The following is a 461,373-nucleotide window of genomic DNA, read 5'->3' as shown; positions in this document are numbered from 1 at the left end:
CTTCTGCTGTAAAATCAATTCTTTTTCCACCCTTGCCTTCAGGCCACGTCCATAAATTCCAGCCTTCATAATTTCCGTCATATCTAAAATAGTGGAGTTTTACCTTCACACGTTCGAATGCCGGAAAGTCCCTGTACTCACCATCAGGCGGTGATGTATATGTATGTTCATCGCCTGCTTTCACCCATACTTCATCATAGCCGCTCTTTATATTGATGAATCGGTCCCCTCCATCTTTCTCCCAGCTGTCAGTGCGGACTATAAAACCAACTTCATCATGGATACCTTCAAGCACAACTTCTGCAATAAGTCCAAACTCATCATCACCAGTAAATTCAAAAACCTGTCCCTCGCCATCTTTAGGCCAAACCCACAAATTCCAATCCTTTGTTCCGCCATCTTCAGGCTGATAATGGATGGTGACTGTTGTAGTCTGACCTGCTCCATGTGTCTTTTTCTCAGCTGATGCAATCGTTTGCATTAATGGTGATAAAAAATTAGATGCAGCAAATATTATAGCTGCGGCCAGAAAAATCAACTGTTTAAACGCTTTCAACATTATTCCTCCTTTATGAGTTATTAGAAGATTCTATCAACTATATATTAATCTATAGAGGAAATCGTTTGCATAAGGCGGAAGCCCCTGAGATCTTTTACCTATTAAACCTGTTCATAAAAAAAATCGGCTTTTGCCGATCAGTCTTTTAAATAGCGTTTTAATGTAAGGTTCTTTTGAATGTACCATTTATCTTCTGCAACAATGTTTGAGACGGTCAATATCAGAGATGGTATTTTCTCGACATTAAAAACAATAATGCCTAATTGGTCATTCATGATGATAAAAGACTCTCCATGCGTGTAATGCGGGAGATCCTTGCCAAGCTGCAGGATGGAACTGATGATGGCCTGCTTCTCTTCTGCTTCAATCTGGATGTTGGGTGAAAACCTCAAGATCCAATCCTGATCCTCAATCGAAAACCGGTACATTCCCCTCACCCTTTGAAAACAAGATAATTAATAATTCATATGAGAAAAACGATAATTTATGTTATCAGATCTCAGTAAAAACCAAGTATTTCCCTTCCCAATAAATAAAAGTAGAAATATTTAAAATATTTTATTGTTTTTTGTAAAAATGGTGTTCAATTCCTTGACTGAAAGTGCCCATTCGTGTATATTATAATCATCATTTAACAGAATATATTTCCGTTATTAGATAAAAATATCTGTTATGTTTTGTTAGGTGGTAATATTCATCTAAGGCACATGATGTGTCTTGACAGGCTTAGGAGGAAATGTAAACATGCAAAACGGTAAAGTAAAATGGTTCAACAATGAAAAAGGTTTCGGTTTCATCGAAGTTGAAGGCGGAGACGATGTTTTCGTACACTTCACAGCTATCCAAGGCGATGGTTTCAAATCTTTAGAAGAAGGCCAAGAAGTTTCTTTTGAAATCGTTGAAGGAAACCGCGGACCTCAAGCTGCAAACGTTGTAAAACTATAATTCAAATATAACGATAATAAGGCTGGCATCTGCCAGCCTTTTATTTTGTCCAGCATTTATCGCAGTCTAACGGGCAGTAAGACCCCCACATCAAGACTCAGATGATTCAATGGAAGATAAGCGGAAATCAAAGCCCGTAAAGGCTCGAAAGAAGGAAAAGGACTTAAAAACGCCACATCCCGCGGCAACGTCTTTGTGCCCCGCTTCCTGTGGGCCTCATCTAACAATCAGCAGAGAGAAAAACACTCCCCACTTATTGAAGTTTCAATTTATGAAAGCTTGCACCCAATTGATTTAATTTTCTCACCGACTGTACACTCTGTAATGCAAAATCGATGAGCATACCTTCGCCCTTTTTCATCTTTATGATGTTTATGAAGGAAGCAGTCTTTGCAATAACTTGTCATCAGCTCCTCCACTTCATTGATAATTTCCTTTCTGCTCAAAACGGTTCACGCCTTCCTTAATTCCATTTATATGATCTGCATTTTGCTGTTAATAACCTTCCCTTGCAGCGCTTGGCTTGCCAGCTTATCCGCTTCTTTATTTTCATTGCGCGGAATGGGTTTATATCTTGGCAGTATGCTCAGCTTTTTTATCTTTTCTTCTATTCGGTCGAGCCAGCGATTTAAATTCTCTTCATAACACGGCCATTCACCTTCAAGCTGTTTTAATACCACCTGGGAATCACCCTTAAATTCACAAGTCATATGATGAACGCCCATTTCTTCAAGCAGGTTTAGGGTATAATATATAGCTGCATATTCTGCCTCATTATTATTATCCATCTCATCAAAGAGCTCATTTGCCCTGACACGATACTTCTTTTTGCCCTGTTTAAAATAAATGACCGCACCGAGTCCGGCCTGGCTGGTATCTTTATTAAAGCCGCCATCAAAAAATACGGTAATATCATGAGGGTCCTCTTCCACTTCCATGAGGAGCTTTTTCATTTCTTTTGTGCTCCAGGAAGTTCCTGCTTCATCATAATAAAAGATCTCTTTGCCCTTTCCCGACTTTTCGATATCTTCTCCAGCCTGCAATGCAGATTCACCATCGATCCAGTCTGAAGTAAATAAAATATCCCCGGTTCCTTTAAGTTTATATTTCCATTCTAATTTATATTTCATTTAGGTCAGCCTTTCTGTACTTTATTAGCTGGTCATCATTATTAGAACTGTTTGCAATAGTTGAATTTATTATACTTTCCTTTGTTATTACTAAATGAGTATATTTCAAGGTATAATGGTCAATGACATTTTTATATCATGCGGTTCGAAAACTCCCGCATTAACAAAACTAGGAGGAATTTGATGTTCAATGAATGGTTTGGATTGCTTTTTGCAATTATTAATTTCACCTTAGTATTGGCGATGTACCGCCTGTTTGGAAAGACTGGTCTATTCGTGTGGATCGGGTTCTCCACTGTCATGGCCAATCTTCAAGTGGTAAAAACCATTGAAATGTTCGGCCTGACCGCCACTTTAGGCAACGCTATGTATGGTACAGCTTTTCTGGTTACAGATATCTTAAATGAAAAGTACGGAAGAGATGAAGCAAAAAAAGCTGTATGGCTTGGTTTCTTTACTCTTCTATCCATGACTCTTATCATGCAGATGGTATTATTATTCAAACCGCATGAAACTGATTTTGCTCAAGGAGCCCTCAGCACTCTTTTTTCGGTTCTGCCGCGGATTGCTGCAGGAAGTCTCGCTGCCTATTTAGTCAGCCAATTTACAGATGTTTATATTTTTACCTATTTAAGAAAGAAATTTCCAAAAGACGGTCAATTTTGGATCAGGAATAATGGCAGCACTATGATCAGCCAGCTCTTGGATACACTTGTATTTACAAGTATCGCTTTTCTCGGCGTGTTTCCCATTGAAGATTGGGTTCAAATTTTCTTCACAACTTACTTGCTGAAATTTATAGTAGCCATACTTGATACCCCGTTTGGCTATATTGCTAAACGTTTTCCAGTAAGAGATTAGGATGCCATACAGGTATCCTTTTTCTGCAGTATCAGCTATTTTTGTGATAAACTACATTTAGTTTACCCTATTATAGTGTTAAAAACAGGAGGCAACATAATTGATTGAAGTATATATCGATGGAGCAAGTGCGGGAAATCCGGGTCCCAGCGGTGCTGGCATATTTATTAAAAATAATGGCCAGGTTGAACGCTTTTCCATTGCTTTGGGCTATATGGAAAATCACGAAGCAGAATACCGTGCATTTATTCATGCACTAAAAATATGCATTGATAAGGGCTATAAAAACGTATCGTTCCGAACGGATTCACAGCTTGTTAACCGTGCTGTTGAAAAAGAATATGTAAAAAATAAAAAGTTTGCCCCACTGCTTGAAGAAGCTTTGAAGCTTACTGGGAAGTTCGATTTATTTTTTATGAAGTGGGTGCCGAGCACAGAAAACAAGGCAGCGGATGAATTGGCCAGAGCTGCCATTCACAAAAACAAAGTGAAGGGCCAGGATGATAATGAATAGATCAGTACTATTTGCGGATGTAAGCCTTTTGCTGGTGGCCTTTGTGTGGGGAACCACCTTTGTGCTTGTACAAAACGCTATTGCTTTTCTTGAGCCATTCTCATTTAATGGTGCCCGCTTCTTTCTGGCCGCTTTAATTCTGGGCGGATGGCTGGTTATTTTCGAAAGAAAACAAGTAAAGCAATTAGATAAAAGTCTTTTATTATCAGGAGTTATTATGGGCTTGTTCCTATTTATAGGCTATGCCTTCCAGACAATCGGACTGCTTTACACAACATCTTCAAAAGCCGGCTTCATTACGGGGTTAAGTGTAGTAATGGTTCCTGTCTTTTCTTTAATGCTTCTAAAAATCAAGCCGGGATTCAATGCTATTATCGGTGTTTCAATTGCGACCGCAGGATTGTATTTGCTTACCATGACCGATAAAGCCTCACTGAATATCGGTGATGCCTATGTATTAATCTGTGCTGTCGGTTTTGCCCTCCATATTATCTTTACAGGTAAATACAGCAGCAAATATCCTGCCCTGCTATTAACGGTTATTCAAGTAAGTACCGTGGCCCTATTATCAGTCATATTTGCTTTCATCACAGAAAACTGGCAGCAGGCATTGGAAACAGAGGTTTTATTCAAGGTCAATGTAGTTACTGCCCTTATTGTAACTTCACTTTTTGCAACTGCTATTGCATTTTTTGCACAGACCGCATTTCAAAAATACACAACACCGACAAGAGTTGCTCTGATTTTCGCCATGGAGCCTGTTTTTGCAGCGGCTGCAGGATTTTTGTGGGCGAATGAAAGACTTTCTTATAGTGCCCTTGCCGGCTGTCTGCTTATTTTTGCCGGCATGATTTTTGCAGAGATACCCTCTAAGAAAACGTTTTTACCTTTCAGAAAAAAGGAAGCTTCGTAATCTAAAAAAGGCGTGATCTACTAACAGACACGCCTTTTTATATGATTGCTTTTTCTTTTACAAATTTTATTGCTTCCCGCCTGCTGGTAATATTCTTTGAAACCATGGTTTCCAGTAAAGAAACGTAGAAGCTTCCGTCAAATGATTTCTGTGCTTTTAATGTCAGCTCTATTGCTGCATTGGCCAGCTCGTCAGAAGCATTAGTATAATGTTTGCCAAAGTAAATGAAGCCAATTGCGTCATCCCTGAATCGGAAACCTTTACTTTGCAAAAAATGCAAATATTCTTCAACTGTCTTCATTGTACTTACCCTCTTCCCCTGCTCCTCCTGTATTCTCTTAAATCTTAACTGATTTTTCGACAATTATCTACCTTTTTTCGGCATGAAGCAGGGGCTTAGTAAGCTCTAATAAGCAGCTATTTCTTCTTAGTAAGAAGGTATCCGAGAGTTCCGGTTAATACACCGAGGAGTGCTCCCCCTAAAACTTCAGCAGGCTGATGGCCAAGCATTTCCTTCAGTTTTTTTGGACCTTCCTCCTCAAATTTTACTGTTTCATCCTTATGAATTTTATCAACCAGTTCACCAAGGCTGTTTACCTTCAAGGTAAGCTCTCCTGTCTGGCGCCTGATTCCCTGGGCATCATACATAACGATCAGGCCGTAAACCAGTGATAATGCAAAATCAACGGTCGGTACCCCACGCTTTAAAGCAATAAACGTGGTTAAAGACGATACGCCTGCCGAATGGGAACTTGGCATGCCTCCAGTCTGGAAAAATAAATCAGGACGGAATTCTCCCTTTTTCACATAGTGGATCGGAATTTTCAGGCCCTGTGCAAGCCCTATGCTTAAAAGAGCGATATAAACTCCCTTATTCATTACATCTCACCTCTACTTTAGTGTTAAGTATGCAGACTTTTATTATTCCTCCAACAAGCCTAATTAGGCTTTGATTCATGGTGTATTTATAGCCAAAACTGATGAAAAATTCACGGCATCAGTTTCTCTAAATTGTACCCTGCATGAATATGATTAAAACCCGGAGACATTAACAATAATAAGCTTATCAATAGAAGAATTGCTGTCTGGGGGAGGTGAAACAGATGAGTAAAAACGGACATACAAACAGAGGAAAAAAGGCACCTGGCGTAAACCCTCAAGGATACGGGCAGGATGCTGAATTTGCAGAAGAGCCTAAAAGCAAGCTGGAGAATGCAGCAAAAAAGAAGAATACGAAATAATATTAAAATGGCCGCCATTGGCGGCTTTTTAAGTTTGTTTGTCAAAGCAGGCCTGGCGGAGATGAACACAGGATGAATTTTTGGCGCGGTTCTCTTCCTTTTGCCGAGGGCTTATATGCGGGTTTATCCTGGTAATGCGAGTCATTATCTATGGGCTCAGTTTTCGTTATGTCTGAGATGATATTCAAAGGCTCTTTTCTAAAAGATTGTTGTTTTTGTTTATGAAGTCAGCCCATTGATTTCCGCTCCAGGCGCGGGGAGGAATGTGAGGCTCCGCTCCAATCAACTCAGCAGATTAAACTGGCTTTTTGAGAAAGCAACAAACTTTACGAAAACAGCCTATTCAAAATAAAAACCCCAGGCAGAAGCCTGGAGATTGTATTATGCATATTCCTTTTTAACATCCAGAAATCTGTGAAGGCCGCGGAACTCAACTTCAGTGAATTTCTCAATAACTTTTTCCCGATTCATTTTAAATTGGGCCAGATCGAGAGGACATTCAACAGGTACATCGCATTTTATTTCGGCGAGCTGTCTGCTCAAGTGGAGCATTTCAAGATCCTGTTCAATCTTGGCACGCTGTCCTTTTGTGAGCTGTTCCAGATTTTCTAATACGCCCTCAATATGCTCAAATTGCTGCAGCAGCTTAAGCGCTGTTTTTTCACCAATTCCTTTTACTCCCGGGTAATTATCACTTGTATCCCCCATGAAGGCTTTCAGGTCTATCATCTGTTTAGGTGTGATTCCTTTTTCTTCATAAAAAGTTTCCCTCGTATGCACAAGGTAATTTCCGTAGCCTTTTTGCAGTAAAATGACCGAAATATTATCATCCAGAAGCTGCAGCATATCCTGATCTCCTGTAAGGATCAGCACATCTGCTTCCTGGCTTGCTTTTTTCGCAATGGTGCCGATGCAATCATCAGCTTCAAACCCTTCAAGACCAATATTAGGTACATCGAAGGCGTCCACTACTTCTTTAACAAGATCGAATTGAGGCACCAGTTCAATTGGAGCTTCGGGACGGTTGGCTTTATAAGCACCAAACATTTCCGTGCGGAAGGTTTTGCTGCCCATATCCCAGCATACTGCCACATGTGACGGATTAAAGGAAGAAACAGCGGTTAAAAAGTGTTTAACAAAACCGTAAACTCCATTTGTAGGAATTCCTTTTGAATTTATCATAAATTGACCTGATATTGCTGTCGCAAAATAGGCTCTGAACAGCAGCGCCATTCCATCAACCAGCAGCAGTGAAGGTTTATTTTCGTTCATGTCTCCGCCTCCCAATTATAATCATAACAACTATTATAACATGGGAAACTCTCCATTTCTCTTGAAAAGTTTAACAGAATCAGTCTGTTTCCCTGATCAATTCCACTCCATGCTCTTCAAGCTCATAGTAAGCCGCTATTCTTGCTTTGCGGATATTATCATTTAGCTGAAAGGAATATTCAATCCCATCGTTAAAAGTAAAAATTAATTCATCATCAGACATAACACCCATCTTATTTATAACCGTCTGCCTTGCCTGCTGAATTTCGGACCACTCATAATGCTTCTCCTGCAAACTGAATAATGTATTAAAATGCACACCATTTTTATCAATATAGTGATAATAATCAAAACTTAAAATCGCTGTAAGAAGTGAAAATAAAAATCCTGCTCCCGCAAAAACCTTTCCAAACCAGCCGAATTTTTCTGCGCTCTTCAGCCAGACTCCCAATATGATAAAAACACCTACTGCCGCTAATCCAACACTAAATGTCAAATAAGCTGATTTTGGCGCTTCAAACACCCAAGTTCCTTCAGGTCTATAAAACTGAGCCTGAAATGGAGAAAGTAAAAATATTGGAATAAAGATTGCAGATAATATCAGGATGATTCCCATTGTAACCAATATTTGTGTTATATCGGTTTTTTGTTTTTTGGTAATGGTGTAGCCCGAAGTATTCATATTTCCCCTCCACATCAAAAATCGATCGAACATTTTAAATTATATAATAATTTATACAGTAAAAAAATCCCTTTTTTTAAAGGGATTTCACTATTTTTCGACAGTCTCTATATTATTGCTGTCATAAGAGATCCAATCACTGAAGCTTCCGGCATATAATTTAACATTTTTATAACCCGCTTCCTTTAAAGCTAGATAATTAGGTGCTGCTGTTACACCTGAGCCGCAATAAACGATTATGGGTTTGTCTTTATCAATCTCCGAAAATCGTATTTCCTGTTCACCTGCATCTTTAAATCTCCCATTTCTATATGCCTCAAGCCAAACTTTATTGACTGCCCCCGGAATATGGCCCGCTTTCTTATCAATCGGCTCCTCCTGCCCCAGGTATCTCTTTTCCTCTCTCGAGTCAATTAATACAGCACTGTCCTGATTTCCTGCTGCGCTTTTAACTTCGTCGTACGAGGCAACTATATCAGGCTGCAGTTCAATTTTAAAATCAGCTCTCTCAATGCTTGGAACTTCTTTAGATAGAGGATAATCGCTTTCTGTCCATTCCTTGAATCCTCCATTCAATACAAAAACATTCTCATGCCCTAAATACCTGAGCAGCCACCAGAACCTTGCTGCAAAGGCCCCTTCACCGCCGTCATAGGCGATAACTGTTGTATCTCTGCTGATTCCGGCTTGCTCAAGGACATTTTTTAATTGAGCTGGATCTGGCAGGGGGTGCCGGCCTCCGTGTTCCCTTACCGTACCTGACAAATCTTTCTCCAGATCAAAATACACGGCATTGGGAATATGATTATGTTCATATAAGCTGCGCCCTACATCAGGCGAACCTAGTTTAAAGCGGCAGTCAGCAATTCGGATTTTGGGATCATCCATTTTTGATAATACCCATTCCTTTTCTGCTAGATACTTCATGTAAGGTTTTCCCCTTTCCTCTTTTCCATCAGGCGTTTTATATGTTCCTTAGGTGTCCAGCAATTAAATTGATAGTCAGGCTTCGTTTCATAGCCCAGTCTGCTGCAAAAATAAACCATTCCGTCTTTACGTTTTTCAGGCTGGAAGTTTACGCAGGTTGCACATGCATGAAAAGAATTTTTCTCCATTTCTCTCCCTTTTCTTCCCCGAAAGTATTCTAAACATTCAGCAGTTCCCAGAGCCATTCATTCAGTCCGGATACCCTGCTTTTTCCTTTAGGGATTGAGTCAGCTGCTGCATAGAGCAGATCCCTTTCTGATACCAATTTCTCAGCCATTTGCTTTGCTAAAAGTTTCTGGATTACCCTCCCGCTTTGTTTTGCATGCACCAGGGTGCGATAAAAGCGAGTAAAATCATCCTCTTCTTTTAGGCTAAAGAGGCCAGTATATAAAAAATCCCCTTTTACATTGGTTTGCTTAAGCAGCTGCTTTGAAATGAGGCAGGCCCTTACTGCCTGAATCAGCAGCTTTTGTTTTTTTAACGTAAAATCATCTTTTTTCATCGCTTCACCAAGATTGCGGGAAAACAGCTGAATGTAATGCTGAAACAACTTAAATCTTGAATATTCTTCTTCTGCAAAACTCTTCAGCCTTTCGGAAAAGCCTTTCATATCCTTGTATATAATAGGCGAGTAAGCCCATTCGAATAAACTCGGATTGGATTTTTGCATAAGATCAAATGCTTTAAAGACATCCCAGCCGTGAGCATCATAGGGGGCATCTGTATTAATAACTTCTATTGTGCGTTCAAGGGAAAGGTATGCTTTCAGATTCCTATGTTTGAAAATGAAGCGGATATCATAATCTGAATCCGCTTCATCTGTCCCCCAGGCCCTGCTTCCTGCTTCACATGCAAAAAGGATGTCAATATTGTATTTTTCTTCAGCAGCGGAAAGCCATTTATCCATAAGAAAGCAGCAACCTTTCAATACCTTTTATGCGTACTGTGAAATCTTCCTCTCAATTTCTTTCAGCTCATCAATTGGGAAATCATCTTTTAAAGCAGCGGCAATTCCTTCATAATATTCGTTGTTCTGTTCAATCAGCAAATTGAGCATCCGCTCAAATTCAGTCATGAGCTGGCTGCTGTAATGGAATTTCAGTCTGCTGCTCTCAGCCTGCAGATAGCGTTCTGCAGGTTCCTGCAGATTCTTCTCTAGCTCATCCGCTAATTGTTTGCGTTCATTCTTTTCAAAAAATGATTTTGGATTTTTAAAGTAGGATAAAGCTTTTTTAAATTGATTAGGGTCTTCATTGGAAAATGCTGAATCAAATTCAATACTTTCCATTTTTAACGGCTCAAAGGTGCTAAAAGACAAATCACTGTTCACATTTGCGGCTCTCTTTGCAATAGTCTCCTGCTGCTGGCCAATCAGCTTGGAGATATAGGATTCAAGCCTTAATGTCGTTGCGCGAAGCTCCTGAGCAAAATCAAATCCAAAACTTGCAAGGAATTCATCAAGCGCCATCTTAAGCATTTTCTTTAAATTCCTGCCGTCATCCTTCAGAACTGAGGGGTTGAAGGTCTCTTTAACAAAGTCATAGAAACGCAGAAATACTCTTTGCTTAATGTAAAATACAAGCTCATCCGTTTCTTGTTCAAGCCTTTGGGACAGCAGTTCTGATTTTTGCCCGCGGATAATATCAGTAATCTTTTGATGCTCTTCTTCAATCTGTTTCAGCTTTTCAAACCTGACTTCCTTATCTTCCTGGGAAGAAGAAATATATGACCTGAGCTGTGCTAATAGGCGCTTCCACTCTGTTTCTGCAGATGAGATTGAAATATTCAGCAGGTCCTGATTAATAAAGGAATAAAAGCTTTTTTCAAAGGAACTGATATTGGACACTTCTTCTTTGCTGCTATCCAGCTTCTCTTCCAAAGCTTGGAGGCTTGAGATACCGGATAGATGCGGGCGGCGGATTCCGTATTGCACCAGCTGTTCTTCAACGTACTGGAGGACAGATTCTTTTTCTTCCTCATTATTGGCAAGGTCAATGGCATTAACGATAAAGAACATCTTATCAAGGGAGAAGGTATCCTTTACCCTCCCCAGCTGGATAAGGAACTCTCTATCGGCTTTTGAGAAGGCATGATTATAATAAGTGACAAAAAGGATTGCATCAGAGTTTTTTATATATTCAAAAGCGACCCCGGTATGCCTCGCATTAATCGAATCTGCCCCAGGTGTGTCAACCAGGGTAATTCCCTGCCTTGTCAGTTCACAGTCAAAATAAACTTCAATCGTTTCAACAAAGCATGATTTTTCTTCATTGGCAACATAGTCCCTAAACTCCTCCAAATCAGCTTTTATGACTTTCCCAAGCCGATCTGCGAAGAAATCAAAGCCTTTCATAAATGCATTCAAAAATGCAAAGTGTGTCTTTTCATTCGCATCAAAATCCTGGCCTTCCCCAGTGATTTTCTTAATAGCTTCAGCAGCATCTCCGAAGTTTTCTGCAGAATAATCAAAGACCTTCAATGAAAAATTGATATCATTTAAGAGAGTCTGTGAGTCCTTTACTTTTACTTGAACGGTTCCATGCTCATTTTCTGCCGTAACAGGTTTAATTTTGTTGATTGCAGCTGTGGTCGGATTTGGCGAAACCGGAAGCAGTTTATTCCCGATTAATGCATTGGCAAAGGAGGACTTACCTGCACTAAATGCACCAAAGAGGGCTACGGTGAATTCTTTGCTCTCAAGCCTTGAAGCTTGATCTGCCAAATCAGCTGCAAGCTTTCTGAAACCTGGAACTTCTTTTACGGCCTTCGCGGTGAATTGAAGCTTTTCAATTACAGGCTGAACAGAAACTGCTGGAACCGTTTCCCCTGCCGACTCTTCTTCCGCTGATTTTTCAGGCTTATTAAGCACCTTTTCCTTCTCCATTTTATCTTCATGCATGAAAATAACTTCTGCTTCCTCGACATCTTCTAAAGCAAGTATTCTGGTTTGCTCTTGAAATTCATCATGACCAAAGTCACCTGTTAGATAGACATTCATCTCTTCAGATGCCTTCTTAATTTTGTCATTAAGGGTTTTAATCGCACTCAGTGCATCAGCATAAGAAGAAAGCTCGCGAATTTCATTGGCCAGTTCAGTTTGATCGACGCGGTTATTTTCCTCAAGCGCTTCCAGAAGTGCATCCTTCAAGAAAGCAGCACTCTTTTTGGCAATTCTCTTTACTGCCTCTGCGGTGTCGTTTGTATACTGTAGAACATAATCTCCTGAAACCATGGCACCGGATTTTACCGTTTCAGCTAGAAGATCCGGTTCAAAAGAAAGCTTGAAGCTTTGTACTTGTGCCAGAATTTCTGAATGATGGATATTATGCTGCTTGAACTGATGTAAAAACAGCTCTTTTATATGCCACTCCAGCTGAGACTTTACCTTTTCTGAGAAGTCCTGATAAAAGCGCTCAAGCCGCAAGGACCGTTCCTGCTCCGTTTTCTGTCTGCTGAAAAATAAGCCAATTTTAAAGGAAGGCTGGCACGACTCTAGGTAAGATTCAGCCAGTTCCCTCGTCTGGAAAGGCATTAAGTAAGCGTTTTTTAAAATCTCATCAATCTTTCCAGTTAACTCAATATCTGCTTCATGTATGGAAGATTTCAGCTTATTAAGCTGACTCTCTAACTCTTGCAGCCTGCTTTCGAGCTGATACCGTTCATCCTGATTCAGCTCAGCCAATTTTCCTTCCCATTTATCCTTTTCAGCTGCATGGGATTCTTCTAAAAATGCCAGATGATCATCTGTTAACTTCTTTAAAGAATTAAATATAGATTGGGGCAAAAGCTCTTCACGGTTATCTATGCTGCTGTTGACAAAGTTCTGAAGATCTTTAAATTCATTTGCCTGGTGATTTTCGTCTCTTAACGTGGTGTAAAAGATCCGGGCTGGCTTTACTCCCCAGGATGCAAATGATTCCTTTACGCTATCTTTAAACTGGTCAAAGCTGAGTTCTTCATCACGATGTTTATCAATTTGATTGATGACAAGATAAACCTCTTTTCCAGCAGCGGTAAGCTCTTTTGTAAAAAGAAAATTTAATTCCGACTGGACATGATTATAATCCATTACGTAAAAAATAAGGTCAGCCAAATGAAGAGCAGATTCAGTAGCAATTCTATGCGCGTCATCTGTAGAGTCAATACCAGGTGTATCCATAATTACTGCCTTATTAGGCAACCTGGTTGCTGAATGGCTTATTTCGATGGATTGAATGGAATCGCCATCCTTGCAATAGGATTTTACCTGACCGTAATCATACGGAGCAGGATAAAGCCTTGGCTTTCCTTCCTTAAAAATAACTTTGGCATAATCTTCATCACCTGATTTTACTTTCACCAGGTTAGCACTGGTTGGAATCGGCGATGACGGAAGGAGATCCTCTCCGGCAAGCTTGTTAATCATACTCGATTTTCCCGCAGAAAAATGTCCGCAAAAAGCAATAGCAAATTCCTGGTCTTTTAGCTTAATTATGAGATCTTTCGCTCTTTTAGCTGTCTGGCTATCCCCATTTCTCTGGGCGAATGTATATATAGCAGTTATTCTGTTCATTATTTCAGTCTGCTGCAATCCTGGTTGCAAAATCGTGTCAGCCATTTCCATTAATCCCCTTGTAACTTTAATTTACTTCCTATTCTATATGATTTTCGATTATTTTCCTATATAGGACGGTTATTCTTTGATTTTTCTAATATTTCTCAGCTGAACTCAATTTATGATTTTATCCTATGTTCATTTGCTTGTATTTTCTCCAATCGAAAAAACAAAAACCAGGCGTCTGCCTGGTTCCAAAAGAATACTATTATCTTGTATGTGGTTTAGCAACGTTATTTAATACATGTTTCATAACAAGTGAATAGGCAGCGATTGTGCCAGCAACAAATAGAATTGTCATATGTAGCAACACCTTCCTGTTGGGAATGATATTGAGAATAATTTTCAAATTCAATTAAAAGTTTATCACGAACGATAATCATTTTCAATAGGGGTTTTTAAATTATCAAACTTTTTTAATATCTCTATTTAAGCAAGACCTTAACCGCAAAAATGTTTCTTCGTATTCTGTCAATTCCTTCAGTGCTTTTTCTTCGGCTGGTATTCTGACCGACAAAACCGCTATATTTAGCAGAGTAAATACAGCAGCTGTTATATAAGCCTGAAACATTAAAGGAATCACAAGAAATTCCGCAGCTACAATGGCGTAGTTCGGATGCTTTATAAACCGGTATGGCCCTCTTCTGACTACTTCAGCTCCCGGAAGGACAATGATTTTTGTATTCCAATATCTCCCTAAAGAATGAAGTGCCCATATCCTCACCGTCTGGGTAAGGAAGAACAGAGTCAGCAGTATGGGCCAAAATGGCGACAGATTTTTTTTAAAGATGATAACTTCCAGCAGATAGCAGACAAAAAAGGACGCATGAACCGCAACAATCCACCGATAATGCCTCTGGCCAAATTCCAGTGCGCCCATGCCTTTCATCCACTTTTCATTACGGCGGGCTAAAGCAAGCTCTGCCCCCCTCTGCAACATGATAATACTAATTAAAATTATGAACAGCATATATTCACCCCCATTCCAGCAGCAGCAATTCCGAGCTGAACCCCGGTCCGAGTGCAGTTGCAAGCCCGGTATCTCCCTGACTGCCGATCTCCATAAACCTTTTGAGTACGTATAGGATTGTTGCAGATGACATATTGCCGAACTCCTTTAATACATCAAGTGAAGTTTCTGTCATACCAGGATTGATTTGCAGCGCTTTCTGATAAGCATCAATCACTTTTTTACCTCCCGGATGGGCAACAAAATGGTTTATCTCTTCCATCTCCATCTCTTTGCTTCTTAGAAATTCAGTTACATTAGGCTTCAGCCATCCCTGTATTATGGATGGTATATCCTTTGAGAAAACCACATATAAACCGTCATTCTTCACTTCCCAACCCATTACATCCAGAGAATTTCGCATGGTTGTCGATTGGGTTCCCACAATTCTCGGAATGGATGACAGCTTTTGAAAATCTCTAAGCACCTCATCTCCAGTTATAAGTGCACATGCAGCACCGTCAGCAAAAAGAGACGTCCCGATAAGATTGCTCTTTGACCGGTCATTGCGCTGAAAGGTCAAACTGCATAATTCGATCGTTAACACCAGTACCTTTGCTTTCGGGAAAGCCAGGCAGTATTCATAGGCTCTTGAAAGGCCTGATGCGCCGCCGGCACAACCCAGTCCCCATATAGGAATTCGTTTCGCATGTTCAGAAAATGGAAGCTCATTCATAATTCTTGCTTCAATGCTCGGAGTGGCAATTCCTGAACTTGATATAGTAAAAATTGCATCAATTTCATCGTATGGAAGACTCCTGTTCAGGAATATGCTGTTTTCCAGACAAGACTTTACAGCCTTTGTTCCCAGTACAATAGCCTGTTCAATATATGCATTGTTTCGCTCTTCAAATGTTTTATCTGTTTTGAACCATTCCAGATCCTTTACAAAGTGCCGCTTCTCAATTTGGCCGTTCTGGAAAGCTTTTAATAGACGTTCAATATCCTTAAAAGAATCGGAAAATAAATCCCTGGCAAAATCCATAACCTGATCCTGTGTCAGTACATGTTCAGGTATTGCTTCTGCAACAGATACAATTGCTGGCATACGTGACTCTCCTTCATTTGCTTTCTGTTAATTTTTCCAAATAAAAGCAATTTATGTTTCAAGAACAAAAAAAAGCTCCCTCCAATAGGAGGAAGCAATGTGTTTTGAAGGAGTTGTTGTGCATCTTAATTATAAATGAATAACAAAGTGAATAGCATTACTAAATCTTTTCCAATTATCGTTTTCGTGCTGCGTCCACCATGGAGCGCTGCCGGCGATTGAGCCAGTTATTCTGATGCATTTAATCCATTATTATTTTTATGATGCTTTTGAACTTCTATATATATTCTTTTCGTAACAAGGATACCGCAAGCAGAACAAACCTCTTCTTTATTATATAAAAGCCGGCAATTATCACAATAATATTTCTCCACCACATTCCACTCTCTTTCGTGCGAGAAACAACCGCTTCGAAAATGTAAAATACCGATAGATTATTATATTGTTTTCCAAAATTATTGTGATTGCCGCAAAACAGAATTATGAAGCCTTTTGCTCTGCAAAAGATGCATGTTGAACTGCTTTTTTTCCCTTAACAACATTGAATACGATATTTAATAGAATAGCTGTCACACTCCCTGCCACGATCCCGTTATCTGTCAGTATACGCACACTTGAAGGCATCTGCGCGAATAATTCAGGAACAGCTGTTACTCCAAGCCCCATCCCGACAGAGCAGGCAATGATCAATAAATTTTCCTGCGAGGAGAACTCCACTTTGCTGAGCATTTTTATTCCATAAGCTACTACCATACCGAACATAGCCACCATTGCGCCTCCTAATACCGGTGTTGGAATTATCGTCGTCAATGCACCGATTTTCGGAACCAGCCCAAGCAGTACAAGAAAAGCTCCTGCTGTATAGATGACATTCTTTGTTTTTACGCCTGACAGCTGAAGAAGTCCTACGTTTTGAGAATAGGTTGTATATGGAAAAGCATTAAAGACAGCACCAAGGATAATAGCAAGCCCTTCGGCACGATACCCATTTGACAAATCTTTTTCTTCCAGTTTTTCTTCACAAATATCTCCCAGGGCAAAATATACGCCCGTAGATTCTACTAAACTGACCATTGCTACTAGAATCATTGTCAGGATGGCTGTCACCTCAAATGTCGGCATGCCGAAATAAAAAGGTGATGGCATATGAAACCAGGAAGCTTCTCCAACTGCTGAGAAATCTACCATTCCCATAAAAAACGCTGTAATAGTGCCGGCCGCCAGACCAAGCAAAATGGCAATGGCACGAATAAAGCCTTTGAAGAATCGGAAAAGAATAATGATGAACAGCAAGGTTCCGAAAGCCAATGAGATGTTTGTCATGGAACCAAAGTCAGGGCTTCCCTGTCCTCCAGCCATGTTGTTCATTGCAACAGGAATTAGCGTAATTCCAATAATGGTAACGACCGACCCTGTTACCACTGGAGGAAAAAATTTCACCAGTTTTCCAAAATATTTTGAAACAGCTACAACAAAAATGCCGGAAACCAGTATTGAACCATAGATTGCCGGTATTCCATACTGACCGCCAATCGCAATCATTGGTCCTACAGCCGTAAATGTGCAGCCAAGAACAACTGGAAGACCAATCCCAAAAAATCTGCTGCGCCATACTTGAAGAAGCGTTGCAATACCGCACATAAAAATATCAATTGAAACAAGATAGGTAAGCTGCTCCCCTGTTAATCCCAGTGCTCCTCCTACAATCAATGGCACAATTACTGCGCCTGCATACATAGCAAGGACATGCTGAATTCCAAGGGAAGCAATTTTAACCGGATTCTGATTCATCGCATTGATTCCTCCATTTTCTTCGCTGATTTTTCAAAGCTGATTATTCCGCCTTCAAGTGACTCAATAATTGCCAGGGAATCAACCCGGAATCCCTTTTCCCTCAGCAGCTTTCCGCCATTTTGAAAGCCTTTTTCGATAACGATGCCAATCCCTGCAATCGATGATCCCGCTTTTTCAGCTATTTCTGCAAGACCTAATGCCGCCTGTCCATTCGCTAGAAAATCATCGATTATAAGAACATTATCTTCTTCTGAGAGATATTTCTTTGAAACAGAGATTTCACTTGTTTCTTCCTTAGTGAAAGAATAGACTGGGGCTGTAATCAGGTCATTTACCAGTGTAAGAGATTTTCTTTTCCTCGCAAATACTACTGGGACATTTAACTCGAGCCCCGCCATTACAGCTGGCGCAATCCCCGAAGATTCGATAGTCAATATTTTTGTAATCCCGCTTCTTGAGTATCTATCTGCAAATTCTTTGCCGACTTCAAACATAAGCTGTGGATCTATCTGGTGGTTCAGAAAAGAATCCACCTTTAAAACTGTCGGCGATAAAACGATCCCTTCGCGCTTTATTTTTTCAATAAGCATATCCATTTTGCATCCTCCTCTATGATAGATAGCCTTCAATTACTCATTTCAGCCAAATAAAAAGCCTGAAGCCCATCGCATTCACAACATAAAAATGAGTGAAGCAATGGCCTTCAGGCTAATGATTTAAGCTGCAGGCAAACAAGGATGGCATATAGCGTCCTGTACATTGCTCACTCATAGTCGGATTATTTACGGTACCCCGGTAGAAACTTGCGAGCCATATCCTCGCGATTATATGAGTGAATGTTATTAATTTATTAACATTATAACACCATCTACTAATACTTCAATCAAAAATTTACCCAAATACGAACTAAACAAGATATTACCAAAAATAACGTTCGTTAATCAGATAATTCACCCTTTTCTTTACATTCATTAAGAATAATTCACTGTCCTTTTTAAGCTCAATTAAACCTTCACATTTTTTTCACAAATTACAGATGTGTTTTGTGATTTAAATCACTTAAATATCAATTTTTCACCATTATCATAGTGTTTAAGTTACGAATGAACAATTTGTGAACTCACTAAAATCATCTAGAATCTCCCTAAATGTTTTGTATTATGAAAGTGTAATCATTTACTTTTTCCAATTTTCGAAAGGAGTGAAGGAAAATGGCGAAAACGGAACTCAGCCGCAAAACAAAAACTGAAATAGAGGATCGCTCCTCCTTAAAGGGAACGTTAGCTTCCGTTTTCTTATTAGGATTCTTCCTTGTAATGACATGGGTAGGCGTTTATTTATTATTTATCAGCCGCTTTTAAAGTTAGAAAGGGGAAAAAGCCATGCATATGCATAAGTTTGAAAAGGCCTGGCTCATTTTTGGAATCGGATCGCTGCTTGTTTTTCTAACAGTTCTGGGAGTGAGCGCATTTTACCTGGGTAATCAGCCCCCGAGCTGTTTGGCTACCATTGATCCTGAAAAAGTCGATTCTACCGTTCCATTTAATGAGCCTGGATTGAAAAAGGCAGAAGGAAAAGATTGGGATTACGAATTGGTATACGTAGCATCTGCTTTTTCCTATAGCCCAGCCGAAGTGGAGGTTCCATATGGCGCTAAAGTGAAAATTATCGCTACAACCAAAGACGTCGTCCACGGTTTTGAAGTTGCGGGATCAAACATCAACATGATGCTTGAACCAGGCTATATCAGTGAACATGTTACAACCTTTGATAAAAAAGGCGAATACCTGATTGTATGTAATGAATACTGCGGTGTTGGTCACCACATGATGTCTTCTAAAATTAAGGTGGTGGAATAATGTTTAATCCTTCAGCAAAATTAAAAGTTGACCCACGTGACGGAAAATTGGCAATGGCCCACTTTTTCGTTGCCTTTACTGCCTTAGCAATAGGCGGCTTAGCCGGTTTATTGCAGACTTTGGTCCGCTCCGGTAAATTCGAGCTTCCTGCAGGCATCGGATATTACCAGATTCTCACGGTTCATGGTGTTGTCCTCGGACTTGTACTTACTACCTTTTTTATAATGGGATTCCAGATCGCTGCAACAAGCAAAACATCAGGGGCCTTTACGAAAAAACAGCGTATTGCCGGCTGGACCGGTTTCTGGCTGATGACGGCGGGAACTGTTCTTGCAGCTGTTATGATCCTGCTGAATGAAGCAACAGTTCTATATACTTTCTATGCTCCTCTTCAAGCACATGCTTTGTATTATATCGGATTAACACTTGTTATAGTGGGAAGCTGGATTGACGGGGCATCAATCATTATGAAGTATGCAGAATGGCGGAGGAAAAATCCCGGTAAACCAAGTCCATTATTAACCTTCATGTCGCTGGTCAACACAATGATGTGGATTGTAGCGACAATCGGTGTAGCAGCTACAGTTCTTTTCCAGCTGCTTCCTTGGTCATTGGGATTTGTTGAAACGGTAAATATTGGAGTCAGCCGAACTCTATTCTGGTATTTCGGACATCCGCTTGTATACTTCTGGCTATTGCCGGCTTATATGGCCTGGTATGTTGTAATTCCAAAAGTCATCGGCGGAAAGGTTTTCTCTGACTCATTAGCACGTTTGTCTTTTATATTATTCCTGCTGTTCTCCATCCCTGTCGGATTTCACCATCAATTAATGGAGCCAGGCATTGACCCGGCATGGAAATTCCTGCAGGTAATTCTGACATTCCTTGTTGTCATTCCATCTTTAATGACTGCATTTTCTTTGTTTGCTACTTTCGAAAGCTTTGGCCGTTCAAAAGGGGCTACAGGGTTATTCGGCTGGGTTAAGAAACTTCCTTGGGGAGATGCACGATTTGCCGTGCCGTTCATTGGGATGATTGCCTTTATTCCTGCGGGTGCAGGCGGGATCGTCAACGCCTCTCACCAGATGAACCAGGTTGTTCATAACACCATTTGGGTAACCGGCCACTTTCACTTAACAGTAGCAACATCTGTAGTACTTACATTTTTTGGGGTTTCTTACTGGCTGATTCCTCATCTGACAGGAAGAACATTAACCAAAGCAATGAATAAATTAGGAATCATCCAGGCAGTTATCTGGGCAATCGGCATGACTTTCATGTCTGGCGCCATGCATGCTGCAGGCCTTCTGGGAGCGCCGCGCCGTTCGTCCTACTCTGAATATGGCGGAGCAGCACAAGCAGCAGAATGGATTCCCTACCAGGTCGCACAGGCAATCGGCGGATCTATACTATTCATTGGCATTATTTTAATGATCTATATCTTTATCAACCTTGCATTCTTCGCACCAAAGGGCGAGCAGGAGTTCCCTGTCGGAGAAGCAGCTGATGAAGCTGAAAAAGCGCCGATGGTATTCGAAAACTGGAAGCTTTGGCTCGGAATTACAGTTGTTCTTATTCTATTTGCCTACACTATCCCGTTTATAGACTTAATACAAAATGCACCTCCAGGAGCTAAAGGGTATAAGCTTTGGTAAAAGGAAAGGCTTGCCCCGGCTCTTCCAGGAGTAAGGCGCAGAAGCTAGACAGTATTATAGTTCAAACTTTCATACCCGCTGATAAAAAACACTCCGCTCCAGTTGGATCGGAGTGTATTAATGTCCGGGCCCGCTGGAGTCAGCCGCCATTCCTGATTTCTTTCTTCTTGCAGGCAAATTCACAATAATAACTGAGCTGAGAATCAGCACTGCACCGGCAATCTGCACTGCACCTAGATTTTCTCCGAAAAGCGTCACACCTAAAAGCATAGCCACAACTGGTTCAACTGTAGCAATAACAGCTGCTTTGCTCCCATCTGTTTTTTCGAGTCCCCATGTGTACACAAAATAGGCGAGGACCGTAGGCACAAACCCCAAACCAATACTAAGCAGCAAAACCTCAATGTTCAAGAAGACTGAGGCTTTTGTCCATAGCTTTGTGACCGGGATCATAAATACAGAAGCAATAACGAATGTATAAAGCGTTACAGTAAAGGGCTGATATTTTCTTAAAGCAAATTTCCCGAAAATTGTATAAAGTGCATAGCCAAACCCTGCACCTAATCCCGTCAAAATTCCAACGAGAGTAATTTCACTGCTGCCCGCTGATAATCCGGCAACTAAAATGCAGCCCACAATGGTGCCTGCTACAGCTGCAATCTTTCTTAGATCGATCCCTTCCTTTAGAAACAGGTAAGATAATACAGTCACAAAAGCCGGAGCTGTGTAAAGCAGAACGACTGCCAGGGAAATACTGATTTGGTTCATTGCAGTGAAATAACAATAATTAAAAAAGACGATGCTCAATATTCCGGTCCCGGCAAAAAATTGGATGTCAGAGACAGATTCCAGTTTAAAACAGTTTCGGAAACGCATAATCCCGAAAAGCATGAGAAATATGGCCGCAAATAAAACTCTCACAGCGACAATTTCCATAGCTGAGAATCCATATTCCCCTAGCCCTTTTACAAATACAGCAATTATGCCCCATAGACTTGCTCCAAATGCAATCATTAGGAATGGAAGTAGTTTCTTCATTATTTCTCTCCATGAAGTAAGAGGATGGCTGAAGCCACCCCCCTGCTAATTTTATGATTGAGCAATTATTTCAGCTGATACACTTTACCGTACTTATCATACAGATAGTCAATTAAATGCTGTGCATTCAGGCCTTCCCCTGTTACCTCATTTAAGATTTCAAGCGGTTTTTTCATTTTGCCAAACTGGTGCACATTTTTGTTAAACCACTCTTTAACTGGCAGCAAATTGCCTGATTCAAGTAATTCATCAAAGTTTGGCAAGTCCTTTAACATGCTGTTTTTCAGCTGAGCTGCATACATATATCCCAAGGCATATGAAGGGAAATAACCGAAGCTTCCCCCTGCCCAGTGAACATCCTGCAGAACGCCTTCTCCGTTATTTTCTGGCTTTACTCCCAGGTATTGTTCATATTTTTCATTCCAAATAGCTGGAAGGTCTTTAACTTCAATTTCATCGTTAAACAAGCCTTTTTCAATTTCATAACGTATGATGATATGAAGCGGATACGTTAATTCGTCTGCTTCAATACGGATTAATGATGGCTTTGATTCATTAATTGCACGGTAAAAAGCATCTATTGATACATCATCAAATTGACCGCTTCCATGTTCTTTAAGGAGGTCATAATTCTTTTTCCAGAAAGAAAAATGTCTTCCGACAAAGTTTTCATAAAATAATGATTGTGATTCATGAATTCCCATTGATGTTCCAGAGCATAACGGCGTTCCAACCAGATCAGGAGAAATATTTTGTTCATAAAGAGCATGCCCGCCTTCATGAATCGTCCCAAATACCGCTGTCCGGAAATCAGTTTCATCATACTTTGTTGTCACTCGGACATCACCAGGATTTAATCCTGTTGCAAAAGGATGAACGGTTTCATCGAGACGTCCCGCTTTAAAGTTATATCCCATTTGATCAAGAATTTTAAGACTGAACTCCCGCTGTTTGTCCTTTGTAAAATGTTTGAATAAAAAGCTTGTGTCAGGTTTATTTTGTGATTCAGAAATTTGCTGAACAAGCGGCACAATTTTTTCCCTCAGCTGCCCGAACACTTTATCTAGCGTTTCAACGGTGACACCAGGTTCATACATATCCAGCAGAGTATTATATTTGTTTCCCTCGTATCCCCAATAAGAAATGAATCTCTTATTCATCTCAACAAGCTTTTCCAAATATGGCTGGAACGTTTCAAAATCTGAGCGTGCCTTTGCATCTTCCCAAATGTTTTCAGCCTTGGATTGCAGAATGACATATTCAGTATATTCCTCTGCAGGAATTTTTTTATTGCGGTCATAATCCTTCTTGCATTCTTCCAGTGTCTTTAATGTTATTTCAGCAAGGTTTTCCTGGCCTGAAAGTTTTGCTATGTATGCTGCCATTTCCTCAGAAGTTGACATTCTGAACACTTCTGAAGAGATCATTCCAATTACTTCCGAGCGCTGTTCCATACCCTGCCTGGGTGCGCCGGTCCGCATATCCCAATACATCAGCCCGATCGCTTCATTATATGCTGTCATTTTTTTGACATACTCAAGGAATTGCAGTTCTGTCTGTTTTAGTGATTCTGCCATAAATTTTCCCCCTTTGTATCTATTACAGTATCATTTTATCATATTTTTCTGAAAAGGCAGTCTCAATAATCTTATTCTCCTGCTGCTCTTGGGCTGTTTTTCTTTTTCACCTGGCTGGCAAAGAGTTATAATGATGGTAAGTGAACTAACCGGAAAGAGAGATAGCATGAAATATTTGATTTACTTTATCATTATTGCAGCATTTATTGATACATTTTCTCAGCTTCCCATCATGAGCCCCTTTGCCATGACATTTAATCCATCACCAGCATTTGCGGGAATGATTGTTGGGCTTTATTCCTTCTCGAATATGATTGGCAATATATTAGCCGGCTATTGGATAGATAAAAGAGGAGCAAAAAGGGTTTTGGTATCCGGTTTATCCCTAACCGGATTCATTTTAGTCCTGTATACATTTGCTGATTCTCCCCTGCAATTAATTACTGTAAGATTTCTTCACGGATTATTTGGGGGCTTCCTGGTCCCTGCGGCTTTTACAGTCATTTCAAACCTCGGAAAATCAGGCAAACAAGGTAAAAAAATGGCTGTATCAGGCGCAGCTGTCGGATGTTCAGCCATTATAGGCCCCGCATTCGGGGCAGTGATTGCTTCCAATTACAGCATCAACTGGGTCTTTTTAATTATTGCAGCTACAATGATCACTAGCGCAGTCCTTGCCTTTGTGTTTCTGCCGGCAGGAAATATGGTAAATGTAAAAAAAGAGAGCTCTCATGAAAAAATGCTTCCACTATTTAAGAATCCTATGCTTACAGCAAGCTATTTAGGAGCCTTTTCTCTCATGTTTGCTCAAGGGACACTTGCCTACCTTCTTCCCCTTCAGGTAGAAGCCCTGCAGATTGAGGCGATGTACAGCGGAATTTTATTAAGCACTTTCGGAATAACGGCAATTCTTATTTTTCTGCTGCCCATTAATAAAATATTTGATAAGTATAAGCATCACAATAGCATGCTTTCCGGAATGCTGATTATTGCAATTGCATTAGTCCTGTTAAGTTCAGCATCATCTCTTGGATTCATGTTTATATGCATGGTTCTTTACGGCACCGGGTTTGCTCTTTTATTCCCATCCATCAATGCCCTTATAGCCAATCATACGACAGAAAAAACAAGAGGAAAGGCATTCGGCCTCTTCTATGCCTTTTTTTCTTTAGGTGTGGTAGCTGGTTCCACCATATTAGGCTTCTTGAAAGTAACATTTGAAACAGGTTTTTTAATCGCTGCAGCCATATTATTTTTTACGGTATGCGGCATGTCCATATATTCCAAAAAAAGAAACCCCCAACTATTAAAAAGCGGGAGTGACTGAAAATGAAAGAATTAGTAGGCAGCTGCACTGTTTGCGGCAAAGACCTGTACTGTCTTGATGGATTCTTCAACGGAGTCCATAATGAAAAAAATGAAACCATCTGTTTTGAATGTATCGAAGAACAAAAAGAATCCGCAGAGTAAACCTCTGCGGATTCTTTTTGTTCCACTTAATTTGTGAAAATGTATTTCGCAATATGATATATGTCACTTATTTCAAAAGATCCCGGTGTTAAACTCAAAGTAATCAATAACGATTCTCACTGCAGAAAAATTTCAGTTATTGGCCATTAAATTAATCCACCAGCCGATTGAAGGAGTGATCAGAATGAAAAATAAAGTTATTGAACTTGATGTAAGAGAGGATTTAAAAAATAAATTGGAGCCGTTTGAAAAAATCACGTTGGCAATAGCTAAAGTTGATATTGATGATGTTTTTATCCTTCATGCCCCATTTAAGCCTGTCCCTCTTTTTGGGGTCTTAAAGGCAAAAGGGTTCGAATATAAAGCTGAGGAAATTGAAAAGAAGCACTGGAAAGTGACCTTTACGAAGAGAGGTGCTTCAAAATGAAATTGGATAACCGCGGGCTGGAACCGCCTCAGCCGATGATGAGAACACTCGCTGCTCTTGAAGATCTGCCCTCAGGAGAAACATTATCCATTATTAATGACAGACGACCCATGTTTCTTTATGAAAGGCTGGATGAAATGGGCTGCAGATATGTAACTATCGAACAGGAAGACGGAAGCTTTTTAATAGAAATACACAAATAAGCAGGTGATCCCATTGCTGGCCAATACCAAAAATGAGACCAATATCAAACTGCCCTTTTCATTTATACTTTTCAGCTTGCTCTGTTTAATAGGATCCATGGGGCTCATTCTTTTTCAAGGGGAATCTATTATTAACAGCCATTTCCGCATACCCGCCATCTGGTCAGCGGCTCATTTGTTTATATTGGGCTGGGCGCTGATGACAGCCATGGGAGCCATGTATCAGCTCGTACCAGTGGCCTTTCTCACCCCTATATGGAATGAACGTTTTGGATTTACACAGTTTACTGTGACTGCCTTTGGGATATTATATTTTGCTCATAGCTTATTTCATAATCCGGCGGGTGCAATGCTGCCCGGGCTCATTACATTAACAGGTATTTTAATGTTTCTTCTGCAAATGTTCATGACTTTAAGGCAGCAGGCAAAGCACAATATACTCACTTTTTTCGTAGGAACTGCACTGATTAGCCTGCTATCTGCTATTCTATTTGGAATGCTTATGGTCTTAAGCATGAAAACCGGATTTTTTTCTGACCTATATCAAGCAGTTTTTAAAAGCCACATACTTCTCGGAACTGCAGGCTGGTTTACACTTCTGATTTTTGGATTCTCATATAAAATGGTCCCCATGTTTTCTTTGTCCCATGGCTACAGCATGAAACCTGCCAAATATGTATTAATAATTTATGCAGCAGGGCTTGCAGCTGCAATTATCTCTTTTTTCATCGGGAATAATTCACTTTTAACTATTGCATTGATGATCCTGGCAGGCGGTTTTGCATTCTTTACCTGGCACATGCTGCATATTCTGCGGAAAAGAGTTAAGAAGAAGCTTGATTATTCATTCCGGTTTGCTCTTCTTGCCATACCTGCAGGACTGGCTATCCACCTGGGAGCATTAATAAGCGCTCTAATTGGAAGCTTTCAAACTGCAATTGGGTATCTTGTATTTGCTTACCTTATGCTTTGGGTAGCTTTGAGCATTCTCGGTTACCTATTTAAAATAGTGCCATTCTTATGGTGGACATGGAAATACAGTAAAGAGATCGGGAAACGGAGTGTCCCTTCTCTCAGAGATATGATGAATGACAAGGCATCCATCCCGGTTCTTTCCGCTTTCATTCTCGGTATACTTAGTGTGACAGCCTCCATTGTATTTGAACAGCTTGCTCTATTCCTATCCGGCCAGATTTTAACGGCTGGAGCCAGCTTAGTATTCTGTTTTTTGATTATCACAGTATTAAAACAATAGGGGGAATGAACATGAATCGAAAAGAATTAGTTCTCAGCAGCCTGAAAAGAGTTATAGATCCTGAATTGAATATAAACGTGGTTGATTTGGGACTTATTTATGACATTGATTTGCCCGACAATGAAAAGGCAGTTATTACCATGACTCTTACAACACCGGGCTGTCCGCTTCATGACAGTATAGTCAGTGGAGTAAAGTATTGCATTGAAGATCTGGAGCTATTTTCAGATGTAGAGGTTAACCTTGTCTGGGAACCAGCCTGGACTCCTGCTCACATGTCTCCCGAAGCAAATCAGCTGTTAAGAGGTTAAAAGGAAGGCAGCGCCCTGTTGGGCACTGCCATAGTTCAGCTTATTACGGGCTCTGCAGGCAGAACCTTTTTTATCATTTCGAGCACTTCAGGATGTTCATTATTATTCATCAAAATATGAACGGTCCCTTTGTCTTCATGTGTTCTAATTAATCTTCCAATACCCTGCCTTAACCTCAGGATCATATAAGGAAGATCCACTTCTTTGAAAGGATCGGCCGAACCTTCCCGTTTGGCTGTAAAAACCGGATCGTGCGGAGGGAATGGGAGACCATAAATAAGCACATTCTCCAGAGATCTGCCCGGTATATCAAGACCTTCCCATAAATGTACAGAGCATAGAACTGAATGCTCATCATTTTGGAAATTGGAAACGAGACTGCTTATTTCAGCATCTCCCTCAAAAAAGACCGGCACATTTATTTTCCCGGAAACAAAGGTTTTGAATTCTGCCAGCTCCGTAGTACTGTTGAATAATACTAAAGCCCTTCCTTCTGTTGCCTTAACTTGTTCAAGAATGTATTCCATTTTCGCTGTATCTGATCCTTCTGCAAATTCCGGGATGCGAATGACCATATTTTCTTCATAGTCGAACGGTGAATCTACAGTAAAAGATAAATAATCATCTACTCCCAGACTTTTTGCCATATAATCAAAGGATTTATTCTGAGACAATGTTGCAGAAGAGAAAACAAACGGCTTCTTTTGGGAGAATACATCCTCCCTCATAATATCTTCAACCATTCTTGGCATGATAACCAGGGTTCTTTCCCCATTGTTGTTTTCAAACCAGGTGATGCCTTTTAATTCCTTCAAGAACAATGAAAGTGAATAAGAGATTTGCTCAAGATATTCTTCAACAATTTTTAAGTCATATTCATTTATTACATACATTTCACTTTCAAATACTAATTCTTCCTCAAGTGTATTGATTAAGTCCTGCAGTTTACGCCCTTCTCTCATTACATCTGCAGTTTTCTCAATAGTGTTCTTGTCAGAACCAGCGTCACCCGAGGCAGACATGGAAAGTGTCAGAAAGAAATGCTCATTCTGGTAAATAGCATCTTCTATGATATTTAATGTTTTTTCACGTACATCATTCGCCATGAGTCTTGTTAAGATGGATTCCAGAATCTGCTCAGAAAAACGATATGTCAATGCCTTTTGGGATGCATATTCCAGCAAATGGCCTTCATCAAAAACCACACAAGAGCTCTCAGGAAGCAAAGGGAGCTGCCCTTCCCGTTTTCTTGATTCTTTGGTCCAGATATGCTCCATGTAAAAATCGTGTGAACAAATGATTAGATCTTTTGAGCTCCGGTAATATTCCCTATGAAGAGTTTGACCGCACCGATGCCGCTTCTCACAAGTGAAGCAGTCCTGGAGTGAATCCCATGAAACATTGCTCCAATGCTCGTCCGGCAATTCAGGATATTCTTTCCGGTCACCATATCTTTCAAATTTTTGCATGGATGAGCCTGTTTGAACAAAATCCGGAAGATCATCAAAAATGCGATTATAATGTTCATGAACATCATTTGCTACGAGCTTGTCCAGCTTATTTAGGCATAGGTACTGATCACGTGATTTTGCCAGTCTGACATCAATATTTAATCCCAATGCTTTCTCAAGCTTGGCAATATCCCCTTCCTTTTTCACAAGCTGTTCGATTAAAGTCTCATCCGCACAGGCGATAATAGCAGGTTTATTTATGTACCTTGCATAACTGATTGCATATAAAAGATATACAATCGTTTTCCCGGTCCCTACACCTGCCTCAGCAAATATAACACTTTTGTCTTTAAATGCCTTCTCCAGCTGAAAGGCCATAAATATTTGTTCATCCCGAATTTCAAAACCTGCTTCAGGCAATATATCGTAAAAAACATCTCCGATCCACTCACTTAGCTTTTCATAAAAAGATTCGCTCTTGGATACGGCAAAAGGCATCCGGTTTGACATGCTACCCCTCCGTAAATAAAAAGTTAAAGCGCCTATTAACCAGACGCTTTGAATTCAGTTCTATCATTATTTCATATATGAGCTGTTAATAATCAAATGAACATCATATAATTTTATCTCAAATACTGTAACTGTCAAGATATAACGCCAAACCTGCAAATTCATCAAAAAAAACAGGGGTGCTATAAGCCAGCCCCTGCTCATAAATGAACGATTAGTTTACACGCGACATAGAAAATGACAATGCCTGCTGAAGTTCGTCCTGTGCGTTTCTAATACTCTCCAGTGCCTCTCTTGATGAATCACCGTCACCCTGTATTGCTTCAAGTGTTCCATTCAGAGCCTGAGAAATTTTATTAAAATCAATGCTGGAATGTTTCATTGCCACCCCTCCTGAAAAAGAATCAGATATAAATATTCTATACAGTTTCAGGGGCTTTTATGCATTTGCTGCTAATTATTTCTCGGAGGTCTTTTTCCCCAGTACTGGTAGTAGTCCGTACGAATAAAACCATTGAAGAGTTTTCGTTTTTTAGTCGCTTTTCTTCCATAGTGAGTTTCAAATTCCTCGTCTGAAGTCAGGATGTAAATCGACCACGTGTCGAGAGGAGCAAATGCCCTTCCCATTTCAGCATACATTCGCTGTACCGCAGCCTTCTCGCCAAGGCGTTCCCCGTATGGAGGATTCCCTACAATGACACCATATTCCTTTGTTGTTGTAAAATCACGGACTTGCATTTGTTTGAAGTTGATCAAATCACCTAATCCAGCTTCGAAAGCATTTTCTTCAGCTATTTTAACCATCCTGTGATCAATGTCAGCACCTGTGATATCGAGTGGCTGATCATAGTTTGCCAAGTCTTCAGCTTCATTTCTTGCATCTTCCCAGACTTTTTCAGGAATCCAGGACCATCCTTCCGAAATGAATTCACGATTAAAACCGGGTGCAATATTCTGGCCAATTAATGCGGCTTCTATCGGGATAGTGCCGGATCCGCAGAAAGGATCTGCAAATGCCTTATCAGGGTTCCAATTTGTCAGCATAACCAATGCAGCTGCAAGTGTTTCCTTCAGCGGGGCTTCCCCCTGCCCTGCACGATATCCCCGTTTATGGAGGCCGCTTCCGCTGGCATCGATCGTCAGCAGGGCCACATCCTTATGAAGAGCAACTTCAATTTTGAATAGCGGCCCATTTTCTTCTAGCCAGCCTGTTTTGTTATACTTTGTTCGCATGCGTTCCACGATTGCTTTCTTCACAATCGCCTGACAATCGGAAACAGAAAAAAGCTTGGACTTTACAGACTTCCCTGATACCGGGAATTCGGCGTTTTCAGGCATATACCTTTCCCAGGGCAGCGATTTGGTTTTTTCAAAAAGCTCATCAAAGCTTGTTGCTTTAAATTCTCCCACTTTTATGCGAACCCGATCAGCTGTCCTCAGCCATAAATTAGAACGGACAATTGCAGCTTCATCACCTTTAAATGTTATCCTGCCATTTTCAACTTCACATTCATATCCAAGGTCGCGCACTTCTTTGGCAGCGAGCGCCTCAAGGCCCATGGCCGTAGTAGCGATTAAATCGTATTTAGACATATTTTCACCCTAACCTAATTCTTATTTCTATTATGTATTCCCTAATTGAACATAGTAATCAACACATAAAGTATATCTGTTTATATGATTGCCCGCAATGAATGCCTTAGTTTTCATTATTATTTGCAAGCCTCGAGCAAAGTAAAAAAGCTCCCCCTAAAAAGGAGAGCTTGAATTTATAACACTCATACTGTCTCACTAATAACGTTCTGTAAGCCATGTTTTGTACCGTAGTACTGCAAGCGACAAATGTCTCGTACTCAGGTGGTAATCATCTATCTACAGGCATCTGCCTGTCCTTCCCGTTGTTCATTTCCTCAGGGAAAGTGCCCCTACCATCATTTGGGTTTCTCGCTCGCGGGGTTTACCTCGTTCCACCCTTTTCATTTCTGAAAAGGCTACGTCACTGTGGCACTTTCAAGGTATTCACGCCATATCCCGAAGGACTTAGGCATTTTCCCTGCCGTCAGCCAGAGCAAGCTCCGACTGCCCTAGCTTATGAATTCGCTAGGCACGAACACTACAGGCATCTCAGCCTGTGCGAGCATGGACTTTCCTCTACAATATAAGATATATTGCAGCGATTACCCGAACGCTATTAATGATCACAAAGAATATTATATGTAATCTGTGATGGAATAGCAATGGTTTAAAACTGGAAAGTCTAATAAATTCTGTCAATCATACAATTTACTGCCAAAAACATGTTTCTCCAGATTTGATAATCTTTTCAGGATGTCAAAGTTGGTTGTTCCTGCCGTTTGTGCAGCAGGTCTGCGTGAAGCTTCCTCAACCTGTTTTTTTAACTTCATATTTTCCTGCTGAAGATCTTCAATTTCCTGATGGAATGCTTCGTAATCTTTGATGACCTGATCTAAAAACTTATCAACATCTTCAGGCTTGTAGCCTCTCATAGCTGTCTTAAACTCTTTTTCCAAAATATCTTTTGCTGTTAATTTGATTTTATCGGATAGCACGACACTCACCTCAGTATATCGCCAATCATAATTAATACTATTTTTCCAGAGATATGTACATTTGTCAATTTATCTGAGCATTATTCAAATGTGTCTCTCTGAGAGAGCTGTTCCTCTTCTACAATCAATTGTAAATCATAAAAGGTGATTAGTCTAATGTCATATTCATTTTCTTCCTGATATTTTTTTGCGGTTTCATACAGATATTTAGGACTTCCCTCATTTTCCATATCATAAAATAACAGAAGCACATCACTTTTACTGACTAAAAAATGATTTTTTAATCTGAATTGCTGCGGGCTTTCATAAGGTTTTTTTGTTACTGAATCAACATAATCTGCCTGAGCCAATATAGTTTCATACCATTCTTTATTGGCATCCTTCCAGGAAGCTTCCTGATCTAAAAAAGGTGTAATGACTGCAAGCCTCAGGTCCTCATAACCTTCGAGCTGAAGATCAAAAACAACCTCTGCTGCCCAGAGTTCCGCACCGAGCTGCCCGCTGATGATTACCCACTCAAGACCGTCATCCAGCAAAGAAAGCAGGCTTTTTTTGATTGCGGTTTTGATATAGCTGACAGCAGGGTCATCGTTTTTAAATATTCCTACCTCAAAAGGCTTGTACCCTGAAATAACTGCTACTTTTGTCAATTGCAAAACTCCTTATATAAATCTTGGCTGGAAAGCTTGCATATATATAAATAAAACAAGGGCATTAAGCCCTTGTTTTATTATCTGCCAGAAAAACTTGGCCCCTGTTTCGGACCATTTCCAGTTGAAGCGCCAGCTACGCCAGTGCCTGGTCCGCCATATCCTGGACCCATTCCCATTCCTGGACCCATTCCCATTCCTGGACCCATTCCTGGGCTATATGCACCTGCTACGCCTGGTCTTGGTCCCATATTCACATTTGATTGTGTTACCTGGTTAACATTTGACTGCGTTTGCGGGAATGAATGCTGATTCTCATAGTTAATATGGTTCACATGAGTATGGTGTGTTGGATGAACGTGTGGAACCACGATGTTCTGGAACGAATGAGTTACACAGCATTTTGTAGGATGTACAACAGCAGGCATCACCTGCGAAGGTCTTGGTCTGCAATACATGTAAAGATCCCCTTTCGAAATTGTTTTTACATTAACAACCTATGTTGGAAAGAGCAATCTTGTACTAATTAAAACACCTATTTTATAGGTACTAGCCTTAGAGCATGCTGTAGAAACTGTCTTTTAAATTGGAGAAAACGATTGCAGTAGTGAAAATTACAAGGAAGAATAAAAATAAGATTGCTTTATACATTTTACCAGCCCCACTATATATAAAATTCCTAAAAAAGTACCACACAAGTTATAATTTTACCTGTAACAAGAAGTACATACAACTAGGAAATAGTGGATTTTTTTGTCTGGTATATTAAAATTATGTTACAAGGAAATTTAAGTTCGATTAAATTTCTGTTCAAGCCGTACAATCCGCCGGTGCAAATCTTCCTGTTTTAGTTTCAGCTTTTCCGATCCGTCATCTTCATCAAGCAGGTTTAACGCTTTTTTCGAATATATTAAAGCCTGGCCAATATCCTTTATTCGATGCTCATAGATCTTGGCCAGTTCAATACAAGATATTACCCTCATTTTAAGCAAGCCTTTTTCAGCAATATCCTTCCATAATTTCGCAGCCTCATCCCAATTTTTATGTTTCTTATACTCAAAAGCCAATGCAAATCTGGCATTAAGAGCTTCAGAAGACTCTCCTGCAGATATTTTACTAAAGGCATTTGCTGCCTGTGAAGAGTCACCCAGTGTTGAAAACCATCTCCCTACTTCATAAACCTCGCGGGAAGTCTGTCTTTCATCCATCTGCAATATCTGGAAAGATAGATGTGTATACAGACTGATCAGGGACAGTATATCCATTTCATTATGCTTTATGATTCCAAGCATGCCTTCCGGATCTTTTCTTTCAATAAAATCAAAATAAATCATGGGTGCCAGAAAGCCTGGAATATCGTCTTTTCTTTCAATCCCCAGAACATCTTTTTCAACTGCAGCAAGCTTTATTCTTTCAAGTTTGTGCTTCCACATTCTCCTTGCAGCATGATATAAATCAAAATGTCCAAATGGCGGCAATTTGGGAACATGCTCCCTCAGCAGAGTATGTCTCGTTTTAACCTGCGGCCAGTCGAAAGCTTTCCCGTTGTAAGTGACCATTGTTGTATAATCAATGCCTTCCAGAAAACTTTTATATAAGGGTATCTCAGCACCAGGATGAGGAAGAATATGCTGTTTCAGCTTTATTTTGGTACCCTGAAGACTGGCTTGGCCAAGCAGGAATATTGTATTTCCAGTCCCTCCGCCCAAGCCTGTTGTCTCTGTATCAAAAAAGAAAAGATTTTCCGGCCTGTGACCGGAAGCAGACAGCGGATGCCTGAGGCTGGAAGAATTCCAGGCATCCACAGCCTCTGTAAATTCCCCGAAGGAATAGATTCCATGTCTATGATCAAGGCAGTATTCTTTTTCCCTTACAAGACAGTATGAGTCTTCAAAATAAAACGGATAAACACCTTCATTAGCCCACACTTCTTTAAAAGGGACATCAGCCTTATTCTCAGGTTTTTGGCCGGCCGAAGACTGTTTATCGTTAGCTGTTCCAAGATGGCCCTTAAGCCTGTTCAGCTTGTTTTTAATGGACAATACTATCACCTGCGCTATTAACACCATTTTTAAAAGAGCCGAGGATCCTGAGTACGTCTTTTTTTGCCGTTTCTGATGAGGTATCTGTTCCAATGCATGAAGGACAGCCATGATCACATGCACATCTGCTGACCATTTCCATCATTTCGTGCATGATATGTTCTATTCCCCCGAAAATTTTCTCACTTAACCCTACACCGCCAGGATATCTGTCATAAAAAAAGATCGTCGGCTTTTCATTATGGGCAGCTTTCACTTGCGGAACTACATGGACGTCCTGAGGATCACACATAACAAATAGGGGTACAATATGCTTAAGTGCGTGAGCTGTGCCAATGAGTCCCTGTTCAAGCCGGTCCTGTTTATAATTTAATGATTCTTTGTTAAATGAAAGCCAGGTTGAGCTTGTATGGAGTTCTTCCTCAGGAAGTGTTATTGGACCGGATCCGATATTTTCATGTGTTTCGAACTTAATTTTTTTAAATATTGTTGCCATCGCTACAACACTGACATCTCCATATCCAATCTCTCCAATGGCGGATGCTCTGATTTTATCCTGCTCAAGCACCTTAAGCTCTACTGCGAGATTAGCATCGGTAAAATAGTCTACATCCACTTCCCGGACAAATGCTTTCTTCTCTTCCCAATCAAGCAATTCCACCTGAAACTGGGTTCCCTGATGAAGATAAATTGCCTCATCATGCAGGAGGGTCATAGCGGAAAAGCGGTCCATTTCACCAATTACTTTTACATTCGCAATATCTGATTGATCAATAATAATAACATTTTCCTGAGATGCTGAACGCAGACTTATGTTGTGGGCAGGAAATGAATCTTTCATCCAATAAAATCTATCTCCGTTCTGGTGGAGCACTCTTTCTTCGGCGAGGTATTCCAATACCTCTTCAGTTTCAAAAGTGCCAAAACGTTCCCCGGCATTAAAGGGGAGTTCATAGGCTGCACACTTGATATGATCGACCAGAATAATAAGGTTATCCGGATTAATCCTGGCTGTTTCAGGACTTTTATTAAAAAAGTAATCAGGATTTTGTATAACATATTGATCAAGCGGACTGGAGCTTGCCACCATAATAACAAGCGATTCACCATGCCTTCTGCCTGCACGTCCAGCCTGCTGCCATGAGCTGGCAATGGTACCTGGGTATCCGGTCATAACACAAACCTGCAGCTGTCCGATGTCCACACCCAGTTCAAGGGCATTTGTGCTGACAACTCCATAAATGTCCCCGGAACGCAGGCCTTTTTCAATTTCCCGTCTCTGGGTTGGCAAATAACCGCCTCTATAACCCCTTATCGCTTTAGGTCCCAGTTTATGTTTAACAAGCTCCTGCAGGTAAGTCAGCAGGATTTCAACTCTGACCCTGCTTCTTGCAAATACAATGGTCTGGATTTTATTTTTCAGAAGTTCACCTGCGAGCTTTCTCGCTTCGAGAGTTGCACTTCTCCTGATATTCAGCGGTTTATTGACAATTGGGGGATTATAAAATACAAAATGTTTTTTCCCGCTCGGGGCTCCATTATTATCCACGAGCTTCATCGGCTTTTCTGTAAGCTTTTCTGCCAGCTCCAATGGATTGGCTATCGTTGCAGATGTACAGATAAAAATGGGGTCGCTGCCATAAAAACGGCAAATTCGTCTAAGACGGCGAATGACATTTGCTACATGGCTTCCAAATACCCCTCTGTAAATATGAAGTTCATCTATGACCACATACTTTAAATTCTCAAACAAAGATACCCACTTTGTATGATGAGGCAATATGGCCGAGTGAAGCATGTCCGGATTTGTAATGACTACATGCCCAGCCCTGCGTACCTTTTGCCGGATATTTGCCGGTGTATCGCCGTCATATGTATAGGAATTGATATTCAATCCGGATTCCTGGATGATTTCATTGATTTCACTTTTTTGGTCCTGAGCCAATGCTTTTGTCGGAAACATATATAGTGCTCTTGCATCAGGATCATTCACGATCGTCTGCAGGACAGGAAGGTTGTAGCACAGCGTTTTTCCAGAAGCCGTTGGAGTAACAGCTACCAGACTGTCCCCATTCATGGCTGTCTGATAAGATGTTTTTTGATGTGTATAGAGCCTTGAAATGCCCCTTTTTTGCAGTGCATCCTTTAAAGATGGATGAATGTTTTCCGGAAGGCTGGCAGTCTTAGCCTCTTTTTCTTCTATTGTATGCCAATGAACAATGTTTTCTTTATATTGCTTTTCAGATATAAGCTGTTTCATGATTTCAGGCAAATTTTTTCGCACTTTCATCTATTTCACCTCATATTCCTATTCTACCGAATAAACGTTCGTTCTAACAGAGCAAACTCTTAATTTCTATTAACTTTTTATGGAGGAATTTCTGCTAAGCTAGTTTTTACTGTACCAGATTTACAGTTTAATTGACTGAAAGTTCTAATTATAAGAGAATATTATATATCCATTTTTTCTCAGATGAGGTGAAGTATTGCTCCACAGTCTATTGAAGTCAATAAGTGTATTAGTGTTAATCGTTATTGGATTTATCCTGATTCTTCTACTTCCAAGGGAAAAGGAAGTAACTGTCTTTTCGAGCTTTCATATTGAAGCTGATTATCCTTTCAGCTTTGAATTATACCTTGAAAGTATAGAAAATTTCACGAGTCACATTTTGACTGATAAAGGATTCGGTGAATCGCGTAGCGGACTTCCAGTTAGTGAAGAAGCAGGAATATTCGTGGCCCGCAGCTTAAAAATTGTTATGCCTGCTTTCCTGGTCAGCATGCTGCTTGGAACATTGATGGGTGCTGTCCAATTTTACAGAAGAGGTAAATTTACCGGTAAGCTGCAGAGTTTCCTATCCTGGATGTTTTCTTCCATACCCGATTTTTTTCTGTTCATTGCCATTCAGTATCTTTTCATTCTGATGATGCAATATGGACTGCCGCACTTTAAACTTTATGGACATGAAAATTGGTATAGTTTCCTGCTGCCGCTGATTTCCTTATCAGTGTTTCCATTCCTGCACATGTCCCGTTTTACGGTGTCAGCTCTTGAAAATGAAATGGGAGAAGAGTATGTGCGCACTGCTTATGCAAAAGGACTTGGCGACTTTAGAGCACTTGTTCACATGCTCTGGAATTGCCTGTCTCCCATTATGAACCAGGCACAGCTGGTAATGCTTTATATCCTATCCAGTCTGCCCATCATTGAAAAGCTGGCAGGCTATAATGGGGCAGGCAAGGAGCTGCTATTCAGCATTTCAGCTAATGATGAAATGAAGGCATTGTCCCTGATGCTTCCCTTTCTCATTATCATGTTCATTACCATCATCTTTTCGCAGACAGCTAGATTATGGCTCGTACAAAAGGAAAGGGTGTGATGGAAATGTGGCTTATTAAATGGATTAGGAAACATACTTTATTTTGCTTGGGATCCTTTTTGCTGCTGCTACTGCTGCTAATTATGTTTGCAGGGCCATATCTTCCTTTTGTTGACCGGGAATTAACAACAATTACATATATCCTAAATGAGGAAAAAAAGCCAGTTATTCCGCCTTATCCGCCATCAGGGGATTATCTATTCGGAACGGACAAAAGCGGCAGGGATCTGCTCAGTCTGCTTATCCTGGGGGCAAAAGAAACCATATTGATGGTTGCCTGTATTACTGTCCTTCGATATGTATTGGCCATTCCGATTTCCTTCCTTTCACACAAAAAATGGATGGGTACACACCTCTTTCTTAAATGGCTGAATGGACTGCTGTCATATATTCCAACCATTATCATAGTCATGCTTCTTGCCATGCTGCCGCCATTATTGCTGAGTGAGAATCGCCCTTTAATCCTGCTCATGATTATTGCTTTGGCAGAAATGCCCCGTGCTGCTGAAATGATAAAACTGGAATTTGATCAGATCTCCTCTAAAGAGTATATATATGGAGGGATTGCTGCCGGAGCTTCACCTTACAGGCTTTTTCGGATATACTATCTGCCTTTTCTGTATAGTAAGCTACTTGTATATATGGTTACTGATCTTGGAAAAGTCATGTTTCTGCTGGGACAATTAGGATTTGTCGGCATTTTTATTTCGCAGGATTTTGTTCAATCTATGACGGGAGATTGGCAATTGGTCAATAATTCCATTTCCTGGCCAATGATGATGATTAAAGCCTTTGAGGATATAAGAGGCCCTATTTGGATTCCATTTTTCTCAGCATTTGCAATGACCTATGCCATTTTAACCTTTAATATGTTTGCCGAGGGATTAAAATCATTTTTCACCAGGAAGGTCCGATATATTTAAATATCTCAGCCTGGATTAGGAAAACAAGCTACTCTAATTATAAAGTGATGTATGTTTTTTGTTACAATAAGCTTAATAGGACAGAAGCAAGAGGTGGATTATGAAAGCAGCAGAAATTAAGGATGTTCTTTCCCAGTTCTCTCTTTTTAAAGAGCTGAACAGCGAAGAACTGGATAAGGTAGTTGAGATATCCATATCACGGGAATGGAAAAAAGGAAGTCATGTTTTTCTGCAGGACGAACCGCTTGATAATGTATATTTCATTAACAACGGCAGAGTTAAGATTTATAGAAGTGATATTAATGGGAAGGAACAGATTGTTGCCATTTTAACAAAAGGAGAGATGTTCCCTCATGTGGGATTCTTCAGAAAAGGCGGGTACCCGGCTTTTTCCGAAGTGCTGGAAAACGCTCAGCTTGTGGTTGTGCCTATTTCGCAATTTGAAAAGGTGCTTATTGAGAATCCTGAATTATGCATAAAAGTATTTAAGGTTCTGGGCGAGAAAATTGTCGACCTTCAGGAGAGGCTGGAATCGCAAATATTAAACAATACTTATGAGCAAATCATTAAATTGCTTATCCGGCTGGCCAAAATGCATGGAGAAAAGCTTGAAAACGGCAGCTTTGTATTAAAAGGGGACTTTACCAATAAAGACCTTGCCAATATGATTGGCACCACAAGGGAAACGGTCAGCAGGACTTTAACCAAAATGAAAAAAGAAATGTTAATCAAAACAGACCAGGATGGACATTTAATCATAATCCCTGATCAGCTATTAGAGACAATATTTTAAAGGCCGCACTCTGCGGCTTTTTCTTTTTCCTTGATTCTGCCACAGGAACATCCACCCAATGGGCGGCATAGAATAAGTTGAAAAATCCTGTTTGAAAGGGGATGAAGGAATATGGAGGATCCAAAGAAAAAGGAACGGAATGAACCATTTGGGGATTTGATAAAATCAATGAATCAGTTTTTCCATGAAAAACCCGGCAGAGGATTTCTGCAGACAATGGATGAATTTTTTAAAAATCCATTCCCGACTTCTTCTTCCTTCCATGTTAATGTTGCTGAAACTGATAAGGAACATATCATTAGTGCTGAACTTCCAGGAATAAATAAAGAGCAAATACAGATTGATATCCTGGACAATTATATAACCATTTCAGTTAAATCGGCTGAGATGATAACGGAAGAAGATGAAAAAAATAAAATTTTTCGCAGACAGCAAAGCATGCAGCGTTCCAGCAGAACCATAGCGCTTCCACAGCCAGTTAATGAAAAAAAGGTAAAAGCTGTTTACCAAAATGGCCTTTTGCAGATTACTGTACCTAAGCAGCAGGGAAAAAGAATCCTGATTGATGAGAACTGATTATGCCTGCATTTCTAGTTTTATAGAATCTGGATAAACAAAAACAAGCAGTATTATTACCTGCTTGTTTTTGTTTTAAGATGGCTTATTAACTATTCAGCTTAGACGTATCAATCCAATTATTGAAATAGCCGGTCGGAACACTGAAATAATCTTTTGTGAAGGATATGAACTCCTTTGTATCGACCTCTTTATAGCGGAACTTTTGATAATAATCGGACAGAAACTGCATCCCCACTTCCTTAGGGGATTCCCCTTTCAGAGTATACTTTTCCTGGATCATTTTTAAAATTTCCAGAGCAGGCTGGCCATAAATATATCCTGTATGTTTTACCTCATTAAGCGGCACATTTGAATATTGCCTTCCCAGACCAGCTTCCTCGATTGCCTTCATCCGATTATGGGAGATCCCAAATGCCTGACTTTCATTTTGATTTTGATCTGCATAAAAGTACATAGAGGTGGCGAATTCTGTGATTCCTTCATCAATCCATGCACTGTTGTATGGGTCATTGGCCACTGCTCCATAAAAATATTGATGAGCGATTTCATGGACAATTGAGATATCATAAAACCTTTTATCATTAATATGGGGGTTTATGGTTACAATACCGGGATACTCCATAAATTCCCCTTCATCCAAAACAATGTCAAGCTGCTTATGCGGATAATCTCCAATATTATCCTGATAAAAAGATAATGCCTTTTTAGCCAGTGTTAACGATGCTTCCGGGTTTTTATCATGATTGCTCCTTGAAAAGAGTCTGACCTCCACACCGTCCTTCGCTTCCGTTTCATAAACTTTCATATCCTTCATAACAGCAATGAAGAAATCCCTGACCCTTTTGGCTTTAACTGTTCCTTCATTCTTTCCTTTTGCCGGATCTTTTTCTGCTGTGGAAGCCAGAGAATACCCTTTGGGCAGCTTATAGGAAACTTTGAAATCAGAATAGCCTGTATGGAATGTTTCCAGTCCCTCCATATAAGGCTCTTTGTTCCACTTGCCTTTTTGATAAACTGCAGCCATTGGGTACCACTGAGCAAGATAATAGTTGGTGCCTGCTTTTGAAAAGCGGCTGCCTCTCTCAGGGACTGTAAATCCATATTGTATCTGTACCTTATGTCTGCTTTTATCTTTCATATCAGGTGTTAAATTTATTTTTAGTGTATCTCCATTCAGTTTAAAAGATGCTTTTTGCCCATTCACTGTTACCTTTTTTATTTCTGCTTCAGACGTTCCTTCAACGGAATCAAATGTATGTCCCTTTTTAAAAACGTTTGGAATGAAGTAAAAAACAAGCTCATTCCATTCTTTATCTGATTGATTTTTTATCTGGATATTTGCACTAGCATTGAAATATCCTTCGCCATTCATTTCCAGATCAATTTGATAATCTGCCCTGCTGCCGCTTTTAACACCTACATTAGATTCCTTCGCAGCCACAACATAGACACCTGCACCTGCGAAAGCAATAACCAATGCCGTAAAAGCAGCCTTAGGGCCAGAAAATGACCAGAATTTCTTTTTTCGGCCAAATTGTTTTCTGGCAGGCTGAACTAATGGCTCGTGCCCAGTCTTAATCCATGGTGTACGCTGATAGTTTGATTGAAATCGATTCTTCAGTCCATTTGCCAGCAGACTGAAGGACACAGTTGTAAGTAAAAGGATCGCTAATGGCACAATCAATATATGGGTGTTGCCATAAATATTTAATCTCGCCTGACCAACAAGCCCCGCCAGCTCCTTTGTTGCCGATAGATAGATGATGGGGTCATATCTCACAATAGTTCCGCCGACAAAGATATTTAAAAGTGCCAGCTGTCCCATAAGGGCGATTACGTACACAATTTCAAGTATGAACATAACAAGGAACGTTTCCTTTAACTGGGGAAAAATATGCTTCCAGATTAGTCGGTGTTTTCCGGCCCCCAGAGCTTTTGCAGCTTCTATATAAACGGACTTATATAACTGAGACGTTTTAAGCCTTACAGAAGACACAATGCTTGGAATGCTGATGACTGATGCAATGACAATAAAATAGATAATTAACACATTTTGTTCAAGATGACTGTTGAAGCTTATTGGCGCAAGAAAAAAATACAGGATCAGAAAAAGCGGAACATAGCTCCATGCATTTTCGAAAGCAATCAGCCAGCCTGGCGTTCTTTTCAAGGTGCCCGCATACAAACCGATAATTGATCCAAAAACCATTTTTATAGCTGTTACTGCAGCTGCAATAAAAACAGTGTATCTTAAACCATATAACATCATGGATAAAATATCATATCCCCATTTATCGGTGCCCAGCGGATAGGAGGATGATTCAAACGGCTCCAGAGGCGGTGCCAGAACCTTTCCGTCTGTATATTGTGTTTCCAAGGCTGAAGTTAATGAATGGGGTGCAATGATAGGCCCGAATATGCTGAAAAAAAGCAAGCAGGAAACCAAAAGAATTCCTATTATTAACGAGTAATTTATTTTTAGCAGCTTATTCATAGATAAAACCCCGTTTGAACAGATAGAATATAAGTCTGTTAGAAATATAGACAATTAAAGAAATCAAAAGCATTGCAAACAAGCCGATTGCAATCGGCTGAACCCCATTGCTCTGAAAAATAAATTTTGTTATGCCGGAAACATTCATAATATGCTCAATAATAAAAAGATTGCCAATGGCAAGTGAAATTACTTTTACCAGCTCAGATTTGATAAATGGTTCTAAATTTTTAAAGACATGCTGAAAATTTATGTAATTCAATCCCATCCCTTTAGCAACAGCAGTCTTAATATAATCCTCACCGCTTGTCTGATAATATTTAACCGAGACAAGCTTAAATAAATATAGCGTCGGAGCTATCGCTGCCAGCACTGTGGGAAACCAGGTGTTGAGAGCTCCTCCATCCGGTCTGAGAGAAATTACTCTGATTCCCGTTATTTTATATATTTTTACGGCAAGAATCATAGAAACCACAATAATGATAAAGTCGGGTATGGCTGCAAGCATATTCAAGAATGCCCCAAAAAGCTTAGTGAGCCTGAAGCGGCTTATAAACACTCCAAAAATCATACTTATAATTAAGGAAGCGTTTACTGCTATCAATACAATCAGCAGACTAGTAAAAAAGTTATCAGCAATGTCCCCAGCTATAGGACGGGTCTGCAGTCCAAGCTGATAGGTACCAAGGCTTCCCTCGCTTATTTCAGATATAAAATCTCCATAAATCTGCGGCAGAGTGTCAAAGCTCCAATTTAGACTCCCGCTCGATGGATCAACAGATATAATTTTTGGCAAAGCTGCAAGAAATAAAATTAATGCAAATATGATAAGTATTTGCTGCACAGCACGAAACATAGTACCCCCCCTTGTTATGACTTTAAGTCATTTTTCTATTTTTTTACCCTTATCTAAATTTTGTCAATCATACAATTAAATTATCATAGATAATATTGCCTATATTATTGGAGTCTAAAAATAGACCGGCTATTCTATTTTTAAATATATTTAATCTTTTTTCAAGTCTGATTTTTTCAAAGCATAAAAAAAAGGCCAATCCGGCCTTGATCACTTAAGATTTGAATATTCCGCCAATCCCTTTAACCATAGATGATACCTGTGTGACCGCAGACATCATCTGTCCTGCTGTGTCCACCATTTTGTTGATATCAAGCGAGCCATCCTGGGCTTTAAATGAATTCATAATGCTTTGCACGCCGGATGGCTGTTTTTGGATGAAGGATTGCTTTGGGTATGGATTCATATATGGCATTTGCGGAGCAGCCGGCTTGCTTGGCTGATGTCCATAATAATCTTCAGATTCTAACGGGTTTTGAAATATTCCTGCATTCTTTGAACCTGTATGTGAGTAATATGCAGGATCAAAATGTTGCTGCGGATAGGCCTGATGCGGATAACTTTGCTGCATTCCTGCCAATTGCTGCGGGTGCTGGTACTCCATATTAAATGGCGAATAATAAGAATTATACTGTCCGGCAGCATGGTTATAATTCTGCACTGGCTGCTGCCTCATATAATATTGGTCATTGGTCCCCATATAAAATGGATGAACGTATACATTTGGGTTTAAATGGCCGTATGGCTGCACATGACTCGTTTTATTCATTACTCGGCCAAACATGGGCAAACATCCTCCCCATTCAAAAAGATAAGTATATTAGCAATAATATCAGGCAATTCCCTCCTTATTATCACCAATATAATATATGAATGAAATGCCCAGAACGTGAAAGAAGTTAAATAGGGGCAAAAAAGGAAGCGCTTCCCACCTTTGTCTAACTATGAAGAATAATGTCGGAAGTTTGATTTTTTTAAAAACGATGAAAAATAAAATTATATGTTAGGATATAAAAAACAAATTGTTTCTTGTCCGCTATTTTCATTTACCTGAATGCGGGGAAGAAATTTCTCCGCGAATCTATTTTTAGAGGAGGCAATATCATGAATGTTCACGAACTACAAAAGAAGTTTCATCAGCTGCGGGAGTATACTCCTGAAAATGTTAATGAATTATTGGATTTTGCAAAAAAAGCCTATATCCATAATGAAATTTCCAGTACAGATTATCGAAATCTCGTTCGTGAGCTTGAAGCTCAAGGAGCGGCCGTTCCGGAAAGCTACAAAGATAACACCCTCCAGTATTCAGTAAATGCATAGTATTCAATGAAAAAAGGGAACCTCGTTCAGGTTCCCTTTTTTTCTTCTCTTAGTAATATTATCAGCTGCTTTAATACATACACGGCTGAATTAACATAATTAATAAATCTGGTTCTGCTTGCGTCAGGAAAAAACGACTGAATGGAAACCATTTCAATATGTTCAGCAGCAGAATCGATTTGCTGAGAATATAGATTCCGCGGTTTATGGATGCTAATCCACTTCCGGGCTTCTTCTTTCCATCTGTCATTTATGGATTTAACCTCATCAGCAAAAGGTTTGACTTCATTATAAAAATCACCCTTCTTGCCTGTCTCCTTAACCTTTTTATACCTGCTGTCTGAGATCTCCACATATTCAAGCAGCATTTCTGTCATACGCAGCAGGGAATTTTCTTGTACCACGGGAATCAACTCCATTTAGATAAGCGGAAGGCGCCTGAAGCTAAATAGTTATCTACCTTCAGTTTATACACTTTATTAAAAATAGTCTTTTTTCTAAACGATTGTTTTTTTGTTTATGAATTCTGCCCGTTGATTGCAGCGAACCCGCGGGGAGGAATGCGTCAGCATCTTCGAGGATCAGGTGCCCACAGCGAAGATCAACTCAGCAAATTAAACTAGGTTATGAAAAAGCAACTAACTTCTGGAAAAACAGCCTTAAAATAAAAGCAGCCAATCAATTTAGCTGCTGAAGGATACTGCTATTCTAATCCACTTAGAAACCGAGTTCAAGCTTCATGCGTGCTGATCTTTTTGCACTTTCTATATTTTCTGCCTCAGACATGATTACCGTCATATCTTCTTCGATTGCTTCCAGCCTGCTTTCACAAGCCTCTATATTTTCTGACTGTTCATAATACCAATCCTGGCGGAGTCCAGACAAATTAGACTCCAGTACATTTTCAAGCTCTTCAAGCTGATCGTATATGTCTGAAAGCATGGCCAGCAATTCTTCTTTTTCTACCGTTTTTCCCTGCATTCAAAAAACCTCCCGATTTCATTTTCTCCTTGCTTTCTGCCATGAATAATGAAGGATACAGTGAAAATTTGCTTTGTGCCTACATAAATTCTATTTTCCCCTAAGGTATCCTTCATGCATGACAAAACTAGAAGGGATTCGCCAAAGAAAGTACTTATTTGCATGGCAGCGGCAAGGTTTCGACAGCCTCCGAAGAATGAAAATAACATCATTGAACAAACTAATGAACGGAGGTGTTATGTTATGGCAAGAAAACAAGAAAAACAAAATAATGTACAGCCCAAAAAGCTGGAAGAAACAAAAACTGGCTATGGCAATAAGAAGCTTGAAGGTCCTGACCGCCCTTCAACATAACATGAAAAAGCAAGGGATCCCTTGCTTTTTTTTGCATTTATTTTCTCCTAACAAATGGAGCGAAATATTTTTCCCAGCTTGGCAGCAGTTTGAAGCTGGTCCTGTTTATGCAAATACCATTTTGTAATATGGACGGGATGTTTAATGACAACCGATTCTGATGCCCATTTCCTTTTTATGCGTTTATTGACAGACCAATCAGGAAATTGATGTATGTGATGAGTGATTATCGGGTATGTACAGCGTAAGAAAGGGGTAGTTCTCCGTTTTTTTCCCTTAAAGTATTTCTCATAATCATACCTTGACCCAGTATGAATTGTGCGTGATGCAAATTCATACACGTCCTCATAATAATTTGTGTCAAATAATATTTCTGCCAGCCTTTTTCCAAGGTCAATTCTTTTAGAGACCGAGCGGAAACCATTAACACTCGCACCGTATAATTCCCCTTTACAGGTAGGGAAGATGACAGAACTAAAATGAAGATAATCCTGAAAGGAAAAGAGCAATGTATGAAAAACTTTATTTTTATAAATAGAATGCTCCATTACAGGCTCTTGGATGACATTTTGTTCGTTGATAATCAGTGAAATCATTAATCTCTTTTTATTTCTGTTTCTCCAGAAATGAAGCCACTCCTGCCCCATAAACGCCGATACATGAAAAGTTTTTAATAAGTGAAACATTGGCCTATTTAGTTTCGTCGAATAATGATAGAGAAGCAGCTGGGGAAATGCATCTTGAAAAATCAGCCAATTAGCCCTTTCATATGTTATATAAAGCATATCCCTGAATTTCTTTCCTATTAATTTAGGAAAACAGCTCCCTTCAAGATCGCACATATTCCAGCCGGCATTTCGGGACACCATGGAGGCCAGGAATGCCCAGCGTATTTCAGGATGTTTTTGATAAAACTGAAAATAAGCTTCCGTTCTGGAGATATTGTCCAGGTTATATTTTGCTGTCATTTTCATAATATGATCCTTTATTGCCTGTTCCTTTTTTTCATGACTGTACAGAAATTTCCCAGAAAGAAACACCGCAATTCACCTCATAAAATGAATGTTCTATAATTTGGCCTGCAGGCATTTAGGTAAAACCGGAATAATACTTAACTGGAGTTTCCTATATACTTTGTTATTTAGAACTTTTTATTCAACCAAATCACGCTTACTTTTGTTATCATAGGGAGTAGCTGAAAACGAGGTGAATGCATGAATTTCCACTATCCAAATGGCAGGAGATATACCCCGCCTGCTAATAGTGCCAAAAAACTAACTCCAGAGAAGAAATGGACATACAGCAATCGCGGAATGACACTGGAGGAAGATATAAATGAAACCAATGAATTCTATTTGGAACATGGAATAGCAACTATTCATAAAAAGCCCACTCCTGTTCAAATTGTACAGGTCGATTATCCAAAAAGAAGTGCAGCAGTCATTAAAGAAGCATATTTCAAACAAGCATCAACAACTGATTATAACGGTGTCTATAAAGGAAGATATATTGATTTTGAAGCAAAAGAAACCCAGAATACAACCTCCTTCCCTTTAAAGAATTTTCATGAGCACCAGGTAAAACACATGGAGCAAGTATTAGCCCAGCAAGGAATTTGCTTTGTTCTCCTCCGCTTCTCGGCTACCGAAGAGGTTTACCTGTTAGAGGCCCTTCATTTACTCACATACTGGGAGAGGATGAAGAGTGGGGGAAGAAAGTCAATCACCAAGGATGAAATTGAAAAGAATGGTCATTACATTCCGCTTGGATTTCAGCCCAGAATTGACTATATTAAGATAATAGATTATCTTTATACCCTTAAATAATTAATTTAAAGTTCCATTGTCAGAAAGGATGAACATAGATATGACAGAAAAATATCAGACAAGGGAGGAGCGCCGAAGACAGCAATCGAAGCCTAAAAATAAGGGTAAGAAAAAAGGTTCAGGCACTTTTAAACGCATTTTCCTTATATTGATTGCCCTTGGTATTGCTGGAATGATTTTAGGAGCAGGCGCTTTTGCTTTTATGGTGAAAGATACACCTAAACTTGATGAAAAATTGCTTAAAGATCCAATATCTTCTCAGATCTACGATATGGAGGGCGAATTCATTACTGATGTAGGCTCGGAAAACCGTGATTACGTCGCTTATGAAGATATACCAAAACTTGTGGAAGAAGCCTTTTTGGCAACTGAGGATGTCCGCTTTTACAAACATAACGGAATGGACTTAATTCGATTGGGCGGAGCAGTAATTGCCAACGTTACCCGAGGATTTGGTTCTGAAGGGGCAAGTACGATTACTCAGCAGGTAGTAAAAAACTCCTTCCTGAATAATGAAAAAACCCTTAGCAGAAAGGCCCAGGAAGCCTGGCTTGCCTTCCAGCTTGAACGCAAGTATACAAAACAGGAAATCTTCGAAATGTATGTGAACAAGATTTATATGTCTGAAGGGCATGGTGTTTTAACGGCATCAAAAATCTTCTTTGGCAAGGAACTTAGCGAGCTGGAGCTCCATGAAGCTGCCCTCTTAGCTGGCATGCCGCAAAGCCCTAACAATTATAATCCGTTTAAGCATCCTGACAAAGCGGAGAAACGGAGAAATATTGTTCTTTCCTTGATGAATCAGCATGGTTTCATTTCAAAAGAAGAAATGGAAGCAGCGAAAAAGGTTCCTGTGGAATCTACCCTTGTGGCTGAAGAAAATAGAGAAACAAATGAATCTAAATATGATTCTTTCATCGATGTTGTTTTGGATGAAGTTGAAAAAAAATACCCGGATCTTAATCCATATTCCGATGGGCTGAAAATTTATACGACTCTGGATCCGGATGCACAAAAGCATGTTGAAAACATTTTAAATACGGATGCAGCAGTAGCCTATCCTGATGAGAAGTTTCAGGCGGGAATTACCCTTCTTGATACAAAAACGGGGGAAATCAGAGCAATCGGCGGAGGACGCAATCAGGAAGTAAAACGCGGCTTTAACTTTGCCGTGGACCAAAAAAGACATGCCGGTTCGACCTTTAAACCAATTGTCGATTACGGACCAGCAATCGAATATCTAAAATGGGGAACTTACCAGACCATTGTTGATGAGCCTCACACATATTCCGGAGGCACAAAAATCAATAACTGGGATGGAAAACATATGGGCCCTATGTCAATGCGCGAGGCCCTTGCCCGCTCACGCAACATTCCGGCTTTAAAAACACTTCAGGAAGTTGGAACAGATAAATCATTGGAATTCACCAAAAAATTAGGAATACCAATGGAAGAGATGTATGAGTCCTATTCTATCGGCGCTTTTGAGGTTTCTTCTCTTCAGGTAGCCGGTGCATACAGTGCATTTGGAAACAATGGCTTCTACACTGAACCGCATGCCATCAAGCAAATTGAAATGCGTGACGGCACGAAGCTTGATTTAAAACCTGAATCTGAAGTAGTCATGAAGGACTATACAGCATTTATGATCAGTGACATGCTCAAAAGTGCTGTTAAATCCTCTTACGGAACTGGCCGTCTGGCTGATGTTCCAGGCTTGCCTGTAGCAGGAAAAACAGGAACTACAAACTACACCGCTGACGAAGAACAAACATATGGTATACCTCAAGGCTCCGTGCCTGATGCCTGGTTCGCTGGCTATACAACTAACTATACAGCAGCTGTCTGGACTGGCTATCAGGATAGAAAAAGTTATATACCGGCAGGCGATGAGCAAAAAATTGCGCAAAAGCTTTTCAGCAGCTTAATGGCGCATGTATCAGAAGGAAAGGAAACAGAAGATTTCAAGGTACCGAACTCTGTAGAGAAGGTAGCCATTGAGAAAGGCAGCAATCCTGCCAAATTGGCAAGCCAGTTCACGCCTAAGGAACAAATCATTTATGAGTATGCTGTAAAGGGCAATGCTCCTACACAAGTGTCACAGAAATTTGATAAACTGGACTCCCCTTCTGGCCTGTCAGCGAACTTTGACCAGGAGGCAAATGAGATCTCATTATCGTGGAATTACCCTGAAGACGCAGAAGGCACACAATTTGAAGTAACTGTATCCGTAAATGAAGGCGGAGATCAGCAGCTTAGCGTTACTGCGGATAAAGGCTTAAAAATTGCCAACCCTCAGCCAGGAGCTGTGTATACCTTTAAAGTAACAGCATTTAAAGGTGATCAGCAAAGTGACCCTGCTTCTGTAAAAGTACAAGTTCCTGACTCAAGCATCATCGAAGAAGATGAAACTGAAGGTGAAGAGCAGGATGGAACTGGCGAAGAAGAACAGGAAGGCCAGGAAGGGCAAAATGGTGAAGATGGCCAGGACGGAAACCAGGATGGCGACGGTTCTGGAAATGGAAATGAAAATGGAAATGAAAATGGAAATGGTGAAGGCTCCGGAAATGGTTCCGGAGATGGTGAAGAAAACGGTGATGGTGGCGGTGAAGGTGACGGTACCGGTGATGGCGATACCGGAGAAGAAACCGGAACGGGTGCTGGAGGCACTGACACTGACGGAAACGGCACTGGCAGCGGCACTCAAGGCTCGAGCGGCTCCTGAAATGGATCTGGCACATAATCAAATAGAAATAAAGAGCTGGCTCAGTGATGAGTCAGCTCATTTTCTGTGTCCAAAAGTACTGATACACTTGAATGCTGGACTTTGGGTTTGGCGTGGCATGGTCGGCGATTCTAGGGTTTGTAGCGCTTTCATTCCTTTAGTGCGTGTCGAAATCTATGCGCGTTCCATATGAAACTGATAGCTATAGAAAAAAGCGCCTATCATTTAAGGCGCTTTTTCTTCATTTGTTCCAATGCCATCATCTTCATACATTGCTTTTCCGTTTCAGTGATTAGTTCAGAGAGCTGTATGTAAGAATGATAAAACGCTGGACGTGCAGTAATGAAATCCAGCCGTTCTTTAAGATTCACTGGCTTGATTGGCAATTCTCCGTGATCTGCCTGAAGGCTTACCGGCTTGCTGTTTGTCCAATACAGCAGCTGTAAAAATACTCCTAAAGATACTTTCATCGGAACTATGGCAGCTTTCTGGTTCCGGTTTGTGAAGTGCATCCCCAGAAGCTGCTTCTGTCCCGCCCACTCATCAATCAAAGCCGGAATATATTCAGCACTGTTTTCCCAGGGTCTTAACGCAGGAATCCCCGCATAATAAGCCGCTTCATATAAAAAGGGCGGCAGAGGCTGAAAAGTGAAAAGGTATTCTACTTTTACAGCCAATGAATCACCCTTTTTATAATATAGGGAATGACATAATTGTTCTTTAACAGGAATGACAATTTCTCCGGTCATTTTGCCTGCTTCACCTTCATTCGTTTTTTGCCTTCCCGGCATAAATCGAGCAGCGGACAGATCTCACATTGAGGATTCTGTGCCTTACAGTGGTATCTTCCAAAAAAGATCATACGATGATGTGTAATTGACCATTCATCCATCGGCACTTTCTTCATCAATGCCTTTTCAACTTCCAATACAGAGTCCTTCCATCGACAGAAACCAAGCCTTTTGCTGACCCGTTCCACGTGAGTATCAACCGCAATGGCAGGCACATCAAAAGCCACAGAGACAACGACATTAGCCGTTTTACGGCCTACTCCGGGAAGCTTTGTCAGCTCGTCTCTGTCACGCGGCACTTCCCCTTCATATTCATCGAGGAGCAATCTGCATAGCTTTTGTATATTCTTAGCTTTGTTTCGATAAAGACCAATGGAGCGGATATCCTCCTGCAATTCCTCTATAGAAACATCCAGGTAATCCTGGGGAGTTTTGTACTTTTGGAACAGGTTTCTTGTCACTTTGTTAACCAGTGCATCAGTACATTGTGCTGACAGGGCCACTGCTATGACCAGTTCAAACGGGTTGGAATGATTCAATTCGCAATGTGCTTCCGGGAACATTTCTCCCATTGCATCAAGGCAGTGTCTAATTTGTGTTTTATTTAACAAAGAAATCACCACTTACTATCTTCATTTTTTTCGGGCAGCAGTGTCTGCTTACTGCTCAAGCCAATTATAAAAGGGAATAGATTTCGTTGTCTGTGAGGGAGCATCCTCCCTTTTTGTCCTCTGCTGTGGCTGGTTCTGCCTGAATTTTTTCCCATAGCTTTTAGCCTGTTCAATCGTTTTTATTCCGTTCTTTTTCCATTCAAAAAGAATCCTGTCTATATATCTGAAGTTCAGTTTACCGGACATGACAGATTCTCTCAAGGCTGCTTTTATAATATGGGGATCATGGTGATCATCATCCATCCAAAGAGCAAGTGTCTCACATTCAAAAGGAGAAAGCGGCCTGCCAAACTCCCTTTCAAAGCAGGTATAAAGATCTGTCTCCTCCTGATGCATCTTAGCAGCTTCCTCTTTTTTACCGCTCAGCAGAAACTGATCAATGAGCTTTTCCCAAAGCGGATCAAGATGGTAACTTTCAAATCTGATTCCATCGGCAGAGTAGCTGTCCTTAATATCAATAAAGCCTTTTTGGATTAATTTTCTTAGCATTTCCGTACACTCAGCCACAGAAATGGTCATGCGGGAAGATAATTCTACAGGGGTGGGAAATTCATTCCCATGTTCAATATAGGAAATTACATGAAGTATTAGGACGAGTTCATGCTCATTCAAATTCATTTCTTTATACTGTGACAGAAGGACTCCAGGTATTGAAATATTTCCTTCCTGAAGCCATTTTAATAAACTATTTTTAGACATTCGGGACACCTCCTTTTCAGTATATCATGAACACAGTGACCAAAGTGTGTTGAAAAAACGGTAACTTTTCCATTAACATTTGGCTTGACTGCCTTCTTCTGAATGTTCTAACGAAACTGGAAGAAGCAAAAAATCCGCGAAAGGCGGATTTTTGCTTTATTTATTCATTTTCATTATGGATATAGTCGGTTTAATAAACGAGGGAACGGAATTGTTTCACGTACATGCTCGACACCGCTGATCCAGGCAACTGTTCTTTCAAGTCCCAGACCAAATCCGGAATGAGGCACTGAACCATATTGGCGAAGTTCCAGATACCACTTGTAAGCATCCAAATCCAGTTTATGTTCTTCGATGCGCTGTTTTAGCAGATCATAATCATGTATCCGCTCAGAGCCGCCGATGATTTCACCATACCCTTCAGGTGCAATCAAGTCAGCACATAGTACAACATCTTCTCTTGACGGATCCGGCTGCATATAGAAAGGCTTCAGTGAAGTAGGATAGTGTGTGATAAAGACAGGCTTATCGTAGCTTTCTGCAATTGCTGTCTCATGCGGCGCTCCAAAGTCGTCTCCCCACTGAATGTCATTGAAGCCTTTTTCCTGAAGAAACTTAACTGCTTCATCATATGTTATGCGAGGGAATGGAGCCGTAATTTTCTCCAGCTTCTCTGTATTACGGCCAAGTGTTTTAAGCTCAATTGAACAGTTCTTAAGTACAGACTGAACAATATGAGCAACATATTCTTCCTGAACCTTTAAGTTTTCATCAAATTCGCAGAAAGCCATTTCAGGTTCGATCATCCAAAACTCGATTAAATGACGGCGGGTTTTAGATTTTTCAGCACGGAAAGTCGGCCCGAATGAAAATACTTTTCCAAGAGCCATAGCAGCTGCTTCCATATAAAGCTGGCCGCTTTGGGAAAGATAAGCATCTTCATCAAAGTACTTTGTCGCAAACAGCTCTGACGTGCCTTCCGGTGCGCTGCCCGTCAGAATTGGCGGATCTACCTTCGAAAAACCTTGCTCATTGAAAAACTCATAAGTTGCCCGGATAATTTCATTTCTGATTTTCATGACTGCATGCTGACGGCGGGAGCGCAGCCATAAGTGGCGATTATCCATTAGGAATTCAGTTCCATGTTCTTTTGGCGTTATAGGATAATCCACAGCCTGATGAATAATTTCAAGTCCTGTTACAAGCATCTCAAATCCGAAAGGAGAACGCTCGTCCTTTTGAATTCTGCCGGTCACATATACTGAGGATTCCTGAGTGACTGATTTTGCCCCCTGGAAGATCTCCTCCGGCACTTCCGCTTTCACCACTACACCTTGAATGAATCCAGTTCCATCGCGCAGCTGCAAAAATGCAATCTTTCCGCTTGAACGCTTGTTTGCAATCCAGGCACCTATGGTAACTTCCTGATCAACATATTTATGAACTTGAGAAATTGTAGTTTTTATCAATTATGTTCCCTCCAAAAAAATCTAAGCAATCACTTCTTATGTATCGCTATATATTATACCTTCAAGCACATTGACAAGCAATAACAGTAAATATTAAAACGCTCTACTCAGGCGGAAAACATAGAAGGAAGCCGGATGCAATCCGGCTCTCCCCGCTTCACTATTATTTTAAATTCCTTTCAACAAATCCGTGCATCCGTTCCACTGCCTTCTCTAATAATTCAAGAGAAGTTGCATAGGATAAACGGATATTATCCGGAGCGCCAAAGCCAGATCCAGGAATGACTGCGACCATTGCATCCTCCAGAAGCGACTCAACAAATTCATCGACACTCGCGAATCCCGTCATTTCTGCTGCCTTTTTTACATTGGGAAACAGATAAAATGCTCCCTGAGGCTTTACACATGTAAAGCCTGGAATGCTGATTAATTTATCATAGATTACATTTAATCGATGTTCAAATGCTTCACGCATTTCTTCAAGCTTATCCTGAGACCCGGCATATGCAGCGATTGAACCATATTGTGCTGTTGTTGTCGGATTTGATGTACTGTGGCTTGCAAGGTTGGTCATAGCTTTGATAATGCTTTTATTGCCTGCAGCATATCCAATTCTCCAGCCTGTCATAGAATGAGATTTGGAGACCCCGTTAATAATTACGGTCTGTTCCTTAAGCTCAGGTGAAAGCTCAGCAATCGAAGTATGCTTATGGCCGCCATATACGAGTTTTTCATAAATCTCATCAGAAATGATCAGAACATTATGCTTTAAACATACCTCTCCCAGCTCCTTTAATTCCTCCGCAGAATAAAGCATGCCTGTCGGGTTGCTTGGAGAGTTGATAATGACAGCCTTGGTTTTATCAGTTATGCTTTTTTCCAGCTGTTCAGGTGTGATTTTAAAGTCATTTTCCTCTTTTCCCTCTGCATATACAGGAACACCGCCTGCGAGTTTAACCTGTTCAGGATAGCTTACCCAATAAGGAATCGGGATAATGACTTCATCGCCTTCATTGAGCAATACCTGGAACAATGTATATAAGCCATGCTTTGCTCCATTGGTAACAATAATTTCTGAAGCGTCGTAATCAAGTCCCTGATCTTTTTTAAACTTGTTTGCAATTTCTTTTTTTAATGCTGGAAGACCTGCTGAAGGTGTATATTTTGTATGCCCTTCATTCATGGATTTCACGGCAGCATCAATGATATGCTGTGGTGTATTAAAATCCGGCTCGCCTGCTCCCAGCCCGATAACATCATGTCCCTGGGCTTTTAGCTCCTTAGCTTTAGCAGTAATTGCCAGAGTTGTTGATGGTGTCAATGCTTTTACTCTTTGTGCCAGTTGAATCTCCATTGCTTGTTTCCTCCCGAGTTCTCCTGCATTGCGTCGGCGATTGCCTAAGACTACAGGTTTTCAATTTTTTTCAGCCATTCCCCTGTCTTAAAATCTATATAATAATAATTTATTAAATTATTGCCGGAACGGTAATGAATTTCCCATAATGGAATATTTTTCTCCATCCCCAGCCGGACAGACACGATCTCAGCAGAATTTTTCTCATGCTTAAGTCTGTTGATGGCTTCACTTTTGGAAATTCCTTCAGATTGCTTCAGCGTAACAATTTTCCCTTTTTTTTCGGGAACCCAAACATATATGCTTGTCCCATCATGATCTTTGCCTTCAATTACATAGCAGGTCTCAGTGCCATGATATAAACTGAAATCCTCAGTTTCAGCAAGATCCGTTTCTTGTTTAGCACGTTCTACGGCCTTTGATTCAGCGGCTTTGACGGGCTTCATACTATTAAAATATATTAAAGAACCTGCTCCAATACTGATAACAAGCAGAATAATGATACTCCATATTGCTTTTTTCATGTCTCAATCACTCTTCTATGTACGATAAATCGTAAAAATCGCTTTATTTTGGTCTTCCTGATCAAGCGCCAAACCGAACATCAAATCTTTCTCTTTTAGTGTCCTGTTCAAGGCATCAACAATTTTATACAGATCAGGGCTTTGCTGGATCTTCACCGTAGATAAAACCTCTATTTTACTTTCCATTCTGGAATTCCTCCTCAGCCTCTACAATATTTGTAACTTATATACCCAACCGTTAAGGTTAAACTAATTTTACAAAGAAATAAATCTCAGTAACAGTATAACAGCAGAAATGATTAAACTGGTAATAAAACATAATAAATTTTCTTCTGGTCCACCACGTCATGCTGCGCCATAAGCGCAGCTTTTTCATTTCCTGCCGGGATGAAAATGGCTAAAGCCGCACTTAGTGAGCAGAAAAAATAATCGCCTCCACAAAATATTCCCTGTGAATATTCCGTGAAGGTTAATTTCTCTTATTTGAACTTTTCACCCTGGAAAATCGTAAATAGCTCATAATTAACGTCGGTAAATTTAATGGTGATGGTTCCATGCTTCCTTGTATAATATACATCAACCCAGGCATCATTTAACAGTCTGAACAGATCTGTATCATGTTTTATGGACTTTCTATAAAAAAGAATACCGATCTGGGGATCAAGGTGTTTAATCATGTCTTCTGATATAGAGCCATCCCTTCCAAATGCAGGCAGTTTAACCATGTTCACATTCGATAAGTCTTTTCCCATGAGAACATCATTGGCTTTTGCGCTTGTCGAGTTCATAAACAATATCCGATGTCTTTCAAATGTAAAGGAAATATCCATCCCTTCTCCCTGATCACTGCCTTCGTATAGAACATCAGCGTGAAATTCCGGAAAAAGCTGCTGCTTTGTATTCTGCTTCCAGGAATGAAAATCAAGATTACTTATTCCTTTCTCAGCCTGCAGCTCTGAAACTGCTGGTTCACTCGCTATAATTTCCCTTACCCCGAAGTTCTTGATCAGCCATCTAAGGCTTGCCTTATTATATAATTCCTCATCTGTCAGGATGACTGCTGAAATCTGATTAACGCCATATAATTCAAGGAGCTTTTTTAATTCTCCCTCTGTTCCTTTCCCACCCGTGTTAATTAGGATTTTTTCGCCATTCCCATGATGAATTAAAGCAGATTCGCCATCGGATAAAGAAAAAAATGTCATAGCCAGTTCATCACTTTTTAGTTTTAGGTCAATGCTTTCCACTTTAACAGGAACTGCCGGTGAATCTTTAGGTATGTAATACCAATTTGCAAACAGCACCATAAATGCGAACAGCGCGTTCATCTTTCCATTCCTCCTACATTGAAACAGAGCAGATTGAGAAACAGCTAATAAAATTGAAACCCAACAAATTTATAATGTGTTAATCATCTAAATTTATCCTGCTTAACGGACCTTTGTCATCATAAAAGCAGGCTCTTTTCGTGTAAATTATTGTTTTCGCCTATCAATGTTGCCGTTATTTGCTGCGAAGGGCTGCCCAAGCGTTCTGCGGAGCTGCGGTGAGCCTCCTCGGCGCTGCGCGTCGGCGGGGTCTCACCTGTCCTCGCACCTTCCGCTGCAACAACTCAGAAAATAGGATACAAAAGCAACAACTCTTATGAAAACAGCCTAAAAGAAAGTGAAAATACACTGAATTTTATAGCCAAGTATTAATCAATTCAACAATTTCATCAATATTGTTTTTCTCAACAGGGATAGGAGGAATGGAATCCAGGAATGCTTTTCCATATCTTGCGGTGATGATTCTCCGGTCAAATATGACGATGACCCCCCTATCGGAACTTGTTCTTATCAGCCTCCCAACCCCCTGCTTAAAGCGGATAATTGCCTCAGGCAATGAGTATTCGGAGAACGGGTTTTTTCCTTTATTGGCAATTTGCTCATTTTTTGCCTGCGCCATCGGTTCATCAGGCGGTGAAAAAGGCAGTCTTACAATTACCAGACAGGAAAGATCCTCACCCGGGATATCAACACCCTCCCAAAAGCTGCTTGTCCCCAAGAGAATGGCCTTTTCAAAACGCTGAAAGTTTCTCGTGAGCCTTGATCTGCTTCCGCTTGTCACACCCTGGGCAATAATAGCATAATCCTCCAGGAACCCTGATTCCTTGATAAGCTCATGGGTTCTCCTTAACATTTCATGTGAAGTGAAAAGTATCAGCATTCTTCCCTTTGCTGCTTCCGCAATTGAAATAATATGCTCGGTAATGGATGCCACATACTCTTCGAGTGGCACTGCATTTACTTCAGGCAAATCATCAGAAACTAAGAGCTTAACCTGATTCTGATAATCAAAAGGAGATTGAATTTGCTTAAGCGTGCATTGATGCTCCTCCAGCCCCAATTCCTTTAAGATGAAACTAAAAGAATTTTTTACAGATAAAGTGGCAGATGTAATGACTGCACTTTCCTTTTGGCTGAAGAATTGATCTTTAAGGTAATCAGAAACCGATACAGGCTGTGCATAAACAGTCGTGGCGTTTTGCGCTGAGCGGGTATCCATTTCTACCCATACAACAAATTCCTCTCCCGGCAAGTGAAAGATGTGATTTAAATCATCATTTATATCCCGCAAATCATCCACAATAGAAGCCACTTCCTCCATTAATGCCTTTTCCTCAAGAGAAAGAGCCGATTTAATCGCTGAAACTGCACACACACGGCTGTCTATAGCCTGGATTAAATCCTTAAGCATGAAACCAAAACGTTCGGCACTCGTTAATACTGCCTTCGTTTCCTTATTGGAGCCATTTTTATTAAATCTTACTGAAATTCGATTTACACTTTTTTTAGCTTTATTGTTCTTTTTAGCAAAAATCGCTATTACTCTAAACAATTCATCCATTTCATGAAGAATATCAGCTATCACTTGGTTGACTTCAAAGGAATGCATGAGATCATCACGTGTCCCTGCTTTCTCCTCCACAAGCTTCTCCAGCTTATAGTAAAGCTGTTTCTGTTCAATCATTCCAATTTGTCCAAGCAGCAGCCGCAATGATAAATAATCCAGCTTGTTTCCGAAATGTTTCCCGGAAGCCTTAACAAAATGATGCCCCTCATCGATCACCACATGGCTGAATTCCGGCAAAATAGCATTACTTGCTGTAAGATCAGTTAAAAGCAGGGAATGATTCGTAATGATGATATCAGCGTTTTGTGCTTCCTTTCTTGCCCTCAGATAAAAATCTCTGGAGATCCACGACTTATCCTGCAAAAATGCTGTTTCATCATTCTTAATTCTGCTCCAGTAGATCATCCCGCCGCTTGAGAGGTTTAATTCATCAATATCACCCGTATCAGTCTCCAGAAGCCAGACAAGAATCTGCATTTTACTGAGGATTGTATCATAATTATCTTCCTCATCTCTTAGCGTTTGGACAAACTTCGCAAGGCTTATATAGTGGCTTCTCCCCTTTAGCAATACAGTGCTAAGCGAAAATGACAGCATTTTTTGCAGCAGGGGAATATCCTTAGAAAGCAGCTGCTCCTGCAGCTGTGTTGTATATGTACTGATAATGACAGTTCTTCCGCTCTTCTTAGCATATAGAGCTGCAGGAACGAGATATGCCAAGGATTTCCCTACACCAGTCCCTGCCTCTATCAATGCATGCTGTTTGTTATTAAAAGCCTCATAAACTGAATCCATCATGATGAATTGGCCTTCCCTTTTTTCATAGGCAGGGAAAGCTTTAATGAACAAAGCCTGTTTTTCCTCTTCACGAATAGGAAAGCCCTGAAACTCTGAGTCTGCAGACGCCTGCTGTCCCGTCCCTCTTTTTAAAGCAATCCCCCGGTGAACTTCAATATCATCTGCAAGCTGCTCAATCTTACTTTCATTAATTAAATGGTGCTCGTCCAAAAGTATATCAAGGTCACTCTTTAAGCCTCCAGACAGCTTATGCAGGCGTTCAATGGTGGTATGAGGAAGGTTTTTAAGCTTATTCAACAATATTAACAGGAGTTCAGCCGTAACATATGCATCGCTGTCTGCCTGATGGGGACGTTCATGATTAAGGCCTTCCCGAAGTGCCAGATCCGACAATTTATAGCTATCTGCAGTGGGAAAAAGAATTCGCGCCATCTCCACTGTATCCAGGACAGGACCGTAAAACCCGTTATATCCCGCTTCAATCAATTCCTCCTGCAGAAAAGACAGATCAAACAAAACATTGTGAGCCACAAAATAGGCACCCTCAAGCAAAGTCAGAACTTTAGGGGCAACCTCCGAGAAAAGCGGGGCGTTCTCAACCATTTCATCTGACAAACCTGTCAGTTCTTCAATGAAAGGGGGAATGGATTGCTCCGGGTTAATAAGGGAGGAATATTGCTCTGTTATTTTTCCGTTTTCAATTACCACAGCAGCGAATTGTATTATTTTATCGCCTTTTTTGGGGGCGTTCCCGGTTGTTTCCAAATCCACTACAACATATTTATTACCCATGGCTAACACCTCTATATTCAGTCATTCAAAAGGTATCACAAAAACGGAAAAAGAAAAAGGCAAATACTTCTCCCTCTTTATTTTCTTCACTTGCTCAGGTCCCTTATTCGCTGCCGATTATAAAAAAGAGCCGAAGCTCCAAAAGAGTTCCGCTCTGGTTAATACACTATAGCACTGTGCTTTCCGGTTCTGCATGTATCATGTCAGTGATCCGATTTCTGCTGTCCATTATGGCTACCTTTGGTTCATGATATGGCACCTTTTCATCAGGAACAAGAGCATATGAAATGATTATGACAATGTCGCCTTCCTGAACAAGACGTGCAGCTGCCCCATTCACACAGATTACTCCACTGCCTCTTTCCCCAGGAATGATATAGGTTTCAAATCTTGCACCATTGTTATTATTCACAATTTGGACCTTTTCATTTGGTGCCATTCCTACCGCTTCAATAATATTTGTATCAATAGTGATGCTGCCAACATAATTTAAATTGGCTTCTGTTACTGTTGCACGATGGATCTTGCCATTCATCATGGTGCGAAACATGCTGACTTCCTCCCTTAGCTATCTTTTTGAACTGATAATATTGTGTTATCGATTAAGCGGGCCTTACTAAATTTAACGGCCATTGCAATAATTACCTTTTCTTCCAGACGGGAAAGCGGTTTAAGATCAGGATAGGATAGAATTTCAATATAATCTATTTCCCCGCTTGTGTTTTTTTCAATAAATTCTTTGATGCTGCTGATAACCTTCACGGGATCGTACTCCCCTTCGGCTACCAGTGATTCCGCAACCTTAAGACTTTGGTGGAGAGCAGAAGCCTGGTCGCGTTCTGGCGGCAAAAGATGTACATTCCGCGAGCTCTTGGCAAGGCCATCTTCCTCTCTGACGGTCTTTACAGGGACAATCTCGACTGGAATATTAAAGTCTCGTACAAGTCCGTCAACAACAGCCACCTGCTGGGCATCCTTCATTCCAAAATAAACCTTATCCGGCTGAACAATGTTGAAAAGTTTTATCAGGACTGTGGCGACACCATCAAAATGTCCAGGCCGGGACTTTCCGCATAAAACATCTGTCCGCTCCTGTACCTTAGCCGTTACGGACAATGTGGAAGGATACATATCATCTGCTGAAGGAAAGAAAAGATAATCGCAGCCCTCTTTCTTTGCAAGGCTGCTGTCACGCTCTAAATCCCTTGGGTATGTCGCTAAATCTTCTTTTGGGCCAAATTGCAGCGGATTGACAAAGATGCTGACAACTGTTATATCATTTTCTTTCTTTGCATTTCTTACTAATGATAGATGGCCTTCATGCAAATATCCCATTGTCGGTACAAAGCCGATTGCTTTTCCTTCCCTTTTAAGCTGCAAAGCAATACTTTGCATTTCTCTTATATCTGTAATCGTTCTCATGCTTTTCCTCCATATAAACTCAGAAGCTCTTCCTCTTTCATTCTGAAAGAATGGGAATCATCAGGGAATGTTCCATTCTTGACTTCCGCGGAATACTTAGTGAGGCTGTCGCCGATTATCGGGTTCAGGTTTTCATACTGTTTCACGAACTTGGGCACACGATCTACACCGTATCCCAATACATCATGGTACACAAGGACCTGTCCATCAGTGTCTTTTCCGGCCCCAATTCCAATCACTGGAATTCTCAATTCTTCCGTAATCTGCTTTGCCAGCTGTTTTGGAACACACTCAAGAACAAGGGAAAAGGCTCCGGCTTTCTCACATTCCCTTGCATCCTCTATCAGTTTTCTCGCTGCTTCAGCGTTTTTCCCCTGGACCTTATAGCCTCCAAGGACCCCTACGGATTGCGGGGTCAGTCCAAGATGGGCAACTACAGGAATGCCTGCTTTAGTTAAAGCCCTGATTTGCTGTGCGACTTCATCACCGCCTTCAAGCTTAACAGCATGTGCACCTGTCTCCTGAATGAGCCTTGCCGCACTTAACAGTGTATCTTTCTCGGACAAATGATAGCTCATAAACGGCATGTCAATCACAATAAAAGTTTGTTGTGCCCCTCGTTTGACAGCTTTTCCATGATGAATCATATCCTCCATCGTAACAGGTACTGTTGAATCATAGCCAAGCACTACCATACCAAGTGAATCCCCGACAAGTATCATGTCCACATCGGCTTTTTCAGCGTGTTTAGCAGCAGGGAAATCATAGGCGGTCAGCATAACAATTTTCTCATGATTTTCCTTCATTCTTAAAAAGTCTGTTGTTTGCTTCATCATTCGTCCTCCTTATTCAGGAAGAGGCAATAAAACTTCAAAATGAGCAGGAAAAGCGGAAGCGCCTTGCCCACCCCGACAAGCGTGACCTCGTGGGGCAGATGCTGGAGCTACAAAGTTATCGAAGTTTTATAAACATTAAAAAAATCCTTCTGATGGCAGAAGGATTTTGTAAATAGCTCACATATCAGTTTATCCCTCTGTCCCGGTCCATTTTTGGATCTAGGCAGAAATATTATGTTGGTAATTCCTCAAAAAGGTGCAGTTCTGTTAAGGATACTGCCCATAAAAAGTATAACAAAAAGGCAAAAGATTTGGCTATAAAAAATTTCTGGCCGGAATTCTAGGCATCCAGCTCAATGTCTGCAGAATATACGTGATGGACTTTCCCGCTGCTGTCTTCAATCATCAGGACCCCATCATCGGTAATACCAAGAGCCTTGCCATATATGCTTCCGGTAATCGTTCTTGCGGTAAGGCTCTTGCCGATGCTGACTGCATAACTTTCCCATAACAGTTTAATCGGATAAAAGCCCTTTTCCAAATAAAGTTTATACAGATTTTCCAATTTACCAAGCAAGATCTTAATCAGCTCAGCTCTTGAAAGCTTTTCGCCTTTTTCAATGGATAATGAAGTAGCAACTTCTTTAAGCTCATCGGGATAATCATCCAGCTGCTGATTAACGTTGATGCCAATGCCAATAATAATAGAAATAATCCGGTCTGCATCCGCCTGCAGTTCTGTCAGAATTCCAGTAACCTTTTTCCCGTTCATCAAAATATCATTCGGCCATTTAATTTGCGGTGATAAATCGGTCAGCTCTTCAATTGCCTGTACAACAGCCACTGCTGTAATCAATGTCAGCTGCGGTGCTTTCGGAGGCGGAATGTTCGGTCTAAGAATAACACTCATCCAAATGCCTGTTGATTTTGGGGAATGCCATCTCCTGTCCATTCTCCCCCTGCCTGAAAGCTGTTCTTCAGCTATGACGATCGTTCCTTCCTGTGCACCCTCGTAAGCAAGGCGATGCGCAATCTTCTGAGTTGAATCAACACTTTCTTCATGATGAATCTGGCGTCCAAGTGTTTCAGTCTGCAAACCAAGCCTTATTTCATCAGGAGTAACCTTTTCAGGTGTTTTTATTATGCGGTAGCCTTTTCTTCTGACCGCTTCCAATTCAAAGCCTTCTTTCCTGAGCTCTTCAATATGCTTCCACACAGCCGTTCTTGAACAGCCAATCAGGTCAGCTAAATACTGGCCTGAAAGGTATTTTTCATCACTTGTCGTAAAAGCATCAATCAATTTGTTCCTGATTTCTGATTGCACTTTATGAGCCACTCCCTTATGGATTCATTGCTATTTCTCATTTCCCCGCGCAATACTGCTTTTTCAGTCTTTTCAAGCTCTGCTTTTATCCATGGACCAGGGGGTTTTCCAAACCAATGCATAAGCTGATCTCCATTAAGCTTCAGATCGCTTCTCTCTTTAATCGGCAGGGAGTGATATTGACTCAGCAGGATATCTGTTCCCCTGCTTGAGTCCTCATGCTGGATAACGTTCCGGACCCGTTCCGCGTTCAGGAATTTGCCCCCTGCCTGATAAAGGGAATAGTTATCCCACTCGTTTTTAGCTCTGTACCGGATCCAGCTTATGATCGACACTATCTTTTTTATCCTCTTTACAGGCAGTTTCCAGCTTTTCAGAAAAGCTTCAGTCTGCGACTCGTCCAGCTTAAAGAGGCAGGCAAGAAGGGCCCACATTTCATCTGCTGTCAGATCAGATGCATTATAATTTACCGCTTCTTTCAATTCCTGCTCAAAGCCGGACAATTTTGGAAGATAATTAGACAATCCGGTTTCCGCTATAACCTTAAGGGCTTTCATCCTGCCGGTTCCTGCCAACAGCTTTTCAAACTCTGCCAGCTTTCTTTCCACTGCAATGTTTTCAAGTAAATGAGACAGAGATGCCAGCGCATCATAAGTATCTTTCTCAATCTCAAATGCCAGCTGACTGAAAAACCGGACTGCTCTCATCATTCGAAGGGCATCTTCTGTAAATCTCTCAGCCGGCTTGCCTACAGTGCAGATTCTTTTTTCCTCTATAGCGCCCCTGCCGTTAAAGGGATCAATAAGCTGCCCGTCTTTATCCATAGCAATGGCGTTCATCGTAAAATCTCTTCTTCTCAAATCCTCTTCAAGTGATCTGATAAATTGCACTTCTGATGGCCGCCTAAAGTCCAGATATTCCGCCTCTGTTCTGAAGGTTGTAATTTCATAAGGTGTGCCATGATATAGAACCACCACAGTACCATGCTCAATACCCACATCTAGGGTTTTTGAGAAAATAGCTTTTACTTCCTCCGGGGTAGCTGAAGTGGCAATATCGACGTCTGCTATTTCTTTTCCAAGAATATAATCCCTGACCGAACCTCCTACAAAATAAGCCTCATAACCTGAAGCTTCTAACTTCTCAAGGACAGGTACTGCCTTTTCGAAAGCTTCATTCATCAGCGGTCACCTTTTTCCAGAAGTTCATAATAAAGCTCTTCATATTGAATGACAATACGGCCGGCACTGAACCTTTCCTTTGCAAGTGAGATGGATTGAGAAGAAAACTTCTTAAGCAGTTTCTCATCAGTTAACAATTTAGCTGCTTTTCGCGAGATATCAGTTATATCACCCATGGTGCAAATATAGCCGGTCTCACCATCGCTTATTACTTCGGGAATCCCGCCGACATCTGTACCGATGCATGGCACTCCGCATGCCATTGCCTCAAGGGCAACAAGTCCAAAGCTTTCCTTCTCGGATAATAAGAGCATTAAATCACTGATGCTGTAAAGCTCCTCCACATTATCCTGCTTTCCCAAAAACAAAACCTTGTCTTTAAGCTGCAGATCATTCACCAGTCTGCATATAACACTCATTTCCGGTCCGTCTCCTACTAACAGGAGCTTTGAAGGAACTTTTTCAGATATCTTTGCAAAGGCTTTAACAACATCCGGCACCCGCTTTACACCGCGGAAATTTGAAACATGAATGATCACCTTTTCACCGGGGTTAATGCCATATTCTTCTTTAAGGTAATGAGAATCGGTTTTTCTATAAATTCTTTCATCTATAAAGTTATAAACAGCACTTATGGACTTATCAGGTTTGATCAGGTCATAAGTTTGTGATATTAACGCTTTGGAAACAGCTGTAACTCCATCAGATTTTTCGATTCCAAACCGGATCGCATCTGTAAGTGACGGGTCATACCCGAGAACTGTAATATCTGTCCCATGAAGGGTGGTAACAATCTTAATATCTGTACCGCTCATCTGCTTTGCCAGAATCGCACAAACGGCATGGGGAATTGCATAATGCACATGAAGCAGATCAAGCCCTTCACGTTTTATCACTTCTGCCATTTTGCTTGCAAGCGCAATATCATAAGGTGCGTATTGAAATACAGAATATTGATTGACATCCACCTGGTGATAAAAAATATTGGGGTACATTCTTTTCAGTCTAAAAGGAAGACTGGATGAAATAAAATGAATCTCATGGCCTTTTTCGGCAAGCAATTTCCCTAATTCCGTCGCCACAACACCTGATCCTCCCACAGTAGGATAGCAGGTGATCCCTATTTTTAATTTTTTTCTCATAATTCTCCACCGAATATATCCATATTTAGCAGTAAGGGATTATTAACCTTAAAACCCTCTGCATACTGAACTCCTGCCTGTTTTCCAAACAGGCTTTCCCTCGCTGCAACAGTTTCAATATAACCATTGACAAGCGGTGTATCAAAAGAACCCGGGCTTTTAGTAAATTGACTCTGGTAAGCTTCAAGACCTGCAATTTTTTTATCCATATAAGCGGATATATCAATCAGAAAGTCAGGCTTATGGAAACCATTTATCATGTAAAAGTGAAGGCTTTTCACCTTATGCGGACCAGGATTGCCGCCTGTTTCAAAATTCCTGATTCCTGCTGAAAAAACAGCTTCTTCCACCAGGCGGGCACAGTGCCCATGGTCTGGATGCCTGTCTTCCATATATGGCGCAAACACAATTGCAGGCCTATATCTCCGGATCATTTCAGCAATCTTTTTTATGTATTCCTGGTTATAAAATAAGCCCCTGTCAGGCAGGTTAAGATTCTCCCGAATACGAACTCCCAGAATGTCCGCTGCTTTCAAAGCTTCGTCTTTTCGGATTTCTATCGTTCCATTGGAAGAAAGCTCTGCCCGGGTCAAGTCGCATATTCCAATCTGTTTTCCGGCAGAGGCAAATTTGGCAATAGTTCCGCCCATGCCGATTTCAACATCATCAGCATGCGCACCAAATGCCAGAATATCAAGTTTAGCTGGGTTCATTCATTTCACCTTTTTCACTTACGATATTCCTCCATGATAAATCGTTGCGTTCCAGGCCTTTAATAATAATTTCCGCTGTGCCCATATTGGTGGCGAGCGGTACAGCATAAACGTCACAAAGGCGCACTAAAGCTGAGACATCCGGCTCATGGGGCTGAACTGTCAGGGGATCTCTGAAGAAAAATACCACATCCATTTTATTGTTGGCAATTAGAGCTCCAATTTCCTGGTCTCCGCCAAGCGGCCCGGACTGAAAACGATGTATGGAAAGGCCTGTTTCTTTCATGATTCGTGAACCGGTTGTTCCGGTTGCATAAAGCGTATGATCAGCAAGGATAGATTTATAGGCGATTGCAAACCTAACAATATCGTCCTTTTTCTTATCATGGGCAATTAGGGCAATATTCATGTCGGCACCCCTTTCTAATCAATAATATTTTCAAGCCCGTAAACGAGCGTATCAATTTTTAACACTGTATCAACAGCAAGCTTTACTCCTGACATAAAGGAAGCTCTATTATACGAGTCATGACGGATGGTCAATGTCTGGCCCTCAGAGCCAAACATTACCTGCTGATGAGCAATCAGGCCTGGCAGGCGTACAGAATGTATATGCATGCCATCGAAATTTGCGCCTCTTGAACCTGGAATCGTTTCCTTCTCCTCCGGGTGCCCCTGCTCCTTTTCAGTTCTTACATCAGCAATCATCTCAGCTGTTTTAACCGCAGTTCCAGATGGAGCATCCAATTTCTGATCATGGTGCAACTCAATAATTTCTACATCATTAAAATATCTTCCGGCCAATTGGGAGAATTTCATCATTAAAACTGCACCAAGTGCAAAGTTCGGGGCAATAATGCAGCCAATTTCTTTTTCACGGCAGAGTTCTTCAAGCTCATTCAGATTTTCCTTTGAAAAGCCTGTTGTTCCAACTACTGGCCTTACACCATATTCCAGGGCCGTTTTTGTGTGGAACATCCCTACCTCCGGAGTGGTCAAATCGATCAGTACATCGGGACTTAGCTCCTGAAAGCATTGAGCAAGATCTGTATATATCGGAACTTGGCCAAATTGTGAGAAGCCTTCAAAATCGCCAAGAAAGCCACCTCCATTTTTATGATCGATCACAGCAGCTAACTCATAGTTCTCTGTACGATTAACCAGATGGACGGCTTCACTTCCCATCCTCCCCCGCGGTCCCGCTATAATAACTTTAACTTTATCCATTGTCCTCTCTCCTTCTATTCTTCAATTCTTGTCCATCTGTCTTTATCACGCGTGCTGAATTTTTTCATTACACGATCGTGCGCTTCTTCTAAATCAATATTTAAGGAATTGGCAAAGCATATAAGAACAAAGAGCATATCTCCAAGTTCTTCTTCAATAGCCTTTTCTTCCTCTGTAGATTTTTTTGGTTTTTCACCATAGTGGTGGTTTACTTCCCTGGATAATTCACCAAGTTCCTCCGTCATCCTTGCTAACATCGCTAATGGACTGAAATAACCTTCTTTGAATTGGCTTATGTATTGATCTACTTCTGTTTGCATATCTTTCATTGTTTTTGGAGTATCCATACTCTCACCTCAGCTTCTATTTAGATTTTCTATATACTCTGAATTCCACTTTTCATGTTAAGCTATTGCTCAGCTATTTTACAAATATTTTTTATCATGGCTTATAGATGAACAGTCGGCCGCACCTTGTCCTCTGATGTTATTGCTCTTATAATCTGTATCTTATATAATTAGAGACACTTTGATATTGTGATATTCAGGCAGCGGAGGGATATTATGTTTTCTGGATTAAAATTTAAGAATATTTTTTTCATTTTGCTCGGCTCGGCCATTTTTTCATGGGGACTTGTTCACTTTAATATGCAAAACAACTTGGCTGAAGGAGGCTTCACCGGTATTACCCTGCTTTTGTACTTCCTTTTCGAATGGGACCCTTCCTATACTAACCTTCTGCTAAATATACCTCTTTTCTTTATTGGATGGAAACTGCTGGGGAGAAATGTTTTTCTTTATACCATTATCGGAACGGTAAGTGTGTCGGTATTTTTATGGATTTTTCAGCGGTACCAGATTGAAATGCCTTTAAAAGAGGACTTGACTCTTGCTTCATTATTCGCGGGTGTATTTATCGGAATCGGGCTTGGGACTATTTTCAGGTTTGGAGGCACAACAGGCGGGGTCGACATAATTGCGAGACTTGTCCATAAATATGCCGGAGTCAGCATGGGAAAGACTATGTTCATTTTTGACTTTTTTGTAATAGCCCTTTCATTAATTACATATTTAAACTACAGGGAGGCCATGTATACGCTGGTTGCTGTGTTTATAGGTGCTAAGGTAATAGATTTCATGCAGGAAGGGGCTTATGCTGCAAGAGGGGCCATGATCATATCAGAACAGAATGATGCAATTGCCGAAAAAATAATGAAAGAGATGGACCGGGGCGTAACAGTTTTAAAAGGCCATGGTTCCTTCACTAAAAAAGAGCGGGAAGTATTGTATTGTGTTGTCGGCCGCAATGAAATTGTGCGGTTAAAAAATGCAATCACATCTGTTGACCCTCATGCATTTGTTTCTGTCACAGCTGTACATGATGTATTGGGGGAAGGCTTTACCCTGGATGAAAATAAAAAGCCGGTTGAACGATAAATATCGAAGTGATGTCCCAAAGGCATCACTTTTTTCATTAAAAAAGCCGGCATTGCCGGCTTTCACTCAGATCTGGTCATACCTGTATAGATAAGAATTAAACGCAGCAGTTCCAGCACAGCCACAGCTGCTGCCGCCACATATGTCAAAGCGGCTGCATTCAATACTTTTTTTGTCTCTCTTTCTTCATCGTTTCTGATTATGCCCAGAGATACCACCTGATCCATCGCACGATTAGAGGCATTGAACTCTACCGGAAGTGTGATTACCTGAAAAACCACTGCTGCTGCCATAAAGATAATTCCAAGAAGCACCATACCGCTCAAGCCCGCAAAAAAACCGATCATGATCAGAATCCAGGAGAAATTTGAACCAAGATTCGCAACGGGCACGAGCGCATGGCGGAAACGAAGAAAAGCGTAATCCTGATTATCCTGGATGGCATGGCCAACCTCATGGGCTGCAATAGCAGCAGCAGCCACAGAATGGCCATGATAGTTTGTTGCTGAAAGCCTCACAGTCTTGGTTCGCGGATCATAATGATCCGTTAGATGCCCCCTGGTTTCCTCAACGACAACTTTATATAGACCATTTGCATCCAGTATTCTTCTGGCTACCTCTGCCCCCCTCATTTGAGTAGATGAAGGAACTCTTGAATATTTGCTGTAAGCTCCCTTTACTTTCATTTGTGCCCAAAGCGGAACAAGAATAATTATTGCAAAATAAATGAGATATCCTCCCATTTTGTTACCTCCCATTAAGCTGGTCATGGTGATTTTTACAGCTGGCCTGAAGTCCAGCATATAAATCGCTCTGTCCTATCTTTTCCCTTTTCTCTTGATTGCAAAACGGAAGACTTTGATTATCAGCATAAATATTGTTGTTTATCTAATATGAATGCCCGTAAATTTCCTCTCCATGCACCCCAGAGAAAAATGGGGCGGGCGATGAGCATCCTCGATGCTGCGTGTCTGCTTGGTCTCAGCCATCGAGCTGCTTCATAAGAATCTTATATAAGCTTCCTAGTTCACGAAGGAAAAGTATGCATTTTCGAGAAACCTGCATCTTCTGCCAGATTCAGCTCAGCAGGTAATATAGGAAAAAGCATCAAACCTTGCGAAGCCAGCCTTTTATATTTATGATCTATTTTTTTGTCTAGCCCTGTCTCCTTTATATTTTCTCCATCCTACGTAAGATAATGTAATGATGATTATGCTTCCGGTTGAGATGATCACCCACCAGAGGGATGGATCAGTTTCATCTTCTGTCATTTCATCAAAGATAGTCTGCAGATCATTTTCCAATGCAGCAAGCTCCTGCTGGCTTGCCTGCTGGGTGAGTACCTGTGGCCGGTAATGATCAATAAAATTAATGCGGGCGTCCAGTTTTTGTACTTTTTCTGCATCAACATCAATCTTCAGACTGGGATAAATAACCTCATATAAAGATAAAAAAGAATTCAAATGTGAATGGAAGTTTTCGTTATTGCCGCTATATGCTGCTTCCTTTACCTCACCAAATACCGACATAATCGGCTTCTCCATTTCAGTCCATAACGGCTGATATTTAGAGGAAATTGCATCCATTACAAGCCGGAATTTTGTTGCATGATTCAGACGCTCTTCATGGCTCATAGATGTATTCACCGCAGCTTGTACAGCATCATCGTGAGAGACGGTAATAATCCGAAGTTCGTCCATTGTAAATGGCCTTTCCTTGCCGTTCACAGCAACAAATTGCTCGGAAAAATACTCCAGCAGCTTCTTGGCATCCTCATACCTGTGAAGCTTAACCATCTGTAAGGCTTCATTAGATAATTGGTCTAATTTATCTATTTTTGTTGTCTTATCTGCAGACACCATTCCAGGCAATAACATAATAATAATTAAGAATGCGATTACTTTTCGCCTCATCAAACTTGTCCCCCCTCAAATTACTATTAGATAAATATGAAAAGATGGACAAGGTTAGACCAGAAAAAAATTTTGGGAAAAAATAATACACATCAGACGCTTTTTTTTCAGCAAAAGGAGAAATTAGCTTCCTAAAGCGTAATGGAAAAGGCTCGATTTTAATAGTTTTTTTGCATGAAAAAGCCCGCAGATTTTTGCTGCGGGGGCTTACTTTTATTCAGAAAGATACAGGAGCCTTCTAAAGAAAATTGATAATAGCTTCATCAAATGATCACCGGGCGATGGATGCGCGTCAGCATTTTGAGGATCAGCGCCACTGCCATTATCAATTAGGAGATTAAATTAAAGTATGAAAAAACAGCAGGCTTTATGTAAATAGCCTTACATAACCCATTAACGGCACTATTTCGCTATATCCAAGCTAAACCGATTCTTTCTTAAGACGAAGTAATATGCTGCTCCCAGTGAAAAAATGCTGAGCCAGAAAGTAAAATAGCCGATTTGCGGTGTGTAAAGGTTTAAAATAGGATAGCGGGGAAGCATGAAAAATACGTAATCAATTACATCGTTATGCAGGGTCCAGATTCCCGTTATAGCAAGATGCCATGTTTTAAAACGATAGAATGGTGCATACAGCACACCCTGAACTGCCATTGCACCATGTGAAAAAATCAGCATTAGAGCAACAGGGTCCAGTTCACCTGTAACCTGAAATACGAGCAAATTCATAACTACAGCCCATATTCCGTATTTAATAAGAGTTACAATAGCTAAGGCTTCCAGCAAGGGCCAATTTCTGCCCAATAAAAAGGCGATCAGCACAAACATAAAAAACAGGCTCGCTGTAGGGCTGTCCGGTACGAAAGGCAAGAAAATAGCCGGTGTATCTACCAGCTGCCACTTATACCATATATACCCATAGATGGTGCCTGCAGTGTTGATAACCAGAAGCAGTATAAGCATAGCTCTGCTTCCTAATAAAGGATAGATCCATTTCATGTTTTTTCTCCTTTTCTCTATACACACGATTATTTCATCATTTTACCACATAAAACTCCTGTAAAAAAACGAATCTTTTTAGACAAAAAAAAGAAGCTGGCAATGCCAGCTTCTTTTTTAATTATTTGCTTTCAAGGCCAGAAATGAATTCAGCAAGCTTTTGAAGCTCTTCATCAGAGCCTTTAAACATTCCTGGAGGCATAGCGCCTTTACCGTTTTTGGCAATGTCAGCAACTTCTTCAGGTGTTAACCCGGTGTCAACAAGCGCAGGTGAACCTGCACCACCCTGAAGATCTCCTCCGTGGCAGGAAATACAGCCGTTTGCTTCAAAAATCTTGTAGCCTTCGTCTTCTTTATCAAACTCTGCTTCAGCCACAATCTTACCTTGCTGTGCAGCCGCCTCCCAGTCATGGTGGGCAACAGACTCCCAAGTCAGGTAAGTGATGCCGGCTAGTGCCAATAGCATAAAGCCGGTTGCTAAAGGACGCTTGGACGGACGGCGTTCAGGTCCGCGGTCAATGAATGGTGCAAGCATCAAAGCTCCGAATGCAAGACCCGGAATTATAAAAGCACCGATTGCATTATAAGGTCCAGATGCATAGCTGTATTTCAGAAGCTGGTACAAGAACAGGAAGTACCAGTCTGGCAGCGGGATATAAGCTGTATCACTTGGATCAGCAATTTTTTCTAACGGCGGCTCATGCGCAATTGTCAAGCATAGGAAACCGATAAGGAATACAGCCCCTACCATCCATTCCTTTAACAGGAAGTTTGGCCAGAATGCTTCTGTTTTTCCTGGATATTCCGAATAGTCTTTCGGAATATTCGGTTTACGTTCTGCAGGAACACGAGAGTCACCTACGAATTTCATACCTTTACCACGATGCATTGGGCGATTTCCCCTCCTTTTGCAATGATCAAAAAATTATTTCTTACAACGGTCCTGAAATACCCTGCTTACGAATCATAATAAAGTGGGCAGCCATTAACCCGAATAATGCAGCCGGTAAGAAGAATACATGGATAGCAAAGAATCGGGTGATCGTCTGCGCGCCGACAATATCAGAATGTCCTGCAATAAGTATTTTCAGATATTCTCCAATCAGCGGAGTAGATTCTACGATCTGAATTGTTACTTTTGTAGCGAAAAGGGCTTTCATATCCCAAGGCAATAAGTAACCTGTCAGTCCAAGTGCAAGCATTATGAAGAAAATAAGCACTCCGACAATCCAGTTTAATTCACGGGGCTTCTTATAAGCTCCCTGGAAGAAAACACGTAACGTATGTAGGAACATCATTACGATTACCAAACTTGCTCCCCAGTGGTGCATTCCGCGGACAATCTGCCCGAATGCAACATGGTTTTGAAGATAATACACGGATTCCCATGCATTTTTGATATCCGGAACATAGTACATTGTCAGGAACATACCGGATAAGATTTGAATTACAGTAACGAAGAACGTCAGACCGCCAAAACAGTAAACAAATGCAGAGAAATGATGTGCAGGGTTTACATGCTCAGGCACTTCATGGTCAGCAATATCCCGCCAGATCGGCGTAATATCTAAACGCTCATCTACCCAATCATAAATTTTGTTTAACAATTATTACGCCTCCTTTCGCGGTTCAGCCTTGCCTAAATACAAAAAGCCATCTTTTTCTGTGTAAGGGAATACATCAAGTGATGCAACCGGCGGTGTACCTGGAACGTTTGTCCCATCTTTTGTATAAAGACCGCCATGGCAAGGGCAATAGAAATGATCAGGGTTTGACTTGTCAGTATTCCAGTCAACTACGCACCCTAAATGCTTACATACTGGAGACAATGCAACAATTTCACCTTTATCATCCTTATAAACCCAAGCAGTGCCGGTAACTTCGGATGTGTACCATGCATCCTGCTGCTCGTAAGTGTAATCAACCCTTGTCGGCTTTTCGGTAATTTCAGCCACTTTTTGCTTTGTTGGAATAAAATCACTTTCACCAGCTGCCTGTAACACAGGATCAACCGCAAAACGGACCATCGGCATAAGCATGCCTGCTGCCATGAAACCGCCTACACCAGTAAGTGTATAGTTCAGGAATTGACGTCTAGAAACTCGATTTTTGCTCATACTTTTCCCCCCTCTATTATGAAGTTAAGTCCAACGGACAAAATTCAACACAATATAAAACTAGGACATAACAATGATATATCAATCTTTATTCAAGGTCAATATAATCCTTTGGCGAATCATGTAAATAGAGCGACTTAACATTCACACTATTCACCATTTTGCCACTTTTGCACGAAAAGATTCAGCAGCTGTTTCACCTGGTCATCCAAAATGGAATTCCGATAATTTTCATCCATATGCTCAAGAGGCAGGGATGGCAGCCAGATCAGGCCTCCTTCCAGCCGGTCTTCGAACGTTTTCCACATACTGTCCGAAGTTAAAAGGAAAATATGCTTAAATCCCTGTGCTTTCAATTCTGATTCCCATTGGCCCAAGCCGCTGATCAGGCTCTCTTCTGATGCCGATTTAAGGTAAGCATATCCTGGCAGCATGATGAGACGTCCTCTGAATTGCCGTTCAAGCTGAACACTTAGAAGCGAAATAAATTCTGTCATGGCTACAGACTGTTTGATATCATCGCCAAATGATACAGGAAGGAGAGGCAGAACAGCAGTGTCTACATATTGCCTTTCTTTAAGGAACATCTCGATATCCTGTGATATCCATTTCATATCATTCACTCCATTACATATATTTGCCTTCCTTAATATATCATTAATGATTGGACTGCTTCAAATCAGAAAATGCAGGCAAAATAAGAGCCCTGCTTTTATAAAAGCAAGGCTTAAATAGTTTCTAATCTATTCAGCTGCTGAGTCAAAACGTTAAATGCTTTTTTATCCTGCTTATCCAATGCTTCATCAATAAGCTCAAGGAGTTTTTCTCTTCTGAACTTTTCCAGGCTTTCTGTCAGGAACCTTTCGGCAATCAGCCGGTCCTTTTCGTTTATCTGAAGTGTCTTTGGCATAAAGGGATTTTCCTCCATGACAGCTGCATATTGATGGGCCTTATTTGAAGCATGGAAATTAAGCTGTATATAGATCTCTTCATCCCTGTTTAAGCGGATATCATGGAAGGACTTCTCCGCATCTGTGGTCATTACATTCTCTTTGTAAAAACGGAATGGAACTTCATCCACACAATGGGTCGACATGATCAGGCCTCTTGGACAATACTGGGCCTGTTCCACAAAATGCACCTTCTCCATAAGCTGGTCATGACTCATCAAATAATTGAGAATCCAAACACACTCTCTTCTTTTGAGCTGATAATGGTTTAAAAACCAGCGGATAAAATCTTTCTTCTCGTTGACAGATACAGGGGTCGCCATTTTTGATTCCCTCCTCTGCTTAAGGACAAATTTGGTCTTACTGGATTACATTAAGGCCACTTATAGGAACCTGCCTTATTTAATCAAGAAAATCATCCGTGAGTCGCTGCAGCATATCCAGATATTCTTCATTGCCGGGCTCCAGTTTGATTAATGTATTAAAAATTTCGGCAGCCTCTTCCCTTTTTCCTTCCTCAGTTAAAAAATATCCGTAATCTGAAAGAAAATCCGGCTGCTGTTTAAAGAAAGTATATGCAAGCTGATATCTGTTTAATGCCTCTGAATATTCCTCTATATGCTGAAAAGCAAGGGCTGAATCCCATATAAGCTGTGGTTCTTCAAGCTCGTTCAGCATTTCAGTAATTTCGATTACATCTTCATATCTTTCCTGCTGGAGAAGAAGCTTATTTAAAAGAATTGCTGCCTGGACATATTCGGGATCAAGTGCAAGAGCCTGCCTGAACATATCTTCTGCTTCTTTTTCATTGCCATTTTTCAGGGCAAGTTTGCCGCCATAGAAGTATAGTTCTTTGTTAAATTCGTCCTGTTTTATGCCTTCCTTGACCGCTTCCAGACCGCTGCCGGCTTCTTCCTCCCGCTCGTATGCCTGGGCAAGGTATAAATACAGGGAATGGTACTCAGGGTCGAGCTCCTTCAGTTCAGTCAATTTTTCAATAGCAGTGCGGTTAAATCCGGCTTGCAGCGCTGTGAAAGCATAACTGAAAAGGGTATTAATCTCCAGCTTGTCTTCAAGCGCTTTTTCATAATATGGAAGGGCATCTTCAAATGCGCCACCCGCGCTGAGGATATCCGCCAATCTCTGATTTACATTTATGCCTGCAATGATTTCTTCTTTCCTGAGAACAGCTTCATAAATCCGCTTTGCTTCCAGGAATCTTCCCTGCTCTGCATATAGTTCACCCAGGGCAAAATCTACAATTACCTCATCAGGCAATAATTCCTTTGCTTTCAGGAGCTTTTGTTCGCTGACCTCAAACAGACCATCCATTTGATAAAGGTCTGCTAATAATAGAAGCGATTGCGGAAAGCTCGGATCATGTTCATGTATTCTTTCAAGGACGAGGATAGCCTCCTCCTCATTTCCCAGATCAATATGAGTTTCGGCCAGCAGAACGAGCAGTTCCCCTTCTTCCGGATAGGCTTCCAGAAGCCGTTCATATAAGGCTTTTGATTCCTCAAGGAATCCATACTGGAACAATTCTTCTGCCAGCAGGAACCTTTCTTCATGGGAACCATCCAGCAGTATTTGCTGATAGCTCTCCAATGCTTCTTCATGATGACCGTTTTCTAAAAGAGTGATGATTTTATTTACTTTATCCATACTAAATTCCTTTCGAATGCTAATCGGCTATTTTAAAATAAGCTGGTGTCCTGATTTTAACATGCTCTCCAAAACCTGAACGAAAAATCACTTCTTGTCCGGCTCTGATCACTTTTCCCTTCACTACAGTGACAGCAAGTTTATCTCTATGATAATGAAACAGCTGTGATTCTTCAACGGTAAGGCCTTCTTCAGGCTTTTCATAAAAATTATAACTGACTTCTCCGCCCTGATGAATATTTCCTTTTAAAGGGTAAATTCCTGCTTTGGATAGCACTGACCGCGGAAGAGGCTCCTGTTCAATCAGCTCATTCGGCATCGAAGGAATTTTCTCTTCCTTCATCATTTTTGTCCATATAGTATTTATTCTGCCTTTCTCCTTTTCATTCCTGCCTGCAAAGATGGGTGCAAGCGGACAATTATAAGGAAACATTGCTTCTCGCAGCCATCCCCATGGTACTTGTTCAAGTTCCTTTGCATTCTGTATTTCAACAAAAACAACAGGAACCCTTTCTCTTTTGCATTTTCTAATAAAAGAAGGGGTGAGGAGACGGACTGGAATTTTCACACCAATGATATAATCTATTGGACTGCTTAACAAACTGGCCTTACAGCTTTTAAGATTGCTCTTTAAAGCGTATTCATGCTTTACAGGTACAGCTGTCAGGAAGGCTGTACATCCTTTTAATATGAACTCCCGAATATAATACTCTTTGAGTTCTGAAAAAGGCCCTTCCAGCGGGATAGATGTATCCAGAACCACAAATCCTGCAGACATAATAAATGCGCCTGCATCCATTCTCGTAAACTGAAACCTTTTCAATTCAGCCTGCATTAGAGAAATCTCATTATTTCTGATCACCATTGATGTTTTTGACAGCTTGTCTTCCTTTAACAGATTTGCATTCTCAATTATATATGTCATAAAACCACCCTCTTAAACGGTCTTATGACAAGCTATGAAATTTTCACATAAATATGACTGCTTAAATAGAAAAAGAGCTGCAGGAATACAGCTCTTTTTTCAATGAAGATATATCAATCTGAAATAAGGCTATCTAAATGATCAAAAAACGACGGATAGGATACAGAAATTGCTTCTTTCTGCTGAAGCTGGACTTCACCCTTAGAAATGGCAGCAGCAACTGCCAGCATCATGCCGATCCGGTGGTCTCCATGGCTTGAAACTGTTCCCCCTGAAAGAGATGATTTTCCCTTGATGACCATTCCATCTTCTGTAGCTGTAATCACGGCTCCAAGCTTTGATAGTTCATTGACAACTGTATCAATGCGATTCGTTTCCTTAACCTTTAGCTCCTCCGCATCCTTAATTACTGTTTCTCCCTCTGCTTGTGTTGCAAGCAGAGCAATAATAGGAATTTCATCAATAAGCCGGGGAATAAGCGACCCTTCAATAACAGTTCCCTTTAGATTGGAAGTTCTGATGGTAATATCTCCTGCAGGCTCGGCAGATCCATTTTCATACGGCTCAATGCTGATATCCGCACCCATCTGCTCTAATACGTCAATAATGCCGGTTCTTGTAGGGTTCAATCCAACGTTACGTAATGTAATCTCACTATCCGGTACGATGGCTCCAGCAGCTAGGAAGAAAGCAGCAGAAGATATGTCACCTGGAACGTGAATTTCTGTCCCTGTCAGTGTTTTGCCTCCTTGAACCCTGATTGCTTGCCCGTCAGCTGCAACTTCCCCTCCAAATTGTGTGATCATTCTTTCAGTATGATCACGTGTCTTCACAGGTTCAATAATGACTGTTTCCCCGCTTGCCTGCAGACCGGCAAAGAGCAGTGATGATTTAACCTGTGCACTCGCGACAGGAAGCTCATATGCTATTCCTGATAATGGGCCTCCAATGACTGATAATGGGGTGAATTCACCATTCTTCCTCCCATGGATCTTCGCACCAAATAAACCTAGCGGCGCGGTCACTCTTGTCATTGGCCTTTTGGCAATTGATTCATCACCGACAAGCACTGAATGGAACGGGCGCCCAGCCAGAATCCCCATCATAAGGCGTATGGTTGTACCGGAATTGCCAACGTCCAGAATACCATCCGGTTCCTGTAATCCATCCATTCCCTGCCCTATAATCGTCACTTGATTGCCTTCCTGCTCAATAGTTACCCCCAGCTTGCGGAAGCAGGCTATCGTACTCAGACAGTCCTCTCCGAGCAAAAAATTAGTTACAACTGTCTTCCCCTTTGCAATTGACCCAAACATTACAGAACGATGAGATATGGATTTATCACCAGGTACCGCTATTTCTCCGCTTAATCCTTTTAGATCTGATTTCAATTTTGCCGGAATCATCTATAAACACCCTTTGCTGGTTTGATAAAGTAAAACTCCAATAGTGGGAAGTGCTTTTCTCCCTGCTGAAACAATCAGTTTGCCACCGCTTATCCGGACTTGATTCCTGATTCTTAAAGCAGGGTCTAACCGCCCGTTAGACTGTGACAAATTTGTTTTACAGGCCGATTGTTGTTTCATAGCTTGTATACTTCTCCAGGCAAGTGATTGCCCGATCCCGGTCCTCTTCCGTTTGAAAACTGATAACCAGGACTCCATAAATTTCTTCTCTTGTCTCCAGGATTCGAATATTCGTTATGCTTATTTCTTCCTTGGCCAAATATCCAGTGATTTCAGAAATGACACCAGGGTAGTCCGGTACATCCACGAAAAGGTCATAAAATGCAGGAATTGCTCCCTTTTCTTTTTGCGGCAGATCATCCCTGAACGTTTTCGCATGGGAAAAATAGTCAAAAATGCCCTCACTATTTTCCTGTTTGAGGATGGATTTCACTATCTCCATTTCTTCCTGCCAATCTTCCATTAACTTAAGCAGCACCTCTTTATTCTGGAGCAGAATATCCCTCCACATGGCCGGGCTGCTGGAGGCAATCCTGGTAATATCCCTAAAGCCTCCAGCTGCCAGTCTTGGAATCAGCTTGTGCGTACGGCTTGTTTTTTCCGCCTGATGCACAAGGGAAGCAGCTATCACATGCGGAAAATGGCTGACGATACCGGTTATATAATCATGTTCATCAGGAGCAATGGTAAGAAATTTCGCTTTAGTCCCTGAAAGCCATTCTTTTAACCTTTCAACTTCAGCCGCAGGAATATGTTCCTCAGGAGTGAGCAGATAAAAGGCATTTTCAAAAAGCAAATCTTTTGCTGCTGTCACACCGCTCTTGTGGGATCCTGCCATTGGGTGTCCTCCAATAAAGGTAATTCCTTTTTCCTTTAGCACCTTTGCACAGCTGACAATTTCTTTTTTTGTGCTGCCTGCATCCGAAATGATGACATTGTCTTTCAAATCACATTCTTTTAATATATGTATAACTTTTTGAGTTTCCTGTACAGGTGCAGCTATTAAAATTAAATCTGCATCCCTCGCCCCATCTTTAATAGTAGCAGAAATTTCGTCTGCGACCCCCAGCATCTCGGCAAGGCGCCCCTGCTCTTTATTTACATCAAAGCCGATGATCAGGCTATCTCTATGCTTCCTTTTTATTGACAGGGCCAATGAACCTCCGATCAGCCCAAGGCCAATAATAAAAATTTTTCCTCTCATCCTCTCACCGCCTTTATTAAAAATAATTCAGAGGCATCATGATGCCTCTGAATGGATATCGAAAAGTATTTAATACTGCTAACCCCAGCGAGTGCCTACAAGGCTGCTGCCTGCTTTGCAAGGTATTGATCCATTGCGCTAAGCACACCCTCATTCTGTTCCTTAGAACCAACGGTGACACGGACATAACCTGGGAAGCCAAGTGCCTTGCCTGAGCGCACAATATACCCTCTTTCAAGCAAAAATTGAAACACCTCATCAGAATCGGCATTAAAATTGATTAATATGAAGTTTCCCTGTGATGGGTAATAATCCAGTCCATTCTCTTCACAGTAAGCATAAAACTGTTCCAGCCCTTCACGATTTTTCCGTTTGCATTCTTCAATGAAATTCTGGTCCTCTATGGCAGCAGCTGCTGCAGCCTGGGCAAACTTGTTGACATTAAACGGCTCCCTTACCGGTTCGAGCGCTTTAATCGTTTGAGAATTTGCAATTCCATAGCCTACCCGAAGGCTCGCTAAGCCATAAATTTTGGAGAATGTACGCAGGACAATTAAATTTTCATAATTTCGGATTAAATCCAATGAATTGACGTAATCCTCTGCTGTTACATATTCATAATAAGCCTCATCAAGGACAATCAATACATCCTGAGGCACCTTTTGCAGGAAAGAAAGTAATGCAGACTCATTAATATAGTTCCCGGTCGGATTGTTTGGACTGCATACCCATACTACAGCTGTTTTTTCATCGATCGCAGCGAGCATTCCTTCAAGATCATGCTCCCCTTCAACTAATGGAATTTCTCTGATTTCCGCACCTTCCACTACAGCATTATGCCTATATTGCGGAAATGTTGGCGCAGCCATAACCGTATTGGTTTCCGGACTTAATAGGGCTCTCGAAATCATTTGAATTATTTCATCTGAACCGTTGCCAAAGATCAGCTGATCTTCCTGTACGCTTAAATGACCAGCCAAAACCGAGCGCAGCTCAGAAGCATATCCATCGGGATAGAGCGCAAAAAATGATGGAGACTGATTCATTGTAAAAAGAACTTTTTCAGAGCATCCAAAAGGATTCTCATTTGAAGCAAGCTTCACAATTTTATCCAGACCATATTCTTTTTTTACTTGATCAATTGATTTTCCCGGCTGGTAAGGAGTTAAATTCAACAGCTGTTCCTTCCACTTCATTTAAATCCACCTCTTTTTTTTATCACTTTCACTTGTTTTCGCATTAAAATGTGATTGATCTGTCACTGCATTATTACAAAACTCTCCTTTAAGGAGAGTTCGTGGTGTTCAGATCTGGCCGAAGCCTGATGGCTCCACGCAAATAAATATGGCGGATATCCTTTTGAGGAACATCCATATTCACATGCATCATAACCCTGATACAATTGGGGAGTGATCCCTCAACAGGGATTTCGCTCATGCACATGACTGGAACATATGTCCAGCCCTCTATTGAACGCATTGCCTTTGCGGGAAAGGCTGCTGTTAATTCTTCCGTAACGGATATAAAGACAGAAGCAACATCATCAGGTACAATCTCATTCTCCTGAATCATCTGCCTGATGAGCAGCTCAGTCGCTTCTAATATCTCAGCCTCACAATTCTGTTCTACGGTGACGGCTCCCCTCACCCCTCGGATCACTTGCAGCACCTCCCAAAGCTGAATATCAGCCTTTTTATCTCTCAGTCATATACTCAAGCTTATTTATTTTGTAAAAAGAGCAAGCTCCTGCAAAATCAGGTCATCAGAAGCCTGATATATGACAGGCTTACCCACTTCCTCTAAAAGAACAAAGCGGACATTTTGGCCTTCCGATTTTTTATCCTGTTTCATCCGGCCAAGCAGGTTTGAATGTGCTAAATCTTCCGGGAGATCTGTTTTGTAGCCCAGCTGTTCAAGCCAGCGCTTGAATTCGTTAATATCAAAGCAAAGGCCCAGCAGTGTTTTACTTAATTGAAGTGCGAATAACATTCCTACTGCAACAGATTCGCCATGTGTCCATTCTCCATAGCCCTTCTCCGCTTCAATTGCATGGCCAAGCGTATGGCCGAAATTCAGAAATGCCCGAACTCCAGCCTCCTTTTCATCCTCTGCAACAATACTGCCTTTGATCTCTATTCCCTTTGTAAGCATCTTACTTACTTCATCAGGTGGAAGGCTCTCAAGGGAACGGATATTGTTTTTAAGGCTTAAATAAAAGTTCATATCATGTATCAGGCTATGTTTTATGACTTCTGCAAACCCAGAACGCATCTCCTTTTGCGGGAGAGAATCAAGAAATGTCAGATCATAAAATACTGCCTGGGGCTGGTAAAAAGACCCTACCATATTTTTTCCTGAAGGATGGTTGATGGCCACCTTCCCTCCAACTGCGCTGTCATGTGCCAGGATGGTAGTCGGAATTTGAATGAAAGGTATTCCCCTCATAAATGTGGCTGCCACAAAACCTGCCAAATCTCCGACAGCTCCACCGCCAAACGCCAGGATAAGTGATTTTCGGTCAAGTTTATGTTCCAGCGCAAATGACAGGCATTGGTAGTATACTTCAAATGTTTTGGCACTCTCGCCGCTTGGCACTGTACAGACCTTTGCCTCCATCCCGGTAAGTGCTGTTTCCAGCACTGGCAGATGTAAGCCCCGAACCGTTTCATCGGTGATGATCATTAAATTCGTCAAGGCTGGAAAAGTATCTCTAATATAAGACCCCAATCCCTCAATTGCTCCAGTTCCTATATAAACTGGATAGGTCCTGTCAGGTGTTTTGATTAAAACCCTTTTCATTAAAACTCCCTCGCAAATTGCCTTTGCTGATCAACAGAAGCTTTCAATGTTTCAAAACGATCAGAATAGAACTGATCCACTATAGCTGAAGCAAGTTCCCACGCAATCACATTTTCTGCAACAACGGCAGCGGCTGGCACAGCACAGCTGTCAGAACGCTCTATGCTTGCTGTGAAGGGTTCTTTTGTTTCAATATCGACACTTTGCAGGGGTTTATAAAGAGTTGGTATTGGCTTCATTACTCCTCTGATGACGATAGGCATCCCCGTTGACATGCCCCCCTCTAAGCCGCCAAGGCGGTTCGTTTTCCGATAATAGCCTTTATCCGGGTCCCAAGCGATTTCATCATGAACTTCACTTCCTGGCTTTCTAGCTGCGTCGAAACCTATTCCAAACTCCACACCTTTAAAAGCATTAATGCTCACCATTGCACCAGCAAGCTTCGAATCGAGCTTTCGGTCATAGTGCACATAGCTTCCAACTCCCGGAGGCATCCCTTCGACAATAACCTCCACTATTCCGCCAATGGAATCGCCATTTTCCTTTGCGGAATCGATGGCTTCCATCATTTTTTGGGCAGCAGCCTGGTCCAGACAGCGAACAGGCGATTCTTCTGTAATTTCCTTTAGTTCCTGAAGTGAAGAATACTCTCTTTGGCCTGAAACAACGCCGCCAATTTCAATAACATGTGCTGCAATCTCAATCCCAAGCTCGGAAAGCAGTTTTTTTGCAGCTGCACCGGCAGCCACTCTAACTGTAGTTTCTCTGGCTGAAGATCGTTCCAAAACATTTCTCATATCCCTGTGCCCATATTTCAAGGCTCCATTTAAATCAGCATGGCCAGGGCGAGGACGGGAGATTTTTCTTTTCACTTCAGCCTCATCTTCAGGATTAAGAGGGTCCTGGCCCATAATTTTAGTCCAGTGCTTCCAATCATTATTCTCAACAACAAGTGCTACCGGGGATCCCAGTGTGTAACCATGGCGGATCCCTGCTGTTATTTGAACAGTATCTTTTTCAATTTGCATTCTTCTGCCTCTGCCATATCCTTTTTGGCGTCTGGCAAGCTCTTCATTAATTTCCGAATCTACAAGCGGCATTCCTGCCGGCAGCCCTTCTATTATAGTGGTCAGCTGCGGTCCGTGAGATTCACCAGATGTAAGATATCTCAAAACTCTTTCCCCCTTCAACTCATTAAAGGATTATGTATCAATATAACATAATGATAAATATAAGAATAGATAAAATTGAAAATTCCTATATATTTTATTTTTTTTTAGAATGGAGCCATTCTAACACGAATATTTATTTACCGCCAAACGAAAATAGCAAAAGAAAAGAGGATGACCAAAAACCATCCTCCCTGCTGCTATTATTCTTTTCTATAAAAGAAGGTTTCAGCAGATGCCAGGTGATAACGGCCTGAGTTAAAAATTTGTTCAGTGCTCCCAACAAAGAATATGCCATCTTTTTTTAAAGCGCCGCTGAATTTATGATAGAGCTGATCTTTTGCTTCCTCTGTAAAATAAATAAGAACGTTTCTGCATACAATGAGATCAAACGGACCTCCAAAATCCTCTGAAAGGAGATTTTGCTTTTTAAAGGTTACTGTCCTTTTTATATCATCGGATATTTTATAGAAACTCCCTTCTTGCTTAAAAAATTTCTGTCTCATCGTGACAGGAACTTCATTAAGCGAACGCTCAGGATATATCCCCAGCCGCGCTCTTGCCAGTGCATTTTCATCAATATCAGTTGCAGTAATTTTGATTTGGGGTATCGGCAGCATCTTAGATAAAATCATGGCAATTGTATAGGGTTCTTCACCAGTGGAACAGGCTGCACTCCAGATTTTCAGATTCTTATTTTGGTCTAATAGTCCAGGCAGGATTTTTTTTTCGAGTACTTCCCATCTTTGGGCATTCCGGTAAAATTCAGAAACATTTATTGTCATCCTGTCCAAAAAATCATTCAGCAGTTCTCTATCCTTAACTATTGTGCTAAAAAAACTCCCAAATGATTGAAACCCTTTTTTCTCATAAAGGGATATAAGCCTTCTCTTCATTTGAGCTTCTTTGTATAGTGATAGATCAATCCCTGTTTTTCTTTTTATATTTTGAATAAATTCCTGATAATCGTCAATCATTCTATTTCCCCTCTATAGTTTCCGGAGAGCTAGTGTTTATTATCTATGCCCATCCAGCTGAAGTATTGAATCCGGTTACAAAAAAAGCACTTGTCATGGACAAGTGCTCTTAGAATATTAGTTAATCCAGTCATTCATTAATTTTTTGTATTCCACTTTTTCTTCTTCTTTGAAGAAAAGGCCAATTTCACGTTCTGCACTTGCAGGTGAATCGGATCCATGGATTACATTTTTTCCAACGGTAATGCCGAAATCTCCGCGGATTGTTCCAGGAGCAGCATCTTTAGGGTTTGTTGAACCCATCATCTGACGAGCTGTTGCGATAACATTTTCGCCTTCCCAAACCATTGCGAAAACCGGTCCGGATGTAATAAAGTCAACAAGCTCTCCAAAGAACGGACGCTCTTTATGCTCTCCATAATGCTCTTCAGCAAGTTCCTGGCTGATGCTCATCAGCTTGCCGCCTACTAGCTGAAAGCCTTTCTTTTCAAAACGGGAAACGATTTCCCCAATTAGATTGCGCTGTACACCGTCTGGTTTAACCATTAAAAAAGTTCTTTCCATTGAATTCCACTCCTAAAACTTATGTATAGTTATAATGTTAATCCACGAAAATATTATCATTGTTTTGAAAATTTAGCAACAGAAATTTGGAAGCGCTTTTAATTTTTAGCTGTTTTCACAGTTTTTTTCTAATTGCATTATATTTCTGAGTTGATTGCAGCGGATAGTGTGAGAAAATGCAAACTTCGTGCGATGTGTACCCAAGAAAGCTTATTCAAGGTCCTGCGGGGCAGCTGGACAGGTAACCCTGGCAAGGCGCTTTGCGTTTAGGGGGATTGTCTCGCGGTTAGCTGAACATTCTATAGCGGAAATTAACAGATTACATTAATAAGCAATAAATTTAAACTCCTAAAACATAAATTGCCGACACTTTGGAAGAGTGCCGGCAATTTATATAGGTGATTAAAATTTTCTTTTGCCTATGAATTTTGCAATATCCCGCAAGGCTTTCTTAGACCTGGAATGAGGCAGCTCTTCGAGTACCCCTAGGGCTTTTTGCAGATATTTATCACTGATTTGCAGAGAGTTTTCAATGGCGCCTGAGTCTTTCACCAAGGTAATTATTTTCTCAATATCACTTCGATCAGTTCCCTCGTGAACTCTCCTTATTTGTTCGGAGATTCTATTATCCTCCATTGCCAATAAAGCAGGAAGCGTAATATTTCCCTGATGCAGATCTCCTCCTGCAGGCTTGCCAAGTTCTTTTTCTGTTCCCACAAAATCCAGGACATCGTCTATGATCTGATAGGACATTCCCACAAAATAGCCGAATTTAAAAAGTTTTTTATGTATATCTTCTTCTACATTAGCCGCAATCCCGCCAAGCTGGCAGCTCACGGCAATCAGCATGGCTGTTTTTCTTTTTATTCTTCGGAAATATGTCCTGAGATTCTGATCATAGTTGTACTTATCTTTAATTTGCTCTATTTCGCCAATACACAGCTCCACAAGTGTATGAGAGAGAATTTTATGTGCATGCGGATTTTCCACATTTGTTATTAATTCCAGTGCGCGCGCAAAAATATAATCACCGGTATACATGGCAATTTTATTATCCCATTTTGCTTTAATCGTAGGCTGACCGCGGCGAAGTTCTGCATCATCAATAACATCATCATGGACAAGTGACGCCATATGGATTAGCTCCAGTGATACAGCTACGTTTTTAATTTTATCAATATCGTATTCTCCGAACTTCGCAGCCAGCAAAACGAAAACAGGCCGGATTCTTTTCCCCCCGGCCTGAAGCAGATGCAGGGAAGCCTGATGCAATAGGGGAGACTCAGCCTTAATCGTCTCCTCCAGCTCGTTCTCTATAACATTTAAATCTGAATTTAAAAATGAATACATCATTTTCAATTTCATTGCTTACTCACCCAGCTTATCGATCCCGTCTGATCTATTCTCTATCTACCACGAGAAACATACAGAACAAGTTATTATTTTTATTTCGTCCCAATGTGTACGGCAGCCACTCCGCCACTATATGGCTTAAATGTAACGTTTTTAAACCCTGCTTCTTCAAACATTCCTGCAAGTTCTTTCATGCCGGGAAAGTCTCTTGCTGATTCCTGCAGCCAGGAATATTCATTAAAGCTTTTGGCAAAAAGCTTTCCGAACATAGGCATAATGAAGCGGAAGTAGAAATAATATGCCTGTTTGTATCCGAACAGAGTTGGCTGAGAAGTCTCCAGACACACTGCTAAGCCGCCCGGCTTTACAACACGGTGCATTTCTTTTAACACCTGAAGATAATCCGGAACGTTACGCAGGCCAAAACCGATTGTAACATAATCGAAGGAATTGTCAGCAAAAGGAAGCTCCATTGCATTGCCATGCACAAGCTCAACTTGCTTGAGTTTCCGCTCCTTGATTTTTTCCTCGCCGATTTTCAGCATGTTTTTGCTGAAATCCAAGCCTACCACTTTACCGCTTTCACCTACAGCTTCAGCAAGCGCAATAGACCAGTCGGCAGTACCGCAGCATACATCAAGAGCTTTTGAACCTTTTTGAACATTCATCTTTTTCATTGTATCTTTGCGCCATCTTAAATGCTGCTGAAAACTGATAACTGAATTCATTTTATCGTAGTTGCCATAAATCTTTTCAAATACACTATGGACACGTTCTTCTTTTGATTGCTGCATATTTTTATCCTTCTTCCACAAAAGTTTTAGCCACAGACTGATTATTATTGAAAATGCAGTGTATACGGTTCTCTAATAATTCATTTGCTATAGGAAATTTCAGCAGTGATTGATCGACAATATTTCTTGAAAAATCGATATACCTGTCACAAATGAGGATCAGATAATTCCGCTGCTCAGCAGACATCTCCTTCACTTTTGGGAAAGTCAGCTTTTTAAGCGCTTCAAAAACAACTGAGGTGCCTTCTTTCATGAACTGCTGCTTCTCCAATATTAGACGCTTAATGAATAAAAGATTGGAAATTACATCTTTCCATGCCGCTTTGCTGAATGCGTCAGCCAGTTTTTCAAAAAGTGCAGCCTCTATTTTCCTGACTGAATTCATCAGACTGTCTACCGCTTCAGGGGTTTTCTGATATAACGAAATTTTATGCTCATTTACATCTTTAATCCCATCTGCAAAGGCTCTGATCATTCGGATATCATCAAAAGCCGCCAGAATCTTGTAATATAATCCGCTGTAATAAACACCTGCAAGGACAGTAAGCTGTCTATGTTTAAGACCTTTGTCTTCAGATTCATCATTTTTAACAAGTTCATGGGTATCAAGGGCGATTTGGATAAGCATTGCAGTTACCGCATATTTTTCTGCTTTTGAGTCAGGTATCTCCACATCATCGAGTAAAGAGATAAAAAGCAGAAGCTTGTCTTCATCAATTACAGGTGAGTCAATGTACCTAAGCAGATAAGGGTGGTTTACTTTTTTTTCAATCTGTTCTTTCACATCTGCTAATTTAATCTTCACATCATGCATGCCATCACCCTTGTTTCCCCTTAATTTTCTTTTTCCAGCCGCTATTTCTCTCGTGATTACTGCACAAAGAGAACGGATACAAAACATCTAACACATTCTTATCTATTTTTAGCCAATTGATTGGTTCCTATTAAATATAAAACGGGCAAAAAAAGCCTTTTACCCGGTATCTTGTATTAAAGATAATTAATCAAGCAGAGACAATTATATCATAAATGACAGGAACATGTCAGGACATTATCTTATGAAAATATTCAGCCCTTTAATTCCAGCGGAAATCTATTTCTTAGACTCACTTTCAAGCTCTCCATAGCTTGTCATAATCCTTGCATTTCCCCTGATCTTAATCGCAGAAGTATGCTCTGTAAATTGCGCAATCATTACTTCTCCCTGATCAAGTTTTTCGGAATGGTGAAATCTTGTATCAGATCCTCTTGTTAACCCAATAACATTAACACCGTCTTCTTTGGCCTTTATCACAATATAATCATTTGCTGACGGATTTTTCTTTTCCATTCATACCATCCTTTGCTAAATGTTGGTGGTTGATAATTTTTTACAAAAAAAGGCTAAAAGTTTTATCTTTCAGCCTTTGACTTGTTTATTCCCTGAACTTAATTGATGAACAGAGTTCATATTTATTGTTTTATCAGCGAAAGGACTTCAGCACGAGCTCTTGCATCCTCTGCTAATACACCTCTTACTGCTGATGTTACCGTTTTAGAACCCGGCTTTTTAACTCCGCGCATTGTCATGCACATATGTTCAGCTTCCACAACAACCATCACACCATGCGGTTCAAGCTTTTCCAGGATGGCGTTTGCGACAGTAGATGTAATGCGTTCCTGAAGCTGAGGGCGTTTTGCAACAGCTTCTACTGCTCTGGCGAGTTTGCTTAAACCTGTTACTCTGCCGCCTTTCGGAATGTACGCCACATGGGCAACACCAAAGAATGGGACGAGATGATGTTCACACATAGAGTAGAATGGAATATCTTTAACTAATACAAGTTCTTCATGGTCTTCGCCAAATACTGTTTCAAAGTATTCTTTAGGATCCTGGTTAAGCCCCATAAAAACCTCTTCATACATTTTCGCGACTCGCTTTGGTGTATCAAGAAGTCCTTCACGATTCGGGTCTTCACCGATTGCTTCCAATATTAAACGCACCGCATCTTCTATCTGGGCACGATTTACCTCTGCCATAATTATGCCTCCTATGTAATAACACTGTGGTAATAATATTTTCATATTAGCATAACGCCCTCATTCAGGCAAAACTGAAACCTCTTCCCGGGAGCAAAATAAAATACCTGAAATAGGGTCAATCTTCTGCTTAAAATGCCAAAAGAAAAAACCGCGAATAATTCGCGGTTTTTTGCTCAAGCATAAGCTTTAAGCACTTGTATGTAGATTATTTAACTGCATCTTTAAGCGCTTTGCCTGGTTTGAAAGCAGGAACTTTGCTTGCAGCGATTTCGATTTCCTCACCAGTTTGCGGGTTGCGTCCTTTGCGGGCAGCACGTTCGCGAACTTCAAAGTTTCCGAAACCGATTAGTTGTACCTTATCACCATTTTTCAAAGCATCTAAGATTGTATCGAAAACAGCATCAACTGCTTTAGTCGCGTCTTTTTTAGAAAGTTCGCCAGCTTCAGCAACTGCGTTAATTAGTTCTGTTTTGTTCATGCCTTTCACCTCCTCCCAAATATGGATAAAACCCAGTAAAATAAGATTCCTTACATACATTTGTAAACAAAATTACTGAATTCTATACGTTATGGCGTGTTTTTGTTTAACAAGCCTTATATTAAATGATTAATTGAGATTTTTCAATCAAAAAATCATTATAAACCCTTTAAAAATAAGGGTTTTAGCCGCCATAACGGTAATTCTGTTAAAAGATTATCACAATCAAATGCTGTTATCAAGAATATTTCATGATTTAATGGGAATCTTTTCTTCTTTGCAACATATTTGTAACACGCTGACCTGATTTTTATACCCTTAACGCGCTGGCTGAAACATAATTTTTCTAGATTACAGGGTTGGCACATACATAAGAACAGCTGGGTTCGGACTCAAAGTTTTGGATTTGGCTTCTTTTAGGTCCTAAACTGGCTCAGGTTCAGAAACTGAAACTCACTTCTCCTGCAATAAAAAAAAGACTCCAAAAGGAGCCTTCATTACAGGATTATTGCAATTAACCCTCCTGAGCCTTCGTTGATAATTCTTTCTAAAGTCTCTTTTAGTTTATATCTTGCATTTTCAGGCATCAGGGACAGTTTTGCCTGAATTCCCTCTCTGACAATGGAGCTGAGGCTCCGTCCAAAGATGTCGGAGTTCCAGATTGAAAGCGGATCATCTTCAAAGTCCTGCATCAGGTAGCGGACGAGTTCTTCGCTTTGCTTTTCTGTTCCGATAATTGGAGAGAATTCAGATTCCACATCTACTTTTATCATATGAATAGATGGAGCAACTGCTTTAAGCCTTACACCAAAGCGTGATCCATGGCGTGTGATCTCCGGTTCATCGAGGCTCATATCAGCCAGTGAAGGAGCAGCAATGCCATAGCCTGTTTGCTTTACCATTCTCAATGCATCGGAAATTTGATCATACTCTGCTTTTGCATGGGCAAATTCCTGCATCAGCTCGAGCAAGTGGTCTTTTCCGCGGATTTCAACACCAACTATCTCTTTCAATACCTCATCATAAAGATCGTCCGGCGCATATAAGTCAATTTCGGCTACACCCTGCCCCATTTCAATTCCTGCAAGGCCTGCCCGGTCAATGAATTCAAAGTCGCTGAATTGATGGACCACACGGTCTACATCTCTCAGTCTCTTAATATCCTTAACCGTTTCTTTAACTGCTTCCTGATAGCTCTCACGAAGCCAGTGATCTTCATGCAGCACCATCACCCAGCTTGGAAGATTCACATTGACTTCCAGTACCGGGAACTCGTAGAGTGCTTCACGCATAACATTTAATACATCCGATTCCCTCATGCCTTCTACACTCATGGCAAGGACTGGGATGTCATATTTTTCAGCAAGATCATTTCTCAGGGCATCCGTATTAGGGTGGTGAGGCTGCACACTGTTAATGATCATGATAAATGGTTTGCCAACTTCCTTTAATTCTTCAATAACCCTTTCTTCGGCTTCCAGGTAATTCGCACGCGGTATTTCCCCGATTGTTCCGTCAGTTGTTATTACCACTCCGATTGTGGAATGCTCCTGGATCACCTTTCTTGTTCCTATCTCAGCAGCTTCGTGAAAAGGAATCGGCTCTTCATACCAAGGGGTATTGATCATTCTCGGGCCGTTTTCGTCTTCGTACCCCTTCGCCCCCGGCACTGTATATCCCACACAGTCCACAAGCCTGATATTTACATCCAGCCCTTCTGCTACATGAACGGTAGCAGCCTGGTTAGGGACAAATTTCGGTTCTGTTGTCATAATGGTCTTGCCGGCAGCACTTTGCGGAAGCTCATCCTGTGTGCGTGCACGTTCTGCTTCGTTCTCCATATTTGGAAGTACAACCAATTCCATAAACTTTTTTATAAATGTAGATTTGCCGGTGCGAACTGCGCCAACTACTCCGAAATATATATCGCCGCCAGTTCTTTCGGCAATATCTTTAAAAATATCAACCTTTTCCAAGTGATCCCCTCCTGAAATCTTGAGTTAATGGGATAATATTATCCTATCTATTATGTTTGGACATTATATGTGTATGATGTTGTCCTACATTGTTATGACAGTTTTTTTTCTTTTTACCCCCCTAACAGGAAAGTGCACCGCACCTGTCAGTCCAGCTGAAAATTCTCCAATCATATGACAGTCTGAAATGGACAGCAGGCCATTTCAAATTTCCTTTTTTATTTTTAAACTCCCCTGCTCCTTTATTTCTTTGCCTTTATGCTTTTAGTCATTAGTTGAAGAGTGGTTATAAAAGTATATAAAAAAATAACCCTTCTCCTACAATATATTTTGCAGGAGAAGGGTTATGACTATTTCACCAAAAAGATTGGATCATTTGTGCCGGGATCAATTGTATAAGGAAGTGAATAGGCGGGAACAAAATCAGAATCCTCCACGAGAAGATTTCTAATATCTTTTCCAGGTTCAGGTTTGTTTTCTTTTTTCTCCAATGCCTGATACAAATCAACCCGATAGTCTACATATACCTCAGCATCGCCAGTAACAACATATGGCAGGCTTTGACCGCTATAAGGACTGAGGACTTTGGGCTCTTCTTTATACCCTAACTTTTTAAAATCCATTGTAAAAACATTTTCAGCAATTTGCTCTTTGTATGGCGGGAATCCATGAGCCTTAACCCTCAGGTTAATATCCCTGATTGTTTCAGCAATTCTCAAATCAAAAATTTTCACTTTCGGATCTGTTTCTGCATCAACAATCACATATTGAAAAACTCCGCCTGATTCAAAAGCGTTTCCAGGAGGTTCCGCCATGTATTCCGGAGCAATTTTCTTAAAGTCAATTGGATACTTTTGATAGATTGGGGTTGTCTGCCCCTTTGTTTTAATCGGCAGGAGACCTCCTTTTGCTTCCCTATATTGGTCCACTGCAGATTGGACAGACTGAAGCTGATCTTTATAGGCTGTCTGGTTTTGAGATAATTTTTCTTCAGGATACATACAGCCTGTCAGAATTAAAGCTCCGCTTAGGATAAGCAAAAACATGTTAAAAGCTTTTATCATTTAATCAACCCTTTATGTAAAAGTGCTAGCTGCTTGTCGGACCGCTAAACACGACAAGCACAATAATGATCCCGCTTATGATCATTAAAAAATAGGCAACAATGGCTGTAATTATCTTAAATATGCCAGCTTTCAGCTTGTAGCGGCTAAAGTATATTAATATTATAGATAAAAACATAAACCCCATTGAAGCTAGGGAAATCCACATTTTCATTAAAGACGGTGACATATAATCAACTCCCTTTTCCGAAATGTATTATACCATATTAAATAGATAAATCTAAAAGCTTTTTATCACGAAAATTGAAGACAAAAAAAACCGAGGCAAAGAAGGGGCAATTCTTTACCTCAGCCATTTGACTAAATAACCCAGCACCCTGTTCATTACACTAGTTTGCTTCGTTGCATTGTATGCAGGAACCTGGTGTCTCGCATCATCTAATGCCTATATTTTTCAATTAATATAGATATCAGCTCTTTTTATTACCGCTTTGATCTTCCAAAACGTTTGCAAGGTCCTCCATCTCATGTGTTTTTCCTCTTGCCATCAGAAGATCAACTGCATCTTTCGCATTAACATTATTAAAAAGGACATCATATAGAACATTGGTAATTGGCATTTTTACGTCGTATTTTCGAGCCAGCTGATGGGCTGCTTTGGTGGTTCTGACTCCCTCTACGACCATCCCCATATTATCCAGGACTTCCTGCAGATTATGTCCCTTTCCAAGAAGGTTGCCTGCTCTCCAATTGCGTGAATGGACGGAAGTACATGTAACGATCAAATCCCCAATTCCTGCTAATCCTGAAAAAGTAAGCGGGCTCGCCCCCATCTTCATCCCGAGACGTGCAATTTCAGCAAGACCTCTCGTAATCAGGGCTGCCTTTGCATTGTCGCCATAGCCTAAGCCATCTGTAATTCCGGCAGCAAGGGCTATGATATTTTTTAGAGCACCGCCAATTTCCACTCCAATGATATCAGGGTTGGTATATACTCTAAAATTGTTATTGATAAACAAATCCTGAATTTTTTCCGCAGCGGCCATATTTTTTGATGATACCGTAACAGTTGTCGGATGTCTTAAACTAACTTCTTCTGCATGGCTTGGACCAGATAGCACAACTACACTGTCCAGAAGTTCATCTGGCATTTCCTCTTCAATCATTTCAGAAATCCTGAGTAGTGAATCAGGCTCGATTCCTTTACTTACGTGCACAATGGTTAGGGGCTCTTTTCTAATTCCATTGATCTTCCCGATTACTTCACGAATGGCCTTTGTCGGCACCGCCAATATCAAAGTATCTGTCCCCGTCAAAGCCTCTTCAAGCGATAAGTAACCTTTTATTTCTGCAGGCAGCTGTACTCCTGATAAATATTTTTGATTAGTGTGATGCTTATTAATTTCCTCAATCTGATCAGGGTTATGGCCCCACAGTCTGACATCATGTCCATTATCAGCAAGCACCATCGCCAGGGCAGTTCCCCAGCTGCCGGCACCAGCTACAGCAACGCTTTCTTTTATCTGCTCCATTTGATCACTGCCTTTTAATGTATTTTGATGCATCAAAAATTATCCGATTCTGCCTGCCAGACGCATTATAAAAGCTTTCTGGCCGGAGTCACCTGCATTATTTTCTTTCCCTTGCAAATATCTTAATAGGTGTTCCTTCAAAGCCAAATGCGTCCCTAATTCTGTTTTCCAGGAATCGTTCATACGAAAAATGAAGAAGTTCAGGATCATTGACAAACACAACAAATGTCGGCGGCTTCACAGCAACCTGTGTGGTGTAATAAATTCTGAGGCGTCTTCCTTTATCAGTCGGCGTTGGATTCATCGCAACAGCATCCATTACGACATCATTCAGAACGCTTGTTTCAACACGCAAAGAATGATTTTCACTGGCCTTGTTAATCATTGGGATTAGTGTATGAATACGCTTTTTTGTTTTGGCAGAAAGGAAAACAACAGGTGCATAATCCAGGAATTGAAAATGCTCACGGATATTTTGTTCAAATGCCTTCATTGTTTTCTCATCTTTTTCAACAGCATCCCATTTATTGACAACGATAACCACAGCTCTGCCTGCTTCATGAGCATAGCCTGCAATACGCTTGTCCTGTTCAATGATGCCTTCTTCGCCGTCAATGACCACTAAGACAACATCAGAACGTTCAATTGCCCTCAAAGCTCTTAATACACTATATTTTTCTGTTGTTTCATAAACTTTCCCTTTTTTTCGCATACCCGCGGTATCGATGATGACATATTCCTGACCATCCACTTTAACCTTCGAGTCGATTGCATCCCTTGTGGTGCCTGCGATATTGCTGACAATGACCCGCTCTTCCCCAAGCATTGCGTTTACAAGGGAGGATTTCCCGACATTCGGGCGGCCGATTAATGAAAATTTAATGACATCTTCGCCATATTCACTTTGGGCATGCTTTGGAAAATGCTTGGCAGCTTCATCAAGCAAGTCTCCAAGGCCTAGACCATGGGAGCCTGAAATCGGAAAAGGCTCACCAAAACCAAGTGCATAAAAGTCATAAATTAAATCCCGCATCTCTGGGTTATCGATTTTATTCACACCCAGAACTACAGGCTTTTTGGCTTTATATAATATTTTTGCAACTTCCTCATCTGCAGAGGTGACACCCTCTCTTCCGTTTACAAGAAAAATAATAACATCTGCTTCATCTATAGCTATTTCTGCCTGGAGGCGAATTTGCTCTAAAAATGGCTCGTCACCAATATCAATTCCGCCAGTATCAATAATATTAAAATCATGAGTCAGCCATTCTGCAGAACTATAAATTCGGTCCCTGGTCACTCCCGGAATATCTTCGACAATCGATATCCGTTCTCCTACAATTCTGTTAAATATCGTTGATTTCCCAACGTTAGGACGCCCGACAATAGCCAATACTGGTTTTGCCATGAACATCACCCTTTCAATCTTTATTCTTAATTTGTTTTAACTTTGCGTCTATGTTCCAGAAATGCTTTTACCTAAAGTAAGCATACAGATGGCTGTCCACAATAACACTACATTGATGTTAAAACCATCCAAATCGCTGTACATTTATAAAATAAACCCTTCTCAAAGATGGAAGGGTCTAACTTAGATATTTTAACAAAGAGAAACCTTCCTAGCAATAGGAAAAGCGGAAGGCGCCCGCAGGAACTCAGACTAAATCTGCCACGTCCTGTGGCAACGTCTGCATGATCCACATCCTCCCAAAAGCTGTCGCTTTCGGTCGTGCGGTGTTTATGCTGCCGAATTCTTACATATCCTGGGCCTCAAGCATAAGACGATCCGGATGAAAGGTTGATCTTTACCTTTTATCCGGATTGGCTAATGACCTCGAGCCGATGGCGCCTGGAGCTAGACAATTATCGAAGTTCAAAGATATAATTCCTGTTTAATAAAAACTTGGAAGCCCTATTAATGCTTAACAATTACATAAAGTTCTTCTGTTAAAGCATGGGCAATTCCGTCAAGAATTGCTTCAAGATTGGCTGCGATGATTTGCATTTCTTTTTTATCTTCACAATGGAAAACGGCAGTTCCTGAAGGTACCTTCGATGGATTTGTTGTAATAGCAGCCAATATGTATTTTTCTAGTACCATACGCTAACTTCCTTTCCCATTCGTTTGCCGTTCAGTAGGCATCCTAATTGCATTTTCAAGTGTTGGGACTGCTTCGATGATTTTTAGGGCTTTATTTATATCCTTTTCCTGAGGCAATACAAATACCCCTACACGCCCGTCATCCAGATCCCTTTTTGCCAGCGGAACAAGCGCAGGAGTTCCGGAATCCCGGTAAACACCCAAAGCCGTAGATACATCGTGCAATATTGCCTGCCTTTGTCCGAGATTGGCTATAGTGGATCGGGCATTGAAGTTTTTTGGATTTAAAATGAAACCCATCCCATACCGGAGCACCTCCTCTTGTCTTTCAGGCAAGCCTATATTCATAATGTAAATATTGTCCACATACAAGCCCGCTCCATCAAAACGCGGCTCTACGAACTCAATATCAACAATATCCTTCAGCTTTCCTCCCGACATTAATTTCATGGAAATCATAATGGCAAGACCTGCAGCCGCAAGACCTCCCCATATATTAAACAGGAGAAATCCCAGTGTACTAAGCAGGGATGTGAATATTACAAGATAATTCCTGCTTTCAAAGGCTATTGCTACGCCTTCTATATATGTTTTGCCTCTCGGAACCATTTCATAGCTATCCAGTTCAGTCAGTGTGTTTCGCTCCATATTTCTGACTTCTCTAAACTGGGATGCAGCAAGAGTCAGAAAGGTGATGGCTGTAAAGTCTTCCTCCATTATTGAAGGAATAGCCACCGTTCCAAGGCCCGCAGCAATAAACCCCAGTGCTACATGTATTATTTTCCCATGCAGGTATGTAGGGTACTGCCGGTAATCGGTCCGAAGCATATAAATTCGGGTCAAGGTTCCAGCCGCCAGACCAAAAAGAATCGGGTATGTATATTCACTCATGATAATTTTTGTTTCTCCCTTTCAAGATGTTTAAAGTTGGCTTCAATATATTTCACCGCCCAGTGCACGGCAATCCATAAAGCCGATATGGAAATTGAAATGGCCATAATATCCAAAAAAGCCAAAGATCCAATCGTATATGGAAAGGAAAATGATTTTATGATAATTGCATATAGCACTTCCCCCTGGATGCCCCCGAGCAATATTAAAGGCAGCCTGAGCATTCTGTTTTTTTGCAGGAGTACAGCCATATAAACCAGAAGGACTGAAAGCATCCATTTCCGGGAGAACATCACCCAAACAGGATCAAACAGTTCAAAAAGGTGAAATGTGACATAGGCCATCATCAGGATGAATGTGCAAAACAGAAAATAAAGCTTGCTCCGTCCTTTTAGTCTCCCTGCAAAAACATAAAGCGATACAAGCAGAAAAAGGCCAGCCATACCAGTTTTAAAATTGAAGATATTAATTGTCCAGGGTGATAGCATAATAAAGAGTAAGATCCAGGCAGACAATAAAAACCTGTATTTATTAGTTCGATCCATAAAAAAAGTCGCTATAATCCAAACCATCCAGGAAATCCAATAGAAAATTATACCTTCCATACTCTCCCTCCTATCATTTCCATTATGGCTACTTCATATGTTAATTAACCCTGCAAGTTTAAAAGCATTATATCTTTGGAATCCCAGATGTCTTTTTGAATAATTCTCTTGCCCTCACTTCATCTTAATAACATGGAGGTGTTTAATATGGGCAAAGACAGACAGGAAAAAAAGCTGAAGAACAGTGGAAAAGTGGAATCCGACCGTGACCAGGCACTTCATTATCCCGGAGCTGCCAAAATGCAGAGCCCCGAAGAAGCCAGATCGTTGAATGATTCAAAATACAGTTAATAAACAAAAGCTTCATCGCTTTGTGATGCGATGAAGCCAGAAAGAAAAAATAGCTCTCGTCGTATGACGGGAGCTATTTTCGTATGGTCCGCAAGGAATATGCTTTAGTATCAATGCCGCGTTCGTTCAGCCAATGATGAGTTTTTCCAGCTATGATAATCGGTGACTGCTGGAGCCCGGCGATGCTTTCTGCCCCCAAAGCGGTCATAATCATCTTCAATTCGGAATGAATATTGTTAATCTCTTCAATAAGGGCCTCAAGTCCTTCTTTTATTAGAACCTTTAAAAAGAATCCAGCCATCCCTGCAGCTCCTGCACCAAGAGCAATTGCCTTTGCTATTTCATGGCTTGTCCGGATGCCCCCGGAAGCAATGACATCGATGCCAGCTTCCAAAGATGCAGCTTCTGCAATGGAGACAGCTGTCGGGATTCCCCACTCATCGAAAAACGATAACAGTCTATCTCTTCTTGCATTTTCAATACGGGAGAAATTTGTTCCGCCATATCCGCCGATATCAATTGCTGCAACGCCGGCCGATGCAAGCATGGAAGCTGTTTCTTTATTTATGCCGAACCCGACTTCTTTTACTACTATCGGAACTTCAGAATGAGAGACGATCTTTTCAATTCTTTTTAATGCACCTCGAAAATCCCTGTCCCCTTCCGGCATGGTCAATTCCTGTACAGCATTTAAATGAATTTGCAGTGCATCCGCTTCAATCATATCCACAGCAGCTTTAGCCTGATCGATTGTAGCTTCGCTTCCTAAGTTGCCAAAAATAATTCCCCGGGGGTTTTCTCTTCTGACAACTCGGTAGGATTCTGCTTCACTTGGGTCCTTAAGTGCAGACATTTGAGACCCTACTGCCATAGCAAGGCCTGTTGATTTGGCAGCAAAGGCAAGATCGCGGTTAATTTGAACCGTTCTTTCTCCTCCGCCTCCTGTCATGGCATTTATAAAAATTGGCGAACTTAATGAAAGTTCGCCAATTGATGTGCCTAAATCTGCCTGATCAAGAAACGCATCAGGAAGGCTTTGATGAATAAAAACAATATCCGCTAAACCGGTATTGCTGCTTTGGCCAGTAGCCAAAGCATGCTGGATATGATCCCATTTACGTTTTGATCTGGACACTATTTATCACCATTACTTTTTTAAATTCTTAAGCTGATCGCCAATCATATCACCAAGCGAGAAGCCCTTTGTTTCTTCAGGAAGCTCATAATCTGTCACTTCTTCCTGCTCTTTTTCAAGAAGGTCTTTTATGCTCAATGACAGGCGCTGATCCTGTTCGTTAACATCAAGAACCTTCACTTTCACTTCCTGTCCTTCGCTTAGAACTTCATGAGGAGTTCCGATATGTTTATGTGCGATTTGAGAAATATGAACCAGGCCTTCAACACCTGGGAAAACTTCAACAAATGCTCCGTATGAAACAAGTCTTCTTACTGTTCCATCAAGAGTGCTGCCCTTAGGAGCCTTCTCGCTGATATTATCCCATGGTCCCGGAAGAGTTTCCTTAATGGATAGAGAAATGCGCTCATTGTCGCGGTCTACGCTTAATACTTTCACTTTAACTTTTTGGCCTTCCACAACAACATCCGAAGGCTTTTCTACATGCTCATAGGATAGCTGGGAGATATGGACAAGTCCATCGATTCCGCCAATATCAACAAAGGCTCCAAAGTCAGTAATTCTTTGCACTGTTCCATCCAAAACCTGGCCTGCCTGAAGGGATTCCAGCACTTGATGTTTCTGTCTGCCTTTTTCTTCCTCTATTACAGCACGATGAGAAAGAATCAGGCGATTTTTATCTTTATCAAGCTCAACAATTTTAAACGTCATCGTTTTGCCTTTATAATCAGTAAAGTCTTCAACAAAATGAGCTTCAACCAGGGATGCAGGAACAAATCCGCGTACACCCAGGTCTACTACTAATCCGCCTTTTACTACATCTTTTATTTCTGCTTCAAAAACTTCGCCTTCATTGAATTTCTTTTCGAGAGTTTCCCATGATTTACCAGCATCAACTTTACGTTTTGAAAGAATAAGAGCATCTTCCTCGACTTTTAAAACCTCAAGCTCGAGTTCGTCTCCTTCTGAAACCGCATCGCCAGCTTTTTCAATATGAAGGCTTGAAAGCTCGCTGATTGGGATAATCCCATCCAGTTTGCTATCAGCAAGGTCAACAATGACTTGCTTTTCTTCAACCTTGGTAACTTGGCCTTTTACCTTGTCACCCACCTCAAAATTTTTAACTTCTACTTGATTCATTTCCTCTGACATATGTATTCCTCCTTAATCCAATGGCTGCTTTCAAATTTTTTCTGTATTCATCTGCCTGCCATCCAGGCAAGAACCCTGTGTCAGCAGCAGAAATACTCGAATGGCTAATTAATTGCAGGCTTTTTTCAACTGTTTTGGAGTATAAAATTGTTCAGTAAAGGACAGCCTTATTGTTCGAATATTTTCGCCTTTTAAAAAAATGCCTTTTTACTAACTTCTTACAAAAGAAGTTTTTTGTCAAGCAAGAAGGTCTATGAGTAATCTTCAATTAACTTACGGATTTCAGACATAATTACTTCGGTGGTTTCCTCCGCCGAAGCCTTTCTTTCTCTTAGTTCTTTCATATCAATTGGTTTCCCGTAAACAACTTTTAATCTTGAAAAAGCTTTATAAGGACCAATAATGGCGCAGGGAACGACATGCGCTTCCGACCTTAGAGCAAAAAAACCTGCTCCGGCCAGCCCTTTTCCCAGCTGTCCCGTTTTACTTCTAGTACCCTCAGGAAACAGCCCTAAAACATTTCCTTCCTTTAGAACTCCAAGCCCTTTTCTTAATGCTTCTCTGTCACTCATTCCTCTTTTGACAGGAAAAGCATTTAGATCCGGAAGAATTTTCCCCAGCGCCGGCACTCTAAAAAGCTCTTCCTTTGCCATAAAATAGACTGGTCTTGGAGCATTTATGCCCACTACCGGAGGATCGAGATTATTTATATGATTGGAGCATAAAAGGACGCCCCCTTCAGCAGGAAAGTTCTCTTTTCCAATTACTTCAAATCTGTAAATGGGTTTAAGAACTCCATAAACCACTGCCTTGGCAAAAGTATAGAGATTCACTCTTAACCAATCCTTTCAATAGCCAGATCCATTATCTTATCAACTACCTGTCCAATTGATAAAGCAGTTGTATCAATTTCTATTGCATCATCTGCTTTTTTCAAAGGGGCTATTTCACGTTCAGAGTCCAGCTTATCTCTGTGTGAGATTTCCTCCTTCAGCTTGTCCAGGTCAGATGGGTATCCCTTTTGGATATTTTCGTTATGCCGTCTTAAAGCTCTTTCATCTACAGAGGCAAGAAGGAAGACTTTCACTTCTGCATGGGGCAGGACATGGGTTCCGATATCCCGGCCATCCATTACCACTCCTCCATTTAACGCAAAGCTTTGCTGGCGTGATACCATTTCTTCCCTAACCAGCTTGTGCATGGAAACAACGGAAACAGAATTCGTCACCTCGGAAGTTCTGATTTCGGCTGTCACATCCTGTCCGTCCAGATAAATTGATTGCCCTTTTTCACCTGGATGCAGTTCAATAACGGTATTGTTTAATATCTCCATAAGAGAACCTTCATCTTCAAGGCTTGCATTTTTCTGAATCGCTTTATAAGTCAAGGCGCGATACATGGCACCAGTATCAATATATATGTAAGATAATTTTTCTGCTACGATCTTAGCTACTGTACTTTTCCCTGCAGCAGCTGGACCGTCAATTGCAATTGATATACGTTTACTCATAGTTCCTCCTGTAACCCTGGCTGTTTTTTCACCAGGTTGATTCCGCTTTATTTTACCATATTAAGTCTGGATCAGTGCATAAATAAGCTGTTTTTTAAGTCTTGCAAATTTTATCAAATAGTCCTGAAATATTTCACCACAAAAAATAAGCAGGCACCAGCCTGCTAATTATTTTTACTGAAAGTTTCAAGCAGCTCAGAAAAATTCTGATCTGTCACACCTTCATACTGTGTCAACTGCTTTAATTCCGGGAAAGCCTCCATATGATGAAAGAAAAACTGAGTAATCAGCAGGAACACAAATTGCACAATTATTAACTTAAGAATAATCCTCTCTACCACTTTCATCATTGCCATCTCTCCAACTGGAAAAAAATTTAGTCACTGGACTTCATCATCTATTATGAGAGATGTATATAAAAAATATTCCTTTCTTCAGATTTCCAGGCCTTTTTTCTTCATGGCCAATTGCCTTTCAAAACAGAATCGGAGAAGCAATTGCCTGTCCTGCGGGCTTACTTCCATGAATTGTACTGAAATAAGCGATTTGCCATTTCTGGGTTCAGAGACTCTTATTATATTACTTTTAAGCTTCAAATAATAATTCACACCGTTCTGCATGGCTAATACAAAAAAAGTAATTATTTTCATATTGGCTTCTAAGGAATAGCCCCTTTTAGCGATGATTGCAGCCCCGCCTGCACTTATATCATCCGTAACAGATACAAAAGGAGCAAACTCATTATTTACGGGATGGATTGCAACGTCAACAGGTGTTTCAACCCGCACAAACTGCCGCCTTTGAATTTTGACTAAATGTTCATCCCCGGGATACGATAAAATCATCATCGGGATCTTTTGCTTAACCCTTCCCAGAACCTCGCTTTCGAAGAGGTACACTGTTCCATCCTCAGCCAGAAAGGTAGCCTTCAATTGTGTACCATCGACCAGAAATGCCGTTTTATTTGATTCCTGATTTATAGGATAATCGATATATAAATTATTTCCTTCTCTTTCGGCAAGCTTGCATTTATACTTCTCAGGTTTTTCAGAGTACGTCAATTCGAGCATCAATGTTTCTCCAATATTTATCACACTTCCACACTTCCTTTAACAAAAGGATAATCCTGCCATTTAATTATGAATGCTATATATGAATCCTGCAATAAGATTTTTAATTTTATTAGGTAAAAAGACCTAAAATACACTTTCATCTGCTGCAGAATTAGCTCTGAATTACAGTAAACAAAAAGAAAGCCTATCCGGCTTTCTTACACGACATCTTCATATATTGGTTCTGCATTCTTTAGCTTCTCTACTTTTTCTTCCTGTCCTGTTTCTGCATTTATATATATTCTGTAGGTATCTTCACCCATTGTACCCAACAATTCATAGCATAAAACTTCCTGATTCAAATCGTTAATGATTATTGCCTGCCTGTCTTCCATAACCTTCAGCTGCGGGTTCACCTTGGATCTTGCCTCTTCTTTAGTAATCCCAGCATCAGGAATTTCTCTTTGGTGATGTGATTTCAAATAATCCTCAGCTGCAAAAGCCGTCATCCTTCCATTGTCGAGCGCAACCTTCACACGAATCGAGTCGGGATAAATTCTTACTCCATCCTGATTGGAAACAAATGTGAATACACCTAAATTATCGTATTGAGCACTTTCAAATAAATCGAGGTCTTTAAAGCCATTGTCTTTCAGAAATTTAACAGCATTATTGCTTGCCTCATTAAGGCTTACTTTCTGTTTTGCCACTTTTCGATCCAGAATAAACCAGATTGGATAGCCGCCTTTCTTGGTAATATCCATATTTGCTTCTTTTTTTGTTTTTTTGTCTTGGATACTGACACTAAAAAATCCGTAATCTGATCCTTTGCCGTTTTCCGTCACTCTGATATCCGCATTCTTGCCAAATCCTGCATAGTGCTTACCAATACGGGCAGCTTCTTCTTCTGTTATTTCTTTGCCCTTAAGATATTTAAAGTTTTCATCCTTTTTCTGCATATTAACAAATGCGGGTCCAAAGTCTGTTTCTCCATAGCCTTCCACTGTCTTTTCCACAGTCTTAAATCCATCTATGATTGTATTATCTGCAGGTTCTTTATTAGAAGCGAGAGCCATTTCCACATCCATCCATCTTAAATTCTTTTCAAGCACCATATGCTGTACTTTACGCAAATCTTTTTGAACATCAGCAGATTGCTTATAAAGCTGTTTGAGCGTCTGGTATTCCTTATCCGTTAATGGCTCCTTCTCTAAATCTCTTACTGCTGTCCGATAACTGAAATCACCGATATTTGATAAAAACTCTTCAGTTTTATTGAAAGGAAGAAGTGTTAAAGGCAGCTGCCCCACATCCGAGTGTGCTTCTGAAGTCAATCTCCATACTTCTGCCAATTCAGGAGAAAGTGAAGCTCTCGAATTCATCGCTAAAGTTGTTCCGATTTTGTCATGCAATAGGTCGACCTGGTAAGTTAAATCATGAAATGCTCTTTGATAATTATTTTCAGCATTAATAAGTATTGCATTTTTCTCGCGATGTTCCTGATAACCCCAAAATGCTGTACCGGCAACACCCAGCGCAAGTACTGCTATAAGAATACCTCTAAGCATGATTATTCACCCCTCTATTTACAGAATATATGTTTCCCAATCCGCTTGATTTGCGGCCGTGACCATATCCATCCGCTAGTAGCGGTATCCGGATTAAAGTAATACAGCGCCTCACCTGTCGGGTCCCATCCATTAATCGCATCAAGGACTGCCTTTTTGGCCGTTTCATTCGGTGTTAACCATATTTGACCATCTGCAACGGCGGTAAAAGCGCGGGGTTCAAAAATGACACCAGAAACAGTGTTAGGGAATGAAGCACTGTTTACACGGTTTAAAATGACTGCAGCGACTGCCACCTGGCCTGTGTACGGTTCTCCTCTTGATTCTCCATAGACCGCATTGGCCATTAGCTGGATATCATTTTCCGAGAATCCATTTGGCACATTTGAAGCAGTGGGCTGCTTAGGAGCGGGCTCCTTGGGAGCTTGCTGCTGTGACGTTCCCCCTGTTGCTCCTTGCTGGGGCTTGGTCTGCTTGTCAGTATCTACCCCTCCATAATGGGTAAATTTATTCCCCTTATTAATTTGTTCTTTCACAAACTGTTCATTGTATTTTGAGGCCTTCACCAGCTTATTTTTTGTTACCTGGCCTGCCAGCCCGTCAATAGGAAGTCCAAATTCATATTGGAAGTTCCTTAGCGCCCAATAGGTTCCCCATCCAAACACACCATCGATCTTACCATTGTAAAAGCCTAAATACTGCAGACGGGATTGAAGTTCTATAACATCATCACCTACAGCCCCGTGCTGAATCACCTGATTTGAAAAGGCACTGGCTTTTTCCATATTCCCGCTCAATGGAATCCCCAGAACACAAAGGGAGATTATGAGTAAAACCTTTCCTGCCATAAATTTCTTTTTCATGGATTATAACCTCCAAAAGTCAATCTTTTTTCATTGACCCTATTTTTTGTAGTCACTGGCTTTTTATTCAAAAACTTGAGTCATTTATAAAGGTTACAAGTCAAAATAAAAAACTCTCCATCAGGAATGGAGAGTTCAGACTGTCGACAAACTCAATGAAAATTGAGCTTGTCTGCAGTCTTTCTTACGATTAGTCAAGCACCTTTAAACCGTTAATTTATTTTCTGTATAAATGAATCCCCTTCAACGTTGTGTTTGAAGAGGGGCCAGATTTATAGGTATACCTAATAGGCCTAGTGATTTCGCGTTTTTTAACTAGACCTGCCTTTGTGGTATTATGTACTAAACTATGATTGGGTGGCTAACCGGAAGTCATAGTTCATATTGTGTGTAATAAGGTGGAAGATAATCTTCAAAAGCTTATTCACACAGGCAATGGATGCAACCTTATGGCACTTGTTATAGGGTTGCGTTTTTAATTTATCGTAATAATCAACAATATGGTTTTGACTGAAACGGCGTAGTTTAATCATGTTCTGGATAATGATAAAAAGGAGCTTACGTAAATGCTTATTGCCACGTTTATTAATCTTGTCCTTGTAAAAGGTTTTACCTGATTGGTAACGGCGAATATCAATACCAGCGTATGCGTTTAGCTGCTTATTGTTTTCAAAACGTCTAATATCCCCTATTTCTGCCATTAGACGTACTGCGGTGTTTGAGCCAATCCCCGGGAAACTGAGGAGAATATGGTATTCAGCCCGGCTTTCTGCTAGTTGCGCCATGTCCTCGATACACCTTTCTTTCATGGATAGGAGTTCCTGGTAACGCCTAGCGTAAGATATCAGCTGGCTACACAGGACATCGGTTGACGAAACGGCAGGAAATGATAAATGCGCTGCTTCAAGCAATTGAGTAGCTTTTTTTTCAGCCCTTGCGGTAGAAATATTCTTATCAGTGTTTGTCCGGATTTTGTTCTTTATAACCGTTTTTGAATGTTGGAGCACCAAGTCTGGATGTGGGTACAATTGAACAATATTGAGGAATAGCTCTGATTTGGTTGTAAAGATTTTTTCCAGTTCCGGAAAGGTTAGCTGAATAACTTTATGCATGCGGTTGCGTGTTACGGATAACTCGTCATCAAGTTCACTGTAAAATCGGGATAGCGACTTCAATTGGAGAAAAAGATCTTCTGTGCCATTTCGATTAGTCCTTTGCGTTGAAAAGTGGGTAAGGGCAAGTTGGTGGGCATCACTCTTATCCGTTTTGTGGATCCTCAAGGAGTCGCACTGGAGCTTAGCTTCCAGGGGATTCAAGGAACAATAGGAAAAACCATTTACATTCATAAACCGCTCCAATTGCCTGGAATAGACCCCAGTTGATTCAAATACAATATGTGGCTGTTCACCATAACCTTCTGTTAATCTGTCGATCCTCTTCTTTAAGTTTTCAAATTCAGGCCGTGAATGCTTGATTTCTCCTTCATAAATACACTTTTTTAGTGTGTTGTAAATTACCATGTAGCTTTTGCCCATACTTACATCAAATGCGATGACATGTTTCACGTTATTTCCCCCAAAAAAGTTTTGAAGTTCCCTCACTTACTCTTATCGACTCCCATTTCTTATACACGATCTCAAGGATCCAACATACTTAAACCTGATTCGAATAAGGTAAGTGAAGAAGGTCAGTTTTTTGTACGGATTCTAAGATCCTAAGACTGCAACGACCTATTCTTCACTTCTACTATATAAAAAAATAGTAGTGCCAACCAATGCCTTGGTCAGCACTACTAATCTTAGTATGTTTTTTGTTTTAAAATAGAAGTAATACGATACTTGAGGTGATTAAGATGCTTTCTAAACATAATCCAATTCAACGGGATCAAATCGAAATGATTGCATTAGATGAACTTGTCCCAGCGGACCATTTGGTTCGCAAAATTGAAGCGGCGATTGATTTTTCCTTTGTCTATGATTTGGTGAAAGATATGTATTCAGAAGTAGGACGCCCAAGTATTGACCCTGTTATCTTAATCAAACTCACATTCATTCAATATACCTTCGGTATTCGCTCCATGCGTCAAACAATTGAGGAATTGAAAACAAATATGGCCTATCGGTGGTTTTTAGGATACGGCTTCCACGATAAAGTTCCTCACTTCTCAACTTTCGGAAAAAACTATGAGCGCCGATTTAAAAATACCGATCTCTTTGAACAGATATTCTATCGAATTTTAAAAGCTGCAGCTGAAAAGAATTTAATAAGTGCAGAACATGTTTTTGTAGATTCTACTCATGTAAAAGCGAGTGCGAATAAACGGAAATTTGAAAAGAAAGTTGTTCGAAAAGAAACCCGTGCCTATCAACAACGCCTTCAAGAAGAAATTAATCGAGATCGTGAAGATCATGGAAAAAAGCCTTTTCCGCCAGATAAGTTTGATAAGGAAGAATTCAAAGAAACTAAGGAAAGTACAACTGACCCAGAGAGTGGATACTATGTAAAAGATGAGCGTACAAAACAGTTCGCCTATTCTTTTCACGCTGCCGCAGATCGCAACGGCTTTGTACTAGGCACAACTGTAACCCCTGGTAACACGCATGATAGTCATATTTTAGAGCCATTGGTAGAACAAGTCATTGAGAAAGTTAGTAAACCAGAAGCTGTTGCGGCCGACGCAGCCTATAAAACACCTGCTATCACGAGCTACTTATTGAAAAACGACATCACACCTGCTTTACCTTACACACGACCTCGCACAAAAGAGGGTTTCTTCAGAAAACATGAGTATGTTTATGATGAGCATTTTGACTGTTACATTTGCCCAGCTGGTGAGATATTAAAGTATAAAACGACTACAAAGGAAGGTTATCGTCAATATAAATCAGATCCGCGAATTTGTGCTGGATGCCCGTTCTTGTCTCAATGCACACAGAGTCAAGCGCACCAAAAGCTCATTCAACGTCATGTGTGGGAGGAACATTTGGAAGAGGCAGACCACCTTCGCCACCATCAAAACGTCAAAAAAATCTATGAGAAGCGAAAAGAAACAATTGAACGTGTTTTCGCAGATGCAAAAGAAAAGCATGGCATGCGTTGGACAACTTTAAGGGGACTTAAAAAATTGTCAATGCAGGCGATGCTTACTTTCGCTGCCATGAATTTAAAGAAAATGGCCAACTGGACTTGGCAAGGCCCAGTAATAGCCTAGAAGATGACCTCGGAGAGGTTTACAGTCATGAAAAAATGCTTTCAAGTCCAATAAAAAAGTAAAAAGGGTCCGGAATAAGGCTATTCCGAACCCCTTTTGTCTACAAACTGAACTCTCCATCAGGAATGGAGAGTTTTCTGTACATCAATCTGATTATTCATATGGCTTTCGCTATGTGCCCTAGCTTTTTTTACTTTTCTTAAGCCCAGCCACCAAAGGAAAATCATAAACGGAAGCATGATATAAATCCAATGTTTAAGGGAGATTAGAATATAGTCGTATATGCCGTGAAGGAGAAATGGTACAAGAAGTGAAAAGGCGATCCATTTTTTTGTCGATGTTGCCGAGAATTTCCCTTTTCCTATATAATAACCCATGATAACACCGAAGAGAGCATGACTGGAAACCGGGAGCAAGGCCCTCCCAAGTGCGTGTTCCACACCAAGCGCGATGAGATAGAAGATATTTTCTGCAGTAGCAAACCCAAGTGATACCGAGGCACCATAAACAATTCCATCATATGGCTCATCAAAAGTTATATGCTGATAAATAGTATAGAATAATATAAACCATTTAAAAAATTCTTCCAGCAAGCTTGATGACAGAAAGGCATCCGCTAAACTGTATTTCAGGACCCCTTCAGCTTCTAAAACATATTGAATGAACATGATGGGGAACACAAGCAAAGCACCAAATAAAAAAGTTTTAAATACCATTGATATAGGTTCTGACTCGTATTGATCTTTTAAATAAAAATAACTTAATAATGCCAGTCCCGGCGCAATGCCAGCGGATAATATTCCCAGCATGAACTATCCTCTTTTCAATCTGTTTTCTTAATCGTATCATGATATAGATAGAATTAAAATGATTATTCAAATATTGGAAATGAAATATCTCGATTTATATTTTAATTTCTAAGCAAAAATTGGGGGATTAACATGGAGAAAAAAAAGATACTTGTTATACACACTGGAGGCACCATTTCAATGAGCGAGGATGCAGTAACAGGTGCCGTAAAGCCTACTGATAATAATCCATTAACTGAAAAAACAAAGGAACTGCTATCGCTTGCAGAATTAATTGTTGAAGAGCCTTTCCACCTTCCTTCACCGCATATTACTCCGAAGGAAATGCTTAAATTAAAGGAAATCATTGAAAATAGCCTTGCAAAGGAAGAGATTAGCAGTGTAGTGATCACCCATGGGACAGATACATTGGAGGAGACAGCCTACTTTTTGGACTTGAGTGTGAAAACATCATTTCCCATCGTTGTTACAGGTGCAATGAGATCCAGTAATGAAATTGGCTCAGACGGGCTTTACAACCTGATTTCTTCTATTCGTGTGGCTGCATGTGAAGAAGCAAAGGATAAAGGGGTCCTCGTTGTTTTAAATGATGAAATTCACACAGCAGAAAATGTTACAAAAACACATACCAGTAATGTGTCTACTTTCCAGAGCCCTCAGTACGGGCCAATCGGCATAGTCACAAAGAGAGGTGTTTTATTTCATAACGCGCCGACAAATAGAGAATACTATCCTTTGGATAAGATTGTAAAAAATGTCACACTTATTAAAGCCTTTGCCGGTATGGATTCTTCATTGCTTCACGCGATTGGTTATTTGAATTTTGATGGAGTAGTAATTGAAGCACTTGGACAAGGAAATCTGCCTCCTGCTACAATTGAGGGCATTAAAGCCCTTACAGAAAAAAACATACCAATTGTATTGGTTTCCAGGTGCTTTAATGGAATTGCACAAGATGTATATGGTTATGACGGAGGCGGGAAACACCTCAAGGACTTGGGTGTGATTTTCTCAAATGGGCTTAATGGGCAAAAAGCAAGAATTAAACTGTTAATTGGATTGGAAACACGGCAAAATATCGAAGAGATTTTTCAGATATAATAGAAAAGGCTGATCTTAAATGATCAGCCTTCAGTTTGTAGACAAAAGGGGTTCGGAATAGCCTTATTCCGGACCCTTTTTACTTTTTTATTGGACTTGAAAGCATTTTTTCATGACTGTAAACCTCTCCGAGGTCATCTTCTAGGCTATTACTGGGCCTTGCCAAGTCCAGTTGGCCATTTTCTTTAAATTCATGGCAGCGAAAGTAAGCATCGCCTGCATTGACAATTTTTTAAGTCCCCTTAAAGTTGTCCAACGCATGCCATGCTTTTCTTTTGCATCTGCGAAAACACGTTCAATTGTTTCTTTTCGCTTCTCATAGATTTTTTTGACGTTTTGATGGTGGCGAAGGTGGTCTGCCTCTTCCAAATGTTCCTCCCACACATGACGTTGAATGAGCTTTTGGTGCGCTTGACTCTGTGTGCATTGAGACAAGAACGGGCATCCAGCACAAATTCGCGGATCTGATTTATATTGACGATAACCTTCCTTTGTAGTCGTTTTATACTTTAATATCTCACCAGCTGGGCAAATGTAACAGTCAAAATGCTCATCATAAACATACTCATGTTTTCTGAAGAAACCCTCTTTTGTGCGAGGTCGTGTGTAAGGTAAAGCAGGTGTGATGTCGTTTTTCAATAAGTAGCTCGTGATAGCAGGTGTTTTATAGGCTGCGTCGGCCGCAACAGCTTCTGGTTTACTAACTTTCTCAATGACTTGTTCTACCAATGGCTCTAAAATATGACTATCATGCGTGTTACCAGGGGTTACAGTTGTGCCTAGTACAAAGCCGTTGCGATCTGCGGCAGCGTGAAAAGAATAGGCGAACTGTTTTGTACGCTCATCTTTTACATAGTATCCACTCTCTGGGTCAGTTGTACTTTCCTTAGTTTCTTTGAATTCTTCCTTATCAAACTTATCTGGCGGAAAAGGCTTTTTTCCATGATCTTCACGATCTCGATTAATTTCTTCTTGAAGGCGTTGTTGATAGGCACGGGTTTCTTTTCGAACAACTTTCTTTTCAAATTTCCGTTTATTCGCACTCGCTTTTACATGAGTAGAATCTACAAAAACATGTTCTGCACTTATTAAATTCTTTTCAGCTGCAGCTTTTAAAATTCGATAGAATATCTGTTCAAAGAGATCGGTATTTTTAAATCGGCGCTCATAGTTTTTTCCGAAAGTTGAGAAGTGAGGAACTTTATCGTGGAAGCCGTATCCTAAAAACCACCGATAGGCCATATTTGTTTTCAATTCCTCAATTGTTTGACGCATGGAGCGAATACCGAAGGTATATTGAATGAATGTGAGTTTGATTAAGATAACAGGGTCAATACTTGGGCGTCCTACTTCTGAATACATATCTTTCACCAAATCATAGACAAAGGAAAAATCAATCGCCGCTTCAATTTTGCGAACCAAATGGTCCGCTGGGACAAGTTCATCTAATGCAATCATTTCGATTTGATCCCGTTGAATTGGATTATGTTTAGAAAGCATCTTAATCACCTCAAGTATCGTATTACTTCTATTTTAAAACAAAAATGACTGCAGACAAGCTCAATTTTCATTGAGTTTGTCGACAGTCTGAAGGCTGATCTTAAATGATCAGCCTTTTTTGCTTCCGCTTTCTTTTTCAATAATTGCTTTAGCAATTTGTCCGCCATGAAACCTCCCATTTTCAATAAAAATTTCATTGGCATTATTTCCGGCAGCAATCACACCTGCGATAAATATTCCAGGGACATTGGTTTCCATTGTTTCAGTGTTAAATTGGGGACGCCCTGTTTCATCATTTATTTGAATACCCATACTTCTTAAAAATGCGTGATCAGGATGGTAGCCAGTCATAGCAAACACAAAATCGTTCTTAATGTCATAAGTTTCGCCATCCAAAGTATATAGTAGCTTATTTTCACTGATTTCCTTCACATGTGCGTTGAATTCCATTTTTATGACGCCATTTCTCACTAAAGACTCAAATTCAGGCAGAATCCATGGTTTTATGCTTGGTGAATACTCTTTTCCGCGATAAATCACCGTAACTCTGGCTCCTGCTTTTACCAGTTCTATTGCAGCATCAACACTTGAGTTTTTTCCGCCGATAACCGCTACGTCTTTATCAAAGAATGGGTGAGCTTCTTTAAAATAGTGAAATACCTTTGGAAGATCCTCGCCGGGAACTCCCATGTAATTTGGATGATCATAATAACCTGTAGCAATTATGACGTTTTTGACCGTATAATGTCTCTTATCAGTTTGTACTTCAAATTCTTCAGATTGATTTTTTGTTACATTAAGCACTTTTTCGTAAGCATTAATCTTAATTCCCTTTCTTTTAACCACTTCTCGGTAATACGTTAGCGCCTGATTTCTCTTTGGCTTGTAATTCTCCGTGATGAAGGGAACACCGCCAATTTCGAGCTTTTCGCTCGTGCTGAAGAAAGTCTGGTGTGTTGGGTAGTGGTATATTGCGTTTACAATATTGCCTTTTTCGATGACAAGGGGGTTTTTCCCTGCTTCCTGAAGGGCTATAGCAGCTGCCAATCCGCAGGGTCCTCCCCCAACAATAATAGCGTCTATATCCAAGATCCTCACTCCTAAATCTATGCAAATGAAAAAATTTTTATGTTGCTGGCTTTCTTACTAAATAATTAGCTTAGCTATAATAATGTCTGTTGGTTTTTCGGCAGCCTAGCTTTCCGCAGAGAGTAATGATTGCCGCTCACTCCCCCGCCTCCAGCTGGATACTGCGGCGGATGCATTTTAGAGGATAAGACAGCACCTGCTTCAAACAACTCAACAAATTAAACTTTTTTGATGTTCCACAGCAGCAAACTTTATTGAAAACAAAATCTCCCATCAGTTTATGATAGGAGATTTTTTATGATTATTCAAATGTTCTACTTTTTAGAGTTAAATCCATCCGCGGAATCTTGAAGCTTCCGCCATTTTTCTTACACCTACCATATATGCAGCCAGACGCATATCGACACGGCGGGTTTGGGATGTCTGATAGATATTTTCAAATGATTTAACCATGACTTTCTCAAGCTTTTCCTCTACTTCTTCTTCAGACCAATAATATCCCTGGTTATTTTGTACCCATTCAAAATAAGAAACTGTTACACCCCCGGCAGAAGCCAGTACATCAGGGACAAGCAGGATTCCCCGCTCAGACAGGATCCTTGTTGCTTCCAAAGTAGTCGGGCCATTAGCCGCCTCTACTACAATGCCAGCTCTGATGTTATGTGCATTTTCTTCCGTTATCTGGTTTTCTATGGCTGCCGGGACCAGAATATCGCAATCAAGTTCAAGCAGCTCTTTATTTGAAATAGTATCATTAAACAATTTCGTCACTGTGCCAAAGCTGTCACGGCGATCCAGGAGGTAATCTATATCAAGACCTTCAGGGTCATATAAACCGCCATAAGCATCTGAAATACCAACAACTTTCGCACCGGCATCATGCATAAACTTTGAAAGGAAACTTCCAGCGTTTCCGAATCCCTGAACTACAACTCTTGCTCCTTCAAGATTAATGCCTTTTTTCTTGGCCGCTTCCCGAATGCAAATTGTAACCCCTTTAGCTGTTGCTGATTCCCGTCCATGTGAACCCCCAAGTACTAGTGGTTTACCGGTAATAAAACCTGGGGAATTAAATTCATCAATCCGGCTGTATTCATCCATCATCCATGCCATTATCTGCGAATTAGTAAATACATCAGGTGCAGGAATATCTTTAGTAGGTCCCACAATTTGACTGATTGCCCGAACATACCCGCGGCTTAGCCGCTCTAACTCACCGAAGGACATATCACGCGGGTCACAGACGATTCCGCCTTTACCTCCGCCATATGGAAGATCTACAATTCCGCATTTTAAGCTCATCCAAATCGACAGTGCCTTTACTTCCTTTTCAGTTACATTCGGGTGAAAACGAATACCGCCTTTAGTAGGACCAACAGCATCATTATGCTGGGCCCGGTAGCCAGTAAAGACTTTTACTGTTCCGTCATCCATCCGTACGGGAATTTTCACTGTCATCATACGAATTGGCTCTTTAAGAAGCTCATACACCTCATCAGAATAACCCAGCTTCCCTAAAGCCTTATGTATGACCGTTTGAGTCGACTTTAAAACGTCCAATTTTTCAGCTTTATTTGAATCAGTACCTTTCTCGGCTACCATTTGTAAACCTCCTAGAAAAATCACTTTCATTAGTTGTCCGCTTCCATGGAATAGTATACACCTTTGCCTAATTTATGCAAGAAGAATAAAGCAGTTTTCCGCATTTTTTGATATTTTCATGAAAACGCTAACAGCGTTGATATTAAAGGGAATTTTCTGTATTCTCACAGTACTTCTTTTCCCGCTTGAGTACAAAAGAAACATCCTGATAATGCCTTTTACTGCTGTTTAAAGAAACAGCTTTATATATGATATTATTGCAGCTGTTTACCTATATTTGGTTTACCCAATTTTTATATAATTCATGAGCTATTAATTCAGATTTGGTATGATATCGTACAAAATAATGGCCTTCTTAACAAAAAGGCTTTTTTTGTATAAATTGTTGTTTCAGGTATCAATGCTGTCCTTTGATTTCTGCTTCTAAGGCTACGCGTCTGCGGAGCCTCATTTTCCTGCTGCTCCCGAGGAACGTCAACTCAGTAAATATAATACAAATAGCAACAAACTTTGCGATAAAGGCCTAAAAAAAAGAGGTTGATTCCCCTCTTCCACTTTATGAGAAATATTCAACCAGCTTTTTTACAGCGCTGGTCTCGATAATTACTTTCCCATATTCCTGAATAACGTGAATGCTGGTAAAAGCTGAATCCCCGTACTCAGCTAATATGGCAATTACTCGATGAATATTTTCTCCCTCTATATTTGCTGCATGGTAATAATATTTTTCTTTATAAAAGTATAGGCTGCCTGCCTCAATCTGCACGCTGTTCAGACTTTTTGCCATTTGAATTACATCTTCAAAATCCAGGAATTCGAATAATATATCTTCACTGCCATCAACAGTTACCTGCATTTCAATAAAACCATCCTCAAGGAGCTCTTCATCCATCTGCTCCTCCATCGTTACAATCATCACCATGCCCTGTGCCTGCATGGAGAATATCTCTACTGCAACTGAGCCATGAATATCCACACCAAATTCTTCACTTGCCTCTTCCAGCATTTCATGAAAAAGCTGATGCCATTTTAATGAGTCCTTCAAGACATCTTCCTTAGTCAGTCCCCTATCATTCAAGTCATCTAAAGTGAGAAAGATTTTGATTTTATTATAATTCAAACGTTCTAAGCGCATTGTAAGCCCCCTGACCTGAACCAACTCTTTGATTTAGTGTATGAAATATTGCTTAGTTTGTGAGTCGTCTTTTATCTGTAACAAAAAAAAGAACGGCTATTTTCGTAATATATAGTTGTTTTAGCTGTGCGTTGATTGCAGCGAAGGGATGCCAAGTCAATCGCGGGAGGGCGGCGGTTGGCATACCCGGGGCTTCGGAGGATCTCACCTGCCCCGGCTACCGCAGAAAGTTAAATAGGATTCTTTGAGTAATCACCGCATGAAGAAAGCATTTTCGAGATTCTCGCACCAGCTGCAATCAACTCAATAAATAAGATACAAAACAGCCAAAAGAAAAGACCTGGCAAACTGCCAGATCTTTTTTATGAGAGCCGTTCTTTAATCCATTCTTCCCATTCTTTCGGAGAACTGCCCGGAATAAACTGTTCATATTTCTTTTTTTCCTCATTACTAAGGGAATCAATTCCGAATCCCCCAATACCTACCTGGAGATTTTCATAAGACTCAGTAAGTCTCTCTGAAAGATTAAGGGTTTCCGGAACAATTGATTTCATTGTACAGGACAGGAATAAAAACTTGGGTTTAACCACTTCAATTACAGTGTCAATATCTTCATCAGCAATGCTTGTCCCAAGGTAAACAACCTCAAATCCTCTTCTGCGCAGGAATAACGTAAAGACTAAGAGCCCTAATTCGTGAGCTTCTCCAGGTCCGCAAACTGCGACCACCTTGGGGAGAACTCCGTTATGCGGAAAAGAATGCAGAATCATCCCTATTCTTGATCTTAAAATGGACGAGGCAAAGTGCTCATGAGCACTGGTTATTTTCCCCTCCTCCCACAGGTGTCCGATTTTCACTAAAAGAGATCCTAATATATCAATAAGAACTTTATCTATTGTGTAGAAACTAAAAGCCTGATTAATCACATCATGCGCTTTTGATTCATTAAAATGAAGAAGAGCTTCAAGCAGTTCATTAGAGAGGGCAGCCGACCGGTCACCTTCTTTATCCATCTGAAGCGGCTCGGCATTTAATTCCTTGTTTTCCAGAAGGGCAACAGCCTGACTGATGGAAAAACCCTGATCCACTTTCCTGATCAGCCATTTTAATATTTTGATATGCTCTTCCGTGTACAGCCTATGGCCGGATTCATTTCTCTTCGGCGCAATGATTTGATACCGTCTTTCCCATGCTCTTAAGGTTCCTGCCTGGATGCCGAGCATCTTAGAAACGGCCTTTATATTATATTTTCCTTCACCATTAGCCATACCCAGCCCTCCCTTCAATGCTAATTATCAAATCGCCATGTCCGCGAGCCCGCGGGAAAGCGACTAATTTCAGAAGATTATCCCTGCTTAAAAAGTATATTAGAGGCCCTAAGAATTGCAAAATCTGAATGTGTTTTTATTTTGCAGCCTCATTTCTCAGCTTTTTTAAGGTGAGTAAGTGAGTTTCAGATTTTGCCCCCAGCCTTAAAGGCATCCCAGTTGTTCCATAGCCGTTGCTGATCAGAATTGTTGTTTGCGGCAGCTCTTTAATCCGCCCCTTTTCATATGGGCTAAACCCAAAAATATGTATTTGCCCGCCATGCGTGTGCCCGCTTAGGACAAGGTGAATATTTTGTTCTTTTTTTATACTATTAATGATCCTTGGATCATGACTGACGAGAACCCGAAATCCCCCTGGGCCTGCATCCTCAAGTGCAAGGTCGAGCCGATCCCTTTCTTTGCTGAGATCATCAGTTCCCAGCAAAACAAAACGCTCTCCTTCATCTGATTCAAAGGATCGGGCAGTGTTGTCAAGAATTTTAACCCCGCAGTCCAGAAGAAGTGCATCGAGCAGATGATAATCCGCTTCATAATCATTATTTCCCCACACGAAATAGACTGGCCCGCACTCCTTCAAACCCAGCAGGTTTTTCTTTACTCTATCAAAAGAGACGCCTTTTTCCAAAAGATCGCCGCCGATAATCACCAGATCAGGCTTCCTCTCTTTTATCTCCGCGATTATGCTGTCTGATACTGTCCTTCTATGAATATCCGAAATAAAAAAAAGCTTTATTTCACCAAAGCTTTCCGGAAATTCAGGAAAGAATAGCTCCTTATATATAATTCTATCCGCAAATGCTTCCCTAAGCATAAACAATAATAAACCTGCACCGCCAATAAAGGCTAAAGCAATTAAATATATCATAAATCCCCCCGCCATCAATTGCCTTCATTAGTCCCCAGCAAAATTAAATTTCTTGAAATCTAAAGAAATAATACCATAGATTGCCGAAAAACAGAAAAGGGCAAATGCTTCCCATGGCGAAAGGACTGACAATGTAAAAAAACATCCAATTAGCAATAAAATCAGTACAGCCGCCAACAATGCATTGTTACTTTTCAACGAATTAATATTTTTGCATATTCCTGCAGTCCACTCGATGATCGTCCTAATAATTTCTGCGTTGGCTATAAAAGAAATAAGAAAAAAAGTCATTCCCAAGACAAAGCCTGCCGGCTCGAGCACAAAGATCACAATCATATCTGAAATCCCCATGGGAATAGATACCGGAAAAAATTTAATAAATAAAATGCCGCCAACAAAGCCTGTCATCAGCTTCAACAAAATTACAAACAATAAAAATCCCTCCCATACAGAGTGTATGAGAGGGAATTATTTTGTTGACTATATATACATTAATCTTCTGTAATATCCAGAACACGGAAACCGGATTTTTCAAGTCGGCTGATAAACTTATCCATATTATCGTTTTTCTCTACTTTCATTACGATGCGGCGAACCAGCTTATCTGTTTCATCAAAAGTAACAAGGGATATGATGTGTTCATGAAAATAATGGGCTATTTCGGCCAAACGGGCAATTCGCCCTTCCGCTTCCACGGAGGTAAATGCAATCCTTACACCAGGTTTGTTGGTTCCGAAAGCAGACTGGAATTGCGCCAGAACATCAAAACGGGTAACGATGCCCAGAAATTTGCGGTTATCCCCCAATACAGCAAGTAAAGGAAAATCTTTTAAATCCAGCAGTGTTCTCTCAAATATTTCATTTCCCTGTAAATATCGCTCCTGGTGTGTGGCAATATCCTTAACGATAGTTCCTTCAAGGTAATCTTCCTTAGATTTCCCTGACATAAAGAAATTCTCATAAATTCCATATCTGGTAATTATGCCGGCATATTGATCGCCATCCAAAACTGGAAGCCCATCAATCTGGTATGTCTCCAGCAAATCCAGAGCTTCTTTCAATACTGCATCCTGTCCAATTGTCTTACAGTTATGTTTGGGGATCATGATACTTTTCACAAACATTGCCATCACCTCAAGAGTAATATTAAAAAGACCTAACATCTAATTTCGACATAACTCAACTTTTCCCTCTTTTTGTTGGAGGATACAATCATAAAACCCCAGTGTTACTCATAAATTTCAATGACGCATAAAAAGGAGGGATTATGATGAATACACTCCGTAAAACCTGGCACCCGTATGTAAGCCCCTTTGATCCTTGCACTCCAATAAAGGTAAAAACATATTCCACACCTCCAAACCTTTATATGGGATTCCAGCCGCCAGGACTTGAACAATTCACGCCGATGCAGGCATTAAGAGCAGGAACGCTTTGGAAGGCTTTCTATGATCCATGGTACAGTCCCCATGAAAAAGCCAGGGAGGTACAGCAGTGATGAAACAATTGCCGTCAGACTATTATCAGCTTCTTGAACAGCTTCAGGCTGTAGACTTTGTTCTTGTTGAGCTGACTTTATACCTTGACACTCACAACAATGATACAGAAGCCATTCAGCAATTCAACCATTACGCTAAAGAACGGAAAAAACTCAGAAATGCCATAGAGAGCAAATATGGACCGTTAATGCAATTTGGCCACAGCTATTCAGGACAGCCTTGGAATTGGGACGATCCCCCGTGGCCATGGCAGGTGTAGAATCGATTTCAGGCGCCTTCATAATACGGAGGCGCTCAGTCAGGATTTCTAGAGACTTCCAAAGGAGGCTGAGAATAAATGTGGGTTTATGAAAAAAAACTGCAATATCCGGTGAGGGTAAGCACCTGCAATCCCAAACTGGCAAAATACCTAATTGAACAATATGGCGGAGCAGACGGTGAACTTGCTGCGGCCCTAAGATACTTGAATCAGCGTTATACTATTCCGGATAAGGTCATCGGGCTTCTCACAGATATTGGAACAGAGGAATTCGCCCATTTGGAAATGATCGCTACAATGGTTTATAAATTAACGAAGGACGCTACGCCTGATCAAATGAAAGCTGCTGGTCTTGGTGATCATTATGCTAACCATGATAACGCACTGTTTTACCATAATGCTTCAGGTGTGCCTTGGACAGCAACTTATATCCAGGCAAAAGGCGACCCCATTGCAGATTTATACGAGGATATTGCCGCAGAAGAGAAAGCAAGGGCAACCTATCAGTGGATTATTAATATGAGTGATGACCCGGATCTTAATGACGGACTCCGATTTTTAAGGGAAAGAGAGATCATTCATTCCCAGCGCTTCAGAGAAGCCGTGGAGATCCTTAAGGAAGAACGGGATAAGAAGAAATTCTTCTAAATACCTAAAAAAAGAAGCAGGCAGGCTGCTTCTTTTCTCATTTGTTCTCATGATAAAGGTTAATATCATAATTTTTTTTCATCATTTCGAAAACGGTATGGCGGTTTTTCCATTCATCTTCTTTTTTCCAAAGATCCTTGCTCTTATCAATTATTTCGCACCTTAGTGCATGAAATTCTTTTTCTGCTTTCTCTCTTTTTTCTCTCAGAAGATTCATAAGCCCATAAACGCCAACTGTAAAAACAAGCATATAGAAATTAGCAGACTTATTGACAAAAGCCGAAAACATGGCTGCAAATGAGTAAGAGTATGGCTGCATAACACTCTTATAAAGATAAAATAAGAATAAAAAAGATATAAAAACGGTCGCCCACATGGCAATTAAATGCCAGGACTTGAATCGGTCAAACTTTCGTTTTCTTTCTACTACTTTCTCAAGCATTTTTCTTGTTGCCTGGTCTGTACGTTCATCAAGCATTCTAATCGGCGATTCCAACATGCTCCCTCCCTTTCATTATAATGTATGAGCTTGTACATTATTCTATGACTGGGATAGAAGCGGCCGATAGACTTAGACTCTTTATTAGTCAAGCGGGATTTTTAATACCTGGCCTGTTTGAATTTCATTTGACGGCAAATTGTTCGCTTGCTTTATAATTTCAATACCGGACTGGGATTTATAATAGGTCATGGCAATTCGAAAGATTGTTTCCTGCGGTTTAACCGTATGGTAGACAACCTTGCCTTCCTTTTTTAATTCTTCCTGTTTCCCGGCTGGTTTCGTAGAATCTGTACTTTCTGGAGCTGTATGCTGGGGCTGCTTTTCTGAATTGGGTTTAGAACCCTTTTCTTCTGTATCAGGGTTTTTGGGAGTCTGTTTTTCCTGATGGCCGCTGGCAGCTTCTTTCTCTTTTGCTTCCTTCTCTTTTGTCTCTTTATTTTTTGCTTCTTTCTCTTGTGTCTCTTTAGCTTTTTCAGGCTTCTCAGTTTCCTGCTCTTCCCTTACGACTATGGTCGTCCCTTTATCTTCATCATTCGTGGCAAAAACAACAGTTTCCGTACCAATTTCCTTTGATTCCGCATTTAACCCGGTATTGATGCTTTTATCACTGCTTACATAATGATAAATGCTGAAAATGGTAATCGGGAGCATGATAAAAAACAAAGCGAGCAGACGAATAACAGGGTATTTAACACGCCATTTATTTTTTTTTCTTTTTTCCTGATGTATACGGCTCCGCGGCGGCAGAGCGGATTTTTGTCTGCTGTCTCCCATTTCCGGTTTTCTTTCAATCTTCTTGCGAAGTCTTTCAGCCTGATCTCTATAAGGGTCTTCTTTATTCATGTTTCATCCCTTCCTGTAAAAAAAATCATAAGAAGTATAAATTGAAGCTGCTGTTAACTATTGTTCATGACATATCCTCTCTGGATTTTTTCAGGTACTGTTTTCTGATAAGAATACCCAAAAGAAAGTCAATCAGAAAATGCATAACAATCGTAACAAGCAAATTATTGGTTATATGATAAATATAACCTATTAAAAAGCTTAATGTAATAATATTTACAAACAAAAACCAACTAAAAAAATAACGATAATGAACAAGCGCGAAAATAAGACTTGAGACAGCAAGTCCGAAATGGGTCTGTATGACACCCCTGAACAGAAGTTCTTCACTAATAGCCACCACTGCTGCAATAAATGCGATATGAAGATAGTGGCGATTTTGAAAGATTTTCTTATTTAACCCACCGTCATCATACAATTCATCAGGGAGGACCTTCATCAAGATCATATCAATCAGCACAACAGCCAACCCCGCAGCTGCACCAATGACGAGAATATTCCAATCATTGAGTACAAAAAGAGCCTGGAATTCCTTAAAGCTGTTAAACAATATAATACTCAGGATAAATGTAATAGCTAAAATAAGCGCCTGAGTAAGATAGAGATGAAATAGTAGTTCCCTGTCTGTCAATTCCTTAATGATGTCCTCATATCTTTTCTTCATTTTGGTCACTCACCTGGAATCAGAAGGTATTCTAAATGATTTTTCCAATCATAAAGCGTGCTGCCCTGATTATCTGATTTTGTGTTTCTTATGAAATTTTCAATTTGCAGTCCGCATATATCACAGCAGAATTGAACTGAAGTATTTTTTTCCTCATCAAAGCAGGAAAGTATATTCTCTCTCCGGCAATTTCTGCTATGTACCCACCTGTAAACTTCCTCTATGCTATTTCTTTTCAATTTGATTCTGCCTTCGCAGTATTCTTTCATTTCCTGCAGGATCCTTTTATAACTCAATCCAGATTTGTGTTTCCGTTCAAAAAAATCATTAAATATTCTCCACTGAATATCTGTTAACCCGGAACGCTGCTTAATTTGCTCTTCATGAGCACTGATATTTATGATCGCATCCGGGTTTTCTTCCAGCCAGTAACTGATCCAATCAATTTGAGACTTGTCAGGAAATTCATTTTCGGCAATCTGTATGGGAAGCTGCTCATCACCGGGTGCATAGAGCATAATAGCTATACTTTGCTTTCCATCTCTCCCTGCCCGTCCAATTTCCTGCAAATAAGATTCAATCTGAAGAGGCATATGAAAGTGTATCACATACCGGATATTATCTTTATTTATTCCCATGCCAAAGGCGCTGGTTGCGCAAATAAGATCCAGCTGTCCGTGGATAAACTGCTGCTGTACTAGGATGCGGCTTTCCTGGTCCATCCCGCCATGATAAGACATTACTCGTTTAGCTCCTTTTTCCCTCAGCAGATCGGCTATTTGTTCAGCCATTTTTTTGCTGGAAAAATAGATAATTCCAGGACCCTTTAGGGTCTCAGCAAGCTCTATAAGCCTTTCTGTTTTTACACGGTAGTTTTCTGTCTTTTCTACACTTAATGCTATATTAGGACGATCAACGGAGTAAATAAATTCGCTGCAGTCCAGTATGCCAAGTGACTTCTTTATATCTGCTTTTACCTCACGGGTAGCTGTGGCAGTTAAAGCGAGTGTAACCGGGTTCCCTATCTTTTGCCTCACTTCTCCAAGCTTTAGGTAATCAGGCCTGAAATCATATCCCCATTGGGAGATGCAATGAGCCTCATCTATTACAAATAAAGCGATGCGCAATTTTTCCAGCTGAGATAGTACTGGTTCATAATAAAGCATTTCGGGTGAAATAAAGATAAACTTATACTGATCCAGATTATTCAATGCCTGTCTTTTTTCTGAGCGGGATAAAAATGAATTGAATGCTATCACCCTTTTTTCCCCATTCAACATAAGCTGTTCAGCCTGATCCTGCATAAGGGACAGCAAAGGAGAGATAATAATCACCTGGCCTTCAATCATATACCCCGGCAGCTGATAACAAAGCGATTTACCTGTACCTGTAGGCAGCATGGCAATCGTATTTCGGCCTGCTAGCACGGATTCAATGATTTCCTTTTGTCCAGGTCTGAAGGCAGGATATCCAAACTTGCTTTGCAATAGTACTTCCAATCTCATTGTCCCTCTCCAAGCTTTGCCATTACTAATCTGATTTCAAAATAATCGGATTCAGGCACTATTTGACGTATTTGTTTTAATTGCAAGGAATCTGCACTGTTGGCCGCATGAAGGATCAGTTTCTGTTTTTCCTCCGAGACATAACGAGTGATATTAAAGGAGCTGTCGTTTAAAGCTATTTCCACAACATGATCCTCAATCGTACTTTTTTTCAACCTTCTTATTTTCGCGATTTCAGCTAAGTCCTGTCCCTGTTTTAACAGTGAATACGTTTTTTGGGCTGACAATGTTAGCTGTACTGCATTTCCTGCACCGCTCACGATTTTATCGATAAGCGGATATTCAGCAGAATTTTCCCTTGCGCTTTCCAGTATATGATGAATAGCTCCAAGGAACTGATGGTGGTAATAATCCTGTTTGATTCCGAGCTGCTCTGAAGCCTGAACAGCTGTGAGTCCAATACGGCTATAGCCTGTAAGCCTCAATGTCAGGACAGCAGGATTAATATCTTTCAGCTCTTCAAGGCATTGGACAAGCTCCCTGTACAGCATTCCCCCAACTGTATCACGGTCAAATCCGGATGTCCTCAGAAAGTCTTTCAGCCATTCATGAACACCTCGTTTTCTTTGGATAGGCAGGTATTTTACATTGTTATTATTTAACTGTGAGATAACCTGAATTAGAAGCGTAATCCTCTCCCAAAACAGTTCACCTGTACTATGATACAGCCATCCGTTTAATGATGAAGGAATTGGACATTCTATAAGTGATCTTTCCAGCTCTTTCTTCCCTTTTTCAGTCAAAGTATAATGCTTTTCAGTAATGGCAGTCATCCAGCCGCTGCTTATGATTTCCTCTGCAAGTTTTTCCAGTACCTCCCTGCTTAAATGTTCAAATGAACGAAAAAGCGGGGTAAGTTGGAATAAATGAGCATCCTGGATGGTTTGGGAAGACTTTTTTCCATTTAGCAAATGTAAAATGGAATATAGAGTTCTTTGTCCCTGCAACTCATTAACACAGTACATTATTACAGATTTCAAATAAGATCTATGCATTATTTTCACCTTACGGCTTAAGATTTTTTTATTGTTTCATTACCTTGATTTTCTTCCTTCTATTTTATCATGAAAAAAATCGGCAGGCCGTTTTAATTATTTATCACAGGGTAAATTATGCCTAAACCCTTATCTGATAAGCATTCTCAATACATTTTCTATTGAAAAGTTGAACATACAGTTTTACAATAGGATGTGAGGAATGTGTTACCATCATCTTGATGGAAGATTAATTGTTTAATTCTTGGGAGGTTTTTTCATGGCAAAGTATACAATTGTTGACAAAGAAACATGCATTGCATGTGGAGCTTGCGGCGCAGCGGCACCGGACATTTATGATTATGATGATGAAGGCATCGCATTTGTAACCCTTGATGATAACCAGGGTATCGTTGAGATTCCGGATGTTTTAATTGACGATATGATGGATGCATTCGAAGGCTGTCCAACCGATTCAATTAAAGTTGCTGATGACGCTTTTGATGGCGATCCGCTTAAATACGAATAATCCTTCAACCATACTCTTATTTTTGTTAAGCTACTGCTCCCTTTCAACTTGAAAGGGAGTTTTTCTATGATACTTTTTACTCAAATGGAAAAAGCAGCGGAACATTTTCCGCTGCTTTCATTTATATATTCATCATGCTGCGCTATTTATTACAGCCTGTTTTTCTACCCAAGTTCTCATGCGTGTAAAAATAAGCATAAACACCATTGAAATGATAAATCCCTTTAAAATATTAAATGGCAGTATCCCTGTCACAATCATGGTTCTCATTTCAGGCGCTGACATTGCCGGGAAATTCAGAAAGAATGTATATGCTGGCAATATGACAAGATAATTAAGCACACTCATAATGACAGCCATTACCATGGTGCCGATTACAAGCCCAAACGTCATGCCTTTTTTTGTCTTCAGCTTGCTGTATACATAATAAGTAGGCAAGACGAACAAAATGCCTGCTGCAAAGTTTGCAATATGTCCAACAGGTACACCTGTTGCACTCCCTGTCATGAAGTAATCAAGAATATTTTTAATAAGTTCTACTAATATTCCTGCCGCCGGGCCAAAGATCAACGCTGCGATTAATGCAGGAATATCGCTGAAGTCAATCATTAAAAATTGCGGAAACGGCGGGATTGGAAAATTGAGCAGCATTAATACGTAAGAGATGCTGCTTAGCATTCCGATGGCAACCATTGATTTGATATTAAGTTTTTTCAAGTTCCTCTCTCCTTTTTAGGACTATCTCTCCTAAAGAAGAAAGGTTCAGCTAAGCTAATATCTTCGCATTAAATAACCCTCAAGTTAACATAACTTGAGGGAGAATTGCAAAGGCACGCTTAATAACGTTCAAAACCTGCACTTTTTGAACGTCTGCAGAACCTCCATCTTCTCCCATCCAGACTGTACTGTCGGCTTTGGAATCTCACCAAATCCTGCCCAATTTAATGGAAAGTGCTTTTACTAAAAACACTTCTCTCAGGCTCGCGGGCTTAGAGTCAAAACTGACCCATCACCGCCGGTCGGGAATTTCACCCTGCCCCGAAGATAGACCGTATTTGTTTATACAAATTAATTATACTGAAAAAAAGTTATTCTGTGAAGGGATATGTTTACCTGTGTTTGTCTAAACGAATTTTATTGATAATAAAAAAGGCGGCAATTTGCCACCCTTTTTGTATTATCCAAGCGGATATTCCTTTCTTTCCCCTTTTGAAAATGTCATGATGGACTTATAACCCACTTCTTTTGCAAGAGCAATTGCCTGATCAAAATCCGCACCAACATGTTCAGGAAAGTGTGCATCTGATGAAAGTACAATCGGAATATTTTTCTCATAGCATCTCTGCAGGAGCCGCTTGTCCGGGTATAGTTCACCGACTGGCTTTCGCAGGCCGGCTGTGCTGATCTCTACACATGTCTTGGATTCTGCCAGTGCATTTGCTGCACGATCGTACTGCTCCAGTAAAAACTCTTCGTCCTGAGGCACATATTTAAAGATTTTAACTAGGTCTAAATGGCCTATAATATCGAATAGGTTTGATTCGGCCAATGTGACCACTTGATCAAAATACTTCCGATATACATCATACAGATCCCGTTTATCCCATTCTTTTCTGAACTCGGCAAGATCTATGCCGAAATCCCCAACCCAATGGATGGAACCAATCACATAATCAAATGAGTAGCTGTTAATAAATTTCGCCATTTCATCATGCTTACCCGGCGTGTAATCCATTTCAATTGACATTTTAACGTCAATATTATTACTCCATGCTTCTTGAAAAACACTCACATAGTCTTTCATATCATAATAGCGTCTCTCGTTTACCCATGGATTTTGCAGAATGTCTGCTGTCTGATAGAAATGATAGGCATGCTCTGAAATCCCAAAAGATTCAATCCCCTTTTGGGATGCAGCATCTGTAAATTTTTTTAAGTAATCCAGGCTTAACGTGCCATTTTCAAGATGATTGTGATAGTCTGTAAGCATTTCTCTATCTCCCCCGGTTTTTTAACCATTATACTTTAAGGGAGTAAAGCACTTCAATCATTTCTTTCTATTTTTTGTGAATGATTAGAATTTGTCCAATTTTAATAACATCTGATTCTGCATTATTCAACTCTTTAATAGCTTCTGCAGTTGTTTTATGCACTTTCGCTATAGAAGATAAAGTATCTCCTTCTTTAACCGTGTATTTGCCAAGTTTTCCGGGTTTAATTAATAGCTTTTGACCTGTAAAAATTTGATCTGGATTAATATTATTTAAAGCAGCAATATCTCCCGTCTGCAAATTATAGTGAGCAGCAATGGTCCATAATGTTTCGCCGGTTTTAACTATATGGTAGGTTTCCGCGGAATCCTTTGTGATTTGCCCCGAATGAAAATTAGACGGACGTGCTGAAACTTCATGTGCGCTTTCATTTCTTACCGCTGCATTTACAGCTTGTCCAACTTCCCCCATTCCAAATGCCAAAGAGGGATCAACTGCATTTATTTTATCAGCTGTCCATCCCTGCGAATGTACTTCAAAATGAAGATGGACTCCCGAAGAGTCACCTGTGCTTCCCATCATTCCGATTTTTTGTCCGAGCGCAACTTTTTCACCCTCAGCAGATAATCGTTTATCCAGATGGGCATATACTGTCTCAGTTTGGTTGTTATGTTTAATAAATATCACATTACCGTATGTTTGAGAGTAATACGATCTTGACACAATTCCAGCGTCAGCAGCATAAACCGGAGATCCAGAACCTCCAGCAATATCAATGCCTTTATGCTGACCATTCCTTGTCCCATACGTGTCAGTAATTACCCCGTCTGCCGGCCACACCCAATGCTCTGTCAACTCAGAGATCTCTGGCTCAGCAGCTTTAGATTGCTTCCCTCCCAGAAATAGCAGACTCACACAAAGAGCCATTATCCCTGCGATAAAGAAACGCCTTATGTAATCCTTCATTCTTTTCCTCCTATGATGTCAGCTGAAATATCTGTACGAGTGTTTTCCCCGCACCCACTTTCACCCTATGACAGCTTGTACTCTTTTAGAACAATTAACAATAAAGCTCTTAAAAGCACAGTGATTAGTATTCATCCAGCAGCATGGTTTTTATGCATAAAATAGGAATTTTTCTAAGATAGAAAAGCCCTTGCCTTATAATTGATAGTTTTCGCATATTAATGCTGACCGCTTATTCCCTCCCAAGGCTGCTCAGTGAAGTGCGGGGGAAATGGCGTGGCCTCAAAGACGCTGCTGAGAGGTCTCTGCTGCCCCGCTTCAGGCAATATTATGAGTTCCTTGCATAACACTAGAAGAAATGCAACGCATTTTCGAATATATCGTACCCTCCAACAAATCCCCTGCGAAAATAAACAATGGAAAAGACGGCCACATTGGGCCGTCTTTTAATTTGGCAAATCTCGTTTATTAGCTGCTACCGGTACCTTCAATTCCTGAGTCAGATCAAACTTGCCAATTTTATCAACATCAGCATTTTCCAATTTGACTGTCTCAAAATCAAAGTCTTTTGCAGTAAGAAGAATTGCTTCGATGGCATGAAGTGTTGGTTCATTATCGATTATTTCTGATTCATTATTAAAACGAATTATGAGTTTGCCATCCTTAATTTCTTCAATTTCAAAATCAATATTATCCGGTATGGATGCCTGTAAATTATTTTCAGACCTATTTTTTTTCATGGCATTCAGAGCTTCTTTCACCGAATCGAGCTCTTCTTTAAACGGAACCAGAAATGGCGTTGATTCCGCACCATTGGGATATAAGAAATAATATATTAAGTTACCATTGCTGTTTTCCGGGATAAATTCCTCTCTATTTCCAAAATGGCTAAACTCTATGCCGGCTTTCCCTTCCGTTCTGAGGTTAATCTTTTTTATCTCCAAATTCTTCATAATATCGGACAAGACATTCTCTAATAGATATTCTGCAGCAGAAGACTTGCTATATGGATGATCAGCAGGCACATCAACTGTCAGCATCCTATTTCCCTGGTCATAGCTTAAATTTGCTTTTAATGGATAGTAATCATATAAACCCCATGCCTCTTCGGTAAGTTTGCTCATTGTGTCTTCAAACAAGTCAAATTTCGTCCTGTCCGGGTCATCATCTACCAGAACGCTGACAGGTACTATATTTTGAGCCTCCTTATCCGGAATTGCATAGGTCAGTACTTCCTTTCCAGCCAGGTCCTCTTCATAAACGGCAGTAGGGCTTGCTTCGGATGAAAATGACTTCATGCTTTTATCATCGCTTGATTCTTTTTCCGGATCACCGGCAAGCTCCGAATGATCCTCTTGCTGATCTTCTTCCTTTGCAAGAGGTGATGATTCTGTCTCTTCGTCTTTCGCTTCCGTTATCCTGTTATTTTCAGTTGTTATTTGTTTAGATGATTGCGTCTGTTCTGATTGAATTTCGACTTGTTTATCAGCAGATTCCTGCCAATTCATAAGGTTTGGGGCAAGAATGAATAGCAGGAGCAAGGCAGCGGCCCCTGCTGCAGCAGGCAGAATCCATGTTCTTTTCTTTTGTTTGCCCATCTTGATTTCTATAGTTTGATAAATTTCTCTCGGGTCCCGAGTATCTTTAATTTTAGGCATCTGGTTAAGCAATTCCTGAAGCTCCTCATCGCTCCACTTTGATTCCTTCATTATCCATTCCCTCCTTTACCCTAAGATGTTCCATATGATTTTTCAGCACCTTTAACGCCCTGTGCTGAGTTGTCTTCACCTTACTTTCAGTCCAGCCAAGTGATTCAGCTGTTTCTGTTATGGTGAGCTCATGTATATATCTCATTATAATGACAAGCCTCTGGTCAATGGTGCATAAATCCAGACAGCGATAGATCATCTGAATTTCTTCTCGCTGAACAGCAATTTCTTCAGGCAGGGGGAGCTCATCCTTTACCTGCTGAGTTGACCAGTCAAATTTCTCCATGATCTTTTGTTTCCAACCCTTTTGCTTGCGAAAGGAATCAATGGCAACATTCCGCGCAATTGAAAAGAGCCATGTTTTTTCACTGCTTTTCCCTTCAAATCTTTCATATGATTTTAATACTCTTATATAGACTTCCTGGACTAGATCCTCAGCCAGTTCCTTGTTTTTGACCATATAAAAAAGAAATTGAAAAACGTCCTGATGGTATTTTTTATAAAGTTCATCAAAAACGGAGTCCATGAATTCCCCTCCCCGTTCAATATAAATAGTCGTTCTCTCTCTAAAAAAAGTTACAGTTTAACTATATTATTATTTTGCAGAAAAGCGCAAGAGCCTGTTTGGGTGGAGGAAAACTCACCTGCCTTTAAATACGCCCTGCCAATGCTCTTTCATAATAGTTCAAAAAAAGGGGAAGGAAATACCTCGCATCTCCTTCCCCAGCCTATAATTTACTGTTTCCCGTGTATCAAGACTAATCGTCACATTTCCCTGCTTTTTCCGTCATTTCGAGGGATAAAGATTGAAAATGTCGTACCATGTCCTGTTTTGCTTTGAACAGTAATATGACCTTTATGAGCTTCAATAATATTTTTTGCAATCGCAAGTCCAAGGCCAGTTCCGGATCGGCCCCTTGTTCTTGCTTTGTCCGCTTTGTAAAAACGTTCAAATACAAACGGCAGGTCCTCTTCAGGAATCCCAGAGCCAGAATCTTTCACTTCGATATACAGTCCCCGTTCATCACTCCGTTCGATAACTATAACCTCTCCGTTAGGAGGGGTATGCCGGATGGCATTATCAATCAGATTAGTCATAACCTGTTCTATTCTGTCCGGATCAATTTGAATAGTTAAACGTTTGCTTTGCAAATCATGTTCAAGGATAATTTCCTTCTCTTTCGCGAGACCCTGGAATTTCCTCGTAATCCTTTGGAGAAAGGAATTTACATCAGTTTTTTCCATTGTCAGCTGGATATGACCAGCTTCCATTCTGGCAAGATCGAGCAATTCATTCACAAGCCGGCCCATTCTCAGTGATTCATCGTAAATAACACTCGCCATCTCTTTTTTCTCTTCATCTGTTCCGGCAATATCATCTACGATCGCTTCACTATACCCCTGCATCATGGAAATTGGCGTCCTTAATTCATGTGAAACATTTGCTATAAAATCGTTGCGGAGCTTATCAAGCTTACGCTCCTCCGTCATATCCCTAATAACCGCAACTGCTCCCCTAATATATTTATTATTATAAAGAGGACTGACTATTATCACCCATGAACGTCCCTGAATAGAGATTTCACCAATCTGTTCCTTCTCGGTATTAACAGCAAGCTGAAAGAGTTCCATTACTTTGGATGGGACTTCCTCCGTATTATTCTCGATGTCATCCAGCTCATAAAACCAGCTTTGCAAAAACCGCTCTGCCGGAGGATTGGTGATCAGGATTGTTCCATCCCGGTTGAAGGTGATTACCCCATCGGCCATTCCGCTTAAAATGCTTGCCAGCTGCTCTTTTTCCTGGCTTAAAGCATTCATATTAAATTTCAGCTGCCTGCCCATTTGGTTAAAAGCCATGGCTAATTCGCCAACCTCATCATTAGTCAGAATCGGAACTTTTGTATCAAATTTGCCTCTTGCTACCTCAAAGGCAGCTTCTTTCATTTTTCTTAGCGGAGCATTGATTCTTGTCGATAAGAAAAAAGCAAAGATGGTTGTTAAAATGATGGCAACTCCCGCTGCAAGCAAAATGAACTTTGTCGTTGAGCGCAATGTTTCATGCATTACCTCGATGGACTGATAAATAAAAACAGCTCCATTGCTGCCCTCTCCTTTAAGCGGAACTCCAATGATAAGAATTTTGCTGTCGTCATCTGCTGGTACGTCTGCATACTCTGGATTTACAGATGTTACTTTTTTTACTGTCTTATTTTCCGTAAGAACTTCTTTTAAATCAGCTTCCTCGGTGAGATAGGAAATGGGCAGCTTTAATGAATCTGTATGGTTTGGAGAATAGTAGTACTCTTCCTGTGAATTAATAATGACTACTTTTGTAACATCATCCACAAGCTCCCAGGAAATCTCCAAACCGACTTCACGATTATGTTCATTTAAAATTCTGGTTATTTTATGGGCAATATTCGATAATCCTTTTTCTGTTTCATTTATATGGTAATTTTCAAAAAACTCCAGCAGCATGACTGTTAAAATCAGCAGAACAAAAGAAACTAATAAAAGAATTGTTCCCCAGAGCTTGCCGGCAACACTCCTAAAGAGCATCATTCATTAACAACCTCGAACTTGTAGCCCACTCCCCAGACGGTCACAATCATTCTGGCTGCCTGCTCTGAAACTTTATTTAGTTTTTCACGCAAGCGCTTTACATGAGTATCAACAGTTCTCAAATCTCCAAAAAATTCATAATGCCAAACTTCTTTAAGGAGTTGCTCTCTGTCAAATACCTTATCCGGTGCCTTTGCAAGGAAATATAGAAGTTCATATTCCTTCGGCGTCAAACTGACTTCTTTTCCATCGGCCAATACTTTGTGAGCATCATTATCGATCGTTAAATGAGGAAATACAATAACATCTTTTGCGGTTGTTTCTGTCTGAAGGTAAGTAGTTTTCGAAGATCTGCGCAATAATGCCTTCACGCGCAGCACAACTTCCCTTGGGCTGAATGGCTTCACGATATAATCATCAGTGCCGACTTCAAAACCCTGCACGCGGTTAACTTCTTCCCCTTTAGCTGTAAGCATGATCACAGGGGTAGCTTTTTTCTCTCTCAGTTCTCTGCAGACTTCAATTCCGTCTTTCCCGGGCATCATTAAATCCAACAGAATTACATCGTAATCATTTGCCAATGCTTTAGACAAAGCCTGGTTTCCATTCTCGGCTTCATCAATAGAATAATTTTCACGCTCAAGGTACATTTTCAATAAACGGCGGATTCTTTCTTCATCATCCACTAGCAGTATTTTCACTCGGTTTTCCATGTTCAAGTCCCCCTAACGTTCAATAAAAATCTTTAATTAAAGCCTTCACTATTGTGAAGTGAAGGCTTGTATAATTAATATCAGAATGATTATCTTTGAATTTCGAGTATTGTCCGGCTTCAGCGCCTAACCCATCTAGGAGCAAGCATACTCAGTTATGCTCTTGGGAGCCCGGGACATATGCCGTTTCCACAGGACGCAGTGTTCTTAGGCTGCGGTTCCAATGTGCGCAAGGCAGCTTCCGCTTTTCCAATTATGATCCCGCGTAGGAGTGCAATCCGGCAATGACCAGGTTTACCGCAACCAGATTAAACATGATAATGATAAATCCGATTACAGCAAGCCATGCAGATTTTTCGCCATGCCAGCCCTTTGAAAGGCGAAGGTGCAGGTAGGCAGCATAAAATAGGAAGGTAATGAGCGCCCATACTTCCTTTGGATCCCATCCCCAAAAACGGGTCCAGGCGATCTGTGCCCATATCATGGCAAAAATCAAAGCTCCAAGTGTAAAGACAGGAAATCCGATTAGTACTGAACGGTATGCGATCTCGTCAACCAGATCAAGATTAATATTTTTGGCAAGAGGCTGAAGTGCAGCTCCAACCCTTTTGCGGAGAATCAATCTTAAAATAAGATATAGAATGACACCTGATGCAAGAGACCATATAACGGTATTTAATTTTTTTGCATTAATAATTGCAGGCATTTCCGCAAGCGGTTCAAATTTACCTTCTGTAATCAGCTGTCCCTCGTGAGGACCTGTTAAGGCAGGCATATGATATTCCAGGACATCCTCCTGGCCATTTTTATCAATCCAGTTAAATTCCGCCTTGTAGCCTGCTGCTGAGAAGCTTGTGCTTATAATAATAAATCCAAGTGTACAAACCAGGCCAAACATAACGGCTTCCAGCCAGAATCTCTGTTTGCTTTGCTTAGTTTGATCTACTGACTTTACTAAATAAATTAATCCGGCAGCGAAGCTTACAGCCAAAATAGCCTGCCCAACCGCAGCAGTTGTAACGTGAATATGAAGCCAATCACTCTGCAGTGCGGGGATCAGCGGTGAAACTTCCCGCGGAAACATACTTGCATAAGCAATCATCAGTACCGCAACGGGAAGCGTAAAAACTCCTAAAATAGGTGTATTATAAATTAAGTAAATCACTATAAAAGCACCAACAAGCGACATCCCAAAGAATGTTGTAAATTCGAAAAGGTTGCTTACAGGCGCATGTCCGGCTGCAATCCACCTGGTAATAAAGTAGCCGAGCTGCGCAGCAAACCCGATAATCGAGATCCATAACCCAATTGCCGCCCATCTGTTTGGCCCTTTTCTCGTTCTATTCTTATCCTTTATGGAGCCAGCAAAAAAAACAGTAGCAATTAAATAGAGGATAAATGCTGTGTATAATAAATTGCTGCTTAATGTAACCACTCAGATTCCTCCTTAGCCTTTCTTTTCACTTTGATTTTGAAGCTGGTCTTCCGGCATCTTAATTCCTGTTCCATCCAATGCTGCTTCAATTTCCCTTTTAAGTCCATGCCAATTTTTGTTCGTGTGTCCTGCTACCCATACTTCTCCATTAACCCGGCGCAGCCAAATTCTCCGATGATTCCAATAAGACCCTTGTGCAACACCAATCATGAAAATAACGCCGCCCAAGGCGATAATCCATAATGTTAAATCTTTGCGGACGGTCAGAGCCGATACATTTTTAGTATCTATGCCTTTAAAGGCCATCTTGTATTCATTATCGCCAAAAGGTTCAATAGTTTGTCTGATCGCAACAAAACTTATTTCGCCATCCGGCTTATCCGGAGTAAACATTTTAAAAACAAAGGCAGGATTGTTTGGTATTCGGGATTTAGTAACCGGTTCTCCATTATCATCAAATTCAAAATCAGGAAAATAGCTGACAACTTCCGCTTTATAGCCTTTCTCCAAATCATAAACATCCTTAGGATCGTTCAGATCAATAGTTATATCCCCAAATTCTTCACCCGTTTTTTTATTTGTAAGGGCAAAGGACATCTTATTAAGCTCATTCAGTTTATAATCGACTTGATATAATGCGAAGTTTTCAAACTTAAGAGGGTTATTTACCTTGATCTCATAGTCCTTGACTTTCTCGAGATCTGCCTCTTCCCCGGCCACAGCATCTCCCTGTTTTTTATAAAGAGTCACATTAGACTGATAATTTTTTGCTACCATTCCTGCATTATCAATCGCTTCTTCAAATACTTCGTTATCTTTTTCTTTATCATACATCTCAAGAATGAAGCTATCATTTTTAAGGTAGTATTCACCATTGGTTTCAGGAATGACCTTTGTCTCGCCTTCCCGTATCCAAAGAATTTTGTCAACGTACATGCCCGGTACAAAACGCAGCATTCCGCCGATTAAAAATATGATAAGCCCTACATGATTAACGTATGGGCCCCATCTGGAAAAACGGCCCTTCTCGGCAAGGATGTTTCCATTTTCTTCTCTGATGATGTATTTCTTTGATTTTAATCTTTCTTTTGCAGCAGCAAATGCCTGATCAGTGTCTTCTGCATTTGAAACCCCAAAAACGCGCTGACGCTTAAGGTAGCTTTCATGGCGGCTAACCTTCTGCTTTTTTAAAGCTCTATACAAAGGGACAACCCTATCCAGACTGCAGATCACAAGTGAAATACCGATTGAGGCAATCAAAATCAAATACCACCAGGAGCTATAAAGGTTATGAAATCCTAAATCATAGTATAATTTACCTATCCATCCATATTGATCTTCGTAATATTCTTCAGCAGGCATGATCGGCGGAATATACATTTCCTGAGGCAGTATTGTCCCAAGCGCTGATGCAATCAGAGTAATAACGATCAGCCAGACTCCAACCTTTACAGATGAGAAGAAATTCCATACCTTATCAATTATTGTTTTATTATAAGTTTGCGAACGGCGTGCGCTTCCCTCATATCGCATATCCAGAAGTTTCTTATCTTTTTCCGCTTCTTCCAATACCTTGCCGCATGACTCACATAGTATTGTACCTATGGGGTTTACATGGCCGCATTCGCATTTTACTTCTTTCATATATAAAACTCCCCGTACCCTATGGTTTAATCTGTTCCATATAGTTCTTGATCATTTCTTCCGTCATTTCTCCTGTAATATACTTGACAACCTTTCCTTCTTTATCAATGAGGAAAGTGGCAGGAAGAGGATTAATCCCGTAAGCTGATTGAACCTGGGAATTCTTATCAATCACAATAGGAAATGATAAATCGTAACGCTCAGAAAATTTATTTACAGCTAAATCTGTTTCTCCCACATTAACAGCCAGTACCTGAACACCTTCATCTTTGAATTGTTTATACTGATTGTTCATATATGGCATCTCTTTTTCACAGGGTTTACACCATGTACCCCAGAAGTTAAGGAATACACCCTGGCCTTCATAATCTGATAATCTGTGTTTATTTCCATCCATATCTGTCAGAACAAAATCAGGTGCACTTTCTCCAACGGCAACCTTTTGTACTTTATCTTTCGTAAAATTTGCGTATAGCGTATATGCCACGGCAGCACCAAGGACAAGCAATATGACTGTTCTCATTACCAGACGCTGCTTTTTCATAAAAAACTCCTCCTAAGGCATCTTATTCAGGCTAAAAGACCTTACCTTCAACAAGATAATATGTAACATATGGAATAAAATCCTGCCTCATAGCTGTTTACTATTATAGCATTTTTCAACATACCTATATTGTTTACAACATAGCGTAACTGTGACACTTCTATGAATTTTTCTTAAAGCTGACTAGTTCTATTTCATCGCAAGTGTCCGGAGCTGCTTAACTTCATGGGCTGTAAGTTCTCTGGCATCCCCCGCTGATAAACCCTGCAGAGTAAGGAATCCGTATCTCTCCCTCTTCAGTTTCAGAACAGGATGGCCAATGGCTTCAAACATCCTTCTTACCTGGCGGTTGCGTCCTTCATGAATGCTGATCTCCACAATAGCTGTCTGTTTTTTCTTATCCATTGATAACAGCTTGGTTTTGGCAGGTGCTGTTTTTCCATCTTCAAGCATAATACCTCTTTGAAGGCTTTTCATTTTTTCTTTTGACGGGATGCCTTTCAACTTGGCAACATAGACTTTTTCGATTTCATTGCTGGGGTGCATTAGAAAATTTGCAAACTCTCCGTCATTAGTAAGAATGAGAATACCTGATGTATCGTAATCCAGTCTGCCAACAGGGTATATTCTTTGTTTGATTCCCTCAAAGAAATCTGTGACGACTTTTCTGCCCTTGTCATCGGAAACAGCTGAAATTACGCCTCTTGGTTTATAAAGAAGAAAATAAACAGGCTCTTCTCTTTCCAGCGGTATTCCATCCACTTCAATACGATCGGAAGGAGAGACCTTTACACCCAGTTCCTTTACTGTTTTTCCGTTAACTTTAACACGGCCTTCAGCCATTAGCTCTTCAGCTTTTCTACGCGAAGCTACCCCCGCATGGGCAATAACTTTCTGCAATCTTTCCATTTATGTCACCTCAAAGTTTTAATAACATGACTTCATACTTTTTCACTCCTAATGAATTATGACATAATTCGTCAAGTTTTCAAAGCAAACCATTGTTAAAACAGCTTAGACCGGAAATAAACTGTAATTACTGAAAGTTGGAATTTGAAAGTAAAATAAAAAAGACACCTCTGCTCAGGCATCTTTTCACTGGATATATCTGGTTACATACTGCCAAAAACAAGTGTTACAATTATAATGGATGCTATGATGCCTGCCAAATCGGCCAGCAGCCCGACTTTAAGAGCATCTCCCATTTTTTTGATTCCTACTGCACCAAAATAGACCGTCAGCACATAAAATGTTGTATCTGTACTGCCCTGCAGCACTGAGGCCAGCCTGCCTATGAAGGAGTCGGGACCATGGACAGCAATTAAATCACTGGTCATTCCCAGTGCTGCAGTCCCGGAAATCGGACGAATGATAGCCAGGGGTACAATATCAGGAGGAACTCCAATTGCTTCCAATCCCGGTCTGATCAGATTCATAAAATACTCCAGGGCACCGGAAGCCCTGAAGACCGATATGGCTACAAGCATCCCGACAAGAAAAGGAATAATGGATACCGCAATTTTTATACCTTCTTTTCCGCCTTCGGTGAAGCTTTCATAGGTAGGAACTTTTTTAAATGTTCCATATATTAATATAAAGCCTATTAAAATAGGAATTAACCAAAGGGATACAGCTGACACAATCTCCATCCTTACCTCATCCTTTTCGCGTTCTTCGGTAATAGAAATAACGGTCAATCATTATTGCGGCCAATGTAGAGCAGAATGTAGCCACTAAAGTAGGACCAACGATATCGGTGGGCGAGGCAGAATTATAATTCATCCGTATGGCAATCACGGTTGTAGGAATTAATGTCAGACTTGAAGTGTTGATGGCCAAAAAGGTTATCATAGAACGGCTCGCTTCATTTTTTCCCCCATTTAGCCTTTTCAGCTCTTCCATAGCTTTTATGCCGAGAGGGGTAGCTGCGTTCCCCAGACCAAACATATTGGCCATCATATTCGATAGCATATATCCCATTGCCGGATGATCACCAGGCACTTCCGGAAAAAGCTTTTTCACTATTGGCCTGAATAAGGAAGCAAGCTTATTCAGCAGTCCGGCGTCCTCAGCAATTTTCATCATTCCAAGCCAAAAAACAAGAATGCTAATAAGACCGATGCATAACGTGACCGCTTCTTTTGCGCCATTGAAAATAGCTTCATTTACTTCGTTTATAGTGCCGTTTATCATAGCAAAAACTAACCCTATAGCGGTAAGCATCACCCAAATGATATTAACCATTTGTCTTCACTCCTGCAATTGAGGTAAAAAGCCCCTTAAAGTAGTCTAATAGTGACTTATCTTCTTTTACCTCATCATGCTTATAGTAGATTGGGAGCTTTTTTATTGGCTGATCTTCAAAATATACAGTTGCCTGACCGACCACTTCCGGTATTGTCCTTCCGTCTTCCCATTCTGTTTCAGGCTTTAGCAGTTTGATATCAATGTTAAAGTGGTTCTTCTCTTCTTTAGTTACGGGATATTTGTATGAATGCTTTATATAAACCCTGTCTTTATAAAATTCATCATCAATATCGGACATAATTCCCTCAGGCATGACTTCCACAATATCATAGGTTCTAAAAGCAGTTTCATACATATTAATATGGTCATGCCAGTCATCCGGCCCGTTTAACGTTACGGCAATCAGATTTAGGCCGCCTTTCGATGCTGTTGTAACAAGAGTTCTCTTCGCCCTTTTGGTATATCCTGTCTTTCCCCCTGTGCAATACTCATATAATTCTGTCAGAAGCCTATTTTTGTTTTTCCAGACCCTGTCCCAGCTTTCGTTCGGATTTGGCGCCCTGTGCACCTTTGTTCCAGCAATCTTTTGGTACGTCTCATTATTCATAGCATACCTGGTCAGCAGCGCCATATCATATGCAGTAGAATAATGGTCTTCATGATCATCCAGACCATGGGGATTTGCAAAATGGGTGTTCTTCATGCCGATTTCTTCAGCTTTCTTATTCATTAAAAATTCAAATCCTTCAAGGCTTCCGCCGACATGCTCTGCGATTGCGACTGCAGAGTCATTGCCTGAGCGGAGCATAAGCCCGTAAACCAGATCTTCAAGTTTAATTTTTTCTCCTGCCTGTAGATATATCGATGACCCTTCTGCTCTGACAGCACGATCACTTACTTTAACCATATCTTCCATTTTTCCTGATTCTATGGCCAGAATTGCCGTCATAATTTTTGTAATGCTCGCTATTCTCCTCACTTCATTTGCTTCTTTCTGGTAAAGGATACGCCCAGAATCCTGTTCCATTAATATTGCGCTCCGGGCGCTTACTGAAACTGAAGCTTCTGTTTTCTGAGGAAGATTCATCATCATCAACGCGGCGGCCAAAGCTATGGCCATTAGCCTGCTAAACATTTTCATTGCACAAAACCCCGTCTCCTTTATGGATGTCAGAATGAGCGAAATACATGATCTCCCCATTAGAGAGGAGCCGCATGTTTTTCATTTATTTGTACAAGTTTATGCAGGACAAGTAGTGATATGACAATATGTTTGACTTGATTGCGGTTCTGAAATGGCTAGTGCATTAAAAATGAGGGGAATACTCTTTGTATCCCCCTCTTACTTATTTTCGGCTTCAATTTAGAATGGCTTCCATTTTAATTCGGATGCTTTTAAATACCTGTCTTCTACATTCTTCCAGTTGATAATATTCCACCAATTTTTAATATAATCACCGCGGTTATTTTTATATTGCAGATAATAAGCATGCTCCCAAACATCCAAAACAAGCAAGGGGATTGTATCCCACTGAGTTAAAAGCATATGTCTTTCCGATTGGAGGATTTCGAGCCTGCGCGCCCTCGGCGACCAAACCAGGATTGCCCATCCCACTCCTTCTACCTGCTTGGCTGCCTCAGTAAAGTGGTTTTTGAATTTCTCAAAGCTCCCAAAATATTTGTTCATTTCCTTCAGCAGAGCGCCCGCAGGTCTTCCACCACCTTTAGGGCTCATATTATTCCAGAAAATTGTATGCAAGTAATGGCCAGAGCCATGAAAGGCCAGCTCGCGTGACCAGTGTTTCACGAGGCTGTAATCATTATTATTCCTGGCATTTTGCAGCATTACCTCTGCTTTGTTCAAGCCATCTACATATGATTGATGATGCTTATCATGATGCAGCCTCATAATTTCCCCAGAGATATGCGGTTCAAGAGCGCTATAATCATAAGGGAGCGGAGGTAAACTATGCTTTCCCGCAGAAATGTACGGTTCATTCATATAGATATTTCCAAGCTGTTGTCTATTGGAAAAATAATTCTCCATATCGGAATGGAGAGAGTCCACTTGTTCCTGCAGCTTTTCCAAAGCTTCAATATCCAAGGGGTCTTTTATTCCATCCATAATTTCAGTAAAATGATCCAGCCTCTGCCACAGTTCGTTATTTTGATCAACCTCCTCCGAGTCTAAAAAATCTCTTAGCTCTTTGTTCCATTTTGTTACGTCCTTAATATACTCTTCCATTTTACTCATAACCCTCACTCGCTTCCTTTATTAGCTCACTTTCTATTTGTATGAGTAAAAGTTTGTACGTTTTCCAGGGAAAAAGGTAATCTGCATAAAACGTGCCAACAAAAAAAGAACAGCTTTGTGCTGTTCTTCAAATTCCAGTCTTATTTTGATTGAATCATTTTTGTCCGGTAATCGGTTTCGTAATATTCAAGTTCCTCACGAATCCTTTGGAACTCTGCTTCGAGCTGCCTGAACATTGTTTTCAAGCTGTCTGGAACTTCTTCATGAAACTGGATTGAGTTTTTACCTGTATATGCTGAACGACTATTCTCAAACCAGGCATCATTTTTCGGAGAGAAAAACTCTTCAATGCATTGATGGTAAATTCGGTATAGCGTCTTTTCTGCCGCTCCTTTTTGGAAAGGGTCGCTTTTTAATATGATTGTGCTGGCATCAAGTCCTTCTTCACAATATACGAGCAGTTTTCTTACATGTGAAAGGATGCTTTTATAATAATTCGCATTCCCTTCCTTTTCTTCTTCAAGATCTTTAATTGTTGTATTATTTAAGAAATCTTCAAATACGGCAACGCTATTACCGAGGAAATTTTTCACATCTTCCATTTGTGATTTAACGATAGAATTCCCCATCCATTACACCCCCATAATTATACAATGGCTATTGTTGCGGTTGAACAATAAAATCTAAAGGTGATTGCAGGTCGTAGGATTTATTATTTCCCAGCGCTTCAAAAATGGATGGAAGCTTGGAAAAGTCCAGATCCTGAAAATAGGATGCAAAATCAGCCTTTGAATTTAGATAAATTCGTTTGCGATGTCTAAAACCCGGGTTCTTCAATAAACATGATAGAGCAACAAGATCCTTGAACTGGACTTCTCTGGAACCAGCCTGAAAAACTGGATCCTTTTCATAAGGTGTGAACTCATTCATGGATTCATCAAAGAATCTAACGTATAAAACATGAAACGTTTTCTCCTGCCCATCTTCTTCGAACACAACCTCACTTCTATTAAAAAAATCTTCCGAGGTGTTCGGCTTTTCTTTTTCAAGCTCATATCCCCTGCAATGTTTAATCAGCAAGCAAAACCCTCCTGTTTCCCGATGGTTTTAAGATAATATGTATTAAAAGGAAAGGGAAAAATTTAAATCTATTTTACCACACTTCCTATCTAATGTGTCAGAAAAGTCAAGAATCGAGCTCCTGGAACTTTTCAAAGAATAAATCCGCCTCTTCCTGGAATGAATCCTCTTCTTCACTAATCTTATCCGGGAGGGGCGGCAGCTCATCAATACTTTTAAGACCAAAATAATCAAGAAATTCTTTAGTCGTTCCATAAAGATAGGCACGCCCTGTTCCATCTGCCCGTCCAACCTCTTTAATCAGGGCTTTTGCGGACAATGTATGAAGAGGTCTCTCTGTCTTGACTCCCCTAATTTCCTCAATTTCTGTCCTTGTAATGGGCTGTCTGTAAGCGATAATAGCCAGTGTCTCAAGTGCTGCCTGAGAAAGGGAGGCGGAAGAAGGAGATTCCACCAGCTTTTTCAAGTACGGAGAAAACTCTTTTTTCGTAACCAGCTGAAACGTCCCCGCCAATTCAACAGCCATAATTCCGCGGCTGCTATTATTGTAATCTTCCATAAGACTGTCCATGATCTCACGGGCCTGATTTTCATCCACCTCGAGAACATGGGCAATTTGCTTAAGGGATAAGCCTTCATCACCCGCTGCAAACAGGAGGCTTTCAGCTATCCCCTTCCAATTAATGATTTCCAAACTATTTTCCTCCTTCCATGGAAGCTACATAAATATCCGAGAAATTTTTGTCCTGCTCGACCTGAATTTCTTTTCGCTTAATTAACTCCAGTACCGCCAGGAAAGTTACTACTATATGCTCTCTGTCGGCTATCGGAAAAAGTTCGGTGAATCTTTTCCTGCCTTTTATATCCCTTAATTGTTCTACAATTTCAGACATCCGCTTTTCGATGGGAATCTCCTGGCGGGCAACTTTTGCAGACAGGGGCCTTTGCAGTTTCTTTCTTCTTAATAACTTTTGCAAAGCGCCAAGCATATCATAAAGGCTTACATTCAAATCAGCTTTTTCCTGCTGTGATTCATTTACATATTCAGAAAGGTCTGCAGGCGGCTTTGTATACATTAAGCTTCTATCCTGTTCCCGTTCCTTTAGCTCTTCTGCAGCTTCCTTATATTTACGGTATTCAATCAGCCGTTCTACAAGTTCATCCCTGGGGTCTTCTTCCATTTCCATTCCAAGTTCAACTTCAAGCTCTTCCTCCTCATGCTTTGGCAGCAGCATTTTGCTTTTAATAGCCAGAAGCGTAGCGGCCATTACAAGATATTCACTTGCTACGTCAAGCTGAAGCTCCTTCATCGTATGTATATAAATGAGGTATTGCTCGGTGATTTCTGAAACAGGAATGTCATAGATATCAATTTCCAGTCTGTTAATAAGATGAAGCAGAAGATCCAGCGGCCCCTCGAAAGCATCTATTTTAACGTTATAATGATCATATTGCATAAAATACCCACCAAATTTTCCTAAAATAAATTCCCTTACATGCCAAAAGGCTATATCTAGTATAGATTATTCATGGTTGTTATCCAATAGAAAAATAACCCTGATGTCCGCAATGTTCCTGCTCCAAACCAGAATTTTTGTGATGTGCCCAATCAATCAGGCAATTGCCTACATAGGATGTATGGAAATAAGATACAGGAGGTTTTTTATATGTCTAAGACTGGATTTGGAGATTGCGGAACCGGGTTTGCTTTAATTGTCGTTTTGTTCATTCTTTTAATTATAGTCGGAGCTTCCTGGTGCTTCTAAATCGCTGTGAATATTACAGCAAATTCCTCACATTGACCAATCGGCAAGGCTGCCCTATTAGAAACCCAAAAGAGCCGATTTATAGTTATTCAGTTTTATTAGCTGTAAAAGCCCGGTCAAAAGCCGGGCTTTTATTTTTCTTCTGATAATTGATTGTGCTGTGTTAATATAAAGTTAGAATTGTCAAGGAGTGAAAGTATGTACCCCGATAAGTATATCGAGTTCCTGGTCCATTTTCATGGTGACCGTGATTATTTTGAATGTCACGAAATACTGGAAGAGTATTGGAAGAAAATAGATCCAAACAATAAAAAGTCTGCATGGGTCGGCTTAATTCTTATGGCCGTTTCTTTTTATCATCATCGCAGAGAGAATATGAATGGTGCAGAACGGACTCTCCGCAAAGGAATCTGCATTCTGGAGGACCGGGCAGGAGAAATAAAGGCATTGGGCCTGGATACAGATCAATTGATTGAAGCGCTTAAAGACAGGCTCGTGCTGATTCAAAAAGGCGGAAAATACTTCAGCATTAACTTGCCAATCATTGATCCCTTACTAAAGGAAAAATGCATCGAGGTATGCGCTGCCAAGGGACTTTTCTGGTGTTCCGACAGCTTTGCTCCAGATGAAGATATTGTACACCGCCATAAAAGAAGAGATAGGACAATAGTTATTAATGAAAGACTAGATGCCCTGAATCACAAAAAAAGGCAGGAATAATGATTATTCGCTGCCTTTTTCCTTGTAGCAAGTATATTCCTGAAATGCCGATCGCATTCAAGCGGACCATAGGCCAGCCCTAGTTCTACGCTTACTGTTTATTAACATCACATTTGCATAGAAAAGCTTCGGTTTCATCAGTTGCAGTTAAAGTTTTTCCAGGATATAGTTCATCCAATGCTTTTATCATTGCTTTGCCAATGCCTTGATGCCGGTGTGACGGATTAACAGAGATATGCTGAATCTCCATCGTCTGATCACTGGATATAACACCGACCAGCCCAATTATATCTTCGCCATCCTTCCACAAAAACAGCTGCCGATTTTCTTCCGATTCATATTGTTTCATCGTCTGCTGCAGCCTTTTCAAATCTTTCTCATTAGGCATGAAAGATAAAAGACCCATTGCAATTTTTTCAAATGATTTTTTATATCGAATTAGCATATTAATCCCTCATTATTTGAATAAAAACATCATAAACTATTTTTCCCATAATTTAAACTTTGTAAACTTTACATAACAGTATATGTATTCATGCTGAATGTTGCTATTTTCGAATAAAACAGTCAGATTCAATGCTTAATGCGTTCATCGCAGCAAAGCTTTAAACTATAAAGAACCAGTAAACCAATCCCCATCCAATACTTAAAACAAGCAATATAATAAAAAGAAGCCAATTGCTTTTTTTCATATCTCTTTACTGCCCCCATTTATGTATAAATCCTATGACTTACAAACTATCATTCATTTTACACTATTCTTTATCACAATTCCATTCTGCTTGCTGAAATAGGCATTTTGAGCTAAGGTTTCTGTTAAAGGGGAAATGAAACTTTTTCTCAGAAATAATCGTCTATTTACAGGAAGCCATTAAGTGAGCAGCAAATTGGCATACATGGCTTCCCAATTATTGCTCCGGGAGGTAACCGCATGAAATGGAATAAAATTCTACTTTTAATGTTGCTATTATTTATTTTGCCGATGCAGGCATTTGCTGATATGGCGGAAGGTGATGTAATTGTCACTTTAGGAGAGAACCTATCAGAAGAACAAAAAAATATGCTTCTAGCAGAAATGAAAGCTCCAAAAGATGCGACAATCATTACTGTTTCAAATGAGGAAGAACATCAATATCTTGGAAATTATATCTCTAAAGCTCTAATAGGGACGAGAGCAATATCTTCTTCAGCAGTCACAGTAGCCAAACAAGGCTCCGGCCTTGAAGTCGAGACTAAGAATATTAACTGGGTCACTGACGAAATGTATATTAATGCTTTGATTACTGCAGGTGTAAAAGATGCAAAAATTTATATTACAGCACCTGCAAATGTTTCTGGAACAGCTGCTTTAACAGGCATTATTAAGGCATATGAAATTTCAGCCGAAAAAACAATCCCTGAAGATGTAAAACAGGCTGCCAATGAAGAAATGGTTGAAACAGCCAAGCTCGGCGAGTCGGTTGGAAACGAGAATGCGGCTGCATTAATTGCCAAAATTAAAGAGGAAATTGCCAAAAATTCGCCTGAAACCGATGCCGAACTCAGAACCATTATCGAAAATGCAGCGAAGGATCTCGGCATCACTCTTACCGAACAGGAGACTTTAAGCTTAATAGATTTATTCAACAAGCTTAAAGAGCTTGATATTGATTGGAATCAGGTCGGCGAGCAGCTTAACCAGGCAAAAGACAAAATATCCAAGTACCTCGAAAGTGAGGAAGGCCAGGGGTTTTTAGAAAGCTTAAAGCGTTTTTTTGTAAGTGTAATTGACGCTGTAAAAGCCTTCTTTTCTTAAAAAATGGCTCTTTTCTTAAAGATTTTTGTTTTGGTTTATGAATTCTTACCGTTGATTTAACTATGTTTGTGGATAAGCAACAAACTTTACTAAATAAAAAACTAAGCTGCCCCGGCGGGCAGCTTAGTTTTTTATTTTTTCATTTATCGGCAGATCTAATCTTAAAATGTCCTCGTATGTTTCTCTTTTAACAACCAGCTTAGCCTCTCCATTTTCAATAAACACTACAGGCGGCCTTGGAATACGGTTATAGTTGTTTGCCATTGAATAACCGTATGCGCCGGTACAGAAAACAGCCAAGAGGTCTTGATCCCCCGCCTTAGGAAGCGGCAAATCCCAAATGAGCATATCACCTGATTCACAGCATTTTCCGGCAATTGATACTGTCTCTTCCGGCTTTTCCAATACCCGGTTTGCAAGTACCGCTTCATACTTAGCCTGATAAAGGGCCGGCCTGATATTATCACTCATGCCGCCATCCACAGCAAGATAATTTCTTACATTTGGAACCTCTTTGCGTGACCCTGTCTGATATAAAGTAGTTCCGGCATCTCCTACAAGCGAACGTCCCGGCTCAATCCAAATTTCCGGCATCTTCATGGAAAAATGTTTAGCCTGTTTTTTAACTTCACCGATAATTTCCTCAACATATTGAGATGCATGAATCGGATCATCATCTTCTGTATAGCGGATTCCAAAACCTCCGCCTAAGTTAAGCACTGCAGGTTCATATGCATGTTTCTCTTTCCATTCTGCCATCTTCTCAAAGATTTTCTTGGCTGCCAAAATGAAGCCAGTTGTATCAAAAATCTGAGACCCGATATGACAGTGCAGTCCTAGCGTTTCGATCCAGCTTGAGTTCAGAGCTATTTGCAAAGCCTTCTCAGCCTGGCCATTCTGCAGGTCAAATCCAAACTTTGAATCTTCCTGTCCGGTTAAGATATAATCATGGGTATGTGCTTCAATTCCAGGGGTGACTCTCAGCAAGATTTTCGTTTTGACTGAAAGAGATTCACAAATCTCCTCTAATAAATCCAGCTCATAAAAGTTATCGACAACAATACAGCCAACATGATTCTTAAGAGCCATTTCCAATTCTTCTCTGCTTTTATTGTTCCCGTGAAAATGAATTCTTTCAGACGGAAAATCAGCAGCCAATGCTGTGTATAACTCACCGCCTGAAACCACATCCAATGAAAGACCTTCTTCATCTACAAGCTGAACCATTGCCACTGTAGAAAAAGCTTTGCTTGCATATGCCACTTGTGCTTTTATTCCAAGATTATCGAAAGTCTGCTTAAAGCCTCTTGCTCTCTCTCTTATTAATGCCACATCATATACATATAATGGTGTTCCAAATTGACTGGCGAGTTCGACTGTATCCATACCGCCAATTTCAAGATGACCTTTCCCATTTACCTTCATGGTGCCGTGAAAAAACATGGTTCCCCCTCTTCCTTTTCCTCAGGATAACTTCTGCCAGGTCGTGTATTTACCCCCGAGACTGATCAATTTATGAAAGAAATAGACAGCACCGCAAGAGACTGTCTATTCTGTTTCCTTTAATCCTTTATTTAATTAAAAAAACTGTACCATATTTCGTGTATCTTAGCAATCGGCATTACGCGTATTTATTATTTTACAGGCTGCTTGTAACGATTTCTAGTCTGGACAATGCCTGGCCGTATTTTAGAGCCTGGCATCGAGCGGCGAATTAAGATCTGGGATAAAGCAACCGGACTAAACGGAATAAACGGCCAAAGGTATGGTGTATTCAAAGATTTAATGCTTGCGAGAAGTAGAATGATTAATGTAAGCCCCACGACTAGACCAGGGGTATGGAAAATCGCAACTGACACAAGCAAACACAATCGTAAAATTTTATTGGCAATGCTCAGTTCATAACTAGGGGTCGTATAGGTTCCAATGGCCGCAAGTGATACATATAAAATGACTTCAGGAACAAAGAGCCCGACATCAATGGCAATTTGACCTATAAGCACAGCGGCTATTAAGCCCATAGCGGTCGAAAGCGGTGTCGGCGTATGAATGGCCGCAATTCTAAGAAATTCAATTCCCACATCTGCAAGAAACAGCTGGACTATAACAGGAACATTGGTCTCTTCATTTGGCCCGACAAATGCGATTCTTTCAGGAAGAAGGGAAGGCTCCAATACAAATAAAAACCATAGCGGCAACAGTACGATTGAAGCCAAAAGACCTAAAAATCGAATCCAGCGGACAAATGTGCCGACTGCAGGCGATTGCCTGTACTCTTCTGCATGCTGTAAATGATGAAAATATGTTGTAGGCGTAATAATGACACTTGGTGAAGTATCAACAAATATAATGACATGCCCTTCAAGCAAATGGGCTGCTGCGACATCTGCTCTTTCCGTATACCGAACCAGCGGGAAGGGATTATATCCCTGTTTTAAAAGAAATTCCTCGACTGTTTTATCAGCCATCGTAATGCCGTCAATCTCAATTGCTTTAATTTCTTTCCTGATTAAATCAACTAAATCCTCATTAGCCACATCTTTAATGAAACCAATGGCTACATCCGTTTTGGACCTTTCGCCAACACGCATAATTTCAAACCGCAGCCGTTCATCTCTAATCCTTCTGCGGGTCAAGGCTGTGTTTACTATAATATTCTCAACATAGCCATCCCTTGAGCCGCGGACTACTTTTTCAGTATCCGGTTCCATTGGGGTTCTTCCGGGATAGCTTCTGACATCGATGACAAGCCCTTCTCTCTCACCCTCACCCACAATGACAATCAGGCCTGATAGAACCTGATCAACCAGTTCATCCATTGTTTTAATGTGCTCAATGGATTGATGCCTAAGCCTGTTCTCGATGATTTTAAATAGGTTAGAGGAAAGTTTTTCACTGTCATTGATCCCAACCAGACCCTCAATGATAGCAATTATATAACTCGTATCCGTCAGTCCATTAATATAATAGAAATGAACATCCTTCCTTAAGATCGTTAGCTTTCTGACACCCAGATCGAAGCTTTCTCCCAGGCCAACTCTATTTTTCATATATTTCTCAATTTCATGCACAGATTCAAATATAGGTGTCTTATCATCCTTCGTCTTGTTTCGTGTCATAATAGCCGCTCCTTTCCAATATAAGCTCTACTGCCTTTTTAGTAATTGGCGAACCTAATTCATAATGATCTTTTTTAGACATCTTTCCAATATCGCCAATTCCTACGATTATTGGCACATCCAGCTGATCAAGACAATAGACAGTATCTCCATTAATTCTGCCCATTTCCATTTCGGGAACTCCGTACTTATCAACTCCGTATGGAGTCAGTTCCCCGTTATTATCAATACATACATCTACTTTTGTCCACTCGGCCTGACGTGTTTTTGAGGCAACTGCTATAACTCCCAGAACATTGATATCTTTATGGCACGCAACATATTTCAGGGCATTCTCTCCGGCTCCTTCTCCGATAAACCCGCTGTCATCAAACATGACCAATACGGGATCATGGGAGACTTTTTTTATCAGCTTGACGATTTGCTGACCGTTTAGGACTGAAGGGTTTCCATGCGATAAAGATAGGCATCTGCCTCCAATTTCCTTCGCAACATGCTCCACAGTCTTTCTTGCAAAATCGTCTCCATCAGTTATTAGAATGACGTGCCTCCGATCATCCATAGCAGTTTTTCCTTTCCGAATTCTCATTTTTCTTAAATATGCCCAGCCGGCGGCTTATTTATTTACAAAATAAATCCATTGAAACAGTGATCCAAACACCTTGCCAAATACAAATGCCATCAATAATATGACGATTTTCCCATCTACTCCGATTCTTTTCGCAAGAATCGGAAAAACATTCAACACCTCAGTTAAAGCAGCAGCGAGCATGCCCACAAAGATGCCCGAAGCCAGCCCAATGGGCACTAATAACAGAGGTGTCAGGTGGAATTCCGGATTCCATAAAGTTGCAAGTGCACCAGCCAAAGCCCCCATCACAACTGCAGCTTCATAAAAATGGATCATCTTCATCGTTTTGCTCAGCTGAGTAAGCCTTGGGATGATGCCCAAAACAGCCAGAAATGCCACAAAACCTGAACCAACAGCGAGCCCCCCTGCAAAGCCTATGATCATTACCAGTACAACATTAATGGTCATCAAGATATTTCATACTCTCCTTGTTCTCTTTCAATGCAACATAATTATCAAGATCAAGCTGGTAATTAAACATTTCTACTTCCAACGGGCTGGGCTCCTCGTTCAGCCGCTTCTTAAAAACATGATTAAAAAATATGATCATGCCAATCCCCAGGCCAATCGAATAGGGAATTTGAAAGATAAGAGGCCTGCTGTCCACTTCCCCGGTCAGGAGAGTGTAAATTCTAAGCTGGACAGCCTGCATGCTTACGTCTTCATGAAAATTCATAATAGCCAGTGCAGCACCTATAAACAAAAGCAGCCAAACAAGCAGAAAGAGAGGAATTGATACTTTACGCTTCTTGGTAACCACCTCGACTATCGATTGAGCCGGTCCAATCGACTGTACTTCAATGTTTGAAAAGAATCTGGTTATAGTCCTAATGACCTTCATCACGTCAATTACGACAATATTCCGGTCCTTCTCGCTTACTTGATATAGCGGAAGTCCACAAAGCTTTTCGTAAATGCCATCATCGGCAATGACCTGTGCAATATCTTTCAGCAGTATTCTCTGATTTGGCCGTATCTGCAGACGATGCCGCAAGCGAATGTAAACTGTTTTTTCCAATGTTCTCACTTCCCACAAAGAGATATCCTCTTCGAAAATGGTTCGCCTATTTAGTGCGTTTCGCTTTTGTGTCTATATTTAGTATGAGTTACATATATTAGCTTCATGAACTCCAATAATTGGCTGGTTTTAAAAAATGAAAGACCGGATGGATTTAAATATCCATCCGGTCTTTCATTTGCTGAAGGATCTTTTTTTCAAGCCGCGATACCTGCACCTGGGAAATGCCAAGCCTTGACGCCACTTCGGATTGAGTCTGATCTTTATAGTAGCGCAAGTAAACAATCAGTCTCTCCCGCTCATCCAATTCACGTATCGCTTCTTTTAATGCTATTTTATCAAACCATTTTCCTTCATTTCCATCATCAATCTGATCGAGCAGTGTAATGGGATCTCCGTCGTTTTCATACACTGTTTCATGTATAGAAGATGGGATCCGGCTTGCTTCCTGGGCAAGAATAATATCTTCCGGAGAAATTTCCAGAAACTCGGAGAGTTCTGTAACAGTCGGGATGCGGCCAAGCGTTTTTGATAACTCGTCTTTGGCTTTCCTGATTTTATTGCCCATCTCTTTTAAGGAGCGGCTTACTTTTACCGTTCCATCATCCCGAATGAACCTTTGAATCTCTCCGATAATCATTGGAACCGCATAGGTCGAAAATTTTACATCATAACTGAGATCAAACTTATCAACCGACTTCAATAAGCCGATACAGCCAATCTGAAAGAGATCATCGGGTTCATATCCTCTATTCAAAAACCTCTGGACGACAGACCAGACAAGACGCATATTTTTTTGAACAATTTTGTCCCTGGCACCCTGATCTCCGCTTTGGCTTTGCTTAATTAGCTCCTTGACTTCATTGTCCTTTAAATAGGTTTGGCCCTTCTCTGCTTTAACCTCCACATCCATAGCAAGACTCCCTTAATTGCATAGCATTTTACTATTTGATAAATGCTTCCTTAATCGGATCTCTGTGCCTATACCCGGCTGCGATTGGATTTCGATTTCGTCCATGAAATTTTCCATGATGGTAAAGCCCATGCCTGATCTTTCCAATTCAGGCTTTGTTGTAAATAATGGCTGCCTTGCCTCCTCCACATCCATAATACCGAGGCCTTTATCCTTAATGGTCATATCAATAAATCCATCTTCAATCAGGACAGAAATATAGACCACTCCATTAGGATCATTTTCATACCCGTGAATAATGGAGTTGGTTACAGCTTCAGAAACGACCGTTTTAATTTCTGTCAGTTCGTCCATTGTCGGATCCAGCTGGGCAATAAAGGCTGCAACTGTGACACGGGCGAATGATTCATTTTGGCTGAGCGCACTGAATTCAAGATTCATCACATTTTTCATAGTTCAGGCAACCCCCAATCTTTGCAAGGCGTTTTCTTCTGTCGGTTCTAAACGGATTATTTTAAATAACCCCGACATATCAAATAATCGCTGCACTGCTGGAGAAATTGCACAAACAACCATTTCGCCATGCTTTTGTTTGATTTGTTTGTAGCGGCCCAAAATCACTCCCAGCCCTGAACTATCCATAAATGAAAGCTGCTCAAGGTTTAATATAATATGATGGATGTCATGATCCTCAATTGCCCTCGTCGCCTGTTCACGCAGTACATCTGCCGAATGATGATCCAGCTCCCCGCTTAAACGAATACATAAGACATCATGCTTTACTTCCAAATTAATGTTAAGACTCACTACCTTAGCCTCCTTATCTGGTATCCGCAACTGAAAAAGCCGATAGTAATGCTCATGCTTCTCCTCCGGATAGGATAACCGGAATCTTAAAGAATTCCGGCATCCGCCCTTATAGTGAGTCAATTTCGATGCCTGGCGCTTCATTTCCTTCCTTGAGACAAAACTAGTGTATTTTCGCTAAAAATACATATCATTGGGATGTTTTTCGACAAGGATATATATTTATTCAGTTTTTGAAAATAACCCCATGGACCGTTTAAACAATGTCCACCATGATGCTTCACTGCTATTTTCTTTAGCAACCAAAGAGCTTTCAACCAAGACTTTTCCATCCTTTTTCAATGTTAATGTTCCGATCTGATCACCCTTGTGGACAGGAGCTTTAATATTTTTATTTAAAGTAATTTTCTGTTCAATTTCCTTGATGCTTTCTCCTTTTTTAGTTAAAAGGGAAATCGGTTCACTAGTCAGAGCTTCAACCATTTTCTTTTCGCCTTTGCTTACTTTAACTTTTCCAAGAACGTGATTTCTTTCATACATTGGGTGGGTTTTATATTGGCTGAATGCAAAGTCGAGCATTTTAGTCACTTGAGCATTGCGTTCTTTTGAAGTTGGTGCGCCAAATACAACGGCTATAACCCGCATTCCGTCTTTCTCGGCTGTTGCCGTCAGACAGTATTTTGCTTCAGAAGTAAAGCCCGTTTTGAGGCCATCTACACCTGGATAAAAACGCACAAGTCGGTTTGTATTGACAAGCCAGAATTTTTTTTCTGTATCCTCGCGAAGATAGGCTTCATATGTGCCCGTAAAATCAGTTATCTTTTCATATTTAAGAAGCTCTTTCGCCATTATGGCCATGTCATGTGCAGTACTGTAATGGTTCTTAGCTGACAGCCCTGTAGGGTTTAGGAAATTAGTATTTTTCAGCCCTAATTCCTTTGCCTTTTTATTCATCATTTCAACAAAAGCTTCCTCTGATCCGGCAATTCTCTCAGCCATAGCAACGGATGCATCATTACCGGAACCAATGGCAATCCCCTGCAGCATTTGCTTTGTGGTCATTTCTTCACCTGGCTCCAGGAAGATTTGCGAACCGCCCATTGATGCTGCATATTCGCTTGTCCGGATTTTCTCATCCCATGACAGCTTCCCTTCATCTATTGCTTCCATAATTAAGAGCATGGTCATGACTTTTGTCATACTGGCAGGCGGAAGCTGCTCATCGCTGTTTTTTTCATATAATACCGTACCGGTATCACGCTCGATAAGAATCGCGGATTTTACATTATCCGCCAAATCTGCACTGTTCTCTCTCGCAAACCCTGAAGGAGCAAAGATTGTTGCCATAAATAATGCTATTAACATTAATGAGACGAGTCGTTTCATCACACAATACCTCCATTCTTTATAGCCTCCATTTTTTCCAGTTAAAGAAAATTTATACAACACAGGAAGACTAAAAAGAATTTAAACAGTCAGCTTCACGGCAAAAAGCCGCCGGATCTAAATCCGGCGGCTTTTTAATTCAATATTATTCAGTTATTTCTTCATGAATTAATACTGGTGCCTTCACTTTTTCAGCGGAAAGCGTAATGTTGTCATAAAGCATATTTCTTACTTGTTCTACATTTTCAAAATTGCTGCAGATTGTAACGAGGGATTCGCCCTTCTGTACCCGGTCGCCAATTTTCTTTCTTAAAATCAGGCCTACTGCCAGATCAATTTCTGATTCCTTCGTTGCTCTTCCTGCTCCCAATAGCATAGCTGCTGTTCCAATCTCATCGGCAACAATCTCCGAAACATAGCCATCCTGCTTAGCTTCTAATTCAAATGTATATTTTGCCTGAGGTAATCTTTCCGGATTATCGACAACTGATGCATCTCCGCCTTGTGAGCTCAAGAATACTTTAAATGTTTCTAATGCTGAACCGTCCTTCATCGCATTCTCTAACTTTTCGCGCGCTTCCTTTAATGTATCCGCTTTTTTAGCCAGGAAAACCATATGGCTGCCCAGAGTCAGGCAAAGCTCAGTCAGATCTTCAGGTCCTTCGCCTTTTAATGTATCGATTGCTTCCTTTACTTCAAGGGCATTGCCGATGGCATAACCAAGCGGCTGGCTCATATCTGAGATTACAGCCATTGTGTTTCTGCCGACATTATTTCCAATGCGGACCATGGCTTTAGCCAATTCACGCGAATCGTCAAGTGTCTTCATAAATGCGCCGGCGCCAGTTTTAACATCCAGGACAATGGCATCCGCACCTGCAGCGATTTTTTTGCTCATAATCGAGCTTGCGATAAGAGGAATACTGTCCACTGTAGCTGTTACATCGCGCAGTGCATATAACTTTTTGTCTGCAGGCGTTAAGTTGCCGCTTTGGCCAATGACTGCAATTTTATTTTGATTAACAAGCTTAATAAACTCTTCATTTTCAATTTCCACATGGAATCCATCTACAGCCTCAAGCTTGTCGATTGTTCCGCCTGTATGTCCAAGCCCGCGCCCTGACATTTTCGCAACCGGAACACCTACTGCTGCTACAAGTGGTCCCAGTACAAGTGTTGTTGTATCACCTACACCGCCAGTTGAATGTTTATCTACTTTAATTCCTTCAATTTTGGATAAGTCAATTTGATCACCGGATTCTACCATTGCCATAGTTAAGTTGGCTCTCTCGTTCTCTGTCATACCTTGGAAAAAGATGGCCATTGTTAAAGCACTTACCTGATAATCCGGGATCGAACCATCTGTGTATCCTTTAATGACGAATTGAATTTCGTCTGCCGTTAACTCTATTCCATCTCTTTTCTTTTCAATAAGATCCACCATTCTCATCATAAAACACCACTTTCATTATTCTTTAGGCCTTCTTTTAACCGATTATTATTTGCTAAAAAAGTCAGCCCGTTGATTTCAGATGCTGGCACTTGCTTCCCCGGAGAGGAGGAGCATTTCTCAGCTTCCCCCCTCCCTCAGGACATTGAATAAGCTTCGTCGAAGGAACACCGCACGAAGGAAATGCGTCAGCATTTTCGGGTATTAAATACCCTCTCCTATCCACTCAGTTATTTAATTTAGTTAACAGCATAGCCGCAAAAATAATTAATATGCTTGTACACCAAATTCCTTAACAATTGCTTTCACATAACGAAGGAAGTCAGCTTTGACTTTTTCTGTTGTTTCGATTACTTCTTCATGGTTTAGGGGCTGGTCTAGGATGCCTGCTGCCATGTTTGAGATACAGGAGATCCCAAGCACCTTCATACCTGAATGCTGTGCAACGATGACTTCTGGAACTGTTGACATGCCGACTGCATCCCCGCCCATTGTTCTCAGCATGCGAACTTCTGCAGGTGTTTCATATGTCGGGCCTGTATTGCCGACATACACTCCTTCCTGAATCTTCAGGTTCAGTTTTTCGGCCAGTTCTCTTGCAAGTTTTCTCAAATCTTTTGAATAGGCTTCTGACATATCCGGGAAACGGGGACCCATACGGGAATCATTAGGACCTATTAAAGGATTGCTGCCCATATTGTTGATATGGTCTGAAATAAGCATTAAATCTCCTGGAGAATAGGTTTCATTCACTCCGCCTGCCGCATTGGTAACAATGAGCTTCTCAACACCCATCTCTTTCATGACTCTTACAGGGAATGTTACCTTATCAAATGAGTATCCTTCGTAATAATGGAACCGGCCTTGCATAGCAACCACTTCAATGCCGTTCAAGCGTCCAAATACAAGCTGTCCCGCATGGCCCTCTACTGTTGATACAGGAAAATCAGGGATTTCATTGTATGGAATCTTAACCGATTCTTCGATTTCGTCTGCCAATACACCAAGTCCTGAACCTAATATCAGCCCGATTTTTGGCTGGCCTGTATATTTATTTTTAAGAAATTCAGCTGCGTTTTGAATTTTGCTGTAATCCATCATCAATCTCCTTCATCTACTTTTTAGTGTTATTATTTCAGTTGGTTCAAAAAGCTTTTTCCAAATGCTGGCATTCTTACGTTAAAGTTATCCGCTATAGTCGCTCCTACATCCGCAAAGGTTTCACTGACCGTAAGCTCTTTTCCATCTTCCATATCTTTTGAATAAACGAGAAGCGGAACGTATTCTCTCGTATGATCTGTCCCATGATGAACAGGATCATTGCCGTGGTCTGCCGTAATAATTAATAAGTCGCCATCCTGCATTTTTTCAAAAACTTCAGGCAGGCGTTCATCAAATTCTTCAAGAGCTTTTCCATATCCTTCCGGATCCCGTCTATGGCCAAATAATGCATCAAAGTCCACCAGATTAACAAAGCTCAGGCCTGTAAACTCTTTATCGAACGTATCGATCAGCTTATCCATTCCATCCATATTTGATGTTGTGCGAATAGCCTCAGTTACTCCCTCTCCGTCATAAATATCGGAGATTTTTCCAATTGCCACTACATCAAGTCCGCCATCTGCCAATTCATTCATTACTGTGCGGTTAAATGGCTTTAGCGCATAATCGTGCCTGTTTGATGTTCTTTGGAAATTTCCCGGCTCGCCAGTGAATGGTCTGGCAATCACACGGCCAACCATATATTTTTCATCAAGTGTCAGCTCACGTGCGATTTTACAAATTTTATATTGTTCTTCTATTGGAATTATTTCTTCATGTGCCGCAATCTGAAGAACTGAATCCGCTGATGTATAAACAATCAGAGCTCCGGTTTTCATATGTTCTTCTCCTAGTTCAACCAGAATTTCTGTTCCGCTTGCAGGCTTATTTCCAATAATCTTCCTGCCGGTGCGTGATTCAAGCTCCGAAATCAATGCAGCCGGAAATCCATCAGGAAAGACTCTAAATGGGGTTTGAATGTTTAGCCCCATAATTTCCCAGTGACCTGTCATCGTGTCTTTTCCGTTTGATGCTTCCTGCATCTTCGTGTAAAACGCCATGGGTTTATCCGCTTTCTCAATCCCTTTGATTTCCCGGATATTACTAAGCCCCAATTTGCCCATGTTCGGCATCTTCAGGCCATTCATTTTTTCTGCGATGTGGCCGATCGTATCGGCACCTTTATCACCGAACTTATCGGCATCAGGCGCTTCACCAATTCCCACTGAATCCATGACAATTAAAAAAACGCGCTTATATGTATATGCGGACATTTGAAAACCTCCCAATTATTTGAATACGGTTACAAAAATCATATTCGTATAGTACCCTTTTTAGGTTTATTTAACACTGATTCTCTTGCTGCAGCTGGAAAGTAAAACACTATTCCTGCATTTTAATAGCCTACTAAGGATAGCCCCTTCATTCGTCAGAAGTCTGACATCTATATTTTACCTAATAAACAGGTAAAATGACAAGAAAAAGCTGCCTATTTTTCATGGCAGCTTTATGACATTTGAATAAATTTTATTTTAAGCACGCGGATGATATTGACTGTACACATCTTTAAGCCGCGTTTTGGTTACATGCGTATAAATTTGCGTCGTGGATATATCAGCATGTCCAAGCATTTCCTGGACAGCCCGCAAATCCGCCCCATTTTCCAGCAGATGTGTGGCAAATGAATGCCTCAGTGTATGCGGGGTCAGCTCCTTCTCAATCCCTGCTTCCTGAGCCAGCCGCTTCAGTATTTTCCAGAACCCCTGTCTTGAAAGACGTTTGCCGTGATGATTTAAAAATAATGCTTCATCCCTATGTTTCTTAGAAACAAACTTGCCTCTTCCTTCAGATAAATACCTTTCAAGAGCTTCAGAAGCCGTTTTGCCAATAGGCACAATCCTTTCCTTGTTCCCTTTGCCAATACATCTTACAAAGCCCATCGTTAAATGAGCATCACCTGTGTTCAGGCCTATCAGTTCACTTACTCGAATGCCTGTAGCATATAGAAGTTCAAGCATTGCTTTATCTCGGAGGCCAAAGTGATCTTTACTTTCCGGGAGATCCAATAAAGTTTCTACTTCCTGCATGTTCAATACTTTTGGAAGCGAACGCTCCATTTGCGGTGTTTCTATATGGACAGAAGGATCATGGCCAACTGCTTTTTCGCGGAGCAGAAATTGGTGAAAGGCCCTTAAGGAGGCTATATGCCTGGCCAGAGTTTTTGAGGATTTACCCTGTTTTTTTAAAAAGCCGAGAAATTGGACAATCTGCATGCGCTGCACTTTTTCAAGGCTCGTAATCTTCTCTTCCGACTTGAGATACTTCAGATAACTTTTCAAATCTCTTTCATAAGAAATAATTGTATTTTTTGCTAGGCCTTTTTCTACAAGTAAATAATGAATAAAGTCTTTTAGCTGGTCATCCATATGATTGCATTACTCCCCGTTTAAGTAGAAAAGAATTAACCGGTCCAGCAAGCTGCTATCCTCATCAGTTCCGCTTGCAGACACCTTAACAGCCGCTCCCCTTGGTTCGTCATAGCGGTGATAATCCTGGTATTCTTCGTTTAACCACATAATACCATAATAAAAAAGGATTGTGCATCCAGTGAAAATCACAAATACTTTAATGGTCTGAAAAGCCATACTCAGCCAGGATTTCATTGTTTGTCCTCCATAACTTTTAATAAAAAGAAAGATTTTCAGCTTTCTATTATTAAAAAGGTATGCCATTTTGGACAAGAATTATACCTGAATTTGTATAAATGATGTTTCATCAGGGCACTTGCCTTTTTAAAAGCAGATCAAAATAAAAAGCCTATCCTAATGTAGAATAAGCTTTGCCAATAAGCATTTAATTTTCATCTGCTTCAGTTTCTGTTTGTTTATCCTGGCAGCGGTAGCATATGCCATGGAACGTAAGGCGGTGATCCTTTATTTTAAAGTTCCAGCGGCGTTCAACCACTTCCTCGACGTCTTCAAGCAAATCTTCCTGTATTTCATCAACAGCTCCACACTCAATACAGACTAAATGGTGGTGAAAATGGGCTGCCCCCTCCTGACGCAGGTCATATCGGGAAACTCCATCACCGAAGTTGATTTTATCGACAATTTTTAATTCAGTCAGCAATTCAAGTGTTCTATATACAGTTGCCAAGCCTATCTCAGGCGATTTCTCTTTTACAAGGAGGTAGACATCTTCCGCACTTAAATGATCCTCTTCGTGTTCTAACAGGACGCGAACTGTTGCCTCTCGCTGTGGTGTTAGTTTATAGCTGGATGAATGCAACTGTTTTTTTATTCTTTCAATTCTGCTTTCCATACCGAAAGTCCCTCCCTCGCCACTAACATTCTCATTATAACAGAAATGAGATCACATTCAAAATAAAATTATTATAAATAACAGTTGATAGTAAGTTTAATATAATAATTATTTTAATATTTTTAAAACATATTGTAACTTCTTTATATGTACCCTCATTTATTATTTTTATCCATTTCTCCTACAGCAAAAAGGCAGAGCATGCCGCTCTGCCTTTAAACATAATTTTACTAGGATTGGATTGAATTAACAACAGACTTCATTAATACAGGCGAGATAAAGGCCTCTACTCCGGCTGCAGCTATTAAGAACAGAATGGCCACAGCAAAAGCAATCATATATCTTCCGAAAAGAGGCATCATCGGCTGGCCGGCTTTTTTCATAAATTGTTTTCTTATCATTTTTAAAGAGAATGACACAGCCAGAGCTGCAGCCATTATAAAAATAGGGATGATGATCAGGTTCTGGGGAAGGACCGATACGAAGGAAAGCAAGAACCCTTCCCATCCCATGCGGTTAACGAGAAAGCCGACTGTAAAGCCAACCACCATGCCTTTCATAAAGAGCAGAATCAGAATGACCGGCAGTCCAATTATGGAGATTCCCAAGATCCACATCAAACCTATAAATTTTGTATTATGGAAAAAGCTTTGTTTGAATAATTCATCTGCTGCTGCAAAATGCCCATCTGATACTTGTCCAAAAAATTGGGACAGATAATAAAATAAATCTTCCTTTTGTGTAAAACTCAAGCTATTTACAACGATAGCCCCGAAAATGACACCCATCAGAAACAATACAATAACAAATAAGTAGATTGAGGAATGTTCGCGAAAGTGGGCTGCTGCGGCGTTCTGGTACATTTTTTTCTTCATTGCTCTTCCTCCTAAGGCAAAACAGATTAGATATTAAATTGTATGCCTGTCCCGGAATTGTATGACAAAGAATTGGGCTTCTTATTAATTGATAAAGGCTGTTTTCGTATAGTTTGTTGCTTTTTTATAAATTAGTATTATTTGCTGAGTTGATTGGAGCGGAGGGCACTTGATCCTCGAAAATGCTGACGCATTTCCTTCGTGCGATGTTCATTCGAGGGAGTTTATTCAATGTCCTGCGGGAGGAGGAGAGGGAAGTGTGAGACCCCGCAGGCGAAGCCGAGAAGGCTCACATTCCTCTCCGCGGAAAGCAAGTGCCCGCAGCGGAAATCAACTGGCAGAATTCATAAATAAAAACAATTATCTTTGTAAAAAAGCTTTGATAAAAAAGTTCTTGAATAATTCCTATGTTTCTTGCTATAATTTTCAAAATTATTGAAATTGTCATTGGAGGCGCTCAGAAAATGGACCCGATCTTAAAAAAGTTTCCAGAAAGAATTGAAACAGATAGACTCTATATGAGAACTGCCTTGCCTGGAGACGGCAAAACTGTTCATGAGGCTATATCAGCTTCAGCTTCCGAGCTGAAGAAGTGGCTTCCTTTTGCACAAAATGAACAATCAGTGGACGAAGTGGAATCTGGTATCCGCAAATCTTATGCCCAGTTTATTCAAAGGGAAGATTTCCGTATTCATATTTATAGGAAAGAAGACGATGTATTTGTCGGCTCTACTGGCCTGCACCGCATAAACTGGGATGTCCGTAAATTTGAAATTGGCTATTGGGGAGATGTAAGGTTTCGGAAAAGCGGCTATATTTCTGAAGCAGCTGCAGGTTTGACAAAGTTTGCCTTTGAACATTTTCAAGCGAACAGAGTGGAAATCAGATGTGATTTGAGAAACACTAACAGCCGAAGAATTCCCGAAAAGCTTGGATACACGCTTGAAGGAATCCTAAGGAATGACAGCCTGAGCGCAGACAAAAAAGAGCTTAGAGATACTTGTGTTTATGCTAAAGTCAGCATCTAAAAAAAATAGAGCCTGCATGGGCTCTATTTTTTATGAATCCACAATTCTGCCGTACTTGCCTCCGCCGCCTGCCTGGAGGTTTAACTTTCCTTCACGCGCTTTTCCAATTAGCTTCGCTGTTTTCTCAGGAATGACTTTGCTGATTTCTGAGAATGGAACATCATGGAGAATAGCCATTTCAGTTCCAAAATGATCCAGTAACTTCTCAAGCATTTTCGGGCCTAGCCCCGGTATGAACTCAAGAGGGACCTGATGAATATATGGCGGCCGTGTAACGGGTATTTCTCCGGAAGATTTCAATTCAGAGATCCGGTCAGCCACGCCTTTGATAAATTTGTGGTGATTGCAATTCTGACAATTACCAGACCCTTCATCGAAGGGGCTAAAACACACTGAACAAACTGTCTGATGATATTTTCCAAGCAAAGGATCCAGACCGTAATTAGCTTTGACCCTGCATTTTTCTTTTCCGGCCAAAGCCTTCTGCAGTTCCCCGAATGTAGGTGCTTCCATTTCCAGAATCTGATATTCTCTGGCGATTTTTTTTAGTGAATGAGCATCTGAATTTGTCAGAAATGTATATTTATGAAGTTCAGCAATTTGATCAGCCATTTTCGTATCTGCACTTAGTCCCAGCTCAATTGCATCAATTAAGCCAGGATCAAAAACCTCTGTAAGCGACCGCTCTACCCCTTTCCCGAATAGACTTTTAAACGGGGTAAATACATGAGCAGGTATAAAAAGCCCATTCAATTCCTTCACTTTTTCCTGAAGCATTCTGCCTGAAGCATATATCCTTTGAGAGCTCAGGGTTATGTTCTTCAAATACCCTTTTAGCCAGGCGGAGAAATCCTTCATAGCGGAAAGGGTTGGAAAGTAACACAGGACATGAATGGGTCCTTTACAGGAGTCATCATATATTTCAAGTTCCGATCCGGGAATTACCGTTAAATCTCCATATTGAAGCCCCCCGTCCTTATGCTCGGTTATAAAGCCTTTTTGCGCCAGGTCCTCGATTTCCAAAATGACTTCAGGTGAATGACAATCAATAATGCCAATAATATCAAGCCCCTTTTCATTGCGGGCATGCCTGATGATATTAGTAAAGGTAAGGGATTTAGCGCCTGTTATTTTAACCGGCTTTCCCGTAAACGTACGTCCAATATGGATATGAAGATCTGCAAAAAAGCGTTTCATGCTACTTCTTCAGCGCCTCTTGAAGCTGCAGATATTGGATGGCATAAGCGGTTTTCGCATCATAAACTCTTTGCTCCTCAAGCATGGATAAGGCTTCCTCAAGGGTTACCTCCAAAAGGTTCACAAATTCATCTTCATCAGGCGAAAGTGCATTTTCTTTTTTCTTTAGTCCATTTGCTATATAAAGGTGAACAAGCTCATCGGCAAATCCGGGGGAAGTGTAGAATGAGATAAGCCATTCCATTTCCGTGCTGCCGTACCCCGTTTCTTCTTCCAGTTCCCTTGCTGCACAAACGCTGGGCTCTTCCCCTGCTTCAAGCTTTCCGGCAGGAATTTCAGCAATAATCTTATCCAGCGCTTTTCGATATTGTTCAACCATCACTATTTTATTATCATCCGTTACTGCCAATACAGCTACTGCTCCGGGATGTTTGATAATTTCCCGCTTCGATGTATTGCCATTCGGCAGTTCAACATCCTCCACCTGCAGACTAATGACTTTACCAGTGAAGATTTTTTCCGTTTTAATTGTTTTTTCTTCTAGGCGGCTCATTGTTTTCAGTCACTCCTGTTCTATTCCGGTAATGATTGCTCATACATTTTATCATACTTGATGAGGGGGAGTATGGCATGAAGGTATATGTCCATAATAGTGGAATTATTCTTGCCGGCAAGGCCTGGGAAGTGCGCGAGAAGCTAAAACAATACAGCAGGCAGTACGTCCTTGTAAAAGACTGGATTGAATCTCAGAACAATATAAAATGATAAGCCTCTTTATTTGAGTATGCCTCAATTGTTTATGTACAATTATAGGAAACATTCAAATGAGGTGGGTACTTGAAAAAGAGAAGACTCGGAAACTCAGACTTGTACGTAAGCCAGCTTGGGCTGGGCTGCATGTCAATTGGGACCAATCCTTCCCAGGCACAGGAGATTATAGAAGCTGCCCTGGAAGAAGGAATCAATTATTTTGATACCGCTGATTTATATGACTTTGGCGAAAACGAAAAGCTTGTCGGACAATCCTTAAAGAGTGTCCGTGAACAGGTGATCATTGCTACCAAAGCCGGCAACCGCTGGAATAAAAATAAAGATGGCTGGAGCTGGGATCCCTCAAAACGCTATATCAAAGAAGCTGTAAAAGACAGCTTAAAAAGGCTGGATACGGACTATATCGATTTATATCAGCTTCACGGCGGTACGAATGAAGATCCGATTGATGAAACCATTGAAGCATTTGAGGAACTAAAGGAAGAAGGATACATCCGCCAATACGGCATTTCCTCCATACGCCCAAATGTGATCCGGGAATTTGCATCAAAATCATCCATTGTTTCTGTCATGATGCAGTACAGCATTTTGGATCGGCGCCCTGAAGAAGCCGCTCTGCCTCTTCTTCATCAAAAAGGCATCAGTGCTGTTACAAGAGGGCCGCTGGCCAAGGGACTGCTCAGCGACAAAATGCTGGATAAAGCATCAGAATCCGTAAAAGAGAAAGGCTATTTGGATTACTGCTATGCTGAGCTGGAAAAAACACTCACCACCATCCGGGAAAAAATCACAGACAAGCGCACCATGAACGAGATTGCATTTCAGTTTAATCTCTCAGATCCAGCTGTCGCTTCAATTACAGCAGGTGCCAGCCGGGCTGAGCAGGTAAGAGCAAATGCAGAGGCAGCAAAAGCCCAGCCTCTGAACGAAGATGAATTGGCCATGATTAAATCTATTGCAAAGCTAAATAAATATGAGCAGCATAGATGATATAGAACTCTAATAAGAAAGGGGCTGACAGAAAAGTCGGCCCCTTCTTTTAATGCTATTTAAATTCTTTCCAGTTAAGATCACTTTCTCCAAGCAGTTCTTCAAAACTTTTATTTTTTTCGCGCAGTCTTCTTTCCTCTCTTTTTCTGCGCTCTTCTTCTTCCCTCTGTTTGTCTTCAGCAGCCTTTAACTCCTGCTTTTTCCCTTTTAGCTGCTCCATCAGATCCTGGTTCAGCATGTCGCCAAGCGTGACAGGTTTATCATCTTTTTTAGGCTGGGAATGGTGTTTTTTCTTTTTCATATAATCCCCTCATCAATTGATTTTGCCATTTATTATAGCATATTTTATTATTTATGAAGGAACAGGCTTATTCACTCTTATGGAAGAATTCCAGAAATTCAATTCTATTTCCGAATGGATCATCTACAAAGAACCTCTCCCGGCCTTCTATTGGAGCTTCCTCCTTAATTGTTATTTTCTGCTCTTCAAGATTGCTTCTCAAGGCCTTCAGGTTTTCCACAATAAATCCCGGGTGGGCTTTTTTAGCAGGCTGGAAGCCTTCCTGTACTCCAATATGGATTTCCTGATTACCGCATATAAACCAGCAGCCTCCGCGCTTTTGAAGATTTTCAGGCTTGGGAATTTCCTTAAAACCAAGCTGTTCCCCGTAAAATTTCCTGGCTTCCTCCTCACAGCCAATCGGAGCTGCCAGCTGGACATGGTCAATCCCTTTAAAGAAAAAACTCATAATCTCTCCTCTTTTCTTCAGGCTAAAAATAATGAAAAGCACAGCATGCAGCTGTACTTTTCAGGTTATTAGTAAGCTTCTGTTAAAACGTTTTCATCCACTTGCAATTCCGGTTCTGTTGAATTGATTATATCCTCAATTGTATAGCCCTTAGCTACTTCAACTAGCTTCAGACCAGATTCGGTGACATCGATGACTGCCCGCTCAGTTATAATTCGGTCAACGACATTTTTGCCTGTTAAAGGCAGGCTGCATTCTTTAAGAATTTTTGAATCGCCGTTTTTATTAGTGTGATCCATAATGACAATGATTTTATTGGCGCCATGAACCAGATCCATCGCACCGCCCATGCCCTTAATCATTTTTCCGGGAATCATCCAGTTGGCAAGATCTCCTTTTTCAGAGACTTCCATCCCGCCGAGAATCGCAATATTCACATGACCGCCCCTGATCATGGCAAAAGATTCAGCACTGTCAAAATAAGATGATCCCGGAATGGCTGTAACTGTTTCTTTTCCAGCATTAATTAGATCCGGATCAACTTCACTTTCTGCAGGATACGGGCCGATGCCCAATAATCCATTTTCAGATTGCAGGACCACTTCTTTATTATCAGAAATATAATTTGCAACCAGCGTTGGCATACCGATTCCCAAATTCACGTAAAAGCCATTTTCAATTTCCTTTTCAGCCCGTCTTGCAATTTTCTCGCGTACTGCCGCTTTATCGTTACTCATGACACCCTCTCCTTTCGTCACTGGTATTTATTTCTTTACCGTCAGTCTTTCAATGCGTTTTTCCTGTTTCCCTTCAATCAGTGATTGAACATAGATGCTCGGGGTATGAATATAATTTGGATCCAGTTCACCAACCTCATAAAGCGTCTCCACTTCTGCGATTGTCACTTTGCCGGCTGCTGCAATCATTGGATTGAAGTTTCGGGCCGTTTTGTGATAAACAAGATTGCCCATCTTGTCCCCCTTCCATGCCCTGACAAGACTAAAGTCTGCTTTCAGCGCTTCTTCAAGAAGATATTCCTTGCCGTCAAACACCTTCGTCTCTTTCCCCTCTGCGATGGGGGTTCCTACACCAGCAGGTGTGTAAAAAGCAGGAATGCCTGCACCGCCTGCACGGATCTTTTCTGCCAGTGTTCCTTGAGGCAGCAGCTCTACTTCAATTTCTCTTGAGAGAACCTGTCTTTCAAACTCTTTGTTTTCCCCAACATACGAGCCAACCATTTTCTTAATCTGTTTATTTTTTAAAAGCAGTCCAAGTCCCCAATCGTCAACACCGCAGTTATTCGAAATGACGGTCAGATCCTTAACCCCTTTTTCAACTAAAGCCAGAATTAGGTTTTCGGGAATTCCGCACAGACCGAAACCGCCAACCATAAGGACAGCACCATCGTGAATTTCCTGAACCGCTTCACTGAAGGAAGTACAAATTTTCTTCACTTCAATCGCTCCTTTCATTAAAAAGTCTTCATTGTTAATAATCCTTATCAAAATCGGCTATGCAAGCTCCACCACTGTAGCTACTCCTTGCCCTCCGCCAATGCAAAGAGTTGCAAGCCCTTTCTTTGCCTGCCGTTTTTGCATCTCATGAATTAAAGTGACGAGAATTCGTGCGCCGCTTGCACCGATTGGATGTCCGAGTGCAATGGCTCCGCCATTAACATTCAGGATTTCCTTGTTAAAACGAAGCTCCCTGTCAACTGCAAGCGACTGGGCTGCAAATGCCTCGTTTGCTTCAATAAGCTCCAATTCATCCATGGAAACAGATGCCTTTTCAAGTGCTTTTTTTACGGCAGCAACAGGGCCAATGCCCATGATGCTTGGATCTACACCAGCACTTGCATTTCCTCTAATCGTTACTAATGGCTTAAGCCCCAGCTCATCCGCTCTCTTTCTGCTCATTACCAGCAATACAGCCGCCCCGTCATTAATCCCGGAGGCATTTCCGGCTGTTACGCTGCCATCTTTTCTGAACGCCGGACGCAGGCCTGCGAGCTTTTCAGCAGTTGTCCCTTTTTTCGGATATTCGTCTGTATCAAAAACGATCGGATCCCCTTTTCGCTGAGGAATTTCCACCGGAACGATTTCATCTTTAAACTTTCCTTCTTCAATTGCTTTTGCCGCCTTTGCCTGGCTGTCTGCGGCAAATTTGTCCTGTTCTTCTCTGCTCAGCTCATATTTCGAGCAAAGATTTTCAGCCGTAACTCCCATATGGTAATCATTAAAAGAACACCAGAGACCGTCTGAAATCATCGAATCAATAAGCTTTTGGTCTCCCATTTTAAAGCCGTTTCTTGCATTTTTAAGTATGTATGGCGCCTGGCTCATATTTTCCATGCCGCCTGCAATCACTGCTTCAGCATCGCCGGCCAAAATGGCCTGTGCTGCTAAATGAACCGCCTTCAGTCCTGAGCCGCACACTTTATTAATCGTCATTGCGGAAACGCTTTCAGGAAGGCCCGCTTTAAGAGCTGCCTGCCTTGCTGTATTTTGGCCAAGGCCAGCCTGCAGGACATTCCCCAGGATTACCTCATCTATTTGATCCGGTGTTACACCTGCTTTTTCAAGAGCGCGTTTAATCGCAATCGCCCCTAGCTCTGGTGCTGATACATCCTTTAGACTTCCATTGAAACTGCCGATTGCTGTCCGGACAGCGCTGACTATAACGACTTCTGTTTGTGCCATCTCTCTCATCCTTTCAAAACATCTCTTTGCTTATATTCGAGCGGGGATATCAAAATTCCTTTTATTTTGTCAAAATTTCTATTATTCTTGCAATCAAAAATACTTTCCTAATACAATAAATTTAAGGTCACCGAGAAAACGCTTACTAAAATTAAAATTATGAAACGGGAGAGGAAAACATGACGCTTGCATTTCCAGATAAAGTAACAATTATTGAAGTTGGCCCGCGGGATGGACTGCAAAACGAAAAGTCGTTTGTACCGACTGAAGTTAAGAAAGACTTTATTAAAGGTTTAAAGAATGCAGGATTAAAAGAAATGGAGCTTACTTCTTTTGTGTCTCCTAAATGGGTTCCGCAGATGGGGGATGCAGCTGAAATTACGGCAGAATGCCTGGATGCAAATACAAGGGATTTCGTGCTTGCCCCGAACCGTAAAGGCATTGACAGAGTATATATGACGGATTGCAGGGCAGTTGCCGTTTTCGTCGGTGTAAGCAATACATTCAACAAGAAAAACATCAATAAAACCACTCAGGAAAGCATGAATGAGCTAAAACCGATTATTGGAGAACTAAAGGATAAAGGTTATTTCGTCCGTGCCTGCATCTCTACTGCCTTTTATTGTCCGTATGAAGGGGCCATCAATCCTGAAGATACCGTTGGGCTATGCCGCCAATTTACAGAGGCAGGGGCTGATGAATTAAGTGTGGCAGATACGATTGGGATGGCTGCTCCCCATGAATCATACCGGCTATTTTCCCGTTTAAAAGAAGAGTTTCCAAATACTCTGCTGACTGCCCACTTCCATGACACAAGAAAAATGGCTCTTACAAATATTTTTGCTGCACTCCAGGCAGGAATCGACCGATTTGATACATCCGCAGGCGGGCTTGGCGGATGCCCCTTTGCCCCTGGCGCTGCAGGCAATGCTGCAACAGAAGATGTCGTTTATATGCTTCAGCGGATGGGAATTGAAACCAATGTTAACCTGGATCAATTAATGGAAGCTGTAAAAATTGTTCAGCCTCATCTTTCCAGGCCGATTGAAAGCACTTATTTCAGGCTGAATACTCAAACAGTTCAACAGCATCACAGCTTAAGTGAATAATTCCTCCTGTTTTACCGCATCTTATTAGATGAAAGCAGCTGGCGAATTCAGGTTCAGCCGCAGAATTATAAGGGGGATATTTCTATGAGCCAAAAACGCGATAAAGGCTACAGCCAAAAGGGAAAGCCGAATTCCGATACTGTAAATCAGACGATTGCTGCCGAGGAATTAGAAAAAGCGATTCATCCAACCAAAAGACAAAACGCACAGCAATAAGCCGCCGCAAAGCGGCTTTTTTTGTGCAGGGCGTCCTTTATGAAATTTCACTTTGTCCCGGCTAACATCTCTGTTTTAATTTTATCCACAATGGTAAAATAAAGAAAAAAGATGGAGGGATGAGTTTGAGAAGATTTTTGCGTTATTTATTTTCCATCGTTCTCTTTCTTTCATCACTCGGCGTCTATTTTACAAATAGGCTTATGTTTATGAAAAAAAAGGAAGATGACTTTATTCTAGAAAGAGAGAAGGAGTCCGGGAGACTTGATCTAATCAAGTATGAAAGCCTTCCGAAAAGAGAGGTTCTTATTCCCTCGCCATTTGGCTATAACCTAAAAGCCGTAGCCTGCGAACCACATAAAAACAATCGCTATATCATTATTTCGCACGGGGTTACGGAAAACAAAATGAACTCCATTAAATACATGAACCTCTTCCTGGAACGAGGGTTTAACGCTGTAATCTATGATCATCGCCGCCACGGAGAATCCGGGGGAAAAACGACAAGTTACGGCCATTATGAAAAGTTTGACCTAAAAGCTATTGTCGATTGGCTTAAAGCGGAGAAAGGGCCTGATATCCAGGTCGGCATTCATGGTGAAAGCATGGGGGCTGCCACCATGCTCCTTTATGCGGGGATGCTTGAAGACGGCGCTGACTTTTACATTGCCGATTGCCCTTTTTCGGATTTTAAAGAGCAGCTGGCTTATCGTTTAAAAACCGAGATGAAGCTGCCCGCGAAACTCTTTTTGCCTGTTGCTGATCTATTTCTGCGGATGCGGGAGAAATATTCCATAGCGGACGTGTCGCCTATTTCGGTTATAGAAAATATAAGAAAGCCCATCCTGTTTATTCACAGTGAAAAAGATGATTTTATTTTGCCGACCATGTCCGAAGCTTTGTATGAAAAGAAAAGAGGCCCTAAAAAGCTTTACCTTGCTGCTAACGGGATCCATGCACAATCCTTTAACGAAAACAGAGAGGATTATGAAAAAGTCATTGACGAGTTTTTGGAACAGTATGTCAGCAGCAAAAAAGCTTTATCAAAATAAAAAACAGCTGGCTTAAAGTCAGCTGTTTTTTATTTCTGTGCTGTTAGGCGTCAGTTTTTTTTCTTTATGATTTCCTTGCCTTCAGCCGACAGACCTCTGGCAGTATGAAAGTCTCCCATTTTAAAATAATAGCGTTTGTTTTCTTTTTTTATTATAGCCGCTTCTTCAAATTTTTCTTCCTTGCCGGCCACTTCTACTTTCTTAATATCTCCGCTTTGAATTTCACCAAAAATGATCGGTAATCTGTTTTCCAGATTGCCTTCCTTATCGTAATCATAGAAAGCATCTGAGTAAACAGTCATATATTCATTCTCATAATGCTCCCAGTGATTATGGCCTTCATTCTCCCAGCCTTCTTTGTCACTGCCCTTCAAATAGGCAGCTGCCATGGCTTCGACCTCATTTTGCCCATCATTTTGCTCTGTTAAATAAAGAATAATGACTCCATTTTTAACTTTTTCTTTATGTAAGATTTCTTTTACATTGAATGGTATTCCATCATCAATTGCCTGGCCCATTGTTGCTGTGCTGCAGCCTGACAATATCAGAGAAGCTGCCACCAGCAAATATAACATATAGTTCCTCATTCGTATCTCCCCAATCAACAATCTCTTCACCTATAACAGCCATGCTGCTTAGCCTGTAATCCTTTACTAGTATATTAAAACCTTACTTTCCAGAATTTTGGAAGGGTATTTTTACCTACTTAGCCAATAAAAAAAGACCGCCTTCCTGCAGCGGCCGCCTGCTAAATCATTTATTTTGTTTTATCAATAAAGCTCATTCTCGGGTTTAGATACTGATTCGGGCTTTTTAACTGGTAGCAGTTTGCCTTCTCAGAGAAGTCTATCGTTAACTGTTCATCCAAAAATACTTCCTTGGATTTTTCCACATATATGCTGCCAATGTTTGTTTTGATTTCCCTGTCATCCTCATCAAGCTCATCAACAAGCCAAAGTGCCGCTACTCCGCTCACAACACAGCCGCAGCCATCTATATCGTACTTAAGCTTTATAAATCCATCTTTGCCGGCAATTCGTCCCGATACTTTTTCTGCTGCTATTTCAGTTAATGTTATTTCCATGTTGTAAAACTACCTCCCCTTTGCATATGCTGATTTTAACACAGATAGGTATAACATGCTTCTGAAAGAGACTGCTGCTATTCAGCCGCCAAAATAATGTTTTTTAGAAAGGATGATGGGGTATGTCCAAGGCGCAGATTAAAGTAATGGATAATGGATCACTGCGTGTTACAGGTGATGTTGAGTTAATTGATATGGATGGCAATAAATTCGAAACAAAAAAAACCTTCTCTCTTTGCCGCTGCGGAAGATCCTTGAAAATCCCGTTTTGCGATGGCACTCATAAAGGAACTTTCCAATCATGTGTCCGTGCGGAGATAGCTCCGGATGACAAGCAATAAGGGTGGAAAACGGGGACAGTCATCCCCGTTTTTTTATCTTTTATTTTTATTTTTAATTCTTGCGGGTGTTGCACTTTCACCCTGTATAATCCCTTGAAGCCGTTCCCGGTCCCTGTCCGTACTGTCTTCCCCGGCCCCGGGTGCGATATTGGCCATTGGCAGCTGTTCCAATTCTTTTCCTCTAGGCATCTTCATACACCTCCCTGCTGTTAAGGTGCTTCTCCTGCCTTAAAACTACCCCTCTTAAATTCATCCAGGCAAGCAAACTTATTCTTCCGTAAAACGGGCATCCGCTATAGCGCTGATAGAAATACGGTGAATTTCCCCAAACCGATCAATAATATGAAGCTTTTGGCCAAGTTCATCCCAATAATGGATGCCCCCTATGACCAGTTCATAATTTCTGCCCCTGTAATGTGTAATGGTTACACTTTTTTGAAATTCCATGGCCTCCGAAAGAATTTCATTCATGTGTTCAAGCTTCTGCTCATCTAATTCCCGCTTTTGCTCGTACATATCTTCCTTTGCCCAGTCTCTTAAGAGCTTTACATGTTCCGGCAGCATCATGGAAGTCCATTTTATTCTGCCCCTATCGCGAATCATAAGCTGACCCCCTTTTACATTTTATGGCCGCCGACCAATGTCGCACGGTGCCTGGCGGTTCCTGCACCTGTATAAGAGACGGCTCTCAGCAGAGCTCCTCCTCCAAACTTGGAGCGGATCCGGTCGACAGTATAGCCGAGCTCTCTTTTTTTCCAGCCATCCAAGTCGAACAGACTCAGCTGCATTTCGCAGTCATCCGTAATATTGCCGAGGGAAATGGAAATCTGCCGCACTGTTTTCCCCTCATAATTCTCGTCAAAAAGTTCGAGGCAGACCCGATAAAGATCCATCGTAATATTGGTTGGCTGGTCAACTGTCCTTGAGCGGTAAAAGCCCCCTCCGAATTCATCCTGGCTGTAGCCAAGGCCAAAGCTGATAGTTCTGCCGGCTTTCCGGTGGCTGCGGGCCCTTCTTGCCACTTCTTCACACATCTCAAGGACCACATGCTTAATTTCCTTTTTCTCTTTGTAATCCCTCAGTAAAATCTGGCTTTTCCCAAAGCTGATCTGTCCTGCCATGATCGGCGCGCCTATTTCCGACAAATCAATACCCCATGCATGGTGATAGAGCTGATTGCCCATAATCCCAAACTTCTTCTCCAGCTTAGCCAGGTCATAGCGGGCAAGCTGGCCGACTGTAAAAATTCCCATTCCATTCAATGTCTTTTCAACGCGGCGGCCGATGCCCCACATTTCCCGTAAAGGGGAGACATTCCACAGCTTTGTTTTTACATCTCCATACGTCCATTGTGCAACTCCCTTTTTTTTTGCCTCAAGGTCCAGGCAGAGCTTTGACATTAGCAAATTAGGACCTATTCCTATGGCGCAGGGGAGCTGAAATTCCCGTTCAATATCATCTTTTATTTTCCAGGCAATCGTCTGGGCATCACCCCAGAGGTGCACTGCGCCGTCTACTTTTATAAAGCTTTCATCGACACTATACGTATGGATGGCTTCCTTGGGGACATAACGATTAAACACCCTGGTGATTTCAGTGGAGATTCTTAAATAAGTCGCCATTTTCGGCTCCTCAACTCTAATGCGCGGATCATTTGGGACCTCAAAAAGACGGGACCCTGTCTTTATTCCAAACTCTTTTTTCATTCGCGGAGAGGCCGCCAGAACAACGCTTCCCTTCCGTTCCACATTCCCTGCAATTACAAGATAGCAGTCAAGAGGATCCAGACCGAGCATGACAGCAGAACAGCTTGCATAAAAGCTCTTCATATCAACACACAAAATTTGATTGTTCGGCATTGAGCTGTAATCAACCATGACTTCGACATCCTCCTTCAAAAAGCGTAGGCGCTGCTTATCAGCTTCTATGCTGCATAGCCCCCTGAACCCGATAATAAAATTTATATATAACAGGAACATCTGTTCTATATATGTATACCCATTATATTAAGCGAATATGCGTTCGGTTTCAATGGAAATTTTACGCGGTTTTTCTTAAAAGCGGTTCTTTCTTCCCAGAACAGACGCCTCGCCGGCCAAAAACAAAAAAGCTGCAGCCTTTGGCTGCAGCTTTTTATTTTTGATTAAATGCGCGTTTTCCAATTTTTTCGAACAGTCCCGGAAAAAGGGCAAAGATGATGCTTCCCGCATTCATCCACCGCGGAAGGTTAATTTCCCTGACAGGACGGAGCATAGCATTGACTACCCTGAGGGCCACATATTCGGGTTTAAGCATATATTTGCTGACATTTTTCACGTATGTTCCCTTTTCATCTGCAATAGTAAAAAAATTGGTTTCAATCGGGCCGGGATTAACGGCAGTCACAAACACATTGCTGTCAGCAAGCTCCATCCGAAGGCTGTTTGTATAGCCAAGAACAGCATGTTTAGTTGCGGAATAGACACTCGATTTCGGTGTGGCCATTTTGCCTGCCTGTGAAGCGATATTAATAATATGCCCGCTCCTCTGTTTCCTCATCAATGGCAGAATCATGCCCGTGCAGGCCATTAAGCCAACAACGTTTACATCAAACATCCCCTTTATTTCTTCAACTTTGACTTCATGCGCCTCCCGGAAAACACCGAAGCCTGCGTTATTCACAAGAACGTCTATATGATCAAAACGGGCAATAATCTCGGAAAAAACTGCCGAAACTTCGTCACTGTCCGAAACGTCAAGCTTATGCACATGTACATCGACTGAAAAACGCTTACGCAAATCAGCCTGCAGCTCCTGCAATTTGCCAATGCTGCGGGCAAGAAGGACAAGGTTTGCTCCTCTTTCGGCACAAAGGACGGCCATTTGCGCACCGATCCCGCCTGATGCCCCTGTGATAATCACATTTTTATTTTTTAATCTGTCTGACAATCAAACCACCTCTTTTGATGCGGAATACAAGAAGGCTTCCTCCTCTTTATTTATATAAATCTCCCCTATTGAATGCAAATAGTCAAGCTGTGCGATTGTTTCGGAAATGGTCAGGGAAAGCTCCTTCTCATAAACTTTCGGAAAAAGGCGGCGGCATACCTCAAAAACAGTGAGCGATTCGAACTCGAGCCATGTCTTTACTTTCATTGCCCGCTCATGCTGGCGGCCCAGCCTTTCGTTTATTAACCCGTTCACATCTTCAATATCCTCTCCATGCCCGGAGTAAAAAAGGGATATCGGCAGCTGCCGCAGCTTTTTCAAAGACTCGTTATACTGAAGCTGCGGCTTCGGCCTTTCCGCATGGCCTGGAAGCGGCGGCTCCAGGATAGGATTAGGTGAAATGTGTGCAAGCAAATGGTCTCCTCCAAGGAATACACCATCTTTCTCCCTGAACAAACCTATATGACTCTGTGCATGCCCAGGGGTCTCGATTACCGTCCAATCATTAAGCCCTTCAGGCTGGCAGCCTTCCTTCAGCTCGGCTGTCAGGGTACGATTGCAGGAATAGCGCAAAGTCTTTTTCATTTTGTTTATAAAGGAAGCATACCTTTCAGGTATACCAAATTCGTTAAATAGTTTTATGTAAAATTCATCATGAAATTTTAGAAACTCGTCAGTACGGGACAGCCACCTCTGGTTAACCTGGTGCCCGAACACCTCAAGATTGTCCGAAAAAAAGTCAAGCAGCCCGGCATGATCGGGATGATGATGTGTGAGAACAACCTGTTCAAAGTCCCCGGGTGTTAAATTCAGCTCTTTAAGCTGGGATTTTAAAGCTTCCCATGCTTCATCTGTTTTAGGGCCGGCATCGACAAGAGTCAGCTTTTCCCCTTTTACTGCATATACATTAACGTCGCCGACAGGAAATGGTGTCGGGATAACAAGCTTTGCAATTCCATCCTTCCATTTTGCCATTTTACAATCCCCCTAAAATCACTATATTTAAATAAAATAAAGCTGTTTTTCTATTTAATTCCGCAGACATCCAACACTTGCTTCCTTTAATTATGCTGTTCTGTTATCCCTTAAAATATCAGCGTTTGCCTGACACACATATTAACGGAATACAAAAACATAATGTAGAAATTTACATATATAAAAATAAGTGTACCGTTCTTTTTAATAATTGTCATTATTTTCACATAACTCTTTTTGCAATATTAATAATTTTTCAAAAAATAGCACTTGACAAATAAGCATGTCTTCTTGCATAATCACAATTAAAATTTGATTTTCATAACTCAAAGCTGTACTTCTGTACGGCAGAAACATAGCGATGAATAAGATTAGTAGATGGAAAACGGCGAAAGAGAGTGAAGCTCAAACGGCTGAAAGGCTTCACCGTCCACTTGACCATTGAACCTCCCTTATGAGCTGTTAGGAAAACCTAAACGCACCCCCGGCGTTATCGGGATTGAGATGCCTTTTCAAAACACAGCAGGCATGCTGCACGAAGAAGGAAAGGCAATGAAGGTGGTACCGCGGAAGCAAAGTCTTTTCGTCCTTTACTGGATGGAAAGGCTTTTTTATTTTGACAGCCGGCAAATGGAGCAACAATAAGGAGGAATATCAGCATATGAAAAAATTAGCTGTTGTGGGAGCAGGATCAATGGCAGAAGCGTTAATCTCAGGAATCGTAAAAAGCCGGCTCATTGCCGGAAGCGATATTTGGGTGACGAACCGATGCAGCGAAGAAAAGCTGCAAGCCTTGCAAAAAGCCTATGGCGTTCAGGCCACTTACAATCTCAGTGAGCTGTTAAGCGGGGCCGACGCTGTTATTTTAGCGATGAAGCCAAAAGATGCTCAGGGGGCCATCAATCTTATAAAGCCTTATTTACATGATGACATGCTGGTCATTTCCGTTCTCGCCGGCGTTTCGATCGAAAGCATTGAACGATTGGCAGAAAAAAAGCTGCCTGTCGTGAGAGCCATGCCGAATACATCAGCAGCAGTCGGAAAATCAGCAAGCGCCTTATCGGCTAATGAAAGAGTAACCAAAGAACAGATGAAAGAAGTAAGAGAAATTTTTGATACAGTGGGAAAATCAGCATTTGTTGAGGAGAGACAGCTCGATGCTGTAACAGGCCTGTCAGGCAGCGGACCGGCTTATATTTACTATCTTGCGGAAGCGATGGAAAAAAGCGCAGAAGAAATCGGGCTCGAAAAGGGTATGGCGAAGGAATTCATTATCCAGACACTCATCGGGGCTGCGGAAATGCTGGCCAGATCAGCCAAGGACCCTCAGCAGCTTAGAAAGGAAGTAACAAGCCCAGGCGGCACCACTGAAGCAGGCGTAAAAGTGCTTGAAGCGAATGGTGTGCAGGAAGCTTTCATTGAATGCATCAAGGAAGCGACAGCCCAATCCAGGCGGCTTGGCCAAAGCTTCAGCAGTACCGTCAAAATGTAACTGACTGCACCTGCCCTAAAAAACGTGCCACTAATTCAAACTATGAAAAAAGGATGCGAAATCTGCAAATGCTCATTATTCTATTAAGCGCAAGCCTTCTGGTATGGATTGCAGTACTCATTGATGCTGTCCTTGGACTAAAAAGCATGGATCGCCTTGAAGATAGCGATGCAATGACTGAAGGCCCTCTTCTTTCCGTTATTACAGCGGCAAGAAATGAAGAAGCCAAGCTCGCGGAGAGTATAAAATCCCAGCTGCGGCAGAACTACAAACGCATGGAATGGATTTTAGTCAATGACCGTTCAGCCGACAGCACAGGTGACATCATGGACCATATCCAGCAGAGTGACTCAAGGGTTAAGTCTATTCATATCGATACTCTCCCGAGCGGATGGCTGGGAAAAAACCACGCCCTTTATAAAGGTTATATGGAATCATCAGGGGAGTTAATTTTGTTTACAGATGCCGATGTGGTATTTAAACAGGATGCCTTCAGCAAGGCAGTTCATTATTTCAGCAAGAATGAACTTGACCATTTAACAGCGGCACCAAGCTTGACGGGCAGGAGTTTCTGGCTCAGCACGTTTATTGCTTTTTTCCTTTTCGGCTTCTCCTATTATAAACGCCCCTGGCTGGCGAACAATCAGCGTTCTAAGATCGGAATTGGCATTGGGGCGTTTAACTTGGTGTCCAGAAGGTCCTATGAAGCAATCGGGACACATAAGGCAATAAAAATGCGTCCTGATGATGATTTAATGCTAGGAATGAAAATGAAACAAAATGGCCTCAGGCAGAGATTGGCAACGGCGATGGAGCTGATTGAAGTTGAATGGTATGAAAGCTTGCCAGAAGCCTTCAAAGGCTTGGAGAAGAATACTTTTGCTGGACTTCATTATCGCATTAGCATGGTGCTATTTGCAATTGCCGGCACATTCAGTTCCCAGGTGCTTCCCTTTCTCACCATTTTTTCAACTGACATAATTATTTTCAGTTTAAGCCTTGCAAACATCATTTTTTTAGCAGGTGTTTATACCATCATCACAAAAAGAATGACCAAATTTACTCCGCTTCTGTTTACGGTATTTCCAATTACTGCTCTCCTGTTTATTTATTCCATCATCCGTGCCAGCATTCTAACCTTTGTACGGGGAGGCATAGTCTGGAGAGGTACATTATATAAGTTAAGCGAATTGAGGAATAAACGCTGACAGCGCACACCTTCGTAAGTGCATGTTCTTTTCCATTTATGAAACTGCCTGATATACTTAATATTTAGGATAGCGAAATAAGGGAGGCAGAAATTATGGAAACAAAACTTTTTTCACCTTTAACAATTAAAGGCGTCACCTTTAAAAACAGAATTGTTATGGCACCGATGTGCATGTACTCCAGTCATAATGAAGACGGAATGGTTGAAAACTGGCACCGGACTCATTATACGAGCCGTGCAGTCGGGCAGGTGGGATTAATCATCCTGGAGGCAACTGCCGTAACGCCACAGGGCCGTATATCTCCTCAGGATCTGGGAATATGGAGTGATGACCACATCGCAGGCCTGAAGGAATTAACCGGGCTAATGAAAGAACATGGATCTTCACCTGGAATACAGCTTGCACATGCCGGCAGAAAGGCAACTGTCGAGGGAGAAATTATCGCCCCATCAGCTATTGCATTTAATGAAAAGATGAAAACACCAAAGGAAATGACCAAAGAAGAAGTTGCAGAAACTGTGCAGGCTTTCAAAAAAGGGGCGGAAAGAGCCAAAAAAGCCGGCTTTGAAGTAATAGAAATTCATGCTGCACACGGATATCTGATCAATGAGTTTCTATCGCCGCTAAGCAATAAACGAAATGATGAGTATGGGGGATCAGCAGAAAACCGATACCGCATCCTCCGTGAGGTCATTGAAGCAGTGAAAACTATTTGGGATGGACCTTTATTTGTCAGAGTTTCAGCACATGATTATCATGATGAAGGGTTAACTGCAGAGGATTATGCAGAGATGGGAACATGGATGAAGGAGCAGGGAGTAGATCTTATTGACGTAAGCTCCGGAGCGGTAGTGCCGGCAAGAATACATACTTACCCGGGCTACCAGGTCAAATTCTCTGAAACCATAAAAAAAGGGGCGGATATCCATACTGGTGCAGTCGGGCTGATTACATCCGGCCTGCAGGCTGAAGAAATCCTCCAAAACGAGCGGGCTGATTTAATCTTTATTGCCCGAGAATTGCTGAGAGATCCCTATTGGCCTCGGACAGCAGCAAAAGAACTTGGCACATCAATTGAACCTCCTAAGCAATATGAACGGGGATGGCTGTAAAATAAAAAAGAGGGATGGCACCTGCCATCCCTCTTTTATTATATAATCTGCAGCGAATCAAGGAATACAATGATAATAACCAGAGGAACCACATAGCGCAGAAGGAAATACCACGCGGAAAAGATTCCATTCAGCGGCTTCGAACCTTGAATCAACTCACTTCTCAGCAGGTCCTTCTTCATTTTGTATGACACAAATATGGAGATCAGCAAAGCTCCGACCGGCATCAGGATGTTGCTGACAAGGAAATCAGCAGCATCAAAAATTATTTTGCCGAAAATGGAAATATCGGATAAGATGCTGAAGGATAATGCAGATGGGACCCCCACGATAAAGATTGCCAGACCTGTCAGCCAGGCTGCACGGGTTCTGCCGCTGCCCTTCTTATTCGTCAGAGCAGCCACTACAATTTCAAGCATTGAAAAAGCGGATGTTAAGGTTGCAAATAAAAACAGTGCAAGGAAAAAGAGCAGGAACACCCTCCCAAACATAATCTGATCAAAAACAGATGGCAGGACAATGAATAATAAGCCAGGACCTGCAGCAGGCTCAAAGCCCAATGAAAACACAGCAGGGAAGATAGCCAGTCCAGCCAGAACTGAAATAAATAAGTTCATTCCGACAACAGAAAAAGCAGGCTGCATCAGGTTTTCCTTTTTAGATAGATAAGAGCTATACGTTACCATAACCGATACCCCGACACTTAGGGAGAAAAACGATTGGCCCATCGCATAAAGAACAGTTTCAGAAGTTAAATTTGTAAAATCAGGCTTTAAAAAGAAAGAGACGCCCTCCATCGCATTATCCAATGTCAGGGATCGTGCAATCAAAATAATAAATAAAAGAAACAAAGCAGGCATCATTATCTTGCTGACCTGTTCGATCCCCTGCTGAATGCCTTTGGCTACCACTAAGACAGTTATGAATAAAAAGATCCCTTGTGCAGCCACAACTGATACAGAGTCTGAAACGGCTGCGCCAAACAGCTCCTCATAATTGCCTGCACCATTCATCGAGCCGGTAACCCCGTAAACAATGTACTTCAGAATCCATCCGCCTATTACACTATAGAAGGATAAAAGCAGAAAACACGTGAATACGCCAAGGTAGCCAATCCAGTGCCATTTAGTTCCAGGAGCAATATCCTTGTAAGCAGAGATTGCCTCCTTCCCCGTGCTGCGGCCAATTACAAACTCGGCCAGCAAAAGCGGAAAACCAATTAAAAGGGAAAATAACAAAAATAATAATATAAATGCGCCGCCTCCGCTTGTTCCTGTCACATAGGGAAGCTTCCAGATTGCTCCAAGTCCGATTGCCGAACCGGCCGATGCTAAAATAAATCCTATCTTAGATGACCATTGCTCACTTTGCTGCATGCCTGTACCTCCATAATTTTTTATCGCAGTCTAACGAACGGGCAGCAGGACCCCCCACTTCAAAACTCAAATGAATCAATAGAGGGTAAACTAGGGTCAAACTGCCCGTAAAGGCCCGAAAGAAGAACAAAAACTAAGAACGCCACATCCTGTAGCAACGTCTTTGTGACCCGCTTCCTGTGGGACTCAACTAACAATCAGTGCAGGAAAAAAAACCCTCACTGGTTGAAGTTTCACTTTATAGAAACCGGCCGGATTTCTATTTAAAAAACAAAAAAGCCACATTCTTCAAAAGGGACGTGAATTCAGATTCACGCGGTACCACCCTTTTTGAAAGCATGTGACTTTCCACTCGAAAATATAACGGATTTACCGTCTTTTCTGCTAAATGCAGAAAAGATAAGCTCCAAGATGAAATTCATTTTATCTTTGTGCCAGTTTTCACCATCCACCGGCTCTCTATAAACAGGGAGATAAAACTTAATAGAGTCTCTTCATAGCTTTTTTACTATAATGTTTTAAGTATAAGTGTGATTATAGTATGCATGCAGAGAACCGTCAATGCCAAATCTGAAAAATTCAATTTTTCCTAGCCTTACTTTTCATTCCAAATCCGCTTCCAGACTGCATCATCACCATTTATTTTAATCTCAAAAACATCCGGGTTACTCATCTTCATGAGATGCTCAAAGCCTGCCCTTTCATCGAAATAGCGCAGCAGCAGAGTTGATAAATTACCATGGCTGACCAGTACGATGTGATTCTCATTGGAGGCGATTAATTCATCCAGCAGGGAGGAAGCCCGTTTCATTCCTGCTGAATGTGATTCTCCCCCTTCAAAAACGAGCTCAAAATCGGAAAAGCTTTGTTTAAGCTTTTCCTGCCAATCGTCAAAAAGAATAGAGCTCAGCATCCTTTCTCCCAAACGGCTTTCCTCAATAATATCCAAATTTCTCGACTGTGCAAGCGGCCTGATTGTTTCAATCGCCCGCACAAATGGGCTTGAGTAGATGCGATTGATTTCCTTGCCTATAAAAAAATCAATTAATTTTAATGCCTGTATCCTCCCCGTTTCTGTCAATCTTGCAGAGAAGGGCTGGCCCTCGGCTTTTGCATGACGCACGATATAAAAGGTTTTCAATTAATCCGCCTCTCCTTTATCAAGAGGGATATGAATTTCTTTAAAGTCCTCAGCAATGACCGTATTGGGAAAAATGGTCTGTGATTCTTTCAAAAGCTGCTCCCAATCCTTCCGTTCATATCGTGAACTGATATGATTCAGACAAAGTGTCTTTGCATTCGCCTTGAGTGCAACTTGAGCAGCCTGCAGGGTTGTCGAATGAAAATAATCATATGCAAGCTGCTCTTCCCCCGCTGAGAAGGTTGCCTCATGAATTAACAGGTCAGCGCCGGCTGCTAATTCTATTGCCGCATCACAGATTCTGGTATCTCCCAGCACCGTGACAATTCTTCCCTTTTGAGCCGGCCCCAGGAAATTTTTCGCTTCGAGAATCCTTCCATCCTCAAGCTCTATGTCTTCCCCATTCTTTATTTTCTTATATATCGGACCCGGTTTGATTCCCGCTTCTGCAAGTTTGTCCGCAAGCAATGTACCCGGACGGTCCTTTTCTGTAATCCGGTAGCCGTATGAGGATATTCCGTGCTCGAGCATGTGTGCTTCCACCATAAAATCTTTTTCATCTAGTACAATGCCCTCAGTGATTTCAGCTATTTTTAAAGGATACTTAAGGTATGTGCCGCTTACAGAAAGCGAGACTTCAATAAATTTTTTCAGGCCCTTTGGCCCATATAAGGTCACCTCTGTATCACCACCCTGGAAAGAGCGGCTGGAAAGAAGGCCGGGCAGCCCATATATATGGTCACCATGAAGATGTGTAATAAAGATTTTTTCAATTCTTCTCGGTTTTATGCTTGTATGTAAAATTTGATGCTGGGTAGCTTCCCCACAGTCAAAAAGCCATATACTTCCTCTTTCATCAAGGAGCTTTAAAGCCATTGAAGATACATTCCTCAGCTTAGCCGGAATTCCTGCTCCTGTTCCCAGAAAAAAAATGTCCATATGTAAAGTGCCTCCTTTCGGCAATTTATCACTTTGCCTGTCTGGTCTTGTACGAATATAAACAAATATACCATAGCAGCCTTCGAATTCATTCAATTTTTTTGCTGTTTTCGCTTGGTAGCTGCTTTTGTATCTAATGCCCTGCAGACACACAGCGTCGAATAGGCTCCACCGCGAGCCAGCCCCGCGGAAAGTTTGAGCTTCCCTTCGCTGCAATCAACGGACAACATTGATAGACGAAAACAACAATTTATACGAAAAGAGCCTTTTTATTATATTTGAAAGGATAGTTCCAGGCCGTTAGATAGAAACTATGGTAAAAAGGACAAACTTAATATTTGCGAAAATACCTGTAAACAGATACAATTTTATACTTGTACAGACGTTTTTTTGCAGTGCAATATAACAGCTTCATTCTCAAAGCTGAGGACGGACAAAAGTCTGTCCCGCCTTACATACAGAAATTTTTTCGAAAAGAGGTTCTAGAATCGTGAAAACAAACGAAAAACCGGCCGGATTAATAATGATATTTGGAGCAACAGGGGATTTGGCCAAGAGAAAATTATTTCCCTCACTCTACCGCTTATACAAAAAGGGAAGGCTGTCTGACCGCTTCGCCGTAGTAGGAATTGCCAGAAGGCCGCTATCAAACGATGAATTCCAGGCAAGTGTCAAGGCCTCTGTTGAGTCTGCTATTAAAGATAACGGAGAACTTGAAGAATTTATTTCTCACTTTTACTATCATTCGCATGATGTGACGGATTCAAGCTCCTATTTGGCATTAAAGAGCATGGCCGAAGATTTGGATACTCATTATTCCCTTGAAGGCAACCGCATTTTTTACCTTGCTATGGCACCTGAGTTTTTTGGAACTATTGCAGAGCACTTAAAAGCAGATGGCCTGACAGATGTAGATGGGTTTAAGCGTCTTGTCATTGAAAAGCCATTTGGGCATGATCTTGAATCAGCGAAGCAGCTTAACAAGCAAATTCGAAAAGCCTTTTCAGAAAATGAAATTTACCGTATTGACCACTATCTGGGGAAAGATATGGTGCAGAACATTGAAGTTATCCGTTTTGCCAATGCTATTTTCGAACCTTTATGGAACAATCGCTACATTTCAAATATCCAGGTTACATCAAGCGAAGTACTGGGTGTGGAAGAACGCGGCCGATATTATGAAAAAAGCGGCGCCCTTCGAGACATGGTTCAAAACCATATGCTTCAAATGGTTGCCTTGTTGGCAATGGAACCGCCAATCCGCCTGACAACAGATGAAATCAGATCTGAGAAAGTAAAGGTATTGAGAGCGATGCGGCCGATTGAAAGTGACCAGGTGAAAGATTACTTTGTCCGCGGCCAGTACGGAAAAGGCCTTTTAAATGGACAGGAGGTACCAGCTTATAATCAGGAGCCCATGGTGGATGAGCAGTCTAACACCGAAACGTATGTAGCAGGCAAGCTGATGATTGACAACTTCCGCTGGGCAGGTGTGCCTATCTACATTCGTACAGGTAAAAGAATGGCTGCTAAATCAACGAAAATAGTTATTCAGTTTAAGGACATTCCGATGAACTTATATTATCAGACTGAGCAAACACTGAATCCGAACCTTCTCGTTATCCATATTCAGCCTGAAGAAGGCATTACCCTTTATTTGAATGCCCAAAAATCAGGCCAAAACATTGAAGCCACACCGGTAAAATTAAATTTTGCCAACAAAGGCATCGATGACATGAATACACCTGAAGCTTATGAAAGGCTTTTATATGATTGCATGCGCGGAGACGCAACAAACTTTACACACTGGGATGAAGTGGCCCTTTCCTGGAGCTTTGTCGACAAAATTTCCGACGTATGGGAAAACACAAGAGAAGAAGGCTTCCCTAACTACGAATCCGGTTCTATGGGTCCAAAAGAAGCAGATCAACTACTGGAAAAAGATGGTTTCTCCTGGTGGCCTGTAACTGACCTTGATGTTGAACAGTGTTAATCATTACGAAAAACCCCTGTTTTGCTGCAGGGGTTTTTATTTTACGAAAAGACGCTTTATGTCTTCGGGGTCTCACCTGTCTCCTTGCTCCTGCAGGCATTGAAAAAGGCTTTGCTTGATTAGAAAACCACACGAAAAATTGCACATGCATTTAAGAGGATCCCGCACACCCGCTGCAATCAACTATAAATAGCTGCAAGCTTTGCAAAGATAGCCAATAAAAAACAGCGCCGCACGGACGCTGTTTTTATTTTATTATTCCATCCAGTTTGTATGAAAAATGCCTTCTTTGTCTGTACGCTGATAGGTATGTGCACCAAAGTAGTCACGCTGTGCCTGAAGAAGATTTGCAGGCAATGTTTCAGTTCGGTAGCTATCATAATAAGACAATGCAGCTGCAAAACATGGAACAGGAATACCGTTCTTAACAGCCACGCTGATAATTTCACGGGCAGCATCCTGATAGCTTTCCACGATTTCCTTGAAGTATGGATCCAGAAGAAGATTCTTCAAGCCCGGCTCACGGTCATATGCTTCTTTGATTTTCTGCAGGAATTGGGCACGGATAATACAGCCGCCGCGGAAGATCATTGCAATATCCCCGTATTTCAGATCCCATCCATATTCTTCAGAAGCTGCTCTCATTTGAGCAAAGCCTTGTGCGTATGAGCAGATTTTACTCATGTAAAGGGCTTTTCGGACACTCTCGATAAATGCTTCTTTATCGCCTGTAAAGTCTGGCGCAGCTGGCCCTCGAAGAACTTTGCTTGCATTCACCCGTTCTTCTTTCATGGCAGAAATGAATCGGGCAAAAACGGATTCAGTAATGATTGGAAGCGGTACCCCCAGGTCAAGCGCACTTTGGCTTGTCCATTTGCCGGTTCCCTTTTGGCCTGCGGTGTCGAGGATGACATCTACCAGAGGCTTTCCGGTTTCCTCATCTTTTTTCGTGAAGATATCAGCCGTAATTTCAATCAGATAGCTGTCAAGCTCGCCTTTATTCCATTCAGCGAATACTTCATGAAGCTCTTCAGCAGTCAAGCCAAGAACGTTTTTCAAAAGAAAATAAGATTCGGATATCAGCTGCATATCGCCGTATTCGATGCCGTTATGCACCATTTTCACATAATGCCCTGCCCCATCCGGACCGATGTATGTGGTGCATGCATCGCCATTAACCTTTGCTGCAATGTCTTGGAAAATTGGGGCAACAAGCTCGTAGGCTTCTTTTTGGCCGCCTGGCATAATGGAAGGTCCCTTCAGAGCGCCTTCTTCTCCGCCGGAAACACCTGTACCGATGAAATGGATGCCCAGCTCACTTAATTCCTTATTGCGGCGCTGTGTATCCACAAAGAAGGTATTGCCTCCATCAATCAAAATATCCCCTTTATCCAGCAAAGGCTTTAACTGATCAATTGTCGCATCTGTCGGACCCCCTGCTTTTACCATAAGCATGATTTTACGGGGTTTTTCCAGAGAATCCACAAACTCTTCAATTGTGTATGTACCTTTAAAGTTTCTTCCTTCCACTTCCTTGAGCATCTCATCCGTTTTTTCGCGTGACCTGTTAAAAACAGATACAGAGTACCCTCTGCTCTCAATATTCATGGCAAGATTTTTCCCCATGACCGCTAAGCCGATTACACCAAATTGTGATTTCGTCATCTTCTATTACATCCCTTCCACCCTTTATGCGTAAAAACAAAATCCAATAAAATAATCCACTTTACTTTAGCAAGATTCCTATCCTGATTCAACTTTCCTGTCTTAGTTTTGCATATAGCTGCCTTAAAAACTCATGAATTATCATCTTTTTCATTTTTATCGCTTGTTCCTGACTTTCCATGCAAAAAGTCTTTATTAAAGCTGGTGTCAGTCCCAATTTGGGGTCTAGTTAAGTTCATGTCCGAGAGTGCACCTGCATGATCAATAATTTTAGTGCCGTATTTCTTGCGCAATAGATCCATTGTCTGAAAAAGCGGCTCCTTCCTCGCATCTTTTTCAAAATTGAACAGATCCAGCTGTTTAACTGCCTGTTCAGGTTCTACAAGATCAGTTCCTGTAATGCCAAGCAGCCTCACAGCATTCCCATTCCAATGTTTTATAAAAAGCTCTTTGGCTAGATGGTAAATTTCTTCATGATGCTGAATCGGATTCTTCAGTTTGCGGCTTCTTGTAATGGTTTTTCGGTCCTTATATCTGATAGTAATCCCAAGAGAAACCGCCATTACCTTTTTTCTTTTCAACCTGGAAGAAACCTGTGCAGCCAGCTTTTCGAATACCCGGAAGAGCTCTCTTTGATTTGAAACATCCCTTGGCAGGGTAGTCGAATTTCCCACACTTTTAAATTCAGATGCCGATTCCGGATCAACTTTTCTATGATCTTGGCCATTGGCCTTTTGTTTCAATCTCGGGCCATTAATGCCCAGTGCCGCTTTGAGAATAATTTCATCCGCCTTTGCCAATTCGCCGATTGTGGTGATGTTTAGGTTTCTCAGTTTTTCTCCGGTTTTTCGGCCGACTCCGTGCATCTCTTCCACTTCCATTGGCCATAGGATATTCGGTACATCTCTTTTTCTGAGAACTGTAATCCCCATTGGCTTTTTCATGTCAGAAGCCATCTTGGCTAAAAATTTATTAGGGGCAACACCTATGCTGCAGGGTAAATCAAGCTGCTGAAAAACCTGCTTTTGTATCGTTTCTGCAATTTCTATCGGGCTCCCAAACTCATAGCTGTCTGTGATGTCCACATACCCTTCATCAATGGATACAGGTTCCACGAGGGAGGAATATTCGCGCAATATATCAAACATTCCCATCGAAGCAGCACGATATCTCTCAAAATTAGGCTTCATGATAATCAGATGGGGACAGAGCTTTTTAGCCTCCCATAGAGGCATGGTGGTTTTCACTCCGAATGTCCTTGCCTCATAGCTGCATGTTACAATAATGCCGCGTCTCTCCTCCGGATTACCTGCGATTGCTAAAGGCTTGCCTTTTAATGAGGGATCATAAGCCATCTCAACCGAAGCATAAAAACTATTCATATCAACATGAAGGATTACTCTCCCGTTTTTTGGATACATTTGTTTCATGCCGGCACTTCCCTGTTAAAATAGTTCAGTTCTATTTTAGCAAATATTTTTCTTTTCTATTAATCAGAGACTTTTTGAAAAAGCGAAAACAGGGAATCTCTCTCTGATTCCCTGTTCTATAATTCGTCCGCTATGCAGTATGCTGTGTTTTCATATACTCTTTTATTTCTCTTATTCCGTCGAGTGATTCCACCAGTTTTAAAGGGTCGATTAAGGTAATCAGCCTATTATCGATATTAGCCACACCTGTAAAATAATTGGTTTTTTGATAGGCAATCAAACCTGGCTGTTTAAGGCATCCTTCTGGAATATCAAGTATTTCCTTTGCTTCATTTACAAGGACGGCAAATGATAATTCGTCTGTCTGCAGCACGATCATTCTTGCGGAGTCACTATCAGCAAGTTTCCGGCTGTAGAGAATTTCTTCAAAATCTACAACAGGAATAAGCTCTCCCCTTACTTTTGCAATTCCTCTCACAAAGCTTGGCAAATGAGGAATCGGTGTAATGCCTTCCATTTTTTCAATGGATATTACAAAAGGAACCGGTGTAGCATATTCCTCATTTCCTGCCCTGAAAACGACAGCCTTATTATTTTCAATCATCCCATTTCCTCCTCGGAAACTCTTATGTATAGAACTAATATACCATAGCCATTATTTTCTAACTAGTAAGGAAATAATGGAATGCTGCAGCAAAAAAAAGAGAACCGCATGCACATAACCCTGTCAAGTAGACAATGAAAAAAGAGTATACTAAGCTGCGGCCTTTTCACGATATTCAATTGGGGAAAGGCCGTTAAACTTTTCTTGGAATCGTTCATTATTGTAAAAATTAATATATTCCTCAATCGCTAAGTAAGCTTGCTCAATCGTTTTAGGACGCACTAAATATAACTTCTCTGTTTTTAAATGGGAGAAAAAACACTCAATACATGCATTATCATGACAATTTCCTCTTCTGGAATGACTTCCTTGAATATTCAACTTCTTTAGGTGATTTTCATACACTTTAGTTGTGTATTGAAATCCTTGATCGGAATGTATTAGTGCTTGTTCTTTTAATGGTTTGCCTTCTAATTGCTTTAATGTATTTAACACTAATTCAAGGTCATTTCTTTTAGATAATTTCCAAGCTACAATCTCATTATTATATAAATCCAAAACTGCAGAAAGATATGCGAAATCCTCTCCAATTCGTACGTATGTTATATCTGTTACGAGTTTTTCAAACCGATTCTCGGCTGAAAATTCCCTGTTCAATACATTTGGAAATACAATTGAACCTCTATGCCCATAGAAAGGTCTTTTCTTCCGAATAACTGATTTTATGCCTAATTCCCGCATTAAACGTCGAACGCGCTTATGATTTATTACAATTCCTTCTCTAGATAAAGCCCGCGTCACTCGCTTATATCCAAAGTAAGGGTGTAGTTTATGAATGGCTAATATATGTTCTTTAAGTAAAATATCTTCTTCCATACGTAAAGTACGCGTTGAACGGGTTCCACGCCATTTATAATATCCAGCTTTAGATACTTCCCCAATCTTAAATAGCCACGCAAGTGGATACTTTCTTCTTATTTCATCAATAATTTGAAACCTTTCGGATTTCAAGACCACTCCTTCCCGTGTAGATTTGGATTGCGCTTTTTTAGGTATTCGACCTGCGCTTTCAAATATGCATTCTCTTCTTCTAAGCTGTTAAAATTCTTTTTGTTCCAAAGTCCACGTTGATCTTCGAAGGATTCATTATTATTTACTTTTTTTACCCAATTCGCTATTTGGGCATCACTTTTAATTCCAAAGCGTTCACGAAGCTGACTGTAGGACCAGCCCTCCTCCAATTTCAAACGAACTACTTCACGCTTTAATTCCTCAGTATACGAAGTAAATGTTTGTCCTTTTTTGGCCATAGAAAAATCCCCTCCTGGTAGACTATTAAGAACATCATATCATGTCCTCTTTTTTTCAAGTCTACCTATTGGGGATAATACCAGCATTGGTTCTCTTTTATACAGCTTAAGCTGAAACCTCTTCAATTATGGCAATGACCATTTCCGCCAGTTTATTTAATTCTTCAATTGGCATGCGCTCATTAGTTGTATGAATTTCTTCATAGCCGACAGCAAGGTTAACTGTAGGAATGCCAAAGCCAGCAATTACGTTTGCATCGCTTCCGCCGCCACTGTGAAGAAGCTCGGAGCTGCGGCCGATTTTTTCAGCCGCCCTGCGTGCTACTTCCACGACATGATCACCTTCGCCGAATTTAAAGCCAGGGTACATAACCTGAACATCCACTTCAGCTTTTCCGCCCATTTCCTCGGCCGCACTTTCAAATGCTTCCTTCATTTTAGCTACCTGCTGTTCCATTTTTTCAGGAATTAATGAACGTGCTTCTGCTAATACATCAACATGATCACATACGATATTCGTCTGCTGTCCGCCTTCAAACCGACCGATATTTGCCGTTGTTTCTTCATCAATGCGGCCCAGCGGCATTCTTGAGATCGCTTTCGAAGCCATGGTAATTGCAGAAATACCTTTCTCAGGTGCAACACCTGCGTGAGCTGTTTTCCCTAGGATTGCCGCTTTAACTTTAGCCTGGGTTGGAGCGGCAACGATAATATTTCCGACTTTGCCGTCACTGTCCAGTGCATAGCCAAACTTCGCTTTAATAAGGGAAGGATCGAGAACTTTTGCTCCAACCAGTCCGGATTCTTCACCAACTGTGATAATGAACTGAATAGTTCCATGAGCAATATTCTGTTCTTTCAGGACTTTAACAATTTCGAGCATAACGGCAAGTCCCGCTTTGTCATCAGCACCCAGGATCGTTGTTCCATCGGTTACAACATAGCCGTCCTTGATGGAAGGTTTAATTCCTTTACCAGGAATAACTGTATCCATGTGTGAAGTGAAATAAATGGTATCTATTCCTTCTTTCGTTCCCTGAAGAGTGCAGATGAGGTTGCCTGCACCATGCCCGGTCTGTGAAGTTGTATCGTCTTCGTACACCTCAACCCCCAGATCCCTGAATTTTTTCTTCAGAACTTTGGCAATTTGAGCTTCATACTTTGTTTCAGAATCAATTTGCACCAGTTCCAGAAATTCGTTTAATAAGCGTTCCTCATTAATCATTTATGTACAAACCTCCAAATTTAAGCTTACTAAGCAAGTATACTCCCAAAATTTTAGCACAGCAAATCAGGAATCCATTAGAGCGGGATATTCCCGTGCTTTTTCTTAGGCCTGCTTTCTTTTTTATTGCGCAGCATCTCAAGCGCCTGAATGATTTTGATTCTGGTCTCACGCGGATCGATTACATCATCCACCATGCCCCGGCTTGCGGCCACATATGGATTGGCGAACTTTTCTCTGTACTCCTCGATTTTTTGTGCCCTGGTGGTCTCGGGATCATCACTGTTCTGGATTTCCCTTGCAAAAATAATGTTGGCTGCCCCTTGAGGACCCATTACGGCTACCTCCGCATTCGGCCATGCAAAAACAAGATCTGCGCCAATAGATTTACTGTTAAGGGCAACGTAAGCACCTCCGAATGCTTTTCTTAAAATAACCGTAAGCTTTGGCACTGTTGCTTCTGAGTATGCATAAAGAATCTTTGCGCCATGCCGGATAATTCCCCCATGCTCCTGTTTTACACCCGGAAAAAATCCTGTAACGTCCTCAAAGGTTATAAGCGGAATATTAAAGGAATCACAGAACCGGATAAACCTTGAGGCCTTATCAGAAGAATCTATATCAAGGCCTCCTGCCATTACCTTCGGCTGATTGCAGACAAGTCCTACCGTCTCACCCTTAATCCGGGCCAGGCCGACAACAATATTTTTAGCGAAGTCGCGCTGTACCTCCATAAACGTATCATGATCCACTACCTGTTCAATGACTTTTCGAACGTCATATGGACGAAGGGCATCAAAGGGAATAACATCTGTCAAATCAGGACGGTAATCATCGTCCTCATCCCATTTCGACATAGGCGGCTTTTCTTCGTTATTCTGAGGAAGGTAGCTTAACAGACTCCGCACCTGCTCAATCACTTCCTCTTCGGTCTCCCCTCTAAAGTGCGCGTTTCCGCTGATTGTATTGTGCACACGGGCACCGCCCAGATCCTCAGGAGAAATTTTCTCCCCTGTTACCGTTTCAATTACTTTAGGGCCGGTTATGAACATCTGGCTTGTTTTTTCCACCATGAAGACAAAATCAGTGATTGCTGGAGAATATACTGCACCGCCGGCACAAGGTCCCATAATGACTGAAATCTGCGGTATAACTCCTGAATAAATGGAGTTCCGGTAGAAAATATGGCCGTATCCATCAAGAGAAACAACGCCTTCCTGAATTCTGGCGCCGCCGGAATCATTCAAGCCTACAAATGGAGCTCCATTTTCAGCTGCTAAATCCATTACATTGGCAATTTTTTTTGCATGCATTTCCCCGAGGGCTCCTCCAAAAACAGTAAAGTCCTGTGAAAATAAGAAAATCGGCCGTCCGTTGACCTTTCCATAACCAGTTACAACACCATCACCAGGCCCTTTTTGGTTTTCCAGTCCAAAATCTGTGCTGCGGTGCTCAATAAATGGATTCAGCTCAACGAAAGTTCCCGGGTCCACTAATAAATCGATTCGTTCCCGGGCAGTCAGTTTCCCTTTTTCATGCTGTTTTTGTATACGCTCATCCCCGCCGCCCAGTTCGACTTCCCTGCGCCGGTCGTATAACTCATTTATTTTCTCATAGATGTCTGCCATGCTTTATTTCAATCCTTTCTTTTCACAAAATTCATATAAAATACCGCCTGTTGATTTCGGATGCATAAAGGCTACATGGGCACCTCCTGCACCAGCCTTCGGTTCATCCTGCAGCATCCTGATACCCTGTTCCTTCATTTCGTTTATGCGCTCCTGTATGCTGTCAACTCCCAGTGCTACATGATGCAGCCCTTCTCCCCGCTTTTCTATAAATTTGGCAATTGGGCTTTCTTCGCTTGTTGGCTCCAGCAGCTCAAGCTTTGTTTCCCCCGCTTTAATAAACGCAACCTTTACTCCCTGGCTGTCCACTTCCTCTATTCCGAGAAATTCAAGCTTAAGCGTTTCAATATAAAATGGAAGCGCTTTATTAATAGACCTGACAGCAATCCCAATATGGTCCACCTTCTTAATCATCTGTTTACCTCCTTATGAATGTCGGAATTCATCGAAGTCTTACAGGTATTTAGTAAGCCCCGCTTCCAAGACTTTAATAGTCAATGCTGGATGAGCGGGAACAAACTGCCCGTAAAGCCCGATTGGTTCAACTCCATTAGCCGAGATAAACTCCCCGCCTTTTGAAGTTTCAATTTATCAACTTCCCAGCAACAATGGGCATATTTAGAGTCTATTATTTAAATATTCGTTAAAAATGTCGAAATTCCTCTAAAAAATTGAGCGGTTGTTCAATTTGATGATTCTTAGTACAATAAAAGTAATAATTGGGACGAGGAGGCATAGAATGTCAAATAAAAAACTAGCGAAAGTGATTGTCTATTTAATGATATTTGCAATGCTTGCATCTACCCTCATTATGGGTATGTCGATGTTTTTATAACAAGAAAATTTATTCAGCTTTCAGCTGCTCAGGATGGCACTTCCGGGCAGTTTTTTTCTGGCGGAATACAATTTGTTTACTTTTTTTACAGGAGTTTTGTGAAATGCTTTTCAGCTTAAACCTAACGAGCAGGGAGAGCTTCGGACACAAAAGCAAGAATCCGAGAGGGGAGAGCCTGAACCCAGCCCAGCTTCGAACAGTACGGGTGAAAATACGAACTGCATAGTCCCAATCTTAAGATGATCCACCCCATAAAAAAAAAACTGCATCCAGTCAGATGCAGCTGTACTTTTTTTCAGTTATCTTTATTTATGGCACCGTAATCTTTTCCAAGTTCGTCAAAGCCTTTACCTGACGTGACTACTAAGATCTTTGTTCCAATCGGCACCCATTCATATAACGACTCGACGGCCTCATTTTGCAATCTAATACAGCCATTGGAAACATATTTGCCGATTGATGAAGGATCGTTCGTCCCGTGAATGCCGTAGATTCTGCCATCAGTATCCTTTGCGTCAAACCCTATCCATCTTGTGCCAAGCGGATTACGGGGGTCACCGCCTTTTATGTCCTTTTTTCTGTAGTAAGGATCAGCTGCCTTCACAGTCACAGTGAACAGCCCTTCCGGTGTAAGGTCATCCGTTTTCCCAGTTGCAGCTGTGATGACATGCTGCACTTTTTGATCCTTTATAATCGCAATTTCATTTGTCTGTTTATTGACAATTAGAAATGGATCTCCAGGCAGCGGATTAGGCCCCAATGGCCAGATTGGGGATAGTGAAAAAAACAAGACAGCCGCTGCAGCAAACTTCAGCATGACAGTTCACGCTCCAATCCTTTTCCTTAGTTTGCTTCTGAGGTCCCGTTTTGATTCATAACCTTATCCTTTATTCCTCTAAACGAGCTCTTTATAATTAAATACTGTTCCATTTCTTTTACAAAATGCAGCAGGGCGGCACGTGCTTCAAATTCCTCCCTTGTTTTGGGGAGCTCCATATTTTCAAAAGAAACCCTCATTCTGTACAGTTTTTCAAGAAATTGAATGGCTGTATTGCCAGGATGGATATGCTCAGATAATTCTTCAATAAAATCAGCGATCATCTCCCCCTGTTCAACAGGAAGTGCAATGGAGGTTACACTCGGAAGAACCCTTTCAATAATTTCAAATTGTTTCTCTCTCATTTTAAAATAATGATAATATAAATTTTCATCTCTTCGAAAGTGGTTTTCAACATCCCTGAAAGCCAGTGCTTTTGCCTCATCAATCAATTCCATTGTTTCCGTTATTTCTCTGCCGTCCCAGCTGCTTTCATGGGTACGCAAATAACTGACGATTTCGTCAAAGATAATTTTAAAGTTTTCTTCTATTTCCTGCCTATATTCCTTAAGCTTCGATTCCAGGCTCGGCATATAGAGGTTCGCAATTAGCGCAACACCGATTCCGACAATAATAATCCCCAATTCATTCAGTAAGAGTTCCTTTGAAACCTCCCCTGCAGAATAAATATGCAAAATAATAACTGAGCTTGTCACAATTCCATCGCTGGCCTTTGCCATGACAGCTGCCGGAATAAAAAACAGAAGCAGCAGTCCAATTACAAGCGGATGGTAAGCAATGCCTTCAAAAAACAAAGACGAAAATGCCATTGCCAGCAGACAGGCGAAAAATCGGTCCCAAGAAGCCCGGAGTGATTTTTTCTTTGTTACTTTTATGCATAATATAGTCAGGATGCCTGCAGAAACAAAATTATCAAGCTGCAGCATCTGTGCAATCATGATGCTGATGGAAGTTCCCACTGCAGTCTTGATTGTCCGGTAGCCAATTCTGTACCTCATTTATTCATACTCCTATGTTCAATTGCCCCTTATTAGAAGGCTGTTATGTATTTAAATGCGAAAGAGAAGATGATCCTTTGATCATCTTCTCCCATAGCATATATCGATTATAGCATTTTTTGCAAGAAATCCCTTGCGCGTTCACTTTTAGGATTAGAAAAAAACTCTTCAGGTGAAGAATCCTCGACCAGCACTCCGCCATCCAGAAACAGCACCCTGTCTGCCACTTCACGCGCAAAGCCCATTTCATGGGTGACAATTGCCATTGTCATACCCGTATGTGCTAAATCCTTCATTACATCCAGCACTTCCTTCACCATTTCCGGATCAAGTGCAGAGGTTGGCTCATCAAATAGCATAACTTCAGGCTGCATTGCAAGAGCTCTTGCAATGGCCACCCTTTGTTTCTGCCCACCGGATAACCGATTGGGATATTCGTGTGCTTTAGCAGATAATCCTACTTTCTCCAAAAGCCCAAGCCCTATTTTCTCAGCTTCCGATTTTGAAATTCCTTTAACCTTCATCGGTGCGTAGATCAGGTTTTGAAGGGCCGTTTTATGAGGGAATAAATGAAAATGCTGAAACACCATCCCTACATTTTCGCGCACTTTCATTATGTTCGTACTTTTATCCGTAATGTCCTGCCCATTAATCATAATCCTCCCGTCTGTCGGCATCTCCAGAAGATTGATGCAGCGGAGGAACGTTGATTTGCCCGAACCGGACGGACCTATTACAGCCACTACTTCACCATCATTAATATTGGTTGAAATTCCTTTAAGTACTTCAAGTTTGCCGAAATGCTTATGCAAATTTTCCACCTTAATCACTGCGTCTCATTCTCCTTTCAATTCCTTTTCCTAGAACAGTCAGGACCATAACCATAATGTAATAAATCAGCCCGGCAATCAGTATCGGTTCGAAGTAGGAAAACTTTTCGCCTCCCACAATGTAAGCCCGGCGCATCACGTCTGTTACCCCAATGACTGTTACGATTGCAGACTCTTTTGTAAGTGTAATAAACTCATTCATTAAAGCGGGCAAAATGTTTTTCATTGCCTGCGGAAGTATGATATCCATCATGGCCGGCCTGTATGGAACGCCCAGTGCCATTGCCGCTTCACTTTGTCCTTTATCGACCGCCAGAATTCCCGCCCTGATAATTTCTGAAATATAAGCCGCAGAATTAAGCCCAAAAGACAGGACTGCAGCTGTGGAAGGATCAATTTTATAGCCGATCAGCTGAGGTGATCCATAATATATGAGCATAAGCTGAAGAACAAGAGGTGTTCCTCTAAAAACGGATGTGTAGGCATCTGCAATCCAGCCTAGAAGTTTAAATTTGCTAATTTTAAAGAATGATAGAATAATACCTAATACAAAGCCCAGTATGCCTGCCATAGACACAATTTGCAGCGTGACGCCAATGCCTTTAAGTATATATGGAAGGGAGGGAATGAACTGCTGAAAATCCAGATTCACTATCTTTCCATCCTTTCTACTAGTAATTTATTTTCCGGTAAGAATAAAGCGTCCAAAGGAAAATATGCCTTGGACGCCAATTCCCAGCGAATTATTTGTTATCAAACCATTTTACGATCAATTTTTCCAATTCACCGTTTTCTTTCATCTTCAAAAGCTCTGCATTAAATTTTTCAGTTAATTCACTGCCTTTTGGAAAAGCAATGGCAGAACCCGCCTCTGTTTCATCTTCTTCAATTGTGAAGCCGGCCAGGTCTTTATTTTTTTCAAAATATCCTTTTGCTACCGTATCTTCAATCATGGCTGCATCAAATCGGCCTGCCATAATTTCCTGAACCAATTCAGGGATGCGGTTGCGGTTTTCCACAGTCATATCAACTGTCTCACTAATTTCTTCTGCTTTATCTGCCTGAATGGAGGCAAGCTGAACACCTAATGTTTTTCCGTTCAAATCTTCCAATGATTCAATTCCGCTGTCTTTTTTAGAAACAATCATATGGCTCGCTGTATAATATACATCACTGAAATCAACGTTTTCTTTACGCTCATCAGTAGGTGTCATACCAGCTAAAACAAAATCAACCTGGCTTGTTTCCAGTGCAGGTATCAGTCCATTAAAGTCCATATCCTTCACTTGGATTTCATAGCCTAATTTCTCACCGATCGCTTTGGCCAAATCCACATCAAAGCCGATGATTTCTTCTCCTTTTGCGGAATCTACATATTCAAATGGCGGATAATCCGCTGAGGTACCCATAGTTAATACTTTTTTATCTGATTTTTCTCCTGATCCGCTTCCAGTGCTGGCTTCTTCGCTTGTGCCGCATGCAGCCAATAAGCTGACTAAGAGTACGCTTAATGCAATCAAGATCACTTTTTTCATTTTTGTTTCCCCCTATAAAATATGAATAATCTCTGCATAACTATTAATAAATATTCACTAAAATGAATTTTAACAGATTTTTATATTTATGCAATAAGGTTTTTAAATATTTAGAAGAAGTCTTATTATTCAGATAAGTACATAAATAAAAAGGTCCCGAAATTCGGGACCTTTCCTGGTATAAACTTAGAATGTCGATTACTTTCAGCGCAAGCAGCCTGCCCCATGCAGATCACAAGCATGCCGGGGCAGGCAAGGCGCTTCCGCTTTTCTTTTTTAAAGCTCTTCGCAATATTTTTCAAAGGTATCCTGCAGTTTCTGAACAACTGCCATAGGCTCATGGCCTTCAATTTCGTGACGCTCGATCATCGTGCATATCTCTCCATCTTTGAGAAGTGCAAAAGATGGTGATGATGGCGGATAACCTGTAAAATAAGATCTGGCTTTTTCAGTTGCTTCTTTATCCTGCCCGGCAAATACCGTAACCAAATGGTCAGGGCGCTTATCATAATGCAGGGAATGCATGGCCGCAGGACGGGCAATTCCGCCTGCACATCCGCAGACAGAGTTCACCATTACTAGCGTAGTTCCCTTTTTATTAAGGGCCTCTTCCACTTCTTCAGGTGTAGTTAGTTCCGTATAGCCGGCATGTGTTATTTCCTGTCTCGCCTGCCTGACAACATCATTCATAAATAAGTTAAAATCCATATTCAAAGTCATCGCTCCTCAGTTAAGAATTCTCTTGACTATATACATAATACCAATACAAAAGTAAAATTTACAATCAAGTCAATTTTTCGAATAAAAAAGTTTAGCTTTTGGATAATCGGGGAAATATAAAACTACAGCTAGATCCATACCCCTAAACTCCCTAGATTCGCCAGTGCCCGCAAGGCACTGGCCATTTTTTGATTTCAGGAAAAAGCTGAGCCGGAACAAAAATTCTATCTTCTAGTGTAGATATTAAATAATTCTTCAACTGCAGATGTAACTGTCCTGTTTCCTGCGATGACCTCGTTTTCGATTTTGGGAAGCAGCGGTTTTATGGCAGGGTGATAAAAAAAGCTGAATTGAAGCTGATCCAGGATCATAGAATGAATCCATTGTTTTGTTTGAAGCCTTCTTCTTTCCTCAAAAACACCTGAGGTCTTTGCGGTATTTTCAAATGTTTTAATCACATTCCAGATCTCAGGGATGCCCTCACCAAAGACAGATGAGCAGGTATAGGCTTGGGTTTGCCATCCTTTGGTAGCCGGCTGAAGAAAGTGAAGGATCCGGTTATACTCAGACTTGGTTTTCTGGGCCAATGCTTTATTGCTTCCATCAGCTTTATTGACAATTACCGCATCAGCCAGTTCCATAATCCCCTTTTTCATTCCCTGCAATTCATCCCCTGCCCCTGTCAATGTTAACAGCATGAAAAAGTCCACCATTTCCCTGACAATCACTTCACTTTGTCCCACACCGACTGTTTCAACCAGAATAACATCAAAACCAGCTGCTTCACACAGCAGCATGGTCTCTCTTGTTTTCCTGTGAACTCCTCCCAGTTTGCCTGCTGAAGGAGAAGGTCTTATGAAAGCAAGAGGGTTTCTGGATAGCTGCTCCATCCTGGTTTTATCCCCAAGGATACTGCCGCCGCTCAAGCTGGAGCTCGGATCTACGGCAAGCACAGCTACTTTTAAGCCGGCATCACAAAGATATGTCCCGAACGATTCAATGAACGTGCTTTTCCCTGCCCCTGGCACTCCGGTTATCCCAATCCTAAGCGATTGGCCTGAATGAGGCAAAAGTCTGTGAAGAAGTTCCTGTGCATGACGGAAATGATGCTCTGCATTACTTTCAATCAAAGTGATCGCACGTGCAAGCACTGCTCTGCTGCCACTCATGATTCCTTCTTCAAGTACGTTAAGATCAGGCAGAGAGGCAGATTTTTTTTGAAACCTGCCTCTTTTTTCGAATTTCTGCTTCGGCTCACCTGACTCCACACCACTTCGCACGATGCTTGTAAAATTTTCTGGCTTTTGATCATCAAACCATTCCGGTTTCTTATCCTCAGTCATTTACTGGGTCACTTCCTCATACCCAAGACGGCTGTATATTTCCCTGATGACCTTCTGAGCAGCCACTGGAATGATGGTGCCCGGTCCAAAAATGGCAGATGCACCATGTTCATATAAATATTGATAATCCTGTGCCGGAATTACCCCGCCGATAACAATAATAATATCTTCCCTTTCCAGCTTCTTCAATTCAGCAGCAAGCTGAGGAAGAAGGGTTTTATGGCCTGCAGCAAGAGAACTGATGCCAATGACATGAACATCATTTTCGACAGCCTGAAGAGCTGTTTCTTCCGGTGTCTGGAACAGAGGTCCGATATCCACATCAAAACCAAGATCGGCAAAGGCTGTTGAAATGACTTTTGCCCCCCTGTCATGCCCATCCTGTCCCATCTTGGCAATCAGAATCCGCGGTCTTCTTCCTTCATTTTCAAGGAATTCATCTGTCATCTGCTTTACTTCCGCTATTTCTTCTTCGTTAGAAAAAGCAGAACTGTACACGCCGCTTATTGAACGAATAATTGCTTTATGGCGGCTGGCTACTTTTTCAATTGCACTGGAAATTTCGCCAAGCGTGGCTCTAGCCCTTGCTGCATCTACTGCAAGCTCAAGGAGGTTCCCTTCCCCTGAATCAGCAGCTTTTGTAAGGGCCTCGAGGGCCTCGGCAACTTTCTCATTGTCGCGGGAAGCCTTTAGCCTCTCCAGCTTTTCAATTTGCTTTAATCGTACAGCTGTGTTGTCAATGTCCAGAATGTCAATCGGCTCTTCTTTTTCCAGCCGGTATTTATTCACACCAATAATAGTTTCTTTTCCGGAGTCGATTTGTGCCTGCCTTCTGGCAGCCGCTTCCTCGATTCTCATTTTTGGCAATCCTGTTTCAATGGCTTTTGCCATTCCCCCAAGATTCTCGATTTCTTCAATATGCTCCCAGGCGCGCTTAATTAACTGATCTGTTAAGGCTTCTGCATAATAAGAACCGCCCCATGGATCTATTACGTTCGTGATCCCTGTTTCCTCCTGAAGATACAGCTGTGTATTCCTCGCTATACGGGCTGAAAAATCTGTCGGCAATGCGATAGCTTCATCCAATGCGTTCGTATGAAGGGATTGAGTATGCCCCATCGCGGCAGCATGCGCCTCAATGAGTGTCCTTGTTACATTATTAAAAGGGTCCTGCTCGGTTAAGCTCCAGCCAGAAGTTTGAGAATGTGTTCTAAGCGCCATAGATTTCGGATTCTGAGGCAGGAAGGTCTTCATCATTTTTGCCCAGATATAGCGTGCTGCCCTCATTTTTGCCACTTCCATGAAGTAGTTCATACCAATGGCCCAGAAGAAAGAGAGTCTCGGTGCAAAGGAATCAATATCGATTCCGGCTTTAAGTCCAGTTCTAACATATTCAAGTCCATCTGCAAGCGTATAGGCAAGCTCAATATCAGCAGGTGCACCCGCTTCCTGCATATGATAGCCAGAGATGCTGATGCTATTGAACTTCGGCATATATTTTGATGTATATTCAAATATATCAGCAATGATCTTCATGGACATTTCCGGCGGATATATATAGGTGTTGCGCACCATATATTCTTTTAAAATATCATTCTGGATCGTCCCCGAAAGCTTCTCCTGGCTTACTCCCTGCTCTTCCGCTGTGACGATATAAAAAGCCATAACAGGCAAAACTGCTCCATTCATTGTCATGGATACAGACATTTGATCTAAAGGGATTCCATCAAACAGCGTTTTCATATCCAGGATGGAATCAATGGCAACGCCAGCTTTCCCTACGTCCCCTTCGACTCTTGGATGATCAGAATCATAGCCTCTATGGGTAGCAAGGTCAAAAGCGACTGATAAGCCTTTTTGCCCCATTGCAAGATTACGCCGATAGAAAGCATTGCTTTCCTCTGCAGTAGAAAATCCGGCATATTGGCGGACTGTCCAGGGCCTGTTCACATACATGGTTGAATAGGGTCCCCTTGTATATGGAGGCAGACCCGGTTTAGCGTTTAGGTGCTCCAGATCTTTAAGGTCTTCATTTGTATATAGCGGCTTTATCATTATCCTCTCATTTGTTTCAAACAGAAGATTATCAATGGATGTATTGATTTCTTTCTCCGCTTTTCTTTTCCATTCATTCTTTGCTGATTGTTTTACTTTATGGATATCCAGGCTTTTAAAATCTGGTTTATTGGTCACTTTTCCCCACCTCCATCTCGTTCAGGATAGTTAAGAGAGTTTCATAGCAATCGCTTTTCATATGAACGTATCCGCTAATTCCAGCTTTCTCATATTCAGCACTTGTCTGCTTTTCAGGAAGGCCGGCTAAATAGATGACAGCTGAGGGAAAAGCTTTTTTCAAGTTCCTAATTAAAGGCACTGCCATTCTTTCGTATTGGTCATTGGATCCGCAAATAAAATAATGCCTGAAATTTGTTTTATGCATAAAGGCTGCAGCATGTTCAAGATTGACTACAGAATCGCTTCTAACTGCATTAACCCCTCCGGGTGCCAGGAAGCCTGCAATAAAATCAGCACGGGCCTTATGATCTTTCAATTCTCCAAGGCATATAAGCCCTGCTTGAGGATGAATCCCCTTTTCCTTTAACCTTTTAGATAAAAACCGTAAACCTTCGAATGACTCTGAAAGCCGAACCTGTGGAATAGGCTTGATAACACTATTGCCGGTTTCAATGATTTCCTTTACTTTAAGCGGCTCTTCATCAGGATTAGCATAGATATTCGTTCCGATAATACTTTGTTTTCTTGTATGAACATCTTTTTGCTTTTTTTCAAAAACTTGACTAACCTGATTCTGAACCCACCCTGTCTGGAGGGCTTCAGCTAATCCTCCCAGATCTTCTATCTCAAGGAATAGTTCCCAGGCTTTATCAATCAGTTCATTCGTCAGATGCTCTACATACCAGGAGCCGCCCGCAGGGTCAGAGACCTTAAGCAGATGAGCCTCTTCCATTAGAACCAGCTGGGTATTTCGGGCAATACGGTCTGAAAAAGAAGAGTGAGTCCCTTCCGGTTCATTATACGGGCTGACATGCAGGTATTGGATTCCACCCAAAACTGCTGCAAACGCTTCATTACCAGCTCTCAGCACATTCACATAAGGATCATAAGCTGACTTTGTAAATGATGACGTCTCTGCTGATATAACCATATTATTACTGTCACTCTCAGCTCCATAAACTTCTGCCACCTTGCCCCATAAAACCCTTGCCGCACGAAGTTTGGCAATCTCCATAAAAAAATTTGAGCCTATGGCAAAATTAAATAGCATTTTGGATAGTATTTCTTCGATTTTTTTGCCTTTACCAAGAAAATATTGCAGGTGATTTACTCCTCCTGCCAATGAAAAAGCAAGTTCCTGAATGGCATGCGCGCCGCCATTATGATAAACAGCAGTATTTACCATAATGGTTTTTAAACTAGGCATATGTTCAGCTGCGGCATTAGTCGTTTCATTCAAATCAGCGTAAAGTTCATCAATTGAGCGATCGTTCATTTTGTCTGCAGCAACAATAGCAAGCGGGTCTGCTGCAATATATCCTGTAATTTTTTCACTTTCACTTAATTTTGCAAGTTCTTCTAATAATTGACGGATATTTGGACCGGCATCTACGCTAAAAGGATATTTTTTATAAAGTTCTCCCACAGCGATGCTGATCTTCTCTGGATTTGTCAGCTGTTCAGGCTGGAAAGCCAGCGCTGTCTGTCCTTTCGCTGCGGCATCAAGGAGTTTTTCTGCCAGCTCTTCAGAAGTTACAGCACTAACTTTCTGCGCAACCTTCCATTCTTCTCTCAGGTATCCTGCAGCATATGAACCCCTTCTAAAATCTTCTATGCCCGGATACTGAGAAAAGGGACATTCGGCCAGGTCCTCTCTGGAATAAAGCGGTTTCAATTTTATGTTTTCATATGTATTTCGTGATAATGTTTCTAGAGGTTTCCCTTTTAGAGCTTTTTCTGCACTTTGTTCCCAGTCTTTATTAGTCTGCTGCGGGAATTTTTCTTCAATCATTTGCTTTAATGACATATTATGCTGTCCTTGTAGCTGACAGCGTTCCCTCCCCTCGTGCGGCAGCGGACCTGCTTCCGTGAAGAAACAATGCCGCTAAAAATTATAATAAAATTCTAAATTCTCCATATATCTATTTTAGTATACAAATGAGAAACAAGCAATGAACAATAAGAAGCCGCTGCCCTAAAGCAGGGAGCGGCAATTTAATCTATTAATAAATAGTTGTATTATCTTTTGATGTGTTTTCCAGAATTTCTTTCACGCGCTGCAGGAAGCGGCCGCAAACCAGGCCATCAAGCACACGGTGATCCAGAGACATACATAGGTTAACCATATCACGTACTGCAATCATGCCATTATTCATGACCACAGGGCGCTTTACAATGGATTCAACCTGAAGAATGGCAGCCTGCGGATAATTAATGATTCCCATTGACTGAACAGAACCGAATGATCCGGTATTATTCACAGTGAAAGTTCCACCCTGCATTTCAGCGGAAGTCAGTTTACCTGTACGTACTTTTAGTGCAAGATCATTGATTTCACGGGCAATACCCTTAATCGTTTTCTCATCAGCTGCTTTGATGACCGGAACGAATAACGCATCATCTGTAGCGACTGCAATGGAGATGTTGATATCCTTCTTCTGGATAATCTTATCACCTGCCCACATGGAATTAATCTGCGGGAATTCCTTAAGGGCTTGTGCAACTGCTTTTACAAAGAAAGCAAAGAATGTAAGGTTGAAGCCTTCTTTTTGTTTAAATTCACCTTTAATACTGTTGCGGTATTCAACAAGATTTGTAACATCCACTTCCATCATTGTCCATGCATGAGGTGCTTCGTGTTTGCTGCGGAGCATATTGGCAGCAATCGCCTTGCGCACTCCGGTAACAGGGATTTCCACATCACCTGGCAATACTGGTACATTTGGTGCCGGCGCTGCTTGCTTGGATGCTGCAGGCTGGGAAGGAGCTGGAGATGGAGCCGGTGCTTCAGTCTTTTCCGGTGCGGCTGCAGCAGCTGCTGCTGTAGGAATATCTCCGGACTCAATGATTTTCATAAGATCTTTACGGGTGATGCGTCCGCCGCCGCCTGTACCTGTCACCTGGCTCAAGTCTATGCCATGCTCTTGAGAAAGCTTTAAGACAGCAGGTGAATAGCGGACTCCTTTTGGAGCATCTGCTGGTGTAACCTGTGAAGATGGTGCAGGAGCTTCAGGTGCAGCTGCAGCTTTTTCCTCTGCTTTTGTTTCAGCCGGAGCATCGTGAACTGCTTCTCCGCCGCCTTCAGTTTCAATTGTTAATATTATCTGGCCTACTTCGTAGGTTTCGCCTTCTTCTGCAATTAATTCTTTGATTACACCTGAAAACGAGGACGGTACCTCTGCGTTTACTTTGTCTGTCATTACTTCAGCAAGCGGGTCATACTTATTTACTTTATCGCCAACGGAAACCAGCCATTTGCTGATTGTCCCTTCTGTGACACTTTCCCCCAGCTGGGGCATTTTAATTTGTTCAATAGCCATTGGGTAACCTCCTTTAGCTGCCCGCACTTTCGCGGGTCATGCAGATCGTGCAGCTGAATCCAGAACTGTCTCAATCCGGAGAGCTGCATCTGCGCTTCTGTATTTATTTAACGATTTTCCTTATTAAAATTCAGCAAGTTCACGCATTGCTTTTTCAACTTTATCCGGATTAACCATAAAGTATTTTTCCATAGTCGGGGCATATGGCATTGCTGGTACATCAGGACCGGCAAGGCGTTTGATTGGCGCATCCAATTCAAACAGGCAGTTTTCTGCAATAATGGCAGAAACTTCACTCATGATGCTGCCTTCTTTATTATCTTCAGTAAGAAGAAGAACTTTTCCTGTTTTAGAAGCAGCTTCGATAATTGCTTCTTTATCTAACGGATATACCGTTCTTAAATCCAGGATGTGCGCTGAGATGCCATCTTTAGCAAGTCTTTCAGCAGCCTGAAGAGCAAAATGGACACATAGGCCATAAGTGATGACCGTGATGTCTTCTCCCTCGCGTTTTACATCTGCTTTACCGATTGGAAGTACATAATCATCATCAGGAACCTCGCCTTTAATCAGGCGATATGCGCGCTTATGCTCAAAAAACAGCACAGGGTCCTCATCACGGATAGCCGCCTTTAATAACCCCTTAACATCATAAGGTGTAGAAGGCATAACAATTTTAAGACCCGGCTGATTCGCAAATACTGCTTCAACAGACTGGGAATGATATAGGGCTCCATGAACACCGCCGCCATATGGTGCACGGACTACTATCGGACAGCTCCAGTCATTATTTGAACGGTAGCGGATGCGTGCCGCTTCTGAAATTATCTGGTTAACAGCCGGCATAATGAAGTCTGCAAATTGCATTTCTGCAATTGGACGCATTCCATACATGGCTGCACCGATTCCAACCCCTGCAATTGCTGATTCTGCAAGCGGAGTATCAATAACGCGGTCTTCGCCAAATTTATCATATAGCCCTTGTGTCGCTTTAAATACGCCGCCTTTTTTACCTACGTCTTCACCTAAAACAAATACCTTTGAATCTCTTTCCATTTCCTCGCGGATTGCCATAGTTACCGCATCGATATAAGAAATTACAGCCATATTCTCTCCCCCTTACTGTTCAGCATATACATGCTTTAAAGCAGATTCCGCTTCTGCATATGGAGCGTTTTCAGCATAGTCAGTTGCTTCGTTTACCAAATTCATAACCCGGTCATTGATCTCTTTTTCAATCGCATCGTCCATTACACCATTTTCTTTCAGATATGCGCCAAAAGTAATAATCGGATCTTTAGTTTTCGCTTCAGCCACTTCATCAGGAGCACGGTAGCTTCGATCATCATCATCTGATGAGTGAGGTGTTAAACGGTAAGAAATGGTCTCAACTAAAGTCGGGCCTTCTCCGCGGCGGCCTCTGTCTGCTGCTTCTTTCACAGCGTTATAAACTTCAAGCGGATCATTTCCGTCAACTGTTACACCCGGCATTCCATAGCCAATGGCTCTGTCAGATACATTCTCGCAAGCAAGCTGCTTTTCAATCGGAACAGAGATTGCATATTTATTATTTTCACACATAAAGATTACAGGAAGCTTATGAACACCCGCAAAGTTCGCACCTTCATGGAAATCCCCCTGGTTTGAAGAACCTTCTCCAAATGTTACAAAAGTCACCAGGTCCTTCCCTTCAAGCTTTCCGCCGAGAGCTACCCCAACAGCATGGGGCACCTGTGTAGTAACAGGAGAAGACCCTGTCACGATTCGGTTTTTCTTTTGTCCGAAGTGTCCAGGCATTTGGCGGCCGCCTGAATTTGGATCTTCCGCTTTAGCAAACCCTGACAGCATTAACTCCTTTGCAGTCATGCCAAATGTTAAAACAACACCCATGTCACGATAATACGGCAGAACATAATCCTTCTCCCGATCAAGAGCAAATGCGGCACCTACCTGTGCAGCTTCCTGCCCCTGGCATGAAATAACGAATGGGATTTTTCCCGCACGGTTTAAAAGCCACATGCGCTCATCAAGACGGCGGGCTAATAGCATCGTCTCATACATCTCAAGAACTTTCTCATCACTTAAACCTAAATCTTTATGACGGTTTTCAGCCATTTATACAACCTCCTAAGCTAATATGTATCAGTCCGGGCTCCAATTGGAAACCTGGACTTGTTTATTTAAACGGATCTTTACCCGTGGATTGCTTTTCCATCTACAGCAAGGGCAGCTTCACCGATTGCTTCAGATAACGTCGGATGCGGATGGATAGTATGTGCTACTTCCCAAGGAGTTGCATCAAGAACGCGTGCAAGGCCAGCTTCTGAAATCATATCTGTTACATGCGGTCCGATCATATGAACACCAAGGATATCATCTGTATCTTTATCTGCAACAATTTTGACAAAGCCGTCAGATTCTCCAAATACAAGTGCCTTTCCGATTGCCCGGAATGAAAATTTGCCAGTTTTCACATTATGGCCTTTTTCTTTTGCTTCATCCTCTGTTAATCCTACACTTGCTGCTTCAGGTGAACTGTAAATGCATTTAGAAACCAGACTGTAGTCAATTGGAGAAGGATTCTGGCCTGCAATGTGCTCCACGGCAACAATCCCCTCATGAGAGGCAACATGCGCCAGTTGAAGTCCGCCAATGACGTCACCAATCGCATAAATATGTGATTCCTTTGTCTGGAAGTATTCATTTGCTGCAATAAATCCCTTTTCTATTTGAATATCTGTGTTTTCAATCCCGATGCCCTCTGTATTTGCCTGACGGCCAACAGAAACAAGCAATTTCTCCGCGGAAAATTCCTTTTGGGAACCTTTCACTTCAGCTGAAATAGTTACTCCTTCACCTTTCTGAAGAGTTTCAGGAAGTACCTTTGCTCCTGTAACAATTTTGATTCCTTTTTTCTTCATAAGGCGCTGCATTTCTTTAGAAATTTCTTTGTCTTCTGTAGGAATAATGCGGTCTGCATATTCGATTACTGTTACATCAGCACCAAAGTCTGATAACATAGATGCCCATTCAATACCGATGACACCGCCGCCAACAATTATAATGGAGCTTGGCACTTCTTCCAAAGCTAATGCTTCATCTGAAGTCATTACAAGCTTTCCATCAATATCCAGACCTGGCAGGGTGCGCGGGCGAGATCCAGTTGCTACGATAACATTTTTAGGGATCAGCATTTCATTTTCGTCCCCATTGTTCATTTCAACAGAAATTGTCCCTGGCATTGGAGAGAAAATAGATGGTCCAAGAATGCGGCCTGTCCCTTCAAAAACATCAATCTTTCCCTGCTTCATCAAGTGCTGAACACCTTTATGAAGCTGATCAACGATTTTATTCTTACGCTCCTGTACCTTGCCAAAATTAATAGATACATCACTTGTCATTACGCCAAAATCTTCACTATGCTTTGCAGTAGCAAACACTTCAGCACTTCTTAGCAACGCCTTGCTTGGTATGCAGCCTTTATGAAGGCAAGTCCCTCCAAGTTTTCCTTTTTCAACGATTGCCGTTTTTAAACCTAGTTGCGATGCACGGATGGCTGCTACATAACCGCCTGTGCCTCCGCCTAAAATCACCAAATCATATTCCTGTGCCAAGTTGCTTCCCCCTTCTATTTCAACGCTGCTTTGCCAGCTGTTTTTCCAGGATATTCTTTTTCAGTCTCTTCACCGCGCAGTACGCGAAGTGCACCTTCAGCCAGTGCCTGAAGCTCATTTTCACCAGGCTGGACGATAACATCAGCTATCCAGTTAATCCGCTCACTTATTTCTTTTACAAACCCCTTGCCATAGGCAAGACCGCCTGTAAGGATAATTGCATCAACCTTTCCGCCAAGCACTGCACTGGAAGACCCAATCTCCTTAGCTACCTGATAAGCCATTGCGGAGTATACGAGCTTTGCATTCTCATCTCCGTTTTCAATCATCTTTTCTACCTTCACGGCATCATTTGTTCCCAGGTAACCAACAAGACCGCCTTGTCCAACAAGTTTCTTCATCACTTCTTCCCGATAAAAGCTGCCGGAGTAGCAAAGTCCCACCAAATCACCTGCAGGTACTGTACCTGCCCGTTCCGGACTGAAAGGCCCATCTCCATGAAGGCCGTTATTAACATCCACTACTCGGCCTTTTTTATGAGCTCCTACAGTAATACCTCCGCCCATATGCGTAACGATCAGGTTCAGCTCCCCGTACTTTTTGCCGAGTTCCTTTGCCACTCTCCTGGCAACAGCTTTCTGATTCAATGCATGAAAAATACTTTTTCTTTCAATCATTGCAAAGCCTGAAATACGGGCAATTGGGTCCAGTTCATCAACCACAACCGGATCCACGATGTACGATGGAATATTTAAACCGGAAGCAATCTCATATGCCAGGATTCCGCCAAGGTTTGAAGCATGCTGACCAGCATAACCGGCACGAAGATCCTCAAGCATTGAATCATTAACTGAATAGGTGCCCCCTTCAATTGGGCGAAGCAGCCCGCCGCGGCCGCACACTGCACTTAATTTGGAAATATTGATTCCTTCATGATCCAGTGTCTCTAAAATGGTCTGCTTGCGGAATTCATACTGATCGATAATACTTTCATAAGAGTTAATGACATCTGCATCATGGCGCAATGTCTTCTCCAGGACAGAGATCTCATTATCGAAAACTCCAATCTTTGTTGAAGTGGATCCCGGATTGATGACGAGAATTCGATGTTCTTGTTCTAGCACGTTTAAACCTCCATAAAGAGCGGAAATCTCCCTTGTAAAAACATACTCTTACTCAGGTATTTAATCTGCCCGCTGTATTTTTTCTACTCTGCTATTAAAGGCAAAGACGCTGAATTCATCATTCAGCGCTTTGCCTTTCAGGAATGATAGGCTATATTCACCTGCTTCCTAAAACCTATCTGCGGCTTAGGATATGATGGCCGTTTTGGAGGAATTGTCCGCGTGAATTACGCATTCTTTCAATTCTTTCCTCAACCATGCGGTCAGCCGCTTTATATGTCGGAATTCCATCCCTTTTAGCAATATCAATAACTTTTTCAATATTGTTATATACAGTTTCTACTTTTTTCATTGCACGTTCACGGTTGTATCCGTAAAGCTCATCAGCAACATTGATAACTCCGCCGGCATTAATTACATAATCAGGTGCATAAACAATGCCCATTTCATGGATTATATCACCATGGCGGGTTTCTTTAAGCTGGTTGTTGGCAGCTCCAGCAATGACCTTTGCTTTCAGCTGAGGAATTGTATCATCATTAACCGTTGCTCCTAAAGCACATGGTGCATAAATATCACATTCAACGCCGTAAATTTCATTTGGCTCCACTGCTTTAGCACCGAACTCTTCAACCGCACGCTGAACTGCTTCTTTATTAATATCCGTTACTATTAACTGTGCCCCTTCTTCATGCAGATGGCGGCAAAGATTAAACGCTACGTTACCAACACCCTGAACCGCAATTGTTTTGCCTTCAAGCGAGTCAGTTCCAAAGGCAGCCTTTGCTGCAGCCTTCATTCCTCTGTATACGCCATATGCAGTAACTGGTGATGGGTTGCCTGAAGAACCGAAGGCAGGCGAAATACCTGTTACATAATCTGTTTCTTCATGGATCAGATCCATATCAGCTACAGTAGTGCCCACATCCTCTGCAGTAATGTAACGTCCATTTAATCCCTGGATATAACGTCCGAAAGCACGGAACATCTCTTCGTTTTTGTCCTTGCGCGGATCACCGATAATAACCGTTTTACCGCCACCAAGGTTTAAGCCAGCTGCTGCATTTTTATAAGTCATTCCGCGTGCAAGGCGCAGTGCGTCCTCAATAGCTGCCTCTTCAGATTCATAAGTCCACATGCGTGTGCCGCCAAGTGCAGGGCCTAAAGTAGTGTCATGAATAGCAATAATAGCTTTTAAGCCTGATTGTTTATCCTGGCAAAACACCACTTGCTCGTAATCATAAGTTTCTAAGTATTTAAAGATTTCCATGTTATATTTCCTCCCCGGATTATAGAAAATTTTTGTTCGTGTGAGTATATTCTTTATTGCAATTTATAAAATGCTGGTTATTACTTTGCTGAGCATATCGCTAATGCCAATGAATAAACCTTGCTTTCTGCCGTATCCGCCCTTGAAGTAAGAACGATAGGCGCTTTAGCCCCTGCGATAACAGCTCCTACTTTTGCTTTGGCAAAGTAGACAAGTGATTTATATAAAGCATTTCCAACTTCTATAGTCGGCACCAATAAAATATCTGCTTGACCGGCAACCTCGCTTTTGATTCCCTTATGGTCAGCAGCTTCAATAGAAATGGCATTGTCCAAAGCCAAAGGACCATCGACTATACAATCTTTAATCTGGCCTCTTTGATTCATAAGAGTTAAAGCTGCGGCATCCAAAGTTGCCTGCATAGCAGGATTAACCGCCTCTACTGCAGCAATAGGAGCTGCAAGAGGGTTTTCGATTCCAATGCTATTTGCAATATGAACTGCATTTTTTAGAATTTGTGCTTTTTGATTAAGATCCGGTGCAATATTCATAGCGGCATCCGTTACGATTGTGAACTTTTCAAAACCTGGAACCTCGAAAACAGCCACATGCGATAACACATTTCCTGTTCTTAAACCAAATTCTTTATTTAAGACTGCTTTTAAAATGCCTGCTGTCGGGATATTCCCCTTCATCAGCACATTTGCCTTTTGCTCTTTCACAGCCCTTACTGACAATTCAGCTGCATGTGCAGCCGTTTCTGCATGAACGATTTTAACTTTAGGGCTTTTAGCTGCTTTGCTATGCTTCTGATTAAGGATTTTACTGATTTTTTCTTCATCCCCAAACAATAAAAAGCTTGCTAAGTTCAGCTTAATTGCTTCAGCAACTGCTTCCAGCACTTCTTCGTCTTCCGCTGCGGCTACGGCTACTGTTTTCTCACCATATTGGGTTGCTTTCGTTAGAAGCGAATCCAATGTCATCTGTTCAACCCCCTTACATGAAAAGCGCAGGCGTCAAGCCTACCCCCGATATAAGAGGATAGGTTCGGCAATTAAGAAAAATCGACGCCAATTTCTTGATGTTCTTCCGTTTATTATTCTTGCAAGAAGTGTGCCAACTTTAAAATGACCTGAAAACGCTTTATTCACTAAACTAAAGTACGCATTTTATTGCACACTATGAAAATTATTGCATGCCACCTTTTGCAATATTGTATTTTTCCAATTTGTAATAAAGATTCCTGACAGAGAGTCCGAGCATTTTTGCCGTCTTGGTTTTATTGCCATCAAGCTTTTGAAGAGTTTGCCTAATCACCTTTGCCTCATATTGCTCGACCAGTTGAGTTAATGATTTCTTTTGCCCTTCTCCACTTGCTTCAATACCAGGTGACGGATTATTGGCCCCCAGATCCGGAATATGCCTTTCTTCTATTTGGGTTTCGCTGTAATTCATAAAAATTATGGCTCTCCCAAGGATATTATCGAGCTCCCTTACATTGCCCGGCCAATCATATGCCATCAGCTTATCAACAGCTTGTTCTGTCACACCTTCTATATTCCGTCCATATTCCTGGTTTATCTTTTGAATAAGTCTGCTGCACAGTAAAGGAATATCCTCCTTCCTGCGTCTTAATGAAGGAATATGTATGGGCATTCTATTCAGCCTGTAATATAAGTCTTCCCTAAAGGTGCCATCTGCAATTCCTTTTTCTAAATTTACATTGGTCGCGGCAATGACCCGAACATCAATAGAAATAGGCTTGGTCCCTCCCACTCTTGTTATTTCATGCTCCTGAAGAACCCTGAGCAGCTTCGCCTGAGTGTTGGCTGTCAGCTCGCCAATTTCATCCAAAAAAATACTGCCTTTATCTGCTTCCTCAAACAAACCTCTCTTGCCTCCTCTTTTTGCACCCGAGAATGCCCCCTCTTCATAACCAAATAATTCACTTTCCAAAAGAGATTCTGATAAAGCAGCACAATTGACCCTGATAAATTTGTTATATTTTCGGTCGCTTGCATTATGTATAGCATGGGCGAACAGCTCTTTGCCTGTCCCGGACTCGCCTCTAAGCAAAACTGTGGCAGGAGTTTTAGCTCCAAGCCTTGCCTGTTCAATTGCGATGGTCATCTCTTCAGACGTTCCAATTATATCCTCGAATGAATACTTCGCTTCCAGTGTACGGATAATCTGTCTTGCCCGGATTAATTCACGATTCAGGCTTTGAATCTCCGAAACGTCGTGAATAACACCAACGCTCCCTTTTATCTTTCCATCTACAATAACTGGGGCAACGTTAACGATGACATCCTTTCTTTTAGGTCCGACTCTCATGGCCACCCCCCTCATCGCTCTTCGCGATTGAAGGACCTTCATATGAACACTTTCGCCTTCAGAAATATCTGCAGTAGCAGGCTTCCCGATTACTTCTTCCTCTTTAAGGCCTGTAAGCCTGGAGTATGCCGGATTGATCAAAATCCCTTTCCCATCTTCATCAACAACGGAGATAGCTTCCTCACTTGACTGAATAATGGCCTGCAGCATCGTCTGTATGTCTTTCAAATTCGTAATTTCTTCCGCAAGCGAAACTACTTCTGTTATATCCTTAAAAACGGCAAAAGCACCCATTAATTCGTTATTTTCACCGAGCATAGGTATTCTTGTCGTAATAATCTTCAGTCCATTAGCCAAAGTCATTTCCTGATTCGCTTCGATTCTCCTTGTCGCCATAACTCTGGGAAGCATGCTGTCTGTAATGATTTCATTAATTTTTTTTCCTAATGCATCTTTCCTCTTTATTCCTGTCATTCTTTCCGCGCTATGATTAAAGACTGTAATTTCATTGCGGTTATTGATTACAATCATCCCGTCATCGGTTGAATTAAAAATCAGGTCATGCTTATATGTTTCATTTCTGAATTTCGAAATCAGCTCTTCCTTTTCCTCAAGTAATTTTGCAATTAAGAAAGCTACACTTCCAGGTATTAGAACTGTATTTTTACCTCTGGCTTCCCTGATGGCGATAAACACCTGCTCATTTCCGGTAACTTCAATAATAATGTCAATACCTTGATCCATAAAAAGGCGCCAATCAGTGCCGATCGGGATGCCGCATTCTTTGGCAAGCTGCAGTCCCTCGGCATCTGGATTGGTATCCACCATGGCTTTTATATCCAGTACTGCCGTTTCTTTAATTATTTTTAGGATGGCGGTACCGCCTTTTCCTGCACCGACAATCATCACTGTTTGCATAGTCTTACCTGCTTTCATTGAAAATCCTTGCACATTTTATAGAATCCTCATGCAATATTATTCATGTCTTATTTTAGCATAGCTGTGGCACTTGACAAATTTCTTTAATGATTTATGATTTCGGTAGGCAACTCGATTTGAAGGGAATTTTTTTATGATTAGAATAATTGCTTTATTAATTTTACTCTTGCCGGGCATCTTGGCGGTGTATGGGATAAAATTAATGAGAGACATGGTATTTGGCATCCTGCAAAGCCCATTTCCATTCTTATGGCTTCAATTTGTGTCAGGTTTCCTTTTCTTGATCATAGGGCTTGGCTTTATAGCAGGGTTTATTCTTTACCGTGATCGAAAAAGAAACAAAGTTCAGGATCGTTTCAAAACTAAATGATTAGTGGGGTATTAAAATGAAACCGTTGCAGATATCGCCGGAAACAGCATTAAAGCTCGCTGAAAAACTTAATCTTCCTCTTGAGCAAATCATGCACATGCCTCAGCACATACTGATCCAAAAAATGATTGAACTTGAGAAAGAAGCAAAAAAATAAAGCAAAGGTTCAGTTTGAAGCATTCAAACTGAACCTTTTTTATTTCGGGTAACCTTTATTAACTAGAACAAATAGAAAGCGCCCCAGGAGGAGCGCTGCAAAATCATTAAAATATTTATTATGAGTCCTTACCCTTTCAAGAAGCTTTATGCTCCAGACGAAGCTTATCAGCTACCATTGCAATAAATTCGGAATTGGTCGGCTTTGCTTTTGTCATGCTGACGGTATAACCGAAAAGAGAGGATATTGAATCTATATTACCGCGGCTCCAGGCAACTTCAATTGCATGGCGGATCGCACGCTCAACCCGGCTAGCAGTCGTATTAAACTTTTTAGCTATATCCGGGTACAGCACTTTTGTAATGGAACCGAGAAGTTCAATATCATTGTAAACCATTGAAATCGCTTCACGCAGATATAAGTACCCCTTAATATGGGCAGGAACGCCAATTTCATGAATAATGCTGGTAATGCTGGCATCCAGATTCTTGGGTTTTGCTTCTGCCTGAGGACGGTAGGATGGAGCAGGTTTGCGGAGAAATGAATTGGATTTTCCGCTGACCTGGCGAATATGGCTTGCCAAATTATCCATATCAAATGGTTTAAGAATGAAGTAAGAAGCTCCCAAATCCACTGCTTTTTTGGTGACATCCTCCTGGCCGAATGCAGTAAGCATAATTACATTAGGGAGTGTACTCAAATTTAATTCTCTCATTTTCTCGAGTACAGCAAGTCCATCTAAGTGAGGCATGATGATATCCAGCACAAGAACATCAGGCTGTGTCTGCTCTAAAATGTCGAGGCAATCCTGTCCATTATGTGCAACACCTGCAACTTCCATATCCTCCTGGGAAGATATATATTCCTCTAAAAGCCCGACCAATTCCCTATTATCATCCACAACACAAACTTTTATTTTCTTCAATTACTTTCCTCCTCGGCCCATTATGGTCTCTTTAATGAATGTTCAATTGAACACGCTCTTTTTTTGATATCTATTATCTATTCTAAATGAGAAATTCGACAATGCAACAAAAATTCCTTTACTTTTTTGAATTTTTCTTAAAAAACCAGCGAAACCTCATTTTTTCTTTTGTTTTCTCCTGTTTTCGACTACTTTCGCCATACTCCTTGCATTTCATGTATATTTGTCGAAAAATCTTTAAACACCTTCATTTTAACATAATAAAAAAAAGACGGGATTTCCCCGCCTTTTTTAATTCATCCATTTCGTATTATGATGCTTTTTCTTCCGTCTTTTCATATATATCGATGCCTGCTTCATTAAGCATCCATTCTATATGAACACCATATCCTGAAGTAGGGTCATTTACAAATACATGTGTTACAGCTCCAATTATCCTGCCATCCTGAATAATCGGGCTTCCGCTCATCCCCTGGACAATGCCGCCTGTTTTATCAAGGAGCTTCTGATCCGTCACCTTAATGACCATTCCTTTTGTTGCAGGGAACTTTTGAGGAATTGTGCTGACAATCTCAATATCAAACAATTGTACTTCATCATTATCGACCACAGTCAGTATTTGAGCAGCTCCCTCTTTTACCTGATGAGAAAGTGCAATTGGCATCGGTTTATCAAAAATCCCATTTTTCATATCCCGGTTTAATTCCCCAAAAATACCGAAAGGACTGTTTCTGACAATATTTCCGATTATTTCTTTGTCCGAGGAAAATCGTGCAAGTTTTTCACCAGGATTGCCATTGCTTCCTTTTTCAATTGAAGTTACAGTTGATCTGACAATTTGTCCGTCTTCAACCACAATTGGTTTTTTTGTATCCATATCGGAAATAACATGGCCAAGAGCTCCATACTTTTTCGATTCCGGGTGATAGAAAGTCATGGTACCAATTCCTGCTGCAGAGTCACGTATATATAATCCAAGCTTATAGGTTTCTTCCCCGTCTTCTTTTAGAGGAGTCAGCTCCGTTTTCACCTTTCCGCTTTCGCGGCTAACAATGATTTGGAGAGGATTTCCGCTTTTGCCCGCTTCTTGAACAAAAGGGGCAACATCTGACATCTTTTCAATTTTCTTGCCATTAATTTCAGTAATGATATCTCCAACTTTTATCCCGGCCGTTTCGCCCGGCGATGCTTTTCCTTCAGCTGTATTAACCTGGTGGTGCCCCACAACCAGCACGCCTACTGTATTTAGTTTAACCCCGATTGATTGGCCTCCTGGAATTACTTTAAAATCTTTTAAGACATTAACATCAACTTTCTTTATCGGAAAACCTGCCAGCTCTAGAAGCATTTCATTTTTCCCATTTTCTTTAGCTGAAAGCGAAATCGAATGGTTATCTTCATTAAGTGCAACACTTGTATTATCTATGGACAGCCCGGCTGACACTGCTTCCGCCTTTGCAAAATTTAGCTGCTGCCCTTCAAAAAGGGTTATATTTGCGGGTATTTGCAAATATTCCTGAACAGGCTTGGAAAAACCTAAAGCAATTAATGAAACAAGGAGAATTCCACCAATTATTTTGCGTAAAACATCATATGTCAAATTTTTCACTCTCCTCGCTTCTAGTCCATCCACGTCAAATGGCTACATCTTTAATTTTGCCTGCATCGAAGGCATTTATAACTGCCATTGACATAAAAAAAGCTATCCTGCTTTGGATAGCTTTTCAAGGTATTAGATCTGACACTGCCACTGATGGATACAGACCTGATATTGGTTCAGCATTATTTTAGCTGTTTTGCCATATGCAGCAGCTCTTTTGCATGCTCTTTTGTCAAATCAGTAATTTCCACTCCAGAAATCATACGGCTGATTTCTTTTATCTTCTCTTCCTCATTCAGCGGCTTCACTGTTGTTTTAGTCCGTCCTTCATTCGTGTTTTTGGCAATAAATAAATGAGTATCTGCAATCGCTGCAACCTGTGGCAGATGAGAGATGCACAGCACCTGTGAATCCACGGAAACATGGTGAATCTTCTCCGCGATGGCTTGTGCCACCCTTCCGCTAACCCCTGTGTCCACTTCATCAAAGATAATACTTGTAACCCCCTGATGTTTCGAAAAAATACTCTTTAGTGCAAGCATAATTCGGGATAATTCTCCTCCCGATGCTATTTTAGACAGAGGCTTAAGCGGTTCTCCCGGATTGGTGGAAATATAGAATTCTGCTCTGTCAATTCCATTTTTCAAAAGGACTTCAGGATCAGAAAAGAACCTTACCTCAAAAACTGTTTTTTCCATGTATAATTCCTTAAGCTCTTTATGAATTAACTTCGTAAGCTTTAGTGCAGATTTTCTCCGCAGTTTGCTTAGTTCTTCCCCTTCAACCATCAGGTCTTTTTTCAGGGCAGCAACTTCTTTTTGAAGCTTATCAATATGGGTCTCTTTATTTTGCAGCGTTTCAATTTCTTCTTCTATTTTTGCTGCGTATTCCAGCACTTCATCGACTGTTTTTCCATATTTTCTTTTTAGTCCATTAATTTCATTCAGTCTGGTTTCAATTTCATTAAGCCTATGGGGATCATATTCCATAAAGTCCATTTCATTGCGGAGGGAACTGGCTGCATCTTCAAGCAAATAAAAGCTGTTTGCCACATTTTCCGCTATTTCTTTATATGAGGGGTCCAATTCAGCGGCATCATTCATATATCCCATAACCATTCCAATCCAATCGAGCCCTTTTTGCTCTCCTTGCAGAGCATTATAGCCCGACTGAACCGAATCAAAAATACGTTCATAGTTGGACAGCTTTCTCTTTTCTTCAATCAAGTCCTCATCTTCATTCAATTTCAGCTGTGCAGACTGAATTTCATCAAGCTGAAACTGAATTAAATCAAGCCGGTGCGCCATTTGCTGTTCATTCTCACTTAGATTCTTAAGCTTTTTCAATGTGCTTTCATATAACCTATAAATTCCCTGGTATTCCGAAAGGGAAGCAGCAATTTTCGGTCCTCCAAACTGATCGAGGAGTGGAAGGTGCAAGGTTTCATTCATTAATTCCTGATGTTCATGCTGGCCATGTATATCAATAAGCGAACTGCCGATTTCCCTTAAGGCAGAAATGGTTACTAATTTCCCATTCACTCTGCAGACGCTTTTTCCTGACTTTGATATATCCCTGCGAAGAACAATCATTCCCTCTTCAATCTCTATCCCGAATTCAGCAGATCGTTTATAGCAAGGGTGCTTTGGATCATCAAGGATAAAAAGCCCCTCTAGTTCAGCCTTATCTTCACCATGCCGGACAAATTCTGCAGATCCTCTGCCTCCGGCCAGCAAGTGAATGGCATCGATGATTATGGATTTCCCCGCCCCTGTTTCACCAGTTAAAACAGTTAAGCCCTTTTCAAATGAGACAGAAAGGGCTTCGATAATAGCAAAATTTCGTATGGTTATTTCATTTAACAAACTTATCACCTCATTAGAAAAGCAGAAGCGCCTTGCTTACTGCGACACCTCGATCGGGGCAGGCGCTCTGAGCTTGAAAAATATCTACAGCATTTCAAGAAAGCGGTTTGAAATGGCTTCTGTGTCTTCAGGGGTTTTGCATATGATCAGGCATGTGTCATCCCCGCAGATTGTCCCCAGAATTTCTTCCCAGTCAAGATTATCTATCAGTGCGCCAATAGCCATGGCATTGCCCGGAAGAGTTTTCATTACAAGGAGATGTCCTGCAGTATCCACTCTGACAAAGGCATCCATTAAATTTCTTTTAAGCTTTTGCAGTGGATTGAAACGCTGATCGGCAGGAAGACTGTATTTATATCTGCCGTCCATTAGAGGAACTTTTACAAGGTGAAGCTCTTTAATATCTCTTGAAACGGTCGCCTGGGTAACATTAAACCCCGCGTTTTTCAATTCATCCACCAGGTCATCCTGTGTTTCTATATCGTTATTAGTAATAATTTCGCGTATCTTAATATGTCTTTGCCCTTTATTCATTTTTTCACCTCTATAATCAGCCGCTTGACAGCAGGCAGAAAAAATTAATTTATAGTGTTTTGTACTTTAATGTTAGCTGATTTTCTCAATAAAGTACAATTTTCCCGTATATTATATATTATAATTCGTCCTATCACGACAAATTCCTTTAAAAAAAGGAACAGGCATCAGCCTATTCCTCTATATTAACCTGCTTCGTTTTCAATTCGGCATGGGCTTCTTTTACAACCTCACCTGTCTGGGCTTTAAGGAGGTTTTCTCCTTCTTCTTTGGTGCCAGACCAATACAGGTGGAGGAGAAATTCTATGTTGCCGTCACCGCCGGTGATGGGGGAATAGGAAACGTCCTTGACATCATAGCCAAGACCCAAAGCAAATTCGATAGTTTTATCAAGAACAGCTTCATGGATTTTAGGATCTCTGACAATCCCTTTCTTCCCAACCTGGTCCCGTCCGGCTTCAAATTGCGGTTTCACTAAGGCAATTGTATCACTTCCAGGAACAAGCAGGGTTTTTAATACCGGCAATATAAGCTTTAATGAGATGAACGAAACATCAATCGAAGCAAAATCAGGCATACCGGCTGTAAGGTCTGCCGGAGTTACATACCGGAAATTAGTCCTTTCCATGACAACAACCCGTTCATCCTGCCTTAATTTCCATGCAAGCTGATTATATCCTACATCCAAAGCATAGGACATTTTGGCGCCATTTTGCAGAGCACAATCTGTGAAGCCGCCCGTTGAGGATCCAATATCAAGGAGGATCTTGCCTTCAATTTCTAATTCAAAAACCCTAAGAGCTTTCTCAAGCTTTAAGCCCCCCCGGCTGACATAGGGCATGACCTTCCCTTTGATTGTCAGCGGAATATCGGCACTAACCTTCTCACCCGGCTTATCCAGCCTGCTTTCATTGCTGAACACCAAACCGGCCATAACGGCCCTTTTTGCTTTTTCTCTCGTTTCAGCAAGACCTCTTTCAACTAATAAAACATCTAATCGTTCTTTCTTTATTTTCATATTTTAAGCCCTTTTTTGTTTTTTTCTTGCCAGTATTCCCATTCTTTCCACAACATCGTCAACAGTCATCCCGATTTCTTCCAATAGTTCATTTACACTGCCATGCTCAATAAATTTATCAGGTATTCCCATACGGTCTATTTCTGTATGATGGAAGCCATGGTCATGTGCATATTCAAGAACAGCACTTCCAAAGCCCCCCTGCAGCACAGCTTCTTCTATCGTAAGAATAGGCAGATTTGCTGCAAACAATTCATGCAGCATCTTCTCATCAAATGGCTTAATAAACCTTGCATTAATGACTTTAATGGAGTGTCCTTGTTTTTCCAGGAGTTGAGCTGCTTTCAATGCCATTGGAATGGTTGTCCCAAAAGTTAATATTGCTCCATCACTGCCTTCACGCAGAACTTCCCATGTACCAATTGGAATAGTCTTAAGCTCTGTGTCCATAGGCACCCCGATGCCATTTCCGCGCGGGAAGCGCATAGCGATTGGGCCATCGTTATATACAATAGCTGTTTTCACCATATGCTGGCCTTCATTTTCATCTTTTGGCATCATCAGAACCATATTCGGCAGATGCCGCAGAAATGCGATATCAAATACACCCTGGTGCGTTTCCCCATCTGCACCAACAAGCCCCGCCCGGTCGATTCCAATAAATACATTCAGGTTTTGGCGTGCAATATCGTGTACCACCTGATCATAAGCACGCTGCAGGAAAGTAGAATAAATCGCAAGGAACGGCTTCATGTTTTGAGTTGCCAGCCCGGCAGCTACTGTTGCTGCATGCTGTTCAGCTATTCCAACATCATACATCCGTTCCGGAAATTCACTTGCAAAGCCTTCAAGCTTCGAACCAACAGGCATCGCTGGTGTGATTGCAACAATTCTTTCATCTTTTCTGGCAAGTTCCCTGACGGTTTCTGACACAAGTTTGCTCCATGCAGGCGGTGGTGCAGCTGCAGGCTTCACAAAGTCCCCTGTTTCCATTTTATAAGGGCCAGTACCGTGCCAAGTGCCAATCCTGTCATTCTCTGCAGGGTGAAAGCCTTTCCCTTTTTTCGTTATAACATGGAGAAGCACCGGGCCTTCAGTTTTCTTTGCATAAGCAAGGTTCTCAAATAAAGCTTCATAGTTATGGCCATCGACAGGCCCTAAATAGGTAAAGCCCAATTCCTCAAAGAACATGCCTGACACGAACAGATACTTTAGGCTATCTTTCAGTCTTTCAGCAGTTGAGGCCAATTTGCCGCCCACTGCCGGAACCTTTTTTAATAAATATTCAAGTTCATCTTTTACCCAATTATATTTGCCTGCCGTCCGTAGCCTTCCCAGGACATTGTGCAGTGCACCTACATTAGGGGCAATTGACATTTCATTATCATTCAGTATGACAATCATATCTTTTTTTTCATGTCCGATATGATTTAAGGCTTCTAAAGCCATTCCGCCTGTTAAGGCACCATCCCCAATAACAGGAATGACATAATTGTTCTCTTTTTTCAGGTCTCTTGCAATGGCCATTCCCATTGCGGCAGATAAAGAAGTAGAGCTATGGCCGGTTTCCCATACATCATGCTCGCTTTCGATCATTTTGGGAAAGCCGCAAAGACCTTTATATTGCCTAAGAGTATCAAATTGACACGCCCGGCCTGTAAGAATTTTATGGACGTATGACTGATGTCCGACATCCCAGATAATTTTATCCTTCGGACTGTCAAAACATTTATGCAATGCAACAGTCAGCTCAACAACTCCAAGATTAGGGCCAATATGTCCTCCTGTGCCTGATAGCTTTTCGACCAGGAAATTGCGGATATCCTGGCTGAGACTTTCCAATTCTTTATTCGAGAGCCCTTTTAAAAAGGAAGGGTCTTTAATTGATAACAGATCCATACTGCGGACCACTCACTTTCGTTTCTTATTCATCCGTTTTCACATATATTTTGGCAATTATGTTTATAGCAGAGTAATGCTTGTTTATTCCGGCGTCCAGCCTGTCCAAAAGATAATAACTTAAGATTACCTTATTACAGGAGATTTTCCAAATGCTTTTCATTTTAAACAGCCACTCACTCAAGCTGGCTTTGCCGGGGAATACTCCCGGCAGCAATTCCTATCATACCAAAATATATACATTGATGACCATCATTTTATTAAACAGCAAATACCGCTGGTACAATTAGTACAGCGGCAAGACCGTCGTTTCTTAATTCATTTTTGTATCCTGATCAAAGCAATAATGAGTATGTATGATAGAAATTAGTGGTCCCTGTTTGCAATTAGATCTGTTATTTCTTCCAGCAGTTCTGTTTGGAGGCCAGTTTCCTTCAGCTTCTCTTTTGCAGATCTGATATGGTATTCGAGAGCCTCTTTCGCGCCATTCATTGTCAGAAGTGCCGGATAGGTGCTTTTATTTTTTGATTCATCACTGCCAACAGGCTTCCCGATTATCTCTTCTGTCCCCTCTAGGTCGAGAATATCGTCTCTGATTTGAAAAGCCAGCCCCAGATGAAAAGCAAAATGGGAAAGAGCCTGAATCGTTTCCTCATTGGCATTTGCCAAAATAGCACCTGAAACCACACTGCATTCAAGCAATTTACCGGTCTTATGCACATGAATATACTCAAGGTCCTCTATGGCCAGCTGTTTGCCTTCTCCCTTAATGTCTGCAGCCTGCCCGCCAACCATCCCTTCAGCACCGGCAGCTCTTGACAGCACCCTAATCAGAGACAGCTTCATTTCGGCTGAAGCGAATTCGTCTGGTGTTTCCGCAATTGTCTGGAAGCTGTATGTGAGCAAGGCATCGCCTGCCAGAATGGCAAATGCCTCCCCATATACTTTATGGTTAGTAGGCTTACCTCTTCTTAAATCATCATTATCCATGCTTGGCAAGTCATCGTGAATAAGCGAATAGGTATGGATCATTTCAATCGCCGCCGCACTCCACAGCCCTTTTAACGTATCTTCGCCAAAAGCAGCCAATGTAGCAAATAAGAGCATCGGCCTGATCCGTTTCCCTCCGGCTTCGAGTGAATATAGCATCGATTCCTTGATTTCAGCTGGAGCCTTTAATTTATGTACATATTCTTTTAGATGCATTTCAAGTTTTTTCTTATGAAATTCAGAGAAAGAACTTAATGATTGCTGCTGCAAAATTATTCCTCCTCCGGAATGGCGAAGTTTGTCTTTCGGCCATCTTCCGTCAGTATTTCCGTAAGCTGTGATTCTACATTTTTAAGCTTATCATGGCATAGCTTTGAAAGTTCCATGCCTTTTTTATAAATATTAATAGCCTCTTCAAGAGGAACATCTCCCTCTTCAAGCTTTTCTACAATAACTTCAAGTTCTTCCATTGCTTGTTCAAATGAAAGCTGCTTTTCATCCGCCATGCCATTCACTCCTCAATATCCGTTACCCTGCATTCAATTGTTCCATCAGGGACCTTCAATTTTAACATATCATCTACTTTAACCTGAGACACAGTCTTTATCAGGGCTTCATTTTGTGTATAAGCAAGGCTGTAGCCTCTGTCCATAATTTTCAGAGGACTTAGTGCCTCAAGGGTTGAAATGACCCTTGCAAAATCCTTTTCTTTTACAGCCAGGGTGTTTGCCATTGTTTTGTTTAATAATTTATGGAGCCGTTCATGTTTTTCTTTTGCCTGATCCTTCAGCTGGCCGGGATGATTCCGTACCAGCCTTTTTTGCAGGATATCAGCCTGTTCCTGTTTTAAATCATGCAGCCTTTTTGCCCCCCGCAATAGCTGTTCGGTGATTTTATCAAGCTGTTCCAGTTTTTGTTCATACAATTTTTGCGGATACCGGAAAGCATAGGATTTCTGTACCCTTAAAAGCCTTTCATTTTGCAGGGCAATTTGTTCCTTCATTGATCTAATCAGCCTTGATTGCCTGTTAAAAAGCCTTTCGGTCAGGTCATCAATATGCGGGACTGCCAATTCAGCAGCTCCCGTTGGGGTAGGAGCCCTTAAATCTGCTACAAAATCCGCGATTGTAAAATCTGTTTCATGGCCGACAGCTGAAATTATAGGTATTACCGACTTAAATATGGCTTTTGCCACAGATTCCTCATTAAAGGCCCAAAGCTCTTCAATGGAGCCTCCTCCCCGGCCGATAATTAAAACATCGGCTTCACTAGATGAATTGGCTACTTCTATCGCTTTCACAATGGATGGAGCTGCATGGATACCCTGGACCAGCGCAGGGCAGATCAGTATGTTCGCGATGGGAAAGCGCCTTTTAAGCGTCGTAAGTATATCTCTGATTGCAGCTCCAGTGGGGGATGTGATAACAGCAACTGTACGTGGATAACGCGGGATACTTTTTTTATGCGCAGGCGAAAAATATCCTTCTTTCTCCAATTTCTCTTTCAGCTGCTCATATGCCAAATAAAGCTCACCTATCCCGTCCGGCTGCATTTCTTGTACATACATCTGATATTGGCCGCTGGATTCATAAACTGAAATCGCTCCGCGAACTAATACTTTCATGCCATTCTCTGGCCTGAATTTCATGGATCTCGCATTTCCTGCAAACATCACGGCTAATATTCTGGCTTTTTCATCCTTTAAAGTGAAATACATATGACCGCTTGAGTGCTGTTTAAAGTTAGAGATTTCTCCCTTAACTAAAATATTTTGCAAATGAGGGTCAGCGTCAAATTTTCTTTTTATGTATTTAGTTAGTGCATGAACTGTCAGATACTGCTGTTCCTTCATAACAATCTCCTTTATGCAGAAGCTGCATTGGCCGTGCATCTCCTGCAGAGCAATAACACAGGGCAAGCGCAGACGCCTTGTCCACTCCCGACACCTTAGGAGCAGGCGCTCCTTCTAAATAGCCGGCTCTTTTATCGTGAGATGACAAAAGGTGTCGAAGCTTCCATGTGGAGCTGAACAGTTAAAGCGTTGAAACTTCTTGCCTATCAAAAAAAACTGTCCATCCATTAGCCCGCATAACAGGCTTCCTAAATACAGGATAATGGAAATGGACAGATTTTGCATCTATGGCGGCCATGAATTTAGTTTTTGCTCATCGAATACTCTGCTGCCTTTAACGTATTATGCATTAACATGGTAATGGTCATCGGTCCCACTCCGCCTGGAACAGGAGTAATATATCCTGCTTTATGCTTCACATTTTCGAAATCAACATCACCGCAAAGCTTTCCTTCCTCATTTCGATTCATGCCCACATCAATCACGATTGCGCCATTTTTAACATGGTCCTCCGTAATTAAATTGGCTTTGCCTGCTGCTGCCACCAGTATATCTGCCCGCCTGGTATATTCCTTAAGATTAGCTGTTTTCGAATGACAATAGGTAACAGTTGCATCTTTATTAAGAAACAGCTGCCCGGCAGGCTTCCCAACAATGTTGCTTCTGCCTATTATCACTACATGCTTTCCGGAAATGTCTGCTCCGATGCTTTCGAGCATTTCAATGATCCCTGCAGGAGTACATGGGATATAGGCATCCTGAGATGTCATCATCCTGCCAATATTAATGGGATGGAATCCATCCACATCTTTCTCAGGTGATATAGTCTCAATGATGGCTTTTTCATTAATATGTTTTGGCAGCGGCAGCTGGACCAGGATGCCATGGATTTCATCATTCTTGTTTAATTCAGTGATTTTACTGATAAGCTCTTGTTCACTGACACTTTCGGGAAGGTCAATAAGCATAGAATTCATGCCAAGCTTATTGCAGGTTTTCTGCTTGTTATTCACATACGTTCTTGATGCCTGATTATCCCCCGCTAAAATAACTGCCAAGCCTGGCGTGACTCCTTCTGCCTTCAGCTTTTGCACTTTAGCACCAATACGATCCTGGTTCTTTCTTGCAATTTCTTTTCCATCTATTAATTCTGCAGCCATTTGTAATCCCCCTGTCAGAAAGTCGAAAGCGCTTTTGATAAGGACTGGGTGCTTGCTGGCATCCATAGTGTATGTTTATTAAAGCTTTTCCTTTACCTTTGATAAAACACCATTAATAAACTTGCTGGATTGATCGTCGCCGTATAATTTGGCAATTTCAATTGCTTCATCGAGCACCACATTTGCCGGCACTTCCTCTTTTAAATACCGAAGCTCAAAAACAGACAAGCGCAGAAGGTTGCGATCTACTGTGGCAAGCCTCTCCAGCGTCCATTTTTCAAGAAACCCTTTAATTTCGCTATCAATTGTTTCTTTATGCTCAAGCACACCTGATACAAGTGTGCTGAGATACTCATCACTTTTTTCTCCCTCTAAAACGTGTTCGATGGCTGTCTCCGGTTCTGTCCCGCTTACATCAATTTGAAATAACGCCTGCAATGCTTTTTCTCTGGCTGTTCTTCTCTTCATCTTTATAAAACTCCTTTATAGCTAGCATTAGTAATTTTCATTTTTGAGCATTTGCACGTCCAAAAATTGCATAAGAAGATAATAGCATAAGTAAGGAATCTTCGCACTACAACAAGAGCATAATGTTTGGCGAAGAAAATTATCAAGAAAACTTATAATATTAATTTCCCCTTTACAAACTCCTTTATAACGGATTAGAGAATGAATGATGAAGAGTGAACCATAAGAAAAGCCAAAGACGAGTCTGATGTCTTTGGCTTGTTGTGTATGTTACATTTCCTGTTCGTATTCAACTTCATGCTTTTGGTTCTCAAACATAATTCCTACTACGTGAATGTTTACTTCCTGAGCGTCCAATGCTGTCATATTAAGGAGGGCCTGTCGGATGTTGTCCTGGATTTTTTGCGCAACGCTTGGAATGGACACGCCGAATTTCATCAGGCAATATACATCGACTTTGATGCCTTCTTCTGTTAATTCAACTTTAACACCTTTGCCATGGTTCTTTTTACCAAGCCTTTCGACCACTCCTGTAGCGAAGTTTCCGCGCATTTGCGCAACCCCTTCTACTTCCGAAGCAGCAATGCCGGCAATAACTTCAATAACTTCCGGTGCAATTTCCACCTTGCCAAGACCTGAATTTTCAGGGCTCATTTCAAGAATATTATTTTCGTTCATTTTGGCACCTCCACAAGTCTTTAAGAATTCATTACATCATGCAATTCAAGAAATTTAGTATTAAACTGCCCTTCCACAAAATTTTCATGGCTTAAAAGCTTGAGGTGGAACGGGATGGTTGTATGAACCCCTTCCACTACAAATTCGCTTAATGCCCTTTTCATTCTGGAAATAGCTTCTTCTCTAGTATTTCCATAAGTGATCACTTTTGCAATCATTGAATCGTAATATGGAGGAATCATATAGCCCGGGTAGGCAGCGGAGTCCACTCTGACACCAAGCCCGCCAGGAGGCAGATACATATTGATCCTTCCTGCTGATGGCATAAAGTTCTTCTCCGGGTTTTCCGCATTAATTCTGCATTCGATTGACCAGCCGTTAAATGTCACATCACTTTGTGTGAAATTAAGCTTTTCTCCAGAAGCAACCTTAATTTGCTCCTTGATTAAATCAACTCCTGTTACCATTTCTGTAACTGGATGCTCCACCTGAATACGCGTGTTCATTTCCATGAAATAGAATTTTCGATTTTGATAATCGTAGATAAACTCTATCGTTCCGGCGCCTGTATAATCAACCGCTTTCGCAGCTTTTACAGCTGCATTTCCCATCTCTTCACGTGTTTCACCGTCAAGAGCAGGTGAAGGCGTTTCCTCGAGCAGCTTTTGCAGCCGCCTTTGAATAGAACAATCTCTTTCCCCAAGATGAACAGTATTCCCGTAATTATCTGCAAGAACCTGAATCTCCACATGACGGAAGTCTTCAATGTATTTTTCGATATAAACGCCAGGATTCCCGAATGCTGTCATTGCTTCCTGCTGGGTGATCGTAATTCCTTTAATAAGCTCCTGCTCATTGCGCGCTACACGGATTCCTTTCCCGCCTCCGCCAGCAGTCGCTTTAATAATGACCGGATATTCAATCTTTTCTGCAAGCTGAATAGCATCTTCCGCATCCTTAATAATTCCATTAGAGCCCGGAACGATCGGAACTCCCGCTTCCTTCATCGTTTCTCTTGCAATATCCTTTGTGCCCATTTTATTGATGGCTTCAGGAGTCGGACCGACAAAAATAATATTACATTCTCTGCACAGCTCGGCAAAGTCCGCATTCTCTGCAAGAAACCCATAACCAGGATGGATGGCGTCACAGCCAGTAAGCTTCGCGACACTTATTATATTAGTAAAATTTAAATAGCTGTCCTTAGATGCTGTTGGACCAATGCAATATGCCTCATCCGCCAGCTGAACATGGAGCGCTTCCCTGTCTGCTTCTGAAAAGACAGCAACAGATTCAATCCCCATTTCGCGGGCTGCCCTGATAATGCGGACAGCTATTTCTCCTCTGTTGGCAATCAAGAGTTTTTTAATCATTCTGTAACCGCTCCTTATTCAGGCTTAACTAAAAATAGTGGCTGGCCATATTCTACTAATTGACCGTCCTTTACAAGCACTTCTACAATTTCACCATTAACTTCCGCTTCAATTTCATTAAATAATTTCATTGCTTCTACAATGCAGACAATGGAATCCTTCGTAACTTTTGAACCGGCTTTTACATATGCTTCAGCGTCAGGTGATGATGATTGGTAAAAGGTCCCTACCATTGGGGATACAATCTTATGTAAATTTTCTGCAGCTTCAGCCTTTGGTGCTGGAGCTTCTGCTGGAGCTTCTGTTTTTGGCTCTTCCACATTCACAGCAGCTGGCTGGACCGGCTGAGGAGCAGGTGCTAACACTTGGGCAGCTGCAGGCTGTACTTGCTGAACGACTGCTGCTTCATTGCCTTTTTTCTTCATCTTAATTTTAGAACCTTCATGCTCATATACAAATTCATCAATATTTGACTGATCTACCAATTTAATCAGTTCACGGATTTCTTGTACTTTTAACATTTTGGCACCCCTTGTTTTCTCATTGCATGATAATCCCTCTATTCCGGATGGATAAAACTGCCAAGGCAGAAACGTACGGATGGGAGGTTATGCATGGTTTGAATTATGACTAGATACTAATATCATACGATAAGACCTTATAAAACTTCAACATTCTATTATGTACTGGATAACAATTTCTCTATCCGCCATATGTTCCATTCTAATATTTTTCTAAATGTTTGTGAAATGTTTCATGGGATTTAACGAAATTTCATCCAAAATCACTTCATATCCAGGACTATTGTACCATTAGTTTATGTAATAGTTACCAAACTTAAAAACAATATTAAATGGGAGCCCGCAGAATTTTGCAGGCTCCCTCTATTTTTTTATTTTTCAACCTGGAACTCTACAGCCACAGCCTCAAGCTTTCCAATTTCATTCCTTACTTCCTGGATGATATTGTTTGCAGCAGCTGGAGAATGATCTTTGGCCTTAACAGTAATTTGAACCTTCTTGCCGTCCGCACGGACTAGCACATCTTCATAATCCATCGCTCTGATTAATGTTTCAAGCATCGCCTCCTTTTGGGCGATTTCATTTAATTCATCAATTTGATCTTTTGCCTTCATTCTTTCTTCAGCAGGCAGGTCAGTTTGACCAAGGACCTCCTGCAGTCCTTCCTTCATGCGGCTGCGCTCGTCATCAAGCTGAAGACGTAGATTTTCGAACATTTCATCACTGGCAGTGTTTGTAATGATCGCTTTGCCATCTTCACTCTCAACGGCCTCCATTTCACCCGCTGCCTTTTCTTCCATTCCAGCAAGGTCACTGCCTTTTTGTTCCGGTGATGTTACATAATACACCGATAATACAACCACCAAACTCAGCATTGTTAATAGCCAGACCGTTTGTTTCTTTAAAAGCATCTATTATTCCCCCTTAGTTTTTTTAGGCATTACGGATACTCTATGGCTTGGAACATCCAATGCTCTGGTTACTGCCTCAATAATCCATTTTTTCACTTGTATATTTTCAGCCCCTTTTGCCACAACCAGAACTCCCCTTATTTCAGGTTTCTTGGTTTCTATGACAATGGGAACCTCTTTTTCTCCATTTCGGACAATCACAAGCTGTTCCTCTTCTGACTGGTCCTCAACCTTCCTTTTGCCGCCTTCCCGATCGGTTTCATCGGTTTTCTGAGTCTGGGTTGTTTTGTTTTTCTCAAGAACTTTCTTTTCTGTGGCATCGACATTCACCACAACCGTGGCATCTTCAACCCCTACGATAGCATCGAGCGCTTCTTTTATTTGAGCTTCATATGCTTTTTCATAATTGGAAATGGTGTCATTTCCCCCAGATTTCTGCTGGCCGAATGCCGGCACCTCTTCCTCCTGCTTCACTTCTTCCCCATCCTTAAAAACGGGCAAGTCCCCGGTGGAACTGTCTTCTTGAAACAGCGTATTGCTGATCAGCATGATGGCTGCCCCAAATAGGAGAACAAGCAGTAAATAATGGAATTTTCCAGGTTTCTTATCAGACTGTCCATCTTTGGAAATCATTTTTTTTATCCATGTGAAAGGACCTTTTTCATTATCCATCCCTCTCCATATTCCCCCCTTCTACCAGAACTTCGATTGAGTTTGCGTCTACATTCCATTTTTGTGCGAGAAGAGAAGCAATTCTTCCTGCATCTTCATGTTCGGGCCCGCTGGATGGAAGAGGTTTCCCGGCATTGATTTCCACTGTTTTAACCACTTCTACAGCTTCAGCTTCTGCATCTTCTGCTTTGAGTTGGATCATGACCTTTTGCAGGTTATCCGGGAAGGCTTGATCACTGCTTTCATCTACTAAAATATCAATGTTAGCAATTTCCAGACCGTACTGTTCCATCAACTCCTCTTCTGCGTCCTGTTTCATGTGGACAGCCATTTGTTCTAAAATATATGCATCACTTGAGGCTTGTATTTCTTTTTTCTTCATTTCTATTAAATTTTCCATATTTTTTTCTCCTGCCCCCTCAAAAACCGGGACTGAAACTAGTGCTTCTTCAAAATCACTTGAAACAATTTTTAAAATCGGTGTAAGAATAATCGCTATCAGCAGCAGCCCTGTCACCATTTTAGTGTACTTCTGAAGCTTGGAGCTGGGGAGGAGCATATCAATGACAGTGGCAAGCAGAACAAATAATATGATGTTGGTTACCCATTCTTTTATGAAATCCACTTCATTCCCTCCCTACCGGACCATCATGGTCAGATTGCCGGCTGCTATAATAACTGTAATGCTAAGGAAAAACATCAGGGAGACAATGGCCAGAGCTGCAAAAACATAGATGATGCTTTTGCTGATTATATCCAGGCAGGCTATGATTGGCCCTCCTCCCAGCGGCTGCAAAATGGCTGCCGCAAATTTATATATAAACGCAATCATTAATATTTTGATTGCAGGAAATGCTGCAATAATAAGGAGAATGGCTACTCCAGCTATCCCCACCGTATTTTTCAATAGCACCGATGCGCTAATTACCGTATCTGTCGCATCTGTAAACATCCTGCCGATGACAGGAATAAAATTCCCTGTAATAAACTTTGCTGTACGGATCGTAATTCCATCAGTAACTGCGGCAGATGCTCCCTGAACTGATATAACTCCCAGAAAGACCGTCAGGAACATCCCAAGAAGCCCAATGCTCCAATTCCGGAGCAGATTGGCAAGCTGTGTCACCTTGTAATGTTCCGACAATGTGCTGACAATGCTTAACAGGGCTGATAAAAATAGAAGCGGAAGAATTACATACTGGATAAATAATCCGCTGACATTCATCAAAAATAGGATCACCGGGTGGAAAAACGCTGCAGACACCACACCTCCCGAAGAAGCAATCAATGCAAGCAGCAGCGGTATGAGAGCCATTATGAATGACACCATAGTTGAAATGGTTTCCTCTGTATAAGTGATCGCCACATGGAAGCTGTTAAGTGCAATAATAATTAACACCATAAAGACGATTGAATAGGCGGCTTTACTGACAGTACTTTTTTCAAATGAATTCTGCAGAGACTGCAGGAACATGCTGAATACCGTCAGCAATATCAGGGTCCCCAGCAATTTTCCATTGACTATAAACTCATGGAACACAAACTTAACCGCGCCTCCAGCCCAATCTTTTAGTGAAAATTCCTTATCTCCTTTAATGAATTCATAGAGACTCCCCTTTTGACTTTCGGGCAAAAATCCTCCATACTCTGTTGTAATTTCTTCCCAAAATCCTTTTATTTCATTAAGATCTAACTTCTCAACCTGAGTTTCAATTAAATCCTGCGGGGATATTGTCTCTTCTGCTTCGCCGGTCTTTGGTGAGGCTTGTACAATTGGTGCCAGGAAAAAGAATATAAATAAGCTGAACCCTAAAATCATCTGCATCCTTTGCTTCATTTTTTTCACCTCTTTTAAAAGACCCTGTCTAATGCCAGCAATATGTGCCTGTCCAGTCCGGCAGCCTGTTATTAGAAGGCTGCCGTCTAGCTTGGAATCATACGGATAATGGTTTCGATTAATACCGTAAGGATCGGAATGGCCATGGCAAGAATAAGAATCTTCCCGCCCATTTCGATTTTTGCTGCAATAGCTCCCTGCCCTGCATCCTTCGTAATTTGGGCAGCAAACTCAGCAATATAGGCTATTCCAATTATCTTTAAAATGGTTTCAACATAGACGATGTTCACCTTTGCATTGACGGCAATCTTTTCAATCATATGGATAATGGCATAAATTTGGTCGACCAAAAAAAGAAAGATGGCACAGCCGACAAATACAATCAGTAAAAAAGCAAAATTCGGCTTTTGCTCCTTAACTATCAGCGCCAGGAAAGTGGCTACAAGCGAAAATCCGACTATTTGGAGAATTTCAATGGCTGAGCCCCCCTTTTATCCCTGAAACAAAAAGACTGATTTAATTTTTTGGAACAGGTTATCTACAATGGAAGCAACCATGAATAAGATATAAATGAATCCGAAAAGCGTTACCCATTGGGCGTATTCTTTTTTGCCCACCTGATCTAGAATGGTATGCAAAAAGGCTACAACAATTCCCACACCTGCAATCTTAAAAATGATATCTACCTCTAAGCCCATCTTTTCTCCCCCTAAGCTCTGATCAGCGTCCGGCAATAAAGCCGGCATTTCCTACATTAGTAATATGATTAAGAGCAATCCGGATAAGAACCCCAGACTTTTGACCATTCTCTCGTATTTTGCTTGTCTGTCTTGCGCATCAGCTTCTTCACGTTCCAGATGGGAAAGGGTCAGCATAATCTGCTTTTGCTGTGAAAGGCGGTCATGTCTTCCAAGTGTTTCGCCAAATTGCTTCATGATCTCAAATTCCCCTTGTTTAAAAGCGGTCATGCTCCATATTTCCTCCAAACTTTCTTCCCATGCATCCTTTACTGTCGTCTCTGATTCGGTCAGTTTTTTTGCAAAGGATTCAAAGATACAGGATAAAGGCTTGGAAAGCTGGGCCGAAAGCCGTCTGGCTGCTTCATGAAGGGGTGTGTGGCCATACATAATTTCAGCTTCTAAGGATTGCAGTGCCGATTTCAGCTGACGAAGCTGGCGCGGCCGTTCGGTCAGATGCCTTGAGGCCTCAAAGCCTGCCCATGTTGTTGCAATAATAATCAAAGCAGCTCCTATAAGCTTCATCATTTACATCACGCCCGCTTGATGCTGATATCCCGCACCGTCTGAGTTTCGAATGCTGACAATGCTGCCAGGTCCATCTTTTCTGCTCAATTCAATAAATCGCTGAAAAATACCCATTTCAAGTAACACCTGTAAAGTAGGGCGCCTCTTAATTTCCTCCAGGGAATTTCCATGTGTAGTCATAATCAGCTTTATTCCGGCATTTACTGCCTCCATTATGGCTTCAGCATCTTCAAGCCTGCCAATTTCATCGACTACCAGAACCTCAGGGCTCATGGAACGAATCATCATCATCATTCCCTCAGCTTTGGGACAGGCATCAAGGACATCGATTCTGTTTCCAAAAGTCATCTGCGGGATTCCATTGACACATCCTGCAATTTCGGAGCGTTCATCCACAATCCCAACCTTACTTGCAGGAAGGTCACTGCTTGGATCACCAGATGAAATGATTCTTGCAATATCACGAAGCAATGTAGTCTTGCCAGTCTGCGGCGGTCCAATGATCATGGTATGCATCCAGCCATTTCTGTAAATCCTCGGAATCAGCTTTTGGGCAATGCCAACTTTCTCTCTGGCAATTCTAATGTTAAAAGAGGAAATATCCCGGATCGCCTTAACCTTGCCTTGCTCAAGAATGACCTTTCCGGCAAGCCCAACCCGATGGCCGCCCTCAATTGTGATATAACCTCTTTTAAGCTCTTCCTCGAGTGTGTAAATTGAGAAATGGCTTATTTTATTTAGTAAATGCACGGCATCCTCTGATTCAACTATATAAGGGAGAAAATGGGGTACTCCCCTCGCTGTTAATTCAATAGGCCTCGAAATTCGAACCCTGATTTCCTCCAGATCCTTTAAGATGTTCGGAGGGATTCTCTGTAATTGTTCGGCAATTTTTTTCGGCAAAAAGGCTATAATCGTATCCACGTCTGCTCCTCCTTTTTCACAATCTGATTTCGGACTAGCTTCTCATTATTTAAAATGTATGCCTGCAGCAAAACAATATGACTTAGATTTGCAAGCTTCACATTTATTTAGTACAAGCTATTGCCTGATTAAAAAGATGTCTTTCTTCAAAAAATATTCAAAACGAATATAATGAAAGGCTGGTGCCCGTTATGAAAACAAAATGCATATACATTATGGTTATCTTTCAGCTGATTGTTCTTGGTTTCTTTCCTGCAGAAGGAAGGGCTCATCAGAAAAATACAAAAGGACCGCAAAATGTCATTCTGTTGATTGGCGATGGAATGGGAATGGGCCAGATAGAAATTGCAAGAAAGCTGGAGTACGGGAAGGACGGGAGGCTGTTCATGGAATCTCTCCCGCACACCGCATTAGTGCATACCGAATCTGCCAATAATCTTGTGACAGATTCAGCTGCCGGCGGTACGGCTCTTGCAACTGGAAGAAAAACGAATAATGGAATGATCGGAGTTACGCCTGATGGGAAGGAAGCAGACAGTATTCTGGATTTATTCAAGAAAAACGGTAAAAAAGCAGGGATAATATCCACCAATACAATTACAGATGCAACACCTGCAGCCTTTACAGCAAGTGTTTCAAACAGATGGTCGGGACAGGATGAAATTGCACGCCAGCAGCTTGAATCCGGGGTAGACGTGCTGCTTGGAGGCGGCAGAGCATACTTCAAACCGGAAAAGCAAAGCGGGAGGGATTTATTGAAAGAGGCAAAGCAAAAGGGATATGCTTATGCAGTGAATCGGGAAGAATTGCTGTCTGCGAAAGGCTCAAAGCTGCTTGGCTTGTTTAACGAGGGATATATGAACTTTAAATCGGACCGGCAAATACTGGAGAGCAAAGAACCCAGCTTAAAAGAAATGACTGAAAAAGCAATCGATATCCTCTCAAAAGGAGAACAGGGATTTTTCCTCATGGCCGAGGGAGCAAGAATTGATCATGCTTCACACGCTGGTGATATTACAGGCATCTGGAAAGAAACGATTGAGTTTGATGAAGCTGTCAAATTTGCCGTCGAATGGGCACAAAAGGACAAAGAAACTTTGGTGCTGATTGTCGCAGATCATGAAACCATGGGGATATCTGCATCAGAACCGCTGGATATACAGCATTTAAAGGAAGTTAAGGCATCTCCGCAATATATGGCCAGTCAATTGGCAAAAGATGAAAATAGGGGCATTTATCGGTCAGAAAGTGTGAAGAATGTTTTAAAAAAGTATGCAAATATTGACTTAACTGAGAAGGAAATAGAATCATTTAATCGGAAGCTTCAGAACACAGACAGCCAGGTTTATCCTCAATCCTTAGCAGCATGGGAAATAGGGAGCCTGATTGCTGAGAAATATCATGGGGGTATTTTAACGGGTACAGTAAGAGCTCTTAGCTCTACCGGCGGCCACACAGGCAATATGATTCCTTTATTTGCTTATGGCAATGGGAGCGAAGCTTTTACAGGAGTGCTGGAGAATACGGATATCCCGAAAAAGATTGCCGGACTGATGGATTACAGCTGGCATTAATGTAAATACGCATTTTTTCTCTTTCTCCCGCGTAATTCTAGAAAGATACATTAATGAAAGCGGGGAATGAAAGTTATGTATTATTATCAGCCATTTGTCCGCAATACTGTACAGAGTGGGAGCCATTTCAGATCCAAGCCAAATACATTAAGGGTTTCAGGTGAGGGAAAGTTAGCTGCACAGCCAGATCTGGCTAATATAAAGCTGGGAGTTATAACAGAAGATCAGGAGCTTCAAAAAGCACAGGGGCAGAATACTGCTGCCATTTCAAATATCAAAAAATCTCTTAATGCCATAGGAATAACAGATAAGCAAGTTCAAACGTCAGATTTCACTATTATTCCACAGTATGATTTTGTGGATGGCAAGCAAATATTCCGCGGTTACAGAGTTGAGCATATACTCGGCATTACTGTTGCTGAATTAGATAATGCAGGACTTGTTGTGGATACAGGAGTGGAAAACGGTGCAAACACGGTTAGAGAAATTACTTTCGAAACTGAAAATCAGCAGGATTTGTACCAGCAGGCTTTAAACGCGGCTGTAATGGATGCTTACAAAAAGGCTAAAACAATCGCTGCTGCACTAAATGTACAATTGATCAGCACCCCAGTATCCGTGACAGAAGGAACTTTAGGGATGGAGCAGCCTGTATCTATACAATCCTCCGCTTTTGTCAAAAGTGCCGTCAGCACACCGATCCAGCCTGGCACCATAGAAATTGAAAGTCGCATCACGGCTGAGTTCATATATTACAGCTAGGAAGCTTCTGCTTATAATCACGGAAAAGAAGCTAATACTAATAAGGTGTCGAGGAATTCTATAGAAATGAGGTTATGAGATGAATGAAAATCTGGATGAATTTTTAAAGAATCAGAAAAAAGGCGACAGGGCTTATCTGGGAGGAACCCGTGATAACAGAACTGCTCCTGCATCTGACCCTGACTATAATAATCGCAATGACACTGACATATCCCCCGGCGCTGAGGGCAGGAAATATAAAGGATAAAAAAATCCCGATTGCTCGGGATTTTTTCCATTTATGCACGTGAAACGTATGAACCATCAGTTGTATTGATGATCAATTTATCCCCTTCATTAACAAAGAAAGGAACTTGTACAGTCAGGCCTGTTTCAACTGTTGCAGGCTTTGTTCCGCCGGATGCAGTATCCCCTTTAATGCCTGGTTCTGTTTCTGTTACTGTAAGTTCAACAGAGTTAGGAAGCTCGATTCCAAGAGACTCCCCCTGATAAAGCATAATAGCGACTTCCATGTTTTCTTTTAAGAATTTTAATTCATACTCAATTGCTGATGCAGGCAGCTCGATCTGCTCATAAGATTCATTATCCATGAAAACATGCTGATCTCCATTTGCATATAGGTATTGCATTTTACGGTTATCGATTTGTGCCTTCGCTACTTTTTCTCCTGCACGGAAGGTTTTTTCCTGAATGGCACCAGTGCGAAGATTCCGCAGTTTGGATCGTACAAAAGCCGCTCCTTTTCCCGGTTTTACGTGCTGGAAATCCATTACACGCCATATGCCGTTATCAACTTCAATTGTCAAACCCGTACGAAAATCGTTTACTGAAATCATGAGTGTGTCCTCCTAATGTGTACATTTAAAGAATAATTAATTCTTTAGTAGAATGAGTAAGTGTTTCATTATGATCGTTTGTTATGACTGTATCATCCTCAATTCGGACACCGCCAATTCCCGGTATGTATATGCCCGGCTCCACTGTTACGATCATTCCGGGCTCAAGGATAACATCAGACTTAAAGGATAATGCAGGACCTTCATGGACTTCAAGGCCGATGCCGTGTCCCGTAGAATGGCCAAAATATTCGCCATAGCCTTTGCCTGCAATATAATCACGAGTTAAGGCATCTGCCTCTTTGCCGCTCATTCCAGGTTTGATGCCTTCCATCCCCCGCTCTTGAGCTTCCTGCACAATTCCATAGATTTCTTTCAGCTTATCTTCTGGTTCTCCAACAGCAATTGTGCGGGTAATATCAGAAACATACCCTTTATAATAAGCACCGAAGTCAAGAGTGACAAAATCGCCTTTTTCAATTACCTTATCACTGGCGACTCCATGCGGAAGAGCAGAACGGTACCCGGATGCTACGATAATGTCAAACGATGATGAATCTGCACCCGCTTTTCTCATAAAGAATTCTAATTCATTCGAAACTTCCAGTTCAGTAATACCTGGCCGAATGACATCAAGAATATGTTTAAACGCAGCATCTGCAATGTCTGCCGCCACCTTTATTATCTTAATCTCTGAATCGTCCTTTATCAAGCGTAACTTTTCAATAGTGTCAGAAACAGGGATCAGCTCAGCGTTAACAGCTTTATCATAGGCTTTATAGGAAGCAAAAGTAACATGATTCTCTTCAAAACCAAGCCTTTTGATTCCGAGCTGTTTTGCCTGTTTGGCGACTTCTTCCGGAATTGCACCAGTATGCTTCACAATTTCATATCCTTCACATTGTTTAGCAGCCTGTTCCGTGTAGCGGAAATCGGTTATGAAGAGTGCTTTATCCGCACTGATGAGCACGACGCCCGATGAACCGGTAAACCCTGTCATATAACGGCGATTGTAGGTGCTGGTAATCAGCATGCCATCTATCCCAGACTCTGTAAAACGCGCTCGCAATTTTTGTATTTTCTCCATTTTATTCTCTCCCCTTGTCAAAATCCATTAAGGCATAAAACGCCAGTTCATACCCTTTAAAGCCGAGGCCGACTATTTGTCCCATTGAAGCGGGGGCAATGACAGAAATATGCCTGAATTCTTCTCTGGCATGAACATTTGAAATATGTACTTCGATCACAGGAATCTGAATTCCTGCAACAGCATCCCTTATTGCATAACTATAATGGGTAAATGCTCCGGGATTGAAAATTATACCCTGTGTGCCATCTTCATTGGCAAGGTGAAGCTTATCAATAAGTTCACCTTCGTGATTTGACTGAAAACAGATCACTTCTGTTTCATATGAAGCACCCAACGCCTTCATTTTTTTCTCGAGATGATCAAGTGTTTCTTTTCCATAAACACCTGGTTCCCTTTTGCCGAGCAGGTTTAAATTCGGCCCATTTAACAGGAGTATTTTCCCCATATTCAACCACCTTTTTAACAATTGCTTACAGGCTTTCCCTTCTCTTTAATATCCTGCTGACAGCACTGAAAAAGAATGCCCACTTAAGAACATTCTATCATAAAGCAAACTTTCATACAGTTCTGACGTATAGCACTTTTCGCTTTATTTTTCATTATTCCCTCCCATTGACATTAGCCTTCAGCTCATACTGATTTAATCTTCATTTACGAATGATAACTCTTGTTTAGGCTCTTTTTTAAAGACTCTTTCGTATAAATTGTTTTTCACTCATCAATGTTGTCCGTTGATTGCAGCGAGGGGATGCACCCTTTCCGCAGCGCGGGCGCTGAGCCTCCTCGTTGCTTCGAGTCTGCGGGATCTCACCTGTCCCGCTGCTCCCGCTGGACATTGAATAGGCTGCCTTGGGTTCACACCGCACAAAGAAAATGCGCATGTACTTTCGAGGACACCTTACGCTGCAATCAACTCAGTAAATATAATTCATAGCAACAAACTTTGCGAAAACATCCAATCCATTAAATTATTTCTGGATCAGTGCGGGCCTTTTTTTCATCTTCAGTTTTGCCTTTGAGTTCATGAGCTTCATATGAAATGGAATACCCAACAAATACACCAAATAAAATATAGAAACAAATTGAGGTAATTATTGTATTTCGCTCAAGCTCCCAAAACGGGCTGATGCCCGGGAAGATAGGGTTGAGTATAAAAAATACCAGTAAAAAAAGGGCAATTCCATAGCCTGCTCCGACCAAAATACTTTGAAATCTCCGCAGCGCTGCATAATAAATCAGGGCAGCTATAATAGATATTCCGCCTATCAGGAAGATCGAGATCATTGTCCCCAGCCATCCCTCTTTCCATGCTCCAATCGTCCAGGGCTCGAGAATGACATTTGGGCGAATTTCCGTGAAATTAAACACATAAGCAAGATAGGCCAGTCCGCTCCAAAGAATGCCTCCAACCAATCCGGTAATGACCACCATTGCCATAAAAGACATTGGTTTTTCCCTTTGATTCTGTTCCAAGCGCTCTTTTTCTTCTGCCACTTTGCGCCACCTCCTTTTCCTATTATGTCCACACACAATTATTCCATTGCATCAATTTCAATTAAAAGCATCCTGAATAATTTCCGCTGCAAAAACCATATATATTTTTATATATTTTCCTTTAATATAGAGGTTTTATGGGATTTTAAGTCGAATAAAATAATTAAGGATGAAGCTCTATAATTTTTGCTTATTTCCGGTTATGCGAGTTCCGGGACTGGGGTGCAGAGCATAAATTTAAGTATAAGCAATATTCCCGATAATATGGAAAACCTTACTAAGCCTCATGAAAAGTTAATGTTCCTCTGTTTAAATTGTAAAGAAATAGGAAAATAAAAAAATAAAGACTACTTTCATTAATTATTTCGATAAACTTTAGCTTATAGAGTTTAAAAGCTTATAAAATTGCTCATCATGCTTTTAGGGAGGTGGCTTTCTTGAAAAAACCATTTACATTTTATATTGTCTCCGGTCTCATAATTCTAGCTGTTATCGGAGTTGCCGTCAGCCTGATCTCAAATCCTGCCGGTTTTTTGCAGAGAATAGCTGTCATTGTTATCATTGGAGCTGCAGTATACTTTCTTTTTCAGCGCTTTAACAGATATAATCCCTCAAAGCGAGAGCAGCGAGCTTTTATAAAGGCAGCCAAAAAATCAAAAAGACGTTTTAATAATAATAAAGAATCTGGCACTGCCAATGGAAGAAAGGGATCTGTCGGATCGATTACTTCCATTAAAAAGTCCAGAAAAAAATCCTCTCCACATTTGACAGTCATAGAAGGCAAAAAAGGCAAAAAGAAAAATCGAGCCTCCCTATAATCAGGGCTCGATTTTTTATGTTGATAATATTTTTGACTTATAGCTCCTGGCTTTTATTATTAGTAGCTCCATGATGTAAAAAACTGCTCCGCACATTGTCTGCCATGCTCCAGGAGGTCTTTTTTCTTCTTCTCGGTAATATTAAATTCCACAGTCAATACACCATCCGTTGGAATGAAAATAATGTTTTGTGCATGCTTTCTCGAGATGTATCTTGCATCATGCGCGTCCTTCATCGTTTCAAAAAGCGCCGCGTACATTTGTATGGCGTTGGCGATTTTGTTAGGAGGCCGTTCACTTAGCTCATGGCTTAACTTTATCCCGAGCACAGGCCTCGTCTTTTTCACATTTTCCTTATCAAAAAGCCACATCGGAAAATTGCTTAAAACTCCGCCATCCACAATGACACTTGTACTGCTGTATCCCTTCAGTTTAACCGGCTCAAAAAAATACGGGAGACTGCAGCTCATTCTGATTGCTTTGGCTACCGGAAATGAAGCTGGATCAATGCCATAATTCACAAGGTCATCAGGCAGTACAACCAGTCTTCCATTGGTCAGGTCAGATGCTATGACTCTAAGGGAATCAGGCGGCAGATCTGAAAATGTTTTAATCCCCCTGTCGGCTAATTTCTGAGCCATCCAGCTTTCCAGCTCAGCTCCTTTATATAACCCCAGATGCCAATACAAGTTAAGCCATTTACCCACTGCAAAGGGGATAAACGTCTTTCTTTCATCAAGAAGCTTTCGGATTTCAAATTCATCGACGAGCTGATATATTTCCTCACTGGTGTAATTGGCAGCTATTAATGCAGCCACAATGGATCCTGCACTTGTACCAGCAACCCGTTTGAAGCGAAATCCCTTTTTATGAACCACATCATATGCGCCGATTAAGGCAAATCCTTTGATGCCTCCCCCTGAAAAAACCCCATCTATATACATGAAAGCCACTCCTGTCGATGTACTTGCTCATAGAGGAACCTTTACTTATACATCTTTAATCAGGAGCTTTTTAAAATAGTACGGCTGACAAGCAAAATTTAATAATTACGTAAAATATTGCACTTCTGCTTCTGGAAAATATGAGTGAATATATTCCCTAATTGTTTGTTCCAGATCCTTTGCTTCATCAGTCGGATATACATACTTGCCAATACCATATCGTCCCCACTTATATTTGCGCTTTTCTTCATCCATTTCAAGCTTTGTTTTTGGGTAGCGCTTTTCAATGACCTTTTTGGCCGGTTTCGTAAATCTGTGCTGGATTAGTTCAAAAGTTAAGCCTTCAAGGCTGATGCCATCAAGTGCTTTGCTTAACCTCTGAAAAAGTTCATGGTAGCCTTCACGCCAATCATCGTGCATGTAAATAGGCGCCACGATAAATCCAAGCGGATAGCCGGCATTGGCTACTTTACGGGCAGCTTCAAGCCGGTCGTCGAATGAGGAAGTTCCCGGCTCAAAGTTTTTTATTACATAGCGCGAATTAACACTAAATCGGAAACGTGTTTTCCCATTATGTTTCGCATCCAGCAAATGATCGACATGATGATACTTTGTGACAAACCGAAGCTGTCCATATTCAGTCTGACCAATAAATTCGATGGTCTTTTTCAGGGAGTGGGTTAGATGATCTATCCCTACGATATCGGATGTACACGCAGCTTCAAATCGAGTCAGCTCCGGTTTACGCTCTTCCATATATTTAGAGGCCTGCTCAAAAATTTCTTCGAGGTTTACATATGTTCGAATATACGGCTTGCTTCCAAGTGTGGTTTGCAGATAGCAATAATGACAATGCCCCATGCAGCCTGTAGCAAGAGGAATGGCGTATTCTGCAGAGGGCTTGGATGTATCGAATTTTAGAGTCCGCCTGATCCCTACTACTAAAGTGGACTTTGCATTGCGATATTTCTGTAATTCGTTGTCACCCGGAATATTCCTCACCTGATTATGTGAAGTTGTTTCCCGGATTTCTATATTCATTTTTTCAAATTTTTCCTTTAGCTCTCTTCCTAAGGGGTATTCAAGAGCTTGAGGCTCTATATAAACTAGCTGAGGAATAAATGGCTTCATTGGTTAACCTCTCTTTGTCAATTTGTCGGCCAGCAGATAATCCTGGCTGGATCCTATGACTGTAGTATGAGCCAAATAAACGAGCAGCAAAAAAAGAAGATGGAACAAATATTTCCATCTTCTTTCTCTCATTTCATTTATATTTATAATCCGCATTTAAGCTGTGCATTACAGTTTGTGCAAGTATTGCAGCCGCCGATTTCTTTTACTTTTCCTTTGCGGCATACCGGACATGTATTGCCTACTTCTGAACCGATTGTTACATCGGTTGAGCGCAGGTCGCTAATTGTGTCAACCAGCACTACATGCTGCTTTGATTTTTCTTTTTTGACTGTATCATCGCTATCAAAGGTGTTCTCTTCAGCTTTAAGCGTCAGTACCTGAGAATCGCGCGATCCGTCCACATATACTGTTCCGCCCTTTGCTCCGCCACGGTATAGGCGTTCATATACCTTTTCAACCTGTTCAACACTATAGCCTTTTGGTGCGTTGACCGTTTTACTGATTGAGCTGTCAATCCAGCGCTGGATCACACATTGGACATCTGCGTGTGCCTCCGGAGCAAGATCCATCGCCGCAATAAACCATTCAGGCAGATTTTCAGGATCAGCATCCGGGTTACGGTCTAAATATTCCTGAACTATATCTGCCTTCACTTCAATGAACTTGCCTAAGCGGCCGCTTCTGAAGTATGAGAAGGAGAAATATGGTTCAAGGCCCGTAGATACTCCCACCATGGTTCCTGTGGATCCCGTAGGAGCAACGGTTAGAAGATGCGAATTGCGGATTCCGCTTTTTAAAATAGAAGCACGGATATCTTCAGGCATTTTCTTCATGAAGCCTGTTTCTGTAAAAGCTTTGCGCAGGCGATTCGTTTCTTCAGGATTTTCACCTGTTAAGAACGGGAAGCTTCCTTTCTCCTCTGCAAGCTTTATAGAAGCTTTGTATGCTGAAGTAGCAATGGTTTCAAAGACTTTATCAATCAGCACGTTGCCTTCTTCAGATCCATATTCTGTTTCACAATAGATCAGCAGATCATGAAGCCCCATTACACCAAGACCAACACGACGCTCGCCTAATGCCTGCTTTTTGTTCTCTTCAAGGAAGTATGGTGTAGCATCTATGACATTGTCCTGCATCCGTACACCCACTTCAACAGTACGCTTCAGCTTTTCAAAATTAACTGTTTTATTTTCCTTATCTGCCATTTCTGCAAGGTTTACTGCTGCAAGGTTACATACGGAATTTGGCGCCAGAGGCTGCTCGCCGCAAGGATTTGTAGCTACGACCTTTTGTCCGTAAGCCTGTGCATTCGTCATGTCGTTGGCATTATCAATAAAGAAAATGCCTGGTTCAGCTGAGTATGTTGCACAGATGTTAATCAGGTTCCATAGCTCTTTCGCTTTAATTTTACGATGAACGCGCACTTTATAGCCTAGTTTTTCCCACTCTCTGACATCACCTACTTTATGCCATTCTTCGTTGTATGTTTTCATCGTTTCGGCATCATAGGACTCAACATCCGGGAAACGAAGCTCATATTCTGCATCATTTTCAACCGCATCCATAAATTCTTTCGTGAGGCAGACTGAAATGTTTGCTCCTGTCAGGAACTCAGAGTTGTGAACACTATAAGTACCTCCAGCCGCAAGCTTTTCCTCTGCGTCTTTAATGATTTTTTCACTGAAGCCGCCATAGCCTGGAATGCTTTTGTAATTAATAATGCCCTGGTACATGGCAATTTCCTGTTCATTAAACGGAGTGAATTTTAATTTTTCTTTAGCATATTTTTTTATGGTTTCATCCTTTGTATTTTCAAGAAGGAAGCGTAAAATTCTTGGGTTTTGCATTTTCGAAATGATGAATTCGATAATGTCCGGATGCCAATCAGATAGCATAATCATCTGTGCACCTCTTCGGGATCCCCCTTGCTCCACAAGATGTGTAAGCTTCGCAATATCATCCAGCCAGGAAACTGAACCGGAGGATTTTCCGTTCACTCCTTTTGCGAGTGTATTGCGCGGTCTAAGAGTTGAACCGTTTGTCCCTACGCCGCCGCCGCGGCTCATGATTTCCATTACCTGCTTGCGGTGCTCGGAAATTCCTTCACGGGAATCCTGCACGAATGGCATTACATAACAGTTGAAATACGTAACATCTGTTTCAGCACCTGCTCCGTACAACACCCGGCCAGCCGGAATAAAATTCAGGTTTTTCAATTCCTGATAGAATTTTTCAAACCATTCTTTTCTTTTTTCTTCGGTTTTTTCAACAGATGCAAGGCCAGTTGCATTACGCTTGGCGATTTGCTCATAATAGATTTCCAGAGGCTTCTCGATTACATCAAGAGGCTTTGTAATAATGCCTGTTCTCACTTCTTCCGGATCATCCAGCACTCCTCTGTAATCTTCTTCTACTAAAACCTTTGCTGTCTTGTTTTCCCAGTCTATGTCGAGAATATAGCCTAATCCGCGTGCAGGAAATTTTGGATCTTCCTTTATGGTGAGAACAACAAAGTCACCGTTTGTGAGTGTCACTTTCTCGGTGTCTTTGAAGGTATAGCGGTCTAGCATAACCAAGCGGGAAACACCTTTGTGGGTCATTTTCATATCAGGGGTTACAGGGTGAACCTGAGGAAAGAGACGGATGTCCTTGTTTAAACGTTCAATGTTTAATTTCATTTTTTGTCCTAGGGCAACAGACATTGTTACAACTCCTTCTTTCTAAATCAAATATGGAAGTACATTTTGACAGATAGAGTAAATCTATCTGTCAAAATAGTACCCTAAAGTTACCACATCTTAAACCATAAAATCAATATATAGTGTTATTAATATTTTCGACAACACTACATGTTGTGTTGAGTTCAGCAAATTATCGTTTTGTCAAACTTAAAAAATATTAAAATTTGAAGAAAAACAGAGTTAATGACCGATTTTCGACAATTAACGATAAATTTTAACACATTTTGAAGCTTGCACTTTTTTTGTTCATTATTTGGAAAAATATTCATTAATCTTGCACCCGGATACCCTGCTCCCGCAGGACTCCGAATAAGTTTCCTTGAGTACACACCGCACGAAGAAAATGCACGTGCATTTTCGAGGATCTTGCACCTTCCCGCTCCAATCAACTCAGTAAAAATAAAACAAATGGCAGCAAACTTGCGAAAACATCCTTAAAAAAAGAGAAAAAGCGACTTAGCCGCTTTTATCTCTTATAGTTCCATTCATCGCTTTCATATCGTTCTTTTGCGATTTTTTGTACATATGCCATCTCATCATCTGAAAGCTCGTAAGGTTCCAGCACAATGTTCAGGCCTTCCTCAAACCCCTTCTTGAAAGCTGCCTTGGCCTGCTCAAGAGTAATATTTTCTGTTGTCAGCTCATTTATGGCCACAGCTTTATTTTTAAAAGCCTTTTGCATTCTCTCTTTTACCCGGTCATTAGGATATTTGAACAAGCTAAAGAGCTTGTCTTCATCCAAATCAAGTAATATAGAGCCATGCTGAAGGATGACACCTTTTTGTCTTGTCTGTGCACTCCCTGCTACTTTACGGCCTTCTACTACAAGTTCATACCAGCTTGGGGCATCAAAACAAACAGCCGATCTTGGATTTTTCAGAGAGTCCCTTTCTTCAGCAGTCTTTGGCACAGCAAAATACGCCTCCATACCAAGTGCGTGAAAACCTTTTAGAATTCCTTCAGAAATGACTCTGTACGCTTCCGTTACTGTAGTGGGCATTTCCGGGTGGTTTTCAGGAACGATCACGCTGTAGGTGAGTTCATGTTCGTGAAGCACCCCTCTTCCGCCTGTTGGTCTGCGGACAAAACCCAAACCATGCTGCTTCACTGCTTCCATATCTATTTCCTTTTCAGCCTTTTGGAAGTATCCAATCGAAAGAGTTGCGGGGTTCCAGCCATAAAACCGGATTACCGGAGGCATCTTTCCTTCACTGTTCCAGTCAAGCAAAGCTTCATCCAAAGCCATATTAAAGGAGGGTGACCCCTCTTTAGAATCAATAAATCGCCAAACTTCTTTAGTCATATATAACCCTCGTTTTCAGATTCTTTAACTAGTCATTTGCGGTTATTAGTCTACCAAAATTGATGTGAAATTAAAAGCATGTTGAATTTCCAAAACAAATTTACCAGATTTCCTTTACTCCCATTAGGAAAGACTTATATAATATTAGTTGGCTTACCTATGTGTGAAAGGAGAAAGACATATTGGAAACACTTTATTTCATTCTAATCATTTTGGGTGCAATCATTACCTATTCTGTCATAACTTGGTTTTATCAGCGCCGCATTGTTAAAACACTTACTGAAGACCAGTTTAGAGAAGGCTATAGAAAAGCCCAATTAATCGACGTTCGCGAACCAAATGAATTTGAAAACGGCCATATTTTAGGTGCCCGCAATATACCGCTTTCACAAATGAAAATGCGCATGAAAGAACTGCGTCCGGACAAGCCAGTATACTTATATTGCCAGAGCGGCATGAGAAGCGCGAGAGCTGCCCAGTTTTTGCACCGTAAAGGCTACAAAGACCTTTCACACCTGCAGGGCGGATTTAAAAAATGGTCCGGAAAAGTGAAAGTGAAAAAATAATAGCATTAGCTTGAAAAGGCCCCGTTAGTTTAACGGGGCCTATTTTGTTTTGAACTGTCCCATCTTCAAACTCTTCTTAACCACTGCCATATCCCCATTTCCAGCCCGCTTTTCATTTTTTTGGCTGTTTCCCTCGGATTTTATACCAGAATATCTCTATTCTCTTACATCCGGCAACAATCCATTATAGGCATCAAAAAAGAGTGCCCGTTTAGGACACTCTTTTTTGACATTATACTTTTTGATAGCGAAGAACCGGCTTTCTTGCAGCCATTGTTTCATCCAGACGGCCAATAACTGTTGTATGAGGTGCTTCCTGAACAATCTCAGGGTTTTCCTCAGCTTCTTTAGCAATTTGGATCATGGCATCGACGAAAGCATCCAGCGTCTCTTTAGACTCTGTCTCTGTCGGCTCAATCATAATACACTCCTCCACATTAAGCGGGAAGTAGATGGTTGGAGGATGGTAGCCAAAGTCCAGGAGCCTCTTGGCTATATCCAATGTGCGCACGCCAAGCTTCTTCTGGCGCTTTCCGCTTAAAACGAATTCATGCTTACAATGTCTGTCAAATGGCAGGTCAAAGAACGGCTCCAGCCTTCTCATCATATAATTTGCGTTTAATACGGCATATTCCGTTACAGCTTTTAGCCCATCCGGCCCCATAGTGCGGATATAAGTATAAGCCCGGACATTGATGCCAAAGTTTCCGTAATACGGCTTTACGCGGCCGATTGATTGCGGACGGTCATAATCAAACTCATATTGGTCACCATTCTTAACCAAAACAGGTTTCGGAAGGAATGGAATCAGATCCGCTTTTACGCCGACAGGACCAGATCCCGGTCCGCCGCCTCCATGCGGTCCTGTAAATGTTTTATGAAGATTAAGGTGAACAACATCAAATCCCATGTCTCCTGGGCGTGCTTTTGAAAGTACAGCATTCAAGTTAGCTCCATCATAGTAAAGCTTACCGCCAGCACTGTGAACAATCTCAGCCATTTCAAGAATGTTTTCTTCGAACAAACCTAAAGTATTAGGGTTAGTCAGCATAAGGGCAGCAGTATCCTCGCCAACTACTCTTCTTAAGTCCTCTAAATCCACAAGCCCATTTTCATTGGATTTAACCGTTATAGTCTCAAAACCTGCGACTGTTGCAGATGCTGGGTTTGTTCCGTGAGCAGAATCAGGAACGACAACTTTTGTGCGTTTGGTATCACCATTCGCTTCATGGTAAGCACGGATCATCATTAATCCAGTCCATTCTCCATGCGCACCTGCAGCAGGCTGAAGTGTAACTTCATCCATTCCTGTAATTTCAATGAGATGCTCCTGAAGATCATACATTAATTCCAGTGCACCTTGAACAGAGCTTTCATCCTGCAGAGGATGCAAGTGTGCAAAACCATTGTAGCGAGCTACATTTTCATTGATTTTAGGATTATATTTCATTGTACAGGATCCAAGTGGGTAAAATCCTGAATCAACCCCATGATTTCGATTGGAGAGTGCAGTATAATGGCGCATGATATCCAGTTCAGACACTTCCGGCAGCTCTGGCTCTTCTTCTCTCAGGTAGCCTTCTGGAAGAAGTTCGCTCAAGTCAGCTTCCGGAATATCCATTTCAGGCAGGCTGTAGCCGATTCTGCCTTCTGTGCTTAGTTCAAAGATGAGTGGCTGATCTTCCTTATGCATGGTAATCCCCCATTTCTTTAACGAATGCATCAATTTCTTCCTTCGTTCTCAATTCTGTTACAGCAACAAGCATATGATTTTTCAGGCCAGCATAATCTCGGCCCAAATCGTAGCCGCCAATAATGCCCTTTTCAAGGAGCTTCTGATTAACTTCTTTAACAGGCTTATTCAGCTTGATAACAAATTCATTAAACGAAGGACCTTCAAATGGAACTTCAAAACCGCTGGACTTAAATTGCTGTTTTGCATAATGGGCTTTTTGCATATTGGCAGAAGCCATTTCCTTTACACCCTTCTTGCCGAGAGCAGTCATTGCTACAGATGCCGCCAGTGCATTAAGAGCCTGATTGGAACAGATGTTGGACGTTGCCTTATCACGGCGTATATGCTGTTCACGCGCCTGAAGGGTAAGCACAAAACCACGGCGTCCCTGATCGTCTACCGTTTGTCCGACAAGACGGCCCGGCACTTTTCTCATCAGCTTGGAGGTTACGGCAAAATATCCGCAATGAGGGCCTCCAAAAGCAGTCGGAATACCGAAAACCTGTGCATCTCCTGCTACAATGTCTGCTCCAAACTTTCCTGGAGGAGTAAGTGCGCCAAGAGCAAGCGGGTTACTTGAGACTACAAACATGGATTTATGGGCGTGGATAATTTCCTCGAGTTCTTTTAAAGGCTCGACTCTTCCAAAAAAGTTAGGATACTGTACAATCACAGCTGCGATATCATCGCCAATCATTTCATTTAGGGCTTCAAGGTCAGTGATGCCTTCTTTATGAGGGACCTCAATAACTTCAATATACTGCCCCTTTGCATATGTCTTTACTACTTCCTTTGATTCGGGGTGAACTGCACTTGAGATTAAGATTTTCTTACGGCGTGTGCTTCCTGCGCTAAGCATTGCTGCTTCAGCAAGAGCCGTCCCGCCATCATACATGGATGAGTTGGCAACATCCATTCCTGTTAATTCACAAATCATAGTCTGGAATTCGAAAATTGCCTGCAGCTCTCCCTGGGAAATTTCCGGCTGGTAAGGAGTATAGGCAGTATAAAACTCTGAACGGGATAATACATGATCCACAATGACCGGCATGTAGTGATCATAAACACCTGCGCCAAGGAAAGATGTATTTGTGCGGAGATCAGCATTTTTCTGAGCCATTTTCGTAAGCTCTTTCATTAAGGCTGTCTCTGATTTCGCCGGCTTGATATTATATTCGCCCTTGAACCTTACACTCTCGGGAATATCACTGAATAATTCTTCTACAGAACTGACGCCGATTTTTTCTAGCATGGCTTTCTGGTCAGACTCTGTCATCGGTAAATAGCGATGTTTCATTATTTTCTCCCCCCGGTTAGTTCTTTTCTCTTTTGTAAAAAGGTGTTGCTGCAACCTTAGCCTTCAATCTTTTGCCGCGGATTTCCACTTCCAATTCAGTTCCGAGCTCCGCATGCTCTTTCTTGATAAGAACAAGGCCAATATTCTTTTTTAACGTCGGAGATTGTGTGCCTGTTGTCACCTCTCCGATCAGTTCTTCCCCTTTATATACAGGATATCCATGGCGCGGAATACCGCGGTCAATCATTTCAATTCCGGCCAGCTTGCGCGGAATCCCATTTTCCTTTTGATTCTTAAGGACTTCTTTGCCGATAAATTCAGCTTCTTTATTAACTTTTACAGCAAAGCCGATTCCTGCCTCAAGCGGTGTGATATCAGGAGAGAGCTCCTGGCCATATAGTGCCAGGTTGGCTTCAAAGCGAAGCGTATCTCTTGCACCAAGTCCGCATGGGAGAACGCCTTCTTCTTTGCCCGCTTCAAGGATTTCATTCCATAATGCCGCTGCATCCTTGGAATCACAGTAAACTTCAAATCCGTCTTCTCCTGTATAACCCGTTCTGGAGACAAGCGCTTTCTTGCCATTCAAATCAACATCCTGCTGGAATTTAAAGAATCCGATATCCGCCAGATTTGTACCAGTAAGCTTTTGGAGCACTTTTTCGGCAAGCGGCCCCTGAATTGCCAGCTGGGCCATATCTTCTGAAAGGTTCTTTAATTCCACATTTCCTTCAGCATGGTCCTGAAGCCAGTTAAAATCTTTTTCAATGTTGGAAGCATTAACAACTAGCAAATAGTAGTCTTCCTCTATTTTATAGACAAGTAAATCATCAACAGTTCCGCCATTTTCATAACACATGGCTGTATATTGAGCACCTGAGTTCTTTAATTTGGAAATATCGTTTGTCATCATTTTTTGAAGGTATTTAAGACTGTCCGTCCCCTTCACTTCGATTTCTCCCATATGGGATACATCAAAAAGGCCGGCTTTTGTGCGGACTGCTTCATGTTCTTCTTTAATGCTTGAAAATTGAACAGGAAGGTCCCAGCCGCCGAAGTCGATGGTCTTAGCTCCGTAATCTTTGTACACCTCGAATAAAGGCGTGCGTTTTAACTGTGACATTTACTCGTCCCCCTTAAATCTGTTTAATTTGTTTTAGGAACATAAAAAAGGACAGAGTATCCCCTCAAATATGAGAAGATCTCTGTCCTTGCACCTGAAAGTTTACCGAAATCGGCTTTCCCCTTGGGTGGCTTATTTAAAAGCACTCTCCAGAGCTGCGTCAAACAAGAGTTCTTTTGCCTGAGAGATTCACAAATTTTGCTTGCTCCTTCGGCGCTACAAACGTAGTCTCTCCCCTTGTTGTCATTCGCATTTATAAAATTTTCCAAGATGGTCATACTTATACCAAACAGAAAAAATAAAGCTTCATTTACTTCGGTTAACTAAATGTAATTTGTAAACTTTCAAAACTTTCAAAGCTACTAACATCGTACCACCTAAACAGGGTTTGGGCAATATCTTTATATAGATAAAAGGAGCTGTTTTTATGACAGTGCAAATTGGCTTTGATTCTGCCTGGCAGGATGAATTCTTAAAAAGAATTGACGATGACGGCCCATGGGGAAATTGGGAGCTATATAAACTGGCTGTTGAGGTTGAGAACCATACAACTATTCCTGATTTTGAAGGCCTGCAGGCTCCGAAGCATCTGCCGAACCTTACTCCGCTTCCACATCAGCTGGAAGTGGCAAAGCAGGTAGTCGAAAACATGAACGGAAAAGCTATTCTGGCTGACGAAGTCGGTCTTGGCAAAACCATTGAAGCTGGTTTGATATTAAAGGAATATATGATTAGAGGACTTGTAAAAAAAGTCCTTATACTCGTTCCAGCTTCCCTCGTTTCACAATGGGCTATGGAGCTGAACAGCAAATTTTTCATACCGGCTGTGGCGCAGCGGAAAAGCTATGTATGGGAACAATGTGATGTAGTTGTATCATCTATCGATACAGCCAAGCGCAATCCCCATCGTGATATTATCTACAGCCTTGATTATGACCTGATTATTATAGATGAAGCTCACAAGCTAAAAAATAATAAAACAAAAAACTATGAATTTGTACAAAACCTTAAAAAGAAGTTCTGCCTGCTATTAACAGCAACACCCATTCAGAATAGAATCAGTGAGATCTTCAATCTTGTGTCCCTGCTCAAACCCGGGCATCTGGGCAACGAATCAGCTTTTTATGAGAACTATAAAAAGGACTCCCGTTCTTTGAACGATGATGCACATCTAAAGGAGCTCGTGAACAAAGTTATGATCCGCAACCGCAGGGCGGATACCGGGATCGAATGGACCAAGAGACATGTGGAAACCATACCGATTGAATTTTCGCAGGCTGAGCGTGAACTTTATAAAGCTGTAACAGAGCTCCGGGGTGAAGAAGATTGGGTCAGTTCCAGCCAATTTTCGGTAATGACTCTGCAAAGAGAGGCGTGCTCAAGCAGAGAAGCTGTCTATTTTACACTTCAAAATATGATAAAAAGACAGGAGCATCCTTCAATAGCTTTTCAGGAGCAAATACAATACCTTATCAAAAAGGTTGAAGCTGTCCAGCAAAATTCCAAAGCGCAAAAAGCTCTGGAATTAATACAGAAAATAAATGACAAGGTCATAATCTTTACTGAATACAGGGCAACGCAGATGTACCTTCAGTGGTTTTTAAAGCAATATGGGATTACATCAGTTCCCTTCAGAGGGGGATTTAAAAGAGGCAAAAAGGACTGGATGAGAGAGCTTTTCCAAAATAATGCTCAAGTACTGATTGCAACAGAAGCAGGAGGAGAAGGAATAAATCTGCAATTCTGTAATCATATCATTAATTTTGATCTCCCTTGGAATCCCATGCGGCTTGAACAAAGGATTGGGCGAATCCATCGTCTCGGCCAGGAAAAGGATGTTATGATTTATAATTTTGCCACGAAAGAAACAGTCGAAGAACATATTATGAAGCTTTTGTATGAGAAAATACATCTTTTCGAAAAAGTTATCGGTGATTTGGACGATATTTTAACCAAGCTTGAATTTGGCAGTATCGATGATCACCTTGTTGATATATTTGGAAGATCAGCTTCAGAAGGTGAAATGAGAATCAAAATGGAAAACTTGACGAGCATGATCCAATTCGCGGAGGATCTGAAGGAAGGTGAACTGAATGCAGCAACAGGAAATTCATAAATTCCTTGAAAGGTATTTTCACGCAAATGGGTGTGAAATAACTGATAAAGGTCCAGGGTATATGACCGTGCAGCTGACGATTGATTTGGATAAGGAACTAATGAATCGGCCCTTTTATTGGCATTATCTCGAAAAAACAGGCGGAATTCCAAATCCCATGCAGCTGACGCTTATTACAAACCAGCAGCTGGCGCCGCCACATATAAAGGGGGAAGTCATTCACTTCGGCTCACCGAGGCTTCACCAGATCTTTGATTCAGCCCGGAAACTGGCAGGCTATATACGATTATATGAAAATCACCGGCAGGCACCTGGAAATCAGGTTCCGTTAAGGCCCTGGCTGGGAATGAACATTCGCGTATCTTATCAATGCGACCGAAAACGGGATGTCTTTAAATCGATCGGCCTACAACTAATTAATGGCCAAATGGTCGAAAATTTTCATGACAGATTGCTCGGCATGAGCCTTACACCTAAAATCCCAGATTACTCGTTTACCTTGTCTCCGCTTATTAAGCCGGGGAGTGGAGTATTCAGGGTAGCAAATTTCATTAAGGCCGAAATTGAACAAGAAGATCATATATGGGCAGAGGAAGCCCGTGAGCGCTGGCAAAAAGATCTTAGACTTCTTGAACATTTCTACGAAGAGGCGGAAGAAAAAGGGGAAAGTTATGAAAACGAAAAAACTGCCCTTCAGGAGCAATATGAGCCAAAGATTAATATCTCCATAATAAATGGCGGTCTCTTTTATCTGACAGACAGCGCAGTCTAAAATGGCAAAAAACCGGCAGACTTTGCCGGTTTTTTGCATGAGCTATTTGTTTTTTTTTCTTCTCATCCCCAAGTAGAATAGATAAGAAATCATGCCAAACCATCTGAATAAAAACGGCTCTTTCATGTCCTTTTTTTCAATTCGATGCCGCTTTCGCTCATCTTTTGGCTGGTCAATATATTTTACTACTGTCTGTGTAAGATACTTTACATAATCGTTGGATTTCATACTCATACCGCCTTTTTTCCGCACAGAATTGCCATGGCATCCTGCTTTTTATCATTTACAAGTATGTCCAACGGGTTTTCACTCTAAACAATCTATTATCTCTTGTATAATTTCTGATGTATCTTTATTAGTTGTATCAATGGTCACATGAGCTGTTTCTTTATAGAGCGGCATTCTTTTTTCATAAATTTCGTGAATCAGCTTTTTTTTATCACCTTTCAGAAGCGGTCGGGTATGATCCTTTTCTATCCGTTTGAAGATTTCTTCAGGAGACGCATAAAGGAAGAAAACAATCCCCTTTTCGCTAAGCCATTTTCTGTTTTCAGGCTTTATCACAATTCCCCCGCCAGTAGTTATAACTCGCGCTCTTTCATCCAATTCATTTAAAATAAGTGATTCAAGGTTTCTGAAGTATTGCTCTCCATGCTGCGCGAAAATATCATTAATACTCTTATTTTCCCGCTTAACTATTTCTTCATCTGTATCGATTACTTGCTGATTTAAGCAGGCTGCCAGCTCTTTTCCAATAGTTGTTTTGCCGGAACCCATGAATCCGATTAAGTAAATTGGCTTCATCTTTATCCCCACTCAGTTTTTTTCAATCCATTTTATCATTTTTTGCAGGTCTGTGTCATAGTAAGCATAACCGGTAATTTCCTTAGCAGAGCCAATTTTTGTTTTGAAAGTAATCTGAATTAGGCTTGCTGCCACAGGAGAAATTTCATAAGAGACCTTCCCATCTTTAAACAAATAAACTCCTGACTCTTCCGGAGTAATATTTTCCATTCGCATTTTTTCTGTTTTTTTAAAGGAAGAAAGCAGGTAATATTCCTGCATCATTACGGTTTCAGTCTGTTTCACAACCCTTTTCTCAGAAATAAATTGATCTAATTGAATGGTAAGAAGGAAAAGTGCAGCCAGAATGATTGTTAAAGTAAGAGGATAAGCAAATCCATTTTGATTACGGTACATCAATATCCTCCATATCCATTAAGTAATAAAGAAATGCGGAATGCTCTTGATCAAAATTATCTGAAACATTTATTACTACTCCGCCATTGGCAGACGCAAATGAAATGCTTTTCAATTTTTGAAGGACAATCTCATGTCCTTTCATATCTACTCTCCTTCGCAAGCTGGACCCATATTTCTCATAAAGAACAGTTTTCCCGTCTACAGTTAACACAATTGAAGCAGGTGTTATTTTTGAAGCATCAGCCATTCTGATTTCTTTTTTCAGCTGATTAATAAATACATGCCATTCAAGCCTTTGTGTCCTGGCTTCCATTTTCCAGTCATGAGAAAGGAAATTTAAGCTAACCGGCAATAAGGAAACAATCAATAAAAAAACTGAAAATGCAAATAGCATTTCAAGCATTGTAAATCCCTCATTACTAAAATACCTCACACTTTTCCTTTGCTTTACCCCGTACATTCTCATACCTTATGCAAACCTCCATAACTCCTTGCTTTTCCTTAGGGAGAATTTTATAAACCGTTTGATTTACCTCCATGGCTTTCCCCTCAGGAAAACTCCCTTCCGATGCAGCCTCCATAAGACTTTCAAAAAGCAGCTTGGTGCTTTCATAATCCTGTTTTACTTCTTCTGCCTGCTCAGTTGCCTTTATGATAAGGGGAAAAATTATTCCTGCTGCAAGCAGCATCCCTGATAAAGACAGCAGGAGCTCAGCCAGAAAAAAGCCTTCATTCCTTCTCCACATTAAATCGTCCTCTTCCGATAAAAAATGTTATTTTATATAGCTCCTTGTCTGCTTTAATATAGAAGCTTCCAAAATCTTTTGTAATACCACCTGGTCCATATAGAAAGTACATTGGCATTGTTCCCGGTTTAATCTTAATGATCTCGGGATATTCTCTGCTAAAGATAGGATCTGCTGCAAGCTTTTCATTAGCGAAATACCTATTCTCCTCAGGAATAATCTGAATAGTTACATCTGTCTGATGGGTTATGGCATAGTTTTGGGCATAAAGGAGGTCAGATCTAAATTGGGAAAAGAACATTATCTTTTCAAGATAGAAAAAATGAGGTTTAAGAAGCAGGGCTGTAACCGAGGCAATAATAAGGAAAATACTGAGAACGAATAGCGACTCTATCAATGTAAAGCCTGCTTTGTCTTTTATCATGACTCTACTGATTCAACCTTCCCATCCGCAGAAATCTTAACGGCATCTCCATTAGGACAAGTTGTGGTATCTTCATTGAGATATTCGGCAGCCACTAAGTCCTGTATATTCGAAGGAAGTGCTTTTTTATCGATTTCATATGCCTGAACCTGCGCCTGCACCATTTTGACAAACGCATCGCATCCCTTGCTGTTTATTTTTGAATTGTGTTTCGTTACATTGGGAATGGTGATGATTAACAGTACTGATATCACCAATAAAACAATCATCATTTCAATGAGCGTGAAACCTCTGTTATTGTTTAAATTGCGCCATTTCATTAAAATCCCTCCAGTAGATGAAACATAGGCAGCAGAACTGCCAAATACATCGAAACGATTAAAAAACCGATAAACATATATAAAGTGGGCTGAATGATCTTAAGGAGCTTTTCTGTGTTTTCCTCCATTTTACGCAGACAATGCCTGCTAAAAAAAGTTAATTCCTGGTCCAGCCTGCCATTTTTTTGACCATGTCTGATAATATTAGCAAGTTCCTTTTCAAAAAATGGAAAACTCATCAGAATGTCTTCCAGCTTATTCCCTTCACGGAGCTTGATCTTTACAGCTTTGCCGAGGGCACTATAAAAAGGCTGCTTATCATTTTTCTCAAAAAGACTCAGTGCCTCATGTATGGATAAACCGCCATTTAAAAGATAGCTCAGCTGTACAGCAAAGAAATGAGTATAGTAAAGGCGAAGAAAATGGCCAGCTGCAGGCACTCTTACTAGGATCCTTTTTTGCTGGATAGGGGACAGTTTTCTGAATCTGGCACAGTAGTATATAAGCAAACCGGCCAAGCTGCAGACCAGAATCAGAAAAAGTAATGGAAGAAAGTCACCAAATAAATAAACTGCTTTTGTAAAGAAATTAGGCTGAAGCTGCATTGAAACGAATAAGGAAGAGAAACGGGGCAACAGGACATTATCAACGAAAATAAATAAGAATGCGGTAATGAGCATCAGGAAAATCGGATAGGCCATCAGTTTTTTCAATTTTTCAATGTCCTTGCCTTTTCGGAGCACCATTTCGCTTCCTTCAAGAAATGCAGAAGCAAGGCCTCCGTGCTGTTCAGCAAAAAAAACATAGCCAATCAGATTTTTATTAAAGTTCATGGTTGCGAGTATTTGATAAAATGGAAACCCTTCTCTTAATTGAGAGAGGCACTCCGTGATTTCATGTTTTCTTTTTGAAGGGAGCTGATGCACCAGTGACTCAAGCGCCTCAGATAAAGGGTACCCTCTGGACAACAGTTCCCCTGTATTCTTCAGAAACAAACCCTGTTCCTGAATGGTCCATTTATGTTTCTCCATCGCCGTGCACCCACCTGTTGTACTCAGTTTCCTTTATATAGCCAAGGGCAATCCCCTTAGTTATGACTTCCTTGAGTGTTCGATATTTAACTAGACTGCTTTCGCCTCTTGCCTTCTTAATGGAGGCATTGAGCGCCCTTCCTGCCAGCAACTCAAACACACTTGCCCTTTTCCACCTGCCATATCCATAGCAGAATGGGGAGCACTCCCCTTCACAATAGGGACAATTCAATTCGACAAGACGCTGTGCGGTAACAGCCACTAAAGTCTGTTCAATTTCCAGCATGTTCACTCCAAACTCAGCTAAACGATATACAGCCCCCTGGGCATCCCGGGTATGCATGGTGCTTAAAACGAGATGTCCAGTAAGAGCTGCTCTAACTGCAATCTTTGCCGTTTCTGCATCCCGGATTTCCCCCACCATAATGATATCGGGGTCATGGCGAAGGATTGCTTTTAAGCCAGCAGAATAAGATACGCCAGCTTTTTCATTCACTTGAACTTGCAGTACCAGGTCATTTTCTTTTTCAATGGGATCTTCCAGGGTGATTACATTTCGATGGAACATATGGGAGGTTTCATTTAGAAGAGAATACAATGTAGTGGTTTTTCCGCTGCCTGTCGGGCCAGTAAAAATAATTAATCCATGTGCATGCTTCAGCAGTGCAAGCATTTTTCTTGTCATGTCTGGAAAAAGGCTGATTTGATAAAAGGGAATTTGTTCCTGCTGGGGAAGGATTCTGATAACGAGGCTTTCACTGTGGCTTGATGGGAGAGTTGAAAAGCGCAGACCAATCATTTGTCCGTCTACTTCGAGTGAATAAGCACCGCTCTGAGGCCTCCTTTTTTCACCTATGTCCATCGAAGCTGTAAATTTAAAATGAGAAATCAATCTGTCGCACTCTTCTTTGGGAAGATAAAGCCTGGGGGTTAATTGATTGCCGAATCTCAGCTGAATTAATGTGTCTTTTCTCCGGGGAATGATGTGGATGTCAGAAGCATGGCATCTGACAGCATCCTTAATAATTCGTTCTGCCATTCTTTCAATTATACTCAACTAGTTATGCACCACCTTTTTTAGTTATTCAGGATTATTATTCGACTTAACCGGAGCCTTTCCTTCATTTTACGGCAAATTTTTTTGACGAATTTGTGAATAATTTTTTTTTTTCTTTTCATAATAAAAGTGTATTGAGGAATCAATGGGCTATAGCCAAGCGGTAAGGCACCGGACTTTGACTCCGTTATGCGCAGGTTCGAATCCTGCTAGCCCAGTAGCTGAGGAAGGGCACGCGATGTCCTTCCTTTTTCACTTTTAGAAAAGCCTATTTAGCCATAGACTTAAATGCATCAGGATTATAGCCGATAACAAGCTTATCTTCGTTTGTCAGAATCGGCCTACGCAAAAGTTTTGGCTCCTTAATGACCATTTGCACCACTTCAGATAAAGTTAATTCCTCAAGGTTCTGTCCCAATTCTTTATAGGTCTGGCTTCGGGTCGCGAGAAGCTCATCTAGTCCGCTTGTGGTTAAAGAAAGGATCTTCAATAGTTCTCTTGATGATGGAGTCTCCCTGAAGAGATGCCTTTCTTCAAAATCAATAGAATGGGATGTCAGCCATTTTTTCGTCTTTCTGCAGGAAGTACAGCTGGGATATGTGAAAAATGTCAATTGGCTCATACCTCTTCACCTCACAAATTCATAATTTAACTTAAATTATTTGTATAATATTTGTACAATCAATGTATACACATATAAGTAAATAATTAAACTTCATTTGTGAACATTTTCTAAACTTATAGTGAATAAAGTGTTAACCTTAAACGGCTGTATTATAATGGAAGCAGGCCGGGAAGGCGCCAGCAGAGTTTTTATTGACAGCTGATGACCTCGGGAATAAATAACCCTTTTGAGGTGACAATAAATGGAGCAAACATTAAAAATAACAAATGTGTTATCCGATTCAACCCGCTATTATATTTATCAATATATAACCAAGAGACATAAAGATGTTACCGTACAGGAGATTGCAGATAATTTCAGCATCCATCCCAATGTTGCAAGATTGCATTTATCCAAGCTGGAAGATGTAAACATGCTTGTTTCTGAAACAAAAAAAACCGGCAAAGGCGGAAGGCCCAGCCGATTATACCGGTTATCTGATGATGTAGTTCAGCTTCATTTCCCTTACAGGGATTATCAGCTGCTGGCCAAAATAGCCATGGAAAGTATGCTTGAGTTAGGTGAAGAAGGAAGAAAAGCCCTGTATTCGACGGGGAAAAAGTTTGGCAGCGAGCTGATCTTGCAAGAGCTTAAACGGTATGGAAACATAGATAAACTTACTTTTGACCAGAAACTGAACATCTTAAAGCATGCTGCCGATTTGTCAGGATTCCATCCAGAATTTGATGCCAATGATGAAAGGACCATCGTCTATTTTCAAATTTATAATTGCCCATTTAAAGAAGTTGCAGCCCGGCATGCAGAGCCAGTGTGCAATATGCACTATGAATTTTTAAAGGGAATGTTTGAAAGTCTGTTTGAATCCATTCAGCTGGTGGAAAAGCAAAATATGTTAACCGGCTGTGATTCATGCGCATACAAAGCAATAGTAGGAAATTAATGTCATAAAGGGAAAATCTGCGGATAAAGACCATTCTTAAAGCAGGCACAATGCATTTTGTCACGCCCTTTTCTTGACTATTTAGAAACCATTATTTACTTTTATTAAGCATTTACTTTATAATATTGTAGTGATGGACTTGTAAGGGTAAAAGGAGGGATACATATGGATCGTATGTACAGAGTATTAGGATTCTGGACGGGAATATTCGCTGTAATGTTTTATCTTGGCGATATGTATACAACGTCCTTGATTTTCTTCGGCCAAACAGGATTTTTCCTGCTTTTAAGCTACTTAAAGCTTTCCGAACGTATGTATATTTATGTTTTTGGAGCATACTTAACTGTTTTCTTCGTAGGCTTCACTTACTGGTCAACATTTATGATGACACCTGGCGCGGGCGGCCACTAATAGCCGATAAAAAAGCGATGAATCCATCGCTTTTTTATTTTTTCCCTATATTCTTTGCTTGAAGGACTAGATGAAAAGCTGTACTCATACCTGAGGACATTATCAGACTTCTGATTGCCCTGTTTCTTTTGCTGATGGGTGAAAACGGATTAGGATCATAATGATCTTCAAGCTCCTGTAAAATGCCTGCAGACAGCAGGAACTCATCCTGTCTCATTTTATAATGAAAATCCAGGCCTTCTTTCTCTCCCATCCGAATCAGGGAATCAAAATGAATATGGCTGGTTATATCCATCTCGCCAGGGTGCTCGAGTACATCATTAATTAAGGAATGCTTATAATAACCTCTGAGACTTCCATCCCTTCTCATTGGCTCTTGCCATTCTTCATTTGTATAGCCATAATCAGCAGTCAGCACCAATCCTTGAGACAGAGCAGCAGACAAACTCTTAATCATCTGCTCCATTTGCAGAGGGATTTCAATTCTTTGGCCATTGCTAAGTGACAAACCGCTTTCTTCAAGGAACAAGAAAATCTCTCTATTTGTTAATGGCACAGTATTTTCTGCAAGCTTTCCTTCTTTTACGGTTACCATAATTTCATACAATTGATCATTCCTATTTTCAACAACATGTACAGGCAATGCATCAAACAGCTCATTTGAAAATATCAGGCCGCAAAATGGAGTGATCTCATTCCAGCTATCAATTTGTCTGATCTGTTCGGAAAAGACAATCTGCTCCTGCTGCAGTTTCCTGTGATAGGGACTGGTTTCAAAAATATAGTAATGAATCTCTTCATCAGAAATAAGTTTCCACTCATCAAGGAAAGCTTTCGCAAAGCGCCCATTACCGCCACCGATTTCACAGACATGAAAAGGCAGCTTATATTTCCCTGCCATTCGCTGAAACCACTTCGATATAGTTCTTCCATATATATCAGACACATTGCTGGATGTAATAAAGTCTCCCCCAGGCCCAATTTTTTCCGTTTCTTTCATATAATAGCCGTATTCCGAATGATAAAGGGCCTGCTGGATATAATCAGCATAGCTGATCATTTTTTGAGGAGTATTTTCTATATAATCAATTATAAAATTCAGCATATTGACTCCCTTTTCGAATAAAGAATCTGGATTTTCGGAAACAGCTATTTTACACAGTTTCCACTATTGACATAGGTTTTTTCCTGATATATTGTTATTGTAGTAGCTTAACTATATCCCCTCCCATTTTATATGAATAAAACATCCCCCAGAAAAGCCCTTCTCTTTGGAGAAGGGCTTTTCTATTTCCCAATCAGAACCCATTGAGGAATGGATTTGAATCCATTTCCCTGCCAATTGCCGTAACCGGTCCGTGACCAGGAAGCACTTCTGTTTCTTCAGGCAAAGACAAAAGCTTATTATGGATACTATCAAGGAGCTCTTGATGGTTACCGCCCGGAAGATCTGTTCTTCCAATGCTGCCGCTGAACAGCGCATCACCGGCAACCACAAGGCCAGCATCTCTAAAATAAAGAGAAATGCTCCCTGGCGAATGACCTGGCGTCTCCAGAATTTCAAAGGTAAATTCACCTATGCTCAACTCTTGTTCTGCTGTTATAATATGATCAGCAGGCCTTGCTTTTATCAGCTTGCCTATTCTAAACAGGTGAGAACCATTTAAGGCTGGATCAGGAAGCCATGCTGCTTCTTTTTCATGTATGTATACAGGTATAGCAAATGCATCTCTTATTTCATCCACAGCGCCAATATGGTCAAAATGGGCATGTGTAAGAATAACAGCCAGAGGTTTCAGTCCTTTTTGTTTGATAATACTGCTCAGTTTTCCACTCTCTTCACCCGGATCAAAGATTAAACAATCTTTGTTTTCATTCGAAAGGACATAACAGTTTGTTTGCAATGGGCCTAGAGGGATCTGATTCCATTCCATTGCCTACACCTCCAATGTTGATTGATTTGTATATTATTTTACACTATATCAGAATGAAATGCCTTATATCTGGAAAAGGAGCATAACATGAAAATCCTTTATGGCGTTGAAGCCGGCTATATTATTCAAGATGTGCCTGAATTCATGAACTTAATAAAAAATAACACTGAACTATTCGATTTTCAGCAGAGCATTTTTCTGTTTGCAGAGAGGACTGATGCTGAATTTACCAAAAGCGTCCTCACCGATGCAGGTCTTTTTGAAGAATTATTTATACTCTGCTACATAAAATCCGGTGTAAAAGGAGAAACTTTTGAAGACTTTGCGATTGAAACAGAAAGCGGAGTCTGCCTGTTCGCCGAGCACCTTAGCGCCTTCACTATAACCGGTGGCAATAAAGAAGATATCCGGATGGCTGTCCTTCAATTTCATGAGCATTTAGTCTTTACCGCGAAAGGTGAAAAAATGCCAGCAGTTTATTTTTCAGAACTTCACCTAAAGGAGTTAATAACCGGCATTGCTCATGCATATGACATACAAGTGTCATTTTTAGACCTCGACAAACAGAAGAAAAAAATATAAAATAAAGGACGAATGTATATACTTGGGTTTTTACATAATGGGTATATAACCTGAAGAATGATTTTCATATGGCTTTTGCCTGCTGATCACAAATAAAGGGGGCTGTTTTAATGGGATTACCAATCATTTTTGCACTAGTTGCAGTTCTTGCAGCTTTTGGTGCATTTAGCGCACTGAAAAACAAGAACTTCCTTGGCCTGGTGTTTGCTGTAGGGACACTTGCCGTTTTCGGATGGTTCTCTGTAATGACCATAATTAACAGTGGATATCCTGCTGTTCACTAAGAAATAAAAGGGCTTCCCTCTGTAGGGAGCCCTTTTATTTTAGCCATTTAGCCGGGTTTCAACTCTTTGGACCTTTTCTTCCATTTTCCTCTTAACATCTCTTCTGTCATCAATACGGATATTTGTCGCCACTCTCATTAAGCCTTTTTCAAACGGGACTTCATGCATGGCCTGTATGACTTCAAACAGGTCAGGAAGCTCCCCTTCAATAATTGTATTCATGGGTGTCAGCTGAAATCGGATTCTGCCGCTTTCCTCATATTTTTTTAACACCCGCTGTATATCTGCCACATAGCTGCTGACACTTGGTGTTTCTGTTCCTATTGGAATGACTGTAACATCTGCAATTGCCATATTTCTGCTCCTTTACTTGCTTAATTACTCGCTTTGTTCAACTAATCGTATGACCTCTTTTCTATCGGTCATTATCAGTTCCTCAAGATAGAAACCTGTTAAACAGGCTTTTCCGTCTGGTGAACAGCTGAGCGGTGCATTTTCCATACCTTCGAGCAGCACTTCCTTATCGCCGGTTTGACTGTCAAACGATATCAGCTGAAATCCCCCTGCATACATATCACTTTCAGCGCTATACAATGGCTGAAAAGTAATGATCCCTCTGGGAGTCCAGTCATAATACGGCACCAGCCAATCCGAAAACCTTGTCAAATGGGGAATCGAGAAGGAAGACTGCTCATTAAATTGATTATCCATAAAAGTATACAGTGCCTGGTCTGATTGATTTGCCGGCACAGTAATAGTCAGTAGCCTGTCCCTTGCAGCATCGAATTGAAAAATGTCTTCCTCAACCAGTGTTTCATTATCTCCATCAATTGTCTGTTTAACAAGCGGTGCAAAAAGTGACGGGTTTTCATTATCCCAATCAAGAAAAAGCAGATGATTTGAATCCCCCCATTTGGCAAAAGGCTCTCTTAACTTTAATTCTCTGAATGTACCTTCTGCAATATCAATATGGTAGGTTGTAAAGTCCCAGTCTTCAGTAAATGAAGCAAAGAATATCGACTCTTCATGATAAGGGTTCCACTCAACAGCAAAATCAAAGCCTGTAATATTTTCCTCCCAGACAATTTTTCCATTTGATTTGATAACCGTTAAGGCTGCGTCATAAGTGCCGGGTGAAGACCGAATCAAAATGTATTTTCCCATTGGGCTTACGGTTACGGACGCAATCGGATGCGAACTTTCGTAGAGAAGTTCCTGGTCACCTGAAAACAGGTTATAAGCAATAACTTTGGAAATTGCTCCATCCTTTACAGTGTAAACTAGCTGATCATTGCTGAGCCAGCCATTTGCTCCCTGAAATTCCCCGTCTTTAATATGAATCGTTTCAATGGTCCTGATTTCAGTCTCATCAGGCGGTGCGGATGACTGTGGTGGTTCATTTTCCTGATCCTTATTCTGCCCCATCTCAGCTTTTTCTGGCTGTGCACAGCCGGTTATTAAAAATAAAGAAATAAGCATAATTAAGAACAAAAAAAGAAACTTCCATTGATATGTAGATTTGGTGTTTAACAAATCCGCACCTCCTTTTCTCCCTAATAATAAGTACGTAAACTGCAGGGAAATGTTTCAATAATAATAGAATTAATAAGCTTAATAGGAAAAAGCCGTCTTTCCGTCTTCAGTTTGGAAAAGCGGCCTGTTTCCATAGAACTATCCATAGAACTTTTGGCTTAGTGAAGTTAGTATGATAGTAATTTTAATGTCTGCTTGATTAAAATACAATACAGAATAAAATTTATAAGCTGATTTTTTCACATATAAAGCGATGCAAGAAAAATGCCCAGCACTTCTTCATAAATATCATCATACTGTGACAAGGGCAGCGGATTAATGCCTCTGCCCAATTCAATTGTGAATCCAGGCTTCCTGAATTCCTGAATAAACCAATCCTTATAACCCGCAAAGCTATCAATGTACCGGACTGCCTTATATCCGCTTACACGCTCGAACTCTTGCGCTATAACCTCTGATTCCGGCGGCTCCATTCCCTCATATCCCCAATAAAACTCTGCACCTTGTGTATGGAATGCCAGCATCCGATCGAATTGATTCTTATTTGCCAGTTCCGCCATTGCTATGGCTTCCGGTTCTGTTAACGGGGCTTCGCCAAGATAATCTCTTGGTGCCGGACCGCTTTGTTCACTTCTCTGTTTCTCGAATTCCCATTTGGCAGGAAACTGATTATTCAAATCAACCCCTCTAATATTGGCCTTCCAGCCTGTAAAATCTGTGCTTCCCCTATTTATTTTGATAACTTCCTCCCTGACTTCCGCTGGAGGCCCGTTCAATACCAGGTCAACACCATCAGGGTTAACCATCGGAACTATGGAAAGGTCGACGGAATTATACAGGGGCATTGTTGAAATTCCTCTTATTGGCCGGACATTTGTAAGAGATAAAAGAAAACTGTTCAGTAAAGCCATTAATATTGGGGTTGTAATCCATTCATTCGCATGAAAGGATGCATTGATGTGCACTTTCTTAGTTCCTTTACCTAACCGTATTTCCTGAATTGGCTTTCCAAGAACACTGCGTCCAATTGTATTTACTTTTATAAACGGATAAATATCTGCCAGCATGGAGATATCGGCTGTTAATGCTTTATAATCATACTCTCTCCTGCCTGATACAATTGGGGAAATAACGCGCCTCGGCAGTTTAATAGCCGTACCAGGAATCAGACTGTTCGGATTAAGGGATTGATTAACCAGGAGAAGAGCATCCACTGAGAGGTTACGGGAAGAACTCAGCTTCCAAAAAGTGTCACCTGATTTAACCGTATAATTTTGCAATGTAAAGCCGGGAATATTAATTTCGCTGCCTATTTTTAGTGATGCAGGATTAATCCCGGGATTAGCATCAGCAATGAGATTAACAGGCATCATAAAGAGCTGGCTATAATACCATAATGAATCTCCTGAGCGGACTTTGACTTTCATCTTTCTCCCCCTTTCCATCATTTCAATTTTATGAGAAAAAGAAAAAAAGATGACTGTTTAGCTGTGTAAAAGTGAGCAGCTGATTTTAATCCAGGGGTCTGCTTTACCTCAATACATCCACTTTTTGAGTAGGCTTTTTTAGTATTAATTGCTGTTTTATCCTTCTCTAAGCGCTGCCCGTTGATTTCCGCTCTCCAGGCCGCTCGCTCCAATCAATTCAGTGAATTAGAAACAAAGCAGCAAACCTTGTGAAAACACCCTTTATGAAAAAGAAAAAGCACCTGGGCATCAGGTGCATTCCTCTCAATTTACTTATTTTTTGCCAGCCAAGCTGCCCCAATTACTCCAGCATCATTGCCCAGTGTCGCAATATCAATGACTGTAGACTCCTTCACCCGTGGAAACGCAAATTTAACGAAATTTGCAATAACCGGTTTAAGCAGGATATCCCCTGCTCTGGAAACTCCACCGCCCAATACTATTTTCTCAGGATTTAACGTATTTGCGATATTGGCCAATGCCAATCCAAGGTGCATAGCTGTATTATTGACTGTCTGAAGTGATGTTTCATCCCCATTCCTTGCCGAGTCGAAAACATCTTTTGCAGTAATAAACCCATTTTCTTTATACAATTGAGATAGAGTGCCTTCTCCGCCAGATTCCAGGTTTTCAAGAGCCTGCCGGACAATTCCTGTAGCAGATGCAATGGTTTCGAGACAGCCCGTTTTACCGCAATTGCACTGAGCTCCGCCAACAGGAATGGATGTAATGTGGCCTATTTCACCAGCAGCCCCGCTTACTCCCTGTACAATATCACCGTTGGCAATTACACCCCCGCCGACACCTGTGCCAAGTGTTACACACACCAGATCTTTAGCGCCATTTCCGGCACCCTTCCACATTTCCCCAAGTGCAGCACAATTAGCATCGTTATCAATGATGACCGGGAGTGATGTCTCTACTTCAAGCAAGTCCTTCAGCGGGTAATTATCTCGCCAGCCTAAATTAACAGTGTTATATACAACACCCGTTGCCAGATTTACGGGACCTGGGGCCCCCATTCCAATGCCAATAATTTTATCCTTGCTTAAATCCAAATCTTCCAATTTTTGATCGATGGCTTTCGCTATATTTATTGTAATATTTTTCCCTTCTTCACTGTTATCCGTGGGTATTTCCCATTTATGAATGATTTCCCCATAGTAATTGATAAAAGCAAGCTTTGTTGTTGTTCCGCCTAAATCTACCCCAACCAGCCATTTTTCTGCCAATCTCCATCACCTTTTCTCTATTTATTCTCTTTAAGTTTCTGAATTTCAGTCCTCAGGATCAAGACGCCGCTCTGATAATCTTTGACATCAATAAGCTGGGAATCATATAGCTCTTTTAATTCAGCTGCCATAAGCTCCAAGTCAGCTTCACGATCCCCTATGTAGATGATAGTCCCATATTTCTTAAGAAACTGCTGTATATCATAAATGGTTTTCATTCTGTACCTCTGCCTTATCAATAAGTTTATACCACATTAAAGTATAATCTAAAATCCTCCCCTTCTCAAGATAGAGAAGCTCCAGGAAAGATGTAAGATTTCTTGAATTATGTAAAAACCCCTTCCACGCCAGGAAGGGGTTTTATTAGAATCAGCGGTCGGGGTCCTTGGGATGCAGGAAGCGCGGCCGCCTGTTCTTCAATGGTATTGGTGATCTTAGCAATACATCCCTGAATGCTCTCAGATTGAAAGGGATGAATGGCCACAAATAGGGCACACCAAAAGACTTCATTCTGGCAAGCATGATTATCATCAGCAGGATGCCAACAACATAGCCGTAGGTATGGAATATACTGGTTGATATCAGCAGACCAATTCTTAATAGCCTGTTTGCCAGGCTCATTTCGTAGCTTGGGGTTGAAAAGGTACCGATTGCCGCTATCGCTAAATAGAGAATGACTTCATTAATAAATAATCCCACTTCAACTGCTACCTGACCAATCATCAGGGCCGCCACCAGCCCCAATGCAGTGGCCAGGGCAGAAGGAGTATGGATCGCTGCCATTCTCAGCATATCGAGACCAAGCTCAATCATCAGGAACTGAACGACTAATGGAAGCTCCCCCGTTTCATTGGGCCCGATATAAGATAGCACATCAGGAAGCAGCTGCGGCTCTATTGCAAATAAGTACCATAATGGCAAAAGGAAAATGGAAGCCCATACAGCTAAAAATCGGACAAATCTCAAATAGGCGCCTACAAGCGGCTTATTCCTGTACTCCTCAGCATGCTGCAAGTGATGCCAGAAGGTAGTCGGTGTTATGATAACACTTGGCGAGCCATCAACAATAATGCAGACATGTCCTTCATAAAGGTGGGTCGCTGCCGTATCAGGCCTTTCGGTATACCTTACCATGGGATACGGATTCCAATGCCTGCCTGAAATGTATTCCTCTATTGATTTTTCGGCCATCGGCAAACCATCAGTATCAATTTTTGAGATAGCCTCCTTTATTTTCTTCACCATATCCGGGTCTGCAATGTCTTCAATATAACTGACAACCACATCTGTCTTGGAACGCCTGCCCACCTGCATATATTCCATGCGAAGTGTCCTGTCTCTAATCCTTCTTCTCGTTAAAGCTGTATTAAAAACCAGCGTTTCTACAAACCCATCCCTTGAGCCGCGGACAACACGTTCAATATCCGGCTCCTGTGGACCCCTTACCGGATATGTACGGGCATCAATAAGAATTACTTCATCAATACCATCGACTACTAGAGCAGTCGGCCCTGCCAGTACCATATCCACAACTTTATCAAGGTCATCGGTTGTTTCAACCTCAACGTATGGTATATACGTTTTTATCAGTCTGGAAAGTGTATCTCCTTCGAGCTGTTCTGCATCCAGGCCGGCAAGCATTTTCATCAGATAATGCAAAATGTCATCTTTTACAAAGCCGTCTACCAGATATAAAGCCATTTCTCTTTCTGCATATTCAACATCAAGCTGAATCACATCAAAGCTTTTATCTACACCCAGAGCATCTCTAAGATATTCAATATTATCTTTCAGAGAATCCTTTACAGGCTCTCTTCTCGCTTTCTCCAAAATCCCCACCTCAGCATTCTGTTCCATTCTTTTCCTTGCATACTATTCAACATCATTGACATGCAAAAAAAAAATCATACCAATGAATGGCATGATTCATGAAAATTCACAGGGAAATGCACCTGCTATTTCCCAGGAAGTAAGCTGAAAATTCTGGTAATATCACTCTATTTGGTTTAACAGCTTTTGATAATCCTCCTGATCCGGATGAAGATCAGCAGCCTTTTGGGCATGATTTCTTGCTTGATCCGGCTGCTTTTTGTCTAAATAAATTAGCGCCAGATTATAATGTGCTTCATGAAAAGAAGGGTCTTCCTTAATGACACGTAGAAGGTGCACTTCTGCCTCTTTTAATTTCCCCTCTTTTATTTCAGCATATGATAATAGAAAATAGGCTTCCGGTGAAGCATTCCCTTCTTCAATAAAATCAGCCAGCATTAAACGGGCCTTTTCAAACTCTTCATTCTTAATATGTTCTTGGGCCATTACCATAGCAGTCTGTTCATTTAATAATCTTCCCGGTTCATCGAATCCATATTTCAGCAAGCCGGCTGCCAGACAGAATGATCCAGCTAAAAACAGCAGCTGAAGCAAGGGTTTTTTCTTCCTGGGAAAATGCACAATGCCAGTAGCCAAAAAACCGCCAATTAGCCCTCCTATATGTCCAGCATTATCAATTCCCGGAATGGTAAAGCCAAATGCAAGGTTGATTCCTAATACAACAAGTATATTAAATCCCATGGTCCTGAAAAAAAGGCTTGGATAAATGAGACCAAAATATAAAAGTGCTCCAAAGCAGCCAAAAATTGCTCCGCTTGCCCCTGCGGAAAGTGTAGGACTAAAAACAAAACTGGCTAATGTTCCGCCAAAACCAGCAGCCAAATAGATAAATAGGAATCTTATGTTTCCAAACACCCGTTCCACTGCTGATCCAAGATAGAATAAAGCAAGTGTATTCATTAATAAATGCAGCAGTCCAATATGAAGGACAATCGGAGTTAAAAACCTCCACCATTCCCCATCAAGAATTAATGGATTAAATTTAGCCCCATACTTAATTAAAGTTGCTGTATCCTTACTGCTGCCCATTGCTTCCATGAGTAAGAATAAAGCAACTTGAATACCTATAAATATATAAGTAAAAAAGGGCTTCCCAATGTTAAACATTTCCTTTTCTTTTTTTGCTGTTTTCACCGCTTTAGAAAGAGCAGCATGCTTTAGGGCATCAACATCCATTTCCGTATAATTTCCATCAGGAAAAGTTAGCGGTTTTTCGAAAATCTCTTCAACCTCGTTCAGGCTTCCAGTTTTTCCGGATTCAATGATCATAGTTTGAACAGAGGCTTTCCCACTTTCAGGCATGAAGGGGTCTGTGATGCGGAATTCATAGTCATCAACAGGGAGATATGCTGAAACATATATATTTAAAACCGGCATTTCCCTTTTTCCAAGCTGCTTCCTGACCGATTCCGCTTTTTGAGCAGTCACTTCAATATCCCGCTGCATCCAATTGCTCCAGTCAAGATTATATTTTAAAAGCCTGATCGCCTTTACAGTTTTATCCTCCATTTTTTCAAGCCATAATTCATCCTGATCTCCAGATAGCTGAATCATTCTGTACCCGTGGTCAGATATGAAATAATCAGCAAGTTTCCAAAATACATAATCCTCTTGAACGGCCAATTCTTCCCCCACTCTCTATATGTTGCAATAGTTACTTTACTTTATTTAACTATAGGCAAAAAAGGAACCTTTTGTAAAAGAAAAAGCACCTAAAGATTTAGGCAAAATAAAAGGCTCTTTTCGTATAAATTATTGTTTTCGCTTATCAATGTTGTCCGTTGATTGCAGCGAAGGGATGCTCGCTGCAATCAACTCAATAAATATAATTTAAATAGCAACAAACTTTGCGAAAACAGCAAAATAAAAAGACCTTTTACGGTCTTTTTACTTTATGATTGCCGCCCTTCAGATGGCCCGGAAGAAAAAACAGAGCTCATCATCCTGTCGCGGACTAGCGGAAAACTCATGACTGAAGTAACCAGAAGCTTCCGCAAAAAGACATTTCCAAAAATTACATTTATCAATCGATAACGATTATGATAGGCAAAATAAGTACCGAGCCCAATCATAAAAATAGAAAGTAATCGAGACATTGAATTCCCTCCTCTTCCTTATTGTGAGAAGAGAGAATAATTTTTATCCATTCTCTAAAACAAAATAAATTTCACTATTAACTCAAGCTGATTAATTCTTCAATATTGGTGCCATCGTTTTCTTGAGAACATTAACGGAATGGGTAAACTGATTTTTCTCTTCGATGCTTAAGTGAAGTTCAACGATATCACGAATGCCGTTTCTGTTGACAATTGCAGGCACTCCAATATAAACATTCTCATGGCCATATTCTCCATCTAAGTAAGCTGACACTGTGAGGACAGAATTCTCGTTCTGGAGGATCGCTTTCGTCAGTCTCACCAGACCCATGGCTATTCCATAATAAGTCGCGCCTTTCCGCTCGATTATATGATAAGCTGCATCTCTGACATTAAGGAATAACTCATTAAGATCTTCCTGTCTAAAGTTCTCTTCTTTCTTCATCCAGTCTTCAATGGATTTCCCAGCAATATCTGCATGGCTCCATACAGGCAATTCAGTATCTCCGTGTTCACCAATAATATAAGCATGGACATTTCTCGCATCGACTTTAAAGTATTCTCCGAGCAGAAATCTGAATCTGGCTGTATCCAATATCGTTCCAGATCCGATTACTCTTTCTTTAGGAAGCCCGGAATACTTCCAGACAGCATAGGTGAGAATATCCACTGGATTTGTCGCAACCAAAAATATGCCATCAAAACCGCTGTTCATGACATGATTAACTATTTCTTTAAAGATTTTAGAGTTCTTTTCCACAAGGTCCAGGCGGGTCTCTCCTGGTTTTTGATTCGCTCCAGCAGTTATGACAACCAAATCAGCATCTGTGCAATCGGAATAATTTCCATACCAGATTGAAGTTGGAGAAGGGGCAAAGGGCATGCCGTGATTCAAGTCCATGGCATCTCCTTCAGATTTATCTTTATTTAAATCAATCAGAACCAGTTCCTCAGTAACACCTTGATTCAAGAGTGCAAACGAATAGCTTGATCCAACAAAGCCAGTTCCGATCAGCACCACTCTGTTTACCCGATTATTCATAATAACTCCCCTTTACTTTATTGTATAGAGAACTGCAAAGTCCCTTTATGCCAATAAGATATATAGAAGCATTCCCACCGAGGCAGAAGCTAAACCTGAAAAAAAATTAACAAAATCATTATCTGCAAAATTCCAGCCTTTTACCAAAATGGCCGGCTGTCCGCAATGTTCTGATGCCTCCACGTTTGACCTGCATGCCAGGCACTTGTATTCAGCCTGAAAATAAGCACCTGATAAAGAGTCAAGCAAATTCCCTGTAAACCCAAAAGTGCCAACCAGCAGAACCTCATATGTTGATAGGGGAAAAAGCATATATGCCAGAAGAGCAATTGTAAAAGAACCTGACAAAGCTGCAATCGTTCCTAGAGAGCTGACAGCACCGGAGGTACCTGTTTCGATTGCTTTCCACGTCTTCAATGAAATGGGGGGTTTTTGACTTAATGAGCCAATTTCTGATGCCCATGTATCTGAATTTGCTGCTGCCAGTCCGATAAGAAAGGCAATCAGCCATGCCTGTGATGGATCCAGAAGATAGAATATGCTGGCAATAGCAGCTATGCCTCCATTGGCAGCAACCTGCCGCCAATCTCTTCTTGATCCCTTGGCATGCTTAGTTTCGAATTCCTTTTTTTTATGGCCTTTAAATTTTGACCAGAAGCTTGAGCTTGCAAAAAAGAACCCCAGGACAAAAAGGCCATCCAAACCAAACCCAAAGGCTGCTGCTGCACCTACAATGAATGCCGCTATACTGCCTGAAAGGGTCAGTAAGCGGAAATAATACCCGGCCAGCGCTGTGATTAATATAAAAATAATGATTGCAATAGATTCAAGCATTGCCAGATTCCCACACCTGCTGATTGGTAATAATCATTTCCACCGGCCTATCATGGTCTTCCACCGGAAAGCCTGTTATGAACTGCATTTCAAATGCCAGTGAAACCGTTCTTCCTTTATAATGCTCGAGAAAACGATCATAATAGCCTCCCCCAAATCCGAGCCGGAAACCGTTTTTCATATATGCCAGTCCGGGAACGACTAAAGTATCGATTTCCTCACTGAGGATTTCCTCCGTTTTTTCCGGATTCGGCTCCCATAATCCATAAAATACAGACTCCAAATCCATAAAGCTATTCAATTCACGAAATACCATTTGTTTGGATTCAGGTATGCATTTCGGTACAGCGACCCTTTTCCCTTCTTCCCAGGCTCTTCTGATAATTTGCCATGTGTCAGCCTCAGGTACCTTTGAAACTGTTATTCCAATTGTTTTGGCCTGTCTCCATAAAGGGCTGTTATAAAACCTGCAGGCAATTTGATAGGACAGCTGTTCATACTCCGGCTTGCTCAATTCCGTCATTTGATCCAGCATTTGCTTTCTAAGGAGCTTTTTATCGTTTTCCATATTAAAACCTCCAACAATAGTTACTATTGCAAAGTTCTCAATAACTTATCCAATAAAGGGAATGTTAACCATTAAAAAAATCAACAAAAAAAGCAGTAGGAATGATCCTACTGCTTATTTTGTTTCACGATGTGTAGTCGAACGCTTGTCTCTTGGGCAATATTTTTTAAGCTCAAGACGATCTGGATTATTTCGTTTATTTTTTTTAGAAATATAGTTACGATCTCCACATTCTGTGCAAGCTAACGTAATGTTTACACGCATGTAATTTCCCTCCAAACTATGTTCAAACTAGTTCGTTCATACGACTTTTCTATAATATCACTTTTTAAATCGAAATGCTAGTACGTTTTTTTAAAAGTATCCTCTTTCCCCCTGTCTATCAGCAGGCTATTATACTGAAGCATTTCTGATTTGCTGTTCCCGTTAATTATCCATGACTCCCCTTCTGCTGTTCCTCTTCCATTAAATACAGCTGTAAGGGCGATAATACTAATTGAGTTGCCCTGAGCCATAGGGTTGTACTTTAATGTTCCTTTCTTTTTGCAGCTCCATATCTGGTCACTGAAAGTGTTCCAGTATGGCTGAATTGTACACTCTTCCATTTTTTTGCCGTTTATCTGGCCGTTAACCAAAAATAGCTTGGAGTCAGCCATATGAAAGATGACATTTTCAGCAGGTGAAATGAAAGAAAGGTGTTCACGGGAAGAAAACTCATGCCTGTGCTGCAATAAAAGCTTAATCGTTCTGGGCTTGTTCGCATGGTTAGTAATATAGCTTCTAAAATACGAAATTTTAGAATGGATTTGTTCTGTTTTAATTTGAACAGAGATATTTTCATCAGGAAACATTTCTTTACTGTCATTTTCCATCCAGTAAGTTTTACCGTCTATCCGCAATCCGGGTATCATTCTCAATTTCCCGGCCGGCGCTTTCTCCATTTCCTCATAAACATCAGATTGAATCCAATTTAATGTATTCATTCCTATGCACCTTTTTCTATAAGTTTTTCAAACGTCCTTTTCAATGACAGATAATATATATCACACTAAATCTTCCAGCTTCCGGCTGATCAGGGTTTCTTGATATACTCTTTTGGTTTCATCCGCAATGCGTCTCCAGCTGAATAGGCTTTCTGCAACCTTTTGACCTTGTTTGCCAATTGTATCGGCAGCTTTAGGATCCTCCAAGAGAGTGAAAGCCTGCTCTGCAAAGCTATATGGATCTCCAGTGGCCATGAGCAGGCCGGTGTATTCATGTTGAACGATACCCTTTAATCCGCCTGTATTGGATACTATCGCCGGCTTTCCCATAATCATGGCTTCGAGGGCTACAATGCCAAATGGCTCATAGTAACTTGGAAAAACAGCGATTTCACACTTCTGAAACAGAGCTAATCTTTGCATGTCATTAATAAATCCTGGAAAATGTATGATATCATCGACTTTCAGCTCTCTTGCTTTTTTTCTGTGTGCTTCAAGCATAGGACCCTTGCCGGCAACGATCAGGTAAGCATCCTGATACTTCTCTTTAATCAAAGGCGCTGCCTCGATTAAGGTATCAAACCCTTTTTCCCTCACCATCCGTCCAATGGAGAATATCAGCCTTCCTCCTTTTTTTACTGAAAGTCCTTCTAATAAGCTGTCTGGATCATCAAGAAGTGTTTCTTTGCTGATACCGTTTGCGATAACAGATATTTTTTCGCTTGCAATTGAAAATTGATGAAGTACTTCTTCCTTCATATACTCGCTGCAAACAATAACCTGATCTGACCCATGGATCAGCTGCTCTTCTTTTGTATGGATAAATTTCTGCAATTCTGTGTAAATTCCATTATTTCTCCCATATTCTGTTGCGTGTATAGTTGTAATCAAGGGACAGTGTAAGCTCTCCTTTAAGGACAGGCCGCTTGCACCTACAAGCCAGTCATGTGCATGAATGATTTCAAAGAGGTGGGAGGATGACAGTTCAATGGCCTTTTGCTCCATCGCCAAATTCAATCCCAAAATCCAGTGCAGAAAGTTAGGATCCTTTTCATTTAACGGCTTTACCCTGTGTATATAGATACCGTTAATACATTCATAGCCCGGAAGTGTGCCAGGATTGGCAGTCAGAATATGAACCTCATAATCCTGTCTTAATCCTCCGGCAAGTCCATGCACATGCCTTGATAAACCGCCAACAACATGTGGAGGATACTCCCAGGTAAGAAGAAGGATTTTTGGTTTATCGTTAATGAAACTATTATTATTTAATTCAGAAATTCTCGAGTTAATCATTCTTTACCTGCTCCTTCACTGACTGATTCATAATACGTGTATGTACTCACATTCACAGTCCATTCAGGCTGAACCCCAGATTCGCTTTTTCCGTATGAATGGCAGGGTATTTCCTCTGAAGTATGAAGTGCTTCTGAGCGCAGTAAAGGGAGGAATTGAATATCTGTGATTTTAATGCCCAATTCCACACAGTACACTCGGTCAGGTTTGAGCCCTTTAAAGAGCCATTCAGTTTGCCCGGACAGGATTACCTCATGGTCACAGACTGAATTAGCTCCATCAAAAAGGACTCCGGTAACATCATAGATTCTTAAAGATTTTCTAAAAGCAGAGAAAGGCTCGTCCAAATATCGTGAGAGCATCTTCTCTTTCTGAGGTGATAATTCCCAGGATGCTATTACCCTATCATCTGTTGAGCGGGTTAATGCCAAACAATCTATTGATTGATTTCGCATAGGATTTACTTCAGCATTTAATTTATTCCCCGTAACCTCCCCGCTATCGCGCTTTCCTTTATTTTGGATAAGTTTGGTCCATTGATACTGCACTTTTCCTACTGTTGTATCAAGCTCACTGGCAATCTTACGAAAGGAAAGCCCCCTGCGTCGAAGTTTAATAATTTCATCTATCATAACGGCACCTCTTGCATTTATTTCATAAAACCATTCTATATGACAAAAAGCAAAATTTTATGACTATTTATATAACTTAATGTTATCACTGATATGAGTCGCCTACAATAAACGGAATTTGTCGCTTCTTGCGAATGTACATTCCTTCCCGATTATTCACAGGAAAAATTTTATAAACGTTTGCTGAGCTTCTTAATCGACAGGATTCCTCTGACAGGAATCTTTAAGTTTCACCTGTTTATGGAATATATATCGAAATTTGTCAATTTTGATGGTAAAATACATCTGTGCAATGAATAGAGGTGAGTTTTATTGGAATTAATCTTGCTGTCATTATTAGTCTTTTCTATAGGATTAATAATTCTTTCAGTATTTTTGAGAGATCCTTATAAAGAGCTGCGCGATGAAATGGACCAAATGTCCATGCAGCAGATCCAGGAAATTTATCAAATTAAAAAGAAATTAAAAGTATTGGAAGAAGAACTGCTGGTGGCAGATGAGCCATTTATTAAGCATGTTCCTTCAGAGCCTTCTGTTCATTCTGCAGAAAAAAGGGCAGTTCATGAAATCATAAAAAATCAGGTGATGCTCCTGATCAGGCAAGGGCTGTCAGTAGAACAAATTGCAAGACAATCATCCCTTTCTCCTGATGAAGTAAGGACTATCCAAACAGAAATGAAATTTAGGGGCCATAGCTATGAATAAACGAAATACCCGTGCATTTGCATTTGGCATTCTTATTGCTGTCGCAGCCTTTGGCACAGCCTATCTATTGAATAAACCGGAGCAATCGGAAGATAGAAAAATTGATGAAAACAGCGCAAGAAAATTTCTGGAGGCAAACGGCTATACAGTATTAACAAACGAAGAATATGCTCTCCTGCAGCAGACGGATGCTAAAGACCCAAATGAGAAAGAAGTTAATGAAGAAACTTCAGAGGAAAATACGGAGCAGGCAAAAGAGGCTCAGAGAGTCTTTCAGCTAACCATTGAAAGCGGCATGACTCCCGGTGAAATCGCGTTGCTGCTTGAAAAAGCAAGTGTTATTGACCAGGCAGCAGACTTCGGCAATTACCTGGAGGAATACGGGTACAGCCAAAAAATACAGCTTGGCACATTCGAACTGAACCATAATATGAGCTATAAAGAAATTGCAAAAATCATAACAAAAAGCTAAAAGGGTACAATTCCTTTTAGCTTTTTTGACTGTCTAGATCCAAAGCCTGTTAATTATTTAAATCATACTGGCGTCCTTTAACCAGGTAGAAGGTATGTTCAGAAATATTGGTCACATGGTCAGCTGCTCTTTCTAAATATCGGCAGACAAAAGACAGCTGGGTAATCTGAGGAAGGTATTCAGGTTTCTGCAGATTGATTTGCAGCAGATCTCTAATTGTTTCACCATAGAGATCGTCTACCTGATCATCCATATCGGCAACTTTTTTTGCCTTTGCTATATCTTCTTCAGTGAAAGCTTCCAGGGATAAACGGAGCATTTCAGCAGAGATATCGTACATTTTTTTTATATGTTCAATCGGCTTAATTAGCGGTTCAGATCCAATCCGAATGGCAGATTTCGCAATATTGACTCCAAAGTCTGCAATTCTTTCAATGTCTGTTGCGATCTTTATAGCCACAATGATGCGGCGGAGGTCAATAGCCACTGGCTGCTGTTTAGCAATTAACAGAATGGCTAGATCATTTATTTCTTCATATAATGCATCAGCCTGATTGTCGTCATCAATGATTTCAAGTGCCAATTCAATGTTTTGGGTTTCAAGCGCTTCAACTGATCTATGCAGTGCCTCTACAGCAAAATTGCCAATTTCTATAAGCATTTTTTGAAGCTCCTGAAGATCATATTCAAACCTTTCACGTACTGCCATCATTGTAATCCCCCTACCCCCATATATTTATGCCAGTCTGAATCATCATCATGCAATTAACCGAATCGCCCAGTGATATAATCTTCAGTCCGCTTATCTGAAGGAGTGGAGAAAATCTTATCAGTTTCAGCAAACTCGATTACTTCCCCATTTAAAAAGAAAGCAGTTTTATCAGAGATACGGGCTGCCTGCTGCATATTATGCGTAACAATAATGATACTGAATTCTTCCTTAAGCTCCTGCACGAGCTCCTCTACTTTTAAAGTAGAAATGGGATCAAGTGCAGAGGTTGGCTCATCCATTAAAATGACATCCGGTTCAATCGCAAGGCAGCGCGCAATGCAAAGACGCTGCTGCTGCCCGCCTGATAGGCCGTACGCATTCTGGTTCAGGCGATCTTTTACTTCATCCCAGATTGCAGCTCCTCTTAAGCTTTTTTCAACAATTTCATCAAGGATCCTTTTATCACGGATTCCATGTATTTTCGGTCCATATGCCACATTTTCATAAATGGACTTTGGAAAAGGATTGGGCTTTTGGAAAACCATGCCTACACTTGTTCTTAAATCTTCCACTTTAAACGACTTATCCAGAATGTCGCGGCCGCGGTATAAAATTCCGCCGGAAATCTTCACAGAAGGTACAAGTTCGACCATACGGTTCAGGGTTTTGATATAGGTGGACTTTCCACATCCGGATGGACCGATAATGGCCGTTACTTCATTTTCATGAACGGCCAGGTTAATATTCTTTAACGCATGGCCCTCACCATACCAAAGGTTAAGATCTTTTGTATGATAAACAACTTTGTTATTCTCATTAACTTTTTGGTTTAGGTTAGCTGTATGAATATTTGGACTGGTTTTTTCCATAACTGCAGTCATTATTTAAAACCTCCAGCTTAGTATCTTTTTTGGAATTTATTTCGGATCATTATTGCGATTGAATTCATCACAAACAAAACCATTAATAATATGACAATGGTCGCGGCTGCCAGGTTGGCATATTCCGCAACAAGAGCAGAGTCAACTGTCCAATAATAAATCTGGACCGGCAAAATCGTAAATTTATCAAAGACTCCATCAGGAACGGGAATTAACAATGCCGGAATGCCGATTACAACCAATGGCGCTGTTTCCCCGATTGCCCTGGACAGGGCAAGAATGACCCCAGTAAGAATTCCCGGAAGAGCTGCGGGAAGAACCACATTTTTAATGGTCTGCCATTTAGTCGCACCCATTCCGTATGAAGCTTCTCTTAAGAATTGCGGTACTGCCCGAATGGCTTCCTGGCTGGCAACTACAACTACCGGAAGAACCAGCAGCGACATTGTCAGACCGCCAGCAAGAACTACAGAACCCAAATCCAATGTTCTTGCAAAAACAGTTAAACCAAGAATCCCAAAAACAACTGACGGGACGCCTGCCAGGTTGGAGATGTTCGTTTTAATAAATGATGAAATACGCCCCTTTCCAGCATACTCTTCAAGATAAATGGCTGTGCCTACTCCAAGAATCATCGTGACAGGAGCAACAACAAGCATCAGCCAAAATGTTCCTGTTATGGCTCCCCAGATTCCAGCCCTTTCAGGATCCGTTGATAAGCGATTCATAAGAAAATCCATGTTGATCCAGCTTAATCCATCAGCGAGGACTCGATAGATTAATACAATTAACACAGCCAGGCCAAATAAAGTTGCTAAAAAGAAGAGTGTTTTTGCCAGATTATTTGCAAGCAGGCGGCTGCCCATCTTTTTTTGCACTTGATCCGAATCTACATATTTCATTTAATACTCCTCCCTGAACCTTCGAGAGATATACTGAGCGAGCAGGTTCATAACCAGCGTAAAAACAAATAATGTCATAGCAACTGCGTAAAGGCTGTAATATAATGTTGTTCCTGCGGCTGCTTCCCCGCCTGTTACTTCCACAATGTAAGCCGTCATAGTCTGCATGGACTGCGTTACGTCAAAGGTGAAATTCTTCGAACTTCCACTTGCTATAGTTACGATCATCGTCTCCCCAATTGCTCTTGATATTCCGAGCACGAATGAAGCAATGATGCCAGAAATAGCTGCTGGAACAACCACTTTCCAGGTTACTTCCAGCTTAGTGGCACCTAACGCAAGGGCTCCTTCCCTCATGGCATTTGGCACAGAGCTCATGGCATCCTCGGAAAGAGAGGCTACCATCGGAATGATCATAATTCCCATTACAATCCCGGGACTCAATATATTTGTAGGTTCAAGGCCAGGAATAAAAGATTTTAGTAAAGGTGTTACAAACGTAAAAGCAAAAAATCCATAAACAATGGTAGGAATACCCGCCAGGATTTCAAGTAGGGGCTTTAACGCCTTCCTTGTTTTTTCTGATGCATATTCACTTAAAAATATGGCTGTCATCAGACCCACCGGAATCGCAACCAGCATGGCTATTAAAGTGGAAATAATGGTTCCCGTCAGTAAGGGAAGAACACCAAAGACGGCATTTTCACCCAAAGGCTTTAATTGAGTACCTGTAAAGAAATCTATAAAAGGAACGTCTTTAAAAAAGGCGATTGTTTCCGTGATTAAGGTAAGGACAATTCCAATAGTAGTGAAAACTGAAATTGCTGCAATGCCGAATAATATTTTCGGTATTAATATTTCTGTGTAATTATTGACACTTCGAGATCTTTTCTTTTGTTGAATGATTTCTCGCACATTCAGCTTTTTTTTGTCATAGTGAACAGCACTTTTAGCCACGTCAAAACCCCTTTCAGCCTTCTCATCCAAAGAAGCACTCTTTACAAGCCCATCACAAGAAGATGAGAAAGCAAACTTCTCATCCTCTTATGACGGTACTTCTTCTTATTTCAATTCGTTCAAAGCATCAAGTGAAGCTTGGACATCTTTATCTGATAATGGCGCAAATCCAGTTTCAGCGGCAACATCCTGCGCATTCTCCATTGTATAAATAGCATAGTCAAGTACTTGCGGCTTTTCTTTCGCCATATTCGTATTCAGATATGTGAACACAGGTCGAGTGAATGGAGCATACTCTCCGTCTTCCTTGATTGTGTCCAATGATGGCTCAACAGGCCCATTGCCAAAGTCTATCTTTACTGCTGCCAATTTATCTTTATTACTATCATAGTATCCATAACCAAAGAAGCCGATGGCATTTTTATCTTTTGATACAAGATCCACTAACGTTGAGTAGTCCTGCTGTAAGTTGATATTTTCAGGAAGATCCTGCTCTTCAAGAATATTTTCAAACATAAATTCATACGTTCCATGGTTTTCATTTGGGCCATACGTTTTAATTTCATCGTCCGGGAAGTCAGGGCGGACATCTGACCATTTTTTCTTTCCTGCGCTTGCAAGGAAGATGTCGATAACTTCCTGCTGGGTAAGTTCAGTTGCCCAATCATTTTCTTTATTGATTACGATCGTAATTCCATCCAAAGCAACCTTCATTTCCTGTACATCAATGCCAAGCTCCTCAGCGGAAGCTTTCTCTTCATCTTTAATTTGGCGGGAAGCGTCGTTAAAATCTGTTCCGTCTTCTGCAAGAAACTTCTTAAAGCCTGCTGAAGTTCCTGAGCGGCTGACTTCTACAGAGACATTTTCCTGTTCTCCCATATAGTTTTCAGCCATGCGAGCCATAAATGGATAAACTGTCCCAGAACCGTCTATAACTACACTGCCCTCCAGCTCTTCACTGTTATCTCCATTCGCACTGGTGCCCTCATCTCCACTGCAAGCAGCTGTAAAAGCCATTACAGCTCCAAGCGTTAATAAAAGGCTCATTTTTTTAAGACGTTTCATTCCTGAATTCCCCCTAAGAAAATTGGTTGTTTTGTCCTACGTGTTTAGAATAAGGGTTGACTGTTAACCCGGTTTTAACCGAATGTAAAGCTTTTGTAAATGTGGGCAATTCTTGTGTAAATATGTCGAAGTGGCGTATAACTTTGAAGTAACTCTCTTCCCAATTATCAATAACACAAAAAAACTGTCTCCCTATTCGGGAGACAGTCCATCTTGCTTATTCATTCTCTTCATTTTCTCTGCGGGCATCTTCCTGCCCTTCGATTACTTCATCAATATTATTTACTTTTTGAACAGAATCCTTGCTGTTCTCGCCTTTCTTTTGACGCTCCTTTTTAAGCTCAAAGTAGGCATCCAGAACACGTTCACCGATTTTTTTATTTGCTCCATGATCTACGCTTCCCTGGTAGGCCCAAGGTACTAAAACAGCCATGGCAATCTCGGGATTATTTGATGGTGCATAGCCAACAAGGCTAAGATTCATGACTTCAGGAGGCTCTTTTCCAAATTTGCTGCGCTCAGGTCCATCGTAAAAGGCCTCAGCTGTACCTGTTTTACCAGCTGGTTTATACTCTTTGCCCCCAAAATTGGAATAACCTGTACCGCCGCTTTCCTGCATTACTCTGCGGAAACCTTCCTGCACACGGTCCATCCAGCCTTCTTCCAGTTCGACCCTATTAAGAACCTTTGGCTCCATCTCCTGAACAATAGGGCCAAGTTCATTGTTTTCCATTAATGGCTCACGGATTTCCTTTACGATGTGAGGCTCCATCCTATTTCCGCCATTGGCAATGACAGAAACATATTGTGCAAGCTGCATGTTGGAATAAGTATCGTACTGTCCAATCGAAAGGTCAAGCATGAAACCAGGCAAAACACTCATTCCTTTAAAGCCTGTTTGCTCATTTGGCAAATCAATCCCTGTCCGAACGCCAAGACCGAATTGAGCGAACGATTCCCTTACAGTACTAAAAGCTTTTTCATCTATCCATAATGGCTTCTCAAACTCATATCTCCCCCCGCCTATCCTGATGACGGTTTCGAACATATAAACGTTTGAGGAAAACTTTAGTGCATTAATATCATTTAAAGAGCCAAAATTTCTCCATGATTTTTTCACAGGTGTTCCTTTAATTTTTAAAGGACGATCATACAAAACGGTTCCGGGATTAATAGCCCCCGTTTTATAACCGGTAAGTATTGTAGCACCCTTCACAGCTGAACCGACATTATAAGTAGTTGTGATGTTGCCCAGTGCATCGTCCTGCATTTGAGACTGGCCTGTCTCTTTATCCTTCACAATCTTTTTGCCGGCCATTGAAAGAACTTCTCCCGTATGCGGGTCCATCAGTACTACATAGGCCCTGTCCAGTAAAGCTGTTCCTGCTGATGCCTTCGCTTTACGCAATTCCTCTTCAATGATTTTCTCAACTTCCTTTTGAAGATCCATATCTATGCTCAGCACAAGGTCCTTGCCTCTTTGACCGTCTGTGATGGGTACAGTTTCAAGAACATTCCCGGCTTTATCTGTAACGTTTTTTACTTTTGCCTTTTGGCCGTGAAGGACTTCTTCGTATTGCATCTCGATATAACTCTTGCCTACACGGTCATTGCGGCTATAGTCACGTGCCATATAGTATTCAATCTGTTCGGCCGGAAGACCTTCATCAGAGCTTGTTACTTTTCCAAGCACCGATTTCAAAGTATCTCCAAAGGCATAATACCTTTCCCAGTCGGTTGTTGTATCTACACCCGGTAAAATCTGCAGATTTTCGCTGACAACTGCAAATTCCTCAGGTGTTACTTTTTTATTCTTAACAATTTGAGGGGTCAAAGCATATCCGCTTGTAAATTCTCTGTAGATAGCAAGGACTTCAAGATCATCCTTTGTCAGTTCACTTAATTCCTCTTTAGTTATCCGGTCCAAAGTGAGCTGATAAATGGCCTTATCCAGTTCCTTATCCTTACCCTCATACTTCTTTTCAAGTTCGTCTTTATCTTTTTTAGTGACCTTTGCTTCTGCCTTATCAGGATTCTTCATGATCCAGTAATCCTTTTTATCCCGTTCCTGAACCTTTTTGGTATCTTTATCGATCAGCTTGGCCAGCCTCTCCGCCACCTCAAGCATTTCATCCTGCTTGTACCCATTATTAGTAAAGGTGATGGCATTTTGCGGGGTATTATCGACAATCACCTGTCCATTCCGGTCAAACATTTTACCTCTCGGCACAGGACTGTTAACTGTAACATCTTCCGTTCTTTCAATCTCACGCTTATAATCATCGCCATAAACAATCTGAACCATCCCAAGCCGGAGGATCAGTAATGAAAACAATAAAAACACAGCAAAGAAGAGCATATTCAGACGGAAAGGAACATGGGTCTTCTTTTTCTTCCTATTCAATTACGCACACTTCCTTTAAAAAATTCTCTTAGTCCCATTCTAAAAGAAAAAAACAATTAATTCTATAAAGAACCCTTTTTCTACATAAATAAATTTACTGGTAAAAAAAGAGAGAGGGTTTCCTCTCTCTTACGCTGACTGAAATTGAATTTTTCTTATGAATAAATAAATGACCGAATGTCCCGCTCCTATTATTAAAAGAAGGATTGGTATGCTTTTTTCCTCCTGAAAAAAAGATACCGCAGCTAAAAAACCTAAAATCGATACTATGCGCCCTGCATTTAAAAAGATTTCCCTGACGACAATATACTCAATCCTCATCTCAGCAGCCTTCCAGCCCCTTCCAATGACATCATAGGTTAATGAGATATATGGGACAAGCAGAAGTGGATACGCTATAGCAATTGCTGCTGCATACATCAGCAGCTTTGGGTAGGTAACATCAAATACAATAAAGAATATGGCCGCATATAGTACCAATCCCCCGATAAGTATGGCTCTTTTCCGGTACTCCTTTTTCAAAAGTCTTGATACAAGATAATATCCTAAAAAAGAGATACTTGAGTTGACCAAACCGTATGTTCCAAGAGCCAGTTCGCTGCCAGTTGAAATGAAGACATACACTGAAACAACAAAAATAAAGGTTCCTTCTCTGAGCCCCTGAAAAAAGTGGGCATTTGTAATCATGCGCCAATTTACATTGTTTTTTCGTTCTGCTAGGATTCTCGTAAAAAAATACCTTCCATCTGCAGGCCGCCTTTTAAGGAAAAAACTTAAAAAGACAGCTATTGAAAAAAGGGTCAGGGAGATTCCGAAGATAACTGAATAGCCGGTGAACTTTTCCATCCTTGAAATAATGAAACCTGCTGCTATCGGTCCAATCATACCCCCAACGGATGTTAGTATTCCAAGGAAGCCATTAAAGAAATCCCGATTCTCCGGCTCTGTTATTTCGAAGGTCAGTACATTGAAAGCAAGCCAGTAAAACCCGTATCCTACTCCCAGCAGTGCTCCCAGAAGCAATAGATATTTCGAGGCGCTTGTACCAATAAAAAGAACGGTCAGATAAAAAAGGGCTAAAAAAATAACACCTATTCTCAGTACAATGACCCTGTCAATCTTCTTCGCCCATCTCCCCGCCAGAATAAAAGTCAAAGGCTGCAGAACAACAATGGCCAGGTTATACAAAGCCAAATCACTGAATTCACCTGACTGCTTCCAAAGATAGATATTTACAAATGTGTTTGAGAGGGCAGCACTTAAAGAATATAGCCCCCCAATAAATAAAAGCAATGTTAAATCTTTCGTTAAATCGACATTACCGATCAGTTTTTTAAATCTGCTCATAAAAAAACTCCCCTTTGCTTCTAAGGGTAGTCTCCTACAAAGCCAGTGCGGTTATGCAATGATTTAGAAATTAGCACAATACATTATTTAAAAAATAAAACACGGCAGATATAAAATCTGCCGTGCTGTTTGATAGCTTATTTTGCAGCGCTGTAACGCTTAGAAACCTCATCCCAGTTAACAACATTCCAGAAAGAATTGATGTATTCAGGACGGCGGTTTTGGTATTTTAAGTAGTAAGCATGCTCCCAAACGTCAAGGCCAAGGATTGGAGTCTTGCCTTCCATTAATGGTGAATCCTGATTAGGTGTGCTTGTTACTTCAAGTTCGCCATTGTTTACAACTAGCCACGCCCAGCCTGAACCGAAGCGAGTTGTTGCCGCCTTCGCGAACTCTTCTTTAAAGCTGTCATAGCTTCCGAATTTGCTGCTGATGGCATCTGCTAATTCGCCTGTTGGCTCTCCGCCGCCATTAGGAGAAATGATCTGCCAGAAAAGAGAATGGTTTGCATGACCGCCGCCGTTGTTGCGCACAGCAGTACGGGCAGCTTCAGGAACAGCATCCAGGTTGGATACTACTTCTTCAACAGTTTTAGAAAGAAGCTCTTCGTTTCCTTCTAAAGCATTGTTAAGATTTGTTACATAAGTATTGTGATGCTTTGTATGATGAATATTCATCGTTTCCTTGTCGATGTTTGGCTCCAATGCATCATAAGCGTAAGGTAATTGCGGTAATTCAAATGCCATAATAAAATTCCTCCCTATGTATCTGTTTTAGTAAGCCCCCTGAAACATTTACAATCATTTATAAAATTCTGATTTTAGAATGTTTCTAAGGTCTTTAGCTTAAGATTACCAAAGTTGGTTTTTTGTTTCAATCAAAAAGCTTTGCTCCATATATACATTATCCAAATTAGTATTTTTTAATCCGCAGCAGTATGCTTAGTTATAGAACTACAACTAAAAAATAAATAATCATAACTGCCTGGATTACAGCTTTGGCTGCTGCGCTGCTGACAAATCCGATTACAGACCCGAATCCAATTTTTAATGCATCATTAAAGTTTGTCCTGTTAACTGCGAGTTCAGCAATAACCGCTCCAAGAAATGGCCCGATAAGTATTCCCAGCACAGGTATGACAAATGGGCCAGCTAAAAGGCCAATTGTACTTCCCCATACACCAGCTTTTGAACCTCCATATTTTTTCACGCCAATCATATTTGCTACGTAATCCGCTCCGAAAAGAAGGAGTACAAATAGCCCCTGAATCGTCCAAAATAGCCAGTTAAATGGCTCAAAAGAAAATAGGACTCCATAAAGAATAAAACCTCCAAGCAAAAACAGCACACTTGGAATAATCGGAAAAACCAGGCCTGCAAAAGCGACAATAAACAACACAATAATCAGTATCCAATAAAATATTTCCATAATCAGCACCCTTTTTTTATAAATAAATAAGCAAGGGATCCCCCTTGCTTATTTTACCACTTATTCTTCCCCTAAAACAGCTTCAGCAATATTCACTGCGTGATCACCTATACGCTCCAGGTTGCTGACAATGTCTACATACACTATGCCGGCCTGGCCTGAGCATACACCTTCATTCAAACGAAGGATGTGCTGTTTGCGGAGCTTTCTTTCCATCTTGTCAATTTCTTCTTCCTTTTTAACTACATGCTCTGCAGCAATTTTATCATTATGGTCCAGCGCCTGAAGCGCTTCTTTTACAGTAGAAATGGTTAATTTGAACATTTGCTCTAAATCAGCCATAGCTGAATCAGTAATGGACACTTTATTTGCCTGTTTATAATCAATCAGTTCGATTACATTTTCGAAATGATCACCAATACGTTCAATATCTCTTACCGTATCCATCAGCACAGTATGCTCGGCTGATTCATTTGCCGAAAGTGAACTTGAAGATAGTTTTATCAAATAATCAGTAATTTTTCGATCTAGATTATTGATTGCATCTTCCAGCTGGTATGCTGTATCGGAATGCTTTTGATTGCCTGTTTTTAAATACTGAACCGTTTCTTCCAGTCCGTGTACAGAAAATGTTCCCATGCGGAGCACTTCTTCCTTGGCTTGTCCAAGTGCAATCGATGGGGACTGTTCAATAAACATAGGATCCAAATGCTTAGCTTTATAATCAGCCACCGCATCTTCGCCCGGAATGAGCCTTGTCACGATCCATGCCAATACAGCTACAAATGGAAGCTGAATAAGTGTATTCGACGTATTGAAAATTCCATGTGCAAAGGCAATTGTCATTTCAGGATTTAGATCCATTTTCCCCTGCAGTGTTTCAACTATAAATGTAAAAGGTTTTAATAAAACCAAGAAAACGGTTGTACCAATTAAGTTAAACAATACGTGTACAGCTGCAGCTCTTCTTGCAGCAACAGAAGCCCCAATAGCTGCTAAAACCGCTGTAATGGTTGTACCGATATTATCCCCAAATAAAACCGGCAGTGCAGCATCCAGATTGATCAGCTCTTCAGAAAACAATCCTTGAAGAATACCGATTGTTGCACTAGAGCTTTGGACAATAACTGTAAATACAGTTCCGACAACCACACCCAGAATTGGATTTGAACTCATACTGACGGTCAAGTCATGGAAAGATTCCAAAGTGCGAAGAGGCTTCATTCCTCCACTCATTAATTCCAGTCCGTAGAATAATGCACCAAAGCCAAAAACAATTTGTCCGACATTGTGGATTTTCTGTTTCTTGAAGAAGAATAGCAATATAGATCCTAGTGCAATGATGGGTAAAGCATACTCACCAACATCTATTCCAATGATGAAAGCTGTAACAGTGGTCCCTATATTAGCACCCATGATTACCCCGATTGCCTGGCGCAGCGTCATGAAACCTGCTGACACCAATCCGACAGTAATAACTGTTGTAGCTGAACTGCTTTGAATTAGCATCGTTACAAGAATCCCGGCCAAAACACCCATGATTGGATTTGTAGTAAAACGATCTAATAAATCTCTCAGCCGATCCCCTGCTGATTTTTGGAGCCCATCACCCATGAACTTGATTCCATAAAGAAAAATACCAAGCCCTCCAAAAAATTCAAAAAGCATTTGCTGAACATTAAGTTCCACAACTATTCAACCCCTATATTTTTTTCGACATGTTTCATCAAACCCCATACAATTATTAATGGTAATGAAGATAAAAGTAAATATAATCAGACACGAATTTACAATACCTTAACATTGATCATAAATGTTACAGTTTCATTACAAATACAGAAAAGGTATTGCTTTAATACTAAAAGAGCATTCCCCTTGTAACTCCTTGGGATTTGGCTAAAATAAGTATGTGAATCTCAAAAAGGGTGTGTGCAAATGAATATTTTTGTTCAGTTTTATAAAAGTCTGTTTTCTCCTAAAGATATCGCTTTATTTAGGCATCAGGGAATAGGCAAAACCATTCTGTATGTGTTTTTCCTTACCCTGCTGTCAGTATTGCCAACCGTTTTTTATTCCGGGGCAGGAATCATTTCCGGCTTCAATGCTATTGATAAAACCATTGACAGTGAATTACCTGATTTTGAAATAGCAGATGGTCAGCTTCATACAGATGAAAAGGTTCCAGTTACCATCAATAAGGATAACTTTACAATCATTGTTGATTCGACAGGTACAGTTGATCCTGCAGTTCTAACCGAAGGCGGCAATACGATTGCCTTATTGACAAATGAAGTCTACATAATAGCAGAAGGACAGGAACAGAGACATCCATACTCGATGCTGTCAAACGGCTCAATTTCTAAGAATGACCTTTCCGGGTTCCTTGATTCGGCAGAATCCCTTATGCCAATTATTATTCCCTTAATAGGAATAGTCATTTATATTTTTGGAGCTGGCATTCGATTTATTGAGATATCTCTGTTAGCACTGGCAGGCCTTCTAGTCAAAAAAGCTCTTTCCAAAAGACTGGAATACCGCCATTTATGGCGCATGTCTGCCTACAGCATAACTTTACCGACCATTTTCTTTGCAATCATGTCAGCCCTGCAAACCACAGTGCAAAACGGGGCAATGATTAACTGGCTGGTTTCCCTTATTATTCTTCTGCTGGCCATTAAGGAAGTACCTGCTCATAACGCTAAGTAAAACGCGCGCAGCCCGTGCGTTTTTATTTTGGAATAAAATAAATTCCTCCTATCTGCAGAATAATAAACTGAGAACTTTTGTTGGTCTAAGTACGATGGGACAAGCATACATATTGGGTAAACAAGCTATTCCAGGAGGTTTGGCCAATATGAAAAAAATGGCGGGAGTATTGCTTTCCATTCTTGTAATTTATGTAATTTATTATGACCTGAATCATGGTACACTCCCCGCTGGACAAAGCCAGTCTATCGAGGCAAGCACAATTCCATCTGCAGAATCAGACCCAGTCTTTTTTGAAAAAAAGGTCAATCCGGGAGAGACTGTTCTTTCTATAATTGAACTAAACCTTGATGGCCCAATTCCGGTTGGCATAGACCAAGTGGTATCAGATTTCTCTGAGTTGAATAATGGATTGAGGCCTGAAGAAATCAAATCCGGTAAAACCTACAAATTTCCTAAATACAGTCAGGATAACTAATCATCATTCTTGTCAATTTCAGCAGTTCATTGATACAATAGAGTGGAACTTCTCTAACAGTGAACTTTACTCATCTGTTATATGAATTGATAAAAAGGAGCGAATCTCCATTGAGTGAAATTATACACCGCACAAAAACAAGGCCTGTAAAAGTTGGGCCTTTAACAATTGGCGGAAGCAACGAGCTTTTCATCCAGAGTATGACTACAACAAAAACGCATGATGTTGAGGCAACTGTAGCCGAAATTAAAAGGCTGGAAGAAGCAGGCTGTCAAATCGTACGTGTTGCTTGCCCTGATGAAAGAGCCGCAAATGCCATAGCAGATATAAAAAGACAAATTAATATACCGCTTGTTGTTGATATCCACTTTGATTACAAGCTGGCCCTAAAGGCTATCGAGGGCGGAGCAGATAAAATCCGCATAAACCCTGGCAATATCGGTAAACGCGAAAAGGTGGAAGCAGTCGTCAAGGCAGCCAAGGCAAAAGGAATACCTATCCGGATTGGGGTAAATGCCGGTTCCCTTGAGAAAAGAATTCTTGAGAAATACGGATACCCTACAGCAGATGGCATGGTTGAAAGCGCACTTCATCATATCAAAATCTTAGAAGATCTTGATTTCCATGACATCATCGTTTCCATGAAGGCATCTGATGTCAACTTGGCCATTGAAGCATACGAGAAAGCATCCAAGGCTTTTGACTACCCTCTGCACTTAGGTATTACAGAATCAGGCACACTTTTTGCGGGTACTGTAAAAAGCGCTGCTGGACTGGGAGCTATCCTAAGCAAAGGCATTGGAAATACATTAAGAATCTCATTGAGTGCAGACCCAGTTGAAGAAGTTAAGGTTGCCCGTGAACTTCTTAAAGTGTTTGGATTATCCTCCAACGCCGCTACACTGATCTCCTGCCCAACATGCGGACGGATTGAGATTGACTTAATCAGCATCGCTAATGAAGTGGAAGAATATATTCAAAAAATTAAAGCGCCTATTAAGGTTGCTGTATTGGGCTGTGCGGTTAACGGGCCTGGTGAAGCCAGGGAGGCGGATATCGGCATAGCCGGCGCACGCGGAGAAGGCCTGCTGTTCCGTAAGGGCCAGATTGTCAGGAAGGTTCCGGAAGAAACAATGGTCGAAGAACTTAAGATCGAAATCGACAAAATAGCTGAAGAATATTTTGCAAAACAGGCAGAAGAGAAATTACAGGCTGAAAGCCTGCAGCCATAATAATAACAGCAGAATAAACAAGTATCTTACAAATAGAAAAGCCTGGCCCCAAATACAATTTGGGAACCAGGCTTTTTTCTTATTTTTAAAAGAACGGCAATATAAACATACCGATAATAATGGAAATTGCCCCAATTGCAATCGCCCAGCCTCCAAGGCTTTCTGAACCCCTTCTTCGAGCGATAAAACCAAGGACAATTCCTGTTGCTCCAAAAAGAACTGGCAGTACAAACAAAGATAAAATGGAAAGTGCCAGGGCTGCATAACCGACTCCTCTTCCGGCTGTAACAGTTTCATTCTCTTCATCCCTGTCCAATGACCTGTCATAGACACCTGGCGCTGCTATTTCTGCAGCGGTTTCCTCAGAATAATTTTCCTGAACTGCTTCTCTTTCGATTTCCTCATTACGATCAAGCGACCTGTCATAGACACCTGGCGCCGCTATTTCTGCAGCAGCTTCTTCTGAATAATCCGCTTCATTCGCTTCGCCAATTCGCTCACTGTATCGGAGGTCATACTCTTCATTGGTGCGATCTTGATCTGCCATCAATGATCCCTCTCTTTCTTTGCTGTGTTCCTAAAACTTTTGCTTAATGGAGCATTTATAGTGTTTGCGATAAAGGTCTTTTTTAAGATGTTAATGTTTAACTGTCAAACCTGGCAGCAACACTCTTTTGCAAGGCTCTGACTTTTGTTAAGATAAGGGATATATGCATTAAAGGAGATTTAATAAAATGAAGAAACGCTTTGGCATCGATATAGACGGAACGGTTACCAGCCCCGAAGCAATGGTTCCGTATTTAAATGAAGCATTTAACTTGAATATTACGTTAAATGATATTAAGCAGTATGATTTAACACCATTAGTGACGATTTCAGAGGAGAAGTTTGCCCATTGGTTTTTTGAGAATGAACCAATAATCTATAAGGAATCTCCACTTGCGGAAGGTGCAAAGGAAGTTCTGACCAACTGGAAACGGCAGCATGAATTGTATTTTATCAGCGCCAGGGGCTCTCACCTGCAGCAAGTAACAGAGGAATGGTTTTTAGAAAATGCACTAGAGTTTGATCATATTGAATTGATCGGGAGCCATGATAAAATTGAAGCTGCAAAAAAGTATGAGGTCGATATCTTTCTCGAAGATAAACATGATAATGCAGTGATGATTCATGAGGCCTGCGGAATTCCTGTCCTTTTATTCGATACACCTTATAATCAGGATTCCCTTCCCAATGGCGTCATCCGCGTCCGAAATTGGAAGGAAGCCCATGCCTGGACTGAAAATTGGCTAAAGCAAAAAAGCATGGAAAAATAGCTCCATGCTTCTTTTTTTATTTCTGTATTAAAAACACTCCGGACATTTCCCATATATTTCAAACTTATGTCCGGAAACATCATAGCCCTCCAGATTTTCCTGCACCTGCTTCATGGGACAGACTTCAATTTCTTTCGTCTTGCCGCAATCCAGACATATAAAATGATGATGATGATGATCATGAGAGCAAGTAAAGCGGAAATGTTTTTCACCTGATAGCTCTGTCATTTCAAAAATACCCAGTTCCACAAATAACGATAAATTTCTGTAAATAGTATCAAAACTAAGTCCAGGATAATTATCTTTCATTTTCTCGAGAACTTCTTTTGCCGTTATATATTTATCGCTGTCAGCAAACAGCTGAAGCATCTCTTCCCTTTTCCCGGTATGTTTATAGCCTTTATCCTTTAAAAGCTGCATGGCTTCATCAACATTCATTTTTTCCACCTCTTTTTTGCTCTTAAATCAACCCGGATAGAAGTCATTCACATTTATGCGGCTCTCATGCCTGCAAGTTTTTTCAGCAATATTGTTACAATCAGTATAAATACGGCAATCATAACGATTGTTCCGCCAGGTGCCAAATCAATATAGTAGGAAATTGTCAAGCCGCCAAGAACCGAAATTTCACCAAAAAGCATGGACAGGAATATGGTCTGTTTGAAGCCTTTTGCAATTCTGATGCTTGCAGCAACCGGCAATGTCATAAGAGAGGAAACTAATAATATCCCCACTATTCTCATGGAAGCAGCTATAACCAGTGCTACCATGACTATAAAAATGAAGTGAACACTTTTAGCAGCTATTCCGGATGCCTTGGCATGCTCTTCATCAAATGACAGCAAAAACAATTCTTTATAGAGCAGGACCACAAGTACTATGACAAGCACGCTGATAATCAAAATAGTCCATAAATCAAGCCGGCTGACTGCACTGACACTGCCAAACAGATAACTGAATAAATCTGTATTGAATCCGTCAGCAAGTGAAATGAATATGACTCCAAGACCAATGCCGCCAGATAAAATAATAGGAATAGCCAGCTCCTGATAATGCTTATAAACAGCTCTCAGCTTTTCAATAAACAACGAACCGGCAACTGAAAAAGCCATCCCCATATACAAAGGATTCAATCCGCTCAATCCGATAAATTTCTTTTCTAGCAGCAGGCTTGCAGCAATGCCTGCAAGTGTTACATGGCTTAAAGCATCCGCAATTAAAGATAGCCTTCTGACAACTATAAACACACCCAGAAGAGGAGCAATGATCCCGATAATAATTCCAGTTAAAAAAGCATTTTGTAAAAATTCATATTGAAGGATTCCCGAAATCATTTGCCTGCTCCTTTATGGTGGTGATGATCATGGTCATGTGTCAGGACATGTACATCATGTCCGTAGATCTCCGACATTTCATTTACATTTAAGCTTTCAAATTCAGCTGTATTTCCATGGAAATGCAAATTCTTATTCAGGCACGCCACATGGGTGACTTTATCAGAAATTGTCCCAATATCGTGTGTAACAAGCAATAAAGTAATGCCAAGATCCTTATTTAAATCATCCAGCATTTCATAGAAGGACTGAACATTTTTCACATCCACACCTACTGTGGGTTCATCCAATATTAATAATTTCGGGTCGCTTACCAATGCCCGGGCGATGAATACCCGCTGCTGCTGACCGCCTGAAAGCTCGCCTATATTACGCCCTGCATACTCATGCATGCCAACAGATTCAATCGCACGCATAACCTTTGCCTGATCTGTCTTGCCCATAAATTTAAAAAGCCCCAGCTTCTTTGTAAGCCCGCTTGAAACCACTTCAAAGACCGTTGCCGGGAATCCTGTATTAAATGAATTTGCCTTTTGAGAGACAAATCCAATGTTCTGCCAATCCTTAAATCGGCTAATTTCCTGGCCAAACAGTTTGACGCTCCCCTTCTGCACTTTAAGCAAATTCAAGATAAGCTTTAAAAGGGTTGATTTACCCGAACCATTGGGACCTACAATTCCAAGGAAATCTCCTGAATTAATGGTCAGATTGATATCCTCGAGTACATTTTCTTTCTCATATCTATAAGAGACATGAGCTATTTCAATTATTGGCTTTGCCATTATTATCACCTTACATATTAAGAATCATTACGATTTACTAACACAGTATACAAGAACATGCATTTAAAGTAAAGGTACATGCTTTTGTCGGAAATTTTGAAACTTATAGTCACTATTCACAGTCTTCACTCATAAAGTACTGAGGAGGAGTGATGAAAAATGAAAATATTCGAAAACATCATTAATCATAAGTTAAGCAATATTACAGCAGATGAATTATTAAAATATGGAGAACAGTTCAACATCCAGATCACGAAAGCGCAAGCACAGAAAATTGCAGATCATTTGAGAGGCAAACAAGTAAACATCTTTGATGACCGCGAAAGGACAAAAATCATAAAGGAAATTGCAAAGATTGCCGGCCCGGAAACTGCAAGGGAAGTAAACAGGCTTTTTATGCAATTTACAAAATAAATCTCACTTATCATACTTAATTTTTCACGCAAAAAAGCTGTGCATTCCAGGCACAGCTTTTTACTATTGACTCTTTTTTCAAGGCTCAGCCAATCAAACTGAACTATATTTATACAGCCGCAATGACTTCCAATAAGCTTTCATTGAATTCCTGGCTGCGCAGCATTTCTATTTCATGCTTATAAGGGGCTTTTTTATTATTTTTATCTTCGCCTACATAAGGAGTCTCCAGAATTTTAGGGATTTCCTTTAATTGCGGATGATGGACAATATAATTTAAGGCATTGAAGCCGATATGGCCAAATCCGATATTAGCGTGACGGTCTTTACGCGTTCCGCGCTCATTCTTACTGTCATTAATGTGAAGGACTTTCAGACGGTCAAGTCCAATAATCTTATCGAATTCTTCCAATACTCCATCGAAATCATTCACAATATCATATCCTGCATCATGTGTATGACAAGTATCAAAGCATACAGATAAGTGATTGTTATAATTGACTCCCTCAATAATCATAGCCAGCTCTTCGAAGGATCTCCCGCACTCTGATCCTTTTCCAGCCATGGTCTCAAGTGCGATCTGCACATTTTCTTCTCCGTTCAGAACTTCATTTAAGCCTTCTACGATTTTTTTGATGCCGGCCTCTGTTCCTGCTCCAACATGGGCGCCGGGATGGAGTACAATCTGTTTAGCTCCAATCGCTTCGGTGCGGTCGATTTCAGAGCGCAGAAAATTTACGCCTAATTCAAATGTTGAAGGGTTTGTAGTATTTCCGATATTGATGATATAAGGAGCATGTACAACAATATCAGCAATCCCGTTCTCTGACATATGCTTCAGTCCTGCTTCAATGTTCAGATCTTCGATTTTTTTTCTTCTTGTGTTTTGCGGAGCCCCTGTATAGATCATAAATGTATTGGAGCCATATGAAACAGCTTCTTCACTTGCTGCTAAAAGCATTTTTTTCCCGCTCATGGAAACATGTGATCCAATCTTCAACATGAAAATACCTCTCCCTTTAGTTCCTTATTTACGCTTGATTCTTCTTTCGCGTTTTTTAATTTTGTCCATTTCCCATTTCATTTTCTTTTTATAGCCTGGTTTTACTTTTTTAGGTTTTTTCACCAATGAAGCGGCTTTTTTATCAATGTCATCTGTTTGTTTCTGTCTTGTTTTTCGCTTGTTGCGATTATCCAGGTCTGTCCATTCACCTTTTTGAAGATCTTTGTGCCTGAATTCTATTCCCATTTTTTCTAGTCTGTTCAATGCATCTTCATCGGAGATTTCATACACTGTTACCGCAATTCCCGAGAAACCTGCACGCGCTGTCCGCCCAACCCGATGAATATAAAAATCAAGATCGGTTGGAAGTTCATAGTTAATTACATGGCTGATCCCCTGTATATCAATGCCTCTGGCAGCCAGGTCTGTTGCCACAATATATTGAAACTCAAGGTCTAGAATCTGCTTCATCATTTTCTTTCGTTCACGCGGGTTAAGGTCCCCATGGATACGTCCGACCTTCAGGCCTTTGCTGATTAATCCGTCTGCCACTTCGTCCGCTTTTTTCTTGGTGTTGGTGAATACAATGGCTAAGTAAGGGTTTAAGGAAGTCAGTGCCTGATATACCAGCTCTACTTTATTGCGGTGTTTGGAAGGCAGAAGCCAGTGCTCAATATTTGCTGCTGTGGCCTGCTTTGGCTCCACGTGAACATATTTTGGATTTTCCATGTATTTTTTCAGGAAAGGCTTCAGCTTCTCAGGAATTGTAGCTGAGAATACAAGCATTTGCAGCTTCTCCGGCATCCTTGCTGCAATTTGGTCAACATCTTCAATAAATCCCATATCAAGCATTAAATCTGCTTCATCCACAATAAGAATTTCGGCAGTATGCACAAACAATGCCTGTTCTTTTACGAGGTCATTTATTCTTCCCGGTGTACCTACAACCACATGAGGCTGTTTTTTCAGCTTTTCAATGGTTCTCTGCTTGTCCGTACCGCCAATATAGCAGCGTGCAGATATTTCTTCTCCCTCTGGACAATGCTCTGTAACCTTAAGAATTTCATGATAAATCTGATTGGCAAGCTCTCTGGTTGGAGCTGTAATAATAGCCTGAACCTCCTGGCGGGAAGGATCAACCTTATGAAGGATAGGCAGCACATATGAATGGGTTTTTCCTGTGCCAGTTTGTGATTGCCCTATTGCGCTTTCTCCCTTCAGCACAGCAGGGATCATTCTTTCCTGAATTTCTGTCGGCTCATAAAAGCCAAAATCTTTAACCGCTTCTATAATAAAGGGCTTTAAGTTAAATCGGTCAAATCTCGTTTCGTTCATATAAAAACTCCTCAATTATTCAGACTCGCCTTACGTTAAGGCAGTATCCAAAACATATATTAGTGAGTAAGATCTACTAGTATCAACTGACAACTTGCTGGTTCCGAGCTTTTCTTACATCCTGTTATTATAATAAAGTTTTCTGCAAATAACCACTCAAACAGGCTTTTATATTTTTATGATGAGCTTTTTAGGTGATTTTAATAAATAAATTGGTTTCTTCTGAATTATGCCTAAACCAAAATGGGATATACGCATACTTTATATTATGAAATTTTTATTTAAGATGCAGAAATATGCAATGAGAGGAGGCCAATGAATATGTTGCCAGGACCGAGACCCCCTATGCGCGGAGGGATGCCCCCCCACCCTTTTATGACCCCCATGCAGGGAAGACCTCCCATGGGGCCAATGATGGGCGGCCCTCCGGGCATGAAACGCGGCGGTGGAGGCGGAGGATTGCTCTCTAAAATATTAGGAAAAGGAAATGCCCAGCCCGCTGCAGGGATGGGAGCTGCCAGAGCTGCAGGAGGCTCTCCCTCATCAGGAGGCATACTGCAGGCATTAAGCAATCCTTCGTCCATAAACGGCTTTCTAACCAACACTCAAAAGGTATTAAATACAGCACAGCAAATCGGCCCCATGGTTCAGCAGTATGGACCGCTGGTCAGGAATCTGCCTGCCATGTGGAAGCTATATCGAGGCATAAAGGATGCACCTGAAGCTGATGAGACAGCTTCAGAAGCCAAGGTGGAATCCCAACAGGCAAATACAGAAAAAAAGACACAGAATTCAAAGCCCAAAAAGACAAAAAAGAAACAAAAGGTGGAACAGCCCGCTGCCAAGACATCATCAGCAGAAGGTATTTCCAGACCGAAATTATATATTTAAAGAAAAGAATGCCGGTGCATTCTTTTTTTGCTTTTTTCATAAGAAGAATTACTCCTTTTGTATTATCGGTTTATCTCTTATATAATAGAGGGGCAATATGGAGTTTTTCCGTTTTGAAAGATGAACTCAGTTCCATTCATATATAAGCTTTTATTAGGGAGGATATACAGATGAACGTCATAAAAATCTCTCCTCGGGGGTATTGTTACGGTGTGGTGGATGCAATGGTTATCGCGAGGAATGCTGCACTTGATCCATCTTTGCCGAGACCCATCTATATTTTGGGTATGATTGTCCATAACAAACATGTGACAGATGCTTTTGAAGAGGAAGGCATCGTTACACTTGATGGAAAAGACCGCAAAGAAATCTTGGATAAAGTCGATAAGGGCACAGTCATTTTTACAGCCCATGGCATTTCGCCTGAAGTGCGGGAAGCAGCGAAACAAAAAGGCCTTGTGACACTTGATGCAACATGCCCTGATGTAACAAGAACCCATGATTTGATAAGGGAAAAAGAAAAGGAAGGTTTTCAAATCATTTACATTGGCAAAAAAGGCCATCCGGAACCTGAAGGAGCAGTTGGAGTGGCTCCTCATGCAGTGCATTTAGTACAGACTGTTGAGGATGTAAATGAACTTAATATCCAGGCTGATAAAATACTGGTGACAAATCAAACTACAATGAGCCAATGGGATGTCGCTCATGTAATGGATGAAATTAAAGAAAAGTACCCTCATGCAGAGTTCCATAAAGAAATCTGCATGGCTACCCAGGTTCGCCAGGAAGCAGTAGCAGAACAAGCTGGCCAGGCCGATGTATTAATCGTTGTAGGCGACCCAAAAAGCAATAATTCCAACCGTCTTGCACAAGTCTCAGAAGAAATTGCCGGTACAAAAGCCTATCGCATTGCTGATATTTCAGAACTGGATTTGAATTGGATTAAAGACGCATCAACTGTTGCCGTTACGGCAGGAGCCTCCACTCCGACACCGATTACAAAGGAAGTTATAACTTTCCTAGAGCAATTCGATTCGTCTGATGATTCCACATGGTCACGTGAGAAGAAAGTTCCATTAAATAAAATTCTTCCAAAAGTAAAAAAGCCTGCAAAGTTATAAAATAAATAAATTCTTACAAACAGAACCGGACCCTGAGGGAATCCGGTTCTTTCGATTATCAGACAAATTTAAAAGGATCTGTATGAATTAAGGAAGGAAAAATGGATACGTTATATCCTTTTTCCGTACACATCTGAGATAATTTTTGGGCTACTCCTTTTTTCATTACCTTTTCAACATTATGGCCAGGATCAACAATATTCAGACCCATCATCATAGCGTCATGTGCCACATGGTAATACATGTCTCCTGTCACATATACGTCAGCACCCTTCATCTTTGCTGACATAAAGTACTTGTTCCCATCTCCTCCCAGTACAGCAACTTTCTTCACTTTTGATGAAAGGTCACCCACTACACGAACTCCCTCCACATCAAGTGTTTGCTTTACATGCTCCGCAAATTCAGCCAGAGTCATTTCGCCGATTACGCCGATTTTACCCAGACCCAGGATTTCACCCTTGTTTTCAAGCTTATAAATATCGTAGGCAACTTCTTCATATGGATGGTTTTTGAACATAGCAGACAGCACTTTCTTTTCTATATGTTCAGGAAAAATGGTCTCAATGCAGACTTCATTAACAGATTCAAGCTCACCCTGCTGGCCAAAATGAGGATTTGCCTCACTGCCAGGTTTAAACTGCCCTGTTCCCGAAGAGGTAAAAGAGCAATGACTGTAATTGCCAATTGAACCTGCCCCTGCGTTTCCAAGAGCTTGTCTTAACGGCTCGGCATTTTCTTCAGGTACAAACACAGCAAGCTTTTTCAATACAGTCTCATATGTGGGATATAAAACTTCCGTATTGGTTAGCCTCAGTGCATCAGCCAGCATATCATTAACCCCGCCATTTGCAATATCCAAATTCGTATGTGCAGCATAAACGGCGATATCATGTTTTATAAGCTTTTCAATAATTCTCCCTGATGGTGTATCAGTAGGAATTTTTTGCAGAGGTCTGAAGATTAAGGGATGATGAGCAATGATCAGCTGCACATTCTTTTCAATTGCCTCATCAACGACATCTTCCAGCACATCCAGGGCAATCATGACATTATCAACTGGAACATTCAGCCTGCCAACCTGAAGGCCAATCTTGTCTCCTTCCATCGCATACACTTTTGGGGAAAACTGTTCAAATAATTGGATAATCTCATGTCCGTTAACTTTTTTCACAGCATCAATACCTCCTCTGCCATTTTGATTTTTTGCTTTAACTCCTGTTTTCTCTCTTCTGTTTCACTGGAGTATGCTGCTTTTTCAAGCTGCTGAAGAATTCTCTCCCAATTCTTCATTTCACTGAGCCACTTGTTTTGAAATGCTGCTGATTTTTGCTCCATTAGAAAAGGACCCATCAGCAAACCTTGCTCTTTGTTCTTGTAAGGTTTCAACGGCTCTCCTTTTTCAGCTCCAAGGATTTCATAGATCTTTCCGTCTTCCTCAAGAATTTCTTCTGCTATTAGCTCCCAGCCATTTTCAATCAGCCAGCTTCTAATGGAGATGGCACTTAAATTAGGCTGGAGAATAAGCCTCTTTACAGAAGCAAGCTTGTCCTTCCCCTCTTCAAGAATACTCGCAATCAAAGCTCCTCCCATACCTGCAATGGTTACGCAGTCAACTTCATTTTGCTCAATCACTACAAGCCCGTTTCCTTTTCTTACTGAGATCTGATTTTCGAGTCCCTCCTGTCTCACTTGTTTTTTTGCGGATTGATAGGGACCCTCCACCACTTCACCAGCAACGGCAAAAGGGACAATCCCTTTCTTTACTGCATAACATGGCAAATAAGCATGGTCTGAGCCTATATCAGCCAGTCGGGCTCCTTTGGGAATATAATTTGCTACAGATTCAAGCCGTTTCGATAATTTCTCTGTATTCATTCTGTCACCACTTATTTATGTATTGTTAAAAGCGCCTAGAGCCTGCTCTCCTTGAGCAAAAGCTAAAAAAGCTATCGTCAAATTACGATAGCCTTTCTTATAGTATAAAAAAAGTCCTTTACATATGCAAAGGACTTTCATTATAGGTATTACTTAAGGCCTGCTAACCATTCAGCCATTTCGGCAGCTTTGTCCTGAGGCACTAATCCTGAAGGCATTGAGCCTTTACCGTTTACTACGATTTCTGCGATCTCATCCTGTGATAAACGATCGCCTACACCTTTTAGAGCAGGACCAACTCCACCTTGATACTGGTCACCGTGACATCCGATACAGCTCTTCTGGTAAACTTCTTCAGGGGTCGCAGCTGCAGTTTCTTCAGTTTCAGCACCGCCGCCTTCCTGTTCTTTTGCAAGCTCTTCCATATCGCCAAGACCTTTAAAAGAAACAAGGAACATTGCTACCACACCAAAAACCATAATCAACACAAATGGAATGATTGGATTGCGATTCATGATTTAACCTCCCTTATGTAAGCACATTCAGTTTAAGTAAGTATACAAACAATTTCTATTTTACTTTAAAAAAGACAGAAGGAAAAGCCCTATTGTAAACTTTGTCAAATCTTGTTCATAAATTGGACAAAAAACTCCATCCTGAGGATGGAGTCTATGTTAATTATTTCACCTCGTAAACCGCAAATAGTTATTAGCATCCAATGAGGCGCGCAATGACCATTCGCTGCACTTCAGAGGTGCCTTCACCGATTTCCGTGAGCTTACCGTCCCTCATGTAGCGTTCTACCTGGTATTCTTTCATATACCCGTATCCGCCGTGGATCTGTACAGCCTGGTCGGTGATTTCCATACAGATTTCGGAAGCATAGAGCTTGCACATGGAAGCTTCTTTGGCAAAAGGTCTTCCCTGGTCTTTCAGCCATGCAGCCTTGTACACCATATTTCGTGCCAATTCTATCTTCATCGCCATATCTGCAAGTTTAAATTGAATAGCTTGGAAGTTTGAGAGAGAACGGCCGAACTGCTGGCGCTCTTTTGCATATTGAAGTGCCTTTTCATAAGCAGCCTGCGCTATCCCCAGAGCCATTGCTCCAATACCAATACGCCCACCATCCAGTGTGATTAAAAACTGTTTAAAGCCCTCGCCTTTTTTGCCGAGCAAGTGCTCAGTCGAAACGCGTACGTCATCAAGGACAAGTTCAGTAGTATTTGATGCATTGAGCCCCATCTTTTCATAATTATCAATAACGGTAAATCCTTCTGCATCTGTTGGAACAATAATTGCACTGATTTCTTTTTTTCCATCCACTTCACCAGTGACTGCAGTCAAAGCTAAATGCTTAGCATAGCTGGCGTTCGTAATAAAGCATTTATTACCATTAATGATATATTCACCATCTTTTTCGACTGCTGTTGTTCGAGTACCGCCAGCATCGGAGCCTGCATTAGGCTCTGTTAGCCCGAAAGCTCCAAAAGACTCGCCGGTACAAATGGGCACCAGATACTTTTGTTTCTGCTCCTCGGTCCCGAATAAATAAAGCGGTGCCCCCCCTAGTGAAATATGTGCCGAGTAAGTGATTCCCGTAGACGCGCATGCTCTGCTAAGCTCCTCTGTTACAATAGCAAAGCTTACAGTATCTGCCCCTGCGCCGCCATATTCTTCAGGAAAAGGAAGTCCCATCAAGCCAAGGTCCGCCATTTTTTTAAACACTTCTATCGGAAATTCCTTTGTACGGTCTCTTTCCAAAGCCCCCGGTGCCACTTCTTCCTGAGCGAATTCCCTGATTGTTTTAAGGATCATATTCTGTTCTGCAGTCAAGTCAAAATTCATGTCCATCCCCCTTATAAGAACAAAAGTTGTATACGCTTTCATTACTATTATATAAGGGTTACTTAAGTTTTCTCAACATTTAAAAACTTTTTAAAATATTTTATTATATGAATATAGAAATAACTAATAATAAGAATCCAAGCATCCCTGATATCCATAAATATAGAAGCTTCCATTTAAATCCTGCAAACAGCCAAATAATACAATTAAGTACTAGGGCAACATATAGAATGTTCTCGTTTTTGGGATATAGCTCCGATACAAAGCCAACAGATTCCATCAGTAAAATCAAAGCTGCCGAAATGATAGGAATATGCATCATTTTTACTTTTTTAGAAAAATAAAAAAGAAAGAAAATACATGCAAAAATGAAAAGAGTTAAAATGACAGTTTGCAAAGTTATTGACAATTCAGTAAAATAAATTAATAAAGCAGAAATTGGAATCAGCAGCAGGAGAATAAGGTTGGCAAGAGATAGCACCACTGTTTTTTTAGGCTTTTTTATTTCCTTAGGCCGACTTCCCTCGGTGTAAAGAGTAAGCAGGTAGTCACAATATTGGTCAGGCAGCATTCGGCTCTTTTTCCAATGCAGCAGTTCGTTAACAATGATTACTTTTCTGTTTTCTTCCAACCAAAGCACATCCTGTCAAAAAAAATAGTTTACTTCCATTTTAAGAAGTAAACTATCCACTGGCAATATTTTTTATTCTAAAAAGTCTTTTAAACGTTTGCTTCTGCTCGGATGGCGCAGCTTTCTTAAAGCTTTAGCTTCAATTTGGCGAATACGTTCGCGCGTAACGCCAAAAACCTTGCCCACTTCTTCAAGAGTTCTAGTACGTCCATCATCAAGACCGAATCGAAGACGCAAAACATTTTCTTCACGGTCAGTCAGAGTGTCCAGAACATCTTCAAGCTGCTCTTTCAGGAGCTCGTATGCCGCATGCTCTGATGGAGAAGTGGCATCCTGATCTTCGATAAAGTCACCTAAGTGAGAGTCATCTTCCTCACCAATAGGTGTTTCCAATGAAACAGGTTCCTGTGCAATCTTAAGAATTTCTCTTACTTTGTCTGGAGTTAAATCCATATCTTCAGCAATTTCTTCTGGTGTTGGTTCACGGCCAAGATCCTGAAGTAGCTGGCGCTGAACACGGATCAATTTATTAATGGTTTCCACCATATGAACAGGGATACGAATGGTCCTGGCCTGGTCAGCAATTGCTCTCGTGATAGCCTGGCGGATCCACCATGTTGCATACGTACTGAACTTAAATCCTTTGCGGTAGTCAAACTTTTCGACCGCTTTAATCAGTCCCATATTGCCTTCCTGGATAAGATCAAGAAACAGCATTCCGCGTCCTACATACCTTTTGGCGATACTTACAACCAATCGGAGGTTCGCTTCTGCGAGACGTCTTTTCGCCTCTTCGTCGCCTTCCTCAATTCGATTGGCGAGTGCAATCTCTTCCTCTGCAGAGAGTAAGTCAACACGTCCAATTTCTTTTAAATACATGCGGACAGGATCATTAATTTTCACACCTGGAGGGACACTTAAATCATTAAGGTCAAATTCTTCCTCATTTTTTGCAAGTTCCTGAACGTTTGGGTCTTCATTTTCATTATCTCCGACTAACTCAACACCCTGATCTCCAAGGAATTCATAGAATTCATCCATTTGGTGGGAATCGAGTTCAAATTGAGACAATCTTTCTGCTATATCATCATAGGCAAGGACACCTGTCTTTTTTCCTATTTCAACTAATAGATCTTTCGCTTGTTCAAGGGTCAACTCTGTATCAACCTCTTTTGAACGGGCCGACTTTTCAGCCATATGTCCCCCTCCTTCCAAAAATCACACACATTCTAATACATCTTCAAATGGGACTATTCCTTAGGAGACGCTAAATCCCAAAACATTTATTAAGGCACAGGCTTTTTATAGTGATTTTCGCAAATGAAGAATCTCCATTGCGATTAAAGCCGCTTTAGCATAATCCTTTTGGCGTTCTGCTTCTTTTTCTTCATTTAGTTTTTCTTTTATTTTTAACATCTTTTGATAATTCAACACCTGTTTAAGGTAATCTGTTAATTCCTGTTCGCTTAATTCATCATTTATGGACATCATTTCTATATCCACCACAATGCGCTTAAGCTTTTCATCATTTATAAAATTTATGAATGCGCTCGGATCAGGCGTATGGCCTTTTTCGTAGAAACCTAGTAGATAGGTAATAATTGCCTGGTGTTCATCGATGTTAAATGTATTTCCCTGAAGCATATCCTGAACTTTAAATGCTACGTCACTATTCCTAAGCATGTGGGCAATAAGCCTTCTTTCCGCAGTATGGTATGCGGGTTTCAGACTGTCTGCCCTTTTGGGTGTCTGCAGCCTTTTTTGAGGCTCGAAAGCAACTTTTCCCTTCTGGCCGCTTTTTCTCTTCTCGGTGTAATATACTTGTTTTTGCTGTTCTTTCAAAGCTTCCAGAGAAAGTGAAAATTCATTTGCAAGCTGGCGTAGATAATGGTCTCTTTCCACTGCTTTATCTAGCCTGCTGATTTCCTTTAATACCTCTTCGATATAAAGGAGTCTATCTCCTTCATTTTGAAGCCTTTTGCCTCTTCTGAGATAACGAAGCTTAAATGCCATAAAGGTTATGCTGGACTCAATTACATCATGACGGAATTTTTCTTCGCCGTATTCTTTAATATAATCATCCGGATCATAGCCGTCAGGCATCAGTGCCACTCTGATCTGGCAGCCCGCTTCCATTAGCAAGTTTGCTGCCCGGTATGCAGCTTCGATACCGGCATTATCGGAATCATAACAGATCGTGACGGATTGAACATTTCTTCTTAAGGAAGAAACATGTTCTTCAGTTAAAGCAGTGCCCATCGTACCAACGCCATTGCCGACACCAGCACGATCAGCGGCGATTACATCTGCAAACCCTTCAAAAAGAACGGCTCTCTGCAATTTTTTAATATGTGGTCTCGCCAAATGAAAATTATATAATATTTTGCTTTTATTAAAGATTGATGTTTCAGGGCTATTTAAATATTTGGGCTCATCAGCCCCAAGTGATCTTCCTGAAAAAGCAATCGTATTTCCGCTGCGGTCGAAAATAGGGAACATAATTCTATCTCGGAAGCGGTCAAAATAGCTCCCATCTTTCTCCCTTTTGATGATCAGTCCTGCTCTTTCCATGACATCTTCGGGGAACTTCCTTTTAGTCAGGAACTTGAAAACAAAATCCCAGGACTGTAATGAGTAACCGATTTGATATTTTTCGATCGATTCCATTGTAAATCCCCTATTGAGCAAATATTCTAATGCATGCTGACCATCTTTTGTGTTTACAAGCAGATGGTGATAAAATTTACGTAGAAGCTCATGGGCTTCCATCATCTGCTGTAAATCCACAGGCATTGATTTTGCTGATGCTGCGGATGCTGCATCAATTTCAAGCTTAACATTTCCCTTTTCAGCAAGTTTTAGTGCGGCTTCCTGAAATGAATATCCTTCTAAATCCATTAAGAAAGAAAAGGCATTGCCTCCAGCTCCGCATCCAAAGCAATGATAAATCTGCTTATCGGGTGAAACAGAAAATGAAGGAGTATTTTCGCCATGAAAAGGACAAAGCCCAAAATAGTTGCGTCCTTGCTTGTTTAATTGAATATAGTCGCCAATGACATCAACAATATCTACAGCCTGCCGAATTTCATTTACTTTCTCCTCGGCGATCCGTTCTGCCATATGAACAACTCCATTACTTACTCAGGTATTCGATAAACATTAACGAATTCCTTCAAGATTCGACAAAATCTTTGTCAATTGCTGCACAAACCTGGATCGGTCCTCCTGGCTAAATGGTTTGGGCCCTTTACCATAAACCCCTCTTTTTCGAGCCTTCGCTGAGAGATGCCTCATTTCCAAAGCGGTTCGAATTTCACTTTCTTCAAATAAAATTCCCCTGGGAGAAAGGACATAAACACCCTTTAACAAAAGAGTTGATGCCAATCCAATATCTTGAGTAACAACTGCATCTCCTGATTTTACATGATTCATTATGAATAGATCTGCAGCTTCTTTACTGCTGTCTACAAATTTCCAGACAGCCCCGCTCAGATCATTTTGCATATGAGCATAAGAGGCAACAAAGACCGCGTCCAATTTAAAGGAATTGGCTATTTCGACAATTTCCTCTTTAACAGGACAGGAATCTGCATCCACCATAATGATCGGTTTGCCTAATGTTCTAATAATTCTACATCACTCCGCATAATCCTTCTTTGCATAAATAACTTTTGCATAGTGAGATATGTCGAATTTTTTCTTGACCGAAAGCTTGACATGCCACAATAAATAGTTTATTCCTTGGCAATGAAGTCTAAACCTATTCGGGTACATTTTTATCACAATTTTTTATTATAGTACATAAATCTCTATTTTGCCATTATTTTATCTGGCAACAATATTTTATCTTTGCAGTTTTTTTCTCCTGCCCAGAAAAAAATGCGAATGTATTTTCGAGGTCAGGTTCCCTCTGATCCAATCAGTTCACCCTGAAAAAAATCTGCATGAAGCGAAAGCCTGCAATCCCAACTGCCGAGTTAAAAAAAGAAAAGGCACATAAGGAATTATGTGCTAGCTTTTCGGAAAGCTTTTCCGGTATTGATTGAAAATCATATTGGCCGTTTCTTCTACAGCCTTGTTCGTGACATCAATAACCGGGCATTTAATTTTAGAAACGGTTCTTTCAAAGTAATCTATTTCTTCTTTAATTCTCTCTATATTAGCATAGCTTGCATTATCGCTTAGACCTAATGATATCAGGCGTTCTCTTCGAATAAAGTTTAATTTCTCAGGGCTTATTTTCAGACCGAAGCACTTATCCGGAGGGACAAGAAAGAGCTCTTCTGGAGGATCGACTTCAGGCACAAGGGGTACGTTAGCCACTTTAAGGCGCTTGTGAGCAAGATACTGGGAAAGAGGTGTTTTTGAAGTCCTTGATACCCCTATAAGCACTATATCAGCCTTCAATATTCCACGGGGATCGCGGCCATCATCATACTTTACAGCAAACTCGATTGCCTCAATCTTTTTAAAATAATCCTCATCAAGCTTTCTGACCAGTCCCGGTTCAAAAAGCGGTGTAATGCCGCATGCTTTTTGGATTTGATCCATTAAAGGCCCGACAATATCAAAGGTATATATCCCTTCTTCAGCAGCCCGCTGGTTAATATATTTCCTCATGTCCGGCTTGACCATTGTATAGGCAATCATCCCATTATCCAGCTTTGCCAGCGAAATCACTTCATCAATATGTACTTTCTCTTCAACGTACGGAAAACGCTTAATAGATATATCACTGCCATTAAACTGGCTTGTTGCAGCTTTTGTTACAAGTTCTGCCGTTTCTCCCACTGAGTCCGAAACGACGTAAATGACCGGCAATTTTTCCATCATTCAACACCTTCTCCTTCTTACATTGCTACTTTTCCCCGGCCAGGGCCAAGAATGCTTTTGTCAGATTTGTTTTGGTTATCCTGCCGTTTACCTCAAACCCTTTCTCCGTCTTTCTTACAACGGGAAGGGCGTCAATTTGCTTTTCAATCAGCTTTTTAGCAACTTCTATGAGCAAATCATCTTTTTCACACATAGTTATATTAGGCATTCTTGTCATAATGATATTAACAGGGATGGAATTTAGCTCCTGCTTGCCTATACTTGCGCGCAGTAAATCCTTTCTTGACAAAACCCCAACAAGCAGCGAGCCCTGATCGACTACAAATAACGTGCCGACATCTTCCAGAAACATTGTCACAATTGCATCATATACCGATACATTCTCATTAACCACAACAGGGATGGATTGATAATCCCTTACATAAAGCTTCTGAAGGTTTTCTGTCAGCAGCTGGGCCCCAGTCTTCCCTGTATAAAAATATCCTACACGCGGACGGGCATCCAAGTAGCCGGCCATCGTTAATATAGCCAGATCCGGCCTTAGTGTTGCCCTAGTTAGACTGAGCTGTTCCGCTATACTCTCACCAGTGATCGGCCCGTTTTCCTTAACGATTTCTATGATCTTTTCCTGCCTTTTATTTAATTCGATTTTTCTCACCACCTAATCTGAAAAGGAATGCTGTTGGCACTCATTTCCCACTATAATAAGGTTATACTTTTATATCATTATTATATACTATTCGTCATAAATGAAAAGATGTGTTTCATATATAGTTTACGTTGTGCTGCCCGATATGCCCAAAATATGAAAGAGCCCGTCAGTATAATAAACAGGCTCTTCCCTGACAGCCAGGCAGCTGTCCCTATCTTAGATTTTAATCTCATTGAAGCATAGAACGCAAAGTTTCAGCTTACTACTTAACAATTATTTCGTTCATATTTGCAAATTTCTTTATCACATCAGCCAAATGTGCCATTTGATGAAGCCTATTGCGGCGAATTTCCTGATTCTCATCCATTACCATAGTATGCTCGAAATATTGATCAATTTCTGGTTTCATGCTTACTAACAAATTAAAGACAGCTTCCTCATTCACCTCGTTCTTTAATTCCTCCGTTACAGATAAAAATTTACTGAACAAAACTTTTTCGTATTCGTTTTCAAATAAGCTGCTGTCTATTTCCCCTTTACGTTCTGCCTTAGAAGCGATATTGATCACGCGGCTAAGGGCTTCAATGCTTTCCTTAAAGCCTTCTGCATCTTTGTTGGACTCCAATACTTGGGCTCTATTGACAAGTGAAGGCACAGAATCAATATCATTTCCTAATACAGCTTCAATTAGGTCATAGCGAACTGCTTTTTCCTGAAGCATATATTTAATTCTTAACTTAAAGAAAGATACCAATTCCTGCAACAATTCATTTTTTGACTTCTTTCCAATGTTCGCATTTAGAATAATATCGGAAGATAATGAAATCAATTCTTCGAGTTTCAAATCCCAGTTTTTAGCCAGTAATGTCTGGATGATACCCGATGCCTGTCTTCTTAAGGCATATGGATCCTGGGAACCGCTTGGGATTATTCCAATTGCAAAGGATGACACAATTGTGTCCAGCTTCTCAGCAATGGAAAGTACTGCACCGGCATCACTTGCTGGCGTCTGGTCCTCTGCATTGCGCGGCATGTAATGTTCATTAATTGCACGCGCCACAGCTTCTTTTTCACCTTTTTGCAGGGCGTATTTTTCTCCCATAAAACCTTGGAGCTCAGGAAATTCATAAACCATATGTGAAACAAGATCAAACTTGCTGATTTCAGCGGCACGGTCTGTCACTGCTTTCGCTTCATCACTGAAGCCAAGATTCCCGCTCAGTTTCGCTGCCAGCAGGCGGACACGGTCTACCTTTTCAGCAAGTGTTCCAATTTCTTCATGATACACAATGCTTTTAAGTTTTTCGAGCGATGATGCGATTTCCGTTTTTTGGTCTTCCCTGTAAAAGAAAGCCGCATCAGAAAGTCTTGCCCGCAATACTTTTTCATTTCCCTTAGCCACTTTTTCCAAATGTTCATGAGATCCATTTCGAACTGTAACAAAGTAAGGAAGAAGCCTGCCCTCTTTGGACTTTACCGGGAAATAGCGCTGATGTTCTTTCATCGAGGTAATCAAAACCTCTTCCGGAAGCTCCAGATATTCCTCTTCAAATTTTCCATATAATGCTGTTGGATACTCAACAAGATTATTTACTTCTTCCAATAACTCTTCATCAACAGGAATCACCCAATCATTCTCTTCTTCAATTTTTTCCAACTGCGAGAGAATAGCATTTTTTCTTTCCTGAGGATTAGTAATGACATATTGTGCCAGCAAGGACTTTTCATAGTCAAAGGGATTGTTAATTTCAATCTCTTCCCCAAGAAAACGATGTCCTCTTGTAAGGTTAGATGTCTGAACATTAGTGATTGAAAATGGTATGACTTCACTTCCGAATAATGCCAGAAGCCATTTGATCGGCCTAATAAAGCGCAGCTCCTGGTTAGACCAGCGCATATTTTTCGGAAATGATAGCGATGTAACAATCTGCTGAAGTTCAGGCAGCAGTGCAGCTGTTTCCTGCCCTTTTATGAATTTGCTTACATGCGCGTATTCAACACCCTTAATTTCTTTAAAGTATATATCTTCAACAGATGCTCCCTGACCCCGGCTAAATCCAATAGCAGCTTTTGACCATTCACCGTCATCGGTTAACGCGATTTTTTTTGCAGGTCCTTTTGCTTCTTCGTTAATGTCCTCCTGGGCAGTTTCCACTCCCGTAACAAGAACAGCCAAACGGCGTGGAGAGGAGAAAGCGCTGATTTCGTCAAAAGATATTTTCTTTTCCAAAAGCCATGATTTCACTTTATCTGAAAGCTGATTCATTGAATTAGTGACAAATCTGGCAGGCATTTCTTCAAGTCCAATTTCCAGCAGAAGATCTTTCTTATTCATGAGACCCTTCCTCCTTATCCTTTAAAATTGGGAAGCCAAGTTTTTCCCGCTCTTCGTAAAAGGTTTTGGCTATTTTTCTGGCCAGGTTCCGGCATCTTGCAATATAGCCTGTTCTTTCTGTCACAGAGATCGCTCCCCTTGCATCAAGCAGGTTAAAAGTATGAGAGCATTTTAAAACATAGTCATAAGCTGGATGCACAAGCCCTTCATCCATTTGCCTATGTGCTTCCTTCTCGTAGATGTTGAACAAATTGAAAAGCATTTCCTGATCCGATGTTTCAAATGTGTACTTCGAATGCTCAAACTCCGGCTGCAGGAAGATGTCCCTAACCGTAAATCCTTCTGTCCATTCAAGGTCAAAGACATTTTCCTTATCCTGAATGTAAGAGGCGAGCCTTTCGATACCATATGTAATTTCAACAGACACAGGCTTGCATTCCAATCCGCCTACCTGCTGGAAGTATGTGAACTGTGTTATTTCCATTCCATCAAGCCACACTTCCCACCCTAAGCCCGCGCAGCCCAGAGAAGGATTTTCCCAGTTATCTTCTACAAACCGGATGTCATGTTCAAGCGGATCAATGCCTAATGCTTTGAGTGAATCAAGATACAGCTCCTGAATATTATCCGGCGACGGCTTCATAATCACTTGAAATTGATGATGCTGATAAAGCCGGTTTGGATTTTCACCATATCGGCCATCAGCAGGACGGCGTGAAGGCTCTACATAAGCTACATTCCACGGTTCTGGTCCGATCGCTCTTAAAAATGTATAGGGGCTCATTGTACCTGCGCCTTTTTCAGTATCATAAGCCTGCATTAGGATACACCCCTGTTCAGACCAATGTTTTTGAAGCGTTAATATCATGTTTTGAATATTCATAGGACACCTCTTTCTTAATTTGTTATAAATTTAGCAGCTATCTATCACAGGGCTTCCGTGTTTCAGTGAACATAAAAAACTCCCGTCTCTATGCCACATGGCATAGGGACGAGAGTTTACCCGCGGTTCCACCCTATTTGCTGCGATTTTACCGCAGCCTCTTTGTTGTCGATAGACAATATTGCTCCAGAGCGCCCTTCCTTAACCATCCATACCCGGCTTCCACTGTCCCGGGTTCGCTTTAATGAAAAAAGTTAAGTACTCTTCTCCTTCACTGCAATAATATTTTATTAATTTGAATCATAGCGGAATCACCTTGGATTGTCAATCTTAAGCAAAAAGCCAAGGGAACGCTTTACATAAGATCATTAAACTTATCCATTTGATTAAGAAACTTTTTAGTCTTAAGGGATAAGCCGGAATACTCTTCATAATAAGCAGAGATAATCTTTTTCAATTCAGCCTTGGTTTCGGGCTTAACAGAAATATTGCCAAGCCTGGACAAGTCAAAAAAATAAAACAGGCGCAGCAGCTTAATGGTCGCCTGTGATACCTTATAATGATAAGGATCCCTGTCAAGACAGCGGTGGCAAATGAGTCCGTTTTCCCGGATTGAAAATACAAAATGCCCGTCAGTGCTTCCGCAGACAGTACATTGATCCAGAACAGGATATAAACCCAGACCATTCAGCATTTTCATTTCATAAATATTGGTGAGAATTTCCGGATCATATCCCTCATTTATTAAATTTAGCGTTTGATGCAGCAATTCAAACAAAAATGGGTTAGGCTTCTTATCCTCACTGCTTTTATCAGTCAAATCGACAATATAGCTTGCATAAGCAGTCAGAAAAATATCTTCTTTAATTGATCTCATGGATGAAATCATATCACCCTGCTTCAGGGTGCCCAGACCGCTTCCACGCTGAACTAAAAAGTTTCCGTATGTAAAAAGCTGGGTGACAGCAGCAAGTCTGCTGTTCGGCTTTTTCGCTCCTCGTGCCATCACACCAACTTTTCCCCATTCACGGGTATATAAAGTAACAATTTTATTTGTTTCACTGTAATTAGTTGTCCTGATGACGATGCCTTCACATTTATCAAGCAACCGTGACACCATCCCTGTCTTTCGACAAACCTATGAGATGGGAAAATCAGCTTCTGCTAGCTCTTCATCATTGCTGCCGGGTATATCCTGAGTTTCCTTTTCTAGCTCCTTGAAGAGAAGATATGTGTCAATATTTCCTGTCTGGGAAAACACTCTCCAGGTAAAATCCATCATCGAAAACCCCACCTTTCAGTTATTCAACTAGCAATTCTTTATCCCAATACATTTATCTATATCATAGCCTGTCTTTGTAAAATCATGAGACGAAAATATTGTCAATAACCTGTATGCATATAAACCAGAAATGGATAATACTTTAATTAGGGCTGGTTCAGTACTCATCTTCACGGAAGCCAAAATCGCGGAGCTGAGACATTTTATTGCGCCAGTCTTTCTGAACTTTAACCCAAAGCTCTAGAAAAACCTGTGATCCAAGAAGATTTTCAATATCCACCCTTGCTCTTTTTCCGATTTCCTTAAGCATTTTCCCTTGCTTTCCAATCACTATGCCTTTTTGGGAGTCACGTTCCACAATGATCGTAGCCATGACATGAACAACATCCTTGTCTTCGCGGCGCTCCATCTTATCAATAGTTACAGCCAGCGAGTGCGGTATTTCCTCCCTTGTTAAATGCAGGGCTTTTTCCCTGATCAGTTCGGAAACAATAAATCTCTCTGGGTGATCTGTTACTTGATCAGCAGGATAAAACTGCGGCCCCTCGGGAATATATTTTTTAATCTGTCCTAACAGCGTCTCTACATTATTGCCTTCTAACGCAGAAATGGGGATAATTTCGCTGAAATCGTACTTTTCCTTGTAAGACTCAATAATTTTAAGCAGTTCATCAGGATGTACCTGGTCAATCTTATTGATTACAAGGAAAATGGGTGTTCGGACTGACTGAAATTTCTCAAGTATGAATTCTTCACCGCGTCCAAAGCCTTCCTGGGCATTTACCATAAACAGGATGACATCCACTTCTTTTAGAGTGTTTTGGGCAACTTTCATCATAAAGTCTCCCAGTTTATGCTTTGGCTTATGAATTCCTGGCGTATCAATAAAAATAAATTGTGCGTCATTAGTAGTCAGGACACCCTGAACTTTGTTGCGGGTTGTTTGCGGCTTATCACTCATAATGGCAATTTTCTGCCCAATTACGCGATTTAAGAACGTTGATTTTCCTACGTTTGGTCTGCCGATTATGGAAATAAAACCTGATTTGTGTCCTTTTTGTGTATTATTCATGTAAATCCTCCGGTGAAAATGCTCCTGGCAGTAATTCTGCAACTGTTAATTCTTTAATATCCCCTTTTAAGTTGGTTAAAACAACTTTCATTTCTGGCGGACATAGTTCGGATATTACCTGTCTGCATGCACCGCATGGGGGAACAGGACGGTCTGTGTCAGCAATAACAGCAATAGCTGAAAAGCTTTTTACTCCATCAGAATACGCTTTGAAAAGCGCAGTCCTTTCAGCGCAATTACACATGCTGTACGCTGCATTTTCTATATTGCAGCCGTGAAAAACCTGTCCGTCACTGCTTAATAGCGCAGCTCCCACTTTGAATTTTGAATATGGCACATATGCTCTATCTCTTGCAATCTTTGCTTCTTGAATTAGTTGATCATTATTCACAAATATTTCTTCCTTTCAAGTAAAACGGAGCTGCTCCCCGAGACATCAAAACCTGGATAGAAATTATGAACCACGGGGCCTTCTAAGCTATTTCTGTAAAAAAGCAGCCGCTTCTCTTTTATTTTACAACATTTTACTTTGATTTTCATCGTTTGTAGCAAAAACGTAATAAAAAAATTGAATTTTCTAAAAATAAGCAGACAGATTAAATTTTATGGGCTGGTTTTCTATATGGGCTATTTCTCCAAGCCTGTGAAATTTATTGCTGTTCTGTCATTTTAGCTGATTCAGTGAACGTTTTCAAATTCAGGCACTGAATTTATCAGGGGCTTGCTGTAAGTCTTTATATGAATGGCTGTTTTCAAATATCGCTTTGTTTCACTTAAATGCTGCCCGGTTATTTCCGATTCAGAATGTTCAAGTCTTCAGCGGGGCTGGCGGTGAAACAGTCGATTCTGTACGTCTGCGGGGGTTCTTCTGTCCCTTTGGGCGCTGAATACGCTTCCTTGAGTAAAGACCACACTAAGAAAATGCGCAGGCATTATAGAAGATCTCGCACTTTCCTGCAATCCAATCAATATATTCAACTTGCAGCCTACCTTGCTAAAGTAGCTTTCTTTACTAAAAGATTGTTGTCTGTTGTCTATGAATTCTGCCCGTTGATTGCAGCGAAAGGCACGCAGCGAACCCGCGGGGAGGAATGCGAGCCTCCTCGGCTTCGCCTTCGGGGTCTCACACTTCCCTCCTCCCGCAGGACATTGAATAAGCTCCCTCGAATGAACACCGCTCGAAGGAAATGCGTCAGCATTTTCGAGGATCAAGTGCCCACAGCGAAGATCAGCTCAGCAAATTAAAATAGGTTAGGAATAACATCAAACATTAAGAAAACAGGCTTTTAAAAAAAGTAAAGCTGTCCCTTTGGACAGCTTCCCATTACTGCAAAAATATAAAAATTTTTGGCAGGAATATAATTCCGCCTACAATTATACTTACAATGGCAAATACCAGCACTGCTCCAGCGGCAATATCCTTTGCCTGTTTTGCCAAGGGGTGATAATCTTCGGTTGCCAGATCCACTGCCCGCTCAATTGCTGTATTCAGCAATTCGAGTGATAGCATGCCACCGATGGCCAGAATAATGATTATCCATTCAAGCCGGGAAATGCCAAAGTAACCACCAAAGAAAATCACTGCAACGGCTACTGCCAAGTGTATCTGCAGATTCCTTTCATTAAATAACGCTGTTCTAATTCCGGAAAAAGCAAACGCAAAGGATTTTAGGACACTGTGTTTTCGGACCTTTTTATCTCGTGAGCCCGAATTCATCCAGTATATCCTTCTGGCGGGAAAACATTTTTTTCTCGTCTTCCGGGTTTTCATGATCATAGCCAAGAAGATGAAGGAAGCCATGGACCGCCAAAAAGCCAAGCTCCCTGATAAAAGAATGTCCATACTCTTCAGCCTGTTCCTTAGCCTTCGCGGTGGAGATAATAATATCTCCGAGGATCCGCGGCATATCAGCACCAACCAGTTCAATTTCACCTTCCCCCAGCTCTTCCATCGCGAAGGAAATAACATCTGTCGGCCGATCTTTATCCCGGTACTCTCTGTTGATTTCGCGGATGCGCTCATTGGTCACAAAAGTGATGGATACTTCACTTTCGGGCTCCACAGATTCTTTTGAGGCCGCAAAGGTAATTAGCTCTTCAATTTTCGCTATATCACTTTCCTGAAGCTCATTTGTTTCGTCCAAAAAATCAATACTTAAAATCATGCCTGTTTCACCTTCTGTTTAGTCATTTCAGGATACTCAATACGTGAATGGAAAATTCCGTTTAACGTTTCACAGAACGATTGTGAAACGGTTTCCAGCTCTTTTAAGGTTAAATCACATTCGTTCAGCTGTCCATCCTGAAGCCTGTCTGCGATTATCTTCTTTACCAAATCCTCTATTTGCTCTGTTGTAGGATGCGCCATAGAACGGACTGCAGCTTCTACACTATCCGCAATGCCAATGACTGCAGACTCTTTTGATTGAGGTTTTGGCCCCGGATAGCGGTAGTCTTCTTCTTTTACCTCAAGTCCATTCTGTTTTGCTTTGTAATAAAAATATTTCAGCAAGGTGGTTCCATGATGCTGTTCGGCAATATCCACTATTTCCTTAGGCATCTTATGCTTTCTCAGCATTTCAGCTCCATCTGCGGCATGGGCGATAATAATATTCTTACTGGTCTGAGGAGGAAGCCGGTCATGTGGATTTTCAATATTCACCTGGTTCTCAATAAAAAATTGCGGCCGTTTTGTTTTGCCGATATCGTGATAATAACAGCCCACCCTTGCCAAAAGCCCATTTGCCCCAATAGCTTCACATGCTGACTCGGAAAGATTTGCAACCATTACGCTATGATGGTAGGTGCCCGGAGCTTCAGTAAGTATCTTTCTCAGCAAAGGGTGATTCGGATTGGAAAGTTCAATCAGCCTCATAGTAGACAGTATCCCAAATCCTGCCTCAAAATAAGGCAGCAGGCCAATCGCCAGGACTGCTGACGAAATACCTGAAATCAGAGCTATTATAAAGTAAAACCCATATTCAATTGTCTCATAGTGGCCATTTCTTAGGAAAAGCAAAGAAAAGATAACAAGTATGTTAACTGCAGTTACGAATAAACCAGCCTGCAATATTTTGGAACGGCGATTCTGCTTTGTCAAAAACAATATGGCCGCCAAGCCGCTGCAAAGTATATAAATAGCTGATGTCAGCTGGAATGTTCCAGTAACACCTTCATTAAAAATGATGCTTCCACTGATAGCCATAATAATGGTGTAATACATCGCAAGCTTTTCATCAATCAGTATTTTGATCAGCATAGCTCCCATAGCTGCCGGGTAAATATATCCTATCTCTGAGTAATCAGCATATTGGAACAGACTTATGACCTTCATAAGCAATATCGATAGGATAAAAACAAGGCTGAACAGCAATAAATAGCTTTGCTTTAAATCCTGCTGCACATTCAATTCATGGAAATAATAGTAAAGGGCTGATAAAACAATGACAATGATTAGAGATAAGCCGATAAAAGGCTGAATCGAATTAACACTGTCAATAAGTCCTACTAGTTCAAGCTGTCTGTAAATGTCCCTGCTGATCAGCTGGTTTTCTTCAACAATGATCTGCCCCTGAAGGATTTTGACTGGCTCGACACTTTCAATGGTCTGCTGCCGCATTTCTTCCGTAGCTGCTGGATCATAAAATTGATTTTGATATACCGCATAGCGCCCAAGCTCTATTGCTGCTTTTTTTAAATCTGAATTTAAGCTGGTAAACTTCAGTTCTTCTTCAACACGCTTCTTTGCGTTCTCCACCTGTTCAGCCGGAATTTCATTATTCATGATTTTATTGATGGCAGTAACAGTAAGGTCTTTCGCTATACTCAGCTCCCCCTCCTTTGCCTGAAGCAAAGCAAGGAAGACACTATCAGATACTTCACGTGTTACGTCATCAGTGAGTTTTTCTTTAACCATGGTCAATTTGTCTTCAGGATTAGGGGCAGAAGGGTCTGGTGCCTCTACCTCTTTGCCGGATTCATTTCCGGCACCCTTCTTTTTCTCTTCCATCTCTTCTTTTACTTCTTCATTCACTTCCGAAACGGATCCGAAGATGGAGGTAACCAGATCGACTCGGTTTTGTGCAATCTCTTTTTTTACAACGTAAATATCCTTCACATTATTTTCTGCTTCTTTTCTCTTTCTTTCTGTACTTGCCTTATCCTCTATGGTTATGGGTGACCTTATTGTCTGTTCTGCGACAGAGAATAGACTTAAATCGAGCTTTTCAGGCTTCACATTGCTATACATGGAAAAATACATAGCAACTCCCAATAGAACAAATAAGAGAACACGAAAAAAAGTCATATTAAGCAAATTTCTGATTGTAATCATACTTTGCTGAAGATTTGGCACCTTTACCCCTCCTGTCCTGGGTAAAAAACTTCTATTACACTTTAATTAGCATTAATCATTAATTATGTAAAATCATAACAGTTTTTCTGATGGTTTTCACTAATGAAAAATGGCCTATCTAATAACAGGTTACCTAAACAATTCATTAATAGCAAATAATTCCATAGTAATTAATTCCCTATTTTATCAATCATAGAAAAAACCGCCAAAAACGGCGGCTCACAGGTTCATTAACTATCTTCTTTTTGGTATGCCTGAATAATCCTGGCTACAAGCGGATGCCGCACAACATCGCTTTGTTCCAAATGAACGAATGAAAGCCCGCTTACACCCTTGAGTATGTCTTCTGCTGCGATCAGGCCTGATTTTGCACCCTTTGGAAGGTCAACCTGTGTTCTGTCTCCGGTAATAATCATTTTTGAACTAAAGCCCAGCCTCGTCAGAAACATCTTCATCTGCGCCTGAGTTGTATTTTGCGCTTCATCAAGAATGACAAAGGCATCATCTAATGTCCTTCCGCGCATATAAGCCAGCGGTGCAATTTCAATCGTGCCTCTTTCAATCATTCTTTGTGTGTGCTCAGCACCTAATATATCATGCAAAGCATCATATAGAGGCCGTAAGTAAGGATCGACTTTCTCCTTCAAATCCCCCGGCAGAAAGCCAAGGCTTTCACCGGCTTCGACGGCAGGACGGGTAAGAATGATTCTTTTCACATTCCCATTTTTCAAAGCATTAACAGCCATGACAACTGCCAAATACGTTTTTCCTGTTCCTGCTGGTCCTATGCCAAAAACCAGGTCATTTTGGCGGATTGCATGAATGTATTGACGCTGTCCTAATGTCTTAACACGAATAGACTTTCCTTTTGCATTTTTTGTGATTTCTTCTTCGTATAAATCACTGAAATACTCTAGTGTTCCCTTGTTAGCCATTTGAAGAGCATACATAACATCTCTCTGGCTTATATTTATTCCTTTCCGGATTACATAAAGCAGTTTATCCAGAACCTTTCCAGCCAGTTCTACCTTGTCCATTTCACCAGACACATAAACGGATTCTCCCCTGGTTACTATGGAAACATTCAGTTCTTGCTCAATAATTTTCAGGTTTGCATCTGAATTGCCTAATAATGCAATGGCTTCATTAGGATCTTCAAGCTGCAGGTTCATTGTTTTCAAGTCTTCTGTCATTCCGAATCTCCTTGAATAATTGGTTGTCCTTCTGCAATATTCTCAATAATTTGGAAATGTATTGCTATAGTTACTTTACCATTGTCAATTGATTGGTGCAAAACTTTTTCTCCCTTAACCTTAGCATTTTCATCTAAGCTGCTTTTTATTTTTTTTCTTGCCAAATCTTTCGCAGCTTGAAAAGCCTCTTTATTAGAATATATTCTCGTGACTTGCTCTCTTTCACGGAATGTCTTATTTACGTATGAAACAGGCAGTTTCCATTTAAGGAATTTTACTTCTTTCTCATTTTCCTCTATTTCATACTCCTCAAACTCCGGTTTTCCAAATCCCCATATAGGAATCTCAAGATTTCCGATTGTGATGGCATGCTTAACTTTTTCATTGCCGCTGAAGACCTTAAAGGTGCTCTTAAGCGGTAGAATAACTTCAGATTTATACCATGTCTCCCCGAAAACCTCTCCTTTTGAAGGAACAGTCTCTGTTTGTCCTTCTTTCCCAATTATCCCGGAGACTAAAAGCTGGCCCGGCTGAACATGATCGTGAATATCGACAACCGGACGGCCTTCTTCAACAAACATATCTACAATGACAGCTTTCTTCTTTGCTACCAGATGACGCGGGCTTAAATACTCGGGTTTCTCAGGTTCATTTTTCTCAACTACCTGTAAATGGTAGGTTGTCCCTTTTAACTCCACGCCAACCCAGGTGATTGCCTCAATATTGTTGGAAAGTGTCCGCTGAATAGACTCCACGTTCTCTACAAAAAACTGCAGCTTTCCTTTTTTAACCCCCATCCTGTCCAATTCTTTAATAATCTGATATTCAGTTGCAGGATTTGCCCCCTTAATCTGTATGCCCCAAACCATATTGGATAAAAGGAGAATGACAGCAAAAAATGCGAGGCCACCAGCTGCAAATCCGCTGTTTTTCAGCAGCCTTTTCATAAGGAATGGTGCTCCTGCCCGCTGCAGGAACTCGATTTTGCAATCGCTGTTCCTGGCGTGGCTCCTTATTTTTTTTGCATCAGCCAATTTCATTTTGAAGGAGACTGATTGTGTTCCATGATTCTTCACATTCCAGATATTGATGCCGCTCCGGGTAAGTGTATTAATAAATCTCTCTATTCCTTTTCCGCTTGCTTTTACTGTTACGAGGCCCCTATAAAATTCAATCCACTGGTTCTTCATTTCCTTCCCCCTGAATTCTTAATCAGTGTCTGTAATATAAGTTACTGAATCAACTTTTCCCTCTAGCAAGATTTCTTCGGGCAATATCGTTTTTATGACGAAGGCTTTCCCTCTTATTAATAGCTGTCCCTGCTTTAGAAGCAGTCTTAATTCCTTATCTGAAAAAGCCAGTAATCCCCTGTGATTTTCTATATAGATATGGATTTGCCCAATCATTGTAATGCGGGGCAGGTCCATCATGACATCTTGAGGAAGCTCCATATTTTTAGTCATCCAGCCGCGGACGAATTGTCCCCACTTTTTTGCCATAAAAAAAGAACCCCCTTTCATCTCATATTTATGAAATGAACGAAGGTTCTAGCACTTATTTTTTACCGCTTTCGGTTAAGGGACCTGTGAGGATTTTTTGACCTTGGCGGTCCAAGAATTTCAGACCAGATAATTCCGTCAACCAGCGCCTGTTTCCGAGGCTCGAATTTTCCGGCTCCTGAGGCTTCCGCAGGGTATCCTGCTGATATATCGGCAGCGGTTTTCGATATTGCACTTGCTTTTCTTTCAGCAGCTCTCTGCTGATTCTGGAGAGCCTTCATACTTTGTTCTGCATGTTGTTTACGCTGCCTGTATTCTTCCGCTATTCTTCTGGACTTCTCTTCCATCTTCCTTTTTTCCTCTTCCAGCACTTCAGCCATTACAGGATCTGCAGCAGTTCTTTCTGCCTGTGTCCGATTCTCCTGCCGAGCTGAACGGGGAGCCTGTTTAACAGGCTTTTCCTCCTTCTTTTTTTTGAAAAAGGAGGAAATGAAGGCGATTATAGCAATGAGAATAAAAGGATTCTCCAATAAAAATTCCAAGAGAGTTTCCTCCCTTCTCCCAATATGGGATCATTAGTCATTTTTACGGCCATTTTTGCCGTCATCACTCATATTGCCAATTGAATCTCTCATTTCGGTATCTGCCGAGATGTTTTGGATATTCATATAGTCCATTACCCCGATATTTCCGGAACGGAGAGCTTCTGACATAGCAAGCGGCACTTGTGCCTCTGCTTCCACAACCTTCGCTCTCATTTCTTCAACACGGGCTTTCATTTCCTGTTCCTGAGCAACGGCCATTGCACGCCTTTCCTCCGCTTTGGCCTGGGCAATCTTCTTGTCTGCTTCAGCCTGTTCAGTCTGCAGTTCTGCACCAATATTTTTGCCGATATCCACATCTGCTATATCAATCGACAGAATTTCAAAAGCAGTGCCTGCATCCAGACCTTTTGAAAGAACAGTCTGAGAAATCATATCCGGATTTTCAAGTACTTTCTTGTGATCTGTCTGCGAACCGATTGTAGAGACAATCCCCTCACCGACACGTGCCACGATTGTTTCCTCACCCGCACCTCCGACCAGACGGTCAATATTGGCCCGGACTGTGATTCGCGCTTTAGCCTTTACTTCAATACCATCCATCGCCACACCGGCAATAAAAGGAGTTTCAATTACTTTTGGATTAACACTCATTTGAACTGCTTCTAAAACGTCACGCCCTGCCAGGTCAATGGCTGCACTGCGTTCAAAGCTTAAATCAATATTTGCACGATGTGCTGCAATTAATGCATTGACTACTCTATCAACATTTCCTCCTGCCAGGTAATGGCTCTCCAGCTGATTTGTTGTTACTTCAAGTCCCGCCTTGTGAGCTTTGATTAACGGGTTAATAACACGGCTTGGGATTACCCGGCGGAGCCGCATTCCAATTAATGTAAAGATACTGACTCTGACTCCAGCTGCCAATGCTGATATCCACAGCATAACCGGTACAAATGTGAATAATATCCCCAGTAATATAATACCGAGAACAACGGCAACCAATATTGCTACTGTTCCTGCTTCTAACATAACTTTACCTCCTGATGATTTTATTTATCTAAATCAAGATTAGATATTTCTCTGACAACAATACGCGATCCTTCAGCTTTAACAACTTTTACTTTTGCCCCTTTAAGGATAAAAGCTCCCTCACTGACAACGTCAATTCTTTCATCCCCTATAACTACAGTGCCTGAAGGCCTAAGAGCAGTGAGTGCGTAACCCTCAAGGCCTATCAGTTCTAGCCTGCTCTTGTTTGAAATATACCCTTTTTCAGTATTGGTGCTATCGGTCAATATAATTTTTTTAAAGAATTTCATCTTTTTACCAAACACCTTTATCATTAATATAGATGCCAATATTGAAACACCTATAGCAATTAAAATAGACATTCCCATATGGGCCACATTATCAGAAGCCAGGAAAAGGCTCCCGAGTATTGCAGCGACACCGGCTATTCCTGCAATTCCTCCAGGAAGGAAAAACTCGGCTATGATTAATCCAATCCCTATTACAAAAAGAATTAAAGTCTCATATCCTGCCAGTCCGGCTACCATATGACCATAAAAGAACAAAAGCAGGGATGATAATCCCATTAATCCAGGGATGCCGAAACCCGGTGAATAAAGCTCCAGAACCAGCCCTAGGCTTCCAATAGATAATAGAATTGGGATGACTAAAGGATGGGTAATAAAACGGGCTATCTTTTCCGCAAAGCTTTCATCAATTATCTGTATATTAGCTTCTTCAAATCCGAGCACTTCCAGTAATTCCGCCCGAGAATCCACCGTGCCTTCCGAATAGCCTACCTGTTCAGCCTGTTTAGCTGTGAGAGTAAGAAGCTTTCCTTTCGGTGCCCCCAATTCAGGCAGGTCTACCGATTCATCTGCCATAGCAAGGGCATAAAGAGGATCTCTGTCAGTTTGTGAGGCTGCACTCTGCATTGCCGCAAACCAGTATGACTCTGCTTTCTTGCCAGCCGTATTTCCCTGTTGGTCAATAATTGCGGCTGACCCCATTGTTGATCCGGGCACCATGTATATTTCATCCGTATTTAAAGCTATATACGCACCTGCAGATAAGGCCTGCTTATTGACAAAAGAAATTGTTTTTACATTTGTAGAGGTTAACAGCTTGCCAATTTGACCGGCTGCATCCACTGCCCCTCCAGGTGTATTTATTTCAAATATTATGGCTGATGCATTTTCTTCTTCAGCTGTTTTCACCGCCCTGCTTAAAAATGCATATAGCCCTTTTTCAACCGTTTCTTCAATTGGAACAATCAGCACTTTATCATTATCTGCTTTTCCTTGAAAAGGGCTTACCAGCAGCAGCAGAGCAAAAAACAATGAAAAGGCGGTTATTGCTCTTCTGGCAATCAAAAACCTTCCCCCCTTTATCCGTAAAATGACTTCTAATATGTATTTACGATTGAATCATTAAAAAGTTTCATTTTTATTTTTTTGATGGCTCTTTTCGTATGAATTGTTGTTTTTCGCTTATCAATGTTTTCCGTTGATTGCAGCGAAGGGATGCTCAAGCGTTCTGCAGGGCGGGCGCCCGAGCCTCCTCGACGCTACGCGTCTGCGGGGTCTCACCTGTCCCGCTACTCCCGCAGGACATTGAATATGCTTCCTTTAGTACACACCGCACGAAGAAAATGCGCATGCATTTTCGAGGTTCACCCACCTTCCGCTACAATCAACTCAGTAAATACAATTCAAATACCAACAAACTTTGCGAAAAAAGCCTTTTTGATAATTTCTAATTTCAAAAACTTATCCAATTTTAGTATAACCCAGAAACGAATGGAATTCATTACATCAGCACATTGCTGGGCAAAAAAGTAAAAAAGACCGTCAGCCAATGGCTTTCGGTCTTTTAATGCAAAGTTTTATGAAAGGTGTTGTTGTACAAGTTTATTTATAAGTGAACCATCTGCTTTGCCTTTTACCTTAGGCATGATAGCAGCCATCACTTTTCCCATATCAGCTTTTGAAGAAGCACCTGTTTCTGCAACTGTTTCTGCCACAATTTTTGAAACTTCCTCTTCAGAGAGCTGTTTTGGCATATATAATTCGACATACTGAAGTTCAGTACGAATTTTTTCAACAAGATCTTCACGACCTGCTTTTTCAAATTCATGGAGGGAATCCTTGCGTTGTTTAACTTCGCGAGAAAGGACAGTTAGCTCCTGATCTTCAGTAAGATCTTTACCAAGCTTGATTGCTTCATTTTGAAGCGAAGCTTTAATCATACGAATAACAGTAAGCTTTTCTTTTTCTTTATTCCTCATCGCTTGTTTCATATCTTCATTTAAACGCTCGAGAAGACTCATTACATACACCCTCTCTTACCACTTACGCTTTCTAGCAGCCTCAGACTTTTTCTTACGTTTAATACTAGGTTTTTCGTAGAATTCGCGCTTTCTTGCTTCCTGCAAAGTACCAGTTTTTGATACTGAACGTTTGAAGCGACGAAGAGCATCTTCAAGCGATTCGTTTTTACGAACGACGGTTTTAGACATTCTCTTTCCCTCCCTCCGAGCACAACACACTTACATCAACAACATGGTTTATTCCATGTACCTTGCAATTATAATATAACAGCTTATCAAGGTCAACAGTATTTAGCCTGCTGCGGGATTGATTTTTATTAGATTGTGCTTATTTAGTACCCCATTCCTGACAAGCTAAACAATTTTTCGCACATAAGCATGTCCCGGCAGGCTGTCCCATAGTATTAAAAGTAGGGGGTGAATGCTGCTTGGTCCAGCTTTTATTATTTTTTCTGCTAATCGGGTTATTTATTTATGGTATGACACTTTTGCGATCAGGCCTATTTAATTTATCTGCCGGTTCCTTAAAGAATTGGCTGGCAGTTATGACAGATTCACCTTGGAAAGGCACTGTTATCGGCACAATCGTCACAGCTGTCCTGCAGAGCAGTTCAGCTGTAATGATCATAACAATTGGAATGGTTTCTGCACGGATGCTGACTTTTCCCCAGACGATCGGCATCATATTGGGAACCAACATAGGTACGACGTTTACGACAGAATTAATCACATTTAATATTGAATCGTACATTATTCCGCTGGCTGGCGCCGGAAGCATCATGGCTGTACTGAAGAATAAGAGCTTGCGGAGCTCCGGTCTGGCATTGCTTGGTTTATCAGCGGTTTTTACAGCAATGCGGGGTTTTGAATATCTTGCCGGTACTGTAAAAGATAATGAAATGGTTAACCACTGGCTGCTTACTTTGGATGGGAATTATATGTTCGCTGCGGCTGCCGGAATTGTGATTACGGCGATCATTCAATCAAGCACAGCAACCACCGGCATTATTATGGGATTTTTAACAGCTGGCGCAATGGATTTGGATACCGGCATTGCCATAATGCTTGGATCTAATATAGGCACATGCGCAGATGCATATCTGGCATCGATAGGTTCAGGAAAAGAAGCAAAGCTGACCGCCTTTGCCCATATATGGCTGAACTGTTTAGGTGTCGCAGCCTTTTATCCTTTTATTCATTCCCTTGCTGTCTTCGGAGAGAGTGCAGCCGGTTCTCCAGATGTGCAGCTTGCACATATTAGTGTCTTATTTAATGTAATATCTTCACTGCTTGTTCTTCCATTTGCAAATCAGTTTGGAAGATTCGTCATCAGGCTGCACGGCCGATAAAAAAGCAAAAAAATGCCGGATACCCCCGGCATTTTTAATAGCAAATATATTATTTTAGATGTTGACTACTGTCCAGCGAAAAGCGTGGCCTGCATAAGGTCATAAGCGGGCACCTTTTGCCTTTCTTAATAATCTGAATCGCTAGTTAATCCGTTGACTATAGCAGCGCCAGAGCTTGCTCCAATTCTCGTTGCACCTGCTTCAATCATTTTCTGAGCATCATCTGCACTTCTTACTCCGCCCGAAGCTTTTACGCCAATATCGGGTCCTACAGTTTTTCTCATAAGAGCAATATCCTCAGCTGTTGCTCCGCCTGTTGAGAATCCTGTAGATGTTTTAACAAAGTCAGCACCAGCTTTTACAGATAGCTCACACGCTCTAACTTTTTCTTCTTCAGTTAGAAGGCAAGTTTCGATAATCACCTTGGTTAATGCTTTTCCTTTTGCAGCATCAACAACCGCACGGATGTCACGTTCAACAAGTTCATTGTCCCCGCCTTTTAAAGCGCCAATATTAATGACCATATCTACTTCTGTTGCTCCGTTTTCAATGGCATTCTTTGTTTCAAATGCTTTTGTTTCAGGTGTAGAAGCTCCCAGCGGGAAGCCGATTACTGTGCAGACCTTCACTTCGGTTCCACCAAGCAAGTCGCTTGAAAGTTTAACCCATGCCGGATTAACACAAACAGACGCGAAATTATACTCTTTAGCTTCTGCACAAATTTTTTCTATTTGGTCTTTAGTTGCATCAGCTTTAAGTAATGTATGATCGATCATTTTTGCTACGTTATTTGTCATTTTAACTACTCCTTTTAAAAACAGTTGTACGTACCTCTTCATAATATCACTTAGATAATAAAATATCGAGCACAATTTATATATTTTGTAATCGTTTTCGAAAGTAGTTTTCCCAAAAGATATTAATTAATTTATTATAAAAAAGGCTCATTTTATATATATAGCTCTTATATCTAATGTTGTCCCCAATTTGGGGGTTCATCAGTCCCGCTGCTCCCGGGATAGCCTCGAATTATTTTCATTGCGTTGGCACGAAGAAAGCAAATGCTCTTCGGAGTTCCCATACCTTCCGCTGCTAACAACTTAGAGAATATCCTTGCAAAGGCAGACAAAAAAAGGAACTACCCTAAGGTAATTCCTTTAAACTGCCGCCTCTTCTGTTTCGATCAATTCATCAAGGACTCTTACAAACTGACCTTCATTGTATGGGTAACCAGCTTTGGTAATTTTCACTTTTACAATCTGGCCGACCATTTCTTCTGTTGCAGGGAAGACGACTTTTAAGTAATTGTCAGTGTATCCGACAAATAAATTGCTGTCACTGCTTTCCTTGAAGCTTTCCTCTGGGATCACTTCCAGAACTTCACCTTCATACTGAGATGCATATTCTTTTGCAAGCTGATCTGAAAGGGCAATCAGGCGATGAACACGCTCGTTTTTGACTTCTTCATCGATCTGATCGTCCATTCTCGCCGCAGGTGTTCCTGTTCGCTTTGAATAAGGGAATACATGAAGCTCGGAAAATTTATGCTCTTTAATAAAGTTGTAGGTTTCCATAAATTCTTCTTCTGTTTCCCCCGGGAAGCCAACAATAACGTCCGATGTAACAGCCAGACCGGGAAGAGCTTCCTTCAAACGATCGAGACGCTCAGCAAAAAACTCCATTGTATATTTGCGGCGCATTCTTTTAAGAACCGTATTTGAGCCTGACTGCAGAGGAATGTGCAAGTGTCTTACCACGACCTTGGACTTATCCATAACTTCAATGACTTCATCGGTAATTTGGCTGGCTTCAATAGAAGAGATTCTTAGACGTTTGAGCCCTTTTACCTGAGCTTCCAAATCCTTAAGAAGCATAGCCAGATTGTAATCTTTCATGTCTTCGCCATAACCGCCTGTATGAATTCCAGTCAGAACGATTTCTTTATAGCCTGCATCAACCAGCTGCTGAGCCTGGCGGATGACTTCTTTCGGATCCCTGGATCTCATTAAGCCGCGCGCCCAGGGAATAATGCAGAATGTACAGAAATTATTGCAGCCTTCCTGAATTTTAAGGGAAGCACGTGTCCGATCTGTAAATGCGGGAACATCAAGCTCTTCGTAGACACGATTCTTCATGATGTTTCCTACGCCATTAATCGGCTGCCGTTCTTGTTTATACTGCTCGATATATTCCAGCATTTTCACTCGATCCTGAGTCCCTACAACGATGTCTACTCCAGGTATCGCCATGATTTCGGCAGGTGATGTTTGAGCATAACAGCCCGTTACACAGATAACAGCATCAGGATTTTTTCTGATTGCCCTTCTGATTACCTGGCGGCTTTTCTTATCACCGGTATTTGTAACCGTACATGTATTTATTACATAAACATCTGAAACAGATTCGAAGTCTGTCCGTTCATAGCCAGCTTCTTTGAACAGCTGCCAAATGGCTTCTGTTTCGTAATGATTGACTTTACAGCCAAGTGTATGAAATGCAACTGCAGGCATTTAAATTCACCCCATTAATTCAAAATGATAGGAAACAGCTGACAGCAAATACAGTGGCGCTGTCTCTGTCCTTAAAATACGCGGTCCCAAACCGCAGGCAAGAAAGCCTGCTTCGAGCAGCAATGAAACTTCATTATCTGCAAGACCGCCTTCTGGTCCGAATACAACTAAAAGGGATTCTCCTTTGTTCATGGAAGAAAGTGTTTGATAAAGCACAGAGTCCTCTCCCTGTTTTGCTTCTTCCTCAAAGGCAATCAATCTATATGAATAATCTGCTGATATTTTCAGCAATGACTTTAAATCAAGCGGCGCATATACTTCAGGCACTATGCTCCTATGTGACTGTTCAGCAGCTTCTTTAGCAATCTTCTGCCATCTCTCTGCTTTTTTCGCAGATTTCTTCGCATCCCATTTTACTACTGAACGAGCTGAAGTAAAAGGGATAAAACAGCGCGCTCCAAGCTCAGTGCCCTTTTGAATGATCCACTCCAGCTTATCCCCTTTAGGCAGTCCGCTCACAATAGTAATATCGGCAGGCAGCTCAGAAGACCCTTCAATCCATTGTACAACTTCTGCAGCCACATGTTCATCGGTAATTTCTGCAATTGTGCAAAGTGCACTATTTTGGGATGGATCGACACAGATGATTTTGTCGCCTTCCTTCATCCGCATTACCTTCACTATATGATGACGGTCTTCCCCAATAATATGAAAGTACTTATCTTTAACTGCATTTTCTGTGAAATACCGCTGCACAATCGGCACCCTCTTTCCAACCTGTCCAAGTTCATTTAACTGTAAAAAGGAGGGTAAGTTCATTACCCCCTTTTTCCGGTAAATGTCCGGCTCCGTTCCTCTAGAAACATGAGCCTTTACAACTACTTTCTCTTTGCCACAATGGCAACCCAATCTTCCATTTGTATGGTCTCTTCTATTTCGAATCCTGCAGCGGAAATTGCATCTCTTACTTCCTGTTTCTTCTGCTGGATAATACCTGAAGCAATGAAGTATCCGCCTTCCCTTACCACTGACGCAACATCATCTGTAAAGCGGAGAATCACTTCTGCAAGGATGTTGGCAACGACCACATCTGCTCCCTTGCTTACGCCATCAAGCAGGTTTCCTTGTGATACTTCCACTATATCCTGCACTTTATTCAGCTTAATATTTAACTTAGCTGAATTTACTGCAACTTCATCAAGATCCAGGGCTTTTACCCTCCCGGCACCCAGCATAGCTGCAGCAATGCTTAAGACACCCGATCCTGTTCCTACATCTACAACTTTATCGCCCTGTTTTACTGTTCTTTCAAGTGCCTGGATACACATTACCGTCGTAGGGTGAGTTCCGGTTCCAAAGGCCATGCCCGGGTCAAGCTCTATGATGAGCTCATCACTGCTGACAGGTGTGTAATCCTCCCATGTCGGAACAATAGTAAAGCGTTCTGAAATTTTTACAGGGTTATAATATTTTTTCCAGGCAGTTGCCCATTCTTCCTCGTTGACCTCACTGATACTGACTTTATTTGCACCAATATCGATGTTGAATAAAATGAGGTTATTGATTGCTTCTTTTATTTCATCAACTGTTTCTCCAAGGAAACTGTTTACTGGCAAGTATGCTTTTACAATTACGCCTTCTTCAGGATAGTCCTGCGGATTGAGCTGGTAGATTTCACCGAATTGATCCTTTCTTTCTTTTACAAGTTCTAAAGGATCCTCTATTACAACTCCGCTTGCTCCGGCTTCATGCAAAATATTCGAAATCGGTTCAACAGCTTCATTTGCAGTATGAATACTGATTTCTGACCATTTCACTACTACCAACTCCCATTCCTTTATTCACCTTTAAAGGCTCGTTTTACTTTAGAAAAAAAACTTTCTTCCTGTTCTCCCTGTGGAACTGTTCCGCTGACTTCAGCAAACTCGCTTAAAATCTGCTTCTGCTTTTCGGTCAGCTTTGTCGGAGTAATAATACGGACAATAATATGCTGATCTCCTGTTCCGTATCCTCTTACATTTGGCACACCTTTTCCTTTCAGGCGGAATTTCGTTCCTGTTTGTGTGCCTGAAGGGACTTTAAGCTTTACTTTTCCATGCAATGTCGGCACTTCGATTTCATCACCAAGTGCAGCCTGCACAAACGTTATAGGCATTTCACAATAAACATCATCGCCATCACGCTCAAAAAACTCATGTGATCGCACATGGAATACAACATAAAGATCGCCTGGAGGGCCTCCGTTCACACCTGGTTCACCCTGGCCAGCCACGCGCAGCTGCTGTCCATCATCAATGCCTGCAGGGATTTTCACGTGTATCTTTCTGCGTTTCTGCACTTTACCGGCTCCACGGCACGTAGAACACTTTTCTTTGATTTCTTTGCCGGTACCATTACAGTAATGGCAGACTCTTCTATTTACTATCTTGCCAAATGGCGTATTTTGTTCAACATTCAACTGACCTGATCCATGACAATGACGGCAGGTTTCCGGCTTCGTTCCCGGCTTGGCGCCTGAACCGCTGCAGGTATCGCACGTCTCTTCACGAGGAATTTCAATATCGGTCTCTTTGCCAAATACTGCTTCCTCAAAGGTTAAAGACATAGTGTATTGTAAATCTGCACCCTGTCTTGGTGCGTTAGGATCACGCCTGCGTGAACCTCCGCCGAAGAAGGTGCTGAAAATGTCTTCAAAACCTCCGAAACCTTCAAAACCAGCTCCACCAAAGCCCTGATTAGGGTCCGTATGGCCAAATTGATCATAGTGTGCCTTTTTCTGGTCGTCGCTTAGGACTTCATATGCTTCTTTAACTTCCTTGAACTTCTCGTCTGCATCAGGCTCTTTGTTGATATCTGGATGATATTTTTTTGAAAGCTTTCGATAAGCCTTCTTAATTTCATCCTTGGATGCACCCTTGCTGATTCCGAGAACCTCATAGTAATCCCTTTTACTCATGATTACCACTCCCCGATCATTTCACATAAAGATTATTGTATCAAAAATAAAAGCCAAAGCCAAGAAAGACCTGACTTTGACTTAAAAGATTCAGAGGTTATTTATCGTCTTTAACTTCTTCGAACTCAGCATCAACAACATTATCGCCGTCATTTTTGCTTTCGGCACCATCTGCGCCTTGAGCACCCTGTGCAGCCTGCGCCTGCTCATAAAGCTTCATTGTTAATGCCTGGACAACTTCCTGTAAAGCATCTTTTTTGGTGCGGATTTCATCCAGATCATTCTTTTCAATTGCAGCTTTTAATGCATCTTTAGCTTCATTTGCTTTGTTCACTTCTGCTTCATCCACTTTGCCTTCAAGATCTTTTAGAGTCTTTTCAGTAGTGAATACCAGCTGGTCTGCTTCATTGCGGAGTTCAACTTCTTCTTTGCGCTGCTTATCAGCTTCAGCATTTTCTTCAGCTTCTCTTACCATTTTTTCAATTTCTTCATCAGATAATCCTGTTGATGATTTAATTGTAATGGCTTGCTCTTTGTTTGTGCCCAGGTCTTTAGCACGTACGTTTACGATACCATTTTTATCGATATCAAAAGACACCTCAATCTGCGGAACGCCGCGCGGAGCAGGAGGAATATCCCCTAGCTGGAAACGGCCAAGTGTTTTGTTATCCGCTGCCATTGGGCGCTCCCCTTGAAGAACATGAATATCAACAGCAGACTGATTATCAGCAGCAGTTGAAAACACCTGAGATTTCGATGTTGGAATAGTTGTATTGCGTTCAATCAGCTTTGTGAACACCCCGCCCATTGTTTCAATTCCAAGAGACAATGGTGTTACGTCCAGAAGGACAACATCCTTTACATCACCAGTGATGACACCGCCCTGAATAGCTGCACCCATTGCTACAACCTCATCAGGGTTAACTCCTTTGTGCGGTTCTTTTCCTGTCTCTTTTTTGATTGCTTCCTGTACAGCAGGAATACGAGTTGAACCCCCGACAAGAATAACTTTATCGATTTCTGAAGGAGTCAAACCAGCATCCTTTAATGCCTGGCGTGTAGGCCCCATTGTACGTTCAACAAGATCTGCAGACAGCTCATCAAATTTAGCTCTTGAAAGTGTTACTTCCAGGTGTAAAGGTCCTGCTTCCCCAGCAGTGATAAATGGAAGTGAAATTTGTGTTGATGTTACACCGGAAAGATCCTTTTTCGCTTTTTCTGCAGCATCTTTTAAGCGCTGAAGAGCCATTTTATCTTTAGAAAGATCAATGCCGTTCTCTTTTTTAAATTGCTCAACCAGGTAATCAATAATAACCTGGTCGAAGTCATCTCCGCCAAGACGGTTATCCCCGGCAGTGGATTTTACTTCAAATACACCATCGCCAAGTTCAAGAATTGATACGTCAAATGTACCGCCGCCAAGGTCATAAACAAGGATTGTCTGGTCTTCATCCATTTTATCAAGGCCATATGCCAAAGCTGCAGCAGTAGGCTCATTGATGATGCGTTCCACTTCCAAACCGGCAATTCGGCCTGCATCCTTCGTTGCCTGACGCTCAGCATCATTGAAATATGCTGGCACTGTGATTACCGCTTTTGTCACTTTCTCGCCAAGGTAGTCTTCTGCATATGATTTCAGGTATTGAAGAATAATAGCAGAAACCTCTTGCGGAGAGTATTCTTTTCCTTCAACTTCTGTTTTATAGTCTGTACCCATATGGCGTTTAACACTCATAATGGTGTTCGGGTTTGTAATAGACTGGCGCTTTGCCACCTCACCAACCTGACGCTCGCCGTTTTTAAACGCTACAACTGATGGCGTTGTACGGTTGCCTTCCGGATTTGGAATTACTTTCGGTTCGCCGCCTTCAAGTACTGCGACACATGAGTTTGTTGTACCTAAATCGATTCCGATAATTTTGCTCATGTTCTTTACCTCCCCAAATATGTAGTTATTGATTTACTTTAACCATTGATGGGCGAATGACCCGATCCTTTAACTTGTAGCCTTTTTGGAACTCTTCCACCACAATATTGGAATCAAAATTCTCATCTTCCACCTGCATTACTGCCTGGTGCATATGAGGATCGAATTCTTTCCCAACTGCCTCAATCTGTTCTGCGCCTTCTTTTTTAATAGCCTCCACCAAGCTTCGATAAACCATTTCCATTCCTTGAAGAATAGATTTAGCCTGTTCATTTTCAGCTTCCATTTGAAGGGCTCTTTCGAAATTATCAAGCGCAGGCAGCAAATCAGAGATTAAGCTTTGTGCTCTATATTTTTCAGACGCTTCAAAGTCCAGCCTTGCACGGCGCCGTGAATTTTCAAAATCAGCCTGAAGGCGGTAGATGCGATTTTCAGCCTCTTCCAGTTTGGCTTCCAATTCAGCTATTTTTGCATTTGCTGCTTTTAGCTCAGCATCAGTTTCCTCTTCAGGACTTTCTTCTGCTTCATCAGCCTCTGCAAACACCTCTTCAATAGGAGCCTCATTTTCAGTTTCTTCAGGTTCGTTGGTTTGCTCATTTAAATCATGGTTCAATGTCTCTTTCTCTTCTGCCAACATGTTCACCTCCCTTAAAGAATGACTGCAGTATTGATATAAAAAAACATAAGGAAAGGAGTGGAAAGGTTTTTCCACCCTTAATCAATATCTCCACCATCATCTGTTTTGATACAGTTTAGATAAAACAGCTGATAAGTCAGCACTGATATAGTTCAATAAGCTAATGACTCTTGAATACTCCATTCTGGTAGGTCCCAAAATCGCAATTGTGCCGAGCTGTTCGGCGCCGATTGAATAGCTTGCTGTTATCAGGCTGCAGTTTTCCATTGCTGAATTATTATTTTCCCGGCCGATTTTAATATTGATCCCTGACTTGTTTTTACTGATTAAGTCATATATGCCTTTTTCCTGCTCGATCATATTCATGAGGTTTTTTACCTTTTCAATATCATGAAACTCGGGCTGGCTGAGCATATTTGTTTTACCGCCAAAGAAAAGCTTATCATAGGCCGGTATCTTTATTGTATCAGCAATTGAATTCAGCATTAAATCATAATTATTGATATGCTGCCTTAAAAGAACGGCAACCTCTTTATACAACTTATTGTTTAGACTTTCCAGCGGTGCACCGGCAAGACGGTCATTAAGGATATTAACGACCTTTTCCAAATCACCTGCATCAATGTTTTCCGGCAAGTGGAACATCCTGTTTTCAACATGGCCAGTATCTGTGATAATAATTGCTATCGCTGTTTCTTTATTCAAGGGAACGATCTGAATTTTTTTCAGCTTGTTATCCCTAACTGCAGGCCCGAGGACTATGGATGTATAATTTGTCAGCTCAGATAGAATTCTTGCCGATTTTTGAACAATTTTCTCCAGCTCATAAATTCTTTCCGCAAAGATCGACTGTACTTTGTGGATGTCATGCTGATTTAATTTTTGCGGGGATAAAAGGTGGTCCACGTAGTAGCGGTAACCTTTCTCAGAAGGAATCCTCCCCGATGAGGTGTGTGTTTTTTCAATAAATCCAAGTTCCTCTAAATCAGCCATCTCATTTCTGATCGTTGCGGAACTAAAAGAAATTTCTTCTTTTTTCGACAGAGTTCTCGACCCGACTGGCTGTGCAGTTTGAATAAAATCATCAACAATTACTTGAAAAATTAATAATTGACGATCTGTTAACACAGTTATCACCTCTGTTAGCACTCTTTGTCCCCGAGTGCTAATTCTACTAATAAATTATCAAATCATACGTGCAGTGTCAATAATTTGGCTTCCTTTTTTCCAGAAGCAATCTTACCCTATAAAGGACTGGAATACTTCATTTCCAAGGAATCGTCCTTGCCTTGTCAATTTAATATACTCTTCCCCGACAATAATTAATTCCTTTTCGGAGTGTTGTTTAATTTGAACTTCAAAGTGCTCCAGCGGGTTCTTGCCAAATTTCTTTTTAAAACGACTTATTGAGACACCTTCTGTTTTTCTCAGTCCAAGGAACATTTCCTCTTCCATCTGCTCTTCCTGCGGCACCTTATGTTCTTCGAGTATTGGAAGCTGCCCATTTTCAATTGGCTCCATATATTTTTTCAGAGGTCCGTGGTTTGATCGGCGATTCCCATCTACATATCCATGTGCACCTGCACCAAAGCCGAAGTACGATTCATTATCCCAATAAGTGATGTTATGCCTGCTCTCATAGCCAGGCTTAGCAAAATTGCTGATTTCATATTGAGCAAATCCATGTTTGTCCATTTGTTCCATCAATAAGTCATACATTTCAGCTTCCACATCTTCTCCGGGAACTGGCAGTTTACCTCTCCTCATCAAATTATAGAATACCGTCTTGGGCTCAATAATCAGGGAATAGCCCGAATAATGATCAATATCCAATGTGAATGATGTTTGAAGTGTATCTTTAAAATCCTGAAGTGTCTGGCCGGGAAGGCTGTATATCAGATCAATGCTGATGTTATCAAAACCTACTTGTTTTGCAGCATCAATTGATTGAAAAACATCTTTTGTCCGGTGTGACCTTCCAATTCTTTTTAAAAGTTCATCGTTGAAGGTCTGTACGCCAAAACTGAGCCTGTTGACTCCGGCATCATGCAATATTTGAAGCTTTTCCTTAGAGAGATCTCCCGGGTTGGCTTCGAAGGTATATTCTGTGAATTGGTCATAGGGAAGCTGCCTTTTAATAATGCTGCACAGCTGGTCAAGCTGTTTCTCATTCAGCGCAGTAGGTGTCCCGCCTCCGACAAAAATGGAATCCAGCCGGGATGCCGGTGTTTCTCTCAAAGCAAGATCCATCTCTTTATCAATAGAGTTAAGGTACTCTCCAACTGGCTGGTTCTTTAAATACACTTTATTAAAATCACAGTAATGACAGATATGTTCACAAAATGGAATGTGTATATAAGCTGCTTTAATCATTTATTTCACTACTTTCATTAGTCAATCAACATTCATATACAGCAGTTTCCTAAATAAAAAGAGGCTAGAGCTGTTATTATTATGACAGCATATCTAACCTCTTAAAACAAAGCAAATATTTTACTTTTTAGGTGTGTTATCGTCCATTTTTAAAACTGCCATGAACGCTTCCTGCGGAACTTCAACAGAACCAACCTGCTTCATCCGCTTTTTACCTTCTTTTTGCTTCTCCAATAATTTACGCTTACGGGAGATATCTCCGCCATAGCATTTAGCCAATACATTTTTGCGGATGGCTTTAATGGTTGAGCGGGCTACTATTTTTTGGCCGATTGCGGCTTGAATAGGAACCTCAAACTGCTGACGGGGAATTAGATCTTTTAACTTCTCAACGATGACTTTTCCTCTTTCATAAGCAAAGTCCTTATGGACGATAAAGCTTAATGCATCTACCTTTTCTGCATTTAACAGAATATCCATCTTAACAAGTTTAGATGGCTTATATCCAATTAATTCATAATCAAAAGATGCATATCCTTTTGTATTGGATTTCAGCTGATCAAAGAAATCATATACAATCTCTGATAAAGGAATTTCATATATAATGTTTACTCTAGTTTCGTCCATGTATTGCATATCAATAAAGATTCCGCGTTTTTGCTGGCAAAGCTCCATTATGGCTCCCACATAATCATTTGGCGCCATCATTGTAGCTTTTACATAAGGTTCTTCCACACGGTCAATCTTCTGTGGGTCAGGCATATTGGACGGATTATCTACTTTAACCTCAGTGCCATCTGTCATGATAACATCATAAATAACACTTGGTGCTGTTGTAATCAAATCTATTTTGAATTCACGCTCAATCCGCTCCTGGATGATTTCCATGTGGAGTAATCCCAGGAAACCGCAGCGGAATCCAAATCCGAGCGCCTGTGAAGTTTCCGGTTCAAACTGAAGGGCAGAATCATTAAGTTCCAGCTTTTCAAGTGCTTCACGCAGGTCGTTGAACTTGGCACTATCAATTGGATATAGTCCGCAATAAACCATCGGATTCATCTTTCTGTATCCAGGAAGAGCTTCAGCCGCACCGTTTTTCGCACTTGTAATGGTATCCCCCACACGTGTATCTCCAACATTTTTAATTGCAGCGGTTAAAAAACCAACATCCCCAACAGACAATTCAGGCAATGGCGTGGATTTTGGCGTGAACACACCAACCTCTGTAACTTCAAACTCTTTGCCGGTTGCCATCATTTTAATTTTGTCCCCTACTTTTACCGTCCCCTCTACCACACGAATATAGGCTACTACACCGCGGTATGCATCATAAAGGGAATCAAATATAAGTGCCTTTAGCGGGGCATCCGGATCCCCTGTTGGAGCAGGCACTTTTTCGACGACCTGTTCAAGGATTTCTTCAATTCCGATTCCAGCCTTTGCTGAAGCAAGCACTGCTTCTGAAGCATCAAGGCCGATAACTTCCTCGATCTCATTTCGAACCCTCTCCGGATCCGCACTAGGCAGGTCAATTTTATTGATGATTGGAAGAATCTCAAGATCGTTATCCAGGGCCAGATAAACATTCGCAAGAGTTTGCGCTTCAATCCCCTGAGCTGCATCGACAACCAGAATGGCTCCTTCACAGGCTGCAAGACTTCGGGATACCTCATAGGTAAAATCGACGTGCCCTGGCGTATCTATTAAGTGGAAAGTGTATACCTCTCCATCTCTGGCTTTATATTTTAACTGAACGGAATTCAGCTTGATCGTAATGCCGCGCTCTCTTTCAAGATCCATGGAATCCAAGAGCTGAGCCTTCATTTCGCGTGACGTCAGCGCATTGGTCTTCTCAAGAATCCTGTCGGCCAATGTGGATTTTCCATGATCAATATGCGCAATGATCGAAAAATTCCTTATTTTCTCTTGCCTTTTTAATCTCTCTTCTCTGTTCATTGTTAATATTTCAACTCCTACTATAGAAAAGCGCAAGCGCCTAATAACAGGCGCCTGGGGCTAAGTGTGGTCAATTTTAAATAGTCCTTTTAGTTTATACACTATTTTTGATTATATCAGTAGGTTTGTGAAGATTCAATGCTAAGCTTTACACCATTAATCTTCAAAAAAAATTAGGCTGCACTCCTGAGCAGCCTAATTCCCTGTTATTAAGTCTGTGATGAATGCGACCGATTTTTCTGTCAGCTCTGATATGCCATCGGATATGCTTTTTCCTAAAGATGAAAAGATATTGTACGCTTTCATTTCTTCAAGCTTTTCTCTTTTCTGCTGCAAATCATGGCTTGACATATCATTCCCCAGGACAGATGCCTGAACTTCACCTTCATCGGTTTCATTTATAGTCAGCGCACTTTTAAAATCACTGTCCTGGAAGCCCTTCATTCTGTGAATTCCTTCATTTGCCTGCTGCATTCCGAATAACACAGATACAAACATAAGAGCTGCCAGAAAAAAAGCTTTAAGCATAAACATTTTCATTTCGCATCATCCTAATATTATTTCTTTTCTGATTCACCGCCAGCCGGTGAATTCACTTCCTCTGCCTGCCAATAATATTCACTGAACACTTCCGCGAGCGCTTCAGCTGAACGGTTTAACTCCTCAAACGTATTATCGACTCCCCCAAACTCAATGAGGATGGCATTGCCTGATAAATCCTGATTAAAGTTGCCATTCGTCCCTGCGCCTTCTTTTTTCATTATTCCCCTGCTTAATCCTTTGTATTTGACGCTCAATCTATCATGCAGCTCTTTTGCAAATTTTAAGTTCTTTTCGTAATTTGGATTATTTCCACCAATTATAAAAGCCAGCTTGGCATAAGACTCTCCGTTAATTTCTTTTGTTGTATCTTTTTTTCTTTTTGAATCACGGTGAATATCGATTAAATACGTCAGATCCCGATTGGACGTAATTGCAGCCTGGACAACTTCTCTGGATTCCTGATAGGAACTTCCATAATTTAATCCTTTCGTATTTAAACTTCCCTGGATATCTGTTTTGTCAACAAAGGTTCCTATCCCTTTACTCTCCATCACTTCCTTAAGCCTGTCTCCAATCTTCGTCACATTAATTTTGGAATGAAAAGCGGCATCCGGATTGGTTACCCCCTTTAGATAAGGAAGATAGGATTCAGTATTATGCGAAAAATAAACATAGACTGGTTTTTTATCTCCGGTAGACATCGGCGGTGTTTTCGACTGTTTTGAATCACCATCCGGCTCAAGACCTTCGGTGTTTTGCAGGGCTGCCTCCTGCTCTGCCATCAGCACTTCGATAGGCGGTGATGATTCCACCGGCATGTTTGTATAATCCGTTCCTTCACCTGCAACAAGTATTTTGCTGTCATAAATTGAGAAAAAGGGAAGCTCCCTCCCCAGAAGACTTCTGGGATCATCCAAATTGACATTTGTTGATAACTCAAAAATTAAATTGGCAAAGCCCGGGTGAGAACTGCTTTCAGAAACTCCCTGGAGAAATGAGTGATTTTCCCATCCGAGAAAATGATAAAGCATTTCACCTGTCAGGCTGTTTGCAGCAGAATTTACGGAAGATGAACTGATTCTGTATTCTGGCTTTAATGAAGTTAATGCTCCGCTTATCGAAAATATCATAAATAGAAAAAGCAGAAATCCGCCTATTGCCTTCAGCAAGCTTGTCCCTTGAATAGTTACTACAAGTCCATTCGTTTTAAAAGGTTTCATTGTTCCACCTCTCCTTGCTAGTCTAGTAAATGTTATGACTTTGCTAGAGAAGATAGAACAGGTATTTTCTACCTTGTATAAAATCCGGCATTATCCTGATTCACTTTTTGATGAAGCGCAGCATTCAAACCGTTAGCAATCAAGTTTGACATATCTTCAATAAATACATCCACTTCCTTTGGCGTCACCATAAGATTGTGACCCAAAGGCGAGAGTACTTCATAAATAAGCTTCCGCTTCTCCTCTTCAGGCAGGGTTCCAATCATGCCAAGAAAGGTTTTTCTATGATGTTCCTCCGGCAGGTCCTCATCAGTCAGCTTTTTCTTCTCCCCAAAAGTCATTCCTGCAGGAGCAAGGGCTCGTGATGGGCGGCCGCCTTCTTTCATTTCCTTTCCGAAATGCTTCAGAATGTAGTCAATAGTATCGCTCGTGATGGACACGGCATCAACAACTGTTGGAATTCCAATTGCTATGACAGGTATCCCTAAAGTTTCTTTGCTGATTTCTTTGCGTTTATTCCCGACACCAGAACCAGGATGTATCCCTGTATCCGAAATTTGAATGGTAGAATTGACTCTCTCAATTGATCGGGAAGCAAGAGCATCGATAGCAATGACAAAGTCGGGCTTTGTTTTTTCAACAATGCCATAGATAATATCACTTGTTTCTATCCCGGTCAGCCCCATCACTCCCGGGGAAATAGCACTTACTGGCCGGTAGCCTTCCTCAACGCTTTCAGGCTGCAGCTGATAGAGGTGTCTTGTAATAAGCAAGTTTTCACAAACTTGCGGACCCAGCGCATCTGGGGTGACATTCCAGTTGCCCAGACCGACAATTAAACATGATGCATCTTCATTAATACCCAGCTGCTTGATAAAATGGGAAAATTCACTTGCAAACACATTCTCCACTTTTTGCTGCAGCTCCGTATCCTGCTGGCGTATGCCCGTTACTTCAAGGGTCAAATATTTTCCCTCTTTTTTCCCCAATGCCTCGGCACCTTCCTTTGTTACTTCAACAAAGGAAATTTTTATATCGTTTTCTTCTTTTTCTTTAATTATTACGCCTTCTATTTGGGAAAGATTCTCCTGCTGATGAACATTGTCTTTCTGCCTGCCGGAGATTACCATTTCCCTTGCTTCAATAGCAAGGTCTGTTCGGACTGAATATTGGCTTAAATCTATCGATTCCTTCATATGTATCCCTCACATTCTCAGCTTATTAGGTTGGAAAATAAAGACAATACACTAAAATTCAGATATATACTATCTTTGCCTTTAAAATCTAAAAACATGCAGAATAAGATTGAACTTCCCAATTTATCCTTTAGTAATTTGATTACAGAGTATTGCATTATGCCCCCGTGTTTGATAAAATATCACTTGTTCTGAAATTTGTTATGAATGTGAATGTCGAGTTATAGAATCTCGATGCTTTTTCAGGAGGTGAATGGAATGCCAAATATTAAATCTGCTATCAAGCGTGTTAAAACTAACGAAGTTCGCAACGCTCAAAACGCTACTGTTAAATCAGCAATGCGTACAGCTGTTAAGAAGGTTGATGCTGCAATCGTAAACAACGATTCTGCTGCTGCAACTGAATCTTTCGCTGATGCTGCTCGTAAACTGGACAAAGCTGCTGCAAAAGGTCTTATCCACAAAAATGCTGCTGCCCGTAAAAAGTCTCGTTTAATGAAAAAAATGAACTCTTTAAATGCGTAATGTTTAAAGATATCGGCTATCTTAAGGGATAGCCTTTTATTTTACATAAAAAAGCGGTCCAAATGCGGACCGCTTTTTTTATTGAGGATTTTTTCTCAGGGCCTGACTTTGCAGACGAAACAGGAACATTTCAATCAGCATGGTCTTATTCATGCCACCTGTTTTCATCTGGTAATCTGCTTCAGCAAGCAAGCTTATGATTGCTGCAAGTTCTTCGTCTGCAAACAGCTGAGCCTGTCCGGCCGCAAGCTTCACCCGAAAAGGATGAACCTTTAAATAGCCTGCAATCTGCTGCTGGCCGTAGCCTCTCCTGGCAAGCTCCTTCACCTGATAAATCAAACGGAACTGCCCTGTAATAACAGATAAAATCTTAATGGGCTCCTCATTTTGCTTTAATAAATCATAATAAATTCTCAGAGCTTCTTCAATTTTGCGGTGAACCACCTTATCTACAAGGGAAAAAATATTTTGCTCTAAAGAACGTGATACCATTTTTTCTGCCATTTGTTCATCTATCCGCTTTGTGTCATTCGCATATAGGGCTAATTTATCGATCTCGTTAGTCAAAATAAACAGATTGGCACCTGCCAATGTCAAAATCAGCTCAACAGCCGATTCATCAATTTGCACACCGTTTAATGCTGCCCGCTCCCTGATCCAGACTTTCAATTCACCTTCATTTAATTTCTTTGCCTCAAGAACCGCAGCCGTTTTTTTCAATTGCTTCGTTACTTTTTTCCGATCATCAAGTTTTTCTGCAGATGAGGAAAATACCACCACAGAATATGGAGCAGGTTCTTTCATATAGGCTTCAAGCTTTGACAGATTATGCTCCTGTTTAGCTTTCGTTTTCTCTGACGTTAAAAAAACCGGGTTATGTAAAAAGATCAGTCTTCTTTCACCCATAAACGGAAATGTCTCCGCATCTTCAAGAGCTGTATCAATAGGGGTTTCCTCAAGGTCATAAGAGGATAAATTAAAATCAGCTTCGTCTTCGCTAAGCACATTGTTGATCAGAAGCTGCTTCGTTTCGTTTATAAGATAAGGTTCTGTTCCGTATAATAAATAAATAGGAGCAAAACTTTTCGCTTTAATTCTGTTCCAAATATCAAAAACCAATTTCTTCTCTCCGTTCGCCATTCAATATATTCACTATATATCCTAAAGAAGCGATGGCAATTTGACAAGACATAAGAAATTGGCGCCCGGATGAACGCCAATTTCCAATCTATATAGAACGCTGCATTCCTGAGGCCCGGGAAACTCAGGAAGCTGCGGTGCACCCTTGGTTATTATTTTCCCCTTGATGTTTCGTCATATTTGTGACAACTCCTGCTAATGCAGGAAAAGGGCAGGGGAACTCTAGATTTTTTCAATTGAATGACTTATACTATATAGGAAATAGGAGGGGTAGACTGTGAACGAATTTGAAAAGAACGTCCAAAGCAAACGTAATGATGCAATCGACTCTGGTGTAGGATTCATCGTATCATTCGGTTTCTTCGCAACGTTATTTATTATTGCAACAGTCATTAAATTTTTAGGAGCTTAATGGCTACATAAAGTAATGTGTCACCATACCGCTGACACATTGAGGCTGCCTTGGCAGCCTCTTTTTTTGGCTGAATTGCGATAAAGTATTACGCTTTCTAACATATACTATGGAAGCTGCACTGAAAAGGTTCCTGAATCCCCTTTAAAAAAGTAAGTAACTGCTCCTTGCTTATCGGTTCTCAAAACTTTTACATTATAGCTATTTAGCCTGTTCATTACATCATTATGAGGGTGCCCATACCTGTTGTTCGCGCCTGCAGATATAACGCCAATCCGCGGCTTCACTCCGGCGAGAAACAAATCTGTTGAGGAGGTTTTGCTTCCATGATGTGCAACTTTCAAAACATCCGCTTTTAGTTTGGGATAAGACTTAATGAGCTGACCTTCCCCCTGCTCCTCCAAATCACCGGTAAACAGCCAGCTTAAACCTCCCACTTGGGCAAAAAGGACAATTGATCCATCATTTTTTCCAACAACCTCCCCCATCTCTCCGCCAAACGGGGACAAAACTTGAAATACGGAATCTCCTATGAGCCAGCTATCTCCGGCTTTTGTAAAGATAATTTCGCTTTTGTTAATTTTTGCCTGATCCATTAAATCCTTTTCAGCTTCCAAGAACTCAGCTCCCCGCGGGAAAACAATAGAATTTACCTTTATTTCCCTCAGAACAGCTGATGCTCCGCCAATGTGGTCCATATCCCCGTGAGTGAGAAAAAATTTATCTATTTTACTAATCCCTTTGCTTTTTAAAAAAGGCACTACTGTGTCCTTACCTGTTTCATATGGATCGCTTCGCATCTTCCAATCCTCAGTCTCAAACATGAGCGTGCCTCCTGAATCTATCAAATAATTCCCTCTCCCAAACGGAAGCTTAATCAGAATGCTGTCACCCTGCCCAACATCAATAAATGTAATTTCACCATAGGGTGTCAGCACATTTGATAAGTAATGAATTAATATAGGAAGGATGAGAAGGATACCATACTTAGTAACTATTTTGTTTTTTGACCTTTCCCAGCCTGCAAAGAATGCGGGAATCAGCAGAAGATATATGATGATCAGCACCAGTGATGGTCTGCCAAGAATAAGGGTCGAATTAGGAATGGCCGAAAGCATTTGAGCAGCCCAATTAAGAAAAACGATTATTTTTTCAAAAACACTAAGTAAGAAATCAGCCCTCCCTCCTGTTAACAAATCAATAATGAATAGAATTAATACCAAAGGTAGGACTATTGAAGAATACAAAGGCACAAAGATCAGATTGGCAAATACGGAAATAACCGATACTTCATAAAAATGCCAAAGGAGAATCGGAATGGCCGCTGCCTGGCAAATAAAGGAAACAGACAGGATAGCAGCGAAGGGATGAGTGAATTTCCTGAGGATGGCTGGTGCTGACAGTATAAGTGAAAAGGAAACAGCAAAAGACAGCTGAAACCCCGCATTATAGATAACAAAAGGGGAGAAGAAAAGGTAGATAACAAACACAATGGAGATAACATCGGCTAATTGAATAGGTGCTCTCAGCTTCTTTGCAAGCAAAACCACCATCATCATAAATACAGCCCGCAGAACAGATGGTGCAGCACCGGTCAGGATTGCGTATAAAGGCAGACCCGCGAATAAGATGCCAGTCACTTTTTCTCTCGTAATTCCGGCACGTATTCCCGCCAGAAAAAACATTCCAGCAAGCATTCCTACATGAAGGCCGGATATGGCAAGCAAATGAATAATACCGATTTTCTGATATAAAGCAATAGTATCCTCTTCTATAAAATTCCGATCGCCAAAAATAAGGGCGATTGCCAGCGGAGCTGTCTGTTCTGGGAAATGGTCTAAAATATAATGTGTTCCCATTTCTCTCATTTTCAAAATAGGTAACATAATGGTGCTTTTATTGTAGGTGCAATCAGAGAGGTCTAATTGTTCCAATTCGAGGATCCAAAAAATACTGTTATGATTTAAGTAATCCTTGTAGCTGAAGGAATTGGGATTTGTGGATGCGGGAGGAATCCGCAAGGTGCCATTAACCCGGCATGTCATTCCTATCTTAAGATAGTCTGAAAGGAATTTTTGTTCTGTTTCGGATTTGATCTTATACCTGGCAGCCAGCTTTTCTTTTTTTTCGGTCAATTCAACTTGGACTGTGAGAAGGTCCCCATCTATCTTTACTGATTCTGACAGGGCAATTTCAAAATTTCTCTCATTTCCTCTAAGACTTGTTCTGTTATATTCTTCCGCTATTTCACTTCTTATGGAAAAGGCAAGATAAATCAAAATCAGGATAGTCATGTTCTTTTTGACCAAGATATTTCTTTTGACGAGGAATAGGGCAAGAAGAGAAAAAATGATAGCAATTGCCGGATGAAAAAAAGATGTCAAAATCCCCAGGAGCGAGGCAGCCGCTGCGTAGATCCATCTGCCTTTCATATCATTTCTCCTTTAGTTTTTTTAAGGGAGCAGCACCTTATCAGATAGATACTGCTCCTGTCAATGGCCTTTATTTTTGAAACAGCTTGTCCTTTTTTTCTTTATAGCTTTTCAAAATGTCCTGATTTTCACCGTTTTTTTCAAGCTCATTAATTAAATCTTCTATAAAATCACGTTTCTCCTGTATGCTGTCTTCGAACGATACTTTTTCAGCTGCCACCTGGACAGTTTTCACTCCGGCCTTCTCAAAGAGTTCAATTCCATAAGGGTGATTTTTATAATCTTGCGCGTAGTAAACTGTTTTGATCCCCGCCTGTATTATTGCTTTACAGCATTGAAGGCAAGGGAAATGAGTTACATATATTTCTGCATCACTTGTCGGCACCCCAAACTTTGCACACTGTAAAATCGCATTCATTTCCGCATGAATAGTCCTGACACAATGGTTATCAATAACATAGCAGCCTTCATCAACACAATGTTCACCACCGGCAATTGATCCATTATAGCCGCCCGCAATGATTCTCTTATCCCTTACAATTGTTGCCCCGACCGCAAGCCTTGTACATGTGCTCCTCAAAGCAAGTAAATGGCTTTGTGCCATAAAATATTGGTTCCAGGAAATCCGGTCCATCTGTCTCTCCCCTTTATACAGGCATACATGCCCTGAATTCTTAGCTTTTTCTCTCAATAGTGTAAGCCTCAAGCTAAAGAAGGTCAATGGGATGAAATTAGTTTACACTGATATGATCTTTGAGTTTTTCGAAGGTTTTATCCCCTATCCCTGATATAGATTTTAAATCCTCAATTGCCTTAAAGGATCCATTTGTATCGCGGTGTTCAATTATCGCAGCAGCTTTAGAGGGGCCAATCCCCGGCAATGTTTGCAATTCTGCTTCATCTGCACCATTTATATTCACCTTTCCGCTATCCTGCTGTCCTTTACCCTCGGAAATCCCGCCCCCCATCGGAGCCTCTTCTGGAATTTCCCCCTCTTTCGGAACATAGATCACCATTTCATCTGTAACTTTGAGGGCAAAATTAATTTTAGCGCTATCCGCTTTTTCCGTCAGTCCCCCTGCTTTTTCCAGCAGGTCTATTACCCTTTCACCCTGCTGTGCTTCGTACACTCCCGGTTTTTTTACTGCGCCTTTAACATCTGCTTTCATTAGCAGTGGCGCCTGTTCAGCCTGCATATCACCCGCTGTTTCTTTACCCTCTTCTTCAGTCATTGCAATTGATTGTTCAATCTCAGGAAATACTTCAGTCTCAGGAACGGGAGCCAAATAATAATAGAGGAGTGCAGCCAATGCGATCGCCCCTCCTGCAATGTAAAATTTATACGTTTTTATCCATTCGGTCACTATAGTTTCATCCTTTCTTTTTGGAATAAATGTTTTTTTGATACATATCGTTATATGAGAGAGCCTGCTTTTTTAAGGAGGGATGTAGCATTGAAAATCGGAATTATAGGCACAGGTAATATGGGGAGAATTTTGACCGAGGCCTTCCTGGATGGGGGAGCCATTTCTCCGGCCAGCTTGACGATAACCAATCGGACAGTGGCAAAAGCGATGGAAATAAAAGAAACGCATCAGGAAATTACTGTTGTAAATAATGCAAGAGAGGCTGCCCATCGTTCTTCGCTGATCTTTATTTGTGTTAAGCCTCATGATGTTTATAATGTCGTTCAGGATATTTCGCCGGTCCTGTCAGAAGATAAATGTGTAGTATCCATAACCAGCCCTATTAGTGTAAAACAGCTCGAATCTATTGTGCCTTGTTCAGCAGCGAGGGCGATTCCAAGCATAACAAATAGGGCCTTATCAGGGGTTTCATTATTATCATTCGGTGACCAGTGCAGCGAACAATGGAAAGGGGAACTCAACAAGCTTTTTGAAAGCATCTCCACGCCTGTCTTTATAGAGGAGGAAATTACCAGGGTTTCTTCGGATATTGTCAGCTGCGGACCTGCCTTTTTCAGCTATTTGACACAGCGTTTCATCGATGCGGCAGTTGCTGAAACGGAAATTGATAATGAAACAGCAACTAAGCTTGCAGGAGAAATGCTGATAGGGCTTGGGGACTTATTGAAAAAAGGTTTTTATACATTGCCTACATTGCAGGAGAAGGTGTGTGTCAAAGGAGGAATTACAGGAGAGGGAATTAAAATTCTTGAAGCCGAGCTCGGCAGCATATTTGAACACTTATTCCAGGCTACACATTCAAAGTTTGATGAAGATCTTCTTGAAGTAAAAAAGCAGTACTCTCTCCATTAGCTATTCGATATTAATAGAAATAATCCTGCATTTTTTAAAAAAAACAGCCGGAATAAAACCGGCTGTTTTTAATTAATGCCTTTTCTTTGCAATAAAAATGATTCGTTCTGCCTGGCTGCCTGGCGGTCCTTCTTCAAAATCTGCTGATACTTCAACAAGTTCAAAACCGCATTCCTCAAGCCAGCTTTTATATTGATCAATAGGATAAGTACGCTGCAGGTGAAGTTCATCATAGCGGTCATACTTTCCAGTTTCTTCGTCCAGAACAAAAAATGAAAGATCATGCTCTACAGAATTGGGATATTCCCCCTGATAACTGTGCCAGATAAATGAAATTTCCTCATCATTTTCAGCAAATGTCTGGTTCATGAATATCTGCATCATTTTATAAATGGAATGGACATCAAAGATAAATAGGCCATCATTTTTTAAATGACTATGAACCCGGCTGAATGTGTTCTTCACATCTGATTCTGTTTCCAGGTAATTCAGAGAATCACAAAAAATGCCAATGATATCAAATTCACTAAACCCTTCAAGCTCTGCCATGTTCTGCAGGAAAAATGGGATTTGAAGACCTTTTTGCTCAGCCTTTGATTGGGCTACTGCGAGCATATCCTCTGATAAATCGACACCTGTTACATCATAGCCCTGTTCACTTAACCTTATTGAAAGCTGTCCTGTGCCGCATGCAAGATCCAGCAATTTCTTTCCGGAAACATTAAATTCTTCATGCTTTTCTTTGACTAATTTAATCCAGCTGTCATACGGAACATCTTCCATCAGCCTGTCATATAGATAAGCGAACTTTCCGTAACTCATTGGTTAAGAATGCCCTGAACGTTCTCGACCGGAGCGTCGCCCCAAAGTCTTTCAAGATTATAATAGCCTCTCTCATCCTTATGGAAAATATGTGCAACTACATCACCCATATCAACCAGAATCCACCTGGCTTCATCAAAGCCTTCCATTCGCTTTACAGTAAACCCCTGCTCTTCTGATTTTTCTTTCATTTCCCGAGCAATTGCCTGCACTTGTTTATCAGAGTTTCCGTGGCAAATGAGAAAGTAGTCCGAAATCAGGGAAATGCCCTTCATATTAAGAACCGTTATATCTTCTGCACGTTTATCGTCCGCTGCTTTTACTGCCGTCATCAGCATTGTATTTTCTGTCATTTAATCAATCCTCCTTATTCATTACAAGGTCATTATAAGTTTGGAAGGAAGCCGGAAAAACAGGCTGCCCTTTTTTCATTAAAAACATGATAGTGTTCTGGACAGATTTTATTAAAGCCTTGTCCAAGTTCGTCTTTGCTAAATCACGAACTTCGTCAACTCCCGGAAAATGCCTTCCAGGTTCAATATAATCTGCAAGATAAATGATCTTTTCAAGAAGCGACATTCCCGGTCTCCCTGAAGTATGATATCTTATTGCATCTAATACCTCTTTATCGCGGATTCCTGCTTCTCTTTCAGCCAAAAAAGCACCGACAGGAGCATGCCAAAGTTCATTATTGTAGTCCAAAAGCTCAGCTGGCATACCTTCCTTAATGATAATTCCCCTCATTTCTTCCTTAGGGCGGAACTTGGCATAATCATGAAAAATGGCTGCTAATTCAGCTTTCTTACTATCAGCACCATGTTTCTCTGCAAGTTTAATGGCTGTTTCCATCACACCGACTGTATGAAGGTAGCGATGTTCAGTCAGCTGCTCCTTTACAATAGCTAGTGCTGTTTCACGATTCATATAAATGATTCTCCTTTATATAGCTCCTTATGGCATCCGGTACCAGATAGCGTATAGTGCCGCCTTCCTTTACACGGTTTCTGATCATACTTGAGGATATACCCATTTCAGGAATATCGGCATATAGAATCGGATACGGAGTATGCAGATTGTAAGATGGCCGCCTTACTCCAATAAAGGTAATCAGTTCAAGCAGTTTATCAATGTTATGCCACTTGGGCAAATATTCAACCATGTCAGCTCCAATAATAAAATAAAATTGCTTTTGAGGATAGTGTTCCTTCAAAATCCTGATCGTATCGTAGGTAAAAGAAGGACCTTCCCGCTCCAGCTCAATCAGCTCCAATTTAAATCCGGAATGATTATACAAAGCCAGTTCCAGCATTTTTATTCGATCATTGCTGCTGACATTATCAGACCTCTTTTTATGGGGAGGCTCATGATTCGGCATAAACCAGACTTCATCCAAACCATGGGAAGACATTACCTCATTCGCAATAATGAGATGGCCTAAATGAGGCGGATTAAAGGTCCCTCCAAGTATGCCTACCTTTTCCATTTACACTCCTCCATGCATTCAGTTTAGTCACTGGAAGCTTACGGCAGATTAATTTGTTTGTTTTCTTTTGATTCTCTGTATAAAACTATTATATTCCCGATGATTTGCACAACATCTGCCTTTGCACCTTCTGACAGCTGCTGTGCCACCGTGTCTCTGTCTACTTCACAGTTTTGAAGAACTGAAACCTTTAATAATTCACGGGCTTCGAGCGCCTCTCCTACCTGCTTAATCATATTTTCATTAACCCCGCCCTTTCCCACTTGGAAAATCGGGTTCAAATGATGCGCTTTTGATCGCAATAAACGCTTTTGTTTTCCTGTTAGCATACTAATCCTCCCAGCTGATTTAAAACCTTTTCTCTCATTATTTCAATATCCGGCCCAATGCCAGTCCACATTTCAAAGGCCAGTGCCCCCTGATATACAAACATATCTATTCCGTTCTGAATACCCGCGCCCTTTGCGGCAGCTTCCTTTAAAAGCCTGGTTTGGAGCGGATTATAAATGATATCACTGACAAAAGCTCCAGGCTTAAGCTTATGGACTGAAAGCGGACTTTGGCCAATTTCAGGGTGCATCCCGATTGATGTTGTCTGAACAATTAAATCGTACGTTTCCAGACTTTCCTCTGCGTCCTGCCGGTTCAGCACTTGAGAAGGAACCTGAAATGGACAATCAGTTTTAATTTGTTCAGCCCTTTGTGGTGTCCGATTGCAAATATCCAAAAGCTTCGGACCTTCTTTAGCAATGGTAAAATAAATCGCTCTAGCAGCTCCGCCTGCCCCCACTATCAGCACCTTTTTGCCATTAATTGATTGTATTTGATTCAGCAGGCCCTGTACAAACCCGCTTCCATCCGTATTATAGCCTATAAGCATACCATCCTGATTGACAACTGTATTAACAGCCCCAATTGCCTCTGCCAGGGGATCCAGTTCATCTAAAAGAGGGATGATAGCCTCCTTATGGGGAACTGTAACATTAAAACCCGCAATTCTGATTGCCTTAAACCCCTTGACAGCATCAGCCAGATTCCCCCTGGTTATATGGAATGGCTGATAATGTGCATCAATGCTGTAAGTCTTAAATAATTCATTGTGCATAGCGGGGGACATCGAGTGGGAAATTGGATCCCCAATCACTCCAAACAGCTTTTTCAAACACCCTCACCCCTTTTTGAAAAGCGTAAGCAAATGCAGGTGCACAGCCTAAATTAATGACTTTCTCATCATGGCATGGACACCTTTAGGAACATATGCAGCTACTTTGGCCCCACCCTCATTTACCGTAATCCAGCCAAGTCCTGAAAATACTATATCTGTTTTCGGTTCTTTAATTGTGAATTCATGTTTCACAAGCTCCGGAAATGTTTCCATCTGTTCTATTCTTGGAGGTGTAAGCATTTCTCCTGCATGATTAGCATATAGTTCATCCGCCTTCTCTGTTTTTGTGCGGTGGATATTTAATTCATTGGAGAAATGGCAAACAAATGAGCGCCGGCCGCCTGCAATGTAATCAAACCTTGCCAATCCGCCAAAAAATAGAGTTTGTTCTTCATTCAGTTGGTAAACCTTAGGCTTAATCTCCTTTTTAGGTGTTATCACCTTTAAATCCCTTTTATCTACATAATGGGCCATCTGATGATGGTTTATTATTCCTGGAGTATCCACCAGAGCCTTTCCGTCAGATAAAGGTATCTCGATAATATCAAGTGTCGTACCCGGGAAGTGGGAAGTTGTGATTACATCGCCCTCACCTGTTACTTCCTTTAATATTCTATTAATGAAAGTAGACTTTCCTACATTAGTACATCCTACTACATAAACGTCTTTTCCTTCCCGGTAGTGATCGATGGCTGCTGCAATTTCACTAATGGAGTACCCTTTTGCAGCACTTGCCAAATACACTTCTTCCGGTTTCAGCCCCAGCTGTTTTGATTCCTGCTTCATCCAGTTAATCAGCTTGTTTGTTTTCACGGACTTTGGAAGCAGGTCAACTTTGTTTCCAACAAGCAGGATTTTATTGCTGCCAACAAAACGGTGAAGCCCTGGCAGCCAGCTGCCGTTAAAATCAAAAATGTCTACAATCTTCACAATTAGTGCATCACTTTGTCCAATTTCATTCAGGATTTTCAGAAAATCATCATCTGTCAAGCTTACATCCTGAACTTCATTATAATGCTTTAGCCTGAAACAGCGCTGGCAAATAATTGTTTCCTTCTGCAGAGCTGATTGAGGAGCATAACCTAATTCATCCGGATTTTCTATCTGAACTTTCACTCCACAGCCTACACACACAAATTGTTCTTCACTCACTTTTTAATCCTCCCACTGAATCATTCCTTTTTTTCTGAACCAATTTAAAATCCGTCTTTCCACCAGCCGGTTAAATTTCGTAACAAAACCGTCAGTTTGAGCTACAGGTACGACCAAAATGGTATGGAACCCGCTTCTGTTTCCTCCCAGCACGTCAGTCAGCAATTGGTCCCCAATCACCACTGTTTCCTCTTTTTTCAGTCCCATTTCAGTCAATGCTCTTCGGAAGGCTCTGCCCATTGGCTTTCTTGCCTGATAAATAAAAGGAATATCAAGGGGATCGGAAAAAGCCTTAACACGATTTTCATTATTATTTGACACAATGGTAACCTTGATGTTGCTTTGCTTCATTTCCTCAAACCAGCTAATCAGCTTTGGTGTTGCATTCGGCCTGTCCCATTCGACTAGAGTATTATCCAGGTCCGTGATTATCCCTTTAACTCCCTTTTCCTGTAAACTGTGTGGAGTTATTTCAAATATATTTTTAACATGCTGATTAGGCAAAAAATGCATTAACACTATATTTACACCTCAATCATTTATTCATATTGTCCGGCAAATGCCCTCAAATTACTTCCGGTCTCTTGTAACACGCAGTCTGCAAAATTTCCGATAGAGAAAAACGCCGATTTCATCATACCCAATTTCATTCGCTCTTTCAAAAGTAAACTATGGCGGACACAATCAGGCCGTTCTATTTATACGATTCCACAAAATGAGGAAAGACACTCAAAACTCACTTAATTTGGACGAAATACTTGTTATTCACCCGTAAAATAAAAATTTTTCGACAAAAGTCAACTGTTCCTAATCCTTGTGGATAACTTTATGCACATAATCCATTATGATTTTAATACTTTTTCCCTTTTTATGAACAAAATAATCACAGGTTATCCACGGTTTCCTGTGGATAAGAGAACAGTTGTTCTAACCGTTTTATTTTGCTAGAGTAGGGGTACAACATAAATCTTACATTATATGTATAAAATAATTCTTTTAGAACTGAAATATCAAGTACCTGGAGGTGGGACAGGAATGCGTAAACTGTCAGATGAATTATTAATCGAATCCTATTATAAGGCAAAGGAACTGCAGCTTAGCAAAGACTTTATCCGTTTAATTGAAACAGAAATCCACCGGCGTTCACTATCAAACAGAATAAAAGTCACATCCTAAAAATGGACAAGCCCTAAAAAGGGCTTTTTTTATTCTCATATATAAACTCGAAACAGCTAGCCTGTACATTCACATCAGGGTTCCAATCCGCTCCCCTACTTTAATATGAGCTGGCGTCTTAATTGACTTCTCAAGTTCGAATTTTCCCTTCTCAAACAGAAGAATGACGGTAGAGCCAAATGTAAAATAGGCCATTTCCTTTCCTTTTTCAAGCTGGTCACCTTGATGCGTAAGTTCAATGGAATTTACAAACATAGCACCAACCTTTACAATAGCTATCTCAGCATCACCATATCGAACTTCAGTTATGCTCCGGTAATTTTTAGAAAGCGTTTCTCTTCCATATTTTAAACCCCATTTGTTAACCGGAAAAGATTTCAGCCCCAGGAACCATTGAGCTGCTACTTTTCCAGTAACCGGACTGTGTATCCTATGATAGTGGCTTGGACTTAAATAAAAGATTATGTAAGTGCCGCCTGCATATTTACCTGCTTTATTTGCACCAAGCATCTCAGAGATGGAATAGTTCTTCCCTTTTACGGTAATTATACGATCCTCCCGGATATCCCCAATATTTTCGATTACAGCATCTACAGGACTTACCACTGAATCAGGACTCGCATCCGTTACTCTCGAACCATCCTTCAGCCTTCTAATGAAAAACTCATGAAGTGTTGGATATTCATGCAGTTTTTTTTCCATTTCACTCTCATTGATATTATAAATTCTTGAAAATGAAGGAATGACCCTTCTGCTCAAATTTGATTGTGCAAATTTCTGAAGTATACCGGAAGTCCATCTTCCATTTGTCAATTCAATCAGCAGTCGATATACAGGTTTTAACAAAGGAAATGCCCCCTAACTAAATATGTTCTTTACGAACAGGCATAAAAAGCATAGAATAAAATATTATTATATAACATATAAAACTAAGTTTGCCATAGACTTCCTCAGATTTGGCTCTTTTTTTATTATTACCTTCATAAATTTGCGGATTACTTCTATTTTCTATCCTTCCTGTTAGTTCCCAACATAGCTGTTAGAAACCTTTCTAACGTCTGCAATCTGTGATTCCTGGTGCAAGGAGTGATTAATATGTTTTTTCAGGATGTTCTTGATATAACCATCAAAAAGCTAAAGGCGCAGACAGCCAATATCTTAACTCTGTCTAACCTGTTCTTAGGTTGCTTTGCTATTTTATTTTCTATTAATGGCAATTTGAAATTGAGTGTGCTGCTGATCTTTATTGCAGCCCTTGCTGACCGATTTGATGGAATGGCAGCAAGAAAAATGAATATCGAATCGGATTTGGGAAAGCAGCTGGATTCGATGAGTGATATTATTTCATTTGGGGCAGCACCTGCACTACTCCTTTATACAGGAGTACTTTATGAATTCGGGGCACCCGGGTCCTTCCTGACTGCTCTATATATAGGATGCGGGGCCTTAAGGCTTGCCCGTTTTAACATTACTGAGAATAACGGCTATTTTACCGGTCTGCCAATAACTGCTGCAGGATGCCTCGCCACTTTATGTTTTCTGGCAGTTCCATATTGGCCTGCACCTGTATTCCTCTTCATAATGCTGATACTTTCAATTTTAATGATAAGCCCATTCAGACTGAAAAAAATGTAAAGAAGCCGTGCTCAAACTAAGAGCGCGGCTTCCATTTTATTTATCTTCCGTTAATGCCAGGAACTCTTCCACATCATCCATGCATAATTGAACGGCGCTTTCCCAGAACTCAGGTCTGGTTAAATCAGCATTTAAATGCTTCAATGCTAAATCCTCGACTGTCATCGATGCAGTATCTTTCAATAATGCAATATATTTTTCCTCATATCCTTTCCCTTCTTTTAGTGCCTGTGCATAGATTCCAAGCGAGAATAAATATCCAAAAGTATATGGGAAATTATAAAATGGGACTCCAGTAATAAAGAAATGAAGTTTTGAAGCCCAGAAGGACGGATGATACTCATCAAGTGCGCCGCCATAAGCCTCTTTTTGAGCTGCAGCCATGATTTCATTCAGACGGTCAGCACTTACATTTCCCTGTTTTCTTTCTTCATAGAATCTTGTTTCAAACAGGAATCTCGCATGGATATTCATTAGAAGTGCAACAGATCTTTGTACCTTATCTTCTAGAAGTGCCAGTTTTTCTTCTTCTGATCCCGCATTTTTCACTGCTGCATCTGAGACAATCATTTCTGCAAAAGTAGAAGCCGTCTCTGCAACATTCATAGCATAATTCCTATTCAGCAAATGAAGATCTCTCATTGCATATGTATGGAAACCATGCCCGAGTTCATGTGCCAGGGTGGAAACATTAGAGGGTGTCCCTGAGTATGTCATAAAGATTCTTGATTGGCTGCTTTCAGGGAAGTAAGTATGAAAACCGCCTGGCGCCTTTCCTGGCCTGTCCTCTGCTTCAATCCACTTTTCTTCAAAAGCTTTTCTTGAAAAGGAGGTCATCTCTTCTCCGAATTGATCAAACTGCTCAAGGATAAATTCCGCACCCTCCTGATAGGATAATTTCGTTTCAGCCTCAGAGAGAGGCGCATCCAGGTCATACCAGTTTAATTTTTTTAAACCTAAAAGCTTTGCCTTTCTCTCCAAATATTTAATAAGAGGTGCTTTATGACGGGCAATTACCTCCCACATTATTTCAAGGGTTTCTTTTTTCATTCTGTTCAAGTCCAGCGGTTCCTTTAGAAAGTCATTCCATCCTCTTAATTTATATATATTTAATCTAAAGCCGGCTAAGTGATTCAGGGTCTTGGATAAATAGTCAGACTGGCTATTCCATGCCTTTTCCCAATTATCAAAAACATCCTTGCGCAACTTCCTGTCAGGACTTGAAAACTTATTGGCAGCCTGTCCAACTGAGAGCAGGTTTATCTCCCCATTTTCAGTGCAGGGAATCTTCATGTTTCCTACTATTACGTCATACATCTGGCCCCAGCCATGATAACCATCAACTGCAAGCGCATTAATGACCGTTTCTTCCTCCTGCGAAAGTTTTTCCGAGGCTTTTTCGCGGCGTTCGCTTAAAACAAATGATAGTTCATGCAAATCCTCATCATTTATTATTTGCTCCCATGCACTCTGATCTAAACTTGCCAGTTTCTGATCAAATACAGTTAAAGCATTTTGAAAACCTGCACTCAATTCCGTAGTTGCCCCTCTCAGATCTTTCGCTTTTTTGTCTTCGGTATTTTGAGCCTGAAGACAACTGACAAAAGCACCAGCCTGGCGCACTTTTCTTGCTGTCTGCTGAAATAGCTCAATAATTTCACTTATTTCAGCGGCATCTGCAGCGGAGTTTGAAGGCTCCCATTTATGTATCACATTAGAAAATGAATCGATATGTTTTCTTGTTATCTGTAAATGCTGCTGAAATTCAGCTGAGTTGCTTCCACCCTTAAAAAAGACATCTAAATCCCATACTGACGAATATGCTGTTGCAGTCATATAATCCCCCCAAAAGTTTCGGTTGCAGAAATATTATACCTTGAATTTTCGGAAATTTCTATAAAATATACAAAAAAAGCCCATATCCTATGATATGGGCCAACTGCTGGTCTGCACTATCTGAAATAGCCGCCATAGTAAGCAAATCCTCCAAAAACAAGCAGCAGGATCAGCAGTACAACTGCGAGGGCCAGCCAGAAACCGCCTCCTCCATAATAACCGCATGGATAAGGAGGGGGAACTGGATAACAGCCATAACCATAAGGCATCACCAATTACCTCCTTTCGCCTTCTATTACTAAGATATGTAATTACTGGACAATCGTTTAGGCTTTTGTACTAAATCAGCGTTTAAATATCGCTTTTTCATAGCACCGCTATCAAAACAGTTCATAGAATATACTATAAGGAATATTATGGGAGGAGTGTTAAATGAAGATTATCTCGATCTGCGAGAAATGCAAAGGCACAGGAAGTATAACAGCATGTAAATTTCTAAAGAAAACCTGCCCTGCATGTAAAGGGTCTGGCAAAATGACAAAACACCTTTCCGATATAAAGTATAAGGAAAGGAATAAGTTTTTTCTTCACTCTTAGCATGAAGCCATTCATTAGAACCCTTCCATAGGCAAGGGTTTTTTATTTTATGCTGAAATACTATATAATGACATCGTTAAGAATAACCACTGAAATGTTAGGAATTGGAGTGAAACGAATGAAACATGGCAGAACGATTTTAGCGTTTCTCCTTTTATTGCTCGCTGCCGGCTGTTCGAATGAAGAGCAGCAAAGTAAGAAAACTGCTGAAAAGCCTTCAAATGAAAAGACCGAAGCTGCAGACTACAGTATTATTGAGGCCTCTGCTCAGCAAATCGAGCATATTCAAGGAATTGGATATCCCGGAAATGATACCGGACTTTATCTTTCATCCAGTGAAGGCTTAAAGTTTTTCAAAGATGGCATTTGGCGCGAGACCACTTCTCTTAACCATGATTATATGGGGTTTCAGTCCGTCAGAGATGGATTCATTGTCAGCGGCCATCCTGATAAGAACTCCGTAATAAAAAACCCTCTTGGTATTGTGAAAAGCTCAGATAAAGGAGCTTCTTTCAAAAAACTGGCTTTTAGCGGAACAAGTTCCTTTCCTTTTTTAGCAGCCGGGTATGATAGCAATATTATCTATATGATCAATCAGGAAAATAACGATGAGCTCAAGGCAGGTGTATACCGTTCCCAGGACGAAGGCAGAACATGGGATCCAGTCAGCTTAAAGGGACTTGAGGCCGATACACTTGGCATGATCGCTGCACACCCAACTAATCCTGAAGTCATGGCCATGTCAACAAGAAGCGGCATCTTTTACTCACAGGATAAAGGGGAAACTGTAAAATTAATATCTGAGCCAGTTATGGCTACAGCCCTTACATTTACGCAAAACAGCCTGTACTATGCCTACGCAGATCAGGAAAAGGTTCAAATGAGCAAAATCGATCTTAAAACGATGGAGAACACACAGGTTAAGATCCCTTATCTTAGCTATGACAACCCTATTACATACATTGCTGCCGATCATAAATCTGACGGAAAACTTGCTGTTTCAACTTATCTCAAAGATGTATATGAATCTGCAGACCGCGGTGAGAACTGGAAGCTCTTATTGAAAAACGGCAGAATAGAATAGCTAAAGGGACAGTCAAACTGTCCCTTTAGCTGTTATTTTTCCTTTTTTCTTTTTCTGCCCGATAAAACTCATGAAACATTTTCATTAATGCTCTCTTTTCAATTCTGGAGACATAACTTCTTGAGATGCCAAGCTCTTTGGCAATTTCTCTTTGTGTTTTTTCTTTTTGCAGGTCCAGACCGAACCTGCCGACAATGACTTCTTTTTCTCTGTCATCTAAAACATCAATGTACTCCTTCACTTTTTCCAGCTCCATATTCAGCTGAATTGTATTAATAACATCTTCAGATTCTGACTTAAGAACATCAATAAGAGATATTTCATTGCCTTCTTTGTCCTGCCCGATAGGATCATGAAGGGATACATCTTTTTTTGTCTTCTTCAGTGCCCGCAAGTGCATTAGTATCTCATTTTCAATACAGCGGGCTGCATAGGTGGCAAGCTTCGTGCCTTTCCCTTCCGAATAGCTCTCGATTGCCTTTATCAGTCCGATTGTCCCAATTGAGATCAAATCCTCAGAATCCTCTCCTGTATTTTCAAACTTTTTTACAATATGGGCAACCAGTCTGAGATTATGTTCAATAAGCATATTACGTGCATGCGAATCACCTGCAGCCATTAATCGCAGGTATTTCTTTTCATCTGCAGGAGACAGCGGTTGAGGAAATGCATTATTTTTTACATAAGAAACAAGAAACACTATCTCCTTAACCAAAAACCCGAGTGCAGTTAAAATACCGGACATCGTTCCACCCCCGCTTATAATGCGTTCAAAAATGCCTATAACTAATTCCTATGTAGAGATGGAGTTGTTTTTGTCTGTCCAATTTAGATAATTTCAGCAGAAAGAAAATCCGCGACTTATTTTTTCGGCCATTAGATATCTCCATTAAAGCTTTTGCAAGGGTGTTAGTATATAATCAACCATGAAATGATTCTTAGGGGCCGGCATGCGTATACATATCTCCCTATAAAGTATTTAAATAATTGGCACGAAAGAGGTCTTGATAATTTGAATGGACAGAGAGTAATTTTAGCCCTTGTATTTTTTATTGTTTTTCTTGACAGCCTCGCAAAGTTTATATTCGAAGGTTTTTCTTTAAAGACCGTAATGATATTGCTCGCAGTTACTGGAATTGTCCTATTCCTCTGGGTTTTTCCAAACAAAAAGAACTGACTCCCCAATCCGGAAGTCAGTCCTTTTTCTTATATTGCATTTTACTCTATTACACTTACCTCAGCACTAATGATGCAGCCGATAGTACCGCACATAACTAATCCCATTACGATCCAGAACATCTTCCACACCCCTTTTTAAATTCCTTATTTTCTTTAATGTAACATGGTTCTCACCTAAGAAATTGGAAGGAATGTGAACATTCTGTTAATCTCCGTCACGTGGAATAGTTCTTTTTTTTCGGAATATCAAGGTTAAAATTATAACATGTAAAGACATGTGCCTTACCTCCTAACCGGTTACTGCTTTGTTAGGTGGAATCTTTCTCCACCCAGAAAATTGCCTGACGTCCCTGTAAAATGTACATCATATAACAAACCACCTTTCTTATTTTTTTGTCACTTAAATTAAAATGGACGGTAAATAGAGAATTGACGATCACGGTTTTGGTCAATAATCTTTTTAGCCATTTGCTCGCGAACAACGTCTTCTGCCGATAATTGACGTTTTTTTATTGTGACTGTCAAAAATAATATATTTAGTGTCATTAGGTATCCCACCTCCTCTTTCATATCCAGCCTATAGGCACAAAAAAGCCGCAAAGAGATATACTCCCAGCGGCCTGGCCATTTAGGCATAAAAAACCGCAGGGCACAATTCTCCCTGCAGCATGGATATGTAATGTCAATAAAGCCAATCTAAGCGATCCATTCCATGTAGGTCGAATTTGTACAGTATTTATTTAGCTGTGTTTCTAATACAATTGCTGTTAACATCATTTCATTCGACCTCCTTTTAAGAATTTTCACTTATAATGGTAATTATATCCACGGTTATGCAGTTTGTAAACCTTTTTTGTTCATTTTTATTAAAAATCTTTATAAATGAAAAAAACGCCCGGAAATCCGGACGCTGACGTTCTTTATTTTCTCATGAGGTATTCCTGGCCTTCATCCATTTCATTCAACTTCGTTCTGCATCGTCTGGAAAGGATAAAGAAAAGGATTGAACCTATAAGGAAAGCTGAAGAAGATCCAGCCATGATATATAAATCAGTAACTGTATTTGAAGTATCAGGGATAATTAATCCAATATAAAGAAACGCGCCGACAGCGAGCATTGAAATTCCGAACCGCTTGAAATCCACCATTTTTTCATATAATTTCTTTGCTTCGTTCATCATTTATTATCACCTTCTATGAAAGACTATAATTCTACTCTAACATATTTAGGAAGAGAGAAGGGGATGTAAATAATGTAAGACTGGCAAAAAAGGGAAAAGCGAATCCTTGCACGAGCATCTGTCCTTTTTTATTTGTTATTCTTAAGGACATTTACTATCTTTATTACAAGTGTAGCAGAATGAAGTGCTGCCTTCTCCAAAAATTGCTCAAATGAAACATCGGATTCTTTTCCTGCAATATCTGAAAGGGCACGGATAACAACAAATGGCGTCTTAAATTGATGAGCAACCTGCGCAACCGCTGCTGCTTCCATTTCTACTGCCTGAAGGTCTATAAACTTATCACGGATATAATCCACTCTTGCCGGATCATTCATGAAGGAATCACCTGTTGCAATTAACCCTCTGACAACCTGGATATCCCCGATTTCCTTGGCGCATGCTTCTGCAATCTGCACGAGGCTGTGATCGGCTTCGAATGCTGCAGGCAATTGAGGTACCTGGCCATATTCGTAGCCAAAGGCGGTAACGTCTACATCATGATGTCTAACCTCAGTCGAGATGACCGTATCTCCCACATTTAATTCAGGATTAAATCCTCCAGCTGAACCGGTGTTAATGACATAATCAGGCTTGTACCGCTCCAAAAGAATGGCAGTCGACATAGCAGCATTTACTTTGCCTATTCCAGAACGGAGAAGCACTACGTCCGCATTATTCATTTTCCCTGCTGTAAACTCGCATCCGGCAACAGTTTCCTGCTGCTTATCTTCTATTTTATCTCTAAGTAATGTAACTTCCTCTTCCATTGCTCCAATAATAGCTATTTTCATGTTAAAACCTCTTTCTAATTTTTCTATGCCTTTGAACACATACTTTAGTAATACCATGCCCATATACTTTATGCAAACTCTATTCTACCATCATAAACCGGATGTTTACCATATTCGTTAATGCATTCAAGCATATGCCTGCCAGGTTTTAAGAGTTGCCAGACTAAAACTCCCCCCATAAAATAAAGATAGTATCGAAGGGAAGGGGGAACCTTGATGAATTTCCAGTTTGATTTAATAGAAGATAAGGTTGAGTTTTATGAGGCACCTACTTTAAAGGAGCTTGAAAAGAAGGTAAATATACAGATTGAGCATAATAAAGCCATCCTCTTATCTGTCCACCATGTTTCACATCAAATGCATCTTGACGAGAATGGAAGGACCTATTTCTCAGCGGTGGTCCACTATAAAGCAAAAAAATAAGGACGCCTTGGCGTCCTTATTAATTAATTTATCTCATTTAAGACCTCTACTCTTGATGGCTTCCATCCTTCTCCGTCAACCCAGTCTATATAGACACGATATTTTTCACTTTGATCTTTTGTGGAAATTGTCCCCACAGAGCTATTTGGCCCATTATTTCCGAGGAACCAAACAGTCATATTACCCTGTTCAATACCTGTAGCATAAGAAATGGCACTGAGCATTTCCTGCCAATCTACATGATTTTGATCATAAACAGCGGTATGTTCTCCAGTTTGGGAAGTTCCGACTGGTTTCCATGCTGGATTTTCAATCGTTTTTTCAACGTCAGGTCCGCTTCCGCCTTCTGTTACGACTTGTTCTTTATCTTCTTGATTCTCTTCTTCAGCATTTTCTTCTGATTCTTTTTCTTCTTCTTCAGACTCTTTATCTGCTTGCTTTTCTTCTTTATCCTTATTTTGCTCTATTTCATTGCCCTTATCTTCCTTGTTATTCTCATTTTGCTTCGATTCAGATGCTGTCTCTTCATTGGCAGTAAGCTCCTGGTCATTATTACCGCCAAAAAATATTTTGGCTGATACAACAATAATAAGGATAATAACAAGTGCGATAAGACTATTTAAGATAATATTGGTTTTTTTTCTTTTTTCCCGCTTGCCAAAACGGGATTCTCTGCTATTCCCTTTCAATACTTTCTCCTCCCCAATCTATTATCAGACTTATAGGTATAATAAAAATGAGCGGAATTTATTAACCCGGCCGTCTGCATAAAGGCTATTGCCCGAACAGCGGCTGTCAACATTCTAACATGGAATAAGGCTAACTTAAAAGAAATAACCTGTGGACACCAGGTACTGCCAGCATTAAATGGACGACAGCCGCATACGGAAAGTTACAATATACCATAATTATTTAAGAGCCTGGAGAGCCAGATGGCGGATTTTCTTTATTATGATTATAGTTATAGATTTCTTTCACAATATCCGCAAAGAGCGGATTAACTCCTCCTTTGTCTTCAGTAACTTCCAAATTCACGGTTACTAGAGCATATTTTGGATTTTTGTATGGAAAGTATCCAGCAAACCATTTATTGTGAAGCTGCTTTCCATCAGCCATTATGCCTGTTTCTGCAGTACCGGATTTGCCTGCAACTTCGAAAGGAAGCTCTTTAAACCAGCGGCCGGTCCCTTCTTCATTGATGACTACTCCCCTTAGCAGCTTTTGGAGCTTCATAGCGGTATATGGAGCAATGATATCTCCCTGCAGCTTTTGTTTTTCGAATTCTATAAGAGATGTACTGTTTTTATATTCAATCTCTGATGCAACCCGGACCATTTCTTTTTCCCCTCCTCTGGCTATAGTTGCCATCATGTTGGCCACAGCCAGCGGAGTAGCCCTCACTTCATGCTGTCCTATCCCTGTCAGGCCTGCAAAATTACTGTCTTTTTTAGCATCTTCAGATAGAAACACCCGACCTTTTTCTTCGTCTTGCAGCTGTTTAAAATCGCTGAAGTGATAAATATCTCCACGCCAGCTTACAGGACCTATTAATGACAGTTTTTCTGCATACTGCTCAAGGAGATCCGGGTTAATATCCTTTAACTCCTTAGCAATGGATGCAAATGTATTATTACAGCTCCTGGCAAAGCTCTCATCAAAATTTAGCATCCCGTGCTGATATTTAAGATCCGGTTCCCCATTTATCTTCCTGCTGCAGTCATATTGCCTTTTAGGATCGTCCAGATCATGATCAATTGCGGCTGCTGCCACCACCGTTTTAAAAACAGATCCCATGATCTGCTGTTTAATCATATGATTAACCGTTCCTCTGCTTTCTTCATCAAATGGATTATGCTTATTAAGCGATGGACGCGACACCATTGCCAATACTGAATTCGTCTCTATATCCAGAAGGACAATGCCGCCTTTCTTTATCCCATGCTGATCCGCCAATTTTTCTGCCATCATCTGCAAATCATAGTCCAAAGTTGTCTTAATATTGACCGGATAAAAGGGGTTTGCAGGCTCAACATATTTTACATCAATGCCAAACAGCGGTCCGCCCGTTCCATCCACATGATAGACAAGTTTTGATGCCCCTTCAGGAAGCAGGAATTCATCAAAGCTCTTCTCCAAGCCAGTAATCCCAATCATTGTGTCGGAAGACAGATCTTTGTCCGGATACCTTTTTTTAAGCACGTCCTGATTTTGACCGGTAATTCCAATTAGCTGGGATGCCGGTTTGTCGGAACGGCTGTATTTCTTATCAACAGCAAAGACACCCGGAATTTTCAGGTCATTGATTTTTTCCATTTGAGCGTAAGACAGCTGAATGGGTTCCGGGCTCCCAAATGCAAAAGGTTCTTTTGCATTTTCAACAGAATGCCGCAAAGAGTATTCCGAAGCACCTGTAATTTCAGATATCCTCTTAATATCCCAATCCATTCTTGCGAGGAAGGGGAATAATATAAGAACAGATTTATTTTCGAATGTTAAGGGATTACCGCTGCGATCAAGAAAATCCCCCCTCCCGGCATCGATAATCATTTCCTGGGAACGCTGACGGACACTCGCTTCCAAAAGGTTAATTCCCCTGTCAGTAAAATGCTCTGTTGAAACCAGCTGCAGCTGTATCAGCCTTCCCAATAGAAAGCAAAGTACAAGGAAACTAACGATAAGCCAGCCAACTGCTCTTTTTCTCCACATAAAAAACACCTCGTCAAAAGTTTTGACGAGGTTTTCTGATTTCAAACCAGCTATTCTTATTTAATGGAAACAATGCGTACGTTCATTTCTCCTCCAGGAGTCTGAACAGTAACTTCGTCTCCAACTGTACGCCCAATTAGGCTTTTGGCGATTGGAGAATCGTTTGAGATTTTTCCTTCAAAAGGATCCGCCTCCGCACTTCCTACGATGGTGTAAGTTTCTTCATCTCCATCAGGAAGCTCTACGAACGTAACGGAACGGCCAAGTCCCACAATATCTCCAGCCATTTCTTCCTCTTGAATGATCTTTGCATTGCGGATCATATTTTCAAGAGTGGTGATCCGGCCTTCAACAAAGGCCTGCTCTTCTTTCGCTGAGTCATACTCTGAGTTCTCGGAAAGGTCACCGAAGCTTCTTGCGATCTTTATACGTTCAACCACTTCTTTGCGTTTAACCGATTTTAAATATTCCAGTTCCTGCTCAAGTTTTTCTTTACCTGCCTGTGTCATTGGAAACACTTTTTCTGTAGCCAAAACCTTCACTCCTTCGAATTACACATCCTTAAAAGTATGTGTTCTATAATGTATGTACTTCTTTTTATCATATTTTCAGGAAAATGAACAGGAGCGCGTCCTTTTTTAAAGGGCGCGCAGATCATCTTTTTATATTGACTAGCTCTGAAAGATTTAGCTGCTGACGATTATATTGAGGTCAGGTAAGCACTGTCTTACACAGCCACTCGGTAAAAGGATAATTCCTAGAGAACATTTTCAATGCTATTGTTTCATAAAAATGACTTTTGTTCAAGAATTGTTTGAATTTTTGTGACCATTAAATCGATGGCAACGTAATTATGACCGCCTTCAGGAATAATGATGTCAGCATATCTCTTCGTCGGCTCAATAAACTGATTATGCATAGGCCGAACCACATTTACATATTGTTCTATGACTGAATCCATGGTGCGTCCCCGCTCTTTAATATCCCTGAATAAGCGCCGGATAATACGCAGATCGGCATCCGTATCCACATATAATTTCATATCCATCAGATCACGGAGCCTCTCATCCTCAAGAATCAGAATGCCTTCTAAGATAATGACATCCTTCGGTTCAACTTCAATTACTTCTTCAGATCTTGTATGCATGGCATAATCATATACAGGCTTTCTAATCGGCTCATATCTCAGCAGGCTTTCGATATGTTCAATAAGCAAATCGTTATCAAATGCAAGCGGATGGTCATAATTCGTTTTCAATCTTTCTTCAAAAGGAAGATGAGTCTGATCCTTATAATAATAATCCTGCTCGATCATAAGGATGGAATGTCCTTTGAATCGATCATAAATCGCTTTGGTTACGCTTGTTTTACCTGAGCCGGATCCGCCGGCCACCCCTATTACAACGGGTTTGCGTTTCATAGATTAGAGCTCCTTTCGCATCATGTTGTCAGGGTAAACCGGCTTATCAACCTTAAATTGAACAATTTGAAGCGGATGACGTGCAGCATCCAGCTCATGGCCTTTTTCATCCCAAATTTTATCGATGACTTGTGTAAAGTTCTCAATTTCAGGGCCAAAGAACTCGACTTCCTCACCAGGCATAAATTTGTTTCTCTGCTGAAGAGTAACAATCTTTGTATCCGGATTGTAATCAAGAACAAGCCCCACGAAATCGATATTCGTCTTTTTGCTATGATTTCCAAACATTTGCTCTTTATACCCTGGGACTCCTTCAAAGAAAGCGGGTGCTGTTTCACGGTTAGCACATTTATCAAGCTCTTCAAGCCATTCCTGCCTAATCTGGAAGTTATCCGGATCTGCACAATATGCATCAATTACTTTACGGTACACACTTACTACAGTTGCAATGTAATGGATGGATTTCATGCGCCCTTCAATTTTCAAGCTGTCAATTCCCAGTTCAATCATACGGGGAATTGACTCTATCAGCTTAAGGTCTTTAGGACTCATTGCAAATGGAGCATCTCCTTCGCTGAATAAAGGAACTTCATTCTCGCCTTCAAGCTGGTATAAGTCATAATCCCAGCGGCAGGACTGGCAGCAGCCGCCCCTGTTGGAATCACGTGCTGTCATATGGTTGCTTAGAGTACAGCGTCCGGAATAGGCAATACACATCGCCCCATGAATGAAGGTTTCAATTTCAATGTCAACCTTCTCCTTCATTTCTTTAATTTCCTCCGCACTTGTTTCACGCGCAAGAACTACACGCTCCAGCCCTTCTTCCTTCCAAAACTCAACTGCCTTCCAGTTGGAAAGGGATTGCTGCGTGCTTAAATGAACTTCAATTTCCGGTGCAACACGGCGGCAGGTTTCGATGATAAGCGGATCAGCCACAATGATTCCTGCTACTCCTGCTTCTTTGAGGCCAAGCAAATATTCCTCAAGACCATCAATATTTTCGTTATGAGCGAAAATATTGGTTGTAACATAAATCTTAGCTCCATATTTTTTGGCGAATTCCACGCCTTCTTTCATTTCTTCAAAAGTGAAGTTGCCTGCATTTGAGCGAAGGCCATATTCCTGACCGCCGATAAACACAGCGTCCGCACCATAGTGAACGGCGATTTTCAGCTTTTCAAGGTTTCCTGCCGGAGCAAGCAATTCAGGCTTTTTTACAATAACCCGTTTGCCGTTGACAATTTCGGAAATTTTATCTTTTACCGCTGCCATAGAGCTTCCTCCTCTTTCTTTTTTATATTATCAAATCAGTAGACGGTTTCTTTAAAGAAGAATCCAGTATCCAGCGGGCGATTCGCGGGCTGAATTTCTTCAACTTCAGTGAGAAGTCCATCCTTACTTTCATCGTATTGGTCCGGGTCTTCAACACATAAGTCAATAGCTTTTCTGTAGAGTTTTGTCACTTCAATGATATATTCAGGTGATTTTAATATCCCGTCAATTTTAAATGAATCAATGCCAGCTTCAATCATTTCCTGCAGTTCATCTATAATGCAGATGTCATTTGGACTCATGATATGAGTGCCATTTTCATCTTCGAAAATCGGGTATTTATTTTCCCGCTCCTTATCGTGAAGGAACATACTTTTTTCCTGTTTGCGGTTTTCAATCTCAAGGGCTTTTCCCTGGTATTCATAGTAATTACCAAGCAGGGAGCGCTTTGACTGGAACATGGCAGTCATGCCATGAACCTGCACTTCTATTTCTACGTCGGCATTTTCTTTTATTTCAATGATGGCATCCATATTAATCTCTCTAGCAAGGACTGCACGTTTAGCGCCTTTTCTGCCCCAGTAATTGCAGGTATACCAGTTTGTAGCAGTTGTTTCAGTATTCCAATGGAGCTTCATGTCCGGGGCAGCCGAGCGCGCAGCCATTAATACAGCCGGATCCCCAAAAATGATAGCATCAGCACTTACTTCTTTTAAGAAGCTGATATAACCTTCAAGCTCAGGCACTTTATCATTATGAAATAATGCGTTCATCGCTACATACACTTTTTTTCCGTGTCTGTGGGCGATTTCCACCGCTTCCTTTACATCTTCCCTTGTGAATTCCCCAGCAAGCCTCAATCCATATCGCTGTTCCCCTACAACAAAGGCATCTGCGCCTGCAGACACAAGTGTCTCGATATCTTCGACACTTGTAGGTGTCACTAACAGTTCAGGTTTTTTCATTCTAATCACCTCTTTTTACTAATTGCCACGCCATCCCCAACAGGCAAAATAACTGTATGGTATTCAGGATGACTCATTAACCACTTATTAAACAAATCAATTTTTCTAACCATATTCCGAATGCGCTTATTTTCTATTTCTGATTCACACACAAGGCCTTTAAAAAGGACATTGTCTGTAATAATCACTCCGTCATTGGAGAGAAAGCGGGAATAAATTTCAAAAAAGCGCTGATATTGGCCCTTTGCTGCATCGATAAAAATAGCATCATATGGTCCGTATTTTTCAATGTCTTCTCCGACTTCAAGGGCATCTCCTTTTATGATCAGGATTTGCTCCTTTTTCCCTGCCTCATCTATATACTGTTCTGCAAGCAGGTAACGTTCCTCATCGCGTTCAATTGTTACAATTTTCGAATCTGGGACAGCAAACGCCATTCTTAGTGCTGAATAGCCGATTGCAGTGCCTACTTCAAGAATCATTTTCGGTTTTTGAATGCGCAAAAGCTGAAGCATTGCCTCAATTCCTGCCAGCTCCATAATCGGAACATTGTGCACTTTGGCATATTGCTCCATTTTGCCCAATAACTCGGATCTTTCGGGTACTATTTCCTCTATATATGCATGCAGCTTATCGTTCATCAAGCTGGCTTCACCTCGATCAGACGTAATATTATGATCAAGCTGCGGCACAAAGATACTCACGGTCGCAGCCGCTTTTCTATTTAGGCATGAAAAAAATAGCGTTCACAGATAGGATGTGAAAATGCACTGTACTGCATTCCGGCTAGATGCCTTATCCATGCTTGTCCGTGATTCACGCTATCGGGAAGCCGTATAAATCAGTGGGGAGTGCTTTCTCCCTGCTGATTGTTAGTTTAGGCCCACAGGAAGTTGGTCATAAAGATGTTGCCACAGGATGTGGCTTTTAGCCTTTGTTCTTCTTTTCGAGCCTTTACGGGCAGTTTTCCCCCACTTATCCTCCCTTGTTTCCTCTGAGTCTTGAAGTGGAATCTTACACTGCCTGTAGACTGGGATAAAACACCTGATCTATTTTACCATAAGTAAAAGGGGAATGCCATATCTGCACATTCCCCTTCCTTAATTTAATTATTCGATATATGCTGTGCCTTTTTTTGATTATGCTCGTCCAGTGTCTTTGAGAAAAGAACTTCTCCTGTTGATGTGGCCAGGAAGTATAAGTAATCTGTTTCTGCAGGCACCAATGCTGCTTCAATTGAGGAAACACCTGCATTTGAAATTGGCCCAGGTGTCAGTCCAGGATACTTATATGTGTTGTATGGTGAGTCGATCTCTAAGTCTTTATATAAAACCCTGGATTTATGCTCACCATGGGCATACAGGACAGTCGGATCTGTCTGCAGTGGCATTCCCGTGTCAATCCGATTGTAGAAAACACTCGCAATCTGATCACGGTCTACTTTTGCCGTTGCTTCTTCCTCTATGAGAGATGCCATTGTCAATAGTTTGTGTGGAGTGTATTCCCGTTTGTCCATATCAGCACTATACTCTTTCATAACTGATGCAGTTTTATCAAGCATAACTTTGACAATTTCCTCTATAGTTGTATCTTCTTTGTAAAATGGATAGGTCGCCGGAAATAGGTATCCCTCAAGAGGATATTTTATATTTTCAGCCAGGATTTCCTTCGTCAGCAATTCAGGATATTCCGCCATTAAAGACTTAATAAAAGCTTTATCATTAAGCTTTTTCAAGACATCTTCAGGTTTTTTATCCGTTTTTTCTGCAATAATCCCCGCTATTTGCTCCAGCTGTTTTCCTTCTGGAATGGTGATTTTGAATGCTACCTCTTCCATTACCTTGCCTGTTTTTAAGCTGTCCAGGATCTCCTTCATATTCATTGAAGGCTTCAATGAATATTCTCCTGCCATGAATCCAGCTTCATTTTTAAATTTCACATAATATTTAAAAACACGAGCATCCCTGATAATTCCATTCTCTTCGAGAACAGTGCCAATTCCTGTAACAGATGATCCGATTGGTATCTCTACTTTCTTGGACTTATTATTATCGGGATCAACAGGCTTTAAAGCTGAATTAATATAGAAATATCCGCCGCCGATCACTGCAGCAGCTGAGATCAATAATATAATTGCAACTATCAGTACAATTTTACGGACCACTTTTGCTTCACCTTGGCGCTCAATCATTTTTTGGCGTATTATATCTTTTTTCCCTTTTTGATCGTCTGCTGACATCTCATATCCCCCCGTTCCAAAGACGTTGGCTTTTTAAATGGCTCTTTTCATAAAAAATGTTGTTAACCTTTCCATTTTATCCCCTAACTCTCGCGGGAATTTGAATAGGCTTCCTTCCTTGTGTGAACAATGCATGAATGTATTTCGATGATCTCACCTTCGCTGCAATTATTACAAAACAACAGCCCCGTCATTATAGCCTTGTGAATTAACTGCATTTCATGCCAACTTGCCTAGGAAAAACTTCATTCTTTATGTTTCCTGATACGTCACGGCTTATTATACTATATTTTCTTTTTGAAGTCGCAGGATATTACAAAAACCCAAAAGATTCGCCATTAAACTTCAAATTTCACACTTTGTATTTTCACTCAATTCACCGGAGTAAATAAGCAAAAAAAAAACTGGCCCGGGGGCCAGTTTTTTTAATCTTCCTGCTCATCAAGGAATGTGTTTAACATTTCTTCAATTAGATCCCATTCCTCTTCTGTCTCGATTGGCTGCAGTTCTCCATCCTTGCTGTCTTCGCTTGGGCTGAATGCTGATGCGTGAATTTCAATTTCTTCATCATCATTTTCATCTGCCCCTACTGGATAGTAAAGGACATATGACTTGCCGAATTCATCCGAATCAAACGTGAACAATACTTCGCAAAGCTGCTCGTTGCCTTCCTCGTCAATTACAGTAATGTTGTTATCTCCATGGTTCATTTCTGTTCACCTCATTAAATTTGGCTATTTAAAAAGCCTTGTAAAATCATGACGGCTGCCATTTTATCAATGACTTTTTTCCGTTTTTTGCGGCTTACATCCGCTTCCAGCAACACTCTTTCAGCTGCCATTGTTGAGAGGCGCTCGTCCCATAATACGACCGGAAGACCAAATAGCTTTTCCAGCTCTGAAGCAAAGAACTGGCTGGCTTCGCCGCGGGGGCCAATGGTTCCATTCATATTTTTAGGCAAGCCGACAACAATTTTACTGACTTCATGCTCTTTTATTATTTCACCAATTCTTTCAAAACCAAACTCTTTTTCTTCCTCGTTGATTTTGATGGTTTCCAAGCCCTGCGCTGTCCATCCGAGCGCATCGCTTAGAGCGACACCGACCGTTTTAGAGCCGACATCCAATCCCATAGTCCGCATGTTTATCCCTCACGCTGCTGTTTTAAGTATGATTTAACCAATTCTTCGATGATCTCATCCCGTTCAAGTTTACGGATGATATTGCGTGCATCCTTATGGCGGGGAATGTAAGCCGGGTCCCCGGATAGCAGATAACCGACAATTTGGTTAATGGGGTTATACCCTTTTTCCTGGAGGGCACCATATACTTGAAACAGAACTTCATTCACATCTTGTTCGATTGGTTCTTCAGGAAAATTAAACCTCATTGTTTTATCAAATGAGCTCATATCTTACACCTCGCTTTTCTGTATGACGGATAGGATAGCTAATATTTGCCGGATTTAATCCGGTGCATAGCCAGCTTGTCCCCCTCTTCATAACGGTTTGGCTGCCGCCTGAATAAACAGAGCGATCATTAAATAATCTTGTTCCTGACAGGAAAACATGGTGAAGAACAAGCTGTTTCTTCCTGATGATGAACAATCTCTCTTGGTTACCTCCATTTTACACTACTTTACAGGGATATCAAACGGATTTAACCCATTCTTCCACAAATTGCAGAGCACTTTCAAGTTTGTCAGGGTCTTTTCCGCCAGCCTGAGCCATGTCGGGACGGCCCCCGCCTCCGCCGCCGCATTTTGCAGCAACTTCTTTGACCGCTTTGCCCGCATGGAAGCCTTTTTTGATCAGATCATCTGTCACCCCGGCAATAATATTCACTTTTCCCTCGTTTACACTGCCTAATACAACCACAGCAGATCCAAGCTTTTGTTTTAAATCGTCAGCCATATTGCGAAGGTTATTCATGTCTGATGCCTGTACCTTCTCAGCAAGAACAGTAATGCCATTGACTTCTTTCGCCTTTGATACAAGGCTCCCTGCTTCAATATTGCCCAATTTCGCTGCTAAAGATTCGTTTTCACGCTGCAGCTGCTTCATTTCTCCGAGCAGTACATCAATTCTTGCTGACAAATCTTTAGGATTAGTCTTTAATTTGCCGGAAGCTTCTTTTAAAACGGTAATCTGATTATTCATAAGCTTGTATGCAGATTCGCCAGTTACCGCTTCTATTCTGCGCGTTCCAGCGCCAATTCCGCTTTCTGATTGGATCTTGAACAATCCGATGGAAGCAGTATTCGGAACATGGCACCCTCCGCAAAGCTCAAGACTGTAATCCCCAACCTGAACAACACGGACAATCTTGCCATATTTCTCGCCAAATAGAGCCATAGCCCCCATTGCCTTTGCCTCGTCAATATCCTTGTAATTGATATCAACTTCAAGGCTTTTCCAAATTTGTTCATTAACAATCGCTTCAATTTTCTCAAGCTCTTCAGAAGTAATTTGCCCGAAATGAGAGAAGTCAAAACGCAGGCGATCCGGCCCTACCAAAGAACCAGCCTGGTTAACATGACCTCCCAAAACATCCTTTAAAGCCTGATGCAGCAAGTGAGTTGCAGTATGATTCTTGATTATTTTTGAACGGATTTGCTCATTTACAGAAGCTAACACAGATGCTTCAGCCTTCAGTGTTCCTTTTTCAACGACAGCTCTATGAAGGTTTTGTCCATTCGGAGCTTTTTGAACATCCTTAATGGAAACCTTTAAACCTTCTGATACAAGAGTACCCTGATCAGCAATCTGTCCGCCGCTCTCTGCGTAAAATGGTGTTTCATCCAAGATAATCTGAATCTCTTCACCAGCAAGTGCTTCTTCGATTAATTGCCCATCCTTCACAATTGCTGCAATTGTGGCATTTGTCTGAAGCTTATCATATCCGACAAATTGGCTTTCAGTTTTCAGCTCGCCTAATACCCCACCCTGGACCTGCATGGAATCTACATCCTGACGCGCTGAACGTGCACGCTCACGCTGTCCTTCCATTTCCTTTTCAAAGCCGGCATGATCCACTTTCATACCTTCTTCTTCAGCATATTCCTCCGTTAATTCAACCGGGAATCCATACGTATCATAAAGACGGAAAACATCTTCACCCTGAATCGTATCACTGCCCTTTTCCTTTTCCTTTTTAATAACTGAAGAAAGAATGGCAAGGCCTTCATGAAGTGTTTCATGGAAACGTTCTTCTTCGTTCTTGATGACCTTTTGAATAAATTCTGTCTTTTCTTTTACTTCCGGATAGAAATCATCCATAATTTCACCGACGACCGGCACCAATTGATACATGAATGGTTCATTTATATTGATTTGTTTAGCATATCTGACAGCACGGCGAAGCAGTCTTCTTAATACATAGCCTCGTCCCTCATTAGAAGGGAGAGCACCGTCACCGACTGCAAATGCAACTGTGCGGATATGGTCAGCAATAACCTTAAATGCGACATCCGTTTCTTTTGAAGCTCCATATTTCCGGCCTGAGATTTCCTCTGTTCCACGGATGATTGGCATAAATAAGTCTGTATCAAAGTTAGTAGGCACATTTTGAACCACAGATGCCATCCGCTCAAGCCCCATACCAGTATCAATATTTTTCTTAGGAAGCGGGGTATAAGTGCCATCAGGATTATGATTGAATTCAGAAAATACCAGGTTCCATACCTCTAAATAACGTTCGTTTTCCCCGCCTGGATATAGTTCAGGATCATCCATGTCATTTCCATATTCAGGTCCGCGGTCATAGAAAATTTCTGTATTTGGTCCACTTGGACCTTCTCCGATATCCCAGAAGTTTCCTTCCAGGCGGATAATTCTCTCTTCCGGCACTCCCACTTTTTCCCTCCAGATATTAAAAGCTTCATCATCTTCAGGGTGAATCGTAACAGAAAGCTTTTCTTCTTCAAAACCGATCCATTTTTTATCAGTCAAAAACTCCCAAGCCCACAGGATTGCTTCTTCTTTAAAGTAATCCCCAATTGAGAAGTTGCCCAGCATTTCAAAAAATGTATGGTGCCTTGCTGTTTTGCCTACATTTTCAATATCATTGGTGCGGATGGATTTTTGGGCATTTGTAATCCTTGGATTCTCAGGAATGACACGGCCATCAAAATATTTTTTCAGAGTAGCGACACCACTATTAATCCATAGAAGGGAAGGATCCTCGTGCGGAACAAGAGATGCGCTCGGCTCAACATCGTGTCCTTTCTCCTTAAAGAAATCCAGGAACATTCGGCGTATCTCAGCACCTGATAATTGTTTCATTTTAATCAACCTCCTAATATATGTAAATAATTTTAAAAACAACAAAAAAAGCCCTCATCCCTGGACAGGGACGAGAGCTTGCTCGCGGTACCACCCTGATTATGGAAGTTAAATGAATAATGACCAGATTCTTATCCGATTCATTAGGCAATCTCCCATCTCTCAGATCCTTAACGCGGAAACACGGCAGGGATTAGCTGCACTCAGGATTAGCTTTCTGTTATCCTTCATCTGGGAGATCTTTCAGCCATGGAACTCCCTCTCTTTTATGAATGCAGTATTGCATTCATGCAGATGGCCTATAACATACTCATTCCGTCAAAATGTTTAATATATAACTTTATAGACGCATTATAGCGATTTACCTTTATTGTTGTCAACATCATGATGAGGTTCCGCTGATTTTTGGCTGTTTATTTTTTGAAAAATGTTTTTTTGCATGTAAGATACTGACTTTTATGACCGCCAAAATCGGAACTGCAATAATCAAACCCAATATCCCCCCTGCTTCCCCGCCGGCCAGAAGTGCAAGCATAATGAGAAGAGGATGCATATGCAGACTTTTTCCAACAATCAGGGGTGATAGGATATTCCCCTCGAGGAACTGAAGTACGATTATAATCCCCATTGTTATGACGACCATTTTAACCGATAAAGCAGAAGCAATAATTACAGCCGGGACCGCTCCGATAATTGGGCCAAAATAAGGAATTACATTGGTAACACCAATTATGGTGCCTAGCAATAGAGGATACCGCATATCAAAAATCCAGAATAGCAAAGAGGAAATGGCCCCAATGGCTGCACATACCAGGAGCTGGCCTCTGATATAGCTTCCTAGTGACTTATCTATATCTCTTAAGAACAACACTCCTTCTTTTCTCCATTTTCTCGGTGTCAAATACCAGGCCGCTCTTTTCATAATCGAGAAATCTTTAAGGAGATAAAAGGAGATAAAGGGGATTACTGCGATAATCACAGCATAGTTCAATACATTAAGAAAAAATGTGATTACCTTTGATAAAAGATTATTTAACCGTTTCTCTATAGCTGCAATAATATCATCAATCCTGGTTTGCAGGCTGTCAGGCCATGTTGATGTTTTACTTTGAATCGTGTCGATCCACCCGCGGTATTGATTTGCAAATTGAGGGGCATTTTCCGCCAGATCACGCAATTGATGGATAAAAGCCGGAATCCCTTTATACAGGGTAAATCCTATCCCCCCGAAAAATAAAAAATAAATAATAAAAACAGCAAGCCCCCTATTTAGGCCCGTTTCATGCAGTTTTTCAACGATCGGGTGAAGAAGATATGTAATAAATGCACCTATGACAAATGGAATCAATACGGCAAATACGATTTCCAGAATGGGCATCCATAATGCCTGGAGCTTTAGGAAAATTAAAATTACAATAAGCAAGAGAAGCAGAAACCCAAGCCGGTAGTACCATTTCATTCGAATATTCATTATGGCCCGCCTCCTTGTCTTTATTGTGATAGCTTACCCGGGATTTATGCATTAAGAGAACTAAACCGCGCAAAAAAGCTGGCCCTATGTTAAGAACCAGCCCTGATCATTTTAAAATAAAGCTTTTGTTATTCTTTTTTGAATGCGTTTCATTTTTCGGCCTGATACCATATTATTTTTTTGGGCGTAATTATAAGCAGCCATGCCTGCCCCAAGCATCATTGCAGAGGTTAATATTTTGTTCAAACTGGCTCACCTCTTCCGTTAATTCTTACGAAAGAAACCGGCGCTCATCTTCTTCAAATAAATCATCAAGGGAGCTAAGCGTACCATCTTCCTCAACTTGATGGGTGTTAATGATTCCTTTGGATAAAGAAAGTTCTATAAAGCAATTCCAGCAATAATATTGATTAATCCCGATTTTCCCAATATCTTTGCTCTGGCAATTTGGACATTTCAGCACGAAAAAGACACCTCACTATTTTACATTTACAATAATGGCGTCTTTTCCAATTGCGGGCGGGTCATCGGTTTTTATGACACGTTTTCCTTCCAGCACATCTGAAAAGAAGCCATCCGACAGTTCGTACCCTACAATCGTGCCCAATTCTTCCCTAAAATATACATCCTCAAGCAAACCCAGCCGTTCTCCTTCCCGGCTCATAATCATTTTGCCCGTTAGCCGGTTATGGGTCTCACAGGTATAATCATCATGTTTAGGAAGTGCCTGCAGAACTGAAGAATCCTCAATCATCACTCCATCCCAGCCGAAAGATGTCACGTCTTCAATATTGATGATATATGTTTTTTTCAAAAGAGCGCCCTTTCGCAGCAGTAATCCCAGTACTTTTCCAGTGTCTGAAATGGATAAATCGCAGATAACGCCTGCTTTGTCGCCGGTTTTCAGCTCAAAAACCGGCAGACCTTTTAATAAAGAAAATGTCCGCAAAGAGAATCCCGCCTTCCCGAACATTTATAGTTTTCACTGCTCCTAAGAAAACATAACGGAAAACCATTGCCATGGGAGCCAAAAAGTATCGTTAAGAACGTTCAGCAAGATTGCATAAGCCTACTTTCTGCTGTACCTCGGCTTATTAAAACGCTCGTTTCGCTCTCCTCCGTCTGACAGCTCCTCTGAAAACTCATAATCCTGTTGCGGCTGTCTGCGCCGTTTTACTCCGTGGAGATTGAGAAGAGATGTTCTGTTTTTCCTTTCCACATTTATCTCCCCTTTTTATATTTTTGATTTAACAGCTAAACTTCATGCTTGCTTTGATATACAAAAAGAACAGTCTTTTATTGTAGACTGCTCTTCTTAGCTATATTCTTTTTCCATAAAATCATACGGTGTTATATTTCCCATTCCTATCATGGGATCGGCTTGGAGAAGCTTTTCTTCGAGAGAAAGGGATTCCGAAAGAGAAGGTTCAGCTGCATCATCATGTTCTGTTCCATCATTAAACAGAATTGCATCTCTCAGCTTTTCAGACAGAGTGGTCAGACGTGCCTGTTCATCTGCACGTTCCACACCGATCTTTAATGCATCTTCTTCACCGCACATTATTAAAAACTGTCTGCTGCGGGTAATGGCGGTATAAAGGAGATTCCTTCTCAGCATCCTGTAATAGCTTTTAACTACAGGCATAATGACAATCGGAAATTCACTTCCCTGCGATTTATGGACAGAGCAGCAGTAAGCATGCGTAATCTGATTTAGATCCTGCCTTGTGTATGTAGCCTCCGCACCATCAAAGGATACGACAATCATATCCTGTTTTTCCGTATTTTCTTTCGCGTAAAAAATAGAAACAATTTCACCCATATCCCCATTAAAAACATTATTTTCAGGCTGGTTGACAAGCTGAAGAACCTTATCTCCAATCCTGTATTTCACATCCCCAAAGGACAGCTCTTTCCTTGTTCCATCGGGATTTGGGTTCAGTATTTCCTGCAGTATTTCGTTTAATCTGTCGATTCCCGCAGGGCCGCGGTACATTGGGGCAAGCACCTGTATATCTTTTGAAGAATATCCTTTCTTTTTGGCATTCAGAACAACCTTTTCAACTACATCCGCAATTTGGCCGGGCTGGCATTTGATAAAGGAACGATCCGGCTGCTGCGCAGTGATGTTCTGAGGAAGCTTGCCTTTTTTCATTTCATGGGCCAATTCAATAATGGAGGATCCTTCAGCCTGCCTGTATATATCTGTTAAACGGACAGTTGGAATACGCTCTGATCGCAAAAGATCCTTCAATACCTGGCCTGGACCCACGGAAGGCAGCTGATCCTCATCACCGACAAGGATCACCTGCATATTGTCAGGCAGAGCTTTAAAAAGCTGATTTGCAAGCCAGACATCTACCATTGATGTTTCATCAACAATTAATATCCTGCCATCCAATGGACTCTCCTCGTGCCGGTCAAATCCCTCAGATCCATTCCAGCCAAGAAGACGGTGAATGGTTACAGCAGGCAGCCCTGTTGATTCTGCCATCCGTTTTGCAGCCCTTCCTGTCGGGGCTGCCAGCAAAAAGGGAAAAGGCTCTTCCTTTTTATAATCTTTCGGTTCCAGGGAGCAGCCGTGAAGCTCTGCATATAATTCTACAATCCCTTTGATAACGGTTGTTTTCCCAGTCCCAGGCCCACCGGTCAATATCAGCATGGGAGACATAAGAGCTGTTTGAATGGCTTCCTTTTGAGTCGGCGCATATTGGACACCCAGACGCTCTTCCAAATTCCCAAGAGCTAAAAGAAATTCCGACTCAGGAAACTGTTCATCATACTGGGTCTGCTTTAGTATCCGTTTGATATTGGTTACTAGCCCTTTTTCGGAAAAATAAAGAGAAGGAAGGTATACTTTTTGGCCTTCAGCCTTGATCTTCCCTTCCTCTTCAAGCTTAATCAGTTCATTGGATATATCCCTGTATTCAATGACATCATGCTTATTTTCTTCAAGCAGCTTCTTCACACTCTGCAAAAGAGGTTTTGCTTCAATATAAACATGACCTGCCTGCATGCTCTCAGTTTCAAGTATATAGAGGCAGGCTGCTTTTATACGATCAGGATGATTGCCTGATATGCCGATTTGATATCCCAGTTCGTCTGCACGGCCAAAGCCGACTCCTTCTATATCCTCAACCAGTTTATAAGGATTGTTTTGAACGACATCAATTGTCATTTCTTTATACACCTGGTAAATTCTCATGGAAAGCTGAGGACCAAAACCATATTGATTAAGTGCAATCATGGCTTGCTCAAGGCCTTGGTGCTCCATTAGTGTGTCGTAAAGAGATTTAGCTTTTTCAGGTGACAGTTTGGGGACTTTATCGAGCAGGGATGGCTGATTAAGGATTCGCGTAATAGCATCTTCTCCAAGTGTCTCGACAATTTGCTCAGCGGTTTTCTTGCCAATCCCTTTAAATAATTCACTTGATAAATAATTGGCTACACCTTGTTTCGTCTGGGGAAGATCCTTCCTGTAATGGCTTGCATGGAATTGAATGCCAAACTTAGGGTGGTCTTTAAATTCACCATAAAAAATATAGGTTTCATGTTCATGCATTTTTGGCAGATAGCCGGTAATGACCGCTTCTTTTTCATCATACGAGTCATTCGTTTCATCAACCCGAATACGCAAAACCGTATATAAATTTTGCTCATTATGAAAGATAGTGACCAAATGTCTGCCTTTTATGAACTTTCCCTGTTCGGCAAAAAGATCCATGGAATCCTGTTTTTCCATTTCCATCCCCTCCCCCTATAAACATTAATTTAATTCGCTGCCGCCCTTTTCAATCAACTTTTTCCCATAGCCCGCAAGCATATGGCCCGGCTGAATTTCCAGTGCCTTATTTAAGTATAAAAGTGCCTTTTTTTCTTCTTCTTTAAATCCATATGCTACTCCGAGATTGTAGTAAGCATCTGCATGTTCTGGCTCAATTTCAATGCATTTTTTCATCTGCTGGATAGCTTCATCAATGTAATCCAGCTGTGCCAGACATAACCCATATTGGAAATGGGCTTCGGCATCATTTTCATTCAGTTCCGCACTGCGCTGCAAATAAGGCAATGCCAGTTTCCCCTGGTCTAGGGCTGTAAGGGACATGCCAAGCATGAAAAAATTATCAGCGGTTTCAAGGCCTTTTTGCAATGCAGTTTCAAACATCTGTTTAGCCTGGTCAAACTGCTGCAATTCATAATATAAATTTCCAGCACTGTAGTAAGCAGCACCTGCATTTTCATCAAGCCCTATCGCTTTCTCGTAGAACTTCAGCGCTTTTTCGTTTTCTCCTACAGCAGACAGCACATTTCCAAAGTTAATATATGAAACAGGATCTGAAGGATTCTCTTCAATTGCTTCCATAAAAACCTTCACTGCTTCCTCCCATTTTCCTTCTTGCATATATTGAATACCCAATTGGTTTTTATCCATTATTCATCACTCCATTCAAATCAAAGTATAGCATATTTGAATTCCTCATTTCCGCTGTACTCCATTTCCGTAATAAAACCCCGATCCTTTGATAAGAATCGGGGTCCAGGCTTTAATTAGCCGACATAATCCAGCTGCTTGCCATCCTTGAATATTTCATCAATTGTTCCGCCGCCAAGGCACTCGTCTCCATTATAAAAGACAACTGCCTGTCCAGGGGTAACAGCCCTGATTGGCTCTGCAAAAATAACTTTGACCCTGCCATCTCCAAGAGCTTGAACCTTAACCCTGCTGTCAGCCTGGCGATATCTGAACTTAGCCGTACATTCAAATTCCTGCGGCTGTTCTGAATTCGTCACCCAGCTGGTATTAACAGCAATAATGGAGTCTGAATACAGCAGTTCATTGTGGAATCCTTGTCCAACATACAAGACATTTCTCTTTAGGTCTTTACCGATTGCAAACCAGGGTTCACCTGCTCCGCCAATGCCCAGTCCATGCCGCTGTCCAATCGTATAATACATGAGGCCATCATGCTTGCCGACAACCTTCCCATCCATGGTTTCCATGTTTCCGGGCTGAGCCGGAAGGTAGTTTCCAAGGAACTCCTTGAAGTTGCGCTCACCAATAAAGCATATGCCTGTGCTGTCTTTCTTTGCGGCAGTTGCCAATCCGGCTTCCTTCGCCAGTTCACGGACTTTAGATTTTTCAATATCGCCGATCGGGAACATTACTTTTTCAAGCTGCTCCTGTGTTAACTGGTTCAGAAAATATGTTTGGTCCTTATTATCATCAAGACCTCTCAGCATTTTGTATTCGCCATCCCTGAATTCCACACGGGCATAGTGTCCTGTCGCCAGATAGTCGGCGCCAAGGCTCATAGCATGTTCAAGGAATGCCTTAAATTTAATTTCTTTATTGCACATAACATCCGGATTAGGTGTCCGTCCTGCCTTGTATTCTTCAAGGAAGTAGGTAAATACTTTATCCCAATATTGCTTTTCGAAATTGACCGCATAATATGGGATGCCGATTTGGTTGCACACCCTGATGACATCATTGTAATCCTCTGTAGCGGTACATACCCCGTTTTCGTCTGTATCATCCCAGTTTTTCATGAAGATGCCGATTACATCATATCCCTGTTCCTTTAATAGCAGGGCCGCCACAGAAGAATCAACGCCACCGGACATTCCAACCACTACCCGGGTATCCTTCGGATCTTTGTTCATCTATTTTCACCTCAAATCTTCAGAAATCACGCATAGAATTGCATGTTTCATATTCTGTCTATTTAACCAGCCGCTTCACGATATTGGCCGTTTGTTCTGCCGCTCTTTCAACTTGTTCTTTTGTATTAAAAAGTCCAAAACTGAAACGGATGGAATTTTGCAGTTTATCTGATCCCTTTCCAAACATGCTGACCAGCACATGGGATGGATCTATGGAGCCTGCAGTACAGGCCGACCCGCTTGATGCTGCTATTCCAGCCAAATCAAGGTTTACCAGCATGGCTTCAACATTTGTTCCGGGAAAACTTAAGTTTAAAACATGAGGAAGGGAATAATCAAGTGATCCGTTCAGTTCAAAAACAGCACCTTCCTGCTCCAGTTTATTCATGAACAGGATCTTAAAAGAATGCAGTTCTTCCCGCTTAGCTTCCATCTCCTTCTGAGCGATCCGGACAGCCTCCTGGAAGCCTGCAATAGAAGGAACATTTTCCGTTCCTGCCCTTCTCTTCCTTTCCTGTTCACCGCCAAAAAGACGTGAAGAAAGCTTTACATCAGAGTGGACATATAAAAAGCCGATGCCTTTTGGCCCATTAATTTTATGGGCGGACACGGAAAGCAAATCCACCTTCAATTCATGCACATCAATTTTTTCTAAACCATATGCCTGAACGGCATCGGTATGGAATACAGCAGGATGCTCTTTTAATAAATCCCCTATTTCCTTAATGGGCTGAAGGGTAGCTATTTCATTATTACCGTACATGATGGTTACTAGAATGGTATCCTCCCGTAAAGCTTTTTCTATGTCCTTTACCGAGACACGCCCAAATGGATCAACAGGCAGATACGTTACCTCAAAGCCCTGTTTTTCAAGCTCCTCACATGCATGCAACACTGCATGATGTTCAATCTGTGTTGTTATAATGTGTTTGCCCCTATGGCGGAGTGATTCAGCTGATCCAAAAATCGCATGATTATCAGCTTCTGTTCCACCGCTTGTAAAGATTATGTCATTGGCTTTTGCACCGATACTGTTTGCTAATGCGGATCTTGCTTCATCGACAATATGGCGTGAACTTCTCCCGAAATAATGAATACTTGAAGGATTTCCATATTCATATTTCATCACTTCAGTCATCCGTTCAATCACTTCCGGATGCATTGGAGAAGTTGCCGCATGGTCAAGATATATTCTTTCCATATTAGTTCACCTACTTCAATTCGTCATGCTGCTTGTCTTTCTACAGAATTATTCCCATATCAAGGACTATATATAAAACATATAAGCATCCGACTCTCCGCCGGTATCTGTATGGCTCGCTAGATCTTCAAGCGTTGTGTTATCAAGCACATCCTTTACAGCATCACGAATACGCATCCACAGCTCTCTCTTTGCAGGCTCCTCATCTTCAATTCCTTCCACCGGACTTATTGGTCCTTCCAGAACTCTGATGATGTCCCCAGCGGTAATTTTTGTCGGCTCTTTGCTTAAAACATATCCGCCGTATGCACCACGGATACTTTTAACAAGACCTGCATTCCGAAGCGGAGCAATAAGCTGCTCCAGATAGTGCTCTGAAAGGTCATTCGTCTGGGCAATCGACTTTAACGAAGTGGGGCCTTCCCCATGCTTTTTTGCTAACTCAATCATTATCGTTAAACCATAACGGCCTTTAGTAGAAATTTTCATCAGCTTGCACCTCTATCCTTTTCTCTAAGCATTTGATTCTCTTTAATATCCTTATATCTAAGCTTTGCCAAAAATCGATCAGTTAAAGCCTGGCACTGAGGCAAAGCTGCCCCGACAATTGATCCCACTGCCAAACTGAGCACAATGGTTCCCCAGAATACAGGGCCACCGAGCTGCCATCCAGCAGTCAGAACAGCAATTTCCATTAAAGCTCTGACGTTTCTGACTTTCCAGCCTGTTTTAGCTGTTAATGCAATCATCAGGCTGTCCCTCGGCCCTGCGCCAAGCTGAGCAGAAATATACATCCCCATTCCATAGCAATAAACCACTATGCCGAATCCAAACATCGCCAATTTCCCAGCCATTCCATTAGGAGTCTGCATAAATGGCAAAAGCAAATAGGCGTCAATAAAAAGGCCAATCAGTACCATGTTCAAAAAAGCACCGACTTGAGGGAGTTCCTTTGAAATAAGTGCTGCAGCAGCTAAAATGAATACTCCAACAATAATGGACCAGCTGCCTATCGTCAGGCCAAGCTGGTAGTATAGACCCACATGCAGAACATCCCAGGGGGTTGCCCCTAAATCAGCTGTAATTAACAGCACAATACCCAGGCTCATCACAAGCAGTCCTATTAAATAAACTAAGAACCTGGGACCGATTTGTCCTTTATTTTTCAGTAACATGTGCCCAACGCTCCCCGCAAGTCCTGCATAAGTATATAAAGTTTAAATCCTTAGTAAAGTTATAGACTTTTGACATTATAGCATATTTTAGGAGGAAAAGGGCGGACCGGGCTTGAACAGGACAATGCGGACCTTGGCTTAAATGATTTCACAGCAGGAAATGTTATGGTATCTTAATTAGAAAGCGAAAGATTTGCTGAAAATTGACAGGCAGACTGCAGGCTGCCAGGGAAAAGGCTGGAGTGATTACTTTGAATATTAAACCTCTTGCATTCCGGATGAGGCCGAGAACGATTGATGAAATCATCGGCCAGGAGCATCTTGTTTCAGAAGGAAAAATTATTTATCGCATGGTGCAGGCTAAGCAGCTATCATCGATGATTCTGTACGGGCCTCCAGGTATAGGCAAGACATCGATTGCAAGTGCCATTGCAGGAAGCACCAAATACGCTTTCCGCACGCTAAATGCGGTGTCCAATAATAAAAAAGACATGGAAGTGGTAGCAGCTGAGGCAAAAATGTCGGGAAAAGTCATTCTGCTTCTGGATGAAGTCCACAGGCTTGATAAAGGTAAACAGGATTTTTTGCTTCCCTATCTGGAAAACGGCAGCATCACTTTAATTGGCGCCACAACCAGCAACCCTTATCATGCAATAAATCCTGCCATCAGGAGCCGGTGTCAAATCTTCGAATTAAAGCCGCTGTCTGCAGATGAAATAAAAAAAACGCTCGTAAGAGCACTTCATGATAAAGAACGGGGCCTTGGCGATAAACAAACAGAAGTTACCGATGAAGCACTGACACATCTGGCAACTGCTTCAAACGGAGATGTCAGAAGCTCGCTTAACGCTTTGGAACTTGCTGCGCTTTCAACAAAAGAGGATGAAGAAGGCATCATTAAAATTGACTTATCTGTTGCCGAGGAATGCATTCAGCGCAAAAGCTTTACACACGATAAAGACGGAGATGCCCATTACGATGTATTGTCAGGATTTCAAAAGTCTATCCGCGGAAGCGACGTAAATGCTGCGCTGCACTATTTGGGAAGATTAATTGAAGCAGGCGATCTTCAGAGCATAAGCAGGAGACTTTTGGTTATCGCCTATGAAGATATCGGTCTGGCATCACCGCAAGCCGGACCCAGGACTCTTGCCGCTATCGAGACTGCGGAGAGAATTGGATTCCCTGAAGCAAGAATACCGCTTGCCAATGCCGTAATAGAGCTTTGTTTATCTCCAAAATCTAATTCTGCATACAAAGCCTTGGATTCTGCCATCGCAGATATTCGCGCTGGCAAAAGTGGTGAAGTTCCCGATCATTTAAAGGACGCGCATTACAAAGGAGCAAAAGAACTGGGAAGAGGCTTAGGCTATCTGTACCCTCACGACTATGAAACCGGCTGGGTCAAACAGCAGTACCTGCCTGACAGAATAAAAAACAAAGTATATTATCAGCCTAAGAAAACCGGCAAATTTGAACAGGCATTAGCATCAGTTTATGAAAAGCTCCTTAAATAGCAAGAGGTCCGGCATTAATGCCGGACCTCTACCTTTTTTACCGCTAAGCAGAAACATCCCTTTTATTAAATACATAAAATGCAAGGGCCTGGAAGAGCAGGAAGTAAACTACTATCATTATGATCGAAAATCCAAGCGTCATTTCCTGAACCATCGGCACTCCTTCAAAGTATTGAAGAAGATCTGTATTGGCAAAAAGGCTGTACTTTGCCCAATCATACTTCATGGCAATCAGCCTTGTGACCTGCCCCCCCATAAACATCAGAAACAGGGAAAGCCCGATTGCCAAAGAGCTATTCCTAAAAACAGCTGAAATCATAAAAGCCATGGTTGCAAGCATCAGCACATTAATCGATTTAAGACCATAATAAGATATCAGATGCAGTCCCATGCTTACTTCTTTCACTGTGCCCTTGTAATAATACAAATAAGGAATGGCCTTTTCAGGGAATCCAAAGAGGAGACTGCCCAAAATTGCGGAATATCCAAAGAGGACAGCCAGCACCAGCAGCCCGAATAAAATTACGGTAATGTACTTTGCTCCCAGAACCTTTATTCTTTTGATAGGCCTGATCAGAAGAAGTTTGATGGTTCCCCATGTAAACTCACTCGCCACGATTCCCCCGGCAATGATAATCGTAAACAGGCCTGCGAATTCTATCAGCTGAGAGGTATCCGATACGAATCCCCAGACAGAGTACTCCTGATTCGGTGAAATATCATTATTAATTCTGTATTCGTTAAGGGCAATCTCTCTTTGATACTGTTCCTTCATGTCTCTGGGAGCCATTTCTCCCATTTCTTCAAGCTGTTTTTGATAGCTTTCGTTTTGGGTCTGCAGTCCCCTTTTCCATTCTGTATTATCAGGGACTGTCCCTCCGCTTTCCTGATACTTTATAAAGGCGCCTGCAACAGTCGTCATCACTAAAAGAAGTCCGATCATGACGTATGTACCCGGCCGCCTGAAGATTTTCATCCATTCATTTTGAATCAATCCGAGCATGTTCGGCACCTCCCCTGTATTCAGTAACTTCCAGGAAGCGGTCTTCCAATGTTTTGGTTACTTCACGGACAGCAAATATCTTAATATCTTCCCGGACAAATTCCTTTATCATCTCCGGTATGCTGTCACGTACGAGTGGAAGGAACACTTTGCTTTCCGTGACCTGTATCGGCAATTCAGGGTATATATTTTTTAACAGTCTCTGCGCTTTATCAGGGGCATCCACTTCTACTTCATAGACCTTTTCTTTCCCCTGAACAAAGTCACTAATATGCTGAACATCAATCAATTTCCCGTTTTGAATGATGCCGATTCTATCACACATCATTTCCATTTCAGACAGTAAATGGCTGGATACAATGACAGCCATCCCTCTCTCTCTTGCAAGCAGCCTCAAGTGATCCCGAATCTCTCTTATGCCTGCAGGATCAAGTCCATTCGTAGGTTCATCCAGGATAAGAATTTGGGGATCATGCAAAAGGCATTGCGCAAGACCAAGACGCTGCCTCATGCCAAGCGAGTACGTTCTGACTTTATCATGTATCCTATCGGCAAGTCCTACAAGCTCAACTGTTTCATCAATCTTTTCTTTCGTTACACCTTTTGACATTCGTGCATAATGGACCAGGTTTTGGTAACCCGTCAAAAATTTATACATCTCCGGATTTTCTACAATGGCTCCAATATGGGAAACTGCCTTTTCAAAATCTGTTTTAATGCTGCTGCCAAGAACTTTAATGTCCCCAGAAGTAATACTGATTAAGCCAACCAGCATTCGAATAGTAGTGGTCTTACCTGCACCGTTAGGACCAAGAAATCCGAATACCTCTCCCTTTTTCACCTCAAAGCTGACAGAATCAATAATAGTCCTTCCATTTATCACTTTTGTAACATCCTGTATTTCTACAAGAGTATCCATTTTGGAATCCTCCTTTCATCCTTTAAAGTCCAGTACTTACAGACGTCTTTAAAGCAGGGATAGTTATTTGACTACACTATTTTACCCTTCTGCAGCTGAGAATGGAATATTTTCATCTATTCGGGTGACGATAATCCTAACAATTGTATTTCCCGAGGTGGTAATGAAATGAAGGAACGGAAAGACTTATGGAAGCCGGAAGAAGATCAATTACTCGAAGAAACAGTACTTGAATATACATCAAATGGAGATTCAAAAGCATCAGCCTTTAAGAAGGCAAGCAGTGAACTTGGCCGCACTGTTTCAGCATGCCGATACCGATGGAACACTGCCATATCCAAGAAAACAGATTTTGCAGCCCATGAAATTTCAAGCAATAATTCAGAAAGTCAAACCCATGAAACCTCTGGCACTATTCCCCCTGAAAATTTAACTCAGGTCATTCACTTCTTAAGAAATTTTGCGAAAACACAGCCTAAGTCAGTGCATTTGAAGGAAAACAAACGTCTGCATGAAGAGCAGAAGCACTTGAAACTTCAAAATGAGCAGTTAATTAGAAAGCTGAAGGAAAAAGAAGAGGAATATACTAATAAGCTTTTGCAATATGAGGAAATGGCAAGCATACTAAAAGAAGCAGACCAGCTTCTTAAGCAAGAGAGCGTTGAAGATAAAAGGGCTGTTCATTAAATGGAGTGTTTGTAATGCAAAAAAAAATGCACAAAGACCGGCCTGCAGAAGGCCGGTCTCTTTTCAATCATTTACCCGGGCAATCTTTATATCGCTTAAAAGTTCTCTAGTTACATAGCTGGCCATGATTAAACCTGCAACAGAAGGAACAAACGCATTTGAAGAAGGCGGCATTTTGGCCTTTCTGATTTCAGCATCATCTTTGCCAACTGTTTTTCGGACATCTTCCCGGATAACGATCGGGCTTTCATCGGAAAATACAACCGGTACCCCTTTTTTGATTCCTTCTTTTCTTAAACGCGTACGAATAACTTTAGCAATAGGGTCAGTATGAGTCTTGAAGATATCTGCGATCTGGAACCTGGTTGGATCCATTTTATTTGCAGCACCCATGCTTGAAATCATTGGAATACCTCTATTCAAGCATTCTTTCATAAGGTGAATTTTATACGAAATCGTATCGGAAGCATCCACTACAAAATCAAGTCCATAATCGAAGAATTGCTCATAGGTTTCTTCTGTATAAAACATTTTTAAAGCAATAACTTCACAATCTGGATTGATATCCATGATTCTTTCCTTCATTAAATCCACCTTCGGTTTCCCGACAGTGGATAATAATGCGATGACCTGTCTATTCACATTTGTAATATCAACATCGTCCTTATCAACCAGAACAAGGCGGCCTACACCGGAACGCGCCAATGCTTCCGCTGCAAAGGAACCAACTCCGCCGATGCCCAGTACTGCAACAGTGCTATTTTTCATTTTATCTAGGCCTTCTTTGCCAATAGCCAATTCATTTCTGGAAAATTGGTGAAGCATATATATCAACTCCATCAAAAATTTATTAATAATGCATGTATTACTTAATACCCGATAATGAATATATCATACTTGCATTTTAAAGCAAGTAGTTCTATAGGATTAATGAAACTTTAAAGAAGCTTTCTCCCAATAGTGTTAACTGTCCCATCATATTTAAACCTAATCGTTAATTTCAGCTTCAGATAGACCAGTTAGATCATAAAATATCAGCACAAAAAAACCATGCTTACCCAGCATGGTTTTTTAATACCGTATGTACTAAAGAGTCCCAATCGTGCCGTCGCTGTTGATGCCCTCGTTTTGAACCCGCACTCAGCAGGTGGGTGTCCTGTTTCCTGCGTTTGTAAGTCCCCATCCATGAGGCATTTACGCTGCTGGAAAACTCCGGACTCCCGAAGGAATAATGTTGGTCAAAATTTCAGGTTTTACAACGAACACATCAGGACTCTTTATTTATTGATATGATCATATCACACGATTTCGCCTTTTTCAAGCTGATGAATGAAGCAGATCTGGACAGATATATCCATTTTATTCCTTTAAATTAAACAGCTTGCCTAAAATTCAGGAGTAACTTCCTGGTTTAACTTTCTGAAAAATGATTTTTTTCAACTAATTATCCATTAAATAGGAAATTACTCACTTTTTTTCAAATTAAGCGCTAAATTCAACTCGTTAAGCTGTGACTGGCTAACTTCCCCAGGAGCTTCTGTAAGCACACAGCTTGCACTGGCTGTTTTAGGGAATGCAATTGTATCTCTCAGGTTTGTTCTGCCGGCCAATAGCATCACAAGTCTATCAAGCCCCAGGGCAATACCGCCATGTGGAGGAGTTCCATATTCAAATGCCTCAAGCAGGAATCCAAACTGTTCTACAGCTTCCTCTTTTGAGAAACCAAGCACACTGAACATTTTCTCCTGAACATCTCTTTCGAAAATACGCAATGAACCGCCGCCAAGCTCATAGCCATTTAATACAAGGTCATATGCTTGTGCGCGGACTTGAGCAGGATCTTTATCAAGAAGATCTAAATCTTCTCTTGCAGGCATGGTAAATGGATGATGGGCTGCATAATATCGGCCTTCTTCCTCATCATACTCCAGAAGCGGCCAGTCAGTAACCCAAAGGAAATTAAATTTGCTTTGATCAATCAGATCAAGCTCTTTACCAAGCTTTAAGCGAAGAGCGCCAAGTGCATCAGCTACAACATTCTTTTTATCAGCCACAAATAGGAGCAAGTCTCCCGGTTCTACAGATAAAACAGAATAGAATGATTTTTGCTCATCCTCAGTGACAAACTTGGCAATCGGACCTTTTAATCCGTCTTCTTCCGCTTTTAACCACGCAAGCCCTTTTGCACCATAAACAGCTGCAAACTCTGTTAAGGCATCAATATCTTTTCTTGAATACTTTCCTGCTCCATTTTTTACATTAATGGCCTTAACCTGTCCCCCGGAAGCTACTGCTCCGGCAAACACCTTAAAGCTTGACTCTTTCACGATTTCAGACAGATCTGTTAACTCCATACCAAAGCGTGTATCCGGCTTATCTGAACCAAAACGATCCATCGCATCCTGATAGGTCATGCGAGGAAATGGAAGCTTTACATCATGGCCTTTCACTTCTTTCATAATCTTTGCCATCATGTTTTCCATCAGGCTGATGATTTCTTCCTGGCTCATGAAACTCATTTCGATGTCGAGTTGAGTAAATTCAGGCTGGCGATCTGCCCGAAGGTCCTCATCACGGAAGCATCGTGCAATTTGGTAATAGCGCTCAAATCCGCCTACCATTAATAACTGCTTAAAGATTTGAGGAGACTGAGGAAGAGCGTAAAATTCGCCCGGATGCACACGGCTTGGAACTAAATAATCTCGGGCTCCTTCCGGAGTGCTCTTCGTTAAGATCGGTGTTTCCACATCTAAAAACCCTTCACTGTCCAAGAAATCCCTCATTGCTTTAGTAACTTGATGACGCATTTTAAAGGTATCGAACATAACCGGGCGTCTCAAATCAAGATAGCGGTATTTAAGACGGACATCTTCTGAAACATCCGCATTATCGCCAATTACAAAAGGAGGTGTTTTTGCTTCATTAATGATTGTTACTTTTTCGGCTTTAATTTCAATGCGCCCTGTTTTCAAATTCTCGTTGATTGTGCCTTCTTCACGCGCAATTACTTCTCCGTCTATGTCAAGAACAAATTCATTGCGGATTTTTTCAGCTGCTGCAAGAGCTTCTGGAGAAACTTCAGGATTGAATAAAACCTGTACAATTCCAGTGCGGTCACGCAAATCCACAAAGATCAGACCGCCCAAATCCCGGCGCTTTTGTACCCATCCTTTTAAGCTTACTTTTTCTCCTATAGCTTTTTCCGTTACTTCCCCGCAAAAATACGTTCGCCCAAACATACTAATTCCTCCTGTAAACACTAGTTTATGATTGATAAAGTACTGTGAATTTCTCTATAAAAGAATCAAGCTCAACCTCTGTTTGTTCTCCTGATTCCATTGATTTTACATTTATTTTGTTTGCTTTCAGCTCATCTTCACCCAGGACAGCAACAAACTTCGCATTCGACCGGTCTGCCGCTTTAAACTGAGCTTTAATTTTTCTGTCAAGATAATCTCTTTCAGCAGAATATCCTGCCATCCGAAGTTTTTGAAGAAGGCCGACTGTATAATCCTTTGCTTCCTCTCCAAGGGATACAAGATAGCAATCGATACCCTTATTAAGAGGCAGATCCACCTTCTCTGCTTCAAGAGCAGCAATAAATCGCTCAATACTTAATGCAAAACCTATTCCCGGTGCTTCAGGGCCGCCAATTTCCTCAGTGAGGCCATTGTATCGTCCCCCGCCGCAAAGAGTAGTAATAGCCCCGAACCCTTCAGAATCACTCATAATTTCAAAGGCCGTATGGTTGTAATAATCCAGGCCGCGAACAAGATTTGGATCGACAATAAAGTCAATATCCAGGCTCTTTAAATACTTTTGAACCTTCTCAAAGTAAGCTTTTGAATAATCATTTAAATAATCAATGATAGATGGAGCAGACTTCATAAGGTCATGTTCACGGTCCTGTTTACAGTCGAGGATTCGCATTGGATTTTTCTCAAGGCGGTTCTGGCAATCCTGGCAAAATTCCCCGATGCGAGGCTTAAAGTGATTGACCAGAGCCTCTCTGTGTGCAGTCCGGCTTGCTTTATCGCCAAGGCTGTTCACAATCAATTTAAGCTTTTGCAGGCCCATGCTTTTATAAAGTGACATTGCCAGAGCAATTACTTCCGCATCAATTGCAGGATCAGCACTGCCGATCGCTTCCACGCCGAATTGGACAAACTGGCGAAATCGTCCTGCCTGAGGGCGCTCATAACGGAACATTGGTCCCATATAATATAGCTTTACAGGCTGGCTTGCATCTCCATGCATCTTGTGCTCAACAAACGATCTAACAGTTGAGGCTGTTCCTTCAGGACGAAGGGTCAGACTGCGGCCGCCGCGGTCTTCAAACGTGTACATTTCTTTTTGAACAATATCCGTCGTGTCTCCAACACTGCGAAGGAATAATTCAGTATGTTCAAATATAGGTGTTCTGATTTCACGATATTGAAACTTCTCACAAAGCTCCCTGGCCTTTTCTTCAATCAATTGCCATTTCTCAACTTCTCCCGGCAGAATATCCTGTGTTCCCCTCGGTATCTTAATTGACATGAAAATTACCTCCTAATGCAAAATATCAGTATGTATGGGTCAGTCTTAGGCAAAATAAAAAACCCCCGCCTCCTTGTATATTAAATACAAGGGACGAGAGTCTGGTATTTCCCGTGGTGCCACCCTAGTTGAAGCCAATAAATAGACTTCCTCTTTTACAGTTAACGCCTGTTAACGTTCAGCTCCTACTAAAGATCAAATCTTTTTCAGAGAGAAACCTACGAAGTGTTCTTTCGTTAAATCATCATGTAAGAATGCTTTCAGCCTGGAGGCATTCTCTCTCTTTTCATGTGGGGTTTAACTACTCTTCTTCATCACTGGTTTATTATCGAAAAGCAATAACGCCTGGTCTGGCGCTTCAGCTAGACATTTAATTATTTTGTCATTTTATTTATATTATAATACGGAGCATTTCCTTCAATGTCAAGACTTAAAAAAGTGTTATGAACGTTCCAGCCTTTTTTTCAGTTTTCTTACATCCCTTAGAGATAGTCCAAACTCAGAAGCAAGTTCTATCATGTTTGAGTTCTGTTCTTTTTGTATAAAATCATGAAAATCCACCCCGAACAGCTGATTTTCACCAGATTGTGCAGACATCCCTTTTTCTCCAAATCTCATTGTGCTCACCCTTTTTTATGTAGTCTGTTCTATTCTTTCCATCTTCAGATGAAATGTTTCATAATAGGATAAATAATTTGGAACTAAAAATGATGGCTGATAAACCGATATTAGAAGGGAATTTGCACAAGGTGCAGAAGTATATTAGGACCAAAGTTATCTTGACGCCCGGCACCTTGTTTGTTTTTCTTTTAATAAGGATTTATTTATGAAAGGAGGCGGTCTGTTGAAGAAAAGAAAGCCACTTATTGCCGTGATATGTCTTATGCTGTTAGCTGGCATATCACTGACGGAAACACAGGTTAAAGCTGAAAACAGTTCGGTAACAATCACCACCAATGATCTTAATGTCCGTCAAGGACCGGGCTTAAGCTATCCAATTCTGGGACAAGCCCAGAAAGGAGATCGATTTAACTTCATTTCCCGTGAAGGAGAATGGATAAAAATTAATTTCCAGGGAGAAGATGGCTATGTCGCAAGCTGGCTAGTTGCCAATACAGCTTCAAGTCAGAAAGAAGAAAAAGCGGCGGATGAGAATTCCCAGGTGGTCATCACAACAGATGGCCTGAGAGTGAGAAAGGGACCTGGTACTAGCTACGGGGTTCTGGGGACTATCCAAAAAGGAGCAGCCTATAAGGTCAAGAGCACTGAAGGAAGCTGGGTTAAAATTCAAACCCCATATGGAGACGGATGGGTAGCAGATGAATTTGTCAAATTCAGCGGCACACAAAAGAAAAGTTCACCGAGCAGCAGCCAAACCGGAGAGATTACGGCAAACTCTCTAAATGTGAGAAACGAACCTTCTCTTCAAAGTGACATCATCGGTAAGCTTAATTCGGGGGAGACAGTTGATGTTCTTTCTCAAAATGGCAGCTGGACAGAAATCTCTTTCTCTGGCAATACAGGGTGGATCAGCAGCCAATATATTGCGGTTCAATCCTTACAATCAGAAGGCAGGCCAAAACAGTCACTTTTTGGAAAAATCGGTACTATAACTGCAACCACTTTAACAGTAAGAAATAAAGGATCACTAAATGGAAAACCAATTGGTTCAGTTGCAAAGGGACAGACTTTTCCCATTCTTGAAGAAGCTGATAATTGGGTAAAGATTGAATTTCAGCCTGGTAATTATGGCTGGGCCGCAAGCTGGTTTATAGACATAACAGCCGAAAAGAATTCTGGTTCTACTCAGCAAAATATAGACGGCAGTTCTGCAATTATCTTACATAACGGATCAAATATTAGAAAAAAAGCGAGTACCCAGTCATCTGTTATATACAGGGCAAATAAAGGGGACAGCTTTGAGATTATCAGTTTAAATAATGACTGGTACGGAATTCGCCTGCCAAACGGCGAAAAGGGTTTTTTAGCAGGCTGGATTGTAACAGTTGAAGGCTCCGCCCCTGCAGTAACCAAGCCAGGAGCAGAAAAGCACCTGAATAATAAAACAATTGTTCTTGACCCGGGTCATGGAGGCCGTGATAATGGGACAACGGGAGCAAGAGGGACACGCGAAAAGGACATTACAATCAGGACGGCTCAGTTGCTTGCCGAAAAATTAAGGGCTGCAGGTGCCAATGTTATTCTGACCAGGAGCGGGGATACCTATTTGCCGCTGCCTTCGAGAGTAGGTATTTCACATCATCATAACGCAGATGCTTTTATCAGCATTCATTATGACAGCACGCCGGACAGGACTGCACGAGGAGCGACAACCTATTACTATCATCCTTTTCAAAAGGAAATGGCAGCCAATATCCATACCAATGTAACAGCGATGACAAGCCTGAGAGATCGAGGCTATAGAGTCGGGGATTATCATGTGATCAGAGAGAACAAACGCAATGCCGTGCTGATTGAACTCGGATATCTCAGCAACCCGGCAGAAGAAGCCCTGATAGCTTCTGCACAGTATCAGCAATCAGCAGCAGCAGGAATCTATCAGGGACTTGCACGATATTTTAAGAATTAGCAAAAGCCCTGGCACTCACTTGGTGCCAGGGCTTTTCAATACGAAGGAATTTTAATTGCTTTCTAAAATTAAGGTTACAGGCCCGTCATTGGTTAATTGAACATCCATCATAGCTCCAAATTTACCAGTTTCTACTTTCAGGCCTTTAGCTTCTAGAAACCTGTTGAAGGCATCATAGATTTTTACGGCATGCTCAGGCTTGGCCGCTTCCATGAAATTAGGCCGTCTTCCCTTCCGGCAGTCTCCATACAATGTAAATTGGGAAACCGAAAGAATTTCACCTTCCTGGTCGAGCAGTGATAGATTCATTTTGCCTGCATCATCTTCAAACACACGAAGATTGGCAATCTTATCAGCCAGAAAAGCAGCGTCCTCTTCTTTATCTTCGTGGGTAACTCCAACGAGCAAAACAAACCCCTTTTTGATGCTTCCAACGGTTTCTCCGTCCACCGTTACACTGGCTTCTTTGCTTCGCTGCACTACAACACGCATTCTATCTGCTCCCTTTAGTTCATAATCCTTCTTACAGCATAAATATCAGGGATTTGCTTTATCCGCTCCACAACCCTTTGCAGGTGGCTTACATTGTGTATAGCAATGGACATATTAATTGTTGCTGATTTGTTTCGGTCCGAGCGGCCTGATACAGCTGAGATGTTGGTTTTGGTTTCATTAACAGCCTGAAGTACCTCGTTCAACAAACCTCTGCGGTCATAACCGGTAATTTCAATTTCAACATTATATTCTTTCCGGTCATTTAATGCTGTTTCCCACTCTACCGGGATGAGTCTTTGTTTCGCATCATCGGTTTCAATATTAGGGCAATCATCACGGTGTACAGAGACACCTCTCCCCTTTGTAATAAACCCGACGATTTCATCCCCGGGGACAGGATTACAGCAGCGGGAAAGGCGAATGAGCAGATTATCAATGCCTGAAACCCGGACACCGGACTCGCGCTTTTTGGATGAAGCAAATGTTTTTAGTTCAGAAACTGCATTTGTAATATCGGAGGTTTGTTCAAGGTCACGTTTCTTGCGCCATTTTTCTGTAAGCCTGTTGGCAACCTGAAGAGCTGTTACCCCGTTATACCCAACGGCAGCATACATATCTTCCTCTGTTGCGAAATTGAATTTCTCTGCAACCCTTTTGACATTATCAGGTGTCAGAATTTCCTTCAGCTCGAAATCCATATTGCGGATTTCCCGCTCAACAAGCTCTTTCCCTTTTTCCACATTTTCTTCTTTTCTCTGCTTTTTGAAGAACGTCCGGATTCTATTCTTTGCCTGAGATGTCTGAGCCAGCTTCAGCCAGTCTTTACTTGGTCCATAGGAATGCTTGGATGTAAGAATTTCAATGATATCTCCGGTTTTCAGCTTATAATCCAGGGTTACCATTTTTCCATTCACTTTGGCGCCGATTGTCTTGTTTCCTATTTCCGAATGGATCCGGTAAGCAAAGTCAATTGGAACTGATCCGGAAGGAAGCTCGATGACGTCCCCTTTAGGAGTAAAAACAAACACCATATCGGAAAATAAATCAATTTTCAATGATTCCATGAATTCTTCGGCATTCGCTGCATCATCCTGGAATTCCAAAATTTCACGGAACCAGGTCAGTTTCTCCTCAAAAGATGAACCTTCATTCACTCTCTTTCCTTCTTTATAAGCCCAGTGGGCAGCAATACCAAACTCTGCAATTCTATGCATATCCATGGTGCGGATCTGGACTTCCAGTGGATCGCCCTTTGGTCCAATAACCGTTGTATGAAGTGACTGATACATATTTTGCTTAGGCATGGCAATATAATCTTTGAAACGGCCGGGCATCGGCTTCCAGCATGTATGAATAATCCCGAGAACCGCATAGCAATCCTTAATGCTGTTTACAACAATACGTACAGCCAGCAGATCATATATCTCATTGAATTGCTTATTTTGAAGCGCCATTTTTCGATAGATGCTGTATATATGCTTAGGGCGTCCGGAGATTTCTGATTTAATTGAGACCTCTGACATTCTGTTCCGCATAACATTAATAACATCATCTAAATACTCTTCCCGCTCTGCCCTTTTTTTCTTCATCAGGTTTACAATGCGATAATACTGCTGCGGATTTAGGTACCTCAAGGCTGTATCTTCAAGTTCCCACTTAATCTTGGAAATTCCAAGCCTATGGGCAAGAGGTGCAAAAATTTCAAGTGTTTCATTTGAAATGCGGCGCTGCTTTTCAGCAGGCAGGTGCTTAAGTGTCCGCATATTATGAAGGCGATCAGCAAGCTTAATTAAGATCACACGGATGTCCTGGGCCATAGCCACAAACATCTTCCGGTGGTTTTCTGCCTGCTGCTCTTCCTGTGATTTATATTTGATTTTCCCCAGCTTCGTTACACCATCGACAAGCATGGCCACTTCTGAATTGAAGGCTTCTTCGATATTCTCCAATGAGACTTCGGTATCTTCAACCACATCGTGAAGAAAGCCGGCTGCAACCGTAGATGGATCCATCTCCAGATCAGCAAGGATACCTGCTACCTGTATGGGATGGATGATGTATGGTTCACCGGATTTTCTATATTGTTCACGATGGGCATGCTTGGCAAACTCGTATGCCTTTTTAACAAGCTCTGTATGCTCATCGTTTAAATATTCTTTTGCCCTGTTGATGACTTGCTCGGCGGTCAGAACTTGATCGTTCGCCATGGAATCACCTTTATCTCCCTGAATTTTATGCAGTTGCATAATGTAATAATTCTGTAATTGATCATTAATAACAAGTTATAAAAAAATTAATATTGCTACTATTATCGAAAAAAAAAGTGAAGATGTAAAGGGATAGACTGTTATTTTTATGGGAATAACAAAATTTTTGTCGTTTTTTGTCCGAATTCCTTTATTGTTTTTCCATAAATGGATTTGAAAGCACTTTAAATATTATTTTCTAATAAATTTAAAACGCTCTTTTCGTCTTAATTTTGTTTTCACCTAACAACGCTGCCCGCAGGATGCTGAACGAACTTCCTTGAAAGAAACACCGCACAAAGGAATGCGTGACCACTTATAAGGATCAAGTGCCCACTCCGAAGATCAACTCAGCAAATTATACTAGGTTATGAAAAACAACAAACTTTACGATAACAGCCAATTAAAAAGAGCGCCATTACATCTGGCGCTCTCAGACTGTCGACAAACTCAATGAAAATTGAGCTTGTCTGCAGTCATTTTTGTTTTAAAATAGAAGTAATACGATACTTGAGGTGATTAAGATGCTTTCTAAACATAATCCAATTCAACGGGATCAAATCGAAATGATTGCATTAGATGAACTTGTCCCAGCGGACCATTTGGTTCGCAAAATTGAAGCGGCGATTGATTTTTCCTTTGTCTATGATTTGGTGAAAGATATGTATTCAGAAGTAGGACGCCCAAGTATTGACCCTGTTATCTTAATCAAACTCACATTCATTCAATATACCTTCGGTATTCGCTCCATGCGTCAAACAATTGAGGAATTGAAAACAAATATGGCCTATCGGTGGTTTTTAGGATACGGCTTCCACGATAAAGTTCCTCACTTCTCAACTTTCGGAAAAAACTATGAGCGCCGATTTAAAAATACCGATCTCTTTGAACAGATATTCTATCGAATTTTAAAAGCTGCAGCTGAAAAGAATTTAATAAGTGCAGAACATGTTTTTGTAGATTCTACTCATGTAAAAGCGAGTGCGAATAAACGGAAATTTGAAAAGAAAGTTGTTCGAAAAGAAACCCGTGCCTATCAACAACGCCTTCAAGAAGAAATTAATCGAGATCGTGAAGATCATGGAAAAAAGCCTTTTCCGCCAGATAAGTTTGATAAGGAAGAATTCAAAGAAACTAAGGAAAGTACAACTGACCCAGAGAGTGGATACTATGTAAAAGATGAGCGTACAAAACAGTTCGCCTATTCTTTTCACGCTGCCGCAGATCGCAACGGCTTTGTACTAGGCACAACTGTAACCCCTGGTAACACGCATGATAGTCATATTTTAGAGCCATTGGTAGAACAAGTCATTGAGAAAGTTAGTAAACCAGAAGCTGTTGCGGCCGACGCAGCCTATAAAACACCTGCTATCACGAGCTACTTATTGAAAAACGACATCACACCTGCTTTACCTTACACACGACCTCGCACAAAAGAGGGTTTCTTCAGAAAACATGAGTATGTTTATGATGAGCATTTTGACTGTTACATTTGCCCAGCTGGTGAGATATTAAAGTATAAAACGACTACAAAGGAAGGTTATCGTCAATATAAATCAGATCCGCGAATTTGTGCTGGATGCCCGTTCTTGTCTCAATGCACACAGAGTCAAGCGCACCAAAAGCTCATTCAACGTCATGTGTGGGAGGAACATTTGGAAGAGGCAGACCACCTTCGCCACCATCAAAACGTCAAAAAAATCTATGAGAAGCGAAAAGAAACAATTGAACGTGTTTTCGCAGATGCAAAAGAAAAGCATGGCATGCGTTGGACAACTTTAAGGGGACTTAAAAAATTGTCAATGCAGGCGATGCTTACTTTCGCTGCCATGAATTTAAAGAAAATGGCCAACTGGACTTGGCAAGGCCCAGTAATAGCCTAGAAGATGACCTCGGAGAGGTTTACAGTCATGAAAAAATGCTTTCAAGTCCAATAAAAAAGTAAAAAGGGTCCGGAATAAGGCTATTCCGAACCCCTTTTGTCTACAAACTGAGAGCGCCATTACATCTGGCGCTCTCTTTATAAAAAAATTAATACTGCATCAATGTCAGAATGTCATAGTTGTCAAGCTTTTTACGCCCGTCAAGGTATGTTAACTCGATAAGGAAGGCAATCCCTGCCACTACTCCGCCAAGTTCTTCAACAAGCTGGATGGTTGCATCGATAGTTCCGCCTGTAGCAAGGAGGTCATCAGTGATCAGGACTCTTTGCCCTGGTTTTATGGCATCTTTATGAATCGTTAATACATCTTTTCCATATTCAAGGCCATAATTAACCTTGACTGTTTCACGCGGAAGTTTACCTTCTTTGCGGACAGGGGCAAAGCCTACACCTAAAGAATAAGCCACTGGGCATCCGATGATAAATCCGCGGGCTTCTGGCCCAACAACCAGGTCAATCTTCTTTTCACGTGCATATTCAACAATTTGATCAGTGGCATATTTATACGCTTCACCATTGTCCATAAGTGTGGTAATATCTTTAAATTTAATGCCCGGCTTCGGCCAATCTTCTACAATTGTTATATACTGTTTTAAGTCCATTTTTCTTCCTTTGCCTCCTCAAGTTTTACAGCCCCTTGCATAACTTCATCAAACCAGTCTTTGAGCTGCTGAAAGGATGAATAGAGCAAATCGCTCTCAAGAGTGTATTGTGCCTGTTTAAGCTGATAAGTTCGTGAATCAGCTAAATCACGTTTAGTGGATGTATTGTTTAACGAAATAACACCATTATTTATTTTAACAAAATCCAATTCAAAAAACACTTGCGACATAAAATCTACTGTCTCTCTGCTCCATCCCTTATGCTTGGCAATATCATTCCCATGGCGACTGATATCAATAGAGCCTTTTTTGGCAAGCAGGGCAAAATACCATTTAAAATGGTCTCTTGTTGGTATCGTGCTGAAATAGTCACTGTCTTCTTTATAGAAATGAGCATAAATTCTGGCAGGTTTTTTGCCGGAGAAGACTTGTGCAAGGAGATCCTTTGAAGGCGGCAAATCAACCAGTACAACGTTTGAGCCTTCCAGTTTTATGGCTTCTGCATCTTTTGCAGATGTTATTTTCACCATATTCTCCCCCGCAGCCCCCTTGTATTTGGAAATAGATTCCTCATTAAAAAATATCCAGGTTGTGTTTGCCTCGGGAATGACACTTTGAAGCCTTTCAAGCCGTTTTAAACTCCGGATATCAAACAGCTGCCAGGAGTTTACTGCCATATCCTGAAGAAAAATTTGCGGTTTTTTAATATTGTTCCATTCATTAATGGATAATTCACCAATAACAGAGACCTTGGAGTATGGTGAAATATGCTCATGCAAATGTCCAAGTCCAAAACCGATGCCATCAAGTGAATATCCTTCATTCTCGATTGTAACTTTAATATGTGTCTGTTCAGATCCGATCTTTCTCATAGCTGCAATGTTGGAATTTTGTATCATTACTTTCGGTTTTGCATTCCCCATCCCAAATGGAGCAAGCAGCTGCATCTCTGCAATAGAAGAAAGATTAATATCTTTTAAATGGAAAACCCCGTCAATGGAGGTTACAGGTATAAAATCTTCCTCAGTCAGCTGTTCATTTGCAAGAGTATTCAGTCTGCTTCGCAGATCATCAACCGCATCAATGGATAAAGTCATACCCGCTGCCATCGGGTGTCCTCCAAAGTGGGGGAGGATATCCCTGCATTCAGAAAGATTCTTGAACAGATCAAACCCTTCTATACTTCTTGCAGAACCCTTTGCAAGCCCATTTTCACTGTCATAACTAAGGACAATGGCCGGGCGGTAAAACTTTTCAACAAGCTTTGAAGCTACTATTCCGATTACTCCTGCGTTCCAGCCTTCTTTTCCAACAACAATAACTGAATTCTCGCTGATTGGGAAATTTGTTTCAACCTCATGAACCGCTTGTGCTGCAATGTCATTGACAATAGCTTGCCTCTCTTTATTCAGCATTTCAATTTCTTCAGCAATGGCTTGTGCTTCATAAGGATCACTTGTCAGAAGCAAATCCACAGCAGGATCAGCACTTTCCAGCCTTCCGGCTGCATTGAGCCGAGGGCCGATAGTAAAGCCGATCGTTTCCTCACTAATGGAAGGAAGCTCGATTCTTGCCGCTTTAAACAAAGCATTCAAGCCTGTATTTTTAGTTGATTTCAGTTTTTGAATTCCTCGCTTGGCAATAAGTCTGTTTTCTCCTGTTAAAGAAACAAGGTCAGCAATTGTGCCGATCGCCGCTATTTCCAAAAGATGCTCAGGCATTTCACCATACAGGGCATGAGCAAGCTTAAAGGCTACTCCAACACCGGCAAGCTCCCGAAATGGGTATGTGCTTTCGGGATGCTTTGGATGCACAATGGCCAATGCTTCAGGAAGTTCAGGGCCGGGCTCATGGTGATCTGTAATGATCAAATCCATACCAAGCTCTTTTGCAGATTTTGCTTCATTTACAGCAGCGATCCCGGTATCTACTGTAATAATTAAGCGAATGCCCGTTTCGGCTGCATATTCAAAAGCCGGGATATTTGGTCCATAGCCTTCTGTAAAACGATTCGGTATGTAGAATCGGACGTCAGCACCAAGATCTCTTAGAGCCATCATCATGACAGAAGTGCTAGTGACACCATCCGCATCATAATCACCAAATATTAATATAGGCTCCTGTTTTTCGATGGCTTCTTTTATTCTGGTAACGGCAATTGCCATATCTTTCATTAAAAAAGGATCATGAAATTCCTGCTTATTATCCATCAGAAAATACCGTGCAGATTCAGCGGTATCCATTCCGCGATTAATTAACAGCGATGCTGTAAGAGGAGATATATTCAGATCCTTTGAAAGGAGCTGCACTTTGTCCTCCTGTGATTGCCGAACAATCCATCGCGTTCTTGAATGTAACATACGTTCACCCCTCAGCTTATTAATTATACAAGAGGGGATGATGCGTTTCAATAAGGTAAAATCGGGATAACCCAAACAATTCTGGAAAGAAAATATTAGCAGCTGATCAATTATTGCGTCCAAAATAAAAACTTGAGCAAAAGCTCAAGCCTGTTCATCTAATGTATATCCCTATCCAGCTCTTTTTCAAATTCTTCTTTTTCAGTATTACCTTTTCGGGCACTTCCTGTTTTCAGCTTTTCATTTTCCTTTTTTAATATTTTCACTTGCCTTTGAAGTGAATAGATGCGGACAATGCCCACGGAACCGACAATTAGTCCACCCATAAGGACAGATCCCAAAATCACTAGTATCAGCGGCCACTGGCTTTCCCCAAACAAGTAGTTAACCGTTACATTATCCACATTGATCACTGCAAAAACAGCCACTATTAATGCAAATAAAAAACCAAATAATAAAGTCCATTGAAATTTCATACTATCCTCTCCCAGATCGTTCTCTAATTTATTCGTTCCTGCTATAAGGATTAATGTGAACAAAGACATTTTGAACATTTTCCAATTCAAGCAGCTTGCGTTTTACTTCCTTGCCGACCCGGTGGCCATCCTCAACAGTCATATTAGGATCCACTGAAACTTTAATATCAACAATAACATAATGTCCATGTTCCCTTGCATGCAATTCATCGATTCTTTTAACCTGATCGACGGATTCAGCCGTTTTGCGCATTTCAATTGTATCTTCCTCATGAAGCACATGATCAAGTGTGCTATGAATAGATTCTTTCCCAAGCCTCCACGCCATTTGGAGAATCATTATGGAAACAATAAGTCCAGCCACAGGATCTGCATATTCAAGCCACTCGATCCCCATTCTTCCGCCAATAACCGCACAGCCAATGCCTATTAAAGCGGCAATAGATGAATAAACATCTGAACGGTGTTCATAAGCATTAACAATTAAAGCATCACTGTTTAGTTTCTTTCCCAAATTATACTTATACCGAAACATTGCTTCTTTCACAATGATGGAAATTAGCACTGCAGCTATTGCAATTGCTTTTGGAGGTTCAATTGGAGAAAAGAATGATTCAAATGATGATTTTCCGATTTCAATTCCCACGAGGAACAGCAGGACGGCAACAATTATGGCTGCTATCAATTCTGCTTTCCCATGCCCATATGGATGATCCTCATCCGGCGGCTGTTTTGCGGCTCTCAGTCCCAAATATACAGCAAAGGACCCTGCAACATCCGAAGCTGAATGGACCGCATCCGCCACCAGCGCTTTACTCCCTGAATAAACACCAATTCCCCACTTAAGGGCAGCAAGAATAATATTGCCCACGATGCCGATTATAGCTGCAAATTCAGCCTTCTTAAAACGATCGTTATTTGCCAAAGCGATACTTCCTTCCTCCCTGATCTTGCTATTAGTTTATCCTATTTCCCGGAATCATTAACCAAATTTGCAAAATAGACATCATCCTCTTTCAATGAAAAAAAGCTCAGGCACATGCCTGAGCTTTTGTAATAATTACACTTGAGGTTCGTCACTGACCTTGCGTTTTTCTTTAACAGTATGAATAACGCCTTTTTCTTTCAGTTCTTTGCCTTTCCATACTGCCCAAATCTGTGCAGCAAGGAAAATGGATGAATAGGTACCTGCGATTAAACCGATCAGAAGTGCAAACGAGAAGTTTCTGATTGATTCACTTCCAAACACCAAAAGTGCTACTACTGTAAAAACAACAGTCAGAACAGTATTAACAGATCGTCCCAATGTTTGGCGGAGACTTTTATTTACAACGTCTGCAATGTCTTCAAATGATTTAAGTTTTTTCTTTTTCTGCATATTTTCACGCATCCGGTCGAAGGTTACGATGGTATCATTGATTGAATAACCGACTACCGTCAGGACTGCCGCAATGAAGGTAATGTCCACTTCAAGGCGTGTAAAGCTAAATATAGCAATAATAAAGAAAGCATCATGCAGAAGTGCAAGAACTGCAGGCACTGCCATTTTAATTTCAAAACGGATGGTTACATAGATAATAATGCCGACAGAGGCAATAGCCAATGCAATCAGTGCGTTTTTGGCAAGTTCTTTACCGACTGTCGGTGAAACCGTGCTGACATTTGGATCGGCACCAAATTTTTCATGAAAATGAGTCTTTAATTCGGCTATTTCATTTTTAGTCAGTACACCTTTTAATCTTGCAACGCCAATTTCCTTATTATCACCAGATATCACAATGTCATCTGTCTCTAAGCCTACAGCCGATAATTCAGTTTGCAGCTCTTCTTTGGTTAAAGGATTATCAGCAAGCTGCTCGATACGCGTACCGCTTGCAAAATCAATTCCGAGGTTCAGCCTGAATATGGATACAACGATAATCCCCACTGTAATTAATACTGCCGATAGAATGAAAAACTTCCTTCTGTGCCCTACAAAATCAAACTTATCAAATTTCGTCGGCAAATCAAGGGTATCGTAATTTTCAGCAATATTTTTGATGTCACTTTTCTTAACTCCAAACCAGCCTGGCTTTTTATCAAGTGCTTTGCTATGGACCCAAAGCCCCATAAGCAGTCTTGTACCGTATACAGCAGTAATAAAGCTGGCCAGGATACTTATTATAAGCATGGTAGCAAATCCTTTTACAGAACTTGTCCCATACAAGAATAATACGGCTGCTGCTAAAATAGTTGTGATATTCGCATCAAAGATTGTAGAAAGGGAGTTTTTCTCCCCTGCCTGGAAAGCAGATTTGATTGTCCTGCCCACTTTCATTTCTTCCCGGATTCTCTCATAGGTAATGATATTCGCATCAACAGCCATACCAACCCCCAGAATGAGCGCAGCAATACCAGGCAGAGTCAGTACGCCATTCATCCAGTCAAATACGAGTAATATCAGGTAGATATAGAAAGATAATGTAAGTGTCGCTATAAACCCAGGGAAACGATAAACTGCAATCATATAAATAAATATAATTGCAATGCCAATGATACCAGCAAGAATAGTTGTTTCCATTGCCTGCTCACCAAATTTAGCACCTACTGATGTTGAATAAACTTCATCGAGCTGGACAGGAAGGGATCCTGCGTTCAATAAATCCGCCAGCGTCTGTGCTTCTTCAATTGTAAAGTTCCCAACAATGGAAACGGTATCCTGATTAAAGATTTGGCTTACCTGTGGAGCAGATAAGTATTTTGGATCTTTTTTTGCTGCCTCGGCCTGGAAGGAATCCTGGCCTTCTTCAAAATCAAGCCAAATGACAAGCAAGTTATTTGGAGCTCCCATATTGACTATTTTTTGAGTTACATCTTTAAATTTGCCGGCACTTTTCAGCTTCAATGAAACACTCGGCTTTCCATTTTCATCAAATGTCTGCTTTGCACCATTTTCAGCAAGGTCTGAACCGTCCATCATCAACTGATCATTTACATCTCTAAATGATAAGTTAGCTTCTGTAGACAAAATTTCTCTTGCTTTATTCTGATCTGTTACACCAGCAAGCTGAACACGAATCCGCTTATCTCCTTCAATCTGGATATTCGGCTCACTGACTCCAAGAACATTGATCCGCCTGTCCAGTGCTTCAGCAGTACTTGCAAGGACATCTTTATTTACCTTCTGACCATCTTTTGGCGTGACTTCATAAAGAACCTCAAATCCGCCCTGCAAATCAAGTCCAAGCTTAATATCTTTTAAGATGTTGTTCGTCGTTGCTCCAGCCAGGCTTCCCAGTAATAAAACAATCAGGAAAAAAGCAACGATACGGCTGCGCTTTACCATTCTGAATAAATCCTCCTTAGCTATCGCCCGCTATTTGATATAACAGGCACTCCATCAGCGGCGTGATGCATTATTTACCAAAACTTCATGGGAGGCTGCATAATTTTTAGGTATGCATGCCCGTTAAAAGACTGTTGTTTGATTCACTCGTTTTTTTAAATTTCATTCTATGTATGACCTATGACATGAAAAAAGACCAATTACTCCGCTTTTCATTATGAAACAGATTGTAAAACCTGTCAATTTGTCTTAAATCATGTTAAACCAGGGGAAAACCGGAAAATTCTAATTACTTTAATAGTTTTCTCCGTTCTTCTTCATTCTCGAAAGAAAATTCTGCCTCTTTAAAAGCCTCGATGGTAGCATAGTGGATGTATTCACTCACCTTTACCTCCATTATTTCTTCCACAATTTCAAATAGCCTGACATTTTCTTTTGGTTTTTTCCACTTTTTCTTTGTCAGATATCCCCAGAGTTCCTGTTCAGTCACTTTTTTATATCCCAGAAGCTGAAATTCATCCAATTTGCTTTCCAATGCAGGTTTTACCGTAGTGCGAAAATAATCATATTCATGGCCGATTTCAGCCGCCTCCCCGCCATTAATAACATGGAAATTATGATAGCCTGTCATGCTTTGTCCTCTATCTTGCATATAGATAATTGTATATGATATTACCCATTTTGAGAAGGCAGGGAGTTGAATGTCCAAATTTCTGAAAGGCACCATGATCCTGCTCGCTGCAGGTCTGGTGACCAGGGTCCTTGGCTTTATTAACAGAATTGTCATTGCCCGATTTATTGGAGAAGAAGGTGTTGGCCTTTATATGATGGCCTTTCCCACCATGATTCTTGTCGTCACCATCACACAGCTCGGGCTGCCGGTTGCTATTTCGAAAAGTGTGGCAGAGGCAGAGGCAAGAGGCGATACAGCAAAAATCAAGAAAATATTAATTGTTTCCTTAGCAACGACCATCTCACTTTCCATAGTTTTCACTCCCGCTTTAATTTTGCTCGCACCATTATTATCAGAGACACTCTTTACTGATAACAGGACACACTTGCCTTTGATGGCAATCGCACCAATTGTGCCGATTATTGCCGTTTCCTCAGTCATTCGGGGTTATTTCCAGGGCAGGCAGAACATGAAGCCTGCTGCCTATTCCCAGATGATTGAGCAGATAGTCCGAATCAGCCTGATCGCTTTAATGACTAAGGCATTCCTGCCATATGGAATTGAGTATGCGGCGGCGGGTGCCATGCTGGCAGCAGTTATCGGGGAGCTTGCATCATTGCTTTATTTAATGACCACATTTAAGCTTAAAAAGAAATTCAGAGTCAGGAAACAATTTTTTAAATATGTGTCTTCCGGAAAAAGCACATTTAACGAATTGATGACTGTTGCCCTTCCAACAACTGGCAGCAGAATGATCGGTTCGGTCTCTTGGTTTTTTGAACCGATTGTAGTAGCACAAAGTCTTGCACTTGCAGGTGTTGCAGCAGCTGCTGCTACGAAGCAGTATGGTGCTCTTACGGGCTTTGCCATGCCTCTTCTGATGCTGCCATCGTTCATTACTTATTCTCTGTCAACTTCTCTTGTTCCAGCTATAAGCGAGGCAAATTCCCAAAATAAGATGGGGCTGATCGAATACAGGCTTCAGCAGGCGCTTCGCTTTGCATTTATTACCGGCGGCCTGGCGGTTGTGGTTCTTTACGTCCTTTCCGATCAGCTAATGGAAGTGATGTATGGCTCCTCAAGCGGCTCACATTTTATTAAACTAATGGCGCCCTTCTTCCTTTTTTATTATTATCAGGGACCTCTTCAGGCAACATTACAGGCATTGAATCTAGCCCGTGCGGCTATGATCAACAGTCTGATTGGCGCGGTTGTAAAGACAGCAGTTATCTTTCTCCTGGCGAGCCAGCCTGCTTTCGGGATAAACGGAGTTGCGATGGGGATCTTGACAGGAACAGTCCTGGTGACAATGCTTCATTTTGCAACCGTTCTGAAAGCTATTTCCTTTACTTTTTTCATAAGAGACTATATAAAAACGTTTATTGCAATGGTTATGTCAGGAGGAGCCGGGTTCTGGATGCTAAAAGACATCCTTGCCACTGACATGAATACAGCCGCAGGGGTTATTTTGGTATCCACTGTTATCACAATTGTCTATATCGTCCTTTTATTACTCTTAAAACTGATTAAAAAGAATGACTTGGTCCGTATTCCCGGGATAGGCAAAATGATATCCAGGCTGGCATTCAAATAAAGTGAGATTTCAATCAGCGGGGTGGTTCCTTATCCCCGCTGATTGTAAGTTGATGCCAACAGGAAGTGAGGCATAAAGACGCTGCCACAGGATGCGGCGTTCTTAGTCTTTGTTCTTCTTTTCAGTCCATTACGGTCAGTTTGACTGTGATAAACAAGATCAACCGTACTTATTTTCTTTCATCAAACAAATCAACATAAAATTGGCCATTTTCATAACTGCAGAATGAAATCTCGGATATCTCTTTATACCCTTCTTTGCGAAGTTCCTGACGCAGCCAAAATTCACTTTTATCGATCGTTTCCAGGTTAGTTTTCTGAATCCTTCCATCTATGATTAAAGGGATTGTTATTCCCCCATCTTTACTGTCATTTCTTTCAAAGACTGACAGTGTACCGGAGGATTCCAGGATAGCAAATTCCACATCGGAGATTTTGGCAATATCTTTTTCTCTTAGCTGAAGAAGCAGGTCATCAAAGTTATACCGCTGTTTCCTCATGGCATTTTCATCTATTTTTCCTTTATTAATAATAATTGTTGGCTTACCATCAACTAAGTCCCTGAATCTTTTGCTCTTCAGAGAGAATATGGCCAATACAATTTGCACAACCATCAAAAGGAGCATGGGGAGCACATTTTTAATAATATTTGAATCCGGAGTTTCAATCGCGACAACTGCAAGTTCAGCTATCATGATATAGACGACAAGGTCCAGGACGCTTAGTTCTCCAATTTCTCTTTTGCCCATTAGTCTAAATATGAGAAGGATGACTGCATACAGAAATAAGGTTCGTATAACAATGATTAGATATTCTTCCACTTTTACAGCACTCCTTTTGATGCAATCCTTTCTATTCTTCCGCATATTTGAACATTTATGTGTATATGGGGTTTTTCTTTGAACAATTTCTATTCTATTTTTTCAATGGCTGAATATGCTTGTACTAAGGAAAAAGGCTGTCTTCCCCAAGGGGTGAAAGCTGTTCCTATTTACTCATTAAGAAGGGAGAGGGTTCATATAGAAGAATCAAAGAACTTTGGCAGCGCTGTCCTTTACGGTATTATAGCGATTTTTGCCATAGCCGTTGCCGCCAGTCTCATTTTTTCACTGCTTCTGCGGTTTACATCACTGCAGGAGTCATCCTTGCAGTATATTATTACTGCCGTTTCATTCATTTCTCTTTTTGCAGGCGGGTTCATTTCGGGAGGTAAAGGGAAGCAAAAAGGCTGGCTGCTTGGAGGCTTAACCGGCCTAATTTATTCAATCGTCATTTTCCTTTTTCAATATTTAGGTCATGACAGTTTATTTAATATGGAACAAATGATATACCACACCTGTTTCACACTTACAGCCATGATGGGCGGTATACTGGGAGTGAATCTCAACACTAAGAGAACCGCATAAAAAAGAAGGTCCTGAGTTTCAGGACCTTCTTTTTTGATATTAAGATTTTGCTAATGCATCGCCAGTTGCCTGCGTTACTTCGCGGATAGCTGCACGATCGTATGTAAGACGGCTTCCGTCACCACATTTAATAACCACTTTGTCTTCGTCGATAGCATCAACGAATCCATGAAGACCGCCGATTGTTACAACCTTATCTCCCTTTTTCAAGTCACTCTGCATTTGCTGAACTGCCTTTTGGCGTTTCTGCTGCGGACGAATTAACAGGAAATAGAATAAGACAAACATCAATAATAATGGTCCTAATGTTCCTAAAAGCTCCATTGTTTTCCCCCCTTTCAAAGATCGGCCCAATTTAAGGAGTACTGTTCCTTAAATGAACTCTCTATTATTAAAAGTTCTTCGCGTTAGGCTTATTAAAACCATACCTTTCGAAAAACTCTTCTCTAAAGTCACCCAAGCGATCTTCTCTAATTGCCTGTCTAACCTGCTCCATTAATTTTAACAGAAAATAAAGATTATGGTAAGTTGTAAGCCTGATTCCAAATGTTTCATCACAGCGGATTAAATGCCTGATATAAGCACGGCTGTAATTTCTGCATGTGTAGCAATCGCAGTTCTCATCTATAGGGCCAAAATCTCTTGCAAACTTGGCATTTTTAACAACCAGCCGGCCATTACTTGTCATCAATGTTCCGTTCCTTGCAATCCTTGTAGGAAGAACACAGTCGAACATATCGATTCCTCTGATCGAACCATCGATTAAAGAATCCGGGGATCCTACTCCCATAAGGTATCTTGGCTTATTAGACGGCATAAGCGGTGTTGTGAATTCAAGCACACGATTCATTACATCTTTCGGCTCGCCTACCGATAATCCGCCCACAGCATAACCCGGGAAATCAAGAGATGTTAAGTCTCTGGCGCTCTGTTTGCGCAGCTCCTCATATTCTCCGCCCTGGATAATACCAAAGAGCCCCTGGTCATTCGGGCGCTTGTGAGCTTTTAAGCAGCGCTCAGCCCATCGGGAAGTCCTTTCTACTGACTTCTTCATATATTCAAAGGAAGCTGGATATGGCGGGCACTCATCAAATGCCATCATAATATCAGATCCAAGCGAATTTTGAATATCCATGGCTTTTTCAGGAGATAAAAACAGCTTGTCACCATTCAAGTGGTTCCTGAAATGAACGCCTTCTTCTTCAATTTTGCGGAATTCACTCAGGCTGAACACCTGAAATCCGCCGGAATCTGTCAGAATGGCACGGTCCCAATTCATGAATTTATGCAGACCGCCTGCTTCTTCCACGATTTCCTGACCCGGCCGAAGCCACAGATGATAAGTATTGCTCAGAATGATGCCCGCACCCATTTCCACCAATTCTTCCGGTGACATGGTTTTTACAGTAGCGAGTGTCCCCACAGGCATGAAAACGGGGGTTTCAAAAGAACCGTGCGGCGTATGGACACGGCCCAGACGGGCACCTGTTTGCTTACATGTTTTAATTAATTCATAACGAATTGCAGTCAATTTGCAGTTCTCCTTCCATTTGAAGCACATTAGGCCTGCCCCGGACAGGCAGAATAATATTACAAAATGAGCATAGCATCTCCAAAACTGAAGAACCGGTAACGTTCTTCAACAGCCTGATTATAGGCATTTAAAACGTTATCGCGGCCTGCAAGTGCACTCACCAGCATAATTAAAGTTGATTTAGGCAGGTGAAAATTCGTAATCATGCCATCTATCGCTTTAAATTCATAGCCTGGATAAATAAAAATATCGGTCCAGCCGCTTGCTTCCTCAAATCGGCCATTGTGTGCAGAAGCTATGGTTTCTAAAGTCCTTGTGGAGGTAGTCCCCACACTGATGATTCTTCCTCCCTGCTCACGCACTTCATTTAACAGCCGTGCAGTTCCTTCAGTTACCTGGTAAAATTCAGCATGCATTTCATGCTCATTTAAATCCTCCACACTAACTGGCCTGAAAGTTCCAAGACCAACATGCAGAGTAATAAAAGCAATATGCACACCCATATCTTTTATTTCTTTAAGAAGCTGCTCAGTAAAATGCAGACCTGCTGTCGGAGCTGCAGCAGAACCCCGCTCACGGGCAAACACAGTCTGATAACGGTCGCGGTCATCAAGCTGCTCTTTAATGTAAGGAGGCAAAGGCATTTCTCCCAATTGTTCCAGCACTTCATAGAATATACCATCGTACCTGAACTCAAGCACCCTGCCGCCATGCTCAGAGCTTCCAGTACAGACAGCAGTCAGCTTGCCGTCTCCAAACGTTATCTCTGTTCCTTCTTTTACTCTTTTGGCTGGCTTAATCAGTGTTTCCCAGGAATCCCCTTCAACCTGTTTAAGAAGAAGCACCTCTATTTTCGCACCGGTTCCCGTTTTTTCTCCAAACAGTCTGGCAGGAAGCACCTTCGTGTCATTTAATACAAGGCAATCCCCAGCCTTAAGGTAATTTTTAATATCTTTAAAAACACTATGCTGAATATCCCCGGTGTTTTTATCAAGGACCATTAGCCTGCTGCTTGTCCTATCAGCCAAAGGCGTTTGTGCAATTAATTCTTCAGGCAAATGAAAATCAAACCAATCTACTTTCATGATGTCACCCTTCTGTTATTCAAATAGACTACCGGAACCTGCCAATAAAATAAAAGATGGCAGATAGGATAATACTCAGCAATATCGATGTAACGACTGGAAAATAAAATGTCGTATTGCCTTTTTTAATCACTAAATCTCCAGGCAGCTTGCCAATATTAATAAACTGGCTTATAAAGCCTATGGCGAAAATGATGGCACCAACAACCATCAGCCACTTCGATATGCCGTTCAATCAGAAGGCACCTCCATTTGAAAATGGAGGTACACCAGGTCCGTTACAATTCTTCCTCTTGGCGTCCGCTGAAGAAACCCAATCTGCAATAAATAGGGTTCATAAACATCTTCAATCGTATGCGCTTCTTCTCCAATGGTCGCAGCAATGGTTTCAAGGCCAACAGGTCCGCCCCGGAATTTTTCTATTATCCCTCTTAATAATTTATGGTCAATATGATCAAGGCCTAAACGGTCAACCTGCAAAAGCTCAAGGGCTTCTTTGGCGAGTGGTTCATCAATTTGGCCGTCCGCTTTGACCTGGGCAAAATCCCTGACTCTCCGGAGGAGCCTGTTTGCAATTCGGGGCGTGCCTCTTGACCTTCTTGCCACTTCAATCGCTGCTTTTTGGTCTATGCCTGTATCCAGCACCTCAGCTGTGCGGATAACAATATCTGTCAGCTGCTCTTCTGAGTAATATTCAAGCCTGCTGAGCACACCAAAGCGGTCTCTTAAAGGAGCCGATAACGACCCGGCTCTAGTTGTCGCGCCAACCAGTGTAAAAGGCGGCAGATCCAGCCTTACTGATCTGGCACTTGGCCCTTTTCCAATAACAATATCAAGGCAGAAGTCTTCCATTGCAGGGTAAAGAACTTCTTCGATAGACCGCGGCAAGCGATGAATTTCATCAATAAACAGGACGTCACCTGGTTCCAGCGCAGTCAGGATTGCCGCCAAGTCACCTGGCCTTTCAATCGCAGGGCCTGCAGTTGTTCTGATATTTACGCCCATTTCATTGGCAATAATAGCAGCCAGTGTGGTTTTCCCCAAACCGGGCGGCCCATATAGAAGGACATGATCCAAGGTCTCCTCGCGTATTCTGGCGGCTTTAATAAAGATCTCGAGGTTCTCCTTTACTTTATCCTGACCAATATACTGCTTTAGTGTCTGCGGGCGCAGGCTCTGTTCAAATGAAAGATCCTGAAGATCAGCTTCACCGGATATAATCCGCTCTTCCATACTTAATCACCTTCTTAATTTCAGCATAAAACGAATCGGCCTTCTTCAACAATTATAGTTTTAAAAGCTTTTGCAGAGCTTTCTTTATGTATTGGTCCGTTGTAAGCTTTTCTTTTTTCAGTTCCGGCGTAATCCTTTTTAGTTCCTTATCAGAATAGCCCAGTGCTTTTAATGCAAGCAATGCTTCTTCCAAATCTCCCGCATGCGCGCTATCAGACTGAATTTTATCCGCTGAAAACAGATTGGGAAAGAAGTCAGGTACAATATCCGGAAGCTTGCCTTTAAGATCAAGAATCATTTGCCTGGCAGTTTTCTTTCCGACTCCAGGAAACTTAACAAGGAAAGCTTCATCTTCATTTTCAATCGCCTGCACTACCTGTTCCGGTTCACCTGATGCAAGAATCGCAAGTGCTCCCTTCGGCCCAATGCCGGTAACATTAAGCAGCCTGGTAAACAGAGTCTTCTCCTCACGAGTCTGAAAACCATACAATGCCATGATATCTTCCCGTACATAATGATAAGTGAATATCCTGACTTCCTGCCCGAACTCCGGTGTATAGCTAAATGGATTTGGCGCCAATATCTGATATCCGATACCATTATTTTCAATAACTACATATTCAGGTCCGATAAAATCGAGCCTGCCTTTTACAAATTCAAACAATGCCTTTCTCTCCCCTAATTCAACTGTACCTCATTGTACCATAAACTTTTTGGCACGAAGAAAAAAATGCTGCAGACACTCTGCGCAATACTTGTTCTAAGCATCCTCTTGTTCATTCCTAAAAGCTCCCTTTAAATCATCCTGGACACTAATACTGCTCATTTCTACGCTTGAGCGATAAGCTGCACGGCAAATAACATGTGCGGAAACAGGAGCAGTCAGGAATACGAAAAATATTCCAAGCAGTAATCGAATACTGAAATAATTATCTGCAAAAAGAAAAAATAGGAATGCTCCAAACAATGTAAACATTACACCCAGAGTGGAGCTTTTTGAGGCAGCATGTGACCGGGTATACACATCCGGAAGCCGAATAATTCCGATTGCACTCAAAAAACTGAAAATGGTACCTGTCAAAATTAGAATGGCTGCTACCAGTTCACTTGTGACGTCTGCGTTCAATGACAACACCTCTTTCCATAAATCGAGCGAAGGCGATTGTTCCAATAAAGGAAAGAATGCCAATCAATAAAATGACTTCCATGAAGGCATGTGTTTTTAGTAATACCGATAAAATAGCTACCGCTGAAATTAAATTTATCCCTAAAATATCCAAAGCCTGTACCCTGTCTGGTGTCGTGGGGCCTATAACCAGACGAAAGATTGTTGCCATCATTGAGAGCGCCAGAAACCCCAATGAAAGCATTAAAATAATTTCTATCATTTGCGAGTCACCTTCTTTATCGCCTTTTCAAACCGATCCTTCGATTTTATGACAGATTCACTTGATTCCGGAATATCCATAGCATGGATGTAAAATACTTTATTATCATGGGATACCTCCACAACTACAGATCCGGGAGTCAGTGAAAGCAGCAAAGCAAGCAGAGTTACTTCAAGCTCTCCTTCAAGCTCAGTTTCTATTGTGAAAATCCCGGGTGTGATATTAATTCTTGGCCTTATTACCTGCCGGATTACAAGTATGCTAGAAGTAATTAATTCCCAAATGAACACAAAAAATAATTTAAGGATAGCTACGAGTGATCTTAAATATAAAGGGGCTTTAAAGAATTTCTCTAAAACGATTAAAACAATTATTCCCATCAGATAACCGCTGAAAAAGGATAATATGCTCCAGTCATCTTGCAGAAACATCCATAAAAAAGCTATAAATAGATTGATTAACACTTGAATGGGCAAAATGATAACCCCTTTCGAAGAAAATCTGTTTATTCCAGGTATTACGGCGTAATCTTCCCTCCAAAGACAGCATCAATATAAAGCTCCGGATTTATTAAGGTTTGGACTGCCAATTCAGTATATGCAGAGATTCCTTCAGCTCCTAAACCCAGCAAAATGGTCAGCAGGCTTAGACAGGCTATCGGGAACATCACCCCTTTAGTAGTACCTGACTCCATCTCTTCACTTAAAAACGTTTCTCCCCAAAAACAATTCATAAAAATTTTAATAACGGAGTATAGTGCCATCAGACTTGTTAATAGACCTATTGCGCCAAGCCAGAAATAGCCGGCTTCAAAAGTCCCTTGCGTTATAAACACCTTGCCAAGGAAACCGCTTAAAGGAGGTATTCCTGCCAGTGACAAAGCTGCAATAAAAAACATCCATCCAAGATATGGGTGATTGCGAATGAGACCGCTCATCTCTTTTAGTTTTCCGGTGCCTGTAAGACTAATTATTGTCCCGCCTAATAAGAATATAAGCGCCTTAACGATTATGTCATGAATCATATAGTAAACAGAGCCTGTCAGTCCCTCTATTGAGAAAGAGGCCAGCCCGGCAATGATAAAACCAACGCCTATAATTACGTTATAAGCAAGTATGTTCTTAATATCCCAATGGGCAACAGCTCCAATCGCACCCAGGATCATGGTTGCTGCTCCCAAAATGCCTATTAAAAGATGTGTCACTTTCGGCTCGTGGTAGAAAACCAGGGTAAACAAACGAAAAATCGCATAAATGCCGACCTTTGTTAATAGTGCAGCAAAGACCGCAGCTACAGCCGTCGGTGGTGCACTATATGAGCCCGGGAGCCAAAAGAATAGAAAAAGGGCAGCTTTGAGGCTGAATATGACCAGCAATAAAATAGCTATAATGGTCAACAATCCGCTCTGTCCTGTTTCAGCAACTCTCACTGAAAGATGGGCAAAGTTTAATGTTCCGGTAATAGCATAAATAAAGGCAATTGCGACGAGGAAAAGAAATGACGAAATAATATTGGTAAGTACATATTTAATTGACTCCCTGAGCTGTACCTTAGTGCCTCCCAATGAAATCAAAACATAAGAAGAAATGAGCATAACTTCAAAACAGACAAACAGATTAAATAAGTCCCCGGTAATAAAGGAGCCATTAACTCCGGTAATCAGAAATAAAAACAAAGGATAAAAATAATGGCTCTCCCTATCTTCTCCTATCGATCTGAAGGCATAAATCAAACAGCAGACAGCTACAATACTAGTTATTAAAAGCAGCATGGAGGAAAACATATCAGCGACCATGCTTACCCCAAATGGAGGCTGCCAGTCTCCTAAATGCAGGGTTTGAATCCCATACTTTTTATTTTCTCCCATTAACATGACCGCAATGATCCCTGATCCTGATAACGCAATGAGGCTTAATATTTTATGAAGTTTTAATTTCCTCCTAAATATCACCATGATCATTCCTGTAATCAAAGGAATGATTATGGGCATAATAATTAAATTATTCATCATGATTACCTCTCATTTGATCCGTATCGTCTGTGCCCAGCACTTTATATGCCCGATAGCTTAACACTAAGAAAAGGGCCGTCGTTGCAAAATTAATAACAATCGCTGTTAATATAAGTGCCTGTGGGAGCGCATCGGTAAATGGAAGGTCCTGCAGCCCCAATAATGGGGGACCTCCCGTTTTCAACCCGCCCATCGTGAGAATAAGCAGATGCACCCCGTGGCTGATAATGGACGTTCCCAGGATGATTCTAAGCAAACTCTTGGTTAAGATTAAATAGGTTCCTATGGCAAAAAATAGACCGACAAGCAGTGACATTAAAGTTTCCATTCTTAGTGATCATCACCTATACTCAGAATTATGGACATCGATGTCCCAATAACTGCCAGCGCCACCCCTACATCGAAGAGCACTGCAGTAGCCAGTTCAGTCTTTCCGAAAACCGGAATGTCAAAATAATCAAATGCCTGTGTTAAAAATGGCTGCCCAAAAACAATGCCCCCCACTCCTGTAAAAACAGCAATTAATACGCCGATCGCTGTGAGCACTTTAAAGTCAACAGGAATATTTTGACGGACTGTTTCAATATCGAATGCCAGAAACAGAAGCGTCAAAGCAGCTGAAAACCCTAAACCTCCGATGAATCCTCCGCCAGGGTTATGATGTCCTGAGAAGAAAAGGTTGATCGAAAAGGTAAGTATGATAACTACTGCAACCTTTATAACAGCATGCAAAATGATATCATTTGGTTCTTTCACTTCTTTCCCTCCCCGTTAACCTTAGTTTTACAAGTGTGTACACCCCTAATGAAGCAATGCCAAGCACAAATACTTCAAGCATTGTATCGATTCCCCGGAAGTCTACAAGTATTGCGTTAACAATATTTCTTGCCCCGGCCAGTTCATATGAATTTTCATAATAATAGGCAATAGGCTCGAATAATCTAGTCCCATTAGCAGATAAAGCAAGAATGGCAACTATGGCCCCGACACCAATGGAAATCACTAAGTTTGTCATTCTGAATTTTACTCTTTCCACTTTCCTACGCATTTCCGGCAAATGATAAAAACACAAAAGGAAAAGGGCTGTTGTTACTGTTTCAACCACCAGCTGGGTTAAAGCTAAATCCGGCGCGCGGAAGATGACAAAGAAAAGTGAGACCAGGTATCCAAGAGCACCAACCGCAACTATAGCCGTCAGCCTTGATTTGGAAAATAGGACGGTTAAGGCTGCTGTTAACATACTAATGATTAACACACCTTCATATATGCTGACAGGTGCATTATTGCCTGCATTAAAGGCTGCTCCATCCAAGTACAATATAGAACCTCCAACAATAATAATCAGAAAAGTGAAGACATATACAAAATAATCACGTATATAACCTGTCATATATCTCTTTGTAAGAGAGAAGGACATGTCTTCCATCTTGCCGAGCCCTTGGTTGTAGAAGTTATTGAAGGTCATGCTATAAGGGTAGATCGAATAAATGCCAATCCACTTTTTTAGATATAAATATAGAAGAGCTCCTGCTCCGACAACTCCCAGGGTCATAAATAATTCTGCATTCCAGCCATGCCAGGCACTGATCTTGATCTCAATTTCCCCAGGCTGAGAATAGGCTGGCAAAACAGCTCCCATTGCGGGCTTAAGAATGTATTGAGAAAGCACATTAGGGAAAAAGAAAATAATGATAACCAGGGAAGATAAAATAACCGGAGGGACTAACATCCCAACTGGCGCTTCGTGGGCTGCCTTTTCCAGCTTTTTCGGCTTGTATTTCCCGGTAAAGGTCTTGAAAATTATGATCATGCAATAGATAAAAGTAAGCACACTTGCTGCCCAGGCGATAACAGGAAAAATAACACCTAAGGACTCCATGCTGAATATAGACATATCAGAGGCATTTAACACAGCGGTAAAAAACATTTCTTTACTTAGAAATCCATTAAATGGAGGAAGTCCAGCCATTGAAAAGCCGCCAATTACAGCAAGGGTGAAAGAAATAGGCATCAGGTGCATCAAACCGCCCAGCCTTCTAATATCCCTTGTTCCGGTTTCATGGTCAATGATCCCCACAACCATAAACAAACTTCCCTTAAATGTAGAATGATTGATTAAATGAAAGATTGCAGCAAGCACCGCTGCTGCATACATTGAAGCTTCATCACCTGTACCGTAATACAGGGACGCTGACCCCATGCCAAGCAGACTCATGATCAGCCCGAGCTGGCTAATGGTTGAGTACGCCAATAAAGCCTTTAAGTCTGTTTGTCTTACAGCGTTAAGAGAACCATACAGCAATGTTACAAGTCCGGCAATGCTTACAAGCCAAAACCACTCTGCAGTGCCTCCAAAAATCGGCGTCATACGCGCCACTAAATATATCCCAGCCTTAACCATTGTCGCTGAGTGCAGATAAGCACTAATTGGCGTTGGAGCTTCCATTGCATCCGGCAGCCAAATGCTGAATGGAAATTGTGCTGATTTTGTAAACGCCCCAATGAGAAGAAGAATCATGGCAGGCAAAAATAAAGAATGCTCATATATAGCGTCAGTTTGATTAATTATTTCACGAATGCTGAATGTTTCTGTCATCATTGACAGCATGATAAATCCGGCAAGCATGGCAAGTCCGCCAAAAATCGTAATATTCATTGATTTCTGTGCCCCATACCGAGATTTTTCCCTTTGGTACCAATATGCAATCAGTAAGAAAGATGAGATGCTTGTCAATTCCCAAAAAACATATAAAACAAGAATATTATCAGAGAAAACCAAACCAAGCATGGCTCCCATGAATAACAGTAAATATACATAGAAATTGTGCAGTGATTCTTTCAGCTTTGACATGTAATATATGGAATACAGCACGACCAAAGCACCGATGCCTGTAATAAGCAATCCAAAGACTAAGCCTAATCCATCAATATAGGTTGTGTAGTTTATTCCATATGATGGGATCCAGGGTACAGAAATAAAAACCGAATCTCCATTTGAAACAACTGGAATATACCTTAGCAAATAAAGAAAAATGACTGATGGCACAATTAGTACAAACCAGCCAGTATGTATGCGGGGTGTAACCATTCTATAAATTAACGGAACAATTATTGCAAATATAAATGGAACTAAAACCATTATGTGCAGCCAGGACAAACAGATCCCCTCCCTTTTTATGAATTCTCAGGTGACATTACTGTTTCAAACATAAGGGCATTTAAGTGGTCTTTTAAAGTATGCTTCCCTATATATCAAACCATTAACTCTGAACTTGATTAATTTCTTGAATGACATTGACCTTTTAGGTTGCATAAGCTATAGTCATACATAGTTTAAATTATGAAGACAAATATTTTCACATCTATTCGAGGTGAGTTAACAGTGAAAAAACTAAAAGGACGAATGGACGAAAGCATCCTTGTCTGTGTTTATTACGGCCCAAATGGTGAAAAGTTAATTCACCGCGGATGCCAAATAGCCAGTATGCTTGATTGTCCTTTATATATATTGACCATTGATCCAAAACCTTTTGATGAAATGGATGCGGAGAAATCACATTACATTACCAGATGGAAACAATTAGCCGATCACTATAGTGCTGATGCTTTTATTCTGAAGGATAATGAAAAGCGGCCGGTATCAAAAGTAATCACTGAAGTGGCAAGAGAAAAAGGCATTACACAAATAATTCTTGGCCAAACAGCTCAAAGCCGCTGGGAACAAATCGCCAAGGGGTCCATCATCAATATACTTCTCCGGGAAATCCCCTTTGTGGATCTTCATATCATTTCTGTGTCCCGATATCTGAAAGATCAGGAGGGACAGTTTGAAAAAGGCGTTCGTGCATACCTCGTTAAGGATGGAAGCAACTATCGTGTGACTTTCAAACATACGAAGGATGCTGAATATGAAGGAATCTTCTTTAAAGATCAGGGTACTGACTTTAATAATGGGGTTTTTAAGTTTATGAAAGACCAGAAGACACATCAAGTCATCGTAACTGAGGACATTATATCCGACTTAACTAATGTTGAACTAGATGAATCCTTGAATGATGATGATGAATAATGAAATAATTCCTCCTCTGCTGAAATGCGGAGGAGTTTTTTTATGCTTTCACGTCAGGCTAGAGATTAACATCTACCTTTACTAATTGCTTCTCGCCTCTCTCAATTCCTAAATAGCGCAAAGTTTCTGCAGATGAGTGGTGATTATATATGGACATAATGATTGATATGGCAATCCCTTTTCTGTAAGCATGATAACCAAAAGTTTTACGGAGTGTGTGTGTTCCGATTTTACCCTGTATTCCCGCTTCCTTGGCAGCACTATTTATGATCCGATAAGCCTGCTGGCGGGTTATTGGCTGATTATTCTTCTTGGATTTGAAAAGAAAATCGCATTCAGTAAAATCATGCTGGGAAAAATATTTCCTTAATTCTTTTTTCACACTGTTATTTAAAAAATATGCTTTCTGTTCATTGCTGCTTTTAGAATCAGCACCATTGTTTAAATCATCAATATAAATAAATTCCTTTATTTCTTTCCCATCTGAAACATCACTGATTTTTAAAGAAAGGAGATCACTGACTCTAATACCTGTATTTATTCCCAATACAAACAGCAATAGATCACGCTGTGATTGTTTCTTTAAAATCTCTTTAATTTTATTAATACTCTTGATGTCCTTGATAGGATCAACATATTCCACTAGATTCCCTCCTGCATCTAATGTTACTTAACTACATGCTATCAGAAACTAAGTAACATTACAAATGATTCATATGTTTTTTCTTCACAAAAGAAACATGCAAGAGGAGTACAACCCCTTGCATGTTTCACTGCTTTTAATTCGCCTGCTTTTCACCGGCAGTGTAGCTTTTAAAGGTTTTCAGAACTTCCACATAGCGATCCTTTGAAACAATTGGTATTCCTTTTTTTAATTCTTCACATTTTGTGCTTTCTAATTTTCCTAAATCGATTTGAAAGAATGACTGAATAATATTCGTTTTTTGCGGCTTTCCATTGAAAATGGTCAGGGTACCGTCCTCCGTGACACCGAAATACCCATTAGCTTTTAATAACGGAGATATATCATCCATTTTCCTGCGAAATACCATATAATCTATATCCATATCAACAAGCTGCCATTGATCATATTTAGCCCAGAAATCTTCAAGAGTCCATATGGTTTCCTCTATCGTTTCCTGGCTCACTTCTCCATCCAGATACTCTCTTTCCAAAATGACCTCCATCTTAAGAGGACCTTCAATGTTTTTTTCCTCACTGTTAGATTCCACTTCATGAACAGAGTTGGTCTTTTCATTAATAATGGCTGCGTCTGCCTGAAAAGAAAAAAACAAAGAAACAACTGCAAGAACGAGAATTCCACATATGGATTTCAATATCGATCACCTCTAATTTATAACTTGAAGCATTGATTAAGCATTACTATAATTCCTAATATTATTATGACCAATATTTCCATATTCATCCCGAATGTATAGTTTAGCTTCAATTATCAATCTAATCGTGATGCACGACTTGCACCATCACTTGATTCGTTACAGCATGTCGATTAACTAAATTATTAGATAGAGGGATCATTAATATTTTGAAGGAGTATTGATGTGACTTTAAAAGCCAAAAAAGGCAAATTAAAAGACATAAGCCCAGTATCAAACCAGTCTCCTATCTTTTTATTTGCCTATCTTATTGTTTCATTTTTTCAGTTCTGACTAATTATATTGATTTCACCATGCCACCATCTACAAGTAATGAACTTCCGGTTACATAAGAGCTTGCATTAGAAGCTAAAAATGTCACTACTTTCGCAAACTCTTCTGGATCTCCGTATCTTCCCAACGGGATTTGTTTTTTGGATGCTTTCTCAACTTCTTCCTTTGACACCCCTTGTTTATCTGCTTTTACTTGATCCAGGAATGCGACTCTGTCAGTAGCCACCCTTCCTGGTGCTACTGTATTTACAAGAATGTTATAAGGGGCCAGTTCCTCAGCAAGGCTCTTGGCCAATCCTACCACACCCAGGCGGAATGTGTTTGACAGGATAAGTCCTGGAATTGGCTGTTTAATTGATGAAGATGCGATATTAATAATTCTGCCTCCTCCTTTTTTTAAGTCAGGGAGAACCTCTCTGATTAACCGAATATAACTTAATAGATTTAACTCAAAGGCTTTCTGCCAATCCTCATCATCAAATGCATCAAAGGTTCCCCCCGGTGGTCCCCCGGCATTGTTAATTAATATATCTATTTCCCCTAAGTCATCCCTAGTCTTCTGTACTAGCGCCTTGATGTCCCCAGGTTTAGTGATGTCGCATCGAAAAAATGACACATCCCCTTTCCCCTCCTCCTGGAGCTGTTCTTTTACTTTAAACAGTTTTTCTTCATTACGGCTTGTCAGCATTACATTAGCACCCTCATTTACTAACTGGGCTGCAATAGCTTTTCCAAGCCCCTGACTTGATGCAATAACCAATGCTGTTTTACCCTCTAATCCAAAATCCATAATAAAATCCTCTCCCGTTCTTAAATAGTTTATTTTTAGAACTTTAATTCTTTCAGTGCATCTTTATTAACTACATATTTTGGCTTTTCTCCATCATTAACCAGCTTTATATTTTGAAAGGCCATTTTAAGGACTCTATTTAGAGTATCACGTGTTCCTGCACCGATATGGGGTGAGGCAATTACGTTTTCCAATGTGAGCAGTGGGTGTTCTGGACTGACAGGCTCACTTGCCCAGACATCTATACCAGCTCCTGCAATCGTACCATCACAAAGTGCATGATATAAAGCATCCTCCTGAACAATACCTCCCCTCGATACATTAATGAGAACTGCATTTTTTTTCATAAGGTTTAATTCATATTCGCCAATAAGCCCCTTTGTTTCAGGCAGAAGCGGGATATGAAGACTAATAATATCAGAATTTTCCAGCACTTCATTGAGTGATAAATATTGAGCATCCAGTTCATTTTCCAGGTCTTGGGATACACGGTATTTATCATAATAAATAATGTTTGTACCAAATGCCTTAGACCTTTTTGCCGTTTCACGGCCAATATTGCCAAATCCTATAAATCCATGCGTTTTTCCTTCCATCTCAAAAGAAGACGGCCGGAATTCCCACATAAGCCACTTTCCAGCTTTGGTTTCTTTATTAAGAATTATCAATTTACGAAATAATGATAATATTAGCAAAATTGTCAATTCAGCTACACCCGTTGAGTTTGCTCCAGGAGTATTGGAGACAGGAAGACCATGTGTATTAGCTGCTGATAAATCAATGTTATCTACACCAATCCCGGTTTTCTGCAGAAACCTGGCTTTTGTTGCCTTTGAAAACACTTCATCACCTATTTGCTCTGTCGCAACAAGTAAATAATCAGCCTCAGGAAGTATTTTCTCACGATCACGATCATTCATTTCATGCCAGAAAAGCAAATCGAATTCCACAGGCTTATGTTCAATAAGAATTTTTTTGAAGTCATCAAATACTCTATCAAAATAAATTATTCTTTTATTCACTTTGGTCAGATCCCTTCATATTATTTAGATGACTTCTATTTTGCCATCATTATCTGTGTTTCGATTACCCTTATTTTTTCTCCTTCTCCAGTTCATATAAAGAGGAGATAAGAGTGTCAGGATAATAAGCAGGATTAAAAACAAACAAATAGGCCGTCCCATGTAATAGGCAAGCAGGTCGCCTTTTGCCATCAGCATGGATTGCCGCATTCCATTTTCAGCAATTGGACCAAGTATCATGCCTAGAACAACTGGTGCTGGGTGAAAGCCTGTCTTCCTCATAAAGTAACCGATTACACCAAATACAACCATGATCCATACGTCAAATATATTATTATTGATAGCGTAAGACCCAACTGCACAAAGCCCAATTATTACTGCTCCTAAGATATTTTCAGGGACACTTGATACCTTCACAAAAAACCTGGCACCAGCCAATCCAACTATACCTAATAAAACATTGGCTATAATAAATCCAAAAATAACTGAATATGTTACACCAGCATGGGTTGTAAAAAGTTCGTGACCGGGAACAAGCCCTTGTATCATTAAACCGCCTAAAAGAACTGCTGTTGTTGCACTGCCAGGGATCCCAAGAGTCATAAGCGGTATTAACGCTCCGCCGGTTACAGCATTATTTGCTGCTTCGGGGGCTGCCACCCCTTCTATACAGCCTTTTCCGAATTTATCCTTATCTTTAGAGAAGCGCTTCGCTTCATTATAAGCTACCCATGAACCGATATCTCCCCCGGCCCCCGGCAGCATCCCGACAAAGGTTCCGAGTCCTGATGAACGAATGATCGTGGCAAATATACTCTTGAACTCTTTTTTTGTAGGGATAACACTTCCCGATAATGCATCCTTGGATATTTTTTGCTGTTTTCCCTTACCTCTCTTTTCAGCTTGGATCATGACTTGTGAGAGTGAAAAGAGACCAATCATAGCTGGTACAAGAGCAACTCCTGATTCCAGCGTGACACTGCCAAATGTAAATCTGGGATAACCTGTAAGAATATCCACTCCAACCGACCCTATTAGAAGTCCAATTACACCAGCTGTTAAGCCTTTCACCATCGATTTTGCAGCAAGTCCGCCAATGATGGTCAAACCAAAAACCGCAATTAAAAAATATTCAGGAGCACTAAAGGCTAATGAAATTTTTGAGAGAGGCGGCGCTAAAAAAAGAAGAGCAAGTGCACTTATAAATCCGCCAATCATAGAAGAAATGGTAGAAATGCCAATAGCTTTTGCTCCCTTTCCCTTTTTAGTCATTTGGTATCCATCCAAACTGGTGGCAGCAGATGCCGGAGTACCCGGAGTATGAATTAAAATGGCTGAAATCGATCCGCCATACATTGCTGCAGTATAGATCGCTGTAAGCATGGTTAAGCCGGCAACAGGTGACATTGCAAAAGTAATCGGAATTAATAATGCTACTGCCATTGTGGCACTCAGACCGGGCAGCGCACCGATAACGATACCACCGACAACTCCCATTATTAGAGCAGCAATTACTTCAAATGACATTAAATTTTGCAGGACTTGACTCATAATATCTGCATTCATAGTTACTGAACCCCCTTATTCAAAGAAAATTCCTGCAGGCAGCTGTACATTTAATTGAATGACAAACACCAAATAAACAAAAAGATTTAATCCGCCAATTGTAAATACATATCCTTTCCAGCTTTTCACCTTCATATATGCTAAAAATGATGCCATAAACAATATTGTGGCCGGGAAAAATCCAATGAAATTCATTAGGAGTACATAAATACCCACAATTATCACAGTTGTAATCGGAGCTTTCAGAATGCGCAGGTCAAGAGCTTCCTCATCACCTTCATAGGTTTCAGCTTGCCCATTTTGTAAAGACTTGGTTTTTTTTATGCCTCCTATTAAAATAAAGATTCCAAAAGCGGTAAATAGTAATAGAAGTATTCTTGGAAATAAGGCTGCTTCTTCTATCATGTTAAAAGTTTGAATATAAAGAAAGACAGAGATAATAAACATTACAAAACTGATATAAATGTCCTGATGACATTTTTTTCTCATGAATACTGCTCCCCTTTCAAGACAGGCCGGGAGCTAATCCCGGCTCCCCATATTATTTACCAGCCCATTAAATCACTTAATGCTTTTACACCATCTTCATCATCTTTTAACAGCTGTTTATACTCATCGCCATCACTATAATCAACCTCTAATCCCATATCTCCCATTTTTTCTATTTGTTCTTCATTTTTTATGCCCTTCTCAAATGCTGCTCTCAGCACCTCAAGGATTTCAGGATCAATGCCGGCAGGAGCTGCTAATCCTCTGGCAGACCATGAGGTAACTTCATAGCCTTTCTCTAATAAAGTTGGCACTTCCGGAAGGAATGGTGACTTTTCTTCCCCCATTACCCCTATGATTTTTATTTCACCATCTTTGTGCAGGCTTGCCAGTTCTCCAACATTAGCAAATAACACATCAACATGCCCTCCAAGTACTGAAGCTCGGCTATCAGCTGCCCCCTTATTATGAACCGGCTTGAATTTCGTTCCATACTTATCATTGATTTTTAATGATGCATAATGATCATCACTTCCAACACCAGTAGATGTCGCAGTAAGTTCATTATTCTTTGCATATTCAATTAGTTCCTCAATATTTGTAAAACGATCTTCATCTGTCCGGATTGCAATAGCTCCCGGATCAATCACATGGTTTGCAATAGGCTCAAAACTTTCCAGATTTTGCTTACGGTTTAATTTAGGATCTAAGTACCCCGTCATTAGGTTTGGTGTGTTTATATAACCAATGGTGTAGCCATCGGGTTTAGCATTTGCCAATTCACCCCAGCCGACCCAGCCTCCGCCGCCTGGCTTATTAAGTATATTCATAGTTACTCCAAGTTCTTTTTCAACATAGGGTATAAGAATTCTTGCTCCAACATCTGTTCCTCCTCCAGCTTCATATGCCACGATTACATTAATAGTCTTCTTAGGATAATCAGCTCCTTTTGATGAACCTCCTGTATCACCAGATGTCTTTCCGCTGCAGCCGGTTAAAGCAATAAAAAGCATAAGTCCAATTATTACAGAAAAAGCCTTCTTCATTTTTATTCCCCCTTGATTTTAAGAATAATTTATAAGTGATGTGCAAAAGATTAACTATCCTGTCCCTCCTTTGAATCTGGCATTACCTGGTGAAGCGCTTACATAAAGGTGAATAATCTTTTAAGGCAGCCTTGTCACACAAAATTGTTCATCATGCCCTAAAATTTCAGCTTTAACCTGCTTACCTGAAGCAACTTCTATGATTTCCTGATAGATTTCCTCACCGGCCTGTTCCAAAGTTTTCTTTCCCTCCAAAACAGTTCCGGCATTAATATCGATATTCTCCTTCATTTTTTCATAGGTTTCCGGGTTTCCTGTAATCTTAATGACAGGTACTCCAGGGAAACCTGTCGGGGTACCCCGTCCAGTTGGAAAAAGTATCATATGCGCTCCTGCAGCGACTTCACCTGTAGAAACCTCACCGTCATGGCCCGGTGAATCCAACAGAAATAATCCCTTTTTATTTGGCTGATGCCCATAGGATAATACCCCGGTAAAAGGTGCATTTCCAGATTTCTTCATGCTCCCGAGTGATTTTTCTACTACACTTGATAAACCGCCATCATAGTTTCCTTTTGAAATTAAATGGGTTCTCTCCTGATTGCTTGATTGCTGAGTCTGTTTCCTTAGCTTTTCTTCAGTACGATCAATGGTTCTATGAATCAAATCTGCTACCTCATTATTTATTGCTCGTTTTGCGAGAATTTCTTCCGTTCCAATTAATTCTGTTATTTCGCTTAGAATAGATGATCCTCCCTGAGCTACAAGCTTGTCTGAGGCATATCCAAGAGCCGGATTTGCTATTAAACCAGAAGTCATATCAGAGCCTCCACAATTTAAACCTATCATTAATTCACTTACAGGTAATTCCTCGCGTCTTTGCCTGGAAGCCATTTGAACCATTTCTCTTGCAGCCATAACCCCTTTTTGGATGGCAGCAATGCTATCCCCTTCTTGTTGAATAACAACTGTTTCAAGCATTTTTTGCGAAGGAGCAATACCTTCTGCCAATTCATAAGGCGAAAAACGTTCACATCCCAATCCAACTACTACTACACCGGCGAAATTAGGATTATTGCCAATGGCTATTAACGTTTTTGCCGTTACCTCCAGGTCTTCACCTACTTGGCTGCACCCAACAGGATGGCGAAAATAGACGGTTCCTGGCACTTGGTATGCAATTCTTTCAGCTACCTTTGCTGAGCAAAATACAGAAGGAATAATAGCGATTTGGTTCCTAATCCCTACTTTTCCATTTTTTCTGATGTACCCCCAAAATGTATCAGCCACTTTTTTTCCCCCTTTCACAAAACATATTATGGCTGTGCACCCATCCACCTCTTTTTAAAGGTGAGTTCATTCTTCCAATCTCCTCGCCATACTTCAACACCTGTTCATCAGCATCCAAATCTTTAACGGCAATTTTATGTCCAAAAGGGATATCTTCCAAAACCTCAATCTTTATTACGTTTTCTCCTATCCTAACTGAACAAATATCCTCTTTTATCAAATCAGATAGAGCTACGGCTACATTGTCCTTTGAATCAATAACTATTGCTGCTTTTTGTTTTACTGCTATTGACTTCATTCATTTCCTCCTTTTTAACATTCAGTAATTTTTCTTAGAAGGTCACCATTCGCATTAAATTCCAAAGCAGAAATAACGCCCTTTTCATAAACTTTGCCAGACTGTTCTAATTCGATTAATACTGGTTTGGATACTAAAACCTTTCCTAAGTGCAGGGTATTCGGTATTTGAATAATTTTCAGTGCAGATCTTTCAATCCCAGGTCCCAGGCTTTGCAAAGCTGTTTCAATTGCATCTTTTTCAGATTTATAGATTAAAGGCAGCATAGCTCTCTGCAAATATGTACTGGTTAAAGCATTTGTGTAGGTCGATTTCCGATCGATTTTATTAAATAAGCGTTCCGTAGTAAAATCAGCAAGCCCAATTCCTTGTGCATTTCCAAATGATTTATCGGCCAGGTCCAGAACAACGAGACGCCCAATCTGAGGACTTTCCGGTTCCTCCACCCCTGAAATACGCCACCGGCCTATAATATTCGGATCCACTCCCGTTCCGCTAAAACACTTTCCCATTTCCTCAATGATCAGCAAATCTGCATTTTCGATTGGAAGGCTAGGCATCATTGCTTTTGATTTCACAAGAAGTTCAGATTCCTTTTGATGCCAATCTTTTTTTTCTATTCCTTTTATTATTGCCGTTTCATCAAATCCATTTTCAACAATTGCCAACCCAAAAAGAATTGGACTTTTTTCAAAAGCAATCCGGGAGACACTTTCAATATTGCTGGCCATTTTCATTGCACCATCTCTGTGAATAAAGGTAGCTCCTTTTATCTTCCCCAAGCCAATTGCAATCATTTTACTCAAACCGCTTTCTACTCTGCCGCGGAAAGCAGTGTGGGCCTTTACCCTGTTTACTACAATGATCCCGTCTGCAGAATAAGCATGACGGTCCATATAAACCGGAGTACCTTCATGTGTATCACCAATGTGCTCAACATCCATAGAAGAATATATTGGAGCACCAACAGAATTTTCAGTAATCCCAAGATGGTGCAATACCTCAATTTGCCCTTCTGCAGTAGCCCCTCCATGGCTGCCCATCGCAGGAACCAAAAAGGGAACTACCCCTTTTGCTTTTAATATTTTTACGATAGATCGCAAAATGATTACAATGTTAGAAATTCCTCTGCTGCCTGCAGTAATTGCCACTTTGGCATTCCTGGGGAGATTGCTGATGAGTAAATACTTTTCAATTTCTGCAGAAACCGTTTCTTCAATTCTCAGAAGCTTTGAATCTGTGAATTTTTGATTTATTTCTATCAACTCAATCAATTAATCCCCTCCTAAAGTGTTCTTTTTAATTATATTAATATTTTAATATGGTCAGACCAATTCTCTAACAAAAAGTCCTTTTTATCCACAATTTCGACTCGTTAATTGATAGTTTAAATAAATCTGAAAATTTTGTCAACATTAATTTAATTTTTTTTCTATCTCTATCTCTGATCCCTAACTTATTGTCTAGAAATAAAGGTAATATCGTTAATTTTCAGAAAAATTATTCAATTATCCTGATACATATGATAATATAAAAAAATAATGAATAAAATGGTCATACCATAATATTAAATTAATTTTTGTAAAGGAGTGATTGTTTTGTCAACCGATAATAAAAATCTTACCTCCTATGGAGATTCTGGCTTCAGCCGTTTTATCCGACAGGCATTTAATCGCCATCTTGGTTTTAGTCCTGAAGATTTTAACAAGCCAGTCATCGGGATCTGCAATACCAAAAGTGAAATCAATCGCTGCCACTCACATATAGAGCCGATAATTGAGGCGATAAAAAAAGGGGTATTAATGGCCGGGGGTATTCCTCTGGATTTTCCTACTATTTCTCTCGGTGAAATCAATACCAGTCCCACCACGATGCTATACAGAAACCTTGCTGCAATGGATACCGAAGAGATGATTCGGGCACAGCCGATTGATGGTGTTGTTTTAATTGGGGGATGTGATAAAGTTACTCCCTCCCAGCTGATGGGTGCAGCAAGTGCCGATATTCCTTCTATTATGATTACCGGGGGACCCATGAATAATGGCGAGTATGAAGGCCGTACCCTGGGAGCCTGTTCAGATTGCCGGTTTTTTTGGCAAGAATATCGAGGAGGCAGTGTGGGAGTGAAAGAAATAGATGAAATTAATGCTGCATTGGCTCCAACTGCAGGTCACTGTATGGTTATGGGAAGTGCCAGTACAATGGCTGTGTGCACGGAGGCGATGGGGATGATGCTTCCAGGAGGGGCCGCTATCCCCGCTACAGAAAACCGCCGTCTAAAACATGCAATAGAAACCGGCAGAAAAATTGTTGAGTTAACTGAGAAAAATATTACACCTTCCCAGATCATTACACGCAATTCACTGGAGAATTCCATCCGAGCCTTAATGGCTGTTGGAGGATCAACAAATGCAGTTATTCATTTAATTGCTATTGCGGGAAGACTTGGTATAGAATTGCCGCTCCATTTATTTGATGAAATCAGCAGGACTACGCCGTTAATTGCCAACCTTCGGCCAGCCGGCCAATATCAAATGGAAGATTTCTATAAAGCAGGGGGAACCCCCGGAGTATTAAAAGAAATAGAGTCCCTGCTGCACCTTAATGAAGTGACAGTTACAGGTTCAACACTTAAAGAAAATTTAACAAACGTAACTGTGTCAGAGGTATACCGGCATATTATTGTACCTTTTGAAAAACCACTACATAAAGACGGGGGAATAGCCGTTTTAAAGGGAAATATAGCACCAAACGGGGCAGTCATTAAACCAAAAGCAGCTTCCAAATCATTGCTAAAGCATCGGGGAAAAGCGGTAGTATTCACTTCAGTAAAGGATATGGAAAACAGAATTGATGATCCTGGGCTTGATATACAGCCTACTGATATTCTTGTCCTTCAGAATACCGGTCCTGTCGGTGCTCCTGGCATGCCGGAAGCCGGCATGCTTCCCATACCCCAAAAGCTTTTAAAACAGGGAATTAGAGACATGGTCAGAATTTCAGATGCCCGTATGAGCGGTACAGCATTTGGAACTGTCATACTTCATGCAGCCCCTGAAGCTGCTGTCGGCGGGCCAATCGGCCTTGTAAAAACAGGGGATATTATAGAATTGGATGTAGAAGAGAGGAAATTGGAATTGCTTGTTTCTGAAAAAGAACTTGAAAGACGGAAAGCTGATTGGGTCCCCCCCATATATCATAAGAGGGGCTATACAAGATTGTTTCAGCAGCATGTTCTTCAGGCCGACCAGGGCTGCGACTTCGATTTCTTGCTGGCACCAATTAAAGAAAAAACAGAAAAATAAATTACGAATCATTATGTACAGGAAAATTTTCAGGCTGCCGACATGGTCGACAGCCTCTTTTTATATGATAATAAACATATAAGGATTTTCTCTAATGTTTCAATGTTATTATGGAAATAGGGTTTGTTAACGTGCTAAGAGACTTCTTCGACCCTTTAATAAAGTAAATCATAAAAGGCACACCAAAAGATAGTGCGCCTTTTATTGGAAATAAATTTACAGTGTTAAATTATATCCTTAGGCCAATTGTTGTTTCTCCGATTTGTTTTTAACTTTCAAGTCCTTAACAGGATTAACAAGAGGTTCAAATCCGTCAATATGGCACTCAACGATATCTCCATCCCGAATAACTACCGCACCAGGTGTGCCAGTGGAAATAATATCTCCAGGGAGAAGAGTCATAACCTTGGAATGAAATGATACTAGGTCCCATGGACGGAATGTCATATTTGCCACTGTGTTTTTTCGGTGAATTTTCCCATTAATCACAGTTGAAACATTAAGCTCCAACACGTTCTCAACTTCATCTGCTGATACAAATTGAGGGCCAAAGCTAAAAAATGAATCAAAACTCTTTGAACGGGTTAGGTACCGTGGATTTCGCTGCAGAATGTCTTCAGCTGTCATATCGATAATAGTGGTAAAACCTGCTACAACTGAAGGTGCATCCTCCTCCGCAACATTTTTGCATTCCTTTCCAATAATTATGCCTAGTTCTGCTTCAGCAGTAGTTCTTTCGGATTGCAAGGGAATCGAAATGGTATCATCCGGACCAATAATTGATGTATCAGGCTTCATGAAGCTGGCAGGTTCTGTGTTAGGGGCCTTTTCACTTAAATCAGATGCGTGTTCCACATAGTTTAATCCAATTCCCCAAATTTTACGGGGATATCTGTACAAAGGACAATATATTAATTCATTGTTCTTAACAACTAGTTCAGAATCATTTAACTCCTGATAATTTGACTCAACCCATGATGTCAAATCATCTAATCGTCCACTTGAAAGAATATTCAAAAAATTTAACTCGAAGTTTTGATTGTAATGTTTGTTAATTGTCTCAATTGGAACTGCCCCATTTTTCGAAATAACTGCAGTCTGTTCATTACCGTTGATTTGAATAGTTGCTAAACGCATTAGAATCTCTCCTCTATGTTTATTTTTATACTAAGCTATTAAAAATATTTGTTCTAATTTTATAATGATTTGCCACCCTTAATAGTTCGCTGATGACTTCTTTAGATATAGGGATGCCATTTTTTGTACGGTCTTCTGATTTTTTCATTTCTATTTCGCCAGGCAGAAAGATTTTCTCTGCTCCTTCCATTAATGGCAGCGTTCGAATTTCTCCAATCATTTGATCCATTCTCTTTTTAAAAATCTCCAGCGGCTGAAATAAATCTGCACGCATTACTAAGAAAAATTGACCAGTATTTTGCGCATTTTCCATATCCTTATATAGGTCTCCGATATAAGGACCAAACGCTGCACCGGTAAATAATGCAGAGAGGGTTTCAACTAAAAAGGCAATCCCATAACCTTTATGTCCCCCAACAGGCAGTACAACCCCATCTAATGCTTCTTTTGGATCTTCTGTAGGGGTTCCTGCAGGCGAAAGAGCCCAACCAAGAGGAATTTTCTGTTTATTTTTTTGGGCTAAGATAATCTTACCTCGTGCCACTTTGCTAGTTGCCATATCAAATATGATATCCATTTCTTTTCCTGCTGGAACTCCGTAGGCAATTGGGTTTGTACCAAAGAATCTCTTTTTTCCACCCCAAGGAGGCATATTAGCTGGGGCATTAGTTGCAGCAATTGCTATGCAATCTTCTTCTGCCGCTTTTGCTACATAATCTGCAAGCATTCCACAATGGTTTGAATTATTTATGCCTACAATTCCTATGCCAGAATTTTTCGCTTTCTTGATTGCTAATTCAATTCCATATGTCGCAACAGGTATTCCCGAGGTATTTTGGGCGTCGATAAGAGCACTAGCAGGTGTTTCATAGCTGTGCACTGGATTAAATTTCTTGTTTACCAGTCCTTTATCCAATCGCTTTGTGTAAACCTCAACACGGCTTATGCCATGTGAGTCAACGCCTCTTAAATTGGCCAGCACAAGATGCTTTGCAATCACAGCCGCCTGCCCATCATCCAAACCGGCTCCTAAAAAAACTTCTTTAATAAATAACTCAAGGCTTTCCCTTTCAAATCTCTCAGTATTGTTAATCAACAATCTCACAGCCTTTCTTCAGCAGTATATTATCAACCCATGTCCGGTCCCATTTTCCTTCGTAAATGGATTTAATAATTTCCTTCTCTTTACTCGCTAAGGATTTTGCTTTTTCCAATACGGCAGAGGCATCTTGTTTAGGGATAACAATTACTCCGTCATCATCTCCGACTATAATATCACCTGGGGAAACAGGCACATTCCCACAACTAATAGTAGTATTGATTTCACCTGGGCCTTCTTTATATGGGCCTCTAGGTGATCCCCCTTTCGAAAAGACAGGGAAACCCATTTTGGCAATTCCGGTTAAATCCCTGACAGGACCGTCTACTATATAACCTCTAACCCCCTTCACCTTAGCATAATGACACATTAATTCACCTAAAATTGCATTTCCCATATCCCCGCATGCATCTATGACGATAATATCCCCTGGCTTAGCAAGGTCCATCGCTTTATGTACCATCAGGTTATCTGATGGATGTGTTCTTACTGTTAAAGCGCTTCCAGCAATGTGTATGCCTTGTTTATTTACAGGCTTTATCCGGTAATCCATTGCATATAATCTTCCCATTACATCTCCTATGTTAGGTGTCGCTATCCCTTCATATCCTTTTAGTACATCAGAAGGGGCCCTTTCAAAATTCCTTTTAATTCGAAAGCCTGCATTACTCATTCCGTCGCCTCCCCTTATTATATAATAATAAAATATTATGGTCAGACCATTTTTCTCAAAGAATCGAGAATACGATCCTTTTTTGCTACTTTTTTATATTAGTCAGGATTTTTCTTTCATTCTGAATAAGGTGGTTCCTCATAGCAGCTGCCGCATCCTTAGAATTTTTATTTTTAATGGATTCCAATATACTCTTATGCTCTTGTGAAACAGCTTCAAAGCGGCCAGGAACATTCGAAGACTGCATTTTGCTTAAACGCATTCCTTCTTCAAACTTCTCGGCAATTGTCTCAAATACTTCCTTATAAATAGAATTGTTTGATGCTAGAATAATTGAATAATGGAATTGGAAGTCCTCTTCTACCCCTAATCGTCCGGCTTTATGGGCTTCTATTAAATTCTCGTGTGCAAGGGCAATTCTTCTAATATCCTCTTTTGTTGCTCTGTCTGCAGCAAGTGCCACAGCTTCAGTTTCTATCCCCCTCCGAAACTCAAGTATTTCCTGAATCTCTTTCTTATTAAGAAGATTGTTGCTTACTCTAAATCCTATGGTTTCTCCCTTAAGGTCTTTCAGGAAAATACCTGCCCCTGATCTTTTTTCAATAATCCCATTAGCCTGTAAAACACTCATAGCCTCTCTTACTGCTGTTTTGCTGACCTGGAACAAAGAGGATAGTTCATTTTCAGATGGGAGTTTCTCACCAGGAGCTATGCCTTCTGCTTGAATATACTCCTCAATTGCACTAATTATTTCTTCGAATAGTTTTCTTTTCTTTATTGGCTTTAGTGCCATATAATCACCAGTTTCCTATCGTCTTTTCTTTGAGGTATTTTTTATTATGGTCTGACCAAAATCCACAAATATATGTTGCTTAATTAAAATTTTAGTTAATTTAGACTTTTTAGTCAAGAGGAATTTGCTATTCTTTCACTTTCCTTTTTGTTAGAATTTAACTAAAAGATTTTAATTGAGGTAATAAATATGGAAAATAATTATCAAATTCGTTCAGTTCCCAGGATGTTCGAAGAAGTAACCCGCTCCATTATAAATTATATACACGATGAAGAACTGACTCCTGGTGCAAAACTTCCTCCCGAAAGGACTTTAAGTGAACTACTTGGGGTAAGCAGGTCTTCCATTCGGGAAGGTATTCGGATACTGGAATTGTTAAATTACCTTGAATCACGTCAGGGCGGAGGCACATTTGTCTCGATTCCCACTCCATTTATTATTCCATATAGGCTTATAAAGCAGAGTGTTGATTATGGTAAATTAAAGAAGTATTTCGAAATCGCTTTATTAAATGCTGAAAAAATCATCTTTCTGACAATGAATGATTCTTCATCCACTCAGTTGAATACGAGTAATAAATCATTTTGGATGGAATTTTCTGATTGGATAAACCTTTTGGGTAAACAGCTTGAAAATGAGTATTATTTATCTCTATGGAATACTGCATTTTCAGTAGTGTATGAAAATAATTTCCTCGATAGCCTAAATGTTTCTTCAGATATAAATGAATTGAAAATAGCCTATTATAAGAGAGATAAACAACTCATTTCAGACTTCTTTATGACATTAATTAAATAACCATAAAACACATTTCTCCCAGCTACGCGTTGTAAGGATATGGGTTTTTTTAAAAGCTGCACAAGTGTATTTAATGTAAAAGAATCTCCTTACTTTCCATAAAAAAAGGGCAAAGAAGTACTTTGCCCTTTAAAGACATTAACTAGCGGAACAGACTCTTTAAATCCCAATCAATTTGCTCTCTTGGGCCTCCATCACGAAGATTGTTATCAATGTTTCTTAAACGGCTGAATGTTCCTTCGTCTGTTACCACCTTCGCAGATCTTCCCCGCAGATATGGCTCGACAGCTTTATGAATCGCTTCTTTTGTTTGTTCTTCCTTATCGTAATCAGTCAGATCTACAGCAATCAAAACATTGCTGCCATAGGTAACAGATCTGACGTCCTCAACATTTGGAACAGCTGCTGCAATGTCACCGATTTTTTCAGCAAGCTCGCCTTCATAAGCCTGATAATAGGAATTTTTAGCTTGCCGTGTATTGTCATCGAGATGACCATGGTAATTTGCATCGCTATGGCTAAAACGATTATCTTTCCTAAAAAAGCTTAGATCTCTGTCTGCCATAGGAACAGTAGGGTTTCCGGTGTTTTCATCCCGGACTCTCCGTGCATTATTGTCCACATGGTAACGGCGGGTATTTTCCCCCTCGGCTCCGAGCGTATGATCCATCATTTCTGTCAGAGGCCCATCATTATCGGTACCATCTTCCACCCGGACATTTCCACCGCGATTTTCGTGATTTTCATTCGAGTAATATCCCATGGGCTGACCCATCTCATTGTTTCGATCAACAGCTGCATCTTCATTCGTACCGCAGCCTGTCAATCCCATTGATAAGATAGCAGCCACCGGCACTATAAGCAGTTTCTTGTGCAAGCGAAAAACCCCCTCGCTAATATTACAAGCCCTGAGCATTTCTGCTCTTACTTAGCTTGTGAGCGAAAAGAGGCTTTCATTCTGTCCATTTACGTCCAATTTTGTATAGAGTATTATTGGTTTGTCTCATTAACGGCCCTTTTAAGTGCTTTAATAAAGCACTGTCTTTCAGCAAACTGTCCTACAGTTAAATCCAATACAGGACGGATTTTTACAGAATCAAGATACGATCTATCCCTTATTACACGGTTCCATTCCCTGAATATATCTGTTGGATATGCCAATGCATGAAGAAAGCCTTTTTCTTCAAGACTGTATTTAAAGATTGGATATTTTTTCAATTCTTCAAAGGACCAGTTCATAAAGGGAAGGATGCGATTTGCATACTGCAGATAATCGGAATGAGGAGACCCTATCGCGACGAGGTCAAAATCAAGCAAATATAAAGATTGATCTTTTGCTCTGAGAAAATTATGGTGTGCTACATCACCGTGCAGAATAACCTGCCTTCCCGACTGAAAAAGCCAGGCTTCTTCTTCAATGCCTCTTAAGGACCAATCTGCCCAGGCCAGTAACTCATTAATAATTTCTTTTTGGACAAAATACCTTACTACTGGGAGATTATTAAGAAAAAGGGTTGCTCTCTCTCTCCACTTGTCTGCCTGCCTATAAGCTGGCACAACCGTTCGATAACGGCTGACGAGCTTCTCTGTTGTATCGTGAAACTTCTTCAGGAGTTCCAGCCCTTTTAACCGATCTGTTTTCAGGTAATAAGTAAAAACTTCCTTGGAAGGCGGCAAATACTCCATACAGCCGTAATAAGTCCTGTCAAAAAACAAAGGCGGTTCCTTGGCAACTTCATAAAAAATATAGGTCTTTGAGAATCCTTCCTTCATTAATGAAGATGTGAATGCTTCCTGGAGTTTTAGACGGTGATAGGATGAAAACCCTTTTAATATATAGGATCTTTGCTGTGTTCTTAGAAAATAGACCTTCTTTCGAATGGGCTTTAATTCTTCAATTTTAAATGGCAGCTGATCGTGCAAATAGGAGAGGAGACGATTTTGTACTAAATCGTCTCCTGCATTATTAACCGTCGTATTCACTGCTTTCGTCTGTGTTTCTTGGCATTCCAAATGCCTCTCCGCCCATTGGGCCAAAGCCTTGACCGAAGCCTGGTCCCGGTCCATAGCCAAATCCTGGGCCATATCCTGGTTCGAAACCTCTAGGAGCATATTGCGGCCCTCCACAGCCGCAATCATTGGAAGCTCCCATCACCGAGCCAGGCATCAATGGCTTTTGAGATTCCATTCCCTGTACCTGTGGCATTTGATGCGGCATTTGCATGCCCATGTCTTCCGCTCCCATTACACCTGGCGGCATTTGGTGCGGCATCTGCGGCATCATTGCTCCCTGCACCTGTGGCATCTGATGCGGCATTTGAGGCATCATTGCTCCCTGCACCTGTGGCATTTGGTGCGGCATCTGCGGCATCATTGCTCCCTGCACCTGCGGCATTTGATGCGGCATCTGCGGCATCATCGCTCCCTGCACCTGCGGCATTTGATGCGGCATTTGAGGCATCATTGCTCCCTGCACCTGCGGCATTTGATGCGGCATTTGAGGCATCATTGCTCCCTGTACCTGCGGCATTTGATGCGGCATTTGAGGCATCATTGCCCCCTGGACCTGCGGCATTTGATGCGGCATTTGAGGCATCATTGCCCCCTGCACCTGTGGCATTTGGTGCGGCATCTGCTGCCCCATATCTTCCGCTCCCATCACACCCGATGGCATTTGAGACATTGGCATAAACGGTGAAGATTCATCATAATCCGGACTTTCTACTCCAGCCATATGAGGCATCTGTGGCATCATTGCCCCCTGCACCTGTGGCATTTGGTGCGGCATCTGCATGCCCATGTCTTCCGCTCCCATCACACCTGATGGCATTTGGTGCGGCATTTGAGGCATCATTGCCCCCTGGACCTGCGGCATTTGGTGCGGCATCTGCATGCCCATGTCCTCCGCTCCCATCACACCTGATGGCATTTGGTGCGGCATCTGTGGCATCATTGCCCCCTGGACCTGGGGCATTTGGTGCGGCATCTGCATGCCCATGTCTTCCGCTCCCATCACACCTGATGGCATTTGGTGCGGCATTTGAGGCATCATTGCCCCCTGGACCTTGGGCATTTGGTGCGGCATCTGTGGCATCATTGCTCCCTGTACTTGAGGGAATGGCATTTGCGGGTAACATGGATTATTAGGAAACATCGGCTGATATTGACCTCCTTGTTGTTGTGGGTAAAATGGTGATTCGCTTTCCGGCGATTCAGGACTTTCCTGATACGGCTTTACCTGCGGAAGGATATTAACTGGTTTGGGCGGGAGCTGGGGCTGCGGCTTAGATTCTGAGATTGGCAATGGTTTTTGCTGTGGTTTAGTTTCTGCAGGCTTAACTGGTTTTTCCTTTGCTTTTACCTCTTTTGCGGGCAGAGGCTTCTGCTGCGGTTTTACCTCTTTTGCCGGCAGCGGCTTTTGCTGCGGTGCCGGCTGCTGAATATTCATCATATAATAATTATTTATATCAATTTCCGGCATAATCGGCTTTGGCATTTTTGGTGTAAAGGGTTTTTTGGGAACTTCCTTAGGTGCTTCTGCTTTTGGCGCAGCTTTAGGCACTTCTTTTGGAGTTTCAACCTTTGGTGCTGTTACTTTTGGCATTTCCTTTTTTGGTGCTTCTTTTACCGGCTTCTCCTTGGGTGCTTCCGTTTTCGGCATGGTAATAGGTTTCTCTTTGGCAAAAGGCTGTTCTGCTTTTGGCATTTCTTTTTTGGCACCCAAATTTATTTTTGCTTCCGGTTTTCCTCCAATAGGAGCTTCTTTTTTTATAGAGCCTCCACTTGCAGGAACTTTTATTTTCATACCGGGCATAATCATATCAGGGTTGCTGAGCTGTGTATTCATCTTTTTCAGCTCTTCAAAATTCACGCCGTACTTTTTGGCAATCTTCCAAAGAGTATCCCCTTTCTGTACGATATGGATTTTCACTCTGAATTCCCTCCTATGCATAAGGTGATGCTTACATCTGTGATGGATGGTTGAGGTCCACACGATGGGGCACACAGAAACCTGCCGCAGATGCGGCTTTCTCATTCTGTGCCCTATTCAGCATTTACGGGCATTTCATCCATTTATGTGAAAGGTGCAGATTAGTGCCCGTTAATCTCGATGAGTCCATATAGTGTATGAAGAATTGGGCAAATTGCTAACAATCTACACAAAAAGATATGCTTTTTTTCCCGGAATTATGATTCATCGTTACTCTCTTTACCCTTACCCGCAATGGCCAGTTAAGCAAAAAAAAATCCTCCTGGCGGGGAGAATTTTTTTATTAGACATATGTTCCGCAGAATATGCTTAACACTGTAAGCTAGGTTCCAATGTTAGCGGACAGGGGACTTTTTTACCGCATTTATGGGCGTTCAAGCATCCTATCCAGAGCCAGTTTAGCATATGCTGCCGTTGGTTCTTCGACTTGAATTAGATTTTGGCTATTACCTTCCCAGATTGATTCAAGAGACCAAACCAGGTGCGGCAAATCGATTCGGTTCATAGTCAGGCAAGGACACATATGCGGGTTAAGTGAGATAATAGTTTTATCCTGGTGCCGGGCGATAATCCTTTTAACTAAATTCATCTCAGTACCGATTGCCCAGGAAGATCCAGGCTCCGAATGTTCAATTGCATCGATAATAAAATTGGTTGATCCTGCCATGTCGGAAAGCTCTACCACTTCTCTTCTGCATTCAGGATGGACAATGATTTTCATATCAGGATATTGTTCCCGGACTTCATGAACATTTTCAACGGTAAAGTTTTCATGAACAGAACAATGGCCTTTCCATAGTATCACTTTTATATCCTCTAGTTCCCCTTCATATTCCAGATGATCTGTAGTAGGATTCCATACAGCCATTCCAGCAAGAGGTATTCCAAGATTGTAGGCAGTATTTCTTCCAAGATGCTGATCAGGAAGAAATAGAATTCTCTGCTTCTGCTCAAAGGCCCAGCTTACCATTTTTTCAGCATTCGAAGAAGTGACTGTCGCTCCTCCGTGACGTCCTACAAAAGCCTTTATGGCAGCAGTAGAGTTTACATACGTTAATGGAAGCATAGTATCCCCAAACATATTCTGCAGTTTCATCCAGGCTCTTTCTGTTTGGCTTATATCAGCCATATCAGCCATGGAGCAGCCTGCACGCATATCCGGCAAAATCACTTTTTGATGTGAAGATGTTAATATATCTGCCGTTTCAGCCATAAAGTGGACTCCGCAAAATACAATATATTCCGCCTCTGTATTCTCCTGCGAAAGCTGGGCAAGCTTGAGTGAATCACCTGTAGCGTCCGCAAACTGGATGACCTCATCTTTTTGATAATGATGACCCGGAATGAACAGCTTATTGCCAAGCCCATTTTTTATTTCTCTTGCCCGAACCTCTAGTTCCTTAACAGTCATCATCCGATATTTTTCCGGAAGAATACTTGCTTGTTTTTCTGCTGTCTGAAAAATATTCATCTTCTCCAAACCCCTTTGTCACAAAATTTATTCCACGATAACCTTCACACTTATATCAAGCGATTTCACAGAATGGGTCAGAAATCCAAGGGAAATGAAATCAACCCCCGTATCACTGTATGATTGCAGGTTATCAAGGGTAATTCCACCGGATGCTTCTGTCACTATTCCATTCGGCACGCAGCTAATCCACTCTTTTATCTCTTCCGGACTCCTATTGTCAAACATGATTACATCTGCACCTGCTTTAACTGCTTCCACGACTTGTTCTTTTGTTTCCGTTTCGACTTCAACTTTTACCATATGCCCAATTTTTGAGCGCACTTCTTCCACAGCTTTTGCAATTGAACCGGCAAAAGAAATATGGTTGTCCTTAATCATGACTGCATCATATAGACCATATCGATGATTAAATCCCCCTCCTGACCTGACTGCATATTTTTCAAGCATTCTTAGGCCTGGAGTGGTTTTTCTTGTATCGCAGATTTTTGTATGTGAACTTTTAAGAACCCGGACAGCCTCACTTGTTTTTGTTGCAATTCCGCTCATTCTTTGGAGCAGATTCAAAATAACTCTTTCTCCTTTTAATAAATCCGATACTGGCCCTGCAGCTTCAGCAAGGATTTGACCCTTCTCGATCCTTTCCCCGTCCTTTATCTTTATATTTACTTCAGCCGCCGGATTCAGCACCTTAAATCCTGACCTGATTATTTCTTCACCGCAAAAAATACCATTGTCTTTTGCCAGGAAAATGACCTTTCCTGCCTGGCTCTCCCCAAAAATAAGTTCACTTGTCAGGTCGCGGTCCCCAATGTCCTCAAGAAAATATTGTTCAAGTTGCAATCGCAGCTTTAATTTGTTCATTTTTACCATTCCTTTCAGGTTTTCGGCAGTGAATAATTCTTTTTCCAAGCCATTCTGGACTTTCGAAAGGATAATCCTGCCGGAAATGTCCCCCACGGCTTTCTGTTCGCATTAATGCAGAATCTGTGATCAGATAAGCTGCAATCAGCATGAAGGCCCGCGTTATTTCCTCTATTGATAAATGATCAAGATCTGCCATTATCCATTCTTCAATTTTGCATCCTTTTAGCCAGGCCATCTGAGCAAGAAGCCCTTCCTTTGTTTTGATAATCCCGGCATTTTTCATCATGTTTATTTTAATTTCTTCAATAGATGGCAATGCTTCTTTAACTGGCCACCCTAATTCCGGGTTATGAATATGCAATTCATCAGCAGTTTCATTGAAAGGCTGTTCATTAAGCCAAACCGCAAGCTGCTTGCCGCAATAAAGCCCTTCAAGCAGGGAATTGCTTGCAAGACGGTTAGCGCCATGTATGCCCGTGCATGCAGCTTCACCAATCGCATACAAGCCGGGAATACTTGTGCGGCCCAATAAATCAGTTTTTATTCCTCCCATTAAAAAATGACTTCCGGGAGCAACAGGAATCTTCCCAAAACTTAAATCTACGCCGTTTTCTTCACATATTTTTGTTATGGTTGGAAATCTGGATTTAAAATTTTCTATTGATGAGATATCCAGGAAAACGGTTTTCCCTTTCTTCACAGAATGATAAATGGCCTGTGACACTACGTGTCTTGGGGCTAAATCTCCCTGTGGGTGAAGCCCTTCCATGACAGGACTCCCGTCTTCAGTAATAAGGCGTCCCCCTTCTCCCCTTACAGCTTCAGAGATCAGCCCCCGTGCTTTACCGTCCTTGTAGAGAAGTGTGGGATGAAATTGAATGAACTCCATATCAGCTATCTCCGCACCAGCCCTGTATGCTAAGGCAATCCCATCTCCAGTTACGGTTTCAGCATTGGAGGTATATTCATACAGCTGTCCGCAGCCACCCGTAGCGAGCACAACATGAGAAGAAAAGAATTGATGAACTCCACCAGCATAATCTTTTCCTTTTAGGCCAATGCACTTGCCGTCTTTTCCATTTATAAGCAATTCAAATACAAGAATATCTTCTAAGATTCGAACATTCGGATTTTGATTTAACAGCATAAAATCGATGATTGTTTTTCCTGTACTATCTCCTCCCCCATGAACAATTCTATTCTCTGAATGAGCCCCTTCTCTTCCTAACGAGATGGATCCTCCAGAATCCATGTCAAACCGGCATCCCTCCTGATTCAGCTCTTTTATCAGGAATGGAGCTTCACTGGTCAGGGCTTGCACTGCATCAGAATTATTATGAAACCTTCCTGCTTCGAGTGTATCCATGCAGTGCTTTTCTGGATGATCATTTTTTCCCAGGGCAGCTGCAACGCCGCCCTGTGCCATATATGAATTTCCATTTATTACAGTCGATTTTGTGAGAATAATCACATTCAAGTCCCGGCGCAGCTTCTTTGCCAACTGCAGAGCGGCTACCCCGCTTCCAATTATTAAAACGTCGGCATTCATAATATTTTACCTCCTGTTTTTACAGGTGTCTTGACACCTATATTTACACAGATTTAGAATTATGACAAGAGGTTTTCATAGTTTAAGAGGAACTTCTGACTTTTTGATTGGTTTAATTAGAAAGAGGAGAGCAGGTGGGGAACATTAAATATTTCGATTATGCCGCATCATGTCCGCTCGACAGAGAAGCGGCAGATGCCTATATAAAAGCCTCAACTGAATACTTTGGCAATACCCGCAGCCTGCATGATACCGGGAGTGCTGCAGAAGGGCTTCTTGAAAATTGCAGGATGGAATTGGCAGGAATTTTAGGCGTAAAAAGTGAAGGAATCTATTTTACCAGCGGAGGTTCGGAAAGTAATTTTCTTGCAATAGCTGCCTTGCTGTCTGCTTCTGAAAAAGCAGGAAAGCATATTATTACAGGAATAGCTGAACATTCCTCTATTCATAGTGTTTTAGAGAAATTACGCTTTAAGGATGGCTATGAAATTACAAAAATTCCTTTTGGCACAGATGGCCGCATGGACCTGAAAAAATTAAGTTCCGCCATCAGGGAAGATACCGTCTTAGTTACCATACAGCATGGCAATCCTGAGATCGGCACATTGCAGCCTCTCATTGAGATCAGCGAGCTTTGCAGGGAAAGGCAAATTTTGCTGCATAGTGATTGTGTCCATACATTTGGCAAAGCAGATTTGAAAGAAGCGGCACGATTTGCTGATAGCCTTTCCTTTTCTGCACATAAATTTTACGGCCCAAAGGGAATCGGAGGGGTTTACCTAAGACCAGACATGCGGTGGAGCTCTTTTTTACCCGGAGTTTCACATGAAAAGGGACTCAGGCCAGGCACTGTAAACCTTCCGGGTGTTGTCGGAATGACAGTGGCTGCACAGAAAGCTTATGCAAATTTAAGCAAACATAACAGCCATTTCCAAATGCTGCGGGAAGTACTGCTGAAGGAGCTTGAACCCGCACACGAGAAATTCACAGTATACGATTTTAGCGGCTCTTACCAGCTTCCTTCTACATTGGGACTTCGGTTAAAAGGTGTGGAAGGACAATATGTCATGCTTGAATGCAATCGGCTCGGATTTTCCATATCTACAGGAAGTGCATGCAGTACAGGCTTGCAAACTGTTTCTAAAACCATGGAGGCACTGGGAGTTACAGATAAAAGAGGCAAAGAATTTATCAGGATTTCCTTTGGGTGGAATACATCTGCCGAGGATGCAAAAGCATTAGGGGAAAAGCTGGCTATCTTGGCCAGTGAACTCGTACCCCTCTAATTTTTTCTTCCTCCTTTCCTTATGTTAAAATGAAATATTATCGGATTGTAAGGGTGAGAGAATATGAATGAACAAAAAAAGGTGCTCGGAGAAGAGCGAAGGACCTTTCTGCTTCAGCTGCTGAAAGAAAGCGGACAGCCCATTACAGGAAGCGAACTTGCCGCAAAAACAAATGTCAGCAGACAGGTAATTGTTGGGGATATCACCCTTCTAAAAGCAAGAAACGAGCCAATCATTGCAACAAGCCAGGGTTATTTGTATCTTCACCAGGCTTCTCCTGCATCAGCAGCCGAGCGGGTCATTGCCTGCCATCATGACCCCGCGAAAACAGAAGAAGAATTGAATCTGCTTGTCGACCATGGAGTTACCGTAAAAGATGTAAGAATTGAACATCCAGTCTATGGTGACTTAACTGCATCGGTTATGGTATCCACCCGCCAGGAAGTTAAGCAATTCATGGAAAAAATCAATTCCACAAAGGCTTCATTCTTATCAGAATTGACAGATGGCATTCACCTCCATACTCTGTCTGCAGCCACCGAAAGGAAACTCGATGAAGCTGAGAAATTATTAAAAGAAGCAGGATTTCTTATTAACCTGGAATAGCTTTAAATATAAAAGGACCCGGAAATATACTCGCCGGATCCTTTTTATTTTTTTATTTATTCCTGCAGAACTTTGCTGTTCTTATTCTGAAGCTGAAAATACGGATAGCTTCCCAGCACCTTAACATTGCAGCCTAATGCCTCCAATTCAGCAGCTGCACCGGGGATCAGGACGTCATCCATTTTCATATCCACATCAATGATAAAGAAATAATTACCTAATCCTGTTTTCATCGGTCTGGATTCAATCTTAGTCAAATTAAGCTTCCTCCAGGCAAATGCCGAAAGCACCTGATGAAGAGCCCCTGACCTGTCAGCCGGCAGCGTCACCATAACAGTTGTCTTATGCCCTTGAAATTCCTTGCGGTCTTCACTGATGGAGAGTTCTTTATTGGCTAAAACAATGAACTTCGTATGGTTATAATCAAAATCATGGATATCCTCTTTAACGATCGCCAACCCATATACTTCTGCAGCTAATTCATTAGCTATGGCACCTGCCCGCAAATCCGGATTTTCTTTTACAAATCGGGCTGCGGCAGCTGTAGAAGTAGTGCTTTCACAAGGAATTCCTTTCAGCTCTTTATGCAGAAATTTATGGCATTGTGCAATTGCGTGTGAATGACTATAAACAGCGTGGGTTTTGTCCCAATCCTTAGCATGAGCCGGATGAACCATAAAATGCTGGCGAATGGGAGCTGTCAGTTCGCCAATAATCGGAAAATCCGCTTCATGGATTAAATAGTCCAATGTAATGTTCACTGAGCCTTCCAATGCGTTTTCAAGAGGAACTACCGCCAGCTCTATTTCATTCTCATTTAAAGCATCAAAGCAGGCAGGAATCGTTGGGTAGGCAACGGCAGTCTCATTGGGAAATAAGCTCCTGGCTGCAATATCTGTAAAAGTGGCTTTAGGTCCTAAAAATCCTAACTTCACGGTAATTACCTCCTTTTTTATCAGACTTATTTTAAATCACTGAAAATTTTCTTTATACTTTATTACTTTAACATATGTATGTGAAATACAAAATAAAAAACGAAAAAAGGGCAGGGCACAGAGCACATTTTTTCATGCACCCGTTCCCAGCACCTCTACTTTTTCTACAAACTCCAATTTTCGAAGCCTTGTCAAGAGTTCCTCAATCTCAATGCCCATTTCAGTTACATTCAGGGAAAGCGTGACATTTGCCCTCCCCTGAAGAGGAATGGTCTGATGTATTGTTAAGACATTGCACCCCGATGAAGCCACAACGCCCAATAAATGTGATAAAGTTCCCGACCTGTCTTCCAGATGAAAAAATAAAGTGATCAGCCGTTCTTTGACAACAGTATGAAAAGGGAACACAGTGTCTCTATATTTATAGAAAGCACTTCTGCTCAAATCAACTTTTTGGACAGCATCCCAAACCGATTCGGCTCTTCCCCTTTCGATCATTTCCTTTGCATCCAATGTTTTCTTCATGGCTTCAGGCAAAACATCTTCGCGAACCAAATAAAATTTCTTATCGAATCTATCTTTTCTCATTTCTCCACCCCGTCAATCGAGAAGGTTAGTCAATAAACTCGAATTCATAATCAAGCAGCTTAACAGTGTCACCATCTTTTGCTCCTTTTTCACGAAGAGCATCATCCACACCCATACCGCGAAGCTGTCTGGCAAACCTGCGGACAGATTCATCTCTTGAGAAGTCAGTCATCTTAAAGAGCTTCTCAATCGCATCGCCTGATACAACGAACACTCCTGCAGGATCTCTCGTGATGACAAATTCCGTTTGTTCAGCTTCATGCTTGTAAAGAACGCGGTGGACACCTGTGTTTTCCTCTTCTTCATGTGACAGCGGGAATTCAGGTGTTTCTTCGACCTTATCTGCAACGGCAAATAGTAAATCCCTTAACCCCTGTCTTGTTAAAGCGGAAATAGGGAAAATCGGATAATCTTCTGCAAGCTGTTCCTTAAATTTTTTAAGATTTTCCTCTGCATCAGGCATATCCATTTTATTGGCTACAATGATTTGCGGCCTTTCTGTGAGGCGCAGGTTATATTCTTTTAATTCTTTATTGATGGTAAGGTAGTCTTCAAATGGATCTCTGCCCTCAACAGCAGCCATATCGATAACATGAACAATTACCCTTGTTCTTTCAATATGCCGCAAAAACTGATGGCCGAGGCCAACTCCTGAATGGGCACCTTCAATTAATCCAGGCAGGTCTGCCATAACAAAGCTGCGTCCATCTTCAGTCTCAACCATCCCCAGATTGGGAACAATTGTTGTAAAGTGGTATTCCGCAATCTTCGGTCTTGCCGATGACACAACTGACAGCAAAGTCGATTTCCCGACGCTTGGAAATCCCACTAAACCAACATCAGCTAAAAGCTTGAGCTCCAGCACAACATCCCGTTCCTGGCCCGGTTCCCCATGTTCGGACAATTCAGGAGCTGGATTAGCCGGTGTCGCAAACCGGGTATTTCCCCTGCCTCCCCGGCCCCCGCGTGCTATGACGGCTCTTTGCCCGTGCTCAGTCAGATCAGCGATTACTTCCCCTGTATCAGCATCTGTTACGACTGTACCCGGCGGTACTTTAACAATCATGTCTTTTGAATTTCTTCCATGCTGGTTTTTGGACATGCCATGCTCGCCACGGGGAGCTTTAAAATGGCGCTGATAACGGAAGTCCATTAACGTCCGCAATCCCTCATTCACTTCAAAAACAACATTGGCTCCCTTGCCGCCATCACCGCCGGCCGGGCCTCCGTTCGGCACATATTTTTCCCGGCGGAAAGCAACCATTCCGTTGCCCCCGTCCCCGCCCTTTACATAAACTTTGACTTGATCGACAAACATATATTATTCCTCCCGTCTGCAGTATGTCCCATTGTCTGGCACTCAGCCAGATACCGGCACTGACTGGATCTGCTTCTTACACTTAAGAAGTGCCCAGCCTGCAGAGTTTCACACTTAGTATTGCTTTTTTTGGCGGAAATCACTCTCTGCCATTTGCAATGAATGGCACAAATAATTCCAATGCAAGCTCCTCTTCAGCTAATTCCTGAACAGCAGCAGTTATGTTAGTGTTCTTCTTTTTAAAGAACTTTTTTAATTGATCCACATCTGTTAGTATTCCGCTAAAATCAAAAAAGAAACGAGCCCCTTCTTTTTCATGCCTGATGGATACGGATAGATGATTATCATGGTAAGGCCTGACTGATGAGTCTAAAATGGCCAAAAAAGAGCCTGTCCACTCAGAAAGGACAGAGTCATCCAAACGTCCGGCAATGGGGTCATCCAGCACTTCATACTCAAGCTGAAAGTAGTGGTTCTCCCAATTATAAGTTAATAAAAGCGAAGCAAATCCAGGAAGATTCAAATTCGAAAGTCTTGCTTCCTGCTGTGATTCCACCACAATTTCATCTATGATTTCCTTAGCCCTGTCTATCTTATTTAGAGAAAGGTTACCTTTAATTAATTGTATTTTATTCAGCCAGTCATGCCGGGCATGACGCAGCACTTCAATCATATTCCAGTCTTTTTCCATATATGCACTCCTGTATGGTTATTAGGCTGTCAGAAGACTGTGCTTGCTGTAAGTATAACAAAAAACATAAAGACAGTAAGCAAATTTATGTTAAATAAGAAAATATTGCTTATGCGATGAAGAGCTGCTATTAATTCATTAGGTAAATGTGAAGTGCACCGGCGGAATTTTTGCCAAAAAAAGAAAACCCTAACCTTGTGGGCTAGGGTTTTCTCGAAAAGGCTTACGCCTCTTGAGCTGCAGGATATACGCTCACTTGCTTGCGGTCACGTCCAAGACGCTCGAATTTAACAACACCGTCAACTTTTGCAAAAAGTGTGTCATCGCCGCCTTTACCCACGTTTACACCTGGGTAGATCTTAGTACCGCGCTGACGGTACAGGATAGAGCCGCCAGTAACGAATTGTCCGTCCGCACGCTTAGCGCCAAGACGCTTAGAGATTGAATCACGGCCGTTCTTTGTAGAACCTACTCCCTTTTTAGAAGCGAACAACTGAAGATCTAATTTTAATAGCATTTATTCCACCTCCTGCTTTTTGAAGGTAATTTTTATATACTTTCCGTAGTCTTCTTCAATCGTCTGCAATGAAACAACCATGCCTTCAAGCAAAAGCTGCACTTTCTCATTCATGTCATCCTGAAGATCAGGAAGGACACAGCGGAGAAAGCCTTCTCCATGGCTAATCTCTGGTGTCACGCCGGTTAGGGCATGGACAGCATTAATAGCACCGATGGAAACAGCAGATACGCCTGCACAGACAATATCCTTGCCTCTGTTTGCGAAGAATGCATGACCGCTAATTTCAAACAAATGAATATTTCCGGAATCTTTACGAATAATCGTAACATCAATCATCTTAAATCGCCTGATTAAGCGTTGATTTTTTCAATCACAACTTTAGTGTAAGGCTGACGATGACCTTGCTTTTTACGATAGTTTTTCTTCGCTTTGTACTTGAATACAGTGATTTTCTTTTGACGGCCTTGTTTTTCAACTTTAGCTGTAACAGTAGCACCTTCAACTACAGGGCTTCCTACTTTTACGCTGTCTCCGCCAACGAAAAGAACTTTTCCAAAAGTAACTGTTTCGCCTGCTTCAGCGTTAAGCTTTTCGATGTAGATAGCTTGACCTTCTTCTACACGTACTTGCTTGCCGCCAGTTTCGATAATCGCGTACATGAACTGCACCTCCTCTTAGACTAAGACTCGCCATCCCAGGCGCCGACACGAAATGCGGGCTTATGTACCTGTTCTGTGCGGTTGTAGCACGGGTGCGCTACAAACATAACATGAAAATCCTATCATATAATGATCAATCATGTCAATAAGAATTATATGATTCTCTTTGTTTGCACCTAATTTGCGTGCCTATACAATTATAATGCTTATGGAGCAAATAGGGAAGTGGGAAATACTGCACTAAAAAAGGCAGGAGGGCCGCTTAACCCATCCTGCATAAAATTAACCCAGCTCATCGGCACTGCCAAACTTGCGGATTACATAAAATGGCTTGCCATTTTCCCTTGTAGAGAAAATAATCTTTAAGCCAACGCTGTCTTCAATTCTTTTTTTATGTTCATCATTTTTCCCTGAAAATACCGCTGCTGTGTCTGAGGTGGTTTCAATCAAAACAGCTTCATGGTCACTGCCTCGATGTTCCCACAGTTCCCTTTCTAGCCTGAAGGCAATGGTCTCAGCACTCATTACTCTACCCGTGCCCTCGCAAACCTGACATCTTTCGGTAAGCGCTTCTAAAATGGCAGGCCTTGTCTTTTTGCGGGTCATCTGAAGGATCCCAAGAGGGGAGAACCCAACCAGTTTAGTACGTCTTTCATCATTTTTCAGAGCGTTTTCCATAACAGCAAGAATATGCTTTCTATCGGATGCTTCTTTCATATCGATAAAATCGATCAGGATCATGCCGCCGATATCCCGGAGCCTGATTTGTCTTGCAGCTTCTTCGGCCGCCATTTCATTCGTTTTTAACACAGTGTCCCTGCGGTCCTGTTTACCTGCAAACTTCCCGGTATTCACATCAATGACTGTTAAGGCTTCTGTTTCATCAAAAATAAGATATGCGCCACTATCAAGCCATACAATTCGTTTTAGTGCTTTATCAATTTCGGCTTCAGCATTAAAAGCAGAGAAGATATTTTCCTTTCCGGAGTGCAGCCGAATTGGCAGACAGG

At 41.1% G+C, this 461,373-nt stretch carries 484 protein-coding genes, 1 tRNA gene, 2 other RNA genes, 3 riboswitches and 5 other annotated features (2 of these 495 only partly in view); of the genes, 87 read left to right on the top strand and 400 right to left on the bottom strand.

The window, feature by feature from the left end:
* Together pulA and NSQ49_RS20485 are read right to left on the bottom strand one after the other, a co-directional pair.
* On the bottom strand, positions 1–559 hold the beginning of the coding sequence (pulA, locus tag NSQ49_RS20490) for a type I pullulanase (protein WP_251283608.1). 2,366 nt of this gene lie to the left of the window's left edge; the window shows 559 of its 2,925 coding nt (coding positions 1–559); the start codon lies at positions 557–559; its stop codon lies off the left edge, out of view.
* A gap of 137 nt (positions 560–696) precedes the next feature.
* The gene (locus tag NSQ49_RS20485) at positions 697–987 is read right to left on the bottom strand and encodes a hypothetical protein (protein WP_159864116.1); all 291 of its coding nucleotides are present in this window, start codon (positions 985–987) and stop codon (positions 697–699) included.
* A gap of 316 nt (positions 988–1,303) precedes the next feature.
* Between NSQ49_RS20485 and cspD the strand changes: the two genes are divergently transcribed.
* Positions 1,304–1,504 carry a cold-shock protein CspD gene (cspD, locus tag NSQ49_RS20480; protein WP_009791749.1) on the top strand — a complete coding sequence of 67 codons (201 nt, stop codon included), beginning with the start codon at positions 1,304–1,306 and terminating at the stop codon, positions 1,502–1,504.
* A gap of 269 nt (positions 1,505–1,773) precedes the next feature.
* On the opposite strand, the gene NSQ49_RS20475 is transcribed toward cspD, so the two are convergent.
* Complete coding sequence (locus NSQ49_RS20475) at positions 1,774–1,950, bottom strand: zinc-finger domain-containing protein (RefSeq protein WP_159864119.1); 177 nt, start codon at positions 1,948–1,950, stop codon at positions 1,774–1,776.
* A 27-nt stretch (positions 1,951–1,977) separates the two neighbouring features.
* Positions 1,978–2,634, bottom strand: coding sequence for a ribonuclease H family protein (locus NSQ49_RS20470; RefSeq protein WP_159864122.1), 657 nt, complete (start codon positions 2,632–2,634; stop codon positions 1,978–1,980).
* 183 nt (positions 2,635–2,817) lie between these two features.
* On the opposite strand from NSQ49_RS20470, the gene NSQ49_RS20465 reads away from it, so the two are divergent.
* From NSQ49_RS20465 to NSQ49_RS20455, 3 genes are all read left to right on the top strand, one after another.
* Positions 2,818–3,495, top strand: a complete 678-nt coding sequence (locus NSQ49_RS20465; protein WP_159864125.1) for a queuosine precursor transporter — start codon at positions 2,818–2,820, stop codon at positions 3,493–3,495.
* Between the two features lie 100 nt (positions 3,496–3,595).
* The gene (locus NSQ49_RS20460; RefSeq protein WP_159864128.1) at positions 3,596–4,009 is read left to right on the top strand and encodes a reverse transcriptase-like protein; all 414 of its coding nucleotides are present in this window, start codon (positions 3,596–3,598) and stop codon (positions 4,007–4,009) included.
* Positions 4,002–4,922 (top strand): DMT family transporter, encoded by a 921-nt coding sequence (locus NSQ49_RS20455; RefSeq protein ID WP_159864131.1) that lies wholly within the window; start codon positions 4,002–4,004, stop codon positions 4,920–4,922. The genes NSQ49_RS20460 and NSQ49_RS20455 overlap by 8 nt, the downstream gene beginning before the upstream one ends.
* Positions 4,923–4,959: 37 nt before the next feature.
* Here NSQ49_RS20455 and NSQ49_RS20450 read toward each other — a convergent pair whose 3' ends face one another.
* Both NSQ49_RS20450 and NSQ49_RS20445 read right to left on the bottom strand, forming a co-directional pair.
* Positions 4,960–5,223 (bottom strand): DUF6123 family protein, encoded by a 264-nt coding sequence (locus NSQ49_RS20450; RefSeq protein ID WP_159864133.1) that lies wholly within the window; start codon positions 5,221–5,223, stop codon positions 4,960–4,962.
* A 116-nt stretch (positions 5,224–5,339) separates the two neighbouring features.
* The gene (locus NSQ49_RS20445; protein WP_159864136.1) at positions 5,340–5,801 is read right to left on the bottom strand and encodes a divergent PAP2 family protein; all 462 of its coding nucleotides are present in this window, start codon (positions 5,799–5,801) and stop codon (positions 5,340–5,342) included.
* 224 nt (positions 5,802–6,025) lie between these two features.
* On the opposite strand from NSQ49_RS20445, the gene sspL reads away from it, so the two are divergent.
* On the top strand, positions 6,026–6,163 hold the full coding sequence (gene sspL / locus NSQ49_RS20440; RefSeq protein WP_026581140.1) for a small, acid-soluble spore protein L: 138 nt from the start codon (positions 6,026–6,028) through the stop codon (positions 6,161–6,163).
* Positions 6,164–6,544: 381 nt separating this feature from the next.
* Here the strand turns inward: sspL and NSQ49_RS20435 are convergent, their stop codons facing one another.
* The 10 genes from NSQ49_RS20435 to NSQ49_RS20390 all read right to left on the bottom strand — a co-directional run bounded on the left by NSQ49_RS20435 (position 6,545) and on the right by NSQ49_RS20390 (position 18,145).
* Positions 6,545–7,435, bottom strand: coding sequence for a 5'-3' exonuclease (locus NSQ49_RS20435; RefSeq protein ID WP_251283609.1), 891 nt, complete (start codon positions 7,433–7,435; stop codon positions 6,545–6,547).
* 79 nt (positions 7,436–7,514) lie between these two features.
* Complete coding sequence (locus NSQ49_RS20430; RefSeq protein ID WP_159864142.1) at positions 7,515–8,117, bottom strand: hypothetical protein; 603 nt, start codon at positions 8,115–8,117, stop codon at positions 7,515–7,517.
* Positions 8,118–8,207: 90 nt separating this feature from the next.
* Positions 8,208–9,044, bottom strand: a complete 837-nt coding sequence (locus NSQ49_RS20425) for a sulfurtransferase (protein WP_159864145.1) — start codon at positions 9,042–9,044, stop codon at positions 8,208–8,210.
* On the bottom strand, positions 9,041–9,232 hold the full coding sequence (locus NSQ49_RS20420) for a hypothetical protein (protein ID WP_159864148.1): 192 nt from the start codon (positions 9,230–9,232) through the stop codon (positions 9,041–9,043). The genes NSQ49_RS20425 and NSQ49_RS20420 overlap by 4 nt, the downstream gene beginning before the upstream one ends.
* 29 nt (positions 9,233–9,261) lie before the next feature.
* The gene (locus NSQ49_RS20415) at positions 9,262–10,011 is read right to left on the bottom strand and encodes a nucleotidyltransferase domain-containing protein (RefSeq protein ID WP_251283610.1); all 750 of its coding nucleotides are present in this window, start codon (positions 10,009–10,011) and stop codon (positions 9,262–9,264) included.
* A 27-nt stretch (positions 10,012–10,038) separates the two neighbouring features.
* Entirely contained in the window at positions 10,039–13,701 is a 3,663-nt protein-coding gene (locus NSQ49_RS20410) for a dynamin family protein (protein WP_251283611.1), read from the bottom strand.
* Between the two features lie 403 nt (positions 13,702–14,104).
* On the bottom strand, positions 14,105–14,668 hold the full coding sequence (locus tag NSQ49_RS20405) for an isoprenylcysteine carboxyl methyltransferase family protein (protein WP_159864157.1): 564 nt from the start codon (positions 14,666–14,668) through the stop codon (positions 14,105–14,107).
* Between the two features lie 4 nt (positions 14,669–14,672).
* Complete coding sequence (locus tag NSQ49_RS20400) at positions 14,673–15,755, bottom strand: type III polyketide synthase (protein ID WP_159864160.1); 1,083 nt, start codon at positions 15,753–15,755, stop codon at positions 14,673–14,675.
* Between the two features lie 480 nt (positions 15,756–16,235).
* Positions 16,236–17,546: a nucleobase:cation symporter-2 family protein gene (locus tag NSQ49_RS20395; protein WP_159864163.1), complete on the bottom strand. Its 1,311-nt coding sequence runs from the start codon at positions 17,544–17,546 to the stop codon at positions 16,236–16,238.
* Positions 17,543–18,145, bottom strand: a complete 603-nt coding sequence (locus tag NSQ49_RS20390; RefSeq protein ID WP_159864166.1) for a xanthine phosphoribosyltransferase — start codon at positions 18,143–18,145, stop codon at positions 17,543–17,545. Before NSQ49_RS20390 ends, NSQ49_RS20395 begins: the two co-directional genes overlap by 4 nt.
* A gap of 154 nt (positions 18,146–18,299) precedes the next feature.
* Positions 18,300–18,401: riboswitch (purine riboswitch) on the bottom strand.
* Between the two features lie 359 nt (positions 18,402–18,760).
* Between NSQ49_RS20390 and NSQ49_RS20385 the strand changes: the two genes are divergently transcribed.
* The 3 genes from NSQ49_RS20385 to NSQ49_RS20375 are packed head-to-tail and all read left to right on the top strand — an operon-like array spanning position 18,761 to position 21,063.
* Positions 18,761–18,910, top strand: a complete 150-nt coding sequence (locus NSQ49_RS20385; protein ID WP_159864169.1) for a cytochrome c oxidase subunit 2A — start codon at positions 18,761–18,763, stop codon at positions 18,908–18,910.
* Positions 18,911–18,931: 21 nt separating this feature from the next.
* Positions 18,932–19,408: a cytochrome c oxidase subunit II gene (locus tag NSQ49_RS20380; protein WP_159864172.1), complete on the top strand. Its 477-nt coding sequence runs from the start codon at positions 18,932–18,934 to the stop codon at positions 19,406–19,408.
* Positions 19,408–21,063 (top strand): b(o/a)3-type cytochrome-c oxidase subunit 1, encoded by a 1,656-nt coding sequence (locus NSQ49_RS20375; protein WP_159864175.1) that lies wholly within the window; start codon positions 19,408–19,410, stop codon positions 21,061–21,063. Before NSQ49_RS20380 ends, NSQ49_RS20375 begins: the two co-directional genes overlap by 1 nt.
* 117 nt (positions 21,064–21,180) lie before the next feature.
* On the opposite strand, the gene NSQ49_RS20370 is transcribed toward NSQ49_RS20375, so the two are convergent.
* Together NSQ49_RS20370 and NSQ49_RS20365 are read right to left on the bottom strand one after the other, a co-directional pair.
* The gene (locus NSQ49_RS20370) at positions 21,181–22,101 is read right to left on the bottom strand and encodes a DMT family transporter (RefSeq protein ID WP_159864178.1); all 921 of its coding nucleotides are present in this window, start codon (positions 22,099–22,101) and stop codon (positions 21,181–21,183) included.
* Between the two features lie 65 nt (positions 22,102–22,166).
* The gene (locus tag NSQ49_RS20365; RefSeq protein ID WP_159864181.1) at positions 22,167–23,678 is read right to left on the bottom strand and encodes a carboxypeptidase M32; all 1,512 of its coding nucleotides are present in this window, start codon (positions 23,676–23,678) and stop codon (positions 22,167–22,169) included.
* 166 nt (positions 23,679–23,844) lie between these two features.
* Between NSQ49_RS20365 and NSQ49_RS20360 the strand changes: the two genes are divergently transcribed.
* The 6 genes from NSQ49_RS20360 to NSQ49_RS20335 all read left to right on the top strand — a co-directional run bounded on the left by NSQ49_RS20360 (position 23,845) and on the right by NSQ49_RS20335 (position 27,344).
* Positions 23,845–25,005, top strand: coding sequence for an MFS transporter (locus NSQ49_RS20360; RefSeq protein WP_159864184.1), 1,161 nt, complete (start codon positions 23,845–23,847; stop codon positions 25,003–25,005).
* A 2-nt stretch (positions 25,006–25,007) separates the two neighbouring features.
* A complete protein-coding gene (locus tag NSQ49_RS20355; RefSeq protein WP_201306525.1) occupies positions 25,008–25,148 on the top strand; it encodes a hypothetical protein in 141 nt (46 codons plus the stop codon).
* A gap of 184 nt (positions 25,149–25,332) precedes the next feature.
* Entirely contained in the window at positions 25,333–25,575 is a 243-nt protein-coding gene (locus NSQ49_RS20350) for a DUF2249 domain-containing protein (RefSeq protein ID WP_251283613.1), read from the top strand.
* Positions 25,572–25,778 (top strand): DUF2249 domain-containing protein, encoded by a 207-nt coding sequence (locus tag NSQ49_RS20345; RefSeq protein ID WP_159864190.1) that lies wholly within the window; start codon positions 25,572–25,574, stop codon positions 25,776–25,778. Before NSQ49_RS20350 ends, NSQ49_RS20345 begins: the two co-directional genes overlap by 4 nt.
* Before the next feature lie 4 nt (positions 25,779–25,782).
* On the top strand, positions 25,783–27,033 hold the full coding sequence (locus tag NSQ49_RS20340) for a hypothetical protein (protein WP_251283614.1): 1,251 nt from the start codon (positions 25,783–25,785) through the stop codon (positions 27,031–27,033).
* A gap of 11 nt (positions 27,034–27,044) precedes the next feature.
* Positions 27,045–27,344: a metal-sulfur cluster assembly factor gene (locus NSQ49_RS20335; RefSeq protein WP_159864196.1), complete on the top strand. Its 300-nt coding sequence runs from the start codon at positions 27,045–27,047 to the stop codon at positions 27,342–27,344.
* A gap of 35 nt (positions 27,345–27,379) precedes the next feature.
* On the opposite strand, the gene NSQ49_RS20330 is transcribed toward NSQ49_RS20335, so the two are convergent.
* The 9 genes from NSQ49_RS20330 to NSQ49_RS20285 all read right to left on the bottom strand — a co-directional run bounded on the left by NSQ49_RS20330 (position 27,380) and on the right by NSQ49_RS20285 (position 36,857).
* Positions 27,380–29,305, bottom strand: a complete 1,926-nt coding sequence (locus NSQ49_RS20330) for an ATP-dependent DNA helicase (RefSeq protein WP_251283615.1) — start codon at positions 29,303–29,305, stop codon at positions 27,380–27,382.
* 214 nt (positions 29,306–29,519) lie between these two features.
* Positions 29,520–29,687 (bottom strand): hypothetical protein, encoded by a 168-nt coding sequence (locus NSQ49_RS20325; protein ID WP_201306526.1) that lies wholly within the window; start codon positions 29,685–29,687, stop codon positions 29,520–29,522.
* A 71-nt stretch (positions 29,688–29,758) separates the two neighbouring features.
* Positions 29,759–30,898: a THUMP domain-containing class I SAM-dependent RNA methyltransferase gene (locus NSQ49_RS20320; RefSeq protein WP_159864202.1), complete on the bottom strand. Its 1,140-nt coding sequence runs from the start codon at positions 30,896–30,898 to the stop codon at positions 29,759–29,761.
* A gap of 207 nt (positions 30,899–31,105) precedes the next feature.
* Positions 31,106–31,494, bottom strand: an RNA gene (rnpB, locus tag NSQ49_RS20315) — RNase P RNA component class B.
* Positions 31,495–31,575: 81 nt separating this feature from the next.
* Positions 31,576–31,875: a cell division regulator GpsB gene (gpsB, locus tag NSQ49_RS20310; protein ID WP_159864435.1), complete on the bottom strand. Its 300-nt coding sequence runs from the start codon at positions 31,873–31,875 to the stop codon at positions 31,576–31,578.
* Between the two features lie 80 nt (positions 31,876–31,955).
* On the bottom strand, positions 31,956–32,525 hold the full coding sequence (locus NSQ49_RS20305) for a DUF1273 domain-containing protein (RefSeq protein ID WP_159864204.1): 570 nt from the start codon (positions 32,523–32,525) through the stop codon (positions 31,956–31,958).
* 80 nt (positions 32,526–32,605) lie between these two features.
* Positions 32,606–32,983 carry a CotD family spore coat protein gene (locus NSQ49_RS20300; RefSeq protein ID WP_159864207.1) on the bottom strand — a complete coding sequence of 126 codons (378 nt, stop codon included), beginning with the start codon at positions 32,981–32,983 and terminating at the stop codon, positions 32,606–32,608.
* A 330-nt stretch (positions 32,984–33,313) separates the two neighbouring features.
* Positions 33,314–34,567 (bottom strand): ribonuclease H-like domain-containing protein, encoded by a 1,254-nt coding sequence (locus NSQ49_RS20290; RefSeq protein WP_251283616.1) that lies wholly within the window; start codon positions 34,565–34,567, stop codon positions 33,314–33,316.
* On the bottom strand, positions 34,557–36,857 hold the full coding sequence (locus NSQ49_RS20285; RefSeq protein ID WP_251283617.1) for a DEAD/DEAH box helicase: 2,301 nt from the start codon (positions 36,855–36,857) through the stop codon (positions 34,557–34,559). The genes NSQ49_RS20290 and NSQ49_RS20285 overlap by 11 nt, the downstream gene beginning before the upstream one ends.
* Before the next feature lie 196 nt (positions 36,858–37,053).
* Here NSQ49_RS20285 and NSQ49_RS20280 point away from each other — a divergent pair, with 196 nt between their 5' ends.
* The 4 genes from NSQ49_RS20280 (at position 37,054) to NSQ49_RS20265 (ending at position 40,239) form a co-directional block, all read left to right on the top strand.
* Positions 37,054–37,947, top strand: coding sequence for an ABC transporter permease (locus NSQ49_RS20280; RefSeq protein ID WP_341071188.1), 894 nt, complete (start codon positions 37,054–37,056; stop codon positions 37,945–37,947).
* Complete coding sequence (locus tag NSQ49_RS20275; protein WP_341071186.1) at positions 37,947–38,870, top strand: peptide ABC transporter permease; 924 nt, start codon at positions 37,947–37,949, stop codon at positions 38,868–38,870. Before NSQ49_RS20280 ends, NSQ49_RS20275 begins: the two co-directional genes overlap by 1 nt.
* 100 nt (positions 38,871–38,970) lie before the next feature.
* A complete protein-coding gene (locus NSQ49_RS20270; RefSeq protein ID WP_159864222.1) occupies positions 38,971–39,663 on the top strand; it encodes a Crp/Fnr family transcriptional regulator in 693 nt (230 codons plus the stop codon).
* Between the two features lie 111 nt (positions 39,664–39,774).
* Positions 39,775–40,239 carry an Hsp20 family protein gene (locus NSQ49_RS20265; protein WP_159864225.1) on the top strand — a complete coding sequence of 155 codons (465 nt, stop codon included), beginning with the start codon at positions 39,775–39,777 and terminating at the stop codon, positions 40,237–40,239.
* 88 nt (positions 40,240–40,327) lie between these two features.
* On the opposite strand, the gene NSQ49_RS20260 is transcribed toward NSQ49_RS20265, so the two are convergent.
* The 3 genes from NSQ49_RS20260 to NSQ49_RS20250 all read right to left on the bottom strand — a co-directional run bounded on the left by NSQ49_RS20260 (position 40,328) and on the right by NSQ49_RS20250 (position 44,376).
* Positions 40,328–42,736: an ABC transporter permease subunit gene (locus NSQ49_RS20260; RefSeq protein ID WP_251283620.1), complete on the bottom strand. Its 2,409-nt coding sequence runs from the start codon at positions 42,734–42,736 to the stop codon at positions 40,328–40,330.
* Positions 42,729–43,592: an ABC transporter permease subunit gene (locus NSQ49_RS20255; RefSeq protein WP_251283621.1), complete on the bottom strand. Its 864-nt coding sequence runs from the start codon at positions 43,590–43,592 to the stop codon at positions 42,729–42,731. Before NSQ49_RS20255 ends, NSQ49_RS20260 begins: the two co-directional genes overlap by 8 nt.
* A gap of 214 nt (positions 43,593–43,806) precedes the next feature.
* On the bottom strand, positions 43,807–44,376 hold the full coding sequence (locus NSQ49_RS20250) for a YppG family protein (RefSeq protein ID WP_159864234.1): 570 nt from the start codon (positions 44,374–44,376) through the stop codon (positions 43,807–43,809).
* Positions 44,377–44,696: 320 nt separating this feature from the next.
* Here NSQ49_RS20250 and NSQ49_RS20245 point away from each other — a divergent pair, with 320 nt between their 5' ends.
* Positions 44,697–44,912 (top strand): YppF family protein, encoded by a 216-nt coding sequence (locus tag NSQ49_RS20245; protein ID WP_251283623.1) that lies wholly within the window; start codon positions 44,697–44,699, stop codon positions 44,910–44,912.
* 26 nt (positions 44,913–44,938) lie between these two features.
* Here NSQ49_RS20245 and NSQ49_RS20240 read toward each other — a convergent pair whose 3' ends face one another.
* The 3 genes from NSQ49_RS20240 to NSQ49_RS20230 all read right to left on the bottom strand — a co-directional run bounded on the left by NSQ49_RS20240 (position 44,939) and on the right by NSQ49_RS20230 (position 47,287).
* Positions 44,939–45,316, bottom strand: a complete 378-nt coding sequence (locus NSQ49_RS20240) for a YppE family protein (protein ID WP_251283624.1) — start codon at positions 45,314–45,316, stop codon at positions 44,939–44,941.
* 313 nt (positions 45,317–45,629) lie between these two features.
* Positions 45,630–45,893: a hypothetical protein gene (locus NSQ49_RS20235; RefSeq protein ID WP_159864243.1), complete on the bottom strand. Its 264-nt coding sequence runs from the start codon at positions 45,891–45,893 to the stop codon at positions 45,630–45,632.
* Between the two features lie 401 nt (positions 45,894–46,294).
* Positions 46,295–47,287: a DUF2515 domain-containing protein gene (locus tag NSQ49_RS20230; protein ID WP_159864246.1), complete on the bottom strand. Its 993-nt coding sequence runs from the start codon at positions 47,285–47,287 to the stop codon at positions 46,295–46,297.
* A gap of 174 nt (positions 47,288–47,461) precedes the next feature.
* Between NSQ49_RS20230 and recU the strand changes: the two genes are divergently transcribed.
* Together recU and NSQ49_RS20220 are read left to right on the top strand one after the other, a co-directional pair.
* Positions 47,462–48,073 carry a Holliday junction resolvase RecU gene (gene recU, locus NSQ49_RS20225; protein ID WP_159864249.1) on the top strand — a complete coding sequence of 204 codons (612 nt, stop codon included), beginning with the start codon at positions 47,462–47,464 and terminating at the stop codon, positions 48,071–48,073.
* Positions 48,074–48,113: 40 nt separating this feature from the next.
* On the top strand, positions 48,114–50,798 hold the full coding sequence (locus NSQ49_RS20220; protein ID WP_251283626.1) for a PBP1A family penicillin-binding protein: 2,685 nt from the start codon (positions 48,114–48,116) through the stop codon (positions 50,796–50,798).
* Positions 50,799–51,019: 221 nt separating this feature from the next.
* Here NSQ49_RS20220 and NSQ49_RS20215 read toward each other — a convergent pair whose 3' ends face one another.
* The 19 genes from NSQ49_RS20215 to NSQ49_RS20125 all read right to left on the bottom strand — a co-directional run bounded on the left by NSQ49_RS20215 (position 51,020) and on the right by NSQ49_RS20125 (position 68,983).
* Positions 51,020–51,547: a YpoC family protein gene (locus NSQ49_RS20215; RefSeq protein WP_251283627.1), complete on the bottom strand. Its 528-nt coding sequence runs from the start codon at positions 51,545–51,547 to the stop codon at positions 51,020–51,022.
* Complete coding sequence (gene nth / locus NSQ49_RS20210; RefSeq protein ID WP_159864258.1) at positions 51,544–52,200, bottom strand: endonuclease III; 657 nt, start codon at positions 52,198–52,200, stop codon at positions 51,544–51,546. The genes NSQ49_RS20215 and nth overlap by 4 nt, the downstream gene beginning before the upstream one ends.
* Positions 52,201–52,248: 48 nt before the next feature.
* A complete protein-coding gene (locus NSQ49_RS20205) occupies positions 52,249–52,959 on the bottom strand; it encodes a DnaD domain-containing protein (RefSeq protein WP_159864261.1) in 711 nt (236 codons plus the stop codon).
* 173 nt (positions 52,960–53,132) lie between these two features.
* Positions 53,133–54,425 carry an asparagine--tRNA ligase gene (gene asnS, locus NSQ49_RS20200; RefSeq protein WP_159864438.1) on the bottom strand — a complete coding sequence of 431 codons (1,293 nt, stop codon included), beginning with the start codon at positions 54,423–54,425 and terminating at the stop codon, positions 53,133–53,135.
* A 166-nt stretch (positions 54,426–54,591) separates the two neighbouring features.
* Entirely contained in the window at positions 54,592–55,776 is a 1,185-nt protein-coding gene (locus NSQ49_RS20195; protein ID WP_201306529.1) for an aminotransferase class I/II-fold pyridoxal phosphate-dependent enzyme, read from the bottom strand.
* Positions 55,777–55,832: 56 nt separating this feature from the next.
* Complete coding sequence (locus NSQ49_RS20190; protein WP_159864267.1) at positions 55,833–56,306, bottom strand: cell wall elongation regulator TseB-like domain-containing protein; 474 nt, start codon at positions 56,304–56,306, stop codon at positions 55,833–55,835.
* A gap of 15 nt (positions 56,307–56,321) precedes the next feature.
* A complete protein-coding gene (locus NSQ49_RS20185) occupies positions 56,322–56,492 on the bottom strand; it encodes a YpmA family protein (protein WP_009332715.1) in 171 nt (56 codons plus the stop codon).
* Positions 56,493–56,785: 293 nt separating this feature from the next.
* Positions 56,786–57,634, bottom strand: coding sequence for an ATP-dependent DNA helicase (locus NSQ49_RS20180; protein WP_251283628.1), 849 nt, complete (start codon positions 57,632–57,634; stop codon positions 56,786–56,788).
* A gap of 355 nt (positions 57,635–57,989) precedes the next feature.
* Complete coding sequence (dinG, locus tag NSQ49_RS20175) at positions 57,990–60,791, bottom strand: ATP-dependent DNA helicase DinG (protein WP_251283629.1); 2,802 nt, start codon at positions 60,789–60,791, stop codon at positions 57,990–57,992.
* 166 nt (positions 60,792–60,957) lie between these two features.
* Positions 60,958–61,341 carry an aspartate 1-decarboxylase gene (gene panD / locus NSQ49_RS20170; protein ID WP_159864276.1) on the bottom strand — a complete coding sequence of 128 codons (384 nt, stop codon included), beginning with the start codon at positions 61,339–61,341 and terminating at the stop codon, positions 60,958–60,960.
* Positions 61,342–61,355: 14 nt separating this feature from the next.
* Entirely contained in the window at positions 61,356–62,213 is an 858-nt protein-coding gene (gene panC / locus NSQ49_RS20165) for a pantoate--beta-alanine ligase (RefSeq protein WP_251283630.1), read from the bottom strand.
* A complete protein-coding gene (panB, locus tag NSQ49_RS20160; RefSeq protein ID WP_159864441.1) occupies positions 62,210–63,046 on the bottom strand; it encodes a 3-methyl-2-oxobutanoate hydroxymethyltransferase in 837 nt (278 codons plus the stop codon). The genes panC and panB overlap by 4 nt, the downstream gene beginning before the upstream one ends.
* A 343-nt stretch (positions 63,047–63,389) precedes the next feature.
* Positions 63,390–64,373 (bottom strand): biotin--[acetyl-CoA-carboxylase] ligase, encoded by a 984-nt coding sequence (locus NSQ49_RS20155; RefSeq protein ID WP_251283631.1) that lies wholly within the window; start codon positions 64,371–64,373, stop codon positions 63,390–63,392.
* On the bottom strand, positions 64,346–65,554 hold the full coding sequence (locus NSQ49_RS20150; protein ID WP_251283632.1) for a CCA tRNA nucleotidyltransferase: 1,209 nt from the start codon (positions 65,552–65,554) through the stop codon (positions 64,346–64,348). Before NSQ49_RS20150 ends, NSQ49_RS20155 begins: the two co-directional genes overlap by 28 nt.
* The gene (gene bshA / locus NSQ49_RS20145; protein ID WP_159864288.1) at positions 65,554–66,696 is read right to left on the bottom strand and encodes an N-acetyl-alpha-D-glucosaminyl L-malate synthase BshA; all 1,143 of its coding nucleotides are present in this window, start codon (positions 66,694–66,696) and stop codon (positions 65,554–65,556) included. Before bshA ends, NSQ49_RS20150 begins: the two co-directional genes overlap by 1 nt.
* On the bottom strand, positions 66,693–67,409 hold the full coding sequence (bshB1, locus tag NSQ49_RS20140) for a bacillithiol biosynthesis deacetylase BshB1 (RefSeq protein ID WP_159864291.1): 717 nt from the start codon (positions 67,407–67,409) through the stop codon (positions 66,693–66,695). The genes bshA and bshB1 overlap by 4 nt, the downstream gene beginning before the upstream one ends.
* Positions 67,396–67,818, bottom strand: coding sequence for a methylglyoxal synthase (gene mgsA, locus NSQ49_RS20135; protein WP_159864294.1), 423 nt, complete (start codon positions 67,816–67,818; stop codon positions 67,396–67,398). The genes bshB1 and mgsA overlap by 14 nt, the downstream gene beginning before the upstream one ends.
* 14 nt (positions 67,819–67,832) lie before the next feature.
* Positions 67,833–68,636, bottom strand: coding sequence for a 4-hydroxy-tetrahydrodipicolinate reductase (gene dapB, locus NSQ49_RS20130; protein ID WP_251283633.1), 804 nt, complete (start codon positions 68,634–68,636; stop codon positions 67,833–67,835).
* Between the two features lie 14 nt (positions 68,637–68,650).
* Positions 68,651–68,983: a nucleotide pyrophosphohydrolase gene (locus NSQ49_RS20125; RefSeq protein ID WP_159864300.1), complete on the bottom strand. Its 333-nt coding sequence runs from the start codon at positions 68,981–68,983 to the stop codon at positions 68,651–68,653.
* Positions 68,984–69,199: 216 nt separating this feature from the next.
* Between NSQ49_RS20125 and NSQ49_RS20120 the strand changes: the two genes are divergently transcribed.
* On the top strand, positions 69,200–70,072 hold the full coding sequence (locus tag NSQ49_RS20120; protein WP_159864303.1) for a YitT family protein: 873 nt from the start codon (positions 69,200–69,202) through the stop codon (positions 70,070–70,072).
* A gap of 62 nt (positions 70,073–70,134) precedes the next feature.
* On the opposite strand, the gene NSQ49_RS20115 is transcribed toward NSQ49_RS20120, so the two are convergent.
* From NSQ49_RS20115 to NSQ49_RS19960, 32 genes are all read right to left on the bottom strand, one after another.
* Positions 70,135–70,815 carry a zinc metallopeptidase gene (locus NSQ49_RS20115; RefSeq protein ID WP_159864306.1) on the bottom strand — a complete coding sequence of 227 codons (681 nt, stop codon included), beginning with the start codon at positions 70,813–70,815 and terminating at the stop codon, positions 70,135–70,137.
* 393 nt (positions 70,816–71,208) lie between these two features.
* The gene (ypjB, locus tag NSQ49_RS20110) at positions 71,209–71,985 is read right to left on the bottom strand and encodes a sporulation protein YpjB (protein ID WP_251283646.1); all 777 of its coding nucleotides are present in this window, start codon (positions 71,983–71,985) and stop codon (positions 71,209–71,211) included.
* 402 nt (positions 71,986–72,387) lie between these two features.
* Positions 72,388–72,984: a DUF1405 domain-containing protein gene (locus tag NSQ49_RS20105; RefSeq protein ID WP_159864309.1), complete on the bottom strand. Its 597-nt coding sequence runs from the start codon at positions 72,982–72,984 to the stop codon at positions 72,388–72,390.
* A gap of 121 nt (positions 72,985–73,105) precedes the next feature.
* The gene (locus tag NSQ49_RS20100; protein WP_159864312.1) at positions 73,106–73,873 is read right to left on the bottom strand and encodes a menaquinol-cytochrome c reductase cytochrome b/c subunit; all 768 of its coding nucleotides are present in this window, start codon (positions 73,871–73,873) and stop codon (positions 73,106–73,108) included.
* 43 nt (positions 73,874–73,916) lie between these two features.
* Complete coding sequence (qcrB, locus tag NSQ49_RS20095) at positions 73,917–74,591, bottom strand: menaquinol-cytochrome c reductase cytochrome b subunit (RefSeq protein WP_009332736.1); 675 nt, start codon at positions 74,589–74,591, stop codon at positions 73,917–73,919.
* A 3-nt stretch (positions 74,592–74,594) separates the two neighbouring features.
* Entirely contained in the window at positions 74,595–75,101 is a 507-nt protein-coding gene (locus NSQ49_RS20090; RefSeq protein ID WP_159864315.1) for a QcrA and Rieske domain-containing protein, read from the bottom strand.
* Positions 75,102–75,250: 149 nt separating this feature from the next.
* Positions 75,251–75,715, bottom strand: a complete 465-nt coding sequence (locus NSQ49_RS20085) for a YpiF family protein (protein ID WP_159864318.1) — start codon at positions 75,713–75,715, stop codon at positions 75,251–75,253.
* Between the two features lie 113 nt (positions 75,716–75,828).
* The gene (locus tag NSQ49_RS20080) at positions 75,829–76,374 is read right to left on the bottom strand and encodes a ReoY family proteolytic degradation factor (RefSeq protein WP_251283634.1); all 546 of its coding nucleotides are present in this window, start codon (positions 76,372–76,374) and stop codon (positions 75,829–75,831) included.
* Between the two features lie 79 nt (positions 76,375–76,453).
* Positions 76,454–77,716 carry a tetratricopeptide repeat protein gene (locus tag NSQ49_RS20075; RefSeq protein ID WP_159864321.1) on the bottom strand — a complete coding sequence of 421 codons (1,263 nt, stop codon included), beginning with the start codon at positions 77,714–77,716 and terminating at the stop codon, positions 76,454–76,456.
* Positions 77,717–77,735: 19 nt separating this feature from the next.
* Complete coding sequence (locus NSQ49_RS20070; RefSeq protein ID WP_159864324.1) at positions 77,736–78,641, bottom strand: hypothetical protein; 906 nt, start codon at positions 78,639–78,641, stop codon at positions 77,736–77,738.
* 113 nt (positions 78,642–78,754) lie between these two features.
* The gene (aroA, locus tag NSQ49_RS20065; RefSeq protein WP_251283635.1) at positions 78,755–80,047 is read right to left on the bottom strand and encodes a 3-phosphoshikimate 1-carboxyvinyltransferase; all 1,293 of its coding nucleotides are present in this window, start codon (positions 80,045–80,047) and stop codon (positions 78,755–78,757) included.
* A gap of 157 nt (positions 80,048–80,204) precedes the next feature.
* Positions 80,205–81,311 (bottom strand): prephenate dehydrogenase, encoded by a 1,107-nt coding sequence (locus tag NSQ49_RS20060; protein WP_159864330.1) that lies wholly within the window; start codon positions 81,309–81,311, stop codon positions 80,205–80,207.
* Positions 81,312–81,406: 95 nt separating this feature from the next.
* Positions 81,407–82,507, bottom strand: a complete 1,101-nt coding sequence (hisC, locus tag NSQ49_RS20055) for a histidinol-phosphate transaminase (protein ID WP_251283636.1) — start codon at positions 82,505–82,507, stop codon at positions 81,407–81,409.
* An 88-nt stretch (positions 82,508–82,595) separates the two neighbouring features.
* Positions 82,596–82,970, bottom strand: coding sequence for a chorismate mutase (aroH, locus tag NSQ49_RS20050; RefSeq protein WP_159864336.1), 375 nt, complete (start codon positions 82,968–82,970; stop codon positions 82,596–82,598).
* A gap of 63 nt (positions 82,971–83,033) precedes the next feature.
* On the bottom strand, positions 83,034–84,110 hold the full coding sequence (gene aroB / locus NSQ49_RS20045) for a 3-dehydroquinate synthase (RefSeq protein ID WP_159864339.1): 1,077 nt from the start codon (positions 84,108–84,110) through the stop codon (positions 83,034–83,036).
* The gene (gene aroC, locus NSQ49_RS20040) at positions 84,110–85,282 is read right to left on the bottom strand and encodes a chorismate synthase (RefSeq protein WP_159864342.1); all 1,173 of its coding nucleotides are present in this window, start codon (positions 85,280–85,282) and stop codon (positions 84,110–84,112) included. Before aroC ends, aroB begins: the two co-directional genes overlap by 1 nt.
* A 200-nt stretch (positions 85,283–85,482) precedes the next feature.
* Complete coding sequence (locus NSQ49_RS20035) at positions 85,483–86,256, bottom strand: CheR family methyltransferase (RefSeq protein WP_159864345.1); 774 nt, start codon at positions 86,254–86,256, stop codon at positions 85,483–85,485.
* A 117-nt stretch (positions 86,257–86,373) separates the two neighbouring features.
* Complete coding sequence (ndk, locus tag NSQ49_RS20030; RefSeq protein ID WP_159864348.1) at positions 86,374–86,820, bottom strand: nucleoside-diphosphate kinase; 447 nt, start codon at positions 86,818–86,820, stop codon at positions 86,374–86,376.
* Positions 86,821–87,222: 402 nt separating this feature from the next.
* Positions 87,223–88,185: a heptaprenyl diphosphate synthase component II gene (hepT, locus tag NSQ49_RS20025; RefSeq protein ID WP_251283637.1), complete on the bottom strand. Its 963-nt coding sequence runs from the start codon at positions 88,183–88,185 to the stop codon at positions 87,223–87,225.
* An 80-nt stretch (positions 88,186–88,265) separates the two neighbouring features.
* The gene (menG, locus tag NSQ49_RS20020; RefSeq protein WP_251283638.1) at positions 88,266–88,967 is read right to left on the bottom strand and encodes a demethylmenaquinone methyltransferase; all 702 of its coding nucleotides are present in this window, start codon (positions 88,965–88,967) and stop codon (positions 88,266–88,268) included.
* 4 nt (positions 88,968–88,971) lie between these two features.
* Complete coding sequence (locus NSQ49_RS20015; RefSeq protein WP_341071164.1) at positions 88,972–89,868, bottom strand: heptaprenyl diphosphate synthase component 1; 897 nt, start codon at positions 89,866–89,868, stop codon at positions 88,972–88,974.
* Positions 89,869–90,060: 192 nt separating this feature from the next.
* A complete protein-coding gene (gene mtrB / locus NSQ49_RS20010; RefSeq protein ID WP_159864360.1) occupies positions 90,061–90,297 on the bottom strand; it encodes a trp RNA-binding attenuation protein MtrB in 237 nt (78 codons plus the stop codon).
* Between the two features lie 122 nt (positions 90,298–90,419).
* The gene (gene folE, locus NSQ49_RS20005) at positions 90,420–90,986 is read right to left on the bottom strand and encodes a GTP cyclohydrolase I FolE (RefSeq protein ID WP_159864363.1); all 567 of its coding nucleotides are present in this window, start codon (positions 90,984–90,986) and stop codon (positions 90,420–90,422) included.
* 208 nt (positions 90,987–91,194) lie between these two features.
* Positions 91,195–91,467, bottom strand: coding sequence for a non-specific DNA-binding protein Hbs (hbs, locus tag NSQ49_RS20000; protein WP_009332755.1), 273 nt, complete (start codon positions 91,465–91,467; stop codon positions 91,195–91,197).
* A 497-nt stretch (positions 91,468–91,964) separates the two neighbouring features.
* Positions 91,965–93,443: a stage IV sporulation protein A gene (gene spoIVA / locus NSQ49_RS19995; RefSeq protein ID WP_159864366.1), complete on the bottom strand. Its 1,479-nt coding sequence runs from the start codon at positions 93,441–93,443 to the stop codon at positions 91,965–91,967.
* A gap of 350 nt (positions 93,444–93,793) precedes the next feature.
* A complete protein-coding gene (locus tag NSQ49_RS19990; protein ID WP_251283640.1) occupies positions 93,794–94,507 on the bottom strand; it encodes a hypothetical protein in 714 nt (237 codons plus the stop codon).
* A gap of 25 nt (positions 94,508–94,532) precedes the next feature.
* On the bottom strand, positions 94,533–94,736 hold the full coding sequence (locus NSQ49_RS19985) for a DUF2768 domain-containing protein (RefSeq protein ID WP_159864372.1): 204 nt from the start codon (positions 94,734–94,736) through the stop codon (positions 94,533–94,535).
* Positions 94,737–94,977: 241 nt separating this feature from the next.
* Positions 94,978–96,039, bottom strand: a complete 1,062-nt coding sequence (locus NSQ49_RS19980; RefSeq protein ID WP_201306530.1) for an NAD(P)H-dependent glycerol-3-phosphate dehydrogenase — start codon at positions 96,037–96,039, stop codon at positions 94,978–94,980.
* A gap of 97 nt (positions 96,040–96,136) precedes the next feature.
* Positions 96,137–97,447 carry a ribosome biogenesis GTPase Der gene (gene der, locus NSQ49_RS19975; RefSeq protein WP_251283641.1) on the bottom strand — a complete coding sequence of 437 codons (1,311 nt, stop codon included), beginning with the start codon at positions 97,445–97,447 and terminating at the stop codon, positions 96,137–96,139.
* Positions 97,448–97,954: 507 nt separating this feature from the next.
* The gene (locus NSQ49_RS19970) at positions 97,955–98,140 is read right to left on the bottom strand and encodes a capping complex subunit for YIEGIA (protein ID WP_159864381.1); all 186 of its coding nucleotides are present in this window, start codon (positions 98,138–98,140) and stop codon (positions 97,955–97,957) included.
* 3 nt (positions 98,141–98,143) lie between these two features.
* Positions 98,144–99,031 carry a YIEGIA family protein gene (locus tag NSQ49_RS19965; protein WP_251283642.1) on the bottom strand — a complete coding sequence of 296 codons (888 nt, stop codon included), beginning with the start codon at positions 99,029–99,031 and terminating at the stop codon, positions 98,144–98,146.
* Complete coding sequence (locus NSQ49_RS19960) at positions 99,028–99,636, bottom strand: YphA family membrane protein (RefSeq protein ID WP_251283643.1); 609 nt, start codon at positions 99,634–99,636, stop codon at positions 99,028–99,030. Before NSQ49_RS19960 ends, NSQ49_RS19965 begins: the two co-directional genes overlap by 4 nt.
* 147 nt (positions 99,637–99,783) lie before the next feature.
* On the opposite strand from NSQ49_RS19960, the gene NSQ49_RS19955 reads away from it, so the two are divergent.
* Complete coding sequence (locus NSQ49_RS19955; protein ID WP_113884518.1) at positions 99,784–99,927, top strand: YpzI family protein; 144 nt, start codon at positions 99,784–99,786, stop codon at positions 99,925–99,927.
* A gap of 73 nt (positions 99,928–100,000) precedes the next feature.
* On the opposite strand, the gene fni is transcribed toward NSQ49_RS19955, so the two are convergent.
* From fni to NSQ49_RS19910, 9 genes are all read right to left on the bottom strand, one after another.
* The gene (fni, locus tag NSQ49_RS19950) at positions 100,001–101,062 is read right to left on the bottom strand and encodes a type 2 isopentenyl-diphosphate Delta-isomerase (protein ID WP_251283644.1); all 1,062 of its coding nucleotides are present in this window, start codon (positions 101,060–101,062) and stop codon (positions 100,001–100,003) included.
* A gap of 12 nt (positions 101,063–101,074) precedes the next feature.
* Positions 101,075–102,214, bottom strand: coding sequence for a 30S ribosomal protein S1 (gene rpsA, locus NSQ49_RS19945; protein WP_159864393.1), 1,140 nt, complete (start codon positions 102,212–102,214; stop codon positions 101,075–101,077).
* Between the two features lie 251 nt (positions 102,215–102,465).
* On the bottom strand, positions 102,466–103,047 hold the full coding sequence (locus tag NSQ49_RS19940; RefSeq protein WP_159864396.1) for a lysophospholipid acyltransferase family protein: 582 nt from the start codon (positions 103,045–103,047) through the stop codon (positions 102,466–102,468).
* Between the two features lie 2 nt (positions 103,048–103,049).
* Entirely contained in the window at positions 103,050–103,724 is a 675-nt protein-coding gene (cmk, locus tag NSQ49_RS19935; RefSeq protein WP_159864399.1) for a (d)CMP kinase, read from the bottom strand.
* Between the two features lie 164 nt (positions 103,725–103,888).
* Positions 103,889–104,074 (bottom strand): YpfB family protein, encoded by a 186-nt coding sequence (locus NSQ49_RS19930; protein WP_396398581.1) that lies wholly within the window; start codon positions 104,072–104,074, stop codon positions 103,889–103,891.
* An 84-nt stretch (positions 104,075–104,158) separates the two neighbouring features.
* Positions 104,159–104,818 carry a flagellar brake domain-containing protein gene (locus NSQ49_RS19925; RefSeq protein ID WP_159864402.1) on the bottom strand — a complete coding sequence of 220 codons (660 nt, stop codon included), beginning with the start codon at positions 104,816–104,818 and terminating at the stop codon, positions 104,159–104,161.
* A 176-nt stretch (positions 104,819–104,994) separates the two neighbouring features.
* Positions 104,995–106,344: a germination protein YpeB gene (gene ypeB, locus NSQ49_RS19920; RefSeq protein WP_159864405.1), complete on the bottom strand. Its 1,350-nt coding sequence runs from the start codon at positions 106,342–106,344 to the stop codon at positions 104,995–104,997.
* Positions 106,345–106,358: 14 nt separating this feature from the next.
* On the bottom strand, positions 106,359–107,207 hold the full coding sequence (gene sleB / locus NSQ49_RS19915; protein WP_251283645.1) for a spore cortex-lytic enzyme: 849 nt from the start codon (positions 107,205–107,207) through the stop codon (positions 106,359–106,361).
* Positions 107,208–107,554: 347 nt separating this feature from the next.
* On the bottom strand, positions 107,555–108,772 hold the full coding sequence (locus NSQ49_RS19910) for an IS110 family transposase (protein ID WP_159871966.1): 1,218 nt from the start codon (positions 108,770–108,772) through the stop codon (positions 107,555–107,557).
* A 287-nt stretch (positions 108,773–109,059) separates the two neighbouring features.
* On the opposite strand from NSQ49_RS19910, the gene NSQ49_RS19905 reads away from it, so the two are divergent.
* A complete protein-coding gene (locus tag NSQ49_RS19905) occupies positions 109,060–110,418 on the top strand; it encodes an IS1182 family transposase (protein WP_159871981.1) in 1,359 nt (452 codons plus the stop codon).
* Positions 110,419–110,537: 119 nt separating this feature from the next.
* Here the strand turns inward: NSQ49_RS19905 and prsW are convergent, their stop codons facing one another.
* Entirely contained in the window at positions 110,538–111,227 is a 690-nt protein-coding gene (prsW, locus tag NSQ49_RS19900; protein ID WP_159864411.1) for a glutamic-type intramembrane protease PrsW, read from the bottom strand.
* A 132-nt stretch (positions 111,228–111,359) separates the two neighbouring features.
* On the opposite strand from prsW, the gene NSQ49_RS19895 reads away from it, so the two are divergent.
* Entirely contained in the window at positions 111,360–112,328 is a 969-nt protein-coding gene (locus tag NSQ49_RS19895; protein ID WP_251285003.1) for an asparaginase, read from the top strand.
* Between the two features lie 141 nt (positions 112,329–112,469).
* On the opposite strand, the gene NSQ49_RS19890 is transcribed toward NSQ49_RS19895, so the two are convergent.
* The 8 genes from NSQ49_RS19890 to NSQ49_RS19855 all read right to left on the bottom strand — a co-directional run bounded on the left by NSQ49_RS19890 (position 112,470) and on the right by NSQ49_RS19855 (position 120,971).
* Positions 112,470–113,828, bottom strand: coding sequence for an IS1182 family transposase (locus tag NSQ49_RS19890; protein WP_159871981.1), 1,359 nt, complete (start codon positions 113,826–113,828; stop codon positions 112,470–112,472).
* 108 nt (positions 113,829–113,936) lie between these two features.
* A complete protein-coding gene (locus NSQ49_RS19885) occupies positions 113,937–114,917 on the bottom strand; it encodes a YpdA family putative bacillithiol disulfide reductase (protein WP_285870547.1) in 981 nt (326 codons plus the stop codon).
* Between the two features lie 327 nt (positions 114,918–115,244).
* Complete coding sequence (locus tag NSQ49_RS19880) at positions 115,245–116,519, bottom strand: Glu/Leu/Phe/Val family dehydrogenase (protein ID WP_159868643.1); 1,275 nt, start codon at positions 116,517–116,519, stop codon at positions 115,245–115,247.
* 556 nt (positions 116,520–117,075) lie between these two features.
* Positions 117,076–117,654 (bottom strand): genetic competence negative regulator, encoded by a 579-nt coding sequence (locus NSQ49_RS19875; RefSeq protein ID WP_159868640.1) that lies wholly within the window; start codon positions 117,652–117,654, stop codon positions 117,076–117,078.
* Between the two features lie 362 nt (positions 117,655–118,016).
* Positions 118,017–118,922 (bottom strand): MerR family transcriptional regulator, encoded by a 906-nt coding sequence (locus NSQ49_RS19870; RefSeq protein WP_251284404.1) that lies wholly within the window; start codon positions 118,920–118,922, stop codon positions 118,017–118,019.
* Positions 118,923–119,058: 136 nt separating this feature from the next.
* Positions 119,059–119,847 carry a metallophosphoesterase gene (locus NSQ49_RS19865; protein ID WP_251284405.1) on the bottom strand — a complete coding sequence of 263 codons (789 nt, stop codon included), beginning with the start codon at positions 119,845–119,847 and terminating at the stop codon, positions 119,059–119,061.
* Positions 119,848–119,874: 27 nt separating this feature from the next.
* Entirely contained in the window at positions 119,875–120,279 is a 405-nt protein-coding gene (locus tag NSQ49_RS19860; RefSeq protein WP_159868631.1) for a hypothetical protein, read from the bottom strand.
* 59 nt (positions 120,280–120,338) lie between these two features.
* Positions 120,339–120,971, bottom strand: a complete 633-nt coding sequence (locus NSQ49_RS19855) for a CBS domain-containing protein (protein ID WP_251284426.1) — start codon at positions 120,969–120,971, stop codon at positions 120,339–120,341.
* A 146-nt stretch (positions 120,972–121,117) separates the two neighbouring features.
* Here NSQ49_RS19855 and NSQ49_RS19850 point away from each other — a divergent pair, with 146 nt between their 5' ends.
* From NSQ49_RS19850 to cotJC, 3 genes are all read left to right on the top strand, one after another.
* Positions 121,118–121,345: a spore coat associated protein CotJA gene (locus tag NSQ49_RS19850; protein ID WP_159868661.1), complete on the top strand. Its 228-nt coding sequence runs from the start codon at positions 121,118–121,120 to the stop codon at positions 121,343–121,345.
* Positions 121,345–121,605 (top strand): spore coat protein CotJB, encoded by a 261-nt coding sequence (locus NSQ49_RS19845; RefSeq protein WP_159868659.1) that lies wholly within the window; start codon positions 121,345–121,347, stop codon positions 121,603–121,605. Before NSQ49_RS19850 ends, NSQ49_RS19845 begins: the two co-directional genes overlap by 1 nt.
* Before the next feature lie 78 nt (positions 121,606–121,683).
* A complete protein-coding gene (gene cotJC, locus NSQ49_RS19840) occupies positions 121,684–122,253 on the top strand; it encodes a spore coat protein CotJC (protein ID WP_159868625.1) in 570 nt (189 codons plus the stop codon).
* Between the two features lie 37 nt (positions 122,254–122,290).
* Here the strand turns inward: cotJC and NSQ49_RS19835 are convergent, their stop codons facing one another.
* The 5 genes from NSQ49_RS19835 to NSQ49_RS19815 all read right to left on the bottom strand — a co-directional run bounded on the left by NSQ49_RS19835 (position 122,291) and on the right by NSQ49_RS19815 (position 126,822).
* Positions 122,291–122,749, bottom strand: coding sequence for a YpbF family protein (locus NSQ49_RS19835; RefSeq protein ID WP_159868657.1), 459 nt, complete (start codon positions 122,747–122,749; stop codon positions 122,291–122,293).
* An 87-nt stretch (positions 122,750–122,836) separates the two neighbouring features.
* Positions 122,837–123,598 (bottom strand): LysM peptidoglycan-binding domain-containing protein, encoded by a 762-nt coding sequence (locus NSQ49_RS19830; RefSeq protein WP_159868622.1) that lies wholly within the window; start codon positions 123,596–123,598, stop codon positions 122,837–122,839.
* 64 nt (positions 123,599–123,662) lie between these two features.
* Positions 123,663–124,262 carry a CPBP family intramembrane glutamic endopeptidase gene (locus NSQ49_RS19825; protein WP_159868619.1) on the bottom strand — a complete coding sequence of 200 codons (600 nt, stop codon included), beginning with the start codon at positions 124,260–124,262 and terminating at the stop codon, positions 123,663–123,665.
* A gap of 5 nt (positions 124,263–124,267) precedes the next feature.
* Entirely contained in the window at positions 124,268–125,767 is a 1,500-nt protein-coding gene (locus NSQ49_RS19820) for a RecQ family ATP-dependent DNA helicase (protein WP_251284407.1), read from the bottom strand.
* Entirely contained in the window at positions 125,764–126,822 is a 1,059-nt protein-coding gene (locus NSQ49_RS19815) for a helix-turn-helix domain-containing protein (RefSeq protein WP_159868613.1), read from the bottom strand. Before NSQ49_RS19815 ends, NSQ49_RS19820 begins: the two co-directional genes overlap by 4 nt.
* 259 nt (positions 126,823–127,081) lie before the next feature.
* Here NSQ49_RS19815 and NSQ49_RS19810 point away from each other — a divergent pair, with 259 nt between their 5' ends.
* Complete coding sequence (locus NSQ49_RS19810) at positions 127,082–127,330, top strand: ferredoxin (protein ID WP_026584182.1); 249 nt, start codon at positions 127,082–127,084, stop codon at positions 127,328–127,330.
* A 132-nt stretch (positions 127,331–127,462) separates the two neighbouring features.
* Here NSQ49_RS19810 and NSQ49_RS19805 read toward each other — a convergent pair whose 3' ends face one another.
* From NSQ49_RS19805 to NSQ49_RS19715, 19 genes are all read right to left on the bottom strand, one after another.
* Positions 127,463–128,047, bottom strand: coding sequence for an ECF transporter S component (locus tag NSQ49_RS19805; RefSeq protein WP_159868610.1), 585 nt, complete (start codon positions 128,045–128,047; stop codon positions 127,463–127,465).
* A gap of 162 nt (positions 128,048–128,209) precedes the next feature.
* Positions 128,210–128,380: riboswitch (FMN riboswitch) on the bottom strand.
* Positions 128,381–128,507: 127 nt separating this feature from the next.
* Positions 128,508–129,320 carry a histidinol-phosphatase gene (locus NSQ49_RS19800; protein ID WP_159868607.1) on the bottom strand — a complete coding sequence of 271 codons (813 nt, stop codon included), beginning with the start codon at positions 129,318–129,320 and terminating at the stop codon, positions 128,508–128,510.
* 67 nt (positions 129,321–129,387) lie between these two features.
* Positions 129,388–130,287, bottom strand: coding sequence for a LysM peptidoglycan-binding domain-containing protein (locus NSQ49_RS19795; RefSeq protein WP_251284409.1), 900 nt, complete (start codon positions 130,285–130,287; stop codon positions 129,388–129,390).
* Positions 130,288–130,733: 446 nt separating this feature from the next.
* Entirely contained in the window at positions 130,734–131,996 is a 1,263-nt protein-coding gene (locus NSQ49_RS19790) for a GerMN domain-containing protein (RefSeq protein ID WP_251284410.1), read from the bottom strand.
* The gene (gene sigX, locus NSQ49_RS19785) at positions 131,971–132,522 is read right to left on the bottom strand and encodes an RNA polymerase sigma factor SigX (RefSeq protein ID WP_159868599.1); all 552 of its coding nucleotides are present in this window, start codon (positions 132,520–132,522) and stop codon (positions 131,971–131,973) included. Before sigX ends, NSQ49_RS19790 begins: the two co-directional genes overlap by 26 nt.
* Before the next feature lie 239 nt (positions 132,523–132,761).
* On the bottom strand, positions 132,762–134,561 hold the full coding sequence (locus tag NSQ49_RS19780) for an ATP-binding protein (RefSeq protein ID WP_251284411.1): 1,800 nt from the start codon (positions 134,559–134,561) through the stop codon (positions 132,762–132,764).
* Complete coding sequence (locus tag NSQ49_RS19775) at positions 134,558–135,274, bottom strand: response regulator transcription factor (RefSeq protein WP_159868593.1); 717 nt, start codon at positions 135,272–135,274, stop codon at positions 134,558–134,560. The genes NSQ49_RS19780 and NSQ49_RS19775 overlap by 4 nt, the downstream gene beginning before the upstream one ends.
* Positions 135,275–135,527: 253 nt before the next feature.
* The gene (gene ccsB / locus NSQ49_RS19770) at positions 135,528–136,709 is read right to left on the bottom strand and encodes a c-type cytochrome biogenesis protein CcsB (protein ID WP_251284412.1); all 1,182 of its coding nucleotides are present in this window, start codon (positions 136,707–136,709) and stop codon (positions 135,528–135,530) included.
* Between the two features lie 12 nt (positions 136,710–136,721).
* Positions 136,722–138,353, bottom strand: coding sequence for a cytochrome c biogenesis protein ResB (resB, locus tag NSQ49_RS19765; protein ID WP_251284413.1), 1,632 nt, complete (start codon positions 138,351–138,353; stop codon positions 136,722–136,724).
* 19 nt (positions 138,354–138,372) lie between these two features.
* On the bottom strand, positions 138,373–138,897 hold the full coding sequence (resA, locus tag NSQ49_RS19760; RefSeq protein WP_159868584.1) for a thiol-disulfide oxidoreductase ResA: 525 nt from the start codon (positions 138,895–138,897) through the stop codon (positions 138,373–138,375).
* Positions 138,898–139,086: 189 nt separating this feature from the next.
* Positions 139,087–139,806 (bottom strand): 23S rRNA pseudouridine(2605) synthase RluB, encoded by a 720-nt coding sequence (gene rluB / locus NSQ49_RS19755; protein ID WP_251284414.1) that lies wholly within the window; start codon positions 139,804–139,806, stop codon positions 139,087–139,089.
* A 203-nt stretch (positions 139,807–140,009) separates the two neighbouring features.
* The gene (locus NSQ49_RS19750; RefSeq protein ID WP_159868578.1) at positions 140,010–140,546 is read right to left on the bottom strand and encodes a spore maturation protein; all 537 of its coding nucleotides are present in this window, start codon (positions 140,544–140,546) and stop codon (positions 140,010–140,012) included.
* 7 nt (positions 140,547–140,553) lie between these two features.
* Positions 140,554–141,141, bottom strand: coding sequence for a nucleoside recognition domain-containing protein (locus NSQ49_RS19745; protein ID WP_035330092.1), 588 nt, complete (start codon positions 141,139–141,141; stop codon positions 140,554–140,556).
* On the bottom strand, positions 141,134–142,285 hold the full coding sequence (locus NSQ49_RS19740; RefSeq protein ID WP_159868575.1) for a serine hydrolase: 1,152 nt from the start codon (positions 142,283–142,285) through the stop codon (positions 141,134–141,136). Before NSQ49_RS19740 ends, NSQ49_RS19745 begins: the two co-directional genes overlap by 8 nt.
* A 222-nt stretch (positions 142,286–142,507) precedes the next feature.
* Entirely contained in the window at positions 142,508–143,398 is an 891-nt protein-coding gene (locus NSQ49_RS19735) for a superoxide dismutase (RefSeq protein WP_159868572.1), read from the bottom strand.
* A 140-nt stretch (positions 143,399–143,538) separates the two neighbouring features.
* Positions 143,539–144,027 (bottom strand): YpuI family protein, encoded by a 489-nt coding sequence (locus NSQ49_RS19730; RefSeq protein ID WP_159868569.1) that lies wholly within the window; start codon positions 144,025–144,027, stop codon positions 143,539–143,541.
* Positions 144,028–144,055: 28 nt separating this feature from the next.
* Positions 144,056–144,478 (bottom strand): hypothetical protein, encoded by a 423-nt coding sequence (locus NSQ49_RS19725; RefSeq protein ID WP_251284415.1) that lies wholly within the window; start codon positions 144,476–144,478, stop codon positions 144,056–144,058.
* Between the two features lie 106 nt (positions 144,479–144,584).
* The gene (gene scpB, locus NSQ49_RS19720) at positions 144,585–145,172 is read right to left on the bottom strand and encodes an SMC-Scp complex subunit ScpB (RefSeq protein ID WP_159868563.1); all 588 of its coding nucleotides are present in this window, start codon (positions 145,170–145,172) and stop codon (positions 144,585–144,587) included.
* 1 nt (position 145,173) lies between these two features.
* A complete protein-coding gene (locus NSQ49_RS19715) occupies positions 145,174–145,935 on the bottom strand; it encodes a segregation/condensation protein A (protein WP_251284416.1) in 762 nt (253 codons plus the stop codon).
* 210 nt (positions 145,936–146,145) lie between these two features.
* Here NSQ49_RS19715 and NSQ49_RS19710 point away from each other — a divergent pair, with 210 nt between their 5' ends.
* On the top strand, positions 146,146–146,244 hold the full coding sequence (locus NSQ49_RS19710; RefSeq protein WP_159868557.1) for a YjcZ family sporulation protein: 99 nt from the start codon (positions 146,146–146,148) through the stop codon (positions 146,242–146,244).
* Positions 146,245–146,442: 198 nt separating this feature from the next.
* Entirely contained in the window at positions 146,443–146,964 is a 522-nt protein-coding gene (locus tag NSQ49_RS19705) for a DUF309 domain-containing protein (RefSeq protein WP_251284417.1), read from the top strand.
* Between the two features lie 91 nt (positions 146,965–147,055).
* On the opposite strand, the gene NSQ49_RS19700 is transcribed toward NSQ49_RS19705, so the two are convergent.
* On the bottom strand, positions 147,056–147,409 hold the full coding sequence (locus tag NSQ49_RS19700; RefSeq protein WP_159868551.1) for a GNAT family N-acetyltransferase: 354 nt from the start codon (positions 147,407–147,409) through the stop codon (positions 147,056–147,058).
* A gap of 486 nt (positions 147,410–147,895) precedes the next feature.
* Here NSQ49_RS19700 and NSQ49_RS19695 point away from each other — a divergent pair, with 486 nt between their 5' ends.
* A complete protein-coding gene (locus tag NSQ49_RS19695) occupies positions 147,896–148,759 on the top strand; it encodes a DUF1002 domain-containing protein (protein WP_159868548.1) in 864 nt (287 codons plus the stop codon).
* Between the two features lie 123 nt (positions 148,760–148,882).
* On the opposite strand, the gene lysA is transcribed toward NSQ49_RS19695, so the two are convergent.
* The 16 genes from lysA to spoIIM all read right to left on the bottom strand — a co-directional run bounded on the left by lysA (position 148,883) and on the right by spoIIM (position 163,320).
* Positions 148,883–150,202 carry a diaminopimelate decarboxylase gene (gene lysA, locus NSQ49_RS19690; protein ID WP_159868545.1) on the bottom strand — a complete coding sequence of 440 codons (1,320 nt, stop codon included), beginning with the start codon at positions 150,200–150,202 and terminating at the stop codon, positions 148,883–148,885.
* A 191-nt stretch (positions 150,203–150,393) separates the two neighbouring features.
* A complete protein-coding gene (locus tag NSQ49_RS19685) occupies positions 150,394–151,878 on the bottom strand; it encodes a spore germination protein (RefSeq protein WP_159868542.1) in 1,485 nt (494 codons plus the stop codon).
* Positions 151,853–152,440: a stage V sporulation protein AE gene (locus NSQ49_RS19680; RefSeq protein WP_159868539.1), complete on the bottom strand. Its 588-nt coding sequence runs from the start codon at positions 152,438–152,440 to the stop codon at positions 151,853–151,855. Before NSQ49_RS19680 ends, NSQ49_RS19685 begins: the two co-directional genes overlap by 26 nt.
* Before the next feature lie 54 nt (positions 152,441–152,494).
* On the bottom strand, positions 152,495–152,917 hold the full coding sequence (locus tag NSQ49_RS19675) for a stage V sporulation protein AB (RefSeq protein ID WP_159868655.1): 423 nt from the start codon (positions 152,915–152,917) through the stop codon (positions 152,495–152,497).
* Complete coding sequence (locus NSQ49_RS19670; RefSeq protein ID WP_159868536.1) at positions 152,907–153,527, bottom strand: stage V sporulation protein AA; 621 nt, start codon at positions 153,525–153,527, stop codon at positions 152,907–152,909. Before NSQ49_RS19670 ends, NSQ49_RS19675 begins: the two co-directional genes overlap by 11 nt.
* 154 nt (positions 153,528–153,681) lie before the next feature.
* The gene (gene sigF / locus NSQ49_RS19665) at positions 153,682–154,440 is read right to left on the bottom strand and encodes an RNA polymerase sporulation sigma factor SigF (RefSeq protein WP_159868533.1); all 759 of its coding nucleotides are present in this window, start codon (positions 154,438–154,440) and stop codon (positions 153,682–153,684) included.
* Positions 154,441–154,452: 12 nt separating this feature from the next.
* A complete protein-coding gene (spoIIAB, locus tag NSQ49_RS19660) occupies positions 154,453–154,893 on the bottom strand; it encodes an anti-sigma F factor (RefSeq protein WP_159868530.1) in 441 nt (146 codons plus the stop codon).
* Positions 154,894–154,896: 3 nt separating this feature from the next.
* Complete coding sequence (spoIIAA, locus tag NSQ49_RS19655; protein ID WP_159868527.1) at positions 154,897–155,247, bottom strand: anti-sigma F factor antagonist; 351 nt, start codon at positions 155,245–155,247, stop codon at positions 154,897–154,899.
* Between the two features lie 222 nt (positions 155,248–155,469).
* Entirely contained in the window at positions 155,470–156,633 is a 1,164-nt protein-coding gene (locus tag NSQ49_RS19650) for a D-alanyl-D-alanine carboxypeptidase family protein (protein WP_159868524.1), read from the bottom strand.
* Positions 156,634–156,778: 145 nt separating this feature from the next.
* A complete protein-coding gene (locus NSQ49_RS19645) occupies positions 156,779–158,083 on the bottom strand; it encodes a pyrimidine-nucleoside phosphorylase (protein ID WP_159868653.1) in 1,305 nt (434 codons plus the stop codon).
* A 267-nt stretch (positions 158,084–158,350) separates the two neighbouring features.
* Positions 158,351–159,181: a purine-nucleoside phosphorylase gene (locus NSQ49_RS19640; RefSeq protein WP_159868521.1), complete on the bottom strand. Its 831-nt coding sequence runs from the start codon at positions 159,179–159,181 to the stop codon at positions 158,351–158,353.
* Between the two features lie 32 nt (positions 159,182–159,213).
* Positions 159,214–160,398, bottom strand: coding sequence for a phosphopentomutase (gene deoB / locus NSQ49_RS19635; RefSeq protein ID WP_159868518.1), 1,185 nt, complete (start codon positions 160,396–160,398; stop codon positions 159,214–159,216).
* Positions 160,399–160,656: 258 nt separating this feature from the next.
* Complete coding sequence (gene xerD / locus NSQ49_RS19630; RefSeq protein ID WP_159868515.1) at positions 160,657–161,550, bottom strand: site-specific tyrosine recombinase XerD; 894 nt, start codon at positions 161,548–161,550, stop codon at positions 160,657–160,659.
* Positions 161,551–161,559: 9 nt separating this feature from the next.
* The gene (locus tag NSQ49_RS19625) at positions 161,560–161,787 is read right to left on the bottom strand and encodes a YqzK family protein (RefSeq protein ID WP_159868512.1); all 228 of its coding nucleotides are present in this window, start codon (positions 161,785–161,787) and stop codon (positions 161,560–161,562) included.
* Between the two features lie 190 nt (positions 161,788–161,977).
* Positions 161,978–162,445, bottom strand: coding sequence for a ferric iron uptake transcriptional regulator (gene fur, locus NSQ49_RS19620; protein ID WP_048008103.1), 468 nt, complete (start codon positions 162,443–162,445; stop codon positions 161,978–161,980).
* Between the two features lie 230 nt (positions 162,446–162,675).
* Positions 162,676–163,320, bottom strand: a complete 645-nt coding sequence (spoIIM, locus tag NSQ49_RS19615; protein WP_159868509.1) for a stage II sporulation protein M — start codon at positions 163,318–163,320, stop codon at positions 162,676–162,678.
* A gap of 464 nt (positions 163,321–163,784) precedes the next feature.
* Between spoIIM and NSQ49_RS19610 the strand changes: the two genes are divergently transcribed.
* Positions 163,785–164,348 carry a GNAT family N-acetyltransferase gene (locus NSQ49_RS19610; protein WP_251284418.1) on the top strand — a complete coding sequence of 188 codons (564 nt, stop codon included), beginning with the start codon at positions 163,785–163,787 and terminating at the stop codon, positions 164,346–164,348.
* A gap of 30 nt (positions 164,349–164,378) precedes the next feature.
* Here NSQ49_RS19610 and NSQ49_RS19605 read toward each other — a convergent pair whose 3' ends face one another.
* Positions 164,379–165,545, bottom strand: a complete 1,167-nt coding sequence (locus NSQ49_RS19605; RefSeq protein ID WP_251284419.1) for an endonuclease Q family protein — start codon at positions 165,543–165,545, stop codon at positions 164,379–164,381.
* A 1-nt stretch (position 165,546) separates the two neighbouring features.
* Complete coding sequence (locus NSQ49_RS19600; RefSeq protein WP_159868500.1) at positions 165,547–166,098, bottom strand: NUDIX hydrolase; 552 nt, start codon at positions 166,096–166,098, stop codon at positions 165,547–165,549.
* Between the two features lie 77 nt (positions 166,099–166,175).
* On the opposite strand from NSQ49_RS19600, the gene mciZ reads away from it, so the two are divergent.
* On the top strand, positions 166,176–166,310 hold the full coding sequence (mciZ, locus tag NSQ49_RS19595; RefSeq protein ID WP_159868497.1) for a Z-ring formation inhibitor MciZ: 135 nt from the start codon (positions 166,176–166,178) through the stop codon (positions 166,308–166,310).
* A gap of 72 nt (positions 166,311–166,382) precedes the next feature.
* Complete coding sequence (locus NSQ49_RS19590; RefSeq protein ID WP_159868494.1) at positions 166,383–167,306, top strand: aldo/keto reductase; 924 nt, start codon at positions 166,383–166,385, stop codon at positions 167,304–167,306.
* Positions 167,307–167,361: 55 nt separating this feature from the next.
* Here the strand turns inward: NSQ49_RS19590 and NSQ49_RS19585 are convergent, their stop codons facing one another.
* The 5 genes from NSQ49_RS19585 to NSQ49_RS19565 all read right to left on the bottom strand — a co-directional run bounded on the left by NSQ49_RS19585 (position 167,362) and on the right by NSQ49_RS19565 (position 170,754).
* Positions 167,362–167,607, bottom strand: coding sequence for a YqkE family protein (locus NSQ49_RS19585; RefSeq protein ID WP_159868491.1), 246 nt, complete (start codon positions 167,605–167,607; stop codon positions 167,362–167,364).
* Positions 167,608–167,674: 67 nt separating this feature from the next.
* Entirely contained in the window at positions 167,675–168,055 is a 381-nt protein-coding gene (locus NSQ49_RS19580) for a VOC family protein (protein ID WP_159868488.1), read from the bottom strand.
* 68 nt (positions 168,056–168,123) lie between these two features.
* The gene (locus NSQ49_RS19575) at positions 168,124–168,792 is read right to left on the bottom strand and encodes a CoA transferase subunit B (protein ID WP_159868485.1); all 669 of its coding nucleotides are present in this window, start codon (positions 168,790–168,792) and stop codon (positions 168,124–168,126) included.
* 27 nt (positions 168,793–168,819) lie between these two features.
* Entirely contained in the window at positions 168,820–169,509 is a 690-nt protein-coding gene (locus tag NSQ49_RS19570; RefSeq protein ID WP_251284427.1) for a CoA transferase subunit A, read from the bottom strand.
* Positions 169,510–169,566: 57 nt separating this feature from the next.
* Positions 169,567–170,754 carry an acetyl-CoA C-acetyltransferase gene (locus NSQ49_RS19565; protein ID WP_159868479.1) on the bottom strand — a complete coding sequence of 396 codons (1,188 nt, stop codon included), beginning with the start codon at positions 170,752–170,754 and terminating at the stop codon, positions 169,567–169,569.
* A 179-nt stretch (positions 170,755–170,933) separates the two neighbouring features.
* Between NSQ49_RS19565 and NSQ49_RS19560 the strand changes: the two genes are divergently transcribed.
* The 3 genes from NSQ49_RS19560 to NSQ49_RS19550 all read left to right on the top strand — a co-directional run bounded on the left by NSQ49_RS19560 (position 170,934) and on the right by NSQ49_RS19550 (position 173,131).
* Positions 170,934–171,863, top strand: coding sequence for a hydroxymethylglutaryl-CoA lyase (locus NSQ49_RS19560; protein ID WP_251284420.1), 930 nt, complete (start codon positions 170,934–170,936; stop codon positions 171,861–171,863).
* Between the two features lie 84 nt (positions 171,864–171,947).
* Complete coding sequence (locus tag NSQ49_RS19555) at positions 171,948–172,079, top strand: hypothetical protein (protein WP_268891681.1); 132 nt, start codon at positions 171,948–171,950, stop codon at positions 172,077–172,079.
* Between the two features lie 125 nt (positions 172,080–172,204).
* Positions 172,205–173,131 (top strand): alpha/beta hydrolase, encoded by a 927-nt coding sequence (locus NSQ49_RS19550; RefSeq protein WP_159868473.1) that lies wholly within the window; start codon positions 172,205–172,207, stop codon positions 173,129–173,131.
* A 50-nt stretch (positions 173,132–173,181) separates the two neighbouring features.
* On the opposite strand, the gene NSQ49_RS19545 is transcribed toward NSQ49_RS19550, so the two are convergent.
* Positions 173,182–173,718 carry a hypothetical protein gene (locus NSQ49_RS19545; RefSeq protein ID WP_236566296.1) on the bottom strand — a complete coding sequence of 179 codons (537 nt, stop codon included), beginning with the start codon at positions 173,716–173,718 and terminating at the stop codon, positions 173,182–173,184.
* A gap of 170 nt (positions 173,719–173,888) precedes the next feature.
* Positions 173,889–174,215 (bottom strand): iron-sulfur cluster biosynthesis family protein, encoded by a 327-nt coding sequence (locus tag NSQ49_RS19540; RefSeq protein ID WP_159868470.1) that lies wholly within the window; start codon positions 174,213–174,215, stop codon positions 173,889–173,891.
* Positions 174,216–174,337: 122 nt separating this feature from the next.
* Between NSQ49_RS19540 and NSQ49_RS19535 the strand changes: the two genes are divergently transcribed.
* Complete coding sequence (locus NSQ49_RS19535) at positions 174,338–174,556, top strand: CDGSH iron-sulfur domain-containing protein (RefSeq protein WP_159868467.1); 219 nt, start codon at positions 174,338–174,340, stop codon at positions 174,554–174,556.
* Between the two features lie 33 nt (positions 174,557–174,589).
* Here NSQ49_RS19535 and NSQ49_RS19530 read toward each other — a convergent pair whose 3' ends face one another.
* The 5 genes from NSQ49_RS19530 to NSQ49_RS19510 form a co-directional block, all read right to left on the bottom strand.
* A complete protein-coding gene (locus NSQ49_RS19530; protein ID WP_159868464.1) occupies positions 174,590–174,751 on the bottom strand; it encodes a hypothetical protein in 162 nt (53 codons plus the stop codon).
* A 72-nt stretch (positions 174,752–174,823) separates the two neighbouring features.
* Entirely contained in the window at positions 174,824–175,159 is a 336-nt protein-coding gene (locus NSQ49_RS19525) for a YolD-like family protein (protein WP_159868461.1), read from the bottom strand.
* 14 nt (positions 175,160–175,173) lie between these two features.
* Positions 175,174–176,433 carry a Y-family DNA polymerase gene (locus NSQ49_RS19520; protein WP_159868458.1) on the bottom strand — a complete coding sequence of 420 codons (1,260 nt, stop codon included), beginning with the start codon at positions 176,431–176,433 and terminating at the stop codon, positions 175,174–175,176.
* A gap of 256 nt (positions 176,434–176,689) precedes the next feature.
* Entirely contained in the window at positions 176,690–177,484 is a 795-nt protein-coding gene (locus NSQ49_RS19515; protein ID WP_159868455.1) for an SDR family NAD(P)-dependent oxidoreductase, read from the bottom strand.
* Entirely contained in the window at positions 177,485–178,459 is a 975-nt protein-coding gene (locus tag NSQ49_RS19510; RefSeq protein WP_251284421.1) for an MBL fold metallo-hydrolase, read from the bottom strand.
* Positions 178,460–178,811: 352 nt separating this feature from the next.
* Positions 178,812–179,053: a binding site (T-box leader), on the top strand.
* A 67-nt stretch (positions 179,054–179,120) separates the two neighbouring features.
* Between NSQ49_RS19510 and proC the strand changes: the two genes are divergently transcribed.
* The 3 genes from proC to namA all read left to right on the top strand — a co-directional run bounded on the left by proC (position 179,121) and on the right by namA (position 182,274).
* The gene (gene proC / locus NSQ49_RS19500) at positions 179,121–179,951 is read left to right on the top strand and encodes a pyrroline-5-carboxylate reductase (protein ID WP_159868449.1); all 831 of its coding nucleotides are present in this window, start codon (positions 179,121–179,123) and stop codon (positions 179,949–179,951) included.
* Positions 179,882–181,159, top strand: coding sequence for a glycosyltransferase (locus tag NSQ49_RS19495; protein ID WP_251284423.1), 1,278 nt, complete (start codon positions 179,882–179,884; stop codon positions 181,157–181,159). Before proC ends, NSQ49_RS19495 begins: the two co-directional genes overlap by 70 nt.
* 95 nt (positions 181,160–181,254) lie before the next feature.
* On the top strand, positions 181,255–182,274 hold the full coding sequence (gene namA, locus NSQ49_RS19490) for an NADPH dehydrogenase NamA (protein WP_159868446.1): 1,020 nt from the start codon (positions 181,255–181,257) through the stop codon (positions 182,272–182,274).
* A 38-nt stretch (positions 182,275–182,312) separates the two neighbouring features.
* Here namA and NSQ49_RS19485 read toward each other — a convergent pair whose 3' ends face one another.
* From NSQ49_RS19485 to rnz, 3 genes are all read right to left on the bottom strand, one after another.
* A complete protein-coding gene (locus tag NSQ49_RS19485; RefSeq protein ID WP_159868443.1) occupies positions 182,313–183,650 on the bottom strand; it encodes a sodium-dependent transporter in 1,338 nt (445 codons plus the stop codon).
* A gap of 290 nt (positions 183,651–183,940) precedes the next feature.
* Positions 183,941–184,157, bottom strand: a binding site (T-box leader).
* A gap of 88 nt (positions 184,158–184,245) precedes the next feature.
* On the bottom strand, positions 184,246–184,791 hold the full coding sequence (locus NSQ49_RS19480) for a histidine phosphatase family protein (protein ID WP_159868440.1): 546 nt from the start codon (positions 184,789–184,791) through the stop codon (positions 184,246–184,248).
* A complete protein-coding gene (rnz, locus tag NSQ49_RS19475) occupies positions 184,792–185,730 on the bottom strand; it encodes a ribonuclease Z (protein ID WP_251284424.1) in 939 nt (312 codons plus the stop codon).
* A gap of 523 nt (positions 185,731–186,253) precedes the next feature.
* On the opposite strand from rnz, the gene zwf reads away from it, so the two are divergent.
* On the top strand, positions 186,254–187,723 hold the full coding sequence (gene zwf, locus NSQ49_RS19470) for a glucose-6-phosphate dehydrogenase (protein ID WP_251284428.1): 1,470 nt from the start codon (positions 186,254–186,256) through the stop codon (positions 187,721–187,723).
* A 255-nt stretch (positions 187,724–187,978) separates the two neighbouring features.
* Here the strand turns inward: zwf and gndA are convergent, their stop codons facing one another.
* The 7 genes from gndA to mce all read right to left on the bottom strand — a co-directional run bounded on the left by gndA (position 187,979) and on the right by mce (position 195,999).
* Positions 187,979–189,388 (bottom strand): NADP-dependent phosphogluconate dehydrogenase, encoded by a 1,410-nt coding sequence (gene gndA, locus NSQ49_RS19465; protein ID WP_159868434.1) that lies wholly within the window; start codon positions 189,386–189,388, stop codon positions 187,979–187,981.
* 131 nt (positions 189,389–189,519) lie between these two features.
* Positions 189,520–190,818: a DNA polymerase IV gene (locus tag NSQ49_RS19460; protein ID WP_159868431.1), complete on the bottom strand. Its 1,299-nt coding sequence runs from the start codon at positions 190,816–190,818 to the stop codon at positions 189,520–189,522.
* Positions 190,819–190,948: 130 nt separating this feature from the next.
* The gene (locus tag NSQ49_RS19455; RefSeq protein ID WP_159868428.1) at positions 190,949–191,422 is read right to left on the bottom strand and encodes a chemotaxis protein CheW; all 474 of its coding nucleotides are present in this window, start codon (positions 191,420–191,422) and stop codon (positions 190,949–190,951) included.
* A 150-nt stretch (positions 191,423–191,572) separates the two neighbouring features.
* Positions 191,573–192,732, bottom strand: a protein-coding gene (locus tag NSQ49_RS19450) for an IS3 family transposase (protein ID WP_445662633.1) whose coding sequence is annotated in 2 segments (ribosomal slippage) — positions 191,573–192,474 and positions 192,474–192,732 — 1,161 coding nt in all. Because the reading frame shifts where the segments join, the coding sequence is not laid out codon by codon here.
* 106 nt (positions 192,733–192,838) lie between these two features.
* Positions 192,839–193,957, bottom strand: a complete 1,119-nt coding sequence (locus NSQ49_RS19445; RefSeq protein WP_159865308.1) for a tripeptidase T — start codon at positions 193,955–193,957, stop codon at positions 192,839–192,841.
* A 77-nt stretch (positions 193,958–194,034) separates the two neighbouring features.
* Positions 194,035–195,585: an acyl-CoA carboxylase subunit beta gene (locus NSQ49_RS19440; protein WP_251283718.1), complete on the bottom strand. Its 1,551-nt coding sequence runs from the start codon at positions 195,583–195,585 to the stop codon at positions 194,035–194,037.
* Between the two features lie 3 nt (positions 195,586–195,588).
* The gene (gene mce, locus NSQ49_RS19435) at positions 195,589–195,999 is read right to left on the bottom strand and encodes a methylmalonyl-CoA epimerase (RefSeq protein ID WP_159865302.1); all 411 of its coding nucleotides are present in this window, start codon (positions 195,997–195,999) and stop codon (positions 195,589–195,591) included.
* A gap of 325 nt (positions 196,000–196,324) precedes the next feature.
* On the opposite strand from mce, the gene prli42 reads away from it, so the two are divergent.
* Positions 196,325–196,420, top strand: a complete 96-nt coding sequence (gene prli42, locus NSQ49_RS19430; RefSeq protein ID WP_152539676.1) for a stressosome-associated protein Prli42 — start codon at positions 196,325–196,327, stop codon at positions 196,418–196,420.
* Positions 196,421–196,715: 295 nt separating this feature from the next.
* Here the strand turns inward: prli42 and NSQ49_RS19425 are convergent, their stop codons facing one another.
* The 17 genes from NSQ49_RS19425 to NSQ49_RS19345 form a co-directional block, all read right to left on the bottom strand.
* On the bottom strand, positions 196,716–197,237 hold the full coding sequence (locus tag NSQ49_RS19425; RefSeq protein ID WP_251283717.1) for a L,D-transpeptidase: 522 nt from the start codon (positions 197,235–197,237) through the stop codon (positions 196,716–196,718).
* 26 nt (positions 197,238–197,263) lie between these two features.
* Entirely contained in the window at positions 197,264–198,256 is a 993-nt protein-coding gene (locus NSQ49_RS19420) for an aromatic acid exporter family protein (RefSeq protein WP_159865296.1), read from the bottom strand.
* Between the two features lie 107 nt (positions 198,257–198,363).
* Positions 198,364–199,086 (bottom strand): amino acid ABC transporter ATP-binding protein, encoded by a 723-nt coding sequence (locus NSQ49_RS19415; RefSeq protein WP_159865293.1) that lies wholly within the window; start codon positions 199,084–199,086, stop codon positions 198,364–198,366.
* Positions 199,079–199,738 (bottom strand): amino acid ABC transporter permease, encoded by a 660-nt coding sequence (locus tag NSQ49_RS19410; protein ID WP_251283716.1) that lies wholly within the window; start codon positions 199,736–199,738, stop codon positions 199,079–199,081. Before NSQ49_RS19410 ends, NSQ49_RS19415 begins: the two co-directional genes overlap by 8 nt.
* 91 nt (positions 199,739–199,829) lie before the next feature.
* Positions 199,830–200,621 carry a transporter substrate-binding domain-containing protein gene (locus tag NSQ49_RS19405; protein ID WP_159865287.1) on the bottom strand — a complete coding sequence of 264 codons (792 nt, stop codon included), beginning with the start codon at positions 200,619–200,621 and terminating at the stop codon, positions 199,830–199,832.
* Between the two features lie 276 nt (positions 200,622–200,897).
* Positions 200,898–201,335: a BrxA/BrxB family bacilliredoxin gene (locus tag NSQ49_RS19400; RefSeq protein WP_159865284.1), complete on the bottom strand. Its 438-nt coding sequence runs from the start codon at positions 201,333–201,335 to the stop codon at positions 200,898–200,900.
* Between the two features lie 230 nt (positions 201,336–201,565).
* Complete coding sequence (gene meaB / locus NSQ49_RS19395) at positions 201,566–202,684, bottom strand: methylmalonyl Co-A mutase-associated GTPase MeaB (RefSeq protein WP_251283715.1); 1,119 nt, start codon at positions 202,682–202,684, stop codon at positions 201,566–201,568.
* Positions 202,685–204,877 carry a methylmalonyl-CoA mutase gene (scpA, locus tag NSQ49_RS19390; protein WP_251283714.1) on the bottom strand — a complete coding sequence of 731 codons (2,193 nt, stop codon included), beginning with the start codon at positions 204,875–204,877 and terminating at the stop codon, positions 202,685–202,687.
* Positions 204,867–206,726, bottom strand: a complete 1,860-nt coding sequence (locus NSQ49_RS19385) for a methylmalonyl-CoA mutase subunit beta (protein ID WP_251283713.1) — start codon at positions 206,724–206,726, stop codon at positions 204,867–204,869. The genes scpA and NSQ49_RS19385 overlap by 11 nt, the downstream gene beginning before the upstream one ends.
* Positions 206,727–206,922: 196 nt before the next feature.
* The gene (locus NSQ49_RS19380; protein ID WP_159865272.1) at positions 206,923–208,239 is read right to left on the bottom strand and encodes a dihydrolipoamide acetyltransferase family protein; all 1,317 of its coding nucleotides are present in this window, start codon (positions 208,237–208,239) and stop codon (positions 206,923–206,925) included.
* Positions 208,240–208,362: 123 nt separating this feature from the next.
* On the bottom strand, positions 208,363–209,346 hold the full coding sequence (locus NSQ49_RS19375; protein ID WP_251283712.1) for an alpha-ketoacid dehydrogenase subunit beta: 984 nt from the start codon (positions 209,344–209,346) through the stop codon (positions 208,363–208,365).
* Between the two features lie 12 nt (positions 209,347–209,358).
* Complete coding sequence (locus tag NSQ49_RS19370; protein WP_159865266.1) at positions 209,359–210,354, bottom strand: thiamine pyrophosphate-dependent dehydrogenase E1 component subunit alpha; 996 nt, start codon at positions 210,352–210,354, stop codon at positions 209,359–209,361.
* Between the two features lie 77 nt (positions 210,355–210,431).
* Positions 210,432–211,853, bottom strand: a complete 1,422-nt coding sequence (gene lpdA, locus NSQ49_RS19365; RefSeq protein ID WP_251283711.1) for a dihydrolipoyl dehydrogenase — start codon at positions 211,851–211,853, stop codon at positions 210,432–210,434.
* A gap of 14 nt (positions 211,854–211,867) precedes the next feature.
* The gene (gene buk, locus NSQ49_RS19360; protein WP_251283710.1) at positions 211,868–212,977 is read right to left on the bottom strand and encodes a butyrate kinase; all 1,110 of its coding nucleotides are present in this window, start codon (positions 212,975–212,977) and stop codon (positions 211,868–211,870) included.
* Positions 212,978–213,152: 175 nt separating this feature from the next.
* A complete protein-coding gene (gene bcd / locus NSQ49_RS19355) occupies positions 213,153–214,247 on the bottom strand; it encodes a branched-chain amino acid dehydrogenase (protein ID WP_061791231.1) in 1,095 nt (364 codons plus the stop codon).
* Positions 214,248–214,327: 80 nt separating this feature from the next.
* Positions 214,328–215,230, bottom strand: a complete 903-nt coding sequence (yqiS, locus tag NSQ49_RS19350; RefSeq protein ID WP_159865257.1) for a phosphate butyryltransferase — start codon at positions 215,228–215,230, stop codon at positions 214,328–214,330.
* 205 nt (positions 215,231–215,435) lie between these two features.
* On the bottom strand, positions 215,436–217,499 hold the full coding sequence (locus NSQ49_RS19345; protein ID WP_251283709.1) for a sigma 54-interacting transcriptional regulator: 2,064 nt from the start codon (positions 217,497–217,499) through the stop codon (positions 215,436–215,438).
* 154 nt (positions 217,500–217,653) lie between these two features.
* Between NSQ49_RS19345 and NSQ49_RS19340 the strand changes: the two genes are divergently transcribed.
* A complete protein-coding gene (locus NSQ49_RS19340; RefSeq protein ID WP_159865251.1) occupies positions 217,654–217,890 on the top strand; it encodes a DUF2627 domain-containing protein in 237 nt (78 codons plus the stop codon).
* A gap of 16 nt (positions 217,891–217,906) precedes the next feature.
* Complete coding sequence (locus NSQ49_RS19335; protein WP_159865248.1) at positions 217,907–218,047, top strand: YycC family protein; 141 nt, start codon at positions 217,907–217,909, stop codon at positions 218,045–218,047.
* Between the two features lie 136 nt (positions 218,048–218,183).
* On the opposite strand, the gene spo0A is transcribed toward NSQ49_RS19335, so the two are convergent.
* From spo0A to dxs, 6 genes are all read right to left on the bottom strand, one after another.
* The gene (gene spo0A / locus NSQ49_RS19330) at positions 218,184–218,972 is read right to left on the bottom strand and encodes a sporulation transcription factor Spo0A (RefSeq protein ID WP_159865245.1); all 789 of its coding nucleotides are present in this window, start codon (positions 218,970–218,972) and stop codon (positions 218,184–218,186) included.
* A 310-nt stretch (positions 218,973–219,282) separates the two neighbouring features.
* On the bottom strand, positions 219,283–220,572 hold the full coding sequence (gene spoIVB, locus NSQ49_RS19325) for a SpoIVB peptidase (protein WP_251283708.1): 1,290 nt from the start codon (positions 220,570–220,572) through the stop codon (positions 219,283–219,285).
* Between the two features lie 182 nt (positions 220,573–220,754).
* Entirely contained in the window at positions 220,755–222,437 is a 1,683-nt protein-coding gene (gene recN, locus NSQ49_RS19320) for a DNA repair protein RecN (protein ID WP_159865239.1), read from the bottom strand.
* A gap of 84 nt (positions 222,438–222,521) precedes the next feature.
* Positions 222,522–222,971 (bottom strand): transcriptional regulator AhrC/ArgR, encoded by a 450-nt coding sequence (gene ahrC / locus NSQ49_RS19315; protein ID WP_009332889.1) that lies wholly within the window; start codon positions 222,969–222,971, stop codon positions 222,522–222,524.
* Positions 222,972–223,143: 172 nt separating this feature from the next.
* Positions 223,144–223,989, bottom strand: coding sequence for a TlyA family RNA methyltransferase (locus NSQ49_RS19310; RefSeq protein ID WP_251283707.1), 846 nt, complete (start codon positions 223,987–223,989; stop codon positions 223,144–223,146).
* 3 nt (positions 223,990–223,992) lie between these two features.
* On the bottom strand, positions 223,993–225,888 hold the full coding sequence (gene dxs / locus NSQ49_RS19305; RefSeq protein ID WP_159865233.1) for a 1-deoxy-D-xylulose-5-phosphate synthase: 1,896 nt from the start codon (positions 225,886–225,888) through the stop codon (positions 223,993–223,995).
* A gap of 152 nt (positions 225,889–226,040) precedes the next feature.
* On the opposite strand from dxs, the gene NSQ49_RS19300 reads away from it, so the two are divergent.
* Positions 226,041–226,178 carry a hypothetical protein gene (locus NSQ49_RS19300; protein WP_159865230.1) on the top strand — a complete coding sequence of 46 codons (138 nt, stop codon included), beginning with the start codon at positions 226,041–226,043 and terminating at the stop codon, positions 226,176–226,178.
* Between the two features lie 76 nt (positions 226,179–226,254).
* Here the strand turns inward: NSQ49_RS19300 and NSQ49_RS19295 are convergent, their stop codons facing one another.
* From NSQ49_RS19295 to spoIIIAA, 16 genes are all read right to left on the bottom strand, one after another.
* Complete coding sequence (locus NSQ49_RS19295; protein WP_341071103.1) at positions 226,255–227,148, bottom strand: polyprenyl synthetase family protein; 894 nt, start codon at positions 227,146–227,148, stop codon at positions 226,255–226,257.
* 2 nt (positions 227,149–227,150) lie between these two features.
* Complete coding sequence (gene xseB / locus NSQ49_RS19290; RefSeq protein ID WP_048008230.1) at positions 227,151–227,384, bottom strand: exodeoxyribonuclease VII small subunit; 234 nt, start codon at positions 227,382–227,384, stop codon at positions 227,151–227,153.
* Between the two features lie 5 nt (positions 227,385–227,389).
* Entirely contained in the window at positions 227,390–228,730 is a 1,341-nt protein-coding gene (xseA, locus tag NSQ49_RS19285; RefSeq protein WP_159865227.1) for an exodeoxyribonuclease VII large subunit, read from the bottom strand.
* A 302-nt stretch (positions 228,731–229,032) separates the two neighbouring features.
* Positions 229,033–229,890 carry a bifunctional methylenetetrahydrofolate dehydrogenase/methenyltetrahydrofolate cyclohydrolase FolD gene (gene folD / locus NSQ49_RS19280; protein WP_251283706.1) on the bottom strand — a complete coding sequence of 286 codons (858 nt, stop codon included), beginning with the start codon at positions 229,888–229,890 and terminating at the stop codon, positions 229,033–229,035.
* Between the two features lie 78 nt (positions 229,891–229,968).
* Positions 229,969–230,358: a transcription antitermination factor NusB gene (gene nusB, locus NSQ49_RS19275; protein ID WP_159865221.1), complete on the bottom strand. Its 390-nt coding sequence runs from the start codon at positions 230,356–230,358 to the stop codon at positions 229,969–229,971.
* A gap of 270 nt (positions 230,359–230,628) precedes the next feature.
* Complete coding sequence (locus NSQ49_RS19270; protein WP_035330002.1) at positions 230,629–231,036, bottom strand: Asp23/Gls24 family envelope stress response protein; 408 nt, start codon at positions 231,034–231,036, stop codon at positions 230,629–230,631.
* A gap of 20 nt (positions 231,037–231,056) precedes the next feature.
* Positions 231,057–232,409, bottom strand: a complete 1,353-nt coding sequence (gene accC, locus NSQ49_RS19265; RefSeq protein ID WP_251283705.1) for an acetyl-CoA carboxylase biotin carboxylase subunit — start codon at positions 232,407–232,409, stop codon at positions 231,057–231,059.
* Positions 232,410–232,423: 14 nt separating this feature from the next.
* Entirely contained in the window at positions 232,424–232,930 is a 507-nt protein-coding gene (gene accB / locus NSQ49_RS19260) for an acetyl-CoA carboxylase biotin carboxyl carrier protein (protein ID WP_159865215.1), read from the bottom strand.
* A 371-nt stretch (positions 232,931–233,301) separates the two neighbouring features.
* Positions 233,302–233,841 (bottom strand): SpoIIIAH-like family protein, encoded by a 540-nt coding sequence (locus tag NSQ49_RS19255; RefSeq protein WP_159865212.1) that lies wholly within the window; start codon positions 233,839–233,841, stop codon positions 233,302–233,304.
* Positions 233,842–233,844: 3 nt separating this feature from the next.
* A complete protein-coding gene (gene spoIIIAG, locus NSQ49_RS19250; protein WP_159865209.1) occupies positions 233,845–234,513 on the bottom strand; it encodes a stage III sporulation protein AG in 669 nt (222 codons plus the stop codon).
* Positions 234,506–235,138 carry a stage III sporulation protein AF gene (gene spoIIIAF, locus NSQ49_RS19245; RefSeq protein ID WP_159865206.1) on the bottom strand — a complete coding sequence of 211 codons (633 nt, stop codon included), beginning with the start codon at positions 235,136–235,138 and terminating at the stop codon, positions 234,506–234,508. The genes spoIIIAG and spoIIIAF overlap by 8 nt, the downstream gene beginning before the upstream one ends.
* 12 nt (positions 235,139–235,150) lie before the next feature.
* Complete coding sequence (gene spoIIIAE, locus NSQ49_RS19240) at positions 235,151–236,350, bottom strand: stage III sporulation protein AE (protein ID WP_251283704.1); 1,200 nt, start codon at positions 236,348–236,350, stop codon at positions 235,151–235,153.
* 86 nt (positions 236,351–236,436) lie between these two features.
* On the bottom strand, positions 236,437–236,826 hold the full coding sequence (spoIIIAD, locus tag NSQ49_RS19235; RefSeq protein ID WP_172581968.1) for a stage III sporulation protein AD: 390 nt from the start codon (positions 236,824–236,826) through the stop codon (positions 236,437–236,439).
* Positions 236,827–236,841: 15 nt separating this feature from the next.
* Entirely contained in the window at positions 236,842–237,048 is a 207-nt protein-coding gene (gene spoIIIAC, locus NSQ49_RS19230; protein ID WP_009332905.1) for a stage III sporulation protein AC, read from the bottom strand.
* A 51-nt stretch (positions 237,049–237,099) separates the two neighbouring features.
* Complete coding sequence (gene spoIIIAB, locus NSQ49_RS19225; RefSeq protein WP_159865200.1) at positions 237,100–237,615, bottom strand: stage III sporulation protein SpoIIIAB; 516 nt, start codon at positions 237,613–237,615, stop codon at positions 237,100–237,102.
* Positions 237,616–238,539: a stage III sporulation protein AA gene (gene spoIIIAA, locus NSQ49_RS19220; protein WP_251283703.1), complete on the bottom strand. Its 924-nt coding sequence runs from the start codon at positions 238,537–238,539 to the stop codon at positions 237,616–237,618.
* Positions 238,540–238,730: 191 nt separating this feature from the next.
* Here spoIIIAA and NSQ49_RS19215 point away from each other — a divergent pair, with 191 nt between their 5' ends.
* From NSQ49_RS19215 to NSQ49_RS19205, 3 genes are all read left to right on the top strand, one after another.
* Entirely contained in the window at positions 238,731–240,113 is a 1,383-nt protein-coding gene (locus NSQ49_RS19215) for an alkaline phosphatase (protein WP_251283702.1), read from the top strand.
* Between the two features lie 75 nt (positions 240,114–240,188).
* Positions 240,189–240,875: an SIMPL domain-containing protein gene (locus tag NSQ49_RS19210; RefSeq protein WP_341071096.1), complete on the top strand. Its 687-nt coding sequence runs from the start codon at positions 240,189–240,191 to the stop codon at positions 240,873–240,875.
* 79 nt (positions 240,876–240,954) lie between these two features.
* The gene (locus tag NSQ49_RS19205; protein ID WP_251283700.1) at positions 240,955–241,122 is read left to right on the top strand and encodes a hypothetical protein; all 168 of its coding nucleotides are present in this window, start codon (positions 240,955–240,957) and stop codon (positions 241,120–241,122) included.
* A gap of 31 nt (positions 241,123–241,153) precedes the next feature.
* Here the strand turns inward: NSQ49_RS19205 and efp are convergent, their stop codons facing one another.
* The 4 genes from efp to NSQ49_RS19185 all read right to left on the bottom strand — a co-directional run bounded on the left by efp (position 241,154) and on the right by NSQ49_RS19185 (position 244,295).
* On the bottom strand, positions 241,154–241,711 hold the full coding sequence (efp, locus tag NSQ49_RS19200; RefSeq protein ID WP_159865188.1) for an elongation factor P: 558 nt from the start codon (positions 241,709–241,711) through the stop codon (positions 241,154–241,156).
* 25 nt (positions 241,712–241,736) lie between these two features.
* On the bottom strand, positions 241,737–242,798 hold the full coding sequence (locus NSQ49_RS19195) for a M24 family metallopeptidase (RefSeq protein WP_159865186.1): 1,062 nt from the start codon (positions 242,796–242,798) through the stop codon (positions 241,737–241,739).
* 1 nt (position 242,799) lies between these two features.
* Positions 242,800–243,246: a type II 3-dehydroquinate dehydratase gene (aroQ, locus tag NSQ49_RS19190; protein ID WP_251283699.1), complete on the bottom strand. Its 447-nt coding sequence runs from the start codon at positions 243,244–243,246 to the stop codon at positions 242,800–242,802.
* Between the two features lie 518 nt (positions 243,247–243,764).
* Positions 243,765–244,295 carry a YqhR family membrane protein gene (locus NSQ49_RS19185; protein ID WP_159865180.1) on the bottom strand — a complete coding sequence of 177 codons (531 nt, stop codon included), beginning with the start codon at positions 244,293–244,295 and terminating at the stop codon, positions 243,765–243,767.
* 428 nt (positions 244,296–244,723) lie between these two features.
* On the opposite strand from NSQ49_RS19185, the gene NSQ49_RS19180 reads away from it, so the two are divergent.
* Entirely contained in the window at positions 244,724–245,113 is a 390-nt protein-coding gene (locus tag NSQ49_RS19180; protein ID WP_311315906.1) for an SA1362 family protein, read from the top strand.
* Between the two features lie 59 nt (positions 245,114–245,172).
* Here the strand turns inward: NSQ49_RS19180 and NSQ49_RS19175 are convergent, their stop codons facing one another.
* From NSQ49_RS19175 to NSQ49_RS19160, 4 genes are all read right to left on the bottom strand, one after another.
* A complete protein-coding gene (locus NSQ49_RS19175; protein ID WP_251283698.1) occupies positions 245,173–246,057 on the bottom strand; it encodes a patatin-like phospholipase family protein in 885 nt (294 codons plus the stop codon).
* Positions 246,058–246,162: 105 nt separating this feature from the next.
* A complete protein-coding gene (gene splB / locus NSQ49_RS19170) occupies positions 246,163–247,188 on the bottom strand; it encodes a spore photoproduct lyase (RefSeq protein WP_159865171.1) in 1,026 nt (341 codons plus the stop codon).
* A 143-nt stretch (positions 247,189–247,331) separates the two neighbouring features.
* The gene (locus NSQ49_RS19165) at positions 247,332–249,893 is read right to left on the bottom strand and encodes a vitamin B12-dependent ribonucleotide reductase (RefSeq protein ID WP_159865168.1); all 2,562 of its coding nucleotides are present in this window, start codon (positions 249,891–249,893) and stop codon (positions 247,332–247,334) included.
* A 505-nt stretch (positions 249,894–250,398) separates the two neighbouring features.
* Positions 250,399–251,235, bottom strand: coding sequence for a lipoate--protein ligase family protein (locus NSQ49_RS19160; RefSeq protein ID WP_159865165.1), 837 nt, complete (start codon positions 251,233–251,235; stop codon positions 250,399–250,401).
* Positions 251,236–251,417: 182 nt separating this feature from the next.
* On the opposite strand from NSQ49_RS19160, the gene NSQ49_RS19155 reads away from it, so the two are divergent.
* Positions 251,418–251,801: a rhodanese-like domain-containing protein gene (locus tag NSQ49_RS19155; protein ID WP_159865162.1), complete on the top strand. Its 384-nt coding sequence runs from the start codon at positions 251,418–251,420 to the stop codon at positions 251,799–251,801.
* A gap of 232 nt (positions 251,802–252,033) precedes the next feature.
* Here NSQ49_RS19155 and gcvPB read toward each other — a convergent pair whose 3' ends face one another.
* The 3 genes from gcvPB to gcvT are packed head-to-tail and all read right to left on the bottom strand — an operon-like array spanning position 252,034 to position 255,953.
* A complete protein-coding gene (gcvPB, locus tag NSQ49_RS19150; RefSeq protein ID WP_159865329.1) occupies positions 252,034–253,494 on the bottom strand; it encodes an aminomethyl-transferring glycine dehydrogenase subunit GcvPB in 1,461 nt (486 codons plus the stop codon).
* On the bottom strand, positions 253,487–254,833 hold the full coding sequence (gene gcvPA / locus NSQ49_RS19145; RefSeq protein WP_159865159.1) for an aminomethyl-transferring glycine dehydrogenase subunit GcvPA: 1,347 nt from the start codon (positions 254,831–254,833) through the stop codon (positions 253,487–253,489). The genes gcvPB and gcvPA overlap by 8 nt, the downstream gene beginning before the upstream one ends.
* A gap of 16 nt (positions 254,834–254,849) precedes the next feature.
* Positions 254,850–255,953, bottom strand: coding sequence for a glycine cleavage system aminomethyltransferase GcvT (gene gcvT / locus NSQ49_RS19140; protein ID WP_159865156.1), 1,104 nt, complete (start codon positions 255,951–255,953; stop codon positions 254,850–254,852).
* A gap of 158 nt (positions 255,954–256,111) precedes the next feature.
* Positions 256,112–256,200: riboswitch (glycine riboswitch) on the bottom strand.
* A gap of 180 nt (positions 256,201–256,380) precedes the next feature.
* Between gcvT and NSQ49_RS19135 the strand changes: the two genes are divergently transcribed.
* On the top strand, positions 256,381–258,069 hold the full coding sequence (locus NSQ49_RS19135; RefSeq protein WP_251283697.1) for a DEAD/DEAH box helicase: 1,689 nt from the start codon (positions 256,381–256,383) through the stop codon (positions 258,067–258,069).
* Positions 258,047–258,841 (top strand): YqhG family protein, encoded by a 795-nt coding sequence (locus tag NSQ49_RS19130; protein ID WP_251283696.1) that lies wholly within the window; start codon positions 258,047–258,049, stop codon positions 258,839–258,841. The genes NSQ49_RS19135 and NSQ49_RS19130 overlap by 23 nt, the downstream gene beginning before the upstream one ends.
* Before the next feature lie 42 nt (positions 258,842–258,883).
* On the opposite strand, the gene NSQ49_RS19125 is transcribed toward NSQ49_RS19130, so the two are convergent.
* The 9 genes from NSQ49_RS19125 to comGA form a co-directional block, all read right to left on the bottom strand.
* Positions 258,884–259,069: a YqzE family protein gene (locus NSQ49_RS19125; protein WP_159865147.1), complete on the bottom strand. Its 186-nt coding sequence runs from the start codon at positions 259,067–259,069 to the stop codon at positions 258,884–258,886.
* A 78-nt stretch (positions 259,070–259,147) separates the two neighbouring features.
* Complete coding sequence (locus tag NSQ49_RS19120; protein ID WP_159865144.1) at positions 259,148–259,645, bottom strand: shikimate kinase; 498 nt, start codon at positions 259,643–259,645, stop codon at positions 259,148–259,150.
* A gap of 12 nt (positions 259,646–259,657) precedes the next feature.
* Complete coding sequence (gene comGG / locus NSQ49_RS19115) at positions 259,658–260,041, bottom strand: competence type IV pilus minor pilin ComGG (protein ID WP_251283695.1); 384 nt, start codon at positions 260,039–260,041, stop codon at positions 259,658–259,660.
* Entirely contained in the window at positions 260,031–260,447 is a 417-nt protein-coding gene (gene comGF, locus NSQ49_RS19110) for a competence type IV pilus minor pilin ComGF (protein ID WP_159865138.1), read from the bottom strand. The genes comGG and comGF overlap by 11 nt, the downstream gene beginning before the upstream one ends.
* Positions 260,448–260,463: 16 nt before the next feature.
* Positions 260,464–260,790 carry a phosphatase gene (locus NSQ49_RS19105; protein WP_159865135.1) on the bottom strand — a complete coding sequence of 109 codons (327 nt, stop codon included), beginning with the start codon at positions 260,788–260,790 and terminating at the stop codon, positions 260,464–260,466.
* The gene (gene comGD, locus NSQ49_RS19100) at positions 260,774–261,214 is read right to left on the bottom strand and encodes a competence type IV pilus minor pilin ComGD (RefSeq protein WP_159865133.1); all 441 of its coding nucleotides are present in this window, start codon (positions 261,212–261,214) and stop codon (positions 260,774–260,776) included. Before comGD ends, NSQ49_RS19105 begins: the two co-directional genes overlap by 17 nt.
* Positions 261,211–261,534, bottom strand: a complete 324-nt coding sequence (comGC, locus tag NSQ49_RS19095; RefSeq protein WP_159865131.1) for a competence type IV pilus major pilin ComGC — start codon at positions 261,532–261,534, stop codon at positions 261,211–261,213. Before comGC ends, comGD begins: the two co-directional genes overlap by 4 nt.
* Positions 261,534–262,565, bottom strand: coding sequence for a competence type IV pilus assembly protein ComGB (gene comGB, locus NSQ49_RS19090; protein WP_159865128.1), 1,032 nt, complete (start codon positions 262,563–262,565; stop codon positions 261,534–261,536). Before comGB ends, comGC begins: the two co-directional genes overlap by 1 nt.
* Positions 262,552–263,622: a competence type IV pilus ATPase ComGA gene (comGA, locus tag NSQ49_RS19085; protein ID WP_159865125.1), complete on the bottom strand. Its 1,071-nt coding sequence runs from the start codon at positions 263,620–263,622 to the stop codon at positions 262,552–262,554. Before comGA ends, comGB begins: the two co-directional genes overlap by 14 nt.
* 146 nt (positions 263,623–263,768) lie before the next feature.
* On the opposite strand from comGA, the gene NSQ49_RS19080 reads away from it, so the two are divergent.
* A tRNA-Gln gene (locus NSQ49_RS19080) sits at positions 263,769–263,840 on the top strand.
* A 50-nt stretch (positions 263,841–263,890) separates the two neighbouring features.
* Here NSQ49_RS19080 and NSQ49_RS19075 read toward each other — a convergent pair.
* Positions 263,891–264,244 (bottom strand): Spx/MgsR family RNA polymerase-binding regulatory protein, encoded by a 354-nt coding sequence (locus tag NSQ49_RS19075; protein WP_251283694.1) that lies wholly within the window; start codon positions 264,242–264,244, stop codon positions 263,891–263,893.
* 244 nt (positions 264,245–264,488) lie between these two features.
* On the opposite strand from NSQ49_RS19075, the gene NSQ49_RS19070 reads away from it, so the two are divergent.
* Both NSQ49_RS19070 and NSQ49_RS19065 read left to right on the top strand, forming a co-directional pair.
* Positions 264,489–265,187: a helix-turn-helix transcriptional regulator gene (locus NSQ49_RS19070; protein WP_251283693.1), complete on the top strand. Its 699-nt coding sequence runs from the start codon at positions 264,489–264,491 to the stop codon at positions 265,185–265,187.
* A gap of 165 nt (positions 265,188–265,352) precedes the next feature.
* On the top strand, positions 265,353–265,598 hold the full coding sequence (locus NSQ49_RS19065) for a DUF2626 domain-containing protein (protein ID WP_009332938.1): 246 nt from the start codon (positions 265,353–265,355) through the stop codon (positions 265,596–265,598).
* 34 nt (positions 265,599–265,632) lie between these two features.
* Here the strand turns inward: NSQ49_RS19065 and NSQ49_RS19060 are convergent, their stop codons facing one another.
* Both NSQ49_RS19060 and NSQ49_RS19055 read right to left on the bottom strand, forming a co-directional pair.
* On the bottom strand, positions 265,633–266,703 hold the full coding sequence (locus NSQ49_RS19060; protein ID WP_159865116.1) for a class I SAM-dependent methyltransferase: 1,071 nt from the start codon (positions 266,701–266,703) through the stop codon (positions 265,633–265,635).
* A 193-nt stretch (positions 266,704–266,896) separates the two neighbouring features.
* On the bottom strand, positions 266,897–267,532 hold the full coding sequence (locus NSQ49_RS19055; protein ID WP_159865113.1) for an MBL fold metallo-hydrolase: 636 nt from the start codon (positions 267,530–267,532) through the stop codon (positions 266,897–266,899).
* A gap of 87 nt (positions 267,533–267,619) precedes the next feature.
* Between NSQ49_RS19055 and NSQ49_RS19050 the strand changes: the two genes are divergently transcribed.
* Positions 267,620–268,114: a hypothetical protein gene (locus NSQ49_RS19050; RefSeq protein WP_159865110.1), complete on the top strand. Its 495-nt coding sequence runs from the start codon at positions 267,620–267,622 to the stop codon at positions 268,112–268,114.
* Positions 268,115–268,224: 110 nt separating this feature from the next.
* Entirely contained in the window at positions 268,225–268,398 is a 174-nt protein-coding gene (locus NSQ49_RS19045) for a DUF2759 domain-containing protein (RefSeq protein WP_009332942.1), read from the top strand.
* 39 nt (positions 268,399–268,437) lie between these two features.
* Here NSQ49_RS19045 and NSQ49_RS19040 read toward each other — a convergent pair whose 3' ends face one another.
* The 15 genes from NSQ49_RS19040 to NSQ49_RS18970 all read right to left on the bottom strand — a co-directional run bounded on the left by NSQ49_RS19040 (position 268,438) and on the right by NSQ49_RS18970 (position 281,970).
* Positions 268,438–268,752 carry an MTH1187 family thiamine-binding protein gene (locus tag NSQ49_RS19040; RefSeq protein WP_159865107.1) on the bottom strand — a complete coding sequence of 105 codons (315 nt, stop codon included), beginning with the start codon at positions 268,750–268,752 and terminating at the stop codon, positions 268,438–268,440.
* A gap of 24 nt (positions 268,753–268,776) precedes the next feature.
* Complete coding sequence (locus NSQ49_RS19035) at positions 268,777–269,931, bottom strand: YqgU-like beta propeller domain-containing protein (protein WP_251283692.1); 1,155 nt, start codon at positions 269,929–269,931, stop codon at positions 268,777–268,779.
* A 239-nt stretch (positions 269,932–270,170) separates the two neighbouring features.
* Complete coding sequence (locus NSQ49_RS19030; RefSeq protein WP_159865104.1) at positions 270,171–271,358, bottom strand: M14 family metallopeptidase; 1,188 nt, start codon at positions 271,356–271,358, stop codon at positions 270,171–270,173.
* Positions 271,359–271,666: 308 nt separating this feature from the next.
* Positions 271,667–272,629 (bottom strand): ROK family glucokinase, encoded by a 963-nt coding sequence (locus NSQ49_RS19025; protein WP_159865101.1) that lies wholly within the window; start codon positions 272,627–272,629, stop codon positions 271,667–271,669.
* Between the two features lie 17 nt (positions 272,630–272,646).
* Positions 272,647–272,847, bottom strand: a complete 201-nt coding sequence (locus tag NSQ49_RS19020) for a YqgQ family protein (protein ID WP_159865098.1) — start codon at positions 272,845–272,847, stop codon at positions 272,647–272,649.
* A gap of 151 nt (positions 272,848–272,998) precedes the next feature.
* A complete protein-coding gene (locus NSQ49_RS19015; RefSeq protein ID WP_159865095.1) occupies positions 272,999–274,459 on the bottom strand; it encodes a spore germination protein in 1,461 nt (486 codons plus the stop codon).
* A 162-nt stretch (positions 274,460–274,621) separates the two neighbouring features.
* The gene (locus NSQ49_RS19010; protein WP_251283691.1) at positions 274,622–276,142 is read right to left on the bottom strand and encodes a rhomboid family intramembrane serine protease; all 1,521 of its coding nucleotides are present in this window, start codon (positions 276,140–276,142) and stop codon (positions 274,622–274,624) included.
* Positions 276,143–276,411: 269 nt separating this feature from the next.
* A complete protein-coding gene (locus tag NSQ49_RS19005; protein ID WP_159865089.1) occupies positions 276,412–276,615 on the bottom strand; it encodes a hypothetical protein in 204 nt (67 codons plus the stop codon).
* Positions 276,616–276,706: 91 nt separating this feature from the next.
* A complete protein-coding gene (locus tag NSQ49_RS19000) occupies positions 276,707–277,657 on the bottom strand; it encodes an L-lactate dehydrogenase (RefSeq protein ID WP_159865086.1) in 951 nt (316 codons plus the stop codon).
* A gap of 45 nt (positions 277,658–277,702) precedes the next feature.
* Positions 277,703–278,491, bottom strand: coding sequence for a DUF92 domain-containing protein (locus NSQ49_RS18995; protein ID WP_159865083.1), 789 nt, complete (start codon positions 278,489–278,491; stop codon positions 277,703–277,705).
* Positions 278,484–279,059, bottom strand: a complete 576-nt coding sequence (locus tag NSQ49_RS18990) for a 5-formyltetrahydrofolate cyclo-ligase (protein WP_251283690.1) — start codon at positions 279,057–279,059, stop codon at positions 278,484–278,486. Before NSQ49_RS18990 ends, NSQ49_RS18995 begins: the two co-directional genes overlap by 8 nt.
* Positions 279,060–279,173: 114 nt before the next feature.
* Complete coding sequence (gene rpmG / locus NSQ49_RS18985) at positions 279,174–279,323, bottom strand: 50S ribosomal protein L33 (protein ID WP_009332954.1); 150 nt, start codon at positions 279,321–279,323, stop codon at positions 279,174–279,176.
* A gap of 77 nt (positions 279,324–279,400) precedes the next feature.
* Entirely contained in the window at positions 279,401–280,042 is a 642-nt protein-coding gene (locus tag NSQ49_RS18980; RefSeq protein ID WP_251283689.1) for a hypothetical protein, read from the bottom strand.
* A gap of 60 nt (positions 280,043–280,102) precedes the next feature.
* Positions 280,103–281,338 carry a glycosyltransferase family 4 protein gene (locus NSQ49_RS18975; protein ID WP_251283688.1) on the bottom strand — a complete coding sequence of 412 codons (1,236 nt, stop codon included), beginning with the start codon at positions 281,336–281,338 and terminating at the stop codon, positions 280,103–280,105.
* Positions 281,335–281,970 carry a DUF4912 domain-containing protein gene (locus NSQ49_RS18970; protein WP_251283687.1) on the bottom strand — a complete coding sequence of 212 codons (636 nt, stop codon included), beginning with the start codon at positions 281,968–281,970 and terminating at the stop codon, positions 281,335–281,337. The genes NSQ49_RS18975 and NSQ49_RS18970 overlap by 4 nt, the downstream gene beginning before the upstream one ends.
* A gap of 312 nt (positions 281,971–282,282) precedes the next feature.
* Here NSQ49_RS18970 and NSQ49_RS18965 point away from each other — a divergent pair, with 312 nt between their 5' ends.
* Both NSQ49_RS18965 and NSQ49_RS18960 read left to right on the top strand, forming a co-directional pair.
* Positions 282,283–282,675 carry a hypothetical protein gene (locus NSQ49_RS18965; RefSeq protein WP_251283686.1) on the top strand — a complete coding sequence of 131 codons (393 nt, stop codon included), beginning with the start codon at positions 282,283–282,285 and terminating at the stop codon, positions 282,673–282,675.
* Positions 282,668–283,147 (top strand): endolytic transglycosylase MltG, encoded by a 480-nt coding sequence (locus NSQ49_RS18960; protein WP_159865071.1) that lies wholly within the window; start codon positions 282,668–282,670, stop codon positions 283,145–283,147. Before NSQ49_RS18965 ends, NSQ49_RS18960 begins: the two co-directional genes overlap by 8 nt.
* 49 nt (positions 283,148–283,196) lie before the next feature.
* On the opposite strand, the gene phoU is transcribed toward NSQ49_RS18960, so the two are convergent.
* From phoU to NSQ49_RS18910, 10 genes are all read right to left on the bottom strand, one after another.
* Positions 283,197–283,856: a phosphate signaling complex protein PhoU gene (gene phoU, locus NSQ49_RS18955; protein WP_201306541.1), complete on the bottom strand. Its 660-nt coding sequence runs from the start codon at positions 283,854–283,856 to the stop codon at positions 283,197–283,199.
* Positions 283,857–283,912: 56 nt separating this feature from the next.
* Entirely contained in the window at positions 283,913–284,740 is an 828-nt protein-coding gene (gene pstB / locus NSQ49_RS18950; RefSeq protein ID WP_396398625.1) for a phosphate ABC transporter ATP-binding protein PstB, read from the bottom strand.
* A 17-nt stretch (positions 284,741–284,757) separates the two neighbouring features.
* Positions 284,758–285,642 (bottom strand): phosphate ABC transporter permease PstA, encoded by an 885-nt coding sequence (pstA, locus tag NSQ49_RS18945; protein WP_159865062.1) that lies wholly within the window; start codon positions 285,640–285,642, stop codon positions 284,758–284,760.
* The gene (gene pstC, locus NSQ49_RS18940; RefSeq protein WP_159865059.1) at positions 285,643–286,599 is read right to left on the bottom strand and encodes a phosphate ABC transporter permease subunit PstC; all 957 of its coding nucleotides are present in this window, start codon (positions 286,597–286,599) and stop codon (positions 285,643–285,645) included. It abuts the gene before it with no gap.
* Positions 286,600–286,704: 105 nt separating this feature from the next.
* Positions 286,705–287,664, bottom strand: a complete 960-nt coding sequence (locus NSQ49_RS18935; RefSeq protein ID WP_251283685.1) for a PstS family phosphate ABC transporter substrate-binding protein — start codon at positions 287,662–287,664, stop codon at positions 286,705–286,707.
* A gap of 217 nt (positions 287,665–287,881) precedes the next feature.
* Positions 287,882–290,023 carry a peptidoglycan D,D-transpeptidase FtsI family protein gene (locus NSQ49_RS18930; RefSeq protein ID WP_396398658.1) on the bottom strand — a complete coding sequence of 714 codons (2,142 nt, stop codon included), beginning with the start codon at positions 290,021–290,023 and terminating at the stop codon, positions 287,882–287,884.
* A gap of 174 nt (positions 290,024–290,197) precedes the next feature.
* Positions 290,198–291,415, bottom strand: a complete 1,218-nt coding sequence (locus tag NSQ49_RS18925; protein WP_159865050.1) for an MFS transporter — start codon at positions 291,413–291,415, stop codon at positions 290,198–290,200.
* A 137-nt stretch (positions 291,416–291,552) separates the two neighbouring features.
* Positions 291,553–292,161, bottom strand: a complete 609-nt coding sequence (locus tag NSQ49_RS18920) for a superoxide dismutase (protein WP_076258029.1) — start codon at positions 292,159–292,161, stop codon at positions 291,553–291,555.
* A 199-nt stretch (positions 292,162–292,360) separates the two neighbouring features.
* Positions 292,361–292,843 (bottom strand): DUF456 domain-containing protein, encoded by a 483-nt coding sequence (locus NSQ49_RS18915; protein ID WP_159865047.1) that lies wholly within the window; start codon positions 292,841–292,843, stop codon positions 292,361–292,363.
* A 60-nt stretch (positions 292,844–292,903) separates the two neighbouring features.
* Positions 292,904–294,511 carry a Na/Pi cotransporter family protein gene (locus NSQ49_RS18910; protein ID WP_159865320.1) on the bottom strand — a complete coding sequence of 536 codons (1,608 nt, stop codon included), beginning with the start codon at positions 294,509–294,511 and terminating at the stop codon, positions 292,904–292,906.
* A gap of 267 nt (positions 294,512–294,778) precedes the next feature.
* On the opposite strand from NSQ49_RS18910, the gene NSQ49_RS18905 reads away from it, so the two are divergent.
* From NSQ49_RS18905 to ispG, 3 genes are all read left to right on the top strand, one after another.
* Positions 294,779–295,549 (top strand): DUF1189 domain-containing protein, encoded by a 771-nt coding sequence (locus NSQ49_RS18905; RefSeq protein ID WP_159865044.1) that lies wholly within the window; start codon positions 294,779–294,781, stop codon positions 295,547–295,549.
* Positions 295,550–295,697: 148 nt separating this feature from the next.
* Positions 295,698–296,027, top strand: a complete 330-nt coding sequence (locus NSQ49_RS18900) for a hypothetical protein (protein ID WP_159865041.1) — start codon at positions 295,698–295,700, stop codon at positions 296,025–296,027.
* Between the two features lie 119 nt (positions 296,028–296,146).
* Positions 296,147–297,259, top strand: coding sequence for a flavodoxin-dependent (E)-4-hydroxy-3-methylbut-2-enyl-diphosphate synthase (gene ispG, locus NSQ49_RS18895; RefSeq protein WP_201306539.1), 1,113 nt, complete (start codon positions 296,147–296,149; stop codon positions 297,257–297,259).
* Between the two features lie 85 nt (positions 297,260–297,344).
* Here the strand turns inward: ispG and NSQ49_RS18890 are convergent, their stop codons facing one another.
* Entirely contained in the window at positions 297,345–297,806 is a 462-nt protein-coding gene (locus NSQ49_RS18890) for a DUF4190 domain-containing protein (protein ID WP_159865036.1), read from the bottom strand.
* A 187-nt stretch (positions 297,807–297,993) separates the two neighbouring features.
* Here NSQ49_RS18890 and NSQ49_RS18885 point away from each other — a divergent pair, with 187 nt between their 5' ends.
* Positions 297,994–298,575 carry a hypothetical protein gene (locus tag NSQ49_RS18885; RefSeq protein ID WP_159865033.1) on the top strand — a complete coding sequence of 194 codons (582 nt, stop codon included), beginning with the start codon at positions 297,994–297,996 and terminating at the stop codon, positions 298,573–298,575.
* A gap of 27 nt (positions 298,576–298,602) precedes the next feature.
* Here NSQ49_RS18885 and NSQ49_RS18880 read toward each other — a convergent pair whose 3' ends face one another.
* From NSQ49_RS18880 to NSQ49_RS18870, 3 genes are read right to left on the bottom strand one after another with little or no spacing between them, the layout of a single operon-like run.
* Positions 298,603–299,013, bottom strand: coding sequence for a Fur family transcriptional regulator (locus tag NSQ49_RS18880; protein WP_251283684.1), 411 nt, complete (start codon positions 299,011–299,013; stop codon positions 298,603–298,605).
* 53 nt (positions 299,014–299,066) lie between these two features.
* A complete protein-coding gene (locus NSQ49_RS18875) occupies positions 299,067–299,909 on the bottom strand; it encodes a metal ABC transporter permease (RefSeq protein WP_159865027.1) in 843 nt (280 codons plus the stop codon).
* Positions 299,906–300,691, bottom strand: a complete 786-nt coding sequence (locus NSQ49_RS18870) for a metal ABC transporter ATP-binding protein (protein ID WP_159865024.1) — start codon at positions 300,689–300,691, stop codon at positions 299,906–299,908. The genes NSQ49_RS18875 and NSQ49_RS18870 overlap by 4 nt, the downstream gene beginning before the upstream one ends.
* Positions 300,692–300,850: 159 nt before the next feature.
* On the opposite strand from NSQ49_RS18870, the gene NSQ49_RS18865 reads away from it, so the two are divergent.
* A complete protein-coding gene (locus NSQ49_RS18865; protein ID WP_159865021.1) occupies positions 300,851–301,105 on the top strand; it encodes a DUF2624 domain-containing protein in 255 nt (84 codons plus the stop codon).
* A 109-nt stretch (positions 301,106–301,214) separates the two neighbouring features.
* Here the strand turns inward: NSQ49_RS18865 and NSQ49_RS18860 are convergent, their stop codons facing one another.
* Both NSQ49_RS18860 and NSQ49_RS18855 read right to left on the bottom strand, forming a co-directional pair.
* On the bottom strand, positions 301,215–302,108 hold the full coding sequence (locus tag NSQ49_RS18860; RefSeq protein ID WP_251283683.1) for a deoxyribonuclease IV: 894 nt from the start codon (positions 302,106–302,108) through the stop codon (positions 301,215–301,217).
* Between the two features lie 24 nt (positions 302,109–302,132).
* Complete coding sequence (locus NSQ49_RS18855; RefSeq protein ID WP_251283682.1) at positions 302,133–303,443, bottom strand: DEAD/DEAH box helicase; 1,311 nt, start codon at positions 303,441–303,443, stop codon at positions 302,133–302,135.
* 402 nt (positions 303,444–303,845) lie between these two features.
* On the opposite strand from NSQ49_RS18855, the gene NSQ49_RS18850 reads away from it, so the two are divergent.
* Positions 303,846–304,334, top strand: a complete 489-nt coding sequence (locus tag NSQ49_RS18850) for a YqfQ family protein (RefSeq protein ID WP_236566213.1) — start codon at positions 303,846–303,848, stop codon at positions 304,332–304,334.
* A 170-nt stretch (positions 304,335–304,504) separates the two neighbouring features.
* The gene (locus NSQ49_RS18845; protein WP_159865010.1) at positions 304,505–305,455 is read left to right on the top strand and encodes a 4-hydroxy-3-methylbut-2-enyl diphosphate reductase; all 951 of its coding nucleotides are present in this window, start codon (positions 304,505–304,507) and stop codon (positions 305,453–305,455) included.
* 58 nt (positions 305,456–305,513) lie between these two features.
* On the opposite strand, the gene NSQ49_RS18840 is transcribed toward NSQ49_RS18845, so the two are convergent.
* The 27 genes from NSQ49_RS18840 to rpsU all read right to left on the bottom strand — a co-directional run bounded on the left by NSQ49_RS18840 (position 305,514) and on the right by rpsU (position 331,986).
* On the bottom strand, positions 305,514–306,629 hold the full coding sequence (locus NSQ49_RS18840) for a Nif3-like dinuclear metal center hexameric protein (protein WP_251283681.1): 1,116 nt from the start codon (positions 306,627–306,629) through the stop codon (positions 305,514–305,516).
* A complete protein-coding gene (locus NSQ49_RS18835; RefSeq protein ID WP_251283680.1) occupies positions 306,626–307,333 on the bottom strand; it encodes a tRNA (adenine(22)-N(1))-methyltransferase in 708 nt (235 codons plus the stop codon). Before NSQ49_RS18835 ends, NSQ49_RS18840 begins: the two co-directional genes overlap by 4 nt.
* A gap of 149 nt (positions 307,334–307,482) precedes the next feature.
* Complete coding sequence (gene cccA, locus NSQ49_RS18830) at positions 307,483–307,848, bottom strand: cytochrome c550 (RefSeq protein ID WP_159865001.1); 366 nt, start codon at positions 307,846–307,848, stop codon at positions 307,483–307,485.
* A 193-nt stretch (positions 307,849–308,041) separates the two neighbouring features.
* The gene (locus NSQ49_RS18825; protein WP_159864998.1) at positions 308,042–309,181 is read right to left on the bottom strand and encodes an acyl-CoA dehydrogenase; all 1,140 of its coding nucleotides are present in this window, start codon (positions 309,179–309,181) and stop codon (positions 308,042–308,044) included.
* A 103-nt stretch (positions 309,182–309,284) separates the two neighbouring features.
* The gene (locus NSQ49_RS18820) at positions 309,285–309,821 is read right to left on the bottom strand and encodes a hypothetical protein (protein WP_251283679.1); all 537 of its coding nucleotides are present in this window, start codon (positions 309,819–309,821) and stop codon (positions 309,285–309,287) included.
* Positions 309,822–309,884: 63 nt separating this feature from the next.
* Complete coding sequence (rpoD, locus tag NSQ49_RS18815) at positions 309,885–311,009, bottom strand: RNA polymerase sigma factor RpoD (RefSeq protein WP_159864992.1); 1,125 nt, start codon at positions 311,007–311,009, stop codon at positions 309,885–309,887.
* Positions 311,010–311,114: 105 nt separating this feature from the next.
* Entirely contained in the window at positions 311,115–312,932 is a 1,818-nt protein-coding gene (gene dnaG, locus NSQ49_RS18810; protein ID WP_251283678.1) for a DNA primase, read from the bottom strand.
* Between the two features lie 39 nt (positions 312,933–312,971).
* Positions 312,972–313,412 carry a YaiI/YqxD family protein gene (locus NSQ49_RS18805; RefSeq protein WP_159864986.1) on the bottom strand — a complete coding sequence of 147 codons (441 nt, stop codon included), beginning with the start codon at positions 313,410–313,412 and terminating at the stop codon, positions 312,972–312,974.
* A gap of 411 nt (positions 313,413–313,823) precedes the next feature.
* Positions 313,824–314,642, bottom strand: coding sequence for a pyruvate, water dikinase regulatory protein (locus tag NSQ49_RS18800; RefSeq protein ID WP_159865317.1), 819 nt, complete (start codon positions 314,640–314,642; stop codon positions 313,824–313,826).
* Between the two features lie 28 nt (positions 314,643–314,670).
* Entirely contained in the window at positions 314,671–315,306 is a 636-nt protein-coding gene (locus tag NSQ49_RS18795) for a helix-turn-helix transcriptional regulator (protein ID WP_159864983.1), read from the bottom strand.
* A 253-nt stretch (positions 315,307–315,559) separates the two neighbouring features.
* A complete protein-coding gene (gene glyS / locus NSQ49_RS18790) occupies positions 315,560–317,632 on the bottom strand; it encodes a glycine--tRNA ligase subunit beta (RefSeq protein WP_159864980.1) in 2,073 nt (690 codons plus the stop codon).
* Positions 317,625–318,515 carry a glycine--tRNA ligase subunit alpha gene (gene glyQ, locus NSQ49_RS18785; protein WP_035331136.1) on the bottom strand — a complete coding sequence of 297 codons (891 nt, stop codon included), beginning with the start codon at positions 318,513–318,515 and terminating at the stop codon, positions 317,625–317,627. Before glyQ ends, glyS begins: the two co-directional genes overlap by 8 nt.
* Positions 318,516–318,616: 101 nt before the next feature.
* Positions 318,617–318,799, bottom strand: a binding site (T-box leader).
* 71 nt (positions 318,800–318,870) lie between these two features.
* Positions 318,871–319,623 carry a DNA repair protein RecO gene (recO, locus tag NSQ49_RS18780; RefSeq protein WP_251283677.1) on the bottom strand — a complete coding sequence of 251 codons (753 nt, stop codon included), beginning with the start codon at positions 319,621–319,623 and terminating at the stop codon, positions 318,871–318,873.
* 30 nt (positions 319,624–319,653) lie between these two features.
* Complete coding sequence (locus NSQ49_RS18775; protein ID WP_009332996.1) at positions 319,654–319,797, bottom strand: YqzL family protein; 144 nt, start codon at positions 319,795–319,797, stop codon at positions 319,654–319,656.
* A 157-nt stretch (positions 319,798–319,954) separates the two neighbouring features.
* Positions 319,955–320,869 (bottom strand): GTPase Era, encoded by a 915-nt coding sequence (era, locus tag NSQ49_RS18770; RefSeq protein ID WP_159864974.1) that lies wholly within the window; start codon positions 320,867–320,869, stop codon positions 319,955–319,957.
* Complete coding sequence (locus tag NSQ49_RS18765; RefSeq protein WP_159864971.1) at positions 320,862–321,260, bottom strand: cytidine deaminase; 399 nt, start codon at positions 321,258–321,260, stop codon at positions 320,862–320,864. The genes era and NSQ49_RS18765 overlap by 8 nt, the downstream gene beginning before the upstream one ends.
* Positions 321,261–322,193: 933 nt before the next feature.
* Complete coding sequence (locus NSQ49_RS18760) at positions 322,194–322,586, bottom strand: diacylglycerol kinase family protein (protein WP_251283676.1); 393 nt, start codon at positions 322,584–322,586, stop codon at positions 322,194–322,196.
* Complete coding sequence (gene ybeY / locus NSQ49_RS18755; RefSeq protein WP_159864965.1) at positions 322,564–323,034, bottom strand: rRNA maturation RNase YbeY; 471 nt, start codon at positions 323,032–323,034, stop codon at positions 322,564–322,566. Before ybeY ends, NSQ49_RS18760 begins: the two co-directional genes overlap by 23 nt.
* Complete coding sequence (locus NSQ49_RS18750; protein ID WP_159864962.1) at positions 323,031–325,223, bottom strand: HD family phosphohydrolase; 2,193 nt, start codon at positions 325,221–325,223, stop codon at positions 323,031–323,033. Before NSQ49_RS18750 ends, ybeY begins: the two co-directional genes overlap by 4 nt.
* Before the next feature lie 230 nt (positions 325,224–325,453).
* Entirely contained in the window at positions 325,454–326,416 is a 963-nt protein-coding gene (locus NSQ49_RS18745) for a PhoH family protein (protein ID WP_159864959.1), read from the bottom strand.
* Positions 326,413–327,606, bottom strand: a complete 1,194-nt coding sequence (gene yqfD / locus NSQ49_RS18740) for a sporulation protein YqfD (RefSeq protein WP_251283675.1) — start codon at positions 327,604–327,606, stop codon at positions 326,413–326,415. The genes NSQ49_RS18745 and yqfD overlap by 4 nt, the downstream gene beginning before the upstream one ends.
* A gap of 18 nt (positions 327,607–327,624) precedes the next feature.
* Positions 327,625–327,915 carry a sporulation protein YqfC gene (gene yqfC, locus NSQ49_RS18735; RefSeq protein WP_048010289.1) on the bottom strand — a complete coding sequence of 97 codons (291 nt, stop codon included), beginning with the start codon at positions 327,913–327,915 and terminating at the stop codon, positions 327,625–327,627.
* A gap of 62 nt (positions 327,916–327,977) precedes the next feature.
* Positions 327,978–328,457 (bottom strand): hypothetical protein, encoded by a 480-nt coding sequence (locus NSQ49_RS18730; RefSeq protein ID WP_251283674.1) that lies wholly within the window; start codon positions 328,455–328,457, stop codon positions 327,978–327,980.
* A gap of 33 nt (positions 328,458–328,490) precedes the next feature.
* Positions 328,491–329,489 (bottom strand): flotillin-like protein FloA, encoded by a 999-nt coding sequence (floA, locus tag NSQ49_RS18725; protein ID WP_159864950.1) that lies wholly within the window; start codon positions 329,487–329,489, stop codon positions 328,491–328,493.
* A 20-nt stretch (positions 329,490–329,509) separates the two neighbouring features.
* Complete coding sequence (locus NSQ49_RS18720) at positions 329,510–330,841, bottom strand: NfeD family protein (RefSeq protein ID WP_251283673.1); 1,332 nt, start codon at positions 330,839–330,841, stop codon at positions 329,510–329,512.
* 512 nt (positions 330,842–331,353) lie between these two features.
* Complete coding sequence (locus tag NSQ49_RS18715; protein ID WP_159864944.1) at positions 331,354–331,797, bottom strand: GatB/YqeY domain-containing protein; 444 nt, start codon at positions 331,795–331,797, stop codon at positions 331,354–331,356.
* A gap of 15 nt (positions 331,798–331,812) precedes the next feature.
* On the bottom strand, positions 331,813–331,986 hold the full coding sequence (gene rpsU, locus NSQ49_RS18710) for a 30S ribosomal protein S21 (protein WP_009333009.1): 174 nt from the start codon (positions 331,984–331,986) through the stop codon (positions 331,813–331,815).
* A 239-nt stretch (positions 331,987–332,225) separates the two neighbouring features.
* Between rpsU and NSQ49_RS18705 the strand changes: the two genes are divergently transcribed.
* Positions 332,226–333,146 (top strand): Na/Pi symporter, encoded by a 921-nt coding sequence (locus tag NSQ49_RS18705; protein ID WP_251283672.1) that lies wholly within the window; start codon positions 332,226–332,228, stop codon positions 333,144–333,146.
* 125 nt (positions 333,147–333,271) lie between these two features.
* On the opposite strand, the gene deoC is transcribed toward NSQ49_RS18705, so the two are convergent.
* The 13 genes from deoC to gpr form a co-directional block, all read right to left on the bottom strand.
* Entirely contained in the window at positions 333,272–333,943 is a 672-nt protein-coding gene (deoC, locus tag NSQ49_RS18700; RefSeq protein WP_159864939.1) for a deoxyribose-phosphate aldolase, read from the bottom strand.
* A 360-nt stretch (positions 333,944–334,303) separates the two neighbouring features.
* Positions 334,304–335,656, bottom strand: coding sequence for a tRNA (N(6)-L-threonylcarbamoyladenosine(37)-C(2))-methylthiotransferase MtaB (mtaB, locus tag NSQ49_RS18695; RefSeq protein ID WP_159864936.1), 1,353 nt, complete (start codon positions 335,654–335,656; stop codon positions 334,304–334,306).
* Between the two features lie 6 nt (positions 335,657–335,662).
* On the bottom strand, positions 335,663–336,412 hold the full coding sequence (locus NSQ49_RS18690) for a 16S rRNA (uracil(1498)-N(3))-methyltransferase (RefSeq protein WP_251283721.1): 750 nt from the start codon (positions 336,410–336,412) through the stop codon (positions 335,663–335,665).
* A 122-nt stretch (positions 336,413–336,534) separates the two neighbouring features.
* A complete protein-coding gene (gene prmA, locus NSQ49_RS18685) occupies positions 336,535–337,473 on the bottom strand; it encodes a 50S ribosomal protein L11 methyltransferase (protein WP_159864933.1) in 939 nt (312 codons plus the stop codon).
* Positions 337,474–337,493: 20 nt separating this feature from the next.
* The gene (gene dnaJ, locus NSQ49_RS18680) at positions 337,494–338,612 is read right to left on the bottom strand and encodes a molecular chaperone DnaJ (protein WP_159864930.1); all 1,119 of its coding nucleotides are present in this window, start codon (positions 338,610–338,612) and stop codon (positions 337,494–337,496) included.
* Positions 338,613–338,709: 97 nt separating this feature from the next.
* Positions 338,710–340,539: a molecular chaperone DnaK gene (gene dnaK, locus NSQ49_RS18675; RefSeq protein ID WP_159864927.1), complete on the bottom strand. Its 1,830-nt coding sequence runs from the start codon at positions 340,537–340,539 to the stop codon at positions 338,710–338,712.
* Between the two features lie 25 nt (positions 340,540–340,564).
* Positions 340,565–341,176 carry a nucleotide exchange factor GrpE gene (gene grpE, locus NSQ49_RS18670; RefSeq protein ID WP_159864924.1) on the bottom strand — a complete coding sequence of 204 codons (612 nt, stop codon included), beginning with the start codon at positions 341,174–341,176 and terminating at the stop codon, positions 340,565–340,567.
* 96 nt (positions 341,177–341,272) lie between these two features.
* Positions 341,273–342,304 (bottom strand): heat-inducible transcriptional repressor HrcA, encoded by a 1,032-nt coding sequence (hrcA, locus tag NSQ49_RS18665; protein WP_251283671.1) that lies wholly within the window; start codon positions 342,302–342,304, stop codon positions 341,273–341,275.
* Positions 342,305–342,415: 111 nt separating this feature from the next.
* On the bottom strand, positions 342,416–343,549 hold the full coding sequence (gene hemW / locus NSQ49_RS18660; RefSeq protein ID WP_251283670.1) for a radical SAM family heme chaperone HemW: 1,134 nt from the start codon (positions 343,547–343,549) through the stop codon (positions 342,416–342,418).
* A 120-nt stretch (positions 343,550–343,669) separates the two neighbouring features.
* Positions 343,670–345,505 carry a translation elongation factor 4 gene (gene lepA, locus NSQ49_RS18655; protein ID WP_251283669.1) on the bottom strand — a complete coding sequence of 612 codons (1,836 nt, stop codon included), beginning with the start codon at positions 345,503–345,505 and terminating at the stop codon, positions 343,670–343,672.
* A gap of 195 nt (positions 345,506–345,700) precedes the next feature.
* Positions 345,701–346,045, bottom strand: coding sequence for a YqxA family protein (locus NSQ49_RS18650; protein ID WP_159864915.1), 345 nt, complete (start codon positions 346,043–346,045; stop codon positions 345,701–345,703).
* A gap of 17 nt (positions 346,046–346,062) precedes the next feature.
* A complete protein-coding gene (gene spoIIP / locus NSQ49_RS18645; protein ID WP_159864912.1) occupies positions 346,063–347,268 on the bottom strand; it encodes a stage II sporulation protein P in 1,206 nt (401 codons plus the stop codon).
* Positions 347,269–347,336: 68 nt separating this feature from the next.
* The gene (gpr, locus tag NSQ49_RS18640; RefSeq protein ID WP_159864909.1) at positions 347,337–348,464 is read right to left on the bottom strand and encodes a GPR endopeptidase; all 1,128 of its coding nucleotides are present in this window, start codon (positions 348,462–348,464) and stop codon (positions 347,337–347,339) included.
* A gap of 258 nt (positions 348,465–348,722) precedes the next feature.
* Between gpr and rpsT the strand changes: the two genes are divergently transcribed.
* On the top strand, positions 348,723–348,989 hold the full coding sequence (rpsT, locus tag NSQ49_RS18635) for a 30S ribosomal protein S20 (RefSeq protein ID WP_159864906.1): 267 nt from the start codon (positions 348,723–348,725) through the stop codon (positions 348,987–348,989).
* 78 nt (positions 348,990–349,067) lie between these two features.
* Here the strand turns inward: rpsT and holA are convergent, their stop codons facing one another.
* Positions 349,068–350,108 (bottom strand): DNA polymerase III subunit delta, encoded by a 1,041-nt coding sequence (holA, locus tag NSQ49_RS18630; protein WP_251283720.1) that lies wholly within the window; start codon positions 350,106–350,108, stop codon positions 349,068–349,070.
* A 298-nt stretch (positions 350,109–350,406) separates the two neighbouring features.
* Here holA and NSQ49_RS18625 point away from each other — a divergent pair, with 298 nt between their 5' ends.
* Complete coding sequence (locus NSQ49_RS18625) at positions 350,407–350,541, top strand: YqzM family protein (RefSeq protein ID WP_035331183.1); 135 nt, start codon at positions 350,407–350,409, stop codon at positions 350,539–350,541.
* Between the two features lie 107 nt (positions 350,542–350,648).
* Here the strand turns inward: NSQ49_RS18625 and NSQ49_RS18620 are convergent, their stop codons facing one another.
* From NSQ49_RS18620 to NSQ49_RS18610, 3 genes are all read right to left on the bottom strand, one after another.
* On the bottom strand, positions 350,649–352,973 hold the full coding sequence (locus NSQ49_RS18620) for a DNA internalization-related competence protein ComEC/Rec2 (RefSeq protein WP_251283668.1): 2,325 nt from the start codon (positions 352,971–352,973) through the stop codon (positions 350,649–350,651).
* A gap of 70 nt (positions 352,974–353,043) precedes the next feature.
* Entirely contained in the window at positions 353,044–353,607 is a 564-nt protein-coding gene (locus tag NSQ49_RS18615) for a ComE operon protein 2 (RefSeq protein ID WP_251283667.1), read from the bottom strand.
* Positions 353,608–353,704: 97 nt separating this feature from the next.
* Positions 353,705–354,337, bottom strand: coding sequence for a helix-hairpin-helix domain-containing protein (locus tag NSQ49_RS18610; protein WP_159864894.1), 633 nt, complete (start codon positions 354,335–354,337; stop codon positions 353,705–353,707).
* 90 nt (positions 354,338–354,427) lie between these two features.
* On the opposite strand from NSQ49_RS18610, the gene comER reads away from it, so the two are divergent.
* Positions 354,428–355,252, top strand: a complete 825-nt coding sequence (comER, locus tag NSQ49_RS18605) for a late competence protein ComER (RefSeq protein ID WP_159864892.1) — start codon at positions 354,428–354,430, stop codon at positions 355,250–355,252.
* Between the two features lie 72 nt (positions 355,253–355,324).
* On the opposite strand, the gene NSQ49_RS18600 is transcribed toward comER, so the two are convergent.
* The 8 genes from NSQ49_RS18600 to NSQ49_RS18565 are packed head-to-tail and all read right to left on the bottom strand — an operon-like array spanning position 355,325 to position 360,393.
* Entirely contained in the window at positions 355,325–356,074 is a 750-nt protein-coding gene (locus tag NSQ49_RS18600) for a class I SAM-dependent DNA methyltransferase (protein WP_251283666.1), read from the bottom strand.
* On the bottom strand, positions 356,071–356,427 hold the full coding sequence (gene rsfS / locus NSQ49_RS18595; protein ID WP_251283665.1) for a ribosome silencing factor: 357 nt from the start codon (positions 356,425–356,427) through the stop codon (positions 356,071–356,073). Before rsfS ends, NSQ49_RS18600 begins: the two co-directional genes overlap by 4 nt.
* Before the next feature lie 4 nt (positions 356,428–356,431).
* Positions 356,432–356,998: a bis(5'-nucleosyl)-tetraphosphatase (symmetrical) YqeK gene (yqeK, locus tag NSQ49_RS18590; protein WP_251283664.1), complete on the bottom strand. Its 567-nt coding sequence runs from the start codon at positions 356,996–356,998 to the stop codon at positions 356,432–356,434.
* Positions 356,988–357,557 carry a nicotinate-nucleotide adenylyltransferase gene (locus tag NSQ49_RS18585; protein ID WP_251283663.1) on the bottom strand — a complete coding sequence of 190 codons (570 nt, stop codon included), beginning with the start codon at positions 357,555–357,557 and terminating at the stop codon, positions 356,988–356,990. The genes yqeK and NSQ49_RS18585 overlap by 11 nt, the downstream gene beginning before the upstream one ends.
* Before the next feature lie 38 nt (positions 357,558–357,595).
* Complete coding sequence (gene yhbY / locus NSQ49_RS18580; RefSeq protein ID WP_251283662.1) at positions 357,596–357,886, bottom strand: ribosome assembly RNA-binding protein YhbY; 291 nt, start codon at positions 357,884–357,886, stop codon at positions 357,596–357,598.
* Positions 357,880–358,719, bottom strand: a complete 840-nt coding sequence (locus NSQ49_RS18575; protein ID WP_251283661.1) for a shikimate dehydrogenase — start codon at positions 358,717–358,719, stop codon at positions 357,880–357,882. Before NSQ49_RS18575 ends, yhbY begins: the two co-directional genes overlap by 7 nt.
* Before the next feature lie 48 nt (positions 358,720–358,767).
* Positions 358,768–359,874, bottom strand: a complete 1,107-nt coding sequence (yqeH, locus tag NSQ49_RS18570; RefSeq protein ID WP_159864872.1) for a ribosome biogenesis GTPase YqeH — start codon at positions 359,872–359,874, stop codon at positions 358,768–358,770.
* A gap of 3 nt (positions 359,875–359,877) precedes the next feature.
* Complete coding sequence (locus tag NSQ49_RS18565) at positions 359,878–360,393, bottom strand: YqeG family HAD IIIA-type phosphatase (RefSeq protein ID WP_159864869.1); 516 nt, start codon at positions 360,391–360,393, stop codon at positions 359,878–359,880.
* A 516-nt stretch (positions 360,394–360,909) separates the two neighbouring features.
* On the opposite strand from NSQ49_RS18565, the gene NSQ49_RS18560 reads away from it, so the two are divergent.
* Positions 360,910–361,050 (top strand): sporulation histidine kinase inhibitor Sda, encoded by a 141-nt coding sequence (locus tag NSQ49_RS18560; RefSeq protein WP_035331211.1) that lies wholly within the window; start codon positions 360,910–360,912, stop codon positions 361,048–361,050.
* A gap of 69 nt (positions 361,051–361,119) precedes the next feature.
* On the opposite strand, the gene NSQ49_RS18555 is transcribed toward NSQ49_RS18560, so the two are convergent.
* Entirely contained in the window at positions 361,120–361,896 is a 777-nt protein-coding gene (locus tag NSQ49_RS18555; protein ID WP_159864866.1) for a phosphatidylserine decarboxylase, read from the bottom strand.
* 249 nt (positions 361,897–362,145) lie between these two features.
* Here NSQ49_RS18555 and pssA point away from each other — a divergent pair, with 249 nt between their 5' ends.
* Positions 362,146–362,685, top strand: coding sequence for a CDP-diacylglycerol--serine O-phosphatidyltransferase (pssA, locus tag NSQ49_RS18550; protein ID WP_159864863.1), 540 nt, complete (start codon positions 362,146–362,148; stop codon positions 362,683–362,685).
* A 36-nt stretch (positions 362,686–362,721) separates the two neighbouring features.
* Here pssA and NSQ49_RS18545 read toward each other — a convergent pair whose 3' ends face one another.
* On the bottom strand, positions 362,722–364,521 hold the full coding sequence (locus tag NSQ49_RS18545) for a M3 family oligoendopeptidase (RefSeq protein ID WP_251283660.1): 1,800 nt from the start codon (positions 364,519–364,521) through the stop codon (positions 362,722–362,724).
* Positions 364,522–364,637: 116 nt separating this feature from the next.
* A complete protein-coding gene (locus NSQ49_RS18540; protein WP_201306498.1) occupies positions 364,638–364,790 on the bottom strand; it encodes a hypothetical protein in 153 nt (50 codons plus the stop codon).
* A gap of 446 nt (positions 364,791–365,236) precedes the next feature.
* Between NSQ49_RS18540 and NSQ49_RS18535 the strand changes: the two genes are divergently transcribed.
* Complete coding sequence (locus NSQ49_RS18535; RefSeq protein ID WP_159863261.1) at positions 365,237–366,202, top strand: F510_1955 family glycosylhydrolase; 966 nt, start codon at positions 365,237–365,239, stop codon at positions 366,200–366,202.
* A gap of 25 nt (positions 366,203–366,227) precedes the next feature.
* Here NSQ49_RS18535 and sigK read toward each other — a convergent pair whose 3' ends face one another.
* From sigK to mtnN, 4 genes are all read right to left on the bottom strand, one after another.
* Complete coding sequence (gene sigK, locus NSQ49_RS18530; protein WP_035331221.1) at positions 366,228–366,947, bottom strand: RNA polymerase sporulation sigma factor SigK; 720 nt, start codon at positions 366,945–366,947, stop codon at positions 366,228–366,230.
* A gap of 839 nt (positions 366,948–367,786) precedes the next feature.
* Positions 367,787–367,927, bottom strand: coding sequence for a YrzI family small protein (locus tag NSQ49_RS18525; RefSeq protein ID WP_113882862.1), 141 nt, complete (start codon positions 367,925–367,927; stop codon positions 367,787–367,789).
* A 374-nt stretch (positions 367,928–368,301) separates the two neighbouring features.
* A complete protein-coding gene (locus tag NSQ49_RS18520) occupies positions 368,302–368,562 on the bottom strand; it encodes a YrhC family protein (protein ID WP_159863262.1) in 261 nt (86 codons plus the stop codon).
* A 128-nt stretch (positions 368,563–368,690) separates the two neighbouring features.
* Positions 368,691–369,395 carry a 5'-methylthioadenosine/S-adenosylhomocysteine nucleosidase gene (gene mtnN, locus NSQ49_RS18515; protein WP_159863263.1) on the bottom strand — a complete coding sequence of 235 codons (705 nt, stop codon included), beginning with the start codon at positions 369,393–369,395 and terminating at the stop codon, positions 368,691–368,693.
* A 216-nt stretch (positions 369,396–369,611) separates the two neighbouring features.
* On the opposite strand from mtnN, the gene NSQ49_RS18510 reads away from it, so the two are divergent.
* Positions 369,612–369,818, top strand: coding sequence for a YrzA family protein (locus tag NSQ49_RS18510; protein ID WP_159863264.1), 207 nt, complete (start codon positions 369,612–369,614; stop codon positions 369,816–369,818).
* Positions 369,819–369,841: 23 nt separating this feature from the next.
* On the opposite strand, the gene NSQ49_RS18505 is transcribed toward NSQ49_RS18510, so the two are convergent.
* The 24 genes from NSQ49_RS18505 to NSQ49_RS18390 all read right to left on the bottom strand — a co-directional run bounded on the left by NSQ49_RS18505 (position 369,842) and on the right by NSQ49_RS18390 (position 392,213).
* Positions 369,842–370,507, bottom strand: coding sequence for a YrrS family protein (locus NSQ49_RS18505; RefSeq protein WP_159863265.1), 666 nt, complete (start codon positions 370,505–370,507; stop codon positions 369,842–369,844).
* Positions 370,508–370,730: 223 nt separating this feature from the next.
* Positions 370,731–372,524, bottom strand: coding sequence for a peptidoglycan D,D-transpeptidase FtsI family protein (locus tag NSQ49_RS18500; RefSeq protein WP_251283657.1), 1,794 nt, complete (start codon positions 372,522–372,524; stop codon positions 370,731–370,733).
* A 56-nt stretch (positions 372,525–372,580) separates the two neighbouring features.
* A complete protein-coding gene (greA, locus tag NSQ49_RS18495; RefSeq protein WP_009333053.1) occupies positions 372,581–373,057 on the bottom strand; it encodes a transcription elongation factor GreA in 477 nt (158 codons plus the stop codon).
* Positions 373,058–373,308: 251 nt separating this feature from the next.
* Positions 373,309–373,944, bottom strand: a complete 636-nt coding sequence (gene udk, locus NSQ49_RS18490; RefSeq protein ID WP_159863267.1) for a uridine kinase — start codon at positions 373,942–373,944, stop codon at positions 373,309–373,311.
* 3 nt (positions 373,945–373,947) lie between these two features.
* Positions 373,948–375,216 (bottom strand): peptidase U32 family protein, encoded by a 1,269-nt coding sequence (locus tag NSQ49_RS18485; RefSeq protein ID WP_159863268.1) that lies wholly within the window; start codon positions 375,214–375,216, stop codon positions 373,948–373,950.
* Between the two features lie 35 nt (positions 375,217–375,251).
* Positions 375,252–376,181: a peptidase U32 family protein gene (locus NSQ49_RS18480; protein WP_251283656.1), complete on the bottom strand. Its 930-nt coding sequence runs from the start codon at positions 376,179–376,181 to the stop codon at positions 375,252–375,254.
* Positions 376,182–376,186: 5 nt separating this feature from the next.
* Positions 376,187–376,822 (bottom strand): O-methyltransferase, encoded by a 636-nt coding sequence (locus NSQ49_RS18475; RefSeq protein ID WP_251283719.1) that lies wholly within the window; start codon positions 376,820–376,822, stop codon positions 376,187–376,189.
* Between the two features lie 464 nt (positions 376,823–377,286).
* Positions 377,287–378,420: an endolytic transglycosylase MltG gene (gene mltG / locus NSQ49_RS18470; protein ID WP_159863270.1), complete on the bottom strand. Its 1,134-nt coding sequence runs from the start codon at positions 378,418–378,420 to the stop codon at positions 377,287–377,289.
* A gap of 425 nt (positions 378,421–378,845) precedes the next feature.
* Complete coding sequence (locus tag NSQ49_RS18465; RefSeq protein WP_035331232.1) at positions 378,846–379,130, bottom strand: DUF1292 domain-containing protein; 285 nt, start codon at positions 379,128–379,130, stop codon at positions 378,846–378,848.
* A gap of 14 nt (positions 379,131–379,144) precedes the next feature.
* Entirely contained in the window at positions 379,145–379,561 is a 417-nt protein-coding gene (ruvX, locus tag NSQ49_RS18460) for a Holliday junction resolvase RuvX (protein WP_174749524.1), read from the bottom strand.
* A gap of 2 nt (positions 379,562–379,563) precedes the next feature.
* Entirely contained in the window at positions 379,564–379,830 is a 267-nt protein-coding gene (locus NSQ49_RS18455; protein ID WP_009333061.1) for an IreB family regulatory phosphoprotein, read from the bottom strand.
* Complete coding sequence (locus NSQ49_RS18450) at positions 379,817–380,026, bottom strand: hypothetical protein (RefSeq protein ID WP_159863271.1); 210 nt, start codon at positions 380,024–380,026, stop codon at positions 379,817–379,819. Before NSQ49_RS18450 ends, NSQ49_RS18455 begins: the two co-directional genes overlap by 14 nt.
* A 42-nt stretch (positions 380,027–380,068) precedes the next feature.
* On the bottom strand, positions 380,069–382,702 hold the full coding sequence (gene alaS, locus NSQ49_RS18445) for an alanine--tRNA ligase (RefSeq protein ID WP_251283655.1): 2,634 nt from the start codon (positions 382,700–382,702) through the stop codon (positions 380,069–380,071).
* Between the two features lie 382 nt (positions 382,703–383,084).
* Positions 383,085–384,173 (bottom strand): AI-2E family transporter, encoded by a 1,089-nt coding sequence (locus NSQ49_RS18440; RefSeq protein ID WP_159863273.1) that lies wholly within the window; start codon positions 384,171–384,173, stop codon positions 383,085–383,087.
* Positions 384,174–384,284: 111 nt separating this feature from the next.
* Positions 384,285–384,419: a YrzQ family protein gene (locus NSQ49_RS18435; protein ID WP_159863274.1), complete on the bottom strand. Its 135-nt coding sequence runs from the start codon at positions 384,417–384,419 to the stop codon at positions 384,285–384,287.
* A gap of 25 nt (positions 384,420–384,444) precedes the next feature.
* Positions 384,445–384,636 (bottom strand): hypothetical protein, encoded by a 192-nt coding sequence (locus NSQ49_RS18430; protein ID WP_061791133.1) that lies wholly within the window; start codon positions 384,634–384,636, stop codon positions 384,445–384,447.
* 15 nt (positions 384,637–384,651) lie between these two features.
* A complete protein-coding gene (locus NSQ49_RS18425) occupies positions 384,652–385,122 on the bottom strand; it encodes a PRC-barrel domain-containing protein (protein WP_159863275.1) in 471 nt (156 codons plus the stop codon).
* Between the two features lie 120 nt (positions 385,123–385,242).
* Positions 385,243–385,392: a hypothetical protein gene (locus NSQ49_RS18420; protein WP_201306500.1), complete on the bottom strand. Its 150-nt coding sequence runs from the start codon at positions 385,390–385,392 to the stop codon at positions 385,243–385,245.
* 96 nt (positions 385,393–385,488) lie between these two features.
* The gene (gene recD2 / locus NSQ49_RS18415) at positions 385,489–387,915 is read right to left on the bottom strand and encodes an SF1B family DNA helicase RecD2 (protein WP_251283654.1); all 2,427 of its coding nucleotides are present in this window, start codon (positions 387,913–387,915) and stop codon (positions 385,489–385,491) included.
* 24 nt (positions 387,916–387,939) lie between these two features.
* On the bottom strand, positions 387,940–388,605 hold the full coding sequence (locus tag NSQ49_RS18410; RefSeq protein ID WP_251283653.1) for a tetratricopeptide repeat protein: 666 nt from the start codon (positions 388,603–388,605) through the stop codon (positions 387,940–387,942).
* A gap of 116 nt (positions 388,606–388,721) precedes the next feature.
* Positions 388,722–389,837: a tRNA 2-thiouridine(34) synthase MnmA gene (gene mnmA, locus NSQ49_RS18405; RefSeq protein ID WP_251283652.1), complete on the bottom strand. Its 1,116-nt coding sequence runs from the start codon at positions 389,835–389,837 to the stop codon at positions 388,722–388,724.
* 58 nt (positions 389,838–389,895) lie between these two features.
* On the bottom strand, positions 389,896–391,038 hold the full coding sequence (locus NSQ49_RS18400; protein ID WP_251283651.1) for a cysteine desulfurase family protein: 1,143 nt from the start codon (positions 391,036–391,038) through the stop codon (positions 389,896–389,898).
* A 66-nt stretch (positions 391,039–391,104) separates the two neighbouring features.
* On the bottom strand, positions 391,105–391,527 hold the full coding sequence (gene cymR, locus NSQ49_RS18395; RefSeq protein ID WP_159863280.1) for a cysteine metabolism transcriptional regulator CymR: 423 nt from the start codon (positions 391,525–391,527) through the stop codon (positions 391,105–391,107).
* On the bottom strand, positions 391,527–392,213 hold the full coding sequence (locus tag NSQ49_RS18390; protein ID WP_251283650.1) for a YczE/YyaS/YitT family protein: 687 nt from the start codon (positions 392,211–392,213) through the stop codon (positions 391,527–391,529). The genes cymR and NSQ49_RS18390 overlap by 1 nt, the downstream gene beginning before the upstream one ends.
* A gap of 251 nt (positions 392,214–392,464) precedes the next feature.
* Here NSQ49_RS18390 and NSQ49_RS18385 point away from each other — a divergent pair, with 251 nt between their 5' ends.
* A complete protein-coding gene (locus NSQ49_RS18385) occupies positions 392,465–393,730 on the top strand; it encodes a replication-associated recombination protein A (RefSeq protein ID WP_159863282.1) in 1,266 nt (421 codons plus the stop codon).
* A gap of 43 nt (positions 393,731–393,773) precedes the next feature.
* Here the strand turns inward: NSQ49_RS18385 and NSQ49_RS18380 are convergent, their stop codons facing one another.
* Positions 393,774–394,733, bottom strand: coding sequence for an ABC transporter permease (locus NSQ49_RS18380; RefSeq protein ID WP_159863283.1), 960 nt, complete (start codon positions 394,731–394,733; stop codon positions 393,774–393,776).
* Positions 394,711–395,652: an ABC transporter ATP-binding protein gene (locus tag NSQ49_RS18375; RefSeq protein ID WP_251283649.1), complete on the bottom strand. Its 942-nt coding sequence runs from the start codon at positions 395,650–395,652 to the stop codon at positions 394,711–394,713. Before NSQ49_RS18375 ends, NSQ49_RS18380 begins: the two co-directional genes overlap by 23 nt.
* Positions 395,653–395,820: 168 nt before the next feature.
* Between NSQ49_RS18375 and NSQ49_RS18370 the strand changes: the two genes are divergently transcribed.
* The gene (locus tag NSQ49_RS18370) at positions 395,821–396,339 is read left to right on the top strand and encodes a Myb-like DNA-binding domain-containing protein (RefSeq protein WP_159863284.1); all 519 of its coding nucleotides are present in this window, start codon (positions 395,821–395,823) and stop codon (positions 396,337–396,339) included.
* 63 nt (positions 396,340–396,402) lie between these two features.
* On the opposite strand, the gene NSQ49_RS18365 is transcribed toward NSQ49_RS18370, so the two are convergent.
* The 5 genes from NSQ49_RS18365 to NSQ49_RS18345 all read right to left on the bottom strand — a co-directional run bounded on the left by NSQ49_RS18365 (position 396,403) and on the right by NSQ49_RS18345 (position 401,496).
* Positions 396,403–397,164, bottom strand: coding sequence for a tRNA threonylcarbamoyladenosine dehydratase (locus NSQ49_RS18365; protein ID WP_159863285.1), 762 nt, complete (start codon positions 397,162–397,164; stop codon positions 396,403–396,405).
* Between the two features lie 264 nt (positions 397,165–397,428).
* A non-coding RNA gene (ssrS, locus tag NSQ49_RS18360) (6S RNA) lies at positions 397,429–397,616 on the bottom strand.
* Between the two features lie 186 nt (positions 397,617–397,802).
* Positions 397,803–399,578, bottom strand: coding sequence for an aspartate--tRNA ligase (gene aspS, locus NSQ49_RS18355; RefSeq protein ID WP_251283648.1), 1,776 nt, complete (start codon positions 399,576–399,578; stop codon positions 397,803–397,805).
* Between the two features lie 25 nt (positions 399,579–399,603).
* A complete protein-coding gene (gene hisS / locus NSQ49_RS18350) occupies positions 399,604–400,878 on the bottom strand; it encodes a histidine--tRNA ligase (protein WP_159863287.1) in 1,275 nt (424 codons plus the stop codon).
* Positions 400,879–400,964: 86 nt separating this feature from the next.
* Positions 400,965–401,205, bottom strand: a binding site (T-box leader).
* A 114-nt stretch (positions 401,206–401,319) separates the two neighbouring features.
* Positions 401,320–401,496 carry a hypothetical protein gene (locus NSQ49_RS18345; protein ID WP_048010351.1) on the bottom strand — a complete coding sequence of 59 codons (177 nt, stop codon included), beginning with the start codon at positions 401,494–401,496 and terminating at the stop codon, positions 401,320–401,322.
* 226 nt (positions 401,497–401,722) lie between these two features.
* Here NSQ49_RS18345 and NSQ49_RS18340 point away from each other — a divergent pair, with 226 nt between their 5' ends.
* Positions 401,723–403,468 carry an SH3 domain-containing protein gene (locus NSQ49_RS18340; RefSeq protein WP_251283647.1) on the top strand — a complete coding sequence of 582 codons (1,746 nt, stop codon included), beginning with the start codon at positions 401,723–401,725 and terminating at the stop codon, positions 403,466–403,468.
* Positions 403,469–403,519: 51 nt separating this feature from the next.
* Here NSQ49_RS18340 and dtd read toward each other — a convergent pair whose 3' ends face one another.
* Both dtd and NSQ49_RS18330 read right to left on the bottom strand, forming a co-directional pair.
* Positions 403,520–403,960, bottom strand: coding sequence for a D-aminoacyl-tRNA deacylase (gene dtd, locus NSQ49_RS18335; protein ID WP_159863289.1), 441 nt, complete (start codon positions 403,958–403,960; stop codon positions 403,520–403,522).
* A 14-nt stretch (positions 403,961–403,974) separates the two neighbouring features.
* Positions 403,975–406,170, bottom strand: coding sequence for a RelA/SpoT family protein (locus tag NSQ49_RS18330; protein ID WP_159863290.1), 2,196 nt, complete (start codon positions 406,168–406,170; stop codon positions 403,975–403,977).
* Between the two features lie 563 nt (positions 406,171–406,733).
* Here NSQ49_RS18330 and NSQ49_RS18325 point away from each other — a divergent pair.
* Positions 406,734–408,092 (top strand): IS1182 family transposase, encoded by a 1,359-nt coding sequence (locus tag NSQ49_RS18325; RefSeq protein ID WP_159871981.1) that lies wholly within the window; start codon positions 406,734–406,736, stop codon positions 408,090–408,092.
* A gap of 148 nt (positions 408,093–408,240) precedes the next feature.
* On the opposite strand, the gene NSQ49_RS18320 is transcribed toward NSQ49_RS18325, so the two are convergent.
* The 6 genes from NSQ49_RS18320 to NSQ49_RS18295 all read right to left on the bottom strand — a co-directional run bounded on the left by NSQ49_RS18320 (position 408,241) and on the right by NSQ49_RS18295 (position 415,545).
* The gene (locus tag NSQ49_RS18320) at positions 408,241–408,753 is read right to left on the bottom strand and encodes an adenine phosphoribosyltransferase (protein WP_035331259.1); all 513 of its coding nucleotides are present in this window, start codon (positions 408,751–408,753) and stop codon (positions 408,241–408,243) included.
* Positions 408,744–411,113, bottom strand: a complete 2,370-nt coding sequence (gene recJ / locus NSQ49_RS18315; RefSeq protein ID WP_159863291.1) for a single-stranded-DNA-specific exonuclease RecJ — start codon at positions 411,111–411,113, stop codon at positions 408,744–408,746. The genes NSQ49_RS18320 and recJ overlap by 10 nt, the downstream gene beginning before the upstream one ends.
* A gap of 158 nt (positions 411,114–411,271) precedes the next feature.
* Entirely contained in the window at positions 411,272–411,589 is a 318-nt protein-coding gene (locus NSQ49_RS18310; protein WP_159863292.1) for a LapA family protein, read from the bottom strand.
* 28 nt (positions 411,590–411,617) lie between these two features.
* Entirely contained in the window at positions 411,618–412,514 is an 897-nt protein-coding gene (locus tag NSQ49_RS18305) for a cation diffusion facilitator family transporter (protein WP_159863293.1), read from the bottom strand.
* Between the two features lie 135 nt (positions 412,515–412,649).
* A complete protein-coding gene (gene secDF, locus NSQ49_RS18300) occupies positions 412,650–414,914 on the bottom strand; it encodes a protein translocase subunit SecDF (protein WP_251284453.1) in 2,265 nt (754 codons plus the stop codon).
* Between the two features lie 289 nt (positions 414,915–415,203).
* Positions 415,204–415,545 carry a post-transcriptional regulator gene (locus tag NSQ49_RS18295; RefSeq protein WP_251284454.1) on the bottom strand — a complete coding sequence of 114 codons (342 nt, stop codon included), beginning with the start codon at positions 415,543–415,545 and terminating at the stop codon, positions 415,204–415,206.
* 70 nt (positions 415,546–415,615) lie between these two features.
* On the opposite strand from NSQ49_RS18295, the gene spoVB reads away from it, so the two are divergent.
* Complete coding sequence (gene spoVB / locus NSQ49_RS18290; RefSeq protein WP_159863296.1) at positions 415,616–417,181, top strand: stage V sporulation protein B; 1,566 nt, start codon at positions 415,616–415,618, stop codon at positions 417,179–417,181.
* Positions 417,182–417,350: 169 nt separating this feature from the next.
* Here spoVB and NSQ49_RS18285 read toward each other — a convergent pair whose 3' ends face one another.
* Positions 417,351–418,001, bottom strand: coding sequence for a DUF421 domain-containing protein (locus NSQ49_RS18285; RefSeq protein WP_159863297.1), 651 nt, complete (start codon positions 417,999–418,001; stop codon positions 417,351–417,353).
* A 78-nt stretch (positions 418,002–418,079) separates the two neighbouring features.
* Between NSQ49_RS18285 and NSQ49_RS18280 the strand changes: the two genes are divergently transcribed.
* Positions 418,080–418,586, top strand: a complete 507-nt coding sequence (locus NSQ49_RS18280) for a TIGR04086 family membrane protein (protein WP_311315950.1) — start codon at positions 418,080–418,082, stop codon at positions 418,584–418,586.
* Between the two features lie 39 nt (positions 418,587–418,625).
* On the opposite strand, the gene yajC is transcribed toward NSQ49_RS18280, so the two are convergent.
* From yajC to NSQ49_RS18215, 13 genes are all read right to left on the bottom strand, one after another.
* Positions 418,626–418,910, bottom strand: a complete 285-nt coding sequence (yajC, locus tag NSQ49_RS18275) for a preprotein translocase subunit YajC (RefSeq protein WP_009333093.1) — start codon at positions 418,908–418,910, stop codon at positions 418,626–418,628.
* Between the two features lie 67 nt (positions 418,911–418,977).
* Positions 418,978–420,117: a tRNA guanosine(34) transglycosylase Tgt gene (gene tgt, locus NSQ49_RS18270; RefSeq protein WP_035331272.1), complete on the bottom strand. Its 1,140-nt coding sequence runs from the start codon at positions 420,115–420,117 to the stop codon at positions 418,978–418,980.
* A 59-nt stretch (positions 420,118–420,176) separates the two neighbouring features.
* Complete coding sequence (gene queA, locus NSQ49_RS18265) at positions 420,177–421,205, bottom strand: tRNA preQ1(34) S-adenosylmethionine ribosyltransferase-isomerase QueA (RefSeq protein ID WP_251284455.1); 1,029 nt, start codon at positions 421,203–421,205, stop codon at positions 420,177–420,179.
* A 28-nt stretch (positions 421,206–421,233) separates the two neighbouring features.
* Positions 421,234–421,440 (bottom strand): DUF2905 domain-containing protein, encoded by a 207-nt coding sequence (locus NSQ49_RS18260; RefSeq protein WP_251284456.1) that lies wholly within the window; start codon positions 421,438–421,440, stop codon positions 421,234–421,236.
* The gene (gene ruvB / locus NSQ49_RS18255; RefSeq protein WP_159863300.1) at positions 421,437–422,438 is read right to left on the bottom strand and encodes a Holliday junction branch migration DNA helicase RuvB; all 1,002 of its coding nucleotides are present in this window, start codon (positions 422,436–422,438) and stop codon (positions 421,437–421,439) included. Before ruvB ends, NSQ49_RS18260 begins: the two co-directional genes overlap by 4 nt.
* Before the next feature lie 52 nt (positions 422,439–422,490).
* A complete protein-coding gene (ruvA, locus tag NSQ49_RS18250) occupies positions 422,491–423,102 on the bottom strand; it encodes a Holliday junction branch migration protein RuvA (RefSeq protein WP_251284457.1) in 612 nt (203 codons plus the stop codon).
* 96 nt (positions 423,103–423,198) lie between these two features.
* Complete coding sequence (gene mnhG / locus NSQ49_RS18245; RefSeq protein WP_251284458.1) at positions 423,199–423,564, bottom strand: monovalent cation/H(+) antiporter subunit G; 366 nt, start codon at positions 423,562–423,564, stop codon at positions 423,199–423,201.
* The gene (locus NSQ49_RS18240; protein ID WP_251284459.1) at positions 423,542–423,826 is read right to left on the bottom strand and encodes a Na(+)/H(+) antiporter subunit F1; all 285 of its coding nucleotides are present in this window, start codon (positions 423,824–423,826) and stop codon (positions 423,542–423,544) included. Before NSQ49_RS18240 ends, mnhG begins: the two co-directional genes overlap by 23 nt.
* Complete coding sequence (locus NSQ49_RS18235) at positions 423,823–424,302, bottom strand: Na+/H+ antiporter subunit E (protein WP_251284460.1); 480 nt, start codon at positions 424,300–424,302, stop codon at positions 423,823–423,825. Before NSQ49_RS18235 ends, NSQ49_RS18240 begins: the two co-directional genes overlap by 4 nt.
* 41 nt (positions 424,303–424,343) lie before the next feature.
* The gene (locus tag NSQ49_RS18230) at positions 424,344–425,834 is read right to left on the bottom strand and encodes a Na+/H+ antiporter subunit D (protein WP_251284496.1); all 1,491 of its coding nucleotides are present in this window, start codon (positions 425,832–425,834) and stop codon (positions 424,344–424,346) included.
* Positions 425,827–426,165 carry a Na(+)/H(+) antiporter subunit C gene (locus NSQ49_RS18225; protein WP_048011602.1) on the bottom strand — a complete coding sequence of 113 codons (339 nt, stop codon included), beginning with the start codon at positions 426,163–426,165 and terminating at the stop codon, positions 425,827–425,829. The genes NSQ49_RS18230 and NSQ49_RS18225 overlap by 8 nt, the downstream gene beginning before the upstream one ends.
* A gap of 2 nt (positions 426,166–426,167) precedes the next feature.
* Positions 426,168–426,593 carry a Na(+)/H(+) antiporter subunit B gene (locus NSQ49_RS18220; RefSeq protein ID WP_159863305.1) on the bottom strand — a complete coding sequence of 142 codons (426 nt, stop codon included), beginning with the start codon at positions 426,591–426,593 and terminating at the stop codon, positions 426,168–426,170.
* Positions 426,577–428,994, bottom strand: coding sequence for a Na+/H+ antiporter subunit A (locus NSQ49_RS18215; RefSeq protein WP_251284461.1), 2,418 nt, complete (start codon positions 428,992–428,994; stop codon positions 426,577–426,579). Before NSQ49_RS18215 ends, NSQ49_RS18220 begins: the two co-directional genes overlap by 17 nt.
* Before the next feature lie 225 nt (positions 428,995–429,219).
* On the opposite strand from NSQ49_RS18215, the gene NSQ49_RS18210 reads away from it, so the two are divergent.
* Positions 429,220–429,906: a histidine kinase gene (locus NSQ49_RS18210; RefSeq protein ID WP_251284462.1), complete on the top strand. Its 687-nt coding sequence runs from the start codon at positions 429,220–429,222 to the stop codon at positions 429,904–429,906.
* A 58-nt stretch (positions 429,907–429,964) separates the two neighbouring features.
* Here NSQ49_RS18210 and NSQ49_RS18205 read toward each other — a convergent pair whose 3' ends face one another.
* The 10 genes from NSQ49_RS18205 to NSQ49_RS18160 all read right to left on the bottom strand — a co-directional run bounded on the left by NSQ49_RS18205 (position 429,965) and on the right by NSQ49_RS18160 (position 439,351).
* The gene (locus tag NSQ49_RS18205; RefSeq protein WP_251284463.1) at positions 429,965–430,549 is read right to left on the bottom strand and encodes a tyrosine-type recombinase/integrase; all 585 of its coding nucleotides are present in this window, start codon (positions 430,547–430,549) and stop codon (positions 429,965–429,967) included.
* Between the two features lie 136 nt (positions 430,550–430,685).
* Positions 430,686–431,168, bottom strand: a complete 483-nt coding sequence (locus tag NSQ49_RS18200; RefSeq protein ID WP_396399266.1) for a BofC C-terminal domain-containing protein — start codon at positions 431,166–431,168, stop codon at positions 430,686–430,688.
* Positions 431,169–431,580: 412 nt separating this feature from the next.
* Positions 431,581–432,366: an SDR family oxidoreductase gene (locus NSQ49_RS18195; RefSeq protein WP_251284465.1), complete on the bottom strand. Its 786-nt coding sequence runs from the start codon at positions 432,364–432,366 to the stop codon at positions 431,581–431,583.
* Between the two features lie 35 nt (positions 432,367–432,401).
* On the bottom strand, positions 432,402–433,388 hold the full coding sequence (locus tag NSQ49_RS18190) for a 2-hydroxyacid dehydrogenase (RefSeq protein ID WP_251284466.1): 987 nt from the start codon (positions 433,386–433,388) through the stop codon (positions 432,402–432,404).
* Positions 433,389–433,412: 24 nt separating this feature from the next.
* Complete coding sequence (locus NSQ49_RS18185) at positions 433,413–434,954, bottom strand: tripartite tricarboxylate transporter permease (protein WP_251284467.1); 1,542 nt, start codon at positions 434,952–434,954, stop codon at positions 433,413–433,415.
* Positions 434,955–434,969: 15 nt separating this feature from the next.
* Positions 434,970–435,443, bottom strand: coding sequence for a tripartite tricarboxylate transporter TctB family protein (locus tag NSQ49_RS18180; RefSeq protein ID WP_251284468.1), 474 nt, complete (start codon positions 435,441–435,443; stop codon positions 434,970–434,972).
* 56 nt (positions 435,444–435,499) lie between these two features.
* Positions 435,500–436,489 (bottom strand): tripartite tricarboxylate transporter substrate binding protein, encoded by a 990-nt coding sequence (locus NSQ49_RS18175; RefSeq protein WP_251284469.1) that lies wholly within the window; start codon positions 436,487–436,489, stop codon positions 435,500–435,502.
* A gap of 120 nt (positions 436,490–436,609) precedes the next feature.
* Positions 436,610–437,779, bottom strand: coding sequence for a UxaA family hydrolase (locus tag NSQ49_RS18170; RefSeq protein ID WP_251284470.1), 1,170 nt, complete (start codon positions 437,777–437,779; stop codon positions 436,610–436,612).
* Positions 437,772–438,077 carry a UxaA family hydrolase gene (locus NSQ49_RS18165; protein ID WP_251284471.1) on the bottom strand — a complete coding sequence of 102 codons (306 nt, stop codon included), beginning with the start codon at positions 438,075–438,077 and terminating at the stop codon, positions 437,772–437,774. The genes NSQ49_RS18170 and NSQ49_RS18165 overlap by 8 nt, the downstream gene beginning before the upstream one ends.
* Before the next feature lie 14 nt (positions 438,078–438,091).
* Positions 438,092–439,351 (bottom strand): lactate racemase domain-containing protein, encoded by a 1,260-nt coding sequence (locus NSQ49_RS18160; protein WP_251284472.1) that lies wholly within the window; start codon positions 439,349–439,351, stop codon positions 438,092–438,094.
* A gap of 324 nt (positions 439,352–439,675) precedes the next feature.
* Here NSQ49_RS18160 and NSQ49_RS18155 point away from each other — a divergent pair, with 324 nt between their 5' ends.
* Positions 439,676–441,382 (top strand): IlvD/Edd family dehydratase, encoded by a 1,707-nt coding sequence (locus NSQ49_RS18155; RefSeq protein WP_251284473.1) that lies wholly within the window; start codon positions 439,676–439,678, stop codon positions 441,380–441,382.
* Between the two features lie 237 nt (positions 441,383–441,619).
* On the opposite strand, the gene NSQ49_RS18150 is transcribed toward NSQ49_RS18155, so the two are convergent.
* From NSQ49_RS18150 to NSQ49_RS18135, 4 genes are all read right to left on the bottom strand, one after another.
* Positions 441,620–442,519 (bottom strand): fumarylacetoacetate hydrolase family protein, encoded by a 900-nt coding sequence (locus tag NSQ49_RS18150; RefSeq protein ID WP_251284474.1) that lies wholly within the window; start codon positions 442,517–442,519, stop codon positions 441,620–441,622.
* Between the two features lie 25 nt (positions 442,520–442,544).
* The gene (locus NSQ49_RS18145) at positions 442,545–443,624 is read right to left on the bottom strand and encodes an Ldh family oxidoreductase (protein ID WP_251284475.1); all 1,080 of its coding nucleotides are present in this window, start codon (positions 443,622–443,624) and stop codon (positions 442,545–442,547) included.
* Positions 443,608–444,291: an RraA family protein gene (locus tag NSQ49_RS18140; RefSeq protein ID WP_251284476.1), complete on the bottom strand. Its 684-nt coding sequence runs from the start codon at positions 444,289–444,291 to the stop codon at positions 443,608–443,610. Before NSQ49_RS18140 ends, NSQ49_RS18145 begins: the two co-directional genes overlap by 17 nt.
* An 85-nt stretch (positions 444,292–444,376) precedes the next feature.
* Positions 444,377–445,084: a FadR/GntR family transcriptional regulator gene (locus NSQ49_RS18135; protein WP_251284477.1), complete on the bottom strand. Its 708-nt coding sequence runs from the start codon at positions 445,082–445,084 to the stop codon at positions 444,377–444,379.
* A gap of 189 nt (positions 445,085–445,273) precedes the next feature.
* On the opposite strand from NSQ49_RS18135, the gene NSQ49_RS18130 reads away from it, so the two are divergent.
* Positions 445,274–445,882, top strand: coding sequence for a FadR/GntR family transcriptional regulator (locus tag NSQ49_RS18130; protein WP_251284478.1), 609 nt, complete (start codon positions 445,274–445,276; stop codon positions 445,880–445,882).
* Between the two features lie 142 nt (positions 445,883–446,024).
* Here NSQ49_RS18130 and NSQ49_RS18125 read toward each other — a convergent pair whose 3' ends face one another.
* The 6 genes from NSQ49_RS18125 to nadB form a co-directional block, all read right to left on the bottom strand.
* A complete protein-coding gene (locus NSQ49_RS18125; protein WP_251284479.1) occupies positions 446,025–446,759 on the bottom strand; it encodes a YhcN/YlaJ family sporulation lipoprotein in 735 nt (244 codons plus the stop codon).
* Between the two features lie 113 nt (positions 446,760–446,872).
* Positions 446,873–447,895 (bottom strand): phosphotransferase, encoded by a 1,023-nt coding sequence (locus NSQ49_RS18120; protein WP_341071018.1) that lies wholly within the window; start codon positions 447,893–447,895, stop codon positions 446,873–446,875.
* On the bottom strand, positions 447,849–449,813 hold the full coding sequence (gene safA, locus NSQ49_RS18115; protein ID WP_251284481.1) for a SafA/ExsA family spore coat assembly protein: 1,965 nt from the start codon (positions 449,811–449,813) through the stop codon (positions 447,849–447,851). Before safA ends, NSQ49_RS18120 begins: the two co-directional genes overlap by 47 nt.
* A gap of 424 nt (positions 449,814–450,237) precedes the next feature.
* The gene (nadA, locus tag NSQ49_RS18110; protein WP_251284482.1) at positions 450,238–451,344 is read right to left on the bottom strand and encodes a quinolinate synthase NadA; all 1,107 of its coding nucleotides are present in this window, start codon (positions 451,342–451,344) and stop codon (positions 450,238–450,240) included.
* A gap of 27 nt (positions 451,345–451,371) precedes the next feature.
* On the bottom strand, positions 451,372–452,208 hold the full coding sequence (gene nadC / locus NSQ49_RS18105; RefSeq protein ID WP_251284483.1) for a carboxylating nicotinate-nucleotide diphosphorylase: 837 nt from the start codon (positions 452,206–452,208) through the stop codon (positions 451,372–451,374).
* On the bottom strand, positions 452,177–453,760 hold the full coding sequence (gene nadB, locus NSQ49_RS18100; protein ID WP_251284484.1) for an L-aspartate oxidase: 1,584 nt from the start codon (positions 453,758–453,760) through the stop codon (positions 452,177–452,179). The genes nadC and nadB overlap by 32 nt, the downstream gene beginning before the upstream one ends.
* Positions 453,761–453,894: 134 nt before the next feature.
* Here nadB and NSQ49_RS18095 point away from each other — a divergent pair, with 134 nt between their 5' ends.
* Both NSQ49_RS18095 and NSQ49_RS18090 read left to right on the top strand, forming a co-directional pair.
* Positions 453,895–455,046: an IscS subfamily cysteine desulfurase gene (locus tag NSQ49_RS18095; protein ID WP_251284485.1), complete on the top strand. Its 1,152-nt coding sequence runs from the start codon at positions 453,895–453,897 to the stop codon at positions 455,044–455,046.
* 63 nt (positions 455,047–455,109) lie between these two features.
* A complete protein-coding gene (locus tag NSQ49_RS18090) occupies positions 455,110–455,652 on the top strand; it encodes a transcription repressor NadR (protein ID WP_159863315.1) in 543 nt (180 codons plus the stop codon).
* A gap of 56 nt (positions 455,653–455,708) precedes the next feature.
* On the opposite strand, the gene pheA is transcribed toward NSQ49_RS18090, so the two are convergent.
* The 8 genes from pheA to NSQ49_RS18050 all read right to left on the bottom strand — a co-directional run.
* On the bottom strand, positions 455,709–456,587 hold the full coding sequence (gene pheA / locus NSQ49_RS18085; RefSeq protein WP_251284486.1) for a prephenate dehydratase: 879 nt from the start codon (positions 456,585–456,587) through the stop codon (positions 455,709–455,711).
* Between the two features lie 132 nt (positions 456,588–456,719).
* A complete protein-coding gene (locus NSQ49_RS18080) occupies positions 456,720–457,175 on the bottom strand; it encodes an ACT domain-containing protein (protein WP_159863317.1) in 456 nt (151 codons plus the stop codon).
* 25 nt (positions 457,176–457,200) lie between these two features.
* Positions 457,201–458,493 carry a GTPase ObgE gene (gene obgE / locus NSQ49_RS18075; protein ID WP_159863318.1) on the bottom strand — a complete coding sequence of 431 codons (1,293 nt, stop codon included), beginning with the start codon at positions 458,491–458,493 and terminating at the stop codon, positions 457,201–457,203.
* A gap of 139 nt (positions 458,494–458,632) precedes the next feature.
* Positions 458,633–459,184 (bottom strand): sporulation initiation phosphotransferase B, encoded by a 552-nt coding sequence (locus NSQ49_RS18070; protein ID WP_159863319.1) that lies wholly within the window; start codon positions 459,182–459,184, stop codon positions 458,633–458,635.
* A gap of 223 nt (positions 459,185–459,407) precedes the next feature.
* A complete protein-coding gene (gene rpmA, locus NSQ49_RS18065) occupies positions 459,408–459,701 on the bottom strand; it encodes a 50S ribosomal protein L27 (protein WP_009333115.1) in 294 nt (97 codons plus the stop codon).
* Positions 459,702–460,040, bottom strand: a complete 339-nt coding sequence (locus tag NSQ49_RS18060) for a ribosomal-processing cysteine protease Prp (RefSeq protein WP_251284487.1) — start codon at positions 460,038–460,040, stop codon at positions 459,702–459,704.
* A 14-nt stretch (positions 460,041–460,054) separates the two neighbouring features.
* The gene (gene rplU / locus NSQ49_RS18055; RefSeq protein ID WP_159863320.1) at positions 460,055–460,363 is read right to left on the bottom strand and encodes a 50S ribosomal protein L21; all 309 of its coding nucleotides are present in this window, start codon (positions 460,361–460,363) and stop codon (positions 460,055–460,057) included.
* Between the two features lie 13 nt (positions 460,364–460,376).
* Positions 460,377–460,456, bottom strand: a sequence feature (ribosomal protein L21 leader region).
* Positions 460,457–460,645: 189 nt separating this feature from the next.
* Positions 460,646–461,373: the 3' portion of an Rne/Rng family ribonuclease gene (locus NSQ49_RS18050; protein WP_251284497.1), read on the bottom strand. 721 nt of this gene lie beyond the right edge of the window; 728 of the gene's 1,449 nt are visible here — the last part of the coding sequence; the start codon falls outside the window, past its right edge; it ends in the stop codon at positions 460,646–460,648.

The organism is Cytobacillus sp. FSL R5-0377 (assembly GCF_038004385.1).
Classification (GTDB): Bacteria; Bacillota; Bacilli; order Bacillales; family Cytobacillaceae; genus Cytobacillus.
This window is presented reverse-complemented; position numbering and strand designations above follow the sequence as displayed.

Bases quoted from the DNA above. Each gene is read 5' to 3' on its own strand.
- NSQ49_RS20485 (WP_159864116.1), bottom strand. From the start codon at position 987: ATGTACCGGTTTTCGATTGAGGATCAGGATTGGATCTTGAGGTTTTCA.
- cspD (WP_009791749.1), top strand. From the start codon at position 1,304: ATGCAAAACGGTAAAGTAAAATGGTTCAACAATGAAAAAGGTTTCGGT.
- NSQ49_RS20470 (WP_159864122.1), bottom strand. From the start codon at position 2,634: ATGAAATATAAATTAGAATGGAAATATAAACTTAAAGGAACCGGGGAT.
- NSQ49_RS20465 (WP_159864125.1), top strand. From the start codon at position 2,818: ATGTTCAATGAATGGTTTGGATTGCTTTTTGCAATTATTAATTTCACC.
- NSQ49_RS20455 (WP_159864131.1), top strand. From the start codon at position 4,002: ATGAATAGATCAGTACTATTTGCGGATGTAAGCCTTTTGCTGGTGGCC.
- NSQ49_RS20450 (WP_159864133.1), bottom strand. From the start codon at position 5,223: ATGAAGACAGTTGAAGAATATTTGCATTTTTTGCAAAGTAAAGGTTTC.
- NSQ49_RS20445 (WP_159864136.1), bottom strand. From the start codon at position 5,801: ATGAATAAGGGAGTTTATATCGCTCTTTTAAGCATAGGGCTTGCACAG.
- sspL (WP_026581140.1), top strand. From the start codon at position 6,026: ATGAGTAAAAACGGACATACAAACAGAGGAAAAAAGGCACCTGGCGTA.
- NSQ49_RS20435 (WP_251283609.1), bottom strand. From the start codon at position 7,435: ATGAACGAAAATAAACCTTCACTGCTGCTGGTTGATGGAATGGCGCTG.
- NSQ49_RS20430 (WP_159864142.1), bottom strand. From the start codon at position 8,117: ATGAATACTTCGGGCTACACCATTACCAAAAAACAAAAAACCGATATA.
- NSQ49_RS20425 (WP_159864145.1), bottom strand. From the start codon at position 9,044: ATGAAGTATCTAGCAGAAAAGGAATGGGTATTATCAAAAATGGATGAT.
- NSQ49_RS20420 (WP_159864148.1), bottom strand. From the start codon at position 9,232: ATGGAGAAAAATTCTTTTCATGCATGTGCAACCTGCGTAAACTTCCAG.
- NSQ49_RS20415 (WP_251283610.1), bottom strand. From the start codon at position 10,011: ATGGATAAATGGCTTTCCGCTGCTGAAGAAAAATACAATATTGACATC.
- NSQ49_RS20410 (WP_251283611.1), bottom strand. From the start codon at position 13,701: ATGGCTGACACGATTTTGCAACCAGGATTGCAGCAGACTGAAATAATG.
- NSQ49_RS20405 (WP_159864157.1), bottom strand. From the start codon at position 14,668: ATGCTGTTCATAATTTTAATTAGTATTATCATGTTGCAGAGGGGGGCA.
- NSQ49_RS20400 (WP_159864160.1), bottom strand. From the start codon at position 15,755: ATGCCAGCAATTGTATCTGTTGCAGAAGCAATACCTGAACATGTACTG.
- NSQ49_RS20395 (WP_159864163.1), bottom strand. From the start codon at position 17,546: ATGAATCAGAATCCGGTTAAAATTGCTTCCCTTGGAATTCAGCATGTC.
- NSQ49_RS20390 (WP_159864166.1), bottom strand. From the start codon at position 18,145: ATGGATATGCTTATTGAAAAAATAAAGCGCGAAGGGATCGTTTTATCG.
- NSQ49_RS20385 (WP_159864169.1), top strand. From the start codon at position 18,761: ATGGCGAAAACGGAACTCAGCCGCAAAACAAAAACTGAAATAGAGGAT.
- NSQ49_RS20380 (WP_159864172.1), top strand. From the start codon at position 18,932: ATGCATATGCATAAGTTTGAAAAGGCCTGGCTCATTTTTGGAATCGGA.
- NSQ49_RS20375 (WP_159864175.1), top strand. From the start codon at position 19,408: ATGTTTAATCCTTCAGCAAAATTAAAAGTTGACCCACGTGACGGAAAA.
- NSQ49_RS20370 (WP_159864178.1), bottom strand. From the start codon at position 22,101: ATGAAGAAACTACTTCCATTCCTAATGATTGCATTTGGAGCAAGTCTA.
- NSQ49_RS20365 (WP_159864181.1), bottom strand. From the start codon at position 23,678: ATGGCAGAATCACTAAAACAGACAGAACTGCAATTCCTTGAGTATGTC.
- NSQ49_RS20360 (WP_159864184.1), top strand. From the start codon at position 23,845: ATGAAATATTTGATTTACTTTATCATTATTGCAGCATTTATTGATACA.
- NSQ49_RS20355 (WP_201306525.1), top strand. From the start codon at position 25,008: ATGAAAGAATTAGTAGGCAGCTGCACTGTTTGCGGCAAAGACCTGTAC.
- NSQ49_RS20350 (WP_251283613.1), top strand. From the start codon at position 25,333: ATGAAAAATAAAGTTATTGAACTTGATGTAAGAGAGGATTTAAAAAAT.
- NSQ49_RS20345 (WP_159864190.1), top strand. From the start codon at position 25,572: ATGAAATTGGATAACCGCGGGCTGGAACCGCCTCAGCCGATGATGAGA.
- NSQ49_RS20335 (WP_159864196.1), top strand. From the start codon at position 27,045: ATGAATCGAAAAGAATTAGTTCTCAGCAGCCTGAAAAGAGTTATAGAT.
- NSQ49_RS20330 (WP_251283615.1), bottom strand. From the start codon at position 29,305: ATGTCAAACCGGATGCCTTTTGCCGTATCCAAGAGCGAATCTTTTTAT.
- NSQ49_RS20325 (WP_201306526.1), bottom strand. From the start codon at position 29,687: ATGAAACATTCCAGCATTGATTTTAATAAAATTTCTCAGGCTCTGAAT.
- NSQ49_RS20320 (WP_159864202.1), bottom strand. From the start codon at position 30,898: ATGTCTAAATACGATTTAATCGCTACTACGGCCATGGGCCTTGAGGCG.
- NSQ49_RS20300 (WP_159864207.1), bottom strand. From the start codon at position 32,983: ATGTATTGCAGACCAAGACCTTCGCAGGTGATGCCTGCTGTTGTACAT.
- NSQ49_RS20285 (WP_251283617.1), bottom strand. From the start codon at position 36,857: ATGAAAGTGCGAAAAAATTTGCCTGAAATCATGAAACAGCTTATATCT.
- NSQ49_RS20275 (WP_341071186.1), top strand. From the start codon at position 37,947: ATGGAAATGTGGCTTATTAAATGGATTAGGAAACATACTTTATTTTGC.
- NSQ49_RS20270 (WP_159864222.1), top strand. From the start codon at position 38,971: ATGAAAGCAGCAGAAATTAAGGATGTTCTTTCCCAGTTCTCTCTTTTT.
- NSQ49_RS20265 (WP_159864225.1), top strand. From the start codon at position 39,775: ATGGAGGATCCAAAGAAAAAGGAACGGAATGAACCATTTGGGGATTTG.
- NSQ49_RS20260 (WP_251283620.1), bottom strand. From the start codon at position 42,736: ATGAATAAGCTGCTAAAAATAAATTACTCGTTAATAATAGGAATTCTT.
- NSQ49_RS20255 (WP_251283621.1), bottom strand. From the start codon at position 43,592: ATGTTTCGTGCTGTGCAGCAAATACTTATCATATTTGCATTAATTTTA.
- NSQ49_RS20250 (WP_159864234.1), bottom strand. From the start codon at position 44,376: ATGTTTGGCCGAGTAATGAATAAAACGAGTCATGTGCAGCCATACGGC.
- NSQ49_RS20245 (WP_251283623.1), top strand. From the start codon at position 44,697: ATGAATGTTCACGAACTACAAAAGAAGTTTCATCAGCTGCGGGAGTAT.
- NSQ49_RS20235 (WP_159864243.1), bottom strand. From the start codon at position 45,893: ATGCAGGGAAAAACGGTAGAAAAAGAAGAATTGCTGGCCATGCTTTCA.
- recU (WP_159864249.1), top strand. From the start codon at position 47,462: ATGAATTTCCACTATCCAAATGGCAGGAGATATACCCCGCCTGCTAAT.
- NSQ49_RS20220 (WP_251283626.1), top strand. From the start codon at position 48,114: ATGACAGAAAAATATCAGACAAGGGAGGAGCGCCGAAGACAGCAATCG.
- NSQ49_RS20215 (WP_251283627.1), bottom strand. From the start codon at position 51,547: ATGACCGGAGAAATTGTCATTCCTGTTAAAGAACAATTATGTCATTCC.
- NSQ49_RS20205 (WP_159864261.1), bottom strand. From the start codon at position 52,959: ATGTCTAAAAATAGTTTATTAAAATGGCTTCAGGAAGGAAATATTTCA.
- NSQ49_RS20190 (WP_159864267.1), bottom strand. From the start codon at position 56,306: ATGAAAAAAGCAATATGGAGTATCATTATTCTGCTTGTTATCAGTATT.
- NSQ49_RS20185 (WP_009332715.1), bottom strand. From the start codon at position 56,492: ATGGAAAGTAAAATAGAGGTTTTATCTACGGTGAAGATCCAGCAAAGC.
- NSQ49_RS20180 (WP_251283628.1), bottom strand. From the start codon at position 57,634: ATGAACGCGCTGTTCGCATTTATGGTGCTGTTTGCAAATTGGTATTAC.
- dinG (WP_251283629.1), bottom strand. From the start codon at position 60,791: ATGGGTAATAAATATGTTGTAGTGGATTTGGAAACAACCGGGAACGCC.
- panD (WP_159864276.1), bottom strand. From the start codon at position 61,341: ATGTTTCGCACCATGATGAATGGCAAGATCCATCGTGCAACAGTAACA.
- panC (WP_251283630.1), bottom strand. From the start codon at position 62,213: ATGAGAACGATTACAGATATAAGAGAAATGCAAAGTATTGCTTTGCAG.
- panB (WP_159864441.1), bottom strand. From the start codon at position 63,046: ATGAAGCAAACAACAGACTTTTTAAGAATGAAGGAAAATCATGAGAAA.
- NSQ49_RS20150 (WP_251283632.1), bottom strand. From the start codon at position 65,554: ATGAATGAAGCTTTCGAAAAGGCAGTACCTGTCCTTGAGAAGTTAGAA.
- bshA (WP_159864288.1), bottom strand. From the start codon at position 66,696: ATGAGAAAAAAATTAAAAATAGGGATCACCTGCTATCCTACTGTGGGA.
- bshB1 (WP_159864291.1), bottom strand. From the start codon at position 67,409: ATGAACCCAGCTAAACTTGATATTCTGGCATTTGGTGCGCATGCTGAT.
- mgsA (WP_159864294.1), bottom strand. From the start codon at position 67,818: ATGAATATTGCCCTAATTGCCCATGATAAGAAAAAGGACGATATTGTT.
- dapB (WP_251283633.1), bottom strand. From the start codon at position 68,636: ATGGATAAAGTTAAAGTTATTATAGCGGGACCGCGGGGGAGGATGGGA.
- NSQ49_RS20125 (WP_159864300.1), bottom strand. From the start codon at position 68,983: ATGGATACTCCAAAAACAATGAAAGATATGCAAACAGAAGTAGATCAA.
- NSQ49_RS20120 (WP_159864303.1), top strand. From the start codon at position 69,200: ATGTTTTCTGGATTAAAATTTAAGAATATTTTTTTCATTTTGCTCGGC.
- NSQ49_RS20115 (WP_159864306.1), bottom strand. From the start codon at position 70,815: ATGGGAGGATATCTCATTTATTTTGCAATAATTATTCTTGTTCCGCTT.
- ypjB (WP_251283646.1), bottom strand. From the start codon at position 71,985: ATGAGGCGAAAAGTAATCGCATTCTTAATTATTATTATGTTATTGCCT.
- NSQ49_RS20105 (WP_159864309.1), bottom strand. From the start codon at position 72,984: ATGAAATGGATCTATCCTTTATTAGGAAGCAGAGCTATGCTTATACTG.
- NSQ49_RS20100 (WP_159864312.1), bottom strand. From the start codon at position 73,873: ATGCATCGTGGTAAAGGTATGAAATTCGTAGGTGACTCTCGTGTTCCT.
- NSQ49_RS20090 (WP_159864315.1), bottom strand. From the start codon at position 75,101: ATGAGCAAAAATCGAGTTTCTAGACGTCAATTCCTGAACTATACACTT.
- NSQ49_RS20085 (WP_159864318.1), bottom strand. From the start codon at position 75,715: ATGAAATGGATATCACAGGATATCGAGATGTTCCTTAAAGAAAGGCAA.
- NSQ49_RS20080 (WP_251283634.1), bottom strand. From the start codon at position 76,374: ATGGCGACCCCTGTATCTGTCAACGAGAAGAAAGATTTTATCCGCTGG.
- NSQ49_RS20075 (WP_159864321.1), bottom strand. From the start codon at position 77,716: ATGGATAAAGTAAATAAAATCATCACTCTTTTAGAAAACGGTCATCAT.
- NSQ49_RS20070 (WP_159864324.1), bottom strand. From the start codon at position 78,641: ATGACATATATAATTGAGAATGCAAATCTGTTAAAGGAAGACAAGCTG.
- aroA (WP_251283635.1), bottom strand. From the start codon at position 80,047: ATGATTCCGGCAAAATTGAAATCAGATCTAAAAGGATTAAGCGGAGAA.
- NSQ49_RS20060 (WP_159864330.1), bottom strand. From the start codon at position 81,311: ATGAGAGGAAAAATTTTTATTATTGGCCTTGGGCTGATCGGAGGTTCA.
- hisC (WP_251283636.1), bottom strand. From the start codon at position 82,507: ATGAAGTGGAAGGAACAGCTGTTGAATTTAACTCCTTACCAGCCGGGA.
- aroB (WP_159864339.1), bottom strand. From the start codon at position 84,110: ATGAAAAGGGTTTTAATCAAAACACCTGACAGGACCTATCCAGTTTAT.
- NSQ49_RS20035 (WP_159864345.1), bottom strand. From the start codon at position 86,256: ATGATTGACGATTATCAGGAATTTATTCAAAATATAAAAAGAAAAACA.
- ndk (WP_159864348.1), bottom strand. From the start codon at position 86,820: ATGGAAAGAACTTTTTTAATGGTTAAACCAGACGGTGTACAGCGCAAT.
- hepT (WP_251283637.1), bottom strand. From the start codon at position 88,185: ATGAAATTGAAAATGATGTATTCATTTTTAAATTCAGATTTAAATGTT.
- menG (WP_251283638.1), bottom strand. From the start codon at position 88,967: ATGCAGCAATCAAAAGAAGAACGTGTCCATAGTGTATTTGAAAAGATT.
- NSQ49_RS20015 (WP_341071164.1), bottom strand. From the start codon at position 89,868: ATGTTTTGTATCCGTTCTCTTTGTGCAGTAATCACGAGAGAAATAGCG.
- mtrB (WP_159864360.1), bottom strand. From the start codon at position 90,297: ATGGAAAAGAAAAATCCGTCAGCAAATGATTATATTGTGATAAAGGCC.
- folE (WP_159864363.1), bottom strand. From the start codon at position 90,986: ATGGCAGAGGTAAATCGTGCCCAGATAGAAGATGCGGTGCGTTTAATA.
- hbs (WP_009332755.1), bottom strand. From the start codon at position 91,467: ATGAACAAAACAGAACTAATTAACGCAGTTGCTGAAGCTGGCGAACTT.
- NSQ49_RS19990 (WP_251283640.1), bottom strand. From the start codon at position 94,507: ATGATAAAAGCTTTTAACATGTTTTTGCTTATCCTAAGCGGAGCTTTA.
- NSQ49_RS19985 (WP_159864372.1), bottom strand. From the start codon at position 94,736: ATGTCACCGTCTTTAATGAAAATGTGGATTTCCCTAGCTTCAATGGGG.
- NSQ49_RS19980 (WP_201306530.1), bottom strand. From the start codon at position 96,039: ATGGAGCAGATAAAAGAAAGCGTTGCTGTAGCTGGTGCCGGCAGCTGG.
- der (WP_251283641.1), bottom strand. From the start codon at position 97,447: ATGGCAAAACCAGTATTGGCTATTGTCGGGCGTCCTAACGTTGGGAAA.
- NSQ49_RS19970 (WP_159864381.1), bottom strand. From the start codon at position 98,140: ATGGTACTAGAAAAATACATATTGGCTGCTATTACAACAAATCCATCG.
- NSQ49_RS19965 (WP_251283642.1), bottom strand. From the start codon at position 99,031: ATGAGTGAATATACATACCCGATTCTTTTTGGTCTGGCGGCTGGAACC.
- NSQ49_RS19960 (WP_251283643.1), bottom strand. From the start codon at position 99,636: ATGGAAGGTATAATTTTCTATTGGATTTCCTGGATGGTTTGGATTATA.
- NSQ49_RS19955 (WP_113884518.1), top strand. From the start codon at position 99,784: ATGGGCAAAGACAGACAGGAAAAAAAGCTGAAGAACAGTGGAAAAGTG.
- rpsA (WP_159864393.1), bottom strand. From the start codon at position 102,214: ATGTCAGAGGAAATGAATCAAGTAGAAGTTAAAAATTTTGAGGTGGGT.
- cmk (WP_159864399.1), bottom strand. From the start codon at position 103,724: ATGAGTAAACGTATATCAATTGCAATTGACGGTCCAGCTGCTGCAGGG.
- NSQ49_RS19930 (WP_396398581.1), bottom strand. From the start codon at position 104,074: ATGATGAAAGTGGTAGAGAGGATTATTCTTAAGTTAATAATTGTGCAA.
- ypeB (WP_159864405.1), bottom strand. From the start codon at position 106,344: ATGCTTAGAGGTATTCTTATAGCAGTACTTGCGCTGGGTGTTGCCGGT.
- sleB (WP_251283645.1), bottom strand. From the start codon at position 107,207: ATGAAAAAGAAATTTATGGCAGGAAAGGTTTTACTCATAATCTCCCTT.
- NSQ49_RS19905 (WP_159871981.1), top strand. From the start codon at position 109,060: ATGCTTTCTAAACATAATCCAATTCAACGGGATCAAATCGAAATGATT.
- prsW (WP_159864411.1), bottom strand. From the start codon at position 111,227: ATGCTGGGAATATTATCCGCTGGCATTGCGCCGGGACTGGCATTATTA.
- NSQ49_RS19895 (WP_251285003.1), top strand. From the start codon at position 111,360: ATGGAGAAAAAAAAGATACTTGTTATACACACTGGAGGCACCATTTCA.
- NSQ49_RS19890 (WP_159871981.1), bottom strand. From the start codon at position 113,828: ATGCTTTCTAAACATAATCCAATTCAACGGGATCAAATCGAAATGATT.
- NSQ49_RS19880 (WP_159868643.1), bottom strand. From the start codon at position 116,519: ATGGTAGCCGAGAAAGGTACTGATTCAAATAAAGCTGAAAAATTGGAC.
- NSQ49_RS19875 (WP_159868640.1), bottom strand. From the start codon at position 117,654: ATGCGCTTAGAACGTTTGAATTATAATAAAATCAAAATCTTTCTCACT.
- NSQ49_RS19870 (WP_251284404.1), bottom strand. From the start codon at position 118,922: ATGGCTAATGGTGAAGGAAAATATAATATAAAGGCCGTTTCTAAGATG.
- NSQ49_RS19865 (WP_251284405.1), bottom strand. From the start codon at position 119,847: ATGATATATTTAATTGCTTTAGCCTTTATTGGCGGTGCAGGTTTATTA.
- NSQ49_RS19855 (WP_251284426.1), bottom strand. From the start codon at position 120,971: ATGTTTGTGAAAAGTATCATGATCCCCAAACATAACTGTAAGACAATT.
- NSQ49_RS19850 (WP_159868661.1), top strand. From the start codon at position 121,118: ATGAATACACTCCGTAAAACCTGGCACCCGTATGTAAGCCCCTTTGAT.
- NSQ49_RS19845 (WP_159868659.1), top strand. From the start codon at position 121,345: ATGAAACAATTGCCGTCAGACTATTATCAGCTTCTTGAACAGCTTCAG.
- cotJC (WP_159868625.1), top strand. From the start codon at position 121,684: ATGTGGGTTTATGAAAAAAAACTGCAATATCCGGTGAGGGTAAGCACC.
- NSQ49_RS19830 (WP_159868622.1), bottom strand. From the start codon at position 123,598: ATGAATAAAGAAGACCCTTATAGAGATCAGGCTGAAAGACTTCGCAAG.
- NSQ49_RS19825 (WP_159868619.1), bottom strand. From the start codon at position 124,262: ATGAAGAAAAGATATGAGGACATCATTAAGGAATTGACAGACAGGGAA.
- NSQ49_RS19820 (WP_251284407.1), bottom strand. From the start codon at position 125,767: ATGAGATTGGAAGTACTATTGCAAAGCAAGTTTGGATATCCTGCCTTC.
- NSQ49_RS19815 (WP_159868613.1), bottom strand. From the start codon at position 126,822: ATGCATAGATCTTATTTGAAATCTGTAATAATGTACTGTGTTAATGAG.
- NSQ49_RS19810 (WP_026584182.1), top strand. From the start codon at position 127,082: ATGGCAAAGTATACAATTGTTGACAAAGAAACATGCATTGCATGTGGA.
- NSQ49_RS19800 (WP_159868607.1), bottom strand. From the start codon at position 129,320: ATGCTTACAGACTATCACAATCATCTTGAAAATGGCACGTTAAGCCTG.
- NSQ49_RS19795 (WP_251284409.1), bottom strand. From the start codon at position 130,287: ATGAAGGATTACATAAGGCGTTTCTTTATCGCAGGGATAATGGCTCTT.
- NSQ49_RS19790 (WP_251284410.1), bottom strand. From the start codon at position 131,996: ATGAAGGAATCAAAGTGGAGCGATGAGGAGCTTCAGGAATTGCTTAAC.
- sigX (WP_159868599.1), bottom strand. From the start codon at position 132,522: ATGGACTCCGTTTTTGATGAACTTTATAAAAAATACCATCAGGACGTT.
- NSQ49_RS19780 (WP_251284411.1), bottom strand. From the start codon at position 134,561: ATGATGCTCTTTAGGAGTGTTGCCGGCAAGCTCTGGGGAACAATTCTT.
- NSQ49_RS19775 (WP_159868593.1), bottom strand. From the start codon at position 135,274: ATGGAAAACCGAGTGAAAATACTGCTAGTGGATGATGAAGAAAGAATC.
- resB (WP_251284413.1), bottom strand. From the start codon at position 138,353: ATGAAAGAAGTAAAATGCGAATGCGGCCATGTAAACCCCATAGGTACA.
- resA (WP_159868584.1), bottom strand. From the start codon at position 138,897: ATGAAAAAGCAGCGTCTGGTAATGAGAACAGTCATATTGCTTGTCCTT.
- rluB (WP_251284414.1), bottom strand. From the start codon at position 139,806: ATGGAAAGATTGCAGAAAGTTATTGCCCATGCGGGGGTAGCTTCGCGT.
- NSQ49_RS19750 (WP_159868578.1), bottom strand. From the start codon at position 140,546: ATGGAGATTGTGTCAGCTGTATCCCTTTGGTTAATTCCTATTTTAATA.
- NSQ49_RS19745 (WP_035330092.1), bottom strand. From the start codon at position 141,141: ATGGTTAATATCATTTGGGTGATGCTTACCGCTATAGGGTTAGTTTTT.
- NSQ49_RS19740 (WP_159868575.1), bottom strand. From the start codon at position 142,285: ATGAAAATGTTTAGCAGGCTAATGGCCATAGCTTTGGCCGCCGCGTTG.
- NSQ49_RS19735 (WP_159868572.1), bottom strand. From the start codon at position 143,398: ATGAGTAAAATGGAAGAGTATATTAAGGACGTAACAAAATGGAACAAA.
- NSQ49_RS19730 (WP_159868569.1), bottom strand. From the start codon at position 144,027: ATGGGGAATTCTATCGTTAAATCACAAATGGAAGATGTGAAAAATTTC.
- NSQ49_RS19715 (WP_251284416.1), bottom strand. From the start codon at position 145,935: ATGCAATATGATCATTATAACGTTAAAATAGATGCTTTCGAGGGGCCG.
- NSQ49_RS19710 (WP_159868557.1), top strand. From the start codon at position 146,146: ATGTCTAAGACTGGATTTGGAGATTGCGGAACCGGGTTTGCTTTAATT.
- NSQ49_RS19705 (WP_251284417.1), top strand. From the start codon at position 146,443: ATGTACCCCGATAAGTATATCGAGTTCCTGGTCCATTTTCATGGTGAC.
- NSQ49_RS19700 (WP_159868551.1), bottom strand. From the start codon at position 147,409: ATGCTAATTCGATATAAAAAATCATTTGAAAAAATTGCAATGGGTCTT.
- NSQ49_RS19695 (WP_159868548.1), top strand. From the start codon at position 147,896: ATGAAATGGAATAAAATTCTACTTTTAATGTTGCTATTATTTATTTTG.
- lysA (WP_159868545.1), bottom strand. From the start codon at position 150,202: ATGTTTTTTCACGGCACCATGAAGGTAAATGGGAAAGGTCATCTTGAA.
- NSQ49_RS19685 (WP_159868542.1), bottom strand. From the start codon at position 151,878: ATGACACGAAACAAGACGAAGGATGATAAGACACCTATATTTGAATCT.
- NSQ49_RS19680 (WP_159868539.1), bottom strand. From the start codon at position 152,440: ATGGATGATCGGAGGCACGTCATTCTAATAACTGATGGAGACGATTTT.
- NSQ49_RS19675 (WP_159868655.1), bottom strand. From the start codon at position 152,917: ATGACCATTAATGTTGTACTGGTAATGATCATAGGCTTTGCAGGGGGG.
- sigF (WP_159868533.1), bottom strand. From the start codon at position 154,440: ATGGATGTGGAGGTTAAAGCAGAGAAGGGCCAAACCTATTTAAAGGAC.
- spoIIAB (WP_159868530.1), bottom strand. From the start codon at position 154,893: ATGAAAAATGTGATGAATCTTGAATTCAGTGCGCTCAGCCAAAATGAA.
- NSQ49_RS19650 (WP_159868524.1), bottom strand. From the start codon at position 156,633: ATGAAACGACTCGTCTCATTAATGTTAATAGCATTATTTATGGCAACA.
- NSQ49_RS19645 (WP_159868653.1), bottom strand. From the start codon at position 158,083: ATGAGAATGGTGGATCTTATTGAAAAGAAAAGAGATGGAATAGAGTTA.
- NSQ49_RS19640 (WP_159868521.1), bottom strand. From the start codon at position 159,181: ATGGATTACAGCAAAATTCAAAACGCAGCTGAATTTCTTAAAAATAAA.
- deoB (WP_159868518.1), bottom strand. From the start codon at position 160,398: ATGTCCGCATATACATATAAGCGCGTTTTTTTAATTGTCATGGATTCA.
- xerD (WP_159868515.1), bottom strand. From the start codon at position 161,550: ATGGATGACCAGCTAAAAGACTTTATTCATTATTTACTTGTAGAAAAA.
- NSQ49_RS19625 (WP_159868512.1), bottom strand. From the start codon at position 161,787: ATGAAATCCTGGCTGAGTATGGCTTTTCAGACCATTAAAGTATTTGTG.
- fur (WP_048008103.1), bottom strand. From the start codon at position 162,445: ATGGAAAGCAGAATTGAAAGAATAAAAAAACAGTTGCATTCATCCAGC.
- spoIIM (WP_159868509.1), bottom strand. From the start codon at position 163,320: ATGAAGAAAAAAATGTACCAGAACGCCGCAGCAGCCCACTTTCGCGAA.
- NSQ49_RS19610 (WP_251284418.1), top strand. From the start codon at position 163,785: ATGGACCCGATCTTAAAAAAGTTTCCAGAAAGAATTGAAACAGATAGA.
- NSQ49_RS19605 (WP_251284419.1), bottom strand. From the start codon at position 165,545: ATGAAACGCTTTTTTGCAGATCTTCATATCCATATTGGACGTACGTTT.
- NSQ49_RS19600 (WP_159868500.1), bottom strand. From the start codon at position 166,098: ATGAGCCGCCTAGAAGAAAAAACAATTAAAACGGAAAAAATCTTCACT.
- mciZ (WP_159868497.1), top strand. From the start codon at position 166,176: ATGAAGGTATATGTCCATAATAGTGGAATTATTCTTGCCGGCAAGGCC.
- NSQ49_RS19585 (WP_159868491.1), bottom strand. From the start codon at position 167,607: ATGAAAAAGAAAAAACACCATTCCCAGCCTAAAAAAGATGATAAACCT.
- NSQ49_RS19580 (WP_159868488.1), bottom strand. From the start codon at position 168,055: ATGAGTTTTTTCTTTAAAGGGATTGACCATGTCCAGCTGGCAGCTCCG.
- NSQ49_RS19575 (WP_159868485.1), bottom strand. From the start codon at position 168,792: ATGAGTAACGATAAAGCGGCAGTACGCGAGAAAATTGCAAGACGGGCT.
- NSQ49_RS19565 (WP_159868479.1), bottom strand. From the start codon at position 170,754: ATGGCACAAACAGAAGTCGTTATAGTCAGCGCTGTCCGGACAGCAATC.
- NSQ49_RS19560 (WP_251284420.1), top strand. From the start codon at position 170,934: ATGACGCTTGCATTTCCAGATAAAGTAACAATTATTGAAGTTGGCCCG.
- NSQ49_RS19555 (WP_268891681.1), top strand. From the start codon at position 171,948: ATGAGCCAAAAACGCGATAAAGGCTACAGCCAAAAGGGAAAGCCGAAT.
- NSQ49_RS19545 (WP_236566296.1), bottom strand. From the start codon at position 173,718: ATGAGGAACTATATGTTATATTTGCTGGTGGCAGCTTCTCTGATATTG.
- NSQ49_RS19540 (WP_159868470.1), bottom strand. From the start codon at position 174,215: ATGGAAATAACATTAACTGAAATAGCAGCAGAAAAAGTATCGGGACGA.
- NSQ49_RS19535 (WP_159868467.1), top strand. From the start codon at position 174,338: ATGTCCAAGGCGCAGATTAAAGTAATGGATAATGGATCACTGCGTGTT.
- NSQ49_RS19530 (WP_159868464.1), bottom strand. From the start codon at position 174,751: ATGAAGATGCCTAGAGGAAAAGAATTGGAACAGCTGCCAATGGCCAAT.
- NSQ49_RS19525 (WP_159868461.1), bottom strand. From the start codon at position 175,159: ATGATTCGCGATAGGGGCAGAATAAAATGGACTTCCATGATGCTGCCG.
- NSQ49_RS19520 (WP_159868458.1), bottom strand. From the start codon at position 176,433: ATGGTTGATTACAGCTCAATGCCGAACAATCAAATTTTGTGTGTTGAT.
- NSQ49_RS19510 (WP_251284421.1), bottom strand. From the start codon at position 178,459: ATGGCAAAATGGAAGGATGGAATTGCAAAGCTTGTTATCCCGACACCA.
- proC (WP_159868449.1), top strand. From the start codon at position 179,121: ATGAAAAAATTAGCTGTTGTGGGAGCAGGATCAATGGCAGAAGCGTTA.
- NSQ49_RS19495 (WP_251284423.1), top strand. From the start codon at position 179,882: ATGCATCAAGGAAGCGACAGCCCAATCCAGGCGGCTTGGCCAAAGCTT.
- namA (WP_159868446.1), top strand. From the start codon at position 181,255: ATGGAAACAAAACTTTTTTCACCTTTAACAATTAAAGGCGTCACCTTT.
- NSQ49_RS19485 (WP_159868443.1), bottom strand. From the start codon at position 183,650: ATGCAGCAAAGTGAGCAATGGTCATCTAAGATAGGATTTATTTTAGCA.
- rnz (WP_251284424.1), bottom strand. From the start codon at position 185,730: ATGGACATTTTTTTTCTGGGAACAGGAGCAGGAATTCCGGCTAAGCTG.
- zwf (WP_251284428.1), top strand. From the start codon at position 186,254: ATGATATTTGGAGCAACAGGGGATTTGGCCAAGAGAAAATTATTTCCC.
- gndA (WP_159868434.1), bottom strand. From the start codon at position 189,388: ATGACGAAATCACAATTTGGTGTAATCGGCTTAGCGGTCATGGGGAAA.
- NSQ49_RS19460 (WP_159868431.1), bottom strand. From the start codon at position 190,818: ATGAAACAAATGTATCCAAAAAACGGGAGAGTAATCCTTCATGTTGAT.
- NSQ49_RS19455 (WP_159868428.1), bottom strand. From the start codon at position 191,422: ATGATTGAAAATAATAAGGCTGTCGTTTTCAGGGCAGGAAATGAGGAA.
- NSQ49_RS19445 (WP_159865308.1), bottom strand. From the start codon at position 193,957: ATGATTAATGAGGAACGCTTATTAAACGAATTTCTGGAACTGGTGCAA.
- NSQ49_RS19440 (WP_251283718.1), bottom strand. From the start codon at position 195,585: ATGGCAGACATCTATGAGAAAATAAATGAGTTATACGACCGGCGCAGG.
- mce (WP_159865302.1), bottom strand. From the start codon at position 195,999: ATGATTAAGAAGGTGGACCATATTGGGATTGCTGTCAGGTCTATTAAT.
- prli42 (WP_152539676.1), top strand. From the start codon at position 196,325: ATGTCAAATAAAAAACTAGCGAAAGTGATTGTCTATTTAATGATATTT.
- NSQ49_RS19425 (WP_251283717.1), bottom strand. From the start codon at position 197,237: ATGCTGAAGTTTGCTGCAGCGGCTGTCTTGTTTTTTTCACTATCCCCA.
- NSQ49_RS19420 (WP_159865296.1), bottom strand. From the start codon at position 198,256: ATGAGGTACAGAATTGGCTACCGGACAATCAAGACTGCAGTGGGAACT.
- NSQ49_RS19405 (WP_159865287.1), bottom strand. From the start codon at position 200,621: ATGAAAAAAGTGATCTTGATTGCATTAAGCGTACTCTTAGTCAGCTTA.
- meaB (WP_251283715.1), bottom strand. From the start codon at position 202,684: ATGACTGAGGATAAGAAACCGGAATGGTTTGATGATCAAAAGCCAGAA.
- NSQ49_RS19385 (WP_251283713.1), bottom strand. From the start codon at position 206,726: ATGTCATTAAAGCAAATGATTGAAGAAAAATTCCCGCAGCAGACTAAT.
- NSQ49_RS19380 (WP_159865272.1), bottom strand. From the start codon at position 208,239: ATGGCTATTGAACAAATTAAAATGCCCCAGCTGGGGGAAAGTGTCACA.
- NSQ49_RS19375 (WP_251283712.1), bottom strand. From the start codon at position 209,346: ATGGCTGTAATTTCTTATATCGATGCGGTAACTATGGCAATCCGCGAG.
- NSQ49_RS19370 (WP_159865266.1), bottom strand. From the start codon at position 210,354: ATGGCTGAAAACCGTCATAAAGATTTAGGTTTAAGTGATGAGAAAGTT.
- bcd (WP_061791231.1), bottom strand. From the start codon at position 214,247: ATGGAAATCTTTAAATACTTAGAAACTTATGATTACGAGCAAGTGGTG.
- yqiS (WP_159865257.1), bottom strand. From the start codon at position 215,230: ATGACATTGGATTCGCTTCTAACGAAAGCAACCCAATATGGTGAGAAA.
- NSQ49_RS19345 (WP_251283709.1), bottom strand. From the start codon at position 217,499: ATGCAAACAGTGATGATTGTCGGTGCAGGAAAAGGCGGTACCGCCATC.
- NSQ49_RS19340 (WP_159865251.1), top strand. From the start codon at position 217,654: ATGATTAGAATAATTGCTTTATTAATTTTACTCTTGCCGGGCATCTTG.
- NSQ49_RS19335 (WP_159865248.1), top strand. From the start codon at position 217,907: ATGAAACCGTTGCAGATATCGCCGGAAACAGCATTAAAGCTCGCTGAA.
- ahrC (WP_009332889.1), bottom strand. From the start codon at position 222,971: ATGAATAAAGGGCAAAGACATATTAAGATACGCGAAATTATTACTAAT.
- NSQ49_RS19310 (WP_251283707.1), bottom strand. From the start codon at position 223,989: ATGAAAATAAAGAAAGAACGATTAGATGTTTTATTAGTTGAAAGAGGT.
- dxs (WP_159865233.1), bottom strand. From the start codon at position 225,888: ATGGATCTGTTATCAATTAAAGACCCTTCCTTTTTAAAAGGGCTCTCG.
- NSQ49_RS19300 (WP_159865230.1), top strand. From the start codon at position 226,041: ATGCTTTTCATTTTAAACAGCCACTCACTCAAGCTGGCTTTGCCGGGG.
- xseB (WP_048008230.1), bottom strand. From the start codon at position 227,384: ATGGCGGATGAAAAGCAGCTTTCATTTGAACAAGCAATGGAAGAACTT.
- xseA (WP_159865227.1), bottom strand. From the start codon at position 228,730: ATGAAGGAACAGCAGTATCTGACAGTTCATGCACTAACTAAATACATA.
- folD (WP_251283706.1), bottom strand. From the start codon at position 229,890: ATGGCTGCAGAATTAATAGATGGAAAAGAAATTGCAAGAAAGAACCAG.
- nusB (WP_159865221.1), bottom strand. From the start codon at position 230,358: ATGAAGAGAAGAACAGCCAGAGAAAAAGCATTGCAGGCGTTATTTCAA.
- NSQ49_RS19270 (WP_035330002.1), bottom strand. From the start codon at position 231,036: ATGAACGAAAATAATATTCTTGAAATGAGCCCTGAAAATTCAGGTCTT.
- accC (WP_251283705.1), bottom strand. From the start codon at position 232,409: ATGATTAAAAAACTCTTGATTGCCAACAGAGGAGAAATAGCTGTCCGC.
- accB (WP_159865215.1), bottom strand. From the start codon at position 232,930: ATGTTAAAAGTACAAGAAATCCGTGAACTGATTAAATTGGTAGATCAG.
- NSQ49_RS19255 (WP_159865212.1), bottom strand. From the start codon at position 233,841: ATGCTTTTAAAGAAACAAACGGTCTGGCTATTAACAATGCTGAGTTTG.
- spoIIIAG (WP_159865209.1), bottom strand. From the start codon at position 234,513: ATGGATAATGAAAAAGGTCCTTTCACATGGATAAAAAAAATGATTTCC.
- spoIIIAE (WP_251283704.1), bottom strand. From the start codon at position 236,350: ATGAAGCAAAGGATGCAGATGATTTTAGGGTTCAGCTTATTTATATTC.
- spoIIIAC (WP_009332905.1), bottom strand. From the start codon at position 237,048: ATGGGCTTAGAGGTAGATATCATTTTTAAGATTGCAGGTGTGGGAATT.
- spoIIIAB (WP_159865200.1), bottom strand. From the start codon at position 237,615: ATGATGAAGCTTATAGGAGCTGCTTTGATTATTATTGCAACAACATGG.
- NSQ49_RS19215 (WP_251283702.1), top strand. From the start codon at position 238,731: ATGAAAACAAAATGCATATACATTATGGTTATCTTTCAGCTGATTGTT.
- NSQ49_RS19210 (WP_341071096.1), top strand. From the start codon at position 240,189: ATGTATTATTATCAGCCATTTGTCCGCAATACTGTACAGAGTGGGAGC.
- NSQ49_RS19205 (WP_251283700.1), top strand. From the start codon at position 240,955: ATGAATGAAAATCTGGATGAATTTTTAAAGAATCAGAAAAAAGGCGAC.
- efp (WP_159865188.1), bottom strand. From the start codon at position 241,711: ATGATTTCAGTAAACGATTTTCGTACGGGTTTGACAATTGAAGTTGAT.
- NSQ49_RS19195 (WP_159865186.1), bottom strand. From the start codon at position 242,798: ATGGAGAAAATACAAAAATTGCGAGCGCGTTTTACAGAGTCTGGGATA.
- aroQ (WP_251283699.1), bottom strand. From the start codon at position 243,246: ATGGGGAAAATACTCCTGTTAAATGGGCCGAATTTAAACCTGCTCGGC.
- NSQ49_RS19175 (WP_251283698.1), bottom strand. From the start codon at position 246,057: ATGTATATAGATGGGGTTTTTTCAGGGGGAGGCATCAAAGGATTTGCC.
- splB (WP_159865171.1), bottom strand. From the start codon at position 247,188: ATGAAGCCATTTATTCCTCAGCTAGTTTATATAGAGCCTCAAGCTCTT.
- NSQ49_RS19165 (WP_159865168.1), bottom strand. From the start codon at position 249,893: ATGTCTGTTGCCCTAGGACAAAAAATGAAATTAAACATTGAACGTTTA.
- NSQ49_RS19160 (WP_159865165.1), bottom strand. From the start codon at position 251,235: ATGACTAAAGAAGTTTGGCGATTTATTGATTCTAAAGAGGGGTCACCC.
- gcvPB (WP_159865329.1), bottom strand. From the start codon at position 253,494: ATGCATAAGGAAGATCAGCCACTCATCTTTGAACTAAGCACAGAAGGC.
- gcvPA (WP_159865159.1), bottom strand. From the start codon at position 254,833: ATGAAACATCGCTATTTACCGATGACAGAGTCTGACCAGAAAGCCATG.
- gcvT (WP_159865156.1), bottom strand. From the start codon at position 255,953: ATGTCACAGTTAAAACGCACGCCTTTATTCGAGGTGTACAAAGATTAC.
- NSQ49_RS19135 (WP_251283697.1), top strand. From the start codon at position 256,381: ATGACAGTGCAAATTGGCTTTGATTCTGCCTGGCAGGATGAATTCTTA.
- NSQ49_RS19130 (WP_251283696.1), top strand. From the start codon at position 258,047: ATGCAGCAACAGGAAATTCATAAATTCCTTGAAAGGTATTTTCACGCA.
- NSQ49_RS19125 (WP_159865147.1), bottom strand. From the start codon at position 259,069: ATGAAATCCAACGATTATGTAAAGTATCTTACACAGACAGTAGTAAAA.
- NSQ49_RS19120 (WP_159865144.1), bottom strand. From the start codon at position 259,645: ATGAAGCCAATTTACTTAATCGGATTCATGGGTTCCGGCAAAACAACT.
- comGG (WP_251283695.1), bottom strand. From the start codon at position 260,041: ATGTACCGTAATCAAAATGGATTTGCTTATCCTCTTACTTTAACAATC.
- comGF (WP_159865138.1), bottom strand. From the start codon at position 260,447: ATGCTTGAAATGCTATTTGCATTTTCAGTTTTTTTATTGATTGTTTCC.
- NSQ49_RS19105 (WP_159865135.1), bottom strand. From the start codon at position 260,790: ATGTGGAGAAGGAATGAAGGCTTTTTTCTGGCTGAGCTCCTGCTGTCT.
- comGD (WP_159865133.1), bottom strand. From the start codon at position 261,214: ATGATAAAAGACAAAGCAGGCTTTACATTGATAGAGTCGCTATTCGTT.
- comGC (WP_159865131.1), bottom strand. From the start codon at position 261,534: ATGAAATGGCGCAATTTAAACAATAACAGAGGTTTCACGCTCATTGAA.
- comGB (WP_159865128.1), bottom strand. From the start codon at position 262,565: ATGGAGAAACATAAATGGACCATTCAGGAACAGGGTTTGTTTCTGAAG.
- NSQ49_RS19075 (WP_251283694.1), bottom strand. From the start codon at position 264,244: ATGAGCCAATTGACATTTTTCACATATCCCAGCTGTACTTCCTGCAGA.
- NSQ49_RS19070 (WP_251283693.1), top strand. From the start codon at position 264,489: ATGGAGCAAACATTAAAAATAACAAATGTGTTATCCGATTCAACCCGC.
- NSQ49_RS19065 (WP_009332938.1), top strand. From the start codon at position 265,353: ATGGATCGTATGTACAGAGTATTAGGATTCTGGACGGGAATATTCGCT.
- NSQ49_RS19060 (WP_159865116.1), bottom strand. From the start codon at position 266,703: ATGCTGAATTTTATAATTGATTATATAGAAAATACTCCTCAAAAAATG.
- NSQ49_RS19055 (WP_159865113.1), bottom strand. From the start codon at position 267,532: ATGGAATGGAATCAGATCCCTCTAGGCCCATTGCAAACAAACTGTTAT.
- NSQ49_RS19050 (WP_159865110.1), top strand. From the start codon at position 267,620: ATGAAAATCCTTTATGGCGTTGAAGCCGGCTATATTATTCAAGATGTG.
- NSQ49_RS19045 (WP_009332942.1), top strand. From the start codon at position 268,225: ATGGGATTACCAATCATTTTTGCACTAGTTGCAGTTCTTGCAGCTTTT.
- NSQ49_RS19040 (WP_159865107.1), bottom strand. From the start codon at position 268,752: ATGGCAATTGCAGATGTTACAGTCATTCCAATAGGAACAGAAACACCA.
- NSQ49_RS19030 (WP_159865104.1), bottom strand. From the start codon at position 271,358: ATGAAAGTCAAAGTCCGCTCAGGAGATTCATTATGGTATTATAGCCAG.
- NSQ49_RS19020 (WP_159865098.1), bottom strand. From the start codon at position 272,847: ATGAAAACCATTTATGATATACAGCAGTTTCTTAAGAAATATGGGACT.
- NSQ49_RS19005 (WP_159865089.1), bottom strand. From the start codon at position 276,615: ATGTCTCGATTACTTTCTATTTTTATGATTGGGCTCGGTACTTATTTT.
- NSQ49_RS19000 (WP_159865086.1), bottom strand. From the start codon at position 277,657: ATGAATAATCGGGTAAACAGAGTGGTGCTGATCGGAACTGGCTTTGTT.
- NSQ49_RS18995 (WP_159865083.1), bottom strand. From the start codon at position 278,491: ATGCTTGAATCTATTGCAATCATTATTTTTATATTAATCACAGCGCTG.
- NSQ49_RS18990 (WP_251283690.1), bottom strand. From the start codon at position 279,059: ATGGAAAACGATAAAAAGCTCCTTAGAAAGCAAATGCTGGATCAAATG.
- rpmG (WP_009332954.1), bottom strand. From the start codon at position 279,323: ATGCGTGTAAACATTACGTTAGCTTGCACAGAATGTGGAGATCGTAAC.
- NSQ49_RS18980 (WP_251283689.1), bottom strand. From the start codon at position 280,042: ATGAATACATTAAATTGGATTCAATCTGATGTTTATGAGGAAATGGAG.
- NSQ49_RS18975 (WP_251283688.1), bottom strand. From the start codon at position 281,338: ATGATTAACTCGAGAATTTCTGAATTAAATAATAATAGTTTCATTAAC.
- NSQ49_RS18970 (WP_251283687.1), bottom strand. From the start codon at position 281,970: ATGATAGATGAAATTATTAAACTTCGACGCAGGGGGCTTTCCTTTCGT.
- NSQ49_RS18960 (WP_159865071.1), top strand. From the start codon at position 282,668: ATGAATAAACGAAATACCCGTGCATTTGCATTTGGCATTCTTATTGCT.
- phoU (WP_201306541.1), bottom strand. From the start codon at position 283,856: ATGGCAGTACGTGAAAGGTTTGAATATGATCTTCAGGAGCTTCAAAAA.
- pstB (WP_396398625.1), bottom strand. From the start codon at position 284,740: ATGACTGCAGTTATGGAAAAAACCAGTCCAAATATTCATACAGCTAAC.
- pstA (WP_159865062.1), bottom strand. From the start codon at position 285,642: ATGAAATATGTAGATTCGGATCAAGTGCAAAAAAAGATGGGCAGCCGC.
- NSQ49_RS18935 (WP_251283685.1), bottom strand. From the start codon at position 287,664: ATGAAACGTCTTAAAAAAATGAGCCTTTTATTAACGCTTGGAGCTGTA.
- NSQ49_RS18930 (WP_396398658.1), bottom strand. From the start codon at position 290,023: ATGCTCTTCTTTGCTGTGTTTTTATTGTTTTCATTACTGATCCTCCGG.
- NSQ49_RS18925 (WP_159865050.1), bottom strand. From the start codon at position 291,415: ATGAGCAGATTTAAAAAACTGATCGGTAATGTCGATTTAACGAAAGAT.
- NSQ49_RS18920 (WP_076258029.1), bottom strand. From the start codon at position 292,161: ATGGCATTTGAATTACCGCAATTACCTTACGCTTATGATGCATTGGAG.
- NSQ49_RS18915 (WP_159865047.1), bottom strand. From the start codon at position 292,843: ATGGAAATATTTTATTGGATACTGATTATTGTGTTGTTTATTGTCGCT.
- NSQ49_RS18910 (WP_159865320.1), bottom strand. From the start codon at position 294,511: ATGCTTTTTGAATTTTTTGGAGGGCTTGGTATTTTTCTTTATGGAATC.
- NSQ49_RS18905 (WP_159865044.1), top strand. From the start codon at position 294,779: ATGAATATTTTTGTTCAGTTTTATAAAAGTCTGTTTTCTCCTAAAGAT.
- NSQ49_RS18900 (WP_159865041.1), top strand. From the start codon at position 295,698: ATGAAAAAAATGGCGGGAGTATTGCTTTCCATTCTTGTAATTTATGTA.
- NSQ49_RS18890 (WP_159865036.1), bottom strand. From the start codon at position 297,806: ATGGCAGATCAAGATCGCACCAATGAAGAGTATGACCTCCGATACAGT.
- NSQ49_RS18885 (WP_159865033.1), top strand. From the start codon at position 297,994: ATGAAGAAACGCTTTGGCATCGATATAGACGGAACGGTTACCAGCCCC.
- NSQ49_RS18880 (WP_251283684.1), bottom strand. From the start codon at position 299,013: ATGAATGTTGATGAAGCCATGCAGCTTTTAAAGGATAAAGGCTATAAA.
- NSQ49_RS18875 (WP_159865027.1), bottom strand. From the start codon at position 299,909: ATGATTTCGGGAATCCTTCAATATGAATTTTTACAAAATGCTTTTTTA.
- NSQ49_RS18870 (WP_159865024.1), bottom strand. From the start codon at position 300,691: ATGGCAAAGCCAATAATTGAAATAGCTCATGTCTCTTATAGATATGAG.
- NSQ49_RS18865 (WP_159865021.1), top strand. From the start codon at position 300,851: ATGAAAATATTCGAAAACATCATTAATCATAAGTTAAGCAATATTACA.
- NSQ49_RS18860 (WP_251283683.1), bottom strand. From the start codon at position 302,108: ATGTTGAAGATTGGATCACATGTTTCCATGAGCGGGAAAAAAATGCTT.
- NSQ49_RS18855 (WP_251283682.1), bottom strand. From the start codon at position 303,443: ATGAACGAAACGAGATTTGACCGATTTAACTTAAAGCCCTTTATTATA.
- NSQ49_RS18850 (WP_236566213.1), top strand. From the start codon at position 303,846: ATGGGGCCAATGATGGGCGGCCCTCCGGGCATGAAACGCGGCGGTGGA.
- NSQ49_RS18845 (WP_159865010.1), top strand. From the start codon at position 304,505: ATGAACGTCATAAAAATCTCTCCTCGGGGGTATTGTTACGGTGTGGTG.
- NSQ49_RS18835 (WP_251283680.1), bottom strand. From the start codon at position 307,333: ATGAATACAGAGAAATTATCGAAACGGCTTGAATCTGTAGCAAATTAT.
- cccA (WP_159865001.1), bottom strand. From the start codon at position 307,848: ATGAATCGCAATCCAATCATTCCATTTGTGTTGATTATGGTTTTTGGT.
- NSQ49_RS18825 (WP_159864998.1), bottom strand. From the start codon at position 309,181: ATGAATTTTGACTTGACTGCAGAACAGAATATGATCCTTAAAACAATC.
- rpoD (WP_159864992.1), bottom strand. From the start codon at position 311,009: ATGGCTGAAAAGTCGGCCCGTTCAAAAGAGGTTGATACAGAGTTGACC.
- dnaG (WP_251283678.1), bottom strand. From the start codon at position 312,932: ATGGCAGAACGGATCGCCGAGGAGAAAGTAAATGAAATTCGGCAGGCT.
- NSQ49_RS18805 (WP_159864986.1), bottom strand. From the start codon at position 313,412: ATGGTGGATGCAGATTCCTGTCCTGTTAAAGAGGAAATTGTCGAAATA.
- NSQ49_RS18800 (WP_159865317.1), bottom strand. From the start codon at position 314,642: ATGGAAAAATTGCCGGTCATTTACGTCGTTTCGGACTCAGTGGGAGAA.
- glyS (WP_159864980.1), bottom strand. From the start codon at position 317,632: ATGAATAAGAAAGATCTTCTGCTGGAAATTGGACTTGAAGAAATGCCT.
- glyQ (WP_035331136.1), bottom strand. From the start codon at position 318,515: ATGAATATTCAAAACATGATATTAACGCTTCAAAAACATTGGTCTGAA.
- NSQ49_RS18775 (WP_009332996.1), bottom strand. From the start codon at position 319,797: ATGATGGATTTTACCTGGAGAGTGTTTTCCCAGACAGGAAATATTGAC.
- era (WP_159864974.1), bottom strand. From the start codon at position 320,869: ATGAATAATACACAAAAAGGACACAAATCAGGTTTTATTTCCATAATC.
- NSQ49_RS18760 (WP_251283676.1), bottom strand. From the start codon at position 322,586: ATGAATTCGGGCTCACGAGATAAAAAGGTCCGAAAACACAGTGTCCTA.
- ybeY (WP_159864965.1), bottom strand. From the start codon at position 323,034: ATGATTTTAAGTATTGATTTTTTGGACGAAACAAATGAGCTTCAGGAA.
- NSQ49_RS18745 (WP_159864959.1), bottom strand. From the start codon at position 326,416: ATGACAGAAGACTTGAAAACAATGAACCTGCAGCTTGAAGATCCTAAT.
- yqfD (WP_251283675.1), bottom strand. From the start codon at position 327,606: ATGAAGAACCAGTGGATTGAATTTTATAGGGGCCTCGTAACAGTAAAA.
- yqfC (WP_048010289.1), bottom strand. From the start codon at position 327,915: ATGGCAAAAAAGTGGGGACAATTCGTCCGCGGCTGGATGACTAAAAAT.
- floA (WP_159864950.1), bottom strand. From the start codon at position 329,489: ATGTTAGAAGCAGGAACAGTAGCAATATTGGTTGCCGTTGTTCTCGGT.
- NSQ49_RS18715 (WP_159864944.1), bottom strand. From the start codon at position 331,797: ATGAGTCTTCTCGAGCGTTTAAATGAAGATATGAAACAAGCGATGAGG.
- rpsU (WP_009333009.1), bottom strand. From the start codon at position 331,986: ATGTCTAAAACCGTCGTTCGTAAAAACGAATCGCTTGAAGATGCTCTT.
- deoC (WP_159864939.1), bottom strand. From the start codon at position 333,943: ATGACAAATAACGTAGCAAAAATGATCGATCATACATTACTTAAAGCT.
- mtaB (WP_159864936.1), bottom strand. From the start codon at position 335,656: ATGCCTGCAGTTGCATTTCATACACTTGGCTGTAAAGTCAATCATTAC.
- dnaJ (WP_159864930.1), bottom strand. From the start codon at position 338,612: ATGAGTAAAAGGGATTACTATGAGGTTCTCGGAATCAGCAAGGGTGCA.
- dnaK (WP_159864927.1), bottom strand. From the start codon at position 340,539: ATGAGCAAAATTATCGGAATCGATTTAGGTACAACAAACTCATGTGTC.
- grpE (WP_159864924.1), bottom strand. From the start codon at position 341,176: ATGTTGGCAGAAGAGAAAGAGACATTGAACCATGATTTAAATGAGCAA.
- hemW (WP_251283670.1), bottom strand. From the start codon at position 343,549: ATGATTAAAGCAGCTTATATACACATTCCATTTTGTGAACATATCTGT.
- lepA (WP_251283669.1), bottom strand. From the start codon at position 345,505: ATGAACAGAGAAGAGAGATTAAAAAGGCAAGAGAAAATAAGGAATTTT.
- NSQ49_RS18650 (WP_159864915.1), bottom strand. From the start codon at position 346,045: ATGAAAATGTTTATGCTTAAAGCTTTTTTTCTGGCAGCTCTTATGTTT.
- spoIIP (WP_159864912.1), bottom strand. From the start codon at position 347,268: ATGAAACCTTTTAAAACGAATGGACTTGTAGTAACTATTCAAGGGACA.
- gpr (WP_159864909.1), bottom strand. From the start codon at position 348,464: ATGAAGGAATCGATAGATTTAAGCCAATATTCAGTCCGAACAGACCTT.
- rpsT (WP_159864906.1), top strand. From the start codon at position 348,723: ATGCCAAATATTAAATCTGCTATCAAGCGTGTTAAAACTAACGAAGTT.
- NSQ49_RS18620 (WP_251283668.1), bottom strand. From the start codon at position 352,973: ATGAAAGGCAGATGGATCTACGCAGCGGCTGCCTCGCTCCTGGGGATT.
- NSQ49_RS18615 (WP_251283667.1), bottom strand. From the start codon at position 353,607: ATGGACCGGATTTCCTGGAACCAATATTTTATGGCACAAAGCCATTTA.
- NSQ49_RS18600 (WP_251283666.1), bottom strand. From the start codon at position 356,074: ATGAGTTACGGAAAGTTCGCTTATCTATATGACAGGCTGATGGAAGAT.
- rsfS (WP_251283665.1), bottom strand. From the start codon at position 356,427: ATGACAGAAAATACAATGCTGATGACGGCAGTAAAAGCAGCGGACGAT.
- yqeK (WP_251283664.1), bottom strand. From the start codon at position 356,998: ATGAATCGTGAAACAGCACTAGCTATTGTAAAGGAGCAGCTGACTGAA.
- NSQ49_RS18585 (WP_251283663.1), bottom strand. From the start codon at position 357,557: ATGGAAAAGGTAGGCATACTTGGAGGGACCTTTAATCCGCCTCATTTA.
- yhbY (WP_251283662.1), bottom strand. From the start codon at position 357,886: ATGCTAACAGGAAAACAAAAGCGTTTATTGCGATCAAAAGCGCATCAT.
- NSQ49_RS18560 (WP_035331211.1), top strand. From the start codon at position 360,910: ATGCGTAAACTGTCAGATGAATTATTAATCGAATCCTATTATAAGGCA.
- pssA (WP_159864863.1), top strand. From the start codon at position 362,146: ATGTTTTTTCAGGATGTTCTTGATATAACCATCAAAAAGCTAAAGGCG.
- NSQ49_RS18545 (WP_251283660.1), bottom strand. From the start codon at position 364,521: ATGACTGCAACAGCATATTCGTCAGTATGGGATTTAGATGTCTTTTTT.
- NSQ49_RS18540 (WP_201306498.1), bottom strand. From the start codon at position 364,790: ATGCCTTATGGTTATGGCTGTTATCCAGTTCCCCCTCCTTATCCATGC.
- NSQ49_RS18535 (WP_159863261.1), top strand. From the start codon at position 365,237: ATGAAACATGGCAGAACGATTTTAGCGTTTCTCCTTTTATTGCTCGCT.
- sigK (WP_035331221.1), bottom strand. From the start codon at position 366,947: ATGTCCGGTATTTTAACTGCACTCGGGTTTTTGGTTAAGGAGATAGTG.
- NSQ49_RS18525 (WP_113882862.1), bottom strand. From the start codon at position 367,927: ATGACACTAAATATATTATTTTTGACAGTCACAATAAAAAAACGTCAA.
- NSQ49_RS18520 (WP_159863262.1), bottom strand. From the start codon at position 368,562: ATGATGAACGAAGCAAAGAAATTATATGAAAAAATGGTGGATTTCAAG.
- mtnN (WP_159863263.1), bottom strand. From the start codon at position 369,395: ATGAAAATAGCTATTATTGGAGCAATGGAAGAGGAAGTTACATTACTT.
- NSQ49_RS18510 (WP_159863264.1), top strand. From the start codon at position 369,612: ATGAATTTCCAGTTTGATTTAATAGAAGATAAGGTTGAGTTTTATGAG.
- NSQ49_RS18500 (WP_251283657.1), bottom strand. From the start codon at position 372,524: ATGTGGAGAAAAAGAGCAGTTGGCTGGCTTATCGTTAGTTTCCTTGTA.
- udk (WP_159863267.1), bottom strand. From the start codon at position 373,944: ATGAAACGCAAACCCGTTGTAATAGGGGTGGCCGGCGGATCCGGCTCA.
- NSQ49_RS18485 (WP_159863268.1), bottom strand. From the start codon at position 375,216: ATGGCAGCGGTAAAAGATAAAATTTCCGAAATTGTCAACGGCAAACGG.
- NSQ49_RS18480 (WP_251283656.1), bottom strand. From the start codon at position 376,181: ATGAAAAAACCTGAACTGTTAGTGACACCTACAAGTGTCGAAGATATC.
- NSQ49_RS18475 (WP_251283719.1), bottom strand. From the start codon at position 376,822: ATGAACGATAAGCTGCATGCATATATAGAGGAAATAGTACCCGAAAGA.
- mltG (WP_159863270.1), bottom strand. From the start codon at position 378,420: ATGTCAGCAGACGATCAAAAAGGGAAAAAAGATATAATACGCCAAAAA.
- NSQ49_RS18465 (WP_035331232.1), bottom strand. From the start codon at position 379,130: ATGAACCATGGAGATAACAACATTACTGTAATTGACGAGGAAGGCAAC.
- ruvX (WP_174749524.1), bottom strand. From the start codon at position 379,561: ATGCGGACTATGGGATTGGATGTCGGCTCTAAAACGGTCGGTGTCGCT.
- NSQ49_RS18455 (WP_009333061.1), bottom strand. From the start codon at position 379,830: ATGAGCTCATTTGATAAAACAATGAGGTTTAATTTTCCTGAAGAACCA.
- alaS (WP_251283655.1), bottom strand. From the start codon at position 382,702: ATGAAACAATTATCAGGTGCTGAGATACGCCGAATGTTCCTGGATTTC.
- NSQ49_RS18440 (WP_159863273.1), bottom strand. From the start codon at position 384,173: ATGAATATTCGAATGAAATGGTACTACCGGCTTGGGTTTCTGCTTCTC.
- recD2 (WP_251283654.1), bottom strand. From the start codon at position 387,915: ATGGAAAAACAGGATTCCATGGATCTTTTTGCCGAACAGGGAAAGTTC.
- NSQ49_RS18410 (WP_251283653.1), bottom strand. From the start codon at position 388,605: ATGGATAAAAACCAATTGGGTATTCAATATATGCAAGAAGGAAAATGG.
- mnmA (WP_251283652.1), bottom strand. From the start codon at position 389,837: ATGAACAAAGATCCGAAGGATACCCGGGTAGTGGTTGGAATGTCCGGT.
- NSQ49_RS18400 (WP_251283651.1), bottom strand. From the start codon at position 391,038: ATGGAAAGAATATATCTTGACCATGCGGCAACTTCTCCAATGCATCCG.
- cymR (WP_159863280.1), bottom strand. From the start codon at position 391,527: ATGAAAATTTCTACTAAAGGCCGTTATGGTTTAACGATAATGATTGAG.
- NSQ49_RS18390 (WP_251283650.1), bottom strand. From the start codon at position 392,213: ATGTTACTGAAAAATAAAGGACAAATCGGTCCCAGGTTCTTAGTTTAT.
- NSQ49_RS18380 (WP_159863283.1), bottom strand. From the start codon at position 394,733: ATGCTCGGATTGATTCAAAATGAATGGATGAAAATCTTCAGGCGGCCG.
- NSQ49_RS18375 (WP_251283649.1), bottom strand. From the start codon at position 395,652: ATGGATACTCTTGTAGAAATACAGGATGTTACAAAAGTGATAAATGGA.
- NSQ49_RS18370 (WP_159863284.1), top strand. From the start codon at position 395,821: ATGAAGGAACGGAAAGACTTATGGAAGCCGGAAGAAGATCAATTACTC.
- NSQ49_RS18365 (WP_159863285.1), bottom strand. From the start codon at position 397,164: ATGCTTCACCAATTTTCCAGAAATGAATTGGCTATTGGCAAAGAAGGC.
- aspS (WP_251283648.1), bottom strand. From the start codon at position 399,578: ATGTTTGGGCGAACGTATTTTTGCGGGGAAGTAACGGAAAAAGCTATA.
- hisS (WP_159863287.1), bottom strand. From the start codon at position 400,878: ATGTCAATTAAGATACCGAGGGGAACACAGGATATTCTGCCGGGAGAA.
- NSQ49_RS18345 (WP_048010351.1), bottom strand. From the start codon at position 401,496: ATGAGATTTGGAGAAAAAGGGATGTCTGCACAATCTGGTGAAAATCAG.
- dtd (WP_159863289.1), bottom strand. From the start codon at position 403,960: ATGCGTGTTGTAGTGCAGCGAAGCAAAGAAGCCAGTGTAACGGTGGAC.
- NSQ49_RS18330 (WP_159863290.1), bottom strand. From the start codon at position 406,170: ATGGCGAACGATCAAGTTCTGACCGCCGAGCAAGTCATCAACAGGGCA.
- NSQ49_RS18325 (WP_159871981.1), top strand. From the start codon at position 406,734: ATGCTTTCTAAACATAATCCAATTCAACGGGATCAAATCGAAATGATT.
- NSQ49_RS18320 (WP_035331259.1), bottom strand. From the start codon at position 408,753: ATGGACTTAAAACAGTATATAACAATTGTAGAAGATTGGCCGAAGCCG.
- recJ (WP_159863291.1), bottom strand. From the start codon at position 411,113: ATGTTACATTCAAGAACGCGATGGATTGTTCGGCAATCACAGGAGGAC.
- NSQ49_RS18310 (WP_159863292.1), bottom strand. From the start codon at position 411,589: ATGAAATTTCAATGGACTTTATTATTTGGTTTTTTATTTGCATTAATA.
- secDF (WP_251284453.1), bottom strand. From the start codon at position 414,914: ATGGTAAAGCGCAGCCGTATCGTTGCTTTTTTCCTGATTGTTTTATTA.
- NSQ49_RS18295 (WP_251284454.1), bottom strand. From the start codon at position 415,545: ATGACAGGCTATCATAATTTCCATGTTATTAATGGCGGGGAGGCGGCT.
- spoVB (WP_159863296.1), top strand. From the start codon at position 415,616: ATGTCCAAATTTCTGAAAGGCACCATGATCCTGCTCGCTGCAGGTCTG.
- yajC (WP_009333093.1), bottom strand. From the start codon at position 418,910: ATGGAGCTTTTAGGAACATTAGGACCATTATTATTGATGTTTGTCTTA.
- queA (WP_251284455.1), bottom strand. From the start codon at position 421,205: ATGAAAGTAGATTGGTTTGATTTTCATTTGCCTGAAGAATTAATTGCA.
- ruvB (WP_159863300.1), bottom strand. From the start codon at position 422,438: ATGGAAGAGCGGATTATATCCGGTGAAGCTGATCTTCAGGATCTTTCA.
- NSQ49_RS18240 (WP_251284459.1), bottom strand. From the start codon at position 423,826: ATGATAGAAATTATTTTAATGCTTTCATTGGGGTTTCTGGCGCTCTCA.
- NSQ49_RS18230 (WP_251284496.1), bottom strand. From the start codon at position 425,834: ATGAATAATTTAATTATTATGCCCATAATCATTCCTTTGATTACAGGA.
- NSQ49_RS18225 (WP_048011602.1), bottom strand. From the start codon at position 426,165: ATGGAAACTTTAATGTCACTGCTTGTCGGTCTATTTTTTGCCATAGGA.
- NSQ49_RS18195 (WP_251284465.1), bottom strand. From the start codon at position 432,366: ATGGATTTTGGATTAGAGGGTAAAACAGCATTGGTTATTGCATCAAGT.
- NSQ49_RS18185 (WP_251284467.1), bottom strand. From the start codon at position 434,954: ATGAATGCAGATATTATGAGTCAAGTCCTGCAAAATTTAATGTCATTT.
- NSQ49_RS18180 (WP_251284468.1), bottom strand. From the start codon at position 435,443: ATGAGAAAAAAATGTCATCAGGACATTTATATCAGTTTTGTAATGTTT.
- NSQ49_RS18175 (WP_251284469.1), bottom strand. From the start codon at position 436,489: ATGAAGAAGGCTTTTTCTGTAATAATTGGACTTATGCTTTTTATTGCT.
- NSQ49_RS18165 (WP_251284471.1), bottom strand. From the start codon at position 438,077: ATGAAGTCAATAGCAGTAAAACAAAAAGCAGCAATAGTTATTGATTCA.
- NSQ49_RS18150 (WP_251284474.1), bottom strand. From the start codon at position 442,519: ATGCGTTTAGCAACTATTCAAATCAACGGTAATGAACAGACTGCAGTT.
- NSQ49_RS18140 (WP_251284476.1), bottom strand. From the start codon at position 444,291: ATGAGTAATGCAGGCTTTCGAATTAAAAGGAATTTTGAAAGGGCCCCT.
- NSQ49_RS18135 (WP_251284477.1), bottom strand. From the start codon at position 445,084: ATGGCACTAAAGCCAATAAAGAAAAGAAAACTATTCGAAGAAATAATT.
- NSQ49_RS18130 (WP_251284478.1), top strand. From the start codon at position 445,274: ATGGAAAATAATTATCAAATTCGTTCAGTTCCCAGGATGTTCGAAGAA.
- nadA (WP_251284482.1), bottom strand. From the start codon at position 451,344: ATGAATATTTTTCAGACAGCAGAAAAACAAGCAAGTATTCTTCCGGAA.
- nadC (WP_251284483.1), bottom strand. From the start codon at position 452,208: ATGAACAAATTAAAGCTGCGATTGCAACTTGAACAATATTTTCTTGAG.
- nadB (WP_251284484.1), bottom strand. From the start codon at position 453,760: ATGAATGCCGACGTTTTAATAATTGGAAGCGGGGTAGCCGCTCTGCAG.
- NSQ49_RS18090 (WP_159863315.1), top strand. From the start codon at position 455,110: ATGAATGAACAAAAAAAGGTGCTCGGAGAAGAGCGAAGGACCTTTCTG.
- NSQ49_RS18080 (WP_159863317.1), bottom strand. From the start codon at position 457,175: ATGAGAAAAGATAGATTCGATAAGAAATTTTATTTGGTTCGCGAAGAT.
- obgE (WP_159863318.1), bottom strand. From the start codon at position 458,493: ATGTTTGTCGATCAAGTCAAAGTTTATGTAAAGGGCGGGGACGGGGGC.
- NSQ49_RS18070 (WP_159863319.1), bottom strand. From the start codon at position 459,184: ATGGAAAAAGACTGGAATATGATTGAAGTGCTGCGTCATGCCCGGCAT.
- rpmA (WP_009333115.1), bottom strand. From the start codon at position 459,701: ATGCTATTAAAATTAGATCTTCAGTTGTTCGCTTCTAAAAAGGGAGTA.
- NSQ49_RS18060 (WP_251284487.1), bottom strand. From the start codon at position 460,040: ATGATTGATGTTACGATTATTCGTAAAGATTCCGGAAATATTCATTTG.
- rplU (WP_159863320.1), bottom strand. From the start codon at position 460,363: ATGTACGCGATTATCGAAACTGGCGGCAAGCAAGTACGTGTAGAAGAA.